438 protein-coding genes, 9 tRNA genes, 5 rRNA genes, 1 pseudogene and 10 riboswitches (2 of these 463 cut by a window edge) are annotated in these 461,373 nt (G+C 46.7%); of the genes and pseudogenes, 304 read left to right on the forward strand and 149 right to left on the reverse strand.

Going from position 1 to position 461,373, the window contains the following annotated elements; genetic code table 11:
• The 19 genes from ESP131_RS03085 to ESP131_RS03175 all read left to right on the forward strand — a co-directional run.
• Positions 1-1,391: ribosomal RNA gene (locus ESP131_RS03085) — 23S ribosomal RNA — on the forward strand; it begins 1,523 nt to the left of the window's first position.
• A gap of 48 nt (positions 1,392-1,439) precedes the next feature.
• A 5S ribosomal RNA gene (gene rrf / locus ESP131_RS03090) occupies positions 1,440-1,555 on the forward strand.
• Between the two features lie 11 nt (positions 1,556-1,566).
• A tRNA-Asn gene (locus ESP131_RS03095) sits at positions 1,567-1,641 on the forward strand.
• Positions 1,642-1,643: 2 nt separating this feature from the next.
• Positions 1,644-1,718: transfer RNA gene (locus ESP131_RS03100), tRNA-Glu, on the forward strand.
• A gap of 13 nt (positions 1,719-1,731) precedes the next feature.
• Positions 1,732-1,804: transfer RNA gene (locus tag ESP131_RS03105), tRNA-Thr, on the forward strand.
• A gap of 38 nt (positions 1,805-1,842) precedes the next feature.
• Positions 1,843-1,926 (forward strand) — tRNA-Tyr (locus ESP131_RS03110).
• A gap of 4 nt (positions 1,927-1,930) precedes the next feature.
• A tRNA-Lys gene (locus ESP131_RS03115) sits at positions 1,931-2,003 on the forward strand.
• 6 nt (positions 2,004-2,009) lie between these two features.
• Positions 2,010-2,081: transfer RNA gene (locus ESP131_RS03120), tRNA-Gly, on the forward strand.
• Positions 2,082-2,090: 9 nt separating this feature from the next.
• Positions 2,091-2,166, forward strand: a tRNA-Ala gene (locus ESP131_RS03125).
• Positions 2,167-2,377: 211 nt separating this feature from the next.
• The gene (gene rocF, locus ESP131_RS03130; RefSeq protein WP_029343103.1) at positions 2,378-3,286 is read left to right on the forward strand and encodes an arginase; all 909 of its coding nucleotides are present in this window, start codon (positions 2,378-2,380) and stop codon (positions 3,284-3,286) included.
• A gap of 125 nt (positions 3,287-3,411) precedes the next feature.
• The gene (gene sigW / locus ESP131_RS03135) at positions 3,412-3,975 is read left to right on the forward strand and encodes an RNA polymerase sigma factor SigW (RefSeq protein WP_023466660.1); all 564 of its coding nucleotides are present in this window, start codon (positions 3,412-3,414) and stop codon (positions 3,973-3,975) included.
• Between the two features lie 16 nt (positions 3,976-3,991).
• Positions 3,992-4,612: an anti-sigma factor gene (locus tag ESP131_RS03140; RefSeq protein ID WP_029343104.1), complete on the forward strand. Its 621-nt coding sequence runs from the start codon at positions 3,992-3,994 to the stop codon at positions 4,610-4,612.
• A gap of 79 nt (positions 4,613-4,691) precedes the next feature.
• Positions 4,692-5,552, forward strand: a complete 861-nt coding sequence (gene cdaA, locus ESP131_RS03145) for a diadenylate cyclase CdaA (protein ID WP_050676886.1) — start codon at positions 4,692-4,694, stop codon at positions 5,550-5,552.
• A complete protein-coding gene (locus tag ESP131_RS03150) occupies positions 5,552-6,838 on the forward strand; it encodes a CdaR family protein (RefSeq protein WP_069940147.1) in 1,287 nt (428 codons plus the stop codon). Before cdaA ends, ESP131_RS03150 begins: the two co-directional genes overlap by 1 nt.
• Positions 6,839-6,867: 29 nt before the next feature.
• Positions 6,868-8,223 (forward strand): phosphoglucosamine mutase, encoded by a 1,356-nt coding sequence (gene glmM / locus ESP131_RS03155; protein WP_029343107.1) that lies wholly within the window; start codon positions 6,868-6,870, stop codon positions 8,221-8,223.
• 412 nt (positions 8,224-8,635) lie between these two features.
• Entirely contained in the window at positions 8,636-10,432 is a 1,797-nt protein-coding gene (gene glmS, locus ESP131_RS03160) for a glutamine--fructose-6-phosphate transaminase (isomerizing) (RefSeq protein ID WP_064300436.1), read from the forward strand.
• 77 nt (positions 10,433-10,509) lie between these two features.
• Complete coding sequence (locus tag ESP131_RS03165) at positions 10,510-11,076, forward strand: hypothetical protein (protein WP_047392115.1); 567 nt, start codon at positions 10,510-10,512, stop codon at positions 11,074-11,076.
• Positions 11,077-11,099: 23 nt separating this feature from the next.
• Positions 11,100-11,867 carry an alpha/beta hydrolase gene (locus ESP131_RS03170; protein WP_051656324.1) on the forward strand — a complete coding sequence of 256 codons (768 nt, stop codon included), beginning with the start codon at positions 11,100-11,102 and terminating at the stop codon, positions 11,865-11,867.
• Between the two features lie 38 nt (positions 11,868-11,905).
• A complete protein-coding gene (locus ESP131_RS03175) occupies positions 11,906-12,505 on the forward strand; it encodes a short chain dehydrogenase (protein WP_029343114.1) in 600 nt (199 codons plus the stop codon).
• 37 nt (positions 12,506-12,542) lie between these two features.
• On the opposite strand, the gene ESP131_RS16605 is transcribed toward ESP131_RS03175, so the two are convergent.
• A complete protein-coding gene (locus tag ESP131_RS16605) occupies positions 12,543-12,716 on the reverse strand; it encodes a hypothetical protein (RefSeq protein ID WP_156772479.1) in 174 nt (57 codons plus the stop codon).
• A gap of 129 nt (positions 12,717-12,845) precedes the next feature.
• On the opposite strand from ESP131_RS16605, the gene ESP131_RS03180 reads away from it, so the two are divergent.
• The 4 genes from ESP131_RS03180 (at position 12,846) to ESP131_RS03195 (ending at position 15,849) form a co-directional block, all read left to right on the forward strand.
• Complete coding sequence (locus tag ESP131_RS03180) at positions 12,846-13,406, forward strand: isochorismatase family protein (protein ID WP_029343115.1); 561 nt, start codon at positions 12,846-12,848, stop codon at positions 13,404-13,406.
• Between the two features lie 13 nt (positions 13,407-13,419).
• On the forward strand, positions 13,420-13,902 hold the full coding sequence (locus tag ESP131_RS03185; protein WP_029343116.1) for a GNAT family N-acetyltransferase: 483 nt from the start codon (positions 13,420-13,422) through the stop codon (positions 13,900-13,902).
• Positions 13,899-14,792, forward strand: a complete 894-nt coding sequence (locus tag ESP131_RS03190) for a phosphotransferase family protein (RefSeq protein WP_069940148.1) — start codon at positions 13,899-13,901, stop codon at positions 14,790-14,792. The genes ESP131_RS03185 and ESP131_RS03190 overlap by 4 nt, the downstream gene beginning before the upstream one ends.
• Before the next feature lie 64 nt (positions 14,793-14,856).
• Positions 14,857-15,849, forward strand: coding sequence for an NAD(P)/FAD-dependent oxidoreductase (locus ESP131_RS03195; protein WP_069940149.1), 993 nt, complete (start codon positions 14,857-14,859; stop codon positions 15,847-15,849).
• 62 nt (positions 15,850-15,911) lie between these two features.
• Here the strand turns inward: ESP131_RS03195 and ESP131_RS03200 are convergent, their stop codons facing one another.
• Positions 15,912-16,244, reverse strand: a complete 333-nt coding sequence (locus ESP131_RS03200; RefSeq protein ID WP_231681699.1) for a winged helix-turn-helix transcriptional regulator — start codon at positions 16,242-16,244, stop codon at positions 15,912-15,914.
• Positions 16,245-16,366: 122 nt separating this feature from the next.
• Between ESP131_RS03200 and ESP131_RS03205 the strand changes: the two genes are divergently transcribed.
• Positions 16,367-17,221 carry an SDR family oxidoreductase gene (locus tag ESP131_RS03205; protein WP_069940150.1) on the forward strand — a complete coding sequence of 285 codons (855 nt, stop codon included), beginning with the start codon at positions 16,367-16,369 and terminating at the stop codon, positions 17,219-17,221.
• 74 nt (positions 17,222-17,295) lie between these two features.
• Complete coding sequence (locus ESP131_RS03210) at positions 17,296-18,147, forward strand: PPK2 family polyphosphate kinase (RefSeq protein WP_069940151.1); 852 nt, start codon at positions 17,296-17,298, stop codon at positions 18,145-18,147.
• Positions 18,148-18,189: 42 nt separating this feature from the next.
• Here ESP131_RS03210 and ESP131_RS03215 read toward each other — a convergent pair whose 3' ends face one another.
• The 3 genes from ESP131_RS03215 to garR all read right to left on the reverse strand — a co-directional run bounded on the left by ESP131_RS03215 (position 18,190) and on the right by garR (position 21,938).
• Positions 18,190-19,533, reverse strand: coding sequence for a GntP family permease (locus ESP131_RS03215; RefSeq protein ID WP_069940152.1), 1,344 nt, complete (start codon positions 19,531-19,533; stop codon positions 18,190-18,192).
• Between the two features lie 71 nt (positions 19,534-19,604).
• Entirely contained in the window at positions 19,605-21,044 is a 1,440-nt protein-coding gene (locus ESP131_RS03220) for a four-carbon acid sugar kinase family protein (RefSeq protein ID WP_069940153.1), read from the reverse strand.
• Between the two features lie 3 nt (positions 21,045-21,047).
• Positions 21,048-21,938, reverse strand: a complete 891-nt coding sequence (gene garR, locus ESP131_RS03225) for a 2-hydroxy-3-oxopropionate reductase (RefSeq protein ID WP_047392074.1) — start codon at positions 21,936-21,938, stop codon at positions 21,048-21,050.
• 186 nt (positions 21,939-22,124) lie between these two features.
• On the opposite strand from garR, the gene ESP131_RS03230 reads away from it, so the two are divergent.
• The 10 genes from ESP131_RS03230 (at position 22,125) to manA (ending at position 29,190) form a co-directional block, all read left to right on the forward strand.
• Positions 22,125-22,742, forward strand: coding sequence for a GntR family transcriptional regulator (locus ESP131_RS03230; RefSeq protein ID WP_047392071.1), 618 nt, complete (start codon positions 22,125-22,127; stop codon positions 22,740-22,742).
• A 121-nt stretch (positions 22,743-22,863) separates the two neighbouring features.
• Complete coding sequence (locus ESP131_RS03235) at positions 22,864-23,289, forward strand: DMT family transporter (RefSeq protein WP_069940154.1); 426 nt, start codon at positions 22,864-22,866, stop codon at positions 23,287-23,289.
• A gap of 12 nt (positions 23,290-23,301) precedes the next feature.
• Complete coding sequence (locus ESP131_RS03240) at positions 23,302-23,964, forward strand: Crp/Fnr family transcriptional regulator (RefSeq protein ID WP_029343126.1); 663 nt, start codon at positions 23,302-23,304, stop codon at positions 23,962-23,964.
• A gap of 12 nt (positions 23,965-23,976) precedes the next feature.
• On the forward strand, positions 23,977-24,447 hold the full coding sequence (locus ESP131_RS03245; RefSeq protein WP_069940155.1) for a DMT family transporter: 471 nt from the start codon (positions 23,977-23,979) through the stop codon (positions 24,445-24,447).
• Between the two features lie 2 nt (positions 24,448-24,449).
• Positions 24,450-25,148, forward strand: a complete 699-nt coding sequence (locus ESP131_RS03250) for a YjjG family noncanonical pyrimidine nucleotidase (RefSeq protein WP_029343128.1) — start codon at positions 24,450-24,452, stop codon at positions 25,146-25,148.
• A 110-nt stretch (positions 25,149-25,258) separates the two neighbouring features.
• Positions 25,259-25,696 carry a GNAT family N-acetyltransferase gene (locus ESP131_RS03255; protein ID WP_081834757.1) on the forward strand — a complete coding sequence of 146 codons (438 nt, stop codon included), beginning with the start codon at positions 25,259-25,261 and terminating at the stop codon, positions 25,694-25,696.
• Between the two features lie 37 nt (positions 25,697-25,733).
• Positions 25,734-26,216: a GNAT family N-acetyltransferase gene (locus ESP131_RS03260; RefSeq protein ID WP_029343130.1), complete on the forward strand. Its 483-nt coding sequence runs from the start codon at positions 25,734-25,736 to the stop codon at positions 26,214-26,216.
• Positions 26,217-26,314: 98 nt separating this feature from the next.
• On the forward strand, positions 26,315-27,382 hold the full coding sequence (locus ESP131_RS03265) for a YcjF family protein (protein ID WP_029343131.1): 1,068 nt from the start codon (positions 26,315-26,317) through the stop codon (positions 27,380-27,382).
• 40 nt (positions 27,383-27,422) lie between these two features.
• Positions 27,423-28,064 (forward strand): peroxiredoxin-like family protein, encoded by a 642-nt coding sequence (locus tag ESP131_RS03270; RefSeq protein ID WP_029343132.1) that lies wholly within the window; start codon positions 27,423-27,425, stop codon positions 28,062-28,064.
• Positions 28,065-28,239: 175 nt separating this feature from the next.
• Positions 28,240-29,190 (forward strand): mannose-6-phosphate isomerase, class I, encoded by a 951-nt coding sequence (gene manA / locus ESP131_RS03275; protein ID WP_029343133.1) that lies wholly within the window; start codon positions 28,240-28,242, stop codon positions 29,188-29,190.
• 41 nt (positions 29,191-29,231) lie between these two features.
• Here the strand turns inward: manA and ESP131_RS03280 are convergent, their stop codons facing one another.
• Positions 29,232-30,566 (reverse strand): sugar phosphate nucleotidyltransferase, encoded by a 1,335-nt coding sequence (locus ESP131_RS03280; RefSeq protein ID WP_051656325.1) that lies wholly within the window; start codon positions 30,564-30,566, stop codon positions 29,232-29,234.
• A gap of 151 nt (positions 30,567-30,717) precedes the next feature.
• On the opposite strand from ESP131_RS03280, the gene ESP131_RS03285 reads away from it, so the two are divergent.
• Positions 30,718-31,218, forward strand: coding sequence for a response regulator (locus ESP131_RS03285; protein ID WP_081834758.1), 501 nt, complete (start codon positions 30,718-30,720; stop codon positions 31,216-31,218).
• On the opposite strand, the gene ESP131_RS03290 is transcribed toward ESP131_RS03285, so the two are convergent.
• From ESP131_RS03290 to ESP131_RS03305, 4 genes are read right to left on the reverse strand one after another with little or no spacing between them, the layout of a single operon-like run.
• Positions 31,202-32,068: a glycosyltransferase family 2 protein gene (locus ESP131_RS03290; protein WP_029343136.1), complete on the reverse strand. Its 867-nt coding sequence runs from the start codon at positions 32,066-32,068 to the stop codon at positions 31,202-31,204. The genes ESP131_RS03285 and ESP131_RS03290 overlap by 17 nt on opposite strands.
• A complete protein-coding gene (locus ESP131_RS03295; protein ID WP_069940156.1) occupies positions 32,065-33,204 on the reverse strand; it encodes a glycosyltransferase family 4 protein in 1,140 nt (379 codons plus the stop codon). The genes ESP131_RS03290 and ESP131_RS03295 overlap by 4 nt, the downstream gene beginning before the upstream one ends.
• Position 33,205: 1 nt before the next feature.
• Positions 33,206-33,916, reverse strand: coding sequence for a polysaccharide biosynthesis protein (locus ESP131_RS03300; RefSeq protein WP_047392026.1), 711 nt, complete (start codon positions 33,914-33,916; stop codon positions 33,206-33,208).
• 11 nt (positions 33,917-33,927) lie between these two features.
• Complete coding sequence (locus tag ESP131_RS03305; protein WP_047392022.1) at positions 33,928-34,824, reverse strand: hypothetical protein; 897 nt, start codon at positions 34,822-34,824, stop codon at positions 33,928-33,930.
• Between the two features lie 183 nt (positions 34,825-35,007).
• Here ESP131_RS03305 and ypfJ point away from each other — a divergent pair, with 183 nt between their 5' ends.
• From ypfJ to ESP131_RS03320, 3 genes are all read left to right on the forward strand, one after another.
• Positions 35,008-35,850, forward strand: coding sequence for a KPN_02809 family neutral zinc metallopeptidase (gene ypfJ / locus ESP131_RS03310; RefSeq protein ID WP_029343140.1), 843 nt, complete (start codon positions 35,008-35,010; stop codon positions 35,848-35,850).
• Between the two features lie 83 nt (positions 35,851-35,933).
• Positions 35,934-36,101 carry a hypothetical protein gene (locus ESP131_RS16610; protein ID WP_156772481.1) on the forward strand — a complete coding sequence of 56 codons (168 nt, stop codon included), beginning with the start codon at positions 35,934-35,936 and terminating at the stop codon, positions 36,099-36,101.
• A gap of 120 nt (positions 36,102-36,221) precedes the next feature.
• A protein-coding gene (locus ESP131_RS03320; protein WP_152548189.1) for an IS3 family transposase occupies positions 36,222-37,384 on the forward strand; the annotation gives its coding sequence in 2 pieces (ribosomal slippage) (positions 36,222-36,498 and positions 36,498-37,384; 1,164 coding nt in all).
• A 73-nt stretch (positions 37,385-37,457) separates the two neighbouring features.
• Here the strand turns inward: ESP131_RS03320 and ESP131_RS03325 are convergent.
• A complete protein-coding gene (locus tag ESP131_RS03325; protein ID WP_029343141.1) occupies positions 37,458-37,826 on the reverse strand; it encodes a nuclear transport factor 2 family protein in 369 nt (122 codons plus the stop codon).
• 22 nt (positions 37,827-37,848) lie between these two features.
• A complete protein-coding gene (locus ESP131_RS03330) occupies positions 37,849-38,331 on the reverse strand; it encodes an Rrf2 family transcriptional regulator (protein ID WP_029343142.1) in 483 nt (160 codons plus the stop codon).
• A gap of 208 nt (positions 38,332-38,539) precedes the next feature.
• On the opposite strand from ESP131_RS03330, the gene cydD reads away from it, so the two are divergent.
• The 3 genes from cydD to ESP131_RS03345 all read left to right on the forward strand — a co-directional run bounded on the left by cydD (position 38,540) and on the right by ESP131_RS03345 (position 42,884).
• On the forward strand, positions 38,540-40,270 hold the full coding sequence (cydD, locus tag ESP131_RS03335) for a thiol reductant ABC exporter subunit CydD (RefSeq protein WP_069940157.1): 1,731 nt from the start codon (positions 38,540-38,542) through the stop codon (positions 40,268-40,270).
• Positions 40,267-41,976 (forward strand): thiol reductant ABC exporter subunit CydC, encoded by a 1,710-nt coding sequence (cydC, locus tag ESP131_RS03340; protein WP_069940158.1) that lies wholly within the window; start codon positions 40,267-40,269, stop codon positions 41,974-41,976. Before cydD ends, cydC begins: the two co-directional genes overlap by 4 nt.
• Before the next feature lie 266 nt (positions 41,977-42,242).
• A complete protein-coding gene (locus ESP131_RS03345; protein ID WP_029343145.1) occupies positions 42,243-42,884 on the forward strand; it encodes an alpha/beta hydrolase in 642 nt (213 codons plus the stop codon).
• A gap of 37 nt (positions 42,885-42,921) precedes the next feature.
• On the opposite strand, the gene kynB is transcribed toward ESP131_RS03345, so the two are convergent.
• From kynB to kynU, 4 genes are read right to left on the reverse strand one after another with little or no spacing between them, the layout of a single operon-like run.
• On the reverse strand, positions 42,922-43,545 hold the full coding sequence (gene kynB, locus ESP131_RS03350) for an arylformamidase (protein ID WP_029343146.1): 624 nt from the start codon (positions 43,543-43,545) through the stop codon (positions 42,922-42,924).
• Between the two features lie 13 nt (positions 43,546-43,558).
• On the reverse strand, positions 43,559-44,398 hold the full coding sequence (kynA, locus tag ESP131_RS03355) for a tryptophan 2,3-dioxygenase (RefSeq protein ID WP_069940159.1): 840 nt from the start codon (positions 44,396-44,398) through the stop codon (positions 43,559-43,561).
• Between the two features lie 23 nt (positions 44,399-44,421).
• Positions 44,422-45,801 (reverse strand): amino acid permease, encoded by a 1,380-nt coding sequence (locus ESP131_RS03360; protein ID WP_029343148.1) that lies wholly within the window; start codon positions 45,799-45,801, stop codon positions 44,422-44,424.
• A gap of 10 nt (positions 45,802-45,811) precedes the next feature.
• Entirely contained in the window at positions 45,812-47,089 is a 1,278-nt protein-coding gene (gene kynU, locus ESP131_RS03365; protein WP_069940160.1) for a kynureninase, read from the reverse strand.
• 108 nt (positions 47,090-47,197) lie between these two features.
• Between kynU and ESP131_RS03370 the strand changes: the two genes are divergently transcribed.
• The 3 genes from ESP131_RS03370 (at position 47,198) to ESP131_RS03380 (ending at position 48,891) form a co-directional block, all read left to right on the forward strand.
• Positions 47,198-47,827 (forward strand): TetR/AcrR family transcriptional regulator, encoded by a 630-nt coding sequence (locus ESP131_RS03370; protein ID WP_069940161.1) that lies wholly within the window; start codon positions 47,198-47,200, stop codon positions 47,825-47,827.
• A gap of 49 nt (positions 47,828-47,876) precedes the next feature.
• Positions 47,877-48,329 carry a DUF4385 domain-containing protein gene (locus tag ESP131_RS03375; RefSeq protein ID WP_069940162.1) on the forward strand — a complete coding sequence of 151 codons (453 nt, stop codon included), beginning with the start codon at positions 47,877-47,879 and terminating at the stop codon, positions 48,327-48,329.
• A gap of 67 nt (positions 48,330-48,396) precedes the next feature.
• Positions 48,397-48,891, forward strand: coding sequence for a DM13 domain-containing protein (locus ESP131_RS03380; protein ID WP_231925673.1), 495 nt, complete (start codon positions 48,397-48,399; stop codon positions 48,889-48,891).
• Positions 48,892-48,942: 51 nt separating this feature from the next.
• On the opposite strand, the gene ESP131_RS03385 is transcribed toward ESP131_RS03380, so the two are convergent.
• From ESP131_RS03385 to ESP131_RS03395, 3 genes are all read right to left on the reverse strand, one after another.
• Complete coding sequence (locus ESP131_RS03385) at positions 48,943-50,139, reverse strand: MFS transporter (protein WP_069940164.1); 1,197 nt, start codon at positions 50,137-50,139, stop codon at positions 48,943-48,945.
• A gap of 148 nt (positions 50,140-50,287) precedes the next feature.
• The gene (locus tag ESP131_RS03390; protein ID WP_231925674.1) at positions 50,288-51,328 is read right to left on the reverse strand and encodes an acyltransferase family protein; all 1,041 of its coding nucleotides are present in this window, start codon (positions 51,326-51,328) and stop codon (positions 50,288-50,290) included.
• 17 nt (positions 51,329-51,345) lie between these two features.
• The gene (locus ESP131_RS03395; RefSeq protein ID WP_069940165.1) at positions 51,346-53,118 is read right to left on the reverse strand and encodes a CDP-glycerol glycerophosphotransferase family protein; all 1,773 of its coding nucleotides are present in this window, start codon (positions 53,116-53,118) and stop codon (positions 51,346-51,348) included.
• 291 nt (positions 53,119-53,409) lie between these two features.
• On the opposite strand from ESP131_RS03395, the gene ESP131_RS03400 reads away from it, so the two are divergent.
• From ESP131_RS03400 to ESP131_RS03410, 3 genes are read left to right on the forward strand one after another with little or no spacing between them, the layout of a single operon-like run.
• Entirely contained in the window at positions 53,410-54,123 is a 714-nt protein-coding gene (locus ESP131_RS03400; protein WP_069940166.1) for an IspD/TarI family cytidylyltransferase, read from the forward strand.
• On the forward strand, positions 54,120-55,145 hold the full coding sequence (locus ESP131_RS03405) for a ribitol-5-phosphate dehydrogenase (protein WP_050677331.1): 1,026 nt from the start codon (positions 54,120-54,122) through the stop codon (positions 55,143-55,145). Before ESP131_RS03400 ends, ESP131_RS03405 begins: the two co-directional genes overlap by 4 nt.
• Positions 55,146-55,176: 31 nt before the next feature.
• Entirely contained in the window at positions 55,177-56,379 is a 1,203-nt protein-coding gene (locus ESP131_RS03410) for a CDP-glycerol glycerophosphotransferase family protein (protein WP_050677330.1), read from the forward strand.
• 120 nt (positions 56,380-56,499) lie between these two features.
• Here ESP131_RS03410 and ESP131_RS03415 read toward each other — a convergent pair whose 3' ends face one another.
• The 4 genes from ESP131_RS03415 to ESP131_RS03430 all read right to left on the reverse strand — a co-directional run bounded on the left by ESP131_RS03415 (position 56,500) and on the right by ESP131_RS03430 (position 60,230).
• On the reverse strand, positions 56,500-57,057 hold the full coding sequence (locus ESP131_RS03415; protein WP_069940167.1) for a nitroreductase family protein: 558 nt from the start codon (positions 57,055-57,057) through the stop codon (positions 56,500-56,502).
• Positions 57,058-57,181: 124 nt separating this feature from the next.
• On the reverse strand, positions 57,182-57,739 hold the full coding sequence (locus ESP131_RS03420) for a hypothetical protein (protein WP_023466728.1): 558 nt from the start codon (positions 57,737-57,739) through the stop codon (positions 57,182-57,184).
• A gap of 130 nt (positions 57,740-57,869) precedes the next feature.
• Positions 57,870-59,561, reverse strand: a complete 1,692-nt coding sequence (locus tag ESP131_RS03425) for a DHA2 family efflux MFS transporter permease subunit (RefSeq protein WP_029343158.1) — start codon at positions 59,559-59,561, stop codon at positions 57,870-57,872.
• Positions 59,562-59,573: 12 nt separating this feature from the next.
• Positions 59,574-60,230 (reverse strand): HlyD family secretion protein, encoded by a 657-nt coding sequence (locus ESP131_RS03430; RefSeq protein WP_056064483.1) that lies wholly within the window; start codon positions 60,228-60,230, stop codon positions 59,574-59,576.
• A 192-nt stretch (positions 60,231-60,422) separates the two neighbouring features.
• Between ESP131_RS03430 and ESP131_RS03435 the strand changes: the two genes are divergently transcribed.
• The gene (locus tag ESP131_RS03435) at positions 60,423-61,028 is read left to right on the forward strand and encodes a TetR/AcrR family transcriptional regulator (RefSeq protein WP_051656326.1); all 606 of its coding nucleotides are present in this window, start codon (positions 60,423-60,425) and stop codon (positions 61,026-61,028) included.
• Positions 61,029-61,071: 43 nt separating this feature from the next.
• Here ESP131_RS03435 and ESP131_RS03440 read toward each other — a convergent pair whose 3' ends face one another.
• Together ESP131_RS03440 and ESP131_RS03445 are read right to left on the reverse strand one after the other, a co-directional pair.
• The gene (locus ESP131_RS03440; protein WP_231925676.1) at positions 61,072-62,163 is read right to left on the reverse strand and encodes a diguanylate cyclase; all 1,092 of its coding nucleotides are present in this window, start codon (positions 62,161-62,163) and stop codon (positions 61,072-61,074) included.
• A gap of 137 nt (positions 62,164-62,300) precedes the next feature.
• Positions 62,301-62,756 carry a MarR family winged helix-turn-helix transcriptional regulator gene (locus tag ESP131_RS03445; RefSeq protein ID WP_029343162.1) on the reverse strand — a complete coding sequence of 152 codons (456 nt, stop codon included), beginning with the start codon at positions 62,754-62,756 and terminating at the stop codon, positions 62,301-62,303.
• Between the two features lie 165 nt (positions 62,757-62,921).
• Positions 62,922-63,110, forward strand: a riboswitch (Lysine riboswitch).
• Between the two features lie 131 nt (positions 63,111-63,241).
• Between ESP131_RS03445 and ESP131_RS03450 the strand changes: the two genes are divergently transcribed.
• From ESP131_RS03450 to ESP131_RS03475, 6 genes are all read left to right on the forward strand, one after another.
• Complete coding sequence (locus ESP131_RS03450; protein WP_069940169.1) at positions 63,242-64,723, forward strand: amino acid permease; 1,482 nt, start codon at positions 63,242-63,244, stop codon at positions 64,721-64,723.
• A gap of 152 nt (positions 64,724-64,875) precedes the next feature.
• A complete protein-coding gene (locus tag ESP131_RS03455) occupies positions 64,876-66,636 on the forward strand; it encodes a solute:sodium symporter family transporter (RefSeq protein WP_050677325.1) in 1,761 nt (586 codons plus the stop codon).
• 60 nt (positions 66,637-66,696) lie between these two features.
• Positions 66,697-66,879: a hypothetical protein gene (locus tag ESP131_RS03460; RefSeq protein WP_035399267.1), complete on the forward strand. Its 183-nt coding sequence runs from the start codon at positions 66,697-66,699 to the stop codon at positions 66,877-66,879.
• Positions 66,880-66,948: 69 nt separating this feature from the next.
• Positions 66,949-67,896, forward strand: a complete 948-nt coding sequence (msrA, locus tag ESP131_RS03465; protein WP_069940170.1) for a peptide-methionine (S)-S-oxide reductase MsrA — start codon at positions 66,949-66,951, stop codon at positions 67,894-67,896.
• A 67-nt stretch (positions 67,897-67,963) separates the two neighbouring features.
• A complete protein-coding gene (locus ESP131_RS03470) occupies positions 67,964-69,259 on the forward strand; it encodes a DUF2252 domain-containing protein (RefSeq protein WP_069940171.1) in 1,296 nt (431 codons plus the stop codon).
• A gap of 225 nt (positions 69,260-69,484) precedes the next feature.
• Positions 69,485-70,921: a branched-chain amino acid transporter BcaP gene (locus tag ESP131_RS03475; RefSeq protein ID WP_047391976.1), complete on the forward strand. Its 1,437-nt coding sequence runs from the start codon at positions 69,485-69,487 to the stop codon at positions 70,919-70,921.
• A 46-nt stretch (positions 70,922-70,967) separates the two neighbouring features.
• Here ESP131_RS03475 and ESP131_RS03480 read toward each other — a convergent pair whose 3' ends face one another.
• Together ESP131_RS03480 and ESP131_RS03485 are read right to left on the reverse strand one after the other, a co-directional pair.
• Positions 70,968-72,629: a glycerol-3-phosphate dehydrogenase/oxidase gene (locus tag ESP131_RS03480; protein ID WP_035399214.1), complete on the reverse strand. Its 1,662-nt coding sequence runs from the start codon at positions 72,627-72,629 to the stop codon at positions 70,968-70,970.
• A 32-nt stretch (positions 72,630-72,661) separates the two neighbouring features.
• Positions 72,662-73,630, reverse strand: a complete 969-nt coding sequence (locus tag ESP131_RS03485; RefSeq protein WP_069940172.1) for a Gfo/Idh/MocA family oxidoreductase — start codon at positions 73,628-73,630, stop codon at positions 72,662-72,664.
• Positions 73,631-73,687: 57 nt separating this feature from the next.
• On the opposite strand from ESP131_RS03485, the gene ESP131_RS03490 reads away from it, so the two are divergent.
• The 3 genes from ESP131_RS03490 (at position 73,688) to ESP131_RS03500 (ending at position 75,451) form a co-directional block, all read left to right on the forward strand.
• Complete coding sequence (locus ESP131_RS03490; protein ID WP_029343172.1) at positions 73,688-73,954, forward strand: DUF5327 family protein; 267 nt, start codon at positions 73,688-73,690, stop codon at positions 73,952-73,954.
• 60 nt (positions 73,955-74,014) lie between these two features.
• Positions 74,015-74,665: an SDR family NAD(P)-dependent oxidoreductase gene (locus tag ESP131_RS03495; protein ID WP_029343173.1), complete on the forward strand. Its 651-nt coding sequence runs from the start codon at positions 74,015-74,017 to the stop codon at positions 74,663-74,665.
• Between the two features lie 90 nt (positions 74,666-74,755).
• Entirely contained in the window at positions 74,756-75,451 is a 696-nt protein-coding gene (locus ESP131_RS03500) for a thermonuclease family protein (RefSeq protein ID WP_071908736.1), read from the forward strand.
• Positions 75,452-75,490: 39 nt separating this feature from the next.
• Here the strand turns inward: ESP131_RS03500 and ESP131_RS03505 are convergent, their stop codons facing one another.
• The 4 genes from ESP131_RS03505 to ESP131_RS03520 all read right to left on the reverse strand — a co-directional run bounded on the left by ESP131_RS03505 (position 75,491) and on the right by ESP131_RS03520 (position 79,926).
• Complete coding sequence (locus tag ESP131_RS03505) at positions 75,491-76,468, reverse strand: cation diffusion facilitator family transporter (protein WP_029343175.1); 978 nt, start codon at positions 76,466-76,468, stop codon at positions 75,491-75,493.
• 32 nt (positions 76,469-76,500) lie between these two features.
• Positions 76,501-77,286, reverse strand: a complete 786-nt coding sequence (locus ESP131_RS03510) for a glucose 1-dehydrogenase (RefSeq protein WP_029343176.1) — start codon at positions 77,284-77,286, stop codon at positions 76,501-76,503.
• Positions 77,287-77,303: 17 nt separating this feature from the next.
• On the reverse strand, positions 77,304-78,155 hold the full coding sequence (locus ESP131_RS03515) for a GRP family sugar transporter (protein WP_174514744.1): 852 nt from the start codon (positions 78,153-78,155) through the stop codon (positions 77,304-77,306).
• A 142-nt stretch (positions 78,156-78,297) separates the two neighbouring features.
• Positions 78,298-79,926, reverse strand: coding sequence for an ABC1 kinase family protein (locus ESP131_RS03520; RefSeq protein ID WP_023466751.1), 1,629 nt, complete (start codon positions 79,924-79,926; stop codon positions 78,298-78,300).
• Between the two features lie 165 nt (positions 79,927-80,091).
• Here ESP131_RS03520 and ESP131_RS03525 point away from each other — a divergent pair, with 165 nt between their 5' ends.
• Positions 80,092-80,697 carry a trimeric intracellular cation channel family protein gene (locus ESP131_RS03525; RefSeq protein WP_023466752.1) on the forward strand — a complete coding sequence of 202 codons (606 nt, stop codon included), beginning with the start codon at positions 80,092-80,094 and terminating at the stop codon, positions 80,695-80,697.
• A gap of 2 nt (positions 80,698-80,699) precedes the next feature.
• Positions 80,700-81,068 carry a DUF423 domain-containing protein gene (locus tag ESP131_RS03530; protein WP_069940173.1) on the forward strand — a complete coding sequence of 123 codons (369 nt, stop codon included), beginning with the start codon at positions 80,700-80,702 and terminating at the stop codon, positions 81,066-81,068.
• 100 nt (positions 81,069-81,168) lie between these two features.
• Here the strand turns inward: ESP131_RS03530 and ESP131_RS16740 are convergent, their stop codons facing one another.
• The gene (locus tag ESP131_RS16740; RefSeq protein ID WP_023466754.1) at positions 81,169-81,318 is read right to left on the reverse strand and encodes a hypothetical protein; all 150 of its coding nucleotides are present in this window, start codon (positions 81,316-81,318) and stop codon (positions 81,169-81,171) included.
• Positions 81,319-81,421: 103 nt separating this feature from the next.
• The gene (gene hemQ, locus ESP131_RS03535; protein WP_050677313.1) at positions 81,422-82,198 is read right to left on the reverse strand and encodes a hydrogen peroxide-dependent heme synthase; all 777 of its coding nucleotides are present in this window, start codon (positions 82,196-82,198) and stop codon (positions 81,422-81,424) included.
• A gap of 345 nt (positions 82,199-82,543) precedes the next feature.
• Between hemQ and pta the strand changes: the two genes are divergently transcribed.
• The 12 genes from pta to ESP131_RS03595 all read left to right on the forward strand — a co-directional run bounded on the left by pta (position 82,544) and on the right by ESP131_RS03595 (position 95,972).
• A complete protein-coding gene (pta, locus tag ESP131_RS03540; RefSeq protein WP_035399200.1) occupies positions 82,544-83,530 on the forward strand; it encodes a phosphate acetyltransferase in 987 nt (328 codons plus the stop codon).
• A 70-nt stretch (positions 83,531-83,600) separates the two neighbouring features.
• Positions 83,601-83,700: riboswitch (purine riboswitch) on the forward strand.
• 75 nt (positions 83,701-83,775) lie between these two features.
• On the forward strand, positions 83,776-84,360 hold the full coding sequence (locus ESP131_RS03545; RefSeq protein ID WP_023466757.1) for a xanthine phosphoribosyltransferase: 585 nt from the start codon (positions 83,776-83,778) through the stop codon (positions 84,358-84,360).
• Positions 84,357-85,658 (forward strand): nucleobase:cation symporter-2 family protein, encoded by a 1,302-nt coding sequence (locus ESP131_RS03550; protein WP_069940174.1) that lies wholly within the window; start codon positions 84,357-84,359, stop codon positions 85,656-85,658. The genes ESP131_RS03545 and ESP131_RS03550 overlap by 4 nt, the downstream gene beginning before the upstream one ends.
• 221 nt (positions 85,659-85,879) lie before the next feature.
• On the forward strand, positions 85,880-87,256 hold the full coding sequence (locus ESP131_RS03555; protein WP_069940175.1) for an amino acid permease: 1,377 nt from the start codon (positions 85,880-85,882) through the stop codon (positions 87,254-87,256).
• A gap of 119 nt (positions 87,257-87,375) precedes the next feature.
• Positions 87,376-87,675 carry a rhodanese-like domain-containing protein gene (locus ESP131_RS03560; RefSeq protein ID WP_029343185.1) on the forward strand — a complete coding sequence of 100 codons (300 nt, stop codon included), beginning with the start codon at positions 87,376-87,378 and terminating at the stop codon, positions 87,673-87,675.
• Between the two features lie 154 nt (positions 87,676-87,829).
• Positions 87,830-89,809 carry a methyl-accepting chemotaxis protein gene (locus ESP131_RS03565; RefSeq protein ID WP_069940176.1) on the forward strand — a complete coding sequence of 660 codons (1,980 nt, stop codon included), beginning with the start codon at positions 87,830-87,832 and terminating at the stop codon, positions 89,807-89,809.
• Positions 89,810-89,977: 168 nt separating this feature from the next.
• Positions 89,978-91,165 (forward strand): DUF2157 domain-containing protein, encoded by a 1,188-nt coding sequence (locus ESP131_RS03570; RefSeq protein ID WP_069940177.1) that lies wholly within the window; start codon positions 89,978-89,980, stop codon positions 91,163-91,165.
• Positions 91,162-91,605: a GDYXXLXY domain-containing protein gene (locus ESP131_RS03575; protein ID WP_047391952.1), complete on the forward strand. Its 444-nt coding sequence runs from the start codon at positions 91,162-91,164 to the stop codon at positions 91,603-91,605. The genes ESP131_RS03570 and ESP131_RS03575 overlap by 4 nt, the downstream gene beginning before the upstream one ends.
• A gap of 372 nt (positions 91,606-91,977) precedes the next feature.
• Positions 91,978-92,835 (forward strand): SAM hydrolase/SAM-dependent halogenase family protein, encoded by an 858-nt coding sequence (locus tag ESP131_RS03580; RefSeq protein ID WP_029343188.1) that lies wholly within the window; start codon positions 91,978-91,980, stop codon positions 92,833-92,835.
• Positions 92,832-93,383, forward strand: a complete 552-nt coding sequence (locus tag ESP131_RS03585; protein WP_069940178.1) for an ECF-type riboflavin transporter substrate-binding protein — start codon at positions 92,832-92,834, stop codon at positions 93,381-93,383. Before ESP131_RS03580 ends, ESP131_RS03585 begins: the two co-directional genes overlap by 4 nt.
• 70 nt (positions 93,384-93,453) lie before the next feature.
• Complete coding sequence (locus ESP131_RS03590) at positions 93,454-95,157, forward strand: energy-coupling factor transporter ATPase (protein ID WP_047391947.1); 1,704 nt, start codon at positions 93,454-93,456, stop codon at positions 95,155-95,157.
• Positions 95,148-95,972 carry an energy-coupling factor transporter transmembrane component T family protein gene (locus ESP131_RS03595; RefSeq protein WP_047391940.1) on the forward strand — a complete coding sequence of 275 codons (825 nt, stop codon included), beginning with the start codon at positions 95,148-95,150 and terminating at the stop codon, positions 95,970-95,972. The genes ESP131_RS03590 and ESP131_RS03595 overlap by 10 nt, the downstream gene beginning before the upstream one ends.
• 61 nt (positions 95,973-96,033) lie before the next feature.
• Here the strand turns inward: ESP131_RS03595 and ESP131_RS03600 are convergent, their stop codons facing one another.
• From ESP131_RS03600 to folE2, 4 genes are all read right to left on the reverse strand, one after another.
• Positions 96,034-97,827: a carbon starvation CstA family protein gene (locus ESP131_RS03600; RefSeq protein WP_029343192.1), complete on the reverse strand. Its 1,794-nt coding sequence runs from the start codon at positions 97,825-97,827 to the stop codon at positions 96,034-96,036.
• Positions 97,828-97,966: 139 nt separating this feature from the next.
• Positions 97,967-98,662 (reverse strand): LytR/AlgR family response regulator transcription factor, encoded by a 696-nt coding sequence (locus tag ESP131_RS03605; RefSeq protein WP_029343193.1) that lies wholly within the window; start codon positions 98,660-98,662, stop codon positions 97,967-97,969.
• Complete coding sequence (locus ESP131_RS03610; protein ID WP_069940179.1) at positions 98,643-100,409, reverse strand: LytS/YhcK type 5TM receptor domain-containing protein; 1,767 nt, start codon at positions 100,407-100,409, stop codon at positions 98,643-98,645. Before ESP131_RS03610 ends, ESP131_RS03605 begins: the two co-directional genes overlap by 20 nt.
• Before the next feature lie 109 nt (positions 100,410-100,518).
• Entirely contained in the window at positions 100,519-101,424 is a 906-nt protein-coding gene (gene folE2, locus ESP131_RS03615; RefSeq protein ID WP_023466774.1) for a GTP cyclohydrolase FolE2, read from the reverse strand.
• A 329-nt stretch (positions 101,425-101,753) separates the two neighbouring features.
• Here folE2 and ESP131_RS03620 point away from each other — a divergent pair, with 329 nt between their 5' ends.
• The 9 genes from ESP131_RS03620 to ESP131_RS03660 all read left to right on the forward strand — a co-directional run bounded on the left by ESP131_RS03620 (position 101,754) and on the right by ESP131_RS03660 (position 108,950).
• The gene (locus tag ESP131_RS03620; protein ID WP_029343195.1) at positions 101,754-102,611 is read left to right on the forward strand and encodes a TerC family protein; all 858 of its coding nucleotides are present in this window, start codon (positions 101,754-101,756) and stop codon (positions 102,609-102,611) included.
• Positions 102,612-102,775: 164 nt separating this feature from the next.
• Positions 102,776-103,540, forward strand: coding sequence for a TerC family protein (locus tag ESP131_RS03625; protein WP_029343196.1), 765 nt, complete (start codon positions 102,776-102,778; stop codon positions 103,538-103,540).
• A 51-nt stretch (positions 103,541-103,591) separates the two neighbouring features.
• Positions 103,592-104,725, forward strand: coding sequence for a YfbR-like 5'-deoxynucleotidase (locus ESP131_RS03630; RefSeq protein WP_069940180.1), 1,134 nt, complete (start codon positions 103,592-103,594; stop codon positions 104,723-104,725).
• Positions 104,722-105,924 carry a multidrug effflux MFS transporter gene (locus ESP131_RS03635; protein ID WP_029343198.1) on the forward strand — a complete coding sequence of 401 codons (1,203 nt, stop codon included), beginning with the start codon at positions 104,722-104,724 and terminating at the stop codon, positions 105,922-105,924. The genes ESP131_RS03630 and ESP131_RS03635 overlap by 4 nt, the downstream gene beginning before the upstream one ends.
• Positions 105,925-106,076: 152 nt before the next feature.
• Positions 106,077-106,304, forward strand: coding sequence for a hypothetical protein (locus ESP131_RS03640; RefSeq protein WP_047391922.1), 228 nt, complete (start codon positions 106,077-106,079; stop codon positions 106,302-106,304).
• Positions 106,294-106,815 carry an NfeD family membrane protein gene (locus ESP131_RS03645; protein WP_069940181.1) on the forward strand — a complete coding sequence of 174 codons (522 nt, stop codon included), beginning with the start codon at positions 106,294-106,296 and terminating at the stop codon, positions 106,813-106,815. Before ESP131_RS03640 ends, ESP131_RS03645 begins: the two co-directional genes overlap by 11 nt.
• Entirely contained in the window at positions 106,812-108,332 is a 1,521-nt protein-coding gene (locus ESP131_RS03650) for a flotillin lipid rafts scaffold protein FloT (RefSeq protein WP_058704618.1), read from the forward strand. The genes ESP131_RS03645 and ESP131_RS03650 overlap by 4 nt, the downstream gene beginning before the upstream one ends.
• Positions 108,329-108,742: a hypothetical protein gene (locus ESP131_RS03655; protein WP_156772482.1), complete on the forward strand. Its 414-nt coding sequence runs from the start codon at positions 108,329-108,331 to the stop codon at positions 108,740-108,742. Before ESP131_RS03650 ends, ESP131_RS03655 begins: the two co-directional genes overlap by 4 nt.
• On the forward strand, positions 108,735-108,950 hold the full coding sequence (locus ESP131_RS03660) for a hypothetical protein (RefSeq protein WP_029343203.1): 216 nt from the start codon (positions 108,735-108,737) through the stop codon (positions 108,948-108,950). The genes ESP131_RS03655 and ESP131_RS03660 overlap by 8 nt, the downstream gene beginning before the upstream one ends.
• 67 nt (positions 108,951-109,017) lie before the next feature.
• Here the strand turns inward: ESP131_RS03660 and ESP131_RS03665 are convergent, their stop codons facing one another.
• On the reverse strand, positions 109,018-109,866 hold the full coding sequence (locus ESP131_RS03665; protein WP_029343204.1) for a DegV family protein: 849 nt from the start codon (positions 109,864-109,866) through the stop codon (positions 109,018-109,020).
• A 16-nt stretch (positions 109,867-109,882) separates the two neighbouring features.
• The gene (locus tag ESP131_RS03670) at positions 109,883-110,704 is read right to left on the reverse strand and encodes an octanoyl-[GcvH]:protein N-octanoyltransferase (protein WP_029343205.1); all 822 of its coding nucleotides are present in this window, start codon (positions 110,702-110,704) and stop codon (positions 109,883-109,885) included.
• Between the two features lie 145 nt (positions 110,705-110,849).
• On the opposite strand from ESP131_RS03670, the gene ESP131_RS03675 reads away from it, so the two are divergent.
• The 3 genes from ESP131_RS03675 (at position 110,850) to ESP131_RS03685 (ending at position 114,312) form a co-directional block, all read left to right on the forward strand.
• Positions 110,850-112,157, forward strand: a complete 1,308-nt coding sequence (locus ESP131_RS03675) for an HD domain-containing protein (protein ID WP_029343206.1) — start codon at positions 110,850-110,852, stop codon at positions 112,155-112,157.
• The gene (locus tag ESP131_RS03680) at positions 112,154-113,011 is read left to right on the forward strand and encodes a phosphotransferase family protein (RefSeq protein WP_029343207.1); all 858 of its coding nucleotides are present in this window, start codon (positions 112,154-112,156) and stop codon (positions 113,009-113,011) included. Before ESP131_RS03675 ends, ESP131_RS03680 begins: the two co-directional genes overlap by 4 nt.
• 122 nt (positions 113,012-113,133) lie before the next feature.
• Positions 113,134-114,312: a NupC/NupG family nucleoside CNT transporter gene (locus ESP131_RS03685; RefSeq protein ID WP_023466789.1), complete on the forward strand. Its 1,179-nt coding sequence runs from the start codon at positions 113,134-113,136 to the stop codon at positions 114,310-114,312.
• 55 nt (positions 114,313-114,367) lie between these two features.
• Here the strand turns inward: ESP131_RS03685 and ESP131_RS03690 are convergent, their stop codons facing one another.
• On the reverse strand, positions 114,368-115,012 hold the full coding sequence (locus ESP131_RS03690) for an NAD(P)-dependent oxidoreductase (protein ID WP_069940183.1): 645 nt from the start codon (positions 115,010-115,012) through the stop codon (positions 114,368-114,370).
• A gap of 72 nt (positions 115,013-115,084) precedes the next feature.
• Positions 115,085-115,270: a 2-hydroxymuconate tautomerase gene (locus ESP131_RS03695; RefSeq protein ID WP_023466792.1), complete on the reverse strand. Its 186-nt coding sequence runs from the start codon at positions 115,268-115,270 to the stop codon at positions 115,085-115,087.
• A gap of 168 nt (positions 115,271-115,438) precedes the next feature.
• Between ESP131_RS03695 and ESP131_RS03700 the strand changes: the two genes are divergently transcribed.
• The gene (locus ESP131_RS03700) at positions 115,439-115,963 is read left to right on the forward strand and encodes a hypothetical protein (protein WP_069940184.1); all 525 of its coding nucleotides are present in this window, start codon (positions 115,439-115,441) and stop codon (positions 115,961-115,963) included.
• 65 nt (positions 115,964-116,028) lie between these two features.
• Positions 116,029-116,523: a YwhD family protein gene (locus ESP131_RS03705; RefSeq protein WP_023466794.1), complete on the forward strand. Its 495-nt coding sequence runs from the start codon at positions 116,029-116,031 to the stop codon at positions 116,521-116,523.
• A 35-nt stretch (positions 116,524-116,558) separates the two neighbouring features.
• On the opposite strand, the gene ESP131_RS03710 is transcribed toward ESP131_RS03705, so the two are convergent.
• Together ESP131_RS03710 and ESP131_RS03715 are read right to left on the reverse strand one after the other, a co-directional pair.
• Positions 116,559-117,404 carry a metallophosphoesterase gene (locus tag ESP131_RS03710; RefSeq protein ID WP_069940185.1) on the reverse strand — a complete coding sequence of 282 codons (846 nt, stop codon included), beginning with the start codon at positions 117,402-117,404 and terminating at the stop codon, positions 116,559-116,561.
• An 89-nt stretch (positions 117,405-117,493) separates the two neighbouring features.
• Positions 117,494-119,050, reverse strand: a complete 1,557-nt coding sequence (locus ESP131_RS03715; protein WP_069940186.1) for a BCCT family transporter — start codon at positions 119,048-119,050, stop codon at positions 117,494-117,496.
• Positions 119,051-119,428: 378 nt separating this feature from the next.
• Here ESP131_RS03715 and ESP131_RS03720 point away from each other — a divergent pair, with 378 nt between their 5' ends.
• The 3 genes from ESP131_RS03720 (at position 119,429) to speB (ending at position 122,074) form a co-directional block, all read left to right on the forward strand.
• Positions 119,429-120,100, forward strand: a complete 672-nt coding sequence (locus tag ESP131_RS03720) for an NAD(P)H-dependent oxidoreductase (RefSeq protein WP_029343212.1) — start codon at positions 119,429-119,431, stop codon at positions 120,098-120,100.
• A 144-nt stretch (positions 120,101-120,244) separates the two neighbouring features.
• A complete protein-coding gene (speE, locus tag ESP131_RS03725) occupies positions 120,245-121,087 on the forward strand; it encodes a polyamine aminopropyltransferase (protein ID WP_023466799.1) in 843 nt (280 codons plus the stop codon).
• A 114-nt stretch (positions 121,088-121,201) separates the two neighbouring features.
• The gene (gene speB / locus ESP131_RS03730) at positions 121,202-122,074 is read left to right on the forward strand and encodes an agmatinase (RefSeq protein ID WP_047391872.1); all 873 of its coding nucleotides are present in this window, start codon (positions 121,202-121,204) and stop codon (positions 122,072-122,074) included.
• A gap of 46 nt (positions 122,075-122,120) precedes the next feature.
• Here the strand turns inward: speB and ESP131_RS03735 are convergent, their stop codons facing one another.
• Positions 122,121-122,714 (reverse strand): LysE family translocator, encoded by a 594-nt coding sequence (locus ESP131_RS03735; protein ID WP_029343214.1) that lies wholly within the window; start codon positions 122,712-122,714, stop codon positions 122,121-122,123.
• Positions 122,714-123,172 (reverse strand): Lrp/AsnC family transcriptional regulator, encoded by a 459-nt coding sequence (locus tag ESP131_RS03740; RefSeq protein WP_029343215.1) that lies wholly within the window; start codon positions 123,170-123,172, stop codon positions 122,714-122,716. The genes ESP131_RS03735 and ESP131_RS03740 overlap by 1 nt, the downstream gene beginning before the upstream one ends.
• 220 nt (positions 123,173-123,392) lie before the next feature.
• Between ESP131_RS03740 and ESP131_RS03745 the strand changes: the two genes are divergently transcribed.
• Together ESP131_RS03745 and ESP131_RS03750 are read left to right on the forward strand one after the other, a co-directional pair.
• Complete coding sequence (locus ESP131_RS03745) at positions 123,393-124,181, forward strand: DUF4397 domain-containing protein (protein ID WP_069940187.1); 789 nt, start codon at positions 123,393-123,395, stop codon at positions 124,179-124,181.
• Positions 124,153-124,761 carry a class F sortase gene (locus ESP131_RS03750; RefSeq protein WP_029343216.1) on the forward strand — a complete coding sequence of 203 codons (609 nt, stop codon included), beginning with the start codon at positions 124,153-124,155 and terminating at the stop codon, positions 124,759-124,761. The genes ESP131_RS03745 and ESP131_RS03750 overlap by 29 nt, the downstream gene beginning before the upstream one ends.
• Before the next feature lie 56 nt (positions 124,762-124,817).
• Here ESP131_RS03750 and ESP131_RS03755 read toward each other — a convergent pair whose 3' ends face one another.
• The 9 genes from ESP131_RS03755 to ESP131_RS03795 form a co-directional block, all read right to left on the reverse strand.
• Positions 124,818-126,119, reverse strand: coding sequence for a globin-coupled sensor protein (locus ESP131_RS03755; protein ID WP_029343217.1), 1,302 nt, complete (start codon positions 126,117-126,119; stop codon positions 124,818-124,820).
• A gap of 171 nt (positions 126,120-126,290) precedes the next feature.
• On the reverse strand, positions 126,291-126,515 hold the full coding sequence (locus ESP131_RS03760) for a hypothetical protein (RefSeq protein ID WP_023466807.1): 225 nt from the start codon (positions 126,513-126,515) through the stop codon (positions 126,291-126,293).
• Between the two features lie 87 nt (positions 126,516-126,602).
• A complete protein-coding gene (locus ESP131_RS03765) occupies positions 126,603-126,809 on the reverse strand; it encodes a copper ion binding protein (protein ID WP_029343218.1) in 207 nt (68 codons plus the stop codon).
• Entirely contained in the window at positions 126,806-128,935 is a 2,130-nt protein-coding gene (locus tag ESP131_RS03770; protein WP_069940188.1) for a heavy metal translocating P-type ATPase, read from the reverse strand. The genes ESP131_RS03765 and ESP131_RS03770 overlap by 4 nt, the downstream gene beginning before the upstream one ends.
• Positions 128,936-128,948: 13 nt before the next feature.
• Positions 128,949-129,245: a metal-sensitive transcriptional regulator gene (locus ESP131_RS03775; protein WP_029343220.1), complete on the reverse strand. Its 297-nt coding sequence runs from the start codon at positions 129,243-129,245 to the stop codon at positions 128,949-128,951.
• Positions 129,246-129,364: 119 nt separating this feature from the next.
• Positions 129,365-130,900, reverse strand: a complete 1,536-nt coding sequence (locus ESP131_RS03780; protein WP_029343221.1) for a DHA2 family efflux MFS transporter permease subunit — start codon at positions 130,898-130,900, stop codon at positions 129,365-129,367.
• A gap of 304 nt (positions 130,901-131,204) precedes the next feature.
• Positions 131,205-131,531 (reverse strand): bacillithiol system redox-active protein YtxJ, encoded by a 327-nt coding sequence (gene ytxJ / locus ESP131_RS03785; protein WP_029343222.1) that lies wholly within the window; start codon positions 131,529-131,531, stop codon positions 131,205-131,207.
• 5 nt (positions 131,532-131,536) lie between these two features.
• Complete coding sequence (locus tag ESP131_RS03790; protein WP_069940189.1) at positions 131,537-133,165, reverse strand: acetolactate synthase large subunit; 1,629 nt, start codon at positions 133,163-133,165, stop codon at positions 131,537-131,539.
• Positions 133,162-134,598, reverse strand: a complete 1,437-nt coding sequence (locus ESP131_RS03795) for an NAD-dependent succinate-semialdehyde dehydrogenase (RefSeq protein ID WP_069940190.1) — start codon at positions 134,596-134,598, stop codon at positions 133,162-133,164. Before ESP131_RS03795 ends, ESP131_RS03790 begins: the two co-directional genes overlap by 4 nt.
• Before the next feature lie 349 nt (positions 134,599-134,947).
• Between ESP131_RS03795 and ESP131_RS03800 the strand changes: the two genes are divergently transcribed.
• From ESP131_RS03800 to ESP131_RS03850, 11 genes are all read left to right on the forward strand, one after another.
• The gene (locus ESP131_RS03800; RefSeq protein WP_069940191.1) at positions 134,948-136,648 is read left to right on the forward strand and encodes a glycoside hydrolase family 13 protein; all 1,701 of its coding nucleotides are present in this window, start codon (positions 134,948-134,950) and stop codon (positions 136,646-136,648) included.
• A 108-nt stretch (positions 136,649-136,756) separates the two neighbouring features.
• A complete protein-coding gene (locus ESP131_RS03805; RefSeq protein ID WP_231925680.1) occupies positions 136,757-137,179 on the forward strand; it encodes a YwiB family protein in 423 nt (140 codons plus the stop codon).
• Entirely contained in the window at positions 137,169-137,588 is a 420-nt protein-coding gene (locus tag ESP131_RS03810) for a hypothetical protein (RefSeq protein WP_050677289.1), read from the forward strand. Before ESP131_RS03805 ends, ESP131_RS03810 begins: the two co-directional genes overlap by 11 nt.
• A gap of 57 nt (positions 137,589-137,645) precedes the next feature.
• A complete protein-coding gene (locus ESP131_RS03815; protein ID WP_029343227.1) occupies positions 137,646-138,083 on the forward strand; it encodes an NUDIX domain-containing protein in 438 nt (145 codons plus the stop codon).
• A 104-nt stretch (positions 138,084-138,187) separates the two neighbouring features.
• Positions 138,188-139,522, forward strand: a complete 1,335-nt coding sequence (locus ESP131_RS03820) for an alkaline phosphatase (protein ID WP_069940192.1) — start codon at positions 138,188-138,190, stop codon at positions 139,520-139,522.
• 178 nt (positions 139,523-139,700) lie between these two features.
• Positions 139,701-141,836, forward strand: coding sequence for a (Fe-S)-binding protein (locus tag ESP131_RS03825; protein WP_069940193.1), 2,136 nt, complete (start codon positions 139,701-139,703; stop codon positions 141,834-141,836).
• A 155-nt stretch (positions 141,837-141,991) separates the two neighbouring features.
• Positions 141,992-142,360, forward strand: a complete 369-nt coding sequence (locus ESP131_RS03830) for a MerR family transcriptional regulator (RefSeq protein WP_029343230.1) — start codon at positions 141,992-141,994, stop codon at positions 142,358-142,360.
• Positions 142,361-142,396: 36 nt separating this feature from the next.
• The gene (locus ESP131_RS03835) at positions 142,397-143,713 is read left to right on the forward strand and encodes a hemolysin family protein (RefSeq protein ID WP_023466825.1); all 1,317 of its coding nucleotides are present in this window, start codon (positions 142,397-142,399) and stop codon (positions 143,711-143,713) included.
• 178 nt (positions 143,714-143,891) lie between these two features.
• On the forward strand, positions 143,892-145,568 hold the full coding sequence (locus ESP131_RS03840; RefSeq protein WP_047391853.1) for a LytS/YhcK type 5TM receptor domain-containing protein: 1,677 nt from the start codon (positions 143,892-143,894) through the stop codon (positions 145,566-145,568).
• A gap of 89 nt (positions 145,569-145,657) precedes the next feature.
• Positions 145,658-146,689 (forward strand): aldose epimerase family protein, encoded by a 1,032-nt coding sequence (locus tag ESP131_RS03845; RefSeq protein ID WP_029343232.1) that lies wholly within the window; start codon positions 145,658-145,660, stop codon positions 146,687-146,689.
• Positions 146,690-146,759: 70 nt separating this feature from the next.
• A complete protein-coding gene (locus tag ESP131_RS03850; protein ID WP_029343233.1) occupies positions 146,760-147,614 on the forward strand; it encodes a DegV family protein in 855 nt (284 codons plus the stop codon).
• A gap of 54 nt (positions 147,615-147,668) precedes the next feature.
• Here ESP131_RS03850 and crcB (ESP131_RS03855) read toward each other — a convergent pair whose 3' ends face one another.
• Together crcB (ESP131_RS03855) and crcB (ESP131_RS03860) are read right to left on the reverse strand one after the other, a co-directional pair.
• Positions 147,669-148,019, reverse strand: a complete 351-nt coding sequence (crcB, locus tag ESP131_RS03855) for a fluoride efflux transporter CrcB (RefSeq protein ID WP_029343234.1) — start codon at positions 148,017-148,019, stop codon at positions 147,669-147,671.
• Entirely contained in the window at positions 148,020-148,418 is a 399-nt protein-coding gene (gene crcB, locus ESP131_RS03860) for a fluoride efflux transporter CrcB (protein WP_029343235.1), read from the reverse strand.
• Between the two features lie 154 nt (positions 148,419-148,572).
• Here crcB (ESP131_RS03860) and ESP131_RS03865 point away from each other — a divergent pair, with 154 nt between their 5' ends.
• The 3 genes from ESP131_RS03865 to ESP131_RS03875 all read left to right on the forward strand — a co-directional run bounded on the left by ESP131_RS03865 (position 148,573) and on the right by ESP131_RS03875 (position 151,843).
• On the forward strand, positions 148,573-150,042 hold the full coding sequence (locus ESP131_RS03865; RefSeq protein WP_069940194.1) for a methyl-accepting chemotaxis protein: 1,470 nt from the start codon (positions 148,573-148,575) through the stop codon (positions 150,040-150,042).
• Positions 150,043-150,153: 111 nt separating this feature from the next.
• A complete protein-coding gene (locus ESP131_RS03870; RefSeq protein ID WP_069940195.1) occupies positions 150,154-151,089 on the forward strand; it encodes an NADP-dependent oxidoreductase in 936 nt (311 codons plus the stop codon).
• 169 nt (positions 151,090-151,258) lie between these two features.
• Positions 151,259-151,843, forward strand: coding sequence for a DUF4352 domain-containing protein (locus ESP131_RS03875; protein ID WP_052169407.1), 585 nt, complete (start codon positions 151,259-151,261; stop codon positions 151,841-151,843).
• A 51-nt stretch (positions 151,844-151,894) separates the two neighbouring features.
• Here ESP131_RS03875 and ESP131_RS03880 read toward each other — a convergent pair whose 3' ends face one another.
• Positions 151,895-152,677: a nucleotidyltransferase domain-containing protein gene (locus ESP131_RS03880; protein WP_069940196.1), complete on the reverse strand. Its 783-nt coding sequence runs from the start codon at positions 152,675-152,677 to the stop codon at positions 151,895-151,897.
• A 103-nt stretch (positions 152,678-152,780) separates the two neighbouring features.
• A complete protein-coding gene (locus tag ESP131_RS03885) occupies positions 152,781-153,131 on the reverse strand; it encodes a winged helix-turn-helix transcriptional regulator (protein ID WP_053452464.1) in 351 nt (116 codons plus the stop codon).
• Between the two features lie 121 nt (positions 153,132-153,252).
• On the opposite strand from ESP131_RS03885, the gene ESP131_RS03890 reads away from it, so the two are divergent.
• Complete coding sequence (locus tag ESP131_RS03890; RefSeq protein WP_058704653.1) at positions 153,253-154,101, forward strand: VOC family protein; 849 nt, start codon at positions 153,253-153,255, stop codon at positions 154,099-154,101.
• A 47-nt stretch (positions 154,102-154,148) separates the two neighbouring features.
• On the opposite strand, the gene ESP131_RS16495 is transcribed toward ESP131_RS03890, so the two are convergent.
• On the reverse strand, positions 154,149-154,934 hold the full coding sequence (locus ESP131_RS16495) for an NUDIX domain-containing protein (RefSeq protein ID WP_052169406.1): 786 nt from the start codon (positions 154,932-154,934) through the stop codon (positions 154,149-154,151).
• A 272-nt stretch (positions 154,935-155,206) separates the two neighbouring features.
• On the opposite strand from ESP131_RS16495, the gene ESP131_RS03900 reads away from it, so the two are divergent.
• From ESP131_RS03900 to ESP131_RS03910, 3 genes are all read left to right on the forward strand, one after another.
• Positions 155,207-155,788, forward strand: coding sequence for a DedA family protein (locus ESP131_RS03900; protein ID WP_029343244.1), 582 nt, complete (start codon positions 155,207-155,209; stop codon positions 155,786-155,788).
• Positions 155,789-156,064: 276 nt separating this feature from the next.
• Positions 156,065-157,432, forward strand: coding sequence for a PepSY-associated TM helix domain-containing protein (locus ESP131_RS03905; RefSeq protein ID WP_029343245.1), 1,368 nt, complete (start codon positions 156,065-156,067; stop codon positions 157,430-157,432).
• Positions 157,425-157,910, forward strand: a complete 486-nt coding sequence (locus ESP131_RS03910) for a FixH family protein (protein WP_050676872.1) — start codon at positions 157,425-157,427, stop codon at positions 157,908-157,910. Before ESP131_RS03905 ends, ESP131_RS03910 begins: the two co-directional genes overlap by 8 nt.
• A 66-nt stretch (positions 157,911-157,976) precedes the next feature.
• Here ESP131_RS03910 and ESP131_RS03915 read toward each other — a convergent pair whose 3' ends face one another.
• The gene (locus tag ESP131_RS03915) at positions 157,977-158,996 is read right to left on the reverse strand and encodes a hypothetical protein (protein WP_069940197.1); all 1,020 of its coding nucleotides are present in this window, start codon (positions 158,994-158,996) and stop codon (positions 157,977-157,979) included.
• A gap of 245 nt (positions 158,997-159,241) precedes the next feature.
• Here ESP131_RS03915 and ESP131_RS03920 point away from each other — a divergent pair, with 245 nt between their 5' ends.
• The 3 genes from ESP131_RS03920 to ESP131_RS03930 all read left to right on the forward strand — a co-directional run bounded on the left by ESP131_RS03920 (position 159,242) and on the right by ESP131_RS03930 (position 162,186).
• Positions 159,242-160,609, forward strand: a complete 1,368-nt coding sequence (locus tag ESP131_RS03920; RefSeq protein ID WP_069940198.1) for a copper amine oxidase — start codon at positions 159,242-159,244, stop codon at positions 160,607-160,609.
• 63 nt (positions 160,610-160,672) lie between these two features.
• A complete protein-coding gene (locus tag ESP131_RS03925; protein WP_064300536.1) occupies positions 160,673-161,200 on the forward strand; it encodes a copper resistance CopC family protein in 528 nt (175 codons plus the stop codon).
• Positions 161,134-162,186, forward strand: coding sequence for a copper resistance D family protein (locus ESP131_RS03930; protein WP_081834762.1), 1,053 nt, complete (start codon positions 161,134-161,136; stop codon positions 162,184-162,186). The genes ESP131_RS03925 and ESP131_RS03930 overlap by 67 nt, the downstream gene beginning before the upstream one ends.
• Positions 162,187-162,237: 51 nt before the next feature.
• On the opposite strand, the gene ESP131_RS03935 is transcribed toward ESP131_RS03930, so the two are convergent.
• The 4 genes from ESP131_RS03935 to ESP131_RS03950 all read right to left on the reverse strand — a co-directional run bounded on the left by ESP131_RS03935 (position 162,238) and on the right by ESP131_RS03950 (position 166,755).
• Positions 162,238-164,031, reverse strand: coding sequence for an acyltransferase family protein (locus tag ESP131_RS03935; RefSeq protein WP_069940199.1), 1,794 nt, complete (start codon positions 164,029-164,031; stop codon positions 162,238-162,240).
• A gap of 135 nt (positions 164,032-164,166) precedes the next feature.
• The gene (locus ESP131_RS03940; protein ID WP_069940200.1) at positions 164,167-165,516 is read right to left on the reverse strand and encodes a sensor histidine kinase; all 1,350 of its coding nucleotides are present in this window, start codon (positions 165,514-165,516) and stop codon (positions 164,167-164,169) included.
• Complete coding sequence (locus ESP131_RS03945; RefSeq protein WP_069940201.1) at positions 165,513-166,202, reverse strand: response regulator transcription factor; 690 nt, start codon at positions 166,200-166,202, stop codon at positions 165,513-165,515. Before ESP131_RS03945 ends, ESP131_RS03940 begins: the two co-directional genes overlap by 4 nt.
• On the reverse strand, positions 166,180-166,755 hold the full coding sequence (locus ESP131_RS03950; protein WP_069940202.1) for a class I SAM-dependent methyltransferase: 576 nt from the start codon (positions 166,753-166,755) through the stop codon (positions 166,180-166,182). The genes ESP131_RS03945 and ESP131_RS03950 overlap by 23 nt, the downstream gene beginning before the upstream one ends.
• Positions 166,756-166,917: 162 nt before the next feature.
• On the opposite strand from ESP131_RS03950, the gene ESP131_RS03955 reads away from it, so the two are divergent.
• Genes ESP131_RS03955 through ESP131_RS03965 form a run of 3 tightly spaced genes read left to right on the forward strand, consistent with a single transcriptional unit; the run spans position 166,918 to position 169,346 of the window.
• Positions 166,918-167,961, forward strand: coding sequence for a bifunctional transcriptional activator/DNA repair enzyme AdaA (locus tag ESP131_RS03955; protein WP_156772483.1), 1,044 nt, complete (start codon positions 166,918-166,920; stop codon positions 167,959-167,961).
• Positions 167,958-169,004 carry a DNA alkylation repair protein gene (locus tag ESP131_RS03960; protein ID WP_069940203.1) on the forward strand — a complete coding sequence of 349 codons (1,047 nt, stop codon included), beginning with the start codon at positions 167,958-167,960 and terminating at the stop codon, positions 169,002-169,004. The genes ESP131_RS03955 and ESP131_RS03960 overlap by 4 nt, the downstream gene beginning before the upstream one ends.
• The gene (locus ESP131_RS03965; protein ID WP_069940204.1) at positions 169,005-169,346 is read left to right on the forward strand and encodes a GNAT family N-acetyltransferase; all 342 of its coding nucleotides are present in this window, start codon (positions 169,005-169,007) and stop codon (positions 169,344-169,346) included.
• Positions 169,347-169,382: 36 nt separating this feature from the next.
• Here ESP131_RS03965 and ESP131_RS03970 read toward each other — a convergent pair whose 3' ends face one another.
• A complete protein-coding gene (locus ESP131_RS03970) occupies positions 169,383-169,961 on the reverse strand; it encodes an AAA family ATPase (protein ID WP_069940205.1) in 579 nt (192 codons plus the stop codon).
• 132 nt (positions 169,962-170,093) lie between these two features.
• Here ESP131_RS03970 and ESP131_RS03975 point away from each other — a divergent pair, with 132 nt between their 5' ends.
• Positions 170,094-170,621: an NUMOD4 domain-containing protein gene (locus ESP131_RS03975; RefSeq protein WP_069940206.1), complete on the forward strand. Its 528-nt coding sequence runs from the start codon at positions 170,094-170,096 to the stop codon at positions 170,619-170,621.
• Between the two features lie 48 nt (positions 170,622-170,669).
• Here ESP131_RS03975 and ESP131_RS03980 read toward each other — a convergent pair whose 3' ends face one another.
• Positions 170,670-172,319, reverse strand: a complete 1,650-nt coding sequence (locus ESP131_RS03980) for a methyl-accepting chemotaxis protein (protein ID WP_069940207.1) — start codon at positions 172,317-172,319, stop codon at positions 170,670-170,672.
• A gap of 89 nt (positions 172,320-172,408) precedes the next feature.
• Positions 172,409-172,585 (reverse strand): hypothetical protein, encoded by a 177-nt coding sequence (locus tag ESP131_RS16745; protein ID WP_023466867.1) that lies wholly within the window; start codon positions 172,583-172,585, stop codon positions 172,409-172,411.
• Positions 172,586-172,730: 145 nt separating this feature from the next.
• Between ESP131_RS16745 and ESP131_RS03985 the strand changes: the two genes are divergently transcribed.
• A complete protein-coding gene (locus tag ESP131_RS03985; RefSeq protein ID WP_069940208.1) occupies positions 172,731-173,822 on the forward strand; it encodes a GGDEF domain-containing protein in 1,092 nt (363 codons plus the stop codon).
• Between the two features lie 47 nt (positions 173,823-173,869).
• Here the strand turns inward: ESP131_RS03985 and ESP131_RS03990 are convergent, their stop codons facing one another.
• The 5 genes from ESP131_RS03990 to ESP131_RS04005 are packed head-to-tail and all read right to left on the reverse strand — an operon-like array spanning position 173,870 to position 176,645.
• Positions 173,870-174,277 (reverse strand): NUDIX hydrolase, encoded by a 408-nt coding sequence (locus ESP131_RS03990; RefSeq protein ID WP_047391798.1) that lies wholly within the window; start codon positions 174,275-174,277, stop codon positions 173,870-173,872.
• Complete coding sequence (locus ESP131_RS16870) at positions 174,274-174,630, reverse strand: Type 1 glutamine amidotransferase-like domain-containing protein (RefSeq protein ID WP_231925681.1); 357 nt, start codon at positions 174,628-174,630, stop codon at positions 174,274-174,276. Before ESP131_RS16870 ends, ESP131_RS03990 begins: the two co-directional genes overlap by 4 nt.
• Positions 174,631-174,642: 12 nt before the next feature.
• The gene (locus ESP131_RS16875; RefSeq protein ID WP_231925682.1) at positions 174,643-174,924 is read right to left on the reverse strand and encodes a Type 1 glutamine amidotransferase-like domain-containing protein; all 282 of its coding nucleotides are present in this window, start codon (positions 174,922-174,924) and stop codon (positions 174,643-174,645) included.
• A 49-nt stretch (positions 174,925-174,973) separates the two neighbouring features.
• Positions 174,974-175,972 (reverse strand): ABC transporter permease, encoded by a 999-nt coding sequence (locus ESP131_RS04000; protein WP_069940209.1) that lies wholly within the window; start codon positions 175,970-175,972, stop codon positions 174,974-174,976.
• Positions 175,965-176,645, reverse strand: coding sequence for an ABC transporter ATP-binding protein (locus ESP131_RS04005; RefSeq protein ID WP_069940210.1), 681 nt, complete (start codon positions 176,643-176,645; stop codon positions 175,965-175,967). The genes ESP131_RS04000 and ESP131_RS04005 overlap by 8 nt, the downstream gene beginning before the upstream one ends.
• A 140-nt stretch (positions 176,646-176,785) precedes the next feature.
• On the opposite strand from ESP131_RS04005, the gene ESP131_RS04010 reads away from it, so the two are divergent.
• Genes ESP131_RS04010 through ESP131_RS04020 form a run of 3 tightly spaced genes read left to right on the forward strand, consistent with a single transcriptional unit; the run spans position 176,786 to position 177,847 of the window.
• Entirely contained in the window at positions 176,786-177,235 is a 450-nt protein-coding gene (locus ESP131_RS04010) for a hypothetical protein (protein WP_156772484.1), read from the forward strand.
• The gene (locus tag ESP131_RS04015; protein WP_069940212.1) at positions 177,232-177,594 is read left to right on the forward strand and encodes a hypothetical protein; all 363 of its coding nucleotides are present in this window, start codon (positions 177,232-177,234) and stop codon (positions 177,592-177,594) included. The genes ESP131_RS04010 and ESP131_RS04015 overlap by 4 nt, the downstream gene beginning before the upstream one ends.
• Complete coding sequence (locus ESP131_RS04020) at positions 177,584-177,847, forward strand: hypothetical protein (RefSeq protein ID WP_069940213.1); 264 nt, start codon at positions 177,584-177,586, stop codon at positions 177,845-177,847. The genes ESP131_RS04015 and ESP131_RS04020 overlap by 11 nt, the downstream gene beginning before the upstream one ends.
• Before the next feature lie 34 nt (positions 177,848-177,881).
• On the opposite strand, the gene ESP131_RS04025 is transcribed toward ESP131_RS04020, so the two are convergent.
• The gene (locus ESP131_RS04025; RefSeq protein WP_069940214.1) at positions 177,882-178,271 is read right to left on the reverse strand and encodes a RidA family protein; all 390 of its coding nucleotides are present in this window, start codon (positions 178,269-178,271) and stop codon (positions 177,882-177,884) included.
• Between the two features lie 89 nt (positions 178,272-178,360).
• Between ESP131_RS04025 and ESP131_RS04030 the strand changes: the two genes are divergently transcribed.
• The 4 genes from ESP131_RS04030 (at position 178,361) to ESP131_RS04045 (ending at position 184,270) form a co-directional block, all read left to right on the forward strand.
• Positions 178,361-178,684, forward strand: coding sequence for a nucleoside triphosphate pyrophosphohydrolase (locus tag ESP131_RS04030; RefSeq protein ID WP_069940215.1), 324 nt, complete (start codon positions 178,361-178,363; stop codon positions 178,682-178,684).
• On the forward strand, positions 178,681-181,020 hold the full coding sequence (locus ESP131_RS04035) for a DEAD/DEAH box helicase family protein (RefSeq protein WP_069940216.1): 2,340 nt from the start codon (positions 178,681-178,683) through the stop codon (positions 181,018-181,020). The genes ESP131_RS04030 and ESP131_RS04035 overlap by 4 nt, the downstream gene beginning before the upstream one ends.
• 408 nt (positions 181,021-181,428) lie before the next feature.
• Positions 181,429-183,045 carry an McrB family protein gene (locus tag ESP131_RS04040; protein WP_069940217.1) on the forward strand — a complete coding sequence of 539 codons (1,617 nt, stop codon included), beginning with the start codon at positions 181,429-181,431 and terminating at the stop codon, positions 183,043-183,045.
• A gap of 1 nt (position 183,046) precedes the next feature.
• On the forward strand, positions 183,047-184,270 hold the full coding sequence (locus ESP131_RS04045) for a 5-methylcytosine restriction system specificity protein McrC (protein WP_069940218.1): 1,224 nt from the start codon (positions 183,047-183,049) through the stop codon (positions 184,268-184,270).
• Between the two features lie 490 nt (positions 184,271-184,760).
• On the opposite strand, the gene dcm is transcribed toward ESP131_RS04045, so the two are convergent.
• From dcm to ESP131_RS04060, 3 genes are all read right to left on the reverse strand, one after another.
• A complete protein-coding gene (gene dcm, locus ESP131_RS04050; protein ID WP_083254764.1) occupies positions 184,761-186,056 on the reverse strand; it encodes a DNA (cytosine-5-)-methyltransferase in 1,296 nt (431 codons plus the stop codon).
• 310 nt (positions 186,057-186,366) lie between these two features.
• The gene (locus tag ESP131_RS04055; RefSeq protein WP_069940219.1) at positions 186,367-191,043 is read right to left on the reverse strand and encodes a DEAD/DEAH box helicase; all 4,677 of its coding nucleotides are present in this window, start codon (positions 191,041-191,043) and stop codon (positions 186,367-186,369) included.
• Positions 191,040-194,102: a hypothetical protein gene (locus ESP131_RS04060; RefSeq protein WP_069940220.1), complete on the reverse strand. Its 3,063-nt coding sequence runs from the start codon at positions 194,100-194,102 to the stop codon at positions 191,040-191,042. The genes ESP131_RS04055 and ESP131_RS04060 overlap by 4 nt, the downstream gene beginning before the upstream one ends.
• 325 nt (positions 194,103-194,427) lie before the next feature.
• Between ESP131_RS04060 and ESP131_RS04065 the strand changes: the two genes are divergently transcribed.
• Positions 194,428-197,844 (forward strand): immunoglobulin-like domain-containing protein, encoded by a 3,417-nt coding sequence (locus ESP131_RS04065; RefSeq protein ID WP_069940221.1) that lies wholly within the window; start codon positions 194,428-194,430, stop codon positions 197,842-197,844.
• A 99-nt stretch (positions 197,845-197,943) separates the two neighbouring features.
• Here the strand turns inward: ESP131_RS04065 and ESP131_RS04070 are convergent, their stop codons facing one another.
• The 4 genes from ESP131_RS04070 to ESP131_RS04085 form a co-directional block, all read right to left on the reverse strand.
• Positions 197,944-202,128, reverse strand: a complete 4,185-nt coding sequence (locus tag ESP131_RS04070; RefSeq protein WP_069940222.1) for an AAA domain-containing protein — start codon at positions 202,126-202,128, stop codon at positions 197,944-197,946.
• Positions 202,129-202,308: 180 nt separating this feature from the next.
• A complete protein-coding gene (locus ESP131_RS04075) occupies positions 202,309-203,508 on the reverse strand; it encodes a hypothetical protein (protein ID WP_069940223.1) in 1,200 nt (399 codons plus the stop codon).
• A gap of 217 nt (positions 203,509-203,725) precedes the next feature.
• Positions 203,726-205,564, reverse strand: coding sequence for a DUF262 domain-containing protein (locus ESP131_RS04080; protein WP_231925683.1), 1,839 nt, complete (start codon positions 205,562-205,564; stop codon positions 203,726-203,728).
• Positions 205,551-206,861, reverse strand: a complete 1,311-nt coding sequence (locus tag ESP131_RS04085) for a DUF262 domain-containing protein (RefSeq protein WP_069940225.1) — start codon at positions 206,859-206,861, stop codon at positions 205,551-205,553. Before ESP131_RS04085 ends, ESP131_RS04080 begins: the two co-directional genes overlap by 14 nt.
• A 126-nt stretch (positions 206,862-206,987) precedes the next feature.
• Here ESP131_RS04085 and ESP131_RS04090 point away from each other — a divergent pair, with 126 nt between their 5' ends.
• The gene (locus ESP131_RS04090; protein WP_069940226.1) at positions 206,988-207,845 is read left to right on the forward strand and encodes a hypothetical protein; all 858 of its coding nucleotides are present in this window, start codon (positions 206,988-206,990) and stop codon (positions 207,843-207,845) included.
• A 93-nt stretch (positions 207,846-207,938) separates the two neighbouring features.
• On the opposite strand, the gene ESP131_RS04095 is transcribed toward ESP131_RS04090, so the two are convergent.
• The 3 genes from ESP131_RS04095 to ESP131_RS04105 all read right to left on the reverse strand — a co-directional run bounded on the left by ESP131_RS04095 (position 207,939) and on the right by ESP131_RS04105 (position 209,430).
• Complete coding sequence (locus tag ESP131_RS04095) at positions 207,939-208,322, reverse strand: helix-turn-helix domain-containing protein (RefSeq protein WP_069940227.1); 384 nt, start codon at positions 208,320-208,322, stop codon at positions 207,939-207,941.
• Between the two features lie 160 nt (positions 208,323-208,482).
• On the reverse strand, positions 208,483-208,890 hold the full coding sequence (gene hepT / locus ESP131_RS04100; RefSeq protein ID WP_069940228.1) for a type VII toxin-antitoxin system HepT family RNase toxin: 408 nt from the start codon (positions 208,888-208,890) through the stop codon (positions 208,483-208,485).
• A gap of 111 nt (positions 208,891-209,001) precedes the next feature.
• Entirely contained in the window at positions 209,002-209,430 is a 429-nt protein-coding gene (locus ESP131_RS04105) for a VOC family protein (protein ID WP_069940229.1), read from the reverse strand.
• Between the two features lie 221 nt (positions 209,431-209,651).
• Between ESP131_RS04105 and ESP131_RS04110 the strand changes: the two genes are divergently transcribed.
• The 11 genes from ESP131_RS04110 to ESP131_RS04155 all read left to right on the forward strand — a co-directional run bounded on the left by ESP131_RS04110 (position 209,652) and on the right by ESP131_RS04155 (position 220,540).
• Positions 209,652-210,665 carry a LacI family DNA-binding transcriptional regulator gene (locus ESP131_RS04110; protein WP_069940230.1) on the forward strand — a complete coding sequence of 338 codons (1,014 nt, stop codon included), beginning with the start codon at positions 209,652-209,654 and terminating at the stop codon, positions 210,663-210,665.
• 204 nt (positions 210,666-210,869) lie between these two features.
• The gene (locus ESP131_RS04115; protein ID WP_069940231.1) at positions 210,870-212,177 is read left to right on the forward strand and encodes an ABC transporter substrate-binding protein; all 1,308 of its coding nucleotides are present in this window, start codon (positions 210,870-210,872) and stop codon (positions 212,175-212,177) included.
• A 60-nt stretch (positions 212,178-212,237) separates the two neighbouring features.
• Complete coding sequence (locus tag ESP131_RS04120; protein WP_023466912.1) at positions 212,238-213,134, forward strand: carbohydrate ABC transporter permease; 897 nt, start codon at positions 212,238-212,240, stop codon at positions 213,132-213,134.
• 3 nt (positions 213,135-213,137) lie between these two features.
• Complete coding sequence (locus ESP131_RS04125) at positions 213,138-214,061, forward strand: carbohydrate ABC transporter permease (RefSeq protein ID WP_082627437.1); 924 nt, start codon at positions 213,138-213,140, stop codon at positions 214,059-214,061.
• A 23-nt stretch (positions 214,062-214,084) separates the two neighbouring features.
• Positions 214,085-215,431: a GH1 family beta-glucosidase gene (locus tag ESP131_RS04130; RefSeq protein WP_069940232.1), complete on the forward strand. Its 1,347-nt coding sequence runs from the start codon at positions 214,085-214,087 to the stop codon at positions 215,429-215,431.
• 61 nt (positions 215,432-215,492) lie between these two features.
• Positions 215,493-217,850 carry a carbohydrate binding domain-containing protein gene (locus ESP131_RS04135; RefSeq protein ID WP_069940233.1) on the forward strand — a complete coding sequence of 786 codons (2,358 nt, stop codon included), beginning with the start codon at positions 215,493-215,495 and terminating at the stop codon, positions 217,848-217,850.
• 159 nt (positions 217,851-218,009) lie between these two features.
• Positions 218,010-218,483, forward strand: a complete 474-nt coding sequence (locus tag ESP131_RS04140) for a hypothetical protein (RefSeq protein ID WP_069940234.1) — start codon at positions 218,010-218,012, stop codon at positions 218,481-218,483.
• Positions 218,484-218,513: 30 nt separating this feature from the next.
• Positions 218,514-218,663, forward strand: a complete 150-nt coding sequence (locus ESP131_RS16615) for a hypothetical protein (protein WP_156772485.1) — start codon at positions 218,514-218,516, stop codon at positions 218,661-218,663.
• Positions 218,664-218,787: 124 nt separating this feature from the next.
• Positions 218,788-219,291 carry an RNA polymerase sigma factor SigV gene (locus ESP131_RS04145; protein WP_047392144.1) on the forward strand — a complete coding sequence of 168 codons (504 nt, stop codon included), beginning with the start codon at positions 218,788-218,790 and terminating at the stop codon, positions 219,289-219,291.
• Positions 219,275-220,129 (forward strand): anti-sigma-V factor RsiV, encoded by an 855-nt coding sequence (locus ESP131_RS04150; RefSeq protein ID WP_069940235.1) that lies wholly within the window; start codon positions 219,275-219,277, stop codon positions 220,127-220,129. The genes ESP131_RS04145 and ESP131_RS04150 overlap by 17 nt, the downstream gene beginning before the upstream one ends.
• A gap of 114 nt (positions 220,130-220,243) precedes the next feature.
• Positions 220,244-220,540, forward strand: coding sequence for an excalibur calcium-binding domain-containing protein (locus ESP131_RS04155; RefSeq protein WP_029343294.1), 297 nt, complete (start codon positions 220,244-220,246; stop codon positions 220,538-220,540).
• A gap of 39 nt (positions 220,541-220,579) precedes the next feature.
• Here ESP131_RS04155 and ESP131_RS04160 read toward each other — a convergent pair whose 3' ends face one another.
• Entirely contained in the window at positions 220,580-220,903 is a 324-nt protein-coding gene (locus ESP131_RS04160; RefSeq protein ID WP_023466923.1) for a thioredoxin family protein, read from the reverse strand.
• A 299-nt stretch (positions 220,904-221,202) separates the two neighbouring features.
• On the opposite strand from ESP131_RS04160, the gene ESP131_RS04165 reads away from it, so the two are divergent.
• Positions 221,203-222,072, forward strand: coding sequence for a cation diffusion facilitator family transporter (locus ESP131_RS04165; protein WP_023466924.1), 870 nt, complete (start codon positions 221,203-221,205; stop codon positions 222,070-222,072).
• Between the two features lie 45 nt (positions 222,073-222,117).
• On the opposite strand, the gene ESP131_RS04170 is transcribed toward ESP131_RS04165, so the two are convergent.
• Positions 222,118-222,459, reverse strand: a complete 342-nt coding sequence (locus tag ESP131_RS04170; protein WP_069940236.1) for an ASCH domain-containing protein — start codon at positions 222,457-222,459, stop codon at positions 222,118-222,120.
• A 157-nt stretch (positions 222,460-222,616) separates the two neighbouring features.
• On the opposite strand from ESP131_RS04170, the gene ESP131_RS04175 reads away from it, so the two are divergent.
• From ESP131_RS04175 to ESP131_RS04210, 8 genes are all read left to right on the forward strand, one after another.
• Positions 222,617-223,102 (forward strand): MarR family winged helix-turn-helix transcriptional regulator, encoded by a 486-nt coding sequence (locus ESP131_RS04175; RefSeq protein ID WP_029343299.1) that lies wholly within the window; start codon positions 222,617-222,619, stop codon positions 223,100-223,102.
• A complete protein-coding gene (locus ESP131_RS04180; RefSeq protein ID WP_069940237.1) occupies positions 223,095-224,819 on the forward strand; it encodes an ABC transporter ATP-binding protein in 1,725 nt (574 codons plus the stop codon). The genes ESP131_RS04175 and ESP131_RS04180 overlap by 8 nt, the downstream gene beginning before the upstream one ends.
• A complete protein-coding gene (locus ESP131_RS04185) occupies positions 224,816-226,672 on the forward strand; it encodes an ABC transporter ATP-binding protein (protein WP_029343301.1) in 1,857 nt (618 codons plus the stop codon). The genes ESP131_RS04180 and ESP131_RS04185 overlap by 4 nt, the downstream gene beginning before the upstream one ends.
• 130 nt (positions 226,673-226,802) lie before the next feature.
• Positions 226,803-227,096, forward strand: coding sequence for a rhodanese-like domain-containing protein (locus ESP131_RS04190; RefSeq protein WP_069940238.1), 294 nt, complete (start codon positions 226,803-226,805; stop codon positions 227,094-227,096).
• A gap of 22 nt (positions 227,097-227,118) precedes the next feature.
• A complete protein-coding gene (locus ESP131_RS04195) occupies positions 227,119-228,510 on the forward strand; it encodes an MBL fold metallo-hydrolase (RefSeq protein ID WP_069940239.1) in 1,392 nt (463 codons plus the stop codon).
• Positions 228,511-228,671: 161 nt separating this feature from the next.
• On the forward strand, positions 228,672-230,468 hold the full coding sequence (locus tag ESP131_RS04200; protein ID WP_069940240.1) for a mechanosensitive ion channel: 1,797 nt from the start codon (positions 228,672-228,674) through the stop codon (positions 230,466-230,468).
• A gap of 216 nt (positions 230,469-230,684) precedes the next feature.
• On the forward strand, positions 230,685-232,073 hold the full coding sequence (locus ESP131_RS04205; protein WP_029343305.1) for a branched-chain amino acid transporter BcaP: 1,389 nt from the start codon (positions 230,685-230,687) through the stop codon (positions 232,071-232,073).
• A gap of 93 nt (positions 232,074-232,166) precedes the next feature.
• A complete protein-coding gene (locus tag ESP131_RS04210) occupies positions 232,167-232,946 on the forward strand; it encodes a GNAT family N-acetyltransferase (RefSeq protein ID WP_069940241.1) in 780 nt (259 codons plus the stop codon).
• A gap of 21 nt (positions 232,947-232,967) precedes the next feature.
• Here the strand turns inward: ESP131_RS04210 and ESP131_RS04215 are convergent, their stop codons facing one another.
• Positions 232,968-233,414, reverse strand: coding sequence for an NUDIX hydrolase (locus tag ESP131_RS04215; protein ID WP_029343307.1), 447 nt, complete (start codon positions 233,412-233,414; stop codon positions 232,968-232,970).
• Entirely contained in the window at positions 233,411-234,505 is a 1,095-nt protein-coding gene (locus ESP131_RS04220) for a nitric oxide synthase oxygenase (RefSeq protein WP_029343308.1), read from the reverse strand. Before ESP131_RS04220 ends, ESP131_RS04215 begins: the two co-directional genes overlap by 4 nt.
• 187 nt (positions 234,506-234,692) lie before the next feature.
• Between ESP131_RS04220 and ESP131_RS04225 the strand changes: the two genes are divergently transcribed.
• On the forward strand, positions 234,693-235,550 hold the full coding sequence (locus tag ESP131_RS04225) for a YihY/virulence factor BrkB family protein (protein WP_023466934.1): 858 nt from the start codon (positions 234,693-234,695) through the stop codon (positions 235,548-235,550).
• Between the two features lie 50 nt (positions 235,551-235,600).
• On the opposite strand, the gene ESP131_RS04230 is transcribed toward ESP131_RS04225, so the two are convergent.
• Positions 235,601-236,449 carry a sulfite exporter TauE/SafE family protein gene (locus ESP131_RS04230; RefSeq protein WP_069940242.1) on the reverse strand — a complete coding sequence of 283 codons (849 nt, stop codon included), beginning with the start codon at positions 236,447-236,449 and terminating at the stop codon, positions 235,601-235,603.
• Between the two features lie 115 nt (positions 236,450-236,564).
• Between ESP131_RS04230 and ESP131_RS04235 the strand changes: the two genes are divergently transcribed.
• The 9 genes from ESP131_RS04235 to ESP131_RS04275 all read left to right on the forward strand — a co-directional run bounded on the left by ESP131_RS04235 (position 236,565) and on the right by ESP131_RS04275 (position 241,944).
• Positions 236,565-237,413, forward strand: coding sequence for a LysR family transcriptional regulator (locus tag ESP131_RS04235; protein WP_069940243.1), 849 nt, complete (start codon positions 236,565-236,567; stop codon positions 237,411-237,413).
• Positions 237,414-237,558: 145 nt separating this feature from the next.
• Positions 237,559-237,822, forward strand: coding sequence for a metal-sensitive transcriptional regulator (locus tag ESP131_RS04240; RefSeq protein WP_023466936.1), 264 nt, complete (start codon positions 237,559-237,561; stop codon positions 237,820-237,822).
• 58 nt (positions 237,823-237,880) lie between these two features.
• Positions 237,881-238,360, forward strand: a complete 480-nt coding sequence (locus ESP131_RS04245) for a DsrE/DsrF/DrsH-like family protein (RefSeq protein WP_023466937.1) — start codon at positions 237,881-237,883, stop codon at positions 238,358-238,360.
• 22 nt (positions 238,361-238,382) lie between these two features.
• On the forward strand, positions 238,383-238,742 hold the full coding sequence (locus tag ESP131_RS04250) for a rhodanese-like domain-containing protein (protein WP_029343312.1): 360 nt from the start codon (positions 238,383-238,385) through the stop codon (positions 238,740-238,742).
• Positions 238,743-238,767: 25 nt separating this feature from the next.
• Positions 238,768-239,064, forward strand: coding sequence for a rhodanese-like domain-containing protein (locus ESP131_RS04255; protein ID WP_023466941.1), 297 nt, complete (start codon positions 238,768-238,770; stop codon positions 239,062-239,064).
• A gap of 38 nt (positions 239,065-239,102) precedes the next feature.
• Positions 239,103-239,672, forward strand: a complete 570-nt coding sequence (locus ESP131_RS04260) for a sulfurtransferase TusA family protein (protein ID WP_051656367.1) — start codon at positions 239,103-239,105, stop codon at positions 239,670-239,672.
• Positions 239,673-239,707: 35 nt separating this feature from the next.
• Positions 239,708-240,844: an MBL fold metallo-hydrolase gene (locus tag ESP131_RS04265; RefSeq protein WP_029343315.1), complete on the forward strand. Its 1,137-nt coding sequence runs from the start codon at positions 239,708-239,710 to the stop codon at positions 240,842-240,844.
• 43 nt (positions 240,845-240,887) lie between these two features.
• The gene (locus tag ESP131_RS04270; RefSeq protein WP_029343316.1) at positions 240,888-241,115 is read left to right on the forward strand and encodes a sulfurtransferase TusA family protein; all 228 of its coding nucleotides are present in this window, start codon (positions 240,888-240,890) and stop codon (positions 241,113-241,115) included.
• Between the two features lie 52 nt (positions 241,116-241,167).
• Positions 241,168-241,944, forward strand: a complete 777-nt coding sequence (locus ESP131_RS04275; RefSeq protein WP_069940244.1) for a sulfite exporter TauE/SafE family protein — start codon at positions 241,168-241,170, stop codon at positions 241,942-241,944.
• Positions 241,945-242,007: 63 nt separating this feature from the next.
• On the opposite strand, the gene ESP131_RS04280 is transcribed toward ESP131_RS04275, so the two are convergent.
• Positions 242,008-242,394: a DUF302 domain-containing protein gene (locus tag ESP131_RS04280; RefSeq protein WP_029343319.1), complete on the reverse strand. Its 387-nt coding sequence runs from the start codon at positions 242,392-242,394 to the stop codon at positions 242,008-242,010.
• A gap of 187 nt (positions 242,395-242,581) precedes the next feature.
• Here ESP131_RS04280 and msrB point away from each other — a divergent pair, with 187 nt between their 5' ends.
• The 4 genes from msrB to ESP131_RS04300 all read left to right on the forward strand — a co-directional run bounded on the left by msrB (position 242,582) and on the right by ESP131_RS04300 (position 251,182).
• Positions 242,582-243,682 (forward strand): peptide-methionine (R)-S-oxide reductase MsrB, encoded by a 1,101-nt coding sequence (msrB, locus tag ESP131_RS04285; RefSeq protein WP_069940245.1) that lies wholly within the window; start codon positions 242,582-242,584, stop codon positions 243,680-243,682.
• Between the two features lie 144 nt (positions 243,683-243,826).
• Positions 243,827-246,724 carry a S8 family peptidase gene (locus tag ESP131_RS04290; protein ID WP_069940246.1) on the forward strand — a complete coding sequence of 966 codons (2,898 nt, stop codon included), beginning with the start codon at positions 243,827-243,829 and terminating at the stop codon, positions 246,722-246,724.
• A gap of 150 nt (positions 246,725-246,874) precedes the next feature.
• Entirely contained in the window at positions 246,875-249,445 is a 2,571-nt protein-coding gene (locus ESP131_RS04295; RefSeq protein WP_052169396.1) for a HAMP domain-containing sensor histidine kinase, read from the forward strand.
• Positions 249,446-249,643: 198 nt separating this feature from the next.
• Positions 249,644-251,182, forward strand: a complete 1,539-nt coding sequence (locus tag ESP131_RS04300) for a GGDEF domain-containing protein (RefSeq protein WP_069940247.1) — start codon at positions 249,644-249,646, stop codon at positions 251,180-251,182.
• A 78-nt stretch (positions 251,183-251,260) separates the two neighbouring features.
• Here the strand turns inward: ESP131_RS04300 and ESP131_RS04305 are convergent, their stop codons facing one another.
• The gene (locus ESP131_RS04305) at positions 251,261-251,899 is read right to left on the reverse strand and encodes a FusB/FusC family EF-G-binding protein (RefSeq protein WP_029343324.1); all 639 of its coding nucleotides are present in this window, start codon (positions 251,897-251,899) and stop codon (positions 251,261-251,263) included.
• 123 nt (positions 251,900-252,022) lie between these two features.
• On the opposite strand from ESP131_RS04305, the gene ESP131_RS04310 reads away from it, so the two are divergent.
• From ESP131_RS04310 to ESP131_RS04320, 3 genes are all read left to right on the forward strand, one after another.
• A complete protein-coding gene (locus tag ESP131_RS04310) occupies positions 252,023-252,757 on the forward strand; it encodes a hypothetical protein (protein WP_069940248.1) in 735 nt (244 codons plus the stop codon).
• A 64-nt stretch (positions 252,758-252,821) separates the two neighbouring features.
• Positions 252,822-253,271, forward strand: coding sequence for a general stress protein (locus ESP131_RS04315; RefSeq protein WP_050678937.1), 450 nt, complete (start codon positions 252,822-252,824; stop codon positions 253,269-253,271).
• Positions 253,272-253,299: 28 nt separating this feature from the next.
• The gene (locus ESP131_RS04320) at positions 253,300-253,749 is read left to right on the forward strand and encodes a universal stress protein (RefSeq protein WP_029343329.1); all 450 of its coding nucleotides are present in this window, start codon (positions 253,300-253,302) and stop codon (positions 253,747-253,749) included.
• A 40-nt stretch (positions 253,750-253,789) separates the two neighbouring features.
• Here the strand turns inward: ESP131_RS04320 and ESP131_RS04325 are convergent, their stop codons facing one another.
• Positions 253,790-253,981 (reverse strand): hypothetical protein, encoded by a 192-nt coding sequence (locus ESP131_RS04325; protein WP_029343330.1) that lies wholly within the window; start codon positions 253,979-253,981, stop codon positions 253,790-253,792.
• 134 nt (positions 253,982-254,115) lie between these two features.
• On the opposite strand from ESP131_RS04325, the gene ESP131_RS04330 reads away from it, so the two are divergent.
• From ESP131_RS04330 to ESP131_RS04405, 17 genes are all read left to right on the forward strand, one after another.
• The gene (locus tag ESP131_RS04330; RefSeq protein ID WP_029343331.1) at positions 254,116-254,559 is read left to right on the forward strand and encodes a MarR family transcriptional regulator; all 444 of its coding nucleotides are present in this window, start codon (positions 254,116-254,118) and stop codon (positions 254,557-254,559) included.
• Positions 254,560-254,589: 30 nt separating this feature from the next.
• Positions 254,590-257,256, forward strand: a complete 2,667-nt coding sequence (locus ESP131_RS04335; RefSeq protein WP_069940249.1) for an MMPL family transporter — start codon at positions 254,590-254,592, stop codon at positions 257,254-257,256.
• A gap of 84 nt (positions 257,257-257,340) precedes the next feature.
• Complete coding sequence (locus ESP131_RS04340) at positions 257,341-258,189, forward strand: MBL fold metallo-hydrolase (RefSeq protein ID WP_069940250.1); 849 nt, start codon at positions 257,341-257,343, stop codon at positions 258,187-258,189.
• A gap of 78 nt (positions 258,190-258,267) precedes the next feature.
• Positions 258,268-258,396, forward strand: a complete 129-nt coding sequence (locus tag ESP131_RS16995) for a hypothetical protein (protein ID WP_255415721.1) — start codon at positions 258,268-258,270, stop codon at positions 258,394-258,396.
• 107 nt (positions 258,397-258,503) lie between these two features.
• Positions 258,504-259,208 (forward strand): hypothetical protein, encoded by a 705-nt coding sequence (locus ESP131_RS04345; protein ID WP_069940251.1) that lies wholly within the window; start codon positions 258,504-258,506, stop codon positions 259,206-259,208.
• 110 nt (positions 259,209-259,318) lie between these two features.
• Positions 259,319-260,479: an ROK family transcriptional regulator gene (locus ESP131_RS04350; RefSeq protein ID WP_069940252.1), complete on the forward strand. Its 1,161-nt coding sequence runs from the start codon at positions 259,319-259,321 to the stop codon at positions 260,477-260,479.
• Positions 260,480-260,700: 221 nt separating this feature from the next.
• The gene (locus ESP131_RS04355; protein ID WP_069940253.1) at positions 260,701-261,183 is read left to right on the forward strand and encodes a hypothetical protein; all 483 of its coding nucleotides are present in this window, start codon (positions 260,701-260,703) and stop codon (positions 261,181-261,183) included.
• 30 nt (positions 261,184-261,213) lie between these two features.
• Entirely contained in the window at positions 261,214-262,524 is a 1,311-nt protein-coding gene (locus ESP131_RS04360) for an ABC transporter substrate-binding protein (RefSeq protein WP_053452534.1), read from the forward strand.
• A 72-nt stretch (positions 262,525-262,596) separates the two neighbouring features.
• The gene (locus ESP131_RS04365) at positions 262,597-263,559 is read left to right on the forward strand and encodes a carbohydrate ABC transporter permease (protein ID WP_069940254.1); all 963 of its coding nucleotides are present in this window, start codon (positions 262,597-262,599) and stop codon (positions 263,557-263,559) included.
• A gap of 13 nt (positions 263,560-263,572) precedes the next feature.
• Positions 263,573-264,358: a carbohydrate ABC transporter permease gene (locus ESP131_RS04370; RefSeq protein ID WP_035411101.1), complete on the forward strand. Its 786-nt coding sequence runs from the start codon at positions 263,573-263,575 to the stop codon at positions 264,356-264,358.
• A 25-nt stretch (positions 264,359-264,383) separates the two neighbouring features.
• Positions 264,384-266,378: a beta-galactosidase gene (locus ESP131_RS04375; protein ID WP_069940255.1), complete on the forward strand. Its 1,995-nt coding sequence runs from the start codon at positions 264,384-264,386 to the stop codon at positions 266,376-266,378.
• 14 nt (positions 266,379-266,392) lie between these two features.
• Entirely contained in the window at positions 266,393-268,516 is a 2,124-nt protein-coding gene (locus ESP131_RS04380; protein ID WP_069940256.1) for an alpha-galactosidase, read from the forward strand.
• Positions 268,513-269,685 carry a galactokinase gene (locus ESP131_RS04385; protein ID WP_069940257.1) on the forward strand — a complete coding sequence of 391 codons (1,173 nt, stop codon included), beginning with the start codon at positions 268,513-268,515 and terminating at the stop codon, positions 269,683-269,685. The genes ESP131_RS04380 and ESP131_RS04385 overlap by 4 nt, the downstream gene beginning before the upstream one ends.
• Positions 269,686-270,684: a UDP-glucose 4-epimerase GalE gene (galE, locus tag ESP131_RS04390; protein ID WP_029343345.1), complete on the forward strand. Its 999-nt coding sequence runs from the start codon at positions 269,686-269,688 to the stop codon at positions 270,682-270,684.
• A 29-nt stretch (positions 270,685-270,713) separates the two neighbouring features.
• A complete protein-coding gene (locus tag ESP131_RS04395; protein WP_069940258.1) occupies positions 270,714-272,210 on the forward strand; it encodes a UDP-glucose--hexose-1-phosphate uridylyltransferase in 1,497 nt (498 codons plus the stop codon).
• Entirely contained in the window at positions 272,207-273,211 is a 1,005-nt protein-coding gene (locus ESP131_RS04400) for an aldose epimerase family protein (protein WP_069940259.1), read from the forward strand. Before ESP131_RS04395 ends, ESP131_RS04400 begins: the two co-directional genes overlap by 4 nt.
• Before the next feature lie 127 nt (positions 273,212-273,338).
• Positions 273,339-273,749, forward strand: a complete 411-nt coding sequence (locus ESP131_RS04405) for a VOC family protein (RefSeq protein ID WP_029343350.1) — start codon at positions 273,339-273,341, stop codon at positions 273,747-273,749.
• On the opposite strand, the gene ESP131_RS04410 is transcribed toward ESP131_RS04405, so the two are convergent.
• The 7 genes from ESP131_RS04410 to ESP131_RS04440 form a co-directional block, all read right to left on the reverse strand.
• Complete coding sequence (locus tag ESP131_RS04410) at positions 273,723-274,223, reverse strand: methylated-DNA--[protein]-cysteine S-methyltransferase (protein ID WP_029343351.1); 501 nt, start codon at positions 274,221-274,223, stop codon at positions 273,723-273,725. The two genes, ESP131_RS04405 and ESP131_RS04410, sit on opposite strands and share 27 nt — an antisense overlap.
• A gap of 78 nt (positions 274,224-274,301) precedes the next feature.
• A complete protein-coding gene (locus ESP131_RS04415; RefSeq protein WP_069940260.1) occupies positions 274,302-275,699 on the reverse strand; it encodes a dihydrolipoyl dehydrogenase family protein in 1,398 nt (465 codons plus the stop codon).
• Between the two features lies 1 nt (position 275,700).
• Positions 275,701-276,912 carry a dihydrolipoamide acetyltransferase family protein gene (locus ESP131_RS04420; RefSeq protein WP_197499336.1) on the reverse strand — a complete coding sequence of 404 codons (1,212 nt, stop codon included), beginning with the start codon at positions 276,910-276,912 and terminating at the stop codon, positions 275,701-275,703.
• A 13-nt stretch (positions 276,913-276,925) separates the two neighbouring features.
• Complete coding sequence (locus ESP131_RS04425) at positions 276,926-277,924, reverse strand: alpha-ketoacid dehydrogenase subunit beta (protein WP_069940261.1); 999 nt, start codon at positions 277,922-277,924, stop codon at positions 276,926-276,928.
• Between the two features lies 1 nt (position 277,925).
• Positions 277,926-278,975, reverse strand: a complete 1,050-nt coding sequence (pdhA, locus tag ESP131_RS04430) for a pyruvate dehydrogenase (acetyl-transferring) E1 component subunit alpha (protein ID WP_047391568.1) — start codon at positions 278,973-278,975, stop codon at positions 277,926-277,928.
• Positions 278,976-278,988: 13 nt separating this feature from the next.
• Positions 278,989-280,131 (reverse strand): Glu/Leu/Phe/Val family dehydrogenase, encoded by a 1,143-nt coding sequence (locus tag ESP131_RS04435; protein ID WP_069940262.1) that lies wholly within the window; start codon positions 280,129-280,131, stop codon positions 278,989-278,991.
• A gap of 37 nt (positions 280,132-280,168) precedes the next feature.
• Positions 280,169-280,570: a thioesterase family protein gene (locus ESP131_RS04440; RefSeq protein WP_047391561.1), complete on the reverse strand. Its 402-nt coding sequence runs from the start codon at positions 280,568-280,570 to the stop codon at positions 280,169-280,171.
• A 331-nt stretch (positions 280,571-280,901) separates the two neighbouring features.
• On the opposite strand from ESP131_RS04440, the gene ESP131_RS04445 reads away from it, so the two are divergent.
• From ESP131_RS04445 to paaX, 12 genes are all read left to right on the forward strand, one after another.
• Positions 280,902-282,179, forward strand: a complete 1,278-nt coding sequence (locus ESP131_RS04445) for a phenylacetate--CoA ligase family protein (protein WP_069940263.1) — start codon at positions 280,902-280,904, stop codon at positions 282,177-282,179.
• Between the two features lie 18 nt (positions 282,180-282,197).
• Positions 282,198-283,169 (forward strand): 1,2-phenylacetyl-CoA epoxidase subunit PaaA, encoded by a 972-nt coding sequence (gene paaA, locus ESP131_RS04450; protein WP_029343359.1) that lies wholly within the window; start codon positions 282,198-282,200, stop codon positions 283,167-283,169.
• Between the two features lie 14 nt (positions 283,170-283,183).
• Positions 283,184-283,528, forward strand: coding sequence for a 1,2-phenylacetyl-CoA epoxidase subunit PaaB (gene paaB, locus ESP131_RS04455; RefSeq protein ID WP_023466991.1), 345 nt, complete (start codon positions 283,184-283,186; stop codon positions 283,526-283,528).
• Positions 283,525-284,310: a 1,2-phenylacetyl-CoA epoxidase subunit PaaC gene (paaC, locus tag ESP131_RS04460; protein ID WP_069940264.1), complete on the forward strand. Its 786-nt coding sequence runs from the start codon at positions 283,525-283,527 to the stop codon at positions 284,308-284,310. The genes paaB and paaC overlap by 4 nt, the downstream gene beginning before the upstream one ends.
• Before the next feature lie 14 nt (positions 284,311-284,324).
• Complete coding sequence (gene paaD / locus ESP131_RS04465; RefSeq protein WP_029343362.1) at positions 284,325-284,819, forward strand: 1,2-phenylacetyl-CoA epoxidase subunit PaaD; 495 nt, start codon at positions 284,325-284,327, stop codon at positions 284,817-284,819.
• Positions 284,820-284,834: 15 nt separating this feature from the next.
• Positions 284,835-285,158, forward strand: coding sequence for an EthD family reductase (locus tag ESP131_RS04470; protein ID WP_023466996.1), 324 nt, complete (start codon positions 284,835-284,837; stop codon positions 285,156-285,158).
• On the forward strand, positions 285,136-285,915 hold the full coding sequence (locus tag ESP131_RS04475; RefSeq protein ID WP_029343363.1) for an enoyl-CoA hydratase/isomerase family protein: 780 nt from the start codon (positions 285,136-285,138) through the stop codon (positions 285,913-285,915). Before ESP131_RS04470 ends, ESP131_RS04475 begins: the two co-directional genes overlap by 23 nt.
• Before the next feature lie 5 nt (positions 285,916-285,920).
• Positions 285,921-287,429, forward strand: a complete 1,509-nt coding sequence (locus ESP131_RS04480) for an aldehyde dehydrogenase family protein (RefSeq protein ID WP_029343364.1) — start codon at positions 285,921-285,923, stop codon at positions 287,427-287,429.
• A gap of 74 nt (positions 287,430-287,503) precedes the next feature.
• Positions 287,504-288,370, forward strand: coding sequence for a 3-hydroxyacyl-CoA dehydrogenase (locus ESP131_RS04485; protein ID WP_029343365.1), 867 nt, complete (start codon positions 287,504-287,506; stop codon positions 288,368-288,370).
• Positions 288,367-289,575, forward strand: a complete 1,209-nt coding sequence (locus ESP131_RS04490) for an acetyl-CoA C-acyltransferase (RefSeq protein WP_047391543.1) — start codon at positions 288,367-288,369, stop codon at positions 289,573-289,575. The genes ESP131_RS04485 and ESP131_RS04490 overlap by 4 nt, the downstream gene beginning before the upstream one ends.
• On the forward strand, positions 289,572-290,339 hold the full coding sequence (locus ESP131_RS04495) for an enoyl-CoA hydratase-related protein (RefSeq protein WP_069940265.1): 768 nt from the start codon (positions 289,572-289,574) through the stop codon (positions 290,337-290,339). The genes ESP131_RS04490 and ESP131_RS04495 overlap by 4 nt, the downstream gene beginning before the upstream one ends.
• Before the next feature lie 73 nt (positions 290,340-290,412).
• The gene (gene paaX, locus ESP131_RS04500) at positions 290,413-291,297 is read left to right on the forward strand and encodes a phenylacetic acid degradation operon negative regulatory protein PaaX (RefSeq protein ID WP_047391534.1); all 885 of its coding nucleotides are present in this window, start codon (positions 290,413-290,415) and stop codon (positions 291,295-291,297) included.
• A 52-nt stretch (positions 291,298-291,349) separates the two neighbouring features.
• Here the strand turns inward: paaX and ESP131_RS04505 are convergent, their stop codons facing one another.
• Complete coding sequence (locus tag ESP131_RS04505) at positions 291,350-291,889, reverse strand: gamma carbonic anhydrase family protein (RefSeq protein WP_029343369.1); 540 nt, start codon at positions 291,887-291,889, stop codon at positions 291,350-291,352.
• A gap of 91 nt (positions 291,890-291,980) precedes the next feature.
• Here ESP131_RS04505 and ESP131_RS04510 point away from each other — a divergent pair, with 91 nt between their 5' ends.
• The 4 genes from ESP131_RS04510 to ESP131_RS04525 all read left to right on the forward strand — a co-directional run bounded on the left by ESP131_RS04510 (position 291,981) and on the right by ESP131_RS04525 (position 294,663).
• Positions 291,981-292,919, forward strand: a complete 939-nt coding sequence (locus ESP131_RS04510; protein WP_029340697.1) for an NAD(P)H-dependent flavin oxidoreductase — start codon at positions 291,981-291,983, stop codon at positions 292,917-292,919.
• A 137-nt stretch (positions 292,920-293,056) separates the two neighbouring features.
• Positions 293,057-293,485: a DMT family transporter gene (locus ESP131_RS04515; protein ID WP_029340698.1), complete on the forward strand. Its 429-nt coding sequence runs from the start codon at positions 293,057-293,059 to the stop codon at positions 293,483-293,485.
• Between the two features lie 14 nt (positions 293,486-293,499).
• Entirely contained in the window at positions 293,500-294,168 is a 669-nt protein-coding gene (locus ESP131_RS04520; protein ID WP_051656209.1) for a Crp/Fnr family transcriptional regulator, read from the forward strand.
• A gap of 12 nt (positions 294,169-294,180) precedes the next feature.
• Positions 294,181-294,663, forward strand: a complete 483-nt coding sequence (locus tag ESP131_RS04525) for a DMT family transporter (protein WP_029340700.1) — start codon at positions 294,181-294,183, stop codon at positions 294,661-294,663.
• 52 nt (positions 294,664-294,715) lie between these two features.
• Here the strand turns inward: ESP131_RS04525 and ESP131_RS04530 are convergent, their stop codons facing one another.
• The 4 genes from ESP131_RS04530 to ESP131_RS04545 all read right to left on the reverse strand — a co-directional run bounded on the left by ESP131_RS04530 (position 294,716) and on the right by ESP131_RS04545 (position 298,748).
• Positions 294,716-295,936 carry an MFS transporter gene (locus ESP131_RS04530; RefSeq protein WP_029340701.1) on the reverse strand — a complete coding sequence of 407 codons (1,221 nt, stop codon included), beginning with the start codon at positions 295,934-295,936 and terminating at the stop codon, positions 294,716-294,718.
• Between the two features lie 14 nt (positions 295,937-295,950).
• Positions 295,951-296,547 (reverse strand): winged helix-turn-helix domain-containing protein, encoded by a 597-nt coding sequence (locus tag ESP131_RS04535; protein ID WP_029340702.1) that lies wholly within the window; start codon positions 296,545-296,547, stop codon positions 295,951-295,953.
• Between the two features lie 230 nt (positions 296,548-296,777).
• Complete coding sequence (gene msrA, locus ESP131_RS04540; protein ID WP_029340703.1) at positions 296,778-297,308, reverse strand: peptide-methionine (S)-S-oxide reductase MsrA; 531 nt, start codon at positions 297,306-297,308, stop codon at positions 296,778-296,780.
• A 95-nt stretch (positions 297,309-297,403) separates the two neighbouring features.
• Positions 297,404-297,507: riboswitch (SAM riboswitch) on the reverse strand.
• A gap of 62 nt (positions 297,508-297,569) precedes the next feature.
• Positions 297,570-298,748, reverse strand: a complete 1,179-nt coding sequence (locus ESP131_RS04545; RefSeq protein ID WP_069940266.1) for a M20 metallopeptidase family protein — start codon at positions 298,746-298,748, stop codon at positions 297,570-297,572.
• Positions 298,749-298,825: 77 nt separating this feature from the next.
• Between ESP131_RS04545 and ESP131_RS04550 the strand changes: the two genes are divergently transcribed.
• Complete coding sequence (locus ESP131_RS04550) at positions 298,826-299,119, forward strand: putative quinol monooxygenase (RefSeq protein ID WP_029340705.1); 294 nt, start codon at positions 298,826-298,828, stop codon at positions 299,117-299,119.
• Between the two features lie 57 nt (positions 299,120-299,176).
• Here ESP131_RS04550 and ESP131_RS04555 read toward each other — a convergent pair whose 3' ends face one another.
• Positions 299,177-301,732, reverse strand: a complete 2,556-nt coding sequence (locus tag ESP131_RS04555) for a C40 family peptidase (protein ID WP_231925685.1) — start codon at positions 301,730-301,732, stop codon at positions 299,177-299,179.
• A 141-nt stretch (positions 301,733-301,873) separates the two neighbouring features.
• Positions 301,874-302,428, reverse strand: a complete 555-nt coding sequence (locus tag ESP131_RS04560; RefSeq protein WP_029340707.1) for a GNAT family N-acetyltransferase — start codon at positions 302,426-302,428, stop codon at positions 301,874-301,876.
• A 269-nt stretch (positions 302,429-302,697) separates the two neighbouring features.
• Between ESP131_RS04560 and ESP131_RS04565 the strand changes: the two genes are divergently transcribed.
• The 3 genes from ESP131_RS04565 (at position 302,698) to ESP131_RS04575 (ending at position 304,212) form a co-directional block, all read left to right on the forward strand.
• Positions 302,698-303,027, forward strand: coding sequence for a DMT family transporter (locus tag ESP131_RS04565; protein WP_029340708.1), 330 nt, complete (start codon positions 302,698-302,700; stop codon positions 303,025-303,027).
• Positions 303,024-303,341: a DMT family transporter gene (locus tag ESP131_RS04570; protein WP_023467016.1), complete on the forward strand. Its 318-nt coding sequence runs from the start codon at positions 303,024-303,026 to the stop codon at positions 303,339-303,341. The genes ESP131_RS04565 and ESP131_RS04570 overlap by 4 nt, the downstream gene beginning before the upstream one ends.
• A 127-nt stretch (positions 303,342-303,468) precedes the next feature.
• Positions 303,469-304,212 carry a general stress protein gene (locus ESP131_RS04575; RefSeq protein WP_069940267.1) on the forward strand — a complete coding sequence of 248 codons (744 nt, stop codon included), beginning with the start codon at positions 303,469-303,471 and terminating at the stop codon, positions 304,210-304,212.
• 111 nt (positions 304,213-304,323) lie between these two features.
• On the opposite strand, the gene ESP131_RS04580 is transcribed toward ESP131_RS04575, so the two are convergent.
• Positions 304,324-305,139: an aldo/keto reductase gene (locus tag ESP131_RS04580; RefSeq protein ID WP_047391522.1), complete on the reverse strand. Its 816-nt coding sequence runs from the start codon at positions 305,137-305,139 to the stop codon at positions 304,324-304,326.
• Between the two features lie 132 nt (positions 305,140-305,271).
• Here ESP131_RS04580 and ESP131_RS04585 point away from each other — a divergent pair, with 132 nt between their 5' ends.
• Positions 305,272-306,297 carry an iron-containing alcohol dehydrogenase family protein gene (locus tag ESP131_RS04585; protein WP_069940268.1) on the forward strand — a complete coding sequence of 342 codons (1,026 nt, stop codon included), beginning with the start codon at positions 305,272-305,274 and terminating at the stop codon, positions 306,295-306,297.
• Between the two features lie 50 nt (positions 306,298-306,347).
• Here the strand turns inward: ESP131_RS04585 and ESP131_RS04590 are convergent, their stop codons facing one another.
• The 8 genes from ESP131_RS04590 to ESP131_RS04625 form a co-directional block, all read right to left on the reverse strand.
• Positions 306,348-307,310 carry an EAL domain-containing protein gene (locus ESP131_RS04590; protein WP_055970200.1) on the reverse strand — a complete coding sequence of 321 codons (963 nt, stop codon included), beginning with the start codon at positions 307,308-307,310 and terminating at the stop codon, positions 306,348-306,350.
• Positions 307,311-307,489: 179 nt separating this feature from the next.
• Entirely contained in the window at positions 307,490-307,753 is a 264-nt protein-coding gene (locus ESP131_RS04595) for a DUF1294 domain-containing protein (RefSeq protein ID WP_051656210.1), read from the reverse strand.
• Between the two features lie 17 nt (positions 307,754-307,770).
• The gene (locus ESP131_RS04600; protein WP_047391511.1) at positions 307,771-308,508 is read right to left on the reverse strand and encodes a TPM domain-containing protein; all 738 of its coding nucleotides are present in this window, start codon (positions 308,506-308,508) and stop codon (positions 307,771-307,773) included.
• The gene (locus tag ESP131_RS04605; protein WP_029340715.1) at positions 308,505-309,098 is read right to left on the reverse strand and encodes a LemA family protein; all 594 of its coding nucleotides are present in this window, start codon (positions 309,096-309,098) and stop codon (positions 308,505-308,507) included. The genes ESP131_RS04600 and ESP131_RS04605 overlap by 4 nt, the downstream gene beginning before the upstream one ends.
• A 107-nt stretch (positions 309,099-309,205) precedes the next feature.
• Positions 309,206-310,042 carry an undecaprenyl-diphosphate phosphatase gene (locus ESP131_RS04610; protein ID WP_069940269.1) on the reverse strand — a complete coding sequence of 279 codons (837 nt, stop codon included), beginning with the start codon at positions 310,040-310,042 and terminating at the stop codon, positions 309,206-309,208.
• A gap of 357 nt (positions 310,043-310,399) precedes the next feature.
• Positions 310,400-311,212, reverse strand: a complete 813-nt coding sequence (locus ESP131_RS04615) for a ZIP family metal transporter (RefSeq protein WP_023467025.1) — start codon at positions 311,210-311,212, stop codon at positions 310,400-310,402.
• Between the two features lie 51 nt (positions 311,213-311,263).
• Positions 311,264-311,593 (reverse strand): YolD-like family protein, encoded by a 330-nt coding sequence (locus ESP131_RS04620; protein ID WP_023467027.1) that lies wholly within the window; start codon positions 311,591-311,593, stop codon positions 311,264-311,266.
• A complete protein-coding gene (locus ESP131_RS04625) occupies positions 311,577-312,899 on the reverse strand; it encodes a Y-family DNA polymerase (RefSeq protein ID WP_069940270.1) in 1,323 nt (440 codons plus the stop codon). The genes ESP131_RS04620 and ESP131_RS04625 overlap by 17 nt, the downstream gene beginning before the upstream one ends.
• A 175-nt stretch (positions 312,900-313,074) precedes the next feature.
• On the opposite strand from ESP131_RS04625, the gene ESP131_RS04630 reads away from it, so the two are divergent.
• On the forward strand, positions 313,075-313,713 hold the full coding sequence (locus tag ESP131_RS04630) for a pentapeptide repeat-containing protein (protein WP_029340719.1): 639 nt from the start codon (positions 313,075-313,077) through the stop codon (positions 313,711-313,713).
• A 68-nt stretch (positions 313,714-313,781) separates the two neighbouring features.
• On the opposite strand, the gene ESP131_RS04635 is transcribed toward ESP131_RS04630, so the two are convergent.
• From ESP131_RS04635 to ESP131_RS04660, 6 genes are all read right to left on the reverse strand, one after another.
• A complete protein-coding gene (locus ESP131_RS04635) occupies positions 313,782-314,537 on the reverse strand; it encodes an MBL fold metallo-hydrolase (protein ID WP_069940271.1) in 756 nt (251 codons plus the stop codon).
• A 60-nt stretch (positions 314,538-314,597) separates the two neighbouring features.
• Complete coding sequence (locus tag ESP131_RS04640; protein ID WP_029340721.1) at positions 314,598-315,086, reverse strand: arsinothricin resistance N-acetyltransferase ArsN1 family A; 489 nt, start codon at positions 315,084-315,086, stop codon at positions 314,598-314,600.
• A gap of 124 nt (positions 315,087-315,210) precedes the next feature.
• On the reverse strand, positions 315,211-315,747 hold the full coding sequence (locus tag ESP131_RS04645; RefSeq protein WP_023467032.1) for a 1,2-dihydroxy-3-keto-5-methylthiopentene dioxygenase: 537 nt from the start codon (positions 315,745-315,747) through the stop codon (positions 315,211-315,213).
• Between the two features lie 16 nt (positions 315,748-315,763).
• Positions 315,764-316,384, reverse strand: a complete 621-nt coding sequence (locus ESP131_RS04650) for a methylthioribulose 1-phosphate dehydratase (RefSeq protein ID WP_069940272.1) — start codon at positions 316,382-316,384, stop codon at positions 315,764-315,766.
• Entirely contained in the window at positions 316,381-317,040 is a 660-nt protein-coding gene (locus ESP131_RS04655) for a 2-hydroxy-3-keto-5-methylthiopentenyl-1-phosphate phosphatase (protein WP_069940273.1), read from the reverse strand. Before ESP131_RS04655 ends, ESP131_RS04650 begins: the two co-directional genes overlap by 4 nt.
• The gene (locus tag ESP131_RS04660; protein WP_029340724.1) at positions 317,037-318,227 is read right to left on the reverse strand and encodes a 2,3-diketo-5-methylthiopentyl-1-phosphate enolase; all 1,191 of its coding nucleotides are present in this window, start codon (positions 318,225-318,227) and stop codon (positions 317,037-317,039) included. Before ESP131_RS04660 ends, ESP131_RS04655 begins: the two co-directional genes overlap by 4 nt.
• 70 nt (positions 318,228-318,297) lie before the next feature.
• Positions 318,298-318,399: riboswitch (SAM riboswitch) on the reverse strand.
• Positions 318,400-318,604: 205 nt separating this feature from the next.
• Positions 318,605-318,708, forward strand: a riboswitch (SAM riboswitch).
• A 79-nt stretch (positions 318,709-318,787) separates the two neighbouring features.
• On the opposite strand from ESP131_RS04660, the gene mtnK reads away from it, so the two are divergent.
• From mtnK to ESP131_RS04720, 12 genes are all read left to right on the forward strand, one after another.
• On the forward strand, positions 318,788-319,954 hold the full coding sequence (gene mtnK / locus ESP131_RS04665; RefSeq protein WP_029340725.1) for an S-methyl-5-thioribose kinase: 1,167 nt from the start codon (positions 318,788-318,790) through the stop codon (positions 319,952-319,954).
• Positions 319,951-321,000 carry an S-methyl-5-thioribose-1-phosphate isomerase gene (gene mtnA / locus ESP131_RS04670; protein ID WP_029340726.1) on the forward strand — a complete coding sequence of 350 codons (1,050 nt, stop codon included), beginning with the start codon at positions 319,951-319,953 and terminating at the stop codon, positions 320,998-321,000. The genes mtnK and mtnA overlap by 4 nt, the downstream gene beginning before the upstream one ends.
• An 11-nt stretch (positions 321,001-321,011) precedes the next feature.
• Positions 321,012-322,094, forward strand: a complete 1,083-nt coding sequence (locus ESP131_RS04675; RefSeq protein ID WP_029340727.1) for a sugar ABC transporter substrate-binding protein — start codon at positions 321,012-321,014, stop codon at positions 322,092-322,094.
• Positions 322,091-323,599: a sugar ABC transporter ATP-binding protein gene (locus tag ESP131_RS04680; RefSeq protein ID WP_069940274.1), complete on the forward strand. Its 1,509-nt coding sequence runs from the start codon at positions 322,091-322,093 to the stop codon at positions 323,597-323,599. The genes ESP131_RS04675 and ESP131_RS04680 overlap by 4 nt, the downstream gene beginning before the upstream one ends.
• Positions 323,596-324,600, forward strand: coding sequence for an ABC transporter permease (locus ESP131_RS04685; RefSeq protein WP_047391476.1), 1,005 nt, complete (start codon positions 323,596-323,598; stop codon positions 324,598-324,600). Before ESP131_RS04680 ends, ESP131_RS04685 begins: the two co-directional genes overlap by 4 nt.
• 365 nt (positions 324,601-324,965) lie before the next feature.
• Complete coding sequence (locus ESP131_RS04690) at positions 324,966-325,922, forward strand: AAA family ATPase (RefSeq protein ID WP_023467045.1); 957 nt, start codon at positions 324,966-324,968, stop codon at positions 325,920-325,922.
• Entirely contained in the window at positions 325,919-327,001 is a 1,083-nt protein-coding gene (locus ESP131_RS04695; RefSeq protein WP_047391470.1) for a DUF58 domain-containing protein, read from the forward strand. The genes ESP131_RS04690 and ESP131_RS04695 overlap by 4 nt, the downstream gene beginning before the upstream one ends.
• A complete protein-coding gene (locus ESP131_RS04700) occupies positions 326,998-329,070 on the forward strand; it encodes a transglutaminase TgpA family protein (RefSeq protein WP_069940275.1) in 2,073 nt (690 codons plus the stop codon). Before ESP131_RS04695 ends, ESP131_RS04700 begins: the two co-directional genes overlap by 4 nt.
• 40 nt (positions 329,071-329,110) lie before the next feature.
• A riboswitch (purine riboswitch) is annotated at positions 329,111-329,212 on the forward strand.
• Between the two features lie 129 nt (positions 329,213-329,341).
• The gene (guaA, locus tag ESP131_RS04705) at positions 329,342-330,862 is read left to right on the forward strand and encodes a glutamine-hydrolyzing GMP synthase (protein WP_069941015.1); all 1,521 of its coding nucleotides are present in this window, start codon (positions 329,342-329,344) and stop codon (positions 330,860-330,862) included.
• A gap of 156 nt (positions 330,863-331,018) precedes the next feature.
• A complete protein-coding gene (locus tag ESP131_RS04710; protein WP_069940276.1) occupies positions 331,019-331,960 on the forward strand; it encodes a tyrosine-type recombinase/integrase in 942 nt (313 codons plus the stop codon).
• A 179-nt stretch (positions 331,961-332,139) separates the two neighbouring features.
• Positions 332,140-332,904: a hypothetical protein gene (locus ESP131_RS04715; protein ID WP_069940277.1), complete on the forward strand. Its 765-nt coding sequence runs from the start codon at positions 332,140-332,142 to the stop codon at positions 332,902-332,904.
• An 11-nt stretch (positions 332,905-332,915) separates the two neighbouring features.
• Positions 332,916-334,736, forward strand: coding sequence for a hypothetical protein (locus tag ESP131_RS04720; protein ID WP_156772488.1), 1,821 nt, complete (start codon positions 332,916-332,918; stop codon positions 334,734-334,736).
• 248 nt (positions 334,737-334,984) lie between these two features.
• Here the strand turns inward: ESP131_RS04720 and ESP131_RS16750 are convergent, their stop codons facing one another.
• Positions 334,985-335,965 (reverse strand): AbiTii domain-containing protein, encoded by a 981-nt coding sequence (locus ESP131_RS16750; RefSeq protein ID WP_197499337.1) that lies wholly within the window; start codon positions 335,963-335,965, stop codon positions 334,985-334,987.
• A gap of 232 nt (positions 335,966-336,197) precedes the next feature.
• Between ESP131_RS16750 and ESP131_RS04730 the strand changes: the two genes are divergently transcribed.
• The 5 genes from ESP131_RS04730 to ESP131_RS16755 all read left to right on the forward strand — a co-directional run bounded on the left by ESP131_RS04730 (position 336,198) and on the right by ESP131_RS16755 (position 341,023).
• Positions 336,198-336,785, forward strand: coding sequence for a recombinase family protein (locus ESP131_RS04730; RefSeq protein WP_069940279.1), 588 nt, complete (start codon positions 336,198-336,200; stop codon positions 336,783-336,785).
• 338 nt (positions 336,786-337,123) lie between these two features.
• Positions 337,124-337,915, forward strand: a complete 792-nt coding sequence (locus ESP131_RS04735) for a sce7726 family protein (protein ID WP_069941017.1) — start codon at positions 337,124-337,126, stop codon at positions 337,913-337,915.
• A 13-nt stretch (positions 337,916-337,928) separates the two neighbouring features.
• Positions 337,929-338,885: a sce7725 family protein gene (locus tag ESP131_RS04740; RefSeq protein WP_069940280.1), complete on the forward strand. Its 957-nt coding sequence runs from the start codon at positions 337,929-337,931 to the stop codon at positions 338,883-338,885.
• Positions 338,882-339,979 carry an RES family NAD+ phosphorylase gene (locus ESP131_RS04745; protein ID WP_069940281.1) on the forward strand — a complete coding sequence of 366 codons (1,098 nt, stop codon included), beginning with the start codon at positions 338,882-338,884 and terminating at the stop codon, positions 339,977-339,979. The genes ESP131_RS04740 and ESP131_RS04745 overlap by 4 nt, the downstream gene beginning before the upstream one ends.
• A 72-nt stretch (positions 339,980-340,051) precedes the next feature.
• Positions 340,052-341,023, forward strand: coding sequence for an HNH endonuclease (locus ESP131_RS16755; RefSeq protein WP_069940282.1), 972 nt, complete (start codon positions 340,052-340,054; stop codon positions 341,021-341,023).
• Positions 341,024-341,204: 181 nt separating this feature from the next.
• Here ESP131_RS16755 and ESP131_RS04755 read toward each other — a convergent pair whose 3' ends face one another.
• Complete coding sequence (locus ESP131_RS04755) at positions 341,205-341,855, reverse strand: hypothetical protein (RefSeq protein WP_069940283.1); 651 nt, start codon at positions 341,853-341,855, stop codon at positions 341,205-341,207.
• 224 nt (positions 341,856-342,079) lie between these two features.
• Here ESP131_RS04755 and ESP131_RS17000 point away from each other — a divergent pair.
• From ESP131_RS17000 to ligA, 29 genes and pseudogenes are all read left to right on the forward strand, one after another.
• Positions 342,080-342,157, forward strand: a pseudogene (locus tag ESP131_RS17000) (GMP synthase (glutamine-hydrolyzing)); the annotation flags it as partial.
• 392 nt (positions 342,158-342,549) lie between these two features.
• Positions 342,550-343,650: a DUF4236 domain-containing protein gene (locus ESP131_RS04760; protein ID WP_029340733.1), complete on the forward strand. Its 1,101-nt coding sequence runs from the start codon at positions 342,550-342,552 to the stop codon at positions 343,648-343,650.
• Positions 343,651-343,928: 278 nt separating this feature from the next.
• On the forward strand, positions 343,929-344,480 hold the full coding sequence (locus ESP131_RS04765) for a hypothetical protein (protein ID WP_047391457.1): 552 nt from the start codon (positions 343,929-343,931) through the stop codon (positions 344,478-344,480).
• A gap of 502 nt (positions 344,481-344,982) precedes the next feature.
• Entirely contained in the window at positions 344,983-345,987 is a 1,005-nt protein-coding gene (locus ESP131_RS04770; protein WP_047391454.1) for a DUF2382 domain-containing protein, read from the forward strand.
• A 231-nt stretch (positions 345,988-346,218) separates the two neighbouring features.
• Positions 346,219-346,320, forward strand: a riboswitch (purine riboswitch).
• A gap of 135 nt (positions 346,321-346,455) precedes the next feature.
• Positions 346,456-347,760 (forward strand): NCS2 family permease, encoded by a 1,305-nt coding sequence (locus ESP131_RS04775; RefSeq protein WP_029340736.1) that lies wholly within the window; start codon positions 346,456-346,458, stop codon positions 347,758-347,760.
• An 83-nt stretch (positions 347,761-347,843) separates the two neighbouring features.
• Positions 347,844-348,755 (forward strand): proline dehydrogenase family protein, encoded by a 912-nt coding sequence (locus ESP131_RS04780; RefSeq protein WP_029340737.1) that lies wholly within the window; start codon positions 347,844-347,846, stop codon positions 348,753-348,755.
• Positions 348,756-349,073: 318 nt separating this feature from the next.
• Positions 349,074-350,635, forward strand: a 16S ribosomal RNA gene (locus tag ESP131_RS04785).
• Positions 350,636-350,803: 168 nt separating this feature from the next.
• Positions 350,804-353,717, forward strand: a 23S ribosomal RNA gene (locus ESP131_RS04790).
• Between the two features lie 46 nt (positions 353,718-353,763).
• A 5S ribosomal RNA gene (gene rrf, locus ESP131_RS04795) occupies positions 353,764-353,879 on the forward strand.
• Together the 16S, 23S and 5S rRNA genes form the textbook arrangement of a ribosomal RNA operon.
• A 99-nt stretch (positions 353,880-353,978) precedes the next feature.
• Positions 353,979-354,176: an NETI motif-containing protein gene (locus tag ESP131_RS04800; RefSeq protein ID WP_029340738.1), complete on the forward strand. Its 198-nt coding sequence runs from the start codon at positions 353,979-353,981 to the stop codon at positions 354,174-354,176.
• 208 nt (positions 354,177-354,384) lie between these two features.
• Positions 354,385-354,486, forward strand: a riboswitch (purine riboswitch).
• 89 nt (positions 354,487-354,575) lie between these two features.
• The gene (purE, locus tag ESP131_RS04805; RefSeq protein WP_029340739.1) at positions 354,576-355,067 is read left to right on the forward strand and encodes a 5-(carboxyamino)imidazole ribonucleotide mutase; all 492 of its coding nucleotides are present in this window, start codon (positions 354,576-354,578) and stop codon (positions 355,065-355,067) included.
• Positions 355,064-356,167, forward strand: a complete 1,104-nt coding sequence (gene purK, locus ESP131_RS04810; protein ID WP_047394958.1) for a 5-(carboxyamino)imidazole ribonucleotide synthase — start codon at positions 355,064-355,066, stop codon at positions 356,165-356,167. The genes purE and purK overlap by 4 nt, the downstream gene beginning before the upstream one ends.
• A complete protein-coding gene (gene purB, locus ESP131_RS04815; protein WP_029340741.1) occupies positions 356,164-357,459 on the forward strand; it encodes an adenylosuccinate lyase in 1,296 nt (431 codons plus the stop codon). The genes purK and purB overlap by 4 nt, the downstream gene beginning before the upstream one ends.
• A gap of 59 nt (positions 357,460-357,518) precedes the next feature.
• Positions 357,519-358,226, forward strand: a complete 708-nt coding sequence (purC, locus tag ESP131_RS04820) for a phosphoribosylaminoimidazolesuccinocarboxamide synthase (protein WP_029340742.1) — start codon at positions 357,519-357,521, stop codon at positions 358,224-358,226.
• Positions 358,223-358,471 (forward strand): phosphoribosylformylglycinamidine synthase subunit PurS, encoded by a 249-nt coding sequence (gene purS, locus ESP131_RS04825; RefSeq protein WP_023467069.1) that lies wholly within the window; start codon positions 358,223-358,225, stop codon positions 358,469-358,471. Before purC ends, purS begins: the two co-directional genes overlap by 4 nt.
• Positions 358,468-359,151 carry a phosphoribosylformylglycinamidine synthase subunit PurQ gene (gene purQ, locus ESP131_RS04830; RefSeq protein ID WP_047394962.1) on the forward strand — a complete coding sequence of 228 codons (684 nt, stop codon included), beginning with the start codon at positions 358,468-358,470 and terminating at the stop codon, positions 359,149-359,151. The genes purS and purQ overlap by 4 nt, the downstream gene beginning before the upstream one ends.
• Complete coding sequence (purL, locus tag ESP131_RS04835; protein ID WP_069940284.1) at positions 359,132-361,351, forward strand: phosphoribosylformylglycinamidine synthase subunit PurL; 2,220 nt, start codon at positions 359,132-359,134, stop codon at positions 361,349-361,351. The genes purQ and purL overlap by 20 nt, the downstream gene beginning before the upstream one ends.
• Positions 361,327-362,736 carry an amidophosphoribosyltransferase gene (purF, locus tag ESP131_RS04840; RefSeq protein WP_069941018.1) on the forward strand — a complete coding sequence of 470 codons (1,410 nt, stop codon included), beginning with the start codon at positions 361,327-361,329 and terminating at the stop codon, positions 362,734-362,736. The genes purL and purF overlap by 25 nt, the downstream gene beginning before the upstream one ends.
• Positions 362,737-362,752: 16 nt before the next feature.
• Complete coding sequence (gene purM / locus ESP131_RS04845; RefSeq protein ID WP_029340745.1) at positions 362,753-363,787, forward strand: phosphoribosylformylglycinamidine cyclo-ligase; 1,035 nt, start codon at positions 362,753-362,755, stop codon at positions 363,785-363,787.
• Positions 363,784-364,359 carry a phosphoribosylglycinamide formyltransferase gene (purN, locus tag ESP131_RS04850; RefSeq protein ID WP_047394965.1) on the forward strand — a complete coding sequence of 192 codons (576 nt, stop codon included), beginning with the start codon at positions 363,784-363,786 and terminating at the stop codon, positions 364,357-364,359. The genes purM and purN overlap by 4 nt, the downstream gene beginning before the upstream one ends.
• Entirely contained in the window at positions 364,356-365,876 is a 1,521-nt protein-coding gene (gene purH / locus ESP131_RS04855) for a bifunctional phosphoribosylaminoimidazolecarboxamide formyltransferase/IMP cyclohydrolase (protein WP_029340747.1), read from the forward strand. The genes purN and purH overlap by 4 nt, the downstream gene beginning before the upstream one ends.
• A 15-nt stretch (positions 365,877-365,891) precedes the next feature.
• Positions 365,892-367,154, forward strand: coding sequence for a phosphoribosylamine--glycine ligase (gene purD, locus ESP131_RS04860; RefSeq protein WP_069940285.1), 1,263 nt, complete (start codon positions 365,892-365,894; stop codon positions 367,152-367,154).
• A gap of 210 nt (positions 367,155-367,364) precedes the next feature.
• The gene (locus ESP131_RS04865; protein WP_029340749.1) at positions 367,365-369,104 is read left to right on the forward strand and encodes an adenine deaminase C-terminal domain-containing protein; all 1,740 of its coding nucleotides are present in this window, start codon (positions 367,365-367,367) and stop codon (positions 369,102-369,104) included.
• Positions 369,105-369,172: 68 nt separating this feature from the next.
• The gene (locus ESP131_RS04870) at positions 369,173-369,487 is read left to right on the forward strand and encodes a YerC/YecD family TrpR-related protein (RefSeq protein ID WP_023467078.1); all 315 of its coding nucleotides are present in this window, start codon (positions 369,173-369,175) and stop codon (positions 369,485-369,487) included.
• Positions 369,488-369,524: 37 nt separating this feature from the next.
• Positions 369,525-370,904, forward strand: a complete 1,380-nt coding sequence (locus ESP131_RS04875; protein ID WP_029340750.1) for a TrkH family potassium uptake protein — start codon at positions 369,525-369,527, stop codon at positions 370,902-370,904.
• Between the two features lie 12 nt (positions 370,905-370,916).
• Positions 370,917-371,141, forward strand: a complete 225-nt coding sequence (locus ESP131_RS04880) for a hypothetical protein (RefSeq protein ID WP_029340751.1) — start codon at positions 370,917-370,919, stop codon at positions 371,139-371,141.
• Between the two features lie 74 nt (positions 371,142-371,215).
• A complete protein-coding gene (locus tag ESP131_RS04885; RefSeq protein WP_083254830.1) occupies positions 371,216-371,899 on the forward strand; it encodes a heptaprenylglyceryl phosphate synthase in 684 nt (227 codons plus the stop codon).
• Between the two features lie 45 nt (positions 371,900-371,944).
• Entirely contained in the window at positions 371,945-374,170 is a 2,226-nt protein-coding gene (pcrA, locus tag ESP131_RS04890; protein WP_029340753.1) for a DNA helicase PcrA, read from the forward strand.
• A 14-nt stretch (positions 374,171-374,184) separates the two neighbouring features.
• Positions 374,185-376,179, forward strand: coding sequence for an NAD-dependent DNA ligase LigA (ligA, locus tag ESP131_RS04895; protein WP_047394971.1), 1,995 nt, complete (start codon positions 374,185-374,187; stop codon positions 376,177-376,179).
• Between the two features lie 72 nt (positions 376,180-376,251).
• Here ligA and ESP131_RS04900 read toward each other — a convergent pair whose 3' ends face one another.
• The gene (locus ESP131_RS04900; RefSeq protein ID WP_023467085.1) at positions 376,252-376,833 is read right to left on the reverse strand and encodes a class D sortase; all 582 of its coding nucleotides are present in this window, start codon (positions 376,831-376,833) and stop codon (positions 376,252-376,254) included.
• A gap of 134 nt (positions 376,834-376,967) precedes the next feature.
• On the opposite strand from ESP131_RS04900, the gene ESP131_RS04905 reads away from it, so the two are divergent.
• From ESP131_RS04905 to ESP131_RS04915, 3 genes are all read left to right on the forward strand, one after another.
• Positions 376,968-378,146, forward strand: a complete 1,179-nt coding sequence (locus ESP131_RS04905) for a CamS family sex pheromone protein (RefSeq protein ID WP_047394974.1) — start codon at positions 376,968-376,970, stop codon at positions 378,144-378,146.
• Between the two features lie 271 nt (positions 378,147-378,417).
• Positions 378,418-379,272, forward strand: a complete 855-nt coding sequence (locus tag ESP131_RS04910; RefSeq protein WP_029340757.1) for a MurR/RpiR family transcriptional regulator — start codon at positions 378,418-378,420, stop codon at positions 379,270-379,272.
• Positions 379,273-379,285: 13 nt separating this feature from the next.
• The gene (locus ESP131_RS04915) at positions 379,286-380,461 is read left to right on the forward strand and encodes a M20 metallopeptidase family protein (protein WP_069940287.1); all 1,176 of its coding nucleotides are present in this window, start codon (positions 379,286-379,288) and stop codon (positions 380,459-380,461) included.
• Between the two features lie 55 nt (positions 380,462-380,516).
• On the opposite strand, the gene ESP131_RS04920 is transcribed toward ESP131_RS04915, so the two are convergent.
• On the reverse strand, positions 380,517-380,711 hold the full coding sequence (locus ESP131_RS04920) for a YwbE family protein (protein ID WP_023467094.1): 195 nt from the start codon (positions 380,709-380,711) through the stop codon (positions 380,517-380,519).
• Positions 380,712-380,906: 195 nt separating this feature from the next.
• Between ESP131_RS04920 and ESP131_RS04925 the strand changes: the two genes are divergently transcribed.
• The 3 genes from ESP131_RS04925 (at position 380,907) to glsA (ending at position 385,408) form a co-directional block, all read left to right on the forward strand.
• Positions 380,907-381,764 (forward strand): DnaJ C-terminal domain-containing protein, encoded by an 858-nt coding sequence (locus ESP131_RS04925; protein WP_029340760.1) that lies wholly within the window; start codon positions 380,907-380,909, stop codon positions 381,762-381,764.
• 6 nt (positions 381,765-381,770) lie between these two features.
• Positions 381,771-384,347, forward strand: a complete 2,577-nt coding sequence (gene clpB / locus ESP131_RS04930) for an ATP-dependent chaperone ClpB (protein ID WP_029340761.1) — start codon at positions 381,771-381,773, stop codon at positions 384,345-384,347.
• Between the two features lie 128 nt (positions 384,348-384,475).
• The gene (glsA, locus tag ESP131_RS04935) at positions 384,476-385,408 is read left to right on the forward strand and encodes a glutaminase A (protein ID WP_023467099.1); all 933 of its coding nucleotides are present in this window, start codon (positions 384,476-384,478) and stop codon (positions 385,406-385,408) included.
• Here the strand turns inward: glsA and ESP131_RS04940 are convergent.
• Entirely contained in the window at positions 385,399-386,187 is a 789-nt protein-coding gene (locus ESP131_RS04940) for a CHAD domain-containing protein (protein WP_029340762.1), read from the reverse strand. The two genes, glsA and ESP131_RS04940, sit on opposite strands and share 10 nt — an antisense overlap.
• Positions 386,188-386,279: 92 nt before the next feature.
• Here ESP131_RS04940 and ESP131_RS04945 point away from each other — a divergent pair, with 92 nt between their 5' ends.
• The 5 genes from ESP131_RS04945 (at position 386,280) to ESP131_RS04965 (ending at position 393,700) form a co-directional block, all read left to right on the forward strand.
• A complete protein-coding gene (locus ESP131_RS04945) occupies positions 386,280-387,635 on the forward strand; it encodes an MATE family efflux transporter (RefSeq protein WP_023467101.1) in 1,356 nt (451 codons plus the stop codon).
• The gene (gene mprF, locus ESP131_RS04950; RefSeq protein WP_069940288.1) at positions 387,632-390,190 is read left to right on the forward strand and encodes a bifunctional lysylphosphatidylglycerol flippase/synthetase MprF; all 2,559 of its coding nucleotides are present in this window, start codon (positions 387,632-387,634) and stop codon (positions 390,188-390,190) included. The genes ESP131_RS04945 and mprF overlap by 4 nt, the downstream gene beginning before the upstream one ends.
• Before the next feature lie 183 nt (positions 390,191-390,373).
• Positions 390,374-391,531: an N-acetylglucosamine-6-phosphate deacetylase gene (gene nagA, locus ESP131_RS04955; RefSeq protein ID WP_034785886.1), complete on the forward strand. Its 1,158-nt coding sequence runs from the start codon at positions 390,374-390,376 to the stop codon at positions 391,529-391,531.
• Positions 391,528-392,289 carry a glucosamine-6-phosphate deaminase gene (gene nagB, locus ESP131_RS04960; RefSeq protein ID WP_050679000.1) on the forward strand — a complete coding sequence of 254 codons (762 nt, stop codon included), beginning with the start codon at positions 391,528-391,530 and terminating at the stop codon, positions 392,287-392,289. Before nagA ends, nagB begins: the two co-directional genes overlap by 4 nt.
• A 298-nt stretch (positions 392,290-392,587) precedes the next feature.
• On the forward strand, positions 392,588-393,700 hold the full coding sequence (locus ESP131_RS04965) for an LCP family protein (protein WP_231925688.1): 1,113 nt from the start codon (positions 392,588-392,590) through the stop codon (positions 393,698-393,700).
• Between the two features lie 56 nt (positions 393,701-393,756).
• Here the strand turns inward: ESP131_RS04965 and phnF are convergent, their stop codons facing one another.
• On the reverse strand, positions 393,757-394,491 hold the full coding sequence (gene phnF / locus ESP131_RS04970) for a phosphonate metabolism transcriptional regulator PhnF (RefSeq protein WP_081780439.1): 735 nt from the start codon (positions 394,489-394,491) through the stop codon (positions 393,757-393,759).
• 128 nt (positions 394,492-394,619) lie between these two features.
• Between phnF and ESP131_RS04975 the strand changes: the two genes are divergently transcribed.
• The 12 genes from ESP131_RS04975 to lysA all read left to right on the forward strand — a co-directional run bounded on the left by ESP131_RS04975 (position 394,620) and on the right by lysA (position 407,129).
• Positions 394,620-395,768, forward strand: a complete 1,149-nt coding sequence (locus ESP131_RS04975) for an alanyl-tRNA editing protein (RefSeq protein WP_069940290.1) — start codon at positions 394,620-394,622, stop codon at positions 395,766-395,768.
• Positions 395,765-396,193 (forward strand): GNAT family N-acetyltransferase, encoded by a 429-nt coding sequence (locus tag ESP131_RS04980; protein ID WP_029340768.1) that lies wholly within the window; start codon positions 395,765-395,767, stop codon positions 396,191-396,193. The genes ESP131_RS04975 and ESP131_RS04980 overlap by 4 nt, the downstream gene beginning before the upstream one ends.
• A 118-nt stretch (positions 396,194-396,311) precedes the next feature.
• Positions 396,312-397,517 (forward strand): argininosuccinate synthase, encoded by a 1,206-nt coding sequence (locus tag ESP131_RS04985; RefSeq protein WP_069940291.1) that lies wholly within the window; start codon positions 396,312-396,314, stop codon positions 397,515-397,517.
• On the forward strand, positions 397,514-398,884 hold the full coding sequence (gene argH, locus ESP131_RS04990) for an argininosuccinate lyase (RefSeq protein ID WP_069940292.1): 1,371 nt from the start codon (positions 397,514-397,516) through the stop codon (positions 398,882-398,884). Before ESP131_RS04985 ends, argH begins: the two co-directional genes overlap by 4 nt.
• A 70-nt stretch (positions 398,885-398,954) precedes the next feature.
• Positions 398,955-399,132: riboswitch (Lysine riboswitch) on the forward strand.
• A gap of 112 nt (positions 399,133-399,244) precedes the next feature.
• Positions 399,245-400,444, forward strand: a complete 1,200-nt coding sequence (locus ESP131_RS04995) for an aspartate kinase (RefSeq protein ID WP_069940293.1) — start codon at positions 399,245-399,247, stop codon at positions 400,442-400,444.
• Between the two features lie 13 nt (positions 400,445-400,457).
• Entirely contained in the window at positions 400,458-401,450 is a 993-nt protein-coding gene (locus ESP131_RS05000; protein ID WP_064300864.1) for an aspartate-semialdehyde dehydrogenase, read from the forward strand.
• 17 nt (positions 401,451-401,467) lie between these two features.
• Entirely contained in the window at positions 401,468-402,349 is an 882-nt protein-coding gene (gene dapA / locus ESP131_RS05005; protein WP_069940294.1) for a 4-hydroxy-tetrahydrodipicolinate synthase, read from the forward strand.
• Complete coding sequence (dapB, locus tag ESP131_RS05010; RefSeq protein WP_069940295.1) at positions 402,346-403,092, forward strand: 4-hydroxy-tetrahydrodipicolinate reductase; 747 nt, start codon at positions 402,346-402,348, stop codon at positions 403,090-403,092. The genes dapA and dapB overlap by 4 nt, the downstream gene beginning before the upstream one ends.
• Positions 403,079-403,786 carry a 2,3,4,5-tetrahydropyridine-2,6-dicarboxylate N-acetyltransferase gene (gene dapD, locus ESP131_RS05015; RefSeq protein ID WP_069940296.1) on the forward strand — a complete coding sequence of 236 codons (708 nt, stop codon included), beginning with the start codon at positions 403,079-403,081 and terminating at the stop codon, positions 403,784-403,786. The genes dapB and dapD overlap by 14 nt, the downstream gene beginning before the upstream one ends.
• 25 nt (positions 403,787-403,811) lie before the next feature.
• Complete coding sequence (locus tag ESP131_RS05020; protein ID WP_023467124.1) at positions 403,812-404,744, forward strand: branched-chain amino acid transaminase; 933 nt, start codon at positions 403,812-403,814, stop codon at positions 404,742-404,744.
• Positions 404,741-405,799 (forward strand): alanine racemase, encoded by a 1,059-nt coding sequence (gene alr, locus ESP131_RS05025; protein ID WP_069940297.1) that lies wholly within the window; start codon positions 404,741-404,743, stop codon positions 405,797-405,799. Before ESP131_RS05020 ends, alr begins: the two co-directional genes overlap by 4 nt.
• A gap of 13 nt (positions 405,800-405,812) precedes the next feature.
• Entirely contained in the window at positions 405,813-407,129 is a 1,317-nt protein-coding gene (lysA, locus tag ESP131_RS05030; protein WP_069940298.1) for a diaminopimelate decarboxylase, read from the forward strand.
• Between the two features lie 123 nt (positions 407,130-407,252).
• On the opposite strand, the gene ESP131_RS05035 is transcribed toward lysA, so the two are convergent.
• Positions 407,253-408,248, reverse strand: coding sequence for a LysM peptidoglycan-binding domain-containing protein (locus ESP131_RS05035; RefSeq protein ID WP_069940299.1), 996 nt, complete (start codon positions 408,246-408,248; stop codon positions 407,253-407,255).
• A 192-nt stretch (positions 408,249-408,440) separates the two neighbouring features.
• On the opposite strand from ESP131_RS05035, the gene ESP131_RS05040 reads away from it, so the two are divergent.
• Both ESP131_RS05040 and ESP131_RS05045 read left to right on the forward strand, forming a co-directional pair.
• Positions 408,441-409,568: an ABC transporter ATP-binding protein gene (locus tag ESP131_RS05040; protein WP_053452313.1), complete on the forward strand. Its 1,128-nt coding sequence runs from the start codon at positions 408,441-408,443 to the stop codon at positions 409,566-409,568.
• Positions 409,565-411,148: an ABC transporter permease/substrate-binding protein gene (locus ESP131_RS05045; protein WP_029340779.1), complete on the forward strand. Its 1,584-nt coding sequence runs from the start codon at positions 409,565-409,567 to the stop codon at positions 411,146-411,148. Before ESP131_RS05040 ends, ESP131_RS05045 begins: the two co-directional genes overlap by 4 nt.
• A 144-nt stretch (positions 411,149-411,292) precedes the next feature.
• Here the strand turns inward: ESP131_RS05045 and ESP131_RS05050 are convergent, their stop codons facing one another.
• Both ESP131_RS05050 and ESP131_RS05055 read right to left on the reverse strand, forming a co-directional pair.
• Positions 411,293-411,478, reverse strand: coding sequence for a hypothetical protein (locus ESP131_RS05050; RefSeq protein WP_029340780.1), 186 nt, complete (start codon positions 411,476-411,478; stop codon positions 411,293-411,295).
• A 111-nt stretch (positions 411,479-411,589) separates the two neighbouring features.
• On the reverse strand, positions 411,590-412,129 hold the full coding sequence (locus ESP131_RS05055) for a gamma carbonic anhydrase family protein (protein WP_069940300.1): 540 nt from the start codon (positions 412,127-412,129) through the stop codon (positions 411,590-411,592).
• 124 nt (positions 412,130-412,253) lie between these two features.
• Between ESP131_RS05055 and ade the strand changes: the two genes are divergently transcribed.
• Both ade and ESP131_RS05065 read left to right on the forward strand, forming a co-directional pair.
• Positions 412,254-413,987, forward strand: coding sequence for an adenine deaminase (ade, locus tag ESP131_RS05060; RefSeq protein WP_029340782.1), 1,734 nt, complete (start codon positions 412,254-412,256; stop codon positions 413,985-413,987).
• 263 nt (positions 413,988-414,250) lie between these two features.
• Entirely contained in the window at positions 414,251-414,508 is a 258-nt protein-coding gene (locus ESP131_RS05065; RefSeq protein WP_023467133.1) for a hypothetical protein, read from the forward strand.
• Positions 414,509-414,624: 116 nt separating this feature from the next.
• On the opposite strand, the gene ESP131_RS05070 is transcribed toward ESP131_RS05065, so the two are convergent.
• Both ESP131_RS05070 and ESP131_RS05075 read right to left on the reverse strand, forming a co-directional pair.
• The gene (locus tag ESP131_RS05070; RefSeq protein ID WP_029340783.1) at positions 414,625-416,259 is read right to left on the reverse strand and encodes a peptide ABC transporter substrate-binding protein; all 1,635 of its coding nucleotides are present in this window, start codon (positions 416,257-416,259) and stop codon (positions 414,625-414,627) included.
• 109 nt (positions 416,260-416,368) lie between these two features.
• Positions 416,369-417,052, reverse strand: a complete 684-nt coding sequence (locus ESP131_RS05075) for an MgtC/SapB family protein (RefSeq protein ID WP_029340784.1) — start codon at positions 417,050-417,052, stop codon at positions 416,369-416,371.
• Positions 417,053-417,162: 110 nt separating this feature from the next.
• Here ESP131_RS05075 and ESP131_RS05080 point away from each other — a divergent pair, with 110 nt between their 5' ends.
• Positions 417,163-418,560, forward strand: a complete 1,398-nt coding sequence (locus ESP131_RS05080) for a basic amino acid/polyamine antiporter (RefSeq protein WP_197499342.1) — start codon at positions 417,163-417,165, stop codon at positions 418,558-418,560.
• Between the two features lie 57 nt (positions 418,561-418,617).
• On the opposite strand, the gene ESP131_RS05085 is transcribed toward ESP131_RS05080, so the two are convergent.
• Entirely contained in the window at positions 418,618-420,645 is a 2,028-nt protein-coding gene (locus ESP131_RS05085) for a sensor domain-containing protein (RefSeq protein WP_069940301.1), read from the reverse strand.
• A 186-nt stretch (positions 420,646-420,831) separates the two neighbouring features.
• On the opposite strand from ESP131_RS05085, the gene ESP131_RS05090 reads away from it, so the two are divergent.
• The 3 genes from ESP131_RS05090 (at position 420,832) to nagE (ending at position 424,106) form a co-directional block, all read left to right on the forward strand.
• Entirely contained in the window at positions 420,832-422,034 is a 1,203-nt protein-coding gene (locus ESP131_RS05090; RefSeq protein ID WP_029340787.1) for an ornithine--oxo-acid transaminase, read from the forward strand.
• 154 nt (positions 422,035-422,188) lie between these two features.
• Positions 422,189-422,386, forward strand: coding sequence for a CsbD family protein (locus tag ESP131_RS05095; RefSeq protein ID WP_029340788.1), 198 nt, complete (start codon positions 422,189-422,191; stop codon positions 422,384-422,386).
• Between the two features lie 211 nt (positions 422,387-422,597).
• Positions 422,598-424,106 (forward strand): N-acetylglucosamine-specific PTS transporter subunit IIBC, encoded by a 1,509-nt coding sequence (gene nagE, locus ESP131_RS05100; RefSeq protein ID WP_029340789.1) that lies wholly within the window; start codon positions 422,598-422,600, stop codon positions 424,104-424,106.
• Between the two features lie 23 nt (positions 424,107-424,129).
• Here nagE and ESP131_RS05105 read toward each other — a convergent pair whose 3' ends face one another.
• The 4 genes from ESP131_RS05105 to yhfH form a co-directional block, all read right to left on the reverse strand.
• Positions 424,130-425,032, reverse strand: a complete 903-nt coding sequence (locus tag ESP131_RS05105; protein ID WP_029340790.1) for an EamA family transporter — start codon at positions 425,030-425,032, stop codon at positions 424,130-424,132.
• 101 nt (positions 425,033-425,133) lie between these two features.
• Positions 425,134-425,775, reverse strand: a complete 642-nt coding sequence (locus ESP131_RS05110; RefSeq protein WP_069940302.1) for a YkyA family protein — start codon at positions 425,773-425,775, stop codon at positions 425,134-425,136.
• Positions 425,776-425,790: 15 nt separating this feature from the next.
• Entirely contained in the window at positions 425,791-426,636 is an 846-nt protein-coding gene (locus ESP131_RS05115) for a polysaccharide deacetylase family protein (RefSeq protein WP_069940303.1), read from the reverse strand.
• A gap of 192 nt (positions 426,637-426,828) precedes the next feature.
• Positions 426,829-426,975 carry a protein YhfH gene (yhfH, locus tag ESP131_RS05120; protein WP_064505459.1) on the reverse strand — a complete coding sequence of 49 codons (147 nt, stop codon included), beginning with the start codon at positions 426,973-426,975 and terminating at the stop codon, positions 426,829-426,831.
• Between the two features lie 184 nt (positions 426,976-427,159).
• On the opposite strand from yhfH, the gene ESP131_RS05125 reads away from it, so the two are divergent.
• The 3 genes from ESP131_RS05125 (at position 427,160) to ESP131_RS05140 (ending at position 429,279) form a co-directional block, all read left to right on the forward strand.
• Positions 427,160-427,786, forward strand: a complete 627-nt coding sequence (locus ESP131_RS05125; RefSeq protein WP_050678080.1) for a nitroreductase family protein — start codon at positions 427,160-427,162, stop codon at positions 427,784-427,786.
• A gap of 140 nt (positions 427,787-427,926) precedes the next feature.
• Positions 427,927-427,999: transfer RNA gene (locus ESP131_RS05130), tRNA-Val, on the forward strand.
• Positions 428,000-428,116: 117 nt separating this feature from the next.
• Positions 428,117-429,279 (forward strand): IS3 family transposase gene (locus ESP131_RS05140; protein WP_156772489.1). Its coding sequence is split into 2 segments (ribosomal slippage): positions 428,117-428,393 and positions 428,393-429,279, totalling 1,164 coding nucleotides; the frame shifts between segments, so codons are not numbered across the junction.
• A 60-nt stretch (positions 429,280-429,339) separates the two neighbouring features.
• Here the strand turns inward: ESP131_RS05140 and ESP131_RS05145 are convergent.
• A complete protein-coding gene (locus tag ESP131_RS05145) occupies positions 429,340-429,900 on the reverse strand; it encodes a YdhK family protein (protein ID WP_069940305.1) in 561 nt (186 codons plus the stop codon).
• Positions 429,901-430,046: 146 nt separating this feature from the next.
• Between ESP131_RS05145 and ESP131_RS05150 the strand changes: the two genes are divergently transcribed.
• Genes ESP131_RS05150 through ESP131_RS05160 form a run of 3 tightly spaced genes read left to right on the forward strand, consistent with a single transcriptional unit; the run spans position 430,047 to position 432,631 of the window.
• On the forward strand, positions 430,047-431,396 hold the full coding sequence (locus tag ESP131_RS05150; protein ID WP_069940306.1) for a sensor histidine kinase: 1,350 nt from the start codon (positions 430,047-430,049) through the stop codon (positions 431,394-431,396).
• Between the two features lies 1 nt (position 431,397).
• On the forward strand, positions 431,398-432,048 hold the full coding sequence (locus ESP131_RS05155) for a response regulator transcription factor (protein WP_029340796.1): 651 nt from the start codon (positions 431,398-431,400) through the stop codon (positions 432,046-432,048).
• Positions 432,049-432,064: 16 nt separating this feature from the next.
• Positions 432,065-432,631 (forward strand): histidine phosphatase family protein, encoded by a 567-nt coding sequence (locus ESP131_RS05160; protein ID WP_069940307.1) that lies wholly within the window; start codon positions 432,065-432,067, stop codon positions 432,629-432,631.
• A gap of 58 nt (positions 432,632-432,689) precedes the next feature.
• Here the strand turns inward: ESP131_RS05160 and ESP131_RS05165 are convergent, their stop codons facing one another.
• Together ESP131_RS05165 and ESP131_RS05170 are read right to left on the reverse strand one after the other, a co-directional pair.
• Complete coding sequence (locus ESP131_RS05165) at positions 432,690-434,177, reverse strand: phytoene desaturase family protein (RefSeq protein ID WP_069940308.1); 1,488 nt, start codon at positions 434,175-434,177, stop codon at positions 432,690-432,692.
• A 16-nt stretch (positions 434,178-434,193) separates the two neighbouring features.
• Entirely contained in the window at positions 434,194-434,739 is a 546-nt protein-coding gene (locus tag ESP131_RS05170) for a methyltransferase family protein (RefSeq protein ID WP_069940309.1), read from the reverse strand.
• Positions 434,740-434,955: 216 nt separating this feature from the next.
• On the opposite strand from ESP131_RS05170, the gene ESP131_RS05175 reads away from it, so the two are divergent.
• Together ESP131_RS05175 and ESP131_RS05180 are read left to right on the forward strand one after the other, a co-directional pair.
• Positions 434,956-435,783, forward strand: coding sequence for a M15 family metallopeptidase (locus ESP131_RS05175; RefSeq protein ID WP_069940310.1), 828 nt, complete (start codon positions 434,956-434,958; stop codon positions 435,781-435,783).
• Between the two features lie 65 nt (positions 435,784-435,848).
• On the forward strand, positions 435,849-436,325 hold the full coding sequence (locus ESP131_RS05180) for a hypothetical protein (RefSeq protein WP_069940311.1): 477 nt from the start codon (positions 435,849-435,851) through the stop codon (positions 436,323-436,325).
• Between the two features lie 62 nt (positions 436,326-436,387).
• Here ESP131_RS05180 and ESP131_RS05185 read toward each other — a convergent pair whose 3' ends face one another.
• Positions 436,388-439,519, reverse strand: a complete 3,132-nt coding sequence (locus ESP131_RS05185) for an efflux RND transporter permease subunit (protein WP_069940312.1) — start codon at positions 439,517-439,519, stop codon at positions 436,388-436,390.
• 186 nt (positions 439,520-439,705) lie between these two features.
• Here ESP131_RS05185 and ESP131_RS05190 point away from each other — a divergent pair.
• Positions 439,706-439,778 (forward strand) — tRNA-Val (locus ESP131_RS05190).
• Positions 439,779-439,874: 96 nt separating this feature from the next.
• Here the strand turns inward: ESP131_RS05190 and ESP131_RS05195 are convergent.
• Positions 439,875-440,897 carry a PTS sugar transporter subunit IIC gene (locus ESP131_RS05195; RefSeq protein ID WP_029340800.1) on the reverse strand — a complete coding sequence of 341 codons (1,023 nt, stop codon included), beginning with the start codon at positions 440,895-440,897 and terminating at the stop codon, positions 439,875-439,877.
• A gap of 359 nt (positions 440,898-441,256) precedes the next feature.
• Here ESP131_RS05195 and ESP131_RS05200 point away from each other — a divergent pair, with 359 nt between their 5' ends.
• Positions 441,257-441,991, forward strand: a complete 735-nt coding sequence (locus ESP131_RS05200) for a metallophosphoesterase family protein (protein WP_069940313.1) — start codon at positions 441,257-441,259, stop codon at positions 441,989-441,991.
• A 35-nt stretch (positions 441,992-442,026) separates the two neighbouring features.
• Here ESP131_RS05200 and ESP131_RS16620 read toward each other — a convergent pair whose 3' ends face one another.
• Positions 442,027-442,305, reverse strand: a complete 279-nt coding sequence (locus ESP131_RS16620) for a hypothetical protein (RefSeq protein ID WP_156772490.1) — start codon at positions 442,303-442,305, stop codon at positions 442,027-442,029.
• A gap of 125 nt (positions 442,306-442,430) precedes the next feature.
• On the opposite strand from ESP131_RS16620, the gene ESP131_RS05205 reads away from it, so the two are divergent.
• Positions 442,431-443,066, forward strand: a complete 636-nt coding sequence (locus ESP131_RS05205) for a sterol desaturase family protein (protein WP_069940314.1) — start codon at positions 442,431-442,433, stop codon at positions 443,064-443,066.
• Between the two features lie 16 nt (positions 443,067-443,082).
• Here ESP131_RS05205 and ESP131_RS05210 read toward each other — a convergent pair whose 3' ends face one another.
• The 3 genes from ESP131_RS05210 to ESP131_RS05220 form a co-directional block, all read right to left on the reverse strand.
• The gene (locus tag ESP131_RS05210; RefSeq protein ID WP_029340803.1) at positions 443,083-443,637 is read right to left on the reverse strand and encodes a TetR/AcrR family transcriptional regulator; all 555 of its coding nucleotides are present in this window, start codon (positions 443,635-443,637) and stop codon (positions 443,083-443,085) included.
• The gene (locus ESP131_RS05215; protein WP_069940315.1) at positions 443,624-445,942 is read right to left on the reverse strand and encodes a YhgE/Pip domain-containing protein; all 2,319 of its coding nucleotides are present in this window, start codon (positions 445,940-445,942) and stop codon (positions 443,624-443,626) included. The genes ESP131_RS05210 and ESP131_RS05215 overlap by 14 nt, the downstream gene beginning before the upstream one ends.
• A 151-nt stretch (positions 445,943-446,093) precedes the next feature.
• Positions 446,094-447,059, reverse strand: a complete 966-nt coding sequence (locus tag ESP131_RS05220) for a quinone oxidoreductase family protein (RefSeq protein WP_069940316.1) — start codon at positions 447,057-447,059, stop codon at positions 446,094-446,096.
• Between the two features lie 104 nt (positions 447,060-447,163).
• On the opposite strand from ESP131_RS05220, the gene yidD reads away from it, so the two are divergent.
• Positions 447,164-447,448, forward strand: coding sequence for a membrane protein insertion efficiency factor YidD (gene yidD, locus ESP131_RS05225; protein ID WP_023467166.1), 285 nt, complete (start codon positions 447,164-447,166; stop codon positions 447,446-447,448).
• Positions 447,449-447,556: 108 nt separating this feature from the next.
• Here the strand turns inward: yidD and ESP131_RS05230 are convergent, their stop codons facing one another.
• Both ESP131_RS05230 and ESP131_RS05235 read right to left on the reverse strand, forming a co-directional pair.
• Positions 447,557-447,946: a tautomerase family protein gene (locus ESP131_RS05230; protein WP_029340806.1), complete on the reverse strand. Its 390-nt coding sequence runs from the start codon at positions 447,944-447,946 to the stop codon at positions 447,557-447,559.
• A gap of 56 nt (positions 447,947-448,002) precedes the next feature.
• Complete coding sequence (locus ESP131_RS05235; protein ID WP_081637438.1) at positions 448,003-449,487, reverse strand: aldehyde dehydrogenase family protein; 1,485 nt, start codon at positions 449,485-449,487, stop codon at positions 448,003-448,005.
• 181 nt (positions 449,488-449,668) lie between these two features.
• Between ESP131_RS05235 and ESP131_RS05240 the strand changes: the two genes are divergently transcribed.
• The 6 genes from ESP131_RS05240 to ESP131_RS05260 all read left to right on the forward strand — a co-directional run bounded on the left by ESP131_RS05240 (position 449,669) and on the right by ESP131_RS05260 (position 454,305).
• Positions 449,669-450,898, forward strand: coding sequence for a DUF2254 domain-containing protein (locus tag ESP131_RS05240; RefSeq protein ID WP_069940317.1), 1,230 nt, complete (start codon positions 449,669-449,671; stop codon positions 450,896-450,898).
• Between the two features lie 37 nt (positions 450,899-450,935).
• Positions 450,936-451,418 carry a DUF456 domain-containing protein gene (locus tag ESP131_RS05245; RefSeq protein ID WP_023467174.1) on the forward strand — a complete coding sequence of 161 codons (483 nt, stop codon included), beginning with the start codon at positions 450,936-450,938 and terminating at the stop codon, positions 451,416-451,418.
• 192 nt (positions 451,419-451,610) lie between these two features.
• Positions 451,611-452,948, forward strand: a complete 1,338-nt coding sequence (locus tag ESP131_RS05250; protein ID WP_069940318.1) for a hemolysin family protein — start codon at positions 451,611-451,613, stop codon at positions 452,946-452,948.
• 177 nt (positions 452,949-453,125) lie between these two features.
• Positions 453,126-453,560 (forward strand): organic hydroperoxide resistance protein, encoded by a 435-nt coding sequence (locus ESP131_RS05255; RefSeq protein ID WP_023467178.1) that lies wholly within the window; start codon positions 453,126-453,128, stop codon positions 453,558-453,560.
• Between the two features lie 32 nt (positions 453,561-453,592).
• Positions 453,593-453,766, forward strand: coding sequence for a hypothetical protein (locus ESP131_RS16760; RefSeq protein WP_169738093.1), 174 nt, complete (start codon positions 453,593-453,595; stop codon positions 453,764-453,766).
• Between the two features lie 26 nt (positions 453,767-453,792).
• Entirely contained in the window at positions 453,793-454,305 is a 513-nt protein-coding gene (locus ESP131_RS05260; protein ID WP_029340809.1) for a type 1 glutamine amidotransferase domain-containing protein, read from the forward strand.
• A 48-nt stretch (positions 454,306-454,353) separates the two neighbouring features.
• On the opposite strand, the gene mce is transcribed toward ESP131_RS05260, so the two are convergent.
• Positions 454,354-454,764, reverse strand: a complete 411-nt coding sequence (gene mce, locus ESP131_RS05265; RefSeq protein ID WP_029340810.1) for a methylmalonyl-CoA epimerase — start codon at positions 454,762-454,764, stop codon at positions 454,354-454,356.
• Between the two features lie 263 nt (positions 454,765-455,027).
• Here mce and ESP131_RS05270 point away from each other — a divergent pair, with 263 nt between their 5' ends.
• The 7 genes from ESP131_RS05270 (at position 455,028) to ESP131_RS05300 (ending at position 461,301) form a co-directional block, all read left to right on the forward strand.
• On the forward strand, positions 455,028-456,473 hold the full coding sequence (locus ESP131_RS05270; RefSeq protein WP_069940319.1) for a murein hydrolase activator EnvC family protein: 1,446 nt from the start codon (positions 455,028-455,030) through the stop codon (positions 456,471-456,473).
• A gap of 202 nt (positions 456,474-456,675) precedes the next feature.
• Positions 456,676-457,953, forward strand: a complete 1,278-nt coding sequence (locus tag ESP131_RS05275; RefSeq protein WP_069940320.1) for a murein hydrolase activator EnvC family protein — start codon at positions 456,676-456,678, stop codon at positions 457,951-457,953.
• A 63-nt stretch (positions 457,954-458,016) separates the two neighbouring features.
• A riboswitch (TPP riboswitch) is annotated at positions 458,017-458,127 on the forward strand.
• Between the two features lie 115 nt (positions 458,128-458,242).
• Positions 458,243-459,046, forward strand: a complete 804-nt coding sequence (gene thiD / locus ESP131_RS05280; protein WP_029340813.1) for a bifunctional hydroxymethylpyrimidine kinase/phosphomethylpyrimidine kinase — start codon at positions 458,243-458,245, stop codon at positions 459,044-459,046.
• Positions 459,027-459,794 carry a hydroxyethylthiazole kinase gene (gene thiM / locus ESP131_RS05285; protein WP_069940321.1) on the forward strand — a complete coding sequence of 256 codons (768 nt, stop codon included), beginning with the start codon at positions 459,027-459,029 and terminating at the stop codon, positions 459,792-459,794. The genes thiD and thiM overlap by 20 nt, the downstream gene beginning before the upstream one ends.
• Entirely contained in the window at positions 459,784-460,422 is a 639-nt protein-coding gene (thiE, locus tag ESP131_RS05290; protein WP_069940322.1) for a thiamine phosphate synthase, read from the forward strand. Before thiM ends, thiE begins: the two co-directional genes overlap by 11 nt.
• Positions 460,423-460,433: 11 nt before the next feature.
• Complete coding sequence (locus ESP131_RS05295) at positions 460,434-460,877, forward strand: hypothetical protein (RefSeq protein ID WP_231925690.1); 444 nt, start codon at positions 460,434-460,436, stop codon at positions 460,875-460,877.
• A 55-nt stretch (positions 460,878-460,932) separates the two neighbouring features.
• Positions 460,933-461,301: an ArsR/SmtB family transcription factor gene (locus ESP131_RS05300; RefSeq protein ID WP_029340817.1), complete on the forward strand. Its 369-nt coding sequence runs from the start codon at positions 460,933-460,935 to the stop codon at positions 461,299-461,301.
• A 45-nt stretch (positions 461,302-461,346) separates the two neighbouring features.
• On the opposite strand, the gene ESP131_RS05305 is transcribed toward ESP131_RS05300, so the two are convergent.
• Positions 461,347-461,373: the end of a CHASE3 domain-containing protein gene (locus ESP131_RS05305; RefSeq protein WP_069940323.1), read on the reverse strand. 612 nt of this gene lie beyond the right edge of the window; only the last 27 of its 639 coding nucleotides appear in the window; the start codon falls outside the window, past its right edge — the gene reads right to left on this strand; its stop codon occupies positions 461,347-461,349.

A 461,373-nucleotide genomic window follows, 5' to 3' on the forward strand; every position in this document is an offset into this window, starting at 1 on the left:
ACCGTCTGATTGGCAAATCCGTCAGGCATCAAAGTCAAGGAACGATGCGGAGTCCCGTAGGGACGTAGGTCACGATTTCACACTGCCAAGAAAAGCCTCTAGTGAGGGGGAAGGCGCCAGTACCGTAAACCGACACAGGTAGGCGAGATGAGAATTCTAAGACGCGCGGGATAACTCTCGTTAAGGAACTCGGCAAAATGGTCCCGTAACTTCGGGAGAAGGGACGCTCTACATGAGTAGAGCCGCAGTGAATAGGCCCAAACGACTGTTTAGCAAAAACACAGGTCTCTGCTAAATCGCAAGATGACGTATAGGGGCTGACGCCTGCCCGGTGCTGGAAGGTTAAGGGGATGGGTTAGCGCAAGCGAAGCTTTGAACCGAAGCCCCAGTAAACGGCGGCCGTAACTATAACGGTCCTAAGGTAGCGAAATTCCTTGTCGGGTAAGTTCCGACCCGCACGAAAGGCGTAACGATTTGGGCACTGTCTCAACGAGAGACCCGGTGAAATCATAGTACCTGTGAAGATGCAGGTTACCCGCGACAGGACGGAAAGACCCCATGGAGCTTTACTACAGCCTGATATTGAGGCTTTGTGCATGATGTACAGGATAGGCGGGAGACGTCGAGCCCGGAGCGCCAGCTTCGGAGGAGTCACCCTTGGGATACCGCCCTTCATGCATAGAGTCTCTAACTCGCAGCCGTAATCCGGCTGGAGGACCGTGTCAGGCGGGTAGTTTGACTGGGGCGGTCGCCTCCTAAACAGTAACGGAGGCGCCCAAAGGTTCCCTCAGAATGGTTGGAAATCATTCGTAGAGCGCAAAGGCAGAAGGGAGCTTGACTGCGAGACCTACAAGTCGAGCAGGGACGAAAGTCGGGCTTAGTGATCCGGTGGTTCCGCATGGAAGGGCCATCGCTCAACGGATAAAAGCTACCCTGGGGATAACAGGCTGATCTCCCCCAAGAGTCCACATCGACGGGGAGGTTTGGCACCTCGATGTCGGCTCATCGCATCCTGGGGCTGGAGTAGGTCCCAAGGGTTGGGCTGTTCGCCCATTAAAGCGGTACGCGAGCTGGGTTCAGAACGTCGTGAGACAGTTCGGTCCCTATCCGTCGTGGGCGCAGGAAATTTGAGGAGAGCTGTCCTTAGTACGAGAGGACCGGGATGGACGCACCGCTGGTGTACCAGTTGTTCCGCCAGGAGCATCGCTGGGTAGCTACGTGCGGACGGGATAAATGCTGAAAGCATCTAAGCATGAAGCCCCCTCCAAGATGAGATTTCCCTTTGAGTAATCAAGAAAGACCCCTCAGAGACGATGAGGTAGATAGGTCACGGGTGGAAGCATGGCGACATGTGGAGCTGAGTGATACTAATCGGTCGAGGCCTTGTTCTAGCAGATGCATTGTTGATGACTTCAGTTTTGAGGGCGCGAGCCCGATCGTCTGGTGACGATAGCCAAGTGGTCACACCCGTTCCCATGCCGAACACGGAAGTTAAGCACTTGAACGCCGAAAGTAGTTGGGGGCTTCCCCCTGTGAGGATAGGACGTTGCCAGGCATTTAATTTATTCCGCAATAGCTCAGTGGTAGAGCAACCGGCTGTTAACCGGTAGGTCGTAGGTTCAAATCCTACTTGCGGAGCCAATGGCCCGTTGGTCAAGCGGTTAAGACACCGCCCTTTCACGGCGGTAACACGGGTTCGAATCCCGTACGGGTCACCATTATATTTTTTGTGCCGGTGTAGCTCAGCTGGTAGAGCAACTGACTTGTAATCAGTAGGTCGCGGGTTCGACTCCTGTTGCCGGCACTGTTTTTTCTCAATTGTATAAGTTTCCTAGACAAACTGGGGGGGTAGCGAAGTGGCTAAACGCGGCGGACTGTAAATCCGCTCCCTCGGGTTCGGCGGTTCGAATCCGCCCCCCCCCACCATGTCGAGCCATTAGCTCAGTTGGTAGAGCATCTGACTTTTAATCAGAGGGTCGCAGGTTCGAATCCTGCATGGCTCATTTCTTGCGGAAGTAGTTCAGTGGTAGAATACGACCTTGCCAAGGTCGGGGTCGCGGGTTCGAATCCCGTCTTCCGCTTTTTCTTTTGGGGCCTTAGCTCAGCTGGGAGAGCGCCTGCCTTGCACGCAGGAGGTCAGCGGTTCGATCCCGCTAGGCTCCACCAATTTTATTTAAAGATCTTAAGCGAGTTTCGTTCGTCTTAAGTTTTTTTTATATGAAATGCCAAGCATAACCAGAGTACGTACGCAAGAACACCGTGATTCCCTTCACGGTGTTTTTTTGTATATTCATGCGTTTTTTTGTTGAGTTGAACCACTTGTTTGTTACCGCTTACAATGTATGTAGAAGTGACTATGACATAGGGGGAATATCGTATGAACATCGCGTATATCAGCGTACCGTACCGTTATGGACAAGGAAAGCCGGGCACTGAACACGGACCTGCTGCTGTCGAAAAAGCGGGTCTACTCGCGACACTCGAAGCACGGGGACAAGAAGCAGTACGCTACGGGGAAGCGGCTGTTTTATCCGAGGATGCAGTCCGAGAAGAAGATCCGAAGCTGAAACGTCTTGAAGGCGTCGTCCACACGACGAATGACTTGCATCTAATTGTACGTGATGCGTTATCGGAGCAACGTTTTCCGTTATTAGTCGGTGGCGATCACAGCATGGCGATCGGAACGATTGCAGGGTTACGTCAGACTGTACCACGTCTTGGCGTCATCTGGTTCGATGCACACGGTGATTTGAATACACCGGAAACATCACCGTCTGGTAACATCCACGGTATGCCGCTCGCTGTAGCCCTTGGGGAAGGACATCAGCGTTTAACGGAAGTCGGAGGAACAGATGTCAAGCTGCAACCGGAACATCTCGTCTTCATCGGATTACGTGACGTTGATCCAGGCGAACAAGAGCTGATTGATCGTCTTGGTATTCGTGTCTATGATATGGAAGCGATCCGAACTCGGGGAATGGACGCGATCATGGAAGAAGCGATTGCTTATTTGAAGGAAACGACGGATGCGTTCTATCTTAGCTTCGATATGGACGGTCTCGATCCATCACTCGTCGTCGGTACAGGAACACGTGTCGCTGACGGTATTTTCTTAGACGATGCGAAGACAGTGCTCAAGCATTGCGCAACGGCAGAAGACTTCATTGCAGCTGAATTCGTTGAAGTGAATCCGTTACTTGAAGAAGGAAACGGAACAGCAGAACTTGCGAATGAACTAATCGGAGATCTACTTTTGGCAATGGAAACACATCGCTTAGTAAAATAATGGATAGAACTTGAACTCTTTTCATCGGGGTTCAAGTTTTTTTTGTTACAATTTAAAAGGAGATGAAACATTTATCGGTCGACTTCGTATAAGAGATTGACCGCATAGAGCGGGGGGTATTCAAAGTGGAAGAAACGACACTACGCTTAATTGAGCGAGTGAAACAGGGAGACCGTGATGCATTCGCGGCACTTGTTGATCTATATAAGGAAGGTGCCTTTCTTGTGGCTTTCCGCGTCTTGCGCGATCGAATGGAGGCGGAGGATGCGACACAGGAAGCCTTCATCCGTGTATTTACGAAAATTGATTCGTATAATGCACAATGGAAGTTCCGGACTTGGTTGTACCGAATCGTCACGAACGTATCGATTGACCGATTACGGAAAAAGAAACCTGATTATTCTCTTGATGCTGAGATGTCAGGTACTGAAGGACTGACATTGTATTCACAACTCGAGAGCAAGGACACCTTGCCGGAGGACCAAGTGGTCGATAACGAGCAACGAAACGAAGTCGGGGACGCGATTGCAGCTTTACCAGAAAAATACCGTGTCCCACTCGTCCTGAAATATGTAGAGGATCTTTCGCTAAAGGAAATCAGTGAAATGATCGAATTACCTGTCGCTACTGTCAAAACTAGAATTCATCGTGGACGAGAAGCGCTGAAGAAGCATTTTGCCAAACGATGAGAAGGAGGAACTCACCATGTCACGAGAGCATGTACATGAACGGATCCAGGATTATTTAGATCAAAATCAACCACCTGAGGAATTCGAGCGATTAGAAGCAGAGTTACGAGAAGTAGACGCGATGGACGAGTTCGAAGAGTATCGACTCCTTGATGCTCGACTGCGTCAACTTCCAGCGCCCAAATTATCGGCAGATTTTACATCCCGCGTGCTGGCACAATTGCCCGACCAGGTGGAGACGCCAAGCGCTGCTTTGCTGCACCAACCGCAACCGTCTCGTTTTGGAGGGAAGATGAAGCAGTACCCATTGCTCGCGGCAGCGGCTGTTTTCTTACTCTTGTCGGTCGGTAGCCTTGGTGGTTATATGGCACAAGAAGAACATGACTTATCCTATACGAATGCACCAGGTATCGTCGCTCAAAATGGCGAGGTCGTCGTTCCGAAAGGCGTCACGGTCGATCAAGATCTATATGTCGAAGGTGGGAACGTCCGAATCGAAGGGAAAGTCAATGGCGACGTCATGACCGTTGACGGGAAAGCTTACACGGCGAGTGCTGGTAGCGTGACCGGAGAAATCAAGGAAATTGATCAATTATTCGAACGCGTTTGGTACGGAATCAAGCGTCTATTTCAATAATCAGCTGGGACGAGTCGAACTCGTCCCTTTGTGCTATAATGGAAACTGTTTAAATCAGATGAGTTAGGGGGCACGGTTGGTGAATTACTTCAGCTGGCAACCACTTCAATTTCAATTGTTGAAACTGGGAGAAAACGTACATTGGTACGATTATATTAATGACGTGATTGATATTGCGGTCGTGACGTTCGTCATTTACCGTCTCATGATCATTGTCAAAGGAACAAAAGCAGTCCAGCTCATTAAAGGGATCTCGGTCATTTTGATCAGTTGGTTCTTGAGTGGCTTTTTTGGACTTAAAACATTGCAATTCTTATTGAATCAAATCATCACCTACGGGTTACTGGGGATCATCATCATCTTCCAACCCGAACTAAGGCGTGGACTGGAACACTTAGGACGAACGAGTAAATTCTTCTCACGTAGTGCCATCAGTGATGAAGATGAACAAGTTCGAATCGTCGATGCACTCGTATCGTCTGCTCAGTACATGTCAAAACGTCGTATCGGAGCACTCGTGACGATTGAACGCGAGACAGGACTGAGTGAATACGTGGAGACGGGCATTCCGCTCGGTTCACAAATCACGAGTCAGTTGCTGATCAACTTGTTCATTCCGAATACTCCCTTACATGATGGTGCCGTCATCGTCCAGCAAGGCAAGTTAGCAGCAGCCGCTTGTTACTTACCGCTGTCTGAGAGTGCACATATCTCAAAAGAGCTTGGAACACGTCACCGCGCAGCAATTGGTGTCAGTGAGGTGACGGATAGCGTCACGCTCGTCGTCTCGGAAGAAACGGGTGGTGTCTCACTCGCCATCAATGGACGTCTGTACCGGGAACTCGACGAAGAATCCTTACGGACGAAGTTACTTGAGACGATCGTCAAAGCCGAACCGACGAATACTTCCTTCTTGAACTGGATGGGGGCGAAAAAATAATGTTCGAAAAGTGGTTCAATGAACGCTGGTTTTTACGCATCGTTGCCGTTGCCTTGGCCGTCATGTTGTATTTGATGGTCGCAGGTTCGAATACGACGGGAAAAAGTGATGCCGCTAGTCTATTACCGATCGCAGGACAAGGTTCGACGAAATTTGACGTGCCGGTCACGGTCCAGTATGATGAATCGCAGTGGGTCGCCTATAATATTCCAAATAGTATGGAAGTGACCGTCAAAGGGCCGTCGAGTAGCTTGACGATGCTCCGGCTCGTCCAGGATTTTGGATTATCGATTGATTTGAAAGGACTCGACCCTGGCTATCATCGTGTCCGTGTCACAGCAACCGGCTTCGGAAAAGATGTCGAGGTGACACCGAAACAGGAGACGATTGAAGTTTTCCTCGATAAGAAGATTACAAAGGAAGTACCGGTACAAGTCGCATTACTCAATAAAAACAAAATCGCTGAAGGATATGTCGCTGGAGAAGCGCAACCGAACCAACAAACTGTTGAAGTCACGGGAGGCGCAGAGAAGTTACAGGCGATTTCAGCAATCCAAGTACCGATCGATGTGACCGGTCGAGCAGAGACGTTTAAAGAGACGTTCAATGCTAAAGCGACTGACACGAACGGGAATACGATCAGTGCATCTTATCAACCGGAACAATTAGAAATCACAGTACCGATCTATAAGGAAAGTAAGACGGTACCGATTAATGTGAAGACAAAAGACAACGTCAAAAAAGGGTATACCGTCGTCAAGATTGTTCCCGTCACGACGGAAGCTCGTCTATATGGAACAAAAGAAGAATTAGAGCGCATCGGTTCTGTTGATACGGAAGCGGTCTCGCTCAAAGGATTGACGAAGACGACCGAAAAAACCGTCAAACTCGTCGAACCAGAAAACGCGACGGCGATGGATCCGACACAGGTCACCGTCAATATCGTCGTCGAAAAAGAAAATGCCAATTCGACGACAGAAACCGTCGAGGATCGAGCGGAGAAAACAATTCCAGGTGTGACGGTCACGCTAAATGGATTCGATGAATCAAAGTATACGATTGATTACAATCAAACGATTGATGTCGTCGTCCGCGGGAAAGAATCTGATTTAGCATCGATTGATGCGACGGATATCAAAGCGGTCATCGACGTGACAGGATTAAAAGAAGGAACGCATGGATTGCCGATCTCGTATCAGACATCAAAAGCCTTTGATGTCTTGCGTCCGGATAATATGGATGTCACATTAAAAGCGATTCCCCGGACATCGATTCCGACCAATTAAAACAAATTAGTGAAATGAGGAAATAACACATGGGTAAGTATTTTGGAACTGACGGCGTACGCGGCGTCGCAAACGTAGAATTGACACCGGAACTTGCGTATCGCCTCGGTCGAACAGGTGGTTACGTGTTGACGAAACACGAAAGCACACGACCAAAAGTCTTGATTGGACGCGATACACGTGTATCTGGTCAAATGCTTGAGAATGCACTCATCGCGGGTCTGTTATCAATCGGTGCAGAAGTCATGCGTCTTGGTGTCATCTCGACACCAGGTGTCGCATACCTGACAAAAACGATGGATGCGACAGCCGGAGTCATGATCTCTGCATCGCACAATCCAGTGGAAGATAACGGGATCAAGTTCTTCGGTTCAGACGGCTTTAAGCTCGATGACGCAACAGAACTTGAAATCGAAGCATTACTCGACGAAGCAGAAGATACATTGCCACGTCCAGCCGGAAAAGAACTCGGCTTCGTTCATGATTACTATGAAGGGGCTCAGAAATATCTCCACATGCTTCGTCAGACATCGGATGAAGATTTCTCAGGCATCCATGTTGCGATCGACGGCGCACACGGGGCGACGTCAAGCCTCGCACCACGTCTATTCGGTGACTTGGAAGCGGAAGTATCGACGATCGGTACAACTCCGAACGGACTCAACATCAATGATGGTGTCGGTTCGACACACCCTGAACATCTTGCTGCCTTCGTTAAGGAAAAAGGCGCAGATGTTGGTTTATCGTTTGATGGAGACGGCGACCGCTTGATCGCAGTCGATGAGAACGGTGATATCGTGGATGGCGATAAAATCATGTTCATCTGCGGGAAATACTTGAACGAACTCGGTCGTCTGAAAGACAACACGATCGTTGCGACGGTCATGAGTAACCTCGGTTTCCATAAAACCGTCGAAGAAAACGGGATGACGGCGCTTCAAACAGCGGTCGGTGACCGTTATGTCGTCGAAGAGATGCGTAAGAACGACTATACACTCGGTGGCGAACAGTCTGGTCATATCATCTTCATGGATTACTCAACGACAGGGGACGGCATGTTGTCGGGCGTCCAGTTGTTGCAAATCATGAAAGCGACAGGGAAGAAGTTATCGGAACTCGCAGCTGAGATGCCGATCTTCCCACAACGTCTCGTAAACATCCGTGTTTCAGACAAAAATGGCGCAATGAGCGGTCCTGCCGTGCAAGCGATCATTGCAGAAGTCGAAGCGGAGATGGCGGGGAACGGACGGATTCTCGTCCGTGCGTCAGGAACAGAACCACTCGTTCGTGTCATGGCAGAAGCTCCGACACAAGAAGCGTGTGATGCGTACGTCGAGCGGATCGCGAATGTCGTTCGTGAGAACTACGCGTTACAAGAAAACTAAGCAGCCTGAAGCAGAGCGATTGCTCTGCTTCTTTTTTTACAATTATTTTAGAAAAACAGATTGAGATTTTTACAAAATATAGGGATTATACGTATTGATTAGAAAAATATCGGGAATAGTTACAAATACGTTACCTTTCTTGCTTTTTCACATTAAAGTTCGTATGATGGTGAAGTCGGACAGAAACGGGGTCAGACGGAAACAAGAAGCGCCAGGGCTTTCTTCGTAGGATGAAAGCTGACGAGGTGGAGGTTTATCGAATCATTCGGCGGATGCCTCCCGGTACCAGATCCATACCGTAAATCGTTCTGAAATCGTTCAAGTGATTGGACGGACAAACAGACCGATCGGGATCCTCTCAACAAGAGCCGTTTCCTCTTTAGGGAAATACTTGTAAATGGAGAGATGTAACATGTGCGGAATCGTAGGTATGATCGGACAGGTCAACACGAAGGAAATTTTATTAAAAGGTCTCGAGAAGCTCGAGTACCGCGGCTATGACTCGGCAGGTCTTGCGTTCGTCAACGACGGCGTTCAAGTCCACAAAGAAGTAGGCCGGATTGCTGCGCTACGCGAAGTCGTTCCTGCTGATGCAGACGGCACAGTCGGAATCGGACACACACGCTGGGCGACACACGGTGTCCCAAGCGTACCAAACGCGCACCCGCACCAAAGTGCGTCAGCACGTTTCACACTCGTGCACAACGGCGTCATCGAGAACGATGAGCAGCTAAAAGCAGAATTGAATGTCGATCTCCTCAGCGACACGGATACAGAAGTCATCGTTCAGATGATCGAAAAGAACTTCAACGAGACAGGTGACGTCGCGGAAGCATTCCGTCAAACACTCCGTGTCTTGCACGGTTCGTATGCCCTCGCATTGATCGATGCTGAAAATCCAGACGTCTTATACGTCGCAAAAAACAAATCACCACTTCTCGTTGGTCTCGGTGACGGTACGTTCAACGTCGTCGCATCAGACGCAATGGCAATGTTACAAGTAACGGATCAATTCATCGAGTTGCATGATGGCGAGATGATCATCTTGACGCGTGATAGCGTCACGATCCAAGATCTCGATGGGAACGTCCAAGAGCGTGAAGCGTACACGGCTGAAATCGATGCATCAGACATCGAAAAAGGAACGTACGCGCACTACATGCTCAAAGAGATGGATGAGCAACCAGCGGTCATCCGTAACATCGTTCAAAAATATCAAAACGAAGCAGGCGACATCACACTCGACCAATCGGTCCGTGATCTCGTACTCGGTCGTGACCGTGTCTATATCATCGGTTGCGGAACAAGCTACCATGCTGGTTTGATCGGAAAACAGTTGATCGAACAAATCGCAGGCATCCCGACAGAAGTTCACATCTCTTCTGAGTTCGGATACAACATGCCATTATTGACAGAGAAACCGCTCTTCCTCTTCCTTTCACAATCAGGTGAAACAGCGGATAGCCGTGCCGTTCTCGTCGAAGCGAAGAAACTCGGCCACCCGGCACTGACGATCACGAACGTTCCAGGATCAACATTGTCACGTGAAGCGAACGCAACATTGTTGCTCCACGCAGGTCCAGAAATCGCCGTTGCTTCAACAAAAGCGTATACAGCTCAAATCGCTGTTCTCGCTGTTCTTGCGTTTGACCTTGCTCAAGCGAAAGGGGTTGCCGTCAACTTCGATCTCATGAAGGAACTCGGTAAAATCTCAAGTGCGATGGAATCGGTGATGTCTCAAAAAGATCGTTTCCAAGAAATCGCGACAGAATACTTGTCTGAGTCACGTAACGCGTTCTTCATCGGTCGTGGACAAGATGCATACGTCGGGATGGAAGGTGCATTAAAACTCAAAGAGATCTCGTATATCCAAGCAGAAGGATACGCGGGTGGAGAGCTCAAGCACGGTCCGATCGCTTTGATCGAAGACAACACACCAGTCATCGCGCTCGTGACACAACCACACGTTCACCTCAACAACCGTGGGAACGTCAAGGAAGTCGTCGCACGTGGGGCAAACGCGTGTGTCATCGCAGCAGAAGGTCTTGAATTGCCGACAGATGCATTCGTCATCCCAGCAGTCGAGCCACTCTTGTCACCGCTCTTGTCTGTCTTACCACTTCAATTGATCTCATACTACGCGGCACTCGGTCGCGACTGTGACGTCGATAAGCCACGTAACTTGGCGAAGTCAGTAACGGTTGAATAAGAAAACAAATCGACTCCAAACGATAGCCGCATCAAAGCGTCTGCCGTTTGGAGTTTTTTATATGAGAGGAGAATAAGATGAACCGATGGCTTGCAGCATTCCCTAAACGATATGAACAAGACGTTCGGATCGTTAAAGCATGTTTACCATTTGGATGGACACGCTTATCACCAGGGGCGATCGAAGTAAATGTAGAGCAGGAACAGATACAGATTCCGATGCGCGTATACATGCCAGAAGTCGCGTCCGAGCGAATTGAACAGTTGACGCCAACACAACAGACGATGTTATATTGCCTCTACACGCGTCATCATGACGGTTATGTCCGTGAGCATTATCTCCAGCAGTTGCTTAAAAATCGTCCGCGCGACGGATGGGTCCTCGCCTATATCATCGAACTTGCTAGTGAGTACGTCCGTGAAATTGTCGACAGCATCGTACCCGTAATCGAGCAATGGGATTCGGAAGTGAAACGACAATTCGTCGAGGATGACCCAAGATACATGAAGCGGACCGAAGACCGAATGATCAGTTACTGGAATGCTTATTACCGGACGAGTGGGGAACGACGATCCGAAGCGGACTATCCAGGCTTTCGGATTATAGAATCGTTACGGGAGGATGCTTCGGTAGAGGAAGTCTGAAGAGATGAAAAGGAGGTGCGCACTTGATTACGAAATCAAAGGATCTGTACTTAGAAGGACCTGGACCTGCTATTTTGTTGTTACATAGTTTTACTGGAAGTGCGAATGAGATGCGTGGTCTCGCTCGTTTTTTACATGCAGCCGGGTACACCTGTTACGCGCCCAATTACGCCGGGCACGGGGAATCGCCGGAGCGCTTGTTTGAGACGACGATCGAAGACGTCTGGCAGTCCGCGCAAGTCGGACTCGCGTTTTTACAAGATCGAGGACACAAAGACATCTTTTTGATCGGACAATCACTCGGTGGAGTAATGGCACTTCGACTGGCAGAACAGTCAGGATGTGCCGGACTCATCTTACTCTCGACGCCGATTCTTGAGCGGACGATTGCCGGACTCGAGCACCGCGTCCTTCGTTATACGGAACGGTATTTTCAATTTGACGATCGTTCGCCGGAGTGGATCGTAGACTTTGTCGACCGTCATTTTCCACGCCCAGAAAAAGACTTACGAGCACTGCAACAGTTCATTCTCGACACAGGAGTTGTCTTACCGAGCATCACACAGCCCATCGCTCTATTCCTTGGTGCCTTGGATGATGCCGTCTATCATGCAAGTCTCGAGAGAATCGAAACGACGGTGCCGAGCCAAGATCAGAAAAAGGTCCTTCTTCCGAACAGTAAACATTTACTGACGCTCGATCGGGACAAACAGCGTTTGTTCGAAGAAATCCTTATCTTCTTGAAGACCCATCCGGTACATTCCTTGAAACCATCATCTGCTGTGCAGTAGGCTAGATAGGTAAGCTAGACGTGAAAGGGGAAGGGATCATGCGAGTTTTAGTAGTAGGGGCAAGCGGAACGATTGGGCAGGCAGTCGTCGAACAGTTGAGTGGGCGGCATGACATCATTCGTGCCGGACGAACCGGAGCGGATGTACAAGTCGACATCACATCAGAGGAAAGTATTCGGGCAATGTATGAAACAGTCGGCTCTGTTGACGCCGTTATTAGTGCCACAGGTGGCGCTCATTTTGGTCCATTGACGGACTTAACACCGGAGCTTAATCAAATCGGGATCGACAGTAAACTAAAAGGTCAGGTCAATCTCGTCTTGCTTGGTTTAGAGTCAGTACGAGACGGCGGAAGCTTTACGCTGACGACCGGCATCATGATGGACGATCCGATTCGCCAAGGCGCATCTGCTGCGCTTGCTAACGGTGGAGTCAAAGCGTTCGTTCATGCAGCAGCGATCGAGATGCCACGAGGCATTCGGATCAACAGCGTCAGTCCGAATGTACTGATCGAGTCACTTGAAAAGTACGGACCCTTCTTCCGTGGTTTTGAAGCCGTTCCGGCGTCACGTGTCGCGACGGCGTTTGAGAAAAGTGTCGAAGGGGCACAGACGGGGCAAAATTACGAAGTCTATTAAATGAAAGAGCAGGTAGCGAAAATCGCTATCTGCTTTTTTAGAATCCGGATAGGATATAACGTTCGATTCCGAATAGTAAGAGAGTGATTCCGAGACAAATAAGTAAGTTACGGACGAACCAGCGACCTGTCATCGTCCGGTTCATGATCAGTTTCTCCAGTGTCAGATTAACGAGAAGTACACATAAGAAGATAACGCCAAACCAAATCATCCAGACACATCCTTTCCTTCTTCTTAACGAATCCAACAGCTAAAAAGTTTCGCGTCTGTCAAGAGCAGGAAATCATTCAGATGAACGGGAAGGAAACAAACAGTCGATTTTACAAGGAGGAACATGACGATGAACCAAGCGGTCCTAGTGATTGATTTTCAACAAGAACTCGTCGACGGGAACACGGAAGAACGTCCAGTATACTTAAAGGAACAAGTCGCGCACGTCATCGAAGCGGTCGTACTCGAAGCAGACGACCGGAATATCCCGGTCGTCTTCATTCGGGATCTCGACGTCGCTGGCGGAACAGGACCTGGGTTTGCGGTCCATGACTCGATTCCCGTTCCAGCGTCAAGTGTCACGTTTGATAAAGCGGCGACGAATGCGTTTCATGGCACCCCCTTGCTCGAACATCTACAGCAAGCATCAATTGACCATCTGATTGTCTTAGGCTGTAAGACGGAACACTGCATTGATACCGCGGTGCGCAGCGCGACGGTGCATGGCTTTGATGTCACGCTTGTCGCCGATGGGCACACGACGAACGGCTCCGATGTCCTGACTCCGGAGCAAATGATCGCTCACCATAATCAAGTCTTGCACGGTCATTATAACGTCGAACATTTTGTGATCGTTCGTCCGTCAACGGAAGATGTCTTCACCCCAACCCACAATGACTACCGGACATGAAGAGGAGAATAAGATGATTGAATTACGAAAAATAACAGCGCCCGATTACGAACGCTACGCGACGCTCGTCCAAGACGAACGTGTCATGCGTTATATCACGGAGCAGGCATTAACAGATGCGGAAACGAAACAACGCTTTGACCGAATCCTTGAACAACAGCAACACGACCGACTCGGATCGTATCTGATTTATGCCGAAGAGACATGGATTGGAATCGGGCACATGTCCCGGAGTCAAACGCAACCGTTCGAAGCAGAGCTCGGCTACATGCTATTACCCGATCAATGGGGACGCGGATACGGTACAGCGATTGCAGAGCGCCTGTTACAGTTAGCGACGGAAGAGGAGTTGCGGGTCGTCACGGCGACGATTGATCCAGCACATGAAGCTTCGCGTCGTATTTTGATCGGATTAGGTTTTGAATCGACCTATGTGGGACCGATTGACGGTCTACCAGGTGAAACGCTACAGAAAATGCTGGGGACGACAACATGACACGAGACGAATGGATTGAACATTTTCAACTCGACGTCGCGGTATGCGCGACCGTCGACGAATCGTATAGTTCTGAAGTCGATCGTCTCGTCCTAACGGATGGTCAGGTCGTTTTCTTGAAACGCCCGTATACGACTGAAAAGTGGTACCGGGAGCGTGGCTGGATTCATGCACTAGAAGGGTTTGTACCCGTGCCGCACATCTTAGCTGAGGCAGCTCCCGGGCAGACGACCGGGGCGTTCGTGCTTGCTGCCTTACCAGGACAGGCACCGGTTACGATGACTAAAAAATTGGCGTACGAAATTGGTCGAACGCTCGCAATGCTGCATACGTGCATAGGAGAAGCCTACGGCGAGTATACGGAAGATGGATTTTATGCCTATCCGGTTCAGGATTGGCGGTATTTTCGGAATGAAAAACTCGATGGATTCATGCCGTTCATCACGTCCGAACTCGACCCCGGTTTTTTAGAGAACATCCAAATAGAGTTAGTCAGACGGGAACAGTTGTTACCGGAGCCTTCACGTCCCGTTGCCACACATTGTGACTTCCGCCTAGCGAATTTATTGACGGTAGGTGATCAAGTCACAGGGGTGATCGATTTCGAGACGACCCGCTATGGGGCCGTCGAGATGGACTTCACGAAGATCGTCCGTAATCTCAATACATTCGGTTCCATTTACGTCACGGCATTTCAAGAAGGATACGCGACGTTACACCCAGACGTGCCGATCGAGACGTATCTTTCATACTATCGTTTGTGGGAAGCACTCACGGCCGTCGGATGGTGCATCAAACGTGGATTAGAAGAGCACCGAGCATTCTTTGAGGAGAACATCGCGCTTATCGAGCAGGAATTACAGACGACGAGCATATCGGATGGGTATTGATTCACCCATGTCTTGGAAGAAACCTCTATACTTAGGGAAATGAGGAATCTGAGGGGGAAGCAAGATGACAGGAAAACGAATCGGAATCATCGGCGGTGGACTCGCCGGGATCTTTGCGGCACGTCAATTACAGGCGACAGGACATACTGTTGAAATCATCGAAAAAAGCCAGAGCGTCGGGGGGCGAATGGCGACTCGTCGTGTTGATGAAGGAACAGCAGATCATGGGGCCGTCTTCTTCACGGTTCGGACGGAAGAGTTGGAACGTGAAGTCGACGACTGGCTTGAGAAGGGATGGGTTCGTAAGTGGTTCGGAACGGATTTTCCACGCTATGTCGCAACGAACGGCATGAATCAACTCGTACAAGCGATTGGTCGAGGGATTCCCGTTCAGTTGAATGAACAGGTCACGCATATTATGGCAACGGAGGACGAACTCGTCACACAAGCGACAGATCATCAAGGTACGTATGATGCGTTACTCGTGACGGCGCCTGTGCCGCAAGCATATGAACTGTTGCAGGCTTCTGATCTGACACTCGGAGAGGACGATCATGAGCAGTTGCGTCAGGTGACGTTCGAGCCGACATTCGTTGGTCTGTTTGAAATCGAAGAGCGACTCACGATCGGAGAAGTCGGTCTACAAGATGAACAACTCGTCGATGGAATGTTGAAGCTCGTCAATAATGCCGAGAAGCAGATTTCGAAGACGACACTCTTGAGCGTCTATATGACAGCCCGCTTCAGTGAAGACTGGTACGAGCGTCCGGAAGAAGAGACACTCGCTGAAGTCGAGCGTCTGTTACAACAGCAACTCGGACCGGTGACGATTGTTTCGCGTCAGCTCAAACGTTGGCGTTATGCTCAGGCACGCGCGGTTTACCGGACACCGCATTTGAAACTGGCGGCACATCCGCTTTGGCTTGCTGGTGATGCGTTCCTTGAAGCCGATGATGCGTCAGGGCGGACGCGCGTCGAGAGTGCTGTCATCTCTGGATTACGTGTCGCTGAAGCCATCGACACCCACTTACGTCAGACGGTGACAGCGACGGAATAATCAAAAACATGCACTTCTTTTCTGAATCGAGAAGAAGTGCATGTTTTTGATTATACTCACGATCATTCGGCTTGGAAGTGTTGTTCACTCCAAGCTGCCATTTGGTCAAGAATCGGTAAAAAACTATGTCCAGCATCCGTCAGGGAATATTCAACGCGTGGAGGAACTTCGCCAAAGACGTGTCGTTGAATCAAACCGTCCGCTTCGAGCTCACGAAGCTGACGCGTCAATGTTCCTTTAGAGATGCCTGTTAATTGTTGCAGTTCATGAAAACGATGTGTCCCATGTGTCAGGTGCCACAGCAAGATGATCTTCCATTTGCCAGCTACCATCTGTTGGACCCGAGTGACCGGACAAGCCGTCCGTTGATTGGTCGTTGAATCGAATACAGCCACGTTTATCCTCTCCCATTGGTTCGTTTTGAAGGACCTAGTTTCAGATAAGTGCCTACTTTTTTTAGTGTATCACCTGGCGTATCATGAAGAACAACATCAAACTTCAAAGGAGTGGTTTTATCATGAAATGGTTAATTACAGGAGCGACTGGAAAATTAGGTACACGGATCGTGCAGCATCTTAGTGAGCAAGTCGGCAATGAACATGTAGCGGTTAGTGTCCGCGACGTCGAAAAAGCGGCAAGCCTTACGGCGCAAGGAATCGACGTTCGACACGGTGATTTCGATCAGCCGGAAACACTCGGACAAGCATTTCAAGGCATCGACCGTCTGCTGATCATCTCGACAGACGGTGAAGAGAGCACGCGGATCCGGCAACACCAAGCCGCTGTCACGGCAGCAAAAGAAGCAGGCGTCAAACTGATCGGCTATACGAGCATCGCCAATGCGGCACACAGCACGAACGGACTTGCGCGAACACATCGGGTCACAGAAGAGGCGATTCAAGCGACAAATATCCCGTATGTCTTTTTCCGTAACAACTGGTATCTCGAAAATGAACTCGGAACGATTGAGGCCGTCGCACAAGGCGCAGACTGGTTAACGGCAGCAGGTGAAGGCAAAGTCGGATGGGCGTTACAAGATGAGTATGCGCTAGCGATTGCGACGGGACTGACGCTTGAACATCCAAAAGCAATTTATGAACTATCAGGTCCGTTGCATACACAAGCAGAACTCGCGACTGCAGTCGGAACAGTGCTTGACCGACCGGTCGCTTTAGATGAAGTAGATGGCGCGACCTATGGCGAGCGGATGCAAGCAGCTGGCTTACCGGATTTCTTGATTCCAATGCTGACTGGTATCCAGGCAGATATCGCAGCAGGAACTCTGGCAGTGGAAAGTACGGATTTTGAAGCATTATTGGGTCGTCTCGTAACGACACTAGAAGAGGGAGTTCGTCTTCTTTTGAAAAGATAAGTTCATCTGAACGTTTTCAGGAGGAGTGAGTAGGGTAAATCCCCTTTAGAAGCAATTAAAGGAGGAGCCCTACCATGAAACTGTCATCCTATCGTGTTAAGGAAGGCGAGCAAGTCTCGTTTTCGAATTACCCGACATCAGAAGAACATAAAATTTCGGAAGCAGAATTGCGAGAGAAGCGAATTCCGAAAAGTGTCGAGACGTTACAAGAGTTACACTGGCGTTTGCATGCCGAAGAGAAGAACGGCGTCCTCGTCATCCTGCAAGCGATTGATGCAGCAGGGAAGGATGAGGCAATCAGCTACATCTTTTCTAACTTGAACGCACAAGGACTCCGAACGATTTCCGTCAAAAAACCGTCGGATACGGAGCAAAAACACGACTATCTATGGCGGATCCATGAAGGACTACCGGAAAAAGGCGAAGTCGGTATCTTGAACCGTTCCTATTATGAGGAAGTCATTGCGCCACGAATCCATGATTTGCTCGAGGAGGAAGAAAAGCCGGATGATGGAGACGTCTGGCAGATGCGCTACCGTCAAATTAATGACTTTGAGCGCTATCTCGTCGAGAACGGCTTCCGGGTCGTCAAGTTCTTGTTCCATGTCTCAAAAGAGGAGCAACGGCAACGATTGTTGACGCGTCTGAAGGATCCAACGAAAAACTTCGAATTCTCGTTCAGTGATATTGAGGAACGTAAGCACTGGGATGAATACCATGAGATTTTTGCTGAACTCGTCTCGGCGACGTCGACATCGTATGCACCGTGGTACATCTTGCCGGCAGATGACGAATGGTATTCCCGCTATATCGTCACCGAAGTCATGAATGACGTCCTGAAGGAAATTGATCCGCAATATCCGAAGTTATCGGAAGAGGATCAGGAACAGCTGGATGAGGCGATTAAACGATTGGAAAATGAATGAACAAAAATGCCACCGATGAACGTCATCGGTGGCATTTTTGAGTTAGAGTCCAGGTAAGATCCCTGTGAATAGACTTAAGAGGAAGACCGTAGCGAGCGCTGTTAAACCAGCGATAAAGCCACCGCCCGTCCAAGCAAGGAGTGTTTGGGGAATCGTCAATTTACCAAACCGGTTGACGACCCAAAAACCTGAATCGTTGGGTAAAGAAAGTCCAATCCCACCAGCACAAATCGCTAGACCAAGAAGAATGGGAGACACACCTAATTCTCCGACCATCGGACCGAGAATACTCGATGTCGTGACGAGGGCGACCGTCGCTGATCCAAGTGAGGCCCGGAGGATTTGCGAAAAGATGAATGCCAGTAAGAGAACCGGGATGCTCCAGTTTTGCATCGTCGTAATGAGATGATCCCCGATGCCACTATTATTGATGACGGCACCAAAGGCACCACCGGCTCCGGTAATCAAGATGATGATTCCGGCTGAACTGATCGCTTCCGAGTATAAGCGTGCGTTCGGGATTGCGATGTATGGGCGCAATAAGATGACAGCAGCAAAGACACTAATCAATAAGGCAACGTTTTTCTCACCGATGAATCCAAAGAACGTCGCAACCGAAGTTCCGGGAAATAGCAGTTGAGAGACCGTATTCAATAAGATCAAGACGATGGGGAGAGCTAACATAAAGAAGCTAAGCCCTGTGCCGATTTCTTTCTTTGGTAAATCCGCTGGGTCGATCGAGAGTTCTTCGATATCGCCAGAATGCTTAATTCGTTTTCCGATGAACATACCGTACAGGTAACCACCAACGAGAGTAGCTGGAATGGCGACGATGATACCATACAGAATGAAGAAGCCGAGCTCTGATCCTGTATTTTCTGCGACGACGAGTGGTCCAGGTGTCGGGGCAATCATGTTATGCGAGACGATCAGACCGACACCGAGTGCCGTAACGAAACTGACGACGGAGAGGCCTGTTTTAGAAGAGAGCGAACGAATTAATCCACTTAAGATGACGAAAGCTGCATCAAAAAAGACAGGAATGGAAACCGCTGTTCCGGTCAGGGCAAGGCCGGCAGAGGATTTTTTAGGTCCGAACACATTCAAGACAGCTTGGGCAATCTTTTCGACAGCACCCGATGCACCAAGAAACTGACCGAAGATGACACCAAGACCAATCAGGATACCCACACCCGCGAGTGTGTTCCCGAAACCAGTCGTGACGACGGAGGCGACTTCTTTGACAGGCATCCCGATGGCTAAAGCCGTCAAGATGGAGATCGCTACAAGTGCCAGAAACGGTTCGATTTTTAGCTTTAGGATGGAAAAGAACAGTAGAGCTAGAGACAAAATAAAAATGACGACCAATAAATTACCCGTAACCATCAAGATCTCTCCTTCATATCATGAATTCCACTGAGGTGATGACTCACCTCTTGTATACGCTTACAAAAATATCAAATGTGAAGTAACTCTGCGACTTCTTTTAGCGTCGTCTTCGAACCGACATTCCCTGGGAAGATGACGTATGTCAGTCCGGGGAACTTACTTTCGGTTCCTGTTTTCCAAACCGGAATGCCCGGTTTGACTTGACCGGCAACAGTTGCTCGTTTGACTTTCAGACCTGTCGTCCCGATATCACTCGACGTGATTCCGCCTTTAGCGATGATGTAGCTTGGACGTACATGCAGACGGGTGACGATGCTTGTCACAGCGTCAGAAATTTTTACGGATAGTTTTAATTCATTCTCTTGTTGATTCTCTCCTAGGTCGAGACGTTCTCGTCTCGTATAGACGGCAACTGTCTGTCCAGACGTAATCAATTGTTCCGCCGTCGTGATGATTCGATCGATTTCTTGTTCGAATTGATCAGGAGACAGGACAAGATGGACATCAAACTCAATGAAATGAATGAAGTCACACGTTTTTAATTCCGCAAGTTGCTCTGTCGTTTTTTGGACATGTGATCCAACCATGATCAAACCGCCAGACGTCGTATCGGACACGAGTTCTTCTCTTGTCAGGAGGGGGCGCTGATTGATTCCACCAATGACTTTCGTAAAGGCCGCGGCCGTCCGGAATAAAAATCGTTTTCCTGCATTCATCGCGCGAATCAGGGCGATCGTCGCGACCTTGACGTCGAGATAATCCGTCGCATTGATGATGATTTTATTGAAATCTTGAGCGTTCATCAGTTGTGCCACGAGTGAGTCGAGACGAACCCGTCGTAAATCATCCAGTGATAAGGAAATGACGGCATCTGCCGGAAAAGCTCCATCTGATTTTTCCTCTGCCCATTCTCCAAGATGCGAAGCGGAATAACCGAACGTCCGGTCCTTTGCGAACTCCGTTTGTCCTGCTGGTACGAGTGTGTCGTCTTCAAGCACATAATGGACATCGTCAATCGTAAAACGACCACCTTCTTGGAAGAATGGCATCAGGATTTCACCGTCGAAGTGACCACTGGACTGTTGTTCGAGAGTTTGGCGTAAGACATCTGTTTCGAGCGGATAATGCCCACGTAACGTCGAATCACCACGACTAATTAAAATAAACGGCTGATTCCGTTGATCGGAAACGGCTTGGACGGTAGCCGCGATATCTTCGTGGACTTGTCGTGTTTCTTCACGCGTAAACCCACGAGAATTCGTCAAAATAAAAAACATTGACGGGTCTTCGTTGAATCCGGCCTCGATACTTTCGCTCGTCCAGTCAGTATAGACAGAGACGCCATGGACGGTCTGCACACCTGTTGGATCATCGTCGAGAACGATGATTTTATGAGGAAACTGATGTAAGGCCTCAACTAACAATTCATCGACTACTGTTGCATCCGGTAAAGACGGTAATTGGTTAAGTGTCGTTTTACTTGGTAATGTCGTGAATGTCGAGATCATTATTTACACCTTCCTTACTTCAACATGTGCTAATTTTTCGTAGTACTGAATGATGCCGCCGTGATCATCTGCAGCTTTCCCATCAATTTTCAATGCATGGAAAATTTCAACGAGTTGGCTAGAGAGGGGTAAAGGAACACCAATCTCATGCGCGGTTTCCATGACGTTCGTCATATCTTTTAAGTTGATATCGATGCGTCCACCGGCAACGAAGTTTCGCTCTAGAATCAATGGTACTTTCGCATCAAGCACGGCACTACCAGCAAGACCGCCGCGGATAGCTTGATACATCTTCTCCACATCGATGCCTGCTTTCGCAGCGAGCGTCAATGCCTCGGACATGGCAGCGATATTTAAGTTAACGATGATTTGATTGGCAAGTTTAGCTGTCACACCGCTCCCGTTTTTGCCGACGAGCGTGACGCTTGCACCGACGACTTCAAGGAGTGGTCGGACGGTTTCAAAGACGTCGTCTTTCCCGCCGACCATGATGGAAAGCGTCCCGTCGATTGCTTTCGGTTCTCCACCACTGACGGGTGCGTCGAGCATCTCGACTCCGCGTAGTGCTGCTTGTTGTGCAATCTCGACCGAGGCGACAGGGGAAATCGAACTCATATCAATCAAAATCGTTCCAGCTGTAGCCGTTTGTAAGAGACCGTTTTCTCCAAGGACGACTTGCTCGACATGATGCGAAGCCGGTAGCATCGTGATGATGACATCACACGTCGCTCCCATATCAGCAGGTGTTCCGAATACCGCACCCGCTTGAACGAGTGTCTCGACACTTTCGGTATTTAAATCATTCACCGTGACGTCATAACCGGCTTTTAGTATATTCAAGGCCATCGGTTTTCCCATGATGCCTAAACCAATAAATCCAACGCGTGTATTCATTTGATCAAACTCCTTTTTATAAAAAAGATAGCGCTTTCATAAAGTCTTTAACCGAATTGTACACACTAAGTTCATTTTTGTATACAATTTATTTAAAAATGTATACAAAAATATGTTTCTTTCCAATTCCCAATATTAAACTTATACTTTGAACTAGAAGAAATTCGAATGTAGGAGACGATGGCTGTGGGGAAGAAAACGACGCAATTAGCATATGTTCAGGCATATGAATACATCCGGGATCGCATCTTAAACGGAGAACTGGAACGTGGAACGAAGTTAGTCGAAGAGCGTCTAGCTGAGGAAATGGGAATTAGCCGTACTCCCGTCAGAGATTCGATTCGAAAACTGGAGCAAGAAGGATTGATTAGGGAAAAACGTGTCGTCAATCCGAGCGACATGGATTTGCGACACATCTTTCAAGTCCGGATGTTGCTTGAAGGTTTCGCAGCCAGTCATTGTGCGACATATATGCGAGAAGCCGATTTAGAAAAGTTGAAGCAGTGTGTCGAAATCGGTAGAACGGGCGAACTCGAAGAAGTGATGGCGGCGAACAAGGAATTTCACGATGTGATCGTCGGGGCAACGAACAACCCGGTGATGATTGATATCATCGATCGGATGCAATCCATCATCTATCTATTCCGTAAGACCGTTGTCCACCACAAACGACCACTCTTGATTGAAGAACATGATGAGATCTATCAAGCGATTCTGAATCATCAACCAGAAGAAGCGGAGCGATTGATGAAGGCGCACCTTCAACTGGATTTAGAATTTTGTTTGAACTGGATGAAAGGATGAACGAGTTAGATATCGTTCATCCTTTTTTACATCTTGACGCGTTCTAAGGACAAATGTCCTGTTCAAATCAGAAGGACTTTCGTTAAATGAAAGTATCATGGAACAAGAGAGGAGTATGCACATGCGTGGTGTCTTATTTGCGATTGCTGGTGGCTTTTTCTTGACGCTCCAAAGTGTCGCCAATGCCCGGATTAGTCAAACAATCGGGACGTGGCAAGCGGCAACGATTACCCAGATGACCGGGTTCATCGTTGCGATCCTCTTAGCGATCGTCTTACGGGATCGTAGCTTTTCAGCGATGCGAGGTGTCAAACCGCTCTATCTGGCAGGAGGTGCCTTTGCAGCGATCATATTATTTAGCAACATGACAGCGGTCCACCGGATGGGCGTGACCTTGACGATTTCGCTCTTTTTATTGGCGCAATTAGCGCTGGCACTCTGGATTGACGGAAGAGGCTGGTTCGGCGTCATGAAACGCCGACTGCGGGGACCGCAGATCATCGGCATCTTGATGATGGTCGCAGGCATCTTCATCTTAAAGAGCTAAGGAGGAGAAGAAGTGACGGACATTGTGAGTTATTTGGAACGGTATCAGTTAACGCATGTCTTTGATGGATCGCTACGCAAGGTGATGCACATCCAGACGTTCGCACCGGGCGAGGCTTTATGCCGACAAGGCGATGTTGCGCATGAACTCTATCTGCTCGTCGAAGGGAAACTGAAGATCACGCATATGTCGGCAACGGGGAAACGTCTCGTGTTGTCCTTCAAGCATCCGTTTGATCTCGTCGGCGATATTGAGTTCGTCCGAAAGATTGATTTGATGAACACGGTCGAGGCCGTGACACCAGTGACCGTCTTACGGATCGCTTATCCGGATTTGGAAGAAGCACGTGTTCATCATTCTGCCTTTCTATTATTTTTACTCGAGACGATCACGAAAAAGTTTGAATTGAAATCACATACGCTCAGCTTCAATCTGTTGTACCCGGTCGAAGTCCGGCTAGCCAGTTATTTGCTGTCGATGACACCTAATACGGATGCTTTTGCGAGTAAGGAACTCGTCGATGCAGCAGATTTGATCGGGACGAGTTACCGTCATGTCAATCGTGTCTTACGCCAGTTCGTCGACGATGGGTTGATCCGCCGGACGCAACATACGATTGAGATCATTGATCGAGACGGATTGATGGAGCGAGTCGGAGAAAGCATTTACGAATGAAGGAGGTGCGACATGGTTACGGGAATCATCCTTGCCCTTTGTGGGGGCATGCTCGTCTGTATTCAAAATACATTTAACGCAAAAGTCAAAGAACACGTCGGTGCTTGGGCGACGACAACGCTAGTCCTTGGACTCGGGTTCCTCGCTTCACTAACGATTGGTCTGATCGTCGAAGGAGCACAACTATTTGCACTAAAAGAGGCACAAACCTGGTTTTGGTTCAGCGGAATCATTGGTGTCGGTGTCGTCCTCTGTGTGACGCAAGGCGTTCAACAACTCGGACCGAGTCGAGCGATTTCGATCGTCATGGTATCGCAAATCCTGTTTGCCTTACTCTGGGATACGCTCGGCTGGTTCGGATTACAAGCCGTTCCGTTTACGTGGACGAAAGCACTCGGTGTCCTATTGATTGGTGGCGGCGTGCTGTTATTTCAACTGGGCGGGAAAACAACGACTGTACAACACGTACGAAAAGGAGCTTGAATATGTTTTACACGACGGTATTATTCGATATTGACCATACATTACTCGATTTTGAAGCAACGGAACGGATTGCCTTTCGCCGCCTGCTCGAGCAACAAGAGTTGCAGTGGACGGCCGAGCGAGAAACGCGCTATAAAACACTCAATCAAGCACTTTGGAAAGCACTCGAACGAGGTGAGATGACACGTGAGGAAGTCATTCACTCACGGTTCGTGACATTCTTCGCGGAAGAAGGACGAGAAGTCGACGGACGAGAAGTTGACGAAACGTATCGCGGCTATCTCGCACAAGGAACAGAATTGATTCCGGGTGCGACGGCGCTACTTGAGCAGCTAACCGGAAACGTCACGATGTACGTCGTCACGAACGGTATTTCGAAGACGCAACGCGCACGGCTCGATGGCGCTGGATTAACAGATTTCTTTGAAGGGATTTTCGTTTCAGAAGAGACAGGTTTTCAAAAACCGATGGCAGGATTTTTCAATCATGTGTTTGCGCGGATTCCGCAATTCGATCCGACGCGAACAATCATCGTCGGGGATTCCTTGTCAGCTGACATCGCAGGTGGCAATCAAGCTGGTATCGCAACGTGTTGGTTTAATCCGGAAGGAAAACCAGCGACGGATATCAAGCCGACGTTTACGATTACTTCGTTAGCCGAACTTCCTGCGGTGCTTGAAAAGGCAGCAGTCCTTCAATAATGAAGCGAGTCAGCCGATAGGAAAGAGAAGGAGAGGGGGCGATCACTGTGCAACGATGTGATCAACAGACGCTGGAGGGAACTCCCGTCTAACTAAAAGGGGAAATGAACATGATTCAACTTGTACCAGTAACAGCAGAGAACTGGGAAGCGTGTTGTGAGCTGACACTGACAGCAGAACAGCAAGACTTCATGGAAGCGAACGTCTACTCGATCGCGCAAGCGAAGTTCGAACCTAGCCTTGTCCTTCGGGCGATCATTGCAGATGAAACCGTCGTTGGTTTTGTGATGTACAACACGGAACTAGAAGAACTCGATGGCTACTGGATTTACCGCATCATGATCGATCAAGCGCAGCAAGGGAACGGCATTGGACGATTAGCGATGCAAGCTGTGATTGACGAGATGCGCACGTTACCTGCAGCAAAACGAATCGCCGTCGGCTATCGACCGGATAATCAGGCGGCACACCGTCTGTATGCGAGTCTCGGCTTCATCGACCACGGGGACCGATTCGGTCGAGAAATGGCAGTGCGATTAGAAGTATAAAACTTGATGAGATGATAGAACGAATAGAGGAGACACCATGCACATTCGACTAATGAAAGAATCGGATTATCCAGAAGTCGTTCGGATCTACGAACAAGGAATAAAGACGGAGAACGCGACGTTCCGCACAGAAGCATTACCGTACGAAGAATGGACGCGTCATCACCACGAACACAGTCGACTCGTTGCGATGGAAGACGAGCAACTGCTCGGTTGGGTCGCGTTAAGTCCATTCTCTTCGATTCCGGCATACGCCGGTGTCGCTGAAATCAGCCTCTATATCGCGGAAGACGCGCGCGGCAAAGGTGTCGGCACACGCTTGATGGAAGACGTCATTCAAGCAAGTGAAGCAGCCGGAATCTGGACCTTACAATCGCAAGTCTTTCCGGAAAATCAAGCGAGTCTTCGCCTTCATGAACGTTTTAATTTTCGGGAAGTCGGTCGACGGGAGCGAATCGGTCGGCTCGGAGGCAGATGGCGCGATACGGTGTTGCTCGAGCGACGCAGCACATATCTTTAAAAACAGGCAAGTGGACAAGAGGTTCACTTGCCTGTTTTGTATTGAAATCAATAGATAACGGGAAAAGACAGACAGCAAAAGAAGGGGGAGGGATCACGATGGATGATTTTTTTGGTGAAGGACTTGAGACCAATCAACAAAAGCGGAAACGCAAACTGGAGGAAATTTTTGATCAGTCATTTGAATCGGAGCGACGGGATTTTAATCAATCGTTGGAGCAGGACGTGACAGTTGCTCTGATCGGAGACGTCAATGCAGGAAAATCCTCGACCTTGAACGCGATTCTTGGTCGTGAAGTCGCAACGGTCGGAGCGCGCCCGGGTGAAACGGTCCGGATCGATCAAGTCAGGCAGCATCCGGAAGATAAAGTCATCTTCGTCGATACACCGGGATTAAATGATGCCAATACACAGAACTCGGAAGCGACGTGGACGTACTATCAAAGTGCCGATGTCATCCTTTACTTTTTAAATGCGGCAGGTACTGTCTTATCCGAAACGGAGACGAAGAATTTCCGTAAGATTTATCAACATAACCAAAATGTCTTGATCGTCGTTACGAAGATGGATGCGACGGATGATGTCGACACGATCGTTCAGCATATTGCAGAAAAACTACCAGGACCCAAAATCATTCCCGTATCAGCACGAGAAGGAACGAACATTGATCGGCTCCGTCGGGAGGTCCTCGATATCTTAAAAAAGTTCGACAAGGATAATGTGTTCGTTCGTCAGATGGATCCGACCGTTCGAGGCAAGATCGCCAACAACTGGATTGTGGGTGCCGGAACAGCCGCTGGTGCGATCGGTGCCGTCCCGTTCCCGGGAGCTGATATCATTCCGTTGACTTCAATTCAAATCGGCTTGATGCTCAAGTTATCGAATCTGTATGAACGACAGTTATCCAAAGAGAGTGCCAAGGAGTTGCTTGTCGTGACAATTGTCGGAAACTCCGGAAAGACTGCTTTTCGGCAAATAGCAAAGTTAGTTCCAGGGTATGGTGCCGTCATTGCAGCGGGAGTCGCTTCGACCGCTACTCTTGCACTCGGATACGGAACGAAATATGTCTATGAGAATAAGCTCGAGCTGACGCCGGAACAACTGATGGGGTTTGTCAAACGATTCCGGAAGAAGGCAGAAGAGTCGTCAGAAGAGACAAATGAGTAATCTCCCTGTTATTCTATACAGCAATAAAGGGGGAGAACATATGACACGATTACTCGAAGAAATCAAACAGTATCAATCGGAATTCCGACAAAAGGCACCTGCTGAGAAACAACGGTTGATGGCGGAAGCGACAGCTGAGCTGGCTGCTTCCGGTATCGCTAAAGGTCTAGATGTTGGTGATACAATTCCACACTTCACGTTACCTGATGTATCCGGCAAGCCTGTGGCGATCGAGACATTACTCGAGCAAGGTTCTGTCATCTTGACGTTCTACCGGGGCGGCTGGTGTCCATATTGCAATCTCGAGCTTCGAGCGTACGAACGGGAAATCAATCGAATCCGCGCTCAGGGAGCGACCGTCGTTGCAATTAGTCCGGAGACACCTGATTTTGCTGAACAGACGGCAAACAAGAATGCGTTAAGTTTCCCTGTTTTAAGTGACGTTGATTTACATGTATCCCGTCAATTTGATTTGGTGTTCGACCTGCCAGATTATTTGATTGAGATTTACAAAGCATCGGGACTTGATGTAGCGAAGCACAACGGAAATGAGGATTGGCAGTTACCGAAACCGGCGACGTTCATCATTGATACGGATGGTGTGATTCGTTTCGCAGAAGTCTCATCGGATTATACGAAACGCGTGGATCCGCAGACGATCATCGAGTACCTCGAACAATAAAAGGGCTTGCAAACTATGCGAAAACCAACTCCTAGTGATGCACTAAGAGTTGGTTTTTTTATGATTCAATCTGTTTTATTTGGATAATATAGACATAAAATGAGTATAAAGAGGTAACCAAACGTATAGATGGAGGTGAAGCGTCGCTCCTAGTCTATCGGGAGTCCGCGTCGATATGTATGCCATTCAACCAATTTTCAAAGAACGAATTTGGGGCGGTCGACGTTTAGAGGCGTTATTTCAGTTTGAGTTACCAGAAGGACAAATTGGAGAATGTTGGACAGCATCCGCCCGTGCGAGTGGTCGGACGCACTTCTTAGATGGACCTGATCAAGGAAAGACGCTAGTTGAACTATGGCGAACGAAGCGGACAGAACTGTTCGGTGATTATCTGCTCGATGCGTTCCCGCTACATGTAAAATTGCTAGATTCGTCCGCCTACTTATCGGTACAAGTTCACCCGAATGATGAGGAGGCACGACGTCTTGAAGGAGAACCGTACGGCAAGAACGAATGCTGGTATATCTTAGAGGCTGCACCAGAGGTAGAGATCATTCTCGGTCACAATCTACAATCACGAGATGCATTATTGCGGTGCGCGCAAGAAAAGGACTGGGAGACGTCACTTCGCCATCAAAAAGTGAAACCTGGCGAGTTCTATTACATTCCGAGTGGTACGATCCACGCTTTAGGACCAGGCGTCGTTCTTCTTGAGATTCAACAGATGAGCGATCGGACGTACCGACTATATGATTACGACAGATTAGGAGATGACGGGAAACCGCGAGAATTACACGTTGAGAAGGCGATTGCTGTCACAACGATTCCAGATGAGCCGTGGACGAACCAATCAGAGACAATCGTCAAGGAGGGGGGCGTCATGACGAAGCTGCTGCAGGTGCCTTCCTTCACGGTCATTCGTCATGAAGTGAGCGGTCGGTACGCATTGCATGATCATCCGGTCTTTCGTTTATTGACTGTCATTGATGGTCAAGGAGAAGCGCGACAAGGGAATCGCGTGATTCCTTTACAGAAAGGAAACCAATTCTTTATACCGCGTCGATCGGGGGGTTACGAAATATCTGGATCCGTGACGTTCGTGACGAGTGAGGTGTTTTTAGACTAAAGCAGACGAAAGGGCACCAACAGGAGGTGCCCTTTCTAACATTATGGTTTGGACCGGATGGAGGTAGGGAGCGGATAGTTATCCTGCTCTGTCCAATCGATCGAGTATTTAATTTCAATCATGATCAAGTCTTCTAGTGTGGTCAGCGTATGCGGAACACCTTGTGGAATATGCACGACAGAAGTTGGTCCGAGCTGCTGTGACTGACCATCGATTAGTGCTTCTGCCCGACCTTGTAAGATGCTCCATGTCGAGTCGGTATGTGCATGATAATGATGACTGATTTGCTGATGTGCTTTGATATGAAGCCGTCGAGTCACAGCATAACGTCCGTCATCTAGTTGCTGTTGATGTAAAATCGTCGCATAGCCCCAGCGTTTCCACTCAAATTGTGGTGGCAAGGTATCATCCGTCAAATATTCTTTTAAGGCAGGTGTCTCGTCTTTTGACGCAACGAGGACACCATCTGGACTCACCGATACGATTAAGTTATCGAGTCCAATCCCTAGAACAGGAACCTGTAGTTCATTGACGATATGCGTGTTTTTTGAGTGGAGCATCCGGGCGTTTCCGTGGAGCGGATGCGGCATCTCTTCCGTTAATGTATTCCATGTTCCGAGATCTTTCCAGTAACCATCATACCGGTGAACGAATAAGGAATCGGTCTTTTCGACGACCGCATAATCAAAAGATGTCTTTTCTAGTGCCTCATAATTCGAACGGAGCGCCTCGAACGTCGTCGGTACAGCTTGTTCTTCTAAACATTGCATTAAGAAGTCAAGGCGACAGGCAAAGACACCACAGTTCCATAATGCACCTTGTTCAATTAAATCAGCCGCGACTTCAACGGTCGGTTTTTCCTGGAAGCGATCGACGATGGACATGTTTTCAGATGTCTGCGGAATGATATAGCCGTACTTTGACGTCGGATGCAACGGTTCGACACCCATTAGATGGAGTGCATCCGGATGTGCTTGAACAGCTTGATCGAGTTGCTCGAATCGCTCAAAGAACGACAATTCAACGTAAGGATCGACCGGCATGATGACGACCGTCTCTTCTAAATCGATTCGCTCTGCTAGATAACTCGTTGCGAGCATGATGGCAGGGAACGTATCGCGACGTGACGGTTCCTGAATGATGGAAGTACGGAAGCCGAGTTGATTTTCGATTGCATCGACTTGTGAACTCGTCGTCGTGATGACGGTCCGGTCGTCCAAACCGACTTCCTGAAGCTGTTGAAAAACACGTTCCATCATCGACTGTTTATTGCCATCGCGATCTTCAAGAATTTTTAAGAACTGTTTCGAGTTTAAATCGTTCGAGAGCGGCCAAAGCCGTTTTCCGGATCCACCTGATAGTAAGAGAATATACATTGACGACCATCCTTTCTTTTTAAAACGGAGGCGATAGCATATGGCACTTTATCTATTAGTTGACTCACATGAACCGACACGACACATTTTACGACGGAAATTGGAAGCAGCGGGACAAGACGTACAGGAGGCAGGTTCATGAGAAGAAGCACTGTCACACCTCGCATCATCCGACGTCGATGTTTTACTGACGGAACTTCGACTTCCGGAAATGGATGGTGTTGAGTTATTACGTGCCGCTAAACAACGTGCACCGTTGACGAAACAAATCGTCTTGACGGACTATATGCAAGTCCATACGTTGCTGGCGGCTGTGAACGCAGGAAACGTCAGTCGGATGATGACGAAACCATTGAAGATTGACGATCGGGTTCTTGGGATCATGACGCGCATCGGAGATGAGGTCGTGGAAACGAAACAACGTAAACGGAATCTGAGGCAACATTTTACCGATGTGTTGATCAATTCAAATCGTCCATATTGTCTATTTTACGAAGATGGATCAATCGTCAGTCAACGTGCCCTAACGATTGATCATCATGAACAGATTCTAGAAGACCAGAACGGTATTCATCGCTTCGAATTCCCGACACAGTTCGGCACGTACATCCTTTATCAATCGCTGACCGGTAGTCTTACGAAACCCGTTTGAAGAAGAGAGACTCTACGCCAATGAAGCTAAGACGTAAGTACATGTAGATGACGCCAACGGTCAACAGCGGATGACGGCTGTACTTTCTTAAATTAGCCTGATGATAGAGAACGGGACGGAAGAAATACCAACGTCGTAAAGCTTTCATGAAGCCACCCTGTTCCGCGTCGAGCGTCGCAGGCATGACATCAAAGTAATAGCGTTTCTTTCGAAGCAGGTCGTTTAATTCGACCTGCTTTTCGTTGTGGTGTACGTAGGTGAACGTCGCGCGACGAATGATTCCGCCTTGTTCCAAATAACGAATCGTCGGTTGCGTCTCTTCGAAACTGATTTGCGTCGGATCAATCTCACCCGATGCGATATACGCCTCGAGCCGCCAAAAACGCGCGGCTTCCATCGTATGTGTATCAAGTTGATTCGTTGGTATGTTGAACAAGTTACGTTCAAAGACCTTCACTTGACTGAAGTAATTATCAAAATCGCTGTACGCGCGTTCGGGAATGACGAGTGCTCCGACCTCTAAATGTGCCTCAAGATATAAGAGGCAGCTTTTTAATAACTGCTCTTCAAGTACCATATCGGAATCAATGATATAGAGGTATTCGACATTGTGTTGCTTTAAGCGATCAATCGCAGTCTTGCGGGCGATCCCTCGTTCACCGTGCGGAAGCGCAAGTACTTCAAATCGCGTATCATTTGCGGTCAATCGACGCATCGTCTCGACGGTGGAATCAGTCGAACCATCATCTGCGATGACACAAAGGAAAGAGGCGTGTTGTGTCTGAAGTGAGCGGATCGTTTCCGTTATGATCGCTTCGTTCTCGTACGTGGACATAGCAATTCCAATCATGAATAATCCTCCTTCAGTGCAACGGGTATCAATTCACGTTGTAACCAGTTTCTGAACGCTTGACCTGTGTGATCCCAATGTAACGTCTGAGCAAAACGATGACCAGCTGCCTGAATCATTTCGTATTCTTCTGGGTCACGTAAGCAAGCCCGCATCTCGGCAGCAAGGGCACCCGGTGTCTGACTCTTTGCCATGTAACCGGTCATACCGTACTGGACGGCGTCACGCAGTCCAGGGGCGTCATAGACAATCGTCGGTGTACCGACTGCCGCCGCTTCGCTGACCGTCAATCCCCAACCTTCTCGTTTTGAAGGAAACAGGAGCGCCGTCGCACGACTCATCCGTTCGAGCTTTTCTTCCTCACTGACGAATCCAAAATAAGTGATGGCGTCTCGCATCTCTTCCGGGACGATTGGATGAAGATGTTCGGTAATATACGCCTCGTCTTTTTTCCCGATGACCCAGAAACGAGCCTCGGGATACTCCCGTTTGACGATGACGAAAGCTTGAAGTGCATCATTGATCCCTTTATAGGCTGACATCCTCCCGGCATATAAAAATGTCGGGTGTGCTTCTTTTGGCTTCCAGTCCTCCTCGTTCCAGGGGGTGAAAGAGAGACCTTCTGGTAAAATCGTCACCTCGTCTTTGGAAAATCCGACAGCAAGTAAATCGTCTGCTGTTGACTGGCTGACAGTCAAAGCGCGACCAGTCCGGTACAGCTGCAAACGTGGTGTCTCCGTCCATTCGCCAACGTATGAGAAAGGGGGACGAACGTTGATTTGCCAAATTTCGCGCGTCAACTGATGGATGAAGAGGGCTCGTTTTGTTACAGGAACATAAAGGGGTGTGAAAAAGTGATGCGTGTTCATCTGATCGACGACTAAATCAATCGTCGCAGCATGCGACTGGTAATAAGAAAAGGCAAGTGGAACGACGGAGAGTGCGGTACCTCTCCGGATATAAGTGACTCCGTCCAAATACTCGACATCGTGTCCGCCATCGAATGCTGGAGAAAAATGAGTGATCTCGTACTCATCACTGACACGTCGGAGCATCTCGTGGGTGAACACTTCTGCGCCACCCGCTTTCGGATGTTTGATATCGCGCCAAGATAAAAAAAGTAGATGGGGTTTCATGTTACGCCTCCTTCGCTGAATGGGGGTGTCGGGGTAAGGTGAAACGTAAGATCAGGGCGCCGAGTAAAAAGACACCTGCTTGCGCGAGTAACCAAGTCTCGACGGACGAGTGAAAGGTGATCAAGACAAGGATGTAGAGAATCAGAATCAACCAATAGCCTTTCAAGTAGCCGGTTCGGTGTAGCGAGAACTGGACGAGTGCCTCGTATTGAATCAACGTGATGCCGACATAAACGAAAACCATATATTTGATGTAATGAGTTGCCGCGTCGTAACCACTTCCGAATAACATCGGAATCAGATAAGGGACGATCGTCCAGTACACCAAAACAGCAAGAACGAGTCCGCCTAATAAGATTCTGTAAAAGCGACGCTCCCAGAGAAGAAAGGATTGATCCTGACTTTTTTGGCTTAAGCGCGGTAATAACAGTTGGGCGAGCGATAATGCGACGAACAACAGCAGTTGACCGAATCGTAAGGCAACGGAATAATCTCCTGCTAGCTGTGGAAAGTAACGGGTGACAAGAAGGCTATCGAGTGTGAAAAAAAGCGTCATGACAACTTGTGTGTGAATCACATGGACGAGTCCGCTCGCCTTGAGATGCCCGGTACTCGTCGGGAACGGGACTTGCATGAGACTTAAGAGATAGGATGCAATCATGCCGGCCAAGATGAATAATAATGCATAGATAACGTTCGTTTGTTGAATCAAAAGCCATGTGGCTAGGATTTTGACGACGGATTGTGTTGTGAAGCTTGTGAGCCGGTCAGAATCGAGCCGACGTACATCAAGAACCAATATCCATTGAATAGTAGAAAAACGAGACCAAACGCACAGGTCGCCCGAACATAAAACCAAAGTAACGGTGACCACATCCGTTCTTTGCGACGCGTCCAACTCGTCTTTAGAAAAATGAGTCCGACCATGATGCTCATATAGATCAGTGAGAAGAAGAAATAATGGATCCCGGCCGCCATGAAGGCAAAGACAATCGATAGCCCGGTGATATCAAACCATGTCCGTCGACTCAACCGATCAGACAAGCGAAAACCGGGATCGAGCTGTTCCCGAAACTTTGGGTCGAAGATATTGAAGAACAACATCGAAGCGTAAGGGAAGACGGAATACCCACATAATAGATAGATATGTTGAATCCGCGTGATCACCCACGGATTTAAGGCATAAAATAACGCGGCGATCGCGAAAGCAATCAGTGAGAGATAAGAAAAGTGCTTCGAGACATAAACGGAATGGAGTCGTTTCGTAAAAGCGAACATCGATAAAGCAGAGATCGTCAACAGTCCGATGATGAATGACTTGATCAAGACGGGACCGGACGAGCCAAACAATAGACTGAGTAGATAAAACGGTAGGATGTAGAGAAGTCGTGCGACATTCAGAAGCGTCGTCGTGCTCCAGCGGTTGTTCCATGCCCCATAAATTTCTTCTAAATAGCGATGGGAGGACAGTCCGAAGGATAGATCGCTGAACGTCACCATGCCAGAACGAAACAATGGGAAGCTATAAGCTAAGATGAATAAAAACATACCAGATAGGACGAGGATGTCCTTACGGTACGTATACATGAAGTTCTTGAGACGTTGACGGAACGAGTGCATCGGACAACTCCTTTCTGCGAAAATCCGTGCTGAACTTCTTCTCTACAGGAGGGTGATATTCCTAGAAATGGCTGTACTTATTTTAGCAATGAATACGAGAAGTAACGTCCATCCTAAGACGGAGCGTTACGGACGAACGCTTTCGGGTAAAGACCTACAACGAAACGAGTAGGAGGAAAGCGTATGAAATGGAAGGGAAGAGAACGCAGTTCAAACGTCGAGGATCGACGGGGAATGGGAGGGAAAGGAATTGCCGGCATAGGTGGTGGTGTCGGAATCATCCTGCTGATCGTCATCACCTTGATGGGCGGTAATCCAGCTGAATTACTCGGAGACTTAACCGGCGGGGATCAGCAAAATACGACGTATGAAGAAACAGCACAGGAAAAAGAAGCAGCGGACTTTGTCTCCGTCGTCTTAGCGGATACGGAGCGGGTCTGGACGAAGGAATTTAAAGAAGATGGTAAGACCTATAAAAAACCGAAGCTCGTCTTATATACGGATCAAGTCAGTTCGGCTTGCGGACAAGCAGGGAAGTCCGTCGGTCCCTTTTATTGTCCCGGTGATCAGAAATTATACATCGATTTAAGCTTTTATGATGAACTGCAGACGAAGTACGGAGCACCGGGCGATTTTGCGATGGCCTATGTCATTGCGCATGAAGTCGGGCATCACGTCCAGACGTTACTCGGAAAGTCGGACGAGATCATGCCACTTCGAGAGCAAATGAGTGAGGAGAAGTTCAACAAGTACCTCGTTCGATTCGAGCTACAGGCAGATTATTATGCCGGCGTCTGGGCGCATCATGCGCAAGGCGAAAACTTGCTCGAAGAAGGCGATCTCGAAGAAGCACTGACGGCAGCGAATGCTGTCGGGGATGATACGTTACAAGAGAAGGGACAAGGATATGTCGTACCAGAAAGTTTCACCCACGGCACATCGGCGCAACGGGAGCGTTGGTTCCAAAAAGGTTTTGATAACGGCACGATCGAAGGCGGAGATACCTTCAAAGCGAAGAATCTATAAAACGAAGCAACGACAGGTCTTTTGAAACATTTTCCAGTCATTTTCATAAAGAAGAGGGAAGGATTCAAAGGGGAGTGTCGAAGTTGAAGCACATCAGTTTATTTTTGTTGCTGTATACGGCTGTCGTCGTGATGACGTACATCGTGTCACGATTTGCGCCAGACTTGTTGATCTACGTGGTCTATTTCGCCATTGCGTCATTACTTGTCATCACGGGCTATTTGTTGAAACGATTCGTGCTGAAGCGCTAAAAATCAAAAAACCTGTGTTCTGCTTGCGCGGAACTGGGCTAACCTAAAATTTTGAGACAATATAAAACACCTTCGGAGTGGTACACTTTTAAAAAGTACTAACATCGGAGGTGTTTTTGCATGGGCAAAAACGTATATTCAAGTGAAGTGAAATGGGCAGTAGTCAAAGATAAGCTGAGTGGTAAGTTAACGACGAGAGAAATCATGGAGAAGTACGGAATCAAAAATGAATCTCAAATCAAAACATGGATGAGATGGTATCGCTCTAACGAACATTATCGATTTGATCAGCCAATCGGTAAACAATATACCTATGGACATGGTCCAGATTCTGCGAGTGAGGATGACAAGAGAGAACGACAAATGTCACATCTGAAGATGGAAAATGAGATCTTAAAAAAGTACATGGAAATCGAAAGAGAGTTGAGAAAGAAGTAGTCATAAAAATTGTAGAGTTTCTTCGGAGAAAGTATACAATCACCGCCATTCTTAGCGCTTTGAATGTACCAAGAGCAAGCTATTACCGTTGGATTAAGGAATCTGTTAAAGCACCTTCAGTGCTCGAAAAAACCGTCATTGAACTAAGTAAACAGACGAAGTATCGGAATGGACATCGAAAAATAAAGGCATTATTACAGCAAATCTATCAGTTAAAAGCCAATCGGAATACCGTACAGAAAATCATGCAAAAACACCATCTCCAATGTCGGATCAAGCCGAAGCGAAGATGGAAGTCTCAAGGTGAGCGCATCATAACGGCACCGGATCTCATCAAGCGCGATTTCACAGCAAGTAAACCGAATCAAAAGTGGGTGACGGATATCACCTATATCCAATACGGCAGCACGACGAAATATCTTTCCATCATCATGGATCTTTTTAATAACGAAATCGTCGCATACAAGTTATACGAGCATCAACAAACGTCTCTTGTGATTGATACGTTGAAGATAGCGCTTGAGAATCGAAACTATCCCGAAGGGGTCATCCTTCATTCGGACCAAGGAAGTGTCTATACGTCATACGCCTTTCAAGAATTCGTTAAAAGGAATCACCTAACAAGCAGCATGTCTCGTAGAGGAAACTGTTGGGACAACGCAGTTATCGAATCGTTCCACTCTAATTTAAAGTCCGAGGAATTCCAGTACGTCAAATTTAATTCACTAAGAGACCATGAGGTCTCTGAACGCGTTACTAATTACTTAAATTACTATAACGAAGAACGAATCCAAGAAAAATTAGGCTACCTGACACCGAAAAAATACGGTGTACAGGCAGCCTAATCAAGGTTTTTTATATGTGTCTCATATTGCTAGGTCAGTCTAGAACACAGGTTTTCGTTGTTTAAAAGTAATCTTATGAACGGAACATCGTCGGGTCATCTGGAACGTTCTCCAGGTAAGCGATCCGTCCGTTTTCATCAAGACGTGCGATATCTTTTCCGTCTTGCGTGAAGACACTACCGTCTGCCCGTTTTCCGCAAACTGCCCAGCGTGTTTCATATGTTCCTGGTGTTGTTTCTTCCCAGCCTGCGTACATGTGCTTAATGTCTTGATTCGCCGTGAACACATGACGGACGAACTGTTTCCAGGCGTCGATGCCGTGCTTTGGTTGTCCGTTCAGGACGAACGTGATGTCTGTCGTGAATAAGGAAACGAGATCCTCGAAAGCTTGTGCGTCCGTGCGTGACGCGTCGAATAAGTCGAAATAACGATTCAATACCATAGTAAAAACCTCTTTCTATTCATTAAAGTGTCATCATCCGGTCTGTGATTAACGCATGCAACCGTTCTAAATGTTCCGGTGGACAGGAGGCATCGATCGCTTGACGGATCGAGCCGATCGACTCGCGCTTCAACGTCGATTGCCACGCATCTTCTGCCTCTGTCATCAGATTCGAGAGTAGCCCGATTTCCTGTTCCTGAATTCCCATCAAATCCTCAAAGACACCGCTTGACGCATACAACGTTTGTTTGCCCTCGATCGCTTGATAGACGTCAAAGATTTGAATTTCGTCTGCCGGACGTCGTAAGCGAAAGCCCCCTTTGACACCGGGTACGGAATACAATAGATCCGCCTGGACGAGTTTTCGTAAGAGCTTTTGAAAATAGGTTGGCGAGGCACCGAGTTGCTGGCTGATGAATTCACCAGGCAAAACGGCGCGATCCGGAAGAAAGGTCAAGAGCAACATCGCATAGACGGATTGCTCGACCCCGGTTTTCATTTGCATGAGAAGTCTCCTTTCGTTAAACGTGGATAATGTATGTCTATAATAGTTTTATTCGAAAGAACTGTCGAGTCATATGCTCTCACAAAACCGTCACACCTTTTCGACAGCATCTGCATGGCATCCCCGTTCCGGATTCGGTATACTAAATGTACGATATGTGAAAATATTCACTAAAAGTCGTTCACACTTTGTGAAAGGACGTTTGTATATGAATCCATTAAAAGGAATCGTTCAGATTCCACGCAGTATTCTCATTCAATTCATCATTGCGGCTTTCCTGATGGGGGTTGCGGTCGTCGGTCAATCGTACGGCATCGTGTTGACGGTCGATCGAATTTTCCTGAAAGAGCAACCGTTTGAAGCCGTCATTCCGTTACTGCTCGTCGTTCTCGGTATGCTGTTGCTCCGGGTCGCCGTGACGTATTGGAACGGTCGTCTCGGTACGACGTTATCGGCGCACATGAAGCAGGCACTCCGGGAAGCGCTCGTTGCGAAATACACAGGTCGCTCGGTCGAGATGATGCTACAAGGGCAAGCGGGACAGAAGGTCAGTGTCTTGCTCGATGCCGTAGACGAGATGGACAGCTATTACAGTCAATACTTGCCGAAAGTCGTCCAGACGACAATCGTTCCCTTGATGGTCTTGATCGCGGCATTCAGCTATGACTGGATCACCGGTCTCGTCATGATGATCACGGCACCGTTCATTCCGTTGTTTTACATCATCATCGGCATCATGACGCAAAAGCGGGCCGATGCTCAACTCGAGAAGATGACGGCGTTCTCAGGAACGTTTCTTGATACGTTGCAGGGATTGACGACCTTGAAGTTATTTGGTCGCGCGAAACGACAACGTGACGTCATCGAAAAAAGCAGTCTTGATTTCCGGGATGCGACGTTAACGGTCTTGAAGCTCGCTTTCTTGTCGTCGCTGATGCTTGAGTTCATCTCGATGCTCAGCATGGGAATGATCGCACTTGAGGTCAGTCTGCGCTTGATTCTGTTCCAAAGCATCACCTTCATTCCGGCGTTCCTGATGCTCGTGTTAGCACCAGAGTACTATCTTGCCTTAAAAGAGATGGGGGCTGCCTTCCATACCGGACGCGGTAGTGTCGCGGCAGCGAAACAGATCGCAGCCGAACTGACGGCAGACGATCGTCCCGTTGCCTTCGGTCAATCAGAACTTTCGATGAACCGTCCACCACGAATCGTCTTGGATGAAGTTGATTTTACGTATCAAGAAGGACGTTTTGCCTTACAAGACGTGACACTCGCGATTGAACCATATCAAAAAGTGGCGTTGATCGGTCGCAGTGGTGCCGGTAAGTCGACTGTCTTACAGTTGATTGCCGGACTCGCGGATCCAAAAGAAGGACGGATTCTGCTCGACGGAATCGAGCGCAGTCAGGTGGCGGAAGCGAGCTGGTTCCGTCAGTTGAGCTACATCTCGCAGCATCCGTATCTGTATGCCGGAACGCTGGCAGAAAACATCGCAATCGGTGAACTCCGTCAAGCGACACCGGAAGAGATTTTTGAGGCGGCGCAGGTGGCAGGGCTCGAGGAGCTGATTGCGACGTTACCTGAAGGGATCGACACGGTGATCGGAGAAGGTGGACATGGTCTATCAGGTGGCGAGAAACAGCGCGTTGCGTTGGCACGCGCGTTCTTGAAACGACCGAACGTCATCGTCTTTGATGAACCGACGACAGGACTCGACGTCAAAACGGAGCGACTGCTTCAACAAGCGATCGAACAGCTTGGACAAGCAGCGACAGTCATTACTGTCGCACACCGCCTGCATACGATCGAGCGCTCAGATCAAATCGTCGTCCTCGATGGCGGACGAATCGTCGATCGTGGCACTCACGATGAACTGCTTGGACGTGATTCGGAATATGCTCGGATGCGTAGCGTCCAGAGAGGGGAGGAAACACGATGAAGGAACTACTAGGAGTCTTTCGGTTGATGGTGCATCAAAAACGCGATATCGCCTGGTCGATCTTCTTCGGTGTCCTCGCCGGGGTGACAGCGGTCGGTTTATTCGCAGCAAGTGGTTACCTGATTTCAAAGGCAGCCTTGTTGCCACCAATCCAGACACTCGCCGTCCTGATTGCCCTGCAAAAAATCTCGAGTCTGACGCGTGCTGTCAGTCGGTATGCGGAACGTTATTATTCGCACCGAGCGACGTTTACGATCCTCAGTGATATCCGGACGTCGTTCTACCGGAGACTCGAGCCGCTTGCACCCGGTATTTTCGGGAAGTACCGAAGTGGGGACTTACTTGCCCGAATCGTTGGGGACGTCGAGAGTCTGCAAAATACGTTTTTACGTGTCCTTTATCCACCGATCGTCTTGTTGCTCGTCTTCTTCTGTACGATCTTTTTCGTCAGTTTCTTCTCGTGGACGATTGCTGGGATTCTATTGCTTGGTCTGATTCTGACCGGTTTCTTGATTCCAGGTTGGTTCGCGTACCGCGAACAACGTTTCGCACGTTCGGTCCGTGTCCGACGCGGTGATCTGTCGACAGAAGTGACGGAGTTGTTCCAAGGCTATCGCGACTTAAAGATTTACCAGCAACTCGATCAAAAAGAACAGGACTTGAATGCCGTCGCAAAACGGTATGTCGAGGAAGAAAAACGGAATGGTTTACATGCTGTTTCGAACCTGGCCCTGAATACGATGGTGACGCTGATCATCTCTTGGCTCGTTCTGGGTGTCGGTGCCTATCTCGTCGCGAGTGGACAACTCGAAGGTGTATTCCTCGCTTTACTCGTCATGACATCGCTGACGGTCTTTGAGAATGCAGCACCGATGGCGATTTTACCAGGCTTTTTCGAAGATAGCCGGCATGCTGCGAAACGACTCGATGAAGTCGTGACCGAGCAAGAGGAGCCAACTTACGACACGTTCGTTCTCGATCAGGCACCATCCTTTGAAACGAACGCGTTGACGTTCACTTTCCCTGATGCACCGCGTCCGGTCTTACGTGACGTCACCGTCGCGATTCCTGCCGGCAAGAAGACGGCGATCGTCGGGGCGAGTGGCTCCGGGAAATCCACGTTACTTCAATTGATGCTACGGATGTATCCGACGGATGGATTAACGATTGCTGGTCAAGACAGTCAGACGGTTGATCCGGAAGGACTTTGGCAACACGCGAATGTTGTCTTGCAACAGAATCATTACTTTTATGGAACGCTTCGTGACAATCTATTGCTCGCGAACGAAGAAGCGGCGGACGAGGCAATGCGTCAAGCACTTGACGATGTTGGATTAACGACGTTTGAATTGAACGACCGTGTATTTGAAAAAGGCGAGAACTTGTCTGGAGGAGAAAAACAACGCTTAGCGATTGCCCGTGTGCTCTTGCGGGAAGCGTCGCTTTACTTGCTTGACGAACCGACGTCTTCCGTTGATGCTTTGACGGAACAGATGATTCTTACACGACTGTTTGAACGGGCAACGGATGCGACACTTGTCCTCGTTAGCCACCGATTAGCAGGTCTTGAAGCGATGGATCAAATCATCGTCATGGATCAAGGTCACGTCATCGAAGTCGGAACGTATGCCGAATTGATGGCGCGACAAGGAGCGTTCTATGAATTAAAACAAGTCGAACAGTCTGTGTTTGCTCCGATTGGATAATAAGTAGTAAAAGATAAAAGGTAATCAACAAATGTTTGACGAACAGAAGGTCGTTTTCCGAATGAAAAATCGGAAAGCGACCTTTTTTGTTAAATGGGAGAAGAAGCAGATTCATCTTTGACTCCTATAGGAAAAGAAAGCAAGGATGATACAAGCAGATAGTTTCTTACATCACACTACTTCTTCATGAAATAAGAAAGAGTCAAAAAGACATGACAGCCCACTTCTGAAATGGTAAAGTCTAGAAAAAAGTGTGGAGGGATTTCATGAATATTGAACAATCATCTATCGTCGTCGATCAAACGACCATTTCATATGATCATTTTCAAATGGGATCCAAACAAGTCTGCTTCTTGATTTCGGGAGCATCGTACCTATACGATCATCCTTACTTCTACTACAGCCGGATGGCACTACTAGCTCGAGGCATCGATGTCGTCTGTATTCACTATGTAACGGAAGAGCTTTTTTCGATGACGGACGCAGAATCGAATGCCTGTATGACACGCCGGGTCGACGCCGTCGTCTCAGAAGTGCTGGCGACACATCCATACGAAAACGTTCAGTTCATCGCAAAGTCGTTAGGAACGATTCCGCTAGCGGCATTACTTGCTAAGCCAAGTCTACAGACAGCACGCATCGTCTTCTTAACACCCGTTCTTGAAGCCGAAGTAGTCGAACAAATCGCCACCTCGTCGCAAACTGGACTCCTTGTCATCGGGACAGCTGATAAGTTTTATGATGAAGCGGCGCTTGAAACGTGTCGTACCTCGCAACTGACGATTGATGTCATCGAAGGAGCGAATCATTCCTTGGATCAAGGATTCGAGGTCAATCAATCACTTGCGGTTCTCGGACATATCGTTCGTCAAATCGAAGCGAGTTTATTTGAACCGCTCCATAAGTAAAAAATCCGTCCAGCAGAGAGTCTGCTGGACGGATTTTTTAGTATGGACGAAGTAAGGCACGAACGGGACTACCGTCGCCATCAACGAGCGGGAGCGGGACGGCGTTGAGGTGGTAATCACCAGGCGTGATCGCATCAAGGACGAGTCCTTCGAGGATATGGACTCCATGCTGCGCCAGTGCGTGATGGGCGGCCATTTCCTTACTATCGATTGCATCGACGCTTGGTAAGTCGAGACCAATCAGCGAAATCCCGAGTTCCCCAAGACGTTCAGCAAGACTTGGCGTCAAGACGGGAATCGTTTCTGGGAAAGTTGATTTGTCGATCCAACCATCCGTTTTAATGATCAAGCGCTGGACGTCATTTAGCTCAAAGCCATCTAAATCAGCGGCTGTGATTTCTGTACGACCTGGTAAGTAAATGACGCGCGCATGTCCGATATAGAGATCTGGATCAAGGTCGATGATTTTTTGTCCGGCATCGTCAAAATGAAACGGCGCGTCGACGTGGGTGCCGGTATGCAGACTCATCGTTACTTTACCGACATTGACGGAACCGGTGTCTGCCTTATTCCATGTCAGTGTCGCTTCAAATGGTGTATCGCCCGGCCACGTTGTGACGTGGCGATCAAGTGGTTGTGAAACATCAATCCATCGTGTCATCGCTGCATCCTCCTCATAATGTCGTGCGGACCGACCACAGTTCCGGGAAAAATCTGTGGTCAAGCACACGTCGTAGATAACTGACACCAGACGAACCGCCTGTTCCTGGCTTTTGTCCGATGATCCGTTCGACGGTACTCATATGGTTAAAGCGCCACATCTGTTGCTGGCTCCCGATATCGAGTAGTTTTTCACCGAGTTCATACAGATCCCAGTATTGTTCGACATCACGATAGACGGTCGCCCAAGCTGCTTCGACACTTTCATTCGGCGTCCAGTCCTGCGTGACATCACGCTCAAGGACGGATTCGTCGATGGGTAGCCCATGGCGCGCCATCGCCCGGATCGTTTCATCGTAGATGCTTGGTGTCTTCAAATCTTCCAGCAACATTGGATAGAGTGTTTCGTCATGCGCATAAACTTTTAGCATCTGCTCATTCTTGAAGCCGAGCGCGAATTCGATTTGGCGGTTTTGATACGACTGAAAACCGGATGAGTGACCAAGCGCGTCACGGAATTCAAGATATTCGGCAGGGGTCAAGGTCGACAAAACATTCCACGACTGAATTAGCTGGTGCTGAATCTTTGAGATGCGTGCGAGCATCTTAAACGATGATTCGAGATCATCGTTTGCGACGGCTTGCGTCGCTGCACGCATCTCATGCAGGATCAGCTTCATCCAGAGTTCGCTCGTCTGATGAATGATGATGAAAAGCATCTCATCATGATGCCCCGATAAGCGATGTTGACTCGAAAGCAATGGATCTAGTTGCAAATAATCCCCGTAGGACATATCTTTCTTAAAATCCGTTTGAATCGATGCTTCAATAGACGTAGGATCTGTCTTTGTCATTCCCGTTCATCCCCTTTATTGAATTAATTTAGTTTTCGTTTTTCAGCGGTCTGCGGTTGTTCCGGATGCGCCCGTTTCCAGAAGAAATAGGCGATCGATAAGAACACTAACCACGGTACACCAAACTTCAAGACGATTTGGAAATCCGTGAACCATGTCGTCAGTACGAGTGCGAATAACAACAATGCACCGAGGGCAGTCAGATACGGATAACCCATCATCCGGACCGGTAACGTCCGTCCACCTTCACGTTCCCATGCTTTACGGAAGTAGAGGTGGGAGATGAAAATCATGAACCACGTGAAAATTGCTCCGAACATCGATATCCCCATCATGAACGGATAAGAGACACTCGACTGGCTGCTGATGATCCCCGCGAGAAAAATCCCGAGCGTTGATACGGCGAGTGCGAAGAGTGGAACACCTTTTCGATTCAAACGACCAAATACTTTTGGCGCATACGTTGCTTTAGATAACGAATACATCATCCGTGTCGAAGCATACAGCTGACTGTTCATCGCAGACAGCGCCGCCGTCAGGATGATGAAGTTCATGATGCCGCCTGCATACGGAATCGATAGCATCTCCATTACTTTAACGAATGGACTTTGATCGACGCCGCCTGCTTGTTGCCACGGGACAATCATCAACATCAAAGCAATCGTGATGACATAAAACGTCGAGAGACGGAAGACTGTTGCTTTTAATGCTTTCGGTACAGCGACATCTGGGTCCTTCGCTTCACCGGCAGTTACGGCAATCAATTCCGTTCCGAGGAAGCTGAACAGAGAGATGAAGATTGCGATCCAGAGACCTGAAAAGCCGAACGGCATGAAACCACCGTCATTCGTGAAGTTTTGCGGACCAATCTCAGGACTTGGGCTACCGATGACCAAGTAGGCACCGAGCAAAATGAATAGCAAGATGGCACTGATTTTAATGACTGAGAACCAGTATTCGAAGGTTGCGAACGTATTGACTGTCGTGGCATTGATGTAAATCAACGCGGCAGCGAATACGAGAATCCAGACGACCCCGGGAACGTCCGGGAACCAGTATTTCATATAGATCGAAATCGCACTGACTTCAACGCCAATTGCAAGAACGTTTGCAATCCAGTACGAATAGCGGACGAGAAAACCCGCATATGGACTAATGTATCGTTCGGCAATCGTACCGAACGAGCCAGATGTCGGATGGGCGACCGTCATTTCAGCCAGACAGCCCATTAAAAGTAAGACGATGAAGGCACCGACTGCGTAACTGATCAAAACGCTCGGTCCGGCAAGCCCGATCGCGAGCCCACTTCCGAGGAAGAGACCAGTTCCGATCGCACAGCCCATTGCAATCATCGTAAGTTGACGTGTCTTGAGTTCACGCCGTAGTTCAGTAGGTTGTTCCATGGTGTACTCCTTAAGCAACGACTTCGCGTTCATTTGCGAAACGTTCGTATTCTTTATCTTCCATGATTCGTTTGAGTGTCGCGACGACGTCATAGACATCGGTAAACGTATTGTAGAGCGCGACGGGTGCTAGACGAACGATGTTCGGTGCTCGGAAATCGGGGATGATTCGATTTTCCTTGAGTGCTTTACAGATCCGTGCCGCTTCCGGGTGCTCGAGGCTGAGATGCGCCCCACGGCGTTTATCGTCGATCGGGTTTCCGATGACAAAACCGTACGGTGTGAGCTCCTGCTCGACAAGTTCCATCATGTACTGTGTCAGCGCGAGTGACTTCGTCCGGACGGCTTTGATACCGACTTCGTCAAACATCTCTAATGCACCGATTTGTGGAGCGAGACTTAAGACGTGTGGTGTCCCGATTTGGAATGCCCCGGCATGCGCCGCCGGTGTCATCGTGTGATCCATGTCGAACTGCTTATCCTTGCGTGAACCAAACCAGCCCGTCAGACCAGGCAACGTTCCGAAATGACGTTCGTGGACGAATAATCCACCGACCGTTCCAGGACCACCGTTCAAGTGTTTGTAATTACACCAGTAGGCAAAGTCGACATCCCAGTCATGGAAAGCGTGGGGAACAGCTCCGACAGAATGACAACCATCAAAACCAATCAGGATGCCACGGTCGTGTGCCGCTTTCGTCAAACGCTCCATATCGAGAATTTGTCCACTTCGGTAAAGTACCGCCGGCAAGACGATCAACGCGATATCGTCCGTCATCGCAGCGATGATGTCGTCTTCTTCTAAAAAGCGACCGTCACGACTTGCTACTTGGACGAGGTGTGTCTCCGGATCGAGTCCACGTAAGCGAAGTTGGCTTTGAAGGGCATAGATGTCCGACGGGAATGTCAGCGCATCCGCTAAAATCTTATCTCGTCCTTCCGTCGGTTGGAAGAATGTCGCGACGAGTTGGTGGAGATTGACGGTCGTCGAACCAGTGACCATGACTTCTTCTGCTTGTGCGCCGACGAGCGGAGCGTTGAGAGCAGCGAGACGTTCCGATAATTCGAACCAAGGATGACGTCCTTTCATCCAGCCATCGATCCCGAGTTCTTTCCAGTCTGATAGCGACTCGAGCAACGTCTTCTCGGCACGCTTCGATAATAAACCGAGCGAGTTTCCGTCCATATAGATACTACCCGGTTGCAGATAAAACTCATCACGATAAGCAGATAGTGCATCGTGCTCATCCCGAGCAACAGCATCGGTCCGTTTTGCTTGCAGTGTCATACGTCATCCTCCTCAAATGAATGCTCAATCAATTTTGACAAAAGCGTAGCAAACAAATTGACATTGTGTCAATATTATCGAATAGAGAAAACAAAAGGAGTGAAGGACATGTCATCTTCTCAACCAGAAAAAATCGATAAACGTCATCTGCGTACGGTGCGGACACGCGAGAAACTGTTGAGTGCGGCACGTGACGTCTTCTTAGAACAAGGGTTTCAAACGGCAACGATTTCACAAATCATTAAACAAGCTGGCGTCGGTTACGGAACCGCTTATGTCCATTTTGAAGGGAAAGATGAGCTACTCGTCGTTTTAATGGAAGATGTCATGAGCCGTTTCCATGCGATCGCGGAACGAACATTCGAACCGGCGACACCGATGGAGGCAAAGGAACGCATCGTGACCCAAGCAACGGATTTCTTACGTCTCGCGGAAGAAGAACGAGCGATGCTACGGATCGTCGAGCAAGCAATCGGCGTGTCTTACATCGTCCGTGCAAAATGGAAAGCGATTCGGGAACGGTTCATCGATCGGATCAGTCAGGATATCCAGTACGCGCAAGAGACAGGACTTGCACGGCAAGATGTCGACCCGAAACTCGTCGCCCGTGGTTGGTTCTTCGCGAACGAGATGTACTTATTCGAAGTCGTCCGTGAAGAGGCGACGGCCACGATTGAAGAGATTGCACACGTCTTAGCGACGATTTATACACAAGGACTCTACCGGATCGAGGATTGATGAACGGACGGGAAGGGAACGTTTCGAAGTAGAAGGGAGCGTGACCGGGATGGCGTTTGATTACGATCTCGATTTCAAGACGACGGATTTTCGTAAGGAGCCGGAAAAGTACCGGGTTGGACGCGGGGAGCAAGGGGTCTTACTCGTCGAACCTTATAAAAGTGAGATTTTGCCGCATTGGCGTTTTAAGACACCGGACATCGCGAAGGAATCGTCCGAGAAAATTTATGAGATGTATTTAGCTTATAAAGAAGACGGAGACTTCGTCGGCATGGATATGGCGCGGAAGTTCATTCAAATGGGACATACGCGCGCACGACGTTACGCGAACTATAAGGGTGGACGAAAATACAAAGATAAAGAGAAAAACGAATTGCACACACGCGAGATCGACGAAGAAAAAGCGAAATCCGCTGCGATCTTCCAAGAAAAATGGGATTTGATCCGGGTGGACGAAGAGTATTTAGCGTTAAAACGGGAACATCAAAAACAATACGGTTAAATGAATGGTCGCGATTCTCTAATAGAGGAATGGAGTAGGAGCGGTGCGAACAGGATCGAAAATTATTGTGGGAATCGTCATTGTTTTCGTACTAGCTTTAGTTTGGTGGCTCGCATCACCACTTTTTTTGAATGAATCAGTCGATGAAGGACTGCCGCCAGGTTCTTCGACAGTGAAACAAAAGGAGGAGGAAAGCATTCCCGAAACGTCACAACCTTCTCCGGAAGAAACAGAAACTGAATTATCAGGTACATTCATGAACGGTGAAAAAAATTACAAAACATCAGGGGACGTTAAGACGCTAACTGAAGACGATACGTTGTATCTGCGTTTTGAAGATTTTCAAACGACAAACGGTCCAGATTTGTTTGTGTATTTAGTAGAGCCTGGTGAAGATACAGCAGATGGAATTCGTCTCGGTGCTTTAAAAGGGAATCAAGGGAATCAGAACTATGTGATTCCAAAAGACGTAGATTTGACGAAACATAGCCGTGTCGTCATTTGGTGTCGTGCCTTTGATGCTGACTTTGGAACAGGTGATTTAAAAGCAAGGAACGAATGAAAAAGCAATGCACTTCCGAATAAAAAGTCGGAAGTGCATTGCTTTTTGATGTTAAGAAGTTTGTTCGACTTTTTTAATTAAACGCGATTGACGTTTTTGCCAGATGAACGATCCGATGAACGTCACGACGAGGAAGATCAGACCAAGTGCGAACGGATAGAGAATGTTGACGTCATACAGGATACCTGCAAGCGTCGGTCCGAGCACGTTCCCGATGCTCATGTAGGCGTTGTTCATTCCCATAGCAAAGCCTTGCTCATTACCAGCGAGCTTTGAAATCATTGTATTCAAGACAGGACGTAAAATTGACGTCGCAAGGAAGATGACAAGGGTAATTGCAAAGAATCCACCGTAACTTGATGTCAACAATGATAAGAAGAAACCAAGTGCCGCAATGAACAGGAACAGGTTCAAGACCTTTCCTTCTCCGAGACTACGTGACAGCTTATCGACGATGAAGATTTGAGCAATGACGCTGATGATGCCGGTCGACGTCACCATGATCGCGATGTCTTTCGGTGAAGCGCCGAATTGGTCGTCAACGAATAGACCAAGTACTGATTCGTATGCCATGAGACCAAAGCTCATAACGAGTGTAATGACGAGCGGGACGAAGTATGGTTTCTTAAACGACGTTCCGAGTTTCTTGAGCATCGACCCTTCATCGGGTGCCATCGCTGTTGCATCGTGTTGTTCGCTTTCTTGAAGCAACAAGACGCTGAACAAGACGGCTGCACCTGAGACGATCGCTGAGACGAGTAACGGCAATTTTAAGTCATACTCGGCAAGGAAACCACCGATTCCTGGACCGATGACGATTCCGAGTGACATCGCAGCCGAGACGTAACTGTTTCCTTTTGCGCGTTGATCCATCGTCGTGATGTCCGCGACGTAAGCAAAAATTGCTGGGATCAGGAGGGCAGCACCGGCACCACCAATTGCGCGCGAGATGTAGAGAACCGTGACGGAGTTTGAGAAATAGAAGACAAACATCGAGAGCGTCAAGCCGATCAATCCATAGATGATCATCTTGCGACGACCGTATTGGTCCGCCCATTTTCCGGCAATCGGTGACATGACGAGCTGTGCTCCGGCAAAAATCGCAATCATTAATCCAGCCGCCGTTCCCCCCTGTCCAATCGAAGCTAAGTAAGCGGGTAGAATCGGAATGATAATCCCGAAGCTCCCGACCGCAATAAACATATTGATCATGAGGACCGTTAATTTTTTTCGTTGATCCGCGTGCAAGGGGACCCCTTCTTTCGACCCGCTTTCTGTAGGCGGTTATTTGTTTCACCTTCATTATCTTAGATTCAAGCTAAAGGACCTGTCAATGTAGACGAGTCGAGGATTTGAAAAAGACCCCATCCCTCGAGTGGATAGAGTCTGTTCAGATTTATTGTTCTTTTTTTAATAACCATTTGATGTTCGGTGATAGCAACGGTCGGAAGATCGTCACGACGGGGCGACTCGACAGCAACCAGACGAATCCGGTAGCGAGCAAGAAGGACAGTCCAATCAGTAACAGTGGCGACTCCGTAATGGCTGGCGGAACCGAATCACGGAATAAACGGACGATGAACGAGTGAATCAAGTAGATCGCAAGTGTCTGGATGCCGATCTGGTCGAATCGATCTCCAAATGACCGATGCGGCACGAGCAACAAGACCGAGAAAATCATGATCGTACTGACGGCATAGAGGAACAGTTGAATTGCTGCTCCCTTCAGAAGCGAGACTTCAAATTCCCCGTAGGTGTCGCGGTAGAATAGCCAGACCGTATCAAATCCGTTTTTCGTCCAGACAATCATGAAGATGATAATCAAGAGAGAGACGATCAGACCGGTCAGTCGACCGATGGGTGCTGTCATCTGTTTTCGCCAGCCGGCGTCAGTTAACCAACCGCGCTCTTTGACGAGATAACCCATCAAGAAGAACGGATAAAAACTGACGACTTTTTGTAACGACAGGAAGTTCGTGATTGAATCTGGATTGGCATTGATCAATAAGGCAAACAAGATACTGACGATCAGCGGAAAACGCATCACCTGGAATGCGGGTGTGACGGTCTGCCAAATGATGATCCCGAGCAGGTACCAAAGCGTCCAATTCGGAACGAGCGGATGGAGTAATCCATCGAGCATCTCACTTAAGGAATCATCCTGCGTGTAGGACAAATAGATTTCGTGAATCGATTGCCAGATGAAATACAGGGCAACGAAGGCGAGGATCCGTTTAGGTCGAACTTGCTTGAAAAAGTAGCCGCTCATGAAGATAAAAGCGGGCATGTGCAACAGGTAAATGACGTTATACGCCATCCGGACGCTATCGTTTCCGGGTAAATCACGGAATGTCTCGATCAAGTGACCAAAGACGACCATGAAAATGAGTAAGACCTTATAGTTCCCAAGCCAATGATCGTACGTAGGGGTAGTCACTGGTTTGATAGGAGCAGTCATTTGTTCTCACCTAGCAGAATTTGATCAACGAACCGGGCACTCGATTTCCCGTCCTGATGTTCAAAGAAATATTCTGCGAATGCTTTGACGTTATGCATTTCAAAGTCTTTGTTTTTAATCCGTTCAATCAACTCTTCCGATGTTTTGACGATTGGACCCGGAACGAATTCCTCGAAGTCGTAATAGAAATCACGTTTTGAGATGTAGTCCTCAAGGTCATACGCGAAGAACAACATCGGTCGATTCAATAGGGAGAACTCGAAGCAAGTCGATGAGTAATCCGTAATCAAGATGTCTGAGACGAACAGCAACTCGTTGATTTCACGATGATCCGTCAGATCGAGGAAGAAGTCAGCGTAAACTTCAGGAATCTCCATCCGGCGGCGGATGAATGGATGCAGTTTCAGAACGAAGACGTACTCCTCATGAAGTGCTTCGTACAGCGCATCGAGATCAAGTTGATCAAAATCATAATAGGCACTCTTCGCACCATTTCCTCGGAACGTCGGCGCGAACATGATGACTTTCTTTTGTTTGAAAACTGGATATTCTTCATAGATACGTGCTTTCGCTTCCTCAATGAACGGTTGATCGAAGAACATATCCGTCCGTGGAATACCGGTCGCGATGACTTGATCTTCGCGTAAACCGAATCCTTCTGCGTAATGACGAGCGACATTATGGGAGCTGACGATGGCTTTCGTATAGTTCCGGTGACTAAGCGAGTTCGCGCTTGGACCACCTGGTTTTCCGAGGCGGCTGTAACCGAATGTCTTGAAGGCACCAACGGCATGCCAGACTTGAACCAGATCACTGCCTTTACGAATATTCAACGGATAGATCATCGGATAGAAGTCATCGACAAGAATCGTCTTTGCTGTCGCTAAGTGGTACGGCAACGTAAATTTATCGCGCCAATCGCGACGAGACTGAAGGTTCGGCTTGAAGAAGGTCTTCACATCGAGATCGAGATTGCGACGCTCGACCTCATCCAAGATATAAGCAAAGTTCCCACTGATATCACTCCGAGAATCCGAAGCGAGGATGACTTTATTCTCTTGGATCGGTTGCGTCCATTTCGTGACGTTATAAATCGCCTTAAAGGTAAAACGACGGAACTTGAACGCGCGCTTCTTCATATTCTTCTTCCACTTCTTATAGCGATCGATGACTTGGATTAGACGTTTCGATTCGCCTTTCTTCAGGGAATGGAAACCTAAAGAGTTGCTGTATTCCGAATACTGCACGACAAGTTCGTACTCGAGCAAGATCAAGGCGTTACTATGTTTTGTATCGACGCGGTAAGCGACTGGGATTAACGAACGCGTATCACCAAAAGGCGCTTCATGTAAAATCGTCTGCCCTTGAACGATGGCGAAGAACGCATCAAAATAGCCCATCGGTAATGGACGACCTGTCGTTGTGATGTGATTCAGGTTCAATTCGCCTGTAAAGAACTCTTCCGTCCAGTCTCTTTCGAACGGAAAGCGGCAAATGAACGTCCGTTTGTTTCGTTTATTACGGAAGACGATGGCACGTTCGAGAGGCACCAACGCTTCAGCAGGTTCGGACTGGATGTAATCATCGCCCGGCTCCTCAAGTTCAGGTTGCTGTTGCGATACAGGATTTTCAAATAACGTTTGTTCGGCACGCAAAAAATCAGTCAACCCGCTCAAACGTGCTTCGAAACGAAACGTCGTTCCGGCTAACTCCAAGTAGGTGACCTCAGCATGTAAAGTAGGCGCAAGTGTCTCTTCTGTCAAAACCATCTCTCCTCGCTCGAATAATTACATTACATTTACACAATAATGATAAAATTTTAAAATCCATGTGAACGTAGTATAGTGAAACTAGAAATCACCACTCATTATATCGTGAGACATTAAAATTGATAGGGATTTCTTTATTTTTTGTGTTTTTGTAAAATAACACTTCAACACAGACTGCATCATTACACATACCCTGAACGTTAGGGAGAGAAAACCGAAACACGATTATTTCATAAGGGAGGGAAGCAGGTCGTCTCGTTTGGAAGAAATAACGAGACACTGCGCCAGAAGATGATTTATGCAGCCATTTTAGCTGGAGGAAAAGGAACACGGATGGGGAATGTCGATCGACCGAAACAATTCTTATCGATCGGAGAACGTCCAATCATCGTCCATACAGTAGAAAAATTCCTATTACATGAGGAGTTTGACCGCATCATCATCGTCACACCGACTGCTTGGATTAACTATACGCGCGATATTTTGGAGAAATACATCGGAAAAGATGACCGCCTCGTCATTACACCGGGTGGACAGGATCGAAATGAATCGATCATGGCAGCCGTGAACTGGATCGAAGAGAAAAACGGTCTGTCTGAGGAAGATATCATCGTCACACACGACGCCGTCCGTCCGTTCTTGACGCACCGCATTATTAAAGAAAACATTGAAGCAGCACAAGAATTTGGCTCATGCGACACAGTCATTTCAGCAATCGATACGATCGTCGCTTCAACGAACGGTAAAACGATCACGGATATTCCGGTTCGTGATCAAATGTATCAAGGACAGACACCACAAAGTTTCCAGATCACGAAGTTGAAATCGCATTATGAGTCGCTTTCGACGGAAGAACGAGCGATTTTGACGGATGCGTGTAAGATCCTTCTTCTGAAAGGGGAAGATGTCGCGCTCGTCACGGGCGAACTGTTCAATATTAAAGTGACGACACCATACGACCTACGGATTGCGAATGCTATCTTGAAGGAGCGGATTCATCAATGATTAACCAAGTCTATCAACTCGTCGCCCCGCGTCAAATCGAAGTGACATATGATGAACGGTCATTGAATACCGATCGTGTCGTCGTGCGTCCCACGTATTTATCGATTTGTCACGCGGATCAACGCTACTTCACGGGTAGCCGTAGTGCGGAAGTATTGGCGAAAAAATTACCGATGGCCATGATTCATGAAGGCATCGGAAAAGTCGTGCATGATCCGAGTGGAACATTCAAGAAGGGAACACTCGTCGCGATGGTTCCAAATACACCGACGGAAGAAGATGACATCATCGGTGAAAACTATCTACGAACGAGTCGTTTCCGTTCGAGTGGATACGATGGCTATATGCAAGACTACGTGTTCTTAAAAGCAGACCGCCTTGTCGAGGTACCGGCTGATCTTGACCCTGAAGTCGCGGCATTCACTGAGCTCGTCAGTGTATCGGTCCATGCCTTGACTCGTTTCGAAAAGATTGCCCATCCTCGTCGAGAGACATTTGGAGTGTGGGGTGACGGGAACCTTGGCTTCATCACAGCACTTTTGCTACGTAAGTTGTATCCGGAAGCGAAATTACTCGTCTTTGGTAAAACTCAGTCGAAGCTTGACTATTTCTCGTTTGCAGACGAGACGTACCACATCGATCAGATTCCAGCCGATGTCTCCTTCAACCACGGTTTCGAATGTGTTGGGGGAATTGGCAGTCAATACGCGATTAATCAGATGATCGACTACATCATTCCGGAAGGCACGATGGCGTTACTCGGCGTATCAGAAGATTCCGTCGCGATCAACACACGGATGATTCTTGAAAAAGGACTTCGTGTCTACGGATCAAGTCGGAGTACACCGGCTGATTTCGCACGGACGATGGAGTTATACCAAACACATCCTGACATTCCAGCTTATTTATCGAACCTTGTCTCAGGTGTGTTCCAAATCCGACAAATCGAAGATATTCATAAAGCGTTTGAAAATGATTTGACGAACCGGTTCGGAAAGACGGTCATGGAATGGTGCATGTAACGATGTGCGCTAAAAAAGAGGAGAATCGTCTATGAAACAAAAAATTCGGTTATTGCAACGACGGACGGTCCACTATCTGCTTGCTATGACGTACTGGTTGACGAAACAGTTACCGATTCAACCGAAAAAAGTCGTCTTTGCGACGTATCGTTCCGATCGTCTTGTCGATAACTTTCGTGCCGTCTACGATGAACTAGAACGACGCGACTTAGGGTATGAATACGTTTTTTTGTTAAAGCGATTCCCTCAATCGTTGGCGGGGCAAATTCAATATGTCTTTCATATGATGCGAGCGACGTACGAATTAGCGACTGCTCGTTACTTCATCATCGATGATTATTATTACCCTGTATATGTGTCGTCCTTACGGGAAGGGACAGAAGTCATTCAGCTATGGCATGCCTGTGGAGCCTTTAAAAAGTTCGGCTATAGTGTGCTTGATAAATCCTATTCGCCGGATGATGATTATTTGAAGATGGTCCAGATTCACCGGAACTATAGCAAGGTCTATGTTTCCGGTGAAGCATGTATCGCACCATATGCGGATGCTTTCGGAATGGAGCAGAAACGGATCTACCCATTAGGGGTTCCACGGACGGATCAGCTATTGAACACAGCACGCCAAGCCCGTGTTCGAGAAAAGTTGTATGACCGATATCCAGAATGGCGCAAGAAACGAATCATCTTACTCGCGCCGACGTTCCGAGGAAATGGACAAACAACGGCACATTACGATCAAGAGCTCGATTTTGAGAAGTTCCGTCGTGAGCTTGGACCGGATACAGTCCTCTTGCTTCGCATGCACCCGTTTGTTCTCAATCCACCAGTCGTACCGGACGCGTATGCGGATCAAATCATTAACATGACAGACTATCCGGACATCAATGATCTGATGCAGATTGCGGATATTCTGATTACGGATTATTCGTCTGTCATCTTCGAGTTTGCCTTGTTGCAAAAGCCGATGATTTTCCTCGTCAACGATCTGCAGTCGTATAAAGCAGAACGCGATTTCTATTTCCCATATGAAACTTTTGTACCGGGACCAATCGTGTCGACGTTCGAAGACGTCATCGCTTGGATTAAACGTGGGCAATTCGATACACATAAAATTGAGACATTCGCGAATCAGTTCTTTACGTATCAGGACGGAGAAGCGACCAAACGAATCGTCGATCATATGTTATATGACACGATTCCAGAGGCGCCTGTCTATACGAAAACGCCAGTGTGAATACAGAAAAACGTTCCGATTGCGTCTCCGTTTGGGGAGAGAGACGTCATCGGAACGTTTTTATTTTTGAATTGGGGCTTGATTGGCGCGAGCAGGGGTAGCTCGCAGAATGCGCACCTCTTAAAAGTGCGTCAACTTGTCCTTTGCGGACGTTCTCGGTTTGACAGGTGGAACGATGGCAGGCCAACCGATTTGAATGACACCGAGAACGCGTTCGTTTTCAGAAGCGTCAACGAGTGAGGCATACTCTGGTGTGAACCAGTGTTTCCCGCTCTTCCAGCAACAACCAAGACCTCGTTCTGTTGCTACCAATTGCAGATTTTGAATCATCGCAGCTATTGCAAGTGTATCCTCTAGCTGTTGATCTGGTGTCCCTTGTACCTGACAAAGTACCGTTAAATAAACCGGGACTTCCCGTAATTTTTGTTCAGCCTGTTGACGTTGTTCAGACGTTTTCGTCTCGAATTGACCACGTGCTGTCAGCAATTCCATCAAGGCATCGACATACCGTGTTTGTCCGTCTTCGATTGCGAGAACAAAGCGCCAAGGCTCTCGTAATTTATGATTCGGGGCATAAATCGCCGTGTCGAGTAATGCTTCTACCAATTCGACCGGAACGGGTTGTTCCGTATAGGACCGGATCGACCGGCGTGTTTCAATCACTTGTTGGGCATGCATCCGTTTCATCTCCTCACTGAGTACTTTTTCACTATAAATGATAACGATTATCATTGTCAATGTTATTTGTCAGAAAACAAAAAAGACGATTCCCAAGAGGAAATCATCTTTCGTTAGATTCGGATTAAGAAGCTTTTCGTTCCTCGTCTTGATCTTGAGCAACAGTCGTTAGTTTCTTTTTCATAAGACGAATCCGGTATAGGGCAAATAGATAATGGGCGAAATAGATCGTAAAACCAAGGAAAATCGTCAGTGCTACATGAATTTGAACGCCGGGAACAGCATGAAGCTGAATGAAGAGCAAGACAGCCATTGCCATCGTATAAAGCACCATTTCCACCGATTGTGGCATGACGCGTTGACGTTTTAAGAAAAAGGAACGCATAAGTGGCAGGACGACGAGACTGACGAGACGATCAACCAGTCCGATGACGAGGACGCTGATCACCATCGCTAAACCATTTTCAAAAGCGATTAACCGTGGGAAGACAAGATAAGTGACGAGTAATAGTGGTCCAACTAATAAAAAGATTGAAATCGAGGCACGTGCGAATACGAAGAGCCCGTTGACACTTGTTAAAAAGGCACGAACGATCTTTTGTGACCAAGGGGATGGTCGACCAACTTGCCAAGCAAAACAACAAGCAAAGATGAACGCATAAAATTGCAGAAAGGCAACCATAAAGCATCTCCTTTAGATATGAAACTCATTGTCCCTAGTGTATCGATTTTAAGGCTGAAGTGCAAAGAAGAACTTTTCGTAAAGTATAAGAAAAGACCAGCTGATAGGACATCAACTGGTCTGTCGTCAATCAATCCAGATTCGGTTCTTTTTTTCCGTGCAAGAAGAAGGACAGAATCAGTGCAAGCGCAGATAAAACGGTCGCAATCCAGAACGCATCGGTGATCCCTTGGATTGTTGCTTGTTTCGTCAGCATCGTAAACCAACTCGTCGAAGCGGCTTGTGAGCTACCCAGCTGTTGTCCAAGATCGTTTAAATGTTGCGAAAGCGTTGGGTCGAGCGTCGTGAACTGATTCGCGTCGTCTGCCAAATGAGCCGTCGTTTGACGGGTCATGACGGTGACGAGAATCGCGGTTCCGATAGATCCAGCGACTTGACGGAGTGTGTTTTGCGTCGCGTTTCCGTGTGGGATCATCTTCATCGGTAAGGCATTCATACCGGCAGTCATGATCGGCATCATGATGAACGCCATACCGAATGACCGAAGCATGTAGATCCCCATGATGGAGTAATACGACGTATCCATGTTCAATTGCGTCAGTTCCCATGTTCCGTAGGTCATTAACGTCAAACCGAAGATGGCAAGTGGACGAATACCGAAACGGTCAAATAACCGACCGGCAATCGGTCCGGTGATTCCCATGATCAGTGATCCGGGTAAGAGGAGCAGACCGGAGTCGACCGGTGAAAAACCGCGAATGCTTTGAAGGTAAATCGGCAAAAGTAACATCCCGCCGAACAAAGCCATCGTGACGATGACGTTGATGAAGAGGGTGAACGAAAATTCCGGTACCTTTAACACACGAATATTCAACATCGGATCTTCCATCGACAGCTCACGCATCGCAAAAGCGGCAATTCCAATTAAGCCGATGACGATCGTGCTGATGACGATCGGGCTATCCCAGCCGTCATTCCCGGCTTCACTGAATCCGTAAAGGAGACTCCCGAATCCGATCGTACTGAATAAGACGCCCAGTGCATCAAAAGAAGGTTTCGAGAGGGGCTGTGTCAGTCGGAACCAGGCAGCACCAAGTAACAATGTCACTAATCCAAAGAACGACATCGCGTAAAACATGACGTGCCAATCATAGTTTTGGATGACATATCCCGTGATCGTAGGTCCGACAGCAGGAGCGAGAATCATCGCGATTCCAAGCATCCCCATGGCAGCTCCGCGCTTATGCGGTGGGAACAACGTCATGAAGACGTTTGATCCGAGTGGCATCAAAATACCAGCCCCCGCTGCCTGAACGACACGACCGATCATCATGACCGGGAAGTTCATTGCCATCGAACAAATGATGGATCCGAAGAAAAAGAGCGTCATCGAAGCGAGGAACAGCTGGCGGAACGTATAGCTTCGCATCAAAAAGGCACTGATCGGAATCAAAATCCCGTTGACGAGCATGAAGCCTGTCGTCAACCACTGGGCAGTGGAAGTCGATACGTTGAAATCATTGATTAGAACCGGTAACGCGACATTAATCAACGTTTGGTTCAAAATAGCAATGAACATACCGATTAGTAAGACCGTCAGTACTTTCGGAATACTGACGTTTTCAGTCGATACCTGTTTTGAAGGTGTTGCGACTGGTGGTGTCACGGTCATCGTCGGTTCCGTCTCGAGGGATTCCTCAAGTGTTGGTCCGTCAGTCGCCAGTGCCATGTCGGATGGGCGACTTCGACGGGCAATCCAGTTGACGCCGATGATGATCAGAATCGTGAACGCACTGTATCCGAACAAGAAGGTAGTAGACATGAACGTCCCTCCTTAATCCTTATGAATGCGGACGGTCACATTCATACCAGGTCGAATGTCGAGTGATTTTTCTTGCGAGAGTGATACTTTAACGGGAATGACTTGTGCGACTTTCGTGTAGTTCGCGTTTCCGTTTGAAGAAGGCATCATTGAGAACGTAGAAGCCGTCGTCATCCCGATTTGCTCGACTTCACCAGAAAGTGTCGTGTCCGGGTAGCTGTCGACATAGACATCTACTGTTTGTCCGACTTTGATTTCATCGATTTCTGTTTCTTCGATGTTCGCTGTGACCCAAAGGTCGTTTAAGTCAAATCCGTAAGCAAGTGGTGTACCTGCTGCGACGAAGCCATTCTTTGTCGCCATCGACTGAACGATTGTTGCTTTCGCAGGCATCGAAACAGAAAGATCTGTCGGTTTTTGTCCAGCTTGTGCAGTCATGATGTGACCAAGTGTTGCACCGCTGTCGAGCGATTCGCCTGTTTTTGCCGACCAGTCTGTTAATTTACCGGCGCTTGGACTCGCAATCGTTATCATTTTGCCATCGATTTTTGCATTGTCTGTTTTGACATAGCTCGTTGCTTGATCGTAATAGTAGTATCCGACAACACCACCACCAATCAAAACGATGAGTGTCACGATATTGATGATTAATAGTTTTTTCATACTCATGGGTGTGTTTGCATCCTTTCTTGTGTACAATCGATTCAAAAAAAGTACTCCTCTGGGGGGAGGAGTAATTAATATAGTTAATTATATGGATAGTTAGGTAACAAACAACCGACAATTTCCGACAAAATGTCGGAAAAATAGATGATAACGGATTCATTAATGAAAAGATGATGAAAAAGGAGTGAAATATGGATGAATGAGAGCCGTGATCCTCGACCAAAACGGTCACGTGACCGTATTACAATGGTATTATTTCGTTTACTGAAGACGCACAGCTTCTCAAGTATTACGGTCAAAATGTTGACGGATGGAGCCGGTGTGAACCGTTCGACCTTCTACGCACACTATACGGATAAGTATGATTTGCTTGACCAAATCGTTGAGGAGCAAATGAAGGCACTTGAACAAGCGATTCGGATCACCGGTACAGGAACTGCCTTTCCGACAGTCGAGCAGGTGAGTCGCTATTTTGCTCGGTTGTTCATTCATATCGAAGAAAATGAATTATTCTATCAGACGATGCTTGTTCAAGGACCGATCAAAACGTTCATCTCGCGCTTTCTCGATACGTTGAAAGAGAATTACCGACTAATGTTTCGACCGCAAATCACAGAAGAAGCTACGTTCGTCGATCGGGACTTATTATTAAACTATGTCATTGGTGGACAGTTGGGATTGTTGATTTCTTGGTTACGAAACGGTCGACCGTATTCATCAGAGTATATGGCAGAACAATTAAGTCGGATGATCGTCTTTGGAACAGTAGAAAGCATCGGTTTTCCTAAAGAGCCGGAATGAAGACGTAAAAAAAGACACTTCCCTACGGAAGTGTCCAGTCAGGTTAAGCTTGTCGGAATGCAAGTTCTTTCGTGTAGATCGTACTCCGATTCCGTCCGCTTTCTTTTGAGTAATACAACGCTTTATCTGCCTGTTGTAATGCTTCAAGTGACGTATGAGAACCACTAGAATGCGCGATTCCAAGCGAAATCGTGATTTGTAGATCAGGTACATCTGCTGTCGGGAACAGGTTACGTGCGACCGTCAGCCGAGCTAGTTCTGCGATTTTTTGCGCTTCTTTCGCCGAAGTACTTGGTAAGATGATTAAAAATTCTTCACCACCGTACCGTCCGACGAGGTCGTCTGGACGCGTCAAGGAAGCAAGAGTCATGCCGAGTTGGCGTAACACATCATCGCCCGCATCATGACCATATGTATCATTGACATGCTTGAAGAAATCGATATCGATGAGTACAAGCGAATAGCCTTGGTCGGTCGAACCGACAAGCGAAAGGGAGTCATCAAGACGACGACGATTGGCGAGCCCTGTCAATGCATCCGTCATGGCGAGTTTCTGCTGATACTGGATGTTTTCGAAGTGACGGCGTAATTCCGTTAGCAATCGAAAAGCGACAAAGCCAGCTAATAAATTAAAGAAGACGTACGCAATCGAGATTTTAAAGAATGTCGACCAGCTGTGCGTCAGGATGTAGATGGCGGGTAACGAATAGAGAATACCGACCAACACCATAAGCTGAAAATGACGCATCGAGACATGGACGAATCGACGAATGATTCCGATTGTCGTGATGAACAAGACGATGATCAGCGTAGATAAATAAAAACCTTCCATTTGATCAACTGGTGTTAAAAAGTAACGTGTCCCAATGATCATCGCACCCGCAACGATGGCGCTTGGAAAACCACCGAACAGCATGGCGATCGCGACGGGAACGATACGTAAATCAACACGGGCGACATCGATTTGGATCCCATTGAACATCAATAAAACCGCAATCAGACCACAGATCGCTCCGAGTATAAGTCGAATGCTCCATTTGGAGTTCAATGAAATACGCGGTTGATTTCGAAACGGTAAGAACAAGAGAGTAATCGTTGTAAACAGTAGACAAAAGTTAATGATGAATTGATTCATGATGGACAACAAATCCTCCCAACTCCCCCAGCTAACAGATTTCCATATATATACTTCCAGTATACTCAAGTAGATAACGGTTAGACAGAGGGAAATCTTTAGATAAAATAGAAAAAACGGTAGAAAATCTACCGTTTTTAAGAAGACGAAGTAAGTGTATCCTCATCCATCGTCTGTAAAATTTTATTAAAAACATGAACCATCGTTTCAAGCTCTTCTTCTGTCAATGTGCCGAAGCGATCTTGTAAATAGTTTTTCCGGACGATTTCGAGATCCCGAAATGCACGTTCACCGTCCTCCGTCAAAGCGAGGACGATTGAACGACGATCTTCCGTCGAACGTGTTCGGGTGACATATCCTTGTTTATACAGCTTATCCGTCAAAGCAGTGACTTGACTCGTCGCGAGCTCAAATTGTTCCGCAAGAAGCGTCGGGCGCTGAGGACCATTTTCTGAAAGGCTTCGTAAGATGAAAAACTCACTCCGGGTCGCCGTTCCTTCAAATAGCCGGTTAAGTTCACGTCGCAGGGTACGAAGAATGACACGCATTTGTTCCTCGAGTCGATAAGTTAGCAAATCACGTTCCTGTGGCATGCAAGCAGCATCCTTTCTCTCAGTGGACTTCTACCATTTAGTGTACTAAACATATCGGATTTTTACCATCGACTACCCCAGATTCGAAAAAGGCAATTGACAATTTCGTGGCGTTTTGTGTAATATGGCGTAGTAATAACTAACTTAATTCAGTTCTCACTCAACCAGTGGGATGGAGGTTGCAGTTCTTAAGAGTACGGTTACGGATGTCGTCAAGCGACAGATGAGGTGACCTGAAAGGAAGAATTGCCGAAATCAATCATCGCTTTGAAGATGATCGATTGGGATTAGATCAAATAGGTCTAATACTGTCACAAGTCGGGTATCACCTACTTGTGGAGAGCTATCTTTCACGACGGTAGAATGAGGCGCATCCATTTTATTATGTTGCGTTCTCATCTTCCATCTGGAAGATGAGGGCGCTTTTTGTTTTTTCATTCAAAAAGTGTCCTCTCAAAAATTTATTAAAGAGAGAAGCGAACGAAATGAACAATCTAGATGTGAAACAAACAACAGATTCGACAGCAGAAGGATTAAAACGTGGATTACAAGCCCGTCATATGTCAATGATCGCCATCGGTGGAGCGATCGGAACAGGACTCTTCATTGCGTCCGGTGCTTCCGTCGCAGCAGCAGGACCAGGTGGTGCGCTCCTATCGTATGCAATCGTTGGTCTGATGGTCTACTTCCTAATGACAAGTCTTGGTGAAATGGCAGCGTACATGCCGGTCGCTGGATCCTTCTCGACATATGGAACGAAATTCGTCGATCCATCATTCGGCTTTGCACTCGGCTGGAACTACTGGTACAACTGGGCAGTCACGATCGCAGTCGAGCTCGTCGCAGCACAAATCGTCATGACGTATTGGTTCCCGGATGTTCCTGGATTTTATTTCAGTGCCTTGTTCCTCTTACTCATGATTGGCTTGAACTACTTCTCCGTTAAAGGATTCGGGGAAGCGGAGTATTGGTTCGCGATGATTAAAGTCGTTACCGTCATCGTCTTCTTAGTCGTCGGTGTTGCGATGATTTTCGGTGTCTTTACATCGGAGCCACCGGTTGGCTTTAAAAACTTTGCTCTTGGCGATGCACCGTTCGTCGGTGGGATTCCTGCCGTCATCGGAATCATTCTTGTTGCTGGATTCAGTTTCCAAGGAACGGAGCTCGTCGGGATTGCCGCGGGTGAGTCAGAAGACCCGAAAAAGAACGTTCCTAAAGCAGTCAAACAAGTTTTCTGGCGTATCTTACTTTTCTACGTCTTCGCGATTTTCGTCATCGGAATGCTCATTCCGTATACGAGTCCGAACTTGGTTTCGAATGACATTACGGACGTAGCGGTTAGTCCGTTTACGCTCGTCTTTGAAAAAGCAGGTCTTGCGTTCTCAGCAGCACTCATGAACGCTGTCATCTTGACGTCTGTTCTATCTGCCGGAAACTCAGGCATGTATGCTTCGACACGGATGCTGTATACACTTGCGCGCCAAGGCGATGCACCGAAGTTATTCGCGAAAGTCTCGAAAAACGGTGTACCCCGTCACGCCTTGCTTGCAACAGGTGCAGTCGGTGCGCTCTGTTTCTTGACGTCGATGTTTGGTGGACAAGTCTACCTGTGGTTACTCAATGCTTCCGGGATGACAGGATTCATCGCATGGCTCGGGATTGCGATCAGTCACTATCGCTTCCGTAAAGGATTCGTTGCACAAGGTCACTCGTTGAAAGACTTACCATATGTTGCACCAGCGTTCCCGTTCGGTCCGCTGTTCGCATTCGGTCTTTGTTTCCTTGTCATCGTTGGTCAAAACTATGCCGCATTCCTCGCTGATCAAATCGATTGGGTTGGGATTGCTGCGACGTACGTCGGTATTCCATTGTTCCTTGCCTTCTGGTTAGGACATAAATTCAAAAACCGGACGTCGATCGTTCGTTATGACGAGATGGACTTCCCAGAACATCCGCGTCAATCGTAATGTGTGAACCACCTTCTATAATGAAGGTGGTTTTTTTATTTCTTTAAATGAAAACGTTTTCTAAAATATAGTTTTGGAAAAGTATAAAAAAGGAATCAATGAATACATATTACAAGAATAGAAAACATGAATGAAGAATAGGGGGGAGACGCATGACTACATCTGAATTATTTTTCACATTAGGTTCTGCAGCGTTTTTCATGTTGCTCGTTGCCTACATATCCTATCGATTGACGCGTGGGAAAACACAAGGCGTCGATGAATACTTCTTAGCGGGGCGAGGTCTAAGTGGCGTTTTCATTGCCGGATCATTACTACTGACGAATTTGTCGGCAGAACAGTTGATTGGACTCAATGGACAATCCTTCATGGGGAATATGTCGAGTATGGCATGGGAAGTTACGGCGGGATTTGCTGCAATCATCATGGCCATCTATCTGCTCCCGAAATTTCTCGGGCTAGGTATCTCGACATTACCGGAATACTTAAGTCACCGGTATGATGAGACGGTTCGCCGGATGACAGTCTTACTCTTTTTACTTGGATATATGTGTGTCACGATTCCTTCGATGCTTTATTCGGGTGGAATTGCTGTCTTGCAGCTGTTCGATGTTCCGGAATTATTTGGTCTCAGTTATACGCAATCCCTTTGGTTAGTCGTCTGGGTCGTTGGAATCATCGGAGCGATTTATGCAATTTTTGGAGGACTACGTGCGGTGGCTGTCTCCGATACCTTGAACGGGATTGGGCTTGTCTTCGTTGGATTCCTAGTTCCGGTGCTTGGCTTTATCGCGCTGGGTGACGGGAATTTGCTTCAAGGAATGAAGACGATTGCGACTGTGCAACCGGAGAAGCTGAACGCAATCGGAAGCTCAACCGATGCCGTTCCGTTCTTTTCGATTTTCACGGGCATCCTATTTGCGAACTTATTTTATTGGTCACTCAATCAATATGTCATTCAACGTGTGCTCGGGGCAAAAGATTTGAAGGAAGGACAGAAGGGCGTCTTGATGACAGGCTTCTTGAAGTTATTAGTTCCGATCTTCATGCTGATTCCTGGGATCATTGCCTATCACTTATATGGGAACACACTAACGAGCGGTGATCTATCATATCCTCGACTCATTACGGAGTTGTTGCCGGTCTCGCTGATGGGATTTTTCTTGGCTGTCTTACTCGGAGCTGTCTTCAGTTCGTTTAACTCGTTGCTCAACAGTATTGCGACACTTTTCGTACTCGATATCTATCAGCCGGTGTTTGCGAAAGAGGCGAGTGATGAACATTTGATTCGCGTCAGTAAATGGTTTGGAACGATCGTTGCCTTAATTTCTTTCGTCATTGCGCCGTTCTTGATGTACGCGCCGGACGGCTTATGGAGTTTGATCCGGCAATTCACAGGATTTTTCAACATTCCAATTCTCGTCATCGTATTAATGGGGATTTTCATGAAACGAATTCCGGCGATTGCGGCGAAAATCGTCATTGTCTTTCACGTGTTCGCGTATTACTTATTCGTCTTCGGTTTCAAACAACTGTTTGGCTGGGATCATGGCATTAGCTATATTCATGGATACGGTATTCTACTCGTGATTGAAGTGCTATTCATGGTATTCATGGGGTATCGTTACCCAGCCGTCCAGTCAAGAAAGGTCAATCGACGACAGTCTGTCGAGCTCACTCCATGGAAGTTCGCGATTCCAGTATCGATCCTATTATGTACATCAATCATTTGGACGTACGTTCTGTTTTCAAAGATCGGACTGGCTTCGACAGCAGGTGTCGTGTCGAGTTGGTTCTGGCCGGTCACGTTAGGACTTGTCATTGCGACGATCGTATTATGGCGTGTGTCGCTAAACGCTTGGGAGGCGAAGTACCGGACCTATCTCGAAGAAGAGTACCGTCAAGCCGAATAATCCTCTCGCAGAAGGCATGACATATCAGGTAAGATGAAAGAAAAACAGGAGGCGATCTTCGTGAATTACTGGTACCACTTTAAGCGTGCCTTCTTACCGATCGCATTATTGCTTGTGACGCTTGCCTTATACCAAATGATCTATCGTTTGAATAACATCTGGTATTCGCTTGGAGGACTTCTTCTTGTCTTTGCGGCGATTTATTTCGTCATGCGTCGTCTAAAAGCGAACCCAGAGGATTGAATGAGCAGGAAAGTCGAGTCCATTCTCTGAACGCGGTAAAATAGACACATACAGAGGAGGGGAAGATAGATGGCAAAAGCAATATTTGCAGGTGGTTGTTTCTGGTGCATGGTCAAGCCATTCCATAAATATGATGGTGTAGAGCAGGTCATTTCAGGATATACCGGTGGTCATACAGAGAACCCGACTTATAAAGAGGTCTGTTCGGAAACGACAGGTCACTTGGAGGCGGTTGAAGTCACGTACGATCCGTCCGTCATTACGTACGAAGAATTACTCGAGATCTTCTGGCGTCAAATCGACCCGACGGATGGCGGAGGTCAATTCAATGACCGTGGTGAATCATACCAACCGGCTATCTTTTATGTCGATGAAGCACAGCGTGAGGCAGCTGAACGTTCGAAAGCAGAGCTTGACGCATCAGGACGCTTCTCGCGTCCGGTCGCGGTAGAGATTCGTCCAGAAAAGCCGTTTTGGCCAGCCGAGGAATATCATCAAGATTATTATAAAAAAAATCCGTTCCGTTATCAGATGTATAGTGTCGGCTCAGGTCGCGCGAAATTCATCAAGGAAGCGTGGAAGGATCACGGTAAGGAAAAAGAACTGAAAGAACGTCTGACACCGATTCAGTATAAAGTCACACAAGAGAACGGGACGGAACCCGCTTTCCGTAACGAATACTGGGATGAAGAACGTCCAGGTCTTTATGTCGACATCGTCGATGGCACACCACTCTTCACATCGAAAGATAAGTTCCAGTCGAACTGTGGTTGGCCGAGCTTCGCTAAACCGATTTCAGAAGACAAGATGGAAGTCGAACTCGACACGAGTCACGGGATGACGCGGACGGAAGTGCGTTCTGCGAATGCAGATAGTCATCTCGGTCATATCTTCGATGATGGTCCGACCGAACTTGGCGGTCTTCGCTATTGTATCAACTCAGCAGCGTTACGATTTATTCCGCTTGAAGAGCTTGATTCGGCAGGATATGGGGAATATAAAAAACATTTCGAGTAACACGTAAGGAGCAGTCAAACGATTTCGTTTTGACTGCTCTTTTTTCAAATGGAAAGGAGAGAATCGAATGTTTCGACCCGTATATGAAGAGATTCGACAAATGACGATTGCGAAGGTACTTGATTTTTACGATCATGAAATTCGTCAGCTCGATGAGCAATCACGTCAGGAAAAGTACGACAAGATGAGCTTGAGTCCGTTTCGCTTTTTCCGTGGGAGTTCGCATCTGTTTTATTATGACGTGACGCGAATCCCCCTTGGTTTTGATACGTCTCGCGATAAACCGACGTGGATTCAGGGAGATCTTCATTTTGAGAATTTCGGTGTCCATGGCAATGCGAAGGGAGAGATCATCTACGACGTCAATGACTTTGATGAAGGATACTTAGGATCTTATTTATATGATTTGATTCGCATGGCGGTCTCCGTCCGGTTATTCGCTGAAGAGGCAGGATACGACCCGACTCCTGCGATTCGCAATTATGTCCTGGAATACTTACACGATTTAAAAAAGTACGCTCTCGGAAAAAATCCGAGTGATGTTTGTTTTACGCGAGAAAATACAAAAGGACCAATCAAAAAGTTGATCAAAAAAGCAGAAAAGAAACGTGAAGAATTAATGGGAGAGCGGACGGAACTGGTGGATGGCGTGAGACGTTTTTGTACATTACCAGATATGGCAGCGGTAGATGACGCGACAAGATCAGCAATCGAGTCTGCTTGGTCCTCCTATATCGAAACGATTGATGCCGAGGATCGTCGTGACGAATCGTTCTATACAATCAAGGATATCGTTCGTAAGCTAGACAGTGGAACGGCATCGATTGGTCTTGAGCGCTATTACATCCTGATTGAGGGCGAAGGCGGAGAAGATGATTTGATTCTTGAGATGAAACAAGCTCAAACTTCTGTCCCTTCATTGTTCCTTCCCGTCTATCGCCCGGAAGCAGAAACCGTTCATCAAGGACGCCGGATCATCACGTCCCAAAAAGCGATGCAGGCACATGAAGATCCATATCTTGGCTACCTGACGATTGGTCAAAAGGAATATTATGTACGTGAGCGCTCACCGTATAAGAAAAAGCTAAAAGCAAAGCACATCAAAAGTCAGGATGACCTCGAGAATGTGTTATGCATTCAAGGTCAAATCACCGCCAAAATCCATGCACGGGCGGATCAGGATGCGGGGATTACAGAAAAAATTTTAACGCATCATGCCGACGTTGAAATCATCCAAGCCATTGGTGTTTCGGACACCGCTTTTTTAGAGCAAATCGAGCGTTGGTCAGAAGCCTACGTGACACGAACAAAGCTGGATTACCAAGTGTTTTTGGAGTGGGTGAAGACCCGAAAAACAAATTAAAAATCTAACAAACTGAGGCTTGTCAGATGGATGTGTAACATGTGTTACACATCCATCTTTTTTGTACGGATTTTTTTGTTTAACGAATGAAAGCGTTCAACAAAATAGAAATAGGTATAATGACCTATATCAATTTATCAGAAAACTTCGTAAATTTTTGATTAAGTTCTTGCGGACGACTCGCTCCGTAGGACGAATCATAACAGGTACAGGGGGAAATACATCATGAGTTTGACGCGGAAAAAAGATGTTTCCGCTATGATTGCTGCAAGTAAACGAAACAGTGGACTTGCTCGAAATCTTGGCGCGATGGATTTAACGTTTTTAGGAATTGGCGCCATCATCGGAACCGGAATCTTCGTTTTGACGGGAACAGGAGCATTGACTGCAGGACCAGGACTTATCGTATCATTCATCTTATCTGCCATCGCCTGTGGTCTAGCCGCTCTTGCTTACGCTGAATTCGCATCAACGATTCCGGTCAGTGGATCCGTCTATACGTACACGTACGCAACGATGGGAGAGATATTCGCTTGGATCATCGGTTGGAACTTGATCCTCGAATATGGACTTGCCTCCAGTGCCGTTGCAGCAGGTTGGTCTGGGTACTTCCAGTCCTTACTCGCAGGATTCAACATCCATGTGCCAACAGCCTTATCAGCAGCTCCTGGAGCAGTCGAAGGAGCCAAGACATACTTCAACCTTCCAGCGTTCTTAATCCTCTTTGCCATTACGGCATTGTTGTCGATGGGAATCAAGGAAACGAAACGTGTCAACAACATCATGGTCGTCATCAAGGTTGCAGTCGTCATTCTCTTCATCGTTGTTGGTGTTGGCTACGTTGAGCCATCGAACTGGACACCGTTCACACCATTTGGTTGGGGAGGTGTCTTCTCAGGTGCCGCGATCGTCTTCTTCGCGTACATTGGTTTTGATGCCGTCACATCAGCAGCTGAAGAAGTCCGTGATCCGCAAAAGAACTTGCCACGCGGGATCATCGGTTCACTCGCTGTTTGTACAGTCCTTTACGTCATCGTCGCAGCCATCATGACAGGAATCGTACCGTACCAACAGTTCGCTGGTGTCGATCATCCAGTCTCACTTGCGATTCAAATGGCGGGTCAAAGCTGGGTAGCTGGATTCATCGATCTCGGTGCGATCCTCGGGATCACAACGGTCATTCTCGTCATGACTTACGGAATGGTGCGTCTTGCATTCGCCATCTCGCGTGACGGAATGTTCCCGAAAGTGTTCTCTGAAGTGCATCCGAAGTACCAAACACCATTCAAGGCGACTTGGATGATCGGACTGGGAAGCTCACTCGTTGCTGGTTTCGTTCCGCTCGATGTCATCGCAAACCTCGTCAACATGGGTACGCTCGCAGCATTCGTCTTGATCTCTGTCGCTGTCTTGATTCTTCGTAAGACACAGCCGGATCTCCCGCGTGCGTTCAAATGTCCAGGTATGCCATATGTGCCAATCGCAGCAATCGCTGCATGTCTCTTCTTGATGTTCAACTTGAAACTCGAGACATGGATTGCATTCGGAATCTGGCTTGCCATCGGTTTAGTTCTTTACTTTACGTTTGCACGTAAGAGTTCGAATTTACACCCAGGAAATATGCCGGCAGCGGAACTCGCTGCTTCGAAAGAAGAACAGTAACACACAAGAAGACCCGGTCGCCTGAAGGCGATCGGGTCTTTTGATGTTATGAAAGTGGAACAGGTCCTTTGACGCGGACCGCATCGAATTCACGACGAATACTTTCATTGGCTTTGGCTTCATCTTCTGCCGACCAGCCGAGTTCGCTACGCATTAAGGCGAGAACACCATCTGCGTACTGTTCAGCGTGAGGGAAATCAAAGAAGACGGCCGAGGCACGACGGTTCAAGAAGTCGCCGGGTTGCATGACGAGTTCAGCTTCTAATCCATATAGAAGGGCGCCGAACCAGTGTAACGGTAATTGATAACGAGCTGCCTCGTCGCCACGTGTCCGAATCAACTCGTAGACCCGTTCGACGTTCGTACCGTAACGTTGGATGAGCCATGTCGCCTCATTCGGTGACAATCCAAGTGCTTCTCCTTTTGGTTGTTGTTCTTTCAAGTAGCGGGCAAATCCTTTACTTCCTTGTGGATGACCACCACCAAGCAAGATATCGTGCGTACGGGAAGCGAGGTAAATCCGATTTTCTTCTGTCTTGAATTGGTCTGCGACCATATCGATGATTCGTTCTGCCATCTTCCGGTACCCGGTCAACTTACCACCAGCGATTGACATCAGCCCGGATTTCGAGACGAAGATTTCATCTTTTCGGGACAGTTCACTCGGATCCTTTCCATCTTCATGAATGAGTGGACGAAGTCCGGACCATGTCGATTCAACGTGTTCAGGTCGTAACTCGACGTTGAACATTTGATTCGTCGCCTCTAAGATATAGTCCTGATCCTCGACAGTGACACCCGGCTCAAGAATATCTCCTTTATAATTCGTGTCGGTCGTTCCGACATAGGTTTTCCCTTCGCGTGGAATCGCAAAAATCATCCGACCATCTGGAACGTCGAAATAAACGGCTTGTTGGAGTGGGAAATGCGCTTGATCGATGACGAGATGAATCCCTTTCGTCAGGTGAAGTGATTTCCCAGCTTTCGAACCATCTTTTTCGCGTAGTTCGTCGACCCACGGACCAGTCGCATTGATGATTTTCTTTGCCCGAATCGTATATGTTTTGTCACTTAAGACGTCACGGACTTCGACACCGACAACTTTTCCATTGTGGTAGACGAGCGATTCAGCCTTCGTATAGTTGACGGCACGTCCACCGTAACCAACGGCTGCCTTTAGGACTTCGACTGTCAATCGGGCATCATCCGTTTTATATTCGACATAACGACCACCACCGACTAAGTGTTCCGAACGTAATAATGGCTCGTAACGTAATGTTTCTTCTTTACTGAGCATCGTCCGGCGTTCATTGCGTTTGACGCCTGCGAGCTGGTCATAGACGCGTAAGCCGATCGATGTTGAGAAGCTACCGAACGTTCCGCCTTCGACGAGTGGAAGCATCATCCACTCCGGCGTCGTCACGTGTGGGGCGTTCTCATACACGATGGCACGTTCTTTTCCGACTTCGGCAACAAGTTTGATCTCGAACTGCTTTAGATAGCGCAATCCACCATGGACGAGTTTCGTCGATCGGCTCGATGTCCCTTCGGCGAAGTCCTGCATCTCGATCAATCCTGTCCGCATGCCTCGACTTTGTGCGTCAAGCAAAATACCGGCTCCCGTGATACCGCCCCCGATGACGAGCACGTCTAAAAGTTCTTGTCCCATCTCTTCTAACCAAGCTGTCCGTTCTGTACTTGAAAACATCTTGTCTTCCCCCTGTTCGTCTGAATGGATAGTTAGTCTACTTCTATCCATGTACCCGATTTTGCACTCTTTTGAGCACGATCAATGATTTTCATGACGAGTTCAGCCTGTTTCGGAGAAACAGGTGGTGTTGTTCGCTTACGAATAGCTGGGACGAGATCGGTATAATAATCTCCAAATTGCCCGGAGACAAAAGGAAAGTCTTCAAGGAGTCCGTTTGCTTCAGCCAATTGATACGTCGCTCGTTTCGTATCGACTTCATCGACGAAATAGCTAGCCTTTGTCCCGTGTACCATTAGCGAAGGACCAACAGCCGGAACGATGGAACCGATGTGCAAAATAGCGCGTCGCGTGCCGAATGCTAAAATCAAATGTGTATAGTCATCAACGATCCCACCTTGCCGTTGGATCGTTTGATCACAAAAGACGCGATCTGGTACTGCATTGAAGGCGACAAGTGCTTGATCGATCAAGTGTGATCCAAGGTCATACAAGAGACCAGCACCGGGTACGTCCTGTTCGCGCCAACGATCCTCAACGTCTGGACGATAGCGATCATAATGCGCTTCGAACGTTTGGAGAGTGCCGAGACGGCCGGATTCGAGTAAGGTCATCAGCGTTCGAAAGTCCTTCGTATACCGACGATTATGATAAACTGTCAGTAACCGATCGTGTACACGTGCTAGTTCTGTCAACGTTTCGGCTTCTTCGAGCGTGACAGTGAACGGTTTCTCGACGAGTACATCACAGCCCGATAGCAAAGCGAGGCGCGCAAGTGGATAATGTAGCTCATTTGCTGTCGCGATGACGACTAAATCGATCTGTTCTTTAGCGAGCAGGGCTTCAAGTGTCGAATAAACAGGTAGCGTCGCGTCATAAGCAGCGACTGCTTCCGGACGACTCGACTGAACAGCGACTAACTGATAATCAGGTGCGTGTAAATAAGGAGCATGTAAATGTTCACCGGCAATACCAAAACCAACTAAAGCGGTACGAATCATGGAAAACACATCCCTTTCAAGTTCATACCCTCAATCTACCATAAGGAGGAATACAAGATGATTACGGAACAACACATCATTGAAAAGATGCGTCAAGCGATGCAACGCATTGAGCAAACGACAGGAGCCGCCCAGAAAGAGCAGATTGCAGCGATGAAGGCGTACTGTGAACTATTACTTGAATCTGAGGCGACATCAAGTTCAACGATATCGCTACCTACGTCAACACCTCAGGCAACACCAACAGTCGATCCGATGTTAGCGCGCTTCATGGGTGTTTCGCAGGATAAAGAAGAAAAAGGCACTTCCTTGCTCGATTTTTGAATGAAATGACGCGATTCAGGGAATAACCATCACAGTTGAAATGAGAAGGGGAGATACGTCATGAAAACAGTAATCGTCATTGGAGCAGGACCAGGGAATGGATATGAGATCAGCAAACGATTCGGACAAGAAGGCTTTCAAGTCGTTTGTGCGGCGCGGACACAAGAAACACTCGCAGCCGTCATCACGGAACTAAAAGAAGCGGGTGTGGAAGCGGTCGGAGTGGAATGTGATGCTTCTCGAAAAGCCGATATCGCATCACTCATCGAATGGACAGAGGAGCAGTACGGACAAGTTGATGTCTTAGTCTATAATGCTTCGATTTTACATCAAGCGTCTGTCCTTGAAGTCTCAGCAGAACAGATTACGAAAGAGTTCGAAATCGATGTGCTCGGTGCACTGCATGCCGCACAACTCGTTGCTCCGTCGATGCAAGAACGGAAAGACGGCGCGATCCTGATTACTGGAGGCGGCGCTGCGATGCAAGCGATCAAATCGTTGCCAGGGCTTTCAATCGGGAAGGCAGGCGTTCGACAAGTGACGCATATGTTACATGATACATTGAAGGAAGACGGTGTCTACGTCGGAACTGTCACGATTGCCGGAGAAGTGAAGCGTGGCACGGCACTTGATCCAAAAAATGTAGCGGAAGCGTTCTATCAACTTTATACGAACCGAAATGAAGTCGAAACGGTTCTATCAGCAGACTAACGAATAACCAAGATAGCATATGCGGGTTCGGGCTTTGACCGGATCCGTATTTTCATGGAAAGGAGCGAAACAAAAGTGAGACGATACGCCATGATGAGTCTACTTTTTCTATTCGTTCTCATCGGTTGTGCACCAGAAGAAACTGATGTGCTTGGCATCAAACAACCGGATGACGAAAAGGTCACGAAGGCGACGGTCGAGCGCGTCATCGATGGGGATACGTTAAAAGTAAAGTTGGCGGATGGAAAAACGGAGGACGTTCGTCTACTCCTTGTCGATACACCAGAAACCGTCAAACCGGATACACCGGTTCAACCATATGGAACGGAAGCGTCAGCGTTTACGAAAGAGACCTTACCGAGCGGAACAGCTATTCGGGTCGAGCGTGATCATTCCCGGACCGATCGATACGGAAGATTACTCGCATACGTCTGGTACGGTGATAAGATGTTGAATCAGGAGTTACTTCGAAAAGGGCTCGCACGTGTAGCGTTCGTCTATGAGCCGGATACACGTTATGTCGATATGTTCGAACAGATCGAACAGGAAGCCAAGCAGTCGAAGAAAAAGATTTGGGAGCACGATGGCTACGTCACAAATCGTGGCTTTGACGCTCAAGCGATTACAGAAACGAAATCCTGCGAAATCAAAGGCAACATCAATCGGTCAGGTAAAAAAATCTACCATGTACCGGGAGGGCAGTCCTACGATGAAGTGAAGCCGGAGCAACGGTTCTGTACGGAAAAAGAAGCAGAAGAAGCCGGATTCGTCCGCGCTACACGCTAATGAATGCAAACAAAAAGCCATCTACCGATGGCTTTTTGTTTATTCTACAGGTGGTGAGGGAGATTGATACTGTTGTACTTTATCATCTTCATCAAAGGAGATCGTGACATCGGTGACCCCTTTAAGAATTCGAATTTGCAGTTCAAGCCGGTCCTTGATGTCGTCCGCTTGGGCAATCGTTAAGTTAGGATCCACTTCAATCTCTGTCTCGACATGGAAGTGATCCCCTTCCTTGATGACTTCAAGTTTTTCGATATCCCGAACGGCCTCATCACGTAAGAGAATTTCACCAATTTTAGCAGTCAGTACTTCATCAATTTCACCGAGCGCACCGGCAGCGTTTTGAATAAAGACATTATAAACGACGTAAAACATCATCAGACCAATCAAAATCGATGCAATGCCCTCTGCTTGATAAAACGATGTGTAGTGTGAAATCAGAACGGCGATGATTGCGATGATACCACCGAGAGTCGCAACAAGATCTTCCATGAAGACAAGACGTGTAGCTGGTTTTGCCTGCCCAAGATGGGTGAAGCTTTGACCAACAAGTGTCAACCCTCTAGACTTAAGCCCGGTTTCATGAGCAATCTCGATCATCGCTTTATAAAAGACGCCGACTTCGAGTACAACACCAATTCCAAGTGCCGTCAAAATAATCCAAAGCCCAGTCGTCTCTTCGCCAGGACCATGTGTGATATGCAAGATGCCTTCCCGGATCGTCTCATACGCAAGCAACGCGACGACGATGATTGCAGCCAGTAACACGAGGTTAACAAGGCGACCGAATCCGTTCGGAAACCGTTTCGTCGGTGCTTTTTTACTGAGAGCAGAACCGATATAGACGAAAAACTGATTCGCCGCATCACCGATTGTATGCATCATTTCGGCAAACATCGCTACATTCCCAGTCAAGATATAAGCGACGAACTTGATGATAGCAATGATTGTATTGACGACAGCAGCAGCAAGGGCTGACTTATTGCCGCGACGGATCAATGAGAAAAAAGTGGCCATGAGCGGTTCTCTCCTTGTCTATTCAAAATAGGTTAACCGCGTCCTGCTTGGAAAGACGGATAAAGTGTCATCCCACCGTCCGCAAAGAGTGTGATCCCTGTGACATAACTTGCTTCGTCTGACGCAAGCCATGCGGCAACGGCAGAAATCTCTTCTGGTTTCCCGATGTTGCCCATTGGGATCATGCTCTCGACTTCTTTTCGTTGTTCTGGATCTTCGAATTTTTCAGCATTGATCGGTGTATTAATCGCACCAGGTCCAATCGCATTGACCCGAATGCCTTTTGGTGCATATTCCATCGCAAGAGTTTGTGTCATCAATTTGACGCCACCTTTACTCGCAGCGTAGTGGACGAACGTTGGCCATGGAATGATTTCATGAACACTCGACATGTTGATGATGCTACCTTTGACATCGTGTTCGACGAAGTACTTCAGTGCTTCACGCGCACCGAGGAATGCACCTGTTAAGTTGACGTCGATGACTTTTTGCCAGTCTTCGAGTGACATTTCATGAGATGCTGACGGCATCTCGATTCCCGCGTTATTGACGAAAACATCCAACTGACCAAAGTGTGCGACAGTCTCTTTGACGAGGTTGATCATATCGTCTTCCTTCGAGACATCTCCTTGGACGATCAGGGCTTCTCCACCCTGTTCTTTAATCGATTCAGCGATTTTCTTCGCTTCTTCCGGGTGACTGCGGTAGTTGATGACGACACGCATGCCTTCTTCTGCATAGCGGCGAACGACAGCTTCACCGATTCCCATTGATCCACCTGTTACGATGGCGACTTTTCCTTTTAAACTTTCATACATGATGCTTCACTCCTTCATTATTGTTTCGTAAATCCAATCATGATTCCGCCGGCAACGACTAAAATACAACCGATGATGACAAAGGTCATCTCTTTCTTTGTCTTCGTTTCTTTCAGTAAGAGGACACCGCCAATCGTTGAGATGACGACCCCTGTTTGGGAGAGGGAGAAGCTCGTCGCGACCCCGACTTTTGCCGTCGCAAACAGTAAAGCGACGTTCCCGACAGCCCACATGAGTCCACCAACCGTATTGCCGGCTGTTTTTTTCGTGAAGAGATCTCCTTCTCGTAAAGAAAGAAGAATCGCACTCACGACCATCCCGACAGCTTGTGGTAAGACTGCTTCCCAGCCATTGATATCGAACCAACGGGCAATGACGACGTAGCCGACATACCCGACAGTCGAGATGAGGAGGAGCGTCAGACCTTTTCCTATATTCTCATCTTCTTTACTCTTATCTTCCTTGTAAGACGTGAAAGCTGCTCCGGCAATGATCAATACAAGGGCACTGATTCCGAGAATCAACGCAGTTGTCGTTGACCACTCTCCGAAAGCGAGAACACCGAACAATGATGTTCCGACGAGTTGCATTCCTGTTGAGATTGGCATCGTCTTTGAGACACCCATCTGACGAAAGGCAGCAAACTGATTTTTTTGACCGAGCGCCCAGAAAGCACCAGAAAAGAATCCGGCGACCCAAGCAGTCGTCGACAGCTCTGGGCTGACAAAAAAGAAGGTGACGATCGCGAAAAGCAACGCACCCAGAGTCGTACCGATAATTTGTTGCGCCGTTGAACCTCCGATTTTCGAGACGACGAGCGGCAACGATCCCCACATCAATGCAGGAACGATGGCAATTAAAATATCAATCAAGTGTTTCACCTCTCCTTACTATTATCTCTCTACTTGAAGCTGTACCCCGCGAGACGCGAGGAAAAACCTCGAAGCGCGAAGAAGAGTTATTCTGAAATAAAAAAACGCCCACCGAAGTGAACGTTTACTGGTATTTCGTTTATCGGAACGGTTCGTCAGCAATCCGAACGATTTGTCGTCCGATTCGGCGACCATTCCATAAAGCGATGACCGCAATCGTCAAGGAAATCCCCATGACATCGTACTGCGTAAAATAATAGCCGAGATAACTAAAAGGTAGGCTGATGATTCCGACGAGTGAACTCGTCCACTGCCGGATTTTGAGTGATTCGATGTTCGCGACGCGAGAGAACTTTTGTTGCTCCATGATCCGCCAACGCGTCGGTTCGCTGAGAGCGTCGTTGACAAGGCGCGGGAAGGCAAGCAATCGCGCACCGTAGGATCCGGCAATCTGTAGGTAACGGTTTTGGTTTTTCCCTTCGTCATCGAGCCAACGTCGAACCATTGGCTTGGCTAACTCGAGTAGATTGATTTGTGGTGAAAGAATCTGAAGGATCCCAAGAATCGTCGAGGCAGCACGACCGAAGAACGCGAACTCGGCAGGAAGCTGGATCGGTTCGTTTCGGACGAGCAATTCGATATCGGATAAGACCTTCTCAATCAGCTTCGTATCGACGTTTTCCATATCACTCTCGAGATAAAACGTGACCGCTTTTTCAATCGCTTGTCGGATGTTTTGCTTATTCGCATTCGGCAACAGGAATCGTAAATCTTCTAAACCATCGACGATCGCATCGTAATCCAAGGTGACGAAAGATTGGAGGATTCGTTGAATCGCCCGCATGTCATCAGGCGTCGTCGCTCCAATCATTCCGAAATCTAGCAAAACAATTTTGCCATCAGACTGGACAAGGACGTTACCTGGGTGTGGATCGGCGTGAAATTTCCCACCGAACAGTAATTGCTCACCAGCGTTTAAGAATAAATTACGCGCTAGTTCGTCACGGTCAATCTGATGTTCTGCTAAATAATCGAGGTCGGTGATACGTGTCCCGTCAATCCATTCCATGACGAGCACCCGATTCGTACAATGTTCTTCATAATAACTCGGAATATAGATGACAGGATTCGTCTCGTACATCTTTTTAAAGTAGAGACCGTTTTTTAATTCAGTTCGGTAATTCAATTCATCACCAATGACGAAGACCATTTGGCGGTACAGACTTTGTAGATCAGTCGATTTGTTTAATGACGTCCGACGTAACATGGCGATGACGATGCGCATGGCACGGAAATCGGTCTTGATGATTTGTTCGATATTCGGTCGCTGGACTTTGATCGCGACTTTTTTACCGTTTGATTTTAAGGTTCCGCTGTACACCTCACCAATCGAGGCAGAAGCGACAGGACGGGGACTGATGTCCGAGATGATCTCTTCAATCGGCATGCCCCAATCTTCTTCGATGATCTTTCGTGACTCTCCGAGTTTACTTGAAGGTACTTTATCGACCAGTTCGGTCAGTTCCATCAAGACGGATGGTGGGAACAAATCGGCTCGAATCGATAAGAACTGGCCGAGCTTGATCAGTAATCCTTCTAGCCGTAATGCTTTTTTCTTATAGTCACGCGCAATCCGGATCATGATGCGCTCAAACTCTTCGTTGTTCGTACCTGGCCGGTTTTTCCGGGTGAATCGATAGATCGTAAAAATGTAACGTGCGAACATCGTCACGATGACGACGATGCGATAAAGCGCCCAACGTTTCATACGGTCACCTAGCTTCCTGTACAGTTTGTTTCAGTATAGGTTACTTTACCTAAAAACGTCACTCGCAAACGGTCGAAACGGTGACAGAAAATTAATGCTTTACGGAAACTAAAAAGAGAGTATAGTAAGTATTGGAATTTCTTTGTAGAAAGGTGAAATGTGTGCATGTCCTGGGACTTATTGAATATCATCGGCACGGTCGCTTTTGCGATGAGTGGTGCGATTGTTGCGATGGAAGAAAAATATGATTTATTCGGTGTTTGGTTACTCGCTTTGATCACAGCATTCGGTGGTGGTGCCATTCGTAATTTACTGATTGGTGTACCGGTATCCGCTCTCTGGTCGCAAGGTGGTCTCTTTTTAGTCGCGATTCTTGTTGCGTTGTTGATCTTCATGTTACCCCAGTTGTTTTTGCCGCACTGGACACGTTGGGGCGTCCTCGCGGATGCACTCGGATTATCTGCGTTTGCGATTCAAGGTGCTTTGATGGCGACAGCAAAAGGACTGCCACTATCGGCGACGATTTCGGCTGCTGTGCTGACTGGTGTTGGTGGTGGAGTGATTCGGGATTTACTCGCAGGTCGGAAACCACTCGTCTTGCATAAAGAAATTTATGCGATGTGGGCCGTCATGGCAGCTCTCGTGATTGATCGCTTCCAATTGACGAATCCTCTACATTTGTTCACATTGCTTGGACTCATCACGGTTTTACGTATGCTATCGTATTATTATGAATGGAATTTACCAGCACGACGGTTAGGGGGAGAATAAGCATGAAAGTTTTCATTATGATTGGCGCGATCTCGATGATGTTATCGGTCGCACTAGGTGCATTCGGTGCACACGCTTTGAAAGATATGCTAACGGAACGGATGCTCGCGAACTGGCAGACAGGCGTACTTTACCAGATGGTACACTCGCTCGGCATCCTAGCACTCGGGGGACTCTTATTGAAAACATCGATTCCTCAATGGTCGTTAGCTGCTTGGCTGATGCTTGCCGGTATCGTTTTCTTCTCCGGTAGTCTGTACGTCATGGCATTGACGAATGTGACGAAACTTGGAGCGATCACACCAATCGGTGGTGTCTTATTCATCGCAGCATGGATTTTTGTCGCAATCGGCGCATACAAAGGGTTATGAGGATAAACCGTTTTTCTTCAGTTGATCTGAAGAAAAACGGTTTTTTTTCATACGAAAAACGCCTACTCAGTTCAGAGTAGGCGAAGGTATCAAAACGGACTCACCGTTTTGTCGTTTGTGTTTTGTTTAGCTTCGATAATGCTTGCTCATAGCGATCCAGTACACGATCTGCAACCGGTTTCAGCTCTTTTGAAAGCACAGCGAATTGCAATTCACGCGATCGTGTCGATCGGTTCATAGCATTCCCCATGGTAATTCCTCCTTACGTAATCAACCTACTATTTTATAGCCTGTTTTGTAGCCGCAAGGAGTATATTCCCATGAGATATTTCAATCAAACGTCATTCAACACATTAAAGTGCAAAATGAGTATTTAATTGTTCACTTTCGAGACGGTTCCCGATGAAGAACTCACCAAACTCACCGTACTTCGCGCTGACTTCGTCAAAACGCATTTCATAGACGATTTTCTTGAACTGGAGAATGTCGTCTGAGAAGAGCGTGACGCCCCATTCCCAATCGTCAAATCCAGTTGATCCACCGATGATTTGCTGAATTTTCCCAGCATAACTCCGACCAATCATACCATGACGATACATGAGCTCTTTACGTTTCTCCATTGAGAGCGTGTACCAGTTGTCGCCATCGCGACGCGACTTGCTCATCGGGTAGAAGCAGATGTGCTTCGCTTGCGGCAAGATTGGATAGAGACGATCACGCACGTAAGGGTTCTCGTATGGGTTTCCTTCCCCTGAACCACGGTACGTACCGAGTTCGACGACAGAAACGTAAGAATACGTCGGGATCAAGTAATCATAGAGATCGAGTTTTTGCATTTTGACTTCGACGTCTTGGATTTGTTCCATCGTTGGACGAAGAACCATCAAGACGAGATCGGCTTTTTGACCGATGATCGTATAAAGTGCATGGCTTCCGTCTTTTGTCGCTTCGACACCAGAAAGCTCTGAGAGGAAGGCTTGGAACTCTTCAATCATGCGCGCGCGGTCTGTTGCGTCGACTTGTTTTAAGCGTGACCAATCGATCCGGCGGAAATCATGTAATGTATACCAGCCGTCGAGTGTTTCAGCGGCTTGTTGCGTAGCAGTCGGTTCAGATGTTTGATGTTGCATGGGATGACCTCCTGAGTCTGAAATAAGTTGTCTTTTTCCATATCCTATCTTATCACATTCTATTGAAACGCTTCGCCCGAAAATGTCTTTGTCCATGAGATCGTAACACATGAAAAAAGCAGAGAGTGGGTAAAAGGGGAAGTGGAGATTACGTTGCTTGGAAATAGTCTCTGTACCATTCTTGAAAATGACTGTAATAGTCGGTGAATATGGCTTCAGTGCTTTTGTTAGATAACTTTTTTGCAAATTGTTTTAACAACGATTGAGAACTGTGTATAATAAACGATGGAAAAGAAAATCGATCAAATCGACGACGTCGTGTTTACCTAAAAAGGAGAGAAACTCATGCAACTATTCGATATGTTAGAACAAAAGATTAAAGCGCACCAACCGAAAATCGTCTTCCCAGAAGGAATTGACGCGCGTGTTCTTGGCGCAGCTGTCCGTTTGAAGAAAGACGGTCTCGTCACACCGGTCGTCATCGGACCACGTGTACAAATCGAAGAAACAGCAGCAGCGAACGGAATCGATGTCACGGGACTTGATACGATTGATCCTGCTTCTTACGCTGGAATCGATGAGCTCGTCGCATCGTTCGTTGAGCGTCGTAAAGGGAAAGCAACAGAAGAGCAAGCACGTGCTGTCATCTTAAAAGACGTGAACACGTTCGGTACGATGCTCGTTCACACAGGGCAAGCAGAAGGTCTTGTATCGGGGGCCATGCACGCAACAGGCGATACAGTTCGTCCAGCACTTCAAATCATCAAGATGCAAGAAGGCTATAAAAAAACATCAGGCGTCTTCATCATGGTACGTGACGATGAGCAATACGTCTTCGCAGACTGCGCAATCAACATCGCACCAGATGCGAACGATCTAGCAGAGAACGCAATTGCATCTGCGAAAACAGCGAAAACATTCGGTATCGATCCGAAAGTGGCATTGCTCAGCTTCTCGACAAAAGGTTCAGCAAAATCACCAGAGACAGAGCGTGTCGTTGAAGCAACTCGCATTGCTAAAGAACGTGCACCAGAGCTTGCAATCGATGGCGAACTCCAATTCGATGCAGCATTCGTTCCAAGCGTCGCGAAATCAAAAGCACCAGAATCAGATGTCGCAGGTCAAGCGAACGTCTTCATCTTCCCAAGTCTTGAAGCTGGAAACATTGGCTACAAAATCGCACAACGTCTTGGTGGATTCGAAGCAATCGGTCCGATCCTTCAAGGGTTGAACAAACCGGTCAACGATCTTTCACGCGGTTGTAACGAAGAGGATGTCTACAAACTCGCGATCATCACGGCAGCGCAAGCAGTCGAAGAACGCCAAGCCTAAGCACGGTGTGAAAAAGTCTTTACTTTTTCGCTAAACCCCGTACAATGGTACACATCACGAAAATCACGAAACGTAAACGTATAGCAACGCTCGTATAATAGTGGGAATTGGCCCACGAGTCTCTACCGGATCGCCGTAACGGTCCGACTACGGGTGGTGAGTTACTGCTCTCTTTTTTGGCGTACAGTGGCTGCCCCCGGGTAGCGGCTGTACGTTTTTTCGTTTTTAAAGAGGAGAATGCATGTATGAAACGTCTACACGACATGATTAATCAAGAGGGAATCGTATTATCGGATCAAGTATTGAAAGTGGATGCCTTTTTAAACCATCAGGTCGATCCGACCTTGATGTGGGAAATCGCCTATGAGTTCATGGATCGCTTCCAAGATGCCGGTATCACGCGGATTTTGACGATCGAAGCAGGTGGTATTGCCCCGGCAATGATGACGGCGCTCCGTTTAGGGGTACCAATGGTCTATGCCCGTAAGACGAAATCCGTCACCTTGAATGAAGGAACGATTTCAGCTGAAGTCTTCTCGTTTACGAAACAACAGACGAGTACGATTACGGTTGCAGAAAAATACCTACAACCGGGTGAACGAGTTCTGATCATCGACGATTTCCTCGCGAACGGAGAAGCGGCATTTGGTCTCGCTCGCCTCGTTGAGCAGGCAGGTGCGGAAGTTGCTGGTTTTGGAATCGTCATTGAAAAGTCGTTCCAACCGGGACGTCAAAAGTTAATCGAAGCCGGGTTCCGCGTCGAGTCACTCGCTCGCGTGGAGTCGTTGAAGGATGGAAAAGCGACGTTCGTTGACTCGGTGACCGTATGAGACTATCGAACTTCAAAGCCGCTAGTCTCGGACTTCAGCATGTGCTTGCGATGTACACAGGAGCAGCTGTAGTTCCGCTGATCGTTGGTAGTGCGATCGGATTGTCGGGAGAAGAACTTGCTTATTTAGTTGCGATTGATCTCTTCATGTGTGGCGTAGCGACCTTACTACAAGTGCTCGTCACGAAATATACAGGCGTCGGTCTTCCTGTCGTCCTCGGTTGTACCTTCACCGCAGTCGGTCCGATGATCGCGATCGGTAGTCTTCAAGGGATTACGGCGATTTATGGTGCTTTAATTGCGAGTGGTTTGATCATTCTCGTCATCTCAGGCTGGTTTAGTAAGATTGCAGTCCTGTTCCCGCCAGTCGTCCTTGGTTCTGTCGTGACGATCATTGGGATTTCCTTGATTCCGGCTGCAATCAACGATATCGGGGGCGGACAAGGGGTGAAGGACTTTGGTGACGCACGTTATCTTGGACTCGCCGGACTAACGATCGTCTTGATTTTAATCTTGAATCGCTACGGCACGGTCTTTTCAAAAGCAGCAGCCGTCTTGATTGCTGTGATGATCAGTACACTGGTTGCGTTTGGCATGGGGATGATCGACTTCAGTCCGGTGGCGGAAGCGTCATGGTTCCAAATGGTGACGCCATTCTACTTCGGTGTTCCGACATTCAATGCGACGGCGATCTTGACGATGACGCTGGTTGGTCTCGTCTCGATGGTCGAATCGACAGGTGTGTTCTTGACACTTGGTGAGATCACGGATCGCCGTTTGACGGATAAAGACCTAGCGCGTGGCTACCGGGCAGAGGGTGTCGCGACGATCGTTGGCGGTATCTTTAATAGTTTCCCGTATACGACCTATAGCCAAAACGTCGGTCTCGTTCAGTTGACTGGCGTGAAGACACGTAAAGTCATTTTATTTGCGGGCGGATTTTTAATCTTGCTCGGCTTCTTACCAAAAGTGGCGACGTTCACGACGTTGATTCCAAAACCTGTCCTAGGTGGGGCAATGTTGATCATGTTCGGAACGGTCGCAGCGAGCGGGATTCGTATTCTGTCGCGGGTCGATTTCTCCAAGAATGAACACGTCATCACGGTGGCACTTGCCCTCGGAATTGGTCTAGGAATCAGTATGAATCCAGAAATCGTCGCCGGTCTACCATCGCAAATCCGTGTCTTGACAGACAGCCCAATCGTCGCAGGGTCGCTAACGGCATTATTGCTAAATGGAATCTTCCGATTGACTAGTAAGTCGGAGTCACCGAATGTGCCACTTGCTAAAGTTGAATAACAATTGTAACTTTCCGAAAGGAGCTGTCCTGTATACTACTTAGTAGCAGGAGGTTCCTTTTTTTATACTGCTAACGTAATCAGAATATTCCGAGTATGTGGATTTGGTAAGAAATATACATTGAAAACGTTTACAAAATCGACACATCTTCTTTATACTGACAACGTAGCGGTACGGGGAACTGCTAAGAAACAAACAGAGACGGGAAGGACGTCGTAAAAATGAAACAACAGACAGAGTTAAATCGGGGACTGGAAGAACGTCATATTACACTGATGTCGCTGGGGGCGGCAATCGGTGTCGGACTCTTCCTAGGGTCAGCAAAAGCGATCCAATTAGCAGGACCAGGGATCTTACTTGGTTATCTGATTGGTGGTGTCATCATTTTCATTATCATGCGAGCACTTGGGGAGCTTGCAGTGCGGGAGCCGGTGGCTGGTAGTTTTGCGGAGTATGCCCGGAAGTATGTCAGTCCATTAGCTGGCTTTTTAACAGGTTGGAATTATTGGTTACTCTGGATTTTTACGTGTATGGCGGAAATCACAGCAGTCGGTATTTACATGAAAGTATGGTTCCCGGATTCTCAGGGGTGGGTATGGGCACTAGCAGCACTTGTCTTGATGACGAGCATCAACTTCATTGCTGTTAAATTTTATGGTGAATTCGAATTTTGGTTTGCGTTGATTAAAATCGTCGCGATCGTCGCCATGATCATCTTAGGGACCTTGACGATTGTCATTGGTCTTGGAAACGGCGGCACACCGGTTGGGATTTCGAACCTGTGGTCACATGGTGGATTCTTACCGAACGGATTCGGTGGAGTACTTCTTGCCATGCAGATGGTCATGTTTGCGTTCTTAGGAATTGAAGTGATTGGGGTCACAGCAGGGGAAGCGAAGAATCCGAAGAAAACGATTCGAAAAGCCGTCAATAACGTCTTCCTTCGGATCTTAGTATTCTATATCGGAGCGCTCTTCGTCATTTTATCGATTTATCCGTGGGATCAAGTCGGTGCGAACAATAGTAGTCCGTTCGTATTACTATTTCAATCGCTCGGTATTCCGGCAGCAGCCGGCATCATCAACTTTGTTGTCTTAACGGCAGCACTCTCGTCATGTAACTCGGGTATCTTCTCAACAGCCCGGATGATGATGAACTTATCCGAGAACAGTGAAGCGCCACGTCGTTTCTCGAAAATCTCGAAAAACGGTGTACCGGCTCTAGCGACGATTCTTTCAGGTGTCGCGTTGCTCGTGGGTGTCGCTTTGAACTACTTCTTACCGGAAGATGTTTTTGCAATCGTTACGAGTATCGCAACGTTCGGTGCCGTCTGGACGTGGGCAATGATTCTGATCGCACAAATGCGGGCGCGGAAGGTACATGGTTCAGCAGAATTTGCTGTTCCGTTCTTCCCGGTTGCCAACTATATCGCCCTTGCGGCACTTGCTGGTGTCATCGTCTTGATGGCATTTGATGCAAGTACGCGCATCGCTTTGGTCGTTGGACCACTGTGGTACGCAATTCTGATTGCTGTCTATTATGCACGGGGAATGCATAAGGAGACACGTCAGTCGATTCGGAAAGCATCAGGAGAATAAGGAAACGGGCGGATCCGGAAACGGGTCCGCTTTTCATTATTTCGTCTCAAACGGTTTCGTTTTGTTTTGATGATGAATTTGCTACACTTACGACAGAACCATACAGGAGGTCATACGAGATGAAAACGATTCATGTAGACGAGTTACAAGAGCGATTAGAGGCAGGCGAAGCGTTGCACGTCGTCGACGTCCGTGAGCAGGATGAATACGATGCGGGACATATTCCGAACGTCCGCTTTCTTCCAATGTCTGAGATCGGCGAACGCTATACGGAATTGCAAGAAGGTGAAACCTACTACTTGATCTGCAAAGCAGGCGGACGGAGCGAAAACGTCGGTCGTTTCCTCGAGCAGTACGGATATGATATTGTCAACGTCGAAGGCGGTATGATGAACTGGAAAGGCGATCAAGAAGCATAAGGGTAAGCGTTATCAAGGAAGATGACTCGAAATGAGTCGTCTTTTTTCATGTGAACGAGTACACGTTTATCGATTTTTCTATGAACATTTTTCGTTATTCTTCCGATAGAGAAGGTAGAATAGCGAGTCCTTGCACTCGAGAATGGAGTGACACATGGAACAAAAGATCAAACGAACGATGAGCATCAAACAAAAATTAATTCTGACATCGATTCTCTTATTAGTAATTCCAGCGCTCGTGATCGGATTTGTTGCCTACAATCAGGCGAAACAAACGATGACGGAGCAAATTCTGCAATCGGCACATGGTGGAGTCGATCGGATGAACGATGAGATCCAGAACATCATTGATCCGATGCGACGCGATGTCGCCTTTTTTGCGGACCGGATTGACGGCACGCTTTATCAAAAAGGAAAACCGAATGCAGCGTTAAAAGAAAAAATGACAGAATATCTCGACATGCATCCGCAAGCAGCGAACATTTACTTCGCGACGACGGAAGGGGATATGAACATTTTCCCGGAACAGGTCATGCCAGAGGATTACGATCCACGTGAACGCTCGTGGTATCAATCAGCGGAAGCTGCTGGCGGAAAAGTCGTCATCACCGATCCGTACGTTGATGCTGCCTCGAACAAGATGATGGTGACACTGTCGCAGACGACTGGCAACGGGAAAGGTGTCGTGGCGGTTGATGTCGATGTCGACCGGATCGCGGAAATCGCGAAAAAGATTAAAATCGGTAAAGAAGGTTATGTCACGATTCTCGATTCGAATAAAAAATTCGTCACCCATCCGACACTGAAACCAGGTGAGAAGGCGACAGGGAACTGGGTCGCCCCCCTCTATGCGGAGCCAGCCGGACAATTTTCTTATGAATTTGAAAATGAAGGCAAACAGATGGACTTCATGACGAACGACCTGACGAAGTGGAAGGTTGCCGGAACCCTGTACGATCAAGAAATCACAGATGCGACGTCAAGTATTCTTTGGACGACGCTTGCTGTCATCGGTGGGATGTTACTCATTGCAGCGGTCTTCATTTACTTCATTCTTCGCTCGATCCTCCGCCCACTCGGTCATTTGACACGTGGAGCAGAACGGATTCAATCTGGTGATTTGACGGAACCAGTCATCGTTGAATCAAACGATGAGGTTGGGCAAGTCGCGCAAAGCTTTAACGTCATGGTCGACTCACTCCGCTCGATCATCATCAATCTTGATCAGTCGATCACACAAGTGGCCGGTTCGTCGCAGGAATTAATGGCGAACTCTGCCCAGACGACGTCCGCATCGGAACAAATTGCGGGATCGATTCAACAGGTCGCAGCAGGGGCGGATCAATCGAAGCGTCAACTTGATGCGAACGCTGTTTCGTTACAGTCGATTACAGCCGGCATCATGCGGATCGCTGAGAGCTCGACCGATGTGTCAGAGCTATCACGTTCAACGGCAACAGAAGCCGAGAACGGAACAGTTGCTGTACTGCAGAATGTCCAGCAGATGAAAGAAATCGATGCCTCTGTTCAAAACTTCGGTGGCGTCATCAGTTCACTCGCACATCGTTCGAATGAGATCGGAAAAATCGTCGATGTCATCAATAGCATTGCCGAACAAACGAATTTATTAGCACTGAATGCGGCAATTGAAGCGGCACGCGCAGGCGAAAACGGAAAAGGCTTTGCCGTCGTTGCAAGCGAAGTACGAAAACTGGCAGAGCAATCACAGGATTCAACGAAGCAGATTGCCCAACTGATTCAAAACATCAAACAGGAGACGGATCAGTCAGTCAAGATGATGAGAGAGGTATCGGGACAGACGAAAGCCGGTTTATCGACGACAGAAGCATCAGCAGAACGATTCCAGAAGATTCTCGAACGGACGCAAGAGATGACACCGCGGATTGAAGATGTGACGGCAACTGTCGAGGAAATCGCAGCGAATGTTCAAGAGGTTTCTGCCTCTGCAACCGAAATCGCACATATCGCGCAAGAGAATTCATCGGCGTCGAAACAAGTCGCAGCGACGACAGAAGAACAGTTGAGTGCGATGGAAGAGATTTCGCAATCAGCCAAAGCATTATCCGATATGGCGGAAGAATTACAGGTGCTCGTTGCCCGTTTCCGTGTTTAAGCCATCGATTATACAAAGCAAGGAAGCTATTCTTCCTTGCTTTTTTTGTCTGTCACCATTTTGTGACGAACTGAACAAATAGCTTGGAATCCTTGTGAATCCGGGCTTGAGATGGTACTAAATCGGGAATTTAATAAATATCTAAACACTTCGAAGGAGGTGGGTGCGATGAAGCAGTTACGCAAGATGAGAGAGTGGAGTGAAGCGGGGCTTTTGGACGAAGCAACCGTCAAACGAATCGTCGATTATGAGAACAATCGTAAGGAAAAGCAACGTCTACCGCTCTTGTTGATTGTAGGGGGTACGTTCGTCGTATTGGCTGTGTTCAGCTTTTTAGCCGCCAACTGGCAAGTCATGCCGGTCGGATGGAAAATCGGACTTGTCGTAGCACTCATGTGGAACTGTTACGTCATGGCGGATCTTTCGGAACGTCGGAGTATGTTGCATCCGATTGTCTTCCGAATCGGTGGAATCCTAGCGTTTGGCGCCTCGATTCTCGTCGTTGTTCAAAGTTTCCACTTGCCGATGGAAGGATCATTACTCGGATGGTGTGTGTTTGTCGCCGCGTTAGCGCATTATGTGCTTTGGCGTCATGAAGCATACGGTGTCGTCGCCTTCCTTTCCGGATGGACGATCTTCACGAGTCTCGGTGGTTTTGGTCAAGAACAGGCGAGTTATCTCGACTGGACATCGTTCGGTCTGATGGTCGTGCTGTCGTTCAGTTGGTTTTACTTCAGCCAACGTCTGCCATCGCTTTTGTTTAGCTGGCTGTTTCTCTTCTTCAGTGGTCTCTCCTTGTTTCTCCTTGTATCATATGACGGATTCCTGTGGCCGGTCTGGACGCTATTTTTACTCGTTCCAGTTCTCTGGCTTGTTCCTGAGGAGTCCAATCGTCGGATCGTCGAAATGGTCTATCTGGTCGTTGCTGCCATCAGTTCGATCGTCTATCTGTCTGTACGTGCGGAATCAAATGCCACATTACCATCCATGACAGAAGCGATTCTGCTAGCTATCGTATCCATCGGGTTAGGAATCTTCCTCTATCAAAAACGTCGCTCCTTATTGTTTATCGTTCCGCTTGGATTCGTCGGAGTCCTGTGGCTCGATGAACAGGCAATTCTACTTGCCATCCTCGTTGAACTATCGGCGCTACTGTATCTGTTGTATCAAGAACGCCGTCATGCGGTCGTCTGGCCAGCCTTTCTCTATTTCATTCTCGTTCAAATCGCGATATATGTCATCTATGCGTGGGATCGGTTGAACATGTCTTTATTTTTCCTCATCGGTGCGCTACTCATCTTCCTATTATCCGGTGTCTTATGGTGGTTACGCCGTAGAGGAGGTGTGACGTCATGAAGCGTTATCTGATGCCTGTATTGCAGACGTGCGCCGTCGGTCTGTTGATTGTCAGCTTTTTTGCGACCTCCTGGTTCGGAACATCGTACCGTTTTCGGGCAGAACCGTTTGATCCGTTTGATCCCGTTTACGGCGAATACGTGATGCTGCAGTATCCGGATTTAAAACCAGGTCCGACGATTCAAAATGGACGTGTCTATGTCAGCTTCAAGACCGATGCTTCTGGTTATGCTCAAATCGACCGGATTTCGAATGAACGATTCTTTGGAAGTGTCGCCGGCGACTATTACGATCAATACGTGTCGATTCCACAATTGACGCAGTATTATGTCGAACAGGGAAGCGGAAAACAATATGAAAAAGCAAAAGCACTAGAAGTCCGTGCGGATGTGTCACCATGGGGAACGATCCGGACGACGAATTTAAAAATTTCTGAGTAAAAAACCTTGCGTCAGGAATGAAACGGTTGTACTATTAATTTAAATTTTCAGACAACTAAATCTGCATGCGTAGACGGGAAGAGTAAAGTGATCAGAAATCGATAGAGAGTCTCTGTTGCTGGAAATGAGACGATTTCGTCATTTGAAGATGGTCCCGAAGCAGTCGGAAGAACGTGAACCGTGTTCATCAGTAGAACCGACCGGTAGGACGGATACCGTTAGCATTCCAGGGAGTCTCGTACTCCTAGAGGTGGCTGAACGTGAGTTGAGCCATGAACGAAGGTGGTACCACGTGATCAGACATCACGTCCTGAGAGATAAGGGCGTGGTGTCTTTTTTGTGGGGACGTCCGCGCAGGAGGAGGATGACGAGATGGCAGAAGCATTGGTATTGCAATCAGACTTTGGCGTGAGTGACGGGGCAGTGAGTGCGATGTATGGGGTTGCGCATAGCATCAATCCAGAGATTCGGATTTTTGATTTGACGCACGACATTCCGCCCTTCCACATTTGGGAAGCGTCCTATCGGTTACTGCAGACGGTACCGTACTGGACGGAGCAAACGGTGTTCGTTTCTGTCGTTGATCCAGGTGTCGGATCGAGTCGAAAGAGTGTCGTCGCGCGGACGCATGCGAATCAATACATCATCACACCAGATAACGGAACGTTGACGCATCTTTGGCAAGCCGGATACATTGCTGAAGTGAGGCAACTCGATGATCGACGGCATCGCTTACCTCGAATGGGTGAATCGTATACGTTTCACGGACGAGATATCTTTGCCTTCACGGGTGCTCGGTTATCGAGCCATGTCATCACCTTCGAGGAAGTAGGACCCGTTTTACCTGCTTCGGACATCGTCTTGCTCGACCGGACACTTGCCTCGTCGTCAGATACCGGTGTTACCGGTATCGTCGAGATTCTCGATGTTCGCTTCGGAAATGTCTGGACGAATATTCCGGTCGCTCTCGTCCGTCAGGCGGGTCTCGACATCGGTAGCCACGTCAAGGTAACGATTTCGTACCGAGAACGGATTGTTTACGAACAAACACTGCTCTTTGGTCATTCGTTCGCCGATGTGCCGGTTGGTTCAGGCGTCGTCTACATCAACTCGCTGGATCAGATTGCTCTTGCCTTGAATCAAGGTTCGTTTGCGCATGCATTTGAGGTTGGAATCGGAAATGATTGGAGTGTTAACGTACAACATATTAAAGGAGGAGATCGAACATGAAAGGATTTACGACAAAACAGATCGTCGCAACCGGGATCGGAGCAGCAGTATTCATCATTTTAAGTCGATTCGCTGTGATTCCGACAGGCGTACCGAACACGTCAATCGAGACATCCTATGCATTTCTCGCATTCATGGCAGTTTTGTTCGGACCAGTCACAGCCGGTTTGATTGGTTTAATCGGTCATGGATTAAAAGATGCGATTTTATATGGATCCCCGTGGTGGAGCTGGGTCACCGTATCCGGGTTCGTCGGCTTTGGCATCGGATTGATCGCTAACCGGATTCGTCTAGAAGAAGGCGGATTGACGACACGTAAAATCGTCTTATTCAATGTCACACAAGCCATCGTGCAAGCGATCGGTTGGATCATCATTGCACCGGTACTCGATATCTTAATTTACACGGAGCCAGCGAACAAAGTCTTCGTCCAAGGGGCTGTCGCTGCGACATCGAACATCTTGACGGTCGGTGTCATTGGAACGTTGTTGCTCGTCACCTATGCGAAAACAAGAAGTAAAGCAGGCAGCTTGAAACGCGAAGCTTGACCGAATGAGCTATGATCCTGTGCGAAGAGACGGCAGGATCATAGCTCATTTAGCTTGGGGGGAGAAGGACATGACAAACGTAATCGAATTTCAGGATTTTTCATTTACATATCGGAGTCAGTCGGAACCGACACTCCGACAGATTCAGTTAACGATTCAAGCAGGCGAACGCATCTTAATCGTGGGACCGTCGGGTTCAGGAAAAAGTACGCTCGCCCAGTGCATCAATGGGTTGATTCCGTTCTCGTACCCGGGAACGTGGGAAGGACAGGTCCTGATCAAGGATCAGGATGCCCGGGAGTTATCGTTATTTGATCGTTCGCTGCATATTGGAACGGTGTTACAGGATCCAGATGCGCAGTTCGTTGGTTTATCGGTTGGCGAAGACATCGCCTTTGCGCTCGAAAATAAACAGACTGGGCGACCGGAAATGCAGGAGATCGTCGAACGTGTCGCACGGATGACGGATGTCGAGACGCTCTTGCAAGCACGATTGAATGATCTATCAGGAGGACAACGACAACGGGCGGCATTAGCCGGAGTCCTCGTGGAAGATGCGGACATCTTACTGTTTGATGAGCCGCTCGCGAATCTCGATCCAGTAGCGGGACAAGAGGCGATGACGCTTATGGATCGACTGCAACGTGATACGAATCGCACATTGATTGTCGTCGAACATCGGATCGAGGATGTACTCGTCATTCCGTTTGACCGCATCATCGTCATGGTCGATGGCGAAATCATCGCTGATGATCATCCGGATGTCATCTTAAGTAACGGAAAACTGCAAGAAGCGATCTTGCGTGAACCTCTCTATGTCAGTGCCGCACGCTGGGCTGGGCTTGCCGTTCAACCTTCAGATCAGCCGAGCCGCATCGATCCCTTTTTAAAGCGATTCAACCAGACGAACGTGTTAGAGCGTTTAGAGAAAGCACCCCAAAAAGAGGTTGCAACCTCTACTTCATTGCTTGAACTCAATCAGTTGGCGTTTCATTATCGTCAAGGAACGCCGGTGCTTGAGAATGTGACGGCGACTTTTCAAAAAGGAACACTGACGACGATCGTTGGTCAGAATGGTGCCGGAAAATCCACGCTTGCGAAAGTGTTGAGTGGTTACCAACGGACGACAGGTGGTCGGATCCTGCTTGACGGAATCGACATCACGAACCAATCGATCGCAGAGCGAGCAGGAACGATCGGATTCGTTCTGCAAAATCCGAATCATATGATTTCGAAGCACCTCGTGCAGGAGGAAATCCGCTACGGGATGCAGGCGCTCGGATTAAGTGAGGCGGAAGAAAACGAGCGTCTCGAGCAGACATTACGTCGTTGCGGATTATATCCGTTTCGTAATTGGCCGATTCAAGCACTGAGTTTTGGTCAGAAGAAACGAGTGACGATTGCTTCGATTCTCGTTCGACGACCGGATATCTTGATTCTCGATGAACCAACAGCCGGTCAAGATTATCGGCATTATTCGGATATGATGGACTTTTTAGAAGGATTGAAGCAGGACGGAATGACGTTACTCATCATCACGCACGACATGCATCTCGTCTTAGAATACAGCGATCAAGTCTGCCTCGTGCAAGCTGGGCGCATCCGTTACGCCGGAACATCATTTGGACTGCTGAATCAAGAACAATTGCTGCATCATGCCCATTTAAAACAAACATCGCTCTTTACGCTAGCGCAACACCTCGAAGTCGATCCGGAACGATTCGTCGAGTCCGTGATTACGGCGGAGCGAAAGGAGCGGGAACAATGGCTGTAGAAATGCTTGGCTATATTGAAAAAACGTCACCGATTCATCGATTGACGGGAACGACGAAACTGATCGGATTCTTATTATTTACGACAGCAACGATGTTCACCTATGATACACGTGTCTTACTTGTCATGGGATTAGTCAGCATCGTGTTATTCCGATTGTCGCGTATTCAGTTTCGGGAAGTCCGGTTCGTCTTGATCTTTACAGCGATTTTCGTCCTGATCAATGCGCTTGCTGTTTATCTGTTCGAGCCAGAGCAGGGCGTGGCAATCTACGGGTCGCGCCACGTCTTATTTGAAGGCATCGGGCGCTTTACGGTAACGGCAGAACAGTTGTTTTATCTGTTTAATCTCATCTTAAAATACAGTGTGATCGTTCCGATTGCCGTGCTATTTCTCGTCACGACCCATCCGACGGAATTCGCTTCTTCATTGAATCGGATTGGTGTTCCGTATAAAATCGCCTTTGCAGTTTCCTTAGCACTCCGTTACATTCCAGACGTACAAGCGGATTTTCGGACGATCGCGAATGCTCAAGAAGCACGAGGGATTGCTGTCTCACACGGCTCCCTTTGGCAACGGGCACGTAATAGCATCCAGATTTTACTTCCGTTGCTATTTACGAGTTTGGAGCGGATTGAGACCGTCAGTAATGCGATGGATCTCCGTGGATTCGGTGCCGGACGAAAGCGGACGTGGTACAACCAACAGACGATGACACAAATCGATTATGTCGCGATCGGCTGTGTGCTACTTTTGACGGTTTTGTCATTCGTCGTCACTTTCTATGATGGTAATCGCTTTTATAATCCGTTTTAAAAATGAGATACGAAAAAGGCAGTGGATGCGTCCACTGCCTTTTGTCATATGACTGATCCACTTACGCAGATCGTTTTTGATTTTCCCAACGTGGTGAATTCAACAGTTCAATCCATTTCTTGACGGCTGAGATCGTGATGACGATCGCGAGCAGTCCCATCGTTACGGACAAGACCGTATTCAAGATGCTGAAACCTGGAGAATCGGGATTCGCATAGACGTTTGCGACCATCCAGATATCCGCGAACGTTACTGTGATCAGAAGATAGACGAGCGGGATGAACGTCGTCAGGGCATAGATTTTTTTGTCGGCGATTTTCAAGATGATCGTCGTTCCGATGATCAAGCCGATCGACGCCATCAGCTGATTCGATACCCCGAATAATGCCCAAATCGAACCGATGTCACCCGAGAACAGGAGATAGCCCCAGAAGAACGTCCCGAGTGCCGAAGCGAAGATCGCCCCTGGAATCCAGTCGACACGTTTGAGTGGTTTGTAGAACTCCCCGAAGAAATCTTGAATCAAGTAACGGGCGACGCGTGTTCCTGCATCGATTGCGGTTAAGATGAAGACCGCTTCGAATAGAATGACGAATTGGAAGAAGAATCCGGCAATCTCTTTGAACCACGGGATGGCGCGGAAGATGAATGTCATACCGACGGCGAGTGAGACGGCACCACCTGTTCGACCTGCCAGATCGAGACCGATTTCACGGGATAAATCATCAAGATAGACCGTGCTCATACCAAGCGTCGCGAATACTTCTGGTGTTGAGTTGATGGCGAAGTAATCACCGACTTCAAGCGATGTCGCAGCGATCAATGCCATGACGGCAACAAGACATTCCACAAGCATAGCACCGAAGGCAACGGGTTTGATGTCGCTCCATCGATTGATCATCTTCGGTGTCGTACCAGAACCAACGAAGGCGTGGAAACCAGATATCGCACCACAGGCAATCGTGATCGAGATGAATGGCCAGACTGGACCAGCGATGATTGGACCACCACCATCAACGAACTTCGTGAATGCTGGGAATCGAATGTCCGGGTTGATGATGAAGACACCAACGATCAAAGCAAGGAAGACACCGATTTTCATAAAACTCGATAAATAGTCGCGAGGTGCGAGTAAGAGCCAAACTGGCAGTGCAGCAGCAAAGAACGCATAAATCGGTAAAGCAATCGCGAGTTGACGTGACGACAGATCGAACCAGTCACCGATGAATGTTTCCGTTAACTGAGGACCAAAACCAATCGCAGCTAGAATAAGTAAAAAACCAACTGTTGAAGCAAGTGCTAAGTTGCCACCTTTACGTAAGTAAATCCCAACGAACATCGCGATCGGAATCGTCGAGAAGACAGCGAATGTACCCCATGGGTTATGTTCAAGTGCGTGCAAGACGACCATCGATAGACCGGCCATCGTGATCGTGATGATGAAGAGCATCGCCAGACCGGCACAAAAACCAGCGACTGGTCCCAGCTCTTTTTTAGCGACTTCAGACAGCGACTGACCGTCTTGGCGCATCGAGGCAAAAAGAACAACCATATCATGGACCGCTCCACCGATGACGGCACCGATTAAGAGCCACAGTAAGCCGGGGAGATATCCGAACTGCGCAGCTAGGACAGGTCCGACGAGTGGACCGGCAGCAGCGATTGCCGCGAAGTGGTGTCCGAACGAGACCCATTTGTTCGTTGGGACGTAATCTTTTCCATCCGCTAATTTATGAGCGGGCGTTTCGCGATCATCTTTGATTTTTAAGACTTTCGCAGCCATGAACGTGCCGTAGAGACGATACGCGATTAATAAGATACAGATGACAGCAATAACGATTGGAGTAGCGCTCATCTAAAATTCCTCCTCTTGAATGAACTATGATGGATTTAGTATACAAGTTATGGAAGCGCTTTCTTTGATTTTTAGATGAGTTGTCGGTTTCGTTCGATGAAAGGTTGAAAATGGACCTTGAATCACAAAAAAGAAGCGCTCAAATACCGAGCGCTTCTTTCAGTAGTTTGACATACGTCCGACTGACTGGCACATCAATCTGATGAATTTTTAAATTATAGGCTCCGTTGAACCAAGGTTCGATTGCATCGATTGCTGATAAGTTGACGAGGTACGAGCGGTGAACCCGTAAAAAGCGATGATCTTGAAGCTTTCGTTCGAGTTCGAGTAAAGTCTCGTTCGATGGATACGCCTCATGTTCCGTGACGATCTTCGTCTTCCCGTTCTCAGCGACGATGTAATCGATATCTTGAGGAGACAATAATTTCAGTTGTTCGCCCGTCTCGACGGCTAAACGTTCAAGTCGAGGTGCTTTTTTCGGAAGCGGTCGCGCAACTTTTTCAATCGCACGGACAATCCGTGCCGGATCATACGGTTTCAAGATGTAGTCATAGGCATTGAGCTCAAACGCTTCAAGCGCATGAGCATCATACGCCGTCACAAACAAAAGAGCCGGTGGGCGCGGCATCGATTTCAAGCGTTTGGCGACTTCAAGACCACTTCCGTCCGTCAGCTCGATATCGAGAAAGACTAAGTCGGGTTGAAGGGAGCGAACGAGTCGTTCTGCTTCCTCGACACTGCCGGTTTCCCCGACGACTTCAAGACCGGCTGCGGTCACGTGATAACGGAGCTCGTCGCGTGCGAGCGGTTCATCTTCAATCAACAAAGTGCGCATGCTGGATCTCCTTTCTGACTTCAATCGGGAGACGAATCGCGATCGTTGTGCCGTTTTGACCGTCACTCGTGATCGTAAACTGTCCCTTTTCACCATATAAACTTCGAATCCGTTCTGCCGTATTAAATAATGCGGTACCGGTGCCTGAGGACGGAACGACTTCTCGACCGAGACGAGCAAGGCGCGAGGCGTCAATCCCGCGTCCGTTATCGACGACTTCGAGACACAGCTGGTCTGCCTCACACCATGCCGTCACACCGACATATCCTGTCTGTTCAGAAGAAAACGCATGAAGGAATGCATTTTCGATCAACGGTTGTAAGATGAACGGTGGAACGAGTAAAGCCGTCGTCTCGTCTGCTAAATCGATATCAAGAAACGGACGATTCGGAAAACGAGCGGCTTCAAGCGATGTGTATGCTTCGATGTGTTCGAGTTCCTTTTGGAGCGGAATTTTTGTCGATCGTGCGCCTTGGAGGTTACTACGGAAGAAGGTCGACAATTCAAGCAACAAGGTGCGTGCCTGTTCGACATCCGTCCGGCACAGTGCATAAATCGTATTAATCGCATTAAACAGGAAGTGGGGATGAATTTGTGCTTCAAGTGCCCGAATCTCGGCATCCTTCAGTAAACCGGCTTGACGCTCTGCGTTCCCGAGTGCCAGTTGTGTCGAGAACAGTTTCGCTAATCCTTCGATGAGTTCGACTTCAACCGCGTCGAGTAATTCGGCATGCGGATAATAGACTTTCAACGTCCCGATCGTCGTTTCTCCGACGATCAGCGGAGCAATGATTCCTGCTTGGAGTGGACAATCACGTACGGGACAGCCGATATCCAGTCGTTCCGTCACAAGACGGACTTGTCCGTCTTGCAAGACATGCTCGGTCGGTTTCGTCGTCCAGTGACTCCCAGCTTGATGGTGGTCGCTCCCGATACCGATATGGGCCAGGATGACGGAACGATCTGTCAGTGAGACGGCTTCGGCTCGCGTTTGCTGCAACAGAATTTCCGCGACAGCTTCTGCCGTATGGATATGTAGACCACGCGTCAGATGCGGAAGCGTCAAATCGGCGATATGCAACGACCGTTCTGCTTCTCGTGCCCGAACCGTTTCCTCTTCTCGCGCAGCAAGACGGATGATCGATAAGAACAACCAGACACCGAGGACGTTGATCAGTGTCATCGGTACGAAGATGAACTGGACGAGTTCGACTGCCGCATCAAAGGGGCGGGCGAATAGTAAAATTAATGACATTTCAAACAGCATTAAAAAAGCAGTCAGACACACGGGCAATAACGCTTGGCTACTGAGGCGGTCGCGCCAATAGGAGCGTAAGAGACCGCTGACACCACCGGCGATGACGGTGGAAAGCGCGCAAGCGAACGCTGTGAATCCACCGAGGGAATACCGGTGAACCCCGACAATCAATCCGGTCATCAATCCACCGAGCGGACCAGCGAGCAATCCGCTGATGACGACGATCATCGTTCGTGTGTTCGCAATCGCTGATGTCCCGTCGACTTCTTCGAGCCAAGCATGAGGTAAGAATTCAGCTAAGTCGACTTTGACCCCTGTATAGTTACTTAAAATGCCGTACGTTGCAAAAAACAGGACGAGGACACGAAATTGCCAGCCTGCTTCCGGTTGACGCAGCAGCCGTCGTGTCGGTCCCCACTGGGCGAGGATGAACGCTAAGATGATCATGATACCGAGTCGTTCGAGTAAAAAAGGAATCAGTTCCAACATGTGCATTCCTCCATTCGAGTTAAGTGTAAACGCTCGCAAAACGGAGAGCAATGCCGGCACACAAAAAAGCCGTACTCACTCGGTTTAAGAGGGAGTACGGCAGACTTACTTATTGTGCGTCTTTATCGAACGTGATCCGTGCGATCGCGTCATGTTGGTGAATCGTTTCTTCGTTACGGCATTCGACGTAGAACGAAGCGATTGGGTCCATTTCGTACAAGTCAGCAGCAATCAAACGAACCATATCTTCTACGAAACGTGGGTTTTCGTATGCCATCTCTGTTACGCGCTTTTCATCCGGACGTTTGAGTACTGGGTGAAGTGGCGCTGAGGCATTGGATTCCGCAGCATCAAGCAATGATTGTTTCCAGTCAAAGTCTTCTGCTTCATCACGTAACGATGCTTCCATCGTGACGTAACCACGTTGGTTGTGAGCACTGTATTCGCTGATTTCTTTTGAACATGGGCAAAGTGTCGTGACGTTGATCGTCAAGCCGACAGACAACGTCGCTTCGTCTGTTTCCGTGTTGACGCTGACTGTTTGCCATACTTCGGCATTCATCAAGCCGCTAAGACCTGTTGCAGGTGCTTTACGTGTGAAGAACCATGGGTAACGGATCGTCAATTGACCTTCCGTTTGTTCCATGCGGTCTGCTAAATCACGCGCGAATTGAATGAGTGACTCGTTTGTGACCGTCCAACCTTCATTATGGTATTGATCAAGTTGTTCCGTTAAACGGCTCATGTTGATCCCTTTACGGTCTTGCACGAGTGACGTTGACAGTTCGAACGTCGCGACTGTCGCTTGTGTTTTGTCTCCGTCTTGGATGACGACAGGATGTTTGACGTTTGAGATTCCAACAGCGTCTAGTGCGAACAGGAAGTTCTTTGGTGTATTTTGCAAGTCGACCATCTTATCTTTTTCAGTCGGTTTTGTTCCTTTGATCGGTGGTACCGAACCGAACAGCTTATGGCGCTCTTCTTTTGTTGGTAACGTAATCGGGTAGGTAGACATATTCATTGGCCCCTTTGTCCTTTTGTAGTGTTTCAATAGTAATAACATGACAGGAATGCTAGAGACGAGCAAGTCTGATGATTCCGCAAATGTGTTTCATCTTTTCATCGATAGAAGTATTGTCTTGAATTTTATCACGAACATCCGATAAACGAAACTCGCACGACTCAAAATCGACAGTTTCCATATTTAGAGGAATAACTTACTTGCAATCGGGTATACTATCCTATACTATATGTTCAGGTGAACGTGTAATCACTGTTTTTTCGTCATGGTCAATAATTGAAGTTTTTTTATTTTACAGGTAGTTAAAGAAAGGGATGACAGAGATGGATTGGCAGTTACTATTACAGTATGCCTGGGTCGTACTCGTCTTGATCGCGCTTGAAGGATTACTTTCAGCGGATAATGCACTCGTACTCGCGGTCATGGTCAAGCACTTACCAGGAGAACAACAAAAGAAAGCACTTTTTTATGGACTAGCTGGAGCATTCGTCTTACGATTCGCGGCATTGTTCGCGATTTCGTTCCTCGTCGATATTTGGCAAATCCAAGCACTTGGAGCAGCGTACTTGCTCATCATGGGACTACGGCATATTTATAAGACCGTTAAAGCCAGAAAGCTCGGTGAAAATCATGGCGCTGAAAATGAGCTAGATGCAGAACCGAAGTCGGAAGAGCCAGTTTCAAAAGGTGAATTCTGGCGGACAGTCGCGAAAATCGAATTCGCAGACTTAGCGTTTGCTGTCGATTCGATTCTTGCTGCCGTTGCCCTTGCCGTTGCCCTTCCAAACTGGGGATCAGGCGAAATCGGTGGTTTGAACACGGGTCACTTCATCGTCATCTTAACAGGTGGTTTGATGGGGGTCGTCTTGATGCGTTTCGCAGCACGTGTCTTCGTTAAGTTACTTGCAGATCGCCCAGGTCTTGAGACAGCAGCCTTTGCAATCGTTGCCTGGGTCGGTGTAAAGTTAGCCGTTCTTGCGCTCGAGCACCCGAAATACCATGCATCGATCGAAGGAACAATCTTTGAAGCCTTAAAACTTCCTGAAGGATTCGCCCACAGTACACCGTGGCAGGCATTCTTCTGGACAGTCATGGTCGGTCTTGCTCTTTGGGGTTGGTTCTCTTCACCAAAAACAAAACCAAATCCAGATGCTGAAAAGAAAGTCGATCAAAACTTATAAGAAATGGAACGATCCGTCGATGACGGGTCGTTTTTTTGTGTTAGGTTTTCTTAAACAATGGGAATAAAACACAAGGTTAAGTACTTGAGCTGAGCTTGTATCTTTTTCTTTCCGGTCGACCGGCATATAATGAATAGACTGAACAAAAAAGGGGATTCGTTAGTATGGATATTGGATTAATTACACAGTATGCGACCGTCGGGCTCGTACTGATCATTTTGCAGGGGTTACTTTCTGCTGATAATGCAATGGTCATGGCAGTCCTGGTCCGACCGTTACCGGACGATCAACGCAAAAAAGCACTTTTCTATGGTCTGGTCGGAGCACTCGTCTTACGTTTCGTCGCAATCTTCTTTGCTTCGTACTTAGCGACGATTTGGGAGCTTCAAGCACTTGGGGCGATATACCTCTTTTACGTGGCGTTTAAAGGAATCGTCGAGGCACGATCGAATAAACACCAAGTACCGGACACGATTGCCTCACAAAAAGCCTCGCCGAATTTTTGGTGGACGGTCGTTAAAGTCGAGTTCTCTGACTTGGCGTTCGCTGTCGACTCGACACTTGCCGCTGTCGCCATGGCGACGACATTACCGATGATTGGTGGAACAATCGGTGGTCTAAATACAGGACAATTTTGGGTCGTCTTCTTCAGTGGGATCATCGGTCTCGTTATCATGCGTTACTTCGCGAGCTGGTTCGTCGTCTTGCTCCAAAAGCGACCAGGTATCGAAGAAGCTGCTTTTTGGCTCGTCGCATGGGTTGGTGTAAAACTGGTCGTCATGACACTTGCGCATCCGTCGATCGACGTCTTGCCGCATGAGTTTCCAGAGAGTACACTATGGCAAACGATCTTCTGGGTCGTACTTGCCCTGATTTTAATCATTGGTTGGTTCCGTAGCGGAAGTAGTTCAACCAAATCAGCAAAATAATACAATGGCGGGCAGGGTACTCTCTGTCCGTCTTTCGTTAGGAGAGATTTCATGCAAAACGGTAATTTCATTCGGATGCTGACGCGGATGCAAAACGTTCCACGGTGGGATGAATATGCACCACGTTTTCCGGATAACGCAGCCAGTCACAGCTTTCGTGTTGCCTTATTCAGTTTGATGGCAAGCTATTTAGAAGAAGTAGACGGGCAAAGACCAGTCGATCGCCTGACATTGCTCGGAAAAGCCCTATTCCATGACATGAACGAAGTCATTACTGGACCCATTAAACACCGGACAAAAAAAGAGCCAACGTTACATGCACACATTCAGGCAATGGAACAACAAGCAAGTGAACAGCTCGTTGCCTTACTCTCAAAATCGCTTCAATCAGCGTTCACGACATACCTCGTGCATGCAGAAGATGAATCGCCAGAGGGACGAATCGTCGAAGCGATTGATACGTTCGATGCGATGTTGTACGCGCGCCGAGAAGCACGGATGACGGAGTCCGTCTTTTTCGAACAAAAAGCAGCGGAATTACAGGATGTTCTGGAACGACACCCACTTGTTTCGGTCCGGCGCTTGACACAGTCGGTCATGGAAGAGGATGAGATGTCTCATTTCATTGAAAATGTCTTGATGATGGATACAATTCGGCGCTGGAAAGGACGTTTCAATACGATTGATGATAACGACGCGACACATGCGTTTCGAGCAGCCTCGCTTGGTATCTTCAATGGTCTGATTGAATCAGAAAAATACGGCGTCACGATCGACATCGAAGAAGTCGTCTCGCGGCTCTTGTGTCATGATCTCGTCGAAGGAACGACAGGGGATGTTCTTGGACCTGTCAAACATGCGACACCGGTCACAGCAGCAGCCTTCGAAGCTTACGAACGGGCAGAAGGAGAGATGTTGATCAATAATTTACCGAAAGACATTCGAGCACCGTTCCGTCGGTTCGTCGTTGAAGCAAAAGACGAGACATACGAGGGACAGATGGTCGACGTGATCGATAAACTCGATGCGCTGATCAAGATGAACATGGAACGTAAATTAAATGGGGTCGAGTATGAGACGGGTTATCGGGCACAACTCAAAAAGGTTCAGATGACATATGAAAACCCATCGGTCGTCTTTTTCCTCGCGTATGTCTTGCATGATTTGGATTACGTGACGTCATGACGAAGACAACGATGACCCCACGCCGCTTAACGTTGATCTTGATCCTCGGTTCACTCGCTGCACTCGGACCACTCTCGATCGACATGTATCTACCTGCTTTTCCGGATATGTCACGCTCGTTTGATGCGAGTGCATCACTAATCCAATTGAGTTTGACGGCTTGTATGCTTGGAATGGCGCTTGGACAATTGATCGTTGGTCCGCTGAGTGACGTTCGCGGTCGTAAACGACCGCTGATGTTTGCTCTGCTCGCATATCTGCTCGCTTCTCTCGCCTGTGCGATGGCACCGACGATCGAAGTATTGATCGCGCTTCGATTCATTCAAGGAGCAGCCGGAGCGTCAGGAATCGTCATTTCCCGGGCAATCGTTCGTGACTTGTTTGATGGACCCGAATTGACGCGGTTTTTTGCTGCCTTGTCACTCGTCAACGGAACAGCACCGATTCTCGCACCCGTCATCGGAGGACAGTTGCTTCGGTTCGGTGACTGGCATTTCGTCTTCTACTTGCTTGCAATTTTAAGCACGATGATGTTGCTTGCCGTCGCACTTCGTTTACCGGAAACGCTCCCGCTTGAGAGACGAGTCGAAGGAAACCTGACGACGACGTTGAAGACGTTCGGACGCTTGTTGACGGACCGCGTCTTCATCGGCTATGCGTTCGCACAAGCATTCGTCATGGGCGCGATGTTTGCCTACATCTCCGGTTCACCGTTCGTCTTACAAAATATTTATGGCGCCTCGCCGCAACAGTTCAGTTTTTTGTTCGGTTTAAACGGAATCGGAATCATCCTAGCAGCACAAATCGCCGGTCGTCTTGCTGGTCGTGTCGATTCAGAGCGGCTGATGCGAATCAGTTTGACGATCGTTGCGAGTGCGAGTATCTTATTGTTCCTCGCCTTGACGTTAACGGAGCAGCTGATCTTCGTCATGATTCCACTGTTCTTCGTCGTTTCGAGCGTTGGTTTGATCTCGACGCTCGGTTTTACCTTAGCGATGCAAAATTACGGAGCAACGGCAGGCAGTGCCTCGGCACTGCTAGGACTCTTGCCAATGCTTGTCGGCTCGCTCGTGTCACCACTCGTCGGGATCATGGGGGAGCAATCGGCTGTTCCGATGGGTTTGATCATCATGACCTTAGATTGCCTGGCGCTCATCCTCTATTACGGTCTGATTGTTCGTCGACCGAATCGTTCATAAACGCTAATTATTCAAAAACGTTTGTCCTCTGTATGGGACGAACGTTTTTTTCTTTTAATGAAAGGAAAATAAATGGAATTCATTTTGAAACATTTTCTAAAAAATAAGCGTAGAAGAGAAAGAAAGCCAGTACTTCAGAAAGGAGTGGAGCGATGAAACAGGAGTTGCAGCGTGAACGAAAACCGTCGATTGAGGCAAGATTAGCCCGTCATTTTGCCGCACAGAAAAAATACTTACGCCGTCAAGAAGAGGCAATCGATCAACGAGACAAAGAATTGGCTCGTTTATTGTTTGAGGAAAACCGGACTGCTTATCAAAGGGCTTACCACGAACTGTATGGTTCCCATCCTTACATCGAGGTGAACGAAGATGGACGTTAGTACACTTTATTTATATGCGTTAGCGGCTGCAGCTTGCGGTGTGTTTGTGTCCATCCTATTCTCAGACGTCATTCCAGGCGTCGATCAAATCTTTCATCCTACGTTGATCTTATCTTTTGTCATCATCACGTCAGCGATCGGATTCGGACTCGAACAGCTCAGTCCGTTTGGTTCGCTGTTAATTCTAATCATCAGCAGTGTGATTGCGTTATTAGTGACGACGCTGATGCATATTTTCTTATTCGTTCCGATGGCACAAGCCGAACAGTCGCTTGGATTTTCGGAACAGATGCTAGAAGGACGCAGTGCAACCGTCATCGTGCCGATTCCGACTGAAGGATATGGTGAAATCTTACTTGATGACGTCTCAGGACGCGTATCAAAGTCAGCCGTTCTGTTTGAAGGACCTGCCCTACCACAAGGCACAAAGGTGCTCGTCATCGAAATCAAACAAGGCGTCGCGTCTGTTGTGACGTACCCCCAACAATGGAAAAAGGAGATGTTTACATGAATCCAGTATTAATCGTATCAATCGTCGCGGTCGCATTGATCGTTGCGTTGATCGTCCTATTCATCACGAAATACCGAACAGTTGGTCCGGAAGAAGCGCTGATCGTATCGGGGAGTTATCTCGGAGGACGCAACGTCAATACCGATGAGTCCGGCAACCGGGTGAAAATCATTCGTGGTGGCGGGACGTTCGTGTTACCTGTCTTCCAACAAGCGACACCACTCAGCTTGTTATCAAGTAAGCTTGAAGTCACGACACCCGAAGTCTATACGGAGCAAGGTGTACCGGTCATGGCAGACGGAACAGCGATCATCAAGATCGGCAGTTCGATTTCTGAAATTGCGACGGCAGCGGAGCAGTTCCTCGGAAAATCAAAAGAAGAGCGCGAAGGAGAAGCACGTGAAGTCCTTGAAGGACACTTGCGTTCGATTCTCGGGTCGATGACCGTCGAAGAAATTTATAAGAACCGTGATAAGTTCTCACAAGAAGTCCAGCGGGTCGCGTCTCAAGACCTGGCGAAGATGGGACTCGTCATTGTATCGTTTACGATCAAAGACGTCCGTGATAAGAATGGATACTTAGAATCGCTCGGGAAACCGCGGATTGCACAGGTTCGCCGTGATGCCGATATCGCAACGGCAGACGCGGAAAAAGAGACACGCATCAAACGAGCGGAAGCTTCAAAAGATGCGAAAAAAGCAGAACTCGAACGTGCAACGGAAATCGCTGAAGCGGAAAAAGAAAATCAGTTGAAGATGGCAGATTACCGTCGCGAACAAGATATCGCGAAGGCGAAAGCCGACCAAGCATATGATCTCGAAAACGCACGTGCGCAACAAGAAGTCACGGAGCAACAGATGCAAATCAAAATCATTGAGCGTCAAAAACAAATCGAGCTTGAAGAACGCGAGATTCTCCGTCGTGAGAAACAATACGACGCGGAAGTCAAAAAACGCGCCGATGCCGATCGTTACTCGATTGAGCAGGCTGCCCAAGCGGATCGTGCGAAGCAATATGCGGAAGCAGATGCAACGAAATACCGGATCGAGGCATCAGCAAAAGCCGATGCAGAACGAATTCGTCTCGATGGTCTCGCGAAAGCGGACGCTGAGCGGGCACAAGGGGAGACGGAAGCGGAGATCATTCGTCTGAAAGGTCTTGCGGAAGCAGAAGCGAAAGAAAAAATCGCGCAGGCGTTCGAACAATTCGGACAAGCAGCGATTCTCGACATGGTCATTCGGATGATGCCAGAGTACGCAAAAGAAATTGCAGCACCACTCGGTAACATCGATAAGATCACGGTCGTCGATACAGGTAGCGGTGAAGGTGGCGGTGCGAACCGTGTCACGGGTTACGCGACAGATTTGATGGCATCACTGCAAGAGACGTTAAAAGCGTCGTCAGGACTCGATGTCAAAGAGTTGATCGAGAACTTCTCCGGTAAAGGAACGGCAAAACCGTTGACGGTCAACTTGAATTCCCATGATGCGGTGGCAGCGTCGAAAACAGAAGAATGATGGCAATCCGCGTCTTATTGATAGTGTTCGCACTCCTTCTTTTTCATTTCGCTTGGCCGCTTCCATGGTATGCACTGGCGGTACTAGGTGGCGTCATTGGCATCATCAAAGGATACACATCGGATGACGGAATCGCGAATATATTCAATATAAAGAAGGTATCTTACTCACTTTACGATCGACAAACACGTCAGGAGGCCGTTCTCGCTCTAATGTGTAGCCTGTTGACGGTCGATTTCCCGTATTGGTTCGCTAGAGTGACGACAGGAATCACGTGGCGTGATGTCGGATATGTTGGGTTCGAAGTAGTATCGACACTTCTGTTCGCTTATGTCTTATTCCGTTTCTTATGTCTGAATCTATTCCAACCGTTCTCGGAGTCTGAAAGAAGGGAGCAAAGAAATGGATAGTTTATTTCTACTGCAAGAGCGTTGGATGCTGTTGCTTCCGTTCCTCGTCGTCTTCTTGATTAACGTCGGGCTATTGACTGCCCTTCTGAAGAAGCGACGTGATTTACCGAAGCTGTTAGTCTTCGGAATGGGTGGGATGGCGATCGTGTTCATCGTCTCTTCGCTTGGATTGAGCATGGCACTGCTGTTTTTCGGATACAATTCATAAAAAAACGGGGCAGGCTCTAAACAGAGTCTGCCCGTTTTGTCGTACTATAGGATAGGAATGAGTGCCATTAACGTGGAAGGTCATACCCAATGACGACGAGTCCCGGACCTGTATGTGAACCGATCGCCGCGCCAGCAATCGTCAAGATGACTTCGCTTGGTGAAAAATGAGCTTCAATCAATTGTTTTAACTGTTCTGCCCGTTCGATCGAATCCCCGTGACCGATCATGATCCGGTGTCCGTCAATCGCTGGACGTGCTTCTTCCATCCACTCGACGATCCGGTTCATGACTTTTTTCTGACCGCGGATTTTTTCTTTTGGAATCAACTTTCCGTCTTCGACTGTCAAGAGTGGCAAAATCGATAAGAGACCACCAATAAAGGCACTGGCACGAGAAACGCGTCCACCGCGCATCAAATATTCAAGTGATTCGACTGTAAACAGATGACGAATCGTATTTACCTTGGCTTCAGCGTAAGCCACTGTTTCTTCGAACGAATGCGTTTGTGCGTATTCTGCGACGTCGAGAACGAACAATCCTTGTCCTGTTGAAGCTGTTTTCGTATCGAGTACCAGGTAAGGAACGTTCGGATACTTTTCGGCGAGTTCATCTGCGAGCATCTTCGCTGTTTGATACGTTCCTGATAATTCGCTCGAGAAAGCGAGGTAGAGGAAGGGGTCCCCTTGTTCAAAGTGACGCGTGAACACCTCGACCATCCGGCTGACTTCGACCTGGAATGTCTTCGGTGCTGCACCGTCACGCATCTTATCATACAGTTGCTTCGGAGATATCGATTCTCCATCGAAGAACGTGTCTTCGTCGATCAATACGCCGAACGGCATGACCGTAAAATCATATGCATCTAACATGTCTTTTGGTGCATCAGCACCACTGTCTGTGATCAATCGGATCATCACGTTCTCTCCTTTCTTAACCTAGGGCTTTTTCGTTTCGATCAAGCATTCGACTCAAGTTGACGCCGAATCGTTCGTTCTCGAGTTCAGTCAACGTCGCGGGCGTCAAAGCAGCGCCGAGCGCAAGTAACGCTTCATATGCACGACGTAAGCACTCCTCGACCGTCAAGGAGGTACCGAGCAGTTCCTCGAGTGACGCCATTGTTTCCGGCACGACGGTCGGGTAGACGAATTTCGTCGACTCACCTTGAAGCGCTGCCGCGTAAAAGTCACGGACTAAAGCGGCGCGTTGACTTCCACTTCCGTTGACACAAAGGTAGATTTGAACGGCAACTCCGCCACGAACACGACGCTGGGAGATACCAGCGAATTTTTTACCGGCAATCGATAAGTCATAAGAACCGGGACAATACGATCCGACGACTTCACCAGCGACGATCGCGTCTGTTTCTTGTGCGAACATACGACGGACGAGCGCAAGCATCGCTTCGTAACCACTGTCGATATCGATGCCGCCGCGTTCCGGTAGGACGAGTGAAATATTTAAAACACCGGCGTCGAGGACGACGGCAAGACCACCTGAATTACGGACGACGGGCGAGAAACCATGTTCATGCAGAACGGATACACCGTCAGCAAGATGAGGAAGACGGGCATCCTGGATGCCGAGGACGACAGTTTCGTGGTGAATCCAAGAGCGGAGTGCTGCTCCTTCTGTCGCAACGGAAGCACATAATGTGTCGTCCATCGCAAACGATTGTGTCGCATGGAAAGCAGTTCCGAGTGACGTTTGATCAAAAATACGATAATGTTCTTGTTTTAAGAGTTCGATTCCCATAGGCTCGTTCCTTTATTGTAGATTTGCGACATCATTATAGCACAGGGTGTGTAAAGTTTCTGTGCGAAGCGACGCGGGAGACAGGAATCCCAGGAAACAAAACCGAACAACAACGACATAGACTCGATTTAAAGGAGAGAAACATATGTATCAATCATTAGGACAATTAAAGGAAACGAAGGTCTTCAAAGATCCCGTTCATCGGTATATCTATGTCAGCGATCAGTTGATTTGGCAATTAATCGGGACACGTGAATTTCAGCGACTACGCCGGATCAAGCAACTGGGGACATCCTTTTTGACGTTTCACGGGGCGGAACACACACGGTTCCATCATTCGCTTGGTGTTTACGAAATCACGCGGCAACTGATCGACGTCTTCAACGGTCGCGCCGACTGGGACGATCAATACCGGGAGTTGACACTGGCTGCAGCCCTCTTACACGATGTCGGACACGGGCCGTTTTCGCACGCGTTTGAGAATGTCTTTGGTGTTGACCACGAGACGTGGACGGAGCGGATCATCCTCGGGGACACGGAAATCAAAAAAGTCCTCGACCAAGTCGGAGACGGATTCGCGGAAGAAGTAGCGTCGATCATCAACAAGACGCATCCGAATCAATTGCTTGTCACGATGATTAGTTCACAACTCGACGTCGACCGGATGGATTACTTATTGCGCGATGCGCACTTTGCTGGTGTCAGCTACGGAAAATTCGATCTCGAACGGATGCTTCGTGTATTGCGTCCGGCGCCGAATCAGATGGTCGTCAAACAGTCGGGGATGCATTCAATCGAAGACTACATCATGCGCCGGTATCAGATGTATTGGCAAGTCTACCTGCATCCGGTAACACGATCGAGTGATTACCTATTAAAAGCCATTCTCGAACGGGCGCAGGAGTTGTACCTGTCCGGTTATCCGTTTGCGATTGCACCGGTCCATTTGATGCCGTTGTTTGATCAGAAGATGGAGTTGCGTGATTTCCTTGGGCTCGATGAGACGATCGTCTACTTTTATTTTCAGCAGTGGGCGAATGAGCAGGATCCAATCCTTGCTGATCTCTCGAGGCGATTCGTTGACCGGAAGTTGTTCAAGTATGTTGATTATCCGGCTGAAAAACGTGAACTCGTCCACGATAAACTGTGTGAGTTGTTTGAGGCGATCGGCTTGAATCCGACCTATTATCTGCTTGAAGATAAACTCAGTCGTCTTCCTTACGATTTATATGGAGACAACGGGGAAATCAGCAAACAACCGATCATGTTACAGATGAAGGATGGACAGATGAAAGAAATTTCGCAAGTCTCACCACTCGTTCAAGCCATCGCCACATCACGCCAGACTGATGAGAAGCTGTTCTTCCCGCAAGAAATTCTGCACGACTTGCGCGAACATGCGAACGAGAAGATGCAAATCGACCAATTATTGACTGGCAGCGTGACGTCATGATATCGTCCGCTGTCCTAACAAAAATCTTGCAACAGCTTGGACGGGAGGGAGGAGAGGTCGAAGTCCTAAAAGGCGCGACTTCCTCCCTCGTTTTGCGAGTCGGTGAGGGAATTCTTCGCGTCCATACGAATCAAGACTGGTTGCGAGAAGAACCTGACCTCGTCTTACATGAAGTATTTGCGTTACAAGCAGCAGGTGATTTGGCACCAGATGTACTGGACTATCAAGCGGATGTCAGGGACGAAATACCGCCGTGGTTATATATGACCCGCTCGCCGGGAGAGATCCGAATCGATCAGGTGGATGAGCGATATGTCGAACGATTGGCGCGTACGCTTGCTGCGATCCATGCACTACCGATACCAGAATCGCGTTATGTCTATCAACCGTATACGACGGAACGTCACGTCCCGACGTGGACGCAGCATTCGGAGAGATGGCGTCAGCTACTGGCGATCGAACCGGTCGAAAGTCAACGTATTCGTTTCATTCATCGGGATTTTCATCCGGTCAATGTGTTATACGAAATAAATGAAACGTGCCATACGATTGATTGGGTGAATGCGTGTGTAGGACCCATTGAAGTCGACCTTGCGCATTGTCGTTTGAATCTTGCCTTGCTCGAATCTGTTGAGATAGCGGATCATTTTTTAAAAAGTTACTGCGAGCAGACGAAACATTCCTACGATCACGCGTGGGATATTCGGGCTGTTTTTGATTTTGGACCTGAAACGATTGACGTCTATCCGGGGTGGAAAGCATATGGAAGGCAAAACCTTAGTCAGGACAATGTTCGGGAACGCTTGGAAAAGTTTGTCTTGAAAGTCTATGAAAATAACGAAAGCGGTTACTAAATGAACTTTTCCTCTTGTAGTTCTTCGGAATATTGATTATTCTATTACTTGGAAAGAGATTAAACGTCAGACATCGTACGAATGTACAACTGATAAACAACTAATAGATAGAGGGGTACTTCATGAAATATCTTATCGCACTACTCGGACTGGCTATCGTTTTCGGCTTGGCACTCCTTGTCAGCAGTAACCGTAAAGGCATCAAATTGAAACCGCTTGCGGTCATGCTAGTTCTTCAGCTCGTACTTGGGTTCATTTTACTCAATACATCGTTCGGATATATCGTCATTCGTGGCGTCGCGAAAGTCTTTGAAAAACTGCTTAGCTATGCGGCAATCGGAATTGATTTCGTCTTCGGTGGTTTAGCGAATGAAGGCGCACAACCATTCTTCATCAATGTCTTGCTACCGATCGTCTTCATCTCTGCTTTGATCGGGATTCTTCAGTTCACTAAGATTTTACCACTCTTGATGCGAGGTATCGGTTTCGTCCTATCGAAAGTCAATGGTATGGGACGTCTTGAGTCTTACAACGCGGTTGCTTCAGCTGCGATCGGACAATCAGAAGTATTCATCACAGTCAAAAAACAAATCGGTCAATTACCAGCAAATCGTCTCTACACATTGTGTGCGTCAGCGATGTCGACGGTTTCGATGTCGATCGTCGGTGCGTACATGACTATGGTAGAACCGAAATATGTCGTTACAGCAATCGTCTTGAACTTGTTCGGTGGTTTCATGATCGTCTCGATCATCAACCCGTACACGGTTGACCCGGAAGAAGATATTCTTGAAATCGTCGAAGAAAAGCAAACGTTCTTCGAGATGCTCGGCGAATACATCATGGATGGATTCAAAGTCGCAATCATCGTTGGTGCAATGTTGATCGGTTACAATGCCTTGATCGGAATGGTCAACGATATCTTCTTAATGGTTCTAAACATCTCGTTCCAAGAAATCCTCGGATACATCTTTGCACCGTTCGCTTTCATCATGGGTATTCCATGGGCGGAAGCTGTCAGTGCCGGTAGTGTCATGGCAACGAAGTTGATCACGAACGAATTCGTTGCGATGTTGAGTCTTCCAGAATACTCAAAAGAATTCTCGGAGCGTACACTCGGAATCGTGTCTGTCTTCTTGATCTCGTTTGCGAACTTCTCGTCAATCGGAATCATCGCTGGTGCGGTTAAAGGATTGAACGACCGCCAAGGAAGCGTTGCAGCTAGTTTTGGTCTGAAGTTACTCTACGGCGCAACACTCGTCAGTGTCTTGACGGCAATCGTCGTCAGCGTCTTGCTGTAATCGTTACACATATGAAAGAGCAATGGATCTGCTGATCCATTGCTCTTTTTGTTTTTCACTCAGTTGATCCATGCGAAGCAATCCCGACGCGAACCCGATGATGGGTTCCGTCACGATAGACTTCGTAAGCGAACTGCGCGACGTTTTCCCGAGGAATCGGACCTGTCGGTGCAGTGAAGCGTGTTGTCTCGATCAAGAGGTCGTCAGCAGCAAGTGCGTTGTCTTCCGTCAGTTGTGTTGGACAGATGACGGTGAAGTCGACGTCTGCATCCTTTAACGTCAGATAAGCTTTCAAGTGATCCTCTGCTGCAATCGTCGAGCGGCGACGGGACTCACTCGATTGGAAACGATACTTCCCAGGTTCTTCTGACGCATCGAGAATGCCTGCCGTACCAATGAAGACGATTCGTTCGATGCCTGCTTCCTTCATCTTCGTGACGAGATGTGGAATCGCTGTCGAAAGGACCTGTTGTTGATCAGTTCCGAGACAACTGAAGACAGCTTTACTCCCTGCGAGCGCCTGTTCAAGATCGTCCGGGTTGGTCGCGTCTCCTGTCAGGATATGAAGGCGATCGTGAACGGGTAAGTCCGGTGACGTGGAACGCACAAGTGCTTGGACATCATAGCCGTCTTCTAATAACCGATCAATTAAAGGGCGACCCGTTCGACCGGTCGCACCAAGTACAGTAACAGTAGTCATGAGAATTCCTCCTTAAAGATCAAGTAGATGGGAAAAAGAGACGTGCGGTAGCGACCGGACGTCTCTTGTTGTTTATTTATCAGCGAACATGACGCCAGCTTGACCGTAATCTGTTTTTTCCATCTCTTCGATGAAGACCGTAATGTTTTCTTTTGGAGCATTTGTCGTTTCCGACACCGCTTCCGTAACTTTTTCAATCAAAGCACGTTTTTGTTCGACTGTACGACCCGATAACATTTTAACCGTAACATATGGCATGACTTCATTTCCCCCTCTAGCTTGATGACGATACGCCATCAGTATAGCGCATTCGATAGGGGATTCGTCAATTCGAACATCGTTTTCGAAAAAGAAGGGTATAAGGTAGGAGCTATTCTTGTCGGAAGCGAAGGTAGTCATACACATACGGCAGAAAAGGAGAGACATATGGACGCAATCATACGGAAGAAGATTCATACGTTACTGATTTTTGATCGGGCGTTACTGGAGGATACGAATTATCCGTTGTCTGGTGCAAAAGGACTCGAAGTCGCAGATATCGTCTTTGAACAAAACATTCCATTCGGACGACTCGTAACGGATAAAGAGCTCGCTCAACTGCTGAATCAAAAAGAAGCAAAGCGATACGGGATGTTGACGTTGCTTGAAGACGATGTACGTTTCAAACCGTTGTTTCAAAATCGAAAACCGACAGCTGACATGGAAGAAGAGGTCGAGGCGAAAGTGAGAGAACTCGCGCATCAGTTACGTGCGATTCGGTCGCGGTGTTCTTCACTAGAACGTCTCTTCTTGTTCGGTCGTGCGGCGCAAACCCTGTTTGACCGCGCTTTGCTTCATCTCGAAGAAGTCAATCCTCCGGCGCATGAGGAGATTGCGTCCATGACGTGTTACCGTCTCCCGACGATTCGCCGAGCATCAGAGGAACAATTACAGTTACTTCGTTACGAGTGACTGGTTGCAGACACATCGGAATACGGTATGATAGAAGCAACAGGATTAAAAGGGGACAAAACACGATGGAAAAAAAGATTAACTTTAATATCATTTCAGATAACTCTACAGACGGTCACGGAGGATTTGGTGTCGGAACACTCAGCTTAAATAGTATGTCACCCGTCATCATTTCTCCGGAAGACGGCGAAGCTTACATCGATATGGGCGCGATGCACGCGAAAGCAGCCATCGAGAAACGCGTCAAGTTCACGACGGATAAAGCCGATACGCCAAACGGTAAACTGTACTGGATCGTTTGGGTGACAGTCGGTCGTAAACCTGAAGGCTTCTATTACGGCGGTGTCGCTGCCTGCGATCTGTTAGTCGATGCGGAAGCACGTCGCGGATTCAAGATTCTCGCTGATCATGTCAATAAAATGGATAAATCCCTTAAAGGACGAATTGTTGTCGATCACATGGATGAGCGTTCAAAAGAATTGTTACGTGATTTCTTACAGACACATAAACCTGAGATGTGGGAAAATGCTGACGCTGCTCTACATGAAGCGTTGGTCTAAACAAAAGAACGTGTGCCGCGGCACACGTTCTTTTTTCATGGTCGTTTCAGCGTTAAGACGACGAGTTCCGGATGATTGAACAGACGAAACGGAAACAGGCTGTTCCCGAGACCACGACTGACGATCAGTTCAGTCTGCTGTTCCTGATAGCGACCGGCCGTCACGGTTGGAAAGAATCCTTGACCGGGCGCATACAGACCTTCCGTAAACGGCAGACGAATCTGTCCACCGTGGGCGTGACCAGACAAAACGAGATCAATGGAACGCTCGGCATACAAAGATTTATATTCCGGACGATGCGCAAGCAAGAGCTGGAACGCATCAGGTGAGACGTCTTGCAATGCTTGATCGAGACTTTGACGAATGCCATCCGGTTCCGACAGACCTTCGCGCCATCGTGTCGTCGTCGGATCATCGATACCGAGTAACGAAATCGATTGACCTTGGTATTCGATGACGCGCGATTCATTCCGGAGAACGGTGACACCCAGTTGCTCAAGCTTCGGCAAAATCGTTAGATTGAGTCGCACCTCATGATTCCCGGTGACGAAGTAGACCGGATATCGATCAACGAGCGCTTTCATGAGTGTAAGGGCGGCCTCTTCACCGTTTCGCCTCGAGTCAATCAAATCACCTGTCATGACGACGAGATCCGGCTTTTCGCGATCAATCTTGTTCAGTAGTCGTTCTTGTTCATTCCCAAACGCTTTGCCATGTAAATCTGCGACCTGCACGACGCGATAGCCATCAAACGCTTCCGGTAAGCGATTCGACGTGACCGTCATCCGTGAGACATCAATGACGTTATTTTCACGATATAAAAACCAGCTTCCTAAGGCGAAGACACCAAGGGATACTAGCCAGCGTGTACGTTTTCGCATAAGCCACCTCATTTCTTCTACTCAGCATAATTCAGGATAACAAAAAAGACCTCCTTCCGTATGCGACGGAAGGAGGAAATCAATTCAATTTAAGCATCTTGTTTTAAATCTGTGACTTCTTTTTGCGCATCGGGTTCATCTGACAAGTCCTTGAACAAGGCGATGACCATCATTCCGACGACGAAGATGAACGGGAAGGCGGCTAGAACAGCGGCTGCTTGTAAGGCGCTTAATCCACCGGCATAAAGTAAGACGGCAGCGATCGAAGACTGGATGACACCCCAAGCAAGCTTGATGCGTAAGCTTGGCATCAGGCTACCGCCAGACGATAGCATACCGAGAACGTACGTCGCGGAGTCAGCCGAAGTGATGAAGAACGTCGTGATCAAGAAGACGGCAACGATACTGAGGAACGTACCTAAGCCACCGAATGTCTCAAACAGAGCGAACATTCCAGTTTCGACCCCTTTATCGTTAACGGTCGAAATCAAATTGACGTTTTGGAACAATTCGTTCCAGATCGCTGACCCACCGAAGACCGAGAACCAAAGGAGACCAAAGATGGTTGGGACAAGCATGATGCCGATGACGAACTCACGAATCGTCCGTCCTTTTGAGACGCGGGCGATGAACGTACCGACGAATGGTGACCATGAAATCCACCAAGCCCAGTAGAAAATCGTCCAACCGTTGATCCACTCACGTTCATCTGGGTTAAAAGCAGAAGCCCGGAAGCTCATGACGGGTAAGTTCTGCAGGTAAGCCCCTGTCGTTTGCACAAAGAGGTCCATAATGAAACTGAACGGTCCGAGGAAGAGGACACCGATCATCAACAGAACGGCAAGAACGATGTTGGCGTTACTGAGACGAACGATTCCTTTATCGAGACCTGACGCGGCACTGATCATGTAGAGAATCGAAACGACGACAATGATGATGATTTGAGTCGTGAATGTGTTTGGAATACTACTTGTCAGGAAGTTGAGCCCACCTGAGATTTGTTGCGCACCGAGACCAAGTGACGTCGCGACACCAAATGCCGTTGCGACGATAGCAAGTACTTCGACAGTACCTTTACCGGCAGAAGCATACCGAGGCTTCATCAATGAAGCGACGGTATCCCCAATCGTAGCGGGACGTCCTTTTCGGAATGTCGAGTACGCAATCGCAAGCGCGACGATCGCGTATAAGGCCCAAGGATGGAGTCCCCAATGGAAGAACGAATAGCGCATTGCGAGGCGTGCTGCTTCCGTCGGATCGTCTGTTGCGACTGGCGGTGTATGGAAGTGCGTCAATGGTTCTGAGACACCCCAGAAGACAAGCCCGATTCCCATACCAGCACTGAAAAGCATCGCAAACCAAGAAATGAGACCATATTCAGGACGGTCCGAATCCTTACCGAGTCGGATTGAACCGAAGCGGGAAAAGATTAAAAAGATAGCAATGATTAAAAAAGCACTCATGCCGAGTAGATAAAGCCAGCCAAATCCGTTAGAGACAAAGGATTGTGCTTTACCTGTGACATTTCCGAGACTAGCTGCACCGATTAGGGATTCCGGTAAGATTCCCCATATGGTAAAGAGCACACAGAAAATGACGGATACCATAAAGACTTTTGTGATCTTACTTTTTCGATTATTTTCCATCGTGTTCCACACCTTCTTTCGAATTTTACATAGTTGTTTTGTATCAAATGATGGCAACGACATTATCATTACCCCGTCAATCCGATAACAAAACCTAATCACGCAGGGTACTACCGTAACAAACATTTGAGCGGAAAAGCAAATCGACCGGGAAATGAGAACAAAAAAACCAATGATTTACAAGGAAGGGAGAGCAAAAAAGGGCTCAATCATGCGTATCTAAAATAATGTGGAAATAAAGAAAAAGAAAACGTTAATACTGTTATTTCCCGTTTCGTCTTAAAACTAACGTAAAGCTTGATATGAGCAAATCAGAGGCAGTCTGAAATCAGATTTGATATAACAAAAGCAGTCATCATTTTGAAGGAGGCATTTCCCATGGAAAAAGAACAACAAAAACAAGCGATTCTCGAAGCATTTCAATCTCGTCATGCCACAAAGGCATTTAACGGTCAAATGATCCCAGAAGAAGATTTTCGTTTCGTTTTAGAAACAGCGCGTCTGTCACCGAGCTCGTTCGGTTATGAGCCATGGAACATGCTCGTCATTCAAAATCCAGAAATTCGTGAAGCATTAAAAGAAGTCTCTTGGGGGGCGCAAGGACAATTGCCGACAGCGAGTCACTTTGTCTTATTCCTCGCCCGGACAGGGGAGCAAATGCAGGCAGATGGTCCACATGTCACGCAGATGATGGACTTCCTTGGTTTATCCGAAGAAGCGAAAGCCGGACGGACGAAGCGTTATGGTCTGTTTTTAAAAGAGGATTTCGCGATTGGTGATAACCCGAAAGCGATGGAAGACTGGGCAGCAAAACAAGCTTATATCGCACTCGGGAACATGATGTCGACGGCAGCACAAATCGGTGTGGATTCATGCCCGATCGAAGGATTCGACCAGCAAGCCGTCGAGCAATTACTCGTCGATCGTGGACTGCTCGATCGTTCTGTTTTCACGGTGCCGGTCATGGTCGCGTTCGGTTACCGAGCAGACGAACCAAAACGTGAAAAGCAACGTCGTCCGCTCGATGAAATCGTGACGTTCGTCGAGTAAAGACGAAAGACAAAAATTTTCGAATTATATAGAAGTTTCTTTCGAAATTCGGTATACTCGCATTTGTATGATTAAGAAGCGCCGTAAACGCCACTCGCATACGAACAACTTTTGTCTTGATGAAAGAAAGGGGTTCTATCGCAAATGGAACAAAAATTAAAGTTATGGTTCACGGAACACCAAACGGAAGATTACGGTATCACATTCCGTGTCAACCACGTTTATGAGAGCGAACAAACGGAGTTTCAACGCCTAGAGATGGTTGAAACGGACGAGTTCGGTACGATGTTGTTACTTGACGGAATGGTCATGACGACAGATAAGGACGAGTTCGTTTACCACGAGATGGTCGCGCACGTCCCATTGTTCACACACCCGAATCCAAAGTCGGTTCTGGTCGTTGGTGGAGGAGACGGCGGAGTCATCCGTGAAGTCTTGAAACACCCATCCGTCGAAAAAGCAGTTTTGGTTGAAATCGACGGAAAAGTCATCGAGTATTCGAAAAAATACCTCCCGAACATTGCAGGTGGATTGGACGATGCACGCGTCGAAGTCATCGTTGGGGATGGATTCATGCATATCGCAGAAGCAGAAAACGAGTATGATGTCATCATGGTCGACTCGACTGAACCAGTTGGTCCAGCGGTCAACTTGTTCACGAAAGGCTTCTACTCTGGTATTTCAAAAGCATTAAAAGAGGACGGCATTTTCGTCGCACAATCGGATAACCCATGGTTCACACCAGACTTGATCCGTGATGTTCAACGCGACGTCAAAGAAATCTTCCCGATCACGAAGCTCTACATCGCAAACGTTCCGACATACCCAAGTGGTCTTTGGACGTTCACGATCGGATCGAAGAAACATGATCCGCTTGCAGTTGCACCAGAGCGTTTCCACGAGATCGACACAAAGTATTACACGCCTGAGCTTCACACGGCAGCCTTCGCGCTTCCGAAGTTCGTTAAAGATTTGACGAACGGCTGAGCTCAGTCACTATAGCACACATGAACAGAGCGGTTTCGATCTTCGAAATCGCTCTGTTGTCAGGTAAACAGGCGTTTGCATCAGCAAACGGCAAATGAACAGGGGGAATGGATCATGCGTTTTGATGAAGCATATTCAGGAAAAGTCTTTATCGCGAGTCAACCGACTCACGAAGATGCAAAAGGAATTTTATACGGCATGCCGATGGACTGGACGGTCAGTTTCCGTCCCGGTTCACGATTCGGTCCGGCACGTATCCGTGAAGTCTCACTTGGTTTAGAAGAATATAGCCCGTACTTAGATGGTGACATCGCTGACGCAAAATTGTTTGACGCGGGAGATATCCCGTTACCATTCGGGAATGCACAAAAATCACTTGATATGATTGAAGAATACGTCGATTCGTTACTGACAGCAGGCAAGTTCCCGCTCGGTATGGGTGGCGAACATTTAGTCACGTGGCCAGTCGTCAAAGCGTTCGATAAACACTTCGATGATTTTGTCGTACTTCACTTTGATGCGCATACGGACTTACGAGACGAATATGAAGGAGAGCCATTGTCGCACTCGACGCCACTCAAGAAGATCGCCAACTTGATCGGACCAGAGAACTGCTATTCATTCGGAATTCGTTCAGGTATGAAAGAAGAGTTCGAATGGGCGAAGACATCAGGTTACAACCTCTTCAAATACGAGATCGTCGAGCCGCTTCGTCAAGTCCTTCCGACACTTGCCGGTAAAAAGGTCTACGTTACGATCGACATCGATGTTCTTGATCCGTCAGCAGCACCAGGGACAGGAACACAAGAAATCGGTGGGGTGACGACGAAGGAATTACTTGAGGTCGTTCATATGATTGCACGAGCAGACGTTGACGTCATCGGTGCGGATTTGGTAGAAGTATGCCCAGCATACGATCAATCTGACATGACAGCGATCGCTGCAGCGAAGGTATTACGTGAAATGATGATTGGATTCATTAAATGAATAGACAAAAAGAGACCAGACGTGATGTCGGTCTCTTTTGTTTTGTTCAGAGGAAGAACTGAATGACCCCGAACGCACCGAATCCGATGATTAGACTGGCAGACGTCCATTGAATGATACGTAAAGTGGGTGTCGCAAGCTGGTGCTTGAGCAGATGCGTGATGTTCGCTAGAATGACCCACCAAGCGGCAGAACCAAGAAAAATACCGATTAGAAACAAAAAGGCATCTTGTCCGTTCATCATTGTTAACTCAAAGCGTGCAAACAACGCCAGGAATAGCGTGATTGTCATCGGGTTCAAGAACGTCAGGAGTAAGACGGATAGATAGCTACTTAACCGTGACGAGGCTGTATCGGAAATCGAGGCGTTCGAAGAAGCTTGAAACATCGACCAGCCGATGTAACACAAAAACAGACTGCCGATCAGTTGCATCCAGTGTGCTTGAGTGATTAGGGATTGGACAAGCGAAAAACCGGACAATGCAATCAATCCATAAGTGAAGTCTACCGTTGCGGCTCCGAGTCCGGAAACGATGCCGGAAATTCGTCCATGTCGAAGCGTTCGTTGCATGCATAAAAGTCCGATTGGACCTACGGGAGCCGCTAACGCAAACCCGATTCCAAAACCAGTCGCAAACATCAGTCAACCTCGGGTAACGGAAAATGAAGCGATTCCTTTTCCGTCCGCATGATGATTGTTGTTTTTGTCCGCAGGATACCTGCTAATTCTTTGATGTGGTAGGTGATGATTTCATCAAGTTGTTCTGTATCACGACAACGGATTTTAAGTAGATAATCATCGTCCCCGGCGACGTGATGACATTCCAGTACGTACTCAAGTTCTTGAACCCGTTTTAGAAATGGCGCTCGGTGTTCCGGTCGCTCGAGTGAAACAGCGACGAACGCAGCAAGACGATAGTCAAAGGAGGAAGGGTCTAGCACCGTTGTTAATTGACGGATGATACCTTGCTCTTGTAAGCGTGCTACACGTTCTGCTACAGCCGGTGCCGATAAACCGATGTGCTGTGCAAGTGTCGACCATTTCATACGAGCATCGCTTCTTAAAAAATCAATAATTTTTAAATCGTAGGAATCCATAAATAAAAACCTTCCTTTCTATTGTTATTTAGAATATTTTATTTCGAAAAGAAAGGAGGTGTCAAAGTGTTTATAAAACAAGTTCATAGCACACTGAAATCTTTACACATATACGGAACTGTCTTAAGTTTAAGATGTCACCACGAAGGAAATGTTCTGAAGTGTAAGAACATTGGTTTGAGAGCGATGTACATTTGACAATCAGAAAGGTGGAAAAAAAATGAAGAAACTCTTATCGTTTGTGACTGCTACGTTACTGTTTGCACTATTCGTGTTACCAGTAGGCGCAGCTGATGACGCAATGGTTCGTGTCATTCATGCTTCACCAGATGCTCCAGCAGTTGATATTGCGGTCGATGGCAAAAAAGCAGTATCAGGAGCGAAATTCAAAGATGTCACAGATTACCTCACACTACCAGCTGGGGAACATAAAGTAGAAGTATTCGCTGCAGGAACAACAAAAGATCCTGTGCTCTCTCAAACACTCAACGTCGAAGCTGGTAAATTCTACTCTGTCGCAGCAATCGGCAAATTGGCTGATATCAAACTAGCGGTCATGGAAGACAACGGTAAAGGCGAAGACGGCAAATCAATGGTCCGTGTCGCACACTTTGCACCGGATGCACCAGCTGTTGATGTCGCACCAAAAGCTGGAGACCCACTCTTCAGTAACCTTGAATTCTCGAAAGTCTCTGACTACGGTACACTCGATGCAGGCACATATGACCTCGAGGTCCGTCCTGCAGGCGCAACGGATGTCGTCAAAGCACTGGATGGAGTCAAACTCGACAGTGGCAAAAACTATACAGCGCTCGCAATTGGCTTACTTGAAGGCGAACCAGCATTTGAAGTCCTCTTGATCCCAGATGGTGGTGAAATGGCATCAATGCCAGAAACAGGACTTGGTGGTTCATCTGATACGGCTTCTGCTACACCATGGGCAGTCGCAGCAGCTGCTGCCTTGTTAGTAGGAACAGCGTATGTCGTCCGTCGTAAACAAAACGCTTAAGAGTAGTCTTCTTCTCTTACTCGTATTAGCCGGATGTCAATCGGGATCACCTCCAGATGCTACAAAGCCGGAAAAACCAAAACAAACCGAAACAACGACGTCTTCTTCGTCCACTCCATCTGAAAAGGTGGACGAAGAGGCGTTCATACCAACGCGTATTACGATTCCGACGCTCGATGTGAAAGCGAACATCGAAGTCGTCGGGAAGGATAAACAAGGACGGATGGATGTTCCGAAACAGACCGATCAGGTCGCTTGGTACAAGTACGGAGCAAAAGCCGGACAAACTGGAAATGTCGTGTTAGCCGGACACTTGGACGATCAAGAAGGTCCCGCTGTTTTTTATGATTTAGCGAAGATGAAAAAAGGGCAACGGATTGAAGTGACGGGAAAAGCAGGACAACAGGTATCATACGTGGTGACGAACGTCATGTCCTATCCTGTCGATGAAGCACCGGTTGGATCAATCTTCGGTGCGACCGTCATGAATAAACTGACGCTTATTTCATGTATTGGTACGTTTTCAGAATCAAAAGGATACGATCAGCGTCTTGTCGTCACAGCAGAACAAGACGAGTAAAATAAAATAGGCAATTCTTATTTCGGTCAGAACCGAGAATAAGAATTGCCTATTTTTTAATGTGTTTCGGAAGCAGCGACAAGATCCGTCGTCAGTGTCGTCAAGCCTTGTGTCGTCTTACTGAGTCCTTGGATCGTCTCGACGATTTGTCCAAGGTTTTCCTTGTTACGTCCAAATAAGGTGAGGGAGTTTTCCATCTCGCTCTTAACGGTTTGAATTCCTTGTTTCACTTGTTGCAATTCTTGCTGCGATGCGGTGTTGGCGCGTGTGATGTCTTCCATCTGAGAAACGAGTTGTGTGATATTACCATTGTTCTTTTGAATCAGACCATTGATGCTACTACTTAATGACTTGGCATTTTCAGCAAGGTTTCGGACTTCCGTCGCGACGACAGCAAAACCTTTACCGTGTTCACCGGCACGTGCTGCTTCGATCGAAGCATTCAACGCGAGTAAGTTCGTCTGATTGGCGATCGCTTCGATGCTTTGTGTCATCTGGACGATGTCATCCGACGTCGTCTTTAATTCATGGATGCTTTCAAGCGAAGTACCGACTTGTTGTGTCGATTGAGCGAATTGTTGCTCCATCTGTTGCATCTGTCGTTCGTTGGCAATCGTCATTTGGACAAGCTGCTGACTCGTCTGCTCCGTTTGAGCCGTTTCTGCCAACACTTGTGAGGCACGGCGGCTCGTCTCGATGATGGCATGATCCGTGTGTTCGACGGAGCTTGCAACTTCTTGACTGACACGGACGACATCTGTCAAAAGTTGACGGCGCGACTCGTTCGCTGCTGTCACTTCATGAAGACGAGAATCGACGTACTGACTCGTGACGATTTGAGCATCTAAATTCATCGCATGTGTCAAGGCAAGCACAGCTGTCGTCAGTTGGGCTGGGTCATGTTGATAGTGTTCGACGATTTTTGGAATCAACAACGTCTGAAACGCTGCGTAAGAAGCGATGAACCACGTGACGGGAACGAAGTTATGTTTATGCGTCTGTCCCATCCGTGTTCGCATCGCAAGGAACGACTCATCCATATTTCCTGTTAACAAACTCGTAAAGTAGTCGGCGAAGACTTTCTTCAGTCGTTCGCGTGTCGATGATTGTTTCGCGATCGTTGCCATCTCGGGATTCAATAATAGATGGTCAAGCACTTGCTCGAGGACTTCATCTAAGATACCTTGAACGACAGGCGCCATCGATTTGAGTGTCTGTAGCTGTTCTTCTGTATAGCCCATGTATACGAGACGGGATGTGAGATCAGGATCTGCCGTCTTTGTAATGAGACGGGAATCAGGAAAGCCGATTGTAGCTTGATAAGCTGAAGTAGTCTTACTTTTAAAAGGGTTACGCACGTAGTTGCCTCCAATACTCAAGATGTGAATAAATTGATGTCTGTTTCTTATCGGTTCATCTTGACGAAGTGATACTGATTTTCGAAAAAAAGACGAGAATATTGAAAAACATTGACCGGAAACAAAAAAACTCATGGCAAGTGCCATGAGGAGAATAAAAAATATGCAGGATTAGACCGGTTGATCTTCCTGAAATGCTTTTTTGGCGTCCACAATCGAGCGCATCCGTTGAACGCAAGCTTGGACAAACTGAATATCAATGGAGGTGAAACGGGTGACAGGTCCACGAGCTGACTCAGCACTGAATGTGAAGGTTCCGAGATTCCAAAGTTCGATTTTAAATCGTTTTCCTTTGTTGTCGTCGAAGTGTTCTACGAATTCGATTTTCGGTACCATGCGAACCCCTCCTTACTCCGTACATTCCCGCTTTTCAAAAAATAAAAAAGCCAAACTGCGAGTTAGAAGCAGTTTGGCTTAAAAAAATTATGCAGTCGGCACATCATAGCCGATCTCTTCAATCGCATCGACGAGACGCTCACGTGAAACGTCCTCATGCTGTACGGTCACTTGGTTTTGTTCGAGTGAGACAGTTGCCTGTTGCACACCTTCGACTTCAGATAGAGCGGATTCAACACTCGCTTTACAGTGATTGCATGTCATACCGATAACAGATAATGTTGTTTCTTTCATGATGATGTTCCTCCTTCAGATAGTGGGGTACGTTTTAATCGTAACGCATTCGTCACGACAGAGACAGAGCTGAATGCCATGGCAGCGCCCGCAAGCCATGGGGCAAGCAGCCCGAGAAAAGCGACCGGAATGCCAATCGTATTATAGCCAAGTGCGAAGACAAGATTTTGACGAATATTTTTCATCGTTTGCTCACTCAACTCGATCGCAAGTAAAACTTGTTTTAAGTCGTGTCCAAGCAATGTCACGTCGGCTGCTTCAAGGGCAACATCCGTGCCGCTACCGAGCGCGATGCCAACGTCCGCCGTTACAAGAGCAGGGGCATCATTGATACCGTCTCCGACCATCGCGACACGTTTCGTTTGTTGAAGTGATTGAATAACATCAGCCTTTTCAACAGGTAAGACGTCAGCAAAGACGAACGCTGGATCGAGTCCAAGCTCCTCTGCTAAATGCTCGGCGACTTCCCGACGATCACCGGTCAAGAGATACACTTCTTTTGTCTGGCGCAACCGCCGGATCGTTTCTTTCGCTGAATCTTTCAACGCGTCACGGATGGCGTATCCGGCAACGACTTTTCCGTCGACAGCAACATATACGAGTGTCGCTCCAAGTGATGTCCAGTCGGGAAGAGTAAGACCGCGTTCCTGCATCATTCGCGCCGATCCGACGATGAGATCATGTCCCATGATTTGTCCCGTGATCCCATGTCCTGATTCGACGTGGAATCGTTCGATATCAAAGACGACATCCCGTTCTGCTGTGATGGCGCGAGCAAGGGGATGTTCCGATTGCCGTTCAAGCGCAGCAGCGAAATCGAGCGCTGTCTCCGTACCGAACGTTTCGACGACGATGGGGCGACCGACTGTCAGTGTTCCGGTCTTATCAAAGACGACAGCATCGACATGTTGAAGATTCTCGAGTTGAGCACCGCCCTTGAAGAGAATACCTCGTTCCGCCCCTTTTCCGGTTCCAACCATGATCGAAGTTGGTGTCGCAAGCCCGAGCGCACATGGACAAGCGATGACGAGCACCGCGATGGCAGGACGAATCGCTTCCGCAAAGGAACCGGTGAACATCCACCAAGCGGCTAACGTCAGAAGCGCGATGGCAACGACGATCGGCACGAACACACCAGAAATCCGATCGGCTTGTCGTTGAATCGGTGCTTTTTCAGTCTGCGCTTGTTCGACGACACGAATGATTTGCGAGAGAACTGTCGCTTGTCCGATTTTTGTCGCTTCGACTTGTAAAGATCCGTTCGTATTCAGCGTACCACCAATGACGGATTCCCCAACCGTTTTATGAACAGGCGCGGATTCACCAGTCAACATCGATTCATCGAGATACGCGTCGCCAGCCCGAATGACACCATCTGTCGGAATTTTGTTCCCGGGTTTTACGAGTAAGATCATACCAGTTTGAATCGCGTCGATGGAGACAGTTCGTTCCTGTCCATCCTCTAAGACGACGGCTTCCTTCGCTTGAAGGGAGAGCAGGCTTTTGATTGCTCCTGTCGTCTGTTGTTTGGCACGGTCTTCGAGAACTTTACCGAGCAGGACGAGTGTAATCAGAATCGCGCTTGTCTCAAAGTAAAGGTGAGGCATATTAGAGACGAATAGCATTTCAGCAACGGAATAAAAGTAGGCTGCCGATGTCCCGAGTGCAACGAGAACGTCCATATTGGCACTCCCACTCCGTAAACTTTTATAAGCCCCGCTGTAGAAGGGCGCTCCGATGATGAATTGTACTGGTGTTGCTAAAGCAAACTGTAGCCACGGATTCATCAAGAATGGAAGATGAAACGGACTGTTCGGAATATGCGTCAGCATGCTCGCAAGCAGCGGTAACGATAGAAGGGCCGCGATGATAAAGCGATACAGCATCCGGCGATTCGATTTTGTTGCGTGTGGTGCTTGTTTGACCGTTGCCCCGTAGCCGATTTTTCGGATTTTTTCGATGATCGCTTGATCGTCATAGGCATCAGAAATCGAGACACGAGCGGTTTCAAGCGGCAAGTTGACCGTTGCTTCAACCCCGTCCATCCGGTTGAGGACTTTTTCAATCCGGGCAGAGCAGGCGGCACACGTCATGCCTTCAATATCAAACTCAATCGTTTTTGACATCAGAAAACCCTCCTTACTTTTTCAATCGAGCGATGACCGCCATCAATTCTTCGACGTAAGCGTCCGTACTGTCTTGACGGGTGGCAACTTCATGCATGCACATCTTGACATGGCGTTCGATGATTTGTAGTTCGACTTGTCGCAAAGCTGCTTGGATTGATGCCGTTTGCGTCAAAATGTCAATACAATACCGATCTTCAGCGACCATGTTAGCAATCCCGCGGACTTGTCCTTCGATGCGCTTTAGTCGTTTCATCAACGCATCTTGTTCTTCGTTCGTTCGTGGAACGACGGGGTGATCGTGTGTCATAGTCGTACCTCCTTTGGTGATCTTGTTGTCATCTTTACTGTAACATATAGGTATGGGGGGTACCAGTATTTAGCTTAAGAAATAAAAAAAACAGTCGCGAGAGGCGACTGCTTTTGTACTTATTGATTGGAAACTTGTGGTTTGACGATCGTTTCGTTTAATGAACGTTGATCGCTAATGATGTCTTCAGCTTGTGTCGCCCGTTTAATGAAGAAAGCAAGGACGAATGCTAGACCAGCAATGAACGTCGAGATGAAGAACGCATAGTTGATTCCGTCAAGCGTTGCTTGCATCGTAATCTGCTGTTTTAAAGCAGCAGCCGCTTCAGCTGTCGGTTGACTCGTCATGTTCTTCGCTGCTTCAGCCGCGAGTTCTGTTCCACGTGTCTTCGCATGCGTCGACATGATTGTAACAAGCAAGGCGGTACCAATCGCACCGGATACTTGTTGCAACGTATTGTTCATCGCTGTTCCGTGTGGATAGTAGCGTGTTGGTAACTGGTTCAAACCGTTCGTCGAGACTGGCATCATGACCATTGACATCCCGAACATCCGCAATGAATACAGGACGATCAGATGCGTATACGTCGTATCCATCTCAAGCTGACTGAAGTAGTAACTGGTAACGACTGTGATGAACAAACCAGTTAACGCAAGAGGACGACCACCAATCTTATCAAACAGTTTCCCGTTGATCGGTGACATGACGGCCATCAAGATGGCACCCGGTAACAGCATGAGACCCGCATCGAGTGGTGAGATACCGCGAATTGTCTGGACATAAATCGGAAGCAATAACATCCCGGAGAACATCGCCATCGTGACGACCATCGAGATGGCAGAAGACAAGGCGAACATCGGGTAACGATAAATCTTGAAGTTGAGCATCGGACGTTCCATATGGAGCTGACGGTAAATGAATGTCACGAGTGCGATAACTCCGACGATCAACGCTCCATAGACGTGGAAGCTGTCCCAACCCTTAGAGCCGGCAGAACTGAAACCGTACAATAAGCCACCGAAACCAAGTGACGAAAGTGCCACGGAAGCAAGATCAATCCGAGCGGCAGATCGTTCCTTGACGTCACGAAGTAAAAAGAAACCAGCGACGAGAACGATTAAGGCGATTGGTGTGATGAAGTGGAACAGCATCCGCCAATCATAATGCTCGATGATCCAACCAGATAGCGTTGGTCCGATTGCTGGAGCTCCCATCATGATTAATCCGAAGAAGCCCATCGCAGTCCCACGTTTTTCAATCGGGAAACTGACGAGCATGACGTTCATCAGCAACGGCATCATGATCGCAGAACCGGATGCTTGAATCATCCGTCCTGCGAGCAAGACAGGGAAGACTTCTGCGAAGCCGGCAAGAATCGTTCCGGCTGAGAAGAGGGTCATCGCGAGTAAGAAGAGGCGACGAACCGAATATTTTTGAATCAAGAACGCAGATGTCGGAATTAAGACACCGTTGACGAGCATGAAACCAGTCGACAGCCATTGAGCAGTTGATGGTTCGATCGCTAAATCCTTCATGATCGAAGGCAGGGCGATGTTGAGCAAAGTATTATTTAAGAAAGCAATGAATGCCCCGATCATCAAAACGGCGAGTATGCCGTAAGGAGCCCGAGCAGTATGAGTCGCACTTTGTTGCATAAGTATCCTCCTAACTAAACTAACGGTACAGATTTCTATACGGTCGTTCTATCTGTAGTTTATCTTAATCTGATTTAGTTCGAATTACAAATAATAATAGCTAAGAAAGATAATTTTATTTTTTGTGTAAGATTGAAAGCGTTTTTCTAGTAGGCTAAACGAGAAGAAAAGCATGTTGTACACTCGAAATCGCTTCCTAGGGAAACGATTCAAGGTAAACAAAAAAGCGCAATCCTTCTCGTTAAAGAAAAATTGCGCGTCGTCTTTAGTTTGAAACAGCCGGAGGCTTGTTTCATAGCTAGCATTACTGGACGTTCGTTTCGAGTGCATCTTTCGTGATGTCGTAATGAGAGGCTGTCCAGACCGATTTACCGTCTTGAATGAACAAAACTTGTGGTGACTCGTGTCGAACGCTGTAATGTTCGGCGATGTGGTTCGATAACGTCCGAGCTTCTTGGACGAAAAGATACGCCGTTGGAACAGATGTTTCATCCGCGAACTTCGTATACTCCGAGAATCCTGCGGCACTGATCGGGCACGTCGTGCTGTGTTTGCAAATCACGAACGCGGTGTGTTCGGACGCAAATTGATCAAAATCAGAAATAGATTGCAGTTTACGTGGTTGTGTCATGTATATCACCCTCCATACGTCCGGAGACGTTCACTTAACTTTAGATTTTCCCGGTAATCGACCGGACAGTCAATTAAAACGGGTCCATCACTTGCAAATGCTTGGTCAAGACAATGTGCGAGGGAACCATGCTCACCGACACGAAGACCGAGTGCCCCAAAGGCGTGAGCCAGTTGAACGAGGTCTGGATTGTCAAACGTGTTGTAGGACGACCGCCCATACGCTTGTTGTTGTTTCCATTCAATCAGTCCGTAGGTTCCGTCACGCCAAATCAATACGACGAGTGGAAGCTTCAGACGAACGGCAGTTTCAAGATCTTGTCCATTCATCAGAAAGGCACCATCTCCAGCCGCACAGACGATTCGCCGATCCGGATATAACAGCTTGGCTGCGAGCGCACTCGATAAACCATAGCCCATCGAAGCGAATCCATTGGAAATGAATAATTGATCTGGACGTGTCGTTTGATAATGACGAGCAAGCCACACTTTATGGGCGCCGACGTCTGAGAAGACCATGCCATCCTCCCCGACGGTTCGTTCGAGTTCACGGACGATACTTTGAGGATGTAAAGGCAAGGCAAGCGAGTACGTTTCTTGAATCTCGTCGCGTAATTTATCGCGATCTTGCTGCCAGTCGTTCCACGCACGCTCTGGAAGTAAAGGAGTCAATACAGTCAGCATATCGACGAGTGGTCCGACTACGTTCGCGACGACCGGATAATAGGCATCGATTTCGTGAGGATTCGTATCCAAATGGACGATTGGTGTCTTTTTCGGGTTCCATTTTTGCGGAGGTAACTCCGTAATATCGTAGCCCACCGTAATAATGAGGTCACTCGCATCGAGAATCCGCTGGTTGTAATCGACGTCCGGTAAACCGATCGTGTGTGCAGCGAGCGGATGGTGTGAAGAAATCGCTCCTTTTCCCATCATCGTCTCGACGACAGGAGCTTGGAGCTTTTCGACGAATGCTCGAAACGCTTCAAGTGCTTGCTGCCGGTGGATGCCAAATCCAGCAATGATGACGGGCCGTTTTGCTCGTTCAATCAGACGTAAAGCATCGGGATCATCAATCGTCAAGGAATGGAGATGCGTTGGCGTACTATCCTGCTGTAAGGGTGTCACTGATTGATCACGTTCTTGTTTTGCGATGTCTTCTGGAAAAGAGATATGGGTTGCCCCTGGTTTTTCACTACTTGCTGTCGCAAAGGCACGTCGAACGATTTCCGGAATGACCTCCGCCGACAGCACGGACGTACTGGACTTCGTGACAGGACGATAGAGATCTACGAGATCAAACATTTGATGCGACGCCTTATGTTGCCGTGCTGTTGCGCCTTGACCCGTGATCGCGACGACAGGGGAGTGATCCATCGTCGCACTTGCAATACCGGTCATCATATTGGTCGCACCAGGACCTAGTGTCGATAGGCAGACACTAGGTCGCCCACTCAGGCGACCGAACATCGCTGCCATGAAAGCGGCGTTCGTTTCGTGACGTGTCGTGATAAAGGTGATCGACGAACGACTGAGCGATTCGAGCAATGTGATATTTTCCTCACCGGGAACACCAAAGATATGCGTGACGCCCTCTGCCTCTAAACATTGGACGAACCAATCCGCCGCGTTCACGCTAGTCCACCGATGGAAATGTACTTCGTCTCAAGATACGCTTCGAGTCCTTCACTACCGCCTTCGCGCCCGAGACCGGATTGTTTCATTCCACCAAATGGTGCTTGCGCAGCAGAAGGAACGCCATCATTCCAGCCGACAATTCCGTAATCAAGCCCCTCGATTGCACGAATCGCACGCGCGTAATCTTTTGTAAAGACGTACGAAGCGAGACCGAATGGTGTCTGATTGGCGTAACGAACCGCCTCCTCATCAGAACTGACACGCTGGACGGGAGCAACAGGTCCGAACGTCTCCTCGTTCATGATCAGCATGCCGGGTTTTACGTCCGCAAGAACGGTTGCTTCATAATAATAGACATCGTTCTCCTCATCCGTCGTTCCTGTTCCGCCCGTGACGACTCGTGCACCAGCGGATGTCGCATCATCAACATGTTTTTTGACTTTATCGTAACCCGCTTTACTGATCATCGGTCCAATCTTCGTCTCAGCATCCAGACCATTTCCGGTCTTCAACTTCGCTGTCTCTTGCCCGAGTTTTTCAACGAACGCGTCATAGATCGAGTCGGATACGTAAATCCGGTTTCCGCAGACACACGTCTGTCCGCCATTACGGAATTTAGACTTAATCGTCTCAGCAACAGCTAAATCAAGGTCACAGTCATCAAAGACGAGAATCGGTGCATGTCCTCCGAGTTCGAGCGACATCGCCTTGATCGTCTCTGCTCCTTGAGCCATCAGCGTCCGTCCGACTTCGGTTGAACCAGTGAAGGTGATCTTATCGACATGTGGATGTGTCGCGAGTGATTCACCGAGTGCTTTCCCGCTGCCTGTAACGGCATTGACGACGCCTTCTGGAATCCCAACTTCCTGACAGAGTTCAAGAAGACGAAGCGCGGTAAGCGGAGTCGCTGTTGGTGGTTTGATGACAAACGTACATCCGGCGACGAGTGCCGGAGCAAGCTTTCGGGTAATCATGGCAGCCGGGAAGTTCCATGGTGTGATTGCAGCAACGACACCGACCGGCTGTTTGATGACTTGAAGTCGTTTAGAAGCATCATGCGTTGGAATGACACGCCCATACGCCCGTTTTCCTTCCTCTGCAAACCACTTGACGAAGTTTGCGGCATACTGCACTTCACCTTCTGATTCAGCGAGCGGTTTCCCCATTTCCAGCGTCATCAGGCGAGCCAGTTCATCTTTTTTCTCAATCATCTTCGAATATAATTTCTCGAGAAGTTCGGCACGTTCGTAGACCGTCCGTTTCGACCAATCAGGAAATGCCTTCCGTGCTGCTTCGACAGCATCGTTGACGTCTGATTTTGTTCCGTTTGGTACACTACCGACGACTTCCCCGGTCGCCGGATTCGTAACATCCGTCCGTTCTCGTCCGTGATCTAGCCATTGTCCGCCAATAAAGAATTGTCCCTTCATCCTGAAAATCCCCCTTTTTTTACGTGCATTGATAAGGGTATACCCGAACGAAGAAAAAAAGATTCACTCTCGGAAGGAAAGGTTATGCAAAAGGGTAGAAATCGACCGATAAACAGTGTAGGATAATTCAGTAAATGTAATGTAAAACGCTATGAAATATTCATCGTGAATAAAGAGTGACACCCGTTGATGTGAAATGGTGGAATCACCCCCGAAACATTGACTTTAAAAGTGGATTTGATAAGATGAAGGTAGAGGATTTGCGCAATCGGTTGCGCTTTAAAGATGACTATGTATTGGATGATGAAAAAGACCACTAATGACTGACCTACGAGAGGATTCACGACACATGACACAAATGATACCGCGCCCTGAAACGGCCCAACAAACAATTACACGAGCTTGGTGGAAAGAAGCAGTTGCTTACCAAATCTATCCACGCAGCTTTTACGATGCAAACAACGATGGAATCGGCGATATTCCCGGTATCATCGCAAAACTGGATTATTTGAAGGATCTTGGTGTTGATGTGCTTTGGATTTGTCCGATGTTTAAATCGCCGAATGATGATAACGGATATGACATCAGTGATTATGAAGATATCATGGATGAATTCGGTACGATGGCGGACTTTGATCTCTTAATGGAAGAAGCGCATAAGCGTGACATCAAGGTCTTGCTTGATCTCGTCGTCAACCACACATCCGATGAACACCCGTGGTTCCTTGAATCGCGTTCGTCAAAAGACAATGAGAAACGCGACTGGTACATCTGGAAAGATGCTGTCAACGGTGGTGAGCCGAACAACTGGGAAAGTATTTTCGGCGGATCAGCATGGGAATATGACGAAAAGACGGAGCAGTACTTCCTCCACGTCTTCTCACGTCGTCAGCCGGACTTGAACTGGCAAAACCGCGACATGCGTCAAGCCGTCTATACGATGATTAACTGGTGGCTCGATAAAGGCATCGACGGTTTCCGAATCGATGCGATCAGTCACATCAACAAGGATCAATCATTCGCTGATCTCCCGAACCCGCTCGGTATGCCGTATGTCCCTTCATTCGATATGCATATGAACGTCGAAGGCATCCATGCGTATCTCGAAGAGTTGAAGGATGAGACGTTCTCGAAATACGATATCATGACAGTTGGAGAAGCAAATGGTGTCACACCGGAAGAAGCGGATCTATGGGTCGGGGAAGAGAACGGCAAGATGAACATGGTCTTCCAGTTCGAGCACATGGATCTCTGGCGCGCAGATGCGGAAAAAGGCGTCGACGTCGTCAAACTGAAACAAGTGCTGACGAAGTGGCAAAAAGGACTTGAAGCAACAGGTTGGAATGCCTTGTACCTCGAAAACCACGATAAGGTTCGTTCGGTCTCCCTTTGGGGCGACGAGGAACAGTACTGGAAAGAGAGCGCGAAGTCGCTTGCGATGATGTATTTCTTCATGCAAGGCACACCGTTCATCTATCAAGGACAAGAGATCGGGATGACAAACGTTCAATTCCCGGACATCTCGGATTATGATGATGTTGCTACGAAAAATATGTACGATATGCAACTTGCTTCTGGTAAGACACATGAGGAAATCATGGAAGTCATCTGGAACTCGTCCCGTGATAACTCACGTACACCGATGCAGTGGACGAATGAGCAAAACGGTGGCTTCTCGAATCAATCTCCATGGTTTGGTGTCAACCCGAACTACGCGGACATCAACGTCGCGTCGCAAGAACAAGATGAAGATTCAATCTTGAACTTCTATAAACGAATGATTCAAATTCGTAAGATGGAAGAGACGTTGATCTACGGCGCGTACGATCTTATCTTACCGGAAGATACAAAAGTCTACGCGTATACACGGACGCTTGGTGACGAACAGTTCTTGATCGTTACGAACTTAAAAGGCGAAACAGCAGAAATCGATACGGACATCATCTTGCACTCGGACAATATGTTGCTTGGCAACTATCCGACGATGCACCATGAAGGAACAGAACTGGAACTTCGTCCATTCGAAGCTCGTCTGTACCGTGTGCGCTAATATGTTTTGAACGGATTCGAAGTATATCGAATCCGTTTTTTTGTTGCATGTAAGCAGAAGGTGCATCAGACGAAAAAATCGTGTACGCTAAACGATGAGGTGATAGAAGTGAAACCAGTAAAGTACCCGGTGTCATTACGACAGGTGACGACGATTGAAGATGGTCCGATGCGTGAATCGGTCGAACTTGAAGCGGACGGCACGTTGTTTGAAACAAAAGACGGTTTTGCCGTAAGGTTCGTTCAGCCGGATGAACAACCGATTGATACGACGATCAAATGGTCAAAAGATCAGATCGCCTTGAATCGTAAAGGTCCTGTTGCGATGCATCATGTCTTTATTTTAGGAGAGACGACTAAAAGCCAGTATGGCAGTCAGTTCGGTCAAATGTTGATGGAAACAGACACGGAAACGATTGAGATGAAACCGCAACAGATGCAGTTTCGCTATACATTAAAGATGAATGGACAAGCAGTCGGTACGTATACGATTGATTTAACTTGGGAACGGAGTGAGACGAATGGCATTTGAACAAACAGTACGTCAAATGGAACAGATGTTGGAAGAGGAATGGTTTGAGTGGCTCGAGAACGATGAGCCGCGTTATAACGAATGGCGTGATCAACTCGAAGGACTCGCAGAGCAGGTCATCACGGAATACAATCCGAAGGTCGACCCGGAGTCCATCGATACGCTACTTTTAATTAATGAAGAATTACCTGTCTTGTACGGCGAAGATACTGTCATGCTGTATACAGCACTCTTGAAAGCACGTCAGGAAGACGATCAAGTGTACGAACGTTACTTGACGATTCTTGGTGCGTTCGCAGACGAACAGCATCCTGCAATCCGTGAAGTCGAAAAGTTAGTCGCTAAAAAGGATTATAAAAATGCCTTCGCACGTGCAGTCCGTCTGCCACAGTCGCTCGGTTTAGAATAAACAATTAGTGGACCATCTTGTATTAGACAGGGTGGTCTTTTTTTAGGAGGAAGCGCCATGTATCCACTTTATCGAATCATCGTCGCGATCATCCGCAAAGACGCTCAACTGCTCGTAGTCAACAACCAATCAGGACTGGACGCCCGTTGGAGCTTACCCGGTGGACAGATTGAATCTGGAGAGACCCTCGAGCAAGCACTGCGTCGCGAGGTGGAAGAAGAAACTGGCTTGACGGTCACATCGTCGTCGTTTGCCTTTTTGACGGAGAACTTCATGCCGACCTATCAGGCGCACAGCCTTGTGACTTATTTTGATTGTCAGGTGAGTGGAAGAGTTGATCCAAATGATCCCGATGAAGAAATCATCGAGACGAAGTGGATCAATCAAACGGAGTTAGCGAAGTACATCACGAGTGAAGACGTCCGTCTTCCGTTATCGGCATATTTAGAAGAACAGCACAAAGGCTATTATATGTTTGAAGAGATGAAGTGGTAACTCGGCTGTCATCGTTTCTTTACATTCCTTAAAGCCGTCTCCATCGTTCATTTACATTCGCTCAGTATGATGAAACCATCATCGTGAACAAGGAGGAAACACGAATGAACAAGAAATGGATGGCGACAGGTATTCTCGGTACAGTGCTTATGACAGGAGTTGCAGGCTATACATATGAATCGGCTCAGCCGGTCGAGGCAAAACAGAACACGAAACAGGCGAAGGTTAAAAATGTCATTTTCATGATCCCGGACGGTTATTCGGCTGCCTATGCAACGAATTATCGCTGGTATCAAGGAGGCGAGGAAACTGAACTCGACGGTCACTTAAAAGGAATGATGCGGACGTATTCGGCAAACACGAAAGTGACCGATTCAGCAGCTGCCGGAACGGCGATGGCAACAGGAACAAAAACGAACAATGGAACAATCGGCATGGATCCGAGTGGAAAAGAAGTAGCATCTATTCTTGATCGGGCGGATCAAGCAGGCAAAGCAACAGGACTTGTCTCGACATCAGCCATCACACATGCGACACCAGCTGTTTTTGCATCGCATGTCGCAACGCGCGCGAACGAAGCGGACATCGCGAAGCAATACATGGATGAAATGAAAGTCGACGTCTTACTCGGTGGCGGTCAGAAATTCTTTTTTGATCAAAAGAATGGTGGTGTCCAAGAGGCTGGTAATCTAGTGAAGAAAGCAGAACGGGCAGGCTATCAGTACGCGGATTCACTCGAAAGTCTAAATGAGACAGACGGTCGTAAAGTTCTTGGTTTGTTTGCAGAAGAAGGAATGGCACCAGAACTGGACCGGGAAAACACGAATCAACCGAGTCTTGCGACGATGACATCGAAAGCCCTGCAAACATTGAAGAAAGATCGCGATGGCTTCTTCTTGATGGTAGAAGGAAGTCAGATTGACTGGGCGGGTCACGCGCATGATGCTGCTTGGGCGATGAAGGATGCAGAGGCGTTCCACCAGGCAGTTGAAAAAGTGCTTCGTTTTGCAGCAAAAGATAAACACACATTGGTCGTCGTTGCTGGTGACCACGATACAGGTGGTATGTCAGTCGGTGGATACGACGAGTACGTCGCAAAACCGGAAGTCTTGAAAAACGTCAAAGCGACGGGTGATGAGATGGTTCGTCAGTTCAATGATGACTTATCGAATATCGCAACTGTCGTCAAACGGGAAACAACGTTCGATTTGACGGCTGAAGAAATTCAGACGTTGCAAAAAGTGGATGCGAAGAAACGCGTCATGACATTGAATGAGATGATCAGTAAACGGGCATATGTCGGTTGGACGACTTCGGTACACACAGGTGTTGACGTTCCGTTCTACGCGTACGGTCCACAAAGTGAACGGTTCAGTGGGTTGCATGAAAATACGGACATCCCTGGTCTGATGGCCAATGCCATGAAATTAAAAAAATGACGTATTGGACGTGATTAAATCAAGCGGTGGATCATCCACTGCTTGATTTTTTTTGAGTACTTATCTGCTTATGTGACACAGTAAAAACTAAATGAAAAAAAATGAATGAATAGCCATTCATTATATGCTATACTCATTTCAACACAACTGCTTTAGGGGGAAAGGGGTTTGTTCGAACATGAATACGTTTTTACTCATTAACTGGATTGCCTTCCTACTCGTCATCGGCTATGCGGGCTATCTGTTCACGTCACTCGTCAAAAGTCGTTATGCCGCCATTAAACGGGGAAAAAAGGCGGAATGGACACTGACGAACAAAGAACGACTTGACGCGGTCTTAGTCAACGTCTTCGGCCAAAAGAAATTATTAAAGGATAAGAAAAGTGGCGCTATCCACGTCATGATGTTCTACGGCTTCTTACTTGTTCAATTTGGAGCGATCGATTTTATCTGGAAAGGACTCGCCGTTGGTCAGCGTTTCCCGCACGTCCCACTCGGTCCGCTTTATCCGATTTTTACATTCTTCCAAGAAATCGTCATGCTCGTCATCTTGATTGCCGTCGTTTGGGGATTTTATCGCCGGTACGTCGAGAAACTCGTCCGCTTGAAGCGGAATTTCATGGCAGGTCTTGCCTTGATCTTCATCGGTGGTTTGATGGTCGCCGTCCTATTCGGAAATGGATTCTTCCTTGTCTATGAGAATCATTCGACGCTCGGTGAACCGGTCGCTTCAAGCATCGCGTTCTTATTCAGTTGGGTGCCGGAATCAGTTGCGTTCGGATTATTCGTCTTCTTCTGGTGGGCGCATCTCTTGTTCTTACTTAGCTTCATGGTCTACATCCCGCAAGGTAAACACGCGCACTTGATTGCCGGTACAGCAAATGTCTGGCTCGGTCGGACGTCAAAAGTCGGGCGTTTGGCACCGATTGATCTATCCGTCATGGAAGAGGCAGAAGATGACGAAGCGGAGTTCAGCTTCGGCGTCAACCGGATCGAAGATTTCAATCAGAAACAGCTCGTTGATCTATATGCTTGCGTCGAGTGTGGACGCTGTACGAACATGTGCCCAGCGAGCGGAACCGGTAAGATGCTGTCGCCAATGGATTTGATCGTTAAATTACGGGACCATCTCAACATGAAAACGGCAGCGATCACCCAACGTTCGCCATGGGCACCTGCCTTTGCGTTTGAAGGATCGCAAGGCAACCAAATCGCTTCACTGGCAGCAGCGGGGCAGATGGATATCGTTCCGGATTCATTGATTGGGAATGTCATTACGGAAGAAGAAATCTGGGCGTGTACGACTTGTCGGAACTGTGAAGATCAGTGTCCGGTCATGAACGAACATGTCGATAAGATCATCGACCTCCGTCGTCATCTCGTCATGATGGAAGGCAAGATGGATCCGGAGATGCAACGGACGATGGCAAACATCGAACGTCAAGGTAATCCGTGGGGGATGAACCGGAAAGAACGCGAAAACTGGCGGAAAAACCGGGATGAACTCGTCGTTCCGACAGCAAAGGAGAAGAAAAAAGCGGGCGAAGACTTCGAGTACCTGTTCTGGGTTGGTGCGATGGGATCGTACGATAACCGAAGTCAAAAAATCGCGATGGCGTTTGCGCGTATTCTAAATGAGGCAGACATCTCGTTTGCGATTCTCGGGAACGATGAGAAAAACTCAGGCGATACACCGCGCCGGATCGGGAACGAAGTCTTGTTCCAAGAACTTGCAGAAGCAAACATCAAATCATTTGAGAAATATGGCGTCAAAAAGATTGTCACGATTGATCCGCACGCCTACAACACATTCAAAAATGAGTACCCCGACTTCGGACTGAGTCCGGACGTTGAAGTCTATCACCATACTGAATTGCTTGCACGACTGATTGACGAGAAACGCATCACACCGCTCCATGAAGTCAAGGAGCGTGTTGTCTATCACGATTCGTGTTACCTTGGTCGCTACAATGACATTTATGACGCACCACGTTATATTCTCGAGAAGATTCCAGGAATCACGCTCGTTGAGACGGAACGTAACCGGGAAAAAGGGATGTGTTGCGGTGCTGGCGGCGGGATGATGTGGCAAGAAGAGAAAGTCGGCGCACGGGTCAACGTCGCACGGACGGAACAATTGTTGACCGTCCAACCGTCTGTCATTGGGTCAGCATGTCCGTACTGTCTGACGATGCTCAGTGACGGCACGAAGGCGAAGGAAGTCGACGAGACGGTTGCTACGTACGATGTCGTCGAATTACTCGAACGGTCAATCGTCGGTGTACCGGTCGAAGAACCTGTTGTAACCGTATAATAAAGTGGGATGAAACGATTATTCTCGTGCGAACGGGAGTAGTCGTTTTTTTCTCTAAAAAAGCGCGACGTTTTACTGTATGGTTTTGACATGATAAGATAAAAGAACTAGCTATGGAAAGGAGGTGAGAATCTTTTGGGAAGGCGTTACTTCGAATCGGTCAGGTCGCGGAGACCACCGGCTTATCAAAACGAACGATCGATTACTACACATCACTTGGTCTGTTAACACCAGAGCGCACCGCATCTGGTTACCGTTTGTATGACGAATCGGTCATTCATCAAATCGAAAAGATTGAATATTTGAAGTCTCAACGGCTTTCCCTGCAAGAGATTCTTGCTTCTTTTACGGAACGGGAACAAAAAACAGGGGAGACGATTTATCAGGAAGTGAAACAACTTCAGGCGACGGTTGAAGGACTCGAGCAGCGTTTGTTAGATTCGACGGACGTCGAAAAACAAGCGATTCGCTTAGAATTGTCACGGCGTCTGACATTGATTGCTTCCTTGATTGCACAGCTTTAATACAAAACAATGGAGGTGACCCCTGTTTAGGGGATTTTGGATACTATATTATTCATCAATTTATTTTTAGTGGTCTTGTTGATTGCGTTGACGGCGTTTTTCGTCGGATCGGAATTTGCTGTCGTTAAGGTTCGGATGTCGCGTTTGGATCAAATGATTCAAGAGGGAAACAAGAGTGCCGTCCTTGCGAAAAAAATCGCGGGCGATCTTGATTATTACTTGTCTGCCTGTCAGCTTGGTATCACGGTCACGGCACTTGGTCTTGGGGCACTTGGTGAACCAACCGTTGAAAAGATCTTGCATCCTGTCTTCGACGACTTCGGGATCTCTGCTGCTGTTTCGACACTCTTGTCGTTTGGTATCGCATTTGTATCCGTAACGTTCTTACACGTCGTCATCGGTGAACTCGCGCCGAAGACGCTTGCGATTCAGTATGCAGAACGCATGACATTGTTGTTTGCCCGTCCACTTTATGTGTTCGGTAAAATCATGTACCCATTCATTTGGTTACTCAACGGTTCAGCACGCTTATTCCTTGGTCTGTTCGGCGTCAAACCAGCAGGGCACGAACAAGCCCACTCGGAAGATGAATTGAAAATCATCATGGCGCAAAGTTTCCAAAGTGGTGAGATCAACCAAACAGAACTTGCCCTCATGCAAAACGTCTTTGCGTTTGATGAGCACATCGTCAAAGACTTGATGGTGCCGCGGATGCGGATGGAGACGATCTCGGAACGTTTGACGAAGGATGAACTGATGGAAATCTTCATGGATAATCCATACACGCGTTACCCGGTCACAGAAGAAAATGATAAAGACCGGATTCTCGGATACGTCAACGTCAAGGAAGTCTTGACGGATTATGCGAACGGAAATGAGCATCCGGTGACACACTATATCAAGGATTTACCGGTTGTTTCGGAAGTGACATCGCTTCAAGAGACACTTCGCAAGATGAAACGGACCCGGACCCATCTCGTTCTCGTCGTCGACGAGTACGGTGGAACGGCAGGTCTCGTCTCGATGGAAGACTTACTCGAAGAAATCGTCGGTGAAATCCGTGATGAATTCGACGCAGATGAAGTCGAAGAAATCGAACAGGTCAAATCGGACGAGTTCCTACTCGACGGTACAGTCTTGCTCGCTGACCTAGAAGAACGTTTCAATATTCGTTTTACGAATGTCGAAGATGTCGATACGATTGGTGGCTGGATTCAGATGCACAACATTGATCTTCAGCCAGGTGAGCATATCGACACACCAGACTTCTCCGTCGAAGTGATGGAGATGGAAAACTATCAAATCAATCGCGTCAAGATTTGGTTGCATCCAGCTGAACAAGCAGAAGCATAAGATGGTCGGTTCCTCATGGAGGAACCGGCTTTTTTTCATCGCATCAGTCAAAAAATCAAGAATGGACGGATTGTGCGAACTTTCGGCAGTCATGATAGGAGAATGCAGAGAGGAGCGGGAATGTATTCTAATACGACTTTTTTGTTGATTCGCGTCCTATGAAACGAGGAGGTATTCCGTGCTTGAGCAAATCCCATTCTTACTGAGTCGTTTAGGTATGTTAGCACTGTTAGCCTTTTTATTGTCCCAGTGGCGCATTTCCCGATACATATTCAAGATGGACCGCGGAATGAACCTTCCACTGCTCTTCGCATTCGTGTCATCCGGTATTCTGATGAACTACGCAGGAATTGAACTTTCGCAAGATACGACGATTGACCCGTTACTCGGGTTAGCTGTCGAAAAGGATGCCCTGTTGCTCGATACCCGACTCGCTGTCATCGTGACGAGTGGATTGATTGGTGGACCGGTAGTCGGCGGCATCACGGGATGTTTGGTTGGTCTACATCGTTACGTGCTTGGTTCGTTAGGGGCAGAAGCAGGTTGGATCATCGCAATGCTCGCTGGACTTGCGAGCGGCTGGTATCGAAAACGCTGGCGTTTGCATGATGGTTATGCAATTGTTCCGCCCATCGGTATCGTATTGACAGCGTTATTGTTTGAGAGTGGCGTCACGTTATTGCTTGCACCGGATACGACGGAGGCACTGGATTTGATGGGTCGAGCCGCCTTTCCGTTACTGTTCGCAAATATGTGCGGTGTCGTATTGTTCATCATGATTTTACGGACACAACTTCGACTCGAAGGTGCACTCTTCGTCCGGCAAACTGAGCGTTCCGACCGTTTACTGCAAGCGTTACAGCCCTTACGAAAGCAAGGATTGACTTCCGAAGTCGCGCGACAGATTGGAGCGACATTATTGAAGGAAACAAAGATGCAACGAATTGTCGTGCTCGGGGCGACAGAAGTCGTCATCGATATGACGGACCAGCAACCTGCAGTCTGTGGCGAGCAACCGAGACGGGAGGAACAACGATGGATCGAAGCAGAAGAACCCGTCCGACAAGAAGACGAGCAGACGGGGCAAATTTTAAGTTTTCACCCCATGCGTATCAACGGTCAAAAAGCAGGGGTCATCTGTTACTTTTCGAAGGATTTATTTGATGATACCGTCGAGCGGATGACGGAACAACTTGTCCGTTTATTAGCACGAGAGCTACACATGCATCGAGAAGATCAGTTGCTTCGGTTAAGTGGAAGAAAGATGAAACCGATGTTACACGTCAGCTATCTGAAAGGAATCATCGAAGAAATCCAGCGGACAGCTGACCCGGGAACGCCTGTTAAACATCAACTGAATGCACTGTTGCAGCTTCTGACAGCAGCGACGCGGCATGATGAACATCCACTACGCGAGGAATTGGCAACTTTAAAGGCATACTTATCATTAGAAGGAACGCGACGTCGTCCGAATCAACTGACCTCTGCGGATATCACGGTCGATCTTGATATCGAGACCGCTGTTGAAGAATACTTCGTGTTTCCATTCCTTGTGACACAGCTTGTCGATAATGCACTGCGTCATGCATTCGTAAAGGCAGGACGACATCACCGGATTGATGTCCGTGCTTTCAAGACGACGACAGACTGGGTCATCGAAGTTACGGATAATGGGCAAGGTGTACCGCCTGCTGTGATGCAACAACTGGATCAAAAAGAAGCGGGTGATTCGAACCTGTTTCTGATTCGACGCGCATTAGACGTGACATATGGTTCGGTCGCAACATTACATGTCCACTCAATCACGCATCAAGGTACTCGGATTGAAGTACGATTACCTCTTCCGTCCCTTTGACAACAATGGCATTTTGCCATTGTTGTTTTTTTGTCTTGTTCCGAGGGTAAATACGAAAACAGGAAAATGTATCGTACAGGAGGAAGCAGATGATGATTACAACAACAGAAGTGGGACAACTAGGTGATCAGTCCTTGTTACGATTCACGTTAGAGAATGTGCATGGGCATAGTATCGATATCTTGAACCGAGGCGCAAAAATTCTTGCCATCCGGGTTCCGGATCAACATGGAATAATCGAAAATGTCGTACTCGCGTTTGACGACCTATCAGAATACCAAGATGATCCGCATCACTTAGGTGCAACGATCGGGCGGGTCGGAGGGCGAATCGCAAACGGCGCGTTTGCGCTAGAAGGAATGACGTATGTACTCGAACAAAATGAGGGCGAGCATCACCTCCATGGGGGAAGCGAAAATTGGGCGAACCGGATGTTCACGCACGAAATCAACGACGACAAACTTGTTCTACGTTTAGATAGTCCAAGTGGTGAGAACGGGTATCCGGGTCATTTGTCGTTCACGCTGACCTTCGAATGGACAGACGAGAACATCCTGCATATCCATTATGAAGCGGAGACGACAGCTTCGACACCATTCAGTCCGACGAATCATACGTACTTTAATTTGACGGGTGAGGCAAAAACGACGATCGAACAGCATCTGTTACGAATGGATGCACCTTTTTATGTTCCGTTGACGAAAGATGCGGTACCGACCGGTGACATTCTCCCGGTGACAGACACCGTCTTTGATTTTCTCGATACCCGCCCGTTACATGAAGTGACACATGCATCAGACGAACAACTCCGCCAAGCAGGTAGTGGTGTCGATCACCCCTTCCTGCTTAGAGAGGGTGGAGAAATCGTTCTCGACGAACCAATCAGTGGGCGGCGATTGCGCGTCGTGACGGATCAACCGGGAGTCGTCGTCTACACCGCTAATCATTTGTCGGGTGAGTTTACGATTTGCGGAAGACGAGCAACACCGTACCTCGGAATCTGCTTTGAGACACAAGGATTACCGGATGCGATCAACCAACCGAATTTTCCTTCCGTCGTCTTGCATGCCGATGAGCACTATCATAAGCGTACATCGTTTCATTTTCAGATGATGTCATGACGTTTCTTGCGATTTCCACTTCTGTATATGGTAGGATAAAGCGAGAAGAATCTAACGGAGGCTAAGGAAAATGACTAAAATAGCATGGGTGACCGATAGTATGGCCTATTTCACGAAAGAAGAGGCAGAAGCGATCGGCGTCAATGTCGTACCGATTCAAATCTTACTCGGTGATACGGCGTATCAAGAGAATGCGATCACGGTCGAGCGATTGTTCCGTGCCCTAGATGCGGACAAAAAGCTGATTGCCAAAACATCACAACCAATTTTTGGGGAGTTCGTTGGAACATATGAACGTCTGAAAGAAGAAGGTTATGACTGTGCAATTGCAGTGCACTGTACGAATGGATTATCGAGTACCGTCCAAAGTTCAGCATCAGCAGCGGAAGCAGCCAGCTTCCCCGTTCATATCATCGACTCTCATACGGCGTTTGAGAACCAACAAGAGTTCATTCGTTACGGGATGGAGCTCGCGGCACAGGGGAAATCCGTCGAGGAAATCGTCGCAGCCTTACAAGCGTTGACGAAAAAGACCCATTTCTATATGATCGTCGGTAATATGGAAACGATGCGCCGGGGTGGACGTGTCTCATCCGGTGACTTGTTCCTTGCGAACCTACTCAGCATCAAACCGATCATCACGACGGATGAAGCAGGAAAAATCGTACCATTCAAAAAAGCACGTTCTTTAAAGAAAGCTTACATCGAAATGGTTAAACAAATCGATGAATCGATGCGTCAGCACACGTTCTACAAGAACCGGATTTATGTCGCGACGACGATGGCACCGGAAATGGCAACGGAACTGCGGCAACAAGTCGCAGCGAAGTTCCCGGATTTGACGATTCTTGAAGGCACGTTCGGACCAGCAATTGGAACACATGCTGGAGCAGAAACAGTCGGTCTATTCTGGATGAATGATTAAATTAAAACGGATACGACAAGAGGCGACGGATTTTTCCGTCGCCTCTTGTTTCGTTCAAGCTGTAAGTGTGATTCCAAGGAAAGCTGCAAGAATTCCGAAACCGTAGCTCGAGATGAGATAGAGAGTAAGTACTTTACGATTTCCGTCCTGAAATAACTGTAATGTCTCGATTTTAAACGTCGAGAACGTTGTAAACGATCCAAGGAAACCGGTACCTAAGAGTAAAGTCCATGTCGTATCCAGATGCGCACCGATGACGAGTCCGAGTAAAAACGAACCGAGTACATTAATCAGGAACGTCGCCAGAGGAAATTCGCGTTTCCAAAACGTCTTCATCCATTGACTGACGGCAAACCGACTGATAGCACCACAAAAAGCACCGATGGCAAGGGCGAGTAATTCCATTCACCCACGTCCTTTCGTCACGTATCGCAGTCGTCGTGTCCCAAGCGCGTAACCAAGATAAGACAGGAACAGACCGCCGAATAGGCTGACGAGCATATAGAGGAACGCGTCCGCTAGATGATGTTCGTTGAGTAAGGTCACGGTCTCGACGCTAAATGTCGAAAACGTCGTAAATGAGCCGATGAAGCCTGTTCCGATGGCTGTGATCGCATATTGATGCAAGAGTTTCGTTCGAAATAAAAAGTGTGTCGCGTAGCCGAGCAGAAAGCTACCGATCAAGTTGATCGCAAGCGTGGGCCACGGAAACGGACCGTTCGTAAAGTCGCCAATCAGCAGTCCAAGTCCATAACGTGCAGAGGCACCGAGAACACCTGCGAGACCTACGAGTACATAGAGCATAGGAATCCTCTTTTCTGAAAAAAGTCTACGTTAACCGTACTCCCGCTCTCAAGAAAGCGTCAAGAAAAAAAGTCATCGGAGAGACTTAACGATTGAATTCTTTCTGCCGATGAACAATTGTATGACTTTACTATGATGAAGGAGTTTGAACAAGATGGTATCTCCCCTCGAGCAACAAAGTACAAAGATTTTATCCCGTCTGATTGCAACGTTGATTACAATTGCGCATCCGTTGATTTTCGTATTTGCCCAAATGAATTACGTTCCAATCAGTGTGTTCTATCAGTTTTTAGTCGGTGGTCTGATCTTGGCGGTCGCGTTGCTGGTCGGCAACCGGCTACTCGGACATCGTCCGAGTGGGAAATATGTTCAAGTGACATTAACGTATCTCGTCCTCGCCTTAGTTTTGATGACATTACCGTCCCCAATCATCTGGACGATTGCTTACCTTTATTTGACGATTTCAATCGTCTATTTGATTCCGCGTCTCGTCGTTCTGGCTGGGATTTTCGGACTACTTGAAATGGCGTTATTCACAGCCAACGGAACGATTGTCTTTACGAACACATTCGACTTGATCGTCGCGTATGTCATCTATTTGATGATCTTCTCAGCGGCTGTCTTCGTTGCCGTTTTTGGACGAAACGTCATGCAGGCAGTTCGTCAAGAACAAGAGCGATCGGAAGCTTACGCGGCAACGTCGCAAGTCGCCCTTGAGCAAACGGCAGCAACAGCAACGGAAGTAACGACGTTCACAGAAGAGATGAGTGAAACGGTCGACGCGGCGAAGGATTCTTTCAGTCAGGTTGATATGGCGATGCAACAGCTGGCACATGATGCAGCAGGAAGCGTCCAAGCGATTCGTGAAATTCGCCAATTGAATGACCAGCAAGTCAACCGGATGGAGGATGTGACGGTTTCAGTCGATCGCGCCCTCGAGCGGAGTTCCTCATCGCGGACAACCGCTGAACGAAGCAGGCAGACGATTGGTCTAGCTGGACAATCCTTGCAACAATTGACGACGAGCATGGATGAGTCGGTCACGTCGTTCGGACAGCTCGCTGGACGTTTCCAAGAAATCGTCGCGATTACGTCGAGCATTAATGCAATTGCGGCTCAGACAAACTTGCTCAGTCTTAACGCGTCGATCGAAGCAGCCCGCGCTGGTGAGTTCGGAAAAGGCTTCACGGTCGTCGCGCAAGAAATTCGCAACCTGTCAGCGCAGACGGCAGAAGCGTCAAAAGAAATCAATGCGATTATCGAACGTGTCGATCAAGACGTCACACAAACCGGTAACTCGATTCATGCCAGTACGACACTGTTACGTGAGCAGGAAGAACGCATGGCAGAGAGTCAGTTAGCGTTGCAAACGATCGAAACAGATGCAACGGAAGTCGTTGGTTCGATCCAGTCGGCACAGACCCAGTTCGCGACGATGACGAACAGTCTTGTTGCTATCACGACAGCAGCCGGTCAACTCGACACGTTCATGAACGCCTTGCTCGCACAAAGTGAGTCGTTATCCGGTCTGACACGTCACCAAGTCGGTCAGGTCATGGAACTGCAACAGGCGATTCATGCCTTGAACGAGACGGCATCAACCCTTCAGCAAACGAATGGCTAAGAAACAGCTCCTCATCGATCGATGGGGAGCTGTTGTGCATCTTCAGACTGTTTGTCGGTGGAACGGACGGGGAAGAAGATAGGGAACGAATATTGAAGGAGGAGTCAACGGATGAAGGCAGCTTACATTGAACAGTATGGTGGATCGGAACAATTCAAGGTTGGAGAACTGGAAAAGCCAGTCATCGGACCGGATGATGTCTTAATCGAAGTCTATGCCGCGAGTGTGAACCCGGTCGATTGGAAACTACGCGAAGGCTACTTGCGTCAGATGTTGAGCTACGAAATGCCGCTCGTCATCGGTTGGGACGTTGCTGGCGTGATTCAGGAAGTCGGAGCGAAGGTCTCCGATCTTCAAGTCGGGGACGCTGTCTTCAGTCGTCCGGAAATCGCTCGTCAAGGGACGTATGCAGAGTACGTCGCAGTCGATGCGCATTTAGTTGTGAAAAAACCAGAATCGCTCAGTTTCGCAGAAGCAGCGTCTCTGCCACTCGTCTCGCATACAGCATGGCAGGTCATGTTCGAAGTGATGGATGCGAAGCCGGGTGACCGGATCTTCATTGGTGCCGGATCAGGGGGTGTCGGAACCGTCGCGATTCAACTCGCGAAAGCGAATGGTTTGTACGTTATTACGTCAACAAGTACGAAAAACGTTGACTGGGTAAAAGCACTTGGAGCCGACGAAGTCATCGACTACAAACAGGAAAATCCGGCGGATCGTGTTCGCGACGTCGATTTTGTATTCGATACAATGGGCGGCGACAAGCAAGGGGAACTGTATCAGATGCTGAAGCCGAACGGCATGCTCGTCTCGATTTCTACACCACCGGATGAAGAGCAAGCGAAGCAACATAATGCACGATCTGCATATGTCTTCATGCAACCGACCGGTGAACGTTTGCGGCATATCGCTAAAGCGGTCGAGCGTGGCGAGCTACAACCTGTCGTTGATCGGATTTTTGATCTGGATCAAATCAAGGAAGCACATGATTATGGCGAAGAAGGGCACGCAAAAGGAAAAATCGTCATCCGGGTCAAAGGAGAATAAGGAGCAAGAGAGCGCTGAATTCAGCGCTCTTTTTTGTGTGTTGTCAATCTATTTTTCTAACCTGAAACAAAAAAAGACCTGGTTAAAAAAGTGTAAAGGATAAGGGGTTGCTTCTTCCTATACTAGGGCTATCAGACGTGAGTCAGCCACATTAAAAGGAGGAAGTAACATGAAAAAAGGATTGAAGTGGGCAGGAATTATCGTGATTGGCGCAGTCATTCTCGGGAATCTAGGAGATGACGAAGAACAAGGAGCACCGGAGAAAAAAGTAGAGGTCGAACAAGAAGCAGTCAAATCAGAAGCAAAACCAGTGAAAGCAAAAGCAGCGGCGAAGCCGGTCAAGAAAACCTATGGCATCAACGATCAGGTGAAGGTCGGGAAACTGACGTATGTCGTCAATGACGTCAAGATGGTCGATTCGTTGTCGAACGTCCTCGGCGAAAAGAAAACGTCAGGACAATTCTTAGTCATCGGGTTGACGATTCTAAATGGAGACAAGGAAGAACGGTTCGTCGACAGCAATATGTTTAAAGTCAATGTCGGCGATACGGAATACTCAGCCGATACGGAACTTGATCTCTATGCAAATGAAGACGGGATGGGCTTCTTCTTAGAGACGATCAATCCGAACATCGAAAAAACCGGCAATATCGTCTTTGAATTACCGAAACAGGTCAAAAATCCAATGCTTGAAGTCTCATCTGGCTTTGGCTGGGCAGGTGGACAATCGAAGGAGATTCAATTGACACGATGATTAGTGAGCAGACAAAGGAGTAGCGGGCAAATGCCTGCTACTCCTTTGTCGTTATCGTTTTAATTGTTGGATCGATAGTTCAGGCGTTAATCGATCGAGTAAAGCGAGCGTCTCTGGATGAGAGGCAAGCGTCTGGTCGAGCGCGTTTCGTTCAGTTTCTAAACAAGCCAAATAACGTTGAGCCGCTTCAGCGTGCGTTGCAGGTGTCAGGACGTCGTAGATTGCTTCAAGAGCAAGGCGTGGATGGTCTGGCAATGTCGTCGGAATCGTCTTTAATCCGAGTTGCGCTCGTTCAGGAACATGATGATGGAGTAATACTTTTGCGAACTTGATCAAGGCGCTACGGAGCATCTCGACTGCCCATAAGTCATTCCCCCGAGCGGCTGCTTTTTTATATTGGAACAAGAACCAGACGGCATCGATTGCTTCATCGGTCGCTTCTTGAGCAGAAAGCGTTAAGTCACATGTATCGGTAAAGTCTGTCAACTGTTCTTGTGGATCATACAAGACGCGCAATTGATCCTTGTGGTTCAGCGAATCGAGCGTCACCGTGAATAAATCAATATGTAGGAGATCATCATAGACGACGATCATTTGTGGTGCGATGATGTCGATCTCATCTTTCCAGATGATTGAACGATAAGTAGAAAGATGGGACAAACGACGCGATAAGAATTTTGTTTGACGTTCTTCTGAGACGAGACAGTACAAATCGATGTCTGAATGAACATCTTCTTCTCCCCGTCCGAAGGATCCTTTCAAGAAGATGGCTTCGACTGCAGGATCTTGTTTGAGTCGAGCAACCAGTTGCTCGATCGCATGAAGTTGATGCATGAGGACTCATTCCTTTCAAAAAACAGAAGTCTATTACGTCAGTATACGTGATAATAGACAGTTTATTCCATAAAAAATGAGAAATCACATCGAAATGGATTCCTCATTGGGAAGCGGAAGCGAGTTTTTCTTTCTGTTCAAGATGAATGACATGTTGTTCACCCCATGCATTGATGGCGTCAAGAACTGGAATGAGCGTCCGACCATAATCCGTCAGCGAGTACTCGACGCGGGGTGGAACTTCCTGATAAATTTCGCGATGGACGATATCGTTCAGTTCAAGTTCACGCAGTTGAGCCGTCAGCATCTTTTGCGTAATGTTCGGCAATTGGCGTTTCAATTCACTGAAGCGAAGTGTTCCGTGTGTGATCAAGACGAGTAAAATCGACGGCTTCCATTTTCCGGTCAAGATTTCGAGTGCTGTCTCGACGCGACAGCTTGGTGTCTCTTCCATCGGTCTTCCTCCTTCATGGTATCGTTTAGGATACTATACCACTTATTCGTGCCTACTTCCGCTTCGATCGCTTCCGCGTAATAATAGGGATACGAGCTATTTCATTGAAGGAGGAAACAACATGTCGATTCACCCACAGATCACACTCGGTCCTGTTCGCTTGCGTATCACAGACCTGGACCGTTCAATTTCATTTTATACAACGTCACTCGGATTACGCGTGCTGACACAAACGGATCAGCTAACGGTACTTGGCGCACAAGATACACCACTCGTTGAACTTGAAGTTCATCCGAATGCCCGCCGTTTTCCACCGAACTCAGTCGCCGGGTTATATCATTTTGCGATTTTGCTACCGAACCGAAAAGAACTCGGTTTCGTCATCCGGAATTTGATCGAACAAGGGATTGAGATTGGTCAAGGCGACCATCTTGTCAGTGAAGCCTTTTACCTATCGGATCCAGATGGGAACGGAATTGAGATTTATGCCGATCGTCCGCGTGAGACGTGGACATACGAAGCCAATGGAGACGTCAAGATGACGACGGATCCCGTCGATTGGCAAAGCATGCTTGTCGAAGCTGGAGAAGAGGATTGGTATGGCATGCCGAGCGATACGGTCATGGGACATGTGCATTTCCACGTCAAGACACTCGAAGCAGCGCGGACATTTTATGTCGAGACGCTCGGTTTTGAAGTTGCCGCTGACGCTTCGCGAATGCGTGCATTGTTCGTTGCTGCGGGCGGTTACCACCATCACATCGGTTTGAACGTCTGGTCTGGTGTCAACGCACCAACGAATCCGGAAGATGCGGTCGGACTCGTCTACTGGACGCTGCGTTATCCGGATCAAGCGACGCTTCAAGCAGCGATCGAGGCGCTGAAGTCTTCCGCTTATACCGTTACTGATCAAGCAGGCGATGTCTATGTCACCGATGATGCCGGAATTACTGCTCGATTGACAACGTAACCGAAAAAATCCCCTTGCAGTGAAAATACTGTAAGGGGATTTTTGGTTTACCGTGAAGACGACGTTGTATTACCGTCGTACCGGCTAATCAGTTCATACGGTCTAACTTTATATAAGGCATGTGGGAAGTAGTGCGGATCCATCGCATCAAGCGTCCGCAACTGGAAGTGTTCGCGTTTGATATACTCACTCAGCGAGTCACGTGTCAGCGGGAAGAAGCCGACATCCGTCGTTTCGCCTTCTTGGGTCGCGAGTTCACCACCGACGGCTTTTCCGCGGAAGCAGACGCACAGGACATGGCTTGAGACATTTTGATAAATACCGGTGATACCATCGATTGAGACATCGACACCGGTCTCTTCTTTGACTTCGCGTTTGATGGCGTCAAGAATTGACTCATGATTCTCGACTTGTCCACCCGGCATCTCGTACGTATCACCACGATGCAGGTTACGGACGAGGAGAACTTCACCGGCATCGTTCGTGATATACGCGGTCACGCTGACGATCGCGCGAGGGGGAGCATACGTACCGGTCGCTGTCATAAAATCTTCATACGATTTGATATAAAGGTTTTTGCCGAGGCGTGCGCGCTTCTTCATCGCTTCACGACGTAAGGCACTGTTGCGGACATCACGATCGACTTGTTCGAAGTGTTCGCGGTCACGGTATTCCCAGATGGCGATGACTTCATCTTCTGCTTCCGTCACCCAGCGCCCAACAAGACGGGCACCATGGCTGACTTGAAGCGGGTACAAATAGGTATGGAAAAACTCAGTGAATTCTTCTAGGCGTTCGGGACGAATCGTATAGGTCTTCCGGCGATGTAACATGGAAATTCCTCCTATCAGATGAGCGTTCAGATGTACGTTGTACCCCTTCTCGAACGGATGGATGAAACCCTTTTTCTCGATGTAGGAAAAGAATGTTTTATGAATCGATTGCGTCTACATGTCATATGGTGTGAATGATTTTCAGTCATCGATGATGATTCATATTGATCGAAAAAGTAAAGCTAAAGAAGAACTTAAGAAATGGGTAGGGCTCAACTTCAGAAAAATCGGGGATACTGAATATAGAGAGAAACAGAAAGAAGGGATACGTGATGGATATCATGGCACTCGTCCGCCTGGCTGGCGGAATCATGTTCACCCCATTGTCGGACGATGTCTTGATGATGAGTTTTGCGGCATTACGTTTACGGGAGGGAATGTACCCGGTCGTCATTTGGTTGACCGCATGGCCGGTTTTCTTCATTGCTTTTACATGGTTTTATTTACTTGCACGGTTCTTCCGTGAGATTCCGCTCGTCAAACGGTGGATGAAGTCACGTTTCTTGGAACGAGCAGAAACGATCATCGAACGACGCGGATTATGGGCGATTGGACTATCGTTCTTCTTACCCGGCGTCAGACATCCGATTCATTATGTCGCCGGACTTCTTGGTTATCCGTTACCACGCTATTTAGTGATGACGTTCTTAGCGGCAGGCGTTTATACCGGTCTTTGGACCTTTTTAATCGTCCGGATCGGAGAAGCCGTCACCTGGTCGGAACTGTGGAACTGGCTTCAGGTGAATCCAGGAATCGTCGGCTCTGTCTTGATCATCGTAATCGGTATTGCCGTAATTGGTATCGTGCATCATCGGCGTCAAAAGGAATCAGTCGAGGAAAGTTCTTCAATATAAAAACATCACACGAGCAAGCGAATCCAGATCAGGATTCGCTTTTTTAGATGAAGTTTGATTTTATGAATAAAGATAGTTTTTTGAAATAAGAAGTAATCTACAAGAAAAGTGAAATCATTGTCAAAAAAAGACGTTTTTCACTTCTTAAAAGCTACGTGATTTACACACTGTATTGGCAATTTATCGTCACAAGCAAGTGTCTGAAATTGGATTGTAAACGCTTATACTAGGAGGTGTTCACAGAGTGGACATATTTATTATTAGAGGAGGATACATATGAATCTCATGCAGACAGAAGAGACGGTCAAAAAAGCACCGACTTCTTCTGCTTACCGGACGATTTGGCGGTGGCACTTTTATACTGGTATCATTTTTGCGCCGTTCCTCGTCATGCTTGCTGTGACAGGATCCATTTATCTTTTTAAGCCGCAAATCGAAAACGTCCTGTATCAATCGTATTATGAAGTTACACCAAAAGCAGATCGCATCACGGCAACGGAACAGATCGATCGCGTCAAAGCGAAGTATCCCGATGCACTCGTCACGTCGTACCGACCGGGTGAATCCGACAATCGATCCAGTGAAGTGAAGGTTTCGTCACCAGACATGTCGGCGACCGTCTTCGTCAATCCGTATTCCGGGAAAATCATCGGAACATTATCAGACGATGACCGGATCATGAATAAAATCGAAGAGATCCACGGAGAACTGATGGCGGGAACGACCGGCGACCGATTCGTTGAACTCGTTGCCTGTTGGGCAATCGTCTTGATCGTGACAGGATTATTCTTGTGGTTCCCGCGTAAAGAAAAAGGGGTGGCCGGCGTATTGTTTCCGCGATTGCGTCAAGGAAAGAAGCTATTTCGTCGTGATCTCCACGCCGTTCCGGCATTCTGGATCACAGCAGGGATGCTGTTCCTGATCTTGACTGGCTTACCGTGGTCCGGTTTCTGGGGAGCAAACTTCCAGTCCCTCGTCACGAACCAAGGACTGGGCTATCCCCCGTCCATCTGGGGTGGGGAGGCACCGACGTCAACGCTTCAAACGAAGGATATTGCGGAAGTCCCATGGGCTGCTGAAACACTTGATGTTCCGCAGTCAAAAGTCGAAGGAGCTGTTCCGGCTTCGATCGATGACATCGTTGCGATCGGTAAACAACAGGGAATGGACCCAAGCTTTAAAATTAGTATTCCAAGCGATCCGAGCGGTGTTTATACACTGTCCGCGTATCCAGCGAAAGCACAGAATGAAGCGACGATCCATCTCGATCAATATTCCGGTGCCGTGCTCGCTGACTACCGTTATGACAACTATGGAGTCGTCGGTAAAATCGTCGCGACCGGAATCACGCTTCACAAAGGAACTGAATTCGGCTGGTTCAACCAATTGATCAGTCTATTGATTTGTCTTGGAATCATTCTCGTAGCGGTCAGTGGTTTCTATCTCTGGTTGAAACGAAAACCAAGCACAGGAATGGGGGCACCGAAAGGACCGAAAGCATTCATGTTGAAAGGATTCCTCGCTGTGCTTGTCGTGCTGGGAATCGTCTTCCCGCTCGTCGGTCTATCGTTGCTCGTCGTCTGGCTGGTCGATTTCCTCGTCATCCGTCGTATTCCGAGTGTAAGGAGGTTCTTCAATGCGTAAATCGATACAAACACTCATGCTCGGCGGACTGCTCGTCACGACGACGAGTCTTGCTGGCTGTGCGGTCGATTCCGATGCAGCAGAACAGTATGCCGTAGCTAAGCCGTTATCGATCAAAATGAATATCCCAAAGGACTTACAACCGGATGCCAAGAAAAAGCAGACGTTTGAAGCAACAGTCTGGCGTGAAGCCAAACCGGTTCAAAAAGTCGATTATGTACATTTCGAAATCTGGAAAGCGGATGGAACAGTACGCTATAGTATGGAACCGGCAGAGGAGACAAAGCCAGGTGTCTATACGATTGCGAAGGCACTACCGAAATCCGGTTTGTATTATGTCAAAGCGCATGCAAGCAGTGAAGGTACGATGATCATGCCAACACGGCAGTTCATCGTCGGTGAGTTATCGAAAGAAGATTTAAAAATCTTACAAGGTGGAGCAAAACCAGCTGGCGGAAGTAGCGGTCACCATCATTGAAGAATAAGGAAATAAAAAATGAGAGGGTGGAATACTATTCCGTCCTCTCATTTTTCGTATAGACGATTAATCGTCATCACCATGATCTCCGTGATCATCCCCGTCATCGTCTCCATGATCGTCTGAATCATCATCTTGATCATCATCTTCTGAGTCATCCGAAGAATCATCGTCATCCGAGTGCTCATCTTCTGATTCGAGTTCCTGTCCATTATAGAACTTGATCTGGACGTGTAACGTTTTGATGTTTGGCAATTGAAGTGCCTGTGCGACTAACGTTAATAATTCTTCTTCCGTCATCGATGGTGTGACGAGAAGACGATCTTTTAACGTCGCAACGTCAGTAATACCGATCTCGTCTATAAAGCGCAATTCTTTCCGTTGATGTTCATTACTGTAACGCCACTCGAACTTTTTCTTATTCGTATCCGTCACTTTGATCATGATCCGTTTGAGTTCTTGGTCATTCTGAACTCCGTCTTGATCCGTATCTTCCTGATCGTCTCGAGTCCCATCCTGATCGCTGTCTGCTTTGGTTGGATCAGAACCAAGTTCGAACTCGTCTTCATTCAGAAGCGTATCTTGATCGCGGTCCTCTTCGTTATCTTTGATGCCGTCACGATCTGAATCATTTTTCAGTGGCTGCGTACCCACGATGAATTCTTCTCGTGTCGTCAATCGATCTTTGTCTTGATCTTCTTTATCATCAGAAATACCATCTTGATCGGAATCCTTCTTCAACGGATTTAGATGCGCTGTGTATTCTTGTTGATTCGTAAGTAAGTCGCGGTCCGAATCTTCTTTCCCATCCTTGATTCCGTCGCGGTCCGAATCCGATTTTGTAGGGTTGAGGCGAAGTTGATACTCTTGTGCATTCATCAAACCGTCGCGATCGTGATCTTTTGTCGCGACTTGTTTTCCATATCCCAAATGATATTGTTTTTGCCAAGCATCTGGAATCCCATTTTTGTCTCGATCGACTTGCACGACAGGTTTCTTCTTCGCTTTACTTTTTGCTTCGACAGGTCCAACTGCTTGCGAGACGACGAGCGAAGCAAGTACTGCGCCAATGACAATCCGTTTCATAAGTCCACTCCTGTTCTATAAAAGATAAAAGATGAGGTTATAAGAAGATTCTAATGAAATGATTAGAAAATAAGTTGGCTGTTTCGCGAAATGAGTAAATAAAAACTAAAAAATAATGAAAGTGCTGCATAAGTTTATTTCGTCAGAAAAAATATTTTAAATAAAAAATGTAAAAAGATAAAACCATTCGTGAACTCCTTACGTTATCTATGTGAAGTCCAAAAAATCAAAGGGGTGTTCATAAGATGAAGATGAAAAAGTCGTATCTCGCTGTTCCGCTTAGTGCCGCATTGTTGATTCCAGCAGCAGGTGTTAGTGCACATGGTCATGAGGACCATAGTAAGATGTCTCATAGTTCAGGAAAAGTCTCCCTCGATGTCTCATCTCCAGCATCGGATTTACGAGCGACACTCGATCAAATTCTATCTGAACACGCGTATCTCGCAGTCGTTGCAATGCAAAAAGGGATCGATGGTAAAGAAGATTTTGAGCAGGCAGCCGGTGCCTTGAATCAAAACACGGATGATTTAGCGGCAGCTGTTGGTTCCGTCTACGGAGAAGAAGCAGGCGCTGCCTTCAAAGAAATCTGGGCGAGCCATATCGGTTACTTCGTCGATTACGTCAAAGCGACGGGTGCCAAAGACGAAGATGCGAAACAAAAAGCGCTGAAAGACCTTGATGAGTACCGCGTCGAACAGGCTGCGTTCCTCGATAAAGCAACAGAAGGGCGTCTGAAGGCAGCGGATCTCGAAGGCGGACTCAAAGTCCACATCACGCAACTGTTAACATCGTTTGATAGCTATGTAGCGGGCGATTATGATGCTACCTACAGCAATCTACGGAAAGCAATCGAGCATATGTACATGGTCGGAGAAGGATTATCTGGTGCGATCGTCGATCAGTACCCGGATAAATTCAAAAATACGAAAGTCGATACACCGGCAGCTGATCTCCGTGCCGGACTGAACCGGAACTTCTCTGAACACGCGGCGCTTGCAGTGCTCGCGATGCAAAAAGGAATTGACGGAGCAAAAGACTTTGACGCTGCAGCTGGTGCCTTGAATCAAAATACGGATGACCTGACAGCTTCGATTGGCTCTGTTTATGGTAGTGAAGCAGCGCAACAATTCAAGAAGATTTGGTCGAGCCACATCGGCTACTTCGTTGACTATGTCAAAGCAACAGGTGCGAAAGATGATCAAGCACGCGACATGGCTGTGAAGGAACTCGATGAGTACCGTGTCGAACAGGCAGCATTCCTTGATGCAGCAACAGAAGGACGCTTGAAAGCGAAAGATTTGGAAGAAGGATTGAAGGTTCACATTGACCAGCTCTTACTTGCCTTCAATAGCTACAATGAAAAAGATTACGATAAAACGTACCCAGCAATTCGCGAAGCGTACGCGCATATGTACGGCGTAGGGGAAGGAACTGCGACAGCAATCGTCGATCAGTTCCCAGATAAATTCAAAGGTGCGCCTGGAATGCCAAACACAGGTCTCGGTGGTATGCAAGAAGAAGCATCGACGACAGGTATCGTCTGGTCATTGCTTGGTATCGCAGCAGCATCGATCCTTGGATTCTTCGCACTCCGTCGTCGCCCGCAACAATAAAGGACGACCCGCTGGCAACAGCGGGTTTTCTTGTACACATCAAGCAGAAAGGAGGTAAACGACATGCGCATCATCCGATTTGTACTCCTATTCCTCGTTTGTCTGTTGCCCATATCGGTCGAAGCACATACGAGTTTAAAAAGCTCGAATCCGGCAGAGGGATCGGCATTATCTGAACCCGTCGATCGAATCCGCTTGACGTTCAGTGAGGCTGTTGAAAAAACAAGCACCTTACGTGTAGTAGACGCGAATGGCGTCGAACAGTCTCTCGCAAAACCGCTCATCATCGGAAATGAACTGAGTGCTGTCGTCTCAGAGCCTTTAACGGAAGGAAAATATACGATCAAGTGGGCATCGATTTCAGATGATGGTCATCCCGTTAAAGGAACGATTCGTTTTACGGTACTAGGTGAGGCAAAAGCTGAAACAAGCACCGTAGAAAAGGCTGAGCCGATGGAAACAAAAGCAGCAGTCGTTCCTGAAGCGGAGCCAGTTTCAAAAGGACTCGTTCCGACACTGCTCCCATGGATCGTCGGGGGACTGTTAATCAGTATCGTCATCCTTCTCTTGTTACGTCGTCGCACGACATGAGTGCGTTTCTAGGAGAACTACTCGTCTACATGGGTGGAGCGCTTTGGATGGGCTATTTGGTATTATGCTTCATCCCAAGGAAACGGAAACCGCCATTAATGGACGGTACGTCGTGGGCGGTAGCGGGACTCGGGATGCTCGTTCTTGGAACGAGCATCCCGGTCTTTGGTGCCGTTCGTTTTCTACTTTCGACGCAAACGATGACAGAAGCTCTACGAACGGGGTTACTGGAGTTGCATATCGGTCGGATGTTTCTTGTCGTTTACTTCTCTGCTTTACTCCTGTTGATCGTATTCGCATGGCAAAAGCGACGGTCCATCCTGCTCGCACTCTTGACGATCCCGTTATGGATTGGTATCGCAGGAACAAGTCATGCGGCGGCCAAATACGGTGCGCTCGGGTGGACGCTTCAATTTAGTCACTTCTTATGTGTGACAGCATGGATCGGTGTCGTGTTTTGGATAGCCATCGGTGCCCGCTCGACCGCTCATTGGTCTGCCTTTTTAAGTTGGTTCAGTCCGTTTGCCCGGATCGCCTTTACGGGTGTCATCCTGTCGGGTCTGTTACTGATGCAACTGGCGATTCCACTTGAACGCTATACGAATCTCTGGGGTGTGCCATACGGTCAAGCGTTGTTGCTGAAGCACCTCTTGCTGCTACCACTTTTGTTCTACGCCTTCTGTAATGGAACGCTCGTAAGGCGTCGGTTGCGTTTCGACTCAACGTACGATCCGCGTCCACTACTCCGGATGGAGAGTATCATTTTAGTATTGCTGTTCATGGCGAGCGCTTCACTCAGTCGTCTGGAACAACCGACGCTAGGGCAACTGCCGGTCAGTGGTCCAGCAGGGGAGGGGTGGGTCTTGATGATTGGCATCGCCACGCTACCATTGCTTTTACTCGGATATCGTCGCCATGCAGTGGGTGTCTTGCTGAGTTTATTCAGCGTCAGTTTGATTTATCTTGGGCTGCTAGCGACAGGGTGAGTACAAAAAAACAAGGTAGCGGATCGTTCCGCTACCTTGTTTGACGTGGTCTTATTTCGTTGAAACAGCACAATTCGTCGCTTTCGCAAGAATCTTCGAATAGGCACGTGCTCCCTTGATATTCAAATGGACACCATCTGCTTCGAAGTAAGATGGATGTTTGACGGCAACGGCATGCCAGTCGATCAGTTCGACACGCTTCCGCTTCGATGCCTCCCGTAACATCTGATTGACTTCTGCTTCCCACGGACGCGGGACGCGTGCAGTGACCAGATAGACGTGATCGGCATTTGCGAATTGATCGAGCAAACTATTCAATTGATCCTTCCGGAAGCTACCGTTCGTTCCGAGGTGGAGAATGACTTGGCGTCCGTGCTGATTGTACGCCGCATACTGCTCACTCAGCGGAATCGCTTCTCGAAGCTGACGACCGAGTTTTGCATCAATTGTCAGTTGCTTGAGTGTACTGCCGAGATAGTCTTCAACACCGAGTAACACCGAGTCTCCGATCGCAAGCGTCGGTCGACAGATTTTTCGCTGATCGGGTGTTGCTTTCGGTGTCGTCGGTTTGAGGACCGGTTTCGGTTTTTCTTTTGGCGCCGCTATCTTCTCGAAAGCAGGTTCTGGCTTCGGCGTATCGGAGACAGCAAGAATCGATAAGTTACCGATGAAGCTGACGATAAGAATCGTCAACACGGCAACACTCGTCCACTGCATCGTTGAAAACTGACGTAACTGCCGCGGATGTAACGATAGATGTTTTAAGTAACCGGACAGTCCGTGTTGACGGATCGGACGTTCGATGAAGCGATACGATGCTTCGGTTAACGCAACCAGCACGACGACGATCAATACGGTCCGAAGCAACGAGAACGTTCCAATCTGCTCGACCGGTGTCATCAACGTGATGACGGGAAAATGCCAGAGATATAAACCGTACGATCTTTTGCCAATCGCAACAAGTATTGGATGCGCAAACCATCGACTCCAGATCGACGCCGGGTGGGCAATCGTAGCAATCAATAGTGCAGCAAGAAGCGAGACGAGGAAAAAGCCACCCCGGTATAAGAAGCTTCCGAACTCACTTGTGACGATCATCAGCATGAGCAAGAGCGGTAAAGTAACGGCACCTGTTTGATTCAGTAACCGGACACCACGTTTTGGGATATCGAGCTTAAAGCGGGTCGGCTGCCACGCGAAAGCGAGCAGACTGCCGATCAACAAGGCGAATAACCGAGTATCCGTGCCGTAGTAGACACGACTTGGATCTTCACCAGGTGTGAACTGAATCGCCATCGCAAGCACGGATGCACCGATCGCAACGCCGATCAATTGCAGGAACAAGCGACGATTTTTCATTCCGAACCAAAGTAAGATTGGGAATAGCAGGTAGAACTGCTCCTCGATTGCGAGCGACCAAAGGTTTTGAATCGGTGATGGCTTACCGAACGACTCGAAATAGGAGACGTCATGGAAGATATACCACCAGTTCGTCCCGTAAATGAGCGCAAAGGCACTATCTTGGCGAACCGTATACAACAGTTCGCGTTCAAAGATGGTTACGTACCCGAGAACGAGTAACAGCATGACGAATAAGGCTGGGAACAGGCGACGGAAGCGATGAATCCAAAACCGTTTCAAATCGAGGCGTCCGGTCGTCTGCCACTCGCGTAACAAGAGACCAGTAATCAGGTAACCGGATAGGACGAAAAAGAGATCAACACCGAGGAAACCACCGGAGAAGAATGAAACAGACAGATGGTAGAGAATGACAGATAGAACAGCAAAGGCACGTAAGCCATCAAGCCCTGGCATATATGTAATCGAACGAGACGAGGATTTCATAAAACACGAACAACTCCTTTAAAACGACAACTAATTTCTAACAGTCTTTAGTGTATCGAATTCCAATTTCAAAGAAGTGTCTAAGAAGTAACAACCTGACTAAAAAAGCACCCGATGCGAACATCGGGTGCAATCTTAAGAAGCATGTGGAAAACGACAGGTCACGATGAAGCGGTTGTCTTTTGAAGTCAACGCGACGCTCCCCTCATGACGCGCCATGATTTGCTGAACGATTGACAAACCGATGCCGGAGCCACCAGACGAGCGAGAAGCATCCGACGTCCCGAATGGCGTCAGCCACGTGTTTAGTTCCTCTAGCGTATAGGTCGTTTCAATCGCATTTGAGCAGATCAGCTGAATATCTTCTGCTTCATCGTTGATCGAAATCCGAAGGTCACCAGTTCCGTGAAGCGTCGCATTGCGAATCAAATTCTCAAGCAAGCGTCGTAAGAGCATCGGATCGGCGAACAATGCCACGTGAGGTGGACCATCGATGACGCCATCGATGCCGGGAAACAGTTCCAGGACTTGTTCCGTCAGTGTGACGAGATCAAGCGATGTCCGTTCGACTGGATAATCGGTGTTCGATAATTTAGCGAGCGTGAACAATTCGTTGATCCGGGAAGCGAGAGTTTCCGACTGTCGGGTGACGATCGCTAGAAGCTCCGTCCGTTCCGTCGCGGATAACGTCTCGTGTTTTTCGGTTAGCCACTGAATGAAGCCTTGGATTGAGGTCAATGGAGTCCGTAGGTCGTGCGACAGACTCGTGATCAATCGCAACTGCTCGACGAACCGCTCCTGGTCGCGTACGCGTAAGGTGCGGAGTTCCTGTTCGATTCGTTCGATCGATTGGGCGAATAACTTGAATTCCTTCGGTCCTTTGACGGGAGGTAACGGTTCTGTTGGCGCTGGTTCGACCGTCAACCGCTCAAGCCGTCGCTCGAGTTCGCGGAACAAACCAGCGATCCAACGTGTTAAAAGCAGTAGAAAGACGATGAACAAGACGACTTGTAAGATGAAGAAGGCGTTCGAATTACCGACTTGATATTCATTGAGTGTTGGTTTATCGGACTGAACAGTCAAAAAATAGCCAGGCTCACGGGTTCCAAGATTGATCGCTTCGATATGGTGCAATGTCCTAACCTTTCCTGTGTCTGATGGCTCCCGCTCGGTTGGTGTTTGCTCAGCAAGCAGTCGGCTCGGTGTTAAGTCTTTCGGATACTTGTCGGAAGCGCTGACCAGACGACCATTGGCATCGTATACTGCCCACTCATAGGGCCCGGTCGGTATTTGTCCATTTTGATAACGTGTAATGTCCTCTTTAACAGCGCTCACCGTGTCTTCTTCCGTCGTGTAGTAGTAACGGGGAACCGTTTTTCCACCAAGCGGCAATTGACTCGCCAGCAACCAGGCAAGTGCCGTACTCAAAAATGCAGCGAGCAGAAGTAAAACAAGCATCCAGACCGTCAATTTGATCCGTCTCATGGTTCGACCTTATAACCGACGCCCCAGACCGTCTGGAGGTAGCGTGGTTCTTTCGGAACGTCCTCGATTTTATCACGGAGCTTATGGATCAAGACCATGACAGCGTTCGATGCGGAACCAAGTGCTTCCTCCTGCCAAACCCGCTCATACAGGTCGTCAGCCGAAAAAACACGACGCGGATGATTCAAGAAGAGCGCCAGGCAATCAAATTCACGGCGGGTCAGGGCAAGCGGAACATCATACTTAAAGATGACGCGTTCGTCTTCTTTGAGCGTGAATGGCCCCACCTGAACGGCTGAAGCCGTAGTTGGGACATGATACTGGCTGACACGTCGCAGCAGTGCCTTGACGCGGGCGACGACTTCAAGCGGATTGAACGGTTTACCGATGTAATCGTCCGCCCCGAAGGTCAAACCTTGAATTTTATCCATATCTTCGCGTTTCGCCGTCAGCATCAAGATGGGTAACGTGTGACCGGCAGCGCGCGCTGCTTGAACAGTCGAGAAGCCATCGCGAACGGGCATCATCACGTCGAGTAACATCGCATCAACTGGACGCGTTGCAAGAGTCGCTAACGCTTCCTCACCATTTTCGGCTTCGATGATCTCGTACCCTTCATTGGTTAAATAGAGTCGAAGCAATTGACGGATGTCTGCTTCATCATCAACGATCAAGAGCGTGGGCATGTGTAGATTCCTCCTGTTGCACCCCCTCGAAAACATAAGCGGGGGGCAGATTGTAGAGCGTGTGCGAATAACTGTGTTCTTGGAAATAGTCCCGGAACATCTTGAACTGAAACCGGGTGTATTGAAAGGCGATGAAGTGACCGCCTGATCGTAGTAACGTTTGAAATTGTGCCAATAAATCATGCCGTAACGCTGCCGGGAACGACGCGAACGGGAGACCACTGACGATGACGTCGATCTGTCCGCTCCATGAATCGGATAATCCTTGAACGTCACCAATGAAGAGAGTGACATTCGTTTCCTGAGCCAATAATTGTTCGAGTGCCGGGCGGAACGTTTCGCTCCGTTCACAAATCAAGAGATGTGTTTCCGGTGAACGAGCGGCCAGTAAAGCTTTGGTGATCGCTCCGTCACCCGCTCCGACTTCAAGAATCTGGCGTGGACGATCGGCGACGGCGCGTCGTGCCATCATTTCAGCCAGGCGTGGACTGCTCGGTGCGACGGCTCCAACACGGAGTGGTGCGTGAAGTGCTTCTTTTAAGAAATCAAACATGAAAACCCTACTTTCCGTTGAGTATATCATGTAGTATGCACGTCGTCCCTTTCGAAAACAGGACGATGTTTCTTAAGTGAATCTTAAACATATCAATGCCTGATTTTCGGCGACATGATGACCGGACAAGCCGGTATACTAAGGACAAAGGAGGGGAAGGCGATGGAACATCACACGTATTATGAAGCGCTCGTTCGCCGGGACGCGACGTACGAAGGGACGTTTTTCGTCGGCGTCAAGACGACCGGCATCTTTTGCCGTCCGACGTGTCCGGCACGAAAACCGAAAGCGGAGAACTGTGAGTTTTTTGAGACGGCGCAAGAGGCATTACTTGCCTCTTATCGACCGTGCCGTCGTTGTCATCCGCTTGCTTATCCCGGAGATCATGGTACGATTCAACGCTTGATCGAAGCGGTCGAGGCAGAACCGGACAAACGATTCAAGGAAGCCGATTTTCGAGCACTTGGTCTCGATGAATCAACGGCACGCCGCCAGTTCAAGAAACGCTTCGGAATGACGTTCGTCGCGTATGCCCGGGCACGACGGATGGGGCTTGCGATGAAGGAGATCCGGACCGGTAAGCCGATCATCGAAGGACAGTTAGCTGGAGGTTATGAATCGAGTAGTGGTTTTCGTGAGGCGTCAGCACGGATTCTCGGGCAGGCACCATCGCGCTTTGACTGGCAGGTCTTACGCGCGAAATGGCTTGATACACCACTCGGTTCGATGCTGGCGATTGCCGACGATCAACTCTTACATCTGCTCGAGTTCGTCGACCGACGTGGACTGGAGCGGGAAATCGAACAATTGCGTTTAAAAGCGCGCGCTGTCATCGTTCCCGGGGAATCACCGGTCTTTGGACAGATCGAAGCGGAGCTCCGTCGTTACTTCAAAGGAGAGCCGGTATCGTTTCAGACGCCAATGATGCGGTACGGGACACCCTTTCAACGCCGCGTCTGGGAAGAACTCGAGCGGATTCCGAGTGGGGAGACGATCTCGTACCAAGAGCTGGCGATCCGGATCGGTCAACCGACTGCTGTTCGTGCCGTCGCACGAGCGAATGGAGCGAACCAACTGGCAATCGTCATTCCGTGCCATCGGGTCATTCGGACGAATGGAGATTTAGGTGGATACGCGGGTGGACTCGCACGCAAGGAAACATTGCTCAAACTGGAGCGCACACAGAGAGGACTGGATGAAGGATGAGTTTGATTAAAGATGTATTTTCACCGAGTTGGCTCGACCGCTTAGGAGCAGCGGTCGATGTACCGGATTTTCGAAGACGAGTCGAGCAGGGAGACTGGGAAGAACTCGCGTTTAAACAACGTGTCCGTCGTGTGGCGGAGACGCTAGAGACGATCTTGCCACCGTTTCCGGATGCAGCGGGGGATCTAGAGCGACTCGCACCGCAGTTTACCGGGCTACCGGGAATTGTTTTTCCAGAGTATGTCGAACGAACGGCAGACCTTTCTGATTGGTCGCTTGCGTTAGCGACCCTTGCCAAGTTGACGCCGCATTCGACGTCGGAGTTCGCCGTTCGTCGCTTTTTACTTGCTGATCAGGAACGTTATCTTAAGCAGGCACTCAAATGGACAAGATCAGACGATGAACACGTTCGGCGTTTAGCGTCCGAAGGGACACGACCACGTCTACCATGGGGACAAGCGATTCCACGTTTGATTGCTGACCCGCGTCCAGCATTACCGATTCTTGACGCCTTACTACAGGATCCGTCACTCTACGTCCGAAAAAGTGTCGCCAATCATTTGAATGATATTTCAAAGACACATCCACAATACTTGATCGAGCGAATCGAACGTCACTTAGGAACAGATCCGAACACGGACTGGATTTTGCGCCACGCCTCCCGGACGTTACTGAAGCGCGGAAACCCAGATGTGTTGCAGTTGTTCGGACACGTTACGCAAGGTGAGGTCGAGGTGACGGACTTAGTCGCCTCACCGGTGACGATTGGTCAAGAGTTACAATTTTCGTTTCAAGTGCACAGTTCCGTTGAACAACGTCTGCGTCTTGAATACGCGATCGATTACGTCAAACAACGTGGAACGAGTCGGAAGGTGTTTCAACTGCGGGAGCGGGAAGTCAAAGGTGTCTTACAAGTCGAACGACGCCAATCGTTTCGGAACATGACGACGCGTGTCCATTATCCCGGGACACATACATTGACGATTTTGATCAACGGAGAGGCTTACGCGACAGCAACGTTCGAGGTCGAGGAGGAGAGCTGAATGCAAGAGAGACATCCGGATTTTACGACGTCACGGTTGTTTGTCGAAGCAACGGATGAAGAATCGGGTTGTAAGTGGACGCTGCATGCGTTACGTGAGAAAACGATCATCGGAACGATTACCTTCACATGGAATGCATCGACCGGAAACTTACGTTATACGACGACTGATGAGGATGATCAGCACGGATACATCACAGAAGCGTTGACGTCGATTTTGTCGTATCTCGCGCGGACGTTATTACTGACGCGTATTTACGGCGAAGCGGGCAGTGCGGCGGTCTGGCGTCGGAACGGATTCCAGTTGCAGGCGAATCGATATGAACGTGAACTTCATCATTAAAGCCCCGCCTGCTTGAGCAGGACGGGGCTTTAGTGATTAGACCATTGTTTTGGACCAGTTGAAATGATCGCAAATCGCTTCCGCACTTTCACGTGCACTTAACTGTTCCGTATCGAGGAAGAGATAGTTGACGTCCGGTAGTTCGCCTGGCAGCGAACGTGTCCGATATCCGTCTGCCGTCTCACGTAAGTCCTGTTCAGAAGCAGCGAGATCGCGCTTCGTTACTTTATGCGTCAATCGGTTTTCCGTCGTGTTCCGATGCAGGCGTGTTGCGACTGGCGCATCCAGTTCCACGATATAGACGTCAGCACCTGCTTGTTCGAATAATTCGACCGTCTCTTCGATGAACTCAAGACCACCGCCTTCGACGCCGAATAGACAGAGGAATGTAAACAGGACACCTTCAAGCGAACTGTTAGCCATTTCCTTGAACATTTCGCGGCGGATCGTATCCTTTAAGCGATGGTGTGCGGGTTCTGAGAAATCAAAATAAGGCAATAACAGGTCGATCGTCTGGTGGTTATGGAAGACTTTCATCTCCGTCAACCGTTCGATTTCCTGACCGATCGTCATCTTTCCGACCGCTTGGGGACCAAGTAACAAGACAAATTTCATGGACGAACCTCATTTCCTTTTTCTGCTAAGAATAGCACATTCCGACGAGTGACATCACTAGAACGTTTGTTCGTAATTTGATATAATTCAAGTATGAAGTCCCGTCGTGTCCTTGTCTGAAGGAGGACAAACATGCAAGAACAATGGAAAGCCGTCATCGGCTATGTAGGTATATATGAAGTCTCGTCGCTAGGTCGCGTAAGGTCTCTCGACCGGACGATCGTGACATGTCGTGGTGTTCGGCAACGCCGAAAAGGCGTCTTGCTCCGTCCACGGCTCAATCGGGAAGGATACCGGAAAGTCACGCTCTATCAACGTGGTCGAGGAGAACGGATGCAGGTCGGTTTACTCGTCGCACAAGCCTTTCTGACGACAGACGTCACAGAAGCACGACTCGTCCGGCGCAACGGTAAACGTGCTGACGATCAGTTGTCGAATTTAGACGTTCTGCCTTCGATTGATCAGCAGTATACTGAACTGCTTGGTGAGTTCGACTTCTTATTAGGTCAACATGTGACGCTGTCACCGTTTCAGATTCGAACGATTCGCGCGCTGTACGAAAAAGGGAAAACGATTCGTCAATTGGCAGAGCAGTATCAGGTGACGGAGAACCGGATTCGCAACATCATTGATAAGAAGGAAGCACGTTATATCGGCTGAGAACAGAGGAAAGGAGCGTTTACCAGAGATGGTAGGCGCTCCTTTGATTTAAGACGATTGTTCGCCGGCACGAACGGTCTGTTGCAACGAACTGATCCGTGACTCGAGTACCGTGCTATGTGTCTTCAGTTCTGTTTGCTGGGTTACATGGTGTTGCATCTGTTCCCCGAGCACCTGGCTGTAGGATGAGAGCTCCGACATCAACTGCTGAACCGACTGTAGATGTTCCTGCATGTTCGACTGAACATCTGCGACGATCTGGCGTTGGTGTTCCACGGTACCCAGTGTCGTCTCGATCGTCGTCGCTTCGGTCAGCATCTGTTTTAAATGCTCCGTTGCCGTCTCGAGTTGTTGCGACGTCGAAAGAAAACGTTCCGTCATTTGCGAGAGTGCTTGTTCGACTTGATCGAGCCCCGCCGTCCACATCTGATTGACCTGCCGAATATGGTCCGTACTCGTCCTAATATCGATCGCTAGTTTTTCGACCTCCTTAGCGACGACCGTGAAGCCGCGACCAGCTTCTCCGGCACGGGTTGCCTCAATCAGCGCGTTCAGCGACAAACGGCGTGTCTCTTCAGCAACACGCTGAATGTGCGAGATTGAGGTATCCATCTGCTGCTGTAGGTGTGAGGTCTGTTGCAAAATCTGCTCTGTCGTCGTGGATTGTTCCTTCAACAACTGGCTTTCCTCTTGTAAGGTCTCAAGTGTCGTGTGATTCGTCTGAACAGTCTGTTGAAAACGGGTTACGGCATGTTGACTGTTCAGAAGTGTCGTTTGCATTTCGCTTAACGCATCGTGTCCTTGGGCAGTCAAACGTGTCGAAGCGACGATCGTCTGATCCATCTGCGTCGATTGCGCAAGTAAAGAACCGGCGACTTCATCGACAGCTTGGACTGATTGATCCATCGCGGATAAGCGCGAGGAAAAGTGGGGCTGGACGGATTCAAGTTCCTGACTGGCTTGTTGCATCTCCGTCGTTAAGTCATTAATTTGTTGCATCAACTGATTGTATTGAAACGTCAGCTGTTGTAACTCAAAGGTCGTCGTCTTGAGCGTTAACGGACGATACGATCGCTTCGCATGCGCTTCTTCAATCTGTAAGGCGAGTTTCGATAACGGTGCCAGTTGGCGTTGAATCCGCCAGCGGATCAAGAGGCTGATGCTGACAAGTGTGATCACACTGACCCAGACGAGTGTCCAAGCTAAATCTCGAGCTGGGGCGATTAATTTATCACGATCGGTTGTCAGCAAGATGACGTCATCGAGTTCTGGAATCGTCATCGCTACTAGAAACAGATCTTGATGCGAAAAGGCATATGTACGTGCATTCTTTAAGTGCTGTAGTAGTTGTTTTCGTTTTGCTGGTTCGAGTGTCAACGGTCGGAATGCCTCACTCGTGTTCAAACTTTGAAAGCGAACCGTGTAGTCGTCACGTGATAAGTCGGTTCGCTGTTGCTGTTGCAATCGTTTGATGGCACGCGAGCGGTCTTTCGTGTCCTCCGGGTACGCCAGAAACGTTGCCCGGACATTCGCATCGAACATCGTTAATTCACGCATCAGCCGTTCCTCGGTTGCTGCGACGGATTGTTGATAGGAAGCGTAGACGCTTAGACCGCTGATCACGATCAGTCCGATGGCGACGATCGGAATCAACCATCCATTTAATTGTTGTGCCAGTAATCGTTTTTTCATAAGCATAAAAAACATCTCCTCCCGTGTACCTATCGGAAGGAGATGAAGCAACATGTATTAAGGTGTTGTACGGCTTGTGTAAAGGTCTTGTGAATCTAATTCACGTAAATCGGAAGGACAGTCGCAAGATGTGTCATAAGTGCTTGTGTCTCTTCTTTTGGTTCAGATGTGACGTAAATGATCAACGCAGCAGCAACGATGACGAAGATGGCGATGACGAGAATGATGAAGAACGGCATCTTACTTTTTCGTTTTTCAGCTTGACGATCCATGAAAGATTCCCCCTTAATGATGTAGACGATAGACATATTTGTTTGATTCCCTCTCTTCTTGTTTGAAAACCTTGGAAAAAGAGGGGAATGTGTAATCTGACGGGAATAGAGTAAACATCTGAAATGGAATGAGGAGGATGTCGTCGTGCTTACGTTGCTCAATTCATTGTTGTTGAACTTTTCCCTATTGATTGCGACATTGCTGTTCGCGTTTTTACCGCTACGACGAATCGAGCGGATCTCACCCAACTCCTCCTTACAAGTCCGACTCGCAATCGGTTGTATCGCGGGTTTGATTGGTGCGCTGTTGATTTTCAACAGTATCTCCTATGACGTCGCAAAGATTGATTTGCGTCTCGTTGCACTCGTCACGGCGTACTTTTACGGAGGGTTAGTCAGCGGTAGCATCACGATGCTGTTCATCATCGGTGCCCGATTTGCGGTGACACCGGCTGGCGAATACGAGGGGCTGATCCTGACGACCTTGATCTGTGTCGCGTTACTCGTGACAGCGACGATTTATCGCCGATTTGCTGCTCAGCGAATGAAGGATTATCTCGTGTTGCTTGGAACAGGTATCGCATACAGCTTACCGGCGCTCTATTTATTGACGAACACGTTCGAGCGGTTTTTAGAGATTGCGCTCGTCTATATCATCGTCATCATGATTGGTGGTTACGTGACCTATCGTTTCTTACAAGAACTCCGGAAACACTTTTTATTCGTGCACACGCAACAAGAACTGGCTTTAACGGATGGGCTGACGCAACTGGGAAATCGCCGAAAACTGGATGAGACGTTAGCCGAGTACGCTCAAAACGGAACGGTCTTTTCCGTACTCATTCTCGATCTCGATCATTTTAAATCAATCAACGATACATACGGTCATGAAGGGGGCGACGTCGTCTTACGGCAACTCAGTCATCTCTTGCAATCGTATAGTCCGGAACAAGGAGTCGTCGGTCGGTACGGTGGTGAGGAGTTTGTCTTACTGTTGCCGGACGTACCACTCCGACAAGCGGAACGACTGGGGGAGCGGATTCGTTCTGCCTGTGCTGATCAACACTTCGTCTATAAGGAACATCCGGTGTTTCATGTCACGTTATCGCTAGGGGTTGCCTCTTCTGATCAAGCATCGACCGTATTTGAGACCGTCCAAAAGGCAGATTTAGCGTTATATGAAGCCAAACAAACCGGACGAAATCGCGTCGTCTGTTATCGAGACCCTTTGCTGTAAATAACAACTGCCTCGCTCGACCGATTGGTCAGGCGGGGCAGTTGTGTTTAGTGATGCAGTAACGAAAATACATCATGGCGTTCAAAATCAGCGAGAATATTCGGCGCAATCACCTGACGGATCGTTGTTTCGTCCGCCCAGAGATAGGCGTCGTGTTCTGCCGATAATTGAACGTCTGTTTGATTCGTCGCGCAGACGTACATCAAGAGAATGATTTGCCGATTGGGATGCGTCAGGAAGCTCGAGGCATAGAGCAGATGCTTCGGCGTAACGGTCAATTGTGTCTCTTCTTTAATCTCGCGAATGAGACTGTCGACTGGCAATTCACCGAAGTCAATCTTGCCACCCGGACATTCCCATGTCCCGCCACCGAAGTCAGCAGCAGCCCGGCGGACGATCAGGAGACGTTGCTCGTGAATGATGATGCCTTTGACGGCAGGAACGATCGCTGTCATCTGACGGGACTCCGCGACAATACGACAGGATCGGTTCCTTCTGTTTCGACGAGGTACTGATCGCGTAGATAGATCCCGCTCTCGTCAGCAAGACCGAAGGCACGGTCTGTGCTTTCTTCCGTAAAGGATTGCATGAGATGAGCAGCTTCGCCCCACGTCTCGTAATGGACACAGATGACCGCGTCTTTCAGTAAGGCAAGACCAGGCAAACGAAGACGTTGATTGTCGCGTTGGTCGATCTCCGGAATCACACACCGTTCAGGCGAAACGAGGGCACCGGCTGAAAAGCCGGCGACCGGAACACCATCTGCGAAACACGACTGAATGATGTCACCGATCGGTGTAGCGACCAAGTATTGCTGATACTATTCGGTCTCGCCACCGGAGATGATGATGCCCTGACACTGCTGTAGTTGTGAAAGTTGTTCGTCCGTTGGTGCGTCAGACAGTGGCAGATGGACGAACGACGAGATGCCATCTTCCTCTAACGGCTTCGTATAGATTGAGGAGTAGCTCGTCCAGTCCTTACCGGTCCGCGGAACGTATAAAATCGCGACCGGTCCATCATTCGTTAATGTAGCAAATCGTGTTCGTAAGTTCGGTGTAAAAGGAGGACCGCCTCCGAATAAGAATAAATGAGTACGCATGAAGTCATCCCTCCAACCAATGTAATAGAAAAAGTATAGCAGAAATCAATCAATTGGAAATGTGCTGGTAGAATGATTGTCTGCGGAACCATGTATGATGTTGTTTCCGTTCTTGAAAGAGAACAAACAGGACGAAAGCGAAAACGAGTCCGCGTCCGATCCATGGTAAAACGAGAAGACCGTAGTTCATCGCAGCAAATAGCTGGAGCAAGAAGCGACGCTTACTCGGATCCCGCAGATACGTGATCAGTGGAAGTTGATGGTGCGTCTGCTTGAATAATCGCAGATGAAGGAACGGACGCTTTCGGTGAGACGGCTTCGGTAAGGCACCGTTCAATTCAAGGACGGTCGCCGATAAACTCGACTGTCGTTTCGTCGACAACAGGATATCCTCCGTTAATCCGTCCTCACGCCGTGACCAGTGCCGGACATGAAGGGATCCGAGCAGCACCACACACAGTGCGACGACGAAGAGGACAGGATGCGGTTGAAGCCAAAGCAGGAGCAACAGAGTGATGCGTCCTGTTGCCAGGACGAGATGACCGCTCCATTTCCGCAAGAACCGTTGTCCAGATAACCGATATGTCCAAAAGCTAAAGAACGGTTGGAGCAAAGAGAGCACGAGACTAATCAGCAGTACTGTGATACTAGATTGGTCAAACCGGATGCTATGTAACGGAAAACAGAGTAGATGTAATCCGGCAGTCATTAGAAAAATCCTCACGAAGTGATACCGAACGGAATACCACTTCATTCGAACGATCGCTCCAGGAACCGGTTTGAAGAAGAGGCGATCTGCCGGTTCGAACCAGGCGTAAAAGGCGGGCAGGAATCCATACAGAATCCATCCGAGTAAAATCCAAGCGATCGGAACTGTTTGAACCCAGTCCGCTTGACCGTTTAAGATTTGAACCGTCTCATAGATGATGAACAGACCGACTGGAACGACGAGATACAGCAAGATCGTCCAGTCGAAGATTTCTCGGAAGAAGCGACGTTGTTCAGCATGTCGCCGACGGATCCGTTGCTTCAAAAAGGTTTCAATCATGCTCGAGCACCATCGCTTCCATGATGTCAAATAAGCGGGCACCTGGCTGACCAGAGGCTTCACCGATTTGAGCGAGTGTTCCTTGATGTTTAATGCGTCCCTGATCAATCCAGACGAAATCGTCACACAGACGTTCCGCGGAATCAAGAACATGAGTGACGAGCAGAATCGCTACGCCACGCGTTCGTTCTGCTTCGAGTACATGCAATAACCGAATCGTTGCGACCGCGTCGAGACCAACGAACGGTTCATCGATGATCAGGCAGTCCGCGCGTTGCATCAAGGCACAGACGAGCATCACTTTCTGTTTCATTCCTTTAGAGAAAGAGGAGACATAGTCACCTGTGACGGCATGCAGTTCGAACGTCTTTAAGAGTCGTTCTGTATAGGCGTGATCCGTCTCGTGGAGCGAGATGACCAGCTCAAGGTGCTCGGCGAGCGTCAAATATTCATAATAGGTTGGCTGTTCCGGAATATAGGCGAGTGAGATCGGTAAATCGATCTCTCCTTCGAACCACGGTAGCGTACCAAACATCGCTTGAATCGTCGTACTTTTTCCTGCACCGTTCGTACCGATCAAACCGGTGATGGATCCAGGGCGTAAGGCAAACGCAATCTCTTGTAAGACGGGTTGACCGACGTCATAACCGGCTTGTTGAATGGATACATGCATGTGAAACATCTCCTTTCACTACATTTACTGATAGAAGGATAAAAATGTTTCACAGCAACAGAAATCAGCAGAACCATAGTAAAAAATGGAACAGGTTGAAAATAATAAATGGGCTATAATGGAAATATCAATTATAGAGGATGATTACGATGCAAACAGTCGAGCGAATTTATTTTCGGGAGTCCGGCATGGGAAGAGGGCAGACGTTTTGGTGGGATCGCGCAAGTCGGACGCTTCATGCGGAAGATGAGGAAGGATTACTATGTCCATGGTATCCGAAGAGGCGTCTCTTTCTAGATGAAGAAGAGCATCCATTATTCAGAAAGCTGACGGAAGAGGACATCTACTTAATCGACATGTGGTCGGATCGATTTAATGCCGATGAATGGCGAGAGTACGCGGATCCTGAAAGCCTTACGATTATTGACGGAACGGATTGGGAGATTCATGTGACGACAGAACACGGTACAGAAAAAGTTTTACGCTCAAACGTCTTTCCACCAGGGTGGGAGATGATTCGGGAACTCCTATACGGTTATTATGATGCCGGGAATAACCGAGAAGATGAAGAAGGGGAGGGTGAACGATGAAACGAGCACTACTGTATCTAATTCCGTTTGCGTGGCTTGGACCATACCTTGATTGGAAAGAGGGTTCGATTTTAGGATACGCCTTATTTTTATTTGGACTCGGTGTTTTATCGTATTCCCTCGCACGGAGTGGAAAACCGAAATACATCGTCATCGGCAACATGGTTTCGTTTGCGATTTCGTACGGGATCGCACTCAGTGTAGGAGAAGGATACGGCGAAGGATATTTCAAACCATTAACGGCTAGTCAACTGGTTCTTGGAGTCAGCGTCTTGAATCTGGTCGTGCAAATACCGATCGTGATGAATGCGATTCAAAACAAAGTGATGAAAAAGGAGTTAGAAGGACATGACGGATGAGAGTCAACAGTTACTTGATGTAATTCAGCGAATCCTAGAACGACAATCGCCACTCGACTTAATCGATATCTACCAGCGCGTCAGACAAGCAGAACATTTAGATTTATCACGCTTTATATCAGAAGCAGGACTCGAGGCACGCATTCGAAAATTGATCTACCTGCATGCGAGTGAGTGTGAATTGTACCAGGGGGAGCAGGACCTTTTTTACAGTGAGACGGGGAAAGGAACAGGACGCTGGGGATTACGATAAAAAAACGCTACGCAACGAGTGCGTAGCGATCAAATCAAACGAGTCCTAAAATCTCAACTTCGACCAAAGCACCTTTTGGTAGTTCCTTAACAGCGATACAAGACCGAGCTGGGAAGTGATCGTGCGGTGCGAAGTAATCGGAGTAGATCGTATTAAAAGAAGCGAAGTGTTCCATGCTTGTTAAGTAGCATGTCGTCTTGACGACGCGGTCAGGTGTTAATCCTGCCTCTTTCAGGATGGCATCGACGTTGCGCATGACTTGTTCCGTCTGCTCCGTGATTCCGCCTGGTACAAGTTCACCTGTTGCCGGATCAATCGGGATTTGACCAGAAGCATAGAGTGTACCGTTTGCGATGAAGCCTTGTGAGTAAGGCCCAATCGCAGCAGGGGCGTTTGTTGTGTCGATCTGTTTGAATGTAGACATGAAAAGAACCTCCTCTTGTAAAATACATATGTACGACACCGAGTGATTCGACTCGGATATCCCTCAACCCTTCAAAGGAGTGAATTGATATGCCACTTTATCATAAATTAGTTCGAGACGCGATTCCAAATATCATCGACCAAAACGGAAAAAAAGCGACGTTCCGAACGCTGAACGAAAATGAATTCCTAGTGGAAGCGAAAAAAAAATTACATGAAGAACTGGCTGAATATGAGGAAGCGACGACGGACGAAGACGCTGTCGAGGAGTTAGCGGACTTACTGGAGCTCATCCAAGCGTTAGCGAAGACACATGGTGTGACAGTTGAGGAACTGGAAGCCGTCCGACAGAAGAAACAGCAACAACGCGGCGGCTTCGAAGAACGCCTCTACCTGATCGAGGTCGAAGATTGATCCCGGAAGCGAAGCTGACGACGCATCACTTATATGACTCACTCGTCGAAGCCATTGATCAGGCAGAGGAAGTCTATATCGTCGCAGCGTTTGCTCAGAAGTCAGGCGTCGCTTTACTCGTTCCGGCGTTTCGTCGCGCCTTACAACGAGGAGCCGAGATTCGGCTGTTGATTGGCGACTATCTACACATCACTGATCCAGAAGCATTGGCGCAGTTGCTTGCACTTGATGGGTTGTCAGTTCGCTTTTATCGGTCAGGCGGACGCTCTTTTCATCCGAAAGCGTATCTGTTTCGAAATGCGGAGACTGGCTTATCAATCGTCGGATCGTCGAACATCTCGAACAGTGCGCTTCGGTCCGGTATAGAATGGAACGTTCATTTACCACAAGCTGTCGCACCACAAATCCTTGATGACGCGATTGATGCCTTCATGGACCTTTACCTCAGTGAATCGGCAGAAGAACTGAACCCGGTTGTCTTAGATGCTTACCGTCAAGAGTACGCGGCACGTCAATATGTCGCGGAACCAGAAGTCGAGTATGACGAAGGAACCGTCGTCGTTGCACCAGAAATCCTACCACACCGGGTGCAGGAAGAAGCGCTCCAAGCATTACGGGAAACGATGGAAGAAGGTCGGACACGTGCGTTGGCGGTGCTCGCGACTGGATTAGGGAAGACTTACCTCAGTGCGTTCTTTGCGGGAGATTTTACACGAGTTCTGTTTCTGGCACATCAAAAAGAACTATTACTGCAAGCAGAGCGTTCGTTTCAAAAAGTCAATCCGGCGTGGCAGACCGGCTTTTATATCGGCAGTGACCGGACCGTCACGGAGACGACGGAGATCGTCTTCGCTTCCGTCCAGACGTTGGCGCAAAAGCGTCACTTGGACCGTTTTGCAACGGATCAGTTTGATCTCATCATCGTCGACGAGTTCCATCACGCGGCAGCAACGAGTTACCAAAAAATTATCGATTATTTCACGCCCCGTTTTTTGCTTGGTCTGACGGCGACACCAGACAGGATGGACGGTGCGGATGTCTATGCGATCTGTCACCATAATGTTGCGTTCCAGATGCACTTCACGGCAGCGATTGCTGAAGGATTTTTGACGCTGTTTCATTATTACGGTATTCATGACACGATTGACTACTCCCAGATTCGACGAATCGGTCGGACCTATGATGCATCGGAACTCGAGCATCGACAACTTGATCGTGAGGTCGCAGATAATATCTATCATTCATGGGAGAAATATCGGCAAACGAAGACGATTGGCTTTTGTTCGTCAATCAAGCAAGCGGAATATCTGGCGCAAGTATTCCGGGATAAAGGAACAACAGCATTTGCACTGACAGGGCAGACGACGAATCGTGCGCAATACATGCAAGCATTCGAGCAAGGCGAAATTGACGTCCTCTTTACGGTCGATTTGTTCAACGAAGGTGTCGATATTCCGAAAGTGGATACACTCCTGTTCTGTCGACCGACTGAATCTGTCGCCATTTACACGCAGCAAATCGGACGTGGCTTACGTTTAGCGCAAGATAAATCGCATTGCGTCATCATTGATTTGATCGGGAACTATCGTAACGTCGAGACGAAACTGAAACTGCTCGGAACAATGAAAGAATCGTTCAAGCGAGGGGAGAGAGAACCGATTACGCCACCGCCCGGCTGTGTGATTGAGTTTGATACGCGGGCACTGGAATTGATTCATCGACTCCGGCAACCAAGTCAGCGGAAGTTACGACTGATTGAACAATATGAGCAAATCAAATACGAACTCGGTCGTCGACCATCGTATGTTGAGATTGGAGAATATGCTGCAGTTCCGCAAGGCTATAAACAAGAATGGGGTTCTTACGTTGGTTTCTTGAAGGAGCATCAGGAGTTATTAGATGAGGAGATTGAGGCGTACGATTTAAATCAAGAATTGATTGAACAGGTCGAAAAGACGATTATGAATCGGAGCTATAAGATGGTTGTATTACTGGCGATGCTTGAGCGGGGAGAAGAGCGCTGGATGGAGCCTATCACGGCAGAGGAAGTAGCACCATTCTTTTATGAGTATCTGCATGCGGAAAAGTATCGGAAGTTGAAGGATGCGCAAACAGCGGAGTTGAAAGGTCCGTTTGATCCTGTAAAAGTAGAACGGTTATTGAAGAAGATGCCATTTCCGAAGATGGGGAAGCCATTTAAAACAACTAAAAATTTCGAGAATCTATTTTTTCAAATTCCAAACGAAGTATTCAATATAAACACGTTAAAAGAAATAATAAATGATATTGTTAATTTAAGGATATATTTATACTTCAACAAAAATAGTAAAAAATAAGTGCGCCCTAAAATTCAACATTGAATAATGTATCCTTGATACTTTTTTTATGAAAAACATAATAACGTACCAGAAGGGCTTTAATTTTTTATATTTTCAATGATATTAGGTGGCGCAAGTTTAGTGATTAGCAGATTGTTTTACAACCGATTTGAATTATAGAGTGTCCTATTTGTGATGAAGCATTATGGATAATAATTGATGACCTAAAGCATTTGTTGTGACGATATATTTAAATTTAGCTATGAATAGCATTTAATCTGATACATAAGAAATTCAAAGACTGATTCATCCCTATGTAGAAGTGAATCGATGCTATAACTACAAAGTACATTAATAGCTGAGGAGAAATATTTTATGTCTAACTAATTAATTATTATATCCTTAAAAAGTAGAGGAGAATATTAAATGTCAAACTTTTATTTGAGCGAAAATACAATTTCGCAAGTTCATACGATTCTAACTAATAGTATCTATGAATACGATAATGAATTATTCACATTATTTATCTTGAAACATGCTGGTTTGTCTCAACATGAGTATATTGATTTATCTAAAGATTCAACTAAACGTAGCTTACTAGAAGCAACCAAAAAATTAGCTGCTTTATTTATCTCTGATAACGTATTAAAAGAGAAAAAAAATTTTATAAATCCATTAAGTATGTCGTCATTTTCTTGGAGTAAAAAAAATCCTACAGAATCAATTCAAATATGGTCTACATCTAGATTGAGTAATAACATTACCGGAGGTGGAAGACAGTGGAAATCTATAATTACAAATGATCCTGAAAACGCTAATTTAATTAAGTTAAAACATAATTACTTAGACTATTTTAAAGGAATGGACAATAAGATAGCACTAAGTGCAATTGCAGTTTGGTGTGAAAAATTTAGTGAGTTTTCTAGAGAAACTCCATTATCAAATATAATTAATAATTTTATTAATTATTTCAAAATTACTGAAGATGAAAAAATACTTATTTTTTCTACAAGTTCTCGATTCAAATTAGAATACAGTAAGATAATTATTCAACCGTCATTCATAAGAGGGCTAATTGGTTCAAATCAACAAGATAAAGAGTGGGTTAAAGATTTTTATGAAATAGACTTAAAAGAAAAAAATTTACCATATACAGTACAAAGATTTGAGAGCGAAAATTCGACTCAAAACAATTCGAATTTAGATTTAGACTTTTGTGAAGAGCTAGTAAATAAAGCACAGCAAGTAATTTTCATGGGTCCTCCCGGAACATCAAAATCTTTTTTAGCTAAAAAATTATCAGATAGATTTGATAGAGTAAAAAGACTTCAGTTTCATCCTCAATATTCCTATCAAGATTTTATTGGTGGGAAGATACTAGAAAACGGTACATTGAAAGACAAAAAAGGTGAATTGATTATTTTTGTAGAGGAAGCAATGAAATATGAGAATAAGGATAAAAGTTTTTTACTGATTATAGAAGAAATAAATAGAGCCAACGTTAGTCAGGTATTTGGAGAAATGATACAACTGTTGGATAGAAACGAAAATTTGAACATAGTATTTGACGGCAATAATATAAATTATTATTTACCAAGTAATTTGAAAATAATTGGTACAATGAATACTACAGATAGGACAGTAGGACGAATAGATTATGCTATTAAAAGACGCTTTTATCAAATCTATTGCAAAGTTGATGAGAGTATTCTTATCGATAAAACGAGCATTGAGGATAACAGTTTTTCAATAGCCGATTTTTTAATAAAAATAAATCAAAAGTTATTATCTACTTTAAATAATAAAGAAATGGTAATAGGACATGCTATTTTTTTGAAAGACTATGTCTACTTAGAAAATGTAGATAAATACATTTGGCCAGTCGAAGATTTTTCATACCTTTTCAATTATGTAGTTTTACCTTTAATCGAGGATTATTGTAATGGAAACTACGATTTAATTACCTCTGTCGTAGGGGAAAAATTAGCTAGCCAATTACGAGGAGATATGTTCAAGCAAGCTGTAGAGGAGTATCTAAATTGAGATGAAAATAATTAATCTAAGAGAAGGTTCTTCCTATACACTAGATAAAACTTATATCGCGGAATTTGAACTTTTTTTTAAAGAAAACAATAAACTTCCCTTAACGTTAAAAGGAGAGACAATAATATTTGACAGTTATATTATTGGGAGTATTCTGATTAAAGACATTGTATTAAATATTCAACCACGTATTTCAAATCTGTCATCCAATCATTATTTGGAGATGCAACTTTATAATGAGGGTATTCTAGATGACAAAATCAGTAGTTTATTAAGTGAAAATAATAGTTTTGGTATACAAGAAAATTTAATTGAATTGTTTTTGCAAGAAACTTTGGATTTGGTGACAAATGGATTAGAAGGAGATTTTATACAAGTTCAAGAATTAACGAACAAAGTAAGAGGCAGAATCTTGGTTGAAAATATCTCTCCTTTAAATTTATTGCAAGATAAAATTCCTGTAGAATTTGAAATTCATACTTTAAATACTGCGTACAATAAAATAATTAAATTAGCTTTAGATAAAGTAAATGTATTAAGTAAAAATAAAAAACAATCAAAAGTATATTCGTTAATAAATTCTTACTTTGATGATATTGAAACAGATATCTCTGATCTACAAATTTTGATGACTGAAAAAGAGAAAAAAATACATTTTGAAAACAAAAAATATTCTATTGTACTAGGATTAGCAGAAAAAATTTTAAACGATTTAAAAATTAATTTAAAAAACAGCGAAGTAGTTAGTTCTTCTTATTTAATAAATTCAAATACTCTTTTTGAAAGTTATGTCCGCAAAGTGCTGAAAAACATGCTTAGTTTACCAATTATTAAATGGGATATTCCTAAAATTATGGGTAGATATCAAATTAAAAGTATAGAGTATATTAAATCCTATTCCCCCGATATTATAATTGACTATCATAATGACTCAGGAGCAGCATTAGGAGTTTTGGACGTTAAAAATAAAGACATTTCAGATAGCAGTAATATTGGTAGTTTATCAGATTTATATCAAATTGTTTTTTATTCGTATAGTTTAGACGCTTCGTATTCAGGATTGGTTTACCCATATTATGGGCGGTTAGATCCTACTGAAGTTAATGTGCTTAGCTTCAATGAAACTAATTTGTTTATTTTTACAATTGATTTCTCAAAATCGATAAAAGAAAGAAACTTTATTTTTATTAATGATATTAATAAAATAATGAGATTAGAGAATTAATTTAGCTTGGTATTTTAAAGTCTATAAAGATTATGCTGCGATTTACCTATTAAAAAAAGAAAAAAGGCTAAAACATAAGTCAGTTTAACAAATGAAAAGACCTTCGAAACGTGTAGTTGTTTCGAGGATCTTATTCTATGGTAAAAAATCGATTTTGAATAAATAAATAAGGACACTTCTGATAAAGTTAAAGTTACAAAACTATAACCGTCGGAAGTGCCCTTATGTTTAAAGGCTATAATATGAACAAGCTGATTTTGTCTTTAATTTAGAAGTTCGTCTTCAAGAGAATGAAATTATATACGCAGTTTATTATCTCGTTGAGTCTATCCCACATTCACTCCTGTACTGAAGTAAGCCTTTATTAACTTTCATCGTCGTTTCTTCGAGATGCGAGAAGTCAATGAAAAAGACAGTTTACCAATGGAACAAAGTTAGAAGAGAACGCGAATCGATAAACCTTTTATCGATCTAATGAATATTCGTTATTTTACGTATTGAGTTCGATAAGCTCTAACTGCTTTTCTATTGCCGGAGCTAAATTGTAGGAAAGTATCATATTTTTAATTATTTTTGAAATAACCGGAACTGTAACAGAATTGCCCAATTGCTTTTTAGCTTGCACAGAAGATGTCGCAAGTTTAAAGTTTTCGGGAAACCCTTGTAACCTTGCACATTCTCTATCTGAAAGATGTCTCTTTAAGTCCCATAATTTTGGAGCACGAGCTGCTATTACAGATGGAGAATAACTATTTAAATTACAATAGTAAGCCTCTTGGATTTGTGTTTTAGCAAAGTCTCCTACATGAAATCTTAAAGATTTATCTGGTTTCAAATATGAATAAACACCATGTTTTCCTTTTTTTGTGTTTTTGTTATATTTTGAGCTATCATGTTCTACTCTTATTTGAATATCAGAATCTAAAGGGCAAACATTAAAGTGATGGCTAATTCTAGATAATTCAAAGTCGCTTAATTTAAGCGCTGGATTATCGTTCTCGCTAAAATCAATTATATCTTTCAATGCTACACTGAGATTTGAAGGGGTAGGAAACTCAAAAGAAACTTCCCTTTTAAAACCAACACAGTACCAGCGCTCTCTTGACTGAGGAACTCCAAAATGTAGACTATTCAGGACTTTCCAATGAACATCATAACCTAGTTGTTCCAGATGCTCCAAAATAGTTTTTAAAGTTTTACCACCATCATGAGATTTTAATCCTTTTACATTTTCCAACAAAAACATGGCAGGCTCTTTTTCTTTTAATATTTTAATTATATCAAAAAAGAGTGTTCCTCTTATTTCATCTTCAAATCCTTGCAATTGACCTGCATAACTAAAAGGTTGACAAGGAAATCCAGCAAATAAAACATCAAAATCAGGAATTTCACTTGCTTTAATTTTTGTAATATCACCATAAGGATATTCATTAAAATTATTTTTATATACTTCGCAAGCAAATTTATCGATTTCTGATGAAAATACACAATTCATTCCGTTTTCTTCACCAGCAATTCTAAATCCACCGATACCAGCAAATAAATCAATAAATTTTAAATTATTTTTAGCAATATTTTGCTCTTTCTCGGGAATATACTCAACTATATCTTCGATTTTGCAATCTAAATACTTACATATTCTTTCTAATACATCCATTCTGACATTTTCATTTTTACTTAATCTAGCTAAAGAAGCTGAAGTTATTCCAGAGAGATCTCTTAATTTCGTCTTATTTATTCCTTTTTTTGCAGTTAGTCTCCATAATTTTTCATAGGAAAACGACATAAATATCACTCGTTTCAGTAATATAGTTGTTGGAAATTCTACTTTTGTAGAATTTCTATACACCGAATATTATCATACGAAAGAATGTTCGTAAATACTTTTGCAGATAGATTGTAATTAATTTATTGAAAATACAGACTCCATATGTTAAAGAGATGTTTTTTTAATGACCGTATTAAAATACGGTCCAGGTATGAAACGTTCATGGCGTATCGTATTGGATGAAAAAATCATCCCGCTTGATCAAGAGCTTCGCTAAAAGTGTAAAAAGTCTTCCGCATCTGTTGTTCAGATGTGGAAGACTTTTTTGTTAGTTCATGCTAAATAGGTCGATGACATGTTGTCTTTGCAATTGATCATGTAGGAATTGATTACGATACGAACGGAGACATGTATAACAGCTTGTTTTCACGTCACACGTACAGTGTTGGATACTTGTTCGCACATGATCCATGATTTCTGGTAGTTTACGACTGACGGCTTGAACGAATCCAGCACCGCCTGGAACATCATCGTATAAAATCAAATCATATGTCCCTGTGGAAGCTTCATAATGAATGACGCCACCTAAATTATCCTCATTGATCTGTAGGAGGAAACTTGCAGAGCGAATCAAAGCGAATAATAAAGAGTAGGATTTATTCGAATCATGAAGTTGACGTCCATTGAAAAAACGGAAAGATAACCGTAACACATCTGTCGTGAACTGATGACCGAGGGAAACAGGTGAATGATTCACCATCATTCGCTCTTTTGAGTGACATGTCCCGCCAAAAGGAGTAATGTGTTTCTTCTTGTCCTCGACCTGTGTCCCACACGCCGAACAGATTAGGTACTGTTTTCCTTTATTATCATTAACGACTGAAAGAGTTCCGTAATGAGAATACGTATAGTCCAGCTCGTATCGATTACCTTCCACATGAACCTGCTCTGGCGTAGCTTTTTCGTCATATTCTGCGAAGAAGACACGCGATCCGTATGCTTTTTCTGGTCGACGTTCTGTACTCAGTGGCTTGGCTTTCCCGTAAAAACCAAACTTCGGAATAGCATAATATTTAACCCGAAGCGGTTCTCTACATTTCTCACAGTCGATTTCTCGCTCATCATTGACTCCATATTTACCTACATAACTGTACTTATTGCAGTTATGACAATGCGTGTAGTGATGTACCGGTAATTGTTTTCCTTCGATTAGCTTTACACCGGTCGATTCGATCAGCATCCCATTTGCGACGAGTTTGCTACCTGGAGCATATTCAGATATCGCTAGTTTCAAGTCACGTTGTAGACGAAGTTTTGAGCGATAGTTAGGATCGAGTAATTTCATTTCAACCGTATCGACAGGGAACCCATACTTCGGTAAGAAGCCTTTTGCAGAGAGATACCCGATCAGTGGTTCTCCTTGAAGTGTCGTAATCATTCTTCCATACGAATCTACTTTTTTCCGTTGCGCAGATTGTTCGTTGTAAATCATATTAAGATTATGAACATCTGTCTCATATTGAAGAGAAGCACTATGAAATGCTTCCGATGGGTCATCGACTGTGTTTACCCAGCTCCAATCGTCGATACCTAAATCTTGTTGAAGGGTTACCGGAACGATTGATAAAAGTTGACGCTTTAGATAAGCCGGACGTTCCTTTAGCCAAGAGATGAATTCTTCATGTCCTTTTACACCACTGTCTTCAAATCGATAGAATCGTTCACAATTACCATAAAAATGTGATGATTCTTTAAAGAATAAAGAAAGGGCCGTCGCATGAATGTGCCGACGAATGATTTTCTCATTTTCAATAGAAAAAATAGGTGCCTTGATGTCTCCTGCAATCATGTTTTTAGGGTTATCGAAGTACGTCAAATCATGTGATTTTTTTTGAGCAAATGTCAAAGCGAATGCTGCAGCAGATGAGCTTCGTCCGGCACGACCAGCACGCTGGATGTAGTTACTTGTCTTCGGCGGTACATTTCGCATGAAGACGGACTCCAAGCTTCCGACGTCGATTCCCATTTCGAACGTGGTGGAGCAAGATAAGACGTTAATATCTTTATTAATGAATTGATTCTGATACTCTTGTCCAAGACGATTCGATAATTGGGCTGTATGCTCCTTGACGACCATATCAATGGGGAGCATACGCTGATACATCTCCCGATAATGTGCACCTTGTTCGAGTGATGTAATGCTAGTCTGTTCGAGATGCCCCTTACAGTTTCGTGTCTTACAGATACCAGCATCATGCGTATGAATTGCTTTACAGAGTGTACAAACATACACCTTTTCAGGAATGTATGCTTCGAAATGATTGGCTTGTAAAACCCAACGTTCAGATTGCGTTTTTTCAGCATCATAATAATCAAAGAATTTACGAAGTGGTGAATTTGGATTAATCAATACTCTGTTGAATAGATCCATAAGTGTGCTTTTAATACTTTCTGACGTATGAGGAATCTCATAGCGATCATAATACCGTTCGAACCATTGGAAAAAGACATTTGTTCGTTCGGGTACGAAATTTTTTACATATGCCGTTGGATAGCCGCCTGTTGCGACAATACCGTATACATGGTCTTTCGGTGCAAGTAAAACGTGTCTCCTGTCCAAGTCCTTTGAAATTCCGACAATGGCTTGAAGACGTAAATAATAGAAAATCGTCATCAAGAAAGACCAAGCATGTTCAGGTTTGATTTGCATTTGTTTTGAGATGATTGATTCAAGCTGACTTCTTTTGTATGGCTCTAATCGTAAATCAAATGCAATCATCCCGAGGTTCTCTAATGAAAAGTCATCATCACTTAAAATGAATTCACGGAACAGTCGTAGCTTGATTTCTTGATCAATCGTCAAATCCTCAAAAAGATGAATTGAACGTGCGCCGCTTAAATGTAAAGTACGATTTTTCCATTCTTCGATCAAAATGGGATGAGCAGTTTCTTGAATAGCACGCCAAAAGTAAGAGCGCCATAAATAATTTCGATACGTACGATCTAGAAAAGGCGCAAAAAAGGCAGCGTCCTGTCGAGAATCAGAAAAAACGATTAAATTTTGTGTTTCATAGGAGTCTTTTGTGTCTTCTGGCGTGGCAGATTCCTCATCCATGAACCAATCATCTTCTCGACTGATTACGGGTTGTTCAGGTTGTTGCTTACGATTTCCAAGAACCAGTTCTTGATACAGCTGTGCAGCAAGTGCCGAGGTCACCCCGTCCGCCCCTGTATAAAAGCGACGGATTGCATCAGTCCGATGAGAAGGGAGTCCGCACGACATACAAGAAGGTGATTGCTCTAAGACGTTGATCGTAGAAATCTGTCGTAGTGGCACGTCACATTCACAAGGGTTATCCTCCTCTGATGAAAAACGTGTTGCTCCGCACGCGGGACACCAATCTTTTTGAGAAGTGACCACTGTCTTATCATCCTCTAAGTCAGAAGCGAGTTCACTTGCAGTTCGAAAGCTAAAAATCGTATTGGGTTGTTTTCCATCTTTACTTTTCGGTAATAGTCGACCAGCATCCGGTGCATGACCGAAACAATGAACTTCTCCACAACGCCGACAGACACCCATCTCATAAATCGGATGACCAGACTCCGATTCATGTTTTGGAAACAGATGAAGTTTTTCGCGAGGATGAACTTCAAGGTAAGCCCCTTCTAGTGCTCGAAAGAAAGTATGATATTTTGCGGGTAGCAGCTTAGGACGAGTCTCATCGTTGATCAATGTTGCGATATCAATTAATGCAATTAAGCGCTCTATCGCTTCTTGTTGAACTAATTCCGGGAAAATTTCATTAGCTAGATCGATTAATAAGTGGACTTCACTTAATTTTTTGCGCAAGGCATGGAGACGTCTGTCCCGTGCCAACAACTCGTATATGATGTCACGAGGTTGACCAGAATAGGTTTGCAAGTAGCCGAAATGTTTCAAATCAGGTATTTGGTTTTGGTCATAGCACTTCTGTAATTCAACGTATACGTTTGAGTCAGGAAGTTCGATTGCTGGATAGAGTTCATCATAATCGATACGTTCAGACATGATGAGTTGCTCGTTTTCTAACGAGAACGGCTGATCGAACAATTTACTCGCGAACGACATGACCTCACGTTTAGCTTCATCAGACGAACCGAGTGTCGCAGAAGTAGCGATGAATTGCAAAGGAGTATTTTCTTCCACTTCTGTTTTTAATCGTCGAAGTAGCATGGCTACTTCTGCGCCTGTCGCACCATCATATGTGTGTGCTTCATCTAGCACGACGAAACGCCAATTCTTTTTAAATATACCTGAGAACAATGTGTTATCTTCCGGTCGCATCATCAAGTATTCCAACATAGCATAGTTGGTAATTAAGATATGCGGTGGATTTCGGCGTATTTCTTCTCGCGACAAGCGCTCATTAGGTAGCGGATTTTCTTTGTGTTGTGCTTTATAAGCTTGAGCAGCGTTGATTTTCTTTTCTTCCGTTTCTCCCGTAAATCGACCGAACGTGATGTCTGGTGTATCTTTTAGTAATTTTCGGAGTCTATCGAGTTGGTCGTTTGCAAGTGCGTTCATTGGATAAAGTAAGAGCGCGCGTACCCCATCTGTTAGGATATTTGCCTGTTTTTGCTCCAAAAGATGATTGAAGATCGGTAACATGAAGCTCTCTGTTTTACCAGATCCGGTTCCAGTAGCGACGACAAAGGATGTTTTCGTTTTAGCTAGACGGATGGCACGTTCTTGATGACGATACAATCGAAACTCTGATCCACCAGGCAAAAAGCGAGCAATTTCTGGATGGACGATCTGTTCATCAATCAGTTCGGTTATCGTCTTTCCGGGCTTATAAGGAAGTGTCGCTTCGAGATAAGGACCTTTCAGAAACTGGTTGCTTAGACGAAGATTATGTTTGAACTGTTCATGTAAATCGTGATTGTTAATCTTGAAGTAAGAAGTTAAATAATCCATATAACGATCTTGAAGACGTGTAGTAGCATTTATCGGATGAATACTCATGTTTCTTCCTCCCAAGCATTTGCAAGATGATAGCCATCGTGACTTAAATCTTTAGTAGATATGGCGGGCAAACTTCTCAATAGATGATTGATTTTTTGTTTAGCACTGAGTTTTAGATGAGGTGAGAGACCTATCGCAAGAAGTTTCGTTCGCAAGGTGATATAAAACAATGTCGGAAATTGATTAGCGTTGACACTTAAAGGAAATTCTCGGTCTTCAATCAGCTTTTGTACCTGTTCAGGCATTTTCTTCTCTTTTTTCCACTTCTCGATTTTTTTATCTGCTTTCTGAAGTAAATCATCGACTTGTAATTTGTAAGAGAAGACTTCGTCTGGATTATGATAAAAACGATCATCAAGATAAGCGTTACAACCATCAAGAATATTAAAGTCTAAAGGGTGTAGGTTCTCAGGAGTAAACTGCTTGAACTGCTGTCTTAGTGTGCGTCGATCAGACAAATTCAATAGTGAGAACGTTTTCAAATGACCGAATGCGTCATGAAGAAGCCTTGTCGTGTCAGTTTTTGTATAGAACAGTTGTTGATAGTTGAGGGACCAGAGATAAATGCTAAATGTATCTACCCATTGCTCCCATGCGACATATTTAGTATCTAAAAAGTCGACTGTTAATTCTGTTATCTCTCGAGATTCTAACACTCGTTGCAATAGTAGCGGTTGAATGTCAGCTAGTTGTTGCAGATATGTCGCACCATAATCGTTCAGCTTATAGATGAAGAACCGCCAAGTAGATTCATCTAACGAATGGAGTAAAATCGTCAGTTTTTCTTTTGATAACGGAACTTCAAGTTTTGGAAATGCGATGATGTCATCATCGTTTCCGAACCAGTCTGTTTCATCTTTGATTCCATTGATGATGACATCAGAATCAGAGAAGGGATGTAGACGAAGATGGGTAGAACCTTGAGGTAAAGTGAAAACTTCTTTGTTCTCCATCAGACTATAAGGATGAAATACTCTAAATTTAATATCGTATTCGAGTGGATGATCTAAATGAACGATGAAGGATTCATCCATATGAAGAAGTGAGTGAAGTTCTTCTGTAAAGTGACAAATGAACTCAGATTGATCATTGATCACTAGCTGGATGCTACCTGATTTAAATCGAGTTAATACGTGATGACAGATGTTCAGTGAGACGACGTTAGTATGACGATTGCGCTTGAGTATAATAGGAACCTGCTCTGCCTCTCTAGAAGAATGCTCGATGAGTAGATAGGCATGAAGGATTTCTTGTGACGGATAGATTCTTGTAATGCGAACAGATAGTTCATTCACTTCTTCAGGTGTATATACTTTGCTGTTACCTTTTTTGGAGAGGATTTCGTATTCGAAAAAATCCTTGCTGAAATCAGTCGTATAGAGAGCATGTCCAACAATCGTAAAAGTCAGCGGTATCGATGTCTGGAGAAAATCATTCGGTATAGTGATTGTTCCTTCTTGCGGGTTGAATATCTGATTTGCAATTCGTATTTTTTGAAGATGTCTTGATGAAAATGAAACATGGTCTTGACTGAAACGATAAGAAAAATCACGTGGGAAAAGCACGAATTTTAAACTATAAGAATGTCCTTTACGTCGATCGTTTAAATGTAAGGTGATCGCTTGTAGAATATTGCGATGAATCTTTAATTGTTTTAAATCTAAAATCAAATCGTCTTCTCGTTGAATTAAAGCATCTGAAAATTGCTCGAACGTAAATACTACTTCATTAATTGTTATAGACCATTCTAATAACTCCTGAAAACTATCAAGGTCATGAAATCGTAATTTTGGTAATTCACGATAGTGTTTGGTAGTCGAATAAAAAATTGGTGCAGTATCGACAGTCAGTGTTACTTTCGATGTCGTGACGAATTGCTTTCTGATGAGACCAGATTCTGTTTGGAAGTAGAATTCAGTTTCACCGTGAATCAAGAAACGTTTATATTCAAAATCACACCAAGAAGCATGTGTGACAGGACGATAAGCTTCATTTGTCGAGAAACTTGATGGTTTGACGACTACGATTTCTTGCCCCACTTCGATATAATTGCCACGAATCAAATCGTAATGGTTTGAATCTGATTTCTGTTTGAAATAATAGGGCATCGTCGAGGGTAATTCATAGATTTCTTCTTCTGAGTCAATGACCAAAGTCAGTGTATGATCATTCGGAGAATAATCAATTTCGATTTCTTTAGGGTGAAATCGCACAGTATGAGCAGTCACTTCACGTTGACAATAAACGATTCGTGATCCTACTTTCCAGTAAGCGTTCTGTGCATGTTCACGTTCCATGATAGGTAATTTAATTTGTGGACGATGAAGAATTTCATTCCAGAAAACGAATTGGCGCCGTGAGTGTTTCTTTCTCTCTGCTTGAATGATTGTTTGAATGGCTTTTAAGTTTTTATGCATATATGGTGGAAAGGAGCTGAATGTTCTCTTTTCCGTGAAAAACTCTTTTAGGCGTAGAAGTGGATCAGGATTTCGCATACTTTGTTCAATATAGAGAAGGATTGGTTTTTTTAATTGATCAGTCCACTGCCATTGTCCATTGATGACTTGGCGAATAGCACTTGGTAATTGTCTTCTTTGATCAATTACTTGGCTGATGAAATAATCATAGATATTTTTCAGGGCATAAAGTGATGTAACACCCGAATGAATTAAAGCTGTTAAATAGTAGCGACGATGAGTGTCAGTAGAACGATAAATTGAATTTCTGGACAAAGCTGTATCCATTTCTTCTTTCCATTCGTTCACAAAATTATCGTTCACTGAATATAAATTAGCGAATAATGTCCAAAATCCTACATCTTCTTGATCTAAAGCGATAGTCGATGTAGCAAGTAAGCAAGTGAACGGATAACGATGCCAGAGTGTACGTATGATACGACGACTAGAATCATGCCATCTACTTTGAAACTTCTCGTTTAACCATTTTTGAATTGCGATGATTTCTTCGCTCTTTAAAGGAAGTTCATGAGCAAACTGTAAATCATTTTCCTTCCAATAAATAGTCCATTCTGTTTCTTTTTGTGAAGCGTGAAATTCCATAAAGAAATCCTCCCTTCTCAATAAATTACATAATTTATATATTCTTTCTATAAAATATCCAAAAAGACCTCTTTATTTCTGAGTCTAAAACTAAAAAACCATTCAGTAATTAATATACCATTATAATTTAAATAATGGTATATTAAGGTATTTTTATGATTTGGATCTTATAAAATGCCCAAGTGGAAAAGCATTGACCTAAAGTTCAGAAATCATTTATTGGGAATTAATTGATAAAGTAATATTGAGTTATAAGTATCTTTATTTTTGCAATGAATTCGAATTTCTAAAAAACTAAAAATATGTAAAGAAGGTAGAAAGAAAAATGATAAAAAAGTGGATTTTATATTTAATTTTAATTGCTTTAGTAATTGGTACTATTCCGATGAATGTTGTAGAAGGTGCGGCAGATGTTACAAAACCCACACTCGAGAGTCTTATGGTGGATAAAACCACGGTGAAGGTAGGAGACGTTGTGAACATCACAATCAAGGCGAGTGATGAGGGCAGTGGAATCAAGTGGATCTATTTCTCTTATGAGGCGCCTCAAACTGGAAATGAGAAAGAAATAACCATGACGTATGATACTGCGGCAGATGTATATCGAGGACAAATTCGAATGGAAGAAGACATGCCATCCGGAACATGGAAACCAAAATATCTATTCATTTATGATAAGGCAGGTAATGTCACAGATTTTTATAGTAGAGATGCTCGTTTTACTGAAGAGACTCGATTTGAGTTATCAGACACTACGTTAGCCGATGTTAAAAAGCCGACACTCGAGAGTCTTGTGCTAGATAAAAACACGGCGAAAGTCGGAGACGTTGTGAACATCACAATCAAGGCGAGTGATGAGGGTAGTGGAATCAAGTGGATTCATTTCTCTTATGAGGCGCCTCAAACTGGAAATAAGAAAGAAATAACCATGACATATGATGCTGCAGCAGATGTATATCGAGGACAAATTCGAATGGAAGAAGACATGCCATCTGGAACTTGGAAACCAAAATATCTGTTCATTTATGATAAGGCAGGTAATGTCACAGATTTTTATAGTAGAGATGCTCGTTTTACTGAAGAGACTCGATTTGAGTTATCAGACACTACGTTAGCCGATGTTAAAAAGCCGACACTTGAGAGTCTTGTGCTAGATAAAAACACGGTGAAAGTCGGAGACGTTGTGAACATCACAATCAAGGCGAGTGATGAGGGTAGTGGAATCAAGTGGATTCATTTCTCTTATGAGGCGCCTCAAACTGGAAATAAGAAAGAAATAACCATGACATATGATGCTACGGCAGATGTATATCGAGGACAAATTCGAATGGAAGAAGACATGCCATCTGGAACTTGGAAACCAAAGTATCTGTTCATTTATGATAAGGCAGGTAATGTCACAGATTTTTATGGTAGAGATGCTCGTTTCACAGAAGAAACTCAATTCATTTTAGAAGATTATCAAAGTGATAAGGTAGCTCCTATTTTTAAATCATTATCACTCAGTCAGACGTTTCTTGATCAAACAAAGCCTTTAGAGATAAAGGTTAGAGCGACTGACGATACTAAAATAAAAAGTGTTAAGGTGACATACCAACATAGTTCTTCTCTGAAGGAACAAATCGTTGCACTCTCTCCTTCAACAAATCTAGATGAGTACCAAACATCTCTTCAATTGACTGCAGACCTAGATGCTGGTGAGTGGAAGATTAGTTCTGTTGAAGTGGAAGACTTAAACGGAAATAAGACAATTGTGACTGAAGGATTAAGCAGCTATACATTTATGGTGTTTGCACGAATCAAACCTTTAGGTAAAACATTCTATACCGGAAATACATCTTTAACTTACAAAGCGATTTCTGGAGACCTTTATATCGGACCAAAAGCTATTGCGACGCTAAGTGGAACTACTGTCTATGGAAACGTTTATGTACTTGGAGCCATGCGGATTTATGGTGGTGTCCGTGTCACTGGTACTATTTACGCCAATAGTTTTAGCTACGGTTCGGGTTCGCTTTACCAAGGTGGAGTCGTGATAAGTGGTAGCAATAACATATCAAGTATGACGGCAAGTAATAATTTGCTTAACAAAAAGTTACCATTTGAAATCTATGATGAGCCGCTTGTGGAAAGCGATGGGAAAATCACTTTTTCGGGTGCTACTGTTCCCGTAGTAGATGTGACATTGGAAGGTGAAAAATTAAATATAAATTCGGATGGGACATTTCGTGTCAAGGACTATTCGATTGGAGAAAAACGTCAGTTAGATTTTGTGTTCCAAGATATTTTTGGAAATACATGGACTAAATCGTATAACATTTTAGATCGTGCCAAGCCTGTTGTTACGTCTTCGTTATCTAGTGGAATCTATGTTGAAGGAGAAAAGATTGTCTTAAGTGCAACGAAAGGTGCAAAAATCCACTATACGACAGATGGTACGACGCCTACGGCTTCGAGTCCGGTATTTATTAATTCAATTCCGATTAAGGGTGATATGCAGATTCGATATATTGCAATTGACGCACTGGGAATCCATTCAGATATTGGGATACAACAATTTTATGTTTACAGCATAGAGGCTTTCTTAGAGAAAGAAAGCATACTTAAAGGGAGTGGTACTCCTGGAATGAGTATCAATGTGATAAAAGATGGAAAAAGTATTGCGGAAACGGTAATTAATGATTCAAAGCGATTCGAATTAAAATTAGACCAACAAAAAATCGGAACACGATTAACTGTAGTTGCTGAAGTAAATGGTCTAAAAAATAAAGAATATAGCTTCCTTGTTGAGGATCATACACCACCCGCAATACTGATGATTGATCGTGTGACGAATCGTTCAACTACTGTCACAGGTCAAGCTGAACCTGGTGCTAAGATCACGATGCTCATCGGAGAAACGACAGTTGAGTTTATCACAGATGCATCTGGTCGCTTCTCACATCCGGTTTCTCAACTTCTGGCCGGGACGATGATTAGTCTCCGCGCAAGTGATGCTTCGAACAATCAAAGCGAAAAAGTAGAGCATCGAGTAAGTGATGTCATCAAACCAATTATTTTGGGTGTGACGAAGAAAACCATCAACTTAGGACAAACATTTAATCCATCTGATCGCGTAACTGCTACTGATGAAACCGATGGAAACTTGACGAGTAAAATCAAAATTACTGGAACCGTTGATTCAAAGCGGGCAGGCAACTATACGTTGATCTACACAGTGATGGATCAAGCAGGTAACATTGCGAAAGTAAGCCGTGTCATTACGGTCAAAGACTCGATTAAGCCAGTTATCAGTGGTGCAAAGGATATAACAGTTGCTCTGAATCAAAAGTTCGATGTACGAAAAAGTGTATCCGCTAAAGACAATGTCGATGGGATGTTGACGAAATCAATCAAGGTGAGCGGCAGTGTCAACAGTAAGAAAATCGGAACATACAAATTAACGTATAGCGTAAGTGATAAGGCGGGGAATCAAACAACCGTCACTCGTAAAGTCATTGTTAAAGATATGACGAAACCAGTCATCATAGGAGCGACTACAAAGACGATTAAATATAAATCGTTGTTTAATCCGATGACGGGTGTACGTGCGACAGATAACCTGGATGGCTCTTTGACGAAGAAAATAAAAGTCAGCGGAACCGTTAATACGAAAAAGAAAGGTGCTTATTATCTAACTTATCGTGTATCAGATAAGGCGGGGAATCAAATAAGCATCAAACGTAAAATCATCGTTAAATAAGTTGGTAAAAAAACACCTTTCAAAAGTCTCTTGAATCGCTCAAGCAGACGATGAAAGGTGTTTTTGATAGTCTAGAAAATTGTTGATCACGTACATTCCTTAGATATATTCAAGTAGAGCCGGTTTGATCTCCATCTCTTCAAGCGTCGTCCATAATGATTCCATTGCTCGATCAGCATCTTGGTAGAAATGACGACCACGCACACGCCAGAATTGCCAGCCTGCGCGCTCCAATACTTTTTGTCGGAACATATCTGCTTCATAAGCATCTGGACCGTGCCAACGCTCTCCATCACATTCGACAGCAAGGCGATTGTGTTCACCTTCAACGACGAGGTCAATCCGATAGCCATTGACTTGTACTTGTGGTGTGACGAGGTAACCACGTGCAACGAGGCGACGATAGACAGCTTCTTCGAATGGAGAATCAAAGCGATGTTTCACACTATCGAATGATGCTTGGTCACCAAGGGGATTTTGACAATACCCAAGTAATTTATAGCGCATACAATTGTTGTTTCCGATATCGTTTAACGTCACGGAATGGAACAAAATCATTTGATCGCGGGCTCGACTAGCCGCGACGTTGAAGCGTTGGCTATCCGTTTCTTTTGTCATCGACATGAAGCGTTTATTCGGTGCGACGACCATTGAGAGAAGCATGACATCTCGTTCGTCTCCTTGGAACGTATACGCATCTCCGAAGCGTACTTGATGCTGCATCAAGACATCAATTCCGATTTCCGATGTTGCAATCCGCTCGATTTGCGTCGCTTGCGCATTTCCAAGTAAAGAGACGACACCAAACGTCCGATTGTGATAGAGCGGATCTTGAATCATTCGTTTTAATTCAGCAACAATGGCACGAGCTTCCGGAATGTTGACCTTATCTGTCGTCGTCTCGTCGACATATCCATCACTGACGAAATGATTTTTTACCGCAGGATTCAGTCGTTCAGCTCGCTGTGGTAAGCGGAGTGGAACAATCGTACCTTCATAGACATGAGCGTTACTGAAGCCGATGATTTCCGGGACGCAGCGGAAGTGTTCCCGTAATCCAACTTTTGTACTGAACTTAACGGAAGCGAGTGAATAGAGGCTACTCGTTCCATCGAACAACGCCATCGTGGAATCATCCCCAAAATAGGTCTTTCGCTTTTCTTCGACGTTATCCCGATTATCAAAGCTCGTCGGACTAATTTGGCGATCATCTCCAACGATGATGGCTTTACGTGCCCGTGATAAGAGAGAAATCGCGTCCATCGTGCTTTGAGAGCTCTCATCAAAGATGATGACGTCAAAGAGATCATTTGCTGCCTTGAAGGATTCAAGCACACGATTGACAGGCATGATCCAGACCGGAATCGCGTCTTGCGCCTGCATCATTTGTTTAGCTGCTTCTTTTCGGTAACGTGGGGCATGTTTCCCAGTCCCTTTGCCGACTTTACGAATCAACGTCGCCCAGCTGTTCAGTTGCTCTTGTTTCGAAGGCGTCATCCGCTTGAGTTGTTCTTTCCATGCTAGTGTGGCACATAGACGTGCGACGGTTTGACCTTCTTCCTGCTCGAGGCGGTGCAAGTGTTCACGCTCGTCTGCATCACTTAATGCTTCCAGTCGAGTTTTAACATAGGCAAGGTGCCAGGTATCTCGAAGTTCGAGCGCGTGGAACGTCGGTGCACTATTCGTCCGTAATGTTGTGATCCAATTTGGTGCTGCTTGCTCGAGTGTGTCACTAAGGGTTTGTAAACGGCTCGCTCGATGTTCGTTTGTTTCTAGAACTCTTAGTTCTTCATAAATAGCTGCATACTGATCCGTATCCCAGTCACGAATTGCCTGTTGCAAAGGTAGGGTGATGGGATGCGTCAACTCTGCTACATCGAGTAGTGATAACCAGGTCTGTTGCTGGGCTGTTAATTCATCTAAACGATTCAACTCGAATAACGTTTCGAGTGCATGTGTTTGCATTGTTAGCCAGTCCGCTTCATACATGAAATCATGTTGTTCATAACTTGCCTGCAATGGACGAACGACTTGTGTGAAATGCTGCATGATGTCGTCTAGAGAGCGGAAGACATCAAGTGCTTTTCTGTACGTCGTGATTTCAGGTATCGTCACCTCAATCGAGTGGTGCTCGAATCGATGTTTAAAGGTACGTTCCAATTTTCGAAGTGAGTCGATATACGTCAGGTACTGTAAAAGCAGTGTGACATCAGTAGCATTTGTTAATCGTTTTTGATCAATCATCACTTCGTCTAATAGGAAGGCGTATTTTTTTCGTTTTGTCCACTTGAAGAACACACCATCGACCTTATTGCATTCAAACAACGGTAAGAGTTCTGTTGCGAGCACAGCGACATCTTGATCGGTTTCCGGAATCGTGAAGTCGTGAAGAGAGACGATTCGTTCAAGTTGCTCGATCTCATGCAACGCCTGCTCGAACGATAAGCGATCTTGTTCAAGTTCATCGAAATCAGATGGGTGTGCCAACCAATGACGATACAGATTCACTGTCCATTGCTCAAGAAGTGGATATTTTCGAGATGACTGACGCAACCAGTCTAAAAGTTGATGTTTCGTGTCATCCGTGGCAGATTTCATCCAGGCTACTGATGAAGCGATTGGTTCAAGTTCGCGTAGTGTCTGTACTTCATTGACGATCTCTTTAAAAAGTAATGGTTCGGCAAAAGACATTCGCATAGGACGACGACCTAAGATTTTAAGTTCAGCCAATGCCTCTTGATCTTGCATCAATTCATATAATTCTTGAATATCGATCGCACTCATCGGTGCCTCTTCTGTTAAGAGTGGCGTCGGGATGTGTGTCGAAAGTGTTGATTGACTGATCCACTTGGCCCATTCGAGTGGTGTTTTTGTTTCTTGTCCGATGGTTAGACCATCATGTTCGATAATGGCTTGATCAAGCATCGTCCGACGAGTCGATGCGATCTCTTGACGAATCGACTCTAATCGCTGGCGAATCGTCGTAGCACTGGCTTCTAGTTCTTCAGCAGACGTCTTGTTCAAATAACTTGAGATCCCATGTAAGGATGTTTCTGTCTGTTTGATCGTCTTTGAATCTGCCCCAAGAACGGAAACGGCAAGTTCACGAATTTCAGCAGGTAACTTATCACGAAGAACAGTAAGCGCGTGCTCTTTTTCACTTGTGACAAGGACCCGCTTACCATGTGCCAACAGATGCGAAATCAAATTCGAAATCGTATGACTCTTCCCGGTACCGGGAGGACCTTGAACGACAACACCTGCATTGTTACTGAGTTGTTGGAGAATCCGTTTTTGTTCTTCGTTATACGGAAGAGGGAATAGAATCTCTTCTCCGACTGCTTGCCACTCTGTTCGATCTTGTTGATCGAGTGCGGCGATGGCAGCATCGTCAGAAGTAAAAAATTGCTCGAGTGCTGGTGAGAGCGGTAAGTCTTGTTCAATGGCTTCTGCGAGATGTTCATGTTCTTCGACCCAACTATGGTTGGACTTAGGACGACGGTAGAGACAAATGTTTGGCAAGACGTAGACATCTGCTTCCTCACCATAGGCATGGTCCGCATGCAATAAGCGTAAGACTTGTTCACTCCGCTCTTGGAGTTGGTCATCGTCCCATGGATTAAAGTCAAAAGCATGATCTTCTTTAAAGGCAAGCTCATACTCGGAAAGTTCGGCTTTCATCCAAACACTATCCCAGTTCAACATGTCCAACTCGAGCTTTGGCAAGGTCGGTGTCGTTTCGATGCGGAAGACACTCTTTTCCGTATCAAAATCAATGACAGCCGGTCGAACGAACAAAGGACGTTTAATGGATTGGATTGGCCAATGAAGATGACCGAACGACCAGACGATTTCGTGTGTATCATTATCCGTCGTTTGGAATTGATACATGCGGTACATCAAATCATAGAGGGCTTGTGCTTTTTCATGTTGGCGTTTTTTCTCTTTCCAGTCTCGAACGGCTAATTCATAAGTCGTCCAAATGGAAGTCAATTCAGTAGGGAGAGAAGCCTTTGGTGTGACATCTTCTCCATTGATGACAGTCCATTCGATAAGTTTATTTGGAAGTGCGGGACGATTCGTCGTGAAAGCAGGCTGGAACTTTACTTCGACTACGGTTTGTTGACTTTCATCAGACGTCAAGTTGACGTTCGGGAAAGCAAGTGTCGTCTCGTCTAAAATCGCAGTGTATGTCTTCGTATCGCGCTGCGTTTTTAACCCTAGTTTTTTGACGGAAGCCATAAATTGAAACAGATTGATTGCTTTTGTTCGAGTAGTACTCATTACTAAATTACTCCTTGTATGTAAATTTAAAAGTTAGGAAATTAGAGGTGGTTTATTGAAAAATTAATCGATTAATTCCTATTTTTTAGGACAGTATTAGTATACAAGGAAAATGGATAGAGAGAATAGTGCAAAGCAAAAAAAGACTTTCCGGTAAACAATACGGAAAGTCTTTTGAGATCATGGAAGATCAATCGTTATGCTGTTATCAGAAGAAGAATCAATCGGATCTCCCGTAGCAGGATCTGTTGGTAATCCGATTAATAAATCAAAAGAATCCAGCGTATCGGCTGATTCTTCCATAAAAACATAGAAGCTACCCTTATCAGTCATGCCAGCTTTTAGAAGAGGCAAATCTGCATTTGCATCATAGCTTTTATTAAGTGTAAACTTTCCGACAGGACTATACTCGTTTACACCATTATTGATAAAAGTGCCGGCAAAAGAATAGTAATAGTCTGTTGATGTATTATTTTGAACGATCGCAGATACTTTTAATACAGAGGCAGGTTCGATATCAAACATAAATTGTTTGACGAATGGCTCATAATCAGTGACCTCACCGATTTCGATTTGATTGATTTCATAAAAGAAATTAGGAGCTAGTTCAATTTTTTTATTGATCTTTTGTAGTTTCAAAGAACTATACGATCCATAGTACTTTTCCGTTTGATCGTAAATTTTGTTATCGGGCGTATCTGATGTATCGACAGAAGAATCTTGTTCAGGCTCAGAGTCACTTGCTGTTGATTCTTCAACAGTTATTTCTTCACCACCTGTAGTCGTGCTATCAGCATCGTCAGAAGAACTAGTAACAGATTTTGAATTGATCTCAGTGGGGGTAGAAGTAATCACTTCATAAGAAGTCACTAAGAGTAAGATGCTGAAAGGTAAGGCGAACTTCCATATTCGAGGAAGCTCCTTAAAAGACTGATGCTTTAATAAAAAAAGTACACTTATAAAAATACCTACTATACCAATGCAAAGAACGATATAAAAGGTAGTCTCGAAATGGAATACAGTCGCAAATACAGTGAGTATGAATAAGATGAATAACAATATAGTTGGGATGAAAATCTGAGGAGAGGGTCGACTTCTTGGATTTTTATAGCTGTAATAAAGTATCCAACAAAATGAACTAAATACAATGACATATAGAATCGGTAACATTATGATTTCATGCTGACCACCTTGGCGATACAAAGCATACACATTGAATAGGGATAAAATGAACAATAGACTACTTAACCAGATTAGAACGAGGGTACTTTTTGCTTCTTCTGAAGACTGTCTCTTTTTTACGATTTGGTAGCGATAAGCAATTGTTGCGATTAGGATGGCTAATGAACAGTAGTGTAAAATCGCGAATATAGATTGCATACTAGACCTCCTTCTTTAAAAATAGAAACAGTATAGTATTGATAAAATTCCCTTATGTCATTAAAAACAATCAATACCATTGCAAAAAAATCAAATTATATAAAAAATATATAAAAATAAATAACCTTAGTCGAATTGTGAAATTCAAGAATTACTAATACAAAATAAGACTCTGTAAGCGATATTGAACATGCTCACAGAGTCTTGTTATGGTATTTTATTGTAAAATTGCAGACGATTGACTAAGATGTTTCGTTAAATCTTTCTGAAAAATAGCGTTCATCTCTTTTTGATGCTCATTTGCTTTTTGTGTAGTCCACTTCTCTTTACTAGATGTCGTCATGGCTTGCATGATTGTTAACTTTAGACTCTGTTTGATTAGATTTGGATAAGAGTCGATTTTACTGAGTGGAGATAAGTTCGAGAATTTCGAGTTTCCGGAAACGGTAATTAAAGCGAGATTACCGAATCCGTGTAAATCGTGATCTTTCCAGACTGCACCATCAATCGGATGTTGAGGATAGAAATGCTCAATCGAGTTTCTGAACTGGAACTGCCAGTTATCATTTAATGGAAATACGAGTTGTTCATTCTTATATGAGTAGCCGTCACGGAAAATTAAATAGTCTAGATAAGAAAATACGATTCGTTCTATTTCAAACCCTGATTTCGTTTCATAATTAGCTTCGCTGACTTTCTCACAACAGTACTGTTCGAGTAAATTAATGAGATCTGTTGATTCATCATCTATTAATTCAGAAAGGACTAACGATATCCAGTGCATCGTTTTCGGAGAAGTGTAGGTAATACGCAAACACGATTGAAGCGTTCTTAATTTTTGATTCTGCCTTTCAAGTTTCAGTGTTCTGACATACGCTGGTTTATCACTGTTTTTTTTTGTATCTCGGTACTTTTCTAACCGTTGCAAAGACCACTTGCCTGTTTCTTTATAATCTTTGGCGAATTCACGTTTTACAATGTATTTGTCATACAAGACGCGGCATTTCAACAAAGTGAATAAAAATTGTTTGGCGTTGTCAGGACTGTTCCAAGACCACTCTAAAGTTTGGAGAAAGTGTTTATCATCTAAACTAGCATTTGAATTAGGATTCTTTAGGACAGCGTTCACCTGTAGTAAAAAATTAGGGAATGAGATCGTTGATTCGAACCGCTCATTTTCATCTTCAAGTTCTTTGTTCTTCGTATCAGGTGTTTTGCTACTATTTAGAATATCAAGTAACGATTTTTTAGACTGTGATGTGCTCTTTTCGTTATCAATCTGATTAACGATCGTATCAAAGTTTTCAAATTTAGATTGAAGACTGCTCCAGTTATCTGTGAAAAGTGTCTTTCTGTGATTTGGATCAAAATTCATTTGCACATAAGAATTCATATTTGAACACTTGTCCCAAATCATTGCTCCAGCGTGTTTATCTTGGTCGGTTTTGAGTACTTCTAGTAATTTTGCTTTTGCGATTTCGTGAAGTTCTAATTGCTCACCACGCGTATTCATGATTTCGAAGTAATGATTTAAATCAATATTTTTTGGAACTTGTACTCGAATTAAAAAAACGGATTCTAGTTTTTTAGCAAACTCCTTTTTATTGATTGGATTCGTTTCGAAGTAATTTTGAACGATATGATAGCCATTTAAAATTTCAGCCGAAGCTAATTCTTCTGGTAATGTATCGGACTGATGATCACTAAGATGGGCGAGTGTACGATTTGATGTATCACGCGCTTCGAAGCGAAGGGCATCTTTTGAAAAAGAAAACTTCAGATAACGTTCAAGTAAATACAACGTCGTTAAACGTTGTTGACCGTCAATGACTTCATAGACGTTGTTGTCGGTCTGATTGACGATTAGATTTCCTAGGAAATATGTTTGGTCGTCATTATCAAGAATTGCACTCTCAATATCCTCAATCAACTGAAGGATTTGAAGTTCGTTCCAAGCATAATTCCGCTGATAAATCGGAACCAAATAATTAGTATTTGCGAATACATTTGCTACTGATATGACTTTCAGATTATCACTCATATTAGCACCATCCATTCGATCGAGAGAGTCTATCATACACTGCTTGATATTTCTTTTTGTTGTTTGAATCAATGACTGGTTGCTCTAGTACATATAAATCCAATTCTGTCGGTGTATTCATTTCACTGATGATCGTAAAAATATCGAGTCCCTCATTGAGACGTTCATGCTTACCTATTGCATATTTGTTAGTCGTTTCCTGATAGACAGCATTCATGACTAATCGGAGAGAGTAACTCCAGGTATAGAAGTAATCGAGTACCGATTTATTTAAACTCTCGATTCCGAATCGATCAGCAAAAAATAGCAGTGAGCATTCATATAATTGCACGATATAAGTATCACCCGTTCCTGTACGTGGAATCCGGCTCGGGTTGTCTGAATAGGATTGTTTAATGAGCTTCTGAATTTGTTCTAGTAATTGTCCATAATGAAGGATGTAGTCAAAAAAACGCTTTCCGGCAATTAACGGTTGTGTGAGCTGGAATTGATTCAAAGAGTTTGAAGCGAGTAGTTCATGATGACCATTTTTATTGAATTGTTCTATGAACAAATTACTGGCTTTATGATATAACGCATAATTATAGATATGCGTGCCGTCGATTCCTTTAAAAGAATCAATTTTACTCGTGGAATAACCAAGACCATGCTTTCCTTTATACCATTGAGTTAACGGATATAAGTAGTTTTTAAATAAGTTACTCAAGTCCTCTTGATTGACAGCTTCCCAACGACTAATGACATTCACCTTTTGTGACTCATCTTCGGTTGTCATTTCACGGAGATGATAAGACTTGAGGAGGTCATGAGGGGCTAACGCTTTCCCTCGTGAATTTTGGGAGTCAAAAAATTGAAAAGCTTCCTGTTCCTTATCTGTGACGATTTGAACGGTTGTGCATTTTTCTAAAAGATAATTTTTAAAGCGACTTTGTTCATTAGGACTTAATTCATTCGTTTTTCTAGAGAGAATGCTGTGATTCGTCAGTATTGCATTTGTAGATAGGTCGGAATACTCTTCTTGTAATAATGGTTGGTTTGTATCGCCTAGACAATAAAGTAATATTGAAAGTGTAGTGAGTCGTTGTTGACCGTCAACGATATTATATGTATCATTTTTATCTTTTTGAAGAATGACAGATCCAAGACGATATTCATCTAAATCGTTCTGAAACGCTTCGTAAGTATCGATGAACAAAAGATTAGTCAAGCGGGCACTCCATTTATAAGGTCGTTGATACGAGGGGATACGAAGAGGGATGCTGAATAAATTACTTAATGGAATTATTTCTAACTCATCCGCTATTAGGGCCATTAGAGATCTCCTTTATTTTTTTGTTTTTATTATACCTATTTTTTACATATATACCTATTTTTTATTATTTTGTGTACTATGAAATTAACGATTCGATTATTAAAAATATTATGAGGAGGATTAAGAATGATAGAAGTCTTAATTACAGGAACATTGAAAGCTTTCTCGGTTTATCAAGGAGTGAAGCAAAAGAAAGAAACCGTAAATAAGTTAATCGATTTAGAAGCAGAACAAGCGCGTTTGTTTGATATGTTTGAAAACGAAATTAAGGCAATTCAAGAAGGACCATTTTATGTGGGGTTAACTTATTTAGAACAATCAGTCGATGATCACAGGAGTCCAAAGGATTCTAAGAAAATGTTGAAGAATGCTCTCCAAGAATTTATTAAAGCCTATGGTGTACAGCGTGCAAAATTTAGAAAAACAGCCTTTGATATTCATTTTACTGGATTCATTCAATCTTACATTAGTATTACTTGGCTCATGTTAGACTCTCCGAAAGATGCTAAAAATTGGATTGAGAAGTCGATTGTTTCATTACAAGAGGGACAAAGGTTATTTGCAGACGACATTTCCAATCTCACAACAGAAATATCTGGAATTCTACTAGAAGAGGATACATACAATCGTAAATTAAACGATTCCATAGTTTATGCTGGATTAGACTTTTTCTTTGGAAATACTACTTTAGAAGAAAAAAAGCAAAAACTACCTGAATACAATGCATTAGTCGCTCGATATTCAAAAGCACAATCTGAAAGCTACAAATATATGATTGAAATGACTGAACTGAACAAGCAAATTGAAGTTGAGTTATTAACCTACGAAGAGTCTAAAAACGAAGCAACGAATAAAATGAAAGGTCTGATTGGATCAGTTTCAGGATTAGTTAATTCGTCCAATGATGAGACTATAAAAGAGTTGCCCGTTAAGATTGAAAAAACGAATCGTATGGTGGGTGTATTTAATAAATTTAAAAAGTAAAAAAACTGATGTTTTTAAAAATGTAAAAGGCAATTCCGATGCTTGGAATTGCCTTTTAATAGTACTAAGTTCTCTTCTTATATCAGTAAGTAATCAACGTTGATTTATTTTTGTAAATGTCTCAAGCATTTCTTCTTTTTGTTTAGGGGAAAGCCCTGTTGGGTGTTCTTTACGCTCTTGTTCCCAATTGGAAATAGCTTCTTCATTGAACTGGATGTCTACTAGTTCACGAACATCTTGTATACGTAAAGCACTCATGAGCGCGACTAAGTGAGCAACATTAATTGATAGTTTTTTTGCATTTGCCATTTCACTGATTGTTGCTAAGCGAATACCTGTTAGTTTGTGTAAATCACTTTGCGTTAATTGACGTTCTTGCATGACCTCGGCAAGTTTGAAACGCACGACTGGTTGATAACGTTGTAGCCCCTCCGTAATAGCGTCACTTCCGTTCGTTCTCACTAAATTCATTTCCATTCTAAAAACCTCCAAATTCATAATACATATTCTAAAATACACACTAATTATTCGAATATAATTTGTCAATGTATTACAATGTTTTTAGGGATTTATTTAATGAGAGTATGTAAAAACGAAAAAACATCAATTTAAATATCTAAAAAGTATTTATATGGAACTAAATATCTGATTGAACAACAATTAGAATGAACGTCAAAAAGTCTTCAAGTTGATGATTTATTATCTTTCGAAGATTGTTTAAATCGATCGCCTGATCATCATGAATAGCAATACGACAGAATTCAATCATGTTGATTAGACTAATAGCAAGAGACACGTCAATGAGATGTGCTTCTTCAAGTAACCGAAAACCATCACGTCTCGATTTTGGTATTCCTAGCTTATGTGTTCTGACTAAATACATAGATAGATCGATACTTGCTTCACATGCGCGTTGAATATTCATAATGATACTATCTAGTTTAGTGTAATCTTTTAAAAGGTTAGGGGCATCTGCATAAACGTCCTGTATTCGTCTCAGAGCGTTTTCGATTGTCTTTATTTTATGCAAGACTGCATTATCCATTCTGAAAAACACTTCCTTGGATTTTATTCGACTTTATCATAGATGCTTTTGCTTCTTCCGCTCAAAGTAAGTCATAAAATAAACTCCCCGAGTTTTCGGGAAGTTTAATGGTTACACCGTTACTTCACTCACTTCATGATTGAGTTGCCACTGAACACCAAATGAATCTTCGACGATTCCATATGCTTCACTCCAAAACGTTTTTTGGATTGGCATGATGATATTGCCGTCTTTCGCAAGTTGATCGAATGTCGTCTGTAAGATATCCACGTCAGATAAGTGAAGTGCCAAGGTGACATTCTGACCAATTGTGACTGGATCATGTGGCATTGCGTCCGAAAACATTAACCGGGTTCCATGAACGATCAGTTGGGCATGCATGATGAGTGACTGCATCTCTTCTGGAAAAGGCTGACCATCAGGACCGGGACCTGGTCCGAACTCCATGATTTCTGGTAGTTCTTGGCCAAAGACCTGTGCATAGAACGTGATTGCTTCGCGCGTGTTGCCGTTGAAGACAAGATACGGATTGATTGGCATGGGAAAGCTCCTTTCTAAAAAAGGCGAAGTGTGTTTTTTTAAGTATACCAAACGTTTGTTCGTATTGAAAGGAAAATCGAGCTCTTTTCGTATTGAATCTAGTGTAAATGATAACGTTTTCAATTTATCTGATTTTTCATTAAAAAATAGGTTGCAACTTCCAGAGAGACTTCGTATACTAAATTTATCGAAAGCGCTTTCGGTGAAATGGAGTGAGTAGCATGGGAACAATTTATGATTTAGCGAAGATGACCGGTTTTTCGATTACAACGGTCTCAAAAGCCTTAAATAATTATTCGGATGTCAGCGAAAAGACGAAAGCAAAAATCGTCCAGGCAGCAGCCGAGATGGGATACTTACCGAACGCGCACGCCCAGTCGCTCTCGACGAAACGTTCGTGGACGATCGGTGTCATGTTCTCGGAAGCACATGGCGTCGGAATGATGCATCCGTTCTTCAACGCGATCATTGAAAGTTTCCGAAAAGCAACAGAACAACAAGGGTATGACCTCATCTTCGCATCGCGGAACTTACGCAATCGCGACATGAGTTACCTCGAGCATTTCCGACACCGGGCAGTCGACGGCATCGTCGTCATCTGTTCCGATCAGATGGATCAACACGTCCAAGAGTTGATTCAAAGTACGATTCCGATCGTCGTCGTCGACATGGACAGTGCCGATTGTAGTGTCGTCTACTCGGATAACATCAACGGTGGCGCACTTGCCGTCAATCATCTGCATGAACTCGGTCATCGGTTGATCGCCCACATTGCGGGGGATACGTCGACAGATGCCGGAAGAGCGCGGATTGAAGGCTACCAGCAAGCGATGAAACAACTTGATTTACCAATTCCAGATGGTTATCTCGTCAATGGCGGATTCTTTTCCGGTGAAGAAGGAAAGCGGGCGATGAACGAATTGCTGGCACTACCTGAACGACCGACAGCCGTCTTTGTTGCCGGGGATGAAATGGCAATCGGTGCGATTGAAGCGATTCATGAAGCCGGTTTACGGATTCCAGAAGACATCTCAGTCGTTGGGTACGATGATATCTACATGGCGCAGTACATCACACCGAAGCTGACGACGGTCCGACAAGATACGGAAACGATCGGTCAGCACGCAGCATCAGTCTTGATTGAACAGATCGTCAATAAAAAACGGGTCACGACACGTGACGTCATCCCGGTCAATTTGATGGTTCGGCAATCGACAGGTCCAGTACCTGAATAACACAAGGGTTGTTTCGGAATCGCTCTCGCTCGTTGTCAGTGAGGAAAAGCGAGAGCGATTTCGAAATCATTTTTTATCACTTTTTCCGAAAGGGCTTTCGGGAATTTTCTTTAAAGCCTTTTCGAAAGCGCTTTCGATATTTTTGAATAACAAATTGAAACCGCTTACCTATAAGCGGAATACTTAACAAAAGGATGAGATGAGATGAAGAAGCAATTAGTTAGCGTGTTAACAGTCGGTGCGTTAACAGCAAGTGTCCTTGCTGGATGTACAGGTAGCAGCGAAGAAAAGACGAGCGGCGGGAAAGAAGTCTTAAAAATCTGGTCGTTCACAGATGAGTTGAAAGAGCCAATCAAAAAGTTCGAAGAGAAAAACGGAGTCAAAGTCGAATTGACGATCGTGCCGATCGCCGATTACCCGACGAAATTGAAACCAGCACTTGAGAGTGGTGTCGGAGCACCGGATATCTTCACAGGTGAGATTGCGTTCCTCAAGCAGTGGGTCGATGCTGGGTACTGGGCGAACCTCTCTGAAAAACCATTCAACGCAGGCGAAGTCAAAGATGACTACATCCCGTACGTCTATGACATGGGGAAAGATAAGGACGGTAACGTGCGTGCGCTGTCATGGCAAACGACACCAGGTGGCGTCTACTACAAACGAAGCATCGCGAAAAAAGTTCTCGGTACAGACGATCCAAAAGAAATCGGCGGCATGATGGACTCGATGGACGGCGTCTTCGAAGTCGCTGAAAAAATGAAGAGTAAAGGCTACAAGATGTTCCCGGATGAAGGATCGATCCGTTGGTTCGCACAAGGGAATGATCCACAACCTTGGGTCAACGATAAGCAAGAACTCGTCTTGACGCAAGACAAGAAGGATTACATGGATTACGCGAAAGAACTTCGGACGAAACAATATACAGCACTTGCACCAGAATGGTCACCATCATGGTTCGCAGGGATGGATAAACCAGTCAAAGTCAAAGAAAACGGTAAAGAGACTGAAACAGAAGTCTTCTCTTACGTCCTCCCGACGTGGGGTCTTCACAGTGTTCTCAAAGAAAACGCGAAAAAATCAGCGGGTGACTGGGCTGTCACAAGCGGACCGAGCCCATACTTCTGGGGCGGTACGTGGTTAGGTGTCTACAAAGATTCGAAGAAACAAAAGCTTGCGTATGATTTCGTCAAGATGATGACGCAAGACGAAGCGTTCCTAACAGATTGGGCAAAAGAAACAGGTGACGTGTTAGCGTACAAACCAGTTACTGAAAAAATCAAGACCGACTTCAAAGATGAGTTCCTCGGCGGACAGAACAACTACGAGTTCTTCCTTGATCAAGCAGACAAGATTACTCCAGGGATCGTCACGAAGTATGACCAACAGCTCGATACATTATACGGTGCATCGGTCATGGAATATGTCCAAGGTAAAAAATCAAAAGACGAAGCACTTGCTGAGTTCTACAAAAAAGTCAAAAACGCGTATCCGGACGTCAAATTACCGGAATAAGGAGTCTAGGTGGGGCGATCCTCGCTTCACCTTTTCTTATTTAAGAAAGGGGTTTGACCTGTGAAAAAACTTGATCGCCATGGGTATCTGTTCATCGCACCGTTTTGGATCGTCTTCTTGATCTTCAGCATCTATCCGGTTGCCTTGACTTTCTATTACAGCTTCACGAACTACACGGGCGCTGAAGGCGAACAACTCGTCGGACTCGCGAACTATACGCGGTTACTCGGGGATACGTACTTCATCGAAGCGTTCTTTAACACCCTGAAGATTTGGGGTCTCAACTTCATCCTCCAGATCGGCGGCGCCTTATTACTCGCCTTGTTGTTCTCGGATCTCCAGTTGAAGTTAAAAGGACTTGCCTTCTTCCGGGCGACGTTCTACTTACCGAACTTGATTACGATCAGCTCGGTCGCCTTATTGTTCGGCATCTTGCTCGACTGGCAGCATGGTTCACTGAACATGATGTTGATGAAAATCGGAATCATCTCAGAGCCGATCAACTGGTTAACACAACCGGTGACGGCACAAATTTCTGTCTCACTCATCCTGACATGGATGTGGCTCGGTCACTCGTTCATCGTCGTCATGGCGGGCGTATCCGGGATTTCGAAGGACTACTTCGAAGCAGCCTTGATTGACGGAGCGACACGTTGGCAGATCTTCTCACGCATCACGTTGCCACTTTTAAAACCGATTTTGCTCTACATCATGATCACGTCTTTGATCGGTGGTCTCCAGTTATTCGATCTGCCGATGTTGATCACAGATGGTGTTGGTGCGCCGGATGGTGCCTTGAACACGATGGTGCTTTATCTCTATAACCAAGCTTTCAAATACAACAACTATGGCTACGCCGCTGCTGTCGCATACGGACTGTTTGCCATCACGCTCGTCTTTTCAATCATCGTCTTCAAAGGGATGTTCCGAAAAGAACGTTCACCGAAAGGAGCCTGACCGATGGAACGAAATGCAGAAGCACGTCGGATCGTGCCACAAACGGAGGAACAACCGGAGCGTGTCGAACGCCCGCTCAAGTTGACGCCACCACCGAAACAAAAGAAAGCCTGGTTCGGTAAAAGTGTCATCTATATTGGTCTCGTCGTCTTAACGATCGCCTGTATCATCCCGTTTTTGATGATGATCATCAACGCGACGCGCTCGAACGAAGAAGTCTTGTCCGGATTCTCGTTGATTCCGGGGAACTCGCTCGCTGAGAACTACGCCGCACTCAGTTCTTACGTCAACATCTGGTCCGGTTTCAAGAACAGTTTGATCATCGCTGTCCTAGTCACCGTCTTATCAGGGTATTTCTCGGCGTTGACAGCATTCGGATTCGCCTTCTATCAGTTCAAAGGGAAGAACGCGATGTTCGTCTTCATGCTCGTCATGATGATGGTTCCGGGTCAACTCGGTTTGATCGGGTTCTATGAATTAAGTAAAAATCTCGGGTTGCTTGATAGCTATATCCCATTGATCGTTCCGGCGATCGCGAGTCCGTTCACGGTCTTCTTCGTCCGACAATATGTCCAGACCGTCTTGCACCCGAGTTTGATCGAAGCAGCACGGATGGACGGAGCGAGTGAGTTCCGAATCTTCCATACGATCGCTTTACCGATGATGATGCCGGCGATCGCAACGATGTCGATCTTTACGTTCATCGGTTCATGGAACAACTACATCATGCCGCTCGTCTTACTCTTCTCTCCAGAGAAGTATACGCTCCCGGTCTTGATGGGCTTCTTGAAAGGATCACAAGTCGCAGAGAACTTAGGCTCGCTCTATCTCGGGATCGCGATTTCCGTCGTACCGATCATGATCGCCTTCTTGTTCCTCTCGAAATATATCGTCAGCAGTATCTCGGCAGGTGCCGTTAAAGAATAAGTAGCTTAAAGGAGATTACACATATGAAATTTGCACCGAACTTCGTATTCGGGACGGCGACGTCGTCGTATCAGATCGAAGGAGCCCACAACGAAGGCGGACGTACGCCTTCGATCTGGGATGCCTTTTGTGATGAGGACGGAAAAGTCTTCGAAAAACATAACGGTGATGTCGCTTGTGACCATTACCACCGTTATGAAGAAGACATTCAGCACATTAAACGTCTCGGCGTCGACACGTACCGCTTCTCGATTGCCTGGCCACGGATCTTCCCGCAAAAAGGGGTCTATAATCCGGAAGGGATGGCGTTCTACAAGAAACTCGCGACACGTCTGCGAGCTGAAGGCATCAAGCCAGCCGTGACGCTGTACCACTGGGACTTACCACTGTGGGCACATGAAGAAGGCGGCTGGGTCAACCGGGCATCGGTCGACTGGTTCCTCGACTTCGCTCGTGCTTGTTTTACGGAACTCGACGGGATCGTCGATTCATGGATCACACATAACGAACCATGGTGTGCTGGATTCCTTAGCTACCATCTCGGGCAACATGCACCGGGTCATACGGATATGAACGAAGCCGTTCGTGCCGTGCACCACTTGTTGTTATCACACGGAAAAGCAGTCGAATTGTTGAAGGGTGAGTTCAAATCGGTCACACCGATCGGTATCACGTTGAACTTGGCACCGAAGTATGCGAAGACGGATTCCGTCAACGATCAGCTGGCGATGAACAATGCAGACGGATATGCGAATCGATGGTTCCTCGATCCAGTCTTCAAAGGTCAGTATCCGGTCGACATGATGAACTTGTTCTCGAAATACGTCCATTCCTACGCGTTCATCGAGGAAGGTGACATGGAGACGATCTCTGTCCCGTGTGACTTCTTTGGGATTAACTTCTACAGCCGCAACCTCGTCGAGTTCAGTGCTGCGAACGATTTCCTGCAGAAGGATGCGTACTCGGATTATGACAAAACAGGCATGGGCTGGGATATCGCCCCGAGCGAATTCAAGGACTTGATTCGTCGCTTGCGCGCCGAGTATACGGATTTACCGATCTATATCACAGAAAACGGTGCGGCATTCGACGACGAATTGATCGACGGTCGCGTCGCCGACCAGAACCGGATTGATTACGTCGCACAACACTTGCAAGCCGTGTCTGATTTAAACGAAGAAGGCATGAACATCCAAGGCTATTATCTTTGGTCACTGCTCGACAACTTCGAGTGGAGCTTCGGCTATGATAAGCGTTTCGGGATTCTCTACGTCGATTTCGAGACACAAGAACGGATTTGGAAAGACAGCGCCCACTGGTATGCGGGTGTCATCGAGCAGCATAAGGCAACGATTCCGCAAGAAGCGTGACAAAGGAGGCAAGGTCGAACATTCGTCCTTGCCTCTTTTTGACTAAGAGGAGGAAACAGATATGAAGACATGGGTAGCACTGGCGGTCGGGACGGGTTTATTGCTGAGCGGTCAAGCGGTCGACGCGAAGGCAGACAAAAAAGAGACGAAGTGGAAGCTCGTCTGGTCGGATGAGTTTCAGGCGAAACAACTCGACCGGACGAAATGGACATATGATACGGGGAACTGGATCAAGGATGCGAACGGACAACCGGTCTCACCAGGTTGGGGCAACAATGAAAAACAATACTACACGACGAAGCAGGACAACTCGTTTATTCGCAACGGGAAACTCGTCATCAAGGCAAAGCAGGAAAAGACGACGGATGATCTCGGTACATACGATTACACGTCAGCGAAGCTGAAGACGAAAGGGTTGTTCAGTAAGACGTACGGTCGTTATGAAATCAAAGCGAAGCTCCCGACCGGAAAGGGGCTTTGGCCTGCATTCTGGATGTTACCGGAGCAAGATAAGTATGGCGCTTGGGCATCGTCTGGTGAGATTGACGTCATGGAGTCTTGGGGCAGTCAGCCGGACAAGGTCGCCGGAACGATTCACTACGGAGAAAACTGGCCGAACAATAAATATACGGGGAAAGACTATCACTTCCCAGACGGACAACGAATCGACCAATGGCATACGTATGCGGTCGAGTGGGAGCCGGGCGAACTCCGTTGGTACGTTGACGGCAACCTCTATCAAACACAAAACGATTGGTACAGTAAAGGCTTGAACGCAGCAACGAACTATAGTTATCCGGCACCATTCGACCAAAACTTCTATCTCGTCATGAACCTCGCGGTCGGCGGTTGGTTCGATGGAGAAGTCGATGCGACGACGAAGTTCCCAGCCGAGATGGAAGTCGACTACGTCCGTGTCTATGATTTAAAAAACCGAGCGTACCGTGAACCGGTCGAACCGACCTACGAAAACGTGACGTTACCGGACGGAGCCAAGCAACCGATTGAGGGGAACCTCGTCTATGATGCAGCATTTGAAAAACCGGTCACGATGATCACCGGGAATCAGTCGTTTGATCCACTGTACTGGAACTACGTCACGCTCCCGGACTTCGGTGGCAAAGGAAGTCTTGCGATCATTGAAAAAGAAGGGCAACGGATGGCAGACGTCACGATTGATCAGCCTGGTTCACAGACGTATTCTCACCAACTGATTCAAAACGTATCCCTTGCGCAAGGTGGACGTTACCAAGTTAGCTTTGACGCGAGCAGCACAGCAGACCGAAAGATGATGGTCAAAGTCGGCGGTGGAGCAGAGCGTGGTTACACGAAATATTCCAATGAACAGTCGATTGCTCTGACACCAAGCGTCAAACGGCATACGTTCACATTCGATATGGCGGCAGAGACGGATCTCGCAGCGCGTCTGGAGTTCAACCTCGGACTTGAAAAAGCCAACGTTCAGATCGGGAATGTCCGTGTCGAGCAGATTCCACGCGGTGTCATCGATGAAGATGCAACAAAACCGGCACTCGCGGACGGGAACCTCGTCTATAATGGGACGTTCGATCAAGGGGCGATGGATCGTTTGACGTATTGGCACTTCGACGGTAGCAAGCGGACGACAGGATCTGTTGATCCCGAGTCACGTGATTTCCGTTATGAAGGACATGGACAAAAAACGACGGCTCGCTTAACACAAAAGGGACTTCAACTGGAAGCCGGGCATGCGTATCAGCTTCGATTCACGGCAGGTGCGAAAAAAGCGAAGTCACTTCAGGTGAAAATCACTGGGGCACAGGATCAATTGCAACAGACGATTGTACCGTTGACGAAACAAGCAACGACTGTCGATATTCCGTTCACGGCTACACAAACGGCAGACGACAATCAGCTTGTGTTTGACTTCAGTGGACAAGCCGGAAAAATCTCGCTCGATGATGTGGTGTTGATCGATGTCACACCAGTTCCAGTCGATCCGTCACCACTCAAAAATGGTTCGTTTGCGAACGGATTGACGTCGTGGTCGTCGTACATCCACTATGATGCACAAGCCGCTATCGCAGCGATCAATGAAGCAGCAAAAGTCCAAGTCACTGCGGAAGGACAAGAACCATGGAGTGTCTTGCTCGAGCAAGGGAACTTGTCGCTCGCGAAAGACAAAACATATGAATTGAGCTTCACGGCATCGTCGACCGTGCCACGTCCGATCGAAGTAACGATCGAAAATGCTTCGTACACGCGTTACTTCAGTCAAGTCGAGCCGATTACGACAACACCGAAAACGTATAGCTATACCTTTACGATGGGACAAGCCGATATGGGTGCGTTGAAGTTCTTGATGGGACGCGCGGAAGGTTCGCCGTTCGCCGCGCATGACGTGACGATTGATGATGTGAATCTTAAAGTGAAGGAATGACTAAGGCAAGGTAATGGACGCGTCCATTACCTTGTTGTTGTGTCATCAGCTTAAACAAAAAAGCCGAACTATTTTTCGTGATGAAAAAGGAATAAAACCCATCATATGGAATATACAACGTAGAAGTGACATCTATTCGTTTTCAGAGGAGGAAACGTCATGCGTCAGAGGTACATACCGTATCGGCTCATCTTCATCGTAGGTTTACTTGGCATGATCGGCATCAATGGATGGTCCGCCATGCTCCATCCGGACGGCACGATTAACGGATGGCAAAGCATCGCCTCTGTCGTCTGGTTTGTTGCTCTAGTCGGGTCGCTATTCTATATCAAGGAAGATAAAGCGCTTCGACTTATAGTCTGGTATATCCGGATTGGTCTCGTTGCGGCGTTATTCATTTACGGCGTTTCGTTACTTGAAGGCGCGTTTTCTGAGACGATTTGGTTTGATGGACTGGCAAGTGTTCAGTTCGTGTTCTATTTCGTCTTTGTCATCCCATTGTTTGGACTAAATGCCTGGACGGATGTCCTGTTTGGTGAGTTTTCGTTATACATGAGTGTCCTGTACGGTATTGCCTTGATCACGCTCCACGTAAAGGTCTGGAATGATACATCACGGCATTTGCATTATTAAGTAGAAAAGGTGAATGGTATGTTGAGTCCCGTGAATGAGCGCGAAGAACGGACGGGGAAACGTGAACGCCGAAAACAACGAAAAATCGATGTGGGATGCGTCACAATTGTCGGTATTCCATTACTGTTCATCGTTCCGTTTCTGTTGATCATCCTTATCTTAATGAAGTCTGCTCCATGAAAAGGTGACCTGGTGTCACCTTTTTTTGTTGTGTCGTCAACTTTTTTCTCGACTCGCCCGTCTTAATGATGTATACACAGAACGATATCGAAAAAAGGAGCCGCGGCCTATGACCTCTCGTCAAATGAGAAAACGGGAAAAAGCATTCGTCCGTTTTTTAAAGCAATACAAACCGAATCTCTACTGGTTAGCCTACAGTTATATGAAAAATGAACAGGATAGTCTGGATGTCATACAGGACAGCATCCAAAAAGCGTTACAGTCACTCGACCGACTCGAGGATGAGGAACGGATGAAAGCCTGGTTCTATCAGATTTTGACACGAACAGCGATTGATGCGATCCGGAAGCGTCAGCATAGTATCAGTTACGACACGGATCGACTGATCGAACTCGTCGCGACGAAAGAAGATACATACCCGGATTCCGATTTACGACAGGCGCTTGAGGAGCTACCGGTCATGTACCGGGAAGTCGTCATCTTACACTATTTCGAGGACTTGATCTTAAAAGACGTCGCGACGATTTTAGAGCTGAATTTAAGTACGACCAAGTCCCGGCTGTATAAAGGATTGACCTTACTGAAAATGAAATTGAATGGAGATGATTTAGATGTCGAACAAACTTGATGATCTGAAACAGGCATACCAACAACCACCGGTTCCAAAAGAACTCGATGAAATGATTGCCCAAGTCGAGCACCGGACGCGTCCTTCGCGGACGAAGCGATCCGTATTGATTACAGCCGCCGCGATCACGTTATTCGTTGGCGGATTAAATAGTAATGCGTCGTTTGCGGACGCTATGGCGAAGGTGCCGGTCTTCGGTCAACTGACTGAGATCGTGACGATTGACTGGAAAGAGACGAAGACACAGCAGTCGGCTGATATTAAAGCTCCTCAAGTGACGTTACCGGACAAGGCACTCGAGCAACAATTGAACGAAAAGTATATCGCGGAAGGACAAGCGCTCTACGAAAAGTTCAAACAGGAGACGAACGGACAGGAAGGGGCATTTGCCGTCGATAGCCGCTACGACGTCAAGACGGATACGGACGACTTGTTGTCGATCGGACGGACTGTCACTGAAACACGGGCAAGTGCAGCGGAAAGCGTCCAGTACGATACGATCGATAAGAAGCAACAGCTTATCCTGACGTTACCATCCTTGTTCAAGGATGACGGATATATCACGACGATCAGTGATTATCTAAAAGAAGAGATGCGTCGTCAAATGAAAGCAGATGAAGGAAAGGTCTACTTTGTCGAAGGAACATCAGATGTGCCAGAGGACGAGCAGTTCAAGCACATTTCAGCGAAGCAAAACTTCTATATTACGGCAGACCACAAATTAGTCCTGTCGTTTGATGAATACAGCATCGCTCCAGGATATATGGGCATCGTTGAATTTAAGATCCCGACATCGATCTTAAAAGATGACCTCGTCAGTTCGACCTATATTCGTTGATCGTCAGATTTTAAAAAACATTGACGTAAAAATGAAAAAAGGAAACAATTTCTAAAAATGACCTCTTATAATCAAAAGACGAATCGTTGTTTTTTGAAAAAAGGAGGAGTCCCTATGAAAAAATGGAGTCGGCTCGTACTCGCGGGTGTCGTCAGTCTCGCCTTGATCCATGTTCCAGCAGCTAGTGAAGCGGCAACGAAAGCAAAAGCCTTTAAGAACTGTACGGAAATGCAGAAGACGTACAAAGGCGGCGTCGCGAAAAAAGCGGGTCTAAAAAATCGGACCGGGTATGACAAGAACGGAAAACCGATCTACAAAGCAACGAAATACAAAGCATACGTGAGCCTTGCGACGTATAACTTAAACACGAAGAGCGACCGGGATAAAGACGGCATCGCGTGTGAACGTTAAAAAAATAACCTGACGCTGCGGCGTCAGGTTATTTTTTGCCTAGTTGAAGTTTTGTTTTAGGAATGCTGTAACTTCTTCTGGTGTTTTGGCATTTGCACTGTGCAAGTGCGCCAATTTTTCATTGTTTTTGAAGACGAGCAAGCTTGGGATCCCCATGACATCGTGGTTCGATGCGATCTCAGGGAACTCATCCTTGTCGATCGTGTGGATTGGTAAGTGGTCGAATTGTGACTCGACGTCCGGCATGAAGTAATCCATCCGTTTGCAGTCCGGGCACCAGTCGGCTTCGAACTTGATGATGACCGGTGCATCACTTGAAATCAATTCCTTGAATGTTTCTTCACTCTTAATGAATTCTGCCATTGTGAGAACTCCTCCTCTTGGTGTTGTATCTTTAGTCTACCGATTCCCTTCAGAACTTGCACGAATTATGTTCGTCAAAGAGTCTGACAAGTCAAAAAAGTTGGTTGCTCTTTAAGATAATGCTGCTGATTTTCTTGAAAAGAGCCACATGACCAAATCAAATTTGGTTTGGTATAGGGCAACATTATTGCGTATTTGTTAATTACCTAGTTTGAAACAAAATGATTTCTCTAGACCCACTCGATTTCCGACTGGTACGATGAGGTTTGCTAATCGCAGAGAAAGTGGGGGCGACGAGAATGGAACAACAAAAATACGATAATCTAAAACGCGGCGAACGCGGTGCGATGATCAGTATCGCAGCCTATATCTTGTTATCATCTTTAAAATTAATCATTGGGTATACAGCAGATTCTGCCGCACTCCGGGCGGACGGTTTGAACAACGCGACTGACATCATCGCGTCGATCGCGGTCTTGATCGGCTTACGGATTTCACAACGTCCGGCAGATGACGATCACAAATACGGACACTGGAAAAGTGAGACGATTGCCTCGCTCGTAGCTTCCTTCATCATGATGGCAGTCGGTCTTCAAGTCTTGATCGATACAATCTCGACGTTGTTCGAAGGCAAACAGGAGTCACCGGATATCCTCGCGGCATACGTCGGAATCGGTTCAGCCCTCGTGATGTACTTCGTCTACCGCTACAATAAGAAGTTATCCGAGGAGATTGAAAGCAAAGCCGTCATGGCAGCGGCGAAAGATAATCTATCGGATGCTTGGGTCAGTGTCGGGACGACGATCGGGATCGTCGGATCACAGTTCGGCATGCCATGGCTCGATGTCGTGACCGCGATCATCGTCGGCTTCTTGATCTGTAAGACAGCGTGGGACATCTTTACGGAAGCGTCACACGAACTGACGGATGGCTTCGATGAGAAGAAGCTGAAGATGTATGAAGATGTCATTTTTGATCTCGAAGGTGTCAAAGGCATCAAATCAATCAAAGGACGTAACTATGGAAACAATGAAGTCGTCGATGTCGTCATCCTCGTCAACTCCACCTTGAATATCCATCAGGCGCACGATATTGCGACACGTGTCGAGGATACGCTGACAGAAGAATATGGTGTCTACGATATCCATGTTCACGTCGAACCGGAATGAATTGAAAAACGTCTTTTCTACTGTAAGCGTAGAAAAGACGTTTTTTTATGGTTCTAATACGATCGTCAGAGCCAGTGCCCCATACTGTTGCTCGGCTTCTGGTGAATAGATCGTGTAGGTTGACGTCACGAGTTCGTCGAGCGACCAACCGACACAGTCGATAGCTTCGTTCGGTATGTGTTCATAAAGCGCTCGGAAATCAGGAAAGACCTGTCGTTTTGTTACACGAACAAGTAGCGTCTCGCTCGTTTCCGCATGGGTGAACTGAATCTGGTCACCGACTTTTACCTGTTGCCGTTTTGGATCATTCAATCGAATCTCGACGGTCTTTCGTCCTTGTTCAATCGAACGAAACGGTTCTTCAAATAATCCCATTTCATGTCTCATCTATGCTCACTCCTTGTCTTCCTTGAGCATAGCAAAAACTATGTGATTTTTCACATTGCCTTTTCGTTGACAATCAAAAATAATCGGCGTAATTTAATTCATATAAGTAATTGTTCCTTTTGGAACGATTTGAAATGGAACAAGGAGGCGAAACAAGATGGATCAAACGGAAACGACCCGTTCGACTGCGATGATGCAGTCGTTTTGGAATGTCCAGCGCCATCTGGTCCGAGCAGCGCATCAGACGGCACAGGAAAACGGACTTAGTTTACCGCAATTTCATAGCTTGATGACGATTGCACCGCGTGGACCGATCTCGCAAAAAGAGCTCGCCGCACATACGCACTTACCGAAAAGTACCCTCAGTCAGTCGATTGAAGGTCTCGTCCAATCGGGCTGGGTCATTCGGGAGACGAATCCCGACAATCGACGGGAAGTCGTCTTAAAGCTTAGTGATCAAGGGCAGCAATTCGTCACTGACATCAAGGAACAAGAGAAGGGGATGCAACGTCAACTGGAGCAAGTGCTTGCGACGATTGACCCGGACGTATTCGAACAGATGCTTGAAACACACGCAGTGATTGCTGAGGGAATCGGTCAGATTTTACGTCCAGATCTGAAAGGAGGATGTTCGGATGATTAAGTTACTCAAACGGTTGACGGTCTATAAATGGGCGGTCCTTGCTGTGCTCGTCTTGGTTTTTGCGCAGTCGATGTCCGATTTGTATTTACCGACACTGATGGCGGACATCATCGATAAAGGCGTCGTTACCGGCGATACCGCGTATATCTGGAAAATTGGTGCCGTCATGCTGGGGATTACCGGTATCGGAGCGTTAGCCGCGGTTGCCGCCAGTTATTATTCATCGAAGGCATCGATGGGACTCGGACGGGATATCCGTCGTCAAGTCTTCAACCATGTCGAACGGTTCTCTCTGCAAGAGTTCGACCAAGTCGGAACGGCGTCATTGATTACACGGACGACGAACGATATCACACAAGTCCAACAAGTCGTCATCATGATGTTACGGATGGTTGTCAGTGCACCGATCATGTTCATCGGTGGATTGATCATGGCTGTCTCAAAAGATGCCAAACTATCGCTCGTCATTGTCGCGGCGATGCCGGTCCTTGTGATTTCAATCCTGTTGATTTTGTGGAAAGGGGTTCCGTTGTTTGGGAAGGTTCAAAAACGACTCGACCGTCTGAACCTCGTCCTGCGGGAAAACCTGACCGGGATTCGTGTCATCCGTGCCTTTAACCGGGAACGCGATGAACAGGTTCGATTAACGAAAGCGAACGCGGATTTAACAGAAGTCTCGATCAAGGTCAATAAAATCATGGCGTTCTTGATGCCGGTCATGATGCTCGTCATGAACTTGACGGTCGTCGGTGTCATTTGGTTCGGGGGAATTCGGATCGACAATGGTGGTATGCAGATTGGGGACTTGATGGCGTTCATCCAGTACGTCATGCAAATCATGTTCGCTCTCGTCATGGCGTCGGTCATGTTCGTTATGATTCCGCGGGCAGCCGTCTCGGCGAAACGGATTAATGAAGTCCTCGAGATGACTCCGACGATGATTGATGAGGGCACACAAACCGCCGATCGTGAAAAAGGAACGCTCATCTTTGATCGTGTCACGTTCCGTTACCCAGGAGCTGAGACACCCGTCTTATCCGATATCAGCTTTGCGGCACGACCAGGTGAAGTAACAGCTGTGATCGGGGGAACGGGTTCCGGTAAATCAACGCTCGTTAATTTGATTCCTCGTTTTTATGACGTGACGGAAGGTAGTATCCGCGTCAATGGCGTCGATAGCCAGGATGTACCGCAAGAGGAATTGCGGTCGAAAATCGGCTTCGTTCCCCAAAAGGCGTTACTGTTCACAGGTACGATCGCCGAAAACATTCGCTTCGGGAAAGAGGATGCGACAGACGAAGAAGTCGCACATGCGGCACAAATCGCACAAGCGACCGATTTCATTGAACGGATGCCGGACGGTTACGACGCGCGGATCGAACAAGGTGGATCGAACGTCTCTGGTGGACAAAAACAACGGTTGTCGATTGCGCGGTCCCTCGTTCGTCGACCGGATCTATATGTCTTTGATGATAGTTTTTCAGCGCTCGACTTTAAAACTGATGCCGCACTTCGAAAAGCCTTACGAGAAGAAACGCGCGAAGCGACCGTCTTGATCGTTGCTCAGCGTGTCAGCACGGTCATTGATGCCGATCAAATCATCGTCCTGGATGAAGGGAAAGTCGCCGGAATCGGGACACACGATGAATTGTTTGCTGACAATGCCGTCTATCAGGAAATCGTGAAGTCACAACTATCAGAGGAGGAAATCGCATGAGTGAGAAAAAACGACCTGCCGGCGGTCCTCCGCCTGGTGGTCCCGGTGGCGGAAATATGATGATGCTCGGAGAAAAACCAAAGGATTTCAAAGCAACGTTCCGTCGTTTGCTTCGGTATCTGCGTCCGCGTCGGACGGCACTCGTTGGTGTTTTCCTTGCAGCCATCCTCAGTACGGTCTTCATGATTGCCGGTCCGAAAATCATGGGGACGGCAATCACGGAATTGTTTGAAGGGGCATATGCGAAGTTCCAAGGTGTGCCGGGAGCGGCGATCGATTTCACGAAAATCGGACAGATCCTGCTCTGGCTCGCTGGACTGTATATCATCAGTAGTCTGTTTAATTACTTGCAACAGTATTTGATGTCGGGTATCGCTCAAAAAACGGTCTATGATTTACGCGAGGACGTCAATCATAAACTCGAACGCCTGCCGTTAAAATACTACGATGGTCGTCCGAACGGGGAGACACTCAGCCGCGTGACGAACGATATCGATACGATCGGCAGTACGTTACAACAAAGTGTGACATCGTTCATCACCTCGATCGTGACAATCGTCGGGATTTTGATCATGATGTTGACGATCAGTCCATTGTTAACACTGATTTCACTCGTTTCGTTACCCGTTTCAATTTTTGCGATTCGTCCGATTTTGAAACGATCCCAAAAATACTTTGCCGACCAACAACGGACGCTTGGACAATTGAACGGACACGTCGAAGAAATGTATACCGGACACTCGGTCGTCAAGGCATTCGGACATGAACGCAAAGCGGTCGAGCAATTTGATGCCGTCAACGAAGAATTGTATGAAGCAGGGCGTAAAGCGCAGTTCATCTCCGGGATCATCATGCCGATGATGATGTTCATCGGGAATATCAGTTACGTTCTGATCAGTATCGTCGGTGGGATTCTTGTCACGCAACGGGCGATCTCGATCGGGGATATCCAAGCATTCATCACCTATACACGCCAGTTCACGCAACCGATCACTCAGACGGCGAACATCGCGAACATCGTCCAATCGACCGTCGCAGCAGCAGAACGTGTCTTCGAATTATTGGACGAAGAAGAAGAGATCAAGGAAGTGACGACACATCGTCTCACGCGGGCTGAAGGAGCGGTTGCGTTCGAACACGTTGATTTTGGTTACGGAACCGACCTCTTGATCGAGGATATGAACATCGATGTCGCACCGGGACAAACGGTCGCAATCGTTGGTCCGACGGGTGCCGGTAAGACGACGATGATCAATCTATTGATGCGCTTTTATGAGTTGAACGGGGGAACGATCCGGATTGACGGTATCGATACCCGCGAGATGTCACGCGAAGACTTACGGACGACGTTCGGTATGGTCTTACAAGATACGTGGCTCTTCAACGGTACGATCCGAGATAACCTTGCTTATGGTAAAAGTGGGGCGACCGAGGAGGAAATCATCGCGGCAGCCAAAACGGCGCACGCTGATCACTTCATCCGGACGTTGCCGGACGGGTATGATACGGTCTTGAACGAGGAAGCCTCGAACATCTCGCAAGGTCAGAAACAGTTGTTGACGATTGCGCGGGCCGTTCTTGCCGATCCGCCGATCATGATTCTCGATGAAGCGACCTCTAGTGTGGATACACGGACGGAAGTCTTCATCCAGCAAGCGATGCGTCGCTTGATGGAAGGACGGACAAGTTTCGTCATTGCCCATCGTCTCTCGACAATCAAGGATGCCGATTTGATTCTCGTCATGAATCAAGGGCGTGTCATCGAGCAGGGCACACATGAAGAATTACTCGAGGCAGATGGTTTTTATGCGGATCTGTACAACAGTCAATTCTCTGAAAAGGAAGTCGTTTAAGTTAGTGCAGTGTCGTCTTTTAGACGATGCTGCTTTTTTTGTGTGCATTTTTCTTGAACTTATATACGGCAGGGGGTATATTGAATTCAACAACTTAACAGCCGAGAGGCATCTACTAGGAGGAATCTTGATGAAACAGATGACGACAGAACAATTACAGCAGGTGTTAACCGAAAGTGCCATCCAATTGATTGATGTTCGTGAAACCGATGAGTATGAAAGCGGACATATCGCTGAAGCTAAAAACGTTCCGTTATCCGAATTGACAGAACGGACAGATGAACTCGACGCGTCACGTCCGGTCCATATCATCTGCCTATCTGGTGGTCGCAGCATGAATGCAGCGATGTATCTCGAACAAGCAGGATTCGACGTGACGAATGTCAGCGGCGGCATGATGATCTACGAAGGAACAATCGTTTAATACACTAGAGGGGGTATATACAATGTTATTACGATATTTTTATGATGAAAAATTAGCGCAGGCGTCATACATGGTCGGGTGTCAAATGACAGGAGAAGCGATCGTCATCGATCCTGCCCGGAATATTACACCGTATCTAGAGGTCGCAGAAAAAGAAGGGCTCCGGATCACCGCTACGGCGGAAACGCATATTCACGCGGACTTCGTCTCGGGCACACAAGAGTTTGCCAAACGTTACGACACGACGGCTTATCTGTCAGATGAAGGAGACGACAACTGGAAATATCAATTCGTCTCGGATATTCACCATGTCCTTGTTAAAGACGGTGACCGGTTCAAAGTCGGAAATGTGACGCTTGAAGTCATGCATACCCCGGGGCATACGCCAGAACATATCTCTTTCTTATTATTCGACCGGAATCAACAAGTACCGATGGGCATCTTCACAGGCGATTTCGTCTTCGTCGGAGACATCGGACGTCCCGATTTACTCGAAGAAGCAGCTGGTATTAAAGGAACGACAGCCGTTGGGGCAAAGCAAATGTTTGCGTCGTTAAAACGTTTCAAGGCGTTACCTGATTTTGTCCAAGTTTGGCCAGGACATGGTGCCGGTAGTGCTTGTGGGAAAGCACTCGGAGCAGTTCCGACATCGACGGTCGGATATGAAAAAGCGACGAACTGGGCATTGCAAGTCGAGGATGAGACTGCGTTCATCAAAGAATTGACGACGGATCAACCAGAACCACCGAACTATTTCGCGATGATGAAACGCGTGAATAAAGAAGGCATCGCCTTGACGACTAAAATTCCAGAACTCGTGACGAACGAGGATCCAACAGCGTGGACGTCTTCGATGCAGATCGTCGATACGCGAGATGGTCAGTCGTTCCGGGATGGACATATTCCAGGAACTATCAATATTCCGTATGATGATAAGTTCGTCACTTGGGCTGGTTGGTTACTCGATTTTGACCATGATATCGCGATTCTGTCGACGCCAGAGCAACGCAAAACCATTCAACGAGATCTCCAATCGATTGGACTCGATCGCGTCACCCACTGGGCAGATCATCAGGCGGTACCAGGATCGATGTTAACGGAACGTTATGAGGACTGGACGGCAGAAGAAGCGCTAGCAGCTGCAGAGCGAGAAGAAGTTTACGTCCTCGACGTCCGGAATAAAACAGAGTGGGACAGTCAACATTACGATCAAGCACAACGCATTCTCTTAGGAAAATTAGTAGCGCGTCAGGATGAACTGCCAACGGATCGACCGTTTGCTGTTCACTGTGCATCTGGCGTTCGTTCCCGGATGGCGGTTAGTGTATTACAGTCACTCGGATTCAAGGATGTCATTAATATTGACGGTGGATATGCAGCGATGCGCACGGTTTTGAACCAACAAACATCATGATACGACGGACTGGGTGGCAGCATATGCCATCCAGTTTTTTGTATTGAAAACAAGAAACGCCACATTCTGGTACGAACACGGGTTTAATAAATCCTTTACCTGGGGAAATTAAAGAAGTGTCAGAAATATATAAATTTATTTAGGTGAAGGAGTGTGGCAGGATGAATAACATTTGGAATGGAACGTCGTTGAACTTGAACGGCATTCTCGGATCACTCGGCAACTTGCTTGGAGCGATCATCGTCTTTTTGATTGGCTGGCTCATTGCCAAGCTGATTGCGAACGGAATTCAAAAAGCGTTAGAGAAGTCTGGGGTCGTCAACAAGTTGGCACCTCAAAAAGAAGGTACACCACCAAAGAAGAAGAAGTGGACACCTGAAAAAATCATCGGGACCGTCGTCTTTTGGGTTCTCATGGTCTTCGTTCTCATCTTGGTCTTCAACATCCTTGATCTGAACATCATTGCTGGACCACTCGCGGATACGATGAGTACATTACTCGCGGCAATCCCGAACATCTTGAAAGCAGCACTTATCCTTCTCTTGGCATACGTCATCGCGGTCGTTCTCCGTATGATCATCGTCAAAGCAGGAACGAAGCTGATGGCGAACGACAAAGTACGTTCGAACAAGATGCTTCAAGGTCAGACGGACTTATCGTCTTACCCGAAAATCGCGGGAGAAATTGTCTTCTATCTCGTTTTACTTCTGTTCCTACCGGGTGTCCTCGATGCGTTGAACATTGAGAGTGTCTCTCAGCCGTTCAGCCAATTGTTATCGTCATTCCTTGGATTTATTCCACGCTTGATTGCGGCGGCAGCCATCTTCTTCGTCGGCTTCCTCGTAGCGAAAATCGTCCGCGATATCGTGACGAATTTCCTTCATGCTGTTGGAACAGATAAATTCGCAGCTCGCTTCAACCTTGGGTCAACGGATCAAAAAGATGCGAAATCACTTTCGTCGATTCTCGGAACAGTCGTCTTCATCTTGATTCTGATTCCAATCACGATTTCAGCACTTGATCAATTGAATATTAAAGGAATCACAGGACCAGCGATCAACATGTTGAACGATGTCCTCGGTATGATTCCAAACATCATCGTCGGTATCGTTCTGATTCTTGTCGGTCTTTATGTCGGACGTTTCATCAAGAAATTCGTTACGGATCTCTTATCACGTCTTGGTTTCAACAACCTGACACGTCACTTGAAAATCGGTACGTGGGATGCAAACCAAGCTTCTACATCACCAGCTTCCATCGTTGGTACACTCGTTGAGATCGTCATCGTCGTTCTCTTCGTCGTCGAAGCCTTCAACTTGATTGGTCTTGACTTCATGGTCGACCTCGGTCGTGCCGTCCTTGCGTTCTTACCGAGCGTCTTGACAGCGATTATCATTCTCGCAATCGGGATCATCGTCAGCAACCTCGTCAAACGTACGATGGACAGCCTGTTCGGCAACTCTGAACTGAAAGTCCTCTCAAGCGTTGCGAAGTATGCGATTCTTGCGCTTGCTGTCTTCATGGCACTTGATCAACTTGGTGTTGCTGATACGATCGTTAACTCGGCCTTCATCTTGATCCTAGGGGCACTTGCACTTGCTTTCGGTCTTGCCTTTGGTCTTGGTGGACGTGATAATGCATCGCGTTACCTCGATCGTCTACAGAAGAAAGCAGAAAATACGGAAGTCGACACATCGAACCTTCCAAGTAAGTCAGCATCAACTTCATCATCACCGAACTTAAAAGATGCAGCAAAAAATGCAGCTTCACAAGCAGCTGATGATGTCACACCAGACCGTACACCGCGTTCAGCTCGTTCATCTTCAACAGATGAGACAACACATGGTACACCAAAAGGTGCATTACCAGAAAATGATTTAGCACAACAAGGTGATTACCCGATCGATCCAGACGATCATAAAGGTCCTAACCTCGATCATCCAAACGATCGCCCATAATGTAATGATAAAAAACCTTTCCTTTGTTCTGAAGGAAAGGTTTTTTACGTTTATGCATCAAAGCGTTATTGCATTTTACAAAAGTGGTTTGACCACTTTGTGAAAAAATACAAAAAAAAGACTTATCGAACTTGACATCGTTTGTTATGATTAGAAAGTCAATTCACTCAATGATTTGAATATTCAGAAAAAAGAGAAAAGTTCGGAGGATGAAACATGAGTTTGCTTCGCAAGAAAGATGTCAGTGTCATGATGGACATGAAACAACATTCAAAACTGGCACGACATTTATCAGGGTTTGATCTTATTTTACTTGGAATCGGTGCCATCATCGGAACCGGAATTTTCGTTCTGACAGGAACGGGCGCTCTTTACGCAGGACCTGCTTTACCGATCTCATTCATTATTTCTGCCGTTGTCTGTGCATTAGCAGCCCTCTGTTATGCCGAATTTTCGTCGATGATTCCTGTCTCAGGTAGTGTATATACGTATACATATGCTACGATTGGCGAAGTCATTGCCTGGATCATCGGCTGGTGTCTCATTTTGGAATACGGACTTGCTTCGAGTGCGGTTGCAACCGGCTGGTCAGGTTACTTCCAGTCACTTTTAGCGGGCTTTGGATTACATTTGCCAACAGCTTTGACGGCTGCTCCAGGTGCTGTACCAGGAAGCGAGACGTTCTTCAACTTACCGGCGTTCTTGATTCTGATGATCATCACGCTCTTGCTTTCACTTGGTATTAAAGAAACAAAACGCGTCAACAATATCATGGTACTCGTCAAAGTCGCTGTCGTCGTCCTGTTCATCGTCGTCGGGATCTGGTACATCGAACCGGGCAACTACAAACCGTTTGCGCCATTCGGTATGAGCGGTGTCTTACAGGCTTCAGCAATTGCTTTCTTTGCTTACCTCGGATTTGATGCCGTCACATCAGCAGCAGAAGAAGTCAAAAATCCGGGACGTAACTTACCGGTTGGGATCTTAGGATCACTTGCGATCGTTACTGTTCTGTATGTCATCGTCTCTGCCATCATGGTCGGGATTGTTCCGTTTAAACAGTTTGAAGGCGTCGATAGTCCGGTATCTCTTGCCTTAAAAGTCGCAGGTCAAGACTGGGTCGCTGGATTCGTCGATTTGGGTGCTATCGTTGGTATGACGACGGTCATCCTCGTCATGACATTTGGTCTCGTCCGTCTCTTGTTCGCGATGAGCCGTGACGGATTATTACCGAAAGTCTTCTCAGACGTCAATGAAAAGTCACACACACCAGTTAAAGCAACATGGATTCTCGGAACGACTGCTGGTTTAATCGCTGGATTCGTGCCACTCGGTACACTTGCTGAATTGATCAACATTGGAACACTGGCAGCCTTCTCGCTCATCTCAATCGCGGTCATCGTCCTACGCCGGACGCGTCCCGATTTGAAGCGCGCCTTTAAGGTTCCGTTCGTCCCAGTCTTACCGATCTTGTCAGTCCTTGCTTGTATCATGCTCATGTTCAACTTACAACCATTCACGTGGATTGCCTTCTTTATCTGGACAGCCATTGGATTACTGTTGTACTTCGGATATGGACGCAAGCGTTCGAAACTTCATCAATGAATCGACTAACACCCTTGGTGACAAGGGTGTTTTTGTATGCAGGAAATTAGGCGAACGAAAGCGAAACAGCTCAGTGGAAAAGGAGGTTTTTCGATGATTCATATTCAACGCGCACCTGACGTAAAGACAGCTTACAAAGCGATGCAGGATGGATTCCAAGATTATTTGATTCCACTGCACTTATCGGAAGCAGAATTCCAAGAGCGCATCATCGAACGAGATGGGAATCAATTGGAGCATTCATTCGTTGCCTATCATGGAGAAATACCGGTCGGTCTCTGGCTGAACGGTTGGAAGGAGATCGAGGGTCAACGCATCATGCGGTGTGGAGGACTGGGGATTTCAGCCCAGTATCGACGACTAGGCATCGCTAAAGCTTTGTATCAAGCACAACTGAGCCATGCTAAAGAAATCGGAATGGATGGTCTGATGCTTGAAGTCATTCAAGGGAACGATCCGGCAATTCGCTTGTATGAATCGCTTCACTACACGATCGTTGGAGAAATCGGTTATTTTCATTTAACGGATGAACGCGAAGAAGCTGCTCTGCCGACGATCGAAGAAGTGGAGTTTTTAAAACAATACCATGGACAAGGGGAATACATCTGGCAGCAAGATCCTCATGTCATGCAGCAATTACAAACGGATTATTATCAATTAGAAGAAAGTGTAGTGGCAATAGCCGGATCATCACTCTTGTCAGTTGTCGGTCCCGCAGAACACAAAGCAAGACATGCGACAGAAGTCGTCCGTCGTTTACCAGGCACGACCTATCATTATCAATCAACAGATGTGCGGGTGTGGGAAGCATTACGTTCTGAAGGATGGACTCAGCGGGATTTGAAACAATATATCATGCGTCAGTCGCTATAAACAAAAACCGCTGCTATTCATTTAGCGGCGGTTTTTGTAGTCTTCAATCATTCGAGCGTGAGAACCCACTAAGTGATCCGGTAAGTCGTCGAGCGGAACGAACTGGAGCTTGATACTTTCATCACTTTGTTTTAACATTCCAATCGGATGTTCACCGATGTAGGCGAGGGTGACGCTTTGAAAGACGTCTCCGTTCGCTAACGTCGTCACGTATTGCGGACCGGAGTAGACATCGAGTAACGTTAATCGTTCCACTTGTAAGCCGGTTTCTTCTTCGAGTTCCCGACGAGCGGTCTCTTCCGGTGATTCCGCCCATTCCATCAATCCTCCGGGCAAACCGAAGCGGGCTTGGGCTTCGTTGCGTTGTTCGAGCAAAATGTGCTCGTTCTGAACGACGAGGACGACGGAACCGACGAGAATGACTGGGTCATGACCGATTTTTTGACGTAACTGTTCGACATAATTCATTTCAAGGCTCCTTGGTGAAACGGACAGCCGGTCACAGGTGCCGTCTGTGTAGATTTTGGAAAGAAGTTTGGTCGTTTGATCTCCGGATCATAGTCCTTATGGAACATATGCGTCGTTGCCCCACTCATCGGAGGCACGAGCCAGGACCATTCCCCTGTGACATCGCGACCGCATGATGCTTCGTTTTTTTCAAAACGAGCGAATTGTTTCGCAGCCGTATGGTGATCGACGATCGTCACACCGGCACGTTCAAACGATTCGAGTACGGCAACGTTCAATTCGACGAGCGCCCGGTCTTTCCAGAGCGAACGTTCACGCGAGGTGTTCAGACCGAGTTGAGTCGCGACGAGCGGCAAGAGATCGTAACGATCCGTATCAGCGAGGTTACGAGCACCAATCTCCGTTCCCATATACCATCCGTTGAATGGGGCACACGGATAGACGATGCCACCGATCTCGAGCTGCATATCGGCAATCATCGGTACGGCGTACCAGCGGACTTCGCGACCACCAAACAAATCATAGTCAGGATGCGTGATGGTGACTTCAAGCACGAGCTCGTCAGGAATCGGATGCAGGCTGACTTGTCCATCGAGTTCGATCAACAGGGGCAGGATATCAAACGGTGTATGCGCTCCGGTCCAACCAAGTGCTTCACATTGGCGCGTCAGGTCGATGGAAGCCGGATCGCCGATGACTCCTGTTGCTGTCTCATAACCTGCATAACGAATCAGTTGGTGATTATGAAGCCGGACACGTGCCGGATGGAAAATCGTGATCGTCGAGCGAATCCGTCCTTCGTTCGTCGCGAACCGGATATGCTCAAATAACGCGTCGCGGACCGCTTCGACGGTCAACGCATCCCGTGCGTCAAAGACATGGAGTTGTTCCCAAAAGAGACGTCCGACACATCGGTTACTATTGCGCCAAGCAAGCTTGGCACCGAACGCCAGCTCGGAAGTCGTTTGCTCGTATGTTCCCGTCTTCTCGATGGAACGAATGACTTCTTGCTGACGTACGGACATTTCAGGGTATTGTTCTATATAAGAAGTAAAGAAGCGTTCTGCTTCTGTTTGAGTGAGTGGGTACACGAATCGAAATCCTTTCTGAAAAACAAGCACGATACATTCTCTGTTCTTAGTGTACCCCGCGAGGAAACGAAGCGCCAAACTTGAATGATGTATAAGGTTGTTATAAGTTCAAAAGACTTCCAAAAGTTTAAAGGAAGTACGAAATGGGGGATAGTGTAGAGAATTAGTTGAAAGTGAGGAAATATGTATGTCTTTAATCAAACCTGTATTTGCCCGTTTTTTTGGCGAAGCCTTTTTTGATAAATCGGCTCAGCTCGCCTATTATCTGATGTTGTCCTTATTTCCGTTCTTATTATTTGTAGTTGGCATCGTCTCGTTCTTACCGTTTACGTCGGATAACGTGCTGGACTTAATTCGACCATTTGCTCCAGCAGAAACGTACGACTTGATTCAGCGGAACGTCGTCGGAATCTTTGATCAGGGTGGTTTCAAGCTTGCCTCAATCAGTTTCCTTGCCGCCTTTTGGCTCGCTTCAATGTCGGTCCAGTCGCTTGTCCGCTCGCTAAACGATGCGCTCGAAGTGACACGAAAAGCGCCATTCTGGCGCGGACTGTTGCAAGACTTCGCCTTTACGATCGGGATGATGATCATCCTTCCGATTTCATTGATTGTTCCGATTTCAGAAAAGTTAACACGACGTTTCATCAATCACTTTGCAATCGTCGCTGATTTCGTGACGAACTATTCGTGGATCTGGTTCTTATTCCGTTGGGGACTCGGGACGTTGTTCTTACTTGTCTTTTTCATCTTATTGTATCGGATCTTACCGAGTGTCCGACTAACGGTTCGTCAGGTACTCCCTGGAGCCATTTTTGCGACGATTGCCTGGCAAGTCGTCTCGGAATTTTTCTCCTATTACGCTGAGTTCGGTAGTTACGATCGTCTTTACGGTCAGCTTGCCGGAATCATCGTCTTGATGACATGGTTCTATTTGTCCGCTGTCGTCCTGATGTTAGGGGGATTGATGAATGCGGAACGGATGCGTCAGAAAAAAGAGGCAAAAATCATGAAACCACAAAAAATCAAAGAAGAAAGCGTGCGTTAATCATTAAGCACGCACAAAAGCAGCTGACACATCGTCAGCTGCTTTTTCATTTAGGCAGTTTTAAGAATCCGGTAACCGAAGACGCTTAACAGGCTGAGTGTGAACAGAGCGAGTAAGACGAGTGACAGAAAGGGAAGTCCGAACACTTTGACGATGACGCTTAAGGCGACGACACCATAAAAGATTCCTAACGTCTTTTGGACGAACGGTTCATTGAAACGATGCAAGAGTGACGCGCCGAGGGGTGAACCGATGAACGCACCGACGATTAAAGCGATCCCGAGTGATAGCGGAGCACTGGTTCCGGAAGCAACATAACTCGTCACTCCTCCGAGAACGATCAATGTCGCAGAGGCGATACTCGTTCCGATTGCTTGTTTGAGCGGAAAACGAACCCACCCGAGCAAGAGAGGTGTCAACAAAAATCCACCGCTGACCCCCATCAATGAAGAGAGGACTCCGGCAGCAAGTCCGATGACAGCGAGCTTTACGATTGAAGCATCATGGACCGGAAAAGACGGACGTTTCTTTGAACAGGGACGAAGAAATTGAATCGAAAAACCAATCAGTAAGACAATGTAGAGACTTGATAAGACGACATCAGCACCTGCATGACGCTCGAGCCAAAAGACGACTGGTGTGATCAACGCCGAACCGATGATCCCGGACAGACCAATGATCCCGGCATCGCGAAAACGGAAAGTTTTTAATCGAAGATGTGATAGTGTACCAGTCACGGTCGATCCGAGTGTCAGTAACAGACTGAGGACGATCGCGGTGCTGGCTTCATAGCCAAGAATCAATAAAAGTGGGGTAAGGATGATGCCGCCACCGATTCCGAAAAAGCCGGAGAGAATGCCGATGGTTGCTCCTAACAAAATAAATGAGATATACATCATGAAACAGTCCTTCTTTCTAATAGGTGATAACTTGAGTATGAAAGAGGAATACAAGATTACAAAAATGAATTAATTAAATACAAATGATTATGAAATGTAATGGGGAGGGGTATTGTTGAAATTAACTGAACTCAGAACGTTCGTCACACTCGTTGAAACACGTCACTTTACGAAAACAGCGGAGCAGTTATTTCTGTCGCAACCGACGATCAGTGTTCACGTGAAACGACTAGAGGAAGATGTCGGACATTCGTTATTAATACGTGATTCATTCGCAATAGGGGTCGAGGTATCGGAAATGGGGTGGATCGTCTATCGCCACGCAAAAGAAATTCTATTCCAACTCGAACAGATGCAGTCACAGTTAGATGAATCGGAAGGGGTTTTCCAAGGGACGTTACGGATCGGAGCAACCCATACGATCCACGAGATATTGCTTGATGATATGATCCATCTGTTTTCAAGAGCTCATCCTAAGGTATCACTAGATATCCAGCTGATGAATCATGATCAAGTGGCAACAGCTTTACGACATCGTGAGATTGATCTCGGTATGATTGAAGGAGAACTGACACTTGATGGAATGAGACAAATCGTCTTTGCGAAAGATCAACTGCATATCATTGGAGCGACACATCTTGCACTCGAAGACGCGACGTGGATCGTCCGGGAAGAAGGATCCGCTTCTCGCTATGCACTTCATCGTTGGCTTGATGCGTCGTCGATCGTTCCCACTCGAACGATTACAGTAGATGCGAATTATTTAGCGCGACAACTTGTTTTGAATGGGAGTGGTATTGCAGCGCTGTCAGAACGACTTGTCACGTCTTTCCCGTCTGAATCTTTTACAATTCATGCGAAAGGGATCTCCAACCGGACGTTTCGTTATCTGTTACCAGAGAAAATGCCAACTCGACTAGCCGAGCGTTGGATCGATTTTTTAGAAGCGAATTGGAAAGGCTGACTACAAAAAGATTTTCGGACTCACTGAACATAGTGATGAATCCAGAAATCTTTTTCGTTGACTTATACCCCCTTAGGTATTATTGTATGAAATGTACCAACGAGGTATGACCCATGTCACATTTGAAAAAGGAGATGGACTTCATATGGAAAACGGTTATGAAGATCGCATCATTCATCGGATGAATCGGATTGAAGGACAAATCCACGGCATCGTTCGAATGATGAAAGAAGAGGCGTCCTGTAAGGATGTCGTCACACAACTGAGCGCTACACGTAGTGCGATTGATCGCGTCATCGGTCTCGTCGTCAGTGAAAACTTGATTGACTGTGTCCGTCAGGATGATGCGACGGAAAATCATGAACAAGCCGTTGCAGAGGCTGTTCAACTCTTAATGAAAAGCAGATAGAATTTTTTTTTACGAATTAATATACCCCTTAGGGTAAAAACTTGGAGGAATTACGTTTATGTCAGATACAAAAAAAACAACCATCGTTTTATTTAGTGGAGAGTACGACAAAGTCATGGCAGCTTATATCATTGCCAACGGTGCAGCCGCATACGATCACGAAGTCACGATTTTTCATACCTTCTGGGGTTTGAATGCGATGCGTAAGGATGAACCGATCCAGCCGGATAAAACATTCCTTGAGAAGATGTTCGGTAAGTTCATGCCACGCGGTGCCGATAAGATGCCACTCTCGAAAATGAACTTCGGTGGTGCAGGTCAAAAAATGATTAAAAACGTCATGAAGAAGCACAATGCGATGCCACTTCCAGACTTAATCGAATTAGCGAAAGAACAGGATGTCAAACTCGTCGCCTGTACGATGACGATGGATTTACTCGGTTTGAAACAGGAAGAATTACACGACGGGATTGAGTATGCAGGTGTTGCCGCCTACCTCGCCGATGCGGAGAACGGAAACGTCAATCTATTCATCTAATGATCTGAAGGAGGAATGACGCATGGATGTACTATCGATTATCTTGTTGCTCGTCGTCGGCTATCTCGCTTATAAGGTGTTCGCCCCAACAAAAGGCGTCAAGCAAGTGTCGACCACGGAACTGAAGCCGTTACTAAATGACCGCAAACGATTTTATCTCGATGTTCGGACACCGGCAGAATTCAAAGGCAATCACATCAAAGGATTTAAGAACATTCCGTTACAAACGCTAAACAGTCAACTGAATCAAATCCCGAAAGACAAAGAAGTGCTCGTCATCTGTCAAAGCGGGATGCGAAGCAAACAAGCCGTCAAAGTACTAAAAAAAGCCGGTTATCCGAATGTCACGGAAGTCCGTGGCGGAATGAATGCCTGGCGCTGAATCGAATCAAGAGGAGGAATTCAATATGAAACGCATGACAGCAACAGAAGTACAGGAAAAAATCGAACGTGGTGAACAACTGAACGTTATTGATGTCCGAGAAGTCGATGAAGTCAAAGAAGGAATGATTCCGGGAGCGATCCATATTCCACTCGGATTGATTGAATTCAAGATGAACGAACTCGACAAGAAAAAAGAGTATGTCATGGTATGCCGTTCTGGTGCGCGCAGTGGTCGCGCAACGACATATCTCGAAGGACAAGGATATGACGTGACGAACATGGATGGCGGCATGATGTCGTACGAAGGCGAAACAAAATAAATAATACCCCACACCGTAAAGGAGCGAATTGTATGACTATGATTAAATCAGATATCGTATTGGACGCCAAAGGTCTCGCTTGTCCGATGCCGATCGTTCGGACGAAAAAAACGATCAAGACGTTGGAACCGGGACAAGTCATCGAAGTTCAGGCGACGGATAAAGGATCAACTGCAGATCTTCGTGCCTGGGCAAACAGCACTGGCAATCATTATTTAGGCACGATCGAAGAAGGCGAAGTACTCCGTCATTACGTTCGGAAATCAACAGGTGATGTCACGGAACCAGCAGCATTCGCTCAAACCGTCGACAATGCAACAGTCGAAGCAGCACGTCAAGACGACTCGATCACAGTGCTTGATGTTCGTGAACAAGCAGAATATGCCTTCGCGCATGTACCGGGAGCCATCAATATTCCGTTAGGTGAACTTGAGACACGACATGCAGAACTGGATTCAAATCAGACGGTTTACGTCATCTGCCGAACAGGTAGCCGAAGTGACATGGCATGCCGACAGCTCAGTGACAAGGGGTATACGGTCCACAATGTCGTACCAGGTATGCAGGAATGGGCATTTGAGACGACAACACTCGTTTCAGCGAAATAATTCACCAGCGTAAAGCAGAGGAGGAACTAGTAGATATGGCACAAGCAATGACAGCCGCACAAGTTACGAAAAAAATCATTGGACGCGAGTCTTTGTTCATCTTAGATGTACGGAATGAGGATGCGTTTCAAGATTGGAAAATCGAAGGAGAGAACTTCAAGTACCTCAACATTCCGTATTTTGAATTGTTGGATGGTGTCGAGGAGATTCTCGATCAGCTTCCGACGGATCAGGATGTACTCGTCGTTTGCGCAAAAGAAGGTTCATCAATTTTCGTCGCCGATATGTTGGAAGAAGCAGGACGAGACGTATCGTATCTGTCAGGCGGCATGAAAGCATGGAGTGAACATCTAGAACCGATTTCACTCGGAACGCTGAACGAAACAGGAACTGATCAAGGTGAAGTCGTTCAGTTCGTTCGAATCGGTAAAGGGTGTCTCTCGTATATGGTCATCTCGGAAGGAGAGGCCGTGCTCATCGATGCGACACGAATGACGGATGTGTATTTGGATTATGCCGCATCACGCAATGTCACGATTAAGCATGTGTTTGATACACATCTTCATGCGGATCATATTTCTGGAGGACGCGACATCGCCGAAAAAACAGGCGCGACATACTGGTTGCCGCCAAAAGATGCGACGGATGTCACATTCGATTATGCACCACTTGAAAACGGTAGTACGGTTCAAGTGGGGGATACAGCGATTGAAGTACGCGCTCTTTATTCCCCGGGACATACGATTGGATCGACTTCATTCATCGTCGATCAGCGTTATTTATTAACGGGTGATATCCTGTTCATCGATTCGATTGGTCGTCCGGATTTAGCCGGTCTCGCGGAAGACTGGGTCGGCGACTTACGTGATTCGCTCTACAACACGTATCGTGATCTTTCACCGGAATTAATCGTCTTACCAGCACATTTCATGATCATTGAAGAATTGAACGCGGATGGTAGTGTAGCGGAGAAATTAAGCATCTTGCTTGCGAACAACCATGGTCTCAACATTGATGATGAAGCAACATTCCGGAAAATGGTCACAGAGAACTTGCCGCCACAACCGAACGCGTATCAAGATATCCGTGAAACGAACATGGGGAAACAGACACCCGATCTTGAGACACAACGGGAAATGGAAGTCGGACCGAACCGCTGTGCGGTACGCTAAACCGAATCATAACAAACATTAAATCATTCAGGAGGAATACAACATGAAATCAGAACTCGTACTCGACGCAAAAGGACTTGCTTGTCCGATGCCAATCGTAAAAACAAAAAAAGCCATCGCAGGACTCGAATCAGGTCAAATCCTTGAAGTCCATGCAACGGATAAAGGGGCAAAAAACGATCTTCAGGCGTGGGCGACATCAGGTGGTCATGAACTCGTCAAACACGAAGAAGAAGCAAGCGTCCTAAAATTCTGGATTCAAAAAGGTTAATTTCGAAAAGAGAGCTGAGTTACGGCTCTCTTTTTTTAAGGAGTGATAAACGATGGAATTCGGTTTTATCGTGACGATTTTCTTAATCGGATTTGTCGGATCCTACATTTCAGGAATGTTAGGAATTGGCGGTTCAATCATTAAATATCCGATGTTATTGTATATCCCGCCCCTACTCGGTTTTGCAGCATTTTCTGCCCATGAGGTTGCGGGAATCAGTGCGATTCAAGTCTTTTTTGCAACGATTGGTGGCGTCTGGGCTTACCGAAAAGGCGGTTATTTGAATAAATCATTGATCGTCTACATGGGGGGATCGATTTTAATCGGTAGCTTCATCGGTGCGTATGGTTCAAATATCCTGGCTGAAGACACGATCAACATCGTCTATGGTGTTCTCGCGTTAACGGCAGCGGTCATGATGTTCGTTCCGAAAAAAGGGATCGACGACATTCCGCTTGATCAGGTTCAGTTCAACAAAACGATTGCGGCAGTATCGGCATTCATCGTGGGTGTCGGAGCCGGAATCGTTGGGGCAGCAGGTGCCTTTTTACTCGTCCCGATTATGCTCGTTCTCTTGAAAATCCCGACACGGATGACGATTGCTTCATCGCTTGCGATTACGTTCATTTCGTCGATCGGCGCAACGGTCGGTAAAATCACGACAGGGCAAGTCGACTGGGGTCCTGCGGCAATCATGGTCGTTGCCAGTCTAATTGCAGCACCGCTTGGCGCAATCGCCGGGAAGAAGATGAACACGAAGATTCTCCAAGTCATTCTTGCTGTTCTGATTTTAGCGACAGCGGTGAAGATTTGGATCGACATCTTGTAAACAAAAGAACGCTCTACTTGTACGATGTTTCTTTATGAAACAATGTACAAGTAGAGCGTTTTCTTATTGTGCAGCTTGATCGATCACGTGTCGTAACGTGTGTTCGACTTCTTCTGCGACCGTCTTTAGTTCGGCTTCATCTGCTAAGTCCATCAAGGCAGTTGGTTTTGGCATACCGATTTTCGTTTGCCCGTTCTCGGTATAGACGACGATTTTACATGGAAGAAAGTAACCAGCCCGCAAGTCATGGGACACGACGCGGTGTGCTTCTTTTGGTTGGCATACTTCTAAAATATGATAGCTTTCATCAAAAGAGAGCTCTTTTTCTTCGAATTTGTTGGCCAAATCAAACTCCCATAAGACACCGAATGATGCCTCTGAGAGAGCTTGCTTCAGTTGAGTCATGACCTGATCCAGATTGTGATGCGATGTCACAGTGTAATCAAACATAAATACCCCTCCTGGTGTTTTCGAGTTATAGAGTCTATTCCCTGATCACACTTCTTTAATCAGGATGATCCAATGTGCTCTGCTTGAGCACATGCTACGACAAGAGAGAGTAAGCGCGTTACAGTTAAATAAAAGAACATCCAATCGACGTCGCGTGACGTAAGCTGAATAAAGGAGGCGAAGGGAGATGAAGAAACGAATGTGGACAGTTTTATCAGTCATCGGTCTCATCGTCATCATGGTCGGAGGATACTTCGTGTTCCAGCAACAGCAGGCAAAATCAAGTGGTAGTAAGGAATTGAATTATCAAGCGGAAGAGACGGCGATTCTAGCCGGCGGATGCTTCTGGTGTATGGAGCCACCGTTCGAAGAGTTAAAAGGAGTCAAATCCGTCATTTCTGGTTACACGGGCGGCGATGTTGAGAATCCGACGTATAACCAAGTGTCGGCGGAGACGACAGGGCATCGGGAAGCGGTATTGATCACGTTTGATCCGAACGTCATCTCGTACAAGCAATTGTTAGACGTCTACTGGCGTCAGATTGATCCGACGGATGCGAACGGTCAGTTCGTCGATCAAGGGGAATCCTACACGACAGCGATTTTCTATACGAATGAGAAACAAAAAGAAATCGCAATGCAATCGAAACAAGATTTAGAGAAACAACAAGTCTTCGATGATAAAATCGTCACACCATTTATTGCAGCAAGTCCTTTTTATGAAGCAGAAGCATATCATCAAGACTACTATTTGAAGAGTGAGAAGAAATATAAGTTTTACCGGGCAGCTTCTGGACGCGACGACTTCATCAACCGCTACTGGAATGATCAACCAAAGCTCGATCTTCCAACGTATGCAAAGTTGTCTGATGCAGAAATCAAAAAGAAATTAACTGCGATTCAGTATAAGGTGACACAAGAAGATGGGACGGAGCCGGCGTTTGATAATCCGTATCATGATTTGAAAGCAGACGGGATCTATGTCGATCTGATTTCTGGTGAACCATTGTTTTCGTCAAATGATAAATATGATTCGAAAACGGGATGGCCAAGTTTTACGAAACCACTCGAACCAGGTAATATCATTGAGAAAAGTGATTTTTCAATCGGCATGAAACGAATGGAAGTCCGGAGCCGACATGGGAATGCGCATCTCGGACACGTCTTCTCGGATGGACCAAAACCGACCGGGTTGCGGTATTGTATGAACTCAGCCGCCTTACGTTTCATTCCGAAAGAGGACTTGAAACAAGAAGGATACGGTGAATATGTAGCAGATTTTAAATAATCATTAAAAGGCATCCAATGCGTATGAGCATTGGATGCCTTTCCTTTCAAAATTGTAAGATACATCCATAAAATAAATATCCATTTTATCCAGTTACTGTTTATAATCAAGATAAAGTACATCGATCTTGAAGGAGGAACATGTGTGAAGAAACTGGTGATTTGGGTCATGCTGAGCTGTCTAATTTTGACGCTCGGAGTAGGACCTACGACAGCAAAGGCAGAAACAGCCCTTGCTAAAGCAACGCTCTTGAAAGCAGGACAAGAGACGACGCTTGAAACGGGAACGGAAGAAAAGAATACATATTGGTACCGCGTCAACCATGAAGCGGGTGTAGAGAAAAACGCATCTCACTTCGAACTCTCAATCGATACGGATCAATTCGTTCAATTAACGGCGTATCCGAGCGAAGCGATGGCTGCCGAAGAAGATACGTTTGATCGCTACCGGATAGAAGCGGAGCCGAATGAAAAAGCTCTTACGAAATTAGCCGTTCCATATGCATGGGATGGACCGTATTATGTCAAAGTCGAATATTACCCGAACATCGAAGAAGGTAAGACGACGAAAGCTGCTCATGTTAAATTGACGTATAACAACGTCAAATTGCCGGTTGAATATGAGCCGATCAATGACATCAGCTGTATGGCGGAAGAAGCACTCAAGCAAACAAAAGAAGAAAAGCCGATGCTTGCACTCATGCACTCGATCCAAAAGCAAGTATTGAGCCAATCTGATGCAGGACGTGCTTTAACATCGCTTTACTACAAAGCGTCTCCTTACGTCGTCAAAACGCTATTATTCAACAAAGATAAGCGTCAACAAGCATACGAAGATTTAAAAACATTGAAGCCTGCGATGGAATCACTCGTACGTGGAACATCATACACATTGACGAAAGCTGATCAACAAGCTGTCGATCGTCTCTACAAATTATCACGTGACGCATCACCTGCTGTGATTGCAGAAGAGATTGATGGATATGCCAACAAAATGGATGTCTCTAAATTAAGTGGAAGCAAATTGAGCGAAACATTCCAGTCACTGGGAATGAACATTCAATCAAAAGAAGCAACACGTTATATCGTTAAATTAAAGCCAGGTAAAATGAACCGTTCGATGAAGATTGCGGGTGTTCAGGCAACGGATGTAGAACGTTTATCCCTTGGTAATGCGGGAGACTTCGTCATCGTGACGGAAGACCCAACTGTCAAAGGTCAATCGGCAACCGCATTAAAACAATCGCTCAACCGTTCGTCAGCTGTCGAGTACGTTGAGAAAATTCAGACGTACCGCGCAACGAAGGACATCAACTTCGATTATCAATGGGCTGTCAACAAAAAGACCGTCTTTGAGCAATTTGATAACGTTGGGATCGGGTTTGAAGCGTTCCAACAACGTTTCGGTTCGAAGAAGTTAGCGCCTGTTAAGATTGCAGTCATCGATACAGGTGTCGATTATCGCTTGAAGGACTTACAAGGAAAAGTTGATATCGCAAATGAAAAGAACTATGTTTCCGTCAACGGTGACGGGGATGCGATCGATGATAACGGTCACGGAACACACGTAGCGGGCGTCATCGCAGCAACGATGAACAACGATTACGGTATCCAAGGAATTCATCAATCGGCACAAATCCTGCCGGTTAAAGTCTTGAATGCAAGTGGTGAAGGTGAGACGGATGGCATTGCCCTTGGTATTAAATACGCAGTTGATCAAGGTGCAAAAGTCATCAATATGAGTCTTGGTGGCGGTGAGAGCCGGACGATGGCTTATATGATGAAATATGCAGCAGATCATGGTGTTACGGTGGTTGCGGCTTCAGGAAACGACTATGACATGATGGTCGGTTACCCAGCGAACTCGGAATATGCGATTTCTGTCGGAGCGACAAACCCACTCGGAATGGTCGCTGATTATTCGAACTATGGTGTTGGACTTGACGTCGTAGCACCCGGATCGAAAGTCGCTAGTTTGATTCCAGACGGTAACACGGTATACATGGATGGAACAAGTATGGCTTCACCACACGTTGCAGCAGTAGCGGGAATCTTGAAGTCACTGAACCCGAAACTGACACCAACACAAATCGAACAGATCTTGCGTAAGAGTGCAGAGCCACTTGCGTTTGAAAATCCAAACGACTGGTTCGACTTTGAAGAAGATGAAGACGGGGAAAAGATGGAACCTGAATTCCCAGCTTACGTCAGCCCAGTCTCTGGATACGGAAAAGTCAGTATTCCACGTGCGATTTCTCAGTTGAACTTGAACGGGAATGTCAATGACGTCTACGATAACCAATTGTTTGTTTCTGGAACGGTCAAGACAGGAACAAAAGTTGAAGTATGGGCAGCAGTCGTAACGAAAGATAAGAATGGTAAGGAAACAACGACGAACAAAAAGCTAGCTACGACAACAGCTCAAGCAGGAAAATACAGCGTGAAGATTCCGCGTCAAAACCAAAAGACAGTCTTGACGGTTCGCTATGCGAACGGATTAGACGTTACATCGGAACGGACAGAAGTTCTTCCAGGAAAAGCACCAAAAGCACCGAAGGTCAAACCAGTTCTTGCTGGTGCGACAAAAATGACAGGTACAGCTCTCGCGGGTGGTACGATTACCGTTAAAGATGCGAAACAAAAGAAAATCGCCACAGCAAAAGTTGATGCAAAAGGTCACTTCAGTGCGAAATTACCAAAACAAGTCGGTGGTTCAAGCTTGATCGTCACAGTAACGGATATTGCTAAACGTACAAGTAAACCGACGATCGTAAAAGTCCTACCAGCCCCAGCGGCACCGAAAGTGAAATCCGTCTATGCCGGACAAACGAAAGTAACCGGTACAGCTGAAAAGAAATTGAGTGTTTATGTAAAAGATGCGAAGAAAAAAGTTATCGGAAAAGGAACGGTTTCTGCAAAAGGCAACTATTCCGTCAAAATTCCGAAGCAAAAAGCAAAAGCGAAGCTTTCCATCTATGTTAAGAATACACGTGGTCAAGTTAGCCCTGTGACTTCTGTGACAGTGAAGAAAGCGAAAAAGTAAGAGGGTAAAAAGACCTTTTTTCGGGTACATTCCGAGAAAAGGTCTTTTTTTGGATATCCTAGCTGTTGCTTCGAAAGCGTTTCTATTATATTAAATCTATAGAAACAAATGAAAAAGCATCATTCAACGAATGATGAGGAGGATACATTCATGGTGAATTGGATTCGGCGACGAATCGGTCGGCAACTGCTGACTGTTTTTTATGCGGTACTGATCGTAGTATCGATTACTTCGTTCTTTGTCTATGACTACATGGAAGGACGAATCGAAACATCAAAACAGAATCTCGAGACGATCAGTGAACAAAATCGCCGAGCCAATGATTTGTGGGACAATTGGCAAACGGTTCAGTTCGGTTTACGCGGATTCGTCATTTTTGGTAATCAGGAACGGTTTGATGAAATCCAAGCGCTCCGAACAGATATCAAAAGTGAGACAGATTGGTTCATGCGAAACGCAAAAACGGATGAAGAAGAAGAATTCGCGGCGCAAATGACGAATTTATATGAGTTATACTATGATGCCTTGTTCCCGTTGACCCAGTCTTACGTCAATGAAAAAAAGGCGAATCGGATCAATGAGGACTTCTTACAGGGGGATAGTCTGTTTTCTTTGCCGATTGCCGAGCGTCTTGTTGATCAAGGGCGATTAAAGCCAACTGCCGATGGTTCGATTGATATTACGCCAGACATCGAAAAAGCATCTGCAGCGCTTGAGGAATACCGGACGAATCTCAGCCAACAACAAGAAACGGCTGTCGGTGAACTTCGGAGTGAGGTCGCAAAATCACAATGGATTTGGATCTCCAGTATTGTTGTGCTCATCGCCTTCATTCTCTTATTCGTGCACCCGTTCCTTCGCCGGATGACACGACAATTACTACGCTTAATCGATGATAATCAGAAGCTCGCTCGGAAAGAACCGATTAAGATTGATAAAGCTGCCGAGCAGCGACCAGACGAAATCGGATTGTTGCGCGCAGCCTTTAATCGGATGGTCGTGACGACAAATGCCCATACGGATGCGATGCAAGGCAAAAACGAAGAGTTGCAGGCGCAAAGTGAAGAGTTGCTCGCGCAACAAGAAGAACTGCAAGCGCAACAAGAAGAACTCGAAGAAGCGTATCAAACAACGAAAAAGAATGAGGAAAAGCTCCGATTGCGTAGCGAATTGACCGAGGCGCTTGCTGTTCGTGAAACCGTCGAATCGTACCCGGCAATCGTTCAAAAGATGATCGATATCACCTCTTCGGAGTACGGTGCCCTATTGCTCTATGAAGAAGGACAGTTCATGGGTGCGACGACGAATGGGATGACGATGGATTATTTAAAAGTTCTTTTGAAAGATGAGATGTCCGTCATCAATCGATCGGTTCGGGAGATGGAATTCATCCAATCGGAAAAACGGGTGACGCGTCAAAAAGACTATCCATATTCATTTAGCACGTATGAAGTGACGATTCCTATCGAAGATCCAGAAACGCATGAATTGATTGCAGCCATCTATCTGGTTCGTTATAAATCTGCCTATAAAGGACAGCAGTTAACGGATATTCGCGAGTTCGCGCAACAGATGACGTTATCGCTCCTACGAACGCGTTCTTACGAAGGGATGCGTCAAGAAAAAGAAAAGACCGAGCAAGTGTTGGACTCAATCCGAGAAGCAATCATTTATCTTGAGGATGGAAATGGAGAATTATACGTCAACCGTCCGTTGTTTGAGTTAATTCCAGAACTACAATCGGAATTTACGGTAGATCGAACGTTACCGTCGAGTGAGTACGTCATCAATGTAATGCGTCAGTTGGTGGATGACGTCGAAGCCTTTAATACGTATCTAGATTTGATTCGTTCCGGTGAGATTTCACCGGACAAGGTCCGGTTTGATATTCGAAACAACACCGCTCATCTCGAAGTCTACGCGGAACGTATTGATGTTGTCGGAGGATGGAAGGGAATCATCCTCGTCTTACGGGATATTACCCGGGAAACAGAAGCCGATCGTCTCAAAACAGAACTCGTCTCGACCGTATCGCATGAGTTACGAACACCACTCTCATCTATTTATGGTTTTACAGAGTTGATGCTGAATCGAAAGATCGATGACTCAAAACAGCAGAAATATCTAGCGACGATCCATAATGAGACGGAACGGTTATCGAACCTCGTCACGGACTTCTTAGACGTTCAGCGAATGCAGTCAGGTGGACAGTTGTACCAAATGGCACATCTCGATTTGTTTACCCTAACAGAACAAGTGATGTCCTTGTATGACGCTTCAAGTGAACAGCACGATCTCCATTTGCAGTTGCTCAGCCCGGATCGTCCATTCATTTTAGGAGATGAAGACCGGATTAAACAATTAATGAGTAACTTGATCAACAATGCGATCAAGTATTCTCCAGATGGTGGGCGCATAGATGTCTGGATTGATACGAAAGACGATCAAGCCATCATTGAAGTGAAGGATGAAGGAATTGGGATTCCGCATCATGCCTTTGCTCACTTGTTTGATAAATTCTATCGTGTCGATAACTCGGATACACGTCGAATCGGTGGAACGGGACTCGGTTTATCGATTTGTAAGGAAATCGTCAAAGAACACGAAGGCATCATCCATGTCGAATCTGAAGTTGGCAAAGGTAGTCGATTCATCATCGTGTTACCGCTCAGTCTAAGTGAATCCATTGAGTCGACAGAAAAGAATCGACGTTCTAGTTAAAGAAAACGTGATACGTTCCAGTTAAACCGTGTTCAGACCGCTTAGGTGTGAACACGGTTTTTGGTTGTTTTTAAAATGAGTAATCATGCGAAAAAAAGATTTTAATAAAATAAAAAAAGAGTGAATAAACAGCAATCCTGAACCGATATACCTATAGGACAAACGAACTATGGTTAAAAAAGGAAAGGGGGAATCGTCATGTATCAGAGATGGTTGGGAGTCGTTATGGGCTGGTTGCTGTTTCATATCGTCTGGGTGACGTATGTAGGCACGGATACGGTAATCGGACAAGTCGTCAACAGTCTGTTCACGATCGGTGGCGTAACCATCTCCCTCTATTTGATTTGGCGGGCACAACGACGCCATACAAGACGCCCTTTTACTTACCGCTTATTTCTTCTATTATTATTCGCTAATGCGATGCTTGGTATAGGCGAATGTGGACAACTTCTATACTTCCTCCGAGAATGGACGCGAACAGAACCGTTTGATTGGATCGACTTGATCTTCAGTCTTCAAATCTTGATCTATATCATTGCTTTCGGTTATTTCCTGCGTAATCGACGACAAGAAGTCAATTTGCGGGTCTTTTTGTTCGATGAGTTCATCATTTTAGTCGTTGCAGGATCTCTTTCGTGGCACTACTTAGTGACGCCTTATTTAGAAGCGAATGCCTTGTTGACGATTGAAACGCTTTTATGGCTTCGTTATCCGATCGGTGATTTATTGTTGCTCGGTGGAATGATTGTCTTATTCTTTGGTTTGATGAAGCGTGGCAATGGCGGCTCGTTATTATTGATTCTACTCGCATTTCATTTTCAGTTACTCGCTGATCTATTATACGTGATACTCGAACGATTTGATTATCCATTTCCTTCGAGTTGGCTCGATCCGTTATGGTTAGCGACTGTCCTGATTGTCGGGCTTGCCGCGTATCGCTTTGATGCTGAGGAATCTCTCGTTCCTCTTGACGTTACACGGAGATGGATCGATGTCTTACGTTTGATCACTCCTTACTTATTCTTATTGATTCTATTCGTGACGATGGCACGACAAACGATTAGTTGGAACGGTTTGACGATTGGGTTAATGATTGCGATTCCGTTGTTGATTTCCCGTCAAATCCGGATCGTTGTTGACAATCAACGGTTGCGCGAAAATCTCGAAGCGAAGGTGGAAGAGCGAACGGAAGCATTAGCAACTGCCATGGAGGAGATGCGACACATGGCATATCACGATGCCTTAACAGGGTTACCGAATCGATATCTGTTTGCGCGACTGTTCCAAGATGCCTTGTACCGAGCGGAAGCGACTGACGGGCAGGTTGGGTTGTTCTTTATTGATATCGATCACTTCAAAGAGATTAACGATACGTATGGACATCGTGTCGGAGATCAACTCATCGTCGATGTTACGACACGTCTACAAAAGAAATTGCCGCCCAATACAGTCATTTCAAGACAAGGTGGAGATGAGTTCGTCGTCTTGTTATTTGACGTTGAACAAGAAGTAGAAGTGGTGCAGTGTGGGGAACATCTCGTTTCCTTGTTCCGACAGCCGTTTCACCATGGTATCATTCCACTTCCGGTAACAGCGAGCATCGGTGGAGCGATCTATCCGGCGCATGCAGCTTCTCGATCGGACTTGATCGAGCAAGCAGACCTAGCGATGTATGAGGCAAAACGTCGCGGGAAGAATCAATTTTGCTTGCATGATCCAGCGATAACGAACACATGAACGTCGTCATATTCAAAAACACGCTCGTATACCGAACCTTATCGGATCAGTCATACGAACGTGTTTTTTTGATGCCGATCATTTCTTTTGCGTGCGTGCTAAGAACGTTTCAATGACTTCTGGATTCGTCACAGCTTGATTACATGCATCGCTGTCGATACACATATGATGACCAATCGTCTGATGCTGTTCAGCTGAACGACGTGTCGTGGCGGTTACGAGTGTGATGTCACTATACGTATGGCAAATCGCACAAATCCCTTTTTGGATCGATGGAAGATAGGTTCCCTCGACGCCGATCCATTGATCGTCCAAAGGATAGACGAAGTATTTTTTACGATTCCCGGTATCGTTCCAGCTTAAAAACGTCGTGTGAGCCCATTCAAAGGAGTGAAGTGGCGGAACATGTAACTTTTTCGTTTTTTTGAAGAGCTGACGGATCCGTGATTCAGAAATGCTTGGAAACGGTTGGACGAACGGTTCGACATGTGCTAAATACGCGAGGAGATCTTGTTCGGATTCAGCGTCACGAATGTTCGTCAACAGCGCTTCCTGTTCTGGTGTAAGTACGGGCAATAGATCGAATATCTTTTCAGCAGCACTATACCGGACAGCATCACGAACATCCGGATCATGAACGGCAGCGAATTGATGTTGTAACAGATCGACTTGATTCCGAATAAAGTTGTATTGATAGGGCAATAAAAATGCGTCCATTCGCGTTCCTCCTTTTCTTTTCATCGTACCGGAATTTAGCAACAGAACAAAGCGACATTTTTGTTTTTCTGCCTCTTGCAAGGGGAATTGAATAACAGAATGAACGAGGAGGTGAAGAGGGACGTGCAGTATTTAACATTTTTACGCCTCATGAATATAGGAGCATTCCTCTTTGCATTGCTAGCGCGCGTCGTTTGGTCAAATCCGGTCACCATTCCTGCGTTGCCTCTTGTTCCAGCATCTTTTTTCGATACGATTACAGGTGTCGTGTTCACGACGTTGTTAATTTGGTGTATTCGACCGGTTCGTGCCTTTCCTGCAGATCGAGAACTGATTGAAGATATCGGAGGATGGCTCGCGTTATCACTCGTGACGCTTGGCGTCAGTAGTATGACCGGACCACCATGGGAACTTGTCTGGACAACGATTTCATTCATTAGTCTGTGCTTAGTTTATATGAAAATTCAACACCATCCGCGACGATCGCCTTGGATGCGCTCTCCGATTTCAGTCCTGCTCGCCTGGATGAGTACGATGTTGTTGATTTTACCATTTCGGATCTTATCCGATTTTCAGTTCACTTCGCTATTTGGTCTTTCCGAACAGCAATGGAGTACGCTCGCACTCGTCGTAGCGATTATCGGAGGACTCTTGTTTGTCATCATTCATTCCGACTGGGTGTTTGGTCTCACGCTCGTCTGGTATTTGATTGGACTGTTCTTTAACGATCGCCTCGCTCTTGTGCAACAAATCGTAACAGGAATCGGGATCGTAGGTGCTTTACTGTTGTGCTATTACGTCTTTTATAAACGGCAACGTCTTTTTCGACAGCAATCACCGAAGTCTTCTTCGTCTTAGTCATGTTTTAGGTGAATTTGGGGTATATCCCATATAGCTGTTATAAAAGGGGGAGACGTGTGTCATGGGAAAAAAACAATGGATTGGTGTCTATCAAAATGAAACGGATTTGATTCGAAAAATCGAGGATTTACATTTTGCGGGTTATTTAGAAGAGGATCTGTATGTCGTGTTACAAGACAAGACCGATATGGCGATGTTACGTGGACAATCAGCGGCTCAACTCGTCTCCGGGAAACGGACGCTGTTTGAGCGGTTTACAGGCAAACCGGCTTCGGCTGAGGAAATTCAAACTGCCTTTACGGAACTTGGGTTACCAGAGTCGGATATTCGTCAGCATGTCTTACGTGTCCAGCAAGGTGAGTATGTCCTGTTAGCAGACGAGGCAGGAGCAGCACGTCCTGCGCCGGAACCAAAAAGTATTTTGGAGACAGAACCAGAAGGGATCGAGGCAGAACGGAAACTTGATCACGAAAACCGCGCCCTCGAAAATGAAAATGACCGGATGCTGTAAGAGAGTCGTGCAGAAAGGATGATTCTTGATGGAGAGCCAGTATCATACGATTTTAGTGGCAGTCGATGGATCAAAGACGGCAGATCTTGCCTTTGAAAAGGCAGTGAAATTTGCCAAACTCGATCGTGCTAAACTCGTTATCGCCCATGTCATTGATATTCAGACATTTGCTAATGTACGTGCCAATAAGCGTTTCATTGATCAAAACGTCACGGAATATGCACAAGGACTGCTCGATCGTTACGAGAAGCGGGCACGAGAAGCAGGCATCGAGACAGTTGAACTGGTCATCGAAAATGGCTCTCCCAAAACATTGATTCCGAAGGTCATCGCACCACGTGTCGGTGCTGGGTTGATCGTCTGCGGGGCGGTCGGGATGAATGCGATGGAACGCATCATGATCGGGAGTGTCTCTGAAAACATCTCCCGTTATGCAAAATGCGATATCTATATCGTCCGTCCTAAAACCTTGAAGTGATAAAACACAGCACACATCAGACGATGTGTGCTGTTTCATGTCATGTTAAAAAATAATAGAAGATGCCTAATAAAATCAAAATGATCGGAAGAAAAATAAAATACATCCAAGACATGTTTTTGGCCGAAGTTTTATGGTCATACTTTTCTTCTGCTGGTTGCTTGGCAATCCGTAACGTAAAGACAAGACCTACGAGACAGATGACTAACGCAATCCAAAACAAAGTCAACATAAGCAAGCTCCTCTCTTCCTTTATCATACAGAAATTGGTCATGTTCTGCATCTGTAAGTTGTGACAGTTTAGAGTTGACAGCCTTCTAGTTGAGGGGCTAAACTAACTTCATAAGTTTAGGGGGTAAACTAAAAATGAAAGACAATTTACGTGAAGCAGTCCTCCTGTTTGAAGAAGTCATGATCCACGGAACAGAACGTGTGTTGAAGTCGGTCGAAGCACCCGTTTGGCAAATGTATTCACCGGAGCAACTTCATGTGTTGAAGCTCGTCGGAAAATATGGACCGATTTCGTCCGGTCGTCTCGCGGCAGTGCAGGGTGTTCACAAAAGTGCCATCTCCAACCGGCTGAAAAAGTTGACGGAAAAAGGTCTCGTCATCGTCGAACGACGAGAAGACGACCACCGGACGAAGTACATTTCGTTGACGGAATCAGGTCGGTTAGTGGCAACAGAAGCGGAGCAAGAAATCTATACGTATCTTGAGAATTTGATTGAAGGAAAGGTCGAGGAAGAAGAAATCATTCAGTTCATCGAAACCTTCAAAAAGATTAAAGAGATTTTGCAGTTGAATGACTAAAAACAGATAGAAGGAAGAGGAGAATCGGATATGCGACAAATCGTCAAATGGCGCTGGGCAATTCTTGCGTTATTGCTCATCGTTACAGTAGGTTTACTATTTACGGCACCAAACTTGGCTAAACAAGCAGAAGAAGCAGGTGCGATTCAGCTTGCAAATGATGCTGATTCGCAACGGGCAGCTGACATTTTAGAAAAAGCGGGGGCCAGCGAAGAAACGATCTCGCTTGTCATTCCGCTCAAAGACAAAGTCAGCGATGCCGATCGAAAGTCGATCGGACAAATCGTTCAGGATTTAGAAGCACTTGATCGTCCGGTCACGGATGTGCTGGATCCGTTTGAAAACAAAGAGACGGAAGGACAGCTCGTCTCAAAAGATAAAAAGACGGTCCTCGTGCCGATTACAGTCGACGGTTCGCAAGAAGAAATCGTCAAACTGGCAAAACAAATCCGGACGGATCTCTTACCAAAGGATCAAACGATCTATCTAACGGGTGAAGCGTTAATCAACGATGACGTTAATACGAGCTCACAAGAAGGATTGAAGCGGACAGAACTGATTACCGTCGGATTGATTTTCGGACTGCTTCTGCTCGTTTTCCGTTCAGTCGTCACACCGTTCGTCCCACTCGTTGCAGTTGGGTTTACGTACCTGATCAGTCAATCACTCGTCGCCTTTTTCGTCGATTGGTTCGGCTTCCCGGTATCGAACTATACGCAAATCTTCCTCGTCGCCATTCTATTCGGGATTGGGACGGATTATTGTATCTTGCTCCTGAGCCGGTATAAGGAAGAGTTGACGGCAGGGCACGACGTTGAGACAGCAATCGTCAACACGTATAAGACAGCAGGGCGTACGTTACTAATCAGTGGTCTCGCTGTTCTTGTCGGTTTCTCAGCGATCGGTTTTGCGGACTTCCCGATCTTTAAGTCATCGGTCGCCGTTGCGGTCGGGATTGCAGTACTCTTACTTGTTTTGTTCACACTCGTTCCATTCTTCATGGCGACATTAAAAGAAAAGCTATTTTGGCCATCTAAGAAGGCAGCGAGTCACCAGGATAGCAAGCTCTGGGCACATTATGGTGGATTATCAATCCGTCGTCCGTTGCTTGCGATGATCATCGTTGCGATCGTCACGGTCCCGACACTCTTTACGTATGATGATGACCTTTCGTTTAATACCGTCGATGAGATTGGTGCGAAGTATGAGACGGTAAAAGGACTCAATGCGATCTCGGATGGATTTGGTGCAGGTGAGTCGCTCCCGGTCAACGTCATCCTCAAGAGTGACGATGATTTGATTACTGAAAAAACAGTTCCTTATGCGGAACAACTCAGTCGCGAACTGGTGAAGATTGACGGGGTCAAATCGGTTCGTTCGATTTCTCGTCCGACAGGCGAAGTCATCAATGATTTCTACGTCGATCGTCAATTAAAACAAGTTGCTGATGGTATGAAGAAAGCTACCGCCGGCCTCACGGATGTTCAGTCTGGTCTGACGACGGTGGAAGATAATTTGAATGGGATTACAGGACAGCTACCAGCAGGAGACGCGGCTTCAGCAGGTGCGAGTCAGTTGCAACAAGCAGCAGACGGACTCGGGCAAATCAACCAACAGTTGACGCTTGTCGGTCAAGGGTTACAATCGACCCAAAACATCCCGCAAACCGTCGGAACGTTGAATGCATTGTCTGGTCAATTGAGCCAAGTTCAAGCTGGCATTAGTCAAGCAGCGAGCGGTATCGCGTCTCAAGGAGCGCAAGCCGGTCAGTTGGGGAACGGATTAACACAACTTGCGGATGGTGTCGGTCAAGCGAACGAAGGACTGACGAAAATTGAAAGTGGTCTTGAGGAAATCTCGGATCTTCTGACCGAGATGGGACAAGCGACATCGATTCGGGGGACAGGTGTGTTCGTACCAAAAGATACGCTATCGGATAAAGCCTTTAAACCAGCGATTGATCGTTACGCGATTGATCAACAGACGGGATTGAAGTTCGAAGTCATCCTCGAGGATGATCCGTATTCTCCAGAAGCGATTCAAACCGTCGCTGCGATCAAAGAGACGACAGCGAAGACAATCAAAGATACACCATTTGAAGACAGCAGTGTTGCATACGGTGGGATCTCAAGCGTCAACAGTGATTTAAACGATACGTCAAAAGCCGATTTCAAACGAACGGTGACGGTCATGCTGATCAGTCTCTTCGTGATTCTAGCGATCATGTTCCGTTCATTGATCATGCCGTTGTTCATGATTGGTTCGTTATTGCTAACGTATTATACGTCGATGTCGATCGCAGAGCTGATCTTCGTCAACGGACTCGGATATGACGGTATCAGTTGGGCTGTTCCGTTCTTCGGATTCGTCATGTTGATTGCCCTTGGTATCGACTACTCGATCTTCCTACTCGACCGTTTCCGGGAAGAGACGATCAACGGACTCGATACGAAGGAAGCGATGTTCCTGTCGATGAAAAAAATGGGGTCTGTCATCATCACGGCAGCGATTATTCTTGCAGGAACCTTCGGGGCGATGATGCCGTCTGGTGTCTTGAGTCTCGTTCAAATCGCGACGATCGTCATCACAGGTCTACTCTTGTATGGTTTGATCGTCTTACCACTCTTGATTCCAGCAATCACGGTATCGTTCGGTAAAGGAGTCTGGTGGCCGTTTCGACCAAACGCTAAAAAATAACAACTAAGCAGACCGGGTTCGTCTTCTAGATGAACCCGGTTTTGTCATGACGTATACTAAGAGCAGATGATAAGGAGGTAGAGCATGCAACACTTCAAACAACTGACTTCACGGATTTGGTATCAGACACCGGTCAGCGAGACGGACCGCCCGATTCTCGCTGTCGTGCGCGGGGAGAACCATCAATTGATGATTGATGCGGGGAACTCTTCAGCCCATGCAGCACTATTCTTAGAAGAAATGAAGATACATGAAATTGAATCGCCGACCTTGTTGGCATTGACACACTGGCACTGGGATCATATTTTTGGAATGAAACATCTTGGTCTCCCATCAATTGCGACCAAGCAAACGATCACGCATATGAAGGAGATGCAGCCGTATGCCTGGACGGATGAAGCACTGCAAGAACGAATGGATCAAGGCATTGAGATTCCGTTTTGCGCCGACGCGATCAAGCTCGAGTTCGGTGTGACACGCGATATCGAAATTGTCTTACCGACGATCGGCTTTGAAAGACAACTGGATCTCGATTTAGGTGGGGTGCATTGCCAACTGATCGAAGTCGAAAATGATCACTCTCCAGGAAGCCTACTCGTCTACATCCCGGAAGAACGTGTCGTGTTCTTAGGTGACGCCATGTATGCCGATATCTTTTCGCCGAAGGTGAATTATACGGTTGAGCGGACGACGCGTTTACTAGCGACACTGGATCGTTTAGATACCGACTATTATATCTGGTCGCATGGAGAAGCGATGCCAAAGTCAGAATTTGAAGAAGAGGTCAAGATGTTGCGTCGAGCCATTCGCGTAACGAAAGCGACCGAAGGACGACTGAAGGATATGCGAACCTTGTATGCAGAAGAGACCGGACGATCGTTGACAGAAGATGAGACCGAAACATTGATTTATTTCGCAAATGGAATGAAATGACAGATCATAACAAGGGATAGGATGGTGGATGTCGAAATGAATAAAGTACTACGAGTTTGTTAAAGGGAGCGGTACTGTATGACGAAGCCAAGATTCGAACGGGATGAAACCGTCGATCGCGTCTTTTTTGGGAAAGCGGGCATCTTCTCATTTTTAATTATCGTCGGAGGCATTCTATATCTACTATATGATCTGTATCTACAATGACCGGGACGCATGCGTTCCGGTTTTTTGAATTCAGGGGAGTGCACGAAAACCAGATATTGGGTAATAACTTGCGTGAGGCTGTGAGAGAAAGTGAGAGGAGATGTCGGATGAAACGAATTCAAATTGCGGATTTTGATCGACGCATGCCATCGATTGAATTGGTCGAGCAGGATGATCATTACGAAGCGATGCTTGTTCCAAGCTATGATCATACGTATCCGTCGACACAAATCCGGACGATCCGCTTAGCGGATATCTCCGTCAATCTGATTGTGACACCGCAAGAAACACTGCTCGTTTCTGCGCTTTTCCATAAACCGGTTCAAGTGACGGATATCGTTTCCTGGATGCAACTGTACACGATTAGTTTTGCTCAGTCGGATGAGACTGGTTACTTCGTTGAACAAGCAGACGAAATTTTAGAAGTCGTCTTGTATCAGAAACATCCGATTGTTATCGCAACACGTGGTCAGGATCGATTGTATTACGATACGACGGGAGCAATCGAAGTCCGACGAGCGATGAATGAAGCAGTCGGAGAGCGTCCATTACTGTATTTGAATGGAGAAGCTTGGTATGGTGTCCCACGTTTAACGTTTAATCCGACGAAGGATGAATTACACGTCAACGGCACATTTCTTTATGCGGATTACATGGATACGTATCACGGAAAAATCGGCTTTTTCCGTAATCATGATCCGTCTTTACCGATCGTGTTACTTGTTGGACAGGCAATCGTTGAGATCGAACTGACAGAAAATCCGGATGGTTCACGTGTCTTGATTTTGGAACAACCGTATGATGAATCATGAAAGTGCACAAAAACCGTTCAGCAGATGAACGGTTTTTGTGTGAGACCGTGAAATCCCTTACAAAATATGCGAAGATAGTAAAGAGACAGACCAAAGGGGTTGAGGGGGACATGGCGAAAGAAACACCGCGTAATTCTAAATGGATGCGTTCCTATAATCGAGCGCTCGTCTTGCGATTGATTCGGATGCATCAACCGATTTCGCGGGTCGAGTTAGCACAACGGACGAACTTGACGAAGCCGACCGTATCAAATATCGTCAGTGAATTGATTGCAGAACAACTCGTGACGGAACGAGAGCTTGGGGTATCGAACGGGGGACGAAAACCCATCATGCTCGAACTCGTCGCAACAGAACAATATGTCATCGGGATTGACGCAACAAGTCACCAGTTCATTGGTGTCGTTGCGGACCTGAGTGGAAACACGATTTATGAGTCAGAAGCCGTGGGACGCTTTGAGACGAATGAAGAATTGATTGAAGCGATTGGTCGCTTATGCGAGACGTTGATTGCACAGACACAAGGGCGCGGAACGATTCACGGAATCGGCATTTCCGTCCACGGGATGGTCAATCCGGAAACGGGTGTTATCTTGTTTGCACCACGTTTCCATCTGCATGACGTTGAGTTGAAGGTACATCTCGAAGCACGCTTTGATTATCCGGTCTTCATCGAAAACGATGTTCGGGCACTCGCGTCATTTGAGTTATTGTTCGGAGAGGGTGTTGGAGTCGAACAGTTTTTCTACCTTTATGCGGGAGAAGGTATCGGGGGAGCCTATGTGCTGGATGGACAACTGGTCGATGGACAACATCATATTACGGGGGAAGTTGGACATATGCGACTGGATCTTGATGGTCCGATTTGTTCGTGTGGAAATCGGGGATGTCTCGAGGCATTAGCCGGAGAGAAATCTTTATTACGAGATTATGCTGTCGTTGATCCTCAAGTCGTGACGCTTGCCGATTTGCGCAAGCGATTGAACGAACGTCATGAACAGGCCGTTCGTGCGTATGAACGAGCTGGGGAATACATCGGAATCGGTGTCTTGAACACGATTCATCTCCTCAATCCGCGTCGGATATTACTTGGAGGACCGATGTTCGAACTCGCACCAAATATCGTCGATCAAATCAAGGAACGGGTCGAGCACACGGCGTTGACCGCTGCTTCACGTGAAACCGATGTCAAGATGGTTCCGTGGAGTGAAAAACAAGGAGCACTCAGTGCAGCAGCTCTTGCGACGAACAGTTTATTTCAAACGATTTAATGAGCCGATTCTATGTCTTGCGAACCAGCAGGAGATAGAATCGGTTTTGTTATTCAAAAATAATTTAATGAAACCGTTTACAAGATAAAAAACAATGTGCTATAGTCGATGTAAAGTTAGATAATAAATTTAATTTACTAAGTTCATGGTCTACTAAGTGGAGGTGGATGCAGGTTAGCAGGGGCTAATCAAGCTGAAGCAGGAAAGGGAGGCATCGCGCAATGGAACCACACGATCCATGGGTTTCGTACCGTGAAGCTTTCGGGCGTTACGGAGCAATCCGCGGTTTTTATTTTCAGCGGTCGACGCAACAGATGACAGAACAGGGTCCAGGCGATGTCCCGACAGACGAGCAGGATATCGTGCTCGTCCGACCACGACGTGACGGTGTGTTTCAATTCCGGATGTCATCGGTACAAGGGGTCCTGACGATCCGTTCATCCGAATTACACATCCGAAAAAATGAGAGCGGATACATTGAATTACGCGCACTCATGCAACACATGCGCTCTGCCGGTTGTTTGACGCTCGGTGGAGAGTTATATCTCTTCGTCCGACCGGACGTCGATACGCTGGCGTACCGTCTTCGATTGATCGCCCGTGTATTGATTCAGCTACAGGGAATGCCGATTCAGACGAAAGTGATCGAAGAATGGTGCCAAAAAGCACAAATCGAAGGGGAAAACGCTAGACGATACGCTTGACTACTTACACATAAAAAGGGGAGCTCTTACATGAAATTCAAAAAAACGAAACTCGTTGCTGCAGCATCAGTCTTAACATTATCCGCATTTCTCGCTGCTTGTGGTGGCGAAGACGAGCAACAAACGAAAACGAAAGATGGTAAGACAATCGTCACATGGTGGGGCTGGGCACCACAACCAGAAGCGGGGAAAGCAGTCGTTGATGCGTTCAACGAATCGCAAGATAAATACGTCGTTCAATTCAAACGTTACAGTGAAGACTATGAAAAACAATTACAAGTTGCCATGTTGTCAGGTAAGGGTCCAGACATCATCGGTCTGAAAGAACCAATGATTCAACAGTACAAGGATCGCGTCGTACCAGTGGATTCGTACATGGATAAAGCAGCAGGTAAAGGCTGGAAAGATAAGTTCGTCGAGCTCGGAATCGAACAGACGACACTTGACGGTAAACAGTACGCTGTTCCGATCGGTTTCACAGGTCAAGCGTACTTGATGTACAACAAGACGATGCTCGATAAATACGGTGTGACACCACCGAAGAACTACAAAGAAACAGTCAGCGCAGTCAAGAAGATCAAAGACTCAGGCGACAAAGTCATCCCACTCATGCTCGGAGCAAAAGATGCATGGATCGATATCGACGTCTATAACGTCCTCAGCCACCAAGTAGCACCAGGATACATCCAAAAAGTTCTTTCGGGTGAAGCAAAGTGGACGGATGACGAGATGGTCAAAACAGCGCAAATCTGGCAAGACCTCTTTAAAGATAAAGTCTTCCAGGAAGGTGCTCTTGGTCTTGCGACATACAATGACGGGATGAACCAATTCTTCGATAAAAAAGCAGCGATGTGGGTCATCGGTTCATGGGAAGCGCACTCGATGACAACAAAAGAGAAAAAAGAAAAATGGAAAATCGACGATGAGCTCGGATTCGTTCCACTCCCGAACTTAGCAGGTGGAACAGAGCAACCCGTCATCGCATCAATCGATATGGCACTTGGTGTCAACAAAGAGTCGAAACAACAAGAGGGTGCAGCGGAGTTCATCGCCTTCATGAGCCAAGGAAAAGGTCAAGAAGTCTACATGGGTGAGTTCGAGATGGCACCTGGGATCAAGGACGTCAAAATCGATTCAGACGCTGCCTTCACATCTGAAGGTGAAAAAGAATCGTACAAGATGTTGAACGATACATTAGCAAAAGCGGTTGCTAGCCGTGGTATCCGGGATACGAAATTAAACGATATTCTCGGTAAGGAACTTCAAAATATCGCAACAGGACAAGATCCGAAAGAATCACTACAGCGCGTTCAAGACGCAGCGGATCAATCAGCGAAATAAGACTCGACAGTGAAGTGGTACGCCTGCGTACCACTTCCTAATTTTTGAACTTGAGGAAAGTGGGGAATCCATATGCAGACAGAGCGACAGGAATTGCCGATTAAACCAAAAGCAGAACCGCTCCAGCCGGTAGCGACACGTACGCCTGCGCCAAAGAAGAAAAAGAACATGAAGCGGAACCTGGTCGGATGGGCTTTCGTTGCTCCGATCGTCTTGTTCGTCGTCAGCTTCATCTATTATGGGATCTTCTATAACGCCTATAACTCGTTCTTCTCGTGGGACGGGATCTCGTTTGACAAAGCGTTCGTCGGATTCGACAACTATGCTGAGATGTTCCAAGATCCGGACTTCTATCTCTCGCTGAAGAATACGTTCATCTTCACGATTTTGACAGTCACGATCCAAGCCGGTATCGGTCTTGTCTTGGCGTACTTCCTGCATACACCAGGACCAATGCGGACGGCAATGAAGTCAGTCTTCTTCTTCCCGGTCGTCTTGAGCCCTGTCGTACTCGGTGCGGCATTCTCACAAATTTATGACTTCCAGTTTGGTTACATCAATGAATTTCTCCGTGCGATCGGTCTCGGTAGTCTCGAGCAGAACTGGCTCGGTGACCCGGATATCGCGCTTTATTCCGTCATTGCGATCAACATCTTCCAGTGGACGGGTTCTTCGATGGTCATGTACTACATGGCAATGCTGACGATTGAGAAGGAAATCTTCGAAGCAGCAAAAATCGATGGAGCTGGATTCTTCCGGACACTATGGAGCATCGTCTTCCCGAACTTGAAAGGAACGACATTCACTCTGTCGATTCTCGGAGTTATCGGTGGTCTGAAGACATTCGATTTAGTCTGGATCACGACAGCTGGTGGACCAGGATCGTCGACTGAGTTTATTTCGACATACCTGTTCCGAAAATCGATGTTGCAACAGGAAGTTGGTTTCTCGAGTGCTGTTGCCATCATCCTACTGACGATCGCTTTACTCATCACGTACTTCCAATTGCGTGTACAAAAGAAAATGGATAACTAAGGAGGAACGACCCATGGATGTAGAATCTAAAAAAAGCCGCTGGATGATTAACCTCGTATTGGCGCTCGCGTCAATCGTCTGGTTATTCCCGATTTTCGTCATGTTCAAAGAGAGTCTCCGAGTCAATGGATTCGACAACTATATCGCAACATTGCAAAACCCGAACTTCCCGACATTCGTCTTCAACAGTTTCTTCGTCGCTTTCTTCATGATCATCATCTCGATCACGATTTTGGCGTTCGCAGCGTTTGCCTTCTCGAAGCTTGAGTTTGCTGGAAAACGCCTTTTGTTCAACATGGTCCTTGCTGGACTCATGTTACCGGTCGCTTCGATGATCGTTCCGTTGTTCTTCACACTCCGTTCGTTTGACGGACTGAACAACCACTGGGGACTGATCGGAGCGGAAGTCGCGTTCTTCTTACCATTCGGTCTGATGCTTATCAAAGGATACTTTGATGAATTACCGAACGAACTGATGGAAGCAGCGTATATTGATGGAGCGACGATTCTTGAAGTCTTCTTCAAAGTCATGCTACCACTCGCAAAACCAGCGCTCGCAACAGCTTTAATCTATGCGTTCCTTAACTCATGGAACGAATACTTGATGGTTCTTACGTTCATGACGGATCCTGCCTATCAGACAGTGACGATGGCACCAAGTTTCTTCAAAGATGCGCTCGGTGGGGATCCAGGAAAAATCTACGCGTCACTTGTTTTGATCAGTTTACCGACGATGATCTTCTATATCTTCTTCCAACGTTTCTTCCAAAAAGGAATGACGGCGGGTGCAGTAAAATAATTGTTTTTGCGTAAGGGGGAGCACAATGTATTTAGGAGTCGATTATTATCCAGAACAAACACCACGAGCACTATGGGAGGAAGACTTCCGACTGATGAAGGAACTTGGCGTCAACGTCGTTCGTCTCGCGGAATTCGCTTGGTCAATGATGGAGCCGGAAGAAGGCGTCTATGACTTCAGCTTTTGGGATGACGTCATCGAACGCTTGAGTGCGGAAGGATTCGATATCGTACTCGGAACACCAACTGCGACACCACCGGCTTGGTTATGTACGAAGTATCCAGAAATCTTACCGGTCGATGAGAATGGTGTGACGATCAGCTTTGGTGCTCGTCGCCATTATACGGTCCACAGCGAAACGTACCAGCGTCTATCCGTCAAAATCACGGAAGAGATGGCGAAACGCTACGGTCAACATCCTCGTGTCATCGGGTGGCAAACGGATAATGAATACGGGCATGAGAAATCGGATCGTTCTTACGGCGATGTCGACCGCGCTGCTTTTCAGCGTTGGCTAGCGAACCGTTACGGAACGCTCGATGCCTTGAACGAAGCATGGGGAACCGTCTTCTGGAGTCAGACGTACACGGCGTGGGAGCAAATCCCGGTACCGCGTAAAGTCTATCAGGAACACAACCCATCCTTGCTCGTCGACTTCGATCGCTTCTGTGCCGACGGCTATACGTACTACAACAAATTACAAGTTGATGTCTTACGTCGCTACATTCCAGAGAACGTCTTCATCACGCACAATCTGGTCTACAGTGACATGGCGGTCAATCAGCAACAAATGGCGCAAGACCTCGATTACGTGGCGTTCGATAACTACCCAGTCTGGGGTGGACTACCGGAGCCGAACCGGTTCGAGAAGATGGCGAGTGATCACGATCTTTGCCGCTCTTCGAAGCAAGGAAAAGGGTTCTGGGTCATGGAACAGTTGAGTGGCGCACAAGGCTGGAGCAAAATCGGTTACTTGCCACGACCAGGACATATTCGCCTCTGGACGTACCAAGCGGTCGCGCGGGGAGCGGAAGCGATCGTCTACTTCCGCTTCCGGGCTGCTCATTTCGGAACAGAGGAGTTCTGTCACGGCATCATCGATCATGACGGCAAACCGAAGCGGAAATTCGAAGAAGTCAAACAGATCATGACGGAACTGAATACGTATGGCGATGAGATCAACGCGAGCCGTTATGACGCGAAAGTCGGTGTCTATTTCGATCAAGAAAACGTCTGGGCGTGGACACACCAGCCACACAGTGATGCGTTTGATTTCCGGACGGAGTTCGTCCGCTTCTATGGTGGAGCGGTTCGTCAACAAGTCGCAACTGACATCGTCTTCCCAGGTGATGATCTATCTCGTTATAAACTGATCATCGTTCCGCTCTATTTCTTAACGAATCCAACGTTCGATGACGCCTTGATTGCGTACATGGAACAAGGCGGTCACGTCATCTTCACGTACCGGACAGGTGTTAAGGATGCACGGAATCATGTCGTACCGACGACGTTACCGGGTAAGTTCGCGCCGTATGCGGGCATCGAGATCGACGAATATGAGTCACTCCAATCCGTTCAGCAACATCAGGTGACAGGCATCGGCGAGATGGTAGGACAATCTTCAACAGCCCGACTCTGGTGTGATCTTATTACACCGACGACAGCAGAGACGCTCGCTGTCTATGAAGATACGTTCTATGAGGGTGTAGCGGCTGTGACGCGCAATGCCTATAAAGGAATGATTACCTACATCGGCTCATCGATTGATGATGCGATGATCGATACGATTTACCGTCAAGCGTTCACTGAGGCCGGCATCGAGATGATCGAGGCGCCGGATCAAGTCGAAATCGTGCGTCGTCATGGCGAAAAACGCGACTTCCTCTTCTTGATGAACCATGACACGAAAGAAACGCGGGACGTCACGTTAGACGGAACATACCAAGCATTGACAAAAGATGAGACATATCGTGGAACGGTCCAGCTCGCACCACTTGAGACACTGATTCTGACGACGTAAGGAGGAAGAGAACCATGGCAATCTTTGAAGTAGCAGGACGTCGTTTCGTCATCGAAGGGAAACGGGTCGCTCACGTCGTCACGATCGGTGCGAACGGTAAGCTGATTCACACGTATTTCGGTGCCAAGTTACCATATCGAGATGATTATGAAGCGTTACCGAGTCCGATCGTCGCACACAGTTCGTTTGAATCACCAGATGGCGTCGCGACGTACGATTTCGTACCATTCGGCGAGATGTTGTATACGGAGCCGACATTGAAGTCGGAACGAGAGGACGGGCAACGGATTCACCAGTTCCAGTTTGAACGATCCGAGCAGACAGAAACGAAATTGACGCTCTGGCTGTTTGATCCCTTGCAGGAGATGCGTGTCGGGGTTCAGTACGAAGTGTTCACCGATTACGACATCATCGGTCGTTCGATCGTCGTCGAAAACACGGGACGATTACCTGTTCGTTTGACAGCAGCCCAGTCCTTTGCGATGGGACGCTGGCATCAACCGAATTTAAAACTGCATCACTTTGCTGGCATGTGGACAGGTGAGTTCAAGAAACAGATCACACCGGTGACACCAGGGCGTCAGACGATTGAAAGTCGGCGTGGGGTGACGAGTCACCAAGCGAATCCCTGGTTCGCGCTCGAGCAGGACGCGACAGAAGACAGCGGTGAAGTCGTCTACGGACATTTTGCTTATTCCGGCAACTGGGCGATTCATGTCGAACAAGATGCGTTCGGTTTTGTCCAACTGTCAGGTGGAATGAATCCGTTTGACTTCAGTTGGAAACTATCACATCAACAACAGTTGACGACACCAACGTTCTACATCGGCTATGCGGACGGGTTTGCGGATATGAGCGCCCATGCGCATGCGTTTCAGCGTGACGTCATCATGCCGCGTGCGACGGAGCGTCCAGTTCTCTATAACTCATGGGAAGCGACTTATTTCGATGTGACGGAATCTGGTCAACGTGAACTCGTTGATCTTGCAGCAGGAATCGGTTGTGAGCTGTTCGTCGTCGATGACGGTTGGTTTGGCGAACGCCATTCCGATCAAGCGGGACTCGGGGACTGGCACGTCAATCGGGAAAAATTCCCGAACGGTCTAGAGCCTTTGATCTCGTATGTGAAACAGCAAGGTTTACAATTCGGACTATGGGTCGAACCGGAGATGGTCAACCCGGATTCTGATCTATACCGGGCGCATCCGGACTGGATTTACCATGCACGGGATGCGGTTCGGACGACGTCACGGAATCAATACGTCTTGAATCTCGGATTACCAGAAGTCGAGCAGTTCATTCTCGAGATGATGGATGACTTGCTGACGCGTCACGCAATCGACTACATCAAGTGGGACATGAACCGCGCCTTCTCGGAACCGGGTGTTCCAAAAGACCAGACGGATCGCCAACAGGAATTATGGAAACGTCACGTCGATGCGTTGTACCGAATCTTTGATGAATTACGTCGCTTGCATCCGACGGTCGACTTCGAAGCCTGTGCAGGTGGTGGCGGACGGATCGACCTTGGAATCCTCTCACGGACGGAACAAGTCTGGACGAGTGATAACACCGATCCACTCGATCGCTTACAAATTCAGCATGACTTCTCGTATGCCTACAATGCGAAGATGATGAGCTGCTGGGTGACGGACGGACCGAACTGGTTAAATGGGCGCAACGTACCACTTGCGACACGCTTCGTCTCCTCGATGCAAGGTACACTCGGCATCGGTGGTAACTTAAGCGAGTGGTCAACGGATGAACTTGCGGAAGCAAAAGGCTGGATCGAGACATACAAAGCGATTCGTCCGACGATTCAACGCGGCATCCAGTACCGCCTCTCTGCTTTTACACAACAGACGCCAAGCGTCATGCAGTATACATCAGAAGAAGAAACGGTCTTGCTCGCGATCGCGTCACTTCGACAATACGGAACACACCAGTATCACTTCAAGCTCAAAGGACTCGACCCAGCAATGCGTTATCAAGTCGAGGACCGGACGTTAAGCGGCGCTTACTTGATGCAGCAAGGCTTGACGTTCTCATACACGACGGACTATGAAGCCCGCTGCTTGCGGATTCAGCCAGTCCACCGTGCGCTCTCACTACTTGAATCAAAGGAGACGATCGTATGACAGACCAGACGTTAGAAGCACAATTTGAACAGCGGTTTGGCTCACCGTCGACGCATCGCTTCTTTGCACCAGGACGGATCAACTTAATCGGTGAACATACGGATTACAATGGCGGTCACGTCTTTCCATGTGCGTTGACGTTCGGGACGCATGCGATCGCACGAAAACGAGACGATCAACGCTTCCGCTTCTACTCACTGAATTTCGAGCAAGACGGCATCATCGAAGTCGCACTCGACGAACTTGCGTATGACGCGACGCACAGTTGGGCGAACTATGCGAAGGGGATGATTACAGTCTTACAGGAAGCCGGGTACCGAATCGATTCAGGATGTGACATCCTGATTCAAGGTGACATCCCGAATGGAGCTGGTCTTTCATCATCGGCTTCGCTTGAACTCGTCATCGGTGTCTTGCTCGATCGATTATACGGATTAGAGATTCCACGTCTTGATCTCGTCCGGTTCGGTCAACAAGTCGAAAACCGTTATATTGGCGTCAACAGTGGTATCATGGATCAGTTTGCGATCGGTATGGGAAAAGCGGGAGCGGGATTGTTGCTCGATTGTGAGACGCTCGATTATACGTATGCCCCACTCGATTTGACGGGGTATACAATCATCATCATGAATACGAACAAACGCCGTGAATTGGCGGATTCGAAATACAATGAACGCCGGGCGGAATGTGAGACAGCACTCGCTTATCTCAATCAATTCACGCCACGGGAAGCACTCGGACAATGGACGACTTCAGAATTTGCAAAAGTCGCATGGGAAGACGAACGTTTGATGCGTCGCGCCCGCCATGCGATTTCAGAGAATGAACGAACGCTTCAGGCACTAGCAGCACTCGAAGCGGGAGAACTGACGACGTTCGGTCAGTTGATGAACGCTTCACACGTCTCGTTACGGGAAGATTATGAAGTGACAGGGATTGAACTCGATACACTCGTCGAAGCGGCTTGGGAACAACCGGGCGTGCTCGGCGCACGGATGACAGGTGCTGGTTTTGGGGGCTGTGCGATTGCAATCGTCGAAGACGAGGCAGTCGACGCCTTCAAACAAGCTGTCGGCGAACATTATGAAGCACGGATCGGTTACCCGGCGACGTTCTATACGGCGACGGTCGGTGACGGAGCACGTGAAATCGAACGGGAGGTCATCTAAATGGCAACGTTAGTCGTAGGTGGAGCCGGCTATATCGGCTCCCATGCCGTCTATCAATTGATTGATGCCGGAAAGGATGTCGTCGTCATCGACCATCTGCAGTCCGGACATCGTGAAGCGGTCCATCCGCAAGCACGTCTATATGAAGGAGACATACGCGATCGTGCTTTTCTCGATCGCGTCTTTACGGAAGAGACGATTGAACAAGTCGTCCATTTCGCTGCCTTTTCACTCGTCGGCGAGTCGATGACGGAACCATTACGTTACTTTGATAACAACGTTTACGGGACACAAGTGTTGCTCGAAGCGATGACTGCTCATGACATCAAACAAATCGTCTTCTCTTCGACGGCAGCGACATACGGTGAACAGGAACAAATGCCGATTCTCGAAACAGCGGAAACACGTCCAACGAATGCCTATGGTGAGACGAAGTTGATGATGGAGAAGATGATGCGATGGTCTGAACAAGCGTATGGCTTACGTTACGTCGCGTTACGTTACTTTAATGTCGCCGGTGCACGGGCAACCGGAGAGATCGGGGAAGACCATACACCAGAAACACATTTGATTCCGCTCGTCCTTGAAGTCGCCAACCGACAACGGGCAGAAATTTCGATTTATGGCGATGATTATCCAACGCCGGATGGCACGTGCATTCGTGATTACATCCATGTTGAAGACTTGATCGATGCCCATATACGAGCACTCGATTATTTAGCGAATGGCAACGATAGTACGGTCTTTAACCTCGGTTCAAGCCAAGGGTTTTCCGTGCGAGAAATCATCGAAGCAGCTCGTCGTGTAACTGGACATCCGATTCCAGAACGAATCATCGAACGTCGTGCAGGGGATCCGAGTATCTTGATCGCCGGATCCGCTAAAGCAAAAGAAGTTCTCGGCTGGACACCACAACGTACCGACATCGAAACAATCATCCGTGATGCTTGGAATTGGCATGCGCACAATCCAGAAGGATACCGGACGAGCGTTCGTTAAAGAGAGACAGAATGAGGAGAGTGACGGCGATGAATGAACTCATCCAACAGTTAGTAGCGCAAGCAATCCAGGAACGCTTGATTGAACCGGAAGATGCGATCTACGCCCGGAACCGGATTCTAGCGCGGGTCGGTCAAGCCGATTTTGAAGAACAGGCAGACGTACCATCTCGCCCAATTCCAGATATTTTGGATGACATGATCGAAGTGTTGATCGCAAGCGGACAGTTGCCGGCGCGTCTTGAAGACAAAGAACAGTTCGCAGCAGATGTGATGGATATCTTCGTCGCCCGTCCATCTGACGTGACGGCGGTATTCCGTCGTCTGTACGCTGAATCACCTATTGCTGCGACGGATTATTTTTACCAACTGAGCCAAGCAAGTAACTACATTCAAACGAAACGGATTGCTAAAAATAAACGTTATCAAGCGGAGACAGCTTACGGAACGATCGATGTCACGATCAACTTATCGAAGCCGGAAAAAGATCCGCGTGAAATCGCGGCAGCCCGGACGGAGGCACCGACGACGTCGAACTATCCGACCTGCCTGTTATGTGTTGAAAACGTCGGCTACGCGGGTCGTGCGAATCATCCAGCCCGTGCGAATCACCGAATCGTTCCGCTGACACTGATGGAAGAACCATGGGCACTACAATACTCACCGTATGTCTACTACAACGAACATAGCATCATTTTGTCGCAGGAACATCGTGACATGGTCATCAATCGGGATGCGTTTGCACGTCTGCTCGCCTTCGTCGAACAATTCCCACATTACTTTGCTGGTTCGAACGCCGACCTGCCGATCGTCGGTGGATCGATCTTGACGCATGATCATTATCAGGGCGGTCGCTATACGTTTGCGATGGACCGGGCAAACGCTTTAACATCCTTTACGTTCCCGGATCAGCCGACAGTCACTGGTGAAACCTTACACTGGCCACTGAGTGTGTTGCGTCTGAAAAGTACAGATGCGTCGGCACTACTCGATGCTGCGACGACCGTCTATGAGACGTGGTTGACGTATACGGATGAGAGTCAAGAGATCCAGTCACACACAGGTGAGACGCGACACAATACGGTGACGCCGATTGCTCGTCAGCGTGATGGACAATTCGAGCTCGATCTCGTCTTACGGAACAACCGGACGTCAGCAGAACATCCGGACGGTATTTTCCATACGCATGCTGATATTCACCATATCAAACGGGAAAATATCGGTTTGATCGAGGTGATGGGACTGGCGGTCTTACCGGCACGTTTGCTCCAAGAGTTGCAACAGGTTGAACGATTCATCACAGGTGAAATCGACGAAGTGGCAGTTGCTCATGCTGACTGGGCAGAGGAACTAAAACAAGCGTATGACGGTCAAGATGTCACGATGTACGTCGAACAAGCAGTCGCCGCGAAATTCGTACGTGGTCTCGAGGACTGTGGCGTCTTTAAGCAGACGGAAGACGGTCAGGCAGCGTTCGGACGATTCATTCAACTCGTGACGCGCCAACCGGTGGAGGAACAACGATGACACGACTACTTGAGAAAGAGTTGATCCGCCATACGTTACGCCAGGAAGGCATCGAAGTGACACTCTGGAACTACGGCGGCATCATCCAAGATATCCGGACGATCGATCGGGATGGTCATTTAGAGAGTGTTGTCCTTGGCCTCGAGACGGTGGAAGATTATCAACAGCACTCGCCTTACTTCGGGGCAATCGTCGGACGCGTCGCTGGTCGAATCGGACAGGCGCGCTTCGAAGTAGCGGGAGACGTCTATCCGCTCGTCGCAAACGACGGTGCGAATCATCTACATGGTGGGATTCACGGATTCGATCAAGCGTGGTTCGATGTCATTGAAGCGACGGATAGATTGTTCCACTTGCGCTTGAACAGTCCAGACGGAGAAGAAGGTTATCCGGGAACGGTCACGCTCGACGTGTATTATCGCCTAGACGATACGACACTGACGCTTGAGATGACGGCTGTAACGGATCAAACGACACCCCTCAATCTGACGAATCATACGTACTTCAACTTATCGGGAAATGCGAAGCGGGATGTGTTGGATCACGTCTTGACGTTACCAAGTGACTACTACTTACCCGTCCAGCCAGATGGCTTGCCGACGGGCGAACAACGGGATGTCTCCGGAACCCCGTTTGATTTCCGTAACGGTCAGTCGATTCGTGACGGGATTACGCTGGAACATCCCGAGACGATTGCTGTCGGAAACGGCTACGATCATCCATTCGTCTTGCGGGCTGACACACTCCGACTTGAAGATCCGGTATCCGGTCGCTTCGTCGACGTGACAACAAATCAGCCAGCAGTCGTGCTCTATACCGGAACGCAACTGCTGACCGATTATACGGTTCATGGGGTTTCGGCTCGGCCATCGCTTGGCTTATGCCTTGAAACGCAAGTTCATCCGAATGCAGTCCATGAATCTGATTTTCCATCAATCCTGTTGTCACCCGGTGAGGCGTATCACTGGAAAACAGCTTATCGCTTTGGTGTAATATCTTGATTGATTCGAAGAAGCCCCGCTTTCCGTGTCCGGTTGGATAGGAAATTGGGGCTTTTTGTGTATAGAAGGAGATCGGGAAGAAAAGTGCGAAAGGTGATACTAAATCATAATTTAAGGAGGGATTTCCATGCAGTATGCCGCTACTCCTTGTCTCGTTTTTTCGGGACAAGCCAAGCAGGCGATTGCTTACTACGAAAACATATTTGCGATGACACGTCGCCGTCTCGTAATGGACGAAACAGGAGACACCGTCTATCACGCACAGTTATCAAACGGAGCGTTCGAATTGATGCTCTGGGACGAGAGTGATGCACCGGAGATCTCTCCTTCACTCCATCTGTTGTTGACTTTTACGTCGCTTGAAGAGCTCGAGCAAGTGTATCTGCGATTAACGACAGATGGTCAAATCGTCACACCTCTTGCTGTAGCAGACTTTGGAGGTTGGTATGCGCAAGTCCGCGATCCGTTCGGGATTCTTTTTGCTCTATCTTTCAGCGAAGAGGGACGAGAATCAGAGGCGTTGCTCGAGCGCGAGTAGCGTCCGCTTCATATTCAGACCGCCATGATAGCCGAGAAGATCGCCTTTTTTGCCAATGATCCGGTGACACGGAATCGCGAGCAGTAATCGATTTTTTCCGATTGCCGTGCCAATCGCGCGAGTCGCGTTCGGTCGAAAGAGACGTTCCGCGATATCAGAGTAGGTGGCGGTTTGACCGTACGGTACCGCGCGTAAAGCATTCCAGACTTCAAGCTGGAACGGGGTACCGACAGGCGCAAGCGGAAAGGACAGTGTCGTCGACTGCTGATTCAGATAAGCGAGTAGCTGCTCCGTATACGGAGCAAGCGCGGTGTCAGAAGCAATCCGATCGGCTCGGGGGAAGTGTTTTCGCGACCAGTCGTCGAATAGATCCTCCGGTTCATCCCAAGCGCCGACATAACAGAGACCATCTGCTGTAGCGGCGACCGGAAACGTATGCGTATTCCAGTGCAAACGAGTGAAGTACAGTTCCATGACATGTTTTCCTTTCTACACGAAATGAAGTGACGAATCCAAAAGAGGTGCTTCTGACGCAGAGGCACCTCTTTTAGATTACGCGCGCGAACCGACCTGTTGACGGGGTGGCAGGTGGATCGATTGACCGAATAAGGATTCTATCGATTCCGTCAGGACTTCGCCTCGACTCGGATGAGCCATGACAGGGAAGAGAAGATCCTCCCGTTTCGCTGCCAGTTCCAGTGCTTGTGTAAATTGTCCGACGAGACGATGGGCATCGTCCCCGATCATATGAATACCAAGGATTAGTGATGTTTGCTCGTCAGCGATGACCTTAACGAACCCACTGCCACCTTCAATCGTCGTCGCTCCGTTTGCATTCAGTGGGAACTGTCCGGTTTGGAGCGTGTGTCCGGCTTCACTCGCTTCTTGTTCTGTCATCCCAACCGAAGCAATCGGTGGGAAAGTCCGTAGAACCGTTGGGTAGTAAGGTGTCGTCAGATCGACGTCTTGACCAGACAAGTGAGCTGCCGTCCGTTTCGCTTCGTGAATCGCACGAATGGCGAGCTGGGGACCCGGTGTCACGTCACCAATCGCGTAAATATGCGCTTGATTCGTTCGTCCATATGCGTCAACTGGAATCATTCCGTCTTCTGCAAGCGTCACACCGATCCGTTCGAGACCGAGTGTCAAACTGTTCGGGATCCGGGAAAGGGACTGGAACAGATAGGCACCCTGATAGGCGACTTCTTCTCCGTTTTTCATGACGGTAACGGTCGCGTCTGATGAAGCCTCGATACGTGTCACGACATCCGATACGAGACGGATTTTTTGTTTTTTGAATGTCCGCTTCAGTTCCTTTTCAAGGCTTGGTTCGAGTGATAAGTGATCCGCGAACAACGTCACCTCTGTCCCAAGTGCATGGAAACAAGCAGCAGCTTCGAGTGCTAACGTGTCGGATCCAATGATCAATAAGCTCTCTGGTCGCTGCTCGAGTTGATAAAGCTGCTCGGCATTCAAACGGCACGATTCCTCGTGCTGGATACTGTGACTGCCGGTCGCAATGATGACGTCCCGGAACCGGTACGTATCGAACTGATGTCCCGACTCGACGCCGATCCGGTCTTCTGACAGGAAGGAGGCTGCACCAGAGATATGCTCAATCTGGTTCGCCTGACAGAGGGCGACCACTCCCTGACGTAATTGCTGCACGACTCGATTCCGGTAAGCATTCATTTTACTGAAATCATGGACAGCAGGGACCGTGAATCCAAGGTCTTCAAGATGCGGCATGCGTAACATCTCTTCTGCCGTATGCGCGTAGACCTTGGACGGGATACAGCCTCGGTTTAAACACAGTCCACCGAGTTCATCTTGTTCGATCAAGGTGACGTTTCGACCGCCTTGTGCTGCGCGGATCGCTGCCGTGTAACCTGCGGGACCTCCACCGATGATCAGGAGATCCCGTTCTTGTGTAAGTTCGCCAACAACCATGTTAGATCAACTCCAAAAGTAGGGTAGTCGGATGTTCAATCAGTGACACGAAGCGGTTCGTAAAGGCAACAGCCGTTGCCCCGTCCGCGACACGATGATCAAACGACATCGACAAATTCATCATCGAGCGGACGACGATTTGATCGTCTTCATCGACACAGGCTCGTTTTTTCGTCTTATGGAAGGCAATCAGTGCCGTTTCCGGATAATTGATGATCGGTGTTGCTCCCGTACTGCCGAGCGGACCCACATTGCTCATCGTGAATGTACTTGGTTTTAAATCTGCTGCGCGTAAGGCACCGTTTTGAGCACGTTGTTGCAAGGCGACCAATTGTTCATGCAGTTCCGTCAGCGAGAGCTGATCGGCATGACGGATGACAGGAACCATCAACCCGTCCGGTGTCTCTGTTGCCATGCCAAAGTGGAAATCCTGCTCTAATCGAATACATTCATTCGCTTCATCGAGTTTGGCATGAAAGACAGGATACTCTTTTAAGGCAACGATCAAGGCTTTGATGAAGAAAGCATTGATGTTGATGTTTCGTCCAGCGGCTTTCCATTCGGCACGTAAAGCGAGCAAACGTGTCATGTCAACTTCCTCGAAGTGGGTGACGTGTGGAATCGTATACAGCGACTGGGTCATCTTTTTCGCGATCTGCTTGCGAATGCCGCGGAACGGAATCGTTTCCGGTGATGCCTCTTGGTACGTAACCTCTTCAAGGATTGGTACAGCTGTCTCTTGTGGAGCAGTAGCAGCCTGGACGAAGCGAAGCACATCGTCCTCCGAGACTCGACCTGACGGATCGGAAGCCGTTACAGCTTCGATATCAATCCCGTGATCACGGGCGATTTTTCGCGTATATGGTGTCGCAAGGACACGTTTTGTTGGAGATGCTTGAACAGGTGGGACTGCGACAGGTACTGATTCAGGTACGCGCGACGCTTCAGGTGCTACAGTGACTGGCATATCAGAAGCGTTGCTTGCTTCGATATGCAACAACGTCGTACCGACTTGCACCGTCTGACCGACCGGGATGATGATTTCCTTGACGATTCCGGAAACGGGAGCCGGTAGTTCGGCGACCATCTTATCAGTCGCGACCTCAACGACCGGTTGATCCGTCGTGACATGGTCTCCGACTTGGACGAGGTAATGGGCGATCTCACCTTCTGTCATCCCTTCACCGACATCATGTAATTTAACTTCGATCATGGCATTCAGCTCCTTAAAACTCGACCGTACGCTGAATCGTCGCAAGGACACGTTCTGGCGTCGGAATGTAATGGTCTTCGAGGGCGAACAGCGGGACCGGAACATCAAAACCGGTCACGCGGGCAATCGGTGCCCGTAAATAAAGGAACGCCGTATCATTAATCAACGTCACGAGATCATTACCGAGACCACCCATTGCTGCGGCTTCATGGACGATGACGGCACGACCCGTCTTTTGAACGGAAGCAGCAATCGTTTCCCGGTCAAGTGGATAAAGCGTCCGTAAGTCGAGGACTTCGCAAGAAATTCCGCGTTCCTGAGCAGCCGTTGCTGCCTTTTGGGATACTTGAACCATTGCTCCCCAGGCGATCAACGTTACGTCCGTCCCTTCGCTGACGCAGCGCGCTTTTCCGATTTCAACGGTATACGATTCGCTCGGTACGACTTCCTTGAATGAACGGTAACTGCGCATCGACTCAAGGAACAAAACGGGATCTGGATCTTCAATCGCAGCAATCAATAATCCTTTTGCATCGTATGGTGTCGCTGGACAAACGACCTTAAGACCAGGCATCGATGTAAAGAGTGCTTCTGTACTGTCGGAGTGAATTTCCGGTGCCCGAATACCGGCACCATAAGGCGCACGAATGACCATCGGCACACTGTACCGTCCCATCGTCCGCATCCGAATACGGGAGACGTGAGTCATGATTTGTTCATAGGCAGGGTAGATGAAGCCGAGAAATTGAATCTCGACGATCGGTTTAAAGCCATTGATGGCAAGTCCGATCGACGTACCGACGATGCCAGCTTCACTGAGCGGTGTATCGACAACCCGGTCTTCCCCGAACTCTTCTTGTAAGCCGTCCGTTGCCCGGAAAACGCCACCATTTTTTCCGACATCTTCTCCAAGGACGAGCGTCGTCTCATCCTCTGTCAGTTTCGTTCGTAAGGCATCTGTGACAGCTTGGACGAGTGTCATCTCCGTTTGACGATTGATTGGTGTTGCCATCTCATTTCCCCCTTGCTAGCAGATACGCTTCTTTTTGTTGCTGGACATCAACCGGCAAGGTCGCGTACGTATGGTCGAACAGGTCATTGACGTCTGGCGCCTTGAATTGCTCCATCGCAGTTACTGCCGCTTCAACTTCTGCCTGATGCCGTTCCTGTAGCTGTTGCATCCATGTTTCGTCGAAGTAGCCTTGGTGTTTTAAGAACTGTTCGAGTCGATCAAGTGGATCGACCCGGTCACGTGAACGAGCTTGATCGCGGTATTTCGTTGGATCATCAGCTGTCGTATGGGCACCAAACCGCCACGTGACGGCTTCGATCAATGTTGGTCCGCCGCCAGATCGGGCACGCGCAACGGCTGCTTGCATCGTGAAATAGACGGCAAACGCATCGTTCCCGTCGATCCGGACGCTCGGCATCCCGTAGGCGATCGCTTTTTGGGCGATCGTTTCGGAATGCATCTGTTTTTCGATCGGAACAGAGATCGCGAATTGATTGTTTTGGTTGAACAGAATGACCGGTGCTTGGAAGACACTGGCGAAGTTCATCCCTTCGTGGAAGTCGCCTTCAGAAGTCGCCCCGTCACCAAAGTAAGCGACCGCGACGTTCGTCGTTCCTTTTCGTTTTTCCGCCCATGCGGCGCCGACAGCATGCGGAATTTGCGTCGCAATCGGCACGGCAGGAGGGAAGATGTGTTTCTCAGATGGCACGCAACCTTCGACACGACCGTTCCAGTAAAGAAGGGTCCGAACCATGTCGGCACCGAACGTCAACGTCGCACCGTGATCTCGGTACGTCGGGAATAACCAGTCCTGATCGGACAACGCCAGTGCACTACCGACTTGCGCTGCTTCTTGTCCTTCGAACGGTGCATAAGTGCCGAGGCGCCCTTGGCGTTGTAAGTTGATCGCTTTTCGGTCAAACGTCCGGATTCGGTGCATCTGTTCATACAGGGTGAGGGCGAGCTCTTTTGTCAAATCGTGTTCTTTTGATGCGTCGATGATACGACCTTCTTCATCGATGATGCGTTGAATCGGAAAATGTTGCTCCATGTCAGCCCCTCCTTCAGTGGTTACGGATATCCCATTTTGGTTTTGTCGTATTCGTAAAGATGTTGTTGTGTTTTGCTCGGATTTGCATCCGTTTTTCACACATTCGGTTCGCGGCTTCGACCGTCGTGATGTTCTCTGCTTGCGACTCCTTGAAGACTTCGAGTACTGCGTCATAGATGTGACGTGTCTTCAGGAGGACCCGTTCGTGATTTGCTCCGTACAGTTCGTCCGCGACTTGGATCAATCCGCCACCATTGACGATATAGTCCGGTGCATACAAGATGCCGCGGTCCATCAAGACGTGAGCGAGCTGTTCATCCGCAAGCTGATTGTTCGCCGAACCGCAGATGGCTTTGCACGGTAAGAGGGCGATGTTTTGAGCGTGAATGACACCACCGTACGCACATGGAACGAAAACATCAGCATCCGTCAGATGAATTTCGTGAGGTGAGACGACGCGAACTGTCCCGGGTGCCATTTCGGCTTGAGTTACGATTGCTGCGAGTGCGGCTTCATTGACGTCTGAAACATAAATCGTCGCACCGGCGAATAACAGTTGCTCTGCGACCTTGAAGCCTACTTTGCCAAGTCCTTGGATCGCGTAAGTCGCACGACTCAAATCGTCTGAACCGAATAACGTCTCGATCGTCGCCCGAAGTCCATAGACGACACCTTCAGCCGTCGGGATCGATGAATCCCCGCTACCACCAAAGGCTTCTGGAATGCCAACGATGCGTGATGTCTCCCGACTAGCGTGAACGAAATCATCCATCGTCGTGCCCATATCCGTTCCGGTGTAAAAACGTCCACCAAGCGAATCGACAAAGCGACCGAAGGCACGGAAAAGCTCCGGTGATTTATCCGTTGCTGGATTGCCGATGATGACGGCTTTACCACCACCGAAATCAACGTCAGCGGCAGCACATTTATACGTCATGCCGCGCGACAGGCGGAGGACATCGTCAAGTGCTTCATCGACAGAAGCGTAAGGCGCCATACGACATCCACCGAGAGCGGGACCGAGCGTCGTATCGTGAATGGCGATGATCGCTTGTAAGCCTGATACCGGATCGTTGCAAAAGACGACTTGTTCGTGACCCGCGATTTTTTCCATGATCGAGAGCGTTGGATTCGTAGATGGGTTTAACGTGTTCATAGTAGAGTCCTCCTCTATCAAATATAAGTAAGCGCTTTCATTTTGTTGAAACATTATTTTGTAATTTTTCTTGAATTCGGCTTTTTTCCAAAATGAATTGTGTGACTTCCCCTGTACCGATGATCGTGTGTCCATCCCGGACTTCGATGTCGGCGTCAACACGACGTGCCGTGAGGCGTGTTACTGTAGCGGTCACGATTAATCGTGCGCCTTCTGCTGCCATCCCGAGATGCTTCAACGAAACCGCACCCCCGACGCCTTCTTCGTCTGTCTCTAAGTAGGGCAGAATGAGTTGACGTGCTGCCCATTCCATATGGTAGACCATCGAAACGGTGGAGTATGCCGGATGAACCAATTGACCTTCGAACCGTGCAAACATATCTTGCGAGACGACCGCTTGAATCTCTGCTGTATCCCCGACAGCTAAACCTGGTTTCATCGTGATCCCCCTTCACTACAACGAATCCTCATTCAATCAAGTGGTCTTACCAAAAATAGTATAACACTTGTCACACGATATTTTATCAACCCGTTACAAAATGAGCAAATCATTTCAGAAATATTTTCCAAAAAAAGACTCTCGATTATGAAAATCAGCTTTATAAGCCAATTTATTTACTGACAAAGTGCGTTGAAGTGATAAAGTAAGAATCGTTTGGGAGCATTTAACAAAACAAGATTGACAACATTGTGAACGTATCGTACGTTAAACATATAACTAAAAACAAACGACCGTTTAATTATTGTATACATGATGAGGAGGTGCAGGTATGTACGATCAACATCAGGAAACAATGGATGCGCAAATGCGGGAGCAGCTACAGATGGAGCGATTACGTCAAACGATGGCGCACGTCACACGCGTCCCGTTCTATCAAGAACGTCTGCAGACACTGCGGATGACAGCAAATGACTTTCAAACGATCGAGGATTTGCGGAAGTTTCCCTTCACACGCAAACAAGATTTACGCGATCATTATCCGTTCGGGCTATTCGCCGTCGAACGGGAACAGGTCACCCGGATTCACGCCTCGTCTGGAACGAGCGGTAAACCGACCGTCGTCGGGTACACGCAAGAAGATTTAGACGACTGGGCAGGTGCCGTGGCGCGCAGCTTAGTCTTAGCCGGTGGTTCGTCAGCTGACTTATTGCACAATGCATACGGCTACGGACTGTTCACAGGGGGACTCGGGCTTCACGCAGGGGCAGAAAAACTAGGCATGACGATCTTGCCGATTTCCGGCGGCAATACGGATCGCCAAATCACGTTGATTGAGGATTTTCGACCGGATGGCATCTGTGGGACACCTTCTTATATCTTACGACTAGCAGAACGCATGATCGAACGAGGCATCGACCCACGAAAGACAAGCATGCGTTACGGCATCTTCGGAGCTGAACCATGGTCGGAAGAGATGCGTCAGACACTCGAACAAACCTTTAATCTACAGGCATTCGATATTTATGGACTCAGTGAAATCATGGGACCAGGTGTCGCGATGGAGTGTCAGGAGCAGGCAGGTCTGCATATCATGGATGACTTATTCATTACGGAAGTCGTCGATCCCGTTACGGGGGAACCGGTACCAGATGGTATGGTCGGGGAACTCGTTTTTACAAGCTTAAAAAAGAAAGCGCTTCCAATAATTCGCTACCGGACGGGTGACTTAGCATCGATCACGCATGAGGCGTGTGCCTGTGGTCGGACGACGACACGAATGTCACGAGTCAAAGGTCGGACGGACGACATGCTGATCATCCGAGGCGTTAATGTCTTCCCATCTGAAATTGAACGCGTCTTACTCCAACAGCCGGACGTGACGCCGCATTATCAAATCCATCTTGTGCGCAAAGCCGGACTCGATGCCGTTGAGCTACATATCGAATTCGAAAACATCTCGGAGCGACAAATGCGTTCGATATGTGACGCCATCAAATCGGAATGTCTCATTTCCATTGATCTCGTCTGTCACCCGCATCAAGGGTTACCACGATCAGAAGGGAAAGCCGTTCGGATCGTTGATCGACGCTCGACATCACTCGTCTGATTCAAAGGAGGAACTAGCATGTATGATGCAACACAACTGTTCGAACCCGTACAACTGACGGAAGAAGAAAAATTAGCACGCTTCAAGGAACGGATTGAGCAAGGTGAAAAGATTGAAGCTGATGACTGGATGCCTGCTTTTTACCGGGATACGCTAATCAAATTGATTTCGATGCACGGTATCAGTGAAATCATGGGTGCGCTTCCGGAAAAAGAATGGGTTCCAAAAGCACCATCGCTTCGCCGGAAGCTTGGCATCATGGCAAAGGTCCAGGATGAGATGGGACACGGGCAACTGTTGCTTCGTGTCGTCGAGGATTTGATGAAGCCATATGGCAAGACACGCGGGGATTTGATGGACGATTTATTCACCGGACGATTGAAGTTCCATAACGTCTTCCACATGCCGACACGGTCATGGGCTGATGCCGGGATGATCGGTTGGCTCGTCGATGGGGCGGCAATCATCACGCAGACGAACATGCTCGGTGCTTCGTACGGACCGTACGCGCGTGCCTTGCAACGAATCTGTGCAGAGGAAGTCTTCCACGCGCAACACGGAGAGTCGATCATCATGGCACTCGCAGAAGGAACACCGGAACAGCGGGCGATGATTCAGGAATCACTGGACGAGTGGTGGGAATCCTTGTTGATGTTCTTTGGACCAGCCTCGAAAGAGACGACCGGGACATCAAAACAGGACGTGACGATCGCCTATAAGATTCGGACGAAAACGAACGAAGAGCTCCGGCAAAACTTCTTTACGAAGTACGTGCCACGGATTCGTTCTCTTGGACTCGTTATTCCGGATCCGACGTTACGTTTTGATGAAGAGACCGGGCAATGGGAATATGCACAACCAGACTGGACGAAATTCAAGACGATCATCCAAGGGGGAGGACCACGTTCGAAGGAGCGACTGGAACTGCGCCGGACATCTTATGAAAATAACGCCTGGGTACGGGATGCACTCGCTGAAACGAAGGCATGAGAGGGGAAAGCACGATGAACGAGACGTTTTATCATGAATTCGAAGTCTTTAGCAAACGGACGCCGAACGCGGCGTTCACCCATCAATTCAGCTTGCTCGCTCCGAACAAGGAGATGGCACTGTTGATGGCGCAAGAAAACTTCATGCGCCGGGAACCGGTCGTCGACATTTGGGTCGTCAAACGCGAAGATATCCGTGGTTTATCACCCGATGAGAAGCAGATGCTCCAACGCCTCGATAATAAGGACTACCGGACGACGAAAGGGTACGGCTACTTGAAGAAAAAATGGCGTCATTACGAGCAACAGATGCTCGATGAAAAAGAGATCATGTCTTGGCAAGGAGGCGATTCCAAATGACAGAACAAGAACGGACGGCACTCGCCTCCTTACTCTATCAACTCGCGGATGATGATTTCCTTTACGCGTATCGTGGTTCGGAATGGCTCGGACTCGCACCGCATATCGAAGAGGACGTCGCTTCGTCTTCGATTGCGCAAGACTCGATGGGACACGCAGCGATGTATTACCAACTCCTCGAAGAACTCGGCGAAGGAAATGCTGATGCATTAGCTCATGTCCGACTGGCGCATGAACGAAAGAATTCGATTCTCGTCGAACGTGTCAACGGACCTGGCTACTACATGGAGAAGCCTGAATATGACTGGGCATTCGCCGTCGTACGGAACTATTGCTACACGGTCGCGAAAAAGATCCGGATTGATGCTTTGAAGTCGAGCAGTTACGAGCCACTCGCTACGGCTGCCGTCAAGATCAACATGGAATTGTACTATCATTTGCTGCACTGGCAAACATGGTTCACCCAGCTTTATCAATCGACGGAGACGGCGCGGCAGAAGATGGATGCAGCCCTAGAAAAAGTCCTTTATGACTTCGGTGACATGTTCGATTATGGCGAACACGGTCAATTGATCGAAGAGATGCGGTTGATCGAAGGGCAAGGGATTTTACTCGATCGTTGGTATCAGACGATCACACCGTTACTCGTCGAATTGAACGTGACGCTTCCAGAAATGCAGATGACGCGTAACGGGCGGGACGGCGATCACACGGAAGATTTGAATGACGCGCTTTCAACGCTCGGAGAAGTTTACTTGATCGATCAGACAGCGACGTGGTGAAAGGAGAGGGAAGCATGACGACGACACTCCATCATGCGATCCGAGAAGCCCTGAACGGGGTGAAGGATCCGGAAATTGATAGCGTCAGTATTTTAGATCTTGGCATGGTCGAGACGATGGACGCGGAAGCGACGGAGCATGGTTACCTAGTGCGCGTCACGCTTCTCCCGACGTTTCTCGGTTGCCCGGCGCTTGAAATCATCAAAAAAAATACCGAATCCGCCTTGCAGGTGATTCCGAACGTCGAACAGGTCGACGTCCAGTTTCGGTTTGATCCACCGTGGACATCAGACCGGATCACGGAACAAGGCATGCAAGGATTAAAGGCATTCGGCATTGCCCCCCCACGGTTTGAACAAGGGAAGTGGGAGATCGACTGTCCGTATTGTGGATCGACGTATGTGACGATGGAAAACTTATTCGGACCAACGGCATGTCGGAGTATTCTCTACTGTAAATCGTGTAAAAATCCATTTGAGGCGATGAAACCCGTCTCTACTCTCATGTGAAGGAAGGTAATCAATATGGCAAAATTAATCGCACTTTACAAACATCCGGAAAACAAGGAAGCATTCGATCAGCACTACTTTGAGGTCCATGGTCCATTGACAGCAAAAATTCCAGGACTGCAAGAAATGAACGTCACAAAAATCGTCGGCTCACCAATGGGCGGAGACGGAAAGTATTACTTGATGTGCGAGATGGTCTATGAAAGTCAGGAAGCGATGCAAGCAGGTATGCGTTCGCTCGAAGGAAAAGCATCCGGGAAAGACTTGATGAGCTTTGCAGGGGATCTCGTCACATTGATGATTGGTGAAGATGTCCATGCCGACACAACAGTACGTTAAGACGGAAATGGTCGATCGGATCGGTCGGATTCGACTCGACCGGACGGCACGATACAATGCGCTGAACCGGACGATGGTCCGGGAAATCGTCGAGGCGATGGAGGCGTTTGACCGCGACGATCGGGTGACGGTCATCGTCTTGACGGGAAACGGAAAATCGTTTTCAGCAGGTGCCGATATCGAGGAGATGCTCGAAGCGACACCGATTTCGATGGAACTCCTCGATCCGTTCGCGGACTGGGACCGGATCAGCCGAATCAAAAAGCCAATCATCGCAGGTGTCCACGGCTTCGTCCTTGGCGGCGGCTTCGAACTGGCACTCGCTTGTGATTTAATCTACGCCGATCCGGAGACGCAGTTCGGATTCCCGGAAGTCGGACTCGGCGTCATGCCGGGAGCAGGCGGAACGCAGCGTTTGACGAAATGTATCGGTCGGACGCGGGCGCTCGAGTGGCTCTTCACCGGTGACCGGATGAAGGCAGAGGAAGCGGAACGACTCGGTATCATCAACCGGGTGACGGCTGACGTCGAAGCGACGGTGCTGGCGATGGCAGAGCGGTTATCGAACCAACCGAGTATGGCGTTACGATTGATCAAGGATGCGGCAAACAAAGCTGTCGATTTATCGTTACAGGATGGGATGGAGCACGAACGCCGTAACTTCTATCTCTTGTTCGCGACAGCCGATCAAACAGAAGGCATGCAAGCATTTCTCGAAAAACGATCACCGATTTTCAATCAACAGGAACAGGAGTGAATACAATGTCGACAGTACATGAAAAAACACTTGAAATGAAACGGTCCGTCTATCACTTGCTCATCAACGGCGAACAAGTTGAGGGCGCAACAGGCGAGACGTTCAAAACATATAATCCGGCAACGGGCGAAGTGATTGCGGATGTCGCAAAAGCATCGAAGGAAGACGCCGATCGTGCCGTTCAAGCGGCACGCGATGCGTTTGATCACGGAAAGTGGAAGATGTGGCCGGTCGGACGTCGGGCACAAATCTTGAATAAGATTGCGAGCATCATGCGTTCCCGTTTCAACGAAATCGTCGAACTGGAGATTCTTGATACGGGGAAATCACTGGCTGCGGCGCAAGGGCAAGTCACGCAAGCGATTGAAGACTTCGAGTTCTATGCAGGTGCGATCGTCGGTCACCGCGGTGTCGTCAATAACGTACCGGGACAATTCCATAACTACACTGAAAAGGAAGCGGTCGGTGTCTGTGCGCAAATCATTCCGTGGAACTATCCGTTGATGATGGCAGCTTGGAAAGTCGCACCAGCAATTGCGGTCGGTTGTTCGGTCGTCGTCAAACCAGCGACATTGACACCGTTGACAGCCATCATTCTCGGTGAGATTTGTCTAGAGGCTGGTGTACCAGCAGGTGTCGTCAACGTCATCCCGGGATCTGGACGCGAGATCGGCAACCATCTCGTCGAACATCCTCACGTCGATAAAGTCGCCTTCACGGGCTCGACTCCAGTCGGAAAAGACATCATGGGACGTGCGTCGGAGACGCTAAAACGAGTCACACTTGAACTCGGTGGAAAATCACCGAACATCGTTTTTGAAGATGCAGACGTAACGGCAGCCGTTGATGGTTCGTTGTTCGGGATCTTCTATAACAGCGGTCAATCGTGTGAAGCGCGCTCGCGCCTGTATGTCCACGAGGAGATCTACGAAGCATTCATGGAACAGTTCGTCGCGAAGACAAAACAACTCGTCCTCGGTAACCCATTCGATAAAGGAACACACGTTGGAGCGATCATTGACCAACAACAAGTCGATGTCATCGATGGATATGTCCAGTCGGCGAAAGCGGACGGTGCAACGATCGTCACAGGCGGTCACGCTTCAGCACCAGAAGGATACGAAAAAGGATTCTGGTACGCACCGACGATCATCACCAACGTCACGCACGAGATGAAAGCGGTCAATGAAGAAATCTTCGGACCGGTCGTCGTCGTCATGCCGTTCAAAGATGAAAAAGAAGCGATTCGTTTAGCAAACGATACGTCGTTCGGACTCGGGTCAGCCGTTTGGACGAAAGACGGCGCGAAAGCGACACGTGTCGCCAATCAAATCAAAGCCGGGATCGTCATGGTCAACTGTCCGTTCTCTGCTTTCCCGGGTACACCGTTTGGTGGCTATAAACAATCGGGCTTCGGTCGTGAACTCTGTATCGAAACACTTGATCTGTACACAGAAACGAAGAGTATCTTGTCGTATTACGGCAGTCGTCCACTCAATCCGTTCGGACTATAAGCAAGAGGGAAGGCTGGAGTTCCGTCGGGAAGTCCAGCCTTTTTTAACAGCACAGGGGATAAGGGGGAAATTAGATGGTAGAACAAATCGTCGTCGTCGGATCCGGCGTCATGGGACGTGGCATTGCGTATGTTGCCGCACACCGCGGATTTCAGGTGACACTCGTTGATATCAAAGAAGCGTATGTTGAAAGTGCGTATCAAGAACTCGAACGTATCGCAGAGAAAGGCATCACGCGAGGCAAGATGTCCGCGAACGAGGTCGAGGGACTATTCGATCGGCTGAGTCTGTCGACGGATTTGGCAACGGCAGCGAAACAAGCGGATCTCATCATTGAAGCGGTACCGGAACAACTGAGCATCAAACAGCAAGTCTTTGAAACGTTAGAAGCACATGCACGACCGGACTGTTATTTTGCGACGAACACGTCAACGATGAGTCCGACGGAAATCGCGTCCTTTACGAACCGCGCGGACCGGGTCATGGCGATGCATTTCTTCAATCCGGTCCATCTGATGCCACTGATCGAGCTCGTTCGTGGTCTTGAAACGTCGGATGAGACGGTCGCAGCTCTTGAGCAGGTGGCGCGTCAGATGCAGAAGGAAACGGTCGTCATCCGTGAGTTTCCGGGGTTCGTGACTTCGCGGATCAGTGCGCTCGTCGGAAACGAAGCGTTCTACATGTTACAAGAAGGACTCGGAACACCAGAAGAGATCGATAAAGCGATCAAACTCGGCTTAAACTATCCGATGGGACCATTCGAACTCGGGGACTTGGTCGGACTCGATACTCGACTCCATAACTTAAAGTATCTGCATGAGAAGCTCGGCGAAAAATACCGTCCGGCACCACTACTCGAACAGTATGTCAAAGCGGGTCGACTCGGTCGTAAAACAGGTCGTGGCGTCTATGACTATACGAATCGTGAGGTGACATCATGAGACGTGTCGCTATCATCGATGCCGTTCGGACACCGATCGGTCGCTATAACGGCGCGTTGCGTCAGGTTCGTCCAGATGACTTAGGAGCACGTGTCATCGAAGCATTGCTTGAACGTAATCCACAAGTCGATCCGAAGACGATCGAGGAAGTCATTTTCGGCAATGCGAATCAGGCGGGAGAAGACAATCGTAACGTCGCCCGGATGTCTGGACTACTAGCTGGTCTACCGGTCGAAGTCGCCGGTACGACGATCAATCGCTTATGTGGATCAGGACTCGATGCTGTCATCGCGGCAGCGCGGGGAATTGCCTTAGGTGAAGGCGATATCTATATCGCTGGTGGAACGGAAAGCATGACGCGTGCACCATTCGTTCTCGCGAAGCCGGATCAAGCCAACCCACGTGGCAATCAGACGATGTACGATACGACGATTGGTTGGCGTTTCGTAAATGATCGTTTAGCAGATCAATACGGAACGGATTCGATGCCGGAAACAGCTGAGAACGTCGCCCGTCAGTACGGCATCTCGCGCGAAGCACAGGATGACTTTGCGTTTGAGAGCCAGCAACGCGCAAAACAAGCGATCGAGGCAAATCGCTTTACTGAGGAACTAGTTGCGGTCACGCAGACGGACCGGAAAGGTAACGTCAGCGTCTTCGACCGCGATGAACATCCCCGTCCTGAGACGACGCGTGAGAAACTGTCGACGCTTCGTCCGTTATTCCCGAACGGTACCGTGACAGCGGGAAATGCATCTGGCGTCAACGACGGTGCGTCGGCGCTGTTATTGATGAGTGAAGAAAAAGCGAAGGCACTCGGTTTGACACCTCTCGGGTATTATCGAGCGAGTGCGACAGCAGGGGTCGAACCTGCCATCATGGGCATTGGACCGATCGACGCGACAAAAAAAGTCCTCCGGCGGGCAGGGTTGACGGTCGAACAGCTCGATCAGATCGAGTTAAACGAAGCCTTTGCGGCTCAAAGTCTTGCTTGTATCGAAGTACTCGGTCTACCGACAGAAAAAGTCAACGTCAATGGCGGAGCGATCGCCTTCGGTCATCCACTGGGTGCGAGTGGTGCTCGGATTTTGACGACATTATTGCATGAGATGCGCCGGACGAACCGGACGTATGGTCTTGCGACGATGTGTGTCGGAGTCGGACAAGGGATTGCCCTCGTCGTCGATCGGGAGGGACTCATATGATTCACTTAGAACGAGAAGGCTATATCGCGATCGTCCGGATTGATCGCCCGGAACGCTTAAACTGTCTCGATTACCCGACGCTTGTCGCCTTGCAGGAACAAGTCGATGCGTTGTCGGTCGACTCGGAAGCGCGGGTCGTCCTGTTCACCGGAACCGGTAAAGCTTTCAGTGCAGGCGCCGATTTAAAAGAACGCGTGCAGTTGAATGAAGAAGAAGTCCGGCGCAATGTCCTCGCGATTCGCAACGTCTTCACGTCGATCGCACAATTACCCCAACCGACAATCGCTGCCGTCAATGGGCACGCGCTCGGTGGTGGCTTTGAATGGATCCTTGCCTGTGATTTCCGCTTTCTCGTCGAGGATGCCCTCGTCGGGTTGACGGAGACTAGCTTCGGAATCATTCCTGGGGCTGGCGGAACACAACGCTTGCCGCGATTGATTGGGGAGACACGGGCGAAGGAATTGATCTTCACAGCGAAAAAAATCGATGCGATGACGGCAGAACGTTACGGACTCACGACCGCTGTCGTCGCCCGGGAAGCGTTGATGACGACGTGTCTTGAGTTTGCCCATCAAATGTTACAAAACGGTCCCATCGCCTTGCGTCAAGCGAAGCGAGCGATTGATCAAGGGCGGGATGTCTCGCTCGAACGAGGACTACAGCTCGAAACGGAAGCCTATGAAGTCGTCATCCCGACCGCAGATCGTCAGGAAGCGCTACAAGCCTTCGCTGAAAAACGGGCACCACGCTTTGAAGGAAGATGAGGATGGTCGACGTTTGAAATAACCCGTATACTAACGATACACACTATGAACGACTGAAGAGAGAGTGAATACCATGAGTGCGAACACCCAATCAATGATTTTTACGATTTACGGCGACTATATCCGGCATTACGGCAATCACATCTGGGTCGGGAGTTTAATTCGACTCGTCAAAGAGTTCGGACATAACGAACAAGCCGTTCGGGTCGCGGTATCCCGAATGGTTAAACAAGGCTGGCTCGTCTCTGAGAAGCAAGGAAGTAAAAGTTTCTATTCGTTGACGCCACGTGGAGTGGAGCGAATGGAGGAAGCCGCGCGCCGGATCTATAAATCAACACCGCACGACTGGGACGGGAAGTGGCGGACGCTGATGTACACGATTCCCGAGGATAAGCGACAAATTCGCGACGAGCTTCGTAAAGAACTGACGTGGAGTGGGTTTGGCAACTTATCGAACGGGGTCTGGATTTCACCGAACCCGCTTGAAAAAGAGGCGGAACGATTGATTGAAGCATATGAAATCGAAGAGTATGTCGATTTCTTTGTCGGTGAATACCATGGTCCAAAACAGGACCAATCCCTCGTCGAGCGTGCGTTTCCGCTAGAGGAATTGCAGGAACGTTACGAGACGTTCATCACGGATTATAGCCGGCAATACATCGTCCATCAGAGTCAGCTCCAACTCGGAGAAATGACGGATGAACAGTGTTTCGTCGAACGGACGATGCTCGTGCATGAGTACCGGAAGTTCCTTTTCACGGATCCGGGATTACCGCAGGAACTGTTACCAGATGCTTGGAGCGGACACCATGCGGCGCTCTTGTTCGAACAGTATTACCGATTGCTCGCACAGCCAGCGAGTCGGTTCTTCGAATCAATCTTTGAAGAGACGCACGATGTGTCACAACGCAGTGCTTCGTACGACGCAGCGGAACACCCGCTGTTTGCGGAGCGATAAGAACAATACATGAAAGAGCGGGACGGATCAGTTGATCCGCCCCGCATTCGTGTCATTCAGATGTATTCTGTTCAGCTGATTCTGCGAGGATGTTTCGGAAGGCATATCCTTTATCGACGTAAGAATCAATCGACTCCTGAATCATCGCGAGATCTGCTTCTGTTAGTTCACGCACGACTTTACCGGGTGAGCCGATGATCAGCGAACGGGGTGGGAAAACTTTTCCCGACGGAATCAACGTATTCGCCCCGATGATGCATTCTTCACCGATGTCTGCGTGATCAAGAACGGTTGCACCCATTCCGACGATCGAACGACGTCCGATTTTGCAACCGTGTAAAATCGCGTTATGTCCGACCGTCACTTCATCTTCAATGACGACGGGTGCCCCTTCATAGAGATGAATCGTCGCGTTGTCCTGGATACTGCATCGTTTCCCAATCGTAATCGGTCCTTCGTCACCGCGTAAGACAGCGTTGAACCAGACGGTAGACTCGGAACCGATCGTCACGTCTCCGATCAGATAAGCACCAGGAGCGATGAATACATCGGAGGCGACGTTCGGATGAATCGATTGATACGGAATTTTCATAACAGAATGACCTCGTTTCTATAATAAGATGAATTACTATTCATTCCATGTCAGTATAGCATGTGCGTGAAGGCGAGAACGGAGGGAAGACATGTTTCCGATTTGTGAGATCTTTAAAATTCGGTATCCTTTGATCCAAGGAGGAATGGGTAACATTAGTCATGCGGCACTCACGGCAGCGGTGTCGAATGCCGGAGGACTCGGAACGCTCGGGTGCGGGACATTGTCGGTCGATGAAGTGGCGTCGCGGATCCACGAGACACGAATGCTGACGGATCAACCATTTGCCTTGAATATCGCGATTCGGGTGTCTCCCTATACGGAAGCACTGATTGATCTCGCGATTGCAGAAAAGGTCCCGGTCGTCTCCTTGTCGGCCGGAAACCCGGCTCCGTACATAGAGCGACTTCAAGCTGCCGGCATCAAAACTATCGCCGTCGTCGCCTCGGTCAAACAGGCGTTAAAGGCAGAACAGGCAGGTGCTGATGTACTCGTAGCGGAGGGAGTTGAAGCGGCAGGCATCAATTCGCCGCTCGAGTTAACGACGCTGACCTTGATTCCGCAGCTCGTCGACCGGGTCAACCTTCCCGTCCTTGCAGCGGGTGGAATCGGTGACGGTCGTGGACTGGCAGCTGTTCTGTTACTTGGTGCGGCTGGCGCCCAACTCGGAACACGGTTGATCGCGACGGAAGAGGCGAAGGTTCATTCGGCATACAAGGCGCACTTAATGGAGGCGACCGATACCGATACACGCATCATCGGACGTTCCGTCGGATTCGTCCGACGTGTCCTTGATGGTCCTTACGTCGAACGACTCACAGCAGAGACACCTGCTGCTTTTCTCGATCAGACGAATGAGTCGTATCATATCAGAGGTGCTCTTGAGGGCGATGAGGAGAAAGGGTATGTCAACGCTGGACTGGTTGCGGGATTGATTCATGACGTGCCGACTGTTGCGGAGTTGTTTACGCGCATGATGACGGAAGCAGAGGAACAGCTGAAACAAACGACGACTCGTTTTACGACATGAGCATATAGTGAGGGACCCGTGATTCCACTTGTGGACAGCGGGTTTTTTCATGTTTTTTTGAAAATGGGACATTTGTCCTTTTCAAGTAGGGCACGAGTAAGGTCTACTCTAGTGTAGAGATTAAAGGAGGAGATGACGTGCAAGGAGTCGTGTTTGCTTTGATGAGCGGTCTGTTCATCGCCCTGCAAGGCATATTCAATGCGCGCCTTGCGACAGGCGTCGGACCGTGGTTGTCCGTATTGATCGTCCACTTTGTGGGTTTGATGGGTTGTTTAGTCATTTACAGTTTCGTACGAGACCGGAAAATCGGTGGCTTCCGTCAGTTACCGTGGATTTATGCGAGCGGTGGTTTGATTGGCGTGCTAGTCGTTGTAACGGAACTCACAGCAATCCAAAAACTCGGGATGACATGGGCGATGTGTCTATTACTCGTCGCACAGATTCTATGTGCCTTTCTGATTGATTTAAAAGGATGGTTCGGTGTCTTAAAAAAACAAGGAAATCGTGGTCAGTGGGTTGGTGTGGGTCTCATGCTTGCGGGAGTTGCGATTTTCTCACTTGTCTAAAGGGGGGAATGAACATGGAAACCGTCATTCAACAGTATGGACTGGATACGATTTTGACGGAAGAGACGCGCGCTTGGTTGCGTCAAGAAACCTTCCAAAAAGGAGAACTCCTCTGTACGACAGGGGCATCGATTGACCGGATGTACTTCATCGTCGCAGGCAAGGTCAAGATTTCTGCTGCCTCGTCAGAAGGGAAACAACGGATTCTGCGATTCAAGACACCTCTGACGGTGATTGGTGACGCCGAATTCATCAATGAACGGGAAGTGTTGAATACGGTCGAAGCGGTGACCGACGTCGAGGTGTTGAGCGTGCCATATGCGATTTTACGCGAGCACAATACGACGAACGTCTTTCTGCAATTCCTATTACGGACGATCACAGCAAAATGGTATGCCGACTCGAAATCAGCGTCGCACCATGTGTTGTATACCGTCGAGGAGCGATTTGCGGGATATTTGTTGTCGATTGCTTCTGAAGCCAGTGACAGTTTATTTTATCAGGAGATGCGGACGTCGAACTTACATGACGTCGCTGACTGGCTTGGAACGAGTTATCGTCATCTCAACCGTATCATCACGAAATTATGTGAAGAAGAGATTCTCGTTCGACGACGCGGGAAAATCATCATCGTCGATCTGGAGCGGATTCGCGAGAAGGCGAACGGTAACAGCTATGAGTAAGGAGGAACGAACATGGTAATGGGCATCGTGTGTGCCGTGTTGGCAGGGATGTTGATCAGTTTACAGACGGTACTGAATGCTCGGATGAGTGACGCGTTCGGTGCATGGGCGACAACGACGCTGGTCTTCTTCGTCGGTTTCGTCGGAGCAAGTGTCACCTATGTCCTGTTTCGTGGTGGAACGATTGGGCAAATCCAAAACGTATCGCCGCTCTATTGGTTCGGCGGACTCGTCGGTGTTGGTGTCGTCTTTTGTGTCATGCGTGGAATTCAGTTGCTTGGTCCATCCGTCGCGATTTCTGTCGTTCTGATTTCGCAGTTAAGCTTTGCTCTCGCTGTCGATACGTTCGGTTGGTTCGGTTTACCACAAATTGATTTATCGTTCGGTCAGCTCATCGGTCTCGCCGTCATGGTATGCGGGATCTTTGTCTTGAAGCGGTATCAAGTCGTAGCACCAGAAGAGAAGGCGAAGGATCAGGTAGAACGTGTTTCATAATAATCGAATGCAGAATGAGGACAGTGGAATTTCAATCCACTGTCTTTTTTGACTAGTCTTCTACTTGAATAATACGTTTTCTGAAATAGAGTGAGAAAACAAGGATAAGAAGACCACTGTACAACATGATCGTCGTGATCGAAACGTGAAACGACAGTAAAAACGAGAGGAGCGCGTAAGATAATGGAACGAGACCGTTTGACGCTGCGTTGACGACACTCATGACACGTCCCATCGTCTGTTCCGCACACTGAGACTGGATGAACGTAATGAAGCGAATATTGATGATCGAAGAAAGGACACCAAGTGATAAAAGGATGATCAGGTACAACAACATCTGCTGGGCTTGGCTAAGCAGGAAGAGAAGCAGACCTAAGGCACCAATCAATCGGACCGATGAGGTAAGCTTAATTTCTTTCATCTGCGCAAAACCACTCCAGAGCGCCCCTCCGAGCATTCCCATTTGATAAGCCCCTTGCATATAACTTAAATCCATCGCACTTCCCTGAAGCACATCATGAACGAGTAGTGGAATTCCGAGTAAGAGTGGTCCAAAGAAAAAGAAATTGACACAGATGATAAGAAAAAGTGTCTGCTTGAGTTGCTGAAAGTGAAAGACGTAATGCAGCCCTTCTTTTAGTTCGAAGAGCGCTGAATGCTGAAGCGATCGCTTGATCTTAGATTCACGAATACCATACGTGAAAAGAAGTGTCAGACAGAGTGTCCCGAAAATCACAAGAAAGACGTACGAGTAAGAGGAATAGCTGAGGATGACTCCACCAAGAATCGGACCTGAAAAAAGGGCGATTTGATTAGATGTCTGAATCAGTGAATTGGCTTTAGTGAGCTGTTCTTTCGGAACGAGTGTAGGCAGTAAGGAAGCATTCGCCGGCGAAAAAAATGCATCCACACTACCAAACAGCAAGGCGAATCCTAAAATCGTCAGCAACGTAAGCTGATCGGCATGAAGTAAAACGAGAAGACAAAGAATGAAACTGATCCGTAGACCGCTCGAGATACGCATGATCGTTGAACGTTTATAGCGATCGGATAAGACGCCACCGAATAACATGAGAAAAATACGGGGTAACAAGGTAGCCATGAGGACGAATCCAAGATAGGATGCTTGGTTTAACGTATGGATGACATACCATTGTTCAACAAACAGATACATCGATAACGAAAGGGCAGAGCACATACCGGACCCCCATAAAAATAAAAAGGATCGATTTTTAAACAGCGAGTGTTGCATATCCATTTCAACAGGTAGCATGGGGCACCTCCGATTTAAACCTCGTCATTCTCAAACAGTGGTTCATCAATTGCTAAAGCAGTCGTCATGATGTAAAAGTGCTTTTGATCTTTTTCGTCAGGTGGAGACTGTGTGAACTCGTCTAATAAAGCACGATATTTTGTAGCAAACCGTTGAAAGTCGGCTTCAGACATCGTTAGTTCCTTTTGAAGCGATAAGCTCATCCAGTCCTCGACGTTCGAAGATACGGGAGCAAAAGCAGCTGTCGGAGCCGTAAGGACGCGTGTCTTTGCCCGGTCGAGTACCTCAAGATACGACTGCCGAGTCGCCTCTTTTGTCTCGACGAAGTTCAGAAGGTGATCAGCAGGAATGTATCCTCGGGCAATCGCTTGGTAATATTTCAACAAGTTGCCGCCCTGTTCTTCTGTCCGGACGAGGCGAATTAAGTCATGCTTTTCAAGTTCCCGTACATGATAAAGGACCTTCGCGCGGGATAACGTCAGCAAGTGGGCTAACTGATGCACCGTATGCGGTTTTTCGACGAGAAACATAAGAATTTTTGTTCGTAATGGATCACTGATCACCTTCAATTGTTCATAGCTGCTCAGTATATGAATCGCTTTTTGTTCCATCCAATCATCTCCTTTTTAACTGGTTAATTTTTGTTAACCGTAAAACAAAAGGCTTCATTTGTAAACGATTACAAATTTATGCAAGGGTGACGCAAAGGACAAAGCAGTTGGTTTACATACAAAAAACTGACTCCAATGACATCTCGGTCATCCTCCACTTTCTACTGGAAAGTAGGGGAAGAACGAGATGCTTGAAATCAGTCTCAGCTACTGTGTATGGTTCGAGGTGATTAGACCGTCGTCGTATCTTTCCATTCTTGCTCGATGAAGGCATCGCGACCAGAAGCAGCACGATCTTTTTTATAGTGTTCTGGATTTTTCTTATGGAAGTCTTGATGGTACTCTTCCGCCGGATAAAACTCAGAAGCGGCATCGATCCGCGTCACGATCGGTTGTTTGAAACGATTGCTTGCAGCAAGAGCGTCACGAGAAGCGATCGCTGCTTCATGCTGAGCATCCGTATGATAGAAGATTGCTGGTGCGTACTGCGTGCCGCGATCTTGGAACTGACCGTCTGCATCCGTCGGATCCGTTTGTGGCCAGTAGAGTTCGAGCAGACGCTCGTACGGGAACAGACTCGGATCAAACGTGATTTGAACGACTTCGAGATGTCCTGTCGTTCCTGTTTTAACTTGCTCGTATGTCGGGTGATCGACGTGTCCACCCATGTAACCTGATACGATTCCCTCGATTCCTGGTAATTCTTCAAACGGTGTCACCATACACCAAAAACATCCACCTGCAAATGTTGCTTTTTCCATCCGTATCTTCCTCTCCGTGGGAAATTCCCATTGTATGTCTGACAGCGAGAAAAACGAAAACGACTCCTTCGCTTGGTTGCAAAAGGAGTCGCCGCTTTTTATCAACCAAAGCTTTCGCTTTGCTGGTCGTAGCACCTTGCTATGCGCAGGTTGCTGGGACGTCATCGATCCAGATCTCTCGGTCCACTCTTGATAAGGGTATATGAAGTTGATGTCATTCGTTATCATTGTTGTGATGATACCATTCACAAAGAAAAAAAGTCAATCCTTAGGTTTCAAGGCACGTAAAACGGTCGCTCCGAGTGTTTTCGCACCAACCAACAACGCCTGTTCGTTGATCTCGTACTGCGGATGATGTTGCGGATGATTGACGCGACCGTCCGTATATCCGGAGCCGGTGAAGAAATAACTACCCGGTACGTGCGTTAAGTAATGTGCGAAGTCATCCGCCGCCATCATCGGTGTGAGTGACCGGACAGATGCTTCCGGTAAGAAAGAAGCGGCTTCCTGAACGAGTTTTGTCTCGTCCGGATGATTCCAAAGCGCCGGGTAACCCGTCGTGAAGTCAATCGAATAGGTGGCACCGATGCCGGCACACGTTGTTTTGGCGATAAGGTCGACTTCTTGTCGGAGCTGATGTCGTAGTGTCTCGTTGAACGTCCGAATCTCCCCGACGATGCGTGCTTCACCTGTGACGATGTTCGGAGCCGTTCCCGCATGGAAGGACCCGATCGCAAGGACAGCGGGTTCGAACGGATCGACCCGTCGACTGACAAGGTGTTGGAGGTTACAGACCAGTTGTGCACCGGCGACAAGCGCATCTTTTGTTTTGTGCGGTGCCTGGGCATGCCCGCCTTGACCGTGAACGATGATTTCGAATTCATCGATCGCGCATAATGTATGTCCTTCTCGAAAACCGATCGTACCGACCGGTAAATCATTTTCGAGATGTGTCTCGAAGATCGCATCGACGCCTTCGAGGACACCGGCTTCAATCATTTGGATCGCGCCACCGGGAAAGACCTCTTCACCATGCTGGTGGATGATTCGAATCGTTCCTTGCAATTGATCCCGTAATGGATAGAGTGTAGCAGCAAGGGCCATCACCATCGCCGTATGCCCATCGTGTCCACATGCATGCATGACACCAGGGTGAATCGACCGGAAAGCGAGTGTCGTCTCTTCTTGAAGCGGTAAGGCATCAAAATCTGCACGAACAGCAATCGTCGGACCAGGTTGTTTGCCTTCGATCGTCGCGACGACACCACGACCTCCGACGGCTGTTTCGTGAGGGATGCCCTGCTCCGCATAAAAGTTTGCAATCCGTTCTTGTGTGCGGACTTCCTGGAAAGAGAGTTCCGGATGTCGATGAAAATCACGACGTAACGCGATCATCGTGGGTTCGAATTGTTCAAGTGCTTCAAAAAGTTTAGTTTGCATCTTCAGGCTCCTTTGACGTGTGTCTTTTCGTGAAAATGGGTACAGATACAGGTAATCACGAAAGGGGATAATGAAACATGGGAGAAATCGTCGTCAACGCTGTACTTACAATCAAAGCAGGACTTGCGGATCAAGTCTTCCCGATTCTACAAACGGTCTATCATGCCTCACAAAAAGAAGAAGGGTGCTTACGTTATTCCTTACATCAATCGATCGAGGATGAGCATCAATTCATGCTGTATGAAGTGTATCGTGATGAAGAGGCACTTGAAGCGCATATCGCATCCGATCACTATAAAGCCTACCGTGAACAGATCGAGTTATACTTGATGGATCGACAAGTAACGAAATACGTCGAGATGACATTTTAACGTATTGCGATAAGAAGAGACGAACCCGTCGATTTCGACGGATTCGTCTTTTTTGTCTTACATCGATTTAAATCCGAGGAAATGCTCTTGCCAACGCGGTTCGTAAATCGAGTTGATTTGAAGTTGTGAACCGCCTGCATGGATGAAGTGTTCGCTATCGAGCATGATTCCGATATGCGATGGACCATCTGTATAAGTGTTCTGGAAGAAGACGATATCCGAGCGTTTACCGCTTGCAATACTCGTCCGGCGATTCGTAAAGAAAGCACCGTACCAGTAGCCACGAACGTTCGTCCGACCACCGTATTTTCCAGCCTTGTTCGTCGCGTAGTGAATCAAACCGGAACAGTCAAAACCACCGTTCACGGCATCTTGCGAACCCCATGTGTATGGTGTGCCGATATGTTGGACTGCTGCTTGGATCAGCTTTTCACCACGCGTATTATTCTTTTTAACGACCCGTTTATCGGACGTGATCGTCACAGCGGATACAGGAAGATAAACAGGTGTCCAGCCTGACTGGATGACATAGAAGTTTCCGACTCGATGACGCGGATAAACCCGTTTGCCTTGTTCAACGAGTCCGCTGCCTTTTGGACTTGTCGGACTCGCAAAGAACGACGTCGTCTGTTTGACCGTATAGATTTTCGCCCGGTCGATCGCTTTTTGTGTCAGTCCCATATCGGGTTTGCTCGTGCTGATATAAGGGTTGAGGACGTAACCGGTTTGACCATTTGCCAGGCGAACTTGCCAAAAGTCATCATCAATTGATTTTAGACCAATTAATTTCGTCCCTTTCTTCAAATAGGCAGCTGGGCGACTGTAAGCAACGTCGGCAGAGAAGAGTGGCGTCTGGTCCAGATGGACATAAAATGTCGTGCCTTTTTTTGCTTTTGCCGTCGGCTTGTTCAGTCCGATACGACTCGAATCGACGAAACCAAAGGTGTTTTTATATTTGACGCGTGTATAATAACCGCTTTTTCCGTAAATCGAAATCGAGGTCCCTTTTTTTAATGTACCGATTTTTTTACCCGATAGTTTTGCCTGCGAACGAATGACGACATCGTCTTCCGTCACGTAGCGTTGACCAGTGACGTCATACAGATCCGGCTTTTTCGTGACGAGATCCGTCGTCTTGACGTAACCGTAGACCGATCCTTTTTTCAAGCGTGTGTAACTGCCTCTTGTTCCGTAAATCGTTAGCTTATCAGCTCGTTTGACGGAATACATGATTTTGCTCTTCGTCGACGCAGATGTGTAGACGGACAAGTTGCGTTTCGCGTATCGTGTCCCGGTTGATGCATAGACTTTTCCAGTACCGAGATCAGCTGTCTTGACGTAAGCATGAACTCCACGGAAGATGATCCGGCTATAGGCACCGCTTGTGCCATACACCGTCAGCAGCGTATTCGTTTGATGTTGCTTTAAGACAGGACTTGAAGATTTGGCATCCGAATAGATCGGTGTAGCACGCTGAACATAGAGGCGTGCAGTCTTCGGATAGTATTTCAATGTACCAAGATGTGCCGTCAGCACATAGGCATACTCGTCGTTTCGTTTGATTCGTGTAAATGAACCCTCGATGCCGTACGTTTGAAGCGAAGTATTCACAGGAAGCGATTGTACGACTTTTCCTTTCGTAGTCGCAGTAGCATAGACCGTCGTCTGCTGTTGGACGTAACGTAGCCCTGTTTCCGGATGGTTCACGATCTGCGCATCTGCTAAATCAGCCGTCAATATGAAGGCATAACCCGTTTTAGTCGCCACGCGTGTAAAAGTACCCGTCGTACCGAACGTTTCAAACGCTTGATTTTGAACGACGACTGTCTTCGTGCTTGTCGTCTTCGGTTCAACGAAAAGGGAAGTCGCTCGTTTGGCATAACGCAGACCCGTTTCCGGGTAATTTTCGACCTGCGCATCAGCTAAATCAGTTGTCAATACGAAGGCGTAACCCGTTTTAGTGGCCACGCGTGTGAAAGTCCCCGTCGTACCGAACGTTTCGAATGCTTGATTTTGAGTGACAGCTGACTTCGCGCTCGTCGTCTTCGGTTCAACGAAAAGAGAAGTCGTTCGTTTGGCATAACGCTTTCCAACTAATTTCGGAAGTTGCTCGAGTTGTGCCGTCGGTACGTAGACGTATTGTTCGTTCCATTTCAGACGCGTGAACGTGTCGAAAGTGCCGTATGTATCGATTCGCTGATAGGCAGGAAGTGGCGTCACGACGGTGGGATCAAATGGTGAAGCAACTAATGAGAGTGGACTTTTCGACATCAGCGTAGCTTGTTTTTGAAAGACAGGTGCTGTTTGCGTTAACGCGTTTGTTGCGACATACGCAGTACCTTCTTGCCAACTGACACGAGTGAAGTCACCGTCCGTGCCGAGTGTCTTCAATGTCGTTCCTGCTGGTAGTTGTTGAATGATCGTTGTGGAATCAGCCGTTTGTAGCAACGCAGCATCCTCGTTCAAATAAGCTATCCCGGTCGTCTCGGTGACTGTTTGTGTTTCTACCGTCGGTTGAGCAGGTGGCGATTCAGCGAAAGCGGGTGCGGGTAAAACCGAGCTCAACATCAACGTTGCGGCAAGTCCAGCAACATGAGCAGTCCATTTTTTCATCAAGAGGTTCACTCCAATTCTTAAAATTTGTCATTATGGATAGTGTAGCATGCGCTTGTTTAAAAATTGATAAAAATCAAAAAAATAGGAGATTGCCCATAAAAAAACGGTATGCCTCAGCACACCGTTTGAAGTCATATGTTAGTTATCTTCTTCGTGATCCACTTGCCATTCCCAGTCAAGCATGCCGTAAATCAAGGAATCGCGCCAGTGGTCTTCGAGATAGACCGTCTCGCGAAGCTGTCCTTCCTTCGTCATGCCGACTTTTTGGAGGACTCGCTCAGAAGCGACGTTCCGCGGATCACACGTCGCTGTGATTCGGTGCAATTCTAGTTTTTCGAAACCGAATTGGAGAAGGAAAGAGGCAATCGACGTCGCATATCCATTCCCCCATTCATCGGGTGAGAGGACGTATCCGATTTCGGCGATTTTATTTTCAACGTCTGTGATGACGAGTTCACCGGCACCGATGACGACGTCGCTTGGAAACGTCACAGCAAAAACATACCGACGTCTTGGTGTCTCGAGTTCACTTTCGAGTGCATCGTGCAGGAATTGTTTCGTATCCGTCTCGGAATTCGGACCCCATGACTGGAATTGACTGACGATGGGTTGTGATGCATAGGCGTGAACGGCTTCTACATCTTCTGGTGTAAAACGACGAATCCGAAGTTGATCATTGATTTTATAACGCATGCAGCATCCTCCTCTTTCAGATGAAGTCACTTTGATTCTATTTGACAGATGGGGAACGGATTCCTGTTTGACATAGGAAAAAGGGCGTGCTAGGGTGGTTGTATCGAATGGAATAGGGAGTATCCTCTAGGGTTCCGTACGGCTGGACCGAGGGAGGAACATGGACGTTTGTCCATGCAACGGAGGGATAAAAGCCCGGGAGTAAAGCGAATCGTCTCGCTTACTCCCGGGCTTTTTCATTTGAATTTACCTATCAGGAGGCAATTACTATGGCAAAGTATTGGATTGGCATCATCGTCGCAGCGTGTTTTGAAGTCGGCTGGGTCATTGGATTAAAACATGCGGCAACACCACTTGAGTGGGCTGCAACGATCGTCTGTATCATCGTTAGCTTTACCGTGCTAATTAAAGCGAGTAACCATTTACCAGTCGGAACGGTCTATGCTGTCTTCGTCGGTCTCGGAACAGCAGGAACGGTCGTGACGGATATCGTGTTATTCGATCAAGCCGCTTCCGTGATGAAATTAGCATTGATTGCTGTCTTACTCGTCGGCGTCATCGGTCTGAAGTTAGTCAGTGGAGAGGAGAAATCAGCATGAGTTGGATTTATTTAATCATTGCCGGAATCTTTGAGATGTTTGGTGTCGTCTTAATCAATACGTTCAATCAAAATAAGAATGCGAAGAATCTACTGTTGATGGGAACAGGATTCGGACTCAGTTTCCTATTCTTAACGCTTGCAATGAATGGTTTACCGATGGGAACGGCGTATGCGGTATGGACGGGAATCGGAGCAGCGGGCGGTGCGATTCTCAGCATGGTGCTCTATAACGAATCAAAAGACTGGAAACGTCTGGTCTGCATAGGACTCGTCTTAAGTGCGACAATCGGTTTGAAACTTGTCGGCGAATGATCGTTTCATGTCAAACAGATGACGTTTTAATAGAACGCATTTTTTTTGGCATATTTTAACGCAAAAGAGGAAATACTCCTTATAGAAGTCACGCATGACAAATCGTGTTAATAAGGGGAGAACATCCATGAAAACGAAACAATATATCGGAACGTTCTATTCAGAGGAAGAATTGATCTCAAAAATGGACGAATTACACATTCAAGGACATCGGGAGGAAGACTTTTACGTCATCGTCAAGGAAAAGTCGAACATCGCACTCGTCCGTAGTCAGATGGATGCAGAGATCGCGACGACGAAACCGTCTTGGATGGATCGGATTCGTGGGAACAAAGGTCGTGATCAAGAAGTCGATGATCTGTTCGGATCACTTGATCTATCAGATAATGAGATCGAACAACGAAAAACGGAAGTCGAAGGTGGGGGATTCGTTCTTCTGCTTGAAGTCCAAGATATTCAGTTCGATCCACATTTAAATACAGACAATACACATCCTGATGTAAAGGTCCGTTATGGTAGTGGTGAAGAGACGCATACGTCATCAGATGTGAATTCCAACGCACAGCTCGGCTCAGGTAATCCGCTTGATATTGATAAAGATTCGAAAGAAGAACATGCAGAGATTGATCTGCATCGTGCCGGTACCGATAAGATGCCACAAGATGAGCAGGCAATCGATCATTCGAAAAAGCTCGACGGGAACCGGGAACCGGATATCGCGATGCGTCGGGATGACGATTTCCGACGTCCGGAAACAGAACGCGAGGAAAAAGAACATGATGCAACGCAAGACGGTGAAGAACATCGTCAATCGAAACATCAATCAGATGACATCGCCAAGCAAGACCATGGAAATAATTTAGACCGCTAAAATAATAGACTGGAATCACGTTTTAGGGGCACCATCAAAGAAGGTACTTTTCGGATCAAATCCGAAAAGTACCTTCTTTTTGTATAGAGATTAAACGAGAATCGTCTCGTCTTATTTATGATCCGGATTTGATCCTGTACGCACGTTAGCGTTCAATTGATCAATCGCTTGGATATCAACGTCTGACAGGCTGAAGTCAAAGACATCGAGATTTTCGCGAATGCGGCTTGGCGTAACGGATTTCGGAATCGCAACGATGTCGTGTTGCAGGTGCCAACGGAGGACGACTTGAGCCGGCGTTTTCTGATGACGATCGGCGATATCGACGATGACCGGATGCGTCAACGCGTCGCGTCCTTTCATCAACGGACTCCAGGCTTCGACGACGATACCGTGCTTACGGCAAAAATCTCGGATTGCTTCTTGGCTGAGGAACGGATGGAGTTCGATCTGATTGACAGCAGGAACAATCGATCCTTCGGCTAAAATCCGTTCCAAGTGAGGAATATGGAAGTTCGAGACACCGATGGCACGCGTCTTTCCTTCTGCATAGAGATGTTCGAGCGCCCGCCATGTCTCGACATAACGATCTTCTTTTGGCATCGGCCAATGAATCAGATACAAATCGACGTAATCAACACCAAGCTTTTGTAGACTCGTCTCGAAAGCGGCAAGTGTTTCTTCGTAGCCGTGATCAGAATTCCAGACTTTCGTCGTCAGAAAGATCTCTTCCCGGGAGATGCCCGAGTCACGAAGGGCGCGACCGACGCCTTCTTCGTTCTCGTAAATCATCGCCGTATCGATTGAACGATACCCAGCGCGGAGTGCTTCGCTGACCGCTTCATATACTTCTTTTTCTGGTACTTTAAAGACACCATATCCGAGTTGGGGCATGCTGATGCCGTTATTTAACGTAATCTGTTGCATCGATTCATCGACTCCTTTGTAGTAAATTCTTCTCTTTTCTAGTGTACGCGCTCCTCTTGTAAAAATCGAATGATTGCCGAAGTGAGTTCTTTTGCGTATACTGAGCGATAACAAATATTAGGAGGCGATTCTGTGATTCGACAAGCTGTTTTACAATACATACATGAGGAACACGCACTGGATCAACTCGAAGAAGTGATAGGCGATCGTTCAGCAGTCCTGATTCATGGACGTCAAGCCTATGAAGCAGCCGCTTTTGCTTTACCAGAATTACCACGTCTTTTATTTGAAGGACATTGTACAGATCAACAGGTGGAAGCTTTCAAACAAGCATGTGCTCCGTACGATGTGATTCTTGCACTCGGAGGTGGGAGTGTCATCGATACGGCAAAACAGGTCGCGTTTCAATTACATCGACCGATTGTCGTCATTCCGACGATTGTCTCGAACTGTGCTCCGTGGACTCCGCTGAGTGTCATGTATAACGAAGAGGGACAGTACATCCGATTTGATACGTTCCCCGTCGTGATTGAAGCGCTTTTACTCGATCATCGGATCATCGCAGCAAGTCCGTATGATTATTTCGTAGCGGGGCTCGTCGATACGCTAGCGAAGTGGTATGAAGCACGTGCCTTGAGCGGATCATCGGCTGAGGATCCCGTCATCGAGATGGCACTCCGGACAGCTGAGCGTTGTAAGGATTTTATCTTGTCGACGACTATAACGGAAACGCGTTTTCGTGAGTATCCTGTTGAAATCCAACATCTCGTCGAAACTGTCATTCCGTTAGCCGGGAGCATTGGCGGTTTTGGTGACGCGGCGACGCGTGGTGCAATCGGACACGCAGTGCATAACGCGTTGTCTCCTCATCCAGAAACGCATGCGTTTTTACATGGGAGTAAGGTCGGTTACGGACTACTTGTTCAGGAAAAGCTACTCGGACATGATGATGATTATGTAGAGTTGCGTGACTATCTTCTTGCACAAGAGCAGCCGACGGCACTCGCAGATTTCGAATTATCGCTCGATGTCGTCGAAACACTTGCTTTACGGACAGCGCAAGAGGAACTATGCCGTCTGTTGCGTCCGATCGTGTCAGCAGAACAACTAGTGGATGCTATCACACGTAACGAGACGGTTTCTGTTTCGACGACTTAACATAAAAATACGCACATGGACCGAATCATCAGACGGTCCATGTGCGTATTTTATTGTGCTTTTGCAAAGCGAGCATAAGGAGCAGGGCGACCGAGTAAGTATCCTTGACCAAGATCAAAGCCGAGTTCGCGGCAAAGATCGAGTTCTTCTTGCCGTTCGATGCCTTCCGCTAAGATTTGAATTCCCATTTCTCGTGTCAGATGACGGGCTTTTCGTAAAAAGGCTTCGTTTTCTGAGTTCGTATCGCAGTGATCGATGAAGGAACGATCAATTTTAATATAATCCGGTTGAAGCAAGGACAACATATCGAGTGTCGAGAAACCAGCGCCGACATCGTCCAGTGCTACTTGAATGCCTTGCTTCTTATACTGTTCGAAGACGTGTTTCAAATGGTTGACGTCTTCAATTTTTTCCGTTTCGACGACTTCGAAGACGAGCCGACTCGGATCGACTTGATAACGTTCGACAATCTCAAACGTATGGCGCAGGCAGTACTCCGGATTATAGATCGTCGAAGGGAGAAAGTTGATGAACGTTTTTGTTGTGCCACCGATATGATGCGTCGCACGGATGGCTTCTTCACGCGCCCGCTGATCAAGACGGGAATGAAGTCCCATCTTCGAGGCCGTCGAAAACAAGACACCAGGCGAGATAGGCGTGTTATCATCTGCTGCTCGCAATAAGGCTTCGTTCGCGACGAGCACGTTGCGCTGGATATCATAAATCGGTTGTAGATGGCTCGTCATGACCCCATGCTGGATGAAATCGATCGCTGACCGATGCTTCAGTTGTTCTAGAAGTGCTGAAGCTAGGATGGGTGCTGTCACGTAACGTGATTGTGTGGCGCGACACGAGACCGGATAATCCGCTACACGTAAGAGTGATGTCAATAACTGTTCGAGCTGTTCGAACGATTGATAGGAATAGATTTCTGGCGTTGGTGATTGGATATGGAGTGCTCCCGCTTCAACAAAACGGATTGATGTCGTACATTCGGCGCAAGGATGCCACATAAAGGGATGTCCACCTCTCAATACATCGAAAAAAGATGTATTTATTAAATTGGTTAAATTCTTTACCCTAAGAGAAAAAGAAATTAAACCTATTCTTCATAATCATTGACCTCATACAAAAAAGAGAAGGGACGACGGACACATTTCCGTACGTTCTCTTCTCTATCGGTTACATTCTTTTATTGTGAAGTGTAAACAAACCAGAAAGCGAGATGCAAGATAGCGGCTATTGGAACGAGCCATTGGAACTTCGCTTTCCGTGTCTTGTGCCGAACTGTGTACATACCAATCCAAGAACCGAGCGCACCACCGAGGAAAGCAATCGTCAATAGTGTCGCTTCGGGTGTTCGGTAAGCATGTTGCCGCGCCCGACGTTTATCCTGCCACATCGAGACAAATCCGATGAGTGTCAGGAGGAGGTAATACCCTAAGATGATCCTCATGAAAAATGACTCCTTTTCTAACGTTCGGCGCCACCACCGCCGGAACTTCCGCCACCACCGCGACTGCCACCATTTCCACCGCCACCACGCATGATCGCGGAGAAGATGTTCAAAATTGCAAAGAAGAACATACCACCGGTGAACTTCATATCGAGGAACAATAAGATCAGTAATCCAGCACCGATCAGAATCTTCGTCCAAAGTGGAAGTCCGTCGTCATTTTGTGTTTTCGGAGGATCCTGTGATTCAAGTGACTGATCCTTTGAAATGACACTGACGACCGCTTTATACGTTTCGGACGCTGCTTTTCCATACTCACCGTTTTCCTTGTAAGGAACCGCATATTGATCGAGGATACGTCCGGCTGTGATGTCTGTCAGAATCCCTTCAAGTTTATAACCGACCTCGATCCGGAATTGGCGATCCTTTTCATTCGGAGCGACGACGACAAGAACACCATTGTCTTTTCCTTCTTGACCGATGCCTTGGCGCCGAAACGTTTCATTGGCGTAAGAGCTTAAATCCTGTCCCTTTAGATCGGGAACCGTCTTGAGGACGACTTGTGCCGTCGTATATTGTTCGAGTTCTTGACCGAGTTGCGCGAGTTCGGCTTCTTCCGAAGGGGTGAGCAGCTGAGCATCATCCTGAATGAAGAACGTTGCTCCCGTTCGTTCTGAAACGGCACTAGCTGTCGGAACGAAGAGGAAGAAGACGAGGAACGCGCTCAATAGAAGTCGCGTCCACCGCCGAATCATTTCGAATCACTGTTAAAGTCGACAGTCGGATTTTCTCGGTCGCTGTCTGAAATCTCGTAATATGGTTTTTTCTCGAATCCGAAGGCGGATGCGTAGAGTGCCGTTGGGAAGCTCCGACGTTTTTTGTTATAAAGCGTCACGGCATCGTTGTAATCCTTGCGAGCGATCCCAAGACGATTTTCTGTTCCTTCCAGCGTGTCCATCAAGGATTGGAATCGTTCGCTTGATTTTAGTTCTGGATAAGTCGTCTGCAAGGCAATCAATCCGCGAAGCGAAGACGTGACTTGTTGGTCGGCTTCAATCCGCTGCTCGGTTGACGCAGCGCGCGCAAGACCAGCTTGAGCTTCAGCGACTTTTCCGTAGACTTTTTCTTCTTGACCTGCGACACCTTTGACGGTTTCGACGAGGTTCGGAATTAAATCCGCACGACGCTTGATCTGGTTATCGACTTGTGACCATTTATTCGATACATCTTCTTCTACATTGACGAGGCTGTTGTATTGTCCGATTGCTAAAAAGGCAATCACGACGACGACAACGACTCCGATGATTAATGGGAGTTTTGATCGACTCCGACTTCTGCGTGCCATATGGCGTTCACTCCTTTAAGTATGTCTCATCCCTATATACCCTTAACCGAGTGAATTAGTTTCAAAAAAATAAAAAACCGTCAGCTAAAATAGCTAACGGTTAGGACTTACATGTAGACGATGACAGCTAATACGGCTGCCAAGACGAGACGATAGATCGCGAACGGAACGAGTTTGATCTTGTTGATCAGCTTCAGGAAGAAGCGAATCGATAAGAGGGCAAACACGAACGACGCAACGAAACCGACGGCATAGAAACCGAAGTCGCCTGGATTAATATTATCCCAGTTCTTAACGAGCGAGAGGAAACTAGCACCGAACATGATCGGTACAGCCATGATGAATGTAAAGTCAGCTGCCGTCCGGTGATTCATCCCGAGGAAGACCCCTCCGGAAATCGTTGAACCGGAGCGGGAGAAGCCAGGCCAAAGGGAAATACATTGGAACAGACCGACGAGTGCTGCTTGGCGATATGTAATCTGATCAAGCGATGTTGTTTTCGGTTCCTTTGGTCCGAGTTTATCGGCTGCGATCATTAAGAGGGCACCGACAGCAAGACCGATGATGACCGTTTCAATCGAGAAGAGGTTCTCATCGATGAAGTCTTCGAATAACAACCCGAGAACCGCAGCTGGTAGAAGACCGATCAAGACGTGACGTAGCTTTAACTTGTGTGTCCCTGATGCGTCGTGTTCTCCTTCGATTTTATATAAACCGATCAGGCTAAAGAGGCGTTTCCAAAAGACGACAATGACCGCAAGAATCGATCCGAGCTGGATGACGATCTTAAAGGTGTTTGCGGAATATTTACCGAGAAATTCCGTTGTTTGTAACCACATGTCATCAACGATGATCATATGACCTGTGGAAGAGACTGGTGCAAATTCCGTCATCCCTTCGACGAAACCGAGCAAGAGCGCTTTTAAAAGTTCAATGATTGTCATGGTAATCTCCTTCTATATGATGTGCTATGTAAAAACATATCATGTTTTATTCTTGTGAGATAGAACTAATTGGAATATCGGGCGCAGGTCTGAGAGACGATTGGATGTGTAAGACGCGTTGTACGATTTAAATTCGTTTGGATAAGATAATACATGGATTTAGATTTCATCGGATAGATCAGGAAATTCGATCATTTCCATTCATACTAAAACAGTATGAAAGAAAAGGAAATCTTTCTGTTAGGACACAAGGTCAGAAAAACTTCAAATCGATTGGTTTCACTGGAATATGCCTGGATCTACAAAAAGAAAAACGAGCAGGAGACGGTATCGTCCACTACTCGTTTTGCAACAGGCTCATCCTAAAGCGACGTCAAGAATCATCATGACAGTAAAACCGACCATCAGACCAAGTGTTGCTAAATCGGATCCGTTCTCTGCTTGTGATTCCGGAATCAATTCTTCGACGACGACGAAAATCATCGCACCAGCGGCGAAGGATAACGCATACGGTAGAAGCGGTTGAACGAAGAAGACGGCAGCCGCTCCAACCATCGCGGCAATCGGTTCGACGATCGCTGACAATTGACCGTAATGAAAGGCGCGCCGGCGCGACATCCCTTCACCGCGTAATGGGATCGATAGGGCAGCTCCCTCCGGCATGTTCTGAATGCCAATACCGAGTGCGAGGGTCAAGGCACCGGCGACGGTCGCCCCGTCCATGTTCAAGGCGGCGGCACCGAAAGCGACACCAATCGCAAGACCTTCGGGAATGTTGTGCAACGTGATCGCAAGAAACAGCAACGTCGTTTTCTTGAGTCCTGTCGAAGGACCTTCCGCTGTCTCGAGTGGTGCGGATAAGTGCAAATGCGGTGTAACGAAGTCGAGGAGACGGACGAAAAATCCACCGGCGAGAAAACCGATGGCGGCAGGAATCCAAGCGATTCCACCATCCTGCTCCGTGAACTCGATCGCAGGAGCAAGCAGCGACCAAAATGATGCGGCAATCATGACGCCAGCAGCAAAACCGAGCATCATGTTCATGACGCGTTTTTCAATCGTCGTAAAGACGAAGACGAGTGCCGCACCAAGTGCGGTTAACCCCCACGTCATCATTCCGGCAAGCAATGCTTGCACGACGACGGGGAGGGAAGTAAACCAATCCAACATGACTATTCCTTCTTTCCGGGCACGATTTAAAGCATCCATCTGTATGAGAGCTTACCCGTTTTCGATCCGGACGATTCGTGTGAAGGGAATTTCAATGACTTCACGTCCGCGCAGAAAGAGAACGGAACGTTCGGGTTCTAGTCGTTCCACGAAACCGACGACCGTCACGTAGCTACTTTCCTTATAATACGTGATTTCAAGTTCGTTTCCTTCTATTAAAGCTTCTTGAAGCAGAAAGTGCCATGATTCTTGCAACTGTTCATCAATTTCAGGCAAGTCGAGCTGATGCATCTGGACATAATATTCCCGCAACAGTTGCAAATGTTCCGGCATGAGAAAAGGAATCCATTTTAAATTTCCTCGATCACGATACGCTGTCATGAAGATCACCTCCTGGATGACCGCCGACGAAACGAAGACGACGTTTGGCGACACTCGTATCAAGAAACGAGACAGCGAGGCGAATCGTCCCTTTTCCATAGCGAAGATTGACAACATCCATTGCTTTTAATAAACGTCGCCGTTTCCAGAGTCGCGTATTATCCTCGAACAAAGACAACTGTAAGGTGCCTTGATCGGCAGTCAAATGTCCCACTGCGACGGATAAAAAACGAACAGGTTCTCCGTCGAGCCAATTCGGTTCGAATAATTGTAAGACGTGACGCAGAATGATTCGTTCATCGGATGTCGGATAAGGCAACCGCACTTGACGGGAGAAACCACTTCGGACGACGTTTCGAGAATAGCGGACGCCGATGTGAACGGTCCAGCCGACTTGATTCGAAAAGCGACAACGTGCGGCAACATCCTGCACGAGTTCATTGAGCACATTCCGAATGCTTTCGAACTGATAATAGTCCTGCATTAAGGTCACACCGTGTCCGATCGTCCGTTGAGGGGCTTTCTCGAACAGATGACGAGGCGCAAGAAGTGTCGGTGACGCGTCAAGACCCCAAGCGTGGTGCCATAGTTCGGCACCGATGACACCGAATCGTTCGTGCAACTCTTCGACAGGGCGCATGGCAAGATCACCGATTGTTTCAATCCCCATCATCTGCAGATGTTGTTCCATACGGTGTCCGACCCCCCACATCTTCCGAATCGGAAAATCATGAAGACGTCGTGCGACGTCGGCATATCCACATCGCGCGATGCCTTCTTTTTTCCCGATTAAATCAAGGGTCAGTTTCGCGATGACGTTATTTGGACCAATCCCGATCCGGACGTGGATGCCGGTCTGTTTCAGGATCGCTTCTTTAATTTTGAGGGCAGCTTGCAGGTCGGAACCAAATAGGCGATCGGTTCCGGTCATGTCAATGAAGCTTTCGTCAATCGAATAGACGCGGATCGCTTCAGGTGGGGCGAATTGGTGCAGGACATCAAGGACACGAATTGACGTCTTCATATAAGCGAGCATGCGTGGTTCGACAAGTTGAATCGTGCGACGAACAGCGTATGGCAATTGCTCGATTTCATATAGTCGACCGGCTGTCTTGATTCCTAGTGCTTTTAAGGCAGGGGTGGCAGCGAGAATGACGGATCCGCTTCGTTTTAAATCGGAGACGACCGCTAGGCGTGTCGTCAAGGGAGGGAGATTGCGATACTGGCATTCACAGCTGGCGTAGAAGGACACACTGTCGACGCAAAAAATCCGTTTATCTTGTGGTAAAACGACGGAAGGAAACATCTGAATCACTCCTTTACATAAAAGAACGTATGTTCTTATTTTGGTTTCCTTGACTATAGCATGGTCTCAAAGTGTCTCAAAATAAAAACTGTTGGAAAAAGGGGAATTCGAACGATTTTCCCTCATATAAAAGAAGTTTGATACACTAAGGGTGAGAAAAAAGGGGGAACCTTCATTGAAAGAGACCAATATCCGTTTACCAGAATTACCGAAAACGCTTCAGCTAGAGACCTTCGATCAAGTCGAAATCGATGACCCGTATCTGAAAGGAGCGCGTTATGAGAAAGAGTCGATGCCAAGTGAACTGACAGAACGTATCGATGCCTATCAAGTGTGTTTTCAAAATGTCTCGTTCGCGAATCTCACCTTTGACCGTGGCTCGTTCGAAGATATCCATTTTGAGCAGTGTGACTTAACGGGATGTCACTTCCAAGAAACTCGTTTTCACCGTGTATCCTTCGTCGGATGCCGGATGACGGGTGTTCAGTTCGAAGATTGTACGCTGGACCATTTGACGATTCAGGAAGGACTTGCGGATTACGCACAGTTCATTCGCAGTACGGTCCGTCACCAACACTGGAGCGAAACGACGATGAAAGAAGCGCAGTTCTTCGAAGTGAAACCGACCCAGTGGAAACTCGAAGCGGTCCGGCTTACCGATAGCCAGTGGATTGAAACACCGTTAAAAGGTCTCGATCTCCGGCAGACGGAACTCTCTGGTATTACGATTGATCCGCGATTTTTACCAGGTGCCGTCATTACGGAAGAGCAAGCAGTCGCCTTTGCTCGCTTGTTAGGTCTTGTCATTCCATAACAAAAAGAAGTCCTGCTTTCGATTTTTACTCGAAAAGCAGGACTTTTTTTTAGTGAAGGTTACTGTTCTTAAAATGACATCGTTTCGCCATCCTCTGGAATCAGGAAATGGGCAGAAAGGTGGAAGGCGGCTAAAAAGTCAGCAATCATATCACGTCGCAAGAGACAGTGGTTGACGGACTCGAGGTGCGAGACGATGATCGTCGCTTCCGCCGCCGCTTCGTGTACGGCAAGGAGATCACGCTGTGACATCGTGATCGGCTCTCCGGTCAAGAACTGGGCGGCGCCACTGTTGACGACGATGATATCGGGTGTATGTTGTTCGATTGCATGCGCGACCTCGTCGCACCAGATCGTATCACCGGCGATATAAAGTGTTGGTTCGTCCGGATGGGTGAGGACGAGCCCAGACACACGTCCCATCCGTTCGCCGATTTCACCGACACCATGCTGTCCACCTGTTCGATGGACCTGGATATCACCGATCGTTACACCGGAATCGAAGGAAGAAACGTTCGTGAAGCCGGCTTCTCGAATGTGCTGCGCGTCTTCTTCTTGCTGCGCATAGAGTGGCAAATGCTTGGGTAGAAGTTGTTTTGCAGCATCATCGAAATGATCGGCATGCAGATGCGTGACGAAGACAGCGTCAGGATCGAGCAGTGTGTTGACATCGACCGGTAAGTCGACGAGTGGATTAGCGACGGCATTTGGTGTTTGACCGAAGGGAGGCAAGCTGCCTTTTTCGCCGAGGAACGGATCAATCAATAAGACTTGATTGGCATACGTGACAACGAGTGTTGCATTACGAATTTGTTGAATATCCATTAGGTTCATCCTCTCTCAATGACTCGGATTAACTATTCCCCGTCTGGCATTCAATGAATCCTATCGCAAGCGTTTCTCCATCGCCATGACGTCGACATATTCACCGTTCAACTGTCCTTGCTCCTTAAACGTTCCGACGATCCGGAACCCGGAGCGGATATAGAGTTTTTGTCCGATTTTATTGAATGGGAAGGTGAAGAGAATGAGTTTATGCATCTGATGATCACGGGCGTGTTGCTCAGCCGTTTCAAGCAAACGTGTGCCAATCCCTTGTCCACGATGAGTCCGGGTGATATAAACCGAAATCTCACCGACGGATGCGTAGACAGGACGCGGATTATACGGATCGAGGGAAATGAAGCCGAGGACACCTGTGTCATCTTCAGCGACATATCCGGCATATCGATCGGTGCGTTCCGCATACCATTGGGTCATGAAGGATAAGTCCTTTTGGTCGGTTTCAAGCGTTGCGATCCGATCTTCAATGCCTTCGTTATAGATGGCAAGAATCGCTGGTAAGTCGTGTTCCGTTACGGGACGAATATGCATGACGCTCACTTCCTCATCGCTTTTCCTTCATTATATCGGTTACGTATCAATGTAGTGATATGTTTGTGCGATAAGAAAAGCACTGATTCCCTTCATATGAAGGAAAACAGCGCTTTTATCGATCTTAAGAGACCGTTGACGTCTCATTCTCGTAAATCGGAACCCAGCCGTCTGTCGTGACGAAGATCCGAACAGCGACGACTTTACGATCGTCTTGAAGCGTAAAGTAGTGGCGTGTGTTAACAGGAACGGAGATTAAATCACCAGGATTGAGTTCGATGTTATAGTAGCCGACTTCTTCGTCTTTGATCGCGAAGACGCCATGACCGCTGACGATGAAACGAACTTCATCATCCGTGTGATGATGTTCTTTCTGGAAGTTGACGAGCAACTCATCAAGGTTCGGTGTCGTATCCGAAAGTGAGATGATATCAGCTGTCTGATACCCACGACGTTCTGATACGTCTTTGATTTCGGGAGCGAACGTATCGAGAATCGTTTGTTTGTCTGCATCCGTCAGTGTGAAGTTCTCAACGAGAGGCGCTGGAAGTTTCGAAACGTCCCACTGTTCGTAAAGAACGCCGCGTGACGCAAGGAAGTCAGCGACTTCCGTTTGATCCGTATACCGTGTGTTTGTTTCTTGGAATAAGACTGTTGCCATGAGATAATTCCTCCTTTTAATGAATGGATTGACGGCATGATTGCAACGTCAACGTGTAATTGAATAAAAACTCGAAGGCTTCGAGGTGTTTCTTTGCTTCAAAGGCGGTCGGTGCCCAGACTGTGATCCCGTGATTGCGGATCAGGACGGCACCACTGTCTGCTGTGACATGCGGTGCAAAAGCAGCGGCAAGTGTCGGGATGTCCGCATGATTTGGAATGATCGGCACCGTGACCGTTGCATCTTCTTCCCACTTACCGAGTGCCTTGATGATTTCCTGTCCGGAAAAGGTGATACTGCCTTGATCGCCATAGAGTTCCGAAATCACATTGTTCGCAATCGTATGGACATGCAGGGAACAACCAGCGTCCGTTCGATTGAACACCTCGACATGGAGCAATGTCTCAGCGGAAGGACGCCCGGATTGCTCACCGATTAATTGACCGGTCGCATCGACATGAACGAAGTCGTCAGGAGTCGTCTGCCGTTTATCTTTTCCGCTTGCCGTCACAAGGAATTCAACCGGAACACCGGACGTCCGAATGGCGAGATTGCCACTCGTACCAGGGAACCAATCGCGCGCCGCAAGCTCTTGTTTGATGGCGCGTAGCTCTTCATACCGTCGCATGAATGTCATGTTGTCACCTCCGTTCGTGTTAAATCATGAACGATATCGTGGAACGTCTCAAACGGTGTATAGGCGATATCGTTTTCTTCACACAACGTGATCAGATAATCACGGGCATAGACACGATCTGCTTGTTTCGCGAGTTCGAAGTCCGTCACCGAGTCGCCGATGACGATGATGATGTCACCGTCTTTACGCAATGTCCGGGCAACGGATGTTTTACAACAGCCGCACCCGTTCGTGCAATGGGCATCGCAGGCGTTTGGCCAATCGATATGGACGAATGGACCACTGAAATCGGCGACGTTACAGTAAATCTGTTCTTGTTCAAGGAATGGCGCTAAGATTGGTTCGACGAAAAAGTCCATTCCACCGCTGACGATCGAAAAATCGATTCCTTGACGACGACTGTACTGAAGTAACTCCGAAAATCCGTCGCGAATAACGGCGCGCTCCAATAAAAAGTCAAGATAAGACGTTTTCCCATCAGATGACAGAAGTGCGAACATTTGCCCGACGCCACTCTGAATCGATAGCGTCCGGTCGAGTACGCCGCGTTTCAACGGTTCGAAGTCACTCGCTGGCGCAAATGCCTGCATGAGTGCGATGATGTTATCCTGCGTCGTCACCGTACCGTCGAAGTCACAAAGAATCCGTACGGTCATGACTTGATCCCCCAAGCGTCGAGGGCGATCCGTAATTCTTCATGACGCGATGCTGCCGCCGATAGGGATTCATTTGCGAGTGCCGCATCGAGTGCCTGACGGAAAGCAATGACACCAGCCGCAGCACCTTGCGGATGACCATGTACGCCGCCGCCGGCGTTGATGACGGAATCGATACCGAAGTCCCGTACGAGTTGAGCGACGAGTCCAGGATGAATACCAGCTGAAGGAACCGGGAAGATCGATTTCGTCTGACCGAGACGGGTCGCTTCGACCGCGATGCCACGAGCGACATCCTTTGGCAAAGCGACATTGCCGTAAGGAGACGGGAATAGCGTCAAGTCTGCTCCAGCAGCACGCGGTAATGTGCCGAGTAAGACAGGAGCTGCGACTCCGTGATTCGGGCTAGCGATCAACGCACCGCTATATGCTGGATGATTGAAGATCGGAACGTTGATTTCCGGATCACTCGCCAGTTCGCGTAAGACGTCGAGTCCGTATGTGAAGGTATTCAGCAAGAATGCGGTCGCTCCAGCATCAATCAATCGCTTGGCTTGATCCTTGAGCGTAAAGACGGGACCACTGAGTGTGATCGCATATAACGCACGTTTACCGGTCCGGTGGAAGTGAGCATCGATGACCTCACGTCCGATTCGTGCCCGGTCAATCGTCGGTGTCAACGGATTGTCGTATAGGATCTCATCGTCTTTGACGAGGTCAATCCCACCAGCGAGTTGTCCTTCGAGTTGATCACGAAGGAACGATAAATCCCGTCCGATGACTCCTTTGAAGATGCTCATTAATAATGGGCGATCTTCGACACCGATCAAGGAGCGGACCCCTTCGATCCCGAATTTCGCACCTGGAAAGTCCGACGTAAATGTATCGGGTAATAGCAATTCCGTTAGTTTGATTTCACCGTCGAGTGAGAGTTTCCCGAAGACGGTCGTCAGAATCGCAGAAAAGTCGCGCGACACGTTATGTTCCGGATAACGAATCGTGATATATCCTTTGCCATCGCGCTCTTCGGTATGTACGACTTCCCCTTTGAACGAGGCGAGTTGTTGTTGTTCGAGATGATTCAGTTCCGTCCAAGAACCGACTGTCAGACCAAGCGCGAGTTGTTCAGCGCGTTGCTCGAGTCGATCACGGGCAGTCAATTGATAAGTAGCAGTGATATAAGCCATGTCTTTCCTCCTTCAACAAAAAAATGGTCTCTCGTCAGTGACAAGAGACCATGAATAATTCGAACGTGGACTCTTATCTGTCAGCTTAGTAGCTGCAAGAATTAGCACCGTGCCAAAAGGTCGGTTGCTGCGACATCGTAGGGCTTGTCCCTCCGTCTGCTCTTGATAAGAATTGGATGAAATTGTGAAATCTAATTGCAATTTTTACATGAGAATCGTCACTTGTCAAATTATTTTTAGAAAATTTATTTTTTTGAAAATACTCTTTCTATATATGGCATGAAAACGATATCGATTTCTGCTTGATTTCGATTTGACAGCGAGGAAGTCGATTGCGTAAGATTCAAATCAATATCACACACGACAACTACATACGACTCTTATCGCGAGTTGGCAGAGGGAATTGGCCCGATGACGCCGCAGCAACCGACCACTAGGCACGGTGCTACATCCAACAGACGTTTCGTCTGAGAGATAAGAGGACGCAGTGACTTTCCTGCGCCTCTTTTCGATGACGAAAAGAGGCGCTTTTTCGTGTATTACATTAGGGGGAAACTGAGATGACATACAAAGCATTCACAGAACAGGACGCGATTGAACGGGTCCGCTCATTAGGACTGATCGGCGACGGAGCCGTCGAAGCAGAAGAGATTGGCGATGGGAATCTTAACCTCGTCTTCCGAATTCGAGAAGGTGAACATCGATTGATTCTAAAACAAGCACTCCCGTACGCAAAAGTCGTCGGTGAGAGCTGGCCATTATCGCTCGAGCGGGCGTGGATTGAGCAATCCGCACTCCGTGAATTCGCCCGGCATGCCGTGCCGTTCGTACCACGTGTTTTTCATGCTAGTCACGAAGAGGCGTATACGGTCATGGAAGATCTTTCACATCTGACGATCGTTCGGACTGGACTGCTCGCGGGTGAACAGTATCCGTTGCTTGCGGAACATATCGGTTCTTATCTCGCTCGGACTTTATTCCATACATCGGACTTTGCGCTTGGTCCGGTTGAAAAGAAACGTGTTGCTCGAACGTACTACAATCCAGATTTGTGCGATATCACAGAAAAACTGATCTTCACAGATCCGTTTCATGACGCGGAGACGAACGAGATTGAAGCCGGACTGGAGGAAGAAGTGGCACGTCTTTGGGCAGACGATGAGTTAAAACGCGAAGTCGCAAAACTCGAAGCACTCTTCATCACGAAAGGGGATGCGTTGCTACACGGCGATCTACATACAGGAAGCATCTTCGCTTCGGCGACGGAAACGAAAGTCATCGATCCAGAATTCGCCTTCTATGGTCCATTCGGATTCGATGTCGGGCAATTCATCGCCCATCTTTTCTTCGCGGCATATCCAGATTACCCTACACGACGTGACGCAAGAATCAAGGACATCGATACGTTCTGGCTGACGTTTGCTTCAACGTTCCGTGCCTTATGGGAACGGGAAGCCGTCGAACCATTCCAGGCATCGGGACTTGTTGATGATGTACTGAGTACGATTTTACAGGATGCCCTTGGCTTTGCCGGTTGCGAATTGATTCGGCGGACGATCGGTCTCGCACCAGTCGCTGATTTAGAATCAATCGATTCAACGACGGAACGCTTAGAGCGAAAACGTCACGCCCTCCGTCTAGGAGCAGCGTTAATCAAACGTCGGACAGAATGCCGGACATTTGATGATTTACGAAACTTTGACGTAACGGAGGAGTTAAGCCGATGAGTGCATTTGTTCAAAGTATCCGTTACGAAGACCGTGTCTTGACGATTCTTGATCAGACACGTCTACCGCAGGAAGAACACTATGAAGTCATTACTGATCTTGCGCAAGCAGTTGAGGCAATCAAACAATTGCGTGTCCGGGGCGCACCTGCGATCAGCCTATTCGGTGGATTCGTACTCGTTCAGGAAGCGTACCGGTTTGAAGCAGAACTGTCGATCTATAAGCAAGCTTTGCTTGAGACATCAGCGACGTTACTCGCGACACGACCGACGGCCGTCAACTTACGAAATGTCCTCGATCAATTGAATCCAATCATTCAAGACGGAACGTCGGTAGAAGAGATCCGTGAACGGTTGGAAAAACGAACAGTCGCCTTATATGACCAGGATGCGCAGACGTCACGTCAAATCGGGATTCATGCGTTGGAGTTGTTCCAGTCAGGCGACCGGATCCTAACGATTTGTAATGCTGGATCGATTGCGACTGCTGCTTACGGAACGGCACTTGCGCCGTTCTATATCGCAAAAGAACGTGGCATTGAATTATCCGTTTTTGCGAGTGAGACGCGACCGTTACTGCAGGGGGCACGGCTGACAACATGGGAGCTGCAACGTGCCGGCATCGATGTCACATTGATCACGGACAACATGGTCGCTCATACGTTGAAAGAAAAACAAATCGACGCGATCATCGTCGGTGCTGACCGGATTACACGAAATGGGGATACAGCGAATAAAATCGGAACATTCCAATTGGCATTGCTCGCGCAAGCCTTCGATATTCCGTTTTACGTCGCGGCACCACTCTCGACGTTCGACTTCTCGCTCGTTTCCGGTGAAGCGATTGAAATCGAAGAGCGTGATCCGCAGGAAGTGACGGCAATCCAAGGTGTCGCGACAGCACCAGCGGGAGTCGCTGTCTTCAACCCAGCGTTTGATGTCACACCACACACATTAATCACGGGCATCATCACGGAACTCGGTGTCATCACGCAACCAAATGAAGAAACGATTGAACAATTAACAGGGCTTCAACCCCTCGGATAAGGAGATATGTCATGAAAAAATTAGCTTACGCCGTCCTAGCACCGGCACTGTTACTAGCGGCTTGTGCGAATGGAGAAGCGACGACGACGAAGGTCGTCAAGGATGTACCAAAAGGGGTTCAATCGGACGTCAAGATCGCCGTCATCCGCAACCTGGCATCGGACGACCATACGAAACAATTCCTTGATGGCGCACGAAGTGAAGGGGAAGCACTCGGCTTTAAAGTCAGCACGTTCATTTCAGAAGGGAACGACGTCAAGTTCAAGGAGCTTGTCGCGCAAGCGATTCAGCAAGATTATGATGGGCTCATCATCTCGCACGGCAAGGAAGACTACGCCTATGACATGATCAAACCGGCGGTCGATAAAGGACTGAAGGTCGTGACGTTCGATACGGTCACGAAGAAAAAAGGAACGGCGCTAAAAGGTGTGACGGAAACGTTCCAAAACGATCATCAACTCGCGAAGCTATCGCTCGATGAAGTGACGAAGGTGACGGACAAAAAGCCGGTCCGTGTCATCAAACTGTGGTTCGGACCAGGTTTTGCCCCACTCGATCGTCGTCAGGAAATCTATAAGACGTACGAAGCAGATGGCAAAATCAAAACGCTTGAGACGGTTGGACCGACAAACTTCCAAGACGTCCAAGGGGATATCGCAACGAAGATGAATGCGATTCTCGCGAAATACCCGAAAGGAAGCATTGATGCGGTTTGGGGAGCATGGGACGAAGTCGCAAAAGGGGCATACAAATCGCTTAAGGATAATAAACGTCAAGAAATTCCGTTGATCTCGATCGATGTCTCGAATCAGGACATCAACTTGATGCGTGAAAAGGGCAGTAACTGGGTCTCGACGAGTGCGGTAGATCCATTCTTGATTGGACAAACGGACATGCGATTACTGGCTAAGAAAATTGCCGGCGAGAAGACGCCGGATAGCTTTGATCTCGACGCAAAACTCGTGGAGCAGAAGGCGTTGAAGCAGGATACGACGATGTACAATCTCGATACGATCATCAAAGGTTGGAGTACGTCGGATAAATTCAATGAGCCGTGGATGGACCGGTTGCGTGACGTCCATAAAAAACAATGACGTCTACCAATCATCACTTGAAGATGACTGGGATTTCATTGGCGTTTCCAGGAGTGCAAGCCTTAAAACAAGTCTCGTTTGAAGTGAAATCCGGTGAAATCCACGCGCTTGTCGGTGCGAATGGTGCCGGTAAGTCGACATTGATGAAAGTCTTATCCGGAGCGGAAACGGCGGACGAAGGAACGATCCGTCTCGACGGGAAGGAGTTGTCCATCACGTCACCGCGTGATGCGAAACAGATTGGGATCGACCTCGTCCAACAAGAGGTCGATGTGGCGCTTGTCCCGTATTTGACGGTCGCTGAGAATATCTGTCTCGATCTGTTGACGGACGGAACGATGACTGGCTTCGTATCCCAGCGCCGTTACATACAGCGTGCCAAGGAAGCGTTAGCGACATTACAGGCGGATATTTCCGTCAAGACACGCGTCGAGGAGTTGCGGCTTGCTGAAAAGCAACTCGTATTGATTGCCCGCGCCCTCGTCCAAGAACGCCGTTTTTTGATTTTGGATGAACCAACGGCACCGCTCAGTCAGGCGGAAACAAGCCATCTCTTTTCAGTCGTGCGTCGTTTAGCCGAACGAGGGCTTGGGATCATCTTCATCTCGCATCGTTTACAGGAACTATATGAGATTTGCGACTCCATCTCGGTCATGCGCGACGGTCAACTCATCTCGCGACATCTTTTGACAGACATCACGAAGGAAGCTGTCGTTGAGCAAATGCTCGGGCGTCAGCTTACGTCTGTTGCGAAAACGTCACGGGTAAACGCGACGAACGTACTGACGGTCGAGAGTGCCACGAATGCGGACGTCCACGATATTTCCTTGACGGTTCAAGCAGGTGAAGTCGTTGGTATCGCGGGGCTTGTCGGTGCCGGTAAAACGGAATTATGCAAAGCATTGTTCGGTGATCGCCCGTTTCAGGAAGGGGAGGTTCGTATAGGTGGAAAAGCCCATCGCCTTCGCGATCCACAAGCTGCGATTCAAGCGGGCATCGGTCTCGTTCCTGAAGAACGGCGAAAAGAAGGAATTCTTGTTGCCGATTCTGTCGCAGAAAACCTGACAGCAGCGGCAGCTCATGATTTCGTCAACCGCTGGGGGCTGATGGATCGTCGCAAAGAAGCAGATCAGGCATCGAAATGGGTCAAGGAGCTCGGTATCAAAGTGGCAGACGTGAAACAGGAAGTAGGTCAACTATCCGGTGGGAATCAACAAAAAGTCGCCATCGGAAAATGGTTACTGACCGATGTTTCTGTACTCGTCTTGGACGAACCGACAAAAGGTGTCGACGTCGGAGCCAAACAAGACATCTATCGTCTGATTGACGGACTCGCGCAACAACAAAAAGGGATCCTTTACGCGACGAGTGAATGGGATGAACTTTTGACCGTCACGGACCGAATCTACGTCATGTTCGATGGACGGATCGTCCATGAAACGAAGACGGCGGATACATCAGAAGAAACCTTGTTGTGGTATGCGACAGGAGGAGGGCAACGATGAATGAGGTAGTATCAAAACAAACGAACCGAGGGAAGGGTTTACGTCCCGTCCTCGGATTCTTGAACGACTGGGGGATCGTCCTCGCGATCCTTGCCCTCGTCCTGTTTTTTGCGACGACGGCTCCGACATTCCTACAAGGAACGAATTTGATCAATATTTTACGCAGTATCTCAATCGTGACGATCATCGCGATCGGCTTGACCGTTTCTTTGACGGTCAATGGATTTGATTTATCGGTCGGGTCGACCGCGACGCTTGCGAGTTCTTTCGTCGTTTCATTTTTCGTCTGGTACAGTCTGCCGCTCGGTGTCTCGATTGGTTTAGCACTTCTCTTATCTCTTAGCGTTGCTCTGGTGAACATCTTACTTATCGTCTGGTTTAAGATTCCGGATTTGTTTGCGACGTTAGCGACGATGTTCATCGTCGAAGGTGTCGCGATGACGTATACCGGTGGTGGTTCAATCAGTGCCGGAATGCCGCGCCTGGACGGTACACCAACAGTTGGCACGATTCCGGAGGCATTCGCGAAAATCAGTCAGGCGCCTTGGATCATCGTCATCATGCTCGTCGTCGTCGCTGTGACACACGTCTTCTTAAGTCATACGCGACACGGTCGTTTTCTCTATATCATCGGTGGGAATCCGGAAGCCGCACGGCTCACAGGAATTCGTGTCAACCGCTACCGGGCACTCGCGTATCTGATTGCTGGATTACTTGCGGCAATCGGTGGAATTTTACTTGCGTCACAAGTCGGCTCATCGCAAATCAATGCTGGTTCGGGTTACTTGATGCCGGCAGTCGCAGCGGCATTCATCGGCTCGTCGTTCGCAGGACAAGGGAAACCCAATGCACTCGGCACACTCGTTGGGGCTTGTCTCGTCGGGATTCTTGAAAATGGTCTCGTCATGTTGTCTGTTCCATACTATTCGTTGAATATCATCAAAGGGCTCGTCCTTGCGGCTGCACTCGCGACGACCTATGCGCGATATCGTAAAAAATAATTAAAATTCGACGTTTCGTTTATAACATATTCGGTAATATTCAATATATGAAAGGATGGTGATGCACATGAATGATTACCAATGTAGAGGGAACGATCGCATGTCGCTTCTGAAAGAAGAGGATCACCGGACTTGACGAACGTTGTCCATTGACACGGATGTATTCGTGTTTTACGTGCAACCGCACGGTTCAAGAACGGATCACGGCATGTGTTCGTTCCTGAAACAAATAAGGGGGAAACGCTACGGCGTTCCCCCTTTTTCATGTGCTAGAAACTGCTCGTATTTCTTTAAAAGCGTAGCGGAATATGAGATGATATAAAAAGTCAGAAAATTCAACTACTACGAGAGCAAGGGGCCTGACAATGCGAACATACACTAAGGAGATTCAAGCGATTATCGACAACGTAGAGAAAGTCATCATCGGTAAGGAAGATGTCATCACACAATCATTGGCAGCACTACTAGCGGGCGGTCACGTCCTATTAGAAGACGTACCGGGAGTCGGGAAGACGATGCTCGTCCGTGCGTTCAGCCGATCGATCGGGTTGACCTTCAAACGTGTTCAGTTCACGCCAGACCTACTTCCGTCAGATTTGACGGGTGTATCGATGTATAATCAGAAAACAAGCCAATTCGAATATAGACCGGGTCCTCTAATGGGGAACATCGTCTTAGCCGATGAGATCAACCGAACGTCACCAAAAACTCAATCTGCCTTACTCGAGGGAATGGCGGAAGCGAACGTCACCGTCGATGGTGAGATCCATACGCTTCCGAATCCCTTTTTCGTCATGGCGACACAAAACCCGATTGAACATGAAGGAACGTATCCGTTACCAGAAGCACAACTTGACCGTTTCCTCGTCAAAGTCAAAATGGGTTATCCTGATTTCCACCAAGAAATGAAGTTGCTCACGCGTTTTGAACGGGATGAACCGATCGAGACACTCGAAGCGGTGATTGGTCGCGAGCAATTGCTCCAGATGAAAGAAGAAGTCAAGAATGTCCATGTCTCACAGCCCGTCAAAAAGTATATCGTCCATCTCGTCCAAGCGACACGGACGAATGGGTCACTCTACCTCGGCGCGAGTCCTCGTTCTTCGATCGCCTTGATGAAGGTCGCGCAAGCGTGGGCGTACATGGAAGGACGCAGTTTCGTTTTACCGGATGATGTCAAACATCTCTTGATTCCTGTCCTGTCACACCGCTTGATTTTGACAGCAGACGCCCGCTATCACGGTCAATCGTCGGAACGGATTTTAGAACAAATCAAAAAAGAGGTTGCTGTACCAATCCAACAAGACGTGGAGTCCCTATGACGAAGTGGCAAATTGGTTGGCGTTACGCTGTACTCCTTTTGACGACGGCTGCTTTATGGACATATGCGCGCGTCGATGGCGGAAATGTCGCTTCCTTGCTGTTTTACGTCATGGCTGGTCTGACCGTCTACTGGACGCTCTTCCTCGTTTGGCCCGTTACGCAGGCACTTGCGACACGCGAAGTATCGAACAAGATGCTCGTTGCCGGAACCGATATCCCTGTCTCTTTACGGGTTCGTCGACGTTTCCCATTTCTTGTCGGAGCCGTCGAAGTGACAGAGGCGATTCCGAATGAGCTTAGCGAAGAAAAACTCGATATCACCCGTCCACTCCGTGCCCATTACCGGAAGACAGAGCACATCGATTATACGATCCCATCGATTCGCCGGGGAGTCTACCAGATTCCAGGCTGTATCGTCGAAATCACGGATCCGTTCGGGCTGTTCAAGCGCAAGCGGATGTTTCCGGTCGAGACGTATCTTGCGATTGAACCCGCGCGCCTTGCCGTGCAACTTCCGCACGAGGAGGACCGCGGAGATGGGGGAATATCCCCTGTATCACTTGATCTTCGTCAGTCGTCCTTTACTGTCGTCGGGGTTCGAGAATACGTCAGTGGTGACCGGATGAATCAGATCGACTGGAAAGCGACGGCGAAACGTCAAGGCTTGATGACGAAGACGTTTGAGCGAGAGCAGGAACGGGAGACGACAATCGTCTTCGATGAAGGAACGGAAGCGGGTGAAGCCTTCGAGCGCGTCATCTCAATGCTGGCAGAAGCGACGGATCAGCTGAACAAGCGACGGCTGAGCTACCGCATTCACCTCGTCGGACATGCCGTTCAATCGTTATCGTTACCACTCGAAGGAGCGAAACTGACGCATTACCTGATGACGGCGCAACCGAGTCGGACGCGGACGTTCATCGAGTCATGGGAGTACTCGTCAAAAGCACTTCGATTGAGTGGGAACGTCCTTTTCATCACACCGGATCTTGAATCGAACAATGAACTATGGATCTCGAAGATTAATCAAGAAGCCACCGTTCATGTCTATACACCAGAACGGAGGGGAGTGCGATGATGCGACGCTTGATTTGGAATGCCATCGCGGCATCCGTCCTGACGTGTTTCATGCCACCACTTCTCGAACTGACGACGTTCGAGCATCTCTGGTCATTCTTACCGATGCTGTTTTTGCCGTTGCTGTTATCGCATCTATCGCGGCGTTACTTTTTACTCGGAAGTCTCGGTGGATTACTCCTATCGTTCTATCTGATTTTGACGCCGGGAGCAGCACCATGGGGCATCTTTACAGAAATCAGTTCAGATATTCAGAGCGTCATCAATGGTGAATTACCAGGACGACCCGCTTTCGCGCTCTCGATCGGATTGATTAGTTTCTTGATCGCGTATCTGGCGCGTCGGACATTCCCGAATCGTGGGTTCGTTTTCGGACTTGCCTTCGGAGTCATCGGGTTCATCGCGTATTGTGATACATGGACGGATTACTCGGGAGAGACGTTCATTCTCTATCCGATCATCTTATCCTTGTTATTGCTCTATGCGACGGAAGTTAATGAACGACCGCGCGCTTCTTATGTTCGTCCGCTAAGCGCCTTATTCATCATGGGAGCCGTCATCGTCGCTGCTGTCCAAAGTCCTGTCATCAATGCGACATGGCAAGACAGTTGGTACGATTTGACGTCTGGTCTTGAAGGGGAAGGGGAGCCGACAAATGCGATTCAAAAGGTCGGTTACGGTAACAATGACGAGCAACTCGGAGGACCATTCCAAATGGACGACCGGGAAGTTTTCCAAGTCGAAAGTGAAGGAAATCGATACTGGCGAGTCGAGACAAAAGATATTTATACCGGCAAAGGCTGGGTGCTGTCGGAATCGAACCCGGAAATCGATGGACGTGGTTTCTTCTCGCACTTTGGGAGAGAAGTCAAGACACGTGAGGAAACAGCGACGTTTGAGATGGCACGTGAATTACCGTTCGTGCCATATAACGGAGATAACGTCCGGGTCTCGGTCGATCAACAACGACAAAATGTATTAGTTGATCCAGAAAATCAAAAAATATCGTATCTGGACGAGGCGGATCGTCAACGTAATTACCAAATTGCCTATTCATATCCGCTCTTTACCGAAGAACAACTTCAGACAGATGAACCTGTCAATTTATCGGAGAATGAAACAGAGCGGTATCTCCAACTGCCGGATGGCTTACCACAACGTGTCCGTGATTTAGCGGAACAAATCGTTGAAGGTGAGGAGACACCGTGGGACAAGGCACGGGCGATTGAAAATTATTTCGAAGAAGAGAACTTTGAATACAATACGGAGGAAGTAGCCGTACCAGGAGAAAATCAAGATTACGTCGATCAATTCTTGTTCGAGACCAAACTCGGATACTGTGACAACTTCTCGACGTCGGCTGCTGTTTTGCTACGAGCAGCCGGGTTACCAGCACGCTGGGTGAAAGGGTTCACGGGAGGCGAATCCGACGTCATCGGAGCTGCCGTGACGAGTTATACAGTACGGAATAAAAATGCGCACTCGTGGGTCGAAGTGTATATCGAAGGACCAGGCTGGGTACCGCTTGAGCCAACAGTCAGCTTCGATGGAGCAGGACAATACACGATCGATCGGGAAACAGATAACGAGACGGAACAAGCAAATCCGCAACGTGAGACAGAAGATAACACGGAGACAACGACGCCAAATCGTCCTCAAGAAAATCTTCTCGATGAAGAACAGACGACTAGCGCCGGACAGACGGAGCAGAAATCGATTCCATTCTGGCCGATTTTCCTGACGGCACTCGCTCTCTTGTTCCTTTACTTGTTCCGAAAACCAATCATTCGAACACTCGCGATTCTCTTCTTCCGGAGACAAATTGAGCGACCGGAAGGATTCCGCCGGATGTACCGGTATCTCTTACGACGTCTTGATAAAAAAGGGTTCCATTACAAAGATGGACGGACGCTTGCGGAACTCGCTCACGAAGTCGATGGATATTACGAAACGTACGCAATGCGACCGTTGACGGATGCTTACGAACGGATGGTCTATGGTGGAGAATCACTGTCAGCTGAGAAAAAACGTGAATATTTCGAAAATATCATTCGTCATGTAGAGGGTTGATATTTACGAAACGATACAGTTACAATGGGAACAACGTAAATCACACACATGCAATCTCCTTTGTATATACTCGCGAATATGGCGCGAGAGTCTCTACCGGGTCACCTTAAACGACCTGACTATGAAGGAGCAGACCCTTCGTATACATTTTTTTGTGAAGCGGCCTGCTCTTTTTCCATTTTATCCATGGGCGAAGAGTGGGCTTTTTTCATAGGGTACGCATGAAATCAGAAAGGCGGGAACAGATTTGGAAGCACATTTGGACCAGGAAATGATTCTCGTCCTCGATTTTGGAGGACAGTACAATCAATTGATCACACGTCGTATTCGGGACCTTGGTGTCTACAGTGAATTGCATTCGCATAAAATCACTGCAGTTGAAGTAAAAGAAATCGCACCTGCTGGTATCATCTTCTCGGGTGGTCCACGTAGCGTCTACGCGGAGGATGCGTACCGGTGTGACCCAGGAATCTTCGACCTCGGTATTCCAATCTTCGGGATCTGTTACGGCATGCAGCTCATGTCACAACATTTCGGCGGAACGGTAGAACGTGCGGGACATCGTGAATATGGAAAAGCCACATTGACGTTACAAGACCCGTCACCGATGTATGCGAACCTACCGCTTGAACAAACGGTCTGGATGAGCCACAGTGACCTCGTCACATCTGTACCAAACGGTTTCGTCGTCGATGGAACGAACGTGTCATGTCCGATCGCTTCGATCAAGAATGAAGAATTGAAAATGTACGGTGTGCAGTATCACCCGGAAGTCAACCATACGGTCTTCGGGAAAGAATTGCTCAAGAACTTCCTCTTTGAAGTCTGTAAATGTACGGGCGACTGGTCGATGGAGAACTTCATCGAAATCGAAGTAGCGAAGATTCAGGAACAAGTCGGCGATAAAAAAGTCCTCTGTGCACTTTCTGGTGGTGTCGACTCGTCTGTCGTCGCAGCCTTGATTCACAAAGCAATCGGTGATCAATTGACATGTATGTTCGTTGATCATGGTTTACTGCGCAAAGGTGAAGCGGAAAGCGTCATGAAGACATTCGCGGATCACTTCCACATGAACGTCATCAAGATTGATGCCCAGGACCGTTTCCTCGATAAACTCCGTGGTATCTCAGATCCAGAGCAGAAACGTAAAATCATCGGCAACGAATTCGTCTACGTCTTTGATGAAGAAGCTTCAAAACTGACGGATATGGACTTCCTTGCCCAAGGCACGCTCTACACGGATATCATCGAGAGTGGTACGGATACGGCACAAACGATCAAATCACACCACAACGTCGGTGGATTGCCGGAAGACATGCAGTTTGAATTGATCGAACCGATCAACACCTTGTTCAAGGATGAAGTCCGTGAACTTGGGAAAGAACTCGGTCTGTCAGATGAAATCGTATGGCGTCAGCCGTTCCCAGGACCAGGTCTCGGAATTCGTGTCCTTGGTGAAATCACAGATGAAAAACTCGAAATCGTCCGTGAATCTGATTTCATTCTTCGGGATGAGATTAAAAAAGCAGGACTCGAGCGCGAAATCTGGCAGTACTTCACAGTCCTTCCTCCAATCCGTTCGGTTGGTGTCATGGGCGATGAGCGGACATACGACTATGCTGTCGGAATCCGCGCTGTTACGTCAATTGACGGGATGACTTCAGACTGGGCACGTATCCCATGGGACGTGCTTGAGAAGATCTCGGTTCGAATCGTCAACGAAGTCCAGAACGTTAACCGCGTCCTGTACGATGTGACGTCGAAACCACCTTCAACGATTGAGTGGGAATGAAATTGGAATTTAAAATTAGTAACTGACTATAAACCCTTTTATACCAATGGTTTTGAAGCTGTAAGCTGATTTTACTTCCTATCACCTACGACTATTGACTTCTAAAAATACTCTCTTTTATTTGTGTTATTTCGCAAATAGAAGGGAGTTTTTTTGATGGTCAAACTAATTGAACTGATTGATGATTTTCAGCTAAATCAAAGAATCGAAGGGAAAAAGCATTTTTATATTAGTCTTTGTACCACAAGACTGACACGATGGAGAACATATGTAGAAACAGAATTTCAAATAGTTGATTTAGAGGGCGTGAGACCCGCTCACATCAAAAGCTACATTCAAGCATGTCAAGGTACTGGGAAAGAAATCAACAGCACGATAAACGGTAGTATAGCCACTCTAAGGGTATTCTTTAATTTATTAGTTGAAGAAGAGTATTTGAGTGAGCATGAAAATCCAATGCGTAGAATAAAAAACTTAAAAGAAGATAAGAAAGTGATCGTGACATTCAACGATGAAGAGGTAAGTCGAATATTAAATGATGTAAAAGAAAACACCTACTCAAATATCAGAGATAAGCTCATTTTAATTTTTCTATTTGATAGTGGAATACGAGTGAGTGAACTTTGTGATATTAAAATAAACGATGTTTCTAGAAAGCATATTCTGATTCACGGAAAAGGTTCAAAACAACGTCTTATCTATATTTCGAAGCTCATGCGAAAATACATGCGCAAGTTTGAAGCAATTAAGAAAGAACGATTTACCCATAGACCTGATGATGAGGTAGGAGAACATTATTTTCTAGATCAAAGCGCAGAGCGGTTATCGAGATCGAGGATTAACCAAATACTAAAAGAGCATTGTAGAAGAGCAGGAGTACGAAAAGAAGTGCGTTGTAGCCCACATGATTGTAGACACTATTATGCACAAAAACAATTAAGAAACGGAATTGATTTGTATAGCCTAAGTAGGTTAATGGGGCATTTTGATACCCAGATCACGTCGAAGTATTTAAGGGGATTGGAACAAGAAGAGGTTCTTAAAATAGGAAACATGAGCAGTCCATTAAATAATATAAAAATAAAAAAACGCCTGTAAGAAAAGGGCGTTTTTTTATTTTAAAAGTTTTGAATATTCTGAATATTTTTTATAGAAAAAATAATTGTTGACCTTTAAAGTACAGTATGATAAATTATTTTGTACCGAGAGGTAAACAAAAATAAATATACCTAACACTATACTATTTCAAATCAATTCTTTTGTCAAGAGACTTTTTGGTGTGGAAAAAATTATTAGGAAGGTTAATCGAAAGGGAAAATAAGATGAAACAAAATGATCACGAACAAAAAATTAAAGGGGTAACAACTGTTTCAGAGCAATTGCTGTATGCCTCTTGTAGAAGTGCTTTTTCGAGAGTCCAAAGTCAAACAGAGAAGGCTTATATTGGAGTAAAAATTCAATGGGATTCTGCTAAAGAAATGAAAGAAGCACTGATGAATAATATTGAGTTTTGGAAAACGTGGACTCACTTAACTAAAACTTACATAGAAAGTGGAAAAAGAGCAGGATTAAGACCAACTTTAGACAGAATAGAATCAAATGCATCAATTGGTGGTCACTATTTTGAACAAAACATACGTCCACTTACCAAAAGCGAAAATTCAAAGTTAGGAAGAGCGATTTCGAACCAAGCGCTTTTGATAAAAAATAATAAGCCTACATTATTGATTCAATCAGATTCTCTGAGCGATACGCATTCTAAACTAAAGGTGCTAACGAAAGGCAACATACATAATCTAAAACGAAATACAGGAAAATTTTTAGATATAGGTAATGAATACTCTGTGTTACTTCAATCATTTGATAAAAATAAAATTGATAATTTTGTTGGAAATCGTATTGTTGGTAAGTATGAAGCTAGAATTTATAAAACTCTATTTCTAGTTGATTATTACACTGGAAAAGAGTACCCGCTTGGAGTGAAAGAAGAAAAGTTAATTTTTGATAAGTTCTATCTTCAAGACAGCGAGGGCTTATTATGAAGATAAAACTTATGATGGATACAATGGTATTTAAATCTAAGCCTTGTGGACATGAAGTCCCGAAAATTAATAGACGTTTACTAGAAAATCAAGTATCTATAAATATCGAGGATTTTGCGGAATGCGTTTCTTACGGTAAAAATTTTACACCTGCTTTTTTTGAAAAAAAAGCAGGTGTAATTAACCGCAGAAAAGAGTATTGGAAATCTCAACAAGTTGTTGCACTAGATTTTGATAATGGAATGAGCTTGAAAGAAGCGATAGAAAAGTTTTCAGATACTGCTGCTTTCATATATCTCACTCATTCACATACGGTTTCTAAGCCGAAGTTTAGAGTAGTGTTCATTTTAAATAAGCCTTGTTTTGACTTTTATGAAATAGAAAACTTATTAGGAAGACTACTTACATTGTATCCAGCTGCGGATCAAAAGTGTAAAGATTGTACACGATTCTTCTATGGTGGAAAACAACTGATTGAACTGAACTACAACAATAGAATAAATATTGATAGCTTTAAAACACATAATCAGAAGGTTTTTTCCGGGACATATGATTGTATAACTAATATATCCCGGAAAAAACCTAAACAAACGTCTCACAAATACATACATAATAAGCCTAATGAAAAAATTTCAAGTTCAGAAGCACGAAATATAGATTTGATTAGGTCTCAAAATATTCATGAACTACATAATCGAATAGTACCTAGTAAAAAACAATTTTATAGTGAAGCAGATATAGTTGATTATCTTAAAAAACAAGATTTAAGAAAATATTTAGGAATCGAAACTACTGGTGCTTTTAAGGATATCTTTTCAAACGATAAAAATCCAAGTGCGGGTATACATTTGTCTCATGAAGAAAATGGACATCAAATGTATACATGTCATTCAGAAAAAAATTCATTTTCAGGTACTATCTTTAACGTTACTAAAAAAATATGTGGTGGAAAAAATGATGAAATTCTAGAATTTTTAAAAAAGGTATACTTAATTGAACTTATAGAAAGTCCTTACCAGAAAGAACTGCTCTGTAAGATTGAAGATTATGAAAGATACTTATTATCAGATGAATTTAAGCATGAAAATCCAAACAGTCATAAGATACTGCGGAAACGAAATATGTTAAAAAACTTTCTGATTTTGTTAGATATTTCGAAATTACATCTTCCTCAAGACGAGAAGAGTGGAGTGTTGTTTTATCATTCTCTTGAAACACTTGCTAAGAGGATGGACAAAAGTAAAAGTGCGACTCATAGGTACATTAACTTATTTGTTATCCTCAAAATGATTAAAAAACTTGACGATTTAGAAACTCCACCAGAATTATTATCATTACATAAAAAGACAAAAGCAGATAAACAATATAAATATTATAGTTCTACATATGAACTTGTGTTACCTAATAAAAAAGCTTTTTTTGAAGAAGTAGAAAAAATGAGTACAATATGGATCGAGAAAGGCTTTACTCTCGATAACGTTAATTATGAAAGTATGTACAGAAATTATGGAGCAGAAGAAGCTAATAGAGTATATCCCCAAGACAAAAATAGAGAAGTTCCGGAACTTAACGAGATTGTTACCAAGTGTATTGAAGAAAAAGTTCTAATATTAATTGAAAAAAATAACTGGACTACTGAGGCTAGGGTTTTAGAGGAAGTAAAGCTGTATTTTAGAGGACAAAAAAAATTCAAGGAAATACAGTTTAAAAAATGTATATCAGATACTATGGATAAGTACGGTCTGGAACGCATTCGTTTAAACAAAATTTTAAAGGAGGAATTGGAAATCGAAAGCAATGGCTTCGGTAACATAATACGTAAGTTAACATAAACACAAACACAAACACAAACACAAACACAAACACAAACACAAACACATGACACCAACAAGTAATACGAATTATAAAATTCTGGATTAACTTTAGGTGAAACACAAAGATTAACTCAAGATTTATCAAAACATAAAGTTAATCGAGAATTTTAAAAAAATAGTTAAGCCGCTTATTTATTAAAGTAATGAGTGGCTTAACTTATTGTAAAATAAAAAATGTGATCTGTTACTTACTTGTAGAGAATAAATTATAAAGCAAGTAAATCTCCGATCAATAAATAAGTGTAAATAATATATCTTTCTGCTTCTTCTAGAGATACTTCTGTATGAGTGCCTTTATTAGCTGCTCCATAAATGGTATCTAGTCTCTCACCCATATACTTCAAATGAGATCCCACAAGTTCTTCATATCGTTTGCTCTCTGAGTTAGAAGAAACGTATTGCATTAAACGATTTATAACATGATCTTCTCCAACTTTTATACTTTTATCACCAACTTGAATAGGGGTAGACTGAGGTGGATACAATGAATCAGCAATATCTTTTAATATTCTTCTGCATGAATGAACTGCGTTAGCCCAGTCTTCAGAGTTTGTTGATCTTAAATTTTCGTGAACAGAGACAAACTTTGAAACGGCTTGTGGTGAAATTTCCGGAAGCCTTTTATCAACTTCTAAACGAGTTCTGTTGAATATACTTTCATTAATATTACTGAACTTTAATTCGTAATTTATATTATAAACATAGTCGTAAAAACTAGATTGAACTTTTGCTAGTATTTCAGATAAGTCTCCTATGCTTTGAGCGATACCTTTTCTTTCGACGGCGTTTCCTTGAGGTAGAGGTTGAAAAGTAGCAGCTGATGAAATTGAAATATTTGGGTCATTTGAAACTTTCATTCTTTCTTTTAAAGTTTCTATTGTAGTTTCTAGTACGTTAACATGTATTGTGTTAACGCGCTTATTGTAATTATTGCTTTTATCTTGTACGTAAACACTCCTATTTGATCGTATTGCTGATTCCCAAGCGATAGAAGTTAATTTACCTTTATCGTTTCTAGAAAATCCCTTCATTTCCTCTCTGATCCATTCTAATGCTTCCATATCATTCATTAGACGAGCTAATCTAAGAGTCTTTTGAATTGATGTTTGCAAAGGAACCTCACTCAATTCAATATGTTTCAATATTTCTTCGGATAATGTTAATGCTTCTTCGATTTTTATGTTCATTCATATACCTCCTAGTTTTTGAGAACCTTATTAAATCGTATATCCTATACTATTTATAATGCAAATTAAGAGATGTTGTTACCGATTGACTACACCTAAACGGTAATAAATACGAGGAAACAGAAACCCTTTAGTACCAAGGGTTTTCTTTATATTTTTCATTACCGTTTGACTGTTACCGATTTGTCTGGGTAAAATCAAGTTAATAACTATTATTTTGGAGGTTAAGCTTATGAGGATTATTGGTTATATCAGAGTCAGTAGTGAAGGGCAGAATATAGCTAGGCAACAGAAATCTTTAAAGGATAATGGTTGTACTGAATTTTACATTGAAAAAATTAGCGGGGCTTCAATGGAACGTCCGAAACTGAATGAAATGCTAGATAGCCTTAGTATGGGCGACATGATAATTGTTCATGAAATAAGTCGATTGTCCCGCTCAACTAAAGATCTTTTAACCATAGTGGAAATAATAAAGGACAAGGGAGCGAAACTTAAATCAATTACAGATAGTTGGTTAGATTTATCCGATGATAATCCGATGAGTGAACTACTGTTTACTATTTTTTCGGGTTTGGCACAATTTGAACGGAAGATGATCAAGCAACGTCAAAAGGAAGGGATAGAGATAGCTAAAAGTGAAGGTAAGTACAGAGGTAAAAAGACTAAATTAGTCGAAGGTGGTAAAGAAGAACAGAGAATGAAAGCTATTCTTGCAGCCTATAAACAAGGAAAATCAATAAACGACATTCGCATGACGTTCAGGGTAGGTACAGGTACTATTTATAGATTGCTTGAGAGAGAAGGACTTAAAAATTAAATTATTTTGCTGATACCTTAGTGGGGGTAATTCTGACCAATTTGTTTACTTCGAGTGTGATTATACGTAATAGTACTCTTACCCCCGCATTCTTTTATTAATATCGTTCACGTGCGCAAAGTGCTTAGAGTCCGCTTTATAGAGATGATTTTAACTGAATTACTAGATATGCTCGTGAGCAGAAATTAGAGGATAAAATTAAAGTTTTATAACAAGTATTACTTACTGAAAAAACTTTTTTCCGGGACATATGATTGTATAACTGATATATCCCGGCAAAAACCTAAATAAACGTTTCAAAAGAATAAGTAAGAATTATAGAAAGTGTGAGTATGAGAATGGGCATTAATGAAGCAAAGAAATATTTCACTAAAAAAAACTTAAGACAACAAATAGATAATGAGTATTTTGAGTATGATTTATTTGAGAGAGAGATAAACATTAATTATAAGATTTTAAAGCAAGAATATAGAAATGAATACTTTTTTAAAAATATTTTATTTAACAAAATAGTAATGGGTAAATATAGTTTGAACACTACTGGTGCATTTGAGGAAGTACCTATTAAAACATCGAAAGCAGATTTTGTTGTAGTGAATAAAAAAAAATGTATAGTTTACGAGATAAAAACTGATCTTGATAATTTAGATAGATTATCACAACAGTTATTAGATTATTCAACTGTTTTTAGTGAATTATATGTCGTTACAACTGACAAAAATTATTACCCAGTTTATAAAAATTTAAAAGAAATCATTCCTTATATTGGTATTATTGTATTAACCTCTAATGAAACTTTAAGTGTGCGTAAAAAAGCTTCAATATTCATAGACAATTTAAATCACGAAAATTTATTTAAAATTCTTAGAAAGAAAGAGTATGAAAATATATTATTTGAAGTCTTTCATAAACTACCGAATGTCACGCAAGTTGAATATTTTAGAGAATCGATGAAGTGGTTTGAGACTATTGAAATTTTAAAAGCTCAAGAATTAGTTTTTGAACAGTTAAGAAAGCGTATTCCCTTGAGTGATAACGCAGTATTTAAAAGTATTCCTATTCCAATTAGATGGTTGGTCTATTTATCAAATTTTAGTAATGCTGACTTTTCGAAAATTTTAAAAAAGTAATGGAGGAAAAAATATGTATTTCCCGATTATTCGTGGCAGACAATATGATTTGTTAGCTTTAAGAGAATTAAAAGAAAGAGATTTAATTAGTGAAAAAGTTGTTCCTATAATAGAACCAATAAAATTTAGTTCTACACTCAATTCTTTATTATCAGTATTCTTTAATAAACAAAGTAATATCATTTTTATTACTAATCCTAAAGTGGGTTCATTCAAAGATGAAATTGAAATGCCAAGTATAAAAAAAGAGTATCGAAAAATGATATCAGAAAATGAATTTATAATGATTGGACACTACTTGAATAAAAATTCTAAAACTGAAATAGAGAATCTATTTAATGAATATGGTTTTGATCATGAAGATTTAGCAATTATTCATACAGGAGAAGTTTTAGACCAAAGCTATAGTGAAATTTTTAAAGACAAAATTCCATATATTAATGTAATGCCTTATAGTATGTCTTTAAGGAGAAAATTAAGGAATCAAAATTTAGTAGCATTAAGTGATAAATTCAATAAAATGTCTAGAAATTTGGATTATATTGAAAAGCAAAATGAAGAATTTTCGGAAGATCATTTATTTTTCGAAGAAGAAGGATATATAGGCTTTTCAGATTACTCTGTTATAGGTGCGGCTTATGTAGAAGGTGGATTTGCTCCTTATGCCGTAGCGATGCATATTGTGTATCCTAATGAAAATAATGAAATTGATATAGTCCATTTTGTTTCAGATTCAAATAATGATACTAGCGATGCCGCAGGGAAATTTTCGGAAGCTTTGAATAAATTGATTCGGTGGTATAACAACGGTTTCTTAATGAATGAATTAATGGATACTTATGCAATGCGTACACTTTTAAAGCACCATGAAGAAGGGACATACCCAGGGTTACCAACTCTTAAAAAATTATCAATTATGCATCATCTTGAGCTTGTAGACAAATTACTAAATTTGGAGGGAACAGTATGATTTGTTGCGAAAAATGTTTCCTTTCTAAAGTCCTTAAAGATATTGTGAAAAGCTATCAAATTAAAGGCAGTTGTGATTTTTGTAACAGTACTAACGTTTATATCTATGATCTGAATGAAAACGAAGGTCTTGATGAAAAATTCAATGGTTTATTAGGTATATTCCGAAAGAGTGAAGAATTAGAAGAAGACAACTTTCCTGAATTAGAGTTAATTAGTATAAAAGATAACTTTGAAAAACACTGGAATATTTTTAATGAAGATTTTGATTCAAATATGATTCATCGTTTTTTGAGTAACCTTTTGCAAAAGAGATATTCAGATAAAATTTCATTATTGACTAATCAAGTCGGGATACCTCAGTGGATGGTTAAAAGATATTTGGAAGAAAACTCTGTACTAAAAGGTTACAAGTGGGAAGAATTTGTTACGCATATAAAACATAATAATAGGTTTCATAATAACTATGTTAACTATGAAGTTTTGAAAGTATATTTAGAAAGATTAGAAACTATTGTAGATGAAAGAGTTCTTTATAGAGGTAGGATATCAAATGATGAAGAATTAGATATCGATTCAATGGGCGCTCCTGACCCTGAGTTTGCGAGTGCTGGAAGAGCTAATTCTCAAGGGATCAGCCATTTATATTTGGCTAATGATATTGGGACAGTAATTAACGAAATTCGACCTAGTTTAGGTGATGTGATTTATATAGGAACGTTTCCTGTGCCGAATGATTCGAACTTAAAAGTTATAGACTTTACTAAACTCTCAGAACTAGATGTGTTTGAGTTTGAAGATCCAACTCGTTTTTCCGTCAATCTAAAGACTTTTAAGGAAATGGGAGCAGCTATTTCTAAACCTGTTAGAAGCGGGGATAGTAAATTAGATTATTTGCCTACACAATTTATTGTTGACTTTATTAAAAGTTTAAACGATACAGAAAAAGCTGGTTATCACGGCATAATGTTTGAAAGTACTGTCAGTACAAGTGGGCATAATGTAATGATATTTGATCCTGATTTTTTAAAATGTTCTAAAGTGGATAAAAAAGAAATAAAAACATTACAGTATACGCATGCTCCTTATAGATGAATAAATAATAATTAGTAAGGGGGAGACAATATTACATCTGTTGGGAAACTAGAAAATATATTTTATAAATCTATGTTGGAACTATGTGACGAGTCTAAAAAAATTGGATACAATCCGCATAAAACTAGACGATTAATTTCTGAACAAGGTGGACTCAAAACTGCTCGACAATTAATTAATAGCTCAAAGTTATCTGATGGTTTTATCATTTTGATAGAAAAAAAACGCTTAGATCTAACCATAGAAGCATTATGTTTGAATCCGAAGTTTAAGAGTCTTTTTACTGACGAGGAACTAAAAGTTTGCTCGGATAGATTAATTGAGTGGAACTATGAAGTAATCAATGAAAAAAATATCGAACTTCCTAAACTAAAGTCTAATAATAGAGATAGGGAATTTAAAAAGTATAGTAACGATCTAAAAGCCAAAGTATTGTATGAACATTTAATTAATGATAGAACGCATAGATGGTTAGATATAAACATATTAGGTATAACGAGTGGAAATACAAAAGGAAGAGACTCGGCAAATATTCTTTACTATTTAGGTATGAAAGCTGATTATAGAGGTATTTTTAAAAGGCAGGATATTAATAGTGTTATTGAAAGATTAGAAAAAAGTGAACAAAATTATGAAATTGCCATAAAACTATTGAAAACACTTAAGTGTGAAGAATTGAGTAACGCTATTGATCTTGATATCGAAGCAGAAAAAACAGAAGACGGTTATGGTATTGAAGGTGGATCTCGAGATTATTATGGAAAACGCTATGAGCGAAACGCAAGAAACAGACTACTTGCTATTCAAGAACATGGTTTGAGTTGTAAAGCATGTGAATTTAATTTTGAAACAGTGTATGGAGAACGTGGGAAAGATTTCATAGAAGTTCATCATGTAAAACCATTAAATACACTAACAAAAGCAATGAAGATAAATCCTAAAACAGATTTAATCCCATTATGTTCCAATTGCCATAGAATGATTCACAGAAGAAAAGATAAGATATTAACGCTTAATGAATTAATTATGATTTTAGGAAAGTGAAAAATTGGATTTTAAATAAAAAATAGTAATGAGTTACTCAATGATTCAATTGCTTATTTCTATTAAATCCCCCCTTTGTTATTTACGAGATACTGCAAATACAGGGGGGGGGGTAACTAATATTAATGGATTAAGAAAACTAAATAACAAGTAAAGAGATTATCTATTTTTCTCATGTTTCCTATGAGAAATTTTTTAATTTTTCTTTGTAGTAGGTAGTTACAAAATCATCAGCTAATTTATATCTATTTTTTATAAAACCAAACTCATTTTCATTGAATCTACTTAAGCGACTTCCTTTATGTATCTCATTTAACATATAGAACATTTGATAAATTTCTACTACGTTTAAGGTTTCGAGTGTGGTAATTTCCATTAATTTAAATTTACATTTTTCATACTCATCTATTTTGAAATTGAAATCAGTATGAATACTATTATGAGAATTACTACCATGCTTCTCAAAAAGAGATGGTTTTATACTATCTAATTGATTTAAATTATACTTAATTTCATTTATTAAAAACGTTTCGACTATATTTTTAGTAATTCTTCTTTTTTCTTGTCTTAAATTTTCATCTAATTCTTTTTGTCTCTTATTATTTAATTCGTTTTGTTCGTCTTGTCTCTTATTATTTAATTCGTTTTGTTCGTCTTGTCTCTTATTATTTAATTCGTTTTGTTCGTCTTGTCTCTTATTATTTAATTCATTATGTTCGTCTTGTTTCTTTATTTGTGCTCTAGTTGCCCATACTGATGTGCCAGCAGCAATAAAACCACCAACTATAGCACCTAATAAAGCGAACAAACCATTTGCTAATACTTCGCTCATAAAAATTATTCCTCCCCTTTTTTTTCATTATAATTTAGCGAATGAAGATAAACTACAAGAATGGTATAGAACTAATAAATTCTCAAAGAGATATGGTAATTTGTTGATTTTCATAGAATTGACCTGATACTATTGAAATACAAAATAACACGAATAATTGAAGCCTGTATTTATATAGAAGTTTAATGATCATATCGATAAAACGTTGATAAACCAACATTTTCGTCAACGAAGTCCAGAACGTTAACCGCGTCCTGTACGATGTGACGTCGAAACCACCGTCAACGATTGAGTGGGAGTAAGAACTAGACTTGCTGAGAAAATTCGTCTCATGAAACCTGTCCTACCAATGTGTTAAAGGGGATAGGTGAAATGAAGTCTGTTTCACCTTCAACAATTCGATTTCAAAATGAAGCTCCCTCCCATTCACATGATTTGTGAATGGGAGGGGCTTTTTTTGTGGTCAAATTTATGAAACTGTTAGACAACTTTAAACTGAATAAAAAAGTTTAAGGACGGAGAGCAAAGTATATCGAGATATGTATCTGGCGTTTAGTAAGGCTTGAAGATTTTATGCAGCATGAGTTAAACGTGGAAAAGTAGAAAAGGGAAAGTACTTAATAAATAGATAATGGATAAAATTTACATTAATAATTAATACATGTATATTTAATATAGTGAGGAGAGGGTCGAATTGGGATTAGGATTTAGAAAGAGTTTCAAGATTGCACCTGGTGTAAGAGTTAATGTTTCGAATAAGAGTATTGGAATCAGTGGAGGCATTAAAGGGTTAAGGTATTCTGTAAATTCAAGAGGACAGCGTAGAACAACTGCAAGTATTCCTGGAACAGGTATTTCTTATACCAGTACATCAAGCTCTGGAAGAAGGTATAAAAGTGCTGCGATGAATAATAGACAGCAATTAATTCGTCAACAGAAAGAAATTGCAAAACAAGAGGAAATACAGAGAGCAAAATATGAGGTAGAAATGTATGAAAATAAAATCGAATTAATACATTCAATTCATAAAGAATGTGATGATACTTTCGACTGGTTAGATATAAGTCGTTCTAAACATCCGCATCACAATAATCAAATGGGTAGATATGAAATAGAAGCACAGCATAAGCTAGATTCTTTTAAACCTAGTCTATTGCAAAAAATTATGAAATCTAGTAATAAAGCTGAACAAAAACTACGTGAAGAGTTAAAAGCTGCTAAAGAAGAAGACCACAAAGAATTTCAAGAGCTACAAAGAACTATAGACATTGCTAAGAGAGTATTAGATAAAGATGTTGAAACCTATCTTAATGTTATTGAAGAACTTTCACCTTTGGAAGATCTTTTAGAATTTGGTAGTGGTTTTGAATTCTTCATTGATGACCCAGAGGTACTAGAGGTGGAATTTAACGTCCATTCGAAAAATGTAGTACCAATACAAGTTAAATCTTTAACTAAAACTGGTAAGCTTTCTATGAAAGACATGACTAAATCAAAGTATTATGATATTTATCAAGACTATGTTTGCAGTTGTGCAATTCGTATTGCTAGAGATATGTTCGCTGTTTTACCTTTCGAAACTATAGTTGTGCATGCCGTGGATGAACGACTTGATACAACTACAGGTAAGGAATCAATAATTACAATTCTTTCTGTAAAATTTATTAGAGGAACACTCAATGCTCTTAATTTTGAAGCACTCGACTGCTCAGATTCAATGATGAACTTTGTTCATAACATGGATTTTAAGAAGACGAAAGGATTTTTACCTGTAGATAAATTAAAATTCATTTAATTCCTTTCTAATTGTGACGGATTTTGCTCACTTAATTAAAGGAGTAACTATCTAGTTTAATAAAAGGGATTCACTACTTTTAGTCTTTTTTCTACTTACTTTACTTATGTTTTACTATCTAATGCTGTGTTAATTAATCTCAAAATTCGATTTTAAAATGAAACTCTCTTTTATTCGGATGATTTATGAATGAGAGTGAGTTTTTTTGTGACCAATAGTATGGAGCTGTTTCTTCAACTTTTGAATACATCATTAAAAGAAACAGGAGGCGCACTCTCATGATAGATTGGACATGGACTGAAGTCGATCGACTAGAAAAACAAGAGAAATGGAATGAAGCCAAAGTATATCTTTTAAAATCTTGGAGACAACATCCTGATGATCTCAAAACAGTCATTCGACTGGGCTTTTTTTGTTGGTACGTCACCTTTGAACATGGACCATTAGAAATTACAGAGAACGACATAGATATTAAGGAATTAGAATCTTTACTAAAGGAAGTTACACATGATGGTTTACGTCATTTTATGAACTATGAGGATTTTCTATGGTGTTTTGGTTATATGATTTCGATGACTCCTTATTATTTTGGAGAGTACAACGAGTGGGAAGAAAAAGGGACATCCATGTTACGACGTGCTCATGAATTATGTCCAGATGAACCGATTTATGCTTATTCTTATCTCAGGTCATTCTCAAATACTTACGGAACACGTGAAAACGAATTACAACAGATACAAAACGTATTAGAGAATCGTTTTAAAGGAGAGGGATTATTATCCGATTACTTTAAAAGTACGGTATTTAACATTAGACTTGATTTGAAATAGTAACGAATAGTCATCAAAAAAGTTTTTAATTCCGAACCTTCAGATAAAGTAAGTAGTTAAGTTTCGTTTTTATGGTTCAATCATAAATTTGACCATGCTATGATGTGGCTGTCTTTGTTTTTCATATCAATAAAAATATTATCGTATAATTCCGGGTACAAGGTTTGAGAGACTTTACAGGAACACCGTAATGATTGCTATTATGGCGCACATACAACATCGTACGTTTATTGAAACGGCTTTTACTTCTTAGGTAAGGGTCTTTTCTTGTTGCGTAGCATGACTTAAACGTTTTAAACAGGACGAATTTTAATAATGAGCATGCTCTAGTAAACAGGACCAATACATTTTAAAAAGACACCCGTAACTAAAAAAGATGTACAAAAAAATCAGGTTTAATCAGAAAAAAAGTAGGGGAAATCCAAACTGTTGGCATATAAGATTGATTTTCAAGAGCTAATTATTATTTTTTGTGGCATTTATTAAAAAGGAGGAAGAGATCATGACGAGAAAAGAAGGTACATTTATCCAAGTATTTAATACCCAAGCGGAAGTACTGAGTAAAGTAAACGAATTAAAAGCGCAGGGATATGACGAAAGAGATATGTATGTCGTGGCTCAAGATAAACATTCCTTCTCTATGGTAGAGAATCAGACAAACGTCAATGTAGATACTGCCGGTGAACAAGAGCACCAAGGATTTATGGGGAAATTCATGGCTGCCTTTTCCGACGACTCTTCTACGGAAGCATTCCGGGGAATGGGCTTATCGCATGATGAATCAGAAGAATACCGTCGTCAGGTAGAAAGCGGCAAGTTGGTTTTATATGTAGACAGCGACTATGGCGATTCTTACGAAAAGTATAATCAAAGCTACAACCAAACTTCTGGAGTAAACGATAATCAATATGATCGCACGGGAGTCGAAGCAAATCGGAATCACAACGACCATCTTTCTGATAATGGTTCTCTTTCCGGTATAAATCGAGACCCAGGCTACGATAACACTCTAGGTGCAGATCGAAGCCGAGAATATGACGATACTTCAGGCGTCGATCGGTCTGATATAGATCGGACTGGCGTTACTGAAATGAACAGTGATACAGAAGAAGAACGCCTTCGCCTGCATGAAGAGCGGTTAAATGTAGATAAAGAAAGAGTGCAAACAGGGGAAGTAAACGTCAGTAAACACGTAGTCGAAGATCAACAATCGATCGAGGTGCCGGTAGAGCGGGAAGAAGTTTATGTGGAACGGCGTAAAGTGGATCATAATGCGTCGGGAACAGATGCTTTTGTAGATGAGAACGACTCCATCCACGTACCGCTTTCAGAAGAAAAGGTAGTAGTATCAAAAGAAGATGTAGTCTCTGAAGAAATTGTTGTTGGAAAACGTAAAGTGCGAGATACAGAAACTGTATCTGAAACGGTACGACGCGAGGAAGCAGATATTGATGAAGGTACGGATACGAGAACGGACGTAGAACGTGACGATCGTAAACGACTGTAATAGATCAAACTAAGAGGGGAGATAGCGATCAGCTATCTCCTTTTTTAAGGAAATTAAAAAGAATAATGGATGCCTCATTCATTACGTCTTTTTACTGCAAATTAAAGATAACTCAAAAATAACGCTTACAAAACCGAACGTTCGGATAAAATAAGTGGTTAAATTTCGTTTTTATGGTTGACCCGTGAATTTGAGCATGCTACGATGTGTCTGTTCTTATTTTTCATACCACTAAAAAAACATAAATAATGCCGTATAATTCTGGGGATAGGGCCCGGAAGTCTCTACAGGAACACCGTAAAGGTTCCTACTACGGCGCACACGCAGCATCGTGCGCTTATTGAAACGGCTTTTACCGCTTAGGTAAGGGCCGTTTTTTGTTTTCAAGGAGACGGCTTATTTGGAAGGAAGGCAATCATGAGCACACAATTGAAACAGCCACACCAACCGAAAGCAAAAGAAAATGCGATTGCGCGTTTCTTTGATTTCAATGGGCTTGGTACGAACATGCGTACAGAGTTCATCGCCGGCATGACGACATTCTTCGCCATGGCGTACATCTTATTCGTTAACCCGAATACATTAGCCGAAGCAGGCATGGATGCAGGAGCGGTCTTCGGTGCTACAGCACTTGTCGCAATCATCGGTTCCGTCACGATGGGATTACTCGCGAACTATCCAATCGCGCTTGCACCAGGAATGGGACTAAATGCTTTCTTCGCCTACAGCGTCGTCATCGGAATGGGCATTCCATGGCAAACCGCACTTTCAGGTGTTCTCGTCTCAGGTCTTGTGTTCATGGTATTAACGGCTTCAGGTATTCGCGAGATGATCATCAATGCGATTCCAGAACCATTGAAAATGGCAGTTGCAGCGGGAATCGGATTATTCATCGCATTCATCGGATTAAAAACAGGTGGCTTAGTCGTCGCGAATGAAGCGACGCTCGTCTCGCTCGGTGATTTAAGTAAAGGAACAACGCTTCTCGCGGTATTTGGTCTTGTCGTATCTGCGGTCCTAATGACGCGTGGTGTTAAAGGGGCAATCTTCTTCGGAATGATCCTAACGGCAGTTGCCGGAATGATTTTCGGTTTGATTCCAGTTCCAACAAGTCTTGGTGAAGTCATTTCAGCACCACCGAGCATCGCACCGACGTTTGGACAGGCATTCCTTCACTTTGATGAAATCTTCACGGTTCAAATGATGATCGTCATCCTAACTTTCTTCTTCGTTGATTTCTTCGATACAGCAGGTACACTGGTTGCAGTAGCAAACCAAGCCGGTCTGATCAAAGAAAATAAAGTACCACGTGCAGGTCGCGCATTAATCGCTGACTCAACAGCAACCGTAGCGGGTTCGATTCTCGGAACGTCGACGACGGTTTCCTACATCGAGTCAAGTGCAGGGGTCGCAGCGGGCGGTCGTTCAGGAATGACGGCAATCGTCACAGCGTTATTCTTTGGTCTCGCTTTATTCTTCTCACCATTGCTCGCAATCATTACAGCACCGGTCACAGCACCCGCATTGATCATCGTCGGTGTGTTGATGGCAGCTTCACTGCTTCAGATTGATTGGAAAAAATTTGAGTACGCTGTTCCAGCTTTCTTGACCGTCATCATGATGCCGTTGACGTATTCAATCGCAACAGGGATTGCATTCGGCTTCCTCTTCTATCCGGTCACGATGATTGCGAAAGGACGAGCAAAAGAAGTGCACCCAATCATGTACGTGTTGTCACTCGGCTTCCTCGGTTACTTCATCTGGTTGCACTAATCCAAACTGCGTCTTTCTTCTATATAGAAGAAAGACGTTTTTTTGTTAGGAGAGGGTAAGGAAGAAGAGAGAGGGTGATTCAGATGTTACAGCAGATTACTGGACCTGTATTTGAATACTTGGCTGAGAACAGACTGTTGATTCAACTAGCTAGAAAAGTCGGATTACCACTTGGTGGGACGTTATTCGTCGGAGGGCAGGGCGCTGAAGAGACACTCGACACGGTCAAACAATTCAATCAAGATGGACGAGCCGCCACAATAGATTGTTTAGGCGAGTTCGTCGAGACAGAACAGGACGCGGTAGATATCGCGGATGAATGCATCAAAGTCATCGGACAGATCAAAGCATATGATCTAGACGCGCAAGTATCTTTAAAGCTGACATCGATCGGATTAAGAATTGATCCGGATATCGCCTATCAACAGTTGAGTCGCATCGCGGAAGTTGCAGATCAACAAAACATGCGTGTGACAGTCAATATGGAAGAGGCGGTGATGATCGAGTCGATCGTCCGAGTATTCGAGCGTGTACATGAACATTATCCGAACGTCGGGATTGCGCTACAGGCAAACGTCTATCGAAGTCGATTTGATTTAGAGTATCTTCAGGCAACAGTGCGTGTCGTCAAAGGGGCATATGACGGAGACGATGAAACTTATATTCAACCAAAGAAGACAGTAGATGAGACATACCTTCAATTAGTAAAAGTGAATTTGCTAAATGGGAACTACACGCAAATCGCGACACACGATGAACAGATCATTCGACAAATCATTGACTTTACTCAAATGAAACAGATTGATCGATCACAGTTTGAATTTCAAATGCTTCAAGGCATGCGACCGAAACGACAACAAGAGTTAGTTCGACAAGGTTATCGTGTTGTCATCTACGTGCCGCATGGTGTCGACTGGTATACGTATTTGATGAGACGGTTAGCAGAACGCCCGGCAAATATCGCGTTTACAGTAGGTGCCATGTTAAGAAGGTAAAGACTTTGCAAAGAGGATTTAAACTCTTTGCAAAGTTTTTTTGAAATAATGCTTGTGTTTGTCGAATTTTGTTGTTATATTAATAAATGTTCCAGCGAGACGCCTTTTATAAACGGTTCGTTGGGGCTGAAAAGTTTTTTAAAAAGCATGGTTGACATAAACAAAACAACCTGTTAATCTATTAAAGTCGCTAAGGCGGCGGACGAACTTTGAAAACTGAACGATGAGGCAAAAATCGTATTCTACGGAATACAAACATGAATGAAGCGCAAGCTTCGTCAATCGTGACTTCGGTCACACAACGAGCAAGTCAAACACTTTATGGAGAGTTTGATCCTGGCTCAGGACGAACGCTGGCGGCGTGCCTAATACATGCAAGTCGAGCGCAGGAAACTGACGGAACTCTTCGGAGGGAAGACAGCGGAATGAGCGGCGGACGGGTGAGTAACACGTAAGGAACCTGCCTCAAGGATTGGGATAACTCCGAGAAATCGGAGCTAATACCGGATAGTTCAACGGACCGCATGGTCCGCTGATGAAAGGCGCTTCGGCGTCACCTTGAGATGGCCTTGCGGTGCATTAGCTAGTTGGTGAGGTAACGGCCCACCAAGGCGACGATGCATAGCCGACCTGAGAGGGTGATCGGCCACACTGGGACTGAGACACGGCCCAGACTCCTACGGGAGGCAGCAGTAGGGAATCTTCCACAATGGACGAAAGTCTGATGGAGCAACGCCGCGTGAGTGATGAAGGTTTTCGGATCGTAAAACTCTGTTGTAAGGGAAGAACACGTACGAGAGGTAATGCTCGTACCTTGACGGTACCTTACGAGAAAGCCACGGCTAACTACGTGCCAGCAGCCGCGGTAATACGTAGGTGGCAAGCGTTGTCCGGAATTATTGGGCGTAAAGCGCGCGCAGGCGGCCTTTTAAGTCTGATGTGAAAGCCCCCGGCTCAACCGGGGAGGGCCATTGGAAACTGGAAGGCTTGAGTACAGAAGAGAAGAGTGGAATTCCACGTGTAGCGGTGAAATGCGTAGAGATGTGGAGGAACACCAGTGGCGAAGGCGACTCTTTGGTCTGTAACTGACGCTGAGGCGCGAAAGCGTGGGGAGCAAACAGGATTAGATACCCTGGTAGTCCACGCCGTAAACGATGAGTGCTAGGTGTTGGGGGGTTTCCGCCCCTCAGTGCTGAAGCTAACGCATTAAGCACTCCGCCTGGGGAGTACGGCCGCAAGGCTGAAACTCAAAGGAATTGACGGGGACCCGCACAAGCGGTGGAGCATGTGGTTTAATTCGAAGCAACGCGAAGAACCTTACCAACTCTTGACATCCCATTGACCGCTTGAGAGATCAAGTTTTCCCTTCGGGGACAATGGTGACAGGTGGTGCATGGTTGTCGTCAGCTCGTGTCGTGAGATGTTGGGTTAAGTCCCGCAACGAGCGCAACCCCTATCCTTAGTTGCCAGCATTTAGTTGGGCACTCTAGGGAGACTGCCGGTGACAAACCGGAGGAAGGTGGGGATGACGTCAAATCATCATGCCCCTTATGAGTTGGGCTACACACGTGCTACAATGGACGGTACAAAGGGCAGCGAGACCGCGAGGTGGAGCCAATCCCATAAAGCCGTTCCCAGTTCGGATTGCAGGCTGCAACTCGCCTGCATGAAGTCGGAATCGCTAGTAATCGCAGGTCAGCATACTGCGGTGAATACGTTCCCGGGTCTTGTACACACCGCCCGTCACACCACGAGAGTTTGCAACACCCGAAGCCGGTGAGGTAACCGCAAGGAGCCAGCCGTCGAAGGTGGGGTAGATGATTGGGGTGAAGTCGTAACAAGGTAGCCGTATCGGAAGGTGCGGCTGGATCACCTCCTTTCTAAGGAAAACGTCCCTTACGGGACATGCCCATCGTTCAGTTTTGAGAGCTCGTCTCTCACGTCTCGCAAGAGACACTCGCACCTTGAAAACTGAAGACATCAACAAGACATCAAACTTTTAATTAACCATGTCATTTAAGACGTGTGTTCTTAGAATACCAACGCTAGATCAAGGTATGAAGGGCGTACGGTGGATGCCTTGGCACTAGGAGCCGATGAAGGACGCGACGAACAGCGATATGCTTCGGGGAGCAGTAAGTATGCTTTGATCCGAAGATTTCCGAATGGGGGAACCCACCATCCGTAATGAGATGGGACATGTTACATGAATACATAGTGTAACGTGAGGCAGACCCGGGGAACTGAAACATCTAAGTACCCGGAGGAAGAGAAAGCAAATGCGATTCCCTGAGTAGCGGCGAGCGAAACGGGAACAGCCCAAACCGAAGAGCATGCTCTTCGGGGTTGTAGGACACTCTATACGGAGTCAAAAAGGAAGACAGTAGGTGAAGGACCTGGAAAGGTCGGCCGAAGAAGGTGACAGCCCTGTAGCTGAAACTGTTTTCCCTCCAGAGTGGATCCTGAGTACGGCGGGACACGTGAAACCCCGTCGGAATCCGGGAGGACCATCTCCCAAGGCTAAATACTCCCTAGTGACCGATAGTGAACCAGTACCGTGAGGGAAAGGTGAAAAGCACCCCGGAAGGGGAGTGAAATAGATCCTGAAACCGTATGCCTACAAGTAGTCAGAGCCCGTTAACGGGTGATGGCGTGCCTTTTGTAGAATGAACCGGCGAGTTACGATAACGCGCGAGGTTAAGCCGATGAGGCGGAGCCGTAGCGAAAGCGAGTCTGAACAGGGCGTTCAGTGCGTTGTCGTAGACCCGAAACCAGGTGATCTACCCATGTCCAGGATGAAGGTCAGGTAACACTGACTGGAGGTCCGAACCCACGCACGTTGAAAAGTGCGGGGATGAGGTGTGGGTAGCGGTGAAATGCCAATCGAACCTGGAGATAGCTGGTTCTCCCCGAAATAGCTTTAGGGCTAGCCTCGAGGTTGAGAGTTCTGGAGGTAGAGCACTGATTGGACTAGGGGCCCCCACAGGGTTACCGAATTCAGTTAAACTCCGAATGCCAGCAACTTATACTCGGGAGTCAGACTGCGAGTGATAAGATCCGTAGTCAAGAGGGAAACAGCCCAGACCGCCAGCTAAGGTCCCAAAGTGTATGTTAAGTGGAAAAGGATGTGGCGCTGCCTAGACAGCTAGGATGTTGGCTTAGAAGCAGCCACCATTCAAAGAGTGCGTAATAGCTCACTAGTCGAGTGGCGCCGCGCCGAAAATGTAACGGGGCTAAACATACCACCGAAGCTGCGGATTCCGTAAGGAATGGTAGGGGAGCGTTCCAAACCGCTGCGAAGCTGTACCGGAAGGAGCAGTGGAGCGTTTGGAAGTGAGAATGCCGGTGTGAGTAGCGAAAAGAGGGGTGAGAATCCCCTCCGTCGAAAGCCCAAGGTTTCCTGAGGAAGGCTCGTCCGCTCAGGGTTAGTCTGGACCTAAGCCGAGGCCGAAAGGCGTAGGCGATGGATAACAGGTTGATATTCCTGTACCGCCGATCCACCGTTTGAACAATGGGGGGACGCAGGAGGATAGTGACGCATGCGGATGGAAGTGCATGTGCAAGTTTCAAGACCGTCTGATTGGCAAATCCGTCAGGCATCAAAGTCAAGGAACGATGCGGAGTCCCGTAGGGACGTAGGTCACGATTTCACACTGCCAAGAAAAGCCTCTAGTGAGGGGGAAGGCGCCAGTACCGTAAACCGACACAGGTAGGCGAGATGAGAATTCTAAGACGCGCGGGATAACTCTCGTTAAGGAACTCGGCAAAATGGTCCCGTAACTTCGGGAGAAGGGACGCTCTACATGAGTAGAGCCGCAGTGAATAGGCCCAAACGACTGTTTAGCAAAAACACAGGTCTCTGCTAAATCGCAAGATGACGTATAGGGGCTGACGCCTGCCCGGTGCTGGAAGGTTAAGGGGATGGGTTAGCGCAAGCGAAGCTTTGAACCGAAGCCCCAGTAAACGGCGGCCGTAACTATAACGGTCCTAAGGTAGCGAAATTCCTTGTCGGGTAAGTTCCGACCCGCACGAAAGGCGTAACGATTTGGGCACTGTCTCAACGAGAGACCCGGTGAAATCATAGTACCTGTGAAGATGCAGGTTACCCGCGACAGGACGGAAAGACCCCATGGAGCTTTACTACAGCCTGATATTGAGGCTTTGTGCATGATGTACAGGATAGGCGGGAGACGTCGAGCCCGGAGCGCCAGCTTCGGAGGAGTCACCCTTGGGATACCGCCCTTCATGCATAGAGTCTCTAACTCGCAGCCGTCATCCGGCTGGAGGACCGTGTCAGGCGGGTAGTTTGACTGGGGCGGTCGCCTCCTAAACAGTAACGGAGGCGCCCAAAGGTTCCCTCAGAATGGTTGGAAATCATTCGTAGAGCGCAAAGGCAGAAGGGAGCTTGACTGCGAGACCTACAAGTCGAGCAGGGACGAAAGTCGGGCTTAGTGATCCGGTGGTTCCGCATGGAAGGGCCATCGCTCAACGGATAAAAGCTACCCTGGGGATAACAGGCTGATCTCCCCCAAGAGTCCACATCGACGGGGAGGTTTGGCACCTCGATGTCGGCTCATCGCATCCTGGGGCTGGAGTAGGTCCCAAGGGTTGGGCTGTTCGCCCATTAAAGCGGTACGCGAGCTGGGTTCAGAACGTCGTGAGACAGTTCGGTCCCTATCCGTCGTGGGCGCAGGAAATTTGAGGAGAGCTGTCCTTAGTACGAGAGGACCGGGATGGACGCACCGCTGGTGTACCAGTTGTTCCGCCAGGAGCATCGCTGGGTAGCTACGTGCGGACGGGATAAATGCTGAAAGCATCTAAGCATGAAGCCCCCTCCAAGATGAGATTTCCCTTTGAGTAATCAAGAAAGACCCCTCAGAGACGATGAGGTAGATAGGTCACGGGTGGAAGCATGGCGACATGTGGAGCTGAGTGATACTAATCGGTCGAGGTCTTGTTCTAGCAGATGCTTGTTGATGACTTCAGTTTTGAGGGCGCGAGCCCGTCGTCTGGTGACGATAGCCAAGTGGTCACACCCGTTCCCATGCCGAACACGGAAGTTAAGCACTTGAACGCCGAAAGTAGTTGGGGGCTTCCCCCTGTGAGGATAGGACGTTGCCAGGCAAACGGTGGTTCTGGAGCATACGCTCAAGGGCCGCCGCTTTTTTGTGTCTTTTTGTAGAAAGGCATGCATCTATTTTAATGAAGGGACTGAACAGGGATATGGCGAAAAAAACGAAACTACGCGTAGCCGTCGAAGAGAACGAGACGATTGGTGCTTGTTTGGATCGTATCGATGCCATGGGATACCGCCCGACGGTCCGACGAGAAGAGCCGATCTTTGGATTAGACGCTAATGGCGAACCGTATCCAATTCGTCAGCAAATCGTCTTCGATTGCAAAGTGAAAGAGAGCGAATAACTACTTCAAGCATCGTCCGAATGAATCGGACGATGCTTTTTTTATACTTTATTTCATTTGATGTCTCCAGAGAAAATAAACTCCGAATGGACACTAGATGAAATTAAAAAAACACCTTTTAAAACCGAACGATAAATTTTCAGACAATTAAATTGTTCGCCTTTAGTTGACGCCTTGGGATGGACTTGTTAAGATGAAGTCGTGACAGGATGATTGAATATAAACACCTCGTATAATAGCAGGGATATGGCTTGCAAGTTTCTACCCAACGACCCTAAATCGTTGGACTATGGGGTATATGGATGTTCGTCGATATTTCTTTGGCGTACCTTTTTATACCCTAAGCCACCCTTTTAGCCGTGGTTTGGGCTTTTTTTATGCACAAAGGAGGAAACAGCGATGGGAAATGTAGAAGTCGGCGTCATCATGGGAAGTCAATCGGATTGGGAAACGATGAAGCATACATGCGATGTGTTGGAGCAACTTGAGATTCCGTACGAAAAGAAAGTCGTTTCCGCACACCGGACACCGGATCTGATGTTTCGTTATGCTGAATCAGCACGTGAACGAGGACTGAAGGTCATCATTGCCGGTGCAGGCGGTGCTGCTCATCTACCGGGCATGGTTGCCGCTAAAACGACATTACCCGTCATCGGTGTTCCTGTGAAAAGTAGAGCGCTCCAAGGAATTGATTCCTTGCTCTCGATCGTTCAAATGCCAGGTGGTGTACCGGTCGCAACGGTCGCGATCGGAGAAGCAGGCGCAAAAAACGCCGGATTGCTAGCTGCTCAAATTCTTTCGATTCAAAATGAACGACTTGCCCGCAAGCTCGATCATATGCGTGTCGAACTAGAAGGAGACGTCATTGCATCTGGAGGGAACCTGCTATGAAACGAATTGGGATACTAGGCGGCGGTCAACTCGGTCGAATGATGGCTCTGTCAGCGCGTGAGATGGGCTTTGAGATTTTGACACTCGATCCAACGGACAACGCACCGTGTGCGCAAGTGGCGGATCAACACATCCAAGCTGATTTTTCGGATGTCGAGGCAGCAAAACAACTCGCAGCTGAATCGGATGTCGTCACCTACGAATTCGAGAACATCTCGACGGAAGTCGCTGAAGCAATCGGAACGAAACTGATTCACGGCACCGATCTTCTTTTTCAAACGCAACATCGGGTACGGGAAAAAGAGATGATTGAACGCATTGGGCGCTCCGTCGCTCCGTATTATCCGGTGACGCATCCTTCTGACTTAGAGGAAGCAAAACAGCGACTCGGGTTACCATTCGTCTTGAAGACAGCACGATTCGGATATGACGGAAAGGGACAGACCGTCATTCGGACGGAAGAACAGTTCCAAGCGGCAATCGAAGGATTTGAACCGACAGAGTATGTCGCGGAGCAGTGGTTACCGTTTGATCAAGAAATTTCCGTCATCGTCACTCGAAGCGCAACAGAGACACGCGTCTTCCCGGTCAGTGAGAACATACATCGAGAAAACATTTTGCATCTATCGATCGTACCGGCACGGATTTCTGAATCGCTCGAACAAGAAGCGATTGCGCTCGCCGAATCCATCGCGGATGCCGTCGGTCTGATCGGTACACTGGCCATCGAGTTGTTCGTCGTCGGTTCTCGACTGATCGTCAATGAACTAGCACCCCGACCACACAATTCGGGTCACTATTCAATCGATGCTTGTGAAACATCCCAATTCGAGCAACATATCCGTGCCATCAGTGGTCTCCCACTCGGTGATACCCGTCTGACGACACCGGTCGTCATGGCGAACATCCTGGGTCAGCATGTCACAGCATTATACGAGGAACTACCGAGATTAGACGCTCGGACGAAAGTTCACTTATATGGAAAAGCAGAAGCCAAGACAGGGCGCAAGATGGGCCATTTAAACATTCTTGCGGACACCGTCGACGATGCTTTGGCAGAAGTCGAACGCCTGTCGATATGGAAGGAGACAGTTCAATGATCGAACGGTATACACGTCCTGAGATGAAAGCGATCTGGACCGAACAAAACAAATTCGAGGCTTGGTTAAAAGTCGAGATTCTTGCGTGTGAAGCATGGAGTGAACTAGGGGTCATCCCGAAAGAGGACGTCCAGTTGCTTTGGGACAATGCCTCATTTGATGTCAACCGCATCCTTGAGATCGAGCAAGAGACACGTCATGATGTCATCGCCTTCACGCGTGCCGTCTCTGAAACACTCGGAGAAGAACGCAAGTGGGTGCATTACGGACTCACGTCAACGGACGTCGTCGATACAGCACTCTCGTATCTGTTGAAGCAAGCAAACGACATTCTTGCTGCGGATCTCGATCGGTTCATCGACATCTTAAAAGTCAAAGCGAACGAACATAAATATACGGTCATGATGGGACGAACGCATGGCGTACATGCAGAACCGACGACGTTCGGTCTGAAACTAGCGCTTTGGTATGAAGAGATGAAACGAAACAAAGTCCGTTTTGAAGCAGCACGTGAGACGGTCGAATACGGCAAGATGTCAGGTGCCGTCGGAACATTCGCAAACATCGATCCATTCATTGAAAAGTATGTCTGCGAAAAGTTAGGAACAAAACCGGCTCCGGTCTCAACGCAAACGTTACAACGTGATCGTCATGCACACTACATGTCGACACTTGCTCTGATTGCAACATCAATCGAAAAGATGGCAACGGAAATCCGGGGTCTGCAAAAGACGGAAACACGTGAAGTCGAAGAATTCTTCGCTAAAGGTCAAAAAGGATCATCGGCGATGCCGCATAAGCGGAATCCGATCGGTTCAGAGAACATGACAGGTCTTGCCCGAGTCATCCGTGGACACATGGTGACAGCGTACGAGAACGTCTCACTCTGGCACGAACGGGATATCTCGCATTCTTCGGCAGAACGTATCATTCTTCCGGACGCAACAGGATTGCTTAACTACATGTTGAACCGTTTCGGAAACATCGTGAAGAACTTGACGGTCTTCCCGGACAACATGAAGCGGAACATGGACCGGACGTTTGGTGTCATTTTCTCTGGACATGTCTTACTCGCTTTAATCGAAAAAGGCTGGTCGCGTGAAGCCGCCTATGATTTCGTTCAACCGCGTGCGATGCAGGCGTGGGAAGAACAAATCATGTTCCGTGACTTGTTGTGGCAAGAAGAAGAGATTCAACAGCTTTTCACAGAAGAAGAGCTCGATGCGTGTTTCGATCCGACGTACCATACGAGTCGCGTCGATGAAATCTTTGAACGGTGTGGCTTGAACTAATCAACCTGAGACGGGGCACTTGCCCCGTCTACATCTTAGGATCATGGGGGACGAAAGCGATGCAACCACTTTATGAAGGAAAAGCAAAACGATTGTACACGACGCAGGAGCAGGATGTGCTCCGGATCGTCTATAAAGACGAGGCCACGGCATTCAACGGCGAGAAAAAAGAAACCTTTGCTGGAAAAGGCGAATTGAACAACCGATTGACGAGTCATTTCTTTGAAATCCTCGAACAAGCGGGCATTCCGACACATTTTATTGAGCGTGTCTCGGAGCGCGAACAGCTCGTACGTCGTGTCACCATCATCCCACTCGAAGTCGTCGTCCGAAACGTCGTCGCGGGGAGCTTGAGTAAACGGCTCGGTATCGAAGAAGGTACGGTGCTCGAAACACCAATCGTTGAGTTCTACTATAAAGATGATACGTTAGGCGATCCACTCGTCACCTCGTCACACATCAATTTACTGAAGATTGCGACTTCTGAAGAGTTGAAACAGTTATCTGCTGAAGCGCTTCGCGTAAACGAAGTATTACAACCTTACTTCCGTCAAAACGGAATCACGTTGATTGATTTTAAATTGGAGTACGGAAAGACGGCAGACGGAACGATTTTACTGGCAGATGAGATTTCACCTGATACATGCCGCCTGTGGGATCAGGCGACAGGAGAACATCTCGATAAAGATGTCTTCCGCCGCAATATCGGTTCACTGACAGAGACTTACCAAACACTATTCAATCGCCTAGGGGGAAACACACAATGAAAAAAGTCATCGTATCGATCGCATTACGGGAAAGCATTTTAGATCCACAAGGAGTTGCTGTAAAAGGTGGATTGCAACAGCTTGGTTTTACAGGTGTCGAGAGTGTCCGAATCGGAAAACAGATTGAACTGCTCGTTGAGACGGAAACGACAGAAGCGATGATTCATGAGATGTGTCAAAAACTACTCGTCAACACGGTGATGGAAGATTACCAGATTACGATCGAAGAGGTGACGCCAGCATGAAGTTTGCGGTCATCGTCTTTCCCGGATCGAACTGTGATTTAGATATGTACCATGCGGTCAAGGATGCCCTCGGAGAAGAAGCTGAATACGTCTTCCATACCGAAACATCACTTGAAGGCTACGACGGCGTCCTACTGCCGGGCGGATTCTCCTACGGAGACTACCTTCGTTGCGGCGCGATCGCACGTTTCTCACCGATCATGGAAGAAGTCAAACGTTTTGCGGCAGAAGGGAAAACGGTCCTTGGGGTATGTAACGGATTCCAGATTCTTGTCGAAGCGGGACTCTTACCAGGTGTCTTGCACCGCAACAACGGTTTGAAGTTCATGTGCCGGACGGTCGAACTGAAGGTTGAAAACACGAAGACACGGTTTACATCGGATTATCTGCCAGGCGAGACGATTTCGATTCCGATCGCGCACGGCGAAGGGAACTACTACTGCGATGATGCGACTTACGCAATACTCCAAACGAACGGACAAATCGCCTTCACGTATGTCGATAACCCGAACGGCTCACGCGGTGATATCGCCGGAATCACGAACAAAGCCGGCAACGTTCTCGGGATGATGCCACACCCGGAACGAGCGGTCGAGTTATTGACTGGCGGAACAGATGGACTAAAACTCTTTACTTCACTCGTCAAACAGGGGGCACACCATGCTAAAACAACAGTCTGAACCAACACCAGAATTGATTCAAGAGCAACGCGTCTATGCCACGATGGGCTTAAGTGATACGGAATACCAGATGGTTGTCGATTTACTCGGACGCCAACCGAACTATACGGAAACAGGATTGTTCTCGGTCATGTGGTCCGAACATTGTTCATACAAGACCTCTAAACCCGTCCTCCGTCAATTCCCGACGACTGGACCACGTGTCTTACAAGGACCAGGGGAAGGGGCAGGTGTCGTTGATATCGGAGATGAGCAAGCAGTCGTCTTTAAAATCGAAAGCCACAACCATCCATCCGCTGTTGAACCGTATCAAGGGGCTGCGACAGGCGTCGGCGGAATCATTCGTGACATCTTCTCGATGGGCGCACGACCGGTCGCGCTCATGAACTCGCTCCGCTTCGGGCATCTCGGTACACCACGTGTCAATCAACTGTTCGAACAAGTCGTCGCCGGAATCGCCGGTTACGGCAACTGTGTCGGGATCCCGACGATCGGTGGCGAAATCGGATTTGATCGCTCATATGAAGGCAATCCACTCGTCAACGCGATGTGTATCGGTCTAATCAACCATGCGGATATTCAAAAGGGTCAGGCAAAAGGTGTCGGGAACTCGGTCATGTACGTCGGTGCAGCTACTGGGCGTGACGGGATCCATGGTGCGACGTTTGCCTCGGAGGATCTCGGAGAGGATACAGAAGCAAAACGTCCGGCTGTTCAAGTCGGCGACCCATTCATGGAGAAGTTATTGATTGAAGCTTGTCTTGAAATCGTCGGTCACCCGGCACTGGTCGGGATGCAGGACATGGGTGCTGCCGGACTGACATCGTCTTCAGCGGAGATGGCTTCAAAAGCAGGTATGGGCATCGAGATGCACCTCGATGATGTTCCGCAACGAGAGACAGGGATGACCGCTTACGAAATGATGCTCTCGGAATCACAAGAGCGGATGTTACTCGTCGTCAAGCGGGGTCGCGAAGCAGAGATCGAAGCAATCGTCAGCAAATGGGGACTCCATGCCGTTCACGTCGGAGAAGTCATTGAAGAGAAAGTCTTACGGTTGATCCATCACGGGGACATCGTAGCGGAAGTTCCAGTCGATGCGTTAGCCGAAGAAGCGCCAGTCTATGAAAAACCATCTCGTGTTCCTGCGTATTATGAAGAATTCCAAGCGATGGAAGAGACGCTTCCAGTCGTTGAAGACGTCGTTGAGACATGGCGGGCGTTACTGCGTCAGCCGACGATTGCTTCAAAACGTTGGGTCTACGATCAGTACGATCATATGGTCCAGACATCGACCGTCGTCGCACCAGGATCCGATGCAGCCGTCATCCGTGTCCGCGGCACGAACAAAGCGCTTGCGATGACGACCGACTGTAACAGCCGCTTCGTCTACTTGGATCCATATGTCGGTGGACAGATTGCGGTAGCGGAAGCAGCTCGTAATATCGTCGCGAGTGGGGCGACACCCCTTGCTATCACGGATTGCCTGAACTTCGGAAATCCGGATAAACCAGAAGGCTTCTGGCAGTTGCAGCAAGCAACAGCCGGTATGGCAGAAGCATGTCGTGTCCTTGAGACACCTGTCATCGGTGGAAACGTCTCACTCTACAATGAGTCAGCCGGTCAAGCGGTTCACCCGACACCGGTCGTCGGAATGGTTGGATTACACGAGCAAACTGAATGGATCACAACGCAACACGTCAAACAAGCAGGTGATCAAATTTATCTATTAGGAGAAACAACAGCCGAGTTTGGTGGTAGTGAGCTTCAATATATGCAATTCGGTAAATCATTCGGTCGCGCACCACAGATTGATTTAGCAATCGAACACGCACGCTTACAATTGTTACAGCAGGCAGTACAAGCAGGTGAAGTCAATGCGATGCATGATGTGTCAGAAGGCGGTCTTGCCATCGCTCTCGCTGAGATGACGTTTGGGACGAACCTCGGATTGACGGTTCAGTTCGACGGACCAACCTTACACCTGTTCAGCGAATCGCAATCACGCTTCATCGTCACTGTGCCACAAGCGCACGTCGCAGCATTCGAACAACGGACCGGTGCTCAAGCAATCGGTGTCGTCACGAACGATGAGCTTCTCGTCATCGAAACGGCAGACACACGAATTGAAGCAGACCGTTCGACCTTACAGGGAGACTGGGAAGGAGCAATCGCGTGTTATATGACATCAAAGGACTAAATGAGGAGTGTGGCGTCTTCGGGATCTTCGGACAACCGAATGCAGCGCAACTCGCTTATTACGGCTTGCATAGCTTGCAACACCGGGGACAGGAAGGGGCAGGCATCGTCACGAGTGACGGTGACGACCTCTTCCCGCACCGCGGGCAAGGACTCGTAACGGAAGTCTTTTCGGAAGAAACACTGACGAACCTTAACGGACATCACGCGATTGGACATGTCCGGTATTCGACAGCAGGGGGAAACACGCTTGAGAACACCCAACCGCTTCACTTCAAATCGCGGACGGGAGATCTCGCACTCGCGCATAACGGAAATCTCGTCAACGCCGATTCACTAAAGCACCTGTTAGAAGCAGAAGGTGCCATCTTTCAGACGACGAGTGATACGGAAGTCGTCGCCCATCTCGTCAAACGCAGTAAGCTCGACACACTCGAAGACCGGATTGCCGATAGTCTCGCCCGTCTCGTCGGGGCGTTCGCCTTCCTTTTCTTAACGGAAGATACGTTATTCGTGGCGGTTGATCCGCACGGACTGCGTCCACTGTCACTCGGGAAGACACCGGACGGCGGCATCGTATTCGCGTCAGAGACATGTGCCTTTGATATCGTCGGCGCGGAATTCATTCGTGATATCGAGCCAGGGGAGCTCGTGACGATCACAGAACAGGGCATGTCGTCCCGTCAATACATGGAACCACGTGAACGGGCAATGTGTTCGATGGAATATATCTACTTCTCACGTCCGGATTCGATCATTGATGGCGTCAACGTCCATACGGCTCGCAAAGCACTCGGGAAAAAGATGTATGAAGAAGCGCCGGTTGAAGCGGACGTCGTCACTGGAGTACCGGATTCAAGTATCTCGGCAGCGATCGGTTACGCGGAAGCGAGTGGTATTCCATATGAGATGGGATTGATCAAGAACCGGTATGTCGGACGGACGTTCATCCAGCCGTCACAAGAGTTACGGGAACGTGGGGTCAAAATGAAATTGTCCGCGCTACGCGGCGTCGTGCAAGGAAAACGTATCATCATGGTCGATGATTCAATCGTCCGGGGAACGACGAGTCGCCGCATCGTCGGTTTGTTACGGGAAGCGGGTGCGACGGAAGTCCATGTCCGCATCACGGCACCACCGATCACGAATCCATGTTATTACGGGATTGATACTTCATCGAAGGAAGAACTGATCTCTGCTCGATTGATGCCGAAAGAAATCCGGCAGGAAATTGGTGCGGATTCACTTGAATTCTTAACGGTACCGGGCATGGTCGACGCAATCGATCGCCCGTTCGATGGACCGTTAAAAGGACAATGTACCGCTTGTTTCACAGGAGAGTATCCGACACCGCTCGGTTCGCTCGAGTTAGAAGCTAAACTTTGATAGATGGGGGAAGAACATGAGCAAACATTACGAAGCAGCAGGTGTGAGTCTGACAGCAGGGTATGAGTCAGTCACGCGAATGAAAAAACACGTCGCCCGTTCGATGCGCAAAGAAGTATTGACGGGACTCGGTAGCTTTGGTGCGATGTTCGACCTCAGCCAATTGCAGTTGAAAGAACCAGTCCTTGTCAGTGGGACAGACGGTGTCGGTACGAAGCTGAAACTCGCTTTCGCACTGGAACAACACGATACGATCGGAATCGACTGTGTGGCAATGTGTGTGAACGATATCATCGTCCAAGGCGCGGAACCACTTTATTTCCTTGACTACATCGCGCTTGGTCAGGCGATTCCAGCTAAGATCGAACGGATCGTCGCAGGTGTCGCAGAAGGTTGCGTCCAGGCGGGATGTACGTTAATCGGCGGTGAGACAGCGGAAATGCCAGGGATGTATGCGGACGGCGAATATGATATCGCCGGGTTCGCCGTCGGTGCCGTCGAGAAGCAAAAATTGATCACGGGTGATAACGTCGCGGCAGGAGATGTCATTCTCGGTCTCGCTTCGTCCGGCGTCCATTCGAACGGGTTCTCACTCGTCCGTAAAATCGTCGCCGACAGTGGCCTCCGCTACGAAGATGAAGTCATGATGCTCGGTCATACGCTCGGAAATGCGCTCCTCATGCCAACACGCATCTACGTCGAAGCGGTCAAAGCAGCCCTTGAGACGGAAAAGATTCAAGCGATGGTCCATATTACGGGTGGTGGATTCTACGAGAACGTACCACGTGTCTTGCCAGAAGGTCTTGGCGCATCGTTCGATCCGAAAAAGTGGCCGACGTTACCAGTCTTTGACTGGCTCGAGCAAGCGGGTGACCTGCCACGACATGATATGTACAACGTCTTTAACATGGGCATCGGTTTCATGTTGATCGTCAAACCGGAAGATGTCGCGGAAGTGACAGCACGCCTCGCTCGTGAAAATGAGACGGCGTACGTGATTGGTCAAGTGACAGATCAAGAAGGTGTTCGGATTCAAGGAGTCGACGCATGAAGATCGCCTGTTTTGCATCAGGAAGCGGTAGTAATGTCGAAGCACTTTTTGAAGCGATCGAGGCAGGAACGTTACATGCCTCGATCGAACTGATCGTCTGCGATCAACAGAACGCAAAGGTCATTGAACGGGCAAAACGACGCGGATGTGACGTCTTCGTCTTTCGGGCGAAGGACTATCCGGATAAACCGAGTTTTGAGCGGGAAATCATTGCCCGTCTTGAAGCGAAAGGTGTCGAACGGATCATTCTTGCCGGCTACATGCGATTAATCGGGGAAGAGTTGCTTGGACGATACGCAGGGCGAATCGTCAACATCCACCCGTCGCTGCTTCCGGCGTTCCCGGGAAAAGATGCGATCGGACAAGCATTTCGTGGCGGAGTTAAAATCACAGGTGTTACAATTCATATAGTCGATGAAGGCATGGACACAGGACCGATCATGGCTCAAGAAGCCGTTCGGATTACAGAAGAGATGACGCGTGAAACATTGCAACAAGCGATTCAGCGCGTCGAACATAGACTGTATCCGCAAGTCATCGAAGAGTGGATGAAAGAGGAGGCAAACGTATGAGAGCGTTAATTAGTGTGTCGGATAAAACAGGAATCGTCGAATTAGGACGAGCGTTCCATGAAGCAGGTATCGAGCTCGTCTCGACAGGCGGAACACATCAAGCGTTAGAGGAAGCCGGGCTTCCGGTCATTGGTATCAGTGAAGTCACACAATTCCCAGAAATGCTCGATGGGCGTGTCAAAACGCTCCATCCAATGGTTCATGGTGGATTACTCGGTCGTCGTGATCTTGAATCCCATCGTGAGCAGATGGCTGCGCAACAGATTCAACCGATTGATTTCGTCGTCGTCAATCTGTATCCGTTCAAGCAGACGGTCTTACAAGAAGACGTCGCCTATGCCGATGCGATCGAGAACATCGATATCGGTGGACCAAGCATGTTGCGTTCAGCGGCGAAAAACCACGCAGCTGTCACGGTCGTCGTCGACCCAGCTGATTACGAAACGGTCGTTGCCGAGATTCGTGAAGGCGGTACGACGTTTGAGACACGTCAACGTCTTGCGGCGAAAGCCTTCCGTCATACAGCGGCGTACGATGCGTTGATCGCGGATTATTTCTTGACACAAACAGGCGAGAAGTTCCCGGATCAGTTGACAATCACGCTTGAGAAAGTCCAGGATCTTCGTTATGGAGAAAATCCACACCAAGAAGCAGCCTTTTATAAAACACCAATTTACCGTGGAGCATCTCTCGCTTCAGCGAAACAGTTGCATGGTAAAGAGTTGTCGTATAACAACATTCAAGATGCGAACGCTGCACTCGAAATTCTCGACGAGTTCCGCGAAGCAGCAGCCGTCGTTGTTAAACACATGAACCCGTGTGGTGTTGCCGTCGGTCCAACGATCGGAGAGGCATTCCGCCGCGCTCATGCAGCCGATCCGGTGTCGATCTTCGGTGGCATCGTCGCCTTGAACCGTGAAGTTGACTTAGAGACAGCAGAACAGTTAAGCGGTATCTTCCTTGAAATCATCATCGCCCCATCCTTCACGGAAGAAGCATTCGCCTTGTTGTCAGCGAAAAAGAACATCCGTCTACTTGAACTCGACGTCAAACGTGTCCAAGCAATCCGTTATACGGCAGTCGCTGGCGGCATGCTCGTCCAAGACAGTGACGATGAGACGCTCGATGATGCAGCAGCACGTGTCGTGACAGACCGCAAACCGACAGCAGCGGAATGGGAGGACTTGAAACTCGCATGGCGCGCCGTCAAACACGTCAAGTCGAATGCGATCGTTCTCGCGAAAGACGAAGTAACGGTCGGCGTTGGTGCAGGACAGATGAACCGTGTTGGTTCAGCGAACATCGCGATTACGCAAGCCGGAGAAAAAGCAGTTGGCGCGTCCCTTGCTTCCGATGCCTTCTTCCCAATGGGCGATACGGTCGAAGCGGCAGCAGCAGCTGGCATTACGGCAATTATCCAACCAGGCGGCTCGATTCGCGACCAAGAGTCAATCGATGCGTGTAACAAACATGGCATTACGATGGTCTTTACGAACGTTCGACATTTCAAACACTAAGCGGAGGCGATTTGAATGAAGGTATTGGTGATTGGTAAAGGAGGGCGTGAACACGCGCTCGTCTGGAAGCTGGCACAGGATGAACGGATCGAGACAGTGTATGCTGCGCCTGGGAATGCCGGGATGACACAAGCCACATGTGTTCCGATCGCCGAAGATGCCACCGATGAACTCGTGACGTTCGCACAAGACGAACAGATCGATTGGACGATCGTCGGACCAGAAGGACCACTCGTTCTCGGAGTCGTTAACGCCTTTCAGGCAGCGGGACTGCAAATCTTCGGACCGACACGGGAAGCGGCGGCGATCGAAGGAAGTAAGCAGTTCGCGAAAGAATTGATGGCGCGTGCCGGTATTCCGACCGCTGCTCACGCTGTCTTTACTTCAGCAGCAGAAGCAGAAGCGTATGTTCGCGAAGCGGGTGCACCGATCGTCATCAAAGCCGACGGACTCGCTGCCGGAAAAGGAGTCACAGTCGCAGAAACTGTGGACCAAGCGCTTGCAGCAATCTACGATACGTTTGCCGGGGAATACGGTCAACAAAGCCGCGTCGTCATCGAAGAATGCCTGATCGGGGAAGAGTGTTCGTTGATGGCATTCGTGCACGAAGAGACGGTCATTCCAATGGTATTGTCGCAAGATCATAAACGGGCGTTTGACGGTGACTTAGGTCCGAACACAGGAGGAATGGGCGCGTATTCTCCGCTACCTCAGTGGGACGAAGCGGCGTTGACGACAGAAGCTGTTGATCGCATCATTCAGCCGCTTGTCGATCAGATGGCAAGCGAAGGGATTCCGTTCACTGGCTTCCTCTATGCCGGTCTGATGATAACGAAACAAGGACCATTCGTCATCGAGTTCAATGCTCGGTTCGGTGATCCGGAGACAGAAGTCATTCTCCCGCGCTTAGAGACGCCGTTGCTTGATGTCATCATGCCGCTGATGGACGGACAGACACCAGAAGTCGTTTGGACGGATCAAGCAGCTGTCGGTGTCGTCGTCGCAGCAGAAGGATATCCGGAAGCGCCAAAAACGGGACAAGTGATTCCACTTGACCAGATCGGGGATGATCTTCTCGTCTTTCATGCCGGAACGGCAGAACGAAACGATCAACTTGTCTCAGCTGGTGGACGTGTCCTCGTGTGTGTCAGCCGTGCCGAGACAATCGAGCAGGCTGTCGAACAGGTCTATGCAAACTTACCAGACGTGACGGATCAGCCATTCTTTTACCGAACTGATATCGCTCAAAAAGCCTTTCGTGCCTCGCATGAATCATGATATCTGAACCAGACGTGCTCGAAGGAGCCTCGTCTGGTTTTTTGTTTCTTGGCGAAGTGCACGAAAAGATTTGTCTTCCATGGCGAATTTGTGTTATTTTGACCAAATGAATCCGGAACGGGGCAAAACTTCTTGAAACTTACTTAGCAACATTTTAGTATAAGAACTATAAGAAAGCGTTTTCAATAAAACAAAGGAGGTCGAGCTTTCGTGAAAAAAAATTGTGGAAGATCCCCTTGGACGAAATCTGAAGTACGAACACACCAAGCGGTCATCAGTGGAAAGCTTGCACCGACACTTGTCATACAGAATGCCACTTACCTGAATCATGGTGTCAAAGCATGGCGGACGGCGAACATCTGGATTAGTGGCGACCGGATCGTCTATGTCGGTCCAGAGATGCCGGAACAAGCCGATGCGTATCATGATGCGACAGGTCAATATATCGTACCCGGTTACATTGAACCCCATGCCCATCCGTTCCAACTTTACAATCCAGCGAGTCTTGCAAAATTCGCAGCAGAGCGGGGAACATCGACGCTCGTAAACGACAACATGTTGTTATTATTAGAGCCGACGGAGCAAGCGTTTGCTCAGGTCGAGGCGCTAGCAGACTTACCGACCTCAATGTACTGGTGGGCACGACTCGACGCACAAACCGAGCTTGATGCCGACAGTATCTCGATCGATAATCGCCGGATTCAAGCGTGGCTCAAGCATCCACAAGTCATCCAAGCGGGAGAGTTGACGGGATGGCCACGTCTCTCGCAAGGGGATGATGAACTGCTTCACTGGATGCAGGATGCGATCAAACTCGGAAAACCAATCGAAGGTCATTTCCCTGGGGCTTCAGCGAAGACGTTGACGAAGATGGCGCTGTACGGCGTGACGAGTGATCACGAAGCGATGACGGTCGAAGAGGCGATGACACGTCTTGAACTCGGCTACACGACGACGATTCGTTATTCATCGATTCGTCCGGATCTACCGGATATCTTTAAAGGTCTCGTCGAAGCAGGGTTGACGCAGTTCGATAAGGTGCTAGTGACGACGGATGGTTCAACGCCGTCCTTCTATAAAGCGGGCATGATGGATGAGACGATCCGATTGATGCTTGAGGCGGGCATTCCGGTCGAAGAAGCGTACCGGATTGCATCGTACAATGCAGCGCGTCACTTTAATCTCGATCATCTACTTGGGAGTATCGCACCAGGACGAATCGCGCATCTTAATTTCCTTGAGGCAAAAGATGCCCCGACACCTGTCGCTGTACTTGCGCGCGGCACATGGGTCCGTCAAGCAGACATCCCATGTTACCCGGCAGAAGCGCTTGATGCAGTCTATGCGCTCATGCCACGCTCGGAAGTCCAGGTTTCCTTAACGGAACAGGATTTTTCGTTTAGCATGCCGGTTGGTCTTGAAATGGTCAATTCCGTCATCATGAAACTCTATCAAGTCGAACACGATACAAGTGTACCTGTTCTACCGGCAGGATGTGATGAATCCTTCCTGATGCTACTCGACCGGGAAGGGAAGTGGCGACTGAATACCGTTCTGAAAAACTTTGCGACACAAGTCGGAGGTCTCGTCAGTTCGTACTCGATCAGCGGTGATATTTTGATGATCGGTAAATCGAAACGAGACATGCAAGTCGCGTTTGATCGAATGAAAGCGTTCGGCGGCGGAATCGTTCTCGTTGAGAATGGTGAAGTCATCGCTGAAGTTCCGTTGACCTTGATGGGGCAGACGTCCGACCTGCCACTCGAAGATTTGATCGTTCAAGAAACGGCTCTCCGGGAAGCCTTGTTCGAACGCGGTTATGCGTTTGAAGATCCTGTCTATACGTTGCTATTCCTAGCATCGACACACTTGCCATATGTACGGATCACACCACAAGGTATTTACGAAGTCCTTCGGAAAAAAGTCCTTTTCCCAGCGATTTTGCGATGACGCTTGAATTTTAAAACGTCGCGCTTTAAACTATTAAAGAGCAATTGAATGGGAAAGGGAGTCACAAGATGCAACTCGATAAATTGCGTGGAAAAGAATTGGATCAGTTATTTACAGCCATCATGAAGATGGATTCATTAGAAGATTGTTATACGTTGTTCGAAGACTTAGCGACCGTCAACGAAATCCAGGCGCTCGCCCAACGTCTTGAAGTCGCACGTCAATTACGTGAAGGCAATACGTATCACAAAATCGAAAAGGCGACCGGTGCTTCAACAGCAACGATCTCGCGTGTCAAACGTTGCTTGAACTACGGTTCGGGCGGTTATGATCTGGCGCTTGCCCGCCTAGGTCTTATCGAGCAAGAAGTAGCGGATAACTAATGTTATCCGCTACTTCTATGAAGGAGGGCGCACCGATATGGATTTTGCGTTACAACATAAAATTCAACATTTCATTCGAAGGCTGACGCCCATCCAGTCGCTCGTCATCATCTACTTCGTTGCGGTCATCATCGGAATCATCATGCTCGGTCTGCCGTGGTCGACCAAGGGAGACTATAACTGGGATTTCACGGACCTCGTCTTCATGGCGGTCAGTTGTGTCAGTGTCACTGGTTTGACGACGGTCTCGGTCTCAGAAACCTTCACGACGTTCGGCTACTTCATGATCATGATTCTAGTGCAAGTCAGCGGGATCGGCTTGATGTCGCTTCATATCGCGATGTGGGTCATTCTCGGAAAACGAATCGGCTTTCGAGAACGTCAACTCGTCGTTCGAGATCAGAACCAGACGACGATGCAAGGGGTCGTCAAATACATTCGCGAAGTCATCTTGATCATCGTCTCGATTGAATTGATCGGGGCATTGATTCTCGGGCTGTACTATACGAAATACTTTCCGACACTCGGTGAAGCGATGCTCCAAGGACTGTTCGGATCGGTCAGTGCGACGACGAACGCTGGTTTTGACATCACGGGCGAATCGTTACTACCGTTTCGCGGTGATTTGTTCGTCGTCTTCATGCAAATCTTGTTACTGACACTTGGTGCAATTGGGTTTCCAGTACTCGTCGAAGTCCGGCGCTACATCTCGTACCGGGCGACACGTCAAGCGACACGTCAACCGTATCATTTTTCACTCTTTACGAAATTGACAGCGTCAACGTTCTTCATTCTCGTCCTATTCGGAACGGTAGCATTGCTGCTATTTGAATGGAACCAATCCTTCAAAGGTCTACCGATCGATGAGAAGCTTGTCGACGCCTTGTTCCAATCCGTCACGACCCGAAACGGGGGATTGACGACGGTCGACATCACGTCCTTCTCGCAGGCATCGATTTTCGTCTTGTCGCTCTTGATGTTCATCGGAGCGTCACCGTCTTCCGTTGGTGGGGGGATTCGAACGACGACGTTCGCTGTCGCCGTTTTGAGTGTCATCGCCTTCATCCGAGGCGAATACGGGATTAAAATCTTTGGTCGTGAGATCGGTCAGTCGGACATCTGGAAAGCATTCGTCGTCATTGTCGTCTCAACGGGTGTGACGATGGTCGGATTAATCGTCTTGTTACTTGTCGAAGACGCACCGTTCCTCGTGCTGTTTTTTGAAGCTTGTTCAGCGTTCGGAACGACCGGTCTATCGCTCGGCATCACGGATCAATTATCGGATATCGGAAAATGGACGTTGTCTGTGCTGATGTTCATTGGTCGAATCGGTGTCATCTCGTTCGTTCTTCTGTTGAAAGCGAACCAACCGAAACGTAACTACAATTATCCGAAGGAATCCGTCATTATCGGATAAGGAGGCTCTTTTATGAAACGTGCCTTTTGGATCAACTTTGCCTATATCTTTGCTGTGCCTGTCTTACCGTTTTTGGCGCTCGTCAATGGTCGAGCACTCTGTTCACCGGATTCACCGTTACTGGACGTCCCGGTACTCGGCTTCTTTTTAGCAGAACCGTGGGCGTTCGTGCCGGTATATGCCGTTTTTGCGTTGTTACTGGCGTCACTCTTGACGAAACGACGGACACGCGTCTAACCATCTCGCCCTGCGCGAGATGGTTTTTTGTTTTATACTGAATGTGGAATGAGAAAGAGAGGATGGGACGAACCGTGTTATTACCTTTTAATGAATGGCGACATGTCTTTAAACTAGATCCAGCAAAAACAATCGATGATGCTAGCCTACAGGCGATTGCGACGTCCGGAACGGATGCGATCCTCGTCGGTGGAACGGATGACATCACACTCGATGCGACGCTTGATCTCTTGATGCGCTTGCGACGGTATCCCGTTGCAGTGGCACTTGAGATTTCAGAACTCGAAGCCGCGACGATGGGATTCGATACATATTTGACACCGACGGTCCTGAATGCCGGGACGTTAGAGTACGTCGTTGAAAAACAAGTCGAGGCGTTAGAACAAGTCGGTCATATGCTGGCGCACGCTGATCTTGTCGGGGAAGGGTATATCGTCCTGAATCCTGATGCGAAGGTCGCGCACGTGACACAAGCAAAACCGTTAACGTTAGATGAGACCGTCGCTTATGCGCAGTTAGCGGATAGTGTCTTCCGTCTACCGGTCGTGTATCTCGAATACAGCGGCGTTTACGGGGAAGCGGAACGAGTCGCAGCCGTTCGCGACGTCTTGAAGCAGGCACGCCTGTTTTACGGTGGTGGCATCGACTCTGAGGAGCAAGCGCGTGAGATGCTGCAGTATGCGGATACGATCGTCGTTGGAAACGTCATTTATGAGGATTTAAAAGCAGCGCTTGCGACAGTCGCGGCGACACGATAAAATATAGGAACAAAAGTTCGGAATATAAGAAATGAGGCTATTGATATGTTTAATTTGAGTGAACAGCTCGTCAGTGGACTAAACCCTGAGCAAGCGAGAGCAGTCAAACATACGGACGGTCCACTGCTAATCATGGCAGGAGCCGGTTCCGGGAAGACACGCGTCCTGACACATCGGGTCGCTTATTTGATGGCGGCTAAACAAGTCGCACCGTGGAACATCCTCGCGATTACCTTCACGAACAAGGCAGCGCGGGAAATGCGGGACCGGATTGGTCGGTTGGTCGGTGGCGTCGCGAACGATATTTGGGTCTCGACCTTCCACTCGATGTGTGTCCGGATGTTACGTCGTGACATCGATCAGCTTGGGTACGATCGTAACTTCACGATTCTTGATTCAAGTGATCAGCAATCGGCGATCAAGCTCGTCTTGAAGGAACAAAACTTGGATCCGAAAAAATGGGATCCACGTTCGATGCTGACGATCATCTCGTCACAGAAAAATGAATTACGCAGTGCTGAATTTTACGCTTCGATCGTGACGAGCCCGTATGAGAAGACCGTTGCTGAAATCTATAAAGGATACGAAGCGGTCTTACGCCGAAACAACGCGCTCGACTTTGATGATTTGATCGGAAAAACGACGGAATTGTTCAAGAAGAGTCCGGATGTCCTTGCCTACTATCAGAAGAAGTTCCGCTACATCCATGTCGATGAGTATCAAGATACGAACAAAGCCCAGTATGATCTCGTTAACCTGTTAGCATCGGGACATCAGAATCTCTGTGTCGTTGGGGACTCGGATCAGTCGATCTATCGCTGGCGTGGTGCTGATATCGCGAACATCCTCTCGTTCGAAGAGGACTATCCGAATGCCGCTGTCATCTTACTCGAGCAAAACTATCGTTCTTCGAAACGGATCTTGGAAGCGGCCAACCATGTCATCCAAAACAACTCGACCCGTAAAGACAAGAAACTTTGGACAGATAATGACGAAGGCGAGAAGCTGATCGTCCATACGGCAGAGAATGAGCGGGAAGAAGCCTTTTATATCGTCCAGGAAATTCGGAACTCGCTTCGTTACGGGATGAAACTGAACGATATCGCGATTCTGTACCGGACGAACGCACAATCGCGTGCGATTGAGGAAACGCTTCTTAAGTCGAACGTTCCTTACAAAATGATCGGCGGTACGAAGTTCTACGATCGTAAAGAAATCAAGGACGTGCTCGCTTATCTTCGTTTAATCTCGAATCCGGACGAAGATCTGTCCTTCGCACGGATTGTCAACGAACCAAAACGTGGCATCGGCGCAACAACGATTGATAAGCTGCGTGATTTCGCTGACTTACAAGGCGTTTCGCTGATGGAAGCAATCCGCGATATCGAATTGTCGAGTATCGCACCAAAGACAGCAGCGAAATTGACAGATTTCCGGACGATGATTCTCGGACTCAGTCAAATGCAAGAATTCATCAGCCTTTCGGAACTGGTCGAAGAAGTGCTCGAGAAATCGGGTTATCGTCAAGTACTGAAGGAAGATAAGACGCTTGAAGCGCAAAGTCGTCTCGAGAACATCAATGAGTTTATTACCGTTGCGCAAAACTTCGAGAAGGAGACCGCGAAAGCCGATCCGGAAGACCGGACGATCATCGCCTTCTTGACCGATTTGACACTCGTTGCCGATGTCGATTCACTCGACGAGACGGATCCGGAAGAACAAGTCACGTTGATGACGCTCCACTCAGCAAAAGGACTCGAGTTCCCAGTCGTCTTCTTGATTGGGATGGAGGAAGGCTTGTTCCCACATAGCCGCTCGCTTCAGGATGAAGACGAGATGGAAGAAGAACGTCGCCTCGCGTATGTCGGGATCACACGTGCTGAGAAACGCCTTTACTTGTCACATGCGCGGATGCGCTCGCTTTATGGTCGGACGAATGCGAACCAAGAATCACGGTTCCTAGCGGAGCTGCCGGAAGTCGTCATCGAGCGGACTGGTAAAAAAGCGAAGCCACTTCCATGGGAAGACCGCCCTGTTCCGCAAGGCAAAGCCGTCATCGGTCGCTCGATCAGCAAACCGACAGCGATGAAGACGTCAGGTGCGGAAACGCTCGGTTGGTCGGTCGGAGATAAGGCAGAGCACGGGAAATGGGGACTCGGTACAGTCGTCCAGACTCGTGGTGAAGGGGATAATCTTGAAATCGATATCGCATTCCCAGCAGTCGGAATCAAACGATTGCTCGCGAAATTCGCACCGATTAAAAAGGTATGACGGGAGGTCCACAGATGGACGCAAGCCAGCGTATAGATGAGATTCGTCAAACATTGAACCGATACAGCTACGAATACTACGTACTGGATCAACCAACGGTACCGGATGCGACGTACGATCAATTGCTTCGTGAACTGACGGAGTTAGAAACAGAGCATCCAGAACTGATCACACCGGATTCGCCGACGCAACGGGTCGGCGCAGCACCGCTCGAAGCGTTCGAGAAGGTGACGCATGATCTACCGATGCTGTCGCTCGGAAACGTCTTTGATGAGACAGAAATCCGCGAATGGGTCGCTCGGATTGAGCGATCGCTCGGACGTTCGACGACGTACGTCGCCGAACTGAAATTCGATGGACTTGCCATCTCGCTAAAATACGAAGATGGTCGATTCGTCCGTGGGGCAACGCGTGGCGATGGAACAGTCGGTGAGAACATCACGCAGAATCTACGGACAATCAAAGCGTTACCGCTTCGTTTGCAGGCAGAAGAGACGGTCGAAGTCCGCGGTGAGGCTTACATGCCGAAACAATCGTTCGAACGCTTGAATGAAGATCGGGCTAGCCGAGAAGAGACATTGTTCGCAAATCCGCGTAACGCGGCAGCAGGTAGTCTGCGTCAGCTCGATTCCTCGATCACGGCGTCGCGCAATCTGTCGTTATTCGTGTATGGCGTCGGCGTCAATACGTTGACGGCCCGTTCACATAGCGAAGCAATGGCACAACTCGCTTCACTTGGGTTACCGACCAATCAACATATGCAGACGTGTGAGACGGTGGAAGAGATTCTTGCCTACATCGCACATTGGACGGAAGCACGCGCGAGCCTGCCATATGAGATCGACGGAATCGTCTTGAAAGTCGATCGGTATGATGATCAGGAAGAGCTCGGCTTCACAGCAAAAAGTCCTCGCTTCGCGACAGCCTATAAGTTCGCGGCGGAAGAAGTCATGACGACAGTCGAAGACGTTGATTTCAGTGTCGGTCGGACCGGGAAAGTCACACCGCGTGCCCGTTTTGCACCGGTTGTCGTTGCAGGATCGACAGTGACGTATGCGACACTGCACAACGCCGACTTCATCGCTGAAAAAGATATTCGCCTTCAGGACTCGGTCATCATTAAAAAAGCGGGCGATGTCATCCCGGCAGTCGTACAAGTTGTCACGGCAGAACGGACAGGGGAAGAGACACCAATCGTCTTCCCAACGCATTGTCCGGCTTGTCAGTCGGAACTTGTCCGTCTCGAAGGTGAAGTCGACATCCGCTGTGTCAGTCCGGAATGCCCAGCGCAATTGATGGAAGGCATCATTCACTTTGTTTCACGTCAGGCGATGAACATCGATGGTCTCGGTGAAAAAGTCGTCCGTCAATTGTATGACCATGAAGCGATCCGGACGATTGCCGATTTATATCGACTCGATCGTGAGGAGTTGTTGACGTTCGACCGGATGGGTGAGACGTCCGTTGATAAATTGCTTGCAGCGATCGAAGCCTCGAAACAGAACTCGGTCGAGCGTCTGTTGTTTGGTCTCGGAATCCGACTCGTTGGTCAAAAAGCGGCATATCTCTTAGCGGAACGTTTTGATTCGTTAGCGGGGATTGCAGCAGCGAGCTACGACGAAATCGTCGCGATTGACGGCATCGGTGGGAAAATCGCAGATTCAATCGTGAAGTACTTCGAACATCCGGAAGCACAGGCATTGATTCGTGATTTGGAACAACTTGGCGTCAATCAACGTTTCCTTGGTGAACGGGTTGATCAGACGAATGCACCACTCGGGGGCAAAACGATTGTCTTGACGGGAACGCTCGAGAGTTTAAAACGGTCAGAGGCCGGTAAACGACTCGAAGCACTTGGTGCCGATGTGACAGGAAGCGTCAGTAAAAAGACGGACGTACTTGTCGCAGGGGAAAAGGCGGGCTCTAAACTGACGAAAGCGGAATCGCTGGGCATCGAAATTTGGGATGAAGCGCGTCTGTTAGAAGAACTAGCTAAACACGAGGCGTGAAGAGAATGAATGAGAACGATCAAATAAAAAGGAAGGCGGAATTCCGCCTTCCTTTATTCATGTTCATCTTTCTCACGAAGCAATCGTCTCGCTCCGAATCAAAGTACCTTGTTTGATGAGACGATTCGTTGCCGTTTCCGGAGGATCACATGTGATTAATGTGATGGTTGGAGAAGCGACAGATTGGTCGAGGACGGACAATGTCGTCGGTGTGACAAGACGACTGGATGTGATGCGGTACGTATACCGATGCGTTTTTGTTGTGACGACGACGGTATCGCCTTTTTTGACGTCAGGTAGACGATTGAAGTGAAGCCCTTCCGTGAAACTGCGGTGTCCGGCGAGCGCATAATTGCCTTTCCCGGGTGATCCGGTTTCTGGAATATGACCGATACTTCGGTCGAGGACTGCTGTCGTCGAGCCTTCTAAGATGACTTGCTCGAAATCAATGCTTGGAATCGAGAGCAGTCCAACACCTGATTTCGCGAGCGGTTGTTTCGTCTCTTTTGCATCGACGGTCTTTAGACTTTTTGTCCATTGTTCTTTTAAATTGGCTGCCTCTTGTTCACGCTGATAGTCACTGATGAAGGGCCAAGCAATAAGGGCGATGCCTGCCAGTAAAAAAAGCAGACCTATGAATTTACGACGTGTCATGAGAAAAAGTCCTTTCGGATACGCTAAGGCGCATCATCTTTTTTGAAAATCAGGGGAAAACTTGTCCTTCCCCGATGGAAAACGATTCTGTTATGATAAAGAGAACGATTTAAAAACATGGGGTGCAAATAGAGATGAACTATAAAACAGCAGTAGCGTTGACGTTATCGAGCACGTTATTTTTAGGTGCTTGTTCGTTCGACCTTTCGCCAAGTAGCGATACAAAAGAAGTCATTACTGAAAGTGAACAAGGTAAGGAAGTCCAGGCCGTCGTCAGTCCAGCCATTGATACGACAGATTCGTACTACCGGACGGTCTTGCCATTTCGTCCAAGCGTCGCACGTGGAATGACACAAAAACGTGTCAGTTCACGTCTTGAGCTCGATGAAATCGAGACGGGTTTAATGCGTCACTCGACACAGTTTTTTGATCCGGAAAAATACTATTACCAAGAAGGTCAGTTACTCGAAGCCGACCAAATCGCAAAATGGTTGTTGAGAAAAGGAAAAGCAGGCGATGGCGTCAGCGATCCTGAAGGTCTGAACCCAGCCTATACGTCTGGTAAGTCGTATAAAGAAAAAAACCAAAAGTCACCTATGATTCTATCGCATATCTTAGAGCAAGACTACATGCTTGAAGAAGATAAGAAGCTTGAACTCGGTGGTACGTCGATTGCGCTTGTCTTAAATAGTGAGTATGTATTCCAAGATGAAAACTATGGACCTACTTATACCGTTAAACTTGATGAAAAGAAAGTCGTTGCTGAAGGCAAGCGGATGGCGAACGATTTAGTCAAGAAGATGCGTAAGACGCAAGGGATGAAGACGACACCGATTCACGTCGCCCTCTATCTCCAGGAAAAAGAAGGGTCACCGGTTTCTGGTCACTATCTCTCGTCTGCCTTCATCGGTCGCGGGAATCAAATCAGTGCGAACGACTGGAAAAACTACAATGAGCGCTATTACTACTATCCGTCAGCACGCGCGACGAATGACGTGCGTGATGATGCGGCGAAGTTCGATTTATTCAAAGACCGTTTAGAAGACTACTTCCCGAACTACACAGGTATGATGGGGGAAGGCTTCTATCAAGAAGACGAACTTAAAAAGCTTGAGATGAAAATTCCTGTTCAATTTTACGGAAAAGCAGAACTCGTCGCATTCGTTCAGTACGTGACGTACCTGCTTGAGAATCGTTGGGAGTATAATCGAAACATTCCAACGACGATCACTGTGACGAACTTGAATGGGGATACAGAAGCGATGCTGTTCCTCGATCCAGATACAAAGAAACCGATTGTCAAGATTCGCTGATTTCTCCATTCACTTTATGAAGCGACATTCCTCCAATGGACGGAATGTCGCTTTTTTTGTACAACGGACGCTGGAAGAGAGAAGCATATGAATAAGAAAGGAAGGGTATGGAAGAAGAATGGTATTTTGTTTCACTTTCCCATTTTTTAGATTTACGAAAGCCAGTAGGAGAGAGCATAATGAAAGAAGAACAGTTCTACACACAGGAACGACGCGGTAAGTGATGAATCGTTAGTTCTTTTTAAAAGAAGAGGATAAAGGAGAGATGTAGATGAAAGGCGGTATCTATTCACAAATCGGTGCAGTTCGAGAGGAACTACCATCGTCCTCACGAAAAGTCGCAGACTATGTATTGACGCATATGAACCAGATTGCGCGCATGACGATCCACCAACTTGCAGAGGAATCAGATACAAGTGCCGCTGCAGTCGTCCGCTTCTGCCGCGCGCTTGGACTAAAAGGATACCCGGAGTTGCGAATGCGCATTTCTGCCGATACAGCACGGACGGATTTAAAAGGGTATCACGATATCGAAAAAGATGAACGTCCAGTCGACTTGATTGAAAAAACGCTTAGTAACAGCATTCAAGCGTTACAGGATACTGCGAAACAGTTGAATGATGAACGGATTGCGGATGCGATTGATGTGATTGATCAAGCACGCGCGATTTATTTTTACGGGATTGGAGCATCACATGTCGTAGCTGAAGACGCTGCTCAAAAATGGACGCGTGTCGGGAAACTGGCGATTCAAGAAACGGACCAGCACTTACTTGCGACAATCTTAGCGAACGCACGCCCAGAAGATGTCTTTTTTGCGATTTCCTACAGCGGAGAAACGGAAGAAGTCGTCGAGTTGATCCGTTTGGCGAAAATCCAAGGACTAAAGGTCATCAGTCTGACACGTTTCGGGGACAACCGGATCAGCCAACTCGCGGATATCGCGCTTTGGACATCACGCGCACCGGAAGCGCCGCTTCGTAGTGCGGCACTCAGTTCGCGTCTCGCCCAACTATTTGCGATCGATGTCTTGTTCTTATCGTATGCTGCGGGACATTATGAAGACACACTCGAACGTCTCCAATACACACGAGAAAGCGTTAAGACATTGCATCAAAAGAAATAAGGGGGATACATATATGTCAGAACGAACTGCCGGACTAGACGCGTTGTATCCAGAAATGGTCGAGCGCCGTCGCTATTTACATCAACATCCAGAGTTGTCGTTTCACGAAGTAGAGACCCCGGGTTACATCGCGCAACATTTAAAAGCGCTTGGAATCGAAGTCAGGACCGGAGTCGGCGGACGTGGTGTCGTCGGGTATATTCGTGGAGGAAAACCGGGGAAGACCGTCGCGTTACGCGCCGACTTTGATGCCTTGCCGATTGCTGACGCCAAAGAGGTCGCGTATCGGTCGACAGTTCCGGGTGTGATGCATGCATGCGGCCACGATGGTCATACGGCGACGTTGCTGGCCGTCGCAGAGACGCTCATGCAACAGCGGGAATCGTTACCAGGGAATGTCGTCTTGATTCATCAACATGCGGAAGAAGTTGTTCCGGGTGGTGCACGCGATATGATTGCGGACGGTTGTCTCGAAGGAGTCGATGTCATCTTCGGAACGCATCTTTGGTCAACGATTGATCTAGGACGCATCGGTGTTCGGATTGGTCCGATCATGGCAGCGGCTGATAAGTTCGAGCTGACCTTATATGGAAAAGGCGGACACGGTGCGAAACCACATGAGACGATTGATGCTGTCTTACTCGGGGCAACGATCGTTAAGGAATTGCAATCGATCGTCAGTCGTCAACTCAATCCACTGGAGCCGGCAGTCGTGACTGTCGGAACATTACATGCGGGGAATACGTTTAATGTCATCGCGGATCAAGCGACGTTGACAGGAACGGTCCGGACGTTTGATGAAGCGACAGCGGACGATATCATCGAGCGGATGGAGCGAACGATCAAAGGAATCTGTGAAGCAGTCGGAGCAACGTATCACTTTACATACGAAAAAGGCTATCCGGCTGTCATCAACCATGCTGCACCCACCGCATTGATTGAATCTGTCGCACGAGAAGTTCTAGGAGACGAGCGTGTATTTGAGATTGAACCGACGATGGGTGGCGAGGATTTTGCTTATTATCTGCAACACGTACCTGGCGCGTTCTTCTTTACAGGAGCGGGAGATGCTTCGTATCCACCGCATCATCATCCGCAGTTTGATTTTAAGGAGCCAGCGATGCTCGATGCAGCACGTATTCTAGTTGAAGCAACGTGGCGGTATTTAGAACAAGCTATTGAAGCATAAAACAATCGCTCGTCGTGACTCCGAAAAGGAATCAGGGCGAGCGATTGTTGTCTTCTTAACCTAAAATTTCTTGAACACGACCGACTTGTCCGTCTTCTAAACGCACTTTGATCCCGTGCGGATGTTGCGGCGATTTCGTGAGAAGGTCTTTAACGATTCCTTCTGTTCGTTTACCAGTTCGTTGATCTTGCTTCAGCACGATGCTGACTTTTAGACCAGGCGTAATATTTTTACGTGTTTTACCATCCATCTGTAAATCCTCCAATCGTTCATTTCCTGTTTGGCTATCAGTATAACATGGTTCAGTCAGTGAAACTTGTTTGTCGCAAGGACGTAAAGTGAAAAGAGAACAGAATGTCAGAAAAAAGTTTGACTATATTTGACCAATTAGAAGACGACTTTTATAATTAAGGTAATGAAGTATAGGAAAAGGAAGTGAATTCGAATGGCAAAAGACTACTATCAAACACTCGGTGTCACGAAGGATGCATCGAATCAAGATATTAAGCGCGCGTACCGCAAATTGGCGAAGCAGTATCACCCAGACGTCAATAAAGAGGCGAGTGCGGACCAGCGTTTCAAGGATATCCAAGAAGCGTTCGATGTGCTTGGGGATGAGGAAAAACGAGCGAAGTACGATCGATATGGCAGTAACTTCGATCAGATGGCAGGTGCTGGAGCTGGTGGCGCTGGAGATTATGAAGATTTGTTCCGACAGTTCGGAGGTGGTGGACGGACACGACCTGGACAATCGTTCGGATTTGAAGATATGTTCGGTTCGTTCTTTAGTCAAGAAGAGGCGTCGACCGATGAAGAGCTTGAATTGACGGTACCGCTCGGACACCTCAGTACGAACGAAAAAGTCACGGTGCGTCTCGCGACCGGATCAATTCAATTGACGCTACCGAAAGACGTCTATGACGGTAAAAAAGTCCGCTTACGTGGAAAAAGTTCGATGCGTAACCGACAAGGTGTCGCGGGAGATGTTTACGTGACGATTCATCTGAAGGATGATGATCAGTTCCGACGCGTCGACCAGGACGTCATCTCCACCGTCCGTGTTCATCCGACGACGCTTGTGCTCGGAGGCGAAGTCGTCGCGGATACGCTTGAAGGGAAACGAATCAAACTGAAAGTCAAACCGGGCACGAAACCAGGAGCACGACTCCGGATTCCGAATCGTGGTCTCAGTCAAGCGAATGGCCATCGGGGAGCGTTACTTGTCCAACTTGAAGTCAAGTTACCTGAGATGGACCGTGCCTTTTATGAAGAGTGGGAACGTCAACTTGCAGTGAAGGAGTGATCAAGGATGGATTTTGAACGTTTAACGGATCGGGCACACGAGGGAATCGTCTCTGCCCAAGCGATCGCGAAACAACGTCGTCATAGTGAAATCACAGAGTGGCATTTGTTACTTGCCTTACTTGCGCAAGAAGAGGGAATTGCACGGGTCATTTTTGAAAAGCTGAATCAACGGATTGAGACATTGAATGGAGCGATTGACGAGGCAATTAGTAAACTTCCGGCCTTGTCACAGGCGACGACGCCTCGGATCGGTGGCTCGTTGCTGAACGTATTAACGGAAGCAGAGACGGAAGCGCGTCTCATGCAGGATGACTACGTCTCCGTCGAACACTTATTGTTGGCATTGATCAAACAATCAAGTCCAGCAGCTCAATATTTACGTCGTCAAGGCATTACGGAAGAGACACTCCGGGAAGCAATCGTCAGTATGCGAGGCAATCGGAAGGTCACGACGAAAAATCCTGAAGAGACGTTCGATGTACTAAAAAAATATGGACGTGATCTTGTAGCGGATTTCCGGTCTGGGAAAACGGACCCGGTCATCGGTCGTGATGATGAGATTCGACGTGTCATCCGGATTTTGAGTCGGAAGACAAAAAATAATCCCGTCTTGATCGGAGAACCCGGCGTCGGGAAAACGGCAATCGTTGAAGGACTCGCGCAACGGATCGTCCGTGGGGATGTACCAGAGAGTCTGAAGAACAAGCAGTTGTTCAGTTTAGATATGAGTGCGCTCGTCGCTGGTGCGAAATATCGGGGTGAGTTCGAAGAGCGCCTGCAGGCGGTCTTGAATGAAGTCAAGGAAGCCGAAGGTCAGATTCTCTTATTCATCGATGAGTTGCATACGATCGTTGGTGCCGGGAAGACAGACGGCGCAATGGATGCCGGAAACATGCTCAAGCCGATGCTTGCGCGAGGAGAACTGCACTGTATCGGGGCGACGACGCTTGACGAGTACCGGAAGTATATCGAGAAAGATCCAGCGCTCGAACGTCGCTTCCAACAAGTCCTTGTCGCGGAACCGGATGTCGAGGATACGATTTCCATTCTGCGTGGATTAAAAGAACGATTCGAGATTCACCACGGTGTACGGATTCATGATAATGCGCTCGTTGCGGCGGCGATGTTATCCGATCGGTATATTACGGATCGGTTCATGCCGGATAAGGCGATCGATCTCGTTGATGAAGCATGTGCAATGATTCGGACCGATATGGAGTCGATGCCAGCTGAACTCGATTCACTCGTTCGTCGGGTCATGCAGCTCGAAATCGAGGAAGCGGCATTAAAGAAAGAAACGGATGAAGCATCTCGGAAACGACTTGCCGTCTTACAGCAAGAGCTCAGCTCTGTTCGAGAAGACGAGAGTGCGTTGCGGACGCGATGGGAACGGGAAAAAGAGAGTTCGCAAAGTGTCCAGCAGTTACGTGCGGATCTTGAGAAGGCAAAACTGGCGTTACAAGAAGCGGAAGGGCGCTATGATTTGAACCGAGCATCGGAAATCAAGTACGGTCAAATTCCGGATCTTGAGGCACGTCTGAAAGTTGCGGAAGAGTCATCTGAACACGTCTCACACGAACTCGTTCGAGAAGCGGTGACGGAAGAAGAGATATCCGATATCGTTTCGAAATGGACCGGCATTCCGGTGACACGGCTTGCGCAGGGTGAACGCGAAAAATTACTCTATCTCGAGGATACACTCCATGAGCGCGTCTTCGGTCAAGACGAAGCAGTCCGTCTCGTCGCGGACGCTGTCATTCGAGCGCGCGCAGGCATCAAGGATCCGAACCGCCCAATCGGCTCGTTCTTATTCCTCGGTCCGACAGGAGTCGGGAAGACAGAACTTGCAAAAGCTTTAGCGGCAGCGATGTTCGATAGTGAAGATCATATCGTCCGCATCGATATGTCGGAGTATATGGAAAAACACAATGTCTCCCGTCTTGTTGGTGCGCCTCCGGGATATGTCGGTTATGAAGAAGGCGGTCAATTGACGGAAGCCGTCCGACGGAGCCCGTATTCGGTGCTGTTGTTCGATGAGATCGAAAAAGCGCACGGGGACGTCTTTAATATTTTGCTTCAGTTGCTCGACGATGGTCGATTAACAGACGCACAAGGACGTGTCGTCGACTTCAAGAACACGATCGTCATCATGACGTCAAACATCGGGGCACCGATCCTGCTTGAAGCCGCTAAAGATGGTGTCATCGATGCAGCGGAAGAGGAAGCCGTTCGCCAAGAACTGAAACGTCACTTCCGACCGGAGTTCTTGAATCGGATTGATGATACGATTTTATTCCATCCACTCCACCGGACGGAAATCGAACGAATCATTGACAAAGCGGTCGAGAAAATGAGCTCACGTTTATCTGGACGTGGCATTACGATTGATGTCACGAATGCTGCGAAGACGTTGATTTTCGAAGAAGCATTTGAACCACAATACGGCGCCCGTCCAATCAATCGTTATATGCAACGAACGATTGAGACGAAACTTGCCCGTGCCTTAATCAGTGGAGCGATTCAAGATGGTGCTCGGATTTCGATTGACGTAGAAGACGGTGAACTCGTCGTCCACGGATGAAGCAGATGCTAGAAAAAGGAGTCGACTCGGCTGAAACGAGTCGACTCCTTTTAGCGTTTACGGAAGAACCATATCCGTATCCGTTAGATGCGTGATAAGCTAGAAAAAAAAGAGAAAGAGGGAACGCCATGAATGTTACACAAGCCCAACTCGAGGAGTTGATTGAAGAATGCCGTCCGTATACGGTGCTTGGACAAGTCGCCAGTTACATCCCAGAACTTGCGAAGGTTGATCCGACACAACTCGGAATCGCCGTCTGTAATGCCGACGGGACGTTCGTTTCGGCAGGTGATGCGGATACGATGTTTACACTACAGAGTGTATCGAAGATCATCACGCTCGCATTCGTCCTCGAGACATTCGGAGAAGACTATGTCTTTTCAAAAGTCGGGATGGAACCGACGGGCGATGCGTTCAATTCGATCGCAAAACTTGAAGAGACGATTCCAACAAAACCGCTTAATCCAATGATCAATGCAGGAGCACTAGCCGTGACGAGCATGTTACCGGGAACAGATGCTGCCGATAAATTACTTCAATTGCGTCAATTCATCGCAAAACTATTGGATATTGAAGTAGAAATGGTAAAATATGACGCAGATGTTGCTGAATCAGAATTCGAAACGACGGATTTAAACCGTGCATTGTTGTACTTCATGCGCTATCACGGTGTCATCGAAGGAAATGTCGAAGAGATCATCGACGTCTACACGAAGCAGTGTGCGATTTTGACGAACTGTAAAGGACTTGCCATGATGGGAAAAATTTTGAGTACATCTGGAAAAACACCATCAGGACGCCAAGTCATTTCACGTCGGAACGCACGAATCATTCGAGCGATCATGACGACGTGTGGCATGTACGATGCATCTGGAGAATTTTCGGTCCAAGTCGGGCTACCAGGAAAAAGTGGTGTTTCCGGTGCAGTCGTTGCTTGTGGTCGAAGTGATTTCGATATGGCTGATCTCGGAATCGGTGTCTTTGGACCATCGCTTGACGCAAAAGGGAATTCGATTGCCGGAACAAAGATGCTGGAATTACTCGTTCAACGTCATCCATGAGCGATTTCAATCTGATCAAGCGCAGAACGTAGTTCGTCCTCTAAACGCTTGATCTGACGTAAACGCTCTTCTTGATAAGCAGATGGAACCTCGAAAGAGCGCCATCTTTCTAATCGCTGATACGTATCATTGATGTGTCCGAGTCGTGTCTGGGTTGTCTTTAGGCGATCAACAGCAGACTTCGGTTGATGCGTGTAGGGACGAAGGTACTCGACCGTATAACGGTATGCTTTTGTAGCAAGCCGTAATTCATGCATCCGTTCGACACGCTTCGTTCCATCCTTTCGTTGCACTTTTTCAAATTGTTCACGTTTTTTTTCATAGCGTTTCTCGGCGGCGTGAATCAGCTCTTTTTCTGACATCCGCTTGAGGCGCTTTGTCATCGGACCGGCTAAAAAGCGACGAACGGATCGATCCAGTTCATTTGAGATCAAGAGGTGCATCGTCTCGATTAAAGTCGAACGTTTCCCTTGAAGTTGCAGAGCGACATGGTTCGCGAACAACTGATCGATTTCTGTTTTGTTTGAGGTTGCTTCGAGTTGTACGTCGAGGTCACGGACTTCGCCGAAAGCATGCATCAGTCGCTTCCAAATCAAATAAACGGGTTCCTCCGTTAAATCGACCAATCGGGCGAATGTGATCAGTTTCCGTAACCGAATCCGCGCTTGATGGACATCTTCCGGATTTTCAAACGTTTGAGCCTCTTTGGCATAATGATTGAAGGTAGACCATGTCTCAAGCAGTTCGAAAGTCAGCTTTTCAGTATCTCGATGGTTCATGGGATGAATCCCTCCTCGGATTATTTTCGTAAGAGTTCAAGAGTGCTAGGTTTTAAAATTAAGGAGGACTCCTCCTGAAATGTGGTGGAAACATGTTAGAAACAGTTACGTTCTCAGGAAAGATGAAGCAATTCATGAAAATTTTCTTTCCCATCCTCGTAACGCAAGTCGCGTTTTACTTAATTAGTTTTTTCGATACGGTCATGGCCGGTCGATACGGCTCTGCTGATTTAGCAGGAGTCGGTGTCGGAGCAAGTCTCTGGGCACCCGTTTACACAGGACTGACCGGTATTCTACTTGCCGTCGCACCGCTCGTTTCCCAAGCGATGGGAGCGAAACGCGAGCGGGAAGTCAAACGGATTGTCATGCAGGCGTTGTACGTTGCTGTCGTGATCATTGGTTTGACCGTAGTCATCGGACTTATTGCTGTCAATCCGATTCTCGAACGGATGGAGTTATCAGCAGAGGCGCGTGAAGTCGCGCGAAATTATCTCGTGATGTTAGCACTTGGGATCGTACCGATGTTCGTTTTCTTCGTTTTACGAACACTCGTCGATTCATTAGGTAAATCAAATATCACGATGGTCTTACTACTAATCTCTTTACCCATTAACGTCCTTTTCAATTATCTATTCATCTTCGGAAACTTCGGTTTTCCGGAACTTGGTGGAGTGGGCGCGGGAGTTGCGACTGCCATCACCTACTGGATTCTCTGTCTAGCGATCATCGCTGTCGTCTTCAAAGGAGAATTATTTCAACGCCTTGGGATTCTGCGGCGCTTTTACCGTCCAGATATGAAGCGAATCAAGGAATTGATTCTACTCGGTGCTCCGATTGGTCTAGCGATTTTTTCTGAAGTCAGTATTTTCTCGGCGGTCACGTTGCTGCTCGGAGCGTACGGCGATGTCATCATCGGTGCCTATCAAGCGGCCATCAACTTCGCTTCGTTCGTCTATATGATCCCATTATCTGCTGCGTCCGCTTTGACGATCACAGTCGGTTTTGAGGTCGGTGCCAAACGAATCAAGGACGCTGTCCAGTACGTCGTCATTGGATTGACGATGTGTGTTGCCGTCTCCTTGTTCTCCGGGATCTTGTTGTACTTAAAGAATGAAGAACTTGCCGCTTTATATAGTCGTGATCCTCAAGTCATCGAAGCAGCCGCACACTTCATGATTTTAGCGATTTTCTTTCAACTGTCGGATGCAGTTGCTGCACCGACGCAAGGTGCATTACGTGGATTCAAGGATGTCAACGTCACCTTCTTGTTGACGATTGCTGCCTACTGGGTCATTGGACTACCATTAGGTTTTTATCTCGAACGCTATACGACACTCGGACCAGATGGTTACTGGTGGGGATTGATCATCGGTCTTGCGGTCGGAGCAACGCTACTGCTTGTTCGTCTTATGCATTTAATCCGTAAATCAAGGAGGCTGGCAGCTTGAAATTCTCAAAACAACGCATCATGACGATTGCGAAGATCATCTTGCCGATCGTCTTGATTGGATTCATTTTTTATCAAGGACAAAACGAATTGCGTAGTTTGTCGCTACAAGAGTCGATTCAAGCGATTCGTCAAGTCCCATCTTGGCAATTCATCCTGTTGATTCTCGCAGGTCTTGCGGCAGTCTCGACGATGTTCTTTTATGATTTCTTCTTATTACGTTCATTGAAGGCGAAAGCACCAATCGGTCTGATTTTTCGAGCATCCTGGATTGCGAACTCCTTTAACGGCATCATCGGATTCGGTGGTCTCGCTGGGATGGCGATCCGATCCGCTCTTTATCGACCATTCGTTGAAGGCGGTCGTTTGTTGAAGGCGATCGGCTGGATGGCACCGACGTTGATCAGTGGATTGTCCATCTTATCTGCCTTATCGCTTCTACACGTTTTTCCGGCGTTCGAAGTACTCGATTTAAAAAAATGGCTGTGGCCCGTCATCATTGGTGTCGCATTCTTCTTCCCACTCTATCTGCTGTTCTCGTTTCGACGAGGCAATAGTAGCATCCATCCGAAATCGATTGCGTTATATTCACTCGTCTCACTCGCAGAATGGTTCAGTGCTGGCGTTGTCGTCTATCTGATCTTGGCAGCGCTCGGAACGGATGTCAGTTTCTCAAAAGTCATCGGTGTTTTCATCATCGCTGCGACAGCCGGTTTGATCTCGATGGTACCGGGTGGGTTTGGTTCGTTTGACTTAGTGTTTTTGATCGGCATGCAGCGTGCCGGTGTCGAGGAAGGCATCGTTTTGACAGGATTATTGATCTACCGTCTTGTCTACTACTTGATTCCGTTCCTGATCGGTGTCATTTTCTCAGCTCGGGAGTTCAGCGGTCCGGTCGTCAAGATGATCGAAGACAAACCGATCGTTGGTCCATCGATGGAGGTCGGGGGCGTCATTTGGCGCTTACAACTGCGATTCCTCAGTAAAATTCGTCATTTCACACTCGCATTGATCACACTCGTTGCCGGGATCACGATCTGGGGATTGGCGATTTTACCACCTGTCTCGACGCAATATGAATATTTGGAATCGAAATTACCGCATGAAGCGCTGTTACTCGCGAATAGTTTCTTCTTGATGGGCGGCTTATTGTTCGTCCTCTTATCGACAGCACTGTATCGTCGAACAAAACGGTCGTTATATATGATGTACGGGGCATCTTTTTTCGCGTTGATTGGAATGGCACTTCGTGGTTTTAACTTGATTTCCTTCCTTGCCGTCATCATCGTCCTCGTCTTGCTACTGATGTCGCGAAAAGCATTTCACCGAGAACGAACGCTCATTACGACGACACGGTTCATCCGGGTTGCCTTCGCTGGTCTATTGTACATTGGAGGATTCGTCTTTTTTGGATACGCCTTCTATACACTCGGATCAGCAGACGGAACAAAAGTGTATCCGGCACATGAAATTTTCATGTTTGCAGCGAGTGCCTCTATCTTTGCGCTCGTGTATGTTCTCGTCTTCATCCGCTTATTCAATACATTCAATCAACCGGTTCTCGGTGAGCGATTCGATGCTGAAAAGATCGAGTTGGTGTTGCGTGAGCAGGGTGGGAATTATTTAAGCCATCTCGCATTTCTAGGTGATAAACGTTTCTTCTTCTCCGAAACAGGACGTTCATTCATCCAGTTCAGTCAGACCGGCAATCGGATCATGGTCCTTGGCGACCCCAGTGGAGATCCAAAGGAACATTCACAAGTCATCGCGTCTTTCTTGCGTCGCGTCGAAGATCTTGGATATATTCCGAACATCTATCAAATTCAAGCGCAAAATATGTCTCTCTATCATGATTTTGGCTTCAACTTCTTCAAACTTGGTGAAGAAGCGATCGTTGATATTCCATCTTTCACTGTATCAGGAAAAAAACGAGCTGGACTTCGGTCGATTAAAAATCGCTTTGAACGAGAGGGCATGACGTTCGAAGTAGTCGAGCCACCTATTTCAGGAACTCTATTAGCAGAACTACAAGAGGTCTCCGACGAATGGTTAGGCGGTAAGTCCGAGAAAGGCTTTTCGCTCGGTTACTTCCACGAACCTTATTTAAATCGAGCGCCGATTGGCATCATGCGTGAAGCGGAAGGACGATTGATCGGGTTCATGACATTCATGCCTGCTTACCAAGAAGGGGTCCTATCGATTGACTTGATGCGTTTTCGACCAGATGGACCGAATGGAATCATGGATGCGATGTTCATCCGACTATTCGAGTATGCGAAAGATGAAGGCTACCACACGTTCAACATGGGAATGGCTCCGCTTTCGTCTGTCGGAGAGGACGAGACGTCCTTCTGGCAAGAACGTGTGGCAGCGGATGTCTTCAATAATATTCGCTACATGTATAGTTTCACCGGTCTACGACGATACAAAGAAAAGTACGATCCAAAATGGGAAGGACGATATCTTGCTTACCGAAAGCGTCAATCGTTACCGATGGCAATCTTAAAAGCAACGCGTCTGATTTCTCGAAAGAAAGACCGGATTTTATTACCATGATCGACTGACGCATGAAGTCGGCAATCGACGGGTATACAAAGGGCGACCCTATATCTACGGATATGCGGGATCGTCCTTTTATAATTTCGTTTAAATGTACAAAGGTCTATACAACTAGAATTAATCGCGTTATACTAGATACGGAAGCAAGTCATGGAACGGATAGAGAAAGGAAGATGCCAGATGACAGTGATCATCAATGCTCGGATTTACACGGGAGAGCAGACGATTGAAGACGGCTTCATTCGTTTTGACCGAACAATCGAGGCGATTGGACCCATGTCGAAATTCGAGGAAATCGCAGGAGAAGAGATGATCGATGCGCAGCATCAATCACTCATTCCGGGAATGATCGATGTGCATATTCATGGGGGATATGATGTCGATGTCATGGATGGAGATGTCGAGAGGTTGCGTCATTTCAGCCGACAGATGTTACAAGAAGGTGTGACATCATTTTTAGCGACGACGATTACTCAGGACTGGGGAAATATCACACGCGCGCTTGAGACGGTCCGAGAGGTCGTAGCGCAAGACGATACAACGATCGTCGGCGTTCATCTTGAAGGACCATTCATCAATCCGGATTATGCGGGTGCACAGCCTCACGAACATATCGTCGAACCGGATGTCGAGCAGTTCTTGAAATGGCAAAAAGCAGCAGGGAACACGATCAAGCTCGTCACATACGCTCCGGAACGCCCGGGAGCACGGGCGTTCGAAGAAGCGGTGCGCTTGACGGGTGCGATTCCGTCAGCCGGACATACAGACGCGACGTATGCCCAAAACCAAGCCGGTCACGTCACGCATGGTACCCACCTCTACAATCAAATGCGGGCACTTCATCACCGGGAACCAGGCACGGTCGGATATTGCCTCCTGACACCAGACGTCTATGCGGAGATCATTCCGGATGGGATTCACAGTGCGCCAGAAATGGTCGACTTCGCCTACCGAATGAAAGGCGCAGATCGACTGATCGTCATCACGGATGCGATGCGTGCAAAAGGATTAGCTGATGGTGAATATGAGTTAGGTGGTCAGGCTGTATTCGTTCGAGACGGTGCGGCACGTCTTGAAAACGGTAGCTTAGCTGGAAGTGTCTTAACGATGGACACCGCCTTACGGAATATCATCGCCTATACAGGCTGTTCGCTCGAAGAAGCGGTCCGCATGACATCGGTCAATGCGGCAAAAGAACTTCAATTGACTCAAAAGGGAAGCCTCTCGGTCGGCAAGGATGCGGACATCGTCCTGCTCGACGAAGCGCTACACATTCAAGAAACGATTCATCGTGGTACGCGACACCGGATCACGAACGGAAAGGAGTCTACCTCATGAAATGGATGATCGTAGAAAAAGGAGAAGAATTAGCACAGGTGGCCTATCAATTTTTGAAACAGGAAATTGAGCGTCACCCGGAAGGTTTGACGGTAGGACTGGCAACGGGAAGTTCACCGGTCGGCGTCTATGAAGAATGGCGGAAGGATTCGCTCGATTGTCGACATGTGACGACGGTTAATCTAGACGAATATGTCGGTCTCAGCCCAGAGCATCCACAAAGTTATCATACGTTCATGCAAGAGCATCTATTCAAAGATGTCGCGTTTAAGGAATCATTCGTTCCAATCGGGGACACAGAAGATCCCGTGCGCGAAAGTGAACGATATGAAGCGCTCGTCCGCAATCGAGGAATCGACATTCAATTACTTGGAATCGGAGCGAATGGACACATCGCCTTCAATGAACCAGGTACACCGTTCGATGCTAAGACACACGTAACGGAATTGACAGAGTCGACACGAGAAGCGAACCAACGATTCTTTGATCGATTAGAAGAAGTACCGACGAAGGCGATCACGATGGGAATCGGTACGATCATGGAAGCGAAGAAAATCCTTCTCGTTGCTTCTAGTGAACGAAAGGCAGAAGCGGTTCGCGACATGATGGAAGGTGTCGCAACAACGGATTGTCCAGCGACTGTACTCAAGCGTCATGCTGATGTCATGGTAATTTTGGACGAAGAAGCGGCCTCTTTATTGTCAGATGACGCTAAACGTACAGGACGAGCGGCATATCTGAATTTCATGAAAGTATGACGATGAAAAAGCGATGAATCAACAGGGATAGAGACAATCATTGGATTGACTCTATTCCTTTTTTGATTCTGTTGAGCCTAGTCTTAAGCGATTTGTTATTTTGATAGAAAGGTATCTCCAGGACATATACCAAGATCATTCAATCTCATGATAAATCGTACTAAGGATCCATGATTTTTTCAGTGCAACGATTCCATACGATTTCTTTAATCGAAACGTAAATTGACATTTCATTAAATGTACGGATAATGGAGATTAGCGAACTTTACGGAAAATTTACATGAAAATGAGGGTTTACATGATGGAAACGCGATCCGCACGAAAGAGACAGCCAAGTGCTGGCAAGATGTTCATGAAAGTCATCGCTGCACTCGTCCTGCTTGTCACAATCATCGGTTCTGGATATGCTGGAGCTATTTTTATTAAAACGCAAGAAACATTGGCAAAGACGCAGATTAACATTCCCGGCTCGAAGGTGAGCTCTAAATATGATGATGTTCCGTCTGAATCGTTCTTGATTCTTGGGACGGATGAAACGAAAAAAAGTAAAGAACGAAATGAACCGGCGCGATCAGATGTCATGATCGTCGGAATCTTAAATAAAAAAACGGAACAATTAGTGTTGACGAGTATTCCGCGTGATTCACTCGTGAACATCGATTATTCGAAATACGATGTACCTTATGGTAAGACAGGTGTTGAGCAAGATAAAATCACCCATGCCCATTACTTCGGTTCGATGGATAAATCGAATTCCTATAATGGGATTAAATTAGCGCGTGAAACGACAGAAAACCTGCTCGGTATTCAAATCGATCACGTCGTTAAAGTTAATTTCCAAGGATTCGTTCAATTGATCGATGCATTGGACGGCGTAGACATCGATGTACGATATGCGTTCAAAGAGCAAGATTCAAAACGTAAAGCCGGTACTGTCACTGTTGATAAAGGTATGCAACATTTAACAGGAGAGCAAGCACTTGCTTACGTCCGGAACCGTCATGATGATCCGCTCGGTGATATCGGACGCGGTCAAAAACAGATGCAAGTCATTCAAGCGGTCGCCAAAGAAGCGGCAAGTTTCCGTTCCCTCAGTGCATACCGTGATATTTTGGATGCTGTCGGTGATAACGTCGAAACGAATTTAGGTCCGAACGATTATACACGCTTAGCAGATTTCACAGCAGCGTTACGTAACACGACGGAGTACCAACTCGCTGGAGAAGGCTACATCGGTATTAGCGGGAAATGGGAATACCATCTCGATCCGAATCAACTGGAGCAAGTGAAAAGTAACTTAGCAAAAGCGATGCAAGGTCAAGAAGTCGAACCGATCAAGGAAGAGACAGACCCGGCACAAAGCACGACAGAAGAACCAGTGACGGAGACAGAAGCCGTTCCTGCTCAGTAATATATGCTAAAAATCCCCTTGTATCATCGTCACTGTACGACGATACAAGGGGATTTTTAGCGTTGGCGTTCCATTTCGACGGTGAAGGTATAGCGGTCTCCCCGGTAAGCGGAGATGACATATTCAAACGGTTGCTCCGTCGCGAGATATGTCAGTTGCTCGACGGATAGGACGGGCGAAGCGGTCGATAGACCAAGATGACTCGCCTCTTCCTTCGTTGCAAGACGTGATTCGAACGTTTGACTTGCACGTCCAAGATTTAATCCGCTCGCTTCTGCAAATGCATAGAGCGATGCTGTCGCAACGTCTTGATCGAGTCCAGGTAAGAGCTGTTCCGGGATATAGACGGTCTCAAGGGCAAGCGCTTGCTCATCAGCAATTCGTAAACGTTTCAGTTCATACACCGATGCCCCTTCGCGAATCCGTAGCTTATTGGCAATCGTCATCGAGGCGTCGATGATTTGATAGGAAAGTAGCGCACTCGTCGGTTCTAAACCTAAGTGCTCCATCTCTTCCGAGAAACTCGTCAATCCAGACAGTTGCATGACGATTTTTTTATTCGCGACGAATGTTCCACGTCCTTTTTGACGAATCAAGTAACCGGCGTTGACCAAGTTTGAAATGGCTTGTCGGACCGTCATTCGGCTGATTTGGTGCGCTTCGGCAAATTCGCGCTCGGACGGGATCAAATCGCCAGGTTGAAGAACACCGCTTTCAATTTGTTGTTTTAAGGCAGCTTCGATTTGATAGTAGATGGGGAGTGGTGAATTTTTATTGATATGCTGAATCACGGCATTTCGTCCCTTCGCGATCGGTAGTCTTTCGTCTAGTGTACTAGGAAAAAGGCAAGCCGACAAACGATTCTGGATGAAATATGGCATAATACAGAGTGAAACTGACAGAGAAAGGTGGTCGAGGCATGCGCCCCGAACAAATAGAATCCGATGTCCGAACCTTTCAGACATCCATTCGCACGACAAAACAAATAGATGGCTATTGGGTTGCTTTAGAGAAAAGTTACTTCTATCCGGAGAGCGGTGGACAGCCGGCGGATCGTGGAACATTGAACGACCAACCGGTCCTTGACGTTCAAATCGAAGACGGTGTCGTCTGGCACCAACTGGCGACGCCGCTCATAGATGACGTCACCGGTATCGTAGATGACGCAGTCCGGATCGATCATGCGGCGCAGCATACGGCACAACATGTCATCTCTGCGATCCTACAAGATGAATCAAATATCAAGACACTCAGTTTTCGAACGGGAAGTGAGGTCTCGACGCTTGATATCGAGACACCTGAATGGACAACTATGCAACAAGAACAGTTGGATCGACGATTACGGCATGTGATTGAACAAGGATTACCGATCACGGCGACAGAGTATGACGAGGCGGAAGCGCTACGCTTACCATTACGAAAAACACCACAAGTTGAAGGACGAATTCGTGTCGTTCAAATCGGCACACTCGATTATAGTGCCTGTGGCGGGACGCATCTTGATTCGACGGTACAGCTCGAGTCGATTCTCTTTACCGGAGTCGAGCGGATTCGTGGAAATATTCGTCTGTCCTATGTCGCGAAGGAACGGGCATACCAACTCGTTCAGGCAGAACGACGAGCCTTACGGGAAGCGGCGCAAGCCTTGTCGGTCAAACCAGTTCAAATGCTAGAAGCCGTCCAAGCGTTACAAGAAGAGCAGAAACGCTTAACGAAACAGGTCGAACACGCCCAGGAACAACTCGCAACGTTCACACTCGCTCACGCTTTAGAACAACAAGAAGGCATTCTTGTGTTTGAACATCTGGATGAAGAAATCAAAATATCCGAGCAACTTGCTAAAGCGATTCAAGAAGCGGGACGCGTCGGCGTCGTCTGGAATGCGACGACGAACAAGCTACTGATGAGTAGTCCAGGTGAACCACATCTCGGAAAATTCGCCAAAGCACATGTCCAATCATTTAATGGACGTGGTGGTGGAAGTGCAATCCAAGCACAAGCACAATTTACGAATCGGGATGATGCGATGGCATATGTCGATCGATTACGGGAGGAATATCAGTTATGACAGTGATTCAAGTACGTACAGCAGAACAACATCAAGCCGTTCGGATGATCCGGGAACGGGTCTTCGTTGAGGAACAAGGCGTACCACGCCATCTTGAATACGATACACACGATGAGACAGCGATTCATCTGCTTGTCCTCGATGAGCAAAGCCGCCCAGTCGCGACGGGACGTACCCGCCCATATGACGACCAACGGATGAAGGTAGAGCGTGTTGCGACGCTGTCGACAGCGCGAGGAAAAGGATACGGTGGCGAGTTGATGCAGGCGATGGAACGTGTCGCACGTCGCGAAGGCAAACAATTGCTAACGCTCGGTGCACAAGTCCAAGCGATCCCGTTTTATCAAGGGCTTGGCTATACGATCGTCTCTGATGAATTCGACGATGCAGGCATCCCACACCGGACGATGGAGAAGAAAATGTAATCAAATTTGAAAGAAATCCTACAAAAAGGGTTTCTTTTTTTTGTTTTCTATGTATATATATAATTCATAATGAATTTTTATACAGACAGATGAATTTAAAACCAGGAGGGAATTATACATGTCGAAACAAAAATTAATCTTAGCGTACTCTGGGGGACTCGATACATCGGTAGCCATCAAATGGTTGAGCAAGGACTACGACGTCATTGCATTATGTATGGACGTCGGTGAAGGAAAAGATTTAAGCGTCATCAAGGAAAAGGCACTTCTCGTCGGTGCAATCGAATCAATCGTTCTCGATGTCAAAGAAGAATTCGCCCAAGAGTTCGTCTTACCAGCCCTTCAATATGGTGCACATTACGAAAATGCCTATCCGTTGATTTCAGCGCTTTCGCGTCCGTTGATCGCAGAAAAGCTCGTCGAAGTCGCGCATGAATATGGTGCAACGGCTGTCGCACACGGCTGTACCGGAAAAGGAAACGACCAAGTCCGGTTCGAAGTTTCGGTCGCAGCACTTGATCCATCACTTGAAGTCATCGCACCAGTTCGGGAGTGGAAGTGGTCACGGGAAGAAGAGATCGCCTATGCGAAAGAAAACAATGTGCCGATCCCGATCAACCTCGACAGCCCTTACTCGATCGATATGAACCTTTGGGGACGGAGTAATGAGTGTGGCGTCCTAGAAAACCCGTGGACAGAACCACCGCAAGACGCTTACGCGTTGACGGTAGCACCTGAAGACGCTCCAGATCAGGCGGAAGAAGTCATCATCGGCTTTGAAGCAGGCGTTCCGGTTTCCATTAACGGCACGACGTATCCACTCGCAAAACTGATCACGGAACTGAATATCATCGCTGGAGCGCACGGCGTCGGACGGATTGACCACGTCGAGAACCGTCTCGTCGGAATCAAATCACGGGAAGTGTACGAGTGCCCTGGCGCGACTGTTCTATTGAAAGCACACGCCGCACTTGAGACGATCACATTGACGAAAGACGTCGCTCATTTTAAACCGTTACTCAGCAAACAATATGCAGAAACAATCTATAACGGTCTCTTCCACGCACCATTGACGAAAGGTCTGAAAGCTTTCTTGATGGCGACGCAACAGGACGTCACAGGAGAAGTTCGCGTCAAACTGTTCAAAGGAAACGCAACCGTGACAGGTCGTCAGTCTGCTGTCTCGCTCTACGATGAAAAGCTTGCGACGTATACGAAAGAAGATGCGTTTGATCATGAAGCAGCAAAAGGATTCATCAAATTACACGGTCTTGCTGTTTCGACGCATGCAAGTGTTCATCGTCAGGCGGGTGTGACGAAATGACCAAACTCTGGGGTGGACGTTTTACGGAAAGTGCTTCCGCTCAAGCGGAAGCCTTCGGAGCATCGATCACGTTCGATCAAAAGTTAGCAAGTGTCGATTTGAAAGGAAGTCTTGCGCACGCGCAGATGTTATTTGAACAAGGAATCCTCGCTCAAGACGAGTGGACACAAATCGAGCAAGGACTAAAGCAACTAGAAGCGACAGTAGCGGATCATGTGTATACGCTAGCGGATGAAGACATTCATATGAACCTTGAGCGGTTGTTGACGGAACAGATTGGTCCAGTCGCAGGGAAACTGCACACGGCACGGAGTCGAAACGACCAGGTCGCAACCGACTTGCATCTATGGATGGAGCAACATGTCGAAGCGTTGACGACGGCATTACGTGAGCTCCAATCGGTCATCACGGAACAAGCCGAGCAACATATCGAGACGGTCATGCCGGGCTATACACATTTGCAACGGGCGCAACCGATCTCGCTTGCGCATCACTTGCTTGCGTACTTCTGGATGTTTGAACGGGACGTTGAACGGTTGACGGACAACCAAAAACGAATCCGGAAATCACCGCTCGGGGCAGGCGCGCTCGCCGGTACGACATTCCCGATTGATCGTTTCCGTTCTGCCGAGTTGCTCGGATTTGAATCGATCTATCCGAACAGCCTCGACGCCGTCTCCGACCGGGACTTTGTCATCGAATACCTCGGGATCGCCTCGACCGTCATGATGCATCTATCACGTTTTTGTGAAGAAATCATCATCTGGGCGTCGCAAGAATTTGGCTTCATCGAGTTGTCCGATGCCTTCTCGACAGGATCGAGCATGATGCCACAAAAGAAAAATCCTGATTTCGCGGAATTGATTCGTGGGAAAACAGGACGTGTCTACGGCAATCTAATGGGCTTCTTAACGACGATGAAAGCATTACCGCTCGCTTACAATAAAGACATGCAAGAGGATAAAGAAGGGGTCTTCGATACAGCGGATACCGTCCTCCAGTCCGTTCAAATCTTCACCGGAATGATTGAATCCGCGACGTTTAAGACCGAAGCGCTCAAGAAGGCGACAATGCAAGACTTCTCGAACGCAACGGAACTCGCCGACTACCTCGTGACGAAAGGCATACCATTCCGAGAAGCACATGAAATCGTTGGGAAGGCTGTCCTTTACTGTGTACAGAATGGCTGTTTCTTGAAAGATTTGAACCTTGAGACGTATCAAACATTCCATCCTGATATCACAGAAGAAGTCTATCCGCTCCTCGATCCGGTTCAAGCAGTGGCACGCCGGACAAGTTACGGCGGTACAGGGTTTGCTGCCGTTTCAGAGCAACTCGAACTTGCGAAACAGCATCTTGCGAATTGACGAATTTTGAAAAAAATCAGTCAAATGACTGGATTTAACAAAAGATGTCTGCTATAACTGTAACTAACAACCGACAGATAGAGGCGCGGATGACATGAGTAGCATCATTCTTGAAGGCAAGCATGCCGAATGATGTGAAAGGGGAAGTCCGCCGAAGTGAACGAGAAGATGCTTACTCTTGTTTGCTGGTACAACGGTTAAGATCCGTTGTACTGCCGAAACCGATGTTTCGGAGCGCTATCTTACGTAAAAGAACGAATGACTTCGTCTTCGTTTGTCCGATCGTGATAACGACGGGCCGTAGGAACGCTCCTACCGGCCCGTCGTTTTTTTCTGTATCGGGACAAAGGAGATAGGATTGTGACAACTGTACTTAAATTTGGTGGAAGCTCGGTTGCGACTGTCGAACAGATTCAGTCTATTGCGAATTATTTGAAGAGTCGCGCAGCCGAAGGTGAAAAACTCGTCGTCGTCGTTTCGGCGATGGGCAAGATGACAGATTCTTTGATCGCTCAGGCGCAAGCCATCACGGATCGCCCCGAGCGGCGAGAACTCGATCGGCTGCTTGCCATCGGAGAAGAACAGACGATTTCATTACTCAGCATCGCCCTCAACTCACTCGGCGTCAAAGCGTTATCGCAAACTGGCGCACAAGCAGGGATCAGCACGATGGGTGTGCATACGAAAAGTAAGATCAAACAGATCGATGGAGATCTGTTACGACAAAAACTCGAAACGTACGATGTCGTCATCGTCGCCGGATTCCAAGGTGTCAACGAACTCGGTGATGTCACGACGCTTGGACGGGGTGGGTCGGATACAACGGCAGTTGCCCTTGCGGCAGTCCTTGATAAACGGTGCGAAATCTATACCGATGTCGACGGTGTCTATACAGCTGATCCGCGAATCCATGCCGCCGCTCAACCGATTCCACATATCTCGTATGATGAGATGATGGAAATGAGCGCCCTCGGGTCGAAGGTCATGGAAATGCGAAGTGTCGAACTAGGAAAAAAATACGGCGTACACATCTTCGTCGGGAAAACACTTGAATCGAAAAGGGGAACATGGATCATGGGAGCGACGGAAACAATGGAACAAAAAGCGGTGACGAGTGTTAGTGTGACGAAGAACGTCTTGACGGTATCAATCAAACACGTACCGCAAACGAATGCAGCAGTAGCCGATATCTTCGAACTGTTATCCAATCGCCACGTCAACATCGACATGATCAGTCAAACGACGTTCGACAGTGACATTTTCTTATCGTTCTCATGTCCACTCGATGAGGAAGAGTTCCTCGATGAAGCATTGAAAGACATCATGGATCGCTTCACGACAGTCAAGGTCGATCGCCATAATCAACATGCGAAATTATCTGTCGTCGGAATCGGGATGCGGGATGCAACAGGTGTCGCTTCGAAATTGTTCGCAATCTTCCGAGCAGAGAACATTCCGTTCTATCAAGTTACGACTTCAGAAATCAGCATCTCATACACGATTGCACAAGCAGATATTGAACGGACGGTTGCAGCGATTGCAAACGCGTTCGAGTTATAAGGAGGAAAACAGGATGTATCATGTAGCAGTCATTGGAGCAACCGGCGCCGTCGGTCAAAAAATGTTACAAGTACTAGCCGAACTGGACTTCCCGGTCAGCCGCCTGTCCGCTTACGCTTCTGCTCGTTCAGCAGGGAACACGGTACAGTTCAAGGGAGAAGCCATCACGATCCAAGCGCTGACACCAAATATCACGGAAGACGGGATCGATGTCGCGTTGTTCGCAGCGGGCGGAACGATCAGTGAACAATATGCCCCGTTACTAGCTGAAAACGGAACACTCGTCGTTGATAATTCAAGTGCTTTCCGGATGCAGGAGACGATTCCGCTTGTCGTGCCAGAAGTCAATCCACAAGCGATTCAAGCGACGGACCGCTTGATCGCAAATCCGAACTGTTCGACGATTCAATCCGTCGTCGCCTTAGCACCGCTCCAGTCACTGGGATTCGAGCGTGTCAACTATACGACGTATCAGGCCGTATCCGGTTCTGGTCAAAAAGGAATCGAGGATCTGGCACGTGGAGCACGGGGAGAAGAGCCCGTCAATTATCCGCATCCGATTCACGATAACATCTTGCCACATATCGATGTGTTCCTTGAGAACGGCTATACGAAAGAAGAGCAGAAGATGATTGACGAAACACGGAAAATCTTCAATCTTCCAGCACTACCAGTCAGTGCGACATGTGTGCGTGTTCCAGTCACGAATTCTCACTCGGTTGCGATCAACGTCACGTTTACGCAGCCGACGACGGTTGCAGCGATCCGTGAAGCACTTGAAGGCGCACCGGGCGTCGTCCTCATCGATGATGTCGCGAATACGCGTTATCCGATGCCACTCGATGCAAGTGGTACGGACGACGTCTACGTCGGTCGGATTCGACAAGATGATAGTCTCGCGAACACGTTCCATCTCTGGTGTGTAGCCGACAACATTCGAAAAGGTGCCGCCTCGAATGCCGTACAAGTCGCACGCCAAGCAATCGAACAGTCGATTCATTCATAAAAAAGGAGGAGTTCTTCATGTTCAAAGGAGCAGGTACAGCGCTCGTCACACCATTTAATGAAGCAGGCGAGTTGGATCTACACGTATTCGAACGCTTGATCGAGCAACAACTCGCAGCAGGAATTCAGGCGCTTGTCGTCGGAGGAACGACAGGAGAAGGATCGACACTGACGAACACGGAATTCGAACAACTACTGGCGACTGCCGTTCAAATCACGGCAGGACGAGTACCAGTCATTGCCGGAACGGGTTCGAACAACACGGCAGCAACAATCGAGAAGACGTTACTCGCAGAGCGCCTCGGTGCGGACGCAGCGATGCTCGTCACACCGTACTACAATAAAACATCGCAAGCGGGTCTCGTCGCACATTTCACGGCGGTCGCTGATGCAACCGAATTACCAATCATGCTGTACAACGTTCCGTCGCGGACAGGAGTTGCGATCGCAGTCGAAACAGCAGTGACGTTAGCACGTCATCCACGAATCCAAGCGTTTAAGGAGGCGAGTGGAGACGTCAGCTTCATGGGTGAACTGATGGCGGCGATTCCGGAAGATTTCGCGGTCTTCTGTGGAAATGATGATCAAATCCTGCCGTACATGGCATGGGGGGCACAAGGCGTCATCTCAGTTCTTTCGAACCCGTACCCAGCAGAGACACAAGCACTTGCTGAGGCGTTACTCGCACAAGATCTCATCACGGCTCGCCGGATTCAGGCAGACTTGTTACCGGTCATCGGTGCCTTGTTCAGTGACGTTAATCCGATTCCAGTCAAAGCATCGCTTGAAGAACTTGGCTTTGCTGTCGGTGCGCCGCGCTTGCCGCTCGTCCGTCAATCGGAAGCGGGACATGCCCACTTACTCGAAACGATGCGGGCTTACAAAGGAGTGGTTCGATGAAACTCGCGTTACACGGTTATGGGGCGACAGGACAATACGTCGTCGAACTCGCACCACAAAGTGTCGTGGCGATCGTTGACCGGACGAAGTCATCCGATACGATCGCTTCATATGCCGAGCTAACAGAGATGTCAGAAACGGTCGATGCGATCATCGACTTCTCGCATCCGAGTTTGCTACCTGATCTGCTCGCATACGGGCTGGCGACAAAAACACCACTCGTTATCGCAACGACTGGTTTTTCTGAGGCGGAACTGGCATCGATTAAGGACGCCGCAAAAGAAATTCCGATCTTCCAGTCGTACAACATGTCGTACGGTATCGCGATGGTGCAGCAACTGCTGAAGACACTTGTGCCACTAGCAGGAGCGTATGACATCGAATTGCTCGAGAAACATCATAACCAAAAAGTCGATGCGCCAAGCGGAACGGCTGAGTTGTTATTGCAAACGATTCAGACGGCACGTGACGTCACACCGGTATATGACCGGTCACAGACGCGGCAAAAGCGGGAGACGAACGAGATCGGAATGCACGCGATGCGCGGTGGAACGATCTTCGGAGAACACGAAGTCTTATTCGCAGGTGTCGACGAATTGATTGAAATCAAACATACAGCGCTATCGAAAAAAGTATTTGCTTCTGGTGCGATCCAAGCAGCTGAGGCACTCATTCAAAAAACAGCGGGACTCTATACATTAGAGACGCTCTACACACAGGAGGATTCACATGTTACTCACTGATGCTTACGAAATTGCTAAATTCATTAAAGATGCTAAAAAACAAACACCGGTAAAACTTTACGTCAACGGCGATTTGGCGGGCTTGACGATCGAAGGCGCTACAGCATTCGGATCAGATGAATCAAAGATTTTCTTCGCGGATGCAGGACTTGCGGCTACTTTCTTAGAAAAGTATTCAGATCGCATCACGGATGTTCACGTGGAGTATGACCGTCGCAACAGTGCGGTACCAATGCTTGATACACGTCACTTGAATGCGCGCATCGAACCAGGTTCATGGATTCGTGATCATGTTGTCATCGGTGATAACGCGGTCGTCATGATGGGTGCCATCATCAATATCGGTGCATCAATCGGAAATGGTACAATGATTGATATGAACGCTGTCGTCGGTGCACGTGGGACGATCGGGAAAAACGTTCATGTCGGCGCAGGTGCCGTGGTCGCGGGTGTCCTCGAACCACCTTCAAAAACACCTGTCATCATTGAAGACGGTGTCTTGATTGGTGCAAATGCAGTCATTCTTGAAGGCGTCAAAGTCGGCAAAGATGCCGTCGTCGCTGCTGGTAGTGTCGTCACAGAAGACGTACCTGCTGGAAGCGTCGTTGCTGGAACACCTGCACGTGTCATCAAACAGAAAGATGCGAAAACAGAAGAGAAGACGCAATTGGTGGATGATTTACGTTCACTCTGATTGACGTCGAAGAGGAGGAAAACACATGGCAGTGGATACACAGTATGGAGAAGCAATTTGGTTAGATGGAGTCTTTCATGATCCGAAAGATGCGAACACGAGCGTCATGTCACATGCGATTCATTACGGTAGTGGATTCTTTGAAGGAATTCGTGCATACGCGACACCGGACGGACCGGCGATTTTCCAATTGAAGGAACATATCGAGCGTCTCTTCCGCAGTTGTGCGTACTACCATGTCACGATTCCGTATACTGTCGACGAACTTGTTCAAGCAACGATCGATTTAGTTGCGAAAAACGGATTTGAATCGTGTTATATCCGTCCATTCGTGTTCCTCGGTACGCCATGGCAAGCATTGATGGCGAAAGATACGACGGTTCATGTCGGCATCTCTTGCTGGGAGCTTGGGGAATACTTCGATAAAGGTGCTGGCATCCGTGCCAAAGTCGCATCATACCGCCGCGTCTCATCAACGATGATGCCGATGCAAGCGAAAGCGGCTGCGAACTATATGAACTCACAACTCTTAAAAGGTGAAGCGATTCGTGATGGATTTGACGAAGCAATCGCGCTCGACATGAACGGAAACGTTAGTGAAGCGAGTGTTGCGAATCTTTTCCTTCTTAAAAACGGAACGATTCATACACCGTCACTTGATTGTTCAGTACTCGACGGTATCACACGCCAAGTCATCATCCGTTTGGCACAAGATCAAGGCTATCCTGTCGTCGAACGTCACATCGGACGCGATGAGTTATATGTCGCAGATGAGATCTTCTTAACAGGAACAGCTGCTGAAATCACGAGTGTCGGTGAAATCGATCATATCTCCATCAACGGCGGAACACGGAACGTCGCAGATGAGTTGCTCGATCTTTACCGTCAAGCCGTCACAGGTCAATTGCCGCAATATGCGGATTGGTTGACGTATGTGACACCAGCTGTCGCAGAATGACGACGCGTACACTCGTCACGATCGATCGGAAGGCGGTGCGACAGAACGTCGCATCGGTCTTCGCTCGATCACGTAAACGTATTTTTGCCGTGGTCAAGAACAATGCGTACAACTTAGGCATGCTCGAGATGGTCGAAACGCTGACGGCGTCTGATGTGCATCACTTTGCTGTCGCCGAATTGTATGAAGCCATTGAAATCAAAACGAATTTTCCAGACAGTTATGTACTGGTGATGAATCCGACGGAGGATTTTGAAACAGCACGACGTTTCGGAATTGCACTCGGTGTCTCATCGCTAGAATGGCTCGCCCTAAACAGTAAACAGCTGCAAGGAATCGAGTTACATTTGAAGATCAACGTCGGGATGAATCGTTTTGGTGTCAGTTCGCTTCAAGAGGCGGAAGCTGTTCTTGCGCTTGCGCAAGCAGATTCGCTCGCTTTAACAGGTTTATATACACATTTTCCGCTTGCCGATGAGCCGGATGCGGATCACGATGGACAAGTCGAACGTTTCGTCGCCATTGCCGATGTGTTACGAAAGCGCCATACGTTTACGTATATGCACTCGGAAAACAGTGCGACGATCGTCAAACACGATCCGCGTCTCGCATTTTGTAATTATGTCCGCCCTGGAATCTTCTTATTCGGCTATTCACCGATTGAAAAGATGGACTGGCTCGTTCCTTCGCTACGGATGACGACGGAGGTCGTTGAAATTCGCGAAATCGGACCGGGTGAACACGTTGGGTACGGGACGAACTTTACGAGTACAGAACCGATGCGGATTGCCATCTTACCAGTCGGCTATGGAGACGGTGTCGTCCGTGGGCGTGCCGCTCTGCCTGTTCATATTAAAGAAAAACCTTATCCGGTCATCAATAAATTATTCATGAGTCATACGTTCGTCGCTGTCGATGGGACGGTTGAGGTCGGAGACGAGGTCGTGCTATACGGGGATGGCGTTGAAATTGACGATATTACTCGGACAGGAGCAGCGAACAATTCAGAGCAGATGTGTGCCCGGTCTTGGCGTTTGACGCATCAGTATCTATAAGGAGGAACTTATTATGTATGGAAGTCAATACCTGACAGAAGAAAACAATACGTTGCACATCGATGGTGTCGCAGCGACCGATCTTGCAGCACAGTACGGAACACCGTTGTATGTGATGGCAGAGCGGGAGCTGACGGATCGATTAGCGACCGTCCGGGAACACTTCCTTGATAAGTATCCGAACACGTATGCTTCCTTCGCCTCAAAAGCACTGACTGTCAGTGCCGTATATGAACAAGTCGTTCGTCATGGTCTTGGAATCGATGTCGTCACAGGCGGGGAACTCTTCATCGCCCGTCAATCCGGGGTTCCAGCAGAACGAATCTATTTCCATGGTTCGAATAAATCAACGGCTGATCTTCAGTATGCCGTTGAGGAAGGAGTCGGACGGATTGTCATCGATCACTTTGCAGAGATTGCACAACTGGAATCGATTGCGGCACAAGCCGGTCAAACGGTTCATGTCTTGATTCGGATCGTCCCACAAGTCATCGGGGGAGCGCATGCGAAAATCCAGACGGGTGGTGTCGATACGAAATTCGGTTTCTCGACGCATGCGTCAGATTACTTGGACGCAATCGAAGCGATTTTAGCATCGGAACATCTGTCGTTACTCGGCATCCATTGTCATGTCGGTTCGCAAATCCAAGATCCGTCACTGTTCGAACAGACGGCTCGGACGATGATGGGCTTCGTCGAAACGATTCGTGCGCATCATGGCTTCACAGTCAGCGAAGTTAATGTTGGCGGTGGCTTCGGTATTGCCTATACACAGGACGATCATCCGCTTGATTTTGAAGCGACGATTGCACGCGTCATGGATGTCATCGAGACGGAAACGGAGCGACTCGGCATCGAACGTCCACGAATCGGGATCGAGCCAGGGCGCTGGGTCGTTGCGAATGCAGGAACGACACTGTATACGGTCGGGGCAATCAAAGAGATCGAAGGCGTCCGCACCTATCTTTCGGTCGATGGCGGAATGACAGATAACATTCGCCCAGCACTTTACGGTGCGGTGTATGAAACGGTCATCGCTAACCGGATGAGTGGCGAAACGACCGAAGTGACGGTCGTTGGAGCAGCTTGTGAATCAGGGGATCTCGTCGCCGAAAAAGCACAGTTGGTTACACCGAACGGTGGCGATACACTTGCTGTCTTTGGAACAGGGGCATATAACTTCTCGATGGCAAGCAACTACAACCAGTTCTTACGTCCGGCACTTGTTTTCGTTCGGGACGGGGAATCCCGTGAAGTCGTCCGTCGACAAACGTATGCGGATTTGATTCAGTGTGATCTTGGAATCAATGGGGTCCGATCAGAGTCGTAAGAGGTACGGGGTCAAACGAGAGGACAAAAAAACCGACGCTATCGCGCCGGTTTCATGCATGTGATATATGGCGATTCTTCTCTTGAATAGGGAGGGATCGTTTTTTTGTTGCGATCAGCATATTCAGTTTGGGATTTTTAAGACTTGTCCAACGAGCAGGAGGTTCGGATTCGTAATGTTATTTGCCTGCATCAATGCTGTGACGGTGACACCATAACGTGTCGCAATCGAGTAAAGTGTATCACCGGCTTTGACGGTATACGTCGTTGTTGGAATTTTCAAGACTTGACCGACATTCAACAGATTCCAATTCGTGATGTTATTCGCACTCGCGAGGGCAGAGACCGAGATGTTGTATTTGCGGGCGATGGAATAGAGTGTATCGCCAGCTTTGACGGTATACGTCGTACCGGTTGAAGTCGGTGACCGTAACAGTTCTGAAATCGTGACGAACGAATAGCCTTTTGCTTTTAGTTTTGAAATCATCGTTGGCAAAGCGGTTGGTGTTCCTTTCGCACCAGCCCCAGTGTGCATCAGGATGATTGATCCGGGAACGACTTTTGGTATTACACGATCCAAGATGGCTGTTGAAGAGATGCCTTTCCAATCCGTCGTATCAATATTCCATTGAATCGTTTTCGTGTAACCTGCAGCCCCAACTGCACTCAACACGTTACTGTTACTTGCACCAAACGGCGCCCGAAAAATTGGTTTCGTCGTTTTTCCGGTCAAGGACCGGATGAGGGATTCTGTTCGGGATAATTCACTCGTCATCTGACTTGCTGTTAAGGTCGTAAAATCCGGATGCGAATATGAGTGATTGCCGATTTGATGTGTCGGAGAAGCGGTTGCGATGTTTTTGATCGATTGGGGATGGTTGGTTGCACCACTGCCTGTCAAAAAGAAAGTCGCTTTCACTTGGTTACTTTTTAAGATACTTAAGATTTTGGCAATGTTCGTTCCATCTGAACCGTCATCAAACGTCAATGCGACGACTTTTTGCGTCGTCGTTCCTTTCGTAACGAACGTAGAGCTCGCTGCATCGACCTGTGAGGGGATTGAAAGTGGAGTCAGGAGAAGCAGTCCGATCATCATGATGGTGGGTTTCTTGATGTTCATCGTCTAGTACCTCCTTCATCAAAAACATGCTTTACAAGTACTCTTTATTAAGGTATTCCCTTTATTTTAAAAAAAGAACTAAGAAATTCCCGTTTTGCAAAGAAATAAAACTAAATTACAGAAAATTTGTTTAAACCGTAATCTTTTTGGGAAACCATAATATATGGAAATAGTAAAAAGGAGTGAGAAGGAATGATCGAATTCAAAAACGTCGGTAAGCAGTTTAAGGACAATGTCGTCTTGAAAGGCTTATCGCTCGAGATTCAAAAGGGTGAACTCGTTGTCTTCATCGGACCAAGTGGTTGTGGGAAGACGACATCACTTAAGATGATCAATCGATTGATTGAACCTTCTTCAGGTACGATTTTAGTCAACGGGAAGGACATCATGAAGACGGATACGATTGAATTAAGACGTCATATGGGATATGTCATCCAGCAAACCGGCTTGTTCCCTCACATGACGGTCCGGGAAAACATTCAATTGATTGCGGGGCTTGAGGGGAAAGATCACGATGAAATGGATCAACGGACAGAACAATTGTTGACGATGGTCGGGCTTGATCCAAAACAATTCATCGATCGTTATCCAAGCGAACTCAGTGGTGGGCAGCAACAGCGTGTCGGTTTCGCACGTGCTCTGATGAATGATCCTGATGTCATCTTGATGGATGAGCCATTCAGTGCACTCGATCCCGTTACCCGTAACGATCTACAGGAAGAGTTGTTTAACTTGCAAGAGGAAGTGAAAAAGACTATCGTTTTCGTCACCCATGATATGGATGAAGCGATCAAGTTAGCGGATCGGATATGTATCATGCGTGATGGAGAAATCGTTCAGTTCGATACTCCAGAAGAGATCCTCCGTCATCCAAAAGATGAATATGTCGAATCGTTCATCGGAAAAAATAAAATCTGGAGTAGTCCAGAATTCATCAAAGCAGAAGATATCATGATTGAGGACCCAGTTTCAATCAGTGGCAAACGGACGTTGCTGCAGGGAATTGAAATCATGCGGGGACGAAAAGTCGACAGCCTGTTGATTACCGATCGTGACCGTGTCTTACAAGGGCTGATTAAGTTGAAGAACATCCAGACGATCCCGGATAAGAGCCAACGGATCGAAGAAGTGATGGAAGGTGAAATCATCGCCGTCAATGAACATGATTCGTTACTCGATGTTCTTGAGGTCATGAATCAGGAAGAGACTGGTTATCTACCAGTAACGGATGCAACTGGAAAACTCAGAGGATTGATCACACGTAGTAGCTTACTTTCCGTCTTGAGTGAGCAATTCATTCATGAGGAGGAAGTCCAATGAACGGATTCTTTGATTATGTAAAAAATAATACCGATCAGATCGGTGATTTATTGCTAGAGCACTTACAGCTGACGGTCTTTGCCGTCGTCATCGCGGTCGTTCTCGGGATTCCGATCGGAATTCTGATCACCCGTTACCAAAAGTTCGCGAAACCTGTCCTTGCGCTGACGAGTGTCGTGCAAGCCGTTCCGAGTCTTGCTTTACTCGGTTTCTTGATTCCGTTCATTGGTATCGGGTCGACACCAGCGATCATCATGGTCGTGCTTTATTCACTCTTGCCAATCGTTAAAAATACCTACACAGGTCTGTCGAGCATTCCCGGGGACACGCTCGAAGCAGCTAAAGGAATTGGTTTAACGGATCGGCAAATCCTCAGTAAGGTTCAGATTCCACTTGCCTTGCCGATCATGATGGCAGGGATTCGAATTTCAGCCGTTACAGCTGTTGGTTTAATGACGATCTCAGCATTCATCGGTGCCGGTGGTCTTGGTTACCTCGTCTTCTCAGGTATTCAAACAGTTGATAATAACCAGATTCTTGCCGGAGCAATTCCAGCCGGGATTTTAGCCCTTGTCATCGACTTCGTCGTTAGTCGGATTGAATATTCGGTAGCGCCGAACGGGATTCCACTTGCAGATGGTCGAATCAAGAATAAGGCGCGGAAGCGTCGTAAGGCGATGCCAGCCGGACGTAAGATTGCAATCGCAAGTATCGTCTTCTTATTAATCGGTGGAACGGTCGCTTACTCTTTCCTCAAGGAAGATAAGATCGTCATCGGATCGAAGAACTTTACGGAACAATTGATTCTCGGAAATATGTTAGCGGATTTAATCGAAGATAAGACAGATTTAGAAGTCGAACGTCAATTGAACCTCGGTGGAACGAAAGTCGCTTACGGGGCGCTTGAAAAAGGGGAAATCGACGCGTATGTTGAGTACACAGGTACTTTGTTGATCGACGTGCTCAAGCAAGACGTCGAGACGGATCCAGAAACAGTTTATGCCAAAGTCGGGAAGATGATTCCTGAGAAAAGTCAAGTCGATGTCCTTGATCCAATCGGTTTCAACAATACGTATGCGCTTGCCATGACGAAAGAAGATATCGAAAAATATGACTTGAAGACGGTATCCGATATGTCAAAAGTCAGTGATCGTTTGATTCTCGGATCAACAATCGAATTCGCGAATCGGGAAGATGGTTATCTTGGTTTGAAGAAAAAGTATCCGGACATGAAATTCCAAGATGTACAACCCGTCGATGGAGGACTCCGTTATACAGCGCTGACGAATGGTCGGACGAACGTCATCGACAGCTTCTCGACAGACGGTTTGTTACAAAAATTCGATTTGACGGTACTAGAGGACGATAAGAAATTCTTCCCACCATACTATGCAGTACCGCTTGTTCGTCAAGAAACACTCGAAGAACATCCAGAACTGAAAAAAGTCCTCAACACATTGAAGGATAAAATCACGGATGAAAAGATGCAAGAATTGAACTACAAAGCAGATGTCGAGAAACAGCGTCCTGAAAAAGTCGCGCGTGATTTCTTGATTGAAGAAGGATTGATCTCCAAATAAACAGGTAGAGCCGAGGCGGGAATCCGCTTCGGCTCTTTTTTATGCGCGCTGACGCGCTATATCGTTTTGGAAAATACGTAATCAAGTGATTAAATTATTTTTTGATGCGACTAGCGAGCCAAGCGCGAACAGTGCGTTGCTGAATCATACACGTTCTTCCTCTCGGTTTAATGTTCCAAGGCGGTGCTCGGCATCCTTAACGATACGTGCTTGAATCTCGACTGTCAACCAATCTGTTTCCGTTTCAGGTAACGTCGGCAAACCGTAACTTGGGTTATTCGTAGATGAAAATAAATCAGACATGATGCGTTCTTCGTATACTGGAATCATGTAAAATCCCCTCTCTGTGTCTTGATTCATCTCTTACACCTCTAGTGTACGAAAGGATTGTAAAGACGGAAGAGGGGAGGTGTTAAGAAGTCGTGAACTTTGTAAACGTTTTCACAAACTTGTCAAATCATCTTCAATGGCTTCGCAACTTGCCGTGTATTGTTGACCCCGTTTGACATATTTTCGTACTGTTCGTTCCATGATGAATCGATCATGGTCACTGATATCCCGGACGATTTTGGCGGGGACACCCATGACCATCGCGCCTGCAGGCACCTTCATTTTTGGCGGAACAAGACTTCCTGCAGCGACAAATGCACCTTCTCCGATCTCGGCTTCATCGAGAATTGTCGCTGACATCCCAATCAGTGCTCCTTTTCGGATGATTCCACCATGAATCATCACCATATGACCAATTGTCACCTCATCTTCAATGATGGTCGGATACCCTTCATACTGATGAATCATCGAACCATCTTGAATGTTGACACGTTCCCCAATGTGAATCGGACCTTCATCTCCCCGGATGACCGTATTGAACCAGACGGATGAGTCTTTTCCGATTGTGACCTCTCCGATGACTTTAGATCCGTCCGCTAAATAAACGGATGGATCGATGTTTGGAACAAGTGAACCAACACGATATTTCATGCGTTTTTCCCCCTCAGACATTAAATCGATACTCTTTCATCTTGACGTTACAAAAAATAAATTGCAACAGCTTCCAAACTAATTGTAAGATGGTAAAAATACGCTTACAACAGGAGGAGACAGGATGGAACAAACAGTGCGTGAACGATTGATCGCGATTGCTGCAAAAAAAGAGAAAGCAGCCGTCGTCTATCAGAATATTTCAGTCATTGATGTCATGACACGAGAAACCTATACAGCAGATGTAGCGATTGATTCAGGCTATATCGCGGCTGTCGGGGAAGGATACGAAGGAATCGATAATCGTCCGGGAGAGGGGCTCTTCATCGCACCAAGTTTCGTCGATGCCCACGTCCATATTGAATCATCGATGGTCCCACCGAGTGAGTATGAGCAAGCGATTCTACCATTAGGGGTCACGACGATCATTGCCGATCCGCATGAGATCGCGAATGTCAAAGGAGCGGAAGGATTATCCTTCATGCTAGACGATGCTGAAGGTCTTGCCCTTGATGTACGCATGATGTTACCGAGTTGTGTACCAGCGACTTCGTTTGAACACGCGGGAGCATCTCTTGACGCCGCGGCACTTGCACCGTTCGTCGATCATCCTGGTGTCCATGGTTTAGGAGAAGTCATGGATTATCCAGCGGTCGAACGAGCCGATCACGATATGCTCCAAAAAATTAAACAGATCGAAGACGCAGGAAAACTAATCGATGGTCATGCTGCAGGACTCGGACCACGCGAAATCAACATTTATGGTGTCGCTGGAATTCGAACGGATCATGAATCCGTCAGTAAGGAAGATGCCATCGCCCGAGCGCGTCGTGGTCTGTATGTTGAAATACGTGAAGGTTCGGCAGCTCGAAACTTAAAAGAAGTACTCGATGCTGTAACGGAAAGCAATGCGAGCCGTTTCCTCTTCTGTACGGATGATAAACATTTGGATGATACGTTACGAGAGGGAACGATCGACTATAATATCCGCTATGCGATCCGTCATGGGATTAAACGTGAGACAGCGTATGCGATGGCATCGTTGCACGCGACGAACGCGTATCGTTTAGACGATCGGGGAGCCATCGTACCAGGACGTCGGGCGGACTTCGTCTTGTTATCCGATGCTGATAACGTCGTGATTGACGAGGTCTATATTCAAGGTGATTGTGTTGCGCGAGCAGGGAAAACGATTCGTCCGGTTCGCCGCGCGCATGTGCCAGAGTCATTACGCGGAACCTTGAATACAAAACCGATTACACCGGAAGTATTCGCCCTTCCACTTGAATCAGCGCGTGCGCATGTCATTGGAGTCATTCCGAAAAGCATCGTCACCGAGCACTTGATTCTCGACGTTCCACTTCAAGATGGACATTTCGTGCCTGTGCCGGAACAGGATCTCTTAAAGATTGCTGTCATTGAACGTCATCACGGGACAGCCTTCTCGGCAGTCGGTATCGTCAAAGGCTTTAAGATGAAACGCGGAGCGATTGCAGCGACTGTTGCCCATGATTCACACAACCTCGTCATCGTAGGCGCGTCAGACGAAGAGATGCAACTGGCCGCAGAACGTCTCGTCCAAGCGGGTGGGGGAGTCATTGCTGTCAATGGTCAAGAAGTGCTTGCCGAGTTACCGCTTGAAATCGCTGGACTGATGACGAATCGTCCCTTCCAAGAAGTTGGAGATACACTCGAAGCATTGAATGATGCACTCGATGTATTAGAGGCGGATCGGTCCTTTAATCCCTATTTAACGATGTCATTTCTTTGCTTACCGGTCATTCCGGAGTTAAAGCTGACCGACAGTGGATTATTCGACGTAAAACACTTTCAGCATATTTCAGTACAAGCAGACTGATGTCCGTCGCGAGTCTGAGTCTCATTCCGGGACTCAGACCGTTTTTCTATCAATCGAGGTACGATAAAATCAAAAAAAAGCCACTTTACAAAACGGCTAAAAATCCTTAATGAAACTTAATAGTTTGGATGTTGAATCATTTTGGAAAGCTTGTTATAGTAAGTTCTATATCGTTTGTGAGAAATCTCACTTTCTATGAAACTTTTATCTAGAAGGGTCGTAGAAAACAGTAGGACAACAAGATTAGAAAGGAGATCATCATTATGGATAAGACCTATTTTGAAGGACATGAAGCTTTGATTGCGGATGTCTATCGTTCATTCACGCGTCAGTTCCATGCCCTACCGACACATCGACGAACGAAACGTCAGTTGCGAAATCTTGCATTCTCCGTCATTCGTCAAGCTCGACCGACGTATGAGGAACGCACCGTTCTTTATGCTTACTTCGCTGAATTCTTCCGAGCAGTTGAGGAAGGACAGGATGAAGAGATTGCTTTTTACAAACAAATTGCACAGTAAAGACCCCCGATGGCTCCGTCAGAAGGGGTCTTTGTTGTTTTTTGAGAATCGCGTTCGGAAATAAAAAAACAAGTAGGGAACGAGGTCCGCTACTTGTTCATCAATGTTTTAAAGGGTTATTTTACTTCCATCCATTTAAAGCTCATATCGGCACCGAATGGGTGACGGTACAATTTATCAATGTTTGTCCGTTGTAAGTAAGCTTCCCCTTTTTGGTAGATTGGTGCGATGGCGTAGTCTTCTGTCAACAGCATTTTTTCAGCTTCTTGCATGTCCGACCAACGTTTCGCTTCATCTGCTTGTTGTTTTGCTCCCTTGATGAGATCATCGAACTTTTTGTTCGAGTATTCCATCCGGTTGAAGCTTCCATCCGTTAACCACATATCAAGGAACGTCATTGGATCCTGGTAGTCAGGTCCCCAACCAGCCGCAGAGATATCGTAATCTCCCTTCGATTCGAGTTCGAGGAAGTTTTTGAATGGTTGTTGTTTGATTTTGATCGTCAAACCAGGTAGGTGTTTCTCAAGATCTCCTTTTAAGTACTCAGAAACCTTCTTGAAGGCATCTTCATCTCGTGAGAGCATGCTGAGTTCGACTGTCTTCACACCAAGTTCCTTCAAGCCAGCATCCCAAGCTTTTTTCGCAGCGTCAGCATCGTAGCTTTGTAGATCAGGATACTTCGCGCGGAAGTCTTCTCCATCTGGTGTAAACGTGAAGTCTTTCGCGACGATGAAGTTTGCAGGTTTTGATCCATCATTTAGGATGACATCTGTAATCCCTTGTTTCTCAAAGCCAAGCGCGAGTGCTTTTCGAATGTTTTTATTCTTCAATGCTTTATTCTTTTGGTTAAAGCGAAGGAAGTTGATCCGAGCATCTGGACGCGTCTTGTAATCATCTGATTTTTCATACTGCGAAACGAATTCAGACGTAATTGGTGCAAAATCGACTTCTTTCGCTTCGAACAGGTTGACGCCAGTTGAGATTTCTTTGACGACCTTGACATCGATTTTATCCATCTTGACATTCGCTTTATCCCAGTAATCTGGATTTTTCTTGTATGTCCAACCAGCATTTGCTTGCCACTTATCGAGGACGAAAGGTCCGTTGAAGACCATTGTATCAACACTTGTCGCGAACTTATCGCCTTTATCTTCGACGAATGATTGTTTTAATGGTAAGTACGTCGGGAAACTCGTCAAACCAAGGAAGTAAGGTGCTGGAGCTTCAAGTTGGACTTCAAGTGTCTGATCGTCAACTTTCTTGACACCCAGTTCATCAAGTTCAGCGTCGCCAGCCATGATTTTGTTGGCGTTCTTTAAATCTTGTAGAATGTACGCGTATTCTGCTGCTGTCTTCGGATCAAGTGCGCGTTTCCAAGCATAGATGAAATCATCTGCTGTGACGGCTGATCCATCTGACCACTTCGCATCTTTACGCAGTTTGAATGTATATGTTTTTTTATCTTCCGACACTTCGACGCTTTCCGCGATTCCAGGTGTTGGTTTGTTATCACCATCAAGACGATATAGCCCTTCGAAGACGTTGTTCGTGACGATGATGGAAGTCGAGTCCGTCGTTTTCGTCGGATCTAGCTGAGGTACATCCGTCGTCGAAACGAGTGTGACTTCCTTTTTTTTGTTTTTCGAATCAGATCCGCTTGTGTTTTCGTCATTTCCTTGCCCGCATGCAGCGACAGCAAGAAGCGCGATGCTGGAAAGTCCAGCAAAAGCGATTTTCGATGGTTTATTCATGGAACGATGACCCCCCGAGAGTTAGTGTTAAATATTTCAGAAAAATGTGAACATATTGTTAATTTAAGTGAAAGTGATTAAAAATGCAACATAAATTTTCAGATAATTCTCACTGATCAAGGTCTATCTCCTCAATTCCAAGCGATTTTAAATAGTCATAAAGTAGGAATAAGGTCAGCTTATGCGGGGAATACATTCGTAACGTCAATCGAACGGGATTACCACGTAATCGCATATTCGTAATACGTACACCTTTACGCTCTAGAGCAAGAACGATGTCTGTCGGATCAAGTCCGGAAGGAAGTAAGAGATGCGCAACGAGGACATTTGCTTCGAACCGACTATTGTTGATACGCCCCATCATCCGAGTTAAGCCTTCCAGTAAGAGGAAGAGAAAGAGAACGAGAAAAATCGACTCCCAGATGAAACCTGCACCGACAGCGATTCCAATCCCGCTTGCACTCCAAATAATAGCGGCAGTCGTTAATCCGCTGACGATATCATGCGGTCGACGTAAGATGACACCAGCGCCGATAAAACCAATTCCGGTAATGATTTGGGCGACGAGACGCATCGGATCCATCTGAACATTCGTCGCCATGTCATGGTAGAGTAAGACCGATTTGATGGAAACGATGGTTAACAGGCAACTGATCAGGGTAATTACGAGGCTAGTGCGTATACCAACCGGTTTATTTTTGATTTCACGCTCGAATCCGATGAAAATTCCAAGTGTAGCGGCTAATAGGAGTTTTAGAAGGTCTTCGAGCTGAAATACATGAATCCAGTTCATTCGTCTCAAATCCTTTCTTTACTTTAAAAGGTGATTTGTTATAATGACTTTTGTGTCTTTCGAATGAATATACGTAAGATGTAATAGATATACGAAAAAGGAAGTGTCTCATCATGAATCAACAAAAAATCGGGTTCTTTGCTCTCGCTGCAATGGTCATCGGTTCCATGGTCGGTGGAGGAGCTTTTAACCTTCCTGGTGCAATGGCTCAAAGTGCAAGTGCAGGACCTATCCTCATCGGCTGGAGTATTACGGGGATTGGGATGATCATGCTCGCGTTAGTATTCCAACATCTCGCCAATAGTAAACCAGAGCTCGAAGGCGGTATCTATGCCTATGCGCGTGAAGGGTTCGGACGTTTCGTCGGCTTTAACAGTGCTTGGGGATACTGGGTATCGGCGTGGATCGGAACAGTTGCGAATATCACGCTCGTGTTTAATGCGATTAGTTATTTCTTCCCGATTTTCGCAGCAGAAAATCGAATATTCCTTCTTTTGATGAGTATGGTCGTCATTTGGGGATTGTTCTGGCTCGTCTCGAGCGGAATTAAGGAAGCGACACTCGTCAATCTGATTACGACGATCGCAAAGCTCGTTCCGATCTTGATTTTCATTCTTCTAGTAGGAATCGCCTTTAATATCAAAACGTTTAATTTGGATATTTGGGGAGAGGGAACAGAACTCGGTTCGATCTTCGATCAAGTAAAAGGAACGATGCTCGTCACACTTTGGGCGTTCGTTGGAATTGAAGGGGCGGTCGTTTTATCAAGTCGTGCTAAAAATCGAAGTGATGTCGGGAAAGCGACAGTGACGGGACTTGTTGGCGTTCTAGTCATCTATATCTTAATTTCCGTTCTATCACTAGGAGTGCTCAGTCAAGAACAACTAGCTGGATTAAAAGAACCGACGATGGCATATGTATTAGAGGCAGCGATTGGACCAATCGGTGCGACGATCATCATGATCGGTTTGATTATCTCACTATCCGGTGCACTTCTCGGATGGACGATTCTCGCATCGGAGATTTCGTATCTTGTGGCAAAAGACGGTGCATTTCCGAAAGCATTCGCAAAAACGAATCGGAAAGGTGCTCCAGTCGGCGCGCTGTTGATTACACAAATCGCGACACAAGTTGTCGCAGGAATCGCGCTTTTCTCAGCGCAAACCTATCTTGTCCTGTCGAGTATCGCTGGGATTTGTGCGTTATTACCGTATTTGTTATCAGCATTGTATAGCATTCGGACATCGCGAGAAGAGCGCAATCAGAAAATGTTACTTTTCTCCATCATCGCATCAGCGTATTCGATTTGGCTCGTCTATGCGTCGGGTATCTGGTACATCGTCATCGCGGCATTAGTCTATGCTCCAGGGATTCTCGCATATGCTTTAGCAGAGCGAGAACAGCAACGGACGGGCATGTCACGTTATGAGTGGATTGCCAGTATGGTTCTTGTTGTCTTAGCAGGAGTAGCCGTTTACGGAATGGTTGTAGGAGAAATTCAATTGTAAGAAACGATATGCAAAAGAAGTCACGGTGATTTTCATACACCGTGACTTCTTTTTTGATTAAGGTGCTAAGAATCGTTTTTCGACATCCTGTACAGATAGAGGTTCAGAGAAAATGAACCCTTGCATATGCTGACACGATGTCGTTTTTAGATAATCTAACGCGTGTTCTGTCTCAACACCTTCAGCGACAAGATTCAACTCTAAGTTGTGACCAAGTTGAATGATGGAATCGAGCAAGGCGTGTTCATTTGTCGCCAGACCATCAATGAATACTTTATCGATTTTTAATTCGTCGATTGGAAAAGCACTGAGATACTGCAAAGAAGAATAACCGGTACCGAAATCATCGATTGATAAACGGAAGCCGAGCGACTTGATGAGGTGCATGCGTTCGACCGTTCGTTGTGTCTGTAAGATCGCAATATTCTCTGTCATCTCCAACGTAACGGAAGATGGTGAAACGAGTTGATCCGTTACGATATGTTGCAGCGTTCGAATAAAGGAGTCGCTTTGGAACTGATGCGGTGAAATGTTGATTGCCATCGTCAGTTTAGGGTCAATTGTCTGTTGCCACTTCGCGAGCTGTTCACATGCTTCAATGATGACCCAGTTGTTGATTGGTGTGATCAGTGAAGCTTCTTCAGCGAGTGGAATGAATTCATCTGGTGGAATACTCCCGAGTGCCGTGTGATTCCAGCGTAATAACGCTTCGAAGCCTTTAACGGCTTGTGTCTGAAGTTCAATGATTGGTTGATAAGCAAGATATAGGGATTGATCTTCGAGTGCCGTGAAGAGGGATCGTTCGAGTTGGATTTTACGTGTGAATTGTGTGTCCATCTCGTGTGTTAAGTACTGAATCGTTCCGGTACCAATTGATTTTCCTGCGTATAGAGCTGTTTCCGATCGGCGATATAAATCCTCCAGTGTTTTGGCTTCGGACGGATAGACGGTGATCCCGAACGTACAAGAAACGATCAGTGAGTGACCATTGATGTAATAAGGGCACTGCAGTGCTTGTTGTAATTTCCGAGCATATTGGAAAAGCAGATTGCTCGACGGTGCAGGTAACAAGACGCCGAATAGATCACTCGTCGGATGAAAAGCGAGTATACCTGTCGTATGTTGCAAAAGGCGCGTTGCCATTGCTTGAAGTAGTTGATCACCGACGTGTGTTCCAAACGAGTCGTTGATCACTTTGAAACGATCGATATCGAACAAGATGAGGGCAATCGGATCATGCGACGCAGCAGAGCGGAATAATGCTTCACCTTCGCGTAAAAATCCACGTTTATTTAATAAATGCGTCATCTCATGATGATGCACTAAAAAATCGAGTTCTTCTTCAAGTGCTGTTGTTTCCGTGATGTCGTTCCCGATGAACAGGTGCTGAAAACGAACGCCGTTCGCATCATAGGTTGGAATGAGCGTCGCTTGGAGATGTTTTCGTTCACCCGTTTGCGAAGTGAGGCTAAGGCGACCAGACCAGGCTTTTCGTTCACGAAGTTGTGCACGAATCTCCGAAACGACAGAACTGGATGGATCTAAGATGAGTGACCAAGGCTGGTTGAGAAGCATCTCAGAGCAATATCCTGTCACATCGATGAGTTGATCATTCACGTACGTGATCGTTCCCCGTGCATCGAAGACGGCGACAGAAGCAATCTGATCGAATGCATGACGCAAATCCATCAATCCTTGGAAGAGTGGTTTCATTTTCGTTTGTTGCTCAGCTGAAGGGATACAGCAAGCAAAAGCGGCAATAACGGTTCCTGTATGATCAAGTAAAGGAGACAGAAGGAGAGTTGATGTTACAGAAGTGCCCGTCTTATGCAACAAGGAGGCATTCGGTAATTGGACGGATTGACGGCGCTCCAAGAAGGCATGCCAAATCTGTTGACTGAATGCCATGTCTTCCCGTTCAAGAAGTGGAACAGTCTGACCCACGACTTCCTGTTGTGTCCAGCCCCATTGCTGTTCGGCTAGATTATTCCAAGAGCGGATGGTCAAATCAGTATTCAATATGAAAGCGGGTAAAGGGAATTCTTGAATGACGACTTCATAGGAATCAATGGTCGAACGGTCCATTACGTGCGCACGCTCCTTTATAATGAAAAGAGATGACGGTTCACTTGTCTTGTCTTTTCCCAATATATTCAATTCTTACGCATTAGAATCCTTTCGCTTGGATACTTTTTAAGTGAAGATTCTATGAAAAAATCTGCTATAATAACATTGAAAGCGTTTTCTAAAGAGTTATGAGGGGGAATTTCGATGAATCAAACAGAGAAAATCATTCAACAGACAGAACAGTTCGGAGCACATAACTACCATCCACTCCCAATCGTCATCTCAGAGGCGGAGGGTGTCTTCGTTACGGATCCTGAAGGACGTCGGTATATGGATATGCTGAGTGCCTATTCAGCAGTCAACCAAGGACATCGTCATCCCAAAATCATTGACGCTCTCAAACGTCAGGCAGATAAGATTACTTTGACGTCACGCGCCTTCCATAATGATCAACTGGGCTTCTTTTATGAAAAAGTCGCACAATTGACGGGAAAAGATATGGTATTACCGATGAACACGGGTGCGGAAGCTGTCGAGACAGCAGTGAAAGCAGCACGACGTTGGGCATATGAAGTCAAACAAATCCCAGGTGACGCTGAAATCATCGTTTGTGAAGGAAACTTCCATGGTCGGACGATGACAGCCGTCTCGATGTCGACGGAAGCAGAATACCAGCGGGGATTTGGACCGCTTCTTCCTGGAATCAAGACGATTCCTTACGGCGATCTTGAGGCATTAAAACAGGCGATCACTGAAAATACAGCGGCATTCATCTTGGAACCGATTCAAGGCGAAGCAGGCATCTTAATTCCTTACGATGGTTTCTTAAAAGACGCGCAAGAAGTTTGTCGTGCGCAGAATGTCCTGCTCGTATCGGATGAGATTCAGTCTGGACTCGGTCGTTCCGGTAAATGGTTTGCTTCTGATTGGGACGAGGTAACACCAGACATGTACATTCTTGGTAAAGCACTGGGTGGTGGTGTATTCCCAATCTCATGTGTGGCTGCGAATAAAGATGTCCTTTCCGTCTTCAATCCAGGCTCACACGGCTCGACGTTTGGTGGCAATCCACTCGCTTGTGCCGTCTCGATTGCTTCACTTGAAGTATTAGAAGACGAAAAGTTACCGGAACGTTCACTCGAACTCGGTACGTATTTCATGGAGAAGTTAAAACAAATCAACAACCCGATGATTAAAGAAGTACGTGGTCGTGGATTGTTCATTGGTGTTGAACTCACAGAAGCAGCACGACCATATTGCGAAGCGTTGAAAGAAAAAGGCTTGCTCTGTAAAGAAACGCATGAGACAGTCATTCGCTTTGCACCACCGCTCGTCATTACAAAAGAAGAGTTGGATTGGGCGTTCGAACGGATTGAACAAGTGTTAGGTGTTTCCGTCGCCCAATAAAAAGAATAGCTTCAGATTAAACAACAGTGGACAGGACGTTCACTGTTGTTTTTGTTTAGGAAAGTGTCGATTTTGATTAAAGAAAAGTTTGAAAATCAGTGACAAGGGAACAGACAACTATCGCAAAAAAAACTTTTAAATGGGGGTAATGGTTATGTCAAACAACAGTGGTCTCAATAAAAAAGCAGATGGTCTCGTCGATAAAGTAGCAGGTAAAGCGAAAGAAGCGCTTGGGAAAGCAACAGGCGATAAATCAACAGAACGCGAAGGTAAAAAAGATCAAGTTAAAGGTGACGCGAAGAAAACGGTCGGAAACGTCCAACAAAATTTCGAAGATACGAATCGTCGCTAAGACGGTTGCAACTTAATAGAAAAACCGGACTGGAGGGTAACTCTAGTCCGGTTTTTAGTGTCTGCTATAATAAATTTTTATATCACTAAAAAAGATAATGAGTAATTTGTATAAAGGTCTAGTCATTTAGATGTTTATATGGAATAATAAAAAACGTAAAAGCGTTTACATTGTTCTGTCATTATCGTTTATTCAAGAAAGGGTGAAAGGTATGTTGCAGTTTCTACAACGCATTGGTAAAGCTTTGATGTTACCAATCGCAGTATTACCAGCTGCCGGAATCGTGCTCCGATTAGGTTCGGCGGATATGCTAGATATTCCGTTGATGGTAGCAGCAGGAGGGGCTATTTTTGATAACCTTCCATTAATATTTGCCATCGGTGTCGCCATTGGTCTATCGATCGATGCAAGTGGGGCAGCGGGTCTTGCCGGAGCCATTGGGTATCTCGTCTTAAAGAACGGCGTTGACTCGATGAACAAGGAGTATTCCAGTGCACAGATTCAAGCAAAATATGATGCGATTGCCGCAATCGTCAATGATTCCTCGACCAAGGTCGACGGAGCGACACTTGGTTCGATCGCGAATCAGGCGACACTCGGATCGACCGTTAATATGGCGGTATTCGGTGGAATCATCGCGGGTATCGTCGCAGGACTTCTATACAATCGGTTCTACAACATTAAGTTACCGGATTGGTTAGCATTCTTCGGTGGTCGTCGTTTCGTTCCAATCATTACATCAGCGGTCATGCTCGTACTTGCTTTCATCTTTGGTTATGTCTGGCCGTTCATCGAGCAAGGCATCAACGGTGCTGGTGAATGGATGGTTGGTCTTGGTGCAGGAGGCGCTGCTCTGTTTGGATTCTTTAACCGTCTCTTGATTCCTGTCGGCTTACACCACGTCTTGAATAATATTTTCTGGTTCGTCTTCGGTTCATATGAAAAAGCAGATGGTACAGTCGCGAATGGCGACATCGCACGCTTCTTCGCTGGAGATCCGACAGCTGGGATTTATCAAGCGGGCTTCTTCCCAATTATGATGTTTGCCTTACCGGCTGCAGCTTTTGCGATTGTCATGGCTGCGCGTAAAGAAAATCGAAAAGCAGTTGCTGGAGCGATGATTGGTCTTGGACTGACGTCCTTCTTGACAGGGATCACGGAACCAATCGAGTTCTCGTTCATGTTCTTATCACCTGTTTTATATGTCATTCATGCAGTTTTAACAGGTCTATCGATGGCCATCGTTAACTTACTCGGTATTTTACATGGCTTCTCCTTCTCGGCTGGTTTCATTGATTATGCCTTGAACTTCGGGATTGCCACAAAACCATTACTTCTCATCCCGGTTGGTCTCGCGTTCGCGGTCGTCTATTACTTCCTATTCTACTTCATGATCACGAAATTTGATCTGAAGACACCAGGTCGCGAAGATGAATCGCTCGTCACAGACACGGGAGTCGTTCTGACAGACTCAGACGATAAATATGAACAACAAGCAGCTCAAATTTTTGCCGGATTGAAAGGAACAGACAACGTCACGTCGATTGATAACTGTGCGACACGCTTACGTCTCCAAGTCAAGGATCCAAGTATCATTGATGAAGCAGCGATTAAAGCGGCTGGAGCAAAAGGTGTCATGAAGATGGGTGCGACAAGTGTTCAAATCATCATTGGCACAGATGTTGAATTCGTTGCGGATGCGATGAAGCGACAGAAGTAAAGAAAAAACGACCTTTCCTGAGCTTAGGAAAGGTCGTTTTGCTGTACGTTCGCAACAGGTGCTGTTTTGCTTGACCGATAGATCGGATAAAAGATTCCAATCAAGATGATGACGATTCCAATCCATTGAGAGCTCATCAGATGTTCACCTAAAATCAATACAGAACAGATGACTGCTGTCGGTAATTCTGCCGCACCCAGTAAAGAGACGCTGGCTGGAGACAAATGAGGCGCACCCGCAGCAAATAAGAGTGGTGGCAAAATCAACGCGAATAGACCGAGTGGAATTGCATACAGAAGAAGACCGTTTTCGAAATTCGCAGAAGACAAGAACGTCGTCGGTGGATACATGATCATGACAAAAGCAAGACCACCTGTCATCATATAGAAGCTTTTCTTTATGACGGGTAGATGATTGGCAACGCGTCCACTAGCCAGTAGGAAAATCGAGAAACTAACAGCCGCTCCAAGACCGAATAATGTTCCACGCAGGTCGAGTGGGCTCGAGTAAGCAGCACTCGCGAGAATGGCTCCACCAATCAGTAGAATCGCAGACAGGAAGTGCGCGCGAGATGGTAAACGTTTGAATGCGAGAGCATCAATGATGACACCAATCCAAGTGAATTGGAATAAGAGAATGATCGCAACGGATGCCGATACGGTCTGAAGACTTTGGTAATAGAGATAACCGGTTGTACCGCTTGAAATACCAATCAGCATGAGAAGACCAGCTGTTTTGAGATCGAGACGAAGGTTTTTCGTAAATAAGGCAAGTCCGAAAATCATGAGCCAGCCGAAGAAAAATTGACTACCTGAAACGGCTGCTGAGTTGAATCCAGCGGCATAAGCGAGTTTGACGATCGTTGAGAGGACACCATAACTGATAGCGCCGATGAGAACGAATAAAGTTGCTTTTGAACGATGCATGAATAAATTCCCTCCATTTTTAGTAAAAACCACGCAAAAAAAGGTTGCAACGGGGCCTTGTCCAGGTTTTTTGGACAGGGTTTGGTTGCAACCTGTGTGATTTATTGAGTTGATGTGTCGAGCAAACGATACAGCCGGGTTTTCGTTTGATTATATTGAACGGTCAGCGCATTCCACTTCTTTAATGACGCGGTAGCTTTCCGTGTTAAACGATTTAAATCCGCTGTTGACTCATCAATCTTAACGAAATCCGGTTTTTTCGTCAAGCGTGAAAGCACTTTCTTTTCAGCGTCCATCGCTTGTCGATACGTTTTCGAGAACGTTTGAAACGTCTGCTGGCGTTCCTTGATGATTGCCACTAAGGCAGTTCCTTCTGTTTTTGCTTTACCATCAAGCTTGTTGACAGCATCCTTCAATTCTTCAAGATCGAGTGTAGCGTACATTTCTTTACGTAACGTGTCTTCTTGTTTTAATAGAGCAAGCCGTTCGTCATTTAAGGCTTCTAATTCCTCTCGTTCATTTTGAGAGCGTTTGATTTCTTCAGCACCTGCATCAAGAACGGCTTGGTACGTATTAACTGAAATTTCGTCTTGACGAGCACGTTGATCAGCTAGCGTGAATGCCTTCTCTTCACCTTCGACTTGTTGCTCTAGCTGTTCATGAAGAGAAGCTGGTGAATCGTTGGAGCAGGCAGCGAGTCCGAAGCTCGACAGGAACAATACTGCTACGAATGATTTTTTCATCTGAATAGTAACTCCTTATAAATTTGAGTATTGCGCGAAATTGTACGGAATATGGAAATCTTCATCATAAATCGCGAATTGATAGCCTTTTTTCTGAAGTCCGGCAACAATGGCTGGAAGTGCTTTGATGGCTTGTGGTTGTTCATGTAAGAGTATGATTTCAAACGGACGTTCTGATCGTCGAATGACCGTATTTGCTACTTCTTTTGCACTATCTTTGTAATACCAGTCCATTGAATCGATCGACCAGTCCCACACACGAAAGTCTGCTGAATGAATGGCAGATGCCATTTTTTTCGTGATGCCTGGATCAGAGCCATAAGGTGGTCGTGTCAAATGTGGTGTTAGCTTCGTCAACTCATGGATTTTCTTCTGAACACTTTGCATCTCTGAGACATACTTTCCTTTTTCGTACAATGTATCGTAATCATGCGTTTCCCCGTGTAATCCGATATAGTGTCCAGCTTTAGCAGCAGCTTTGACTTCTTGCGGAAAAGCCTCTACTTGTGATCCGAGATAAAAGAAAGTGGCACGAGTCTGAAGTTGATCCAATGTTCGAAGTAAGTCCGGTGTTAATGCAGATGGACCATCTTCGAATGTTAAATAGGCGACTTTTTTTGTTACACCATTCCATTTTTCCACGCGTGCTTTTTCCATATTGACGACAGGTACTTCAGTAATGGATTTACCTGTCGTAATGGATTGTTGCTCAGGAGTAAAAACGTATCGGTAAGCGACATATCCTCCAACTCCGAGAAAGACAAGTGTGAGAAGTAAGAAAAAACGTGGGAAAAACTTTCTTTTTTTTGTACGCGGTCGTGGACCGAGTTCGCTAGCGTGGCTTGAGGTAAATGGATCCATCGTTGTCTGTCGCTCCTTTTGTCAAAAAATATCATATACAGATAATGTAACATTCTGACTGTTTCTTTTGTAACAAACAGATGACAAAAAGATGACGATAAATCGATTTTTCTAAAAAATATCGGTTTATTTAGAAAGAGTTTGCAAGAAATAAAAAAACAACCACTAATTAAGTGATTGTTTCATGTGTTATTAGTGTTCTGTTACAGCACACTCATCGCATTCCGTTTGATAGGATTCACATTGTTCATCCATCTCTTTTCCGCAATGGGCACACGTCTTGACGGGAAGTTCACGATAGAATGCAGCAGATGCTTCTTGGTAAAGGGGTTGTTCCATGTGTTTTTCCTCCTTCAAAGTAAACGCAATGATTTTTATCTTGGTTTTATTGTATTAGTACAGAAGTATAAAGTCAACAATTGTTTTATAACAGTAAAGGCGTTTGAAGTACTGATAGAGGACAATGAAAAAGAGACATGCTACGATATCTAAGTAATCTGATAATGATAAGGGGGATTTATACATGACACAGGCAACACTTGATACAATGCGTGTCTTAACAGAAAGACGTTCCGTTCGCCATTACGACGAAACGTTCAAGCTTTCAAAACAGGAAGTGGAAGAACTATTAGAATGGACGACAGCGGCGCCGAGTGCTTGGAATTTGCAACACTGGCATTTCACGGTCTTTCATTCGGAAGAAGCGAAGCAGCAACTTGCACCGATTGCTTATAATCAGCCGGCTATCACTTCGGCTTCAGCAGTCATTGCAATCTTAGGTGATGTTCAAGCTAATCGAAACTACAATCCGGTTTATGGTCCGGCAGTAGAAGCAGGTGGCATGACAGAGGATTTGTTCGATTCGATCAAGGCACAAGTAGAGGGCGCTTATCAAAGTGAAGCATACGGTCGCGACGCGGCAATGTCGAATGCGAGTCTTGCTGCGATGCAATTGATGCTTGCGGCAGAAGCACGTGGATTATCAACACTCGCAATGGGCGGATTTGATCATCAACGTTTTGCGGAAACGTTCATCACCGAGTCACGGTATGTACCGGTCATGTTAATTGCTGTTGGTAAAGCGGTCGAAGATGCGAAAAAACGTCCCGCACTACGTTTACCGATCGATCAAGTATCAACATTCCTGTAAGTCATTCAAAATGGAGGAAGTGGGGTTCAATTCCTCCATTTTAATTTTTTTTTATTTTTTTCGGAAAAAGACTTGTCAGCCTTTTAGTTTCTTGATATATTAATACATGTCCTAGCAAGTACATAACGTACTGCAAACATGATTCTGTAGCTCAGCTGGGAGAGCGCTACCTTGACAGGGTAGAGGTCGCTGGTTCGAGCCCAGTCAGAATCATACCGAAAGCCCGCTTCTCCTTTATAGGAACTGGGCTAACCTAAAATTTTGAGACAATATAAAACACCTTCGGAGTGGTACACTTTTAAAAAGTACTAACATCGGAGGTGTTTTTGCATGGGCAAAAACGTATATTCAAGTGAAGTAAAATGGGCAGTAGTCAAAGAAAAGCTGAGTGGTAAGTTAACGACGAGAGAAATCATGGAGAAGTACGGAATCAAAAATGAATCTCAAATCAAAACATGGATGAGATGGTATCGCTCTAACGAACATTATCGATTTGATCAGCCAATCGGTAAACAATATACCTATGGACATGGTCCAGATTCTGCGAGTGAGGATGACAAGAGAGAACGACAAATGTCACATCTGAAGATGGAAAATGAGATCTTAAAAAAGTACATGGAAATCGAAAGAGAGTTGAGAAAGAAGTAGTCATAAAAATTGTAGAGTTTCTTCGGAGAAAGTATACAATCACCGCCATTCTTAGCGCTTTGAATGTACCAAGAGCAAGCTATTACCGTTGGATTAAGGAATCTGTGAAAGCACCTTCGGTGCTCGAAAAAACCGTCATTGAACTAAGTAAACAGACGAAGTATCGGAATGGACATCGAAAAATAAAGGCATTATTACAGCAAATCTATCAGTTAAAAGCCAATCGGAATACCGTACAGAAAATCATGCAAAAACACCATCTCCAATGTCGGATCAAGCCGAAGCGAAGATGGAAGTCTCAAGGTGAGCGCATCATAACGGCACCGGATCTCATCAAGCGCGATTTCACAGCAAGTAAACCGAATCAAAAGTGGGTGACGGATATCACCTATATCCAATACGGCAGCACGACGAAATATCTTTCCACCATTATGGATCTTTTTAATAACGAAATCGTCGCATACAAGTTATACGAGCATCAACAAACGTCTCTTGTGATTGATACGTTGAAGATAGCGCTTGAGAATCGAAAGTATCCCGAAGGGGTCATCCTTCATTCGGACCAAGGAAGTGTCTATACGTCATACGCCTTTCAAGAATTCGTTAAAAGGAATCACCTAACAAGCAGCATGTCTCGTAGAGGAAACTGTTGGGACAACGCAGTTATCGAATCGTTCCACTCTAATTTAAAGTCCGAGGAATTCCAGTACGTCAAATTTAATTCACTAAGAGACCATGAGGTCTCTGAACGCGTTACTAATTACTTAAATTACTATAACGAAGAACGAATCCAAGAAAAATTAGGCTACCTGACACCGAAAAAATACGGTGTACAGGCAGCCTAATCAAGGTGTTTTATATGTGTCTCATATTGCTAGGTCAGTCTAAAAAGCGGGCTTTTTTTATTATTTCTTTATCTCATCCTCTGTGACCCATTTATGATTTTTCACCATCTCTCCACCGTCCGTTGGTTCATAGTTCACCATATAGACAGTCGTTTCTTTTACTTCATCAATCGTCGCTTTAGCTCCATCCATACCTTTCATATGATCCGCTTTGACAGTCGTTTCATCACCAACTTGCAGTGGCTTAGTTGGAACTGGATCGAGTTCTTCTTGAATGACCCATTTATGATTTTTCACCATCTTTCCACCAGTAGTCGGTTTGTAACTGATCGCATAGACGACGGTATCATAAGCACCCGCAATCGTTGCTTTAGCTCCGTCCATACCGTCCATATGATCCGTCGTCAACGTGACGTTGCTTCCTTTCGGATAAGTCGGATCACTGGCTTCCTTTAAACCGGATGGTAGCTTTCCGTCGCTCGAATGCATCATATCTCCATGAGACATATCATGTGAGTCACTATTACTTCCATCGTTATTGGCGTTATTGGCGGATCCACATGCACCGAGCCAAAGCGTAGAACTAAGAGCAAGTACGGTTAACGTCAATGATTTTTTCATATTAAATCCCTCCTGAAGTCGCTAGTCTTCTTTACTATACCCAGCGTATGTGCAAATCGTGTGCAGATGAGGTGACAGTTTCGTTTGCCTGCGTCTATCGCGTTTTTTTTCGCTATACTAAAGTGGAGAGAAAAGGAGGAAACGTCATGCGTCGTATTTCATACTCGGTCGGAGGAATCGTGCTTGCGGCATTTTTAATTTGTGGCAGTGTGTTGTTTGCGACGTTGTATTATCAGTTGTCTCAAACACGAACGCAGGAAGTAGTGGACGGTTTACTGAACCGAGGAAATACCCATCGTGATGTCCTTGTCGATTCCTATGACCAAACGACGATGCGCCATGTCAGCATGATGGAAGCAGATTCATCGTTTACTGTGGTGATCACTGATGCAGATGGAAAACAACTCGAAGCGTCACGACCTTTGTCGAATGAGATGAAAAGTGTGCTAGAGCATACGGATTTTGATTACCGTCAACAAGGAAAAATCGTGACGATGCGTGACTTTTTAATGACGGACAGCCCCATCACCATCGATGGGGAACATCGTGGTCATGTCTTCATGTTCGCTTCTAAAGCAATTGTGGATCACGTACTTGATCCGTTGAAACAGCAATTTTTTCAAGTGGGTCTGCTCGCACTTTTATTGGCAGGTGCGGCAAGCATTTGGGCGACCCGACTCATCTCTCGTCCGTTGATTCAAATGGAAAAAGCGACGGCACGTCTATTGGATGGGGAAGGTGGAGAGTTGCCGATTGATCGACAAGACGAACTGGGACAATTGGCGCGTTCAATTCAGCAATTAAAACAGGATCTCGATTTTTTGAATCGGGATCGATCTGAATTTTTAGCAAGCGTATCTCATGAACTACGCACACCATTGACATATATAAAGGGATACGCGGATATTCTCGAACGCCAAACGTTGACGCCGGATGAGCAACAACGCTACATTACGATCATTCGAGAAGAAAGTCAGCAAATGAATGAATGGATTGAGCAATTATTTTGGCTAGCACGTATTGATGCCAATGCTTTTATGATGGAACGAAAACCTGTTGATGTCGAAGACTTGATTCATCAAGTGATACGATTGATGCGTCCAGACATCGAACAAGAAAATGTTTCGTTCGAGATAGAAGGTGAGCGATTAGAAGTGATGGGTGACGCTCAGCAGCTCCGTCAGATGATCGTGAATATCATTGAAAATGCACGTCGACATACGACGTCGGGAAAAATCATCGTTCGTTATGGTGTCAACGCAGTAGGGGCTTTCATTCAAATCGAAGATACAGGAGAAGGGATCGCTGCAGAATCTTTACCTCATGTAACGAAACGGCTCTACCGAACGGAAGCATCTCGTTCTCGAAAACATGGAGGAACTGGAATCGGACTCTCCATCGTTGAAGCAATTGCACGGACACATGGAGCAGAATTGAACATCAAGAGTCAACTTGGACATGGAACACAAGTGACACTGCAGTGGAAGGAGAAATAAAATGCCGCATGTATTGATCGTAGATGATGAACCGAGAATGCTTGAACTGCTCAAACTGTATATTCAGCCGTATGGGTACACGTGTCAGCTTGTGGATTCTGCGCAGCAAGCTCTTGATCTCTGCCGTCAGCACGTATTCGACCTGATTTTACTAGATGTCATGATGCCGGATATGGATGGCTGGACATGTTGTCGTCTCATTCGAGAACACTCTAATACCCCAATCTTGATGGTTACGGCTCGGAATCAGCGGGAAGACATCATTCGGACACGGGAAGTGGGAGCGAATGATTACATATCAAAACCGATTCAAGAAGGGGAACTGATCGGGCGAATGGAAGTTTTATTACAGCAACAGTATGATGGTCTATCCTATGACCGGGAAAGCTATCGTTGTAGTTACCTCCAACAAAAGATTTCGTTAACGAAGACGGAGTTTGAGTTGTTAGGTGTATTTTTAGATTCTCCACGACGTGTTTGGACGCGTGATCAGCTAACGACGATGTTATGGGGAGCGGAAGCGGCTGTAGACGAGCGGACGATCGACTCGCATATCAGACATTTAAGAGAAAAACTACGTGTTTGCGGTTTTCCGATTGAACAGCATTTGGAAACAGTTCGCGGAATCGGATACCGCTGGACACACCAATAAAGGGGAAATTCAAGCCATGACGACACTCTATTTCGTACGGCACGCACATTCGACATACTCGCCAGATGAACGAGCACGTCCACTCTCCGGTGCAGGACAGGCAGATGCGAGACGTTTACTTGAAACATTTCAAGGAATTCCAATCGACAGATTCTACAGTAGCCCGTATCGACGGGCGATTGAGACGGTTGCACCGCTCGCGAAGGCACGTCAACACCCAATCATTGAGGTAGAGGAACTACGAGAGCGATTATTAGCACCGGAAGCGCTTGACGATTTTCAAGCAGCTGTCACGTATGTATGGCAACATCCGAACGAAAATCCGTACGGAGGCGAAACGAACAAAGAAGCGTCGCAACGCATTCGGCAATTCATCGACGAACTAGTGGAGAAGCATCCTGACGAAACAGTCGTTCTTGGAACACACGGAAACATCATGGTGTTACTCTTAGAAACATTTGATCCGACGTTTAATCACGCATTTTGGAAATCCTTACCGATGCCAGCCGTGTGTCGAATGGATGTGAGAGCAGGAGAACAGGCGGACATTCATGTCGTACCACTTTTAACGAATACAAAGTAAAAAAGAGACGGAACTGATGCGTGCATCAGCTTCCGTCTCTTTTGTAATTAAAGAAATCTTAAGGCGTAGGAACAGCACCTTCATGTTTTCGAATCAAGTCTGCTGTTAATTGACCGGACAAGGTGACCATTGGTACACCGCCGCCTGGGTGTGTCGAACCACCAACGAAATAAAGTCCTTCGTACAAGTCGCTCTTCGATGGAATCTTGAATCCACCATTTTTCTTCCGATCGGCTGCGACACCATAAATGGATCCGCCGTTTGGACCGTATAATTCTTTTAAATCTTCTGGAGTGAAGCGATATTCGAACTCGATCGATTCACGCAAACCGTGAAGTCCCATCCGCTCCAATTTATCGAGAACGACTTCACGATACGCATCCCAGTCGACCTCACCTTTTTGAAGTGTGAGCGGTGGAACGTGTGTCAAGACGAATAAGTTATCCTTCCCTTCAGGAGCTTGGGAAGCGTCGGATTTTGATGAGACACCGACATAGATCGTCGGATCCTCAGGAGGTGTTCCTTCTTTAAACATTTGGGCGAATTCACGCTCTGGATTTTCCGAGAAAAAGAAATTATGATGCGCTAGCCCGCGATACTCACGATTTACACCGAGCAGTAGGACAAGACCTGAAACGGAAGGGGCGAACGACGCCTGTAATTTTTTAGCCTGTTTCCGGGCTTTTTTCTCCGGTACGATCCGTTCGTAAGTCGGGATGACCTCGAGATTTGAGACGACGATGTCGGCTGCATGAAACGTTCCGTTTGATAAGACGCCGACCGCTTTTTTATTTTCAAGGACGATTTGTTCAACGGGTGAGTTGAGATGAACCGTAACGCGGAGCTCATCAAGCAACCGTTTCATGGCACGCGCGATTTGGTACATACCACCTTTGACATAATAGATGCCGAGTCCCATTTGAACGTAAATCATCTGATTGAAGACAGCAGGTGCCTGATAAGGATTGGAACCAACATACATGACCATATAGTTGAACAGCTGTTCGAGATACGGATCATTGAGATGTTTCTTTGTTCCGGTCGCGACCGTATTCATCGGATCCATCTTTAATAAATCAGACATCGTATGGTATTTTTTTAAGTCCTTTAAATCTTCGAGACTGTATTTATAAAAACTGTCGAGGCATAAGTCGTACATTTGTTTGGAGTACCGGAACAATTCGACGAAATCAGCTCGTGACGAGACTTGTTCGACTTCTTCAAGCATTCCAGGTAAGTCACCTTTGACATCGATTTTTGTTCCATCCTCAAAGAATGTACGCCATTGTGGTTCAATGCGCTCGATTTCTAAGTAATCATCCAAGTTACGATGAACGCTTGAGAAGAGTTGTTCGAGTACCCAAGGCATCGTTAAGATGGAAGGACCGGTATCGAAAGTAAATCCCTTCCCACTACGTTGATTCAGTTTCCCGCCGACGTTCGCATTCTTTTCAAGCATCGTGACTGCATAACCATCTCCAGCCAAACGAATGGCAGCAGACATACCAGCAAGACCTGCTCCAATGACAATTGCGCGTTTCTTCAAATGAATCACTTCTCCTTTAGTAGATGAATGGAATCAATCGTTTTCGTTTCGCAGCCCATACCGTATAGGCAGGTCCAAAACCTTTCGTTAACATCGCTTCCTCGATTCGAATCCGGTAGAGCAAGAAAATGAACATCAGAAGTCCAGAGAGAATGAAAAGTCCGAACTGACCGGTGAACAAGGGGAAGCTCATCGTAATCAACAACAATCCACTATATAACGGGTGACGTAAAAAGCGATAGGGACCGCTACTGACGAGCTGATCACCCGACGCCACGACGACATGACGAGTGAACTGTTGCTTTAAGTGAAGAATTCCCCATAGACGTAAGGAAACACCACACCATAACAAAATGCATGAAGAGATGCGCATGACAGAAGAAACGGTTTCATTCGCAAAGAGGAAAGCGCAGACGATCGTTCCGCTTAGGACAAGGAAAATCAAATAAAAACTCACTTGTTCTGCTGCGCCTGACTTAGACTCGGAGCGATTCCGGAAACGAATTATCTCACCAATCCAGCAGATGCTACCAATACTGAAAATCCATTCCCAAAGTGACACGTACGCTACTCCTTTCTACATCAGAATCATGTTTCGAAAACGCATACATCGTTATTTACCCATTGTAATTCGTCCTTAAGCTACATTTAGAAAACTTCAGAAATACTTCATTTTCATGACAAGCATTCCGAAAGAACCCTGTTTGAAAAAAAGAATGGTATTCTAATCTAAAATATGGATGCAGATTAGAACATGCATAAAGGAGATATACGATTCATGAAATACATCACGACACTCATCACGACGTTGACATTAACAGCGGTCTGTACATCAGTGTATATACCAACGGTCGAAGCATCGACTTCTACTTATCGGCAAGCAAAGACATCCCTTCATTTGCGTAAAGGAGCATCGATTGATCAACCGAGTCTTGCGGTTATTCCGACAGGGATCTATGTGACGGAACTGTCGAAAGTCGGTACATGGTCAAAAGTACAATATGGTACGAAGATTGGGTATGCGAGTACGAAGTATCTATTGACGGATGAACAAATCGGTGGAAAACGGATCGGTAAGACCCTCATCGCGAATAAGAACTTAGCGCTCCGCTCGACGTACGCTCCTGGTGAGAATCAACAAGCAAGAGCAGCGTTTGAGAAAATGCGTATAGCGGCTAAAAAAGAGGGAATTACGCTCGTTGCGTTTAGTACATATCGCTCTTATGCCTATCAAAAAACGTTATTTGATAAATATGTTGCGCGTGATGGGTACGAGAAGGCGAGTACGTATAGTGCGGAACCTGGAAAAAGTGAACACCAGACTGGTCTTGCGTTTGATATCGGAGGCGCTGATTCAACAAAATACGCCACGTTTAGCTTTTCAAAAACAAAAGAGGCAAAATGGTTGTTTGCGAATGCTCACCGCTATGGCTTCCATCTCCGCTATCCATCTGGTAAAGAATCTTGGACGGGTTATACGTATGAGAGCTGGCACTATCGGTATGTCGGAGCAACGCTTGCCGCTCGCCTAAAAGTCAGTGGACTAACAATGGAAGAGTATTTCCATCTCGCACCATGGAAACCAGTAAAGGTTTCGACTTCTTAAAAATATGGTAAATAGAGGATGTTGACTTAGTCGGTTATTCGTCTCAGGTGAAAGAGGTGGAACGAATGGCAAAAAAAGATGCGAAACATCACATCATGACGTTTACGTTCAAAGAAGAAGCGACATCCTATCAAGTGTTCAGTGAATTGAAGAAATATCATGCGCGAGGTCAAGTCGATTTCGAACAGATTGCCGTCATCAAGCGAAATGAGAATGGTGCTTTTTCGTTTGAAGATGCTGTAGACCTAAGTGGATCGAATCGCGCCGTCAAAGGGTCGCTAATTGGAATGGCGGTTGGTATTTTAGGAGGCCCATTCGGCATCTTACTTGGTTCGATGACGGGTATGCTAATTGGTGGATCGAAAGACATGAAGGAAAATCAAGAAATCCAAGAAATATTCAAACGAACACTCGGTGTCATTCCGCCTGGACAAACAGGGATCATCGCGATTGGTGAAGAGTTTGAGCCATCCGTCCTCGACGGATTAGTGGCGCAACATGATGGTACGTTGGAACGAACGGATGAACAGTTAGAATTGTAAGGTCTTATAGAATGAAAAGGAGCCTATCGCTTGGATCGCGATAGGCTCCTTTTCATGTGCATTTACTTAGTCGTACGTTCTTTTTTTGCTTTTTTGAAGAAGAACAATTCATAGACGACAGGAACGATGATAAGTGTTAACAACGTAGAGGTCGTTAATCCACCGATGACCGTCAAGGCAAGACCTTTTGAGATCAATGTTCCTGAAGAAGTGGTTAATGCGAGTGGTACCAATGCCATGATTGTTGCAAATGCGGTCATCAGGATTGGGCGTAATCGCGTTTTACCAGCTTCAATCAATGATTCGCGAATCGGCATACCACGTCCGACGTTTTGACCGATGCGGTCTACGAGAACGATTGCGTTCGTGGTGACGATTCCGATCAACATCAGGAAGCCGATCATGACACTGACAGACAATGGTTCATTCGCAAGGAAGAGCGTGACGAGTGAACCAATCGGAACAAAGATCAGAGAGGACAAGATGATGAACGGAATCCGAGCTTTTCCGAACGTAATCAACATTGTCAGGTAAACAAGTCCGATTGCAACGACGATTGCGATTCCGAGTGATTGGAAGATTTCGACCGTATCGTCATTTCCGCCACCACTTGTCAGTGAGACACCGTCTGGTAAATCGATTTTTTCGACGTCAGCTTTTACGGCATTCGATACGTTTTGAACGTCGTCTCCTTTGACTTGTCCAGATACGCGAGCATATACTTTTCCGTCGAGTTTCTGAATCGATGTGAAGGTCTCGACTTCATTGACGTTCGCGACATCTTTCAAAGCGACAGGACCGTTTGCTGAGAAGAGTTGGACGTCTTCGAGATCTTCTTTCGAGACGAGTCCTTCTTCATAAGATAATTGTACGTCTTGATCCTTGTTGTCGAGATTGAGCGTTCCGACCGTAACTGGCTTCGTTTGATCGTTAACGGTACCGAGAATCTGGAAACCAGATAGTCCGCGATCACTTGCTTTCTCAGGATCGATTTCTACGAGATACTGCTTTTGTTTTTCGCTGAAGTTGTTCGTGATATATTTCAAATCATTATTTTTCGACATGTTATCTTCGACGAGTTTTGCCGCCTCTTGAAGAGCTTCGAGGTCGTTCGAGAACAAGTCGACATCGACGTTGTTATTCGATGGAGGACCACCTGTCGATAGTTCAGCCACACTGATTTTGACATCGACGTTTTCATCTTGAGCGATGTCTTCCATCTGTGTCTCAAGTGATTTGATCGTTTTCTCGACGTTTACGCCGTCTTTTAGATTCAAGAAGTAACTTGCTTTATTATCGAGACGTAAACCTATCGTAAAGTCACGCGCTCCGACAGAAGTCGTTACGTCAGCAATGGCTTTTTCTTTATCAAACATTTTTTCCATCTCAAACGAGACGTCACTTGTTTTTTCAAGTGATGTGGCAGCCGGAAGTTCAAGCGATGCCGTCAAGGTCTTCGATGCCTCGTTCGGAATGAACGTAAAGCCGAGACGCGGTACGATCGCCAAAGAACCACCGAGAAGGATGAACGATACGACCAAGATGATTGCCTTGTGCGAGAGTGATTTTTCAATCAGCTTGCCATACCAACGTTGAAGAGCGCCTTCTTTTTCTTCCGCTGGTACCTTCTTGAATGCAAACTTCGCGAGAATCGGTACGATCGTAATCGCAACGAGTAGTGAAGCAAGTAATGAGAAAATAATCGTCAAAGCGAACGGTAAGAAGAACTTACCAGTAATCCCACCGACAAATCCAATCGGTAGGAAGACGACGACGGTCGTCAGCGTCGATGACGTGATTGCTTTTAGAATCTCTTTTGTCGATTGTTCGATGATCTCATCCGTCATACCGGATTCGGATTTTCGGACGCGCCGGAAGATGTTCTCGATGACAACGATACTATCATCGACGACACGACCGACTGCAACAGCCATCCCACCAAGTGTCATGATGTTCAGGGAGATATCTTGCCAGTTCAAGAAGATAGCGGCGATGAGTAATGATAATGGAATCGAGACGATGGCGATGATCGTCGCGCGGATATTCCGCAAGAACAAGAGTACAGCGAGTGATGCGAAGAGGGCACCAAGTAATCCTTCTTTGACGAGTGTCGCAACGGACTCCTCGATATCCTTCGCTGAATCAATCCCAATCGTATAGTCGACTTGATCGTCATATTTATTGAGGATCTTCGTGACTTCATCTGCGATTTCGACTGTATTGGCATCTTGTTTTTTCGTGATTGCCATCGATAAGGAATCTTTTAAATCGTAACGCGTTTTTTCACTTTGTTGTGAGACGGCTTCGATTTTTGCGATATCCTCTAGGCGAATCGGTTCTGCAGGTTCAGAAGCCTGATCTGCAGCTGCACCACCTGTTGTACTTGGTGGTCCTTGCGTTGCACCTTGTGGTGGACCGCCTGCAGATGACTGACCGTTACTTGATGAACTAGCCGCACCTGTAGCAGGTGTCAATTGGAGATTTTTTAGTTTATCTAGATTTTCTAGTTTTTCTTCAACGCGAATCGGAATTTTCGAATCGTTTTCTGATAGCTGACCTGATGGGAACGAGACATACTTTCCATTAATTTGTTCCTTGATGCTTGAGAGCGAGAGACCCGCTTCCGTCGCTTTTTCCTTATCGACGGTGATTTGAACGAGATCATCCTTATAGCCACCAACCGACACGCTGTTGATGCCTGGAATCTTATTAAGTTCAGGTTCGATATCTTCCTTTAGAATTTTCTCGATGTCTTTACCATCCTTGCTAAAGAAGGAGATATTATAGATCGGGAACGATCCAAAGGACAGACGATTTAATTTCGTCGTTGCTTCCTCCGGTAGATTCGCATCTTGGATGGCAGCATCGATTTGTTGTTCGACCTTATCCATATCAGTATCGAACGGGAATTCGATGTTTAAGATACCGATACTTTCATAAGAAGAACTCGTTAGCTTGGTAGCCCCTTCAATTCCTTTAAGGGAAGTTTCAAGCTTTGAGACGACTTGTTTATCGACATCGTCAGGTGATGCACCAGGGTAAACCGCTTCGATTGAAATCTGAGGAAACTCGATTTCCGGGAACTGATCGACTTTTAATTGTGAGAAGGAATACACGCCTCCTAAAATCAATAGGATTGCAATGATGAAGACAGCAACCGAGTTCTTCAAACTAAATCGGGTTAAGAAGTTCATATGAACGCTCCTTTCTTTTTATATGTGCTTATTTACATAGTAGAGGACACTCATAGAACCCGCAACTTTAAAACTGTTTTTATTTAAAAAGATCATTTTGAAAAAAGATAATTTTTTTTGTTAAAAAGGCTTTACACTTTTCAATATGCTGCTATAATAAAAACATACCCAGTAACAACACAGCATGATTCTGTAGCTCAGCTGGGAGAGCGCTACCTTGACAGGGTAGAGGTCGCTGGTTCGAGCCCAGTCAGAATCATACCGAAATCGTTCCTTTTCGAAGGAACGATTTTTTTGCGTTAAAAAAACTATTCCCGAAATCAATCAGGAATAGTTGGAAGGGTGGTAAAATGTTTTATTGAATTTCGAGATGAAGATCGCCGCGCTTCGTCCACCCTGCGACAGTCGTCAATCGATAGAAGACGAGCGTCAAGACACCAGGTAGAACGACACCAGTCAAGAAGAAGACAAGGAACGCTTGAGGACCTTGATTGACGAAGATATTGAGTGGGGCAATCATCGAATTGAGTCCAAGTCCTGCGAGTTCATACGGTACTTTCAAAGAGAGAAGAAGCGTCGCGACAGGAGCTGAAATCATCGCTGCGAGAAACGGTGCAACGACAAGACGTGGATTTTTAACGATATTCGGGAATTGTACTTTAGGTGTTACAAAGAATGAAGCAATCAAGCCACCTGGATCCGTCTGACGATATGCCATCAACGTAAAGCCGACGAATTGAGCGGAACAGCCAATGAGTGCAGCGGCACTCGCTACAGGATCAAGTTGCAAAGCGATAGCGAGTGCAGCGGACGAAGCAGGAGACATCAATAAGACACTAAAGATGAGTGCAATAACAAGAGATGTAGCAATAGGAGAAGACTCGACTGAAGCTGTGATCATGGCACTGAATTTTGTGAGGAGTGGTGTCGTGACGGCAGCAGCACCGATTCCGGTCACACCGCCAGCAAGGACAGCGCTCATTGGGATGACCATCATGTCAAATTTCGTTTTTCCAGTCATGCGTTTTCCGACGTATACAGCGACAGCAGCCGCGAGTAATGCACTGATCGGCTGACCGGGTACAAGAACGAGTCCAGAAGCAGTCGATTGAAGGGCGGCACCACCGATCGTCGCTGCGATCATCGCGCTGAACAGCACAAGTGTGTTTCCTCCGAGCTGAAAGGCAATACCGGCACCAAGCGCGGGAGCGAGTAGTACTTTTGCGACACCACCAATCGTCAGTAACATTTGGATATGTAGAAGATTTCCGAGTGTCTCAATCAGAAGTCCGACACCAAGTGTTACAAGAACGGCATTTGCCATTCCAGCTGATACTTTTACCATTCGATCCATCGCATATTCTTTCAACGTTGTCATCCTCTCTATCTATCTCTATTTTTTGCCATGAAAAAAGCCTATCCGTTTTTGGGATAGGCGCCACTCATTCTGTGCGGGCGCCTCATTCGATGCATCGAAAGAAGGGCCCAAAAATCATTTCCGCTTCATCATCGGAAAAGTTTTCAGTCCCTCATGCATAGAATAATCAGTCGTCCGGCTTGGTTAAATGGCTGTTGCGTCGGAATCATTCGATCGTGCCCCTCTCTGTGAATTTTTCTAAGCCTAACATGCTCTTGATCAATAATCAATATTTTCTGACAATTTATTTTTCCTGAAATCTGACAGGAATTCACGATATCATCGGGAAATCCTAATGTACCAACAATGGAGGCGTTTACATGAAAGTTATGCTTTTTACAGATATTCACGGCAATGCATCAGCTTTGCGTGCTGTATTGTCCCATCTTGATCAACAAACAGATATCGATGCCGCTTATTGTCTCGGTGATCTTGTCGGTATTGGACCAGAGCATAATGAGGTCATCGATTTATTAAGACAACGGTCTGATATCCAGACGATTTCTGGAAATCATGATGAATGTGTCCTTGCTTTAATCCATGGGGAGACCTATCCCGATAGTTACCGACATGCTAAAGAGCACCATCAATGGATCGCGGATACGTTGACGCAAGAGAATCAAAAGTATTTGGAGCACTTACCACGTATCTTAAATGTTACGCATCAGGAACAAACGATGCACCTGACGCACTATGCTTACGCCGACCAGACGAAGAAGATTGGTGAAGAGCCATTAAAGCAAGCAGTGGATGGAACGAAAGAAAGCTTATTCGTCCTGTTTGCTGGAAGTGAGGCACGGATCATTGGTTTCGGTCATCATCATCCAGCGCAACAAGTCGAGACAGAGCAAACGCTCTTTATTAATCCAGGTGCACTTGGATGTCAGGAAACAGCTGTTGCTCCAGTAGCAATTATCGATTGGGAGAAGGACCAAGTCCGTTCAGAAATCCTGAAGATTTCATATGATGATCGACCATTTCTAGATGTGCTCAATACGACGGAAATGCCGGAACGTGAGTTGATGCGCCGTCTCTTCTTCGGTAGTAGGACATGAAAAAACCTTCATGAAATGTTCATGAAGGAATTCAATCAAGACGATAGTTTTGTCATGACCGAGATAAGACACACGACAATCAGTAACACGATACCAATGTTTCGTTTTAATGGATGGCGTGACCAGTAAAAGAATAGCGCAAGGACAGGGGCCACAAAAAAGGCAACGATGAGACTAATTAATGTTGCAAGAAATAATACAAATATCCAAAGTTTGCTCGTTATCCGGTATACCTGCCACATGTCGTAAAGCGACATGAGTGTATAAGCGAGCAACACAAAGATGATTCCGGTCGATAAACTCAAAGTAATCATCACTCCATTCTCTATTTAGTATAAAGGAGGGAGCGAGAATGATTATACGACTTGAAGTAAAAAACGTGACGAATCGATGAACGTACGATGATATGCTGTAACGAAAGAGAAAGGGGAAGGCACCTATGTCAAATATCTATCGTCGTTTTTTTCTGTTTCCGGATATTTTGATCATGCTCGTATTACTGATTGCGATCAGTAGTTATGTCTTTGCTCAGCCATTTCATTGGTCGATTTTACTGTTCTTTTGTCTTGGACTGATCATCTTTAGTTTCAGTGAATACCTGATCCATCGCTTTTTGTTTCATTTGCCACCACCTAAGAATGCGTTTGGACGAAAGCTGTTGAAGCGACTTCACTACGATCATCATGCGCATCCGAATGAACTGCATCTGTTGTTTTTGCCCGTCTGGTATTCCTTGCCGAATCTTAGTTTCTTTGCGGCTCTGACCTATCTTCTGACGCAATCGGTCGTCTCGACAGCCGCAGCTGCAAGTGGATTGATCGTCATGTTACTCGTTTACGAGTGGAAACATTACGTGGCACACGTTCCACTGAAACCGAGAACACGTTTTGGAAAATGGATGAAAAAGACGCATCTATTACATCATTTCAAAAATGAACACTATTGGTTTGGTGTATCCAATCCGGTGGGAGATTGGTTGTTTGGCACTTTGAAGGATGAAAAAACAGTTACTTCTAGTCAAACAGCACGAAATTTAGAAAAGAATCGAGAATATGAAAAACCGCCGATCAGCTGACCGGCGGTTTTTCAATTCATAAAATGCGTAGCATGGCACGACGAATCGTATCTAATTCTAACGGTCGAGCAATCAATGGCCATTCGGCAATTAGCGCAATGTACGTCCGGAAAATCAGAAAGGCGGTGACATCGACTGGTACATCACGATCATCTTGTCCAAGGCGAGTCTCAAGTAGCGTTTTAAGATATTCGACGACATGTCGTTCGATACGTGTCCGTAGTTCCTGCATCTCTTGTAATTTGAGATTACGTGTTTCTTCGATGATTTGAAGAATGAACAAATGTTGTTGCTGATGATAGACGATGGCGTCGATCATTGCTTGTTTATTTTCTTCTACCGTCGCATGTTCGACGTAAGCGCGTTCTGCTTCTTCTTTCATTTCTTGCAGCACACGTGTTACGAGCGATTCGAACAGGTTGAGCTTACTTTCAAACAGTTGGTAGACAGTCGGTTTTCCGACGTGAGCGCGTCGGGCGACACGCTCAATCGTCGTACCTTTATAACCAAGTTCAGAAAAGCAAGCCATCGCTGAGTCTAGTATCAGTGTTTCTTTATCAGACTGTGTCATGTTGTTTTCGTCTCACTTTCGTTGAGAGTAGAATCCGTTTGGCTCCGAGCCCTCCAACGAAGCTGATGATCAACGCGACGACTAAGATGGTCGCAAGGACTTGACTGTTTGAGATGAGAGCGTCTGTCACACCAAGTCCAAGAGCTTCACGGAATCCACCGACTGAATACGTCATTGGTAAGAACGTATGGATGGCTTGGAAGAAGCTTGGCGTCATCTCGACTGGGAACGTACCACCACTACCGCCGATTTGAAGCAGAAGTAGTAGGAAGGCAAGGAACTGTCCGACGCGACCGAGTAGCATCGCGAGCGTGAACAGAATCGTAATGAACGTCATACCTGTTAAGGCAGCAAATCCATAGAGCGCAGGAACACTCGCGACATCAGCATCCAGGACATAAACGATGGCTGTAGCCGCTGCGACACCTTGTAATGCTCCAATCGGTAAGATGAGTGATAATTTACCGACAAGGAAACGCCATGTCAGACTTTCACCATGTTCCGGACGAATCTGATAGACAGACGAGAACATCAAGGCGCCTGCGAATAAGGCGATACTAAGGATATAGGCTGATAAACCAGAACCGTAGTTGTTGACCGTCGAATAGTCATGTTCTTTTAAGACAACGGGTTCTGCTAGCATATTATCCCGCTCTTTCGTCGGCTTGACGGTTGCATCCTTAGCCCCTTTGCTGAGCTCGTCCTTCAATGTTTTAGCCCCATCTTCAAGTTTGGTATTGGCATCCGCGATTTTTGAAGCCCCATCGGTCGTTTTGCCGATTCCGTCTGTAATCGTAGTTGAACCAGATGCCAATTGTCCTAACCCGCTAGTCAACGCGCTAGCCCCAGTTTGAAGTTGGTGTGTACCATCTGAAAGCTGATTTGCCCCGTCAGCTAGTTGGGCGCCACCTGTTGCAGCTTTATGCACACCTGCAGTATATTGACCGAGTTTTTCATTGAATATTTGCTGACCGCTTGCTAATTGTTGTGCACCTGACTCGACTTGTTTCGCACCATCAACGAGCTTCAATTGTCCAGCGTTTAGTTGCGAGACAGCTGACTCGACTTGTTGACCACCTGCAGCCAGTTGACCAATCTTCTTCGTCGCGTCCGTTGCTTGAGCAAGACTCTGATCAATCGCGCCTTCTTGGGCGGCGAGATTTTGGATGTTTTCTTCTAATGAACCGATAGAACCGAGTAACGTTTGTTTTTCTTCATCCGATAACTGTTCAGAAGCAGAAATGACTTCTTTTAGTTGCGCGACGTTTGCTTCAAGGGCTTCACGACGTGCTCGTAAATCTTGTTTCGCTTTTTCAGCATCTTGATTAAGTTGCGTTAAAAAGGCGTTGGCAGCTTGTGCTTTTTCATCCAATTGATTTAATCCATCCGTCAATTGAGGAATTTTTTCATTAAGCTGAGCCGTACCTGCAGCCAGTTGCTCTGCCCCTTGACGGACTTGTGTCGAGCCACCGCTGAGTTTCGTTGCTCCGTCTTCTAGTTGTGCAGCACCGGCTTGTAATTTGCCACCATTTTCGTCTAGCGTGTTCAACCCAGAAGACAACTCACCCGTTTTTTGGGCGAAGAGGGCAGTCTTTTCGTCGAGTGTCGTGACGCCGTCACTGAGTTTTTTAGAACCTTGATTGGCTTCTCCGAGTTTTTCGGACAGTGTCAGACTGCCATCTGCGAGCTTTCCAAGATTCGTTGCCAGTGTTTTGGCACCATCCGCTGTTTTATGGTTGCCATCTTCTAGTTTAGAAGAACCGTCCGATGCCTTTTCCATACCGTTTGCGATTTTCTTCAACGCACCGAAGATCGCACTACTGTATTGTTTCGTCACGGATTTTCGGATCTTTTCGTTTAATTGTTTTGCAGCCGTACTCGAAATTTGTGTCCCCGAGTAGTTTTTGGCTGGATTCAAGTAATACTCCAACTCAATCTTCTTCGGATGATCATCGAGTAGTGTTGTTGCATTTTTAGAGAAGTTCTTCGGGATGACGACCGTCATATAGATTTTGCCGTCACGTAATTCTTTTTCGGCTTTGTCCTTAGATAAGAACTGCCAATCAAAATCATCATTTTTTTTGAGTTTGTCGACGAATTGATCCCCGATGTCGACTTTCTCTCCTTTAAACTTCGTCGCCTTGTCCTCGTTGACGATAGCGACCTTGATGTCTTCTGTTTGACCGTATGGGTCCCAGAATGCAGATAAGAAGATGGAGTTGTAGAGAAACGGTACGAGGATGAGGGCGAGAATGACGACAATCATCATCGGACTCTTCAATTTCTTCCATTCTGAGCGAAACATAAATACAAATCCCCTTTCTAAAACTCAAAACTTATTTGGGTTTTAGGTTTTGATGAGGTTTACTTTACTCTCTTCATTAAAAAAAAGCAATCTATAATCTCGATTTCACATAAAAAAGACGACTCACGGGGAGTCGTCTTAGAAAAACGAGTTAAGGAAGCAAAAGTAGTTTTCCTGTGCTGCGTCGACTTTCTAAAAAGTCATGTGCTGCTTTGCCATCAGATAATCTGAATGTTGTAGGAGAAGACAGGGTGAGATGATTGGATAGAATCCAATCAAATAATTCACCAGATCTACGGATTCGTTCTTCAGAAGATGTTAATACGTTCCAAAGGTCACCACCCGTCAATGTTTTGGACGTATCCATCAAGAAGCGAGGATCGACAGATACGGGATCGCCGCCTGCCATACCATAGAAGACAACAGTTCCATGGACTTTTGTCACATGGAAACTATCCATTAAGGTAGAACCAATGGATTCGTAGACCACATCAACCCCTTTACCAGAAGTTTGCGCGAGCACGTGCTCGACCCAGTTCTCGGAATATAAATAGACAGATTCACAGCCAGCAGTTTTAGCGATCTGTGCTTTCTCAGGAGAAGACGTCAATCCAATCGGAGTTGCCCCAAGCAAACGAATGAGCTGTGTCAAAAGCTGACCAACGCCACCGGCGGCTGCGTGCACTAAGACGACATCTCCCGGTTGGACATGGTAGCTATCACGAGTTAAGTAATGCGCTGTTAACCCTTGTAATAAGATAGAAGCTGCTGTTTCGTATGAGATATCGTCAGGAAGCGGAATCAATTTATCGACGGGTGCTACGACGTACTCAGCGTTCGCAAGCGGAACGTCCGCAAAAGCAACTCGTTGACCTACGTGGAACGTTGAAACAGCTGAACCAACCGCTGTGATGATGCCTGAACCTTCGTAACCTAAAATATAGGGGGGTTGTCCTTCCAAATGGTAGTTTCCTTTTCGGCGATAGATGTCTGCAAAATTCAGACCGATCGCTTTCATTTCAATTAGAACTTCCTGTTCAGTAATTGTTGGCGTTGGCACGTCTTCGAAGCGTAATACATCAGAACTCCCGAATTCGTGGAAAGTTAATGCCTTCATCTCAACACATCCTTCTTTTAAATCTGCTTTTAGTATAAGGCAGAACATCTGAAAATGATGGACAGATGCGTTACACTAGAAAAAAAGAGGAAAGAAGGGACGTTATGAAACGTGTCTTAATGGGAGGAATTCGTTTTTATCAAAAAGTCATCTCTCCCATGAAACCAGCCACATGTCGATTCTATCCAACATGCTCCCATTACGGGATGGAGGCGATTGAACGTCATGGTGCGGTAAAAGGTAGTTATTTGACGACGCGTCGATTGTTACGGTGCCAACCGTTCCATCCAGGAGGCCTTGACTTCGTTCCAGAACCCGATCAATTTAGTTGGAAAGCACCGCTGCAACGGGAAAATCCACGGGAGAAGGCGGAAGAAACGAAGGAGTAAGTCATGTGAAGGTTCTCTCTTGTTTAATGAAGTAAGAACAAAAAAAGGGAAGTATGTTATCGGTAATTTCCGATAACATACTTCCCTTTTTGTTCTACTTACAGACGATCATAGTTTACCCGTTAAAAACTGTGCTTCGCCAAGACCGAAGCTCCAGTCGGCTGCATCATTTTCAACGATCGAAACCATCAAATCAGTCGGTGCGAGTCCACAGTTTGCTTGTAAGCGTTCGGCGAGTAATTGGTAGAGACGTTGTTTTTTCTCTTCCGTCCGCGTTTTACTCGTCACACTGATGAGGACGATATCTTTACTCCGTTCAAACCCAAGTCCTGTATCTTGAATGACCATCTCATGCGCTTTATGCGTGTGCACGATTTGATAACGATCGCGCTCCGGCACATCAAATGCTTCGACCATCGCATCGTGTGCGGTGTCGAGTAACGTTTTTAACTCTTCTTCTGAACGTCCTTCAATGACGTCGAATCGTAATAACGGCATGTGAAATCACTCCTTCACAAAATTATGTAGAGTAGGGGGAAAACCCTACTCATATATTACTCGAAGAATGGTTTGTATTGACGACGATCGTGCATGACAGACAACCATTGGACAGTCGAGAATTCTTCAAGTACCCACTCACCGTTGAAGCGACCGAGTCCTGAATCTTTTTCACCACCAAATGGCATATGTGGCTCATCGTTGACCGATTGATCGTTGATGTGAATCATACCTGTCTCGACTTCAAGCGCAAAGGCAGTCGCGCGTTCAATAGAAGAACCATGGACAGCGCCACTCAATCCGTATGGAAGTGAGTTCGCGATTTCGAGTGCCTCTTCATCCGTATCGAACGGGATGATGACAGCAACCGGTCCGAAGATTTCATTTTTAGCGAGTGGCATATCATTCGTAACACCAGTCACGACAGTAGGTGCGATGACGTTATCTTTTGCTTCGCCGCCGACACGAACGGTTGCACCCGCAGCTTTTGTTTTCTCGAGATCTTCAAGAATTCGTTCAACTTGTGATTGGTTGATGAGCGGTCCGACTTGTGTCCGCTCATGTGATGGATCACCGTATTGTAGCTCTTTTACACGAGCAACGTATTTCTCGACGAATTCATCATGAATCGAAGAAGCGACGAGAATTCGGTTCGTCGACATACAAATTTGACCTTGGTGATAGAACTTGCTGTAGACAGCAGATTCGACCGCGCGATCGAGATCAGCATCATCAAGTACGACGAAGACGTTGTTTCCGCCAAGTTCAAGCGCTGTTTTCTTTAGATGTTTACCAGCAAGTTCACCGATATGACGACCTACTTCAGTTGATCCTGTGAATGAAATTAAACGTGGTACAGGATGTTCGACGATAGCATCACCGATTTCTGAACCGCGACCGACGATGACATTCAAGACACCTTTTGGCAATCCAGCTTTTTCAAACAGACTAGCAAAAATCAATCCGCCTGAAACAGGTGTGTCCGTAGCTGGTTTAACAACGACTGCGTTCCCGATGGCAATAGCAGTAGCGATCGACCGCACAGCTAAGTGGAAGGGGAAGTTCCATGGACTGATGACACCGATGACGCCAAGTGCTTTACGGTAGATCCGGTTTTCTTTACCTGGTACGACCGATGGACGAATTTCACCGTGCATCCGAAGTGGGAATGTCGCAGCTTCCTTGACGATCAAGACAGAAGCAAGGAATTCGCCTTCCGCTTTAATACGTGTACTTCCGGACTCTTTAATCAACCATTCGATGATCGTTTCTTTCTCCTCGTACAAGACTTTCAAGAAGTTTTCGATCAAGCCTTGGCGTTTTAAGGCAGGAACTTTCGCCCAGTCTTTTTGAGCGACTTGAGCCGCTTCATATGCGTCATCTAAATCTTGTTGGTTCGCGGCAGAGATCGTGAAGAGCTCTTCACCCGTGAAAGGATTCGTGTTCGTCATGTTGCTGTCACTTGCGCCTGTGCGCCACTGACCGTCAATATAAATTTTCGTGAAATCTGTATGCAATGTAGCTTCGTTTTGTTGAGCCATATCATTTCATCTCCCATTCGTTTTCATAACAATTAAGTTATTCACGTTATGAAAAGAAGTAAAACACATCCGTGCACTTCGACCAAACATATTGCTCAAAGTCAGTCAGTCAGATGGGTTTTAAAGCGCTCTAAATCAGGAAATCAATCAGTATAGTGCTATAAAAAGGAGGAATTTTATTTTGAAGAAGCTGAAAGTCCTGTCTCGAGAAATCAATTGGTGGTGGCCATTGTTATATGGTCTCATTGGGATTGGTTTGACGGGAATCGTGACGTGGTTAGATGTGTATATATCAGACTGGTTTCCAAAAGAGTGGCAAACGACACTTGGCTTAGCGCAGACAATCCATAGTTCGGTCTTTACCGGACTGCTCGCCATGATGACATTCACGTTCTCGACCATCCTGGTTGTATTGACGACCTATTCATCACAATTCTCACCTCGGACATTGCCTAATTTCATCGAGAATCGACAGGTGCAACACATCTTTGGCATATTCATTGGAGCGGTCAGTTACTCGATGACGATGCTCTTTTTCCTTCGTCCGGCTTTGAAGACGAGCGTCGTCGCTTCGACAGTAGCCGTTCTCGTCGTGTTGATATCGATCGTCGCATTCGTCGCATTCATTCATATCGTCAGCCAGTCGATTCGCGTGACGACATTACTCGATCGATTACACGAAGAAGGGAACGAATTATTGAAACGGCAAATCGGACATCTAGAATCGGGAGAACAAAAGATTACTGAGAGTAAGAGGATAACAAATCATCCTTATATTATTCAGGCAACTCGAACCGGATATATTCAAGTAGTCGATTATGATGCTTTTGATCAGAAAGAACGCGTGTATATTCATCGAACCGTCGGCTCATTCGTAACAGAGGGAGAAGTCATCGGGCGGGCAACTTGCCGGGATATCAATGAAAGTATCTTGATTGGACCGACGAAATCTTCAGAACAGGATTTTGCATTCGTTCTTGAAAAATTAAGTGAAGTTGCTTTACGTGCGATTTCTCCAGGGATCAATGATCCAAATACAGCAAGACATGCGATTCGGATCATTGGTGACTTAATGCGACAGTATGCCGTAATACCAGATGGTGTGCTGGTTGTTGGCGAGGACAAGCAGCACGTCATCGTCCGGGAAACTTACCAACAATTGTTGTACACGACGTTTTATCAACTACGACATTACGGAGCAGAGGATATTTCGGTTCTCGCGACGATGCTCGAATCGCTTGGAACGATGAAGCGGCAAGCCTTACCTGCTCACTATGAAACCATTCAACGGTTCATTCCATATATCTGTTCGGAAGTGCGTTTTGAAACAATGAACGACTGGGATCGAGATTTTTTAAAAAATCAAATACATCGGGCGTTGAATGAAACTTTTGTCTCTCCTTCATCGTAATAAGGGCAAGAGAATCAAAAGAAGGGAGGGATAGAAAGTGACAATCTTGTTATGGAGTCTGATCGTCGTCTGTTTTCTAGTCGCTTTTGCAGGTCTCGTTTATCCGATCATCCCAAGTGCACCGATTTTAGTAGTGGGATTTTTGATTTATGGATTCGGATTCGGGTTCTCTGAATTATCGATTAGTTTTTGGGTGATTCAAGCGATATTCATCATTCTCTTATTCACACTCGATTATCTCGTTAGCGCCTACACCGTCGATCGACGGGGAGGCTCACAAGCAGCTAAGATTGCGACGACAGTCGGATTGATTGCGGGACCATTTATTTTGCCAGGAATCGGATTATTAATTTTCCCGTTCGTCTTTGCCATCTTGACGGAAAAAATCATTAGTAAAAAGACATGGCAAACCTCGGTTTCAGTCGGGATCGGAACAGTCCTTGGTATCTTATCAAGTGCATTGTTAAAGGGAATCGCGATGTTACTCATGATCGTGATCTTTATTCTCTATGTCGTCTGACGATTTGAAATGATGTCTTCAAGTACACATTTTATGAAAGTTCCGTTATAGTATGAATATGAAAAAGTAGGGAAGCTTTGAAAGTTTGAAGCTTCTTTTTGCTGTAAACCACTAGATGCCTCGGCATCTGGCTTTATATTAATGGAGGTGAATCCCCTTTCTTCGGGGAAACGATTGGACAGTACACACTCAATGGAGACATTCGACACGACGACGATCATCATTCGACTACTCGTCATTGCACTACTCATCGTCTTAACCGCTTTTTTTGTAGCTGCCGAATTTTCGGTCGTCAAAATGCGAATGTCTCGAATCGATCAGTTGATTACAGAAGGAAGCAAGACTGCGAAAGTGGCGAAGCGGCTACTTGAGAATTTGGATTATTATTTATCGGCCTGTCAACTCGGGATTACCGTGACAGCGCTTGGTCTCGGGTGGTTAGGAGAATCAACGGTAGGTGCGATTCTCGGTATGTTGTTCGAAGAAATTGATATTCCGAACTCCGTCTCGACGATCATTTCGTTCGTTCTTGCATTCTCGATTGTAACGTTTCTTCATGTCGTACTTGGAGAGCTTGCTCCAAAATCTTTGGCGATTCAAAAAACGGAAGCCATCACGATGCTACTCGCGCCACCACTTTATTGGTTCGGTAAAATCATGAAACCTTTCATCTGGACATTGAACGGTTCAGCACGAATCATCCTTCGGTTATTTGGTGTCGAGCCAGCGGGACACGAAGAAGTCCATTCTGAAGAAGAGATTAAAATCATCATGACACAGAGTTATAAGAGTGGAGAAATCAACCAGACTGAGCTTTCCTACATGCAGAACATCTTCTCGTTCGATGAGCGGATCGCGAAAGATATCATGTTACCGCGGACGGACTTAATAACGATCTCGAACGATGCATCGATGGAGGACATCATTCGTCTCGTTGAAGAGTATCAGTTCACACGTTACCCAGTAGCGGAAGAAGGAGATAAGGATAAAATCCTTGGCTTCATCAATGCGAAACAATTATTTACGGATCATATGGCTAACAAAGGAAAAGCGTTAAGCTATTACATTCATAACTTGCCAATTGTATCCGAGTATTCTCCGCTTCAAGATGCCATGCTGAAAATGCAGGTCGAACGGACACCGATGGCACTCGTCATCGATGAGTACGGTGGTACGGCTGGTGTCATCACGATGGAAGACATCTTGGAAGAAATCGTCGGAGAAATACGAGATGAGTTCGATAAGGATGAAAAAGCCGACATCGAACAAATTCATGAACGGTTATACCGAATTTCAGGACGTGTCTTGATTGATGATTTAAATGAGCGCTTTAACCTAGGAATTGAAGAAGAAGACATTGATACGATTGGTGGTTGGGTCATGGCACAGGATACGGAAGTATCGAGCGGTCAAGAATTCCGTTATCAGGCATACACGATCAAAGTCATGGAAGTCGATAATCATCAAGTGAAATCAATCTATCTTCAATTGCCTGATCCAGAAGAAACCGCAACAGAAGAGATCGGATAAGAAATAGAATGTGCAAGACGATGGACCTCGTGTTCATCGTCTTTTTTTGTCTACTAAAAGAAGGAATCAGCTAAGATGATAGACACCTCTTGTGTTTATCTCCTTCAGTGACGGGTATTACTGTCTATGTGGCAAAAAAAGCATTTTTTAATTCAACAGGAAAAGGGGTTTTTTATCATGTCAAACGTCATTCTTACTTCACGTGCATCTGCAGTCGGTGGTCGCGACGGGAAAGTCGCTTCAGACGATAACGTCATCAATCTCGATTTAGTTATGCCAGGAACAAAAGGCAAAGAAGACATTCCGACATCAAACCCGGAACAGTTATTCGCAGCAGGATATGCCGCTTGTTTTGATGGTGCCTACAACTTAATGGCGCGCCAAGCAAAAAAACGAGTCGAGACGCGGACGAATTCAGAAGTCAGCCTCTTACAGGATGAAGCGGATAACGGTGTAAAAATTGCAGCAAAACTCGTCGTCGAGGTCGTTGGCGTATCGCAAGAAGAAGCCGAAGACTTACTAGAGAAGACGCACAACTTCTGCCCGTACTCGAAAGCGACACGTGGCAACATTGATGTCGATCTTTCTGTTAAAGTCGTCGATTCATTGTGAGCATAAGCGACGAATCATAAGGAGGGTTTTCCATGGCACCGAAAGAAACCGATCGTCCAAATGAAGAGTTGGAAGATGAACGGGATCGACTGTCTGAAAAAGAACGGAAACTGACAGAGGAGCAACAAAAGGAAATCCTAAAAGGTAAAGACGAGATGCCAGATGATCCGGTCTCTCCTCGTGATCGTGGAGAAGATCAGATTTAAATCAAACAAATTGGGGGATGAATTACATGTCTAAAAAAGTAGCAGTTGTACTCGCCGATCATTTTGAAGATGTCGAATTCACTGGACCTGTTGATGCGTTAAAAGAAGCGGGGCACGAGATTACTGTCATTGGTGCCAAAAAAGGTGCGGAACTTGTTGGGAAGCAGGAAGAGGCGAAAGTAAATGTTGATCTCTCGATTGATGAGACTTCAGCAGCAGACTATGATGCTCTCCTGATTCCAGGCGGATTTTCACCGGATTTACTTCGAGAAGACGAGCGTTTTGTCTCATTCGTTGAAGAATTCGATATGTCGAAAAAACCGATTTTTTCGATCTGCCATGGACCACAATTGATGATTAACGCAAAAATCGTCAAAGGAAGAAAAATGACAGGTTATAAATCGATTCGAATTGATTTAGAGAATGCTGGTGTGGACTTTGCAGATGAAGAAGTTGTCGTCGACGATAACTTCGTCTCAAGCCGTCAACCGGATGATATTCCCGCATTCAATCGGGAAATCGTAGCCAAACTCGGCTAATACCATGAAACGAAAAAATCAGCACTGCAACGTTGCAGTGCTGATTTTTTATGGGTTCTCCGGATAATCACAGAGTTCTGTAATGACGCCGTGTGAATGCCGAGGATTCATATAAATCAGTCGTCGCCCGAATGGCGTCGTTCGGTACGTATCTTCTAAAAATGTTAATCCTTGTTGTTTTGCTTCTTCAATCGCTCGATCCAAATCCTCTACGCGATAAGCAATGTGATGGACACCTTTTCCGCGTTGTTTTAAAAAACGTGCGATCGGACTATCTGGACTTGTTGGCGTCAACAACTCGATGTGTGCATCATCGAACTCGATGACCGCGATATTGGAAGCAACACCAGGTGCGGGATTCGAGTACTCTCTTGTTAAGGTCCCTCCAAGCACGTTTGTATAAAATGAAATGGCTTCCTGCATGTCGCGAACAGCAATTCCAGTGTGGTCTAATTTCATATGATATCCTCCTTCTATTCGCTTCAGTTTCCCAAAAACACTTCAAAGTTGCAACGATGAGTTACCTTCCAAATGTTTCTATTACATAGAAGAAGAAAGATTTATTTAAAATGAAATATCACTGAAATATTATGGAAGAGGAATGAATGCTATAATCAAAAACGTTCTTATAAAAAAGAAAAACTATTACAGAATTTAAATTTAACTTAAATACTCTACGATAAATCATAAAACATACACTACAGAAAACGAGGGAATACTACATGAAAAAAACGTTCGCGTCGCTCATCGTTTCCGCACTGGTTCTTTCATCAGCACCTCATTTTGCAGCAGCTGACGATTTAAGTGAACAGAAAGCCAAAAACGAACAACAACAACAAGACAATGCTAAAAAGCAAAAAAACTTAGAGTCTTCTGTTAATCAAGAAGGTAAAAAAATCTCTAAAACACAACAAGAAGTCAATCGACTAGACGAAGCTTTGAACGAAAAAATCTTTGCTGTCGAAACAAAAGATCGTCAAATCAAAGCAACGGAACGTGAAATCGTTGAACTTGGAAAAGAAATCGAGAAATATAAAGCGAAACTAAAACGCCAAGAAAAATTACTTGGTGATCGTCTTCGTGTCATGCAAGAGAATGATGGAAACTCAATTAAATGGGAAGAAGTCATCTTTGGCTCTAAAAATGTTGGTGACCTCGTAAGCCGTGTCATGGCAGGGAAATCCATTTCAAAACAAGATGATAAAATGATCACGGATTATCAAAATACGCAAAAGCAATTAGCAGATGCGCAACAAAAAGTAAAAGAAAAGAAAGCACAGTTGGTCGTTGAGAAACAAGAATTAAAACGTCAACAAGCAGATCTTGAATCGCAATTAAAAGAGCGGAACAAACGCTTAAAAGAACTTCGTAAGAAAAAAGAAAAGTTCGAAACACAATTGATGGATGCAAAAGAAGTCCAGCAAATTCTAATTGCGCAAGAAAAAGCGATTGCTGCTGAAAAAGCAGCGCGTGAACGTGAAGCTCGAATTGAAAAAGAACGTCAAGCTCAAGCGGCACGTGAAGCGAAAGCACGCGCAGAAGCTGAAGCAGCACAAGCAGCAGCACAAAAAGCAGCAGAAGAGCAAGCCGCTAAAGAAGCAGCAGCTCAGCAAGCAGCACAAGAGAAAGCAGCACAATCGGCAAAACCTTCTGGTTCGACGAAGCAATCGGCACCAAAACCATCTACACCAGCACCAGCTGCGCCTGCTCCAGCGCCGTCAGCACCAGCTGCACCAAAACCAGCACCATCATCAGGTGGTCTGTTCATTCATCCAACTGCCGGAACTGTTACACAAGGGTATGGTTCTGCAGGTGGAGAGAACGGATATACGTTCCATAACGGAATTGACTTTGGTGGTCCAGTCGGTACGCCGATCGTGGCAGCTGCAACAGGTACAGTCATTACAGCATCAGGTGGCGGACCTTACGGAAATCATGTCATGATCGCTCACCAATTGAACGGGAAGACATATACGACAGTATATGCTCACATGAGTTCACTCAATGCCCGTGCTGGTCAACGTGTCAGCCAAGGTCAACAAATTGGCGCGCTAGGTAGTACAGGAAATTCAACAGGACCACACCTACACTTCGAAATCCATGTCGGTGGGTATAGCTATAGTGCAACTGGTCCAGCTAACTCAGTCAATCCATTATCAATGCTTTAATCGTAAAAGAATCGTTGCGTATGCAACGTTCTTTTTTTTGTCATTTTCAAAAAACAAATCATATATTACAAAAAACCGTTTTCATTTGAAATGTAAATGAAATTTTTTTGAAACGATTACGGTGCTATAATCTATTTCAGATATGAGAGAAACTTGAATACTATAATAAAATATGAAAAAACATAAGTGAGGAAAACGATATATGCTAAAAAAACTAATTTCTACCATTGTTTTAGGAGCATTACTTATAACAGGAACGCAACCGATTGCAGCAGCGACAATTAAAGAAAAAAAGGCTGAAAATGCCGCTGAACAACGTAAACTTGAAAAAGCAATCAAAAAACAAGAAGCCAAAATCTCAAAAGAGCAACGTCAAATCAATCAAATTGACGCAGCAATCAATGAAAAGATTTTCCAAGTCTCCGAAAAAAATAAACAAATTGAACAGTTGAACGTTCGAATCGATGAGTTAAAGGCAGACATCGTCCGTTACGAAGAAATGTTACAGAAACAGGAAGAACTACTCGGTGATCGTTTGCGTGTTTTCCAAGAAAACGATGGAAACTCGATTAAATGGGAAGAAGTCATTTTCGGATCGAAAGATTTAGGTGATTTATTTAGCCGTGTCATGGCGGGGAAAAAAATCGCTGAGCAAGACGATAAAATGATTTCGGATTACATCGCTACGCAACAAAAATTAGCAGAAGCAAAACAAGCGCTCGTTGAGAAAAAAGCGGAGCAAATGCAGGAAAAGAAAGTATTGATTGAACAAAAGAAAGCGTTAAAGCTTCAAATGAAAGAACGTAGTGCTACGCTGAAGAAATTACGAAAAGGGAAGACGAAGTTCACGACAGAACTGTTAGACGCAAAAGAACTTCAAGCGACTCTCGAAGCGCAAGAACGTGCAATTGCGGCAGCAAAGGCAGCCGCTAAAGCAGCGGCTGAAAACGCAGCAGCGGAGAAAGCAGCAGCTGAAAAAGCCGCTAAAGCGAATGCTAAAGCAGCAAAACAAACAGGTAAGAGTTCGGAATCAACTGGTTCCGTTGCCCCGCCCGTTGTTTCGAGTGGAGGAAAATTCGTTCGACCGTCTTCTGGTGGAGTATCACAAGGATTCGGACCAGCAAGCGGTGCGAATGGTTACACGTTCCACAACGGTGTTGATTTCAGTGGTTCGGTCGGGTCTCCAATCGTCGCGGCAGCAGCTGGAACGGTCATCACAGCCTCAGGTGGTGGACCTTACGGCAATCATGTCATGATCTCTCACTTCCTAGATGGACAAGTGTACACGACCGTCTACGCACATATGAGTTCATTATCGGTTCGTGCAGGGCAAACGCTCTCTCAAGGTCAGCAAGTCGGGACACTTGGTAGTACAGGAAATTCAACAGGACCACACTTACATTTCGAACTACATGTCGGAGGCTATCAATACAGTGCTTCTTCTCCTCTAAATGCAGTCAATCCATTGGCATATCTGTAATCAAAACGGGCTTCGGCTCGTTTTTTTTTCTTCTCTATGCTACAGTTAAGGCGAAACGAATACTTGAGCAACTAGGGGAGCTGGAGGAATCCGGCTGAGAGGAAAACCAATCTGTTTTCGACCCTATTACCTGAACTGGATAATACCAGCGTAGGAAAGTTGAGCCGAACGGATACCGGAATGCGTGTATAACGCTTTCGTATAGCGTCGACTGCTTTTTTACAGCGGTCGGCGCTTTTTTTGTTGGTCACGACTCCCTTACATTGCTCGATGGGAAGGTGAAAAGAACATGAAACATGTACTGACGATTGCGGGATCCGACTCCGGTGGTGGAGCTGGGATTCAAGCAGATTTAAAAACATTTTCGGCTTTAGGCGTTTATGGAATGAGCGTACTGACAGCCGTCACAGCGCAAAATACGTTGGGAGTTCAAGCGGTGGAAGAGTTATCCCCAGAAATCGTAGATGCCCAGTTAACGTCGATTTTTTCAGACATTCGTGTCGATGCGATCAAAATCGGAATGGTCTCGAATGCGCAGACGATTCGTGTCATTGCTACACATCTCCGTAAACAAACAGTCCCTATTATATTAGATCCCGTCATGGTCGCTAAAGGCGGTCATGCCCTATTGCGGACGGAAGCTGAACAAGCATTGATTTCAGAACTTTTACCACTTGCGACTCTCGTCACACCGAATTTACCGGAAGCAGAGCGTTTAACAGGACGATCGGTCACCAATCTAGAGGAAATGCGACTGGCGATGCATCAATTGGCTACACAGACAGGTGCAGTATTGCTAAAAGGTGGACATCTCTCAGGAGCTGCGACGGATTTGTTGTTTGATGGGGAAGTGGAACACCACTTCACATCGGAACGATTAGACAATCAACATACTCATGGTACTGGTTGTACCTTATCCGCAGCGATTGCAGCGCGGATGGCGCTTGGAGAAGATTTACAAGATAGTGTACGACAGGCGAAAAACTATGTCACGGAGGCAATTCGTCATGGATTTGCTCTCGGACAAGGTATTGGACCGACACATCATTTTCATTCACTTTGGAGGGATACACATGTTTACGACCATTCTTGAACACAAACCACTCATTCACCATCTGACGAACACGGTTACGATCAACGACTGCGCAAACGTCACACTCGCTGTTGGAGCATCCCCCGTCATGGCAGAAGACATTCGTGAAGTAGAAGAGATGGTTAGACTCGCGCAAGCTCTTGTCTTAAACATTGGTACGATCGATGCAGACATGCAAGCAGCTCAACGACTCGCAGTCCGTGAAGCGGGACGTTTGAATGTCCCAATCGTTCTTGATCCCGTAGGAGCAGGAGCAACGACATTACGTACTGCTTTTTCCAAAGAACTCATTGATCTCGGGTGTACGGTCATTAAAGGAAATGCTTCTGAAATCAAGACGTTACTTGGGGAAGACGGACGAACTAAGGGAGTCGATGCTGCGGGAGATGCAATTATGGATCGAGAAAGTATTCACGTATTCGCTCGCAAACACAAATCTGTCCTCGTCGTGACAGGTCCGAACGACTACATTACGGATGGAACGCGCGAAATGGAATTACATGTAGGAACACCGCGTCTAGGAGACATCACGGGTACGGGCTGTATGACGGCCTCCTTGATTGCGAGCTTCCTCGGTGCAGGATATACGGCATTTGAGGCGGCTGTCCACGGGACATTTGTCATGGGAAAAGCAGGGGAACAAGCAGCCTCCGCACAAGGTCTTGGTGATTTTAAACGAGAGTTGTTCAATACCATCAGCCTTATGACGGAGCAAGACCTGGTGGAGGTGACAGAACGTGTCAATTGATTACTCCATCTATGCAGTGACGGATCGTCGGTACCATCCTGGAGTCGCGATCGATACGGTCGTTGAGGAAGCCATTTTAGGTGGTGCAACAATCGTGCAATTACGGGAAAAAACAGCGCAAGGAAAGGAATTCTTTGATCAGGCAGTTCGGTTGAAAACACTCACGGATCGCTATGATGTTCCTTTGATCATCAATGATCGGATTGATATCGCGTTACTCACCGGAGCTGGTTTGCATATCGGACAAGAAGACATTCCTTTAACCGCAGCACGTCGCCTTTTACCAGATGCTGTGATTGGCGTATCAGTAGCAACCGTTGCACAAGCGATTGAAGCAGAACGAGACGGAGCCTCTTATTTAGGGGTGGGTTCTCTATTTGCGACGTCATCCAAAGCGGACGCTGATTCCATGTCGCATACGATGCTTCAGGCGATTCGGGAAGCCGTACGATTACCTCTAATCGGTATTGGTGGAATCACAGCAACGAATGTCTCCTCTCTGCCCATCCCGCTGGAAGGGTATGCCGTCATCTCAGAGATTTTCGCTAAAGAAGATCGACAACTCGCTGCGCAGCAAATGACAGATGCTGTGCGAGAATGGCATCAATCACTTCAGAACAGGGTATAATCCGTTCAGAGGTGATTGTATTGAAATGGCAGACGATCCGTTTTCGCGGCTATTGGATTCGATATCGGTTAGAACCACAAATCATTCGAGTCGATAATCAGGGGATCTACCATCTAGGAAAAGTCTTATTTCCGCGTCCTAATCGTGTTTCCTATGAAATGGCCCTTTTATTGAAAGAAAAGTATGAAAGACGCTACAAACGTCCGTTGTATATTAAAACGAGCTCGATTGCGACGGAAATTTGGGGTCATACTCATTTAGATATTTATTACCGGGCACTTCTTCGTCTACCGATTCCGACGCGACTTCGTCAACGTTATACGAACCGATTAGAAAGCACGAAAATCATTGATATCGGCGTACGCGCTGTCGACCAAAATCGAATTGTCTGGGATATCGGAGATTACGTAGGAGGATGGTTCGTGTTTTGGCTCATTCGCAGACGAATGCGCTGAACTTGCAATGTCCCGTTTCTCGTGGTGCAATATAGGTAGAAACGAGGTGACAGACATGGACATTCCCCGTTGTGAAACGATTGCGATTGACGAACAGCGTGCGTCTGAAATCGGACGAATCGTGGATACGATTCCGACGCTTGAAATCGGAAAGCTATTTAAGATTCTTTCGGATGCGACACGACTGCGAATCGTTTATGCGTTGACGATCGAAGAAGAACTATGCGTTTGTGATGTCTCAGCCTCTGTCGACTGTTCGATCGCGACAGCGTCGCATCATCTTCGGTCTTTGTTGAAACAAGGACTCGTCAAGTTCCGAAAAGAAGGAAAAGTCGTCTATTATTCCTTAGATGATCATCATGTATCATCGCTTGTGCATATGGTGATGGAACATGTACAAGAGGGAAAAGCAATGCCTGAATAAATCTTTAGAATAAACGAAAAGCGCAGCCGAAGCTGCGCTTTTCGTTTATTCTAAAGACGATTGTTCTGATCC

The sequence above is a fragment of the Exiguobacterium sp. U13-1 genome (genome assembly GCF_001750115.1).
In the GTDB taxonomy this organism is placed as follows: Bacteria; Bacillota; Bacilli; order Exiguobacteriales; family Exiguobacteriaceae; genus Exiguobacterium_A; species Exiguobacterium_A acetylicum.

Bases quoted from the DNA above. Each gene is read 5' to 3' on its own strand.
- purK (WP_047394958.1), top strand. From the start codon at position 355,064: ATGAAACGAATTGGGATACTAGGCGGCGGTCAACTCGGTCGAATGATG.
- ESP131_RS03680 (WP_029343207.1), top strand. From the start codon at position 112,154: ATGATATCGTCCGCTGTCCTAACAAAAATCTTGCAACAGCTTGGACGG.
- ESP131_RS04440 (WP_047391561.1), bottom strand. From the start codon at position 280,570: ATGAAACCAGGTTTAGCTGTCGGGGATACAGCAGAGATTCAAGCGGTC.
- ESP131_RS04255 (WP_023466941.1), top strand. From the start codon at position 238,768: ATGAAACGCATGACAGCAACAGAAGTACAGGAAAAAATCGAACGTGGT.
- purS (WP_023467069.1), top strand. From the start codon at position 358,223: ATGAAAAAAGTCATCGTATCGATCGCATTACGGGAAAGCATTTTAGAT.
- ESP131_RS03280 (WP_051656325.1), bottom strand. From the start codon at position 30,566: ATGTATATTCTCTTACTATCAGGTGGATCCGGAAAACGGCTTTGGCCG.
- ESP131_RS03180 (WP_029343115.1), top strand. From the start codon at position 12,846: ATGAACCAAGCGGTCCTAGTGATTGATTTTCAACAAGAACTCGTCGAC.
- dapA (WP_069940294.1), top strand. From the start codon at position 401,468: ATGTTCAAAGGAGCAGGTACAGCGCTCGTCACACCATTTAATGAAGCA.
- dapB (WP_069940295.1), top strand. From the start codon at position 402,346: ATGAAACTCGCGTTACACGGTTATGGGGCGACAGGACAATACGTCGTC.
- ESP131_RS04475 (WP_029343363.1), top strand. From the start codon at position 285,136: ATGCCGACACAACAGTACGTTAAGACGGAAATGGTCGATCGGATCGGT.
- ESP131_RS03520 (WP_023466751.1), bottom strand. From the start codon at position 79,926: ATGAAACGTTGGGCGCTTTATCGCATCGTCGTCATCGTGACGATGTTC.
- ESP131_RS04710 (WP_069940276.1), top strand. From the start codon at position 331,019: ATGGTCAAACTAATTGAACTGATTGATGATTTTCAGCTAAATCAAAGA.
- ESP131_RS04690 (WP_023467045.1), top strand. From the start codon at position 324,966: ATGCGAACATACACTAAGGAGATTCAAGCGATTATCGACAACGTAGAG.
- ESP131_RS03395 (WP_069940165.1), bottom strand. From the start codon at position 53,118: ATGGTTTTGACAGAAGAGACACTTGCGCCTACTTTACATGCTGAGGTC.
- ESP131_RS16740 (WP_023466754.1), bottom strand. From the start codon at position 81,318: ATGGGGAATGCTATGAACCGATCGACACGATCGCGTGAATTGCAATTC.
- ESP131_RS05235 (WP_081637438.1), bottom strand. From the start codon at position 449,487: ATGGCTCAACAAAACGAAGCTACATTGCATACAGATTTCACGAAAATT.
- ESP131_RS04965 (WP_231925688.1), top strand. From the start codon at position 392,588: ATGATGGAAACGCGATCCGCACGAAAGAGACAGCCAAGTGCTGGCAAG.
- ESP131_RS04425 (WP_069940261.1), bottom strand. From the start codon at position 277,924: ATGGCAACACCAATCAATCGTCAAACGGAGATGACACTCGTCCAAGCT.
- ESP131_RS04010 (WP_156772484.1), top strand. From the start codon at position 176,786: ATGATTACGATGCAAACAGTCGAGCGAATTTATTTTCGGGAGTCCGGC.
- ESP131_RS05045 (WP_029340779.1), top strand. From the start codon at position 409,565: ATGAACGGATTCTTTGATTATGTAAAAAATAATACCGATCAGATCGGT.
- ESP131_RS04215 (WP_029343307.1), bottom strand. From the start codon at position 233,414: ATGAATTATGTCGAACAGTTACGTCAAAAAATCGGTCATGACCCAGTC.
- ESP131_RS03950 (WP_069940202.1), bottom strand. From the start codon at position 166,755: ATGTTTGATTTCTTAAAAGAAGCACTTCACGCACCACTCCGTGTTGGA.
- ESP131_RS03545 (WP_023466757.1), top strand. From the start codon at position 83,776: ATGAAACGTCTACACGACATGATTAATCAAGAGGGAATCGTATTATCG.
- ESP131_RS05065 (WP_023467133.1), top strand. From the start codon at position 414,251: ATGGATAAGACCTATTTTGAAGGACATGAAGCTTTGATTGCGGATGTC.
- ESP131_RS03705 (WP_023466794.1), top strand. From the start codon at position 116,029: ATGGAAAAAAAGATTAACTTTAATATCATTTCAGATAACTCTACAGAC.
- purM (WP_029340745.1), top strand. From the start codon at position 362,753: ATGAGCAAACATTACGAAGCAGCAGGTGTGAGTCTGACAGCAGGGTAT.
- ESP131_RS03445 (WP_029343162.1), bottom strand. From the start codon at position 62,756: ATGCCACAGGAACGTGATTTGCTAACTTATCGACTCGAGGAACAAATG.
- ESP131_RS05175 (WP_069940310.1), top strand. From the start codon at position 434,956: ATGAAATACATCACGACACTCATCACGACGTTGACATTAACAGCGGTC.
- speB (WP_047391872.1), top strand. From the start codon at position 121,202: ATGCGTTTTGATGAAGCATATTCAGGAAAAGTCTTTATCGCGAGTCAA.
- ESP131_RS03470 (WP_069940171.1), top strand. From the start codon at position 67,964: ATGTTTCGACCCGTATATGAAGAGATTCGACAAATGACGATTGCGAAG.
- mtnK (WP_029340725.1), top strand. From the start codon at position 318,788: ATGACATACAAAGCATTCACAGAACAGGACGCGATTGAACGGGTCCGC.
- ESP131_RS03675 (WP_029343206.1), top strand. From the start codon at position 110,850: ATGTATCAATCATTAGGACAATTAAAGGAAACGAAGGTCTTCAAAGAT.
- ESP131_RS05270 (WP_069940319.1), top strand. From the start codon at position 455,028: ATGAAAAAAACGTTCGCGTCGCTCATCGTTTCCGCACTGGTTCTTTCA.
- ESP131_RS04125 (WP_082627437.1), top strand. From the start codon at position 213,138: ATGGAACGAAATGCAGAAGCACGTCGGATCGTGCCACAAACGGAGGAA.
- ESP131_RS04360 (WP_053452534.1), top strand. From the start codon at position 261,214: ATGAAATTCAAAAAAACGAAACTCGTTGCTGCAGCATCAGTCTTAACA.
- ESP131_RS05200 (WP_069940313.1), top strand. From the start codon at position 441,257: ATGAAAGTTATGCTTTTTACAGATATTCACGGCAATGCATCAGCTTTG.
- ESP131_RS04095 (WP_069940227.1), bottom strand. From the start codon at position 208,322: ATGGAAATGAATTTAGTGAGAACGAACGGAAGTGACGCTATTACGGAG.
- ESP131_RS03400 (WP_069940166.1), top strand. From the start codon at position 53,410: ATGATTTATGCAGCCATTTTAGCTGGAGGAAAAGGAACACGGATGGGG.
- ESP131_RS03970 (WP_069940205.1), bottom strand. From the start codon at position 169,961: ATGAAATTTGTCTTGTTACTTGGTCCCCAAGCGGTCGGAAAGATGACG.
- ESP131_RS16995 (WP_255415721.1), top strand. From the start codon at position 258,268: ATGACGAAGCCAAGATTCGAACGGGATGAAACCGTCGATCGCGTCTTT.
- ESP131_RS03525 (WP_023466752.1), top strand. From the start codon at position 80,092: ATGTCCTGGGACTTATTGAATATCATCGGCACGGTCGCTTTTGCGATG.
- msrA (WP_029340703.1), bottom strand. From the start codon at position 297,308: ATGGAAAAAGCAACATTTGCAGGTGGATGTTTTTGGTGTATGGTGACA.
- ESP131_RS16875 (WP_231925682.1), bottom strand. From the start codon at position 174,924: ATGCGTACTCATTTATTCTTATTCGGAGGCGGTCCTCCTTTTACACCG.
- ESP131_RS04030 (WP_069940215.1), top strand. From the start codon at position 178,361: ATGCCACTTTATCATAAATTAGTTCGAGACGCGATTCCAAATATCATC.
- ESP131_RS03210 (WP_069940151.1), top strand. From the start codon at position 17,296: ATGAAACTGTCATCCTATCGTGTTAAGGAAGGCGAGCAAGTCTCGTTT.
- purD (WP_069940285.1), top strand. From the start codon at position 365,892: ATGAAGGTATTGGTGATTGGTAAAGGAGGGCGTGAACACGCGCTCGTC.
- dcm (WP_083254764.1), bottom strand. From the start codon at position 186,056: ATGTCGTTTTCCTATGAAAAATTATGGAGACTAACTGCAAAAAAAGGA.
- guaA (WP_069941015.1), top strand. From the start codon at position 329,342: ATGATTCTCGTCCTCGATTTTGGAGGACAGTACAATCAATTGATCACA.
- ESP131_RS04470 (WP_023466996.1), top strand. From the start codon at position 284,835: ATGGCAAAATTAATCGCACTTTACAAACATCCGGAAAACAAGGAAGCA.
- ESP131_RS04160 (WP_023466923.1), bottom strand. From the start codon at position 220,903: ATGGCAGAATTCATTAAGAGTGAAGAAACATTCAAGGAATTGATTTCA.
- ESP131_RS04755 (WP_069940283.1), bottom strand. From the start codon at position 341,855: ATGAGCGAAGTATTAGCAAATGGTTTGTTCGCTTTATTAGGTGCTATA.
- ESP131_RS03760 (WP_023466807.1), bottom strand. From the start codon at position 126,515: ATGGTACCGAAAATCGAATTCGTAGAACACTTCGACGACAACAAAGGA.
- ESP131_RS03260 (WP_029343130.1), top strand. From the start codon at position 25,734: ATGCACATTCGACTAATGAAAGAATCGGATTATCCAGAAGTCGTTCGG.
- ESP131_RS04575 (WP_069940267.1), top strand. From the start codon at position 303,469: ATGAAAACGAAACAATATATCGGAACGTTCTATTCAGAGGAAGAATTG.
- ESP131_RS03440 (WP_231925676.1), bottom strand. From the start codon at position 62,163: ATGAATCAATTCATCATTAACTTTTGTCTACTGTTTACAACGATTACT.
- ESP131_RS04655 (WP_069940273.1), bottom strand. From the start codon at position 317,040: ATGACCGTACGGATTCTTTGTGACTTCGACGGTACGGTGACGACGCAG.
- ESP131_RS03585 (WP_069940178.1), top strand. From the start codon at position 92,832: ATGAAAGGATTTACGACAAAACAGATCGTCGCAACCGGGATCGGAGCA.
- ESP131_RS04660 (WP_029340724.1), bottom strand. From the start codon at position 318,227: ATGGCTTATATCACTGCTACTTATCAATTGACTGCCCGTGATCGACTC.
- ESP131_RS04135 (WP_069940233.1), top strand. From the start codon at position 215,493: ATGAAGACATGGGTAGCACTGGCGGTCGGGACGGGTTTATTGCTGAGC.
- ESP131_RS04635 (WP_069940271.1), bottom strand. From the start codon at position 314,537: ATGGATATTCAACAAATTCGTAATGCAACACTCGTTGTCACGTATGCC.
- ESP131_RS04730 (WP_069940279.1), top strand. From the start codon at position 336,198: ATGAGGATTATTGGTTATATCAGAGTCAGTAGTGAAGGGCAGAATATA.
- ESP131_RS16760 (WP_169738093.1), top strand. From the start codon at position 453,593: ATGGCACCGAAAGAAACCGATCGTCCAAATGAAGAGTTGGAAGATGAA.
- ESP131_RS05205 (WP_069940314.1), top strand. From the start codon at position 442,431: ATGTCAAATATCTATCGTCGTTTTTTTCTGTTTCCGGATATTTTGATC.
- ESP131_RS03845 (WP_029343232.1), top strand. From the start codon at position 145,658: ATGATGATTACAACAACAGAAGTGGGACAACTAGGTGATCAGTCCTTG.
- ESP131_RS04085 (WP_069940225.1), bottom strand. From the start codon at position 206,861: ATGGCCCTAATAGCGGATGAGTTAGAAATAATTCCATTAAGTAATTTA.
- ESP131_RS05210 (WP_029340803.1), bottom strand. From the start codon at position 443,637: ATGACACAGTCTGATAAAGAAACACTGATACTAGACTCAGCGATGGCT.
- ESP131_RS03330 (WP_029343142.1), bottom strand. From the start codon at position 38,331: ATGCAAATGAAAACCGGGGTCGAGCAATCCGTCTATGCGATGTTGCTC.
- purE (WP_029340739.1), top strand. From the start codon at position 354,576: ATGGGAAATGTAGAAGTCGGCGTCATCATGGGAAGTCAATCGGATTGG.
- ESP131_RS04770 (WP_047391454.1), top strand. From the start codon at position 344,983: ATGACGAGAAAAGAAGGTACATTTATCCAAGTATTTAATACCCAAGCG.
- ESP131_RS04295 (WP_052169396.1), top strand. From the start codon at position 246,875: ATGGTGAATTGGATTCGGCGACGAATCGGTCGGCAACTGCTGACTGTT.
- ESP131_RS03410 (WP_050677330.1), top strand. From the start codon at position 55,177: ATGAAACAAAAAATTCGGTTATTGCAACGACGGACGGTCCACTATCTG.
- ESP131_RS04580 (WP_047391522.1), bottom strand. From the start codon at position 305,139: ATGCAACAGATTACGTTAAATAACGGCATCAGCATGCCCCAACTCGGA.
- ESP131_RS04495 (WP_069940265.1), top strand. From the start codon at position 289,572: ATGATTCACTTAGAACGAGAAGGCTATATCGCGATCGTCCGGATTGAT.
- ESP131_RS04535 (WP_029340702.1), bottom strand. From the start codon at position 296,547: ATGGAACAAAAAGCGATTCATATACTGAGCAGCTATGAACAATTGAAG.
- ESP131_RS03570 (WP_069940177.1), top strand. From the start codon at position 89,978: ATGAAGCAGTTACGCAAGATGAGAGAGTGGAGTGAAGCGGGGCTTTTG.
- ESP131_RS04140 (WP_069940234.1), top strand. From the start codon at position 218,010: ATGCGTCAGAGGTACATACCGTATCGGCTCATCTTCATCGTAGGTTTA.
- ESP131_RS05155 (WP_029340796.1), top strand. From the start codon at position 431,398: ATGCCGCATGTATTGATCGTAGATGATGAACCGAGAATGCTTGAACTG.
- ESP131_RS04875 (WP_029340750.1), top strand. From the start codon at position 369,525: ATGGATTTTGCGTTACAACATAAAATTCAACATTTCATTCGAAGGCTG.
- ESP131_RS04375 (WP_069940255.1), top strand. From the start codon at position 264,384: ATGTATTTAGGAGTCGATTATTATCCAGAACAAACACCACGAGCACTA.
- ESP131_RS04680 (WP_069940274.1), top strand. From the start codon at position 322,091: ATGACGTCTACCAATCATCACTTGAAGATGACTGGGATTTCATTGGCG.
- ESP131_RS04985 (WP_069940291.1), top strand. From the start codon at position 396,312: ATGTCGAAACAAAAATTAATCTTAGCGTACTCTGGGGGACTCGATACA.
- ESP131_RS04640 (WP_029340721.1), bottom strand. From the start codon at position 315,086: ATGCATATTCGTCCCGTAACGGAACACGACTTACCAGCGATTCTTGCC.
- ESP131_RS03295 (WP_069940156.1), bottom strand. From the start codon at position 33,204: ATGAAACCCCATCTACTTTTTTTATCTTGGCGCGATATCAAACATCCG.
- thiD (WP_029340813.1), top strand. From the start codon at position 458,243: ATGAAACATGTACTGACGATTGCGGGATCCGACTCCGGTGGTGGAGCT.
- ESP131_RS16605 (WP_156772479.1), bottom strand. From the start codon at position 12,716: ATGATTTGGTTTGGCGTTATCTTCTTATGTGTACTTCTCGTTAATCTG.
- ESP131_RS03405 (WP_050677331.1), top strand. From the start codon at position 54,120: ATGATTAACCAAGTCTATCAACTCGTCGCCCCGCGTCAAATCGAAGTG.
- ESP131_RS04745 (WP_069940281.1), top strand. From the start codon at position 338,882: ATGATTTGTTGCGAAAAATGTTTCCTTTCTAAAGTCCTTAAAGATATT.
- ESP131_RS03575 (WP_047391952.1), top strand. From the start codon at position 91,162: ATGAAGCGTTATCTGATGCCTGTATTGCAGACGTGCGCCGTCGGTCTG.
- ESP131_RS04975 (WP_069940290.1), top strand. From the start codon at position 394,620: ATGCGCCCCGAACAAATAGAATCCGATGTCCGAACCTTTCAGACATCC.
- ESP131_RS04340 (WP_069940250.1), top strand. From the start codon at position 257,341: ATGCAACACTTCAAACAACTGACTTCACGGATTTGGTATCAGACACCG.
- ESP131_RS04570 (WP_023467016.1), top strand. From the start codon at position 303,024: ATGAGTTGGATTTATTTAATCATTGCCGGAATCTTTGAGATGTTTGGT.
- ESP131_RS05050 (WP_029340780.1), bottom strand. From the start codon at position 411,478: ATGATTCCAGTATACGAAGAACGCATCATGTCTGATTTATTTTCATCT.
- ESP131_RS04615 (WP_023467025.1), bottom strand. From the start codon at position 311,212: ATGTTGGATTGGTTTACTTCCCTCCCCGTCGTCGTGCAAGCATTGCTT.
- ESP131_RS04415 (WP_069940260.1), bottom strand. From the start codon at position 275,699: ATGGTTGTTGGCGAACTTACACAAGAACGGGATCTCCTGATCATCGGT.
- crcB (WP_029343235.1), bottom strand. From the start codon at position 148,418: ATGCTCTATGTACTCGTAGGTCTCGCAGGTGTTCTCGGTGCCTCTGCA.
- kynU (WP_069940160.1), bottom strand. From the start codon at position 47,089: ATGACACTGCAAGCAAAACGGACCGATGCTGTTGCTCGGGATGAGCAC.
- folE2 (WP_023466774.1), bottom strand. From the start codon at position 101,424: ATGTCTACCTACCCGATTACGTTACCAACAAAAGAAGAGCGCCATAAG.
- ESP131_RS04735 (WP_069941017.1), top strand. From the start codon at position 337,124: ATGGGCATTAATGAAGCAAAGAAATATTTCACTAAAAAAAACTTAAGA.
- ESP131_RS16495 (WP_052169406.1), bottom strand. From the start codon at position 154,934: ATGTTACATCGCCGGAAGACCTATACGATTCGTCCCGAACGCCTAGAA.
- ESP131_RS04590 (WP_055970200.1), bottom strand. From the start codon at position 307,310: ATGTGGCATCCTTGCGCCGAATGTACGACATCAATCCGTTTTGTTGAA.
- pcrA (WP_029340753.1), top strand. From the start codon at position 371,945: ATGTTTAATTTGAGTGAACAGCTCGTCAGTGGACTAAACCCTGAGCAA.
- ESP131_RS04765 (WP_047391457.1), top strand. From the start codon at position 343,929: ATGATAGATTGGACATGGACTGAAGTCGATCGACTAGAAAAACAAGAG.
- argH (WP_069940292.1), top strand. From the start codon at position 397,514: ATGACCAAACTCTGGGGTGGACGTTTTACGGAAAGTGCTTCCGCTCAA.
- ESP131_RS04625 (WP_069940270.1), bottom strand. From the start codon at position 312,899: ATGTTTCCTTCCGTCGTTTTACCACAAGATAAACGGATTTTTTGCGTC.
- glsA (WP_023467099.1), top strand. From the start codon at position 384,476: ATGAATGTTACACAAGCCCAACTCGAGGAGTTGATTGAAGAATGCCGT.
- ESP131_RS03270 (WP_029343132.1), top strand. From the start codon at position 27,423: ATGACACGATTACTCGAAGAAATCAAACAGTATCAATCGGAATTCCGA.
- ESP131_RS03415 (WP_069940167.1), bottom strand. From the start codon at position 57,057: ATGCATGCCCAACAAGTGATTGAAACACGCCGGTCGATCCGGTCCTAT.
- ESP131_RS03915 (WP_069940197.1), bottom strand. From the start codon at position 158,996: ATGAAACGGATTGTCATTGGCGCAGTACTTGCTTCGCTCGTCGTCTCG.
- ESP131_RS04905 (WP_047394974.1), top strand. From the start codon at position 376,968: ATGAACTATAAAACAGCAGTAGCGTTGACGTTATCGAGCACGTTATTT.
- ESP131_RS04185 (WP_029343301.1), top strand. From the start codon at position 224,816: ATGAGTGAGAAAAAACGACCTGCCGGCGGTCCTCCGCCTGGTGGTCCC.
- ESP131_RS03825 (WP_069940193.1), top strand. From the start codon at position 139,701: ATGAATACGTTTTTACTCATTAACTGGATTGCCTTCCTACTCGTCATC.
- ESP131_RS04280 (WP_029343319.1), bottom strand. From the start codon at position 242,394: ATGTTTGATTACACTGTGACATCGCATCACAATCTGGATCAGGTCATG.
- ESP131_RS04020 (WP_069940213.1), top strand. From the start codon at position 177,584: ATGACGGATGAGAGTCAACAGTTACTTGATGTAATTCAGCGAATCCTA.
- ESP131_RS05180 (WP_069940311.1), top strand. From the start codon at position 435,849: ATGGCAAAAAAAGATGCGAAACATCACATCATGACGTTTACGTTCAAA.
- ESP131_RS05110 (WP_069940302.1), bottom strand. From the start codon at position 425,775: ATGAAAAAATCATTCGTAGCAGTATTGTTCCTGTCGAGCTTCGGACTC.
- ESP131_RS04190 (WP_069940238.1), top strand. From the start codon at position 226,803: ATGAAACAGATGACGACAGAACAATTACAGCAGGTGTTAACCGAAAGT.
- ESP131_RS04445 (WP_069940263.1), top strand. From the start codon at position 280,902: ATGTACGATCAACATCAGGAAACAATGGATGCGCAAATGCGGGAGCAG.
- ESP131_RS03425 (WP_029343158.1), bottom strand. From the start codon at position 59,561: ATGTCTACTACCTTCTTGTTCGGATACAGTGCGTTCACGATTCTGATC.
- ESP131_RS03750 (WP_029343216.1), top strand. From the start codon at position 124,153: ATGTCGTCCGTCGTAAACAAAACGCTTAAGAGTAGTCTTCTTCTCTTA.
- ESP131_RS03150 (WP_069940147.1), top strand. From the start codon at position 5,552: ATGTTCGAAAAGTGGTTCAATGAACGCTGGTTTTTACGCATCGTTGCC.
- ESP131_RS04335 (WP_069940249.1), top strand. From the start codon at position 254,590: ATGCGACAAATCGTCAAATGGCGCTGGGCAATTCTTGCGTTATTGCTC.
- ESP131_RS05115 (WP_069940303.1), bottom strand. From the start codon at position 426,636: ATGGATCCATTTACCTCAAGCCACGCTAGCGAACTCGGTCCACGACCG.
- ESP131_RS05150 (WP_069940306.1), top strand. From the start codon at position 430,047: ATGCGTCGTATTTCATACTCGGTCGGAGGAATCGTGCTTGCGGCATTT.
- ESP131_RS05055 (WP_069940300.1), bottom strand. From the start codon at position 412,129: ATGAAATATCGTGTTGGTTCACTTGTTCCAAACATCGATCCATCCGTT.
- ESP131_RS03290 (WP_029343136.1), bottom strand. From the start codon at position 32,068: ATGATTGGAATTGCTATGTCCACGTACGAGAACGAAGCGATCATAACG.
- ESP131_RS04365 (WP_069940254.1), top strand. From the start codon at position 262,597: ATGCAGACAGAGCGACAGGAATTGCCGATTAAACCAAAAGCAGAACCG.
- ESP131_RS03500 (WP_071908736.1), top strand. From the start codon at position 74,756: ATGATGAGTCTACTTTTTCTATTCGTTCTCATCGGTTGTGCACCAGAA.
- ESP131_RS04330 (WP_029343331.1), top strand. From the start codon at position 254,116: ATGAAAGACAATTTACGTGAAGCAGTCCTCCTGTTTGAAGAAGTCATG.
- ligA (WP_047394971.1), top strand. From the start codon at position 374,185: ATGGACGCAAGCCAGCGTATAGATGAGATTCGTCAAACATTGAACCGA.
- ESP131_RS04780 (WP_029340737.1), top strand. From the start codon at position 347,844: ATGTTACAGCAGATTACTGGACCTGTATTTGAATACTTGGCTGAGAAC.
- ESP131_RS03175 (WP_029343114.1), top strand. From the start codon at position 11,906: ATGCGAGTTTTAGTAGTAGGGGCAAGCGGAACGATTGGGCAGGCAGTC.
- ESP131_RS03975 (WP_069940206.1), top strand. From the start codon at position 170,094: ATGCAAGAACAATGGAAAGCCGTCATCGGCTATGTAGGTATATATGAA.
- ESP131_RS04080 (WP_231925683.1), bottom strand. From the start codon at position 205,564: ATGGATGGTGCTAATATGAGTGATAATCTGAAAGTCATATCAGTAGCA.
- ESP131_RS03690 (WP_069940183.1), bottom strand. From the start codon at position 115,012: ATGACTACTGTTACTGTACTTGGTGCGACCGGTCGAACGGGTCGCCCT.
- purQ (WP_047394962.1), top strand. From the start codon at position 358,468: ATGAAGTTTGCGGTCATCGTCTTTCCCGGATCGAACTGTGATTTAGAT.
- glmS (WP_064300436.1), top strand. From the start codon at position 8,636: ATGTGCGGAATCGTAGGTATGATCGGACAGGTCAACACGAAGGAAATT.
- ESP131_RS03810 (WP_050677289.1), top strand. From the start codon at position 137,169: ATGGCATTTGAACAAACAGTACGTCAAATGGAACAGATGTTGGAAGAG.
- ESP131_RS04045 (WP_069940218.1), top strand. From the start codon at position 183,047: ATGAAAATAATTAATCTAAGAGAAGGTTCTTCCTATACACTAGATAAA.
- ESP131_RS03980 (WP_069940207.1), bottom strand. From the start codon at position 172,319: ATGCTTATGAAAAAACGATTACTGGCACAACAATTAAATGGATGGTTG.
- ESP131_RS04155 (WP_029343294.1), top strand. From the start codon at position 220,244: ATGAAAAAATGGAGTCGGCTCGTACTCGCGGGTGTCGTCAGTCTCGCC.
- ESP131_RS04605 (WP_029340715.1), bottom strand. From the start codon at position 309,098: ATGGCACGCAGAAGTCGGAGTCGATCAAAACTCCCATTAATCATCGGA.
- ESP131_RS04200 (WP_069940240.1), top strand. From the start codon at position 228,672: ATGAATAACATTTGGAATGGAACGTCGTTGAACTTGAACGGCATTCTC.
- ESP131_RS03580 (WP_029343188.1), top strand. From the start codon at position 91,978: ATGGCAGAAGCATTGGTATTGCAATCAGACTTTGGCGTGAGTGACGGG.
- ESP131_RS04170 (WP_069940236.1), bottom strand. From the start codon at position 222,459: ATGAGACATGAAATGGGATTATTTGAAGAACCGTTTCGTTCGATTGAA.
- ESP131_RS04000 (WP_069940209.1), bottom strand. From the start codon at position 175,972: ATGATTGAAACCTTTTTGAAGCAACGGATCCGTCGGCGACATGCTGAA.
- ESP131_RS03455 (WP_050677325.1), top strand. From the start codon at position 64,876: ATGACTACATCTGAATTATTTTTCACATTAGGTTCTGCAGCGTTTTTC.
- ESP131_RS04015 (WP_069940212.1), top strand. From the start codon at position 177,232: ATGAAACGAGCACTACTGTATCTAATTCCGTTTGCGTGGCTTGGACCA.
- ESP131_RS04210 (WP_069940241.1), top strand. From the start codon at position 232,167: ATGATTCATATTCAACGCGCACCTGACGTAAAGACAGCTTACAAAGCG.
- ESP131_RS03660 (WP_029343203.1), top strand. From the start codon at position 108,735: ATGGATAGTTTATTTCTACTGCAAGAGCGTTGGATGCTGTTGCTTCCG.
- ESP131_RS04420 (WP_197499336.1), bottom strand. From the start codon at position 276,912: ATGATCGAAGTTAAATTACATGATGTCGGTGAAGGGATGACAGAAGGT.
- yhfH (WP_064505459.1), bottom strand. From the start codon at position 426,975: ATGGAACAACCCCTTTACCAAGAAGCATCTGCTGCATTCTATCGTGAA.
- ESP131_RS03345 (WP_029343145.1), top strand. From the start codon at position 42,243: ATGAATATTGAACAATCATCTATCGTCGTCGATCAAACGACCATTTCA.
- ESP131_RS03890 (WP_058704653.1), top strand. From the start codon at position 153,253: ATGTCGATTCACCCACAGATCACACTCGGTCCTGTTCGCTTGCGTATC.
- ESP131_RS04325 (WP_029343330.1), bottom strand. From the start codon at position 253,981: ATGTTGACTTTGTTTTGGATTGCGTTAGTCATCTGTCTCGTAGGTCTT.
- ESP131_RS05145 (WP_069940305.1), bottom strand. From the start codon at position 429,900: ATGAAAAAATCATTGACGTTAACCGTACTTGCTCTTAGTTCTACGCTT.
- ESP131_RS03695 (WP_023466792.1), bottom strand. From the start codon at position 115,270: ATGCCATATGTTACGGTTAAAATGTTATCGGGTCGTACAGTCGAACAA.
- ESP131_RS04395 (WP_069940258.1), top strand. From the start codon at position 270,714: ATGAATGAACTCATCCAACAGTTAGTAGCGCAAGCAATCCAGGAACGC.
- garR (WP_047392074.1), bottom strand. From the start codon at position 21,938: ATGAATACACGCGTTGGATTTATTGGTTTAGGCATCATGGGAAAACCG.
- rocF (WP_029343103.1), top strand. From the start codon at position 2,378: ATGAACATCGCGTATATCAGCGTACCGTACCGTTATGGACAAGGAAAG.
- ESP131_RS03420 (WP_023466728.1), bottom strand. From the start codon at position 57,739: ATGGTTGCCTTTCTGCAATTTTATGCGTTCATCTTTGCTTGTTGTTTT.
- ESP131_RS04700 (WP_069940275.1), top strand. From the start codon at position 326,998: ATGATGCGACGCTTGATTTGGAATGCCATCGCGGCATCCGTCCTGACG.
- cydD (WP_069940157.1), top strand. From the start codon at position 38,540: ATGAATCCATTAAAAGGAATCGTTCAGATTCCACGCAGTATTCTCATT.
- ESP131_RS04915 (WP_069940287.1), top strand. From the start codon at position 379,286: ATGTCAGAACGAACTGCCGGACTAGACGCGTTGTATCCAGAAATGGTC.
- yidD (WP_023467166.1), top strand. From the start codon at position 447,164: ATGAAACGTGTCTTAATGGGAGGAATTCGTTTTTATCAAAAAGTCATC.
- ESP131_RS16745 (WP_023466867.1), bottom strand. From the start codon at position 172,585: ATGGATCGTCAAGCTGAAAAACGAAAAAGTAAGATGCCGTTCTTCATC.
- ESP131_RS03555 (WP_069940175.1), top strand. From the start codon at position 85,880: ATGAAACAACAGACAGAGTTAAATCGGGGACTGGAAGAACGTCATATT.
- ESP131_RS16750 (WP_197499337.1), bottom strand. From the start codon at position 335,965: ATGAACATAAAAATCGAAGAAGCATTAACATTATCCGAAGAAATATTG.
- ESP131_RS05215 (WP_069940315.1), bottom strand. From the start codon at position 445,942: ATGTTTCGCTCAGAATGGAAGAAATTGAAGAGTCCGATGATGATTGTC.
- ESP131_RS04260 (WP_051656367.1), top strand. From the start codon at position 239,103: ATGATTAAATCAGATATCGTATTGGACGCCAAAGGTCTCGCTTGTCCG.
- ESP131_RS03670 (WP_029343205.1), bottom strand. From the start codon at position 110,704: ATGGGAATCGAACTCTTAAAACAAGAACATTATCGTATTTTTGATCAA.
- ESP131_RS03165 (WP_047392115.1), top strand. From the start codon at position 10,510: ATGAACCGATGGCTTGCAGCATTCCCTAAACGATATGAACAAGACGTT.
- ESP131_RS03770 (WP_069940188.1), bottom strand. From the start codon at position 128,935: ATGTCAAAAACGATTGAGTTTGATATTGAAGGCATGACGTGTGCCGCC.
- ESP131_RS04385 (WP_069940257.1), top strand. From the start codon at position 268,513: ATGACAGACCAGACGTTAGAAGCACAATTTGAACAGCGGTTTGGCTCA.
- ESP131_RS03430 (WP_056064483.1), bottom strand. From the start codon at position 60,230: ATGAGTATGAAAAAACTATTAATCATCAATATCGTGACACTCATCGTT.
- ESP131_RS03645 (WP_069940181.1), top strand. From the start codon at position 106,294: ATGGACGTTAGTACACTTTATTTATATGCGTTAGCGGCTGCAGCTTGC.
- ESP131_RS03265 (WP_029343131.1), top strand. From the start codon at position 26,315: ATGGATGATTTTTTTGGTGAAGGACTTGAGACCAATCAACAAAAGCGG.
- msrB (WP_069940245.1), top strand. From the start codon at position 242,582: ATGAAGAAACGAATGTGGACAGTTTTATCAGTCATCGGTCTCATCGTC.
- ESP131_RS04530 (WP_029340701.1), bottom strand. From the start codon at position 295,936: ATGCTACCTGTTGAAATGGATATGCAACACTCGCTGTTTAAAAATCGA.
- ESP131_RS03665 (WP_029343204.1), bottom strand. From the start codon at position 109,866: ATGATCCGATTGATCACAGACAGTGGTGCTGATGCACCAAAAGACATG.
- ESP131_RS03905 (WP_029343245.1), top strand. From the start codon at position 156,065: ATGAATCTCATGCAGACAGAAGAGACGGTCAAAAAAGCACCGACTTCT.
- ESP131_RS04560 (WP_029340707.1), bottom strand. From the start codon at position 302,428: ATGCGTTATAAAATCAATGATCAACTTCGGATTCGTCGTTTTACACCA.
- ESP131_RS03765 (WP_029343218.1), bottom strand. From the start codon at position 126,809: ATGAAAGAAACAACATTATCTGTTATCGGTATGACATGCAATCACTGT.
- ESP131_RS03560 (WP_029343185.1), top strand. From the start codon at position 87,376: ATGAAAACGATTCATGTAGACGAGTTACAAGAGCGATTAGAGGCAGGC.
- ESP131_RS03235 (WP_069940154.1), top strand. From the start codon at position 22,864: ATGCGTGGTGTCTTATTTGCGATTGCTGGTGGCTTTTTCTTGACGCTC.
- ESP131_RS03215 (WP_069940152.1), bottom strand. From the start codon at position 19,533: ATGGTTACGGGTAATTTATTGGTCGTCATTTTTATTTTGTCTCTAGCT.
- ESP131_RS03960 (WP_069940203.1), top strand. From the start codon at position 167,958: ATGAGTTTGATTAAAGATGTATTTTCACCGAGTTGGCTCGACCGCTTA.
- ESP131_RS05035 (WP_069940299.1), bottom strand. From the start codon at position 408,248: ATGAACATCAAGAAACCCACCATCATGATGATCGGACTGCTTCTCCTG.
- ESP131_RS05260 (WP_029340809.1), top strand. From the start codon at position 453,793: ATGTCTAAAAAAGTAGCAGTTGTACTCGCCGATCATTTTGAAGATGTC.
- ESP131_RS04105 (WP_069940229.1), bottom strand. From the start codon at position 209,430: ATGCCAATCAATCCGTATCTTGTCTTCAACGGCAACACGCGCGAAGCA.
- ESP131_RS04435 (WP_069940262.1), bottom strand. From the start codon at position 280,131: ATGAACACGTTAAACCCATCTACGAATCCAACGCTCTCGATCATGGAA.
- ESP131_RS03495 (WP_029343173.1), top strand. From the start codon at position 74,015: ATGAAAACAGTAATCGTCATTGGAGCAGGACCAGGGAATGGATATGAG.
- ESP131_RS04165 (WP_023466924.1), top strand. From the start codon at position 221,203: ATGGAACAACAAAAATACGATAATCTAAAACGCGGCGAACGCGGTGCG.
- ESP131_RS04175 (WP_029343299.1), top strand. From the start codon at position 222,617: ATGGATCAAACGGAAACGACCCGTTCGACTGCGATGATGCAGTCGTTT.
- ESP131_RS03530 (WP_069940173.1), top strand. From the start codon at position 80,700: ATGAAAGTTTTCATTATGATTGGCGCGATCTCGATGATGTTATCGGTC.
- ESP131_RS03475 (WP_047391976.1), top strand. From the start codon at position 69,485: ATGAGTTTGACGCGGAAAAAAGATGTTTCCGCTATGATTGCTGCAAGT.
- ESP131_RS03640 (WP_047391922.1), top strand. From the start codon at position 106,077: ATGAAACAGGAGTTGCAGCGTGAACGAAAACCGTCGATTGAGGCAAGA.
- ESP131_RS05195 (WP_029340800.1), bottom strand. From the start codon at position 440,897: ATGACAACGTTGAAAGAATATGCGATGGATCGAATGGTAAAAGTATCA.
- ESP131_RS05105 (WP_029340790.1), bottom strand. From the start codon at position 425,032: ATGCATCGTTCAAAAGCAACTTTATTCGTTCTCATCGGCGCTATCAGT.
- ESP131_RS05095 (WP_029340788.1), top strand. From the start codon at position 422,189: ATGTCAAACAACAGTGGTCTCAATAAAAAAGCAGATGGTCTCGTCGAT.
- ESP131_RS04350 (WP_069940252.1), top strand. From the start codon at position 259,319: ATGGCGAAAGAAACACCGCGTAATTCTAAATGGATGCGTTCCTATAAT.
- ESP131_RS04565 (WP_029340708.1), top strand. From the start codon at position 302,698: ATGGCAAAGTATTGGATTGGCATCATCGTCGCAGCGTGTTTTGAAGTC.
- ESP131_RS03780 (WP_029343221.1), bottom strand. From the start codon at position 130,900: ATGCAACAAAGTGCGACTCATACTGCTCGGGCTCCTTACGGCATACTC.
- ESP131_RS04485 (WP_029343365.1), top strand. From the start codon at position 287,504: ATGGTAGAACAAATCGTCGTCGTCGGATCCGGCGTCATGGGACGTGGC.
- ESP131_RS04205 (WP_029343305.1), top strand. From the start codon at position 230,685: ATGAGTTTGCTTCGCAAGAAAGATGTCAGTGTCATGATGGACATGAAA.
- ESP131_RS04270 (WP_029343316.1), top strand. From the start codon at position 240,888: ATGAAATCAGAACTCGTACTCGACGCAAAAGGACTTGCTTGTCCGATG.
- ESP131_RS04115 (WP_069940231.1), top strand. From the start codon at position 210,870: ATGAAGAAGCAATTAGTTAGCGTGTTAACAGTCGGTGCGTTAACAGCA.
- ESP131_RS04550 (WP_029340705.1), top strand. From the start codon at position 298,826: ATGGGAGAAATCGTCGTCAACGCTGTACTTACAATCAAAGCAGGACTT.
- ESP131_RS04245 (WP_023466937.1), top strand. From the start codon at position 237,881: ATGTCAGATACAAAAAAAACAACCATCGTTTTATTTAGTGGAGAGTAC.
- glmM (WP_029343107.1), top strand. From the start codon at position 6,868: ATGGGTAAGTATTTTGGAACTGACGGCGTACGCGGCGTCGCAAACGTA.
- ESP131_RS04410 (WP_029343351.1), bottom strand. From the start codon at position 274,223: ATGGAACTGTACTTCACTCGTTTGCACTGGAATACGCATACGTTTCCG.
- ESP131_RS03590 (WP_047391947.1), top strand. From the start codon at position 93,454: ATGACAAACGTAATCGAATTTCAGGATTTTTCATTTACATATCGGAGT.
- ESP131_RS03565 (WP_069940176.1), top strand. From the start codon at position 87,830: ATGGAACAAAAGATCAAACGAACGATGAGCATCAAACAAAAATTAATT.
- ESP131_RS16620 (WP_156772490.1), bottom strand. From the start codon at position 442,305: ATGATTACTTTGAGTTTATCGACCGGAATCATCTTTGTGTTGCTCGCT.
- galE (WP_029343345.1), top strand. From the start codon at position 269,686: ATGGCAACGTTAGTCGTAGGTGGAGCCGGCTATATCGGCTCCCATGCC.
- ESP131_RS03925 (WP_064300536.1), top strand. From the start codon at position 160,673: ATGCGCATCATCCGATTTGTACTCCTATTCCTCGTTTGTCTGTTGCCC.
- purN (WP_047394965.1), top strand. From the start codon at position 363,784: ATGAAGATCGCCTGTTTTGCATCAGGAAGCGGTAGTAATGTCGAAGCA.
- speE (WP_023466799.1), top strand. From the start codon at position 120,245: ATGGAACAAAAATTAAAGTTATGGTTCACGGAACACCAAACGGAAGAT.
- ESP131_RS04490 (WP_047391543.1), top strand. From the start codon at position 288,367: ATGAGACGTGTCGCTATCATCGATGCCGTTCGGACACCGATCGGTCGC.
- ESP131_RS03490 (WP_029343172.1), top strand. From the start codon at position 73,688: ATGATTACGGAACAACACATCATTGAAAAGATGCGTCAAGCGATGCAA.
- ESP131_RS03940 (WP_069940200.1), bottom strand. From the start codon at position 165,516: ATGAGACGGATCAAATTGACGGTCTGGATGCTTGTTTTACTTCTGCTC.
- ESP131_RS04405 (WP_029343350.1), top strand. From the start codon at position 273,339: ATGCAGTATGCCGCTACTCCTTGTCTCGTTTTTTCGGGACAAGCCAAG.
- ESP131_RS04060 (WP_069940220.1), bottom strand. From the start codon at position 194,102: ATGGAATTTCACGCTTCACAAAAAGAAACAGAATGGACTATTTATTGG.
- ESP131_RS04645 (WP_023467032.1), bottom strand. From the start codon at position 315,747: ATGGCAACAGTCTTATTCCAAGAAACAAACACACGGTATACGGATCAA.
- ESP131_RS04380 (WP_069940256.1), top strand. From the start codon at position 266,393: ATGGCAATCTTTGAAGTAGCAGGACGTCGTTTCGTCATCGAAGGGAAA.
- mtnA (WP_029340726.1), top strand. From the start codon at position 319,951: ATGAGTGCATTTGTTCAAAGTATCCGTTACGAAGACCGTGTCTTGACG.
- thiM (WP_069940321.1), top strand. From the start codon at position 459,027: ATGTTTACGACCATTCTTGAACACAAACCACTCATTCACCATCTGACG.
- ESP131_RS03965 (WP_069940204.1), top strand. From the start codon at position 169,005: ATGCAAGAGAGACATCCGGATTTTACGACGTCACGGTTGTTTGTCGAA.
- lysA (WP_069940298.1), top strand. From the start codon at position 405,813: ATGTATGGAAGTCAATACCTGACAGAAGAAAACAATACGTTGCACATC.
- clpB (WP_029340761.1), top strand. From the start codon at position 381,771: ATGGATTTTGAACGTTTAACGGATCGGGCACACGAGGGAATCGTCTCT.
- ESP131_RS03900 (WP_029343244.1), top strand. From the start codon at position 155,207: ATGGATATCATGGCACTCGTCCGCCTGGCTGGCGGAATCATGTTCACC.
- ESP131_RS03550 (WP_069940174.1), top strand. From the start codon at position 84,357: ATGAGACTATCGAACTTCAAAGCCGCTAGTCTCGGACTTCAGCATGTG.
- ESP131_RS03990 (WP_047391798.1), bottom strand. From the start codon at position 174,277: ATGACAGCGATCGTTCCTGCCGTCAAAGGCATCATCATTCACGAGCAA.
- ESP131_RS03435 (WP_051656326.1), top strand. From the start codon at position 60,423: ATGAATGAGAGCCGTGATCCTCGACCAAAACGGTCACGTGACCGTATT.
- ESP131_RS03935 (WP_069940199.1), bottom strand. From the start codon at position 164,031: ATGAAATCCTCGTCTCGTTCGATTACATATATGCCAGGGCTTGATGGC.
- ESP131_RS04900 (WP_023467085.1), bottom strand. From the start codon at position 376,833: ATGACACGTCGTAAATTCATAGGTCTGCTTTTTTTACTGGCAGGCATC.
- ESP131_RS03720 (WP_029343212.1), top strand. From the start codon at position 119,429: ATGGAAAAAGAACAACAAAAACAAGCGATTCTCGAAGCATTTCAATCT.
- ESP131_RS03610 (WP_069940179.1), bottom strand. From the start codon at position 100,409: ATGTTGGAACTGATTCCTTTTTTACTCGAACGACTCGGTATCATGATC.
- ESP131_RS03505 (WP_029343175.1), bottom strand. From the start codon at position 76,468: ATGGCCACTTTTTTCTCATTGATCCGTCGCGGCAATAAGTCAGCCCTT.
- ESP131_RS03480 (WP_035399214.1), bottom strand. From the start codon at position 72,629: ATGTTTTCAAGTACAGAACGGACAGCTTGGTTAGAAGAGATGGGACAA.
- ESP131_RS03820 (WP_069940192.1), top strand. From the start codon at position 138,188: ATGAACAAGAAATGGATGGCGACAGGTATTCTCGGTACAGTGCTTATG.
- ESP131_RS04740 (WP_069940280.1), top strand. From the start codon at position 337,929: ATGTATTTCCCGATTATTCGTGGCAGACAATATGATTTGTTAGCTTTA.
- ESP131_RS04150 (WP_069940235.1), top strand. From the start codon at position 219,275: ATGTCGAACAAACTTGATGATCTGAAACAGGCATACCAACAACCACCG.
- ESP131_RS03775 (WP_029343220.1), bottom strand. From the start codon at position 129,245: ATGACACACGATCACCCCGTCGTTCCACGAACGAACGAAGAACAAGAT.
- pta (WP_035399200.1), top strand. From the start codon at position 82,544: ATGCAACTATTCGATATGTTAGAACAAAAGATTAAAGCGCACCAACCG.
- ESP131_RS04130 (WP_069940232.1), top strand. From the start codon at position 214,085: ATGAAATTTGCACCGAACTTCGTATTCGGGACGGCGACGTCGTCGTAT.
- ESP131_RS03880 (WP_069940196.1), bottom strand. From the start codon at position 152,677: ATGCATCAACTTCATGCGATCGAGCAACTGGTTGCTCGACTCAAACAA.
- ESP131_RS05255 (WP_023467178.1), top strand. From the start codon at position 453,126: ATGTCAAACGTCATTCTTACTTCACGTGCATCTGCAGTCGGTGGTCGC.
- ESP131_RS04355 (WP_069940253.1), top strand. From the start codon at position 260,701: ATGGAACCACACGATCCATGGGTTTCGTACCGTGAAGCTTTCGGGCGT.
- ESP131_RS04180 (WP_069940237.1), top strand. From the start codon at position 223,095: ATGATTAAGTTACTCAAACGGTTGACGGTCTATAAATGGGCGGTCCTT.
- ESP131_RS04345 (WP_069940251.1), top strand. From the start codon at position 258,504: ATGAAACGAATTCAAATTGCGGATTTTGATCGACGCATGCCATCGATT.
- ESP131_RS04620 (WP_023467027.1), bottom strand. From the start codon at position 311,593: ATGACAGCGTATCGTGATCGAGGAAATTTAAAATGGATTCCTTTTCTC.
- ESP131_RS05300 (WP_029340817.1), top strand. From the start codon at position 460,933: ATGGACATTCCCCGTTGTGAAACGATTGCGATTGACGAACAGCGTGCG.
- ESP131_RS04920 (WP_023467094.1), bottom strand. From the start codon at position 380,711: ATGGATGGTAAAACACGTAAAAATATTACGCCTGGTCTAAAAGTCAGC.
- ESP131_RS05085 (WP_069940301.1), bottom strand. From the start codon at position 420,645: ATGGACCGTTCGACCATTGATTCCTATGAAGTCGTCATTCAAGAATTC.
- ESP131_RS03245 (WP_069940155.1), top strand. From the start codon at position 23,977: ATGGTTACGGGAATCATCCTTGCCCTTTGTGGGGGCATGCTCGTCTGT.
- hemQ (WP_050677313.1), bottom strand. From the start codon at position 82,198: ATGCAACATCAAACATCTGAACCGACTGCTACGCAACAAGCCGCTGAA.
- ESP131_RS03735 (WP_029343214.1), bottom strand. From the start codon at position 122,714: ATGTTTGCGACTGGTTTTGGAATCGGGTTTGCGTTAGCGGCTCCCGTA.
- ESP131_RS04090 (WP_069940226.1), top strand. From the start codon at position 206,988: ATGATAGAAGTCTTAATTACAGGAACATTGAAAGCTTTCTCGGTTTAT.
- purL (WP_069940284.1), top strand. From the start codon at position 359,132: ATGCTAAAACAACAGTCTGAACCAACACCAGAATTGATTCAAGAGCAA.
- ESP131_RS03740 (WP_029343215.1), bottom strand. From the start codon at position 123,172: ATGGATTCCTACGATTTAAAAATTATTGATTTTTTAAGAAGCGATGCT.
- ESP131_RS04240 (WP_023466936.1), top strand. From the start codon at position 237,559: ATGGAAAACGGTTATGAAGATCGCATCATTCATCGGATGAATCGGATT.
- kynA (WP_069940159.1), bottom strand. From the start codon at position 44,398: ATGACAAAGACAGATCCTACGTCTATTGAAGCATCGATTCAAACGGAT.
- ESP131_RS03850 (WP_029343233.1), top strand. From the start codon at position 146,760: ATGACTAAAATAGCATGGGTGACCGATAGTATGGCCTATTTCACGAAA.
- purB (WP_029340741.1), top strand. From the start codon at position 356,164: ATGATCGAACGGTATACACGTCCTGAGATGAAAGCGATCTGGACCGAA.
- ESP131_RS03710 (WP_069940185.1), bottom strand. From the start codon at position 117,404: ATGCGAAAACGTACACGCTGGCTAGTATCCCTTGGTGTCTTCGCCTTA.
- ESP131_RS04070 (WP_069940222.1), bottom strand. From the start codon at position 202,128: ATGAGTACTACTCGAACAAAAGCAATCAATCTGTTTCAATTTATGGCT.
- ESP131_RS03205 (WP_069940150.1), top strand. From the start codon at position 16,367: ATGAAATGGTTAATTACAGGAGCGACTGGAAAATTAGGTACACGGATC.
- ESP131_RS03715 (WP_069940186.1), bottom strand. From the start codon at position 119,050: ATGGAAAATAATCGAAAAAGTAAGATCACAAAAGTCTTTATGGTATCC.
- ESP131_RS04800 (WP_029340738.1), top strand. From the start codon at position 353,979: ATGGCGAAAAAAACGAAACTACGCGTAGCCGTCGAAGAGAACGAGACG.
- ESP131_RS04695 (WP_047391470.1), top strand. From the start codon at position 325,919: ATGACGAAGTGGCAAATTGGTTGGCGTTACGCTGTACTCCTTTTGACG.
- ESP131_RS04145 (WP_047392144.1), top strand. From the start codon at position 218,788: ATGAGAAAACGGGAAAAAGCATTCGTCCGTTTTTTAAAGCAATACAAA.
- ESP131_RS05040 (WP_053452313.1), top strand. From the start codon at position 408,441: ATGATCGAATTCAAAAACGTCGGTAAGCAGTTTAAGGACAATGTCGTC.
- ESP131_RS05020 (WP_023467124.1), top strand. From the start codon at position 403,812: ATGGCAGTGGATACACAGTATGGAGAAGCAATTTGGTTAGATGGAGTC.
- ypfJ (WP_029343140.1), top strand. From the start codon at position 35,008: ATGAAATGGAAGGGAAGAGAACGCAGTTCAAACGTCGAGGATCGACGG.
- ESP131_RS03305 (WP_047392022.1), bottom strand. From the start codon at position 34,824: ATGCACTCGTTCCGTCAACGTCTCAAGAACTTCATGTATACGTACCGT.
- ESP131_RS03955 (WP_156772483.1), top strand. From the start codon at position 166,918: ATGGAACATCACACGTATTATGAAGCGCTCGTTCGCCGGGACGCGACG.
- pdhA (WP_047391568.1), bottom strand. From the start codon at position 278,975: ATGGAGCAACATTTTCCGATTCAACGCATCATCGATGAAGAAGGTCGT.
- ESP131_RS03510 (WP_029343176.1), bottom strand. From the start codon at position 77,286: ATGTATGAAAGTTTAAAAGGAAAAGTCGCCATCGTAACAGGTGGATCA.
- ESP131_RS04275 (WP_069940244.1), top strand. From the start codon at position 241,168: ATGGAATTCGGTTTTATCGTGACGATTTTCTTAATCGGATTTGTCGGA.
- ESP131_RS05250 (WP_069940318.1), top strand. From the start codon at position 451,611: ATGGAGACATTCGACACGACGACGATCATCATTCGACTACTCGTCATT.
- ytxJ (WP_029343222.1), bottom strand. From the start codon at position 131,531: ATGACACAACCACGTAAACTGCAATCTATTTCTGATTTTGATCAATTT.
- ESP131_RS04870 (WP_023467078.1), top strand. From the start codon at position 369,173: ATGCAACTCGATAAATTGCGTGGAAAAGAATTGGATCAGTTATTTACA.
- ESP131_RS05000 (WP_064300864.1), top strand. From the start codon at position 400,458: ATGTATCATGTAGCAGTCATTGGAGCAACCGGCGCCGTCGGTCAAAAA.
- ESP131_RS03635 (WP_029343198.1), top strand. From the start codon at position 104,722: ATGACGAAGACAACGATGACCCCACGCCGCTTAACGTTGATCTTGATC.
- ESP131_RS04315 (WP_050678937.1), top strand. From the start codon at position 252,822: ATGGGAAAAAAACAATGGATTGGTGTCTATCAAAATGAAACGGATTTG.
- ESP131_RS03605 (WP_029343193.1), bottom strand. From the start codon at position 98,662: ATGCGCACTTTGTTGATTGAAGATGAACCGCTCGCACGCGACGAGCTC.
- ESP131_RS04480 (WP_029343364.1), top strand. From the start codon at position 285,921: ATGTCGACAGTACATGAAAAAACACTTGAAATGAAACGGTCCGTCTAT.
- ESP131_RS03625 (WP_029343196.1), top strand. From the start codon at position 102,776: ATGGATATTGGATTAATTACACAGTATGCGACCGTCGGGCTCGTACTG.
- ESP131_RS03945 (WP_069940201.1), bottom strand. From the start codon at position 166,202: ATGCCCACGCTCTTGATCGTTGATGATGAAGCAGACATCCGTCAATTG.
- ESP131_RS03875 (WP_052169407.1), top strand. From the start codon at position 151,259: ATGAAAAAAGGATTGAAGTGGGCAGGAATTATCGTGATTGGCGCAGTC.
- ESP131_RS03250 (WP_029343128.1), top strand. From the start codon at position 24,450: ATGTTTTACACGACGGTATTATTCGATATTGACCATACATTACTCGAT.
- ESP131_RS04600 (WP_047391511.1), bottom strand. From the start codon at position 308,508: ATGATTCGGCGGTGGACGCGACTTCTATTGAGCGCGTTCCTCGTCTTC.
- ESP131_RS03220 (WP_069940153.1), bottom strand. From the start codon at position 21,044: ATGATCTCGACATTCACGACATTACCAAGTAAAACGACACTTAACCAA.
- ESP131_RS05125 (WP_050678080.1), top strand. From the start codon at position 427,160: ATGACACAGGCAACACTTGATACAATGCGTGTCTTAACAGAAAGACGT.
- ESP131_RS03325 (WP_029343141.1), bottom strand. From the start codon at position 37,826: ATGGTATTGAATCGTTATTTCGACTTATTCGACGCGTCACGCACGGAC.
- ESP131_RS04040 (WP_069940217.1), top strand. From the start codon at position 181,429: ATGTCAAACTTTTATTTGAGCGAAAATACAATTTCGCAAGTTCATACG.
- ESP131_RS03630 (WP_069940180.1), top strand. From the start codon at position 103,592: ATGCAAAACGGTAATTTCATTCGGATGCTGACGCGGATGCAAAACGTT.
- ESP131_RS04650 (WP_069940272.1), bottom strand. From the start codon at position 316,384: ATGACATTCATGCGACGGTATGAAGAGCTACGCGCCATCAAACAAGAG.
- ESP131_RS04320 (WP_029343329.1), top strand. From the start codon at position 253,300: ATGGAGAGCCAGTATCATACGATTTTAGTGGCAGTCGATGGATCAAAG.
- ESP131_RS04910 (WP_029340757.1), top strand. From the start codon at position 378,418: ATGAAAGGCGGTATCTATTCACAAATCGGTGCAGTTCGAGAGGAACTA.
- ESP131_RS04720 (WP_156772488.1), top strand. From the start codon at position 332,916: ATGATGGATACAATGGTATTTAAATCTAAGCCTTGTGGACATGAAGTC.
- ESP131_RS03745 (WP_069940187.1), top strand. From the start codon at position 123,393: ATGAAGAAACTCTTATCGTTTGTGACTGCTACGTTACTGTTTGCACTA.
- ESP131_RS03815 (WP_029343227.1), top strand. From the start codon at position 137,646: ATGTATCCACTTTATCGAATCATCGTCGCGATCATCCGCAAAGACGCT.
- ESP131_RS03485 (WP_069940172.1), bottom strand. From the start codon at position 73,630: ATGATTCGTACCGCTTTAGTTGGTTTTGGTATTGCCGGTGAACATTTA.
- ESP131_RS03920 (WP_069940198.1), top strand. From the start codon at position 159,242: ATGAAGATGAAAAAGTCGTATCTCGCTGTTCCGCTTAGTGCCGCATTG.
- ESP131_RS04505 (WP_029343369.1), bottom strand. From the start codon at position 291,889: ATGAAAATTCCGTATCAATCGATTCATCCGAACGTCGCCTCCGATGTA.
- ESP131_RS04525 (WP_029340700.1), top strand. From the start codon at position 294,181: ATGGTAATGGGCATCGTGTGTGCCGTGTTGGCAGGGATGTTGATCAGT.
- nagA (WP_034785886.1), top strand. From the start codon at position 390,374: ATGACAGTGATCATCAATGCTCGGATTTACACGGGAGAGCAGACGATT.
- purH (WP_029340747.1), top strand. From the start codon at position 364,356: ATGAGAGCGTTAATTAGTGTGTCGGATAAAACAGGAATCGTCGAATTA.
- ESP131_RS05275 (WP_069940320.1), top strand. From the start codon at position 456,676: ATGCTAAAAAAACTAATTTCTACCATTGTTTTAGGAGCATTACTTATA.
- ESP131_RS03255 (WP_081834757.1), top strand. From the start codon at position 25,259: ATGATTCAACTTGTACCAGTAACAGCAGAGAACTGGGAAGCGTGTTGT.
- dapD (WP_069940296.1), top strand. From the start codon at position 403,079: ATGTTACTCACTGATGCTTACGAAATTGCTAAATTCATTAAAGATGCT.
- ESP131_RS04925 (WP_029340760.1), top strand. From the start codon at position 380,907: ATGGCAAAAGACTACTATCAAACACTCGGTGTCACGAAGGATGCATCG.
- ESP131_RS04110 (WP_069940230.1), top strand. From the start codon at position 209,652: ATGGGAACAATTTATGATTTAGCGAAGATGACCGGTTTTTCGATTACA.
- ESP131_RS04555 (WP_231925685.1), bottom strand. From the start codon at position 301,732: ATGAAAAAATGGACTGCTCATGTTGCTGGACTTGCCGCAACGTTGATG.
- ESP131_RS04065 (WP_069940221.1), top strand. From the start codon at position 194,428: ATGATAAAAAAGTGGATTTTATATTTAATTTTAATTGCTTTAGTAATT.
- cydC (WP_069940158.1), top strand. From the start codon at position 40,267: ATGAAGGAACTACTAGGAGTCTTTCGGTTGATGGTGCATCAAAAACGC.
- ESP131_RS03700 (WP_069940184.1), top strand. From the start codon at position 115,439: ATGGACGCAATCATACGGAAGAAGATTCATACGTTACTGATTTTTGAT.
- ESP131_RS04055 (WP_069940219.1), bottom strand. From the start codon at position 191,043: ATGAGTATTCATCCGATAAATGCTACTACACGTCTTCAAGATCGTTAT.
- ESP131_RS04595 (WP_051656210.1), bottom strand. From the start codon at position 307,753: ATGAGGATCATCTTAGGGTATTACCTCCTCCTGACACTCATCGGATTT.
- ESP131_RS03195 (WP_069940149.1), top strand. From the start codon at position 14,857: ATGACAGGAAAACGAATCGGAATCATCGGCGGTGGACTCGCCGGGATC.
- ESP131_RS03190 (WP_069940148.1), top strand. From the start codon at position 13,899: ATGACACGAGACGAATGGATTGAACATTTTCAACTCGACGTCGCGGTA.
- alr (WP_069940297.1), top strand. From the start codon at position 404,741: ATGACGACGCGTACACTCGTCACGATCGATCGGAAGGCGGTGCGACAG.
- ESP131_RS04025 (WP_069940214.1), bottom strand. From the start codon at position 178,271: ATGTCTACATTCAAACAGATCGACACAACAAACGCCCCTGCTGCGATT.
- ESP131_RS03140 (WP_029343104.1), top strand. From the start codon at position 3,992: ATGTCACGAGAGCATGTACATGAACGGATCCAGGATTATTTAGATCAA.
- ESP131_RS04980 (WP_029340768.1), top strand. From the start codon at position 395,765: ATGACAGTGATTCAAGTACGTACAGCAGAACAACATCAAGCCGTTCGG.
- ESP131_RS03800 (WP_069940191.1), top strand. From the start codon at position 134,948: ATGACACAAATGATACCGCGCCCTGAAACGGCCCAACAAACAATTACA.
- ESP131_RS05220 (WP_069940316.1), bottom strand. From the start codon at position 447,059: ATGAAGGCATTAACTTTCCACGAATTCGGGAGTTCTGATGTATTACGC.
- paaC (WP_069940264.1), top strand. From the start codon at position 283,525: ATGACAGAACAAGAACGGACGGCACTCGCCTCCTTACTCTATCAACTC.
- ESP131_RS03360 (WP_029343148.1), bottom strand. From the start codon at position 45,801: ATGGAACAACCTACTGAACTACGGCGTGAACTCAAGACACGTCAACTT.
- paaD (WP_029343362.1), top strand. From the start codon at position 284,325: ATGACGACGACACTCCATCATGCGATCCGAGAAGCCCTGAACGGGGTG.
- ESP131_RS05230 (WP_029340806.1), bottom strand. From the start codon at position 447,946: ATGCCGTTATTACGATTCGACGTCATTGAAGGACGTTCAGAAGAAGAG.
- ESP131_RS03865 (WP_069940194.1), top strand. From the start codon at position 148,573: ATGGTATCTCCCCTCGAGCAACAAAGTACAAAGATTTTATCCCGTCTG.
- crcB (WP_029343234.1), bottom strand. From the start codon at position 148,019: ATGGAATTACTCGCCCTTGCCATCGGTGCTTTTTGTGGTGCTATCAGT.
- ESP131_RS04225 (WP_023466934.1), top strand. From the start codon at position 234,693: ATGTCTTTAATCAAACCTGTATTTGCCCGTTTTTTTGGCGAAGCCTTT.
- ESP131_RS03685 (WP_023466789.1), top strand. From the start codon at position 113,134: ATGAAATATCTTATCGCACTACTCGGACTGGCTATCGTTTTCGGCTTG.
- ESP131_RS04675 (WP_029340727.1), top strand. From the start codon at position 321,012: ATGAAAAAATTAGCTTACGCCGTCCTAGCACCGGCACTGTTACTAGCG.
- ESP131_RS03655 (WP_156772482.1), top strand. From the start codon at position 108,329: ATGATGGCAATCCGCGTCTTATTGATAGTGTTCGCACTCCTTCTTTTT.
- ESP131_RS04305 (WP_029343324.1), bottom strand. From the start codon at position 251,899: ATGGACGCATTTTTATTGCCCTATCAATACAACTTTATTCGGAATCAA.
- ESP131_RS03620 (WP_029343195.1), top strand. From the start codon at position 101,754: ATGGATTGGCAGTTACTATTACAGTATGCCTGGGTCGTACTCGTCTTG.
- paaB (WP_023466991.1), top strand. From the start codon at position 283,184: ATGAACGAGACGTTTTATCATGAATTCGAAGTCTTTAGCAAACGGACG.
- ESP131_RS04075 (WP_069940223.1), bottom strand. From the start codon at position 203,508: ATGCAATCTATATTCGCGATTTTACACTACTGTTCATTAGCCATCCTA.
- ESP131_RS04005 (WP_069940210.1), bottom strand. From the start codon at position 176,645: ATGCATGTATCCATTCAACAAGCCGGTTATGACGTCGGTCAACCCGTC.
- ESP131_RS04520 (WP_051656209.1), top strand. From the start codon at position 293,500: ATGGAAACCGTCATTCAACAGTATGGACTGGATACGATTTTGACGGAA.
- nagE (WP_029340789.1), top strand. From the start codon at position 422,598: ATGTTGCAGTTTCTACAACGCATTGGTAAAGCTTTGATGTTACCAATC.
- ESP131_RS04510 (WP_029340697.1), top strand. From the start codon at position 291,981: ATGTTTCCGATTTGTGAGATCTTTAAAATTCGGTATCCTTTGATCCAA.
- ESP131_RS04400 (WP_069940259.1), top strand. From the start codon at position 272,207: ATGACACGACTACTTGAGAAAGAGTTGATCCGCCATACGTTACGCCAG.
- ESP131_RS05160 (WP_069940307.1), top strand. From the start codon at position 432,065: ATGACGACACTCTATTTCGTACGGCACGCACATTCGACATACTCGCCA.
- ESP131_RS03870 (WP_069940195.1), top strand. From the start codon at position 150,154: ATGAAGGCAGCTTACATTGAACAGTATGGTGGATCGGAACAATTCAAG.
- ESP131_RS03375 (WP_069940162.1), top strand. From the start codon at position 47,877: ATGGCGTTTGATTACGATCTCGATTTCAAGACGACGGATTTTCGTAAG.
- paaA (WP_029343359.1), top strand. From the start codon at position 282,198: ATGTATGATGCAACACAACTGTTCGAACCCGTACAACTGACGGAAGAA.
- ESP131_RS03795 (WP_069940190.1), bottom strand. From the start codon at position 134,598: ATGAAGGGACAATTCTTTATTGGCGGACAATGGCTAGATCACGGACGA.
- manA (WP_029343133.1), top strand. From the start codon at position 28,240: ATGTATGCCATTCAACCAATTTTCAAAGAACGAATTTGGGGCGGTCGA.
- ESP131_RS05070 (WP_029340783.1), bottom strand. From the start codon at position 416,259: ATGAATAAACCATCGAAAATCGCTTTTGCTGGACTTTCCAGCATCGCG.
- ESP131_RS04300 (WP_069940247.1), top strand. From the start codon at position 249,644: ATGTATCAGAGATGGTTGGGAGTCGTTATGGGCTGGTTGCTGTTTCAT.
- msrA (WP_069940170.1), top strand. From the start codon at position 66,949: ATGGCAAAAGCAATATTTGCAGGTGGTTGTTTCTGGTGCATGGTCAAG.
- ESP131_RS03450 (WP_069940169.1), top strand. From the start codon at position 63,242: ATGAACAATCTAGATGTGAAACAAACAACAGATTCGACAGCAGAAGGA.
- purC (WP_029340742.1), top strand. From the start codon at position 357,519: ATGCAACCACTTTATGAAGGAAAAGCAAAACGATTGTACACGACGCAG.
- hepT (WP_069940228.1), bottom strand. From the start codon at position 208,890: ATGGATAATGCAGTCTTGCATAAAATAAAGACAATCGAAAACGCTCTG.
- ESP131_RS03910 (WP_050676872.1), top strand. From the start codon at position 157,425: ATGCGTAAATCGATACAAACACTCATGCTCGGCGGACTGCTCGTCACG.
- ESP131_RS04250 (WP_029343312.1), top strand. From the start codon at position 238,383: ATGGATGTACTATCGATTATCTTGTTGCTCGTCGTCGGCTATCTCGCT.
- ESP131_RS05185 (WP_069940312.1), bottom strand. From the start codon at position 439,519: ATGAACTTCTTAACCCGATTTAGTTTGAAGAACTCGGTTGCTGTCTTC.
- ESP131_RS03595 (WP_047391940.1), top strand. From the start codon at position 95,148: ATGGCTGTAGAAATGCTTGGCTATATTGAAAAAACGTCACCGATTCAT.
- ESP131_RS04545 (WP_069940266.1), bottom strand. From the start codon at position 298,748: ATGCAAACTAAACTTTTTGAAGCACTTGAACAATTCGAACCCACGATG.
- ESP131_RS04230 (WP_069940242.1), bottom strand. From the start codon at position 236,449: ATGATGTATATCTCATTTATTTTGTTAGGAGCAACCATCGGCATTCTC.
- ESP131_RS04945 (WP_023467101.1), top strand. From the start codon at position 386,280: ATGTTAGAAACAGTTACGTTCTCAGGAAAGATGAAGCAATTCATGAAA.
- ESP131_RS04370 (WP_035411101.1), top strand. From the start codon at position 263,573: ATGGATGTAGAATCTAAAAAAAGCCGCTGGATGATTAACCTCGTATTG.
- ESP131_RS04195 (WP_069940239.1), top strand. From the start codon at position 227,119: ATGTTATTACGATATTTTTATGATGAAAAATTAGCGCAGGCGTCATAC.
- ESP131_RS04940 (WP_029340762.1), bottom strand. From the start codon at position 386,187: ATGAACCATCGAGATACTGAAAAGCTGACTTTCGAACTGCTTGAGACA.
- ESP131_RS04610 (WP_069940269.1), bottom strand. From the start codon at position 310,042: ATGACAATCATTGAACTTTTAAAAGCGCTCTTGCTCGGTTTCGTCGAA.
- ESP131_RS03930 (WP_081834762.1), top strand. From the start codon at position 161,134: ATGGATCGTCGGGGGACTGTTAATCAGTATCGTCATCCTTCTCTTGTT.
- kynB (WP_029343146.1), bottom strand. From the start codon at position 43,545: ATGACACGATGGATTGATGTTTCACAACCACTTGATCGCCACGTCACA.
- ESP131_RS03185 (WP_029343116.1), top strand. From the start codon at position 13,420: ATGATTGAATTACGAAAAATAACAGCGCCCGATTACGAACGCTACGCG.
- nagB (WP_050679000.1), top strand. From the start codon at position 391,528: ATGAAATGGATGATCGTAGAAAAAGGAGAAGAATTAGCACAGGTGGCC.
- ESP131_RS04265 (WP_029343315.1), top strand. From the start codon at position 239,708: ATGGCACAAGCAATGACAGCCGCACAAGTTACGAAAAAAATCATTGGA.
- ESP131_RS05090 (WP_029340787.1), top strand. From the start codon at position 420,832: ATGAATCAAACAGAGAAAATCATTCAACAGACAGAACAGTTCGGAGCA.
- ESP131_RS03370 (WP_069940161.1), top strand. From the start codon at position 47,198: ATGTCATCTTCTCAACCAGAAAAAATCGATAAACGTCATCTGCGTACG.
- ESP131_RS04880 (WP_029340751.1), top strand. From the start codon at position 370,917: ATGAAACGTGCCTTTTGGATCAACTTTGCCTATATCTTTGCTGTGCCT.
- ESP131_RS05075 (WP_029340784.1), bottom strand. From the start codon at position 417,052: ATGAACTGGATTCATGTATTTCAGCTCGAAGACCTTCTAAAACTCCTA.
- mce (WP_029340810.1), bottom strand. From the start codon at position 454,764: ATGAAATTAGACCACACTGGAATTGCTGTTCGCGACATGCAGGAAGCC.
- ESP131_RS03885 (WP_053452464.1), bottom strand. From the start codon at position 153,131: ATGGAAGAGACACCAAGCTGTCGCGTCGAGACAGCACTCGAAATCTTG.
- paaX (WP_047391534.1), top strand. From the start codon at position 290,413: ATGAGTGCGAACACCCAATCAATGATTTTTACGATTTACGGCGACTAT.
- ESP131_RS03600 (WP_029343192.1), bottom strand. From the start codon at position 97,827: ATGAGCGCTACTCCAATCGTTATTGCTGTCATCTGTATCTTATTAATC.
- ESP131_RS03650 (WP_058704618.1), top strand. From the start codon at position 106,812: ATGAATCCAGTATTAATCGTATCAATCGTCGCGGTCGCATTGATCGTT.
- ESP131_RS16755 (WP_069940282.1), top strand. From the start codon at position 340,052: ATGTTGGAACTATGTGACGAGTCTAAAAAAATTGGATACAATCCGCAT.
- ESP131_RS04685 (WP_047391476.1), top strand. From the start codon at position 323,596: ATGAATGAGGTAGTATCAAAACAAACGAACCGAGGGAAGGGTTTACGT.
- ade (WP_029340782.1), top strand. From the start codon at position 412,254: ATGGAACAAACAGTGCGTGAACGATTGATCGCGATTGCTGCAAAAAAA.